411 protein-coding genes, 5 tRNA genes and 25 pseudogenes (2 of these 441 running past the window's edge) are annotated in these 461,373 nt (G+C 66.1%); 222 read left to right on the plus strand and 219 right to left on the minus strand.

Translation table 11 applies throughout. The features are described from left to right. From secY to rpsL, 26 genes are all read right to left on the minus strand, one after another. Positions 1-428, minus strand: the start of a protein-coding gene (gene secY / locus QP166_RS10955) for a preprotein translocase subunit SecY (RefSeq protein WP_333915938.1). The gene continues 919 nt to the left of window position 1, outside the view; 428 of the gene's 1,347 nt are visible here — the first part of the coding sequence; the start codon lies at positions 426-428; its stop codon lies beyond the left edge, outside the window. A 280-nt stretch (positions 429-708) separates the two neighbouring features. Further along, positions 709-1,236: a 50S ribosomal protein L15 gene (gene rplO / locus QP166_RS10960; RefSeq protein ID WP_333915939.1), complete on the minus strand. Its 528-nt coding sequence runs from the start codon at positions 1,234-1,236 to the stop codon at positions 709-711. A gap of 96 nt (positions 1,237-1,332) precedes the next feature. Beyond that, entirely contained in the window at positions 1,333-1,512 is a 180-nt protein-coding gene (gene rpmD / locus QP166_RS10965) for a 50S ribosomal protein L30 (RefSeq protein ID WP_028966606.1), read from the minus strand. Between the two features lie 6 nt (positions 1,513-1,518). After that, positions 1,519-2,292, minus strand: coding sequence for a 30S ribosomal protein S5 (gene rpsE, locus QP166_RS10970; protein WP_246346505.1), 774 nt, complete (start codon positions 2,290-2,292; stop codon positions 1,519-1,521). 3 nt (positions 2,293-2,295) lie between these two features. After that, positions 2,296-2,646: a 50S ribosomal protein L18 gene (gene rplR / locus QP166_RS10975; protein WP_333915940.1), complete on the minus strand. Its 351-nt coding sequence runs from the start codon at positions 2,644-2,646 to the stop codon at positions 2,296-2,298. Next, positions 2,643-3,176, minus strand: coding sequence for a 50S ribosomal protein L6 (gene rplF, locus QP166_RS10980; RefSeq protein ID WP_333915941.1), 534 nt, complete (start codon positions 3,174-3,176; stop codon positions 2,643-2,645). The genes rplR and rplF overlap by 4 nt, the downstream gene beginning before the upstream one ends. Further along, positions 3,176-3,571, minus strand: coding sequence for a 30S ribosomal protein S8 (gene rpsH, locus QP166_RS10985; RefSeq protein WP_028966610.1), 396 nt, complete (start codon positions 3,569-3,571; stop codon positions 3,176-3,178). Before rpsH ends, rplF begins: the two co-directional genes overlap by 1 nt. Before the next feature lie 9 nt (positions 3,572-3,580). Further along, positions 3,581-3,886 (minus strand): 30S ribosomal protein S14, encoded by a 306-nt coding sequence (rpsN, locus tag QP166_RS10990; RefSeq protein WP_028966611.1) that lies wholly within the window; start codon positions 3,884-3,886, stop codon positions 3,581-3,583. A gap of 35 nt (positions 3,887-3,921) precedes the next feature. Beyond that, positions 3,922-4,509: a 50S ribosomal protein L5 gene (rplE, locus tag QP166_RS10995; protein WP_333915942.1), complete on the minus strand. Its 588-nt coding sequence runs from the start codon at positions 4,507-4,509 to the stop codon at positions 3,922-3,924. Next, positions 4,502-4,819, minus strand: a complete 318-nt coding sequence (gene rplX, locus QP166_RS11000) for a 50S ribosomal protein L24 (RefSeq protein WP_028966613.1) — start codon at positions 4,817-4,819, stop codon at positions 4,502-4,504. The genes rplE and rplX overlap by 8 nt, the downstream gene beginning before the upstream one ends. Next, positions 4,819-5,187 carry a 50S ribosomal protein L14 gene (rplN, locus tag QP166_RS11005; RefSeq protein WP_007406105.1) on the minus strand — a complete coding sequence of 123 codons (369 nt, stop codon included), beginning with the start codon at positions 5,185-5,187 and terminating at the stop codon, positions 4,819-4,821. Before rplN ends, rplX begins: the two co-directional genes overlap by 1 nt. A gap of 223 nt (positions 5,188-5,410) precedes the next feature. Continuing rightward, the gene (rpsQ, locus tag QP166_RS11010; RefSeq protein ID WP_333915943.1) at positions 5,411-5,683 is read right to left on the minus strand and encodes a 30S ribosomal protein S17; all 273 of its coding nucleotides are present in this window, start codon (positions 5,681-5,683) and stop codon (positions 5,411-5,413) included. An 11-nt stretch (positions 5,684-5,694) separates the two neighbouring features. After that, entirely contained in the window at positions 5,695-5,901 is a 207-nt protein-coding gene (rpmC, locus tag QP166_RS11015; RefSeq protein WP_333915944.1) for a 50S ribosomal protein L29, read from the minus strand. A gap of 1 nt (position 5,902) precedes the next feature. Continuing rightward, positions 5,903-6,337, minus strand: coding sequence for a 50S ribosomal protein L16 (gene rplP, locus QP166_RS11020; RefSeq protein WP_022687059.1), 435 nt, complete (start codon positions 6,335-6,337; stop codon positions 5,903-5,905). A gap of 12 nt (positions 6,338-6,349) precedes the next feature. Next, a complete protein-coding gene (gene rpsC / locus QP166_RS11025) occupies positions 6,350-7,057 on the minus strand; it encodes a 30S ribosomal protein S3 (protein WP_159754660.1) in 708 nt (235 codons plus the stop codon). Next, entirely contained in the window at positions 7,057-7,434 is a 378-nt protein-coding gene (gene rplV / locus QP166_RS11030) for a 50S ribosomal protein L22 (RefSeq protein WP_333915945.1), read from the minus strand. Before rplV ends, rpsC begins: the two co-directional genes overlap by 1 nt. Next, complete coding sequence (gene rpsS, locus QP166_RS11035; RefSeq protein WP_028966618.1) at positions 7,434-7,709, minus strand: 30S ribosomal protein S19; 276 nt, start codon at positions 7,707-7,709, stop codon at positions 7,434-7,436. Before rpsS ends, rplV begins: the two co-directional genes overlap by 1 nt. Further along, entirely contained in the window at positions 7,709-8,542 is an 834-nt protein-coding gene (gene rplB / locus QP166_RS11040) for a 50S ribosomal protein L2 (RefSeq protein ID WP_333915946.1), read from the minus strand. The genes rpsS and rplB overlap by 1 nt, the downstream gene beginning before the upstream one ends. Position 8,543: 1 nt before the next feature. After that, a complete protein-coding gene (locus QP166_RS11045) occupies positions 8,544-8,858 on the minus strand; it encodes a 50S ribosomal protein L23 (protein WP_022687064.1) in 315 nt (104 codons plus the stop codon). Further along, positions 8,851-9,465: a 50S ribosomal protein L4 gene (gene rplD / locus QP166_RS11050; RefSeq protein ID WP_333915947.1), complete on the minus strand. Its 615-nt coding sequence runs from the start codon at positions 9,463-9,465 to the stop codon at positions 8,851-8,853. The genes QP166_RS11045 and rplD overlap by 8 nt, the downstream gene beginning before the upstream one ends. Before the next feature lie 3 nt (positions 9,466-9,468). Beyond that, positions 9,469-10,200 carry a 50S ribosomal protein L3 gene (gene rplC, locus QP166_RS11055; protein ID WP_333915948.1) on the minus strand — a complete coding sequence of 244 codons (732 nt, stop codon included), beginning with the start codon at positions 10,198-10,200 and terminating at the stop codon, positions 9,469-9,471. 295 nt (positions 10,201-10,495) lie between these two features. After that, complete coding sequence (gene rpsJ / locus QP166_RS11060; RefSeq protein ID WP_022687067.1) at positions 10,496-10,804, minus strand: 30S ribosomal protein S10; 309 nt, start codon at positions 10,802-10,804, stop codon at positions 10,496-10,498. Positions 10,805-11,017: 213 nt separating this feature from the next. Then, entirely contained in the window at positions 11,018-12,214 is a 1,197-nt protein-coding gene (gene tuf, locus QP166_RS11065; RefSeq protein ID WP_333915949.1) for an elongation factor Tu, read from the minus strand. 209 nt (positions 12,215-12,423) lie between these two features. Further along, positions 12,424-14,517, minus strand: coding sequence for an elongation factor G (gene fusA, locus QP166_RS11070; protein WP_333915950.1), 2,094 nt, complete (start codon positions 14,515-14,517; stop codon positions 12,424-12,426). Positions 14,518-14,626: 109 nt separating this feature from the next. Beyond that, positions 14,627-15,097 (minus strand): 30S ribosomal protein S7, encoded by a 471-nt coding sequence (rpsG, locus tag QP166_RS11075; protein WP_028966624.1) that lies wholly within the window; start codon positions 15,095-15,097, stop codon positions 14,627-14,629. 42 nt (positions 15,098-15,139) lie between these two features. Continuing rightward, complete coding sequence (rpsL, locus tag QP166_RS11080) at positions 15,140-15,511, minus strand: 30S ribosomal protein S12 (protein WP_022691828.1); 372 nt, start codon at positions 15,509-15,511, stop codon at positions 15,140-15,142. 297 nt (positions 15,512-15,808) lie between these two features. Here rpsL and QP166_RS11085 point away from each other — a divergent pair, with 297 nt between their 5' ends. Beyond that, positions 15,809-16,969, plus strand: coding sequence for a hypothetical protein (locus tag QP166_RS11085; RefSeq protein WP_333915951.1), 1,161 nt, complete (start codon positions 15,809-15,811; stop codon positions 16,967-16,969). On the opposite strand, the gene QP166_RS11090 is transcribed toward QP166_RS11085, so the two are convergent. Together QP166_RS11090 and QP166_RS11095 are read right to left on the minus strand one after the other, a co-directional pair. Continuing rightward, positions 16,938-17,282 carry a DUF3140 domain-containing protein gene (locus tag QP166_RS11090; RefSeq protein ID WP_333915952.1) on the minus strand — a complete coding sequence of 115 codons (345 nt, stop codon included), beginning with the start codon at positions 17,280-17,282 and terminating at the stop codon, positions 16,938-16,940. The genes QP166_RS11085 and QP166_RS11090 overlap by 32 nt on opposite strands. A 43-nt stretch (positions 17,283-17,325) precedes the next feature. Further along, positions 17,326-18,213 (minus strand): LysR family transcriptional regulator, encoded by an 888-nt coding sequence (locus QP166_RS11095; RefSeq protein WP_333915953.1) that lies wholly within the window; start codon positions 18,211-18,213, stop codon positions 17,326-17,328. Positions 18,214-18,313: 100 nt separating this feature from the next. Between QP166_RS11095 and QP166_RS11100 the strand changes: the two are divergent. Together QP166_RS11100 and wrbA are read left to right on the plus strand one after the other, a co-directional pair. After that, positions 18,314-19,056 (plus strand): annotated as a pseudogene (locus QP166_RS11100) (pirin family protein). A 23-nt stretch (positions 19,057-19,079) separates the two neighbouring features. Then, entirely contained in the window at positions 19,080-19,682 is a 603-nt protein-coding gene (gene wrbA, locus QP166_RS11105) for an NAD(P)H:quinone oxidoreductase (protein WP_333915954.1), read from the plus strand. Between the two features lie 198 nt (positions 19,683-19,880). On the opposite strand, the gene QP166_RS11110 is transcribed toward wrbA, so the two are convergent. After that, a complete protein-coding gene (locus QP166_RS11110; protein ID WP_333915955.1) occupies positions 19,881-20,720 on the minus strand; it encodes a M15 family metallopeptidase in 840 nt (279 codons plus the stop codon). On the opposite strand from QP166_RS11110, the gene QP166_RS11115 reads away from it, so the two are divergent. The 3 genes from QP166_RS11115 (at position 20,706) to QP166_RS11125 (ending at position 22,784) form a co-directional block, all read left to right on the plus strand. Beyond that, complete coding sequence (locus tag QP166_RS11115) at positions 20,706-21,368, plus strand: RluA family pseudouridine synthase (RefSeq protein WP_333915956.1); 663 nt, start codon at positions 20,706-20,708, stop codon at positions 21,366-21,368. The two genes, QP166_RS11110 and QP166_RS11115, sit on opposite strands and share 15 nt — an antisense overlap. Before the next feature lie 91 nt (positions 21,369-21,459). Continuing rightward, entirely contained in the window at positions 21,460-22,164 is a 705-nt protein-coding gene (locus tag QP166_RS11120; RefSeq protein ID WP_333915957.1) for an ImmA/IrrE family metallo-endopeptidase, read from the plus strand. A gap of 194 nt (positions 22,165-22,358) precedes the next feature. Further along, positions 22,359-22,784: a hypothetical protein gene (locus tag QP166_RS11125; protein ID WP_333915958.1), complete on the plus strand. Its 426-nt coding sequence runs from the start codon at positions 22,359-22,361 to the stop codon at positions 22,782-22,784. Positions 22,785-22,848: 64 nt separating this feature from the next. Here QP166_RS11125 and arfB read toward each other — a convergent pair. Continuing rightward, a pseudogene (gene arfB / locus QP166_RS11130) lies at positions 22,849-23,270 on the minus strand (alternative ribosome rescue aminoacyl-tRNA hydrolase ArfB). Positions 23,271-23,345: 75 nt separating this feature from the next. After that, entirely contained in the window at positions 23,346-24,599 is a 1,254-nt protein-coding gene (locus QP166_RS11135; protein ID WP_333915959.1) for a DUF1996 domain-containing protein, read from the minus strand. Positions 24,600-24,885: 286 nt separating this feature from the next. Between QP166_RS11135 and QP166_RS11140 the strand changes: the two genes are divergently transcribed. Then, positions 24,886-25,365, plus strand: a complete 480-nt coding sequence (locus QP166_RS11140; RefSeq protein WP_333915960.1) for a GAF domain-containing protein — start codon at positions 24,886-24,888, stop codon at positions 25,363-25,365. 30 nt (positions 25,366-25,395) lie between these two features. Here the strand turns inward: QP166_RS11140 and QP166_RS11145 are convergent, their stop codons facing one another. Together QP166_RS11145 and QP166_RS11150 are read right to left on the minus strand one after the other, a co-directional pair. Continuing rightward, positions 25,396-26,691: a M20/M25/M40 family metallo-hydrolase gene (locus QP166_RS11145; RefSeq protein ID WP_333915961.1), complete on the minus strand. Its 1,296-nt coding sequence runs from the start codon at positions 26,689-26,691 to the stop codon at positions 25,396-25,398. Positions 26,692-26,736: 45 nt separating this feature from the next. Beyond that, a complete protein-coding gene (locus QP166_RS11150; RefSeq protein ID WP_333915962.1) occupies positions 26,737-27,189 on the minus strand; it encodes a universal stress protein in 453 nt (150 codons plus the stop codon). Positions 27,190-27,324: 135 nt separating this feature from the next. On the opposite strand from QP166_RS11150, the gene QP166_RS11155 reads away from it, so the two are divergent. The 8 genes from QP166_RS11155 to ctrA all read left to right on the plus strand — a co-directional run bounded on the left by QP166_RS11155 (position 27,325) and on the right by ctrA (position 34,451). Then, a complete protein-coding gene (locus QP166_RS11155) occupies positions 27,325-28,644 on the plus strand; it encodes a pyruvate dehydrogenase complex dihydrolipoamide acetyltransferase (protein WP_333915963.1) in 1,320 nt (439 codons plus the stop codon). Between the two features lie 11 nt (positions 28,645-28,655). Beyond that, on the plus strand, positions 28,656-28,868 hold the full coding sequence (locus QP166_RS11160) for a hypothetical protein (RefSeq protein WP_333915964.1): 213 nt from the start codon (positions 28,656-28,658) through the stop codon (positions 28,866-28,868). Continuing rightward, a complete protein-coding gene (locus QP166_RS11165; RefSeq protein WP_333915965.1) occupies positions 28,865-29,251 on the plus strand; it encodes an acyl-CoA thioesterase in 387 nt (128 codons plus the stop codon). The genes QP166_RS11160 and QP166_RS11165 overlap by 4 nt, the downstream gene beginning before the upstream one ends. Before the next feature lie 60 nt (positions 29,252-29,311). Next, on the plus strand, positions 29,312-30,706 hold the full coding sequence (gene lpdA, locus QP166_RS11170; RefSeq protein WP_333915966.1) for a dihydrolipoyl dehydrogenase: 1,395 nt from the start codon (positions 29,312-29,314) through the stop codon (positions 30,704-30,706). A 417-nt stretch (positions 30,707-31,123) separates the two neighbouring features. Then, positions 31,124-32,458, plus strand: a complete 1,335-nt coding sequence (locus tag QP166_RS11175; protein ID WP_333915967.1) for a hypothetical protein — start codon at positions 31,124-31,126, stop codon at positions 32,456-32,458. A 78-nt stretch (positions 32,459-32,536) separates the two neighbouring features. Next, a complete protein-coding gene (locus QP166_RS11180; RefSeq protein WP_333915968.1) occupies positions 32,537-33,541 on the plus strand; it encodes an AI-2E family transporter in 1,005 nt (334 codons plus the stop codon). Next, the gene (locus QP166_RS11185) at positions 33,468-33,713 is read left to right on the plus strand and encodes a hypothetical protein (protein ID WP_333915969.1); all 246 of its coding nucleotides are present in this window, start codon (positions 33,468-33,470) and stop codon (positions 33,711-33,713) included. The genes QP166_RS11180 and QP166_RS11185 overlap by 74 nt, the downstream gene beginning before the upstream one ends. A gap of 42 nt (positions 33,714-33,755) precedes the next feature. After that, entirely contained in the window at positions 33,756-34,451 is a 696-nt protein-coding gene (gene ctrA, locus QP166_RS11190; RefSeq protein WP_184035080.1) for a response regulator transcription factor CtrA, read from the plus strand. A gap of 255 nt (positions 34,452-34,706) precedes the next feature. Here ctrA and QP166_RS11195 read toward each other — a convergent pair whose 3' ends face one another. Both QP166_RS11195 and QP166_RS11200 read right to left on the minus strand, forming a co-directional pair. Next, positions 34,707-35,729, minus strand: a complete 1,023-nt coding sequence (locus tag QP166_RS11195; protein WP_333915970.1) for a choice-of-anchor A family protein — start codon at positions 35,727-35,729, stop codon at positions 34,707-34,709. A 242-nt stretch (positions 35,730-35,971) separates the two neighbouring features. Further along, complete coding sequence (locus tag QP166_RS11200; protein ID WP_333915971.1) at positions 35,972-36,730, minus strand: competence/damage-inducible protein A; 759 nt, start codon at positions 36,728-36,730, stop codon at positions 35,972-35,974. A gap of 50 nt (positions 36,731-36,780) precedes the next feature. Between QP166_RS11200 and map the strand changes: the two genes are divergently transcribed. Next, a complete protein-coding gene (map, locus tag QP166_RS11205) occupies positions 36,781-37,605 on the plus strand; it encodes a type I methionyl aminopeptidase (RefSeq protein ID WP_333915972.1) in 825 nt (274 codons plus the stop codon). Between the two features lie 9 nt (positions 37,606-37,614). Here map and QP166_RS11210 read toward each other — a convergent pair whose 3' ends face one another. Next, positions 37,615-38,721 carry a CAP domain-containing protein gene (locus QP166_RS11210; protein ID WP_333915973.1) on the minus strand — a complete coding sequence of 369 codons (1,107 nt, stop codon included), beginning with the start codon at positions 38,719-38,721 and terminating at the stop codon, positions 37,615-37,617. Between the two features lie 202 nt (positions 38,722-38,923). Between QP166_RS11210 and QP166_RS11215 the strand changes: the two genes are divergently transcribed. The 3 genes from QP166_RS11215 to QP166_RS11225 all read left to right on the plus strand — a co-directional run bounded on the left by QP166_RS11215 (position 38,924) and on the right by QP166_RS11225 (position 41,760). Beyond that, positions 38,924-39,262 (plus strand): P-II family nitrogen regulator, encoded by a 339-nt coding sequence (locus QP166_RS11215; protein WP_028056880.1) that lies wholly within the window; start codon positions 38,924-38,926, stop codon positions 39,260-39,262. Between the two features lie 96 nt (positions 39,263-39,358). Next, on the plus strand, positions 39,359-40,771 hold the full coding sequence (glnA, locus tag QP166_RS11220; RefSeq protein ID WP_333915974.1) for a type I glutamate--ammonia ligase: 1,413 nt from the start codon (positions 39,359-39,361) through the stop codon (positions 40,769-40,771). A 395-nt stretch (positions 40,772-41,166) separates the two neighbouring features. Next, positions 41,167-41,760 (plus strand): alpha/beta hydrolase, encoded by a 594-nt coding sequence (locus QP166_RS11225; RefSeq protein ID WP_333915975.1) that lies wholly within the window; start codon positions 41,167-41,169, stop codon positions 41,758-41,760. Between the two features lie 298 nt (positions 41,761-42,058). On the opposite strand, the gene QP166_RS11230 is transcribed toward QP166_RS11225, so the two are convergent. The 5 genes and pseudogenes from QP166_RS11230 to QP166_RS11250 form a co-directional block, all read right to left on the minus strand. Beyond that, a complete protein-coding gene (locus QP166_RS11230; protein ID WP_333917323.1) occupies positions 42,059-43,069 on the minus strand; it encodes a sugar kinase in 1,011 nt (336 codons plus the stop codon). Beyond that, entirely contained in the window at positions 43,069-44,442 is a 1,374-nt protein-coding gene (locus QP166_RS11235; protein ID WP_333915976.1) for a mannitol dehydrogenase family protein, read from the minus strand. The genes QP166_RS11230 and QP166_RS11235 overlap by 1 nt, the downstream gene beginning before the upstream one ends. Next, complete coding sequence (uxaC, locus tag QP166_RS11240; RefSeq protein WP_333915977.1) at positions 44,439-45,851, minus strand: glucuronate isomerase; 1,413 nt, start codon at positions 45,849-45,851, stop codon at positions 44,439-44,441. Before uxaC ends, QP166_RS11235 begins: the two co-directional genes overlap by 4 nt. A 2-nt stretch (positions 45,852-45,853) precedes the next feature. After that, on the minus strand, positions 45,854-47,032 hold the full coding sequence (gene uxuA, locus QP166_RS11245; RefSeq protein ID WP_333915978.1) for a mannonate dehydratase: 1,179 nt from the start codon (positions 47,030-47,032) through the stop codon (positions 45,854-45,856). 68 nt (positions 47,033-47,100) lie between these two features. After that, positions 47,101-47,920: pseudogene (locus tag QP166_RS11250) on the minus strand (aldo/keto reductase). Here QP166_RS11250 and QP166_RS11255 point away from each other — a divergent pair. From QP166_RS11255 to QP166_RS11280, 6 genes are all read left to right on the plus strand, one after another. After that, positions 47,826-48,032, plus strand: coding sequence for a hypothetical protein (locus tag QP166_RS11255; RefSeq protein ID WP_333917397.1), 207 nt, complete (start codon positions 47,826-47,828; stop codon positions 48,030-48,032). The pseudogene QP166_RS11250 and the gene QP166_RS11255 sit on opposite strands and share 95 nt — an antisense overlap. Then, the gene (locus QP166_RS11260; protein ID WP_333915979.1) at positions 48,029-49,423 is read left to right on the plus strand and encodes an FAD/NAD(P)-binding protein; all 1,395 of its coding nucleotides are present in this window, start codon (positions 48,029-48,031) and stop codon (positions 49,421-49,423) included. The genes QP166_RS11255 and QP166_RS11260 overlap by 4 nt, the downstream gene beginning before the upstream one ends. A gap of 96 nt (positions 49,424-49,519) precedes the next feature. Continuing rightward, on the plus strand, positions 49,520-50,659 hold the full coding sequence (locus tag QP166_RS11265) for a glycoside hydrolase family 43 protein (protein WP_333915980.1): 1,140 nt from the start codon (positions 49,520-49,522) through the stop codon (positions 50,657-50,659). A 110-nt stretch (positions 50,660-50,769) separates the two neighbouring features. Next, a complete protein-coding gene (xylB, locus tag QP166_RS11270) occupies positions 50,770-52,209 on the plus strand; it encodes a xylulokinase (protein ID WP_333915981.1) in 1,440 nt (479 codons plus the stop codon). A gap of 13 nt (positions 52,210-52,222) precedes the next feature. Beyond that, positions 52,223-53,533: a xylose isomerase gene (gene xylA, locus QP166_RS11275; protein ID WP_333915982.1), complete on the plus strand. Its 1,311-nt coding sequence runs from the start codon at positions 52,223-52,225 to the stop codon at positions 53,531-53,533. A 427-nt stretch (positions 53,534-53,960) separates the two neighbouring features. After that, a complete protein-coding gene (locus tag QP166_RS11280; protein ID WP_333915983.1) occupies positions 53,961-55,541 on the plus strand; it encodes an aldehyde dehydrogenase (NADP(+)) in 1,581 nt (526 codons plus the stop codon). A 361-nt stretch (positions 55,542-55,902) separates the two neighbouring features. Here the strand turns inward: QP166_RS11280 and QP166_RS11285 are convergent, their stop codons facing one another. The 5 genes from QP166_RS11285 to manD form a co-directional block, all read right to left on the minus strand. Further along, a complete protein-coding gene (locus tag QP166_RS11285) occupies positions 55,903-57,702 on the minus strand; it encodes an IlvD/Edd family dehydratase (RefSeq protein ID WP_333915984.1) in 1,800 nt (599 codons plus the stop codon). 54 nt (positions 57,703-57,756) lie between these two features. Next, the gene (locus QP166_RS11290) at positions 57,757-58,338 is read right to left on the minus strand and encodes an SGNH/GDSL hydrolase family protein (protein ID WP_333915985.1); all 582 of its coding nucleotides are present in this window, start codon (positions 58,336-58,338) and stop codon (positions 57,757-57,759) included. Continuing rightward, the gene (locus QP166_RS11295; protein WP_333915986.1) at positions 58,280-58,969 is read right to left on the minus strand and encodes a hypothetical protein; all 690 of its coding nucleotides are present in this window, start codon (positions 58,967-58,969) and stop codon (positions 58,280-58,282) included. Before QP166_RS11295 ends, QP166_RS11290 begins: the two co-directional genes overlap by 59 nt. Before the next feature lie 275 nt (positions 58,970-59,244). Continuing rightward, positions 59,245-60,567, minus strand: a complete 1,323-nt coding sequence (locus tag QP166_RS11300) for an MFS transporter (RefSeq protein WP_333915987.1) — start codon at positions 60,565-60,567, stop codon at positions 59,245-59,247. Between the two features lie 133 nt (positions 60,568-60,700). Further along, positions 60,701-61,912 carry a D-mannonate dehydratase ManD gene (gene manD, locus QP166_RS11305; RefSeq protein ID WP_333915988.1) on the minus strand — a complete coding sequence of 404 codons (1,212 nt, stop codon included), beginning with the start codon at positions 61,910-61,912 and terminating at the stop codon, positions 60,701-60,703. A 223-nt stretch (positions 61,913-62,135) separates the two neighbouring features. Between manD and QP166_RS11310 the strand changes: the two genes are divergently transcribed. The 5 genes and pseudogenes from QP166_RS11310 (at position 62,136) to QP166_RS11330 (ending at position 67,060) form a co-directional block, all read left to right on the plus strand. Beyond that, complete coding sequence (locus tag QP166_RS11310) at positions 62,136-64,214, plus strand: alpha-glucuronidase family glycosyl hydrolase (RefSeq protein ID WP_333915989.1); 2,079 nt, start codon at positions 62,136-62,138, stop codon at positions 64,212-64,214. Between the two features lie 134 nt (positions 64,215-64,348). Continuing rightward, positions 64,349-65,415 (plus strand): annotated as a pseudogene (locus QP166_RS11315) (LacI family DNA-binding transcriptional regulator). 64 nt (positions 65,416-65,479) lie between these two features. Beyond that, positions 65,480-66,151: a glutathione S-transferase family protein gene (locus QP166_RS11320; RefSeq protein WP_333915990.1), complete on the plus strand. Its 672-nt coding sequence runs from the start codon at positions 65,480-65,482 to the stop codon at positions 66,149-66,151. Between the two features lie 121 nt (positions 66,152-66,272). After that, positions 66,273-66,644, plus strand: a complete 372-nt coding sequence (locus tag QP166_RS11325) for a tRNA-binding protein (protein ID WP_333915991.1) — start codon at positions 66,273-66,275, stop codon at positions 66,642-66,644. Continuing rightward, positions 66,644-67,060: a secondary thiamine-phosphate synthase enzyme YjbQ gene (locus tag QP166_RS11330; protein ID WP_333915992.1), complete on the plus strand. Its 417-nt coding sequence runs from the start codon at positions 66,644-66,646 to the stop codon at positions 67,058-67,060. The genes QP166_RS11325 and QP166_RS11330 overlap by 1 nt, the downstream gene beginning before the upstream one ends. 749 nt (positions 67,061-67,809) lie before the next feature. Here QP166_RS11330 and QP166_RS11335 read toward each other — a convergent pair. After that, entirely contained in the window at positions 67,810-68,538 is a 729-nt protein-coding gene (locus QP166_RS11335) for a class I SAM-dependent methyltransferase (RefSeq protein WP_333915993.1), read from the minus strand. A gap of 16 nt (positions 68,539-68,554) precedes the next feature. Further along, positions 68,555-69,004 (minus strand): GtrA family protein, encoded by a 450-nt coding sequence (locus QP166_RS11340; protein WP_333915994.1) that lies wholly within the window; start codon positions 69,002-69,004, stop codon positions 68,555-68,557. Between the two features lie 184 nt (positions 69,005-69,188). Between QP166_RS11340 and QP166_RS11345 the strand changes: the two genes are divergently transcribed. After that, complete coding sequence (locus QP166_RS11345; protein WP_333915995.1) at positions 69,189-70,985, plus strand: AcrB/AcrD/AcrF family protein; 1,797 nt, start codon at positions 69,189-69,191, stop codon at positions 70,983-70,985. A gap of 18 nt (positions 70,986-71,003) precedes the next feature. Here the strand turns inward: QP166_RS11345 and QP166_RS11350 are convergent, their stop codons facing one another. From QP166_RS11350 to QP166_RS11375, 6 genes are all read right to left on the minus strand, one after another. Continuing rightward, positions 71,004-71,621 carry a MarC family protein gene (locus tag QP166_RS11350; protein ID WP_333915996.1) on the minus strand — a complete coding sequence of 206 codons (618 nt, stop codon included), beginning with the start codon at positions 71,619-71,621 and terminating at the stop codon, positions 71,004-71,006. Continuing rightward, entirely contained in the window at positions 71,621-72,490 is an 870-nt protein-coding gene (gene folD, locus QP166_RS11355) for a bifunctional methylenetetrahydrofolate dehydrogenase/methenyltetrahydrofolate cyclohydrolase FolD (RefSeq protein WP_333915997.1), read from the minus strand. The genes QP166_RS11350 and folD overlap by 1 nt, the downstream gene beginning before the upstream one ends. Beyond that, positions 72,487-72,789 (minus strand): DUF167 domain-containing protein, encoded by a 303-nt coding sequence (locus tag QP166_RS11360; protein WP_333917324.1) that lies wholly within the window; start codon positions 72,787-72,789, stop codon positions 72,487-72,489. The genes folD and QP166_RS11360 overlap by 4 nt, the downstream gene beginning before the upstream one ends. Further along, on the minus strand, positions 72,786-73,097 hold the full coding sequence (locus QP166_RS11365; RefSeq protein WP_333915998.1) for a YggT family protein: 312 nt from the start codon (positions 73,095-73,097) through the stop codon (positions 72,786-72,788). Before QP166_RS11365 ends, QP166_RS11360 begins: the two co-directional genes overlap by 4 nt. 65 nt (positions 73,098-73,162) lie before the next feature. Beyond that, the gene (gene argB, locus QP166_RS11370; RefSeq protein WP_333915999.1) at positions 73,163-74,056 is read right to left on the minus strand and encodes an acetylglutamate kinase; all 894 of its coding nucleotides are present in this window, start codon (positions 74,054-74,056) and stop codon (positions 73,163-73,165) included. A 38-nt stretch (positions 74,057-74,094) separates the two neighbouring features. Next, positions 74,095-74,766, minus strand: coding sequence for a queuosine precursor transporter (locus QP166_RS11375; protein ID WP_333917325.1), 672 nt, complete (start codon positions 74,764-74,766; stop codon positions 74,095-74,097). A 220-nt stretch (positions 74,767-74,986) separates the two neighbouring features. Here QP166_RS11375 and QP166_RS11380 point away from each other — a divergent pair, with 220 nt between their 5' ends. After that, a complete protein-coding gene (locus tag QP166_RS11380) occupies positions 74,987-76,321 on the plus strand; it encodes a NupC/NupG family nucleoside CNT transporter (protein WP_333916000.1) in 1,335 nt (444 codons plus the stop codon). A gap of 240 nt (positions 76,322-76,561) precedes the next feature. On the opposite strand, the gene QP166_RS11385 is transcribed toward QP166_RS11380, so the two are convergent. Beyond that, positions 76,562-77,374, minus strand: coding sequence for a PEPxxWA-CTERM sorting domain-containing protein (locus QP166_RS11385; protein WP_333916001.1), 813 nt, complete (start codon positions 77,372-77,374; stop codon positions 76,562-76,564). 157 nt (positions 77,375-77,531) lie between these two features. Between QP166_RS11385 and aguB the strand changes: the two genes are divergently transcribed. Next, positions 77,532-78,395, plus strand: a complete 864-nt coding sequence (gene aguB, locus QP166_RS11390) for an N-carbamoylputrescine amidase (protein WP_333916002.1) — start codon at positions 77,532-77,534, stop codon at positions 78,393-78,395. Positions 78,396-78,444: 49 nt separating this feature from the next. On the opposite strand, the gene QP166_RS11395 is transcribed toward aguB, so the two are convergent. Next, positions 78,445-79,104: a uracil-DNA glycosylase gene (locus tag QP166_RS11395; protein WP_333917326.1), complete on the minus strand. Its 660-nt coding sequence runs from the start codon at positions 79,102-79,104 to the stop codon at positions 78,445-78,447. A gap of 23 nt (positions 79,105-79,127) precedes the next feature. On the opposite strand from QP166_RS11395, the gene folK reads away from it, so the two are divergent. The 7 genes from folK (at position 79,128) to QP166_RS11430 (ending at position 88,396) form a co-directional block, all read left to right on the plus strand. After that, positions 79,128-79,625: a 2-amino-4-hydroxy-6-hydroxymethyldihydropteridine diphosphokinase gene (gene folK, locus QP166_RS11400; protein WP_333916003.1), complete on the plus strand. Its 498-nt coding sequence runs from the start codon at positions 79,128-79,130 to the stop codon at positions 79,623-79,625. Then, positions 79,616-79,691 (plus strand) — tRNA-Lys (locus tag QP166_RS11405). Before folK ends, QP166_RS11405 begins: the two co-directional genes overlap by 10 nt. A gap of 419 nt (positions 79,692-80,110) precedes the next feature. After that, positions 80,111-82,312 carry an alpha-galactosidase gene (locus tag QP166_RS11410; RefSeq protein ID WP_333916004.1) on the plus strand — a complete coding sequence of 734 codons (2,202 nt, stop codon included), beginning with the start codon at positions 80,111-80,113 and terminating at the stop codon, positions 82,310-82,312. Between the two features lie 81 nt (positions 82,313-82,393). Then, entirely contained in the window at positions 82,394-85,237 is a 2,844-nt protein-coding gene (locus QP166_RS11415; protein WP_333916005.1) for a TonB-dependent receptor, read from the plus strand. Positions 85,238-85,349: 112 nt separating this feature from the next. Next, positions 85,350-87,212 carry a glycoside hydrolase family 36 protein gene (locus QP166_RS11420; protein WP_333916006.1) on the plus strand — a complete coding sequence of 621 codons (1,863 nt, stop codon included), beginning with the start codon at positions 85,350-85,352 and terminating at the stop codon, positions 87,210-87,212. Between the two features lie 8 nt (positions 87,213-87,220). Next, a complete protein-coding gene (locus QP166_RS11425; RefSeq protein ID WP_333916007.1) occupies positions 87,221-88,189 on the plus strand; it encodes an acyltransferase family protein in 969 nt (322 codons plus the stop codon). A gap of 27 nt (positions 88,190-88,216) precedes the next feature. Beyond that, the gene (locus tag QP166_RS11430) at positions 88,217-88,396 is read left to right on the plus strand and encodes a hypothetical protein (RefSeq protein WP_333916008.1); all 180 of its coding nucleotides are present in this window, start codon (positions 88,217-88,219) and stop codon (positions 88,394-88,396) included. A gap of 200 nt (positions 88,397-88,596) precedes the next feature. Here the strand turns inward: QP166_RS11430 and QP166_RS11435 are convergent, their stop codons facing one another. Continuing rightward, a complete protein-coding gene (locus QP166_RS11435; protein WP_333916009.1) occupies positions 88,597-90,039 on the minus strand; it encodes a methyl-accepting chemotaxis protein in 1,443 nt (480 codons plus the stop codon). Positions 90,040-90,205: 166 nt separating this feature from the next. Between QP166_RS11435 and QP166_RS11440 the strand changes: the two genes are divergently transcribed. The 9 genes from QP166_RS11440 to QP166_RS11480 all read left to right on the plus strand — a co-directional run bounded on the left by QP166_RS11440 (position 90,206) and on the right by QP166_RS11480 (position 102,635). Next, positions 90,206-90,613: a DUF4126 domain-containing protein gene (locus QP166_RS11440; RefSeq protein ID WP_333916010.1), complete on the plus strand. Its 408-nt coding sequence runs from the start codon at positions 90,206-90,208 to the stop codon at positions 90,611-90,613. Positions 90,614-90,700: 87 nt separating this feature from the next. Continuing rightward, the gene (locus QP166_RS11445) at positions 90,701-91,036 is read left to right on the plus strand and encodes a DUF2934 domain-containing protein (RefSeq protein ID WP_333916011.1); all 336 of its coding nucleotides are present in this window, start codon (positions 90,701-90,703) and stop codon (positions 91,034-91,036) included. Between the two features lie 72 nt (positions 91,037-91,108). After that, positions 91,109-93,205, plus strand: a complete 2,097-nt coding sequence (glgX, locus tag QP166_RS11450; RefSeq protein WP_333916012.1) for a glycogen debranching protein GlgX — start codon at positions 91,109-91,111, stop codon at positions 93,203-93,205. Then, the gene (treZ, locus tag QP166_RS11455; protein WP_333916013.1) at positions 93,187-94,890 is read left to right on the plus strand and encodes a malto-oligosyltrehalose trehalohydrolase; all 1,704 of its coding nucleotides are present in this window, start codon (positions 93,187-93,189) and stop codon (positions 94,888-94,890) included. Before glgX ends, treZ begins: the two co-directional genes overlap by 19 nt. Before the next feature lie 148 nt (positions 94,891-95,038). Continuing rightward, on the plus strand, positions 95,039-96,901 hold the full coding sequence (malQ, locus tag QP166_RS11460; RefSeq protein WP_333916014.1) for a 4-alpha-glucanotransferase: 1,863 nt from the start codon (positions 95,039-95,041) through the stop codon (positions 96,899-96,901). After that, the gene (treY, locus tag QP166_RS11465) at positions 96,898-99,201 is read left to right on the plus strand and encodes a malto-oligosyltrehalose synthase (protein ID WP_333916015.1); all 2,304 of its coding nucleotides are present in this window, start codon (positions 96,898-96,900) and stop codon (positions 99,199-99,201) included. The genes malQ and treY overlap by 4 nt, the downstream gene beginning before the upstream one ends. Positions 99,202-99,386: 185 nt before the next feature. Beyond that, positions 99,387-100,031 (plus strand): DUF47 domain-containing protein, encoded by a 645-nt coding sequence (locus QP166_RS11470; protein WP_333916016.1) that lies wholly within the window; start codon positions 99,387-99,389, stop codon positions 100,029-100,031. Between the two features lie 18 nt (positions 100,032-100,049). Further along, complete coding sequence (locus QP166_RS11475; protein ID WP_333916017.1) at positions 100,050-101,063, plus strand: inorganic phosphate transporter; 1,014 nt, start codon at positions 100,050-100,052, stop codon at positions 101,061-101,063. Positions 101,064-101,300: 237 nt separating this feature from the next. Further along, on the plus strand, positions 101,301-102,635 hold the full coding sequence (locus tag QP166_RS11480; protein ID WP_333916018.1) for a DUF4403 family protein: 1,335 nt from the start codon (positions 101,301-101,303) through the stop codon (positions 102,633-102,635). 45 nt (positions 102,636-102,680) lie between these two features. Here QP166_RS11480 and QP166_RS11485 read toward each other — a convergent pair whose 3' ends face one another. Continuing rightward, positions 102,681-104,168, minus strand: coding sequence for a replicative DNA helicase (locus QP166_RS11485; RefSeq protein WP_333916019.1), 1,488 nt, complete (start codon positions 104,166-104,168; stop codon positions 102,681-102,683). Positions 104,169-104,252: 84 nt separating this feature from the next. Here QP166_RS11485 and QP166_RS11490 point away from each other — a divergent pair, with 84 nt between their 5' ends. The 3 genes from QP166_RS11490 to QP166_RS11500 are packed head-to-tail and all read left to right on the plus strand — an operon-like array spanning position 104,253 to position 105,879. Next, positions 104,253-104,735, plus strand: a complete 483-nt coding sequence (locus QP166_RS11490) for a UPF0262 family protein (protein ID WP_333917327.1) — start codon at positions 104,253-104,255, stop codon at positions 104,733-104,735. Between the two features lie 31 nt (positions 104,736-104,766). Beyond that, the gene (locus tag QP166_RS11495; protein ID WP_333916020.1) at positions 104,767-105,441 is read left to right on the plus strand and encodes a glycoside hydrolase family 25 protein; all 675 of its coding nucleotides are present in this window, start codon (positions 104,767-104,769) and stop codon (positions 105,439-105,441) included. A 9-nt stretch (positions 105,442-105,450) separates the two neighbouring features. Then, on the plus strand, positions 105,451-105,879 hold the full coding sequence (locus QP166_RS11500; RefSeq protein WP_333917328.1) for a cytidine deaminase: 429 nt from the start codon (positions 105,451-105,453) through the stop codon (positions 105,877-105,879). Positions 105,880-106,106: 227 nt separating this feature from the next. Here QP166_RS11500 and QP166_RS11505 read toward each other — a convergent pair. Then, positions 106,107-106,190 (minus strand) — tRNA-Leu (locus QP166_RS11505). 374 nt (positions 106,191-106,564) lie between these two features. On the opposite strand from QP166_RS11505, the pseudogene acs reads away from it, so the two are divergent. Both acs and QP166_RS11515 read left to right on the plus strand, forming a co-directional pair. Beyond that, positions 106,565-108,492, plus strand: a pseudogene (gene acs, locus QP166_RS11510) (acetate--CoA ligase). A 147-nt stretch (positions 108,493-108,639) separates the two neighbouring features. Further along, positions 108,640-109,578: an alpha/beta hydrolase gene (locus QP166_RS11515; protein WP_333916021.1), complete on the plus strand. Its 939-nt coding sequence runs from the start codon at positions 108,640-108,642 to the stop codon at positions 109,576-109,578. A gap of 104 nt (positions 109,579-109,682) precedes the next feature. Here the strand turns inward: QP166_RS11515 and QP166_RS11520 are convergent, their stop codons facing one another. The 3 genes from QP166_RS11520 to QP166_RS11530 all read right to left on the minus strand — a co-directional run bounded on the left by QP166_RS11520 (position 109,683) and on the right by QP166_RS11530 (position 115,056). Beyond that, a complete protein-coding gene (locus tag QP166_RS11520) occupies positions 109,683-112,499 on the minus strand; it encodes a TonB-dependent receptor (protein ID WP_333916022.1) in 2,817 nt (938 codons plus the stop codon). A gap of 250 nt (positions 112,500-112,749) precedes the next feature. Further along, complete coding sequence (locus QP166_RS11525) at positions 112,750-112,914, minus strand: hypothetical protein (protein WP_333916023.1); 165 nt, start codon at positions 112,912-112,914, stop codon at positions 112,750-112,752. A gap of 45 nt (positions 112,915-112,959) precedes the next feature. After that, positions 112,960-115,056, minus strand: coding sequence for a malate synthase G (locus QP166_RS11530; RefSeq protein ID WP_333916024.1), 2,097 nt, complete (start codon positions 115,054-115,056; stop codon positions 112,960-112,962). Positions 115,057-115,148: 92 nt separating this feature from the next. Between QP166_RS11530 and QP166_RS11535 the strand changes: the two genes are divergently transcribed. Then, entirely contained in the window at positions 115,149-116,093 is a 945-nt protein-coding gene (locus QP166_RS11535) for a LysR family transcriptional regulator (protein WP_333916025.1), read from the plus strand. Here QP166_RS11535 and QP166_RS11540 read toward each other — a convergent pair. Together QP166_RS11540 and QP166_RS11545 are read right to left on the minus strand one after the other, a co-directional pair. Beyond that, the gene (locus QP166_RS11540) at positions 116,031-116,696 is read right to left on the minus strand and encodes a sensor histidine kinase (RefSeq protein ID WP_333917329.1); all 666 of its coding nucleotides are present in this window, start codon (positions 116,694-116,696) and stop codon (positions 116,031-116,033) included. The two genes, QP166_RS11535 and QP166_RS11540, sit on opposite strands and share 63 nt — an antisense overlap. Before the next feature lie 18 nt (positions 116,697-116,714). Continuing rightward, positions 116,715-118,657, minus strand: a pseudogene (locus tag QP166_RS11545) (PAS domain-containing protein); the annotation flags it as partial. A gap of 124 nt (positions 118,658-118,781) precedes the next feature. Between QP166_RS11545 and QP166_RS11550 the strand changes: the two are divergent. Both QP166_RS11550 and QP166_RS11555 read left to right on the plus strand, forming a co-directional pair. Further along, the gene (locus QP166_RS11550; RefSeq protein WP_333916027.1) at positions 118,782-119,459 is read left to right on the plus strand and encodes a response regulator transcription factor; all 678 of its coding nucleotides are present in this window, start codon (positions 118,782-118,784) and stop codon (positions 119,457-119,459) included. Between the two features lies 1 nt (position 119,460). Beyond that, positions 119,461-120,792 carry a sensor histidine kinase gene (locus QP166_RS11555; protein WP_333916028.1) on the plus strand — a complete coding sequence of 444 codons (1,332 nt, stop codon included), beginning with the start codon at positions 119,461-119,463 and terminating at the stop codon, positions 120,790-120,792. Between the two features lie 410 nt (positions 120,793-121,202). Here QP166_RS11555 and QP166_RS11560 read toward each other — a convergent pair whose 3' ends face one another. From QP166_RS11560 to hflK, 5 genes are all read right to left on the minus strand, one after another. Further along, complete coding sequence (locus QP166_RS11560; protein WP_333916029.1) at positions 121,203-121,868, minus strand: epoxyqueuosine reductase QueH; 666 nt, start codon at positions 121,866-121,868, stop codon at positions 121,203-121,205. 159 nt (positions 121,869-122,027) lie between these two features. Next, positions 122,028-123,665, minus strand: a complete 1,638-nt coding sequence (locus QP166_RS11565) for a helicase HerA-like domain-containing protein (RefSeq protein WP_333916030.1) — start codon at positions 123,663-123,665, stop codon at positions 122,028-122,030. Between the two features lie 227 nt (positions 123,666-123,892). Next, positions 123,893-125,437: a Do family serine endopeptidase gene (locus tag QP166_RS11570; RefSeq protein ID WP_333917330.1), complete on the minus strand. Its 1,545-nt coding sequence runs from the start codon at positions 125,435-125,437 to the stop codon at positions 123,893-123,895. Between the two features lie 109 nt (positions 125,438-125,546). Continuing rightward, a complete protein-coding gene (hflC, locus tag QP166_RS11575; protein ID WP_333916031.1) occupies positions 125,547-126,422 on the minus strand; it encodes a protease modulator HflC in 876 nt (291 codons plus the stop codon). Further along, positions 126,403-127,533, minus strand: coding sequence for a protease modulator HflK (gene hflK / locus QP166_RS11580; RefSeq protein ID WP_333916032.1), 1,131 nt, complete (start codon positions 127,531-127,533; stop codon positions 126,403-126,405). Before hflK ends, hflC begins: the two co-directional genes overlap by 20 nt. A gap of 71 nt (positions 127,534-127,604) precedes the next feature. On the opposite strand from hflK, the pseudogene QP166_RS11585 reads away from it, so the two are divergent. Then, positions 127,605-128,550, plus strand: a pseudogene (locus QP166_RS11585) (Mrp/NBP35 family ATP-binding protein). 360 nt (positions 128,551-128,910) lie between these two features. Here QP166_RS11585 and QP166_RS11590 read toward each other — a convergent pair. Beyond that, positions 128,911-129,612 (minus strand): c-type cytochrome, encoded by a 702-nt coding sequence (locus QP166_RS11590; RefSeq protein ID WP_333916033.1) that lies wholly within the window; start codon positions 129,610-129,612, stop codon positions 128,911-128,913. Between the two features lie 100 nt (positions 129,613-129,712). On the opposite strand from QP166_RS11590, the gene QP166_RS11595 reads away from it, so the two are divergent. Further along, entirely contained in the window at positions 129,713-130,603 is an 891-nt protein-coding gene (locus QP166_RS11595) for a prephenate dehydratase (protein ID WP_333916034.1), read from the plus strand. Between the two features lie 58 nt (positions 130,604-130,661). Here the strand turns inward: QP166_RS11595 and QP166_RS11600 are convergent, their stop codons facing one another. After that, positions 130,662-130,868: a hypothetical protein gene (locus QP166_RS11600; protein WP_333916035.1), complete on the minus strand. Its 207-nt coding sequence runs from the start codon at positions 130,866-130,868 to the stop codon at positions 130,662-130,664. A 139-nt stretch (positions 130,869-131,007) separates the two neighbouring features. Between QP166_RS11600 and QP166_RS11605 the strand changes: the two genes are divergently transcribed. The 4 genes from QP166_RS11605 (at position 131,008) to QP166_RS11620 (ending at position 132,917) form a co-directional block, all read left to right on the plus strand. Next, positions 131,008-131,667, plus strand: a complete 660-nt coding sequence (locus QP166_RS11605; RefSeq protein WP_333916036.1) for an HAD-IA family hydrolase — start codon at positions 131,008-131,010, stop codon at positions 131,665-131,667. Further along, positions 131,664-131,870: a hypothetical protein gene (locus QP166_RS11610; protein WP_333916037.1), complete on the plus strand. Its 207-nt coding sequence runs from the start codon at positions 131,664-131,666 to the stop codon at positions 131,868-131,870. The genes QP166_RS11605 and QP166_RS11610 overlap by 4 nt, the downstream gene beginning before the upstream one ends. Then, a complete protein-coding gene (locus QP166_RS11615; protein ID WP_333917331.1) occupies positions 131,867-132,556 on the plus strand; it encodes an ATP12 family chaperone protein in 690 nt (229 codons plus the stop codon). The genes QP166_RS11610 and QP166_RS11615 overlap by 4 nt, the downstream gene beginning before the upstream one ends. 166 nt (positions 132,557-132,722) lie before the next feature. Continuing rightward, complete coding sequence (locus QP166_RS11620; RefSeq protein ID WP_333916038.1) at positions 132,723-132,917, plus strand: hypothetical protein; 195 nt, start codon at positions 132,723-132,725, stop codon at positions 132,915-132,917. Between the two features lie 93 nt (positions 132,918-133,010). Here QP166_RS11620 and gmk read toward each other — a convergent pair whose 3' ends face one another. The 4 genes from gmk to QP166_RS11640 all read right to left on the minus strand — a co-directional run bounded on the left by gmk (position 133,011) and on the right by QP166_RS11640 (position 136,146). Then, the gene (gene gmk, locus QP166_RS11625; RefSeq protein ID WP_333916039.1) at positions 133,011-133,670 is read right to left on the minus strand and encodes a guanylate kinase; all 660 of its coding nucleotides are present in this window, start codon (positions 133,668-133,670) and stop codon (positions 133,011-133,013) included. 31 nt (positions 133,671-133,701) lie between these two features. Further along, positions 133,702-134,532 (minus strand): S-formylglutathione hydrolase, encoded by an 831-nt coding sequence (gene fghA, locus QP166_RS11630; RefSeq protein WP_333916040.1) that lies wholly within the window; start codon positions 134,530-134,532, stop codon positions 133,702-133,704. Between the two features lie 109 nt (positions 134,533-134,641). Further along, positions 134,642-135,025 carry a VOC family protein gene (locus QP166_RS11635; RefSeq protein WP_333916041.1) on the minus strand — a complete coding sequence of 128 codons (384 nt, stop codon included), beginning with the start codon at positions 135,023-135,025 and terminating at the stop codon, positions 134,642-134,644. A 14-nt stretch (positions 135,026-135,039) separates the two neighbouring features. After that, positions 135,040-136,146, minus strand: a complete 1,107-nt coding sequence (locus QP166_RS11640) for an S-(hydroxymethyl)glutathione dehydrogenase/class III alcohol dehydrogenase (RefSeq protein WP_333916042.1) — start codon at positions 136,144-136,146, stop codon at positions 135,040-135,042. A 142-nt stretch (positions 136,147-136,288) separates the two neighbouring features. Here QP166_RS11640 and QP166_RS11645 point away from each other — a divergent pair, with 142 nt between their 5' ends. Then, positions 136,289-137,440: a CaiB/BaiF CoA transferase family protein gene (locus QP166_RS11645; protein WP_333916043.1), complete on the plus strand. Its 1,152-nt coding sequence runs from the start codon at positions 136,289-136,291 to the stop codon at positions 137,438-137,440. Positions 137,441-137,680: 240 nt separating this feature from the next. Here QP166_RS11645 and hisF read toward each other — a convergent pair whose 3' ends face one another. The 6 genes from hisF to hisB are packed head-to-tail and all read right to left on the minus strand — an operon-like array spanning position 137,681 to position 141,691. Continuing rightward, entirely contained in the window at positions 137,681-138,448 is a 768-nt protein-coding gene (gene hisF / locus QP166_RS11650) for an imidazole glycerol phosphate synthase subunit HisF (protein WP_333916044.1), read from the minus strand. 40 nt (positions 138,449-138,488) lie between these two features. Next, positions 138,489-139,463 carry a bile acid:sodium symporter family protein gene (locus QP166_RS11655; protein ID WP_333916045.1) on the minus strand — a complete coding sequence of 325 codons (975 nt, stop codon included), beginning with the start codon at positions 139,461-139,463 and terminating at the stop codon, positions 138,489-138,491. Positions 139,464-139,471: 8 nt separating this feature from the next. Beyond that, a complete protein-coding gene (hisA, locus tag QP166_RS11660; RefSeq protein WP_333916046.1) occupies positions 139,472-140,206 on the minus strand; it encodes a 1-(5-phosphoribosyl)-5-[(5-phosphoribosylamino)methylideneamino]imidazole-4-carboxamide isomerase in 735 nt (244 codons plus the stop codon). Next, positions 140,194-140,799, minus strand: coding sequence for an imidazole glycerol phosphate synthase subunit HisH (gene hisH, locus QP166_RS11665; protein WP_333916047.1), 606 nt, complete (start codon positions 140,797-140,799; stop codon positions 140,194-140,196). Before hisH ends, hisA begins: the two co-directional genes overlap by 13 nt. Further along, a complete protein-coding gene (locus tag QP166_RS11670) occupies positions 140,796-141,107 on the minus strand; it encodes a YciI family protein (protein ID WP_333916048.1) in 312 nt (103 codons plus the stop codon). Before QP166_RS11670 ends, hisH begins: the two co-directional genes overlap by 4 nt. Beyond that, positions 141,104-141,691 (minus strand): imidazoleglycerol-phosphate dehydratase HisB, encoded by a 588-nt coding sequence (gene hisB / locus QP166_RS11675; protein WP_333916049.1) that lies wholly within the window; start codon positions 141,689-141,691, stop codon positions 141,104-141,106. The genes QP166_RS11670 and hisB overlap by 4 nt, the downstream gene beginning before the upstream one ends. A 101-nt stretch (positions 141,692-141,792) precedes the next feature. Between hisB and QP166_RS11680 the strand changes: the two genes are divergently transcribed. From QP166_RS11680 to QP166_RS11715, 8 genes are all read left to right on the plus strand, one after another. After that, positions 141,793-142,278, plus strand: coding sequence for an SspB family protein (locus tag QP166_RS11680; protein WP_028966722.1), 486 nt, complete (start codon positions 141,793-141,795; stop codon positions 142,276-142,278). A 249-nt stretch (positions 142,279-142,527) separates the two neighbouring features. Further along, the gene (locus tag QP166_RS11685; protein ID WP_333916050.1) at positions 142,528-142,953 is read left to right on the plus strand and encodes a GNAT family N-acetyltransferase; all 426 of its coding nucleotides are present in this window, start codon (positions 142,528-142,530) and stop codon (positions 142,951-142,953) included. Between the two features lie 187 nt (positions 142,954-143,140). Next, complete coding sequence (fumC, locus tag QP166_RS11690; RefSeq protein WP_333916051.1) at positions 143,141-144,538, plus strand: class II fumarate hydratase; 1,398 nt, start codon at positions 143,141-143,143, stop codon at positions 144,536-144,538. A gap of 103 nt (positions 144,539-144,641) precedes the next feature. Beyond that, positions 144,642-144,854: a hypothetical protein gene (locus tag QP166_RS11695; protein WP_184035263.1), complete on the plus strand. Its 213-nt coding sequence runs from the start codon at positions 144,642-144,644 to the stop codon at positions 144,852-144,854. Continuing rightward, positions 144,851-145,084, plus strand: coding sequence for a hypothetical protein (locus QP166_RS11700; RefSeq protein ID WP_333916052.1), 234 nt, complete (start codon positions 144,851-144,853; stop codon positions 145,082-145,084). Before QP166_RS11695 ends, QP166_RS11700 begins: the two co-directional genes overlap by 4 nt. Positions 145,085-145,149: 65 nt before the next feature. Continuing rightward, complete coding sequence (locus QP166_RS11705; RefSeq protein WP_333916053.1) at positions 145,150-145,497, plus strand: phosphoribosyl-ATP diphosphatase; 348 nt, start codon at positions 145,150-145,152, stop codon at positions 145,495-145,497. Positions 145,498-145,507: 10 nt separating this feature from the next. Further along, positions 145,508-145,900 (plus strand): HIT domain-containing protein, encoded by a 393-nt coding sequence (locus tag QP166_RS11710; RefSeq protein WP_333916054.1) that lies wholly within the window; start codon positions 145,508-145,510, stop codon positions 145,898-145,900. Positions 145,901-145,986: 86 nt separating this feature from the next. Further along, the gene (locus tag QP166_RS11715; protein ID WP_333916055.1) at positions 145,987-147,522 is read left to right on the plus strand and encodes an amino acid permease; all 1,536 of its coding nucleotides are present in this window, start codon (positions 145,987-145,989) and stop codon (positions 147,520-147,522) included. Between the two features lie 198 nt (positions 147,523-147,720). On the opposite strand, the gene mscL is transcribed toward QP166_RS11715, so the two are convergent. Next, a complete protein-coding gene (mscL, locus tag QP166_RS11720; protein ID WP_333916056.1) occupies positions 147,721-148,188 on the minus strand; it encodes a large conductance mechanosensitive channel protein MscL in 468 nt (155 codons plus the stop codon). Between the two features lie 89 nt (positions 148,189-148,277). On the opposite strand from mscL, the gene QP166_RS11725 reads away from it, so the two are divergent. Next, positions 148,278-148,817 (plus strand): NUDIX hydrolase, encoded by a 540-nt coding sequence (locus QP166_RS11725; protein ID WP_333916057.1) that lies wholly within the window; start codon positions 148,278-148,280, stop codon positions 148,815-148,817. Between the two features lie 439 nt (positions 148,818-149,256). Here the strand turns inward: QP166_RS11725 and QP166_RS11730 are convergent, their stop codons facing one another. Beyond that, on the minus strand, positions 149,257-149,538 hold the full coding sequence (locus tag QP166_RS11730) for an NADH dehydrogenase ubiquinone Fe-S protein 4 (protein WP_333916058.1): 282 nt from the start codon (positions 149,536-149,538) through the stop codon (positions 149,257-149,259). Between the two features lie 178 nt (positions 149,539-149,716). On the opposite strand from QP166_RS11730, the gene dnaK reads away from it, so the two are divergent. The 6 genes from dnaK to QP166_RS11760 all read left to right on the plus strand — a co-directional run bounded on the left by dnaK (position 149,717) and on the right by QP166_RS11760 (position 158,428). Next, positions 149,717-151,618 (plus strand): molecular chaperone DnaK, encoded by a 1,902-nt coding sequence (gene dnaK, locus QP166_RS11735; RefSeq protein ID WP_333916059.1) that lies wholly within the window; start codon positions 149,717-149,719, stop codon positions 151,616-151,618. A gap of 285 nt (positions 151,619-151,903) precedes the next feature. Next, a complete protein-coding gene (gene dnaJ, locus QP166_RS11740) occupies positions 151,904-153,025 on the plus strand; it encodes a molecular chaperone DnaJ (RefSeq protein WP_333916060.1) in 1,122 nt (373 codons plus the stop codon). After that, positions 153,022-153,996, plus strand: coding sequence for a GTPase Era (gene era, locus QP166_RS11745; RefSeq protein WP_333916061.1), 975 nt, complete (start codon positions 153,022-153,024; stop codon positions 153,994-153,996). Before dnaJ ends, era begins: the two co-directional genes overlap by 4 nt. Positions 153,997-154,233: 237 nt before the next feature. Continuing rightward, positions 154,234-155,886, plus strand: coding sequence for an MFS transporter (locus QP166_RS11750; RefSeq protein ID WP_333916062.1), 1,653 nt, complete (start codon positions 154,234-154,236; stop codon positions 155,884-155,886). Then, positions 155,883-157,040, plus strand: a complete 1,158-nt coding sequence (locus tag QP166_RS11755; RefSeq protein WP_333916063.1) for an HlyD family secretion protein — start codon at positions 155,883-155,885, stop codon at positions 157,038-157,040. Before QP166_RS11750 ends, QP166_RS11755 begins: the two co-directional genes overlap by 4 nt. Next, positions 157,037-158,428, plus strand: coding sequence for an efflux transporter outer membrane subunit (locus QP166_RS11760; RefSeq protein ID WP_333916064.1), 1,392 nt, complete (start codon positions 157,037-157,039; stop codon positions 158,426-158,428). The genes QP166_RS11755 and QP166_RS11760 overlap by 4 nt, the downstream gene beginning before the upstream one ends. Positions 158,429-158,536: 108 nt before the next feature. Here the strand turns inward: QP166_RS11760 and QP166_RS11765 are convergent, their stop codons facing one another. Both QP166_RS11765 and QP166_RS11770 read right to left on the minus strand, forming a co-directional pair. After that, the gene (locus QP166_RS11765; RefSeq protein ID WP_333916065.1) at positions 158,537-159,520 is read right to left on the minus strand and encodes a hypothetical protein; all 984 of its coding nucleotides are present in this window, start codon (positions 159,518-159,520) and stop codon (positions 158,537-158,539) included. A 12-nt stretch (positions 159,521-159,532) separates the two neighbouring features. After that, on the minus strand, positions 159,533-160,312 hold the full coding sequence (locus QP166_RS11770) for a glycosyltransferase family A protein (RefSeq protein ID WP_333916066.1): 780 nt from the start codon (positions 160,310-160,312) through the stop codon (positions 159,533-159,535). 57 nt (positions 160,313-160,369) lie between these two features. On the opposite strand from QP166_RS11770, the gene QP166_RS11775 reads away from it, so the two are divergent. Then, complete coding sequence (locus QP166_RS11775; RefSeq protein ID WP_333916067.1) at positions 160,370-161,425, plus strand: glycosyltransferase; 1,056 nt, start codon at positions 160,370-160,372, stop codon at positions 161,423-161,425. Beyond that, a complete protein-coding gene (locus tag QP166_RS11780) occupies positions 161,422-162,189 on the plus strand; it encodes a glycosyltransferase family 2 protein (protein ID WP_333916068.1) in 768 nt (255 codons plus the stop codon). Before QP166_RS11775 ends, QP166_RS11780 begins: the two co-directional genes overlap by 4 nt. Positions 162,190-162,201: 12 nt before the next feature. On the opposite strand, the gene QP166_RS11785 is transcribed toward QP166_RS11780, so the two are convergent. Then, a complete protein-coding gene (locus QP166_RS11785) occupies positions 162,202-163,275 on the minus strand; it encodes an NAD-dependent epimerase/dehydratase family protein (RefSeq protein ID WP_333916069.1) in 1,074 nt (357 codons plus the stop codon). Between the two features lie 116 nt (positions 163,276-163,391). On the opposite strand from QP166_RS11785, the gene clpB reads away from it, so the two are divergent. The 7 genes from clpB to QP166_RS18990 all read left to right on the plus strand — a co-directional run bounded on the left by clpB (position 163,392) and on the right by QP166_RS18990 (position 171,243). Then, on the plus strand, positions 163,392-165,971 hold the full coding sequence (clpB, locus tag QP166_RS11790; RefSeq protein WP_333916070.1) for an ATP-dependent chaperone ClpB: 2,580 nt from the start codon (positions 163,392-163,394) through the stop codon (positions 165,969-165,971). Between the two features lie 380 nt (positions 165,972-166,351). Continuing rightward, a complete protein-coding gene (gene mqo, locus QP166_RS11795; RefSeq protein WP_333916071.1) occupies positions 166,352-168,025 on the plus strand; it encodes a malate dehydrogenase (quinone) in 1,674 nt (557 codons plus the stop codon). 113 nt (positions 168,026-168,138) lie between these two features. Further along, entirely contained in the window at positions 168,139-168,867 is a 729-nt protein-coding gene (gene dapB / locus QP166_RS11800; protein ID WP_333916072.1) for a 4-hydroxy-tetrahydrodipicolinate reductase, read from the plus strand. Then, complete coding sequence (gene nth / locus QP166_RS11805) at positions 168,864-169,520, plus strand: endonuclease III (RefSeq protein WP_333916073.1); 657 nt, start codon at positions 168,864-168,866, stop codon at positions 169,518-169,520. Before dapB ends, nth begins: the two co-directional genes overlap by 4 nt. A 2-nt stretch (positions 169,521-169,522) precedes the next feature. After that, entirely contained in the window at positions 169,523-169,888 is a 366-nt protein-coding gene (locus QP166_RS11810; RefSeq protein ID WP_333916074.1) for a hypothetical protein, read from the plus strand. Between the two features lie 61 nt (positions 169,889-169,949). Next, positions 169,950-170,026 (plus strand) — tRNA-Arg (locus QP166_RS11815). A gap of 371 nt (positions 170,027-170,397) precedes the next feature. Next, positions 170,398-171,243 carry a DUF3800 domain-containing protein gene (locus tag QP166_RS18990; protein ID WP_443027211.1) on the plus strand — a complete coding sequence of 282 codons (846 nt, stop codon included), beginning with the start codon at positions 170,398-170,400 and terminating at the stop codon, positions 171,241-171,243. A gap of 392 nt (positions 171,244-171,635) precedes the next feature. Here the strand turns inward: QP166_RS18990 and QP166_RS11820 are convergent, their stop codons facing one another. After that, entirely contained in the window at positions 171,636-172,337 is a 702-nt protein-coding gene (locus QP166_RS11820; protein ID WP_333916075.1) for a hypothetical protein, read from the minus strand. Positions 172,338-172,383: 46 nt separating this feature from the next. Here QP166_RS11820 and QP166_RS11825 point away from each other — a divergent pair. Next, positions 172,384-173,140 (plus strand): IS5 family transposase gene (locus QP166_RS11825; protein ID WP_333916076.1). Its coding sequence is split into 2 segments (ribosomal slippage): positions 172,384-172,721 and positions 172,720-173,140, totalling 759 coding nucleotides; the frame shifts between segments, so codons are not numbered across the junction. Positions 173,141-173,277: 137 nt separating this feature from the next. On the opposite strand, the gene QP166_RS11830 is transcribed toward QP166_RS11825, so the two are convergent. After that, entirely contained in the window at positions 173,278-173,769 is a 492-nt protein-coding gene (locus QP166_RS11830; protein WP_333916077.1) for a hypothetical protein, read from the minus strand. Positions 173,770-174,236: 467 nt separating this feature from the next. On the opposite strand from QP166_RS11830, the gene QP166_RS11835 reads away from it, so the two are divergent. The 3 genes from QP166_RS11835 (at position 174,237) to QP166_RS11845 (ending at position 176,664) form a co-directional block, all read left to right on the plus strand. After that, entirely contained in the window at positions 174,237-175,070 is an 834-nt protein-coding gene (locus QP166_RS11835) for a DUF4394 domain-containing protein (RefSeq protein WP_333916078.1), read from the plus strand. A gap of 533 nt (positions 175,071-175,603) precedes the next feature. Beyond that, the gene (locus tag QP166_RS11840) at positions 175,604-176,212 is read left to right on the plus strand and encodes an acyltransferase family protein (protein WP_333916079.1); all 609 of its coding nucleotides are present in this window, start codon (positions 175,604-175,606) and stop codon (positions 176,210-176,212) included. Then, positions 176,161-176,664, plus strand: coding sequence for an acyltransferase family protein (locus tag QP166_RS11845; RefSeq protein ID WP_333916080.1), 504 nt, complete (start codon positions 176,161-176,163; stop codon positions 176,662-176,664). Before QP166_RS11840 ends, QP166_RS11845 begins: the two co-directional genes overlap by 52 nt. Positions 176,665-178,132: 1,468 nt before the next feature. On the opposite strand, the gene QP166_RS11850 is transcribed toward QP166_RS11845, so the two are convergent. Next, positions 178,133-179,231 (minus strand): IS3 family transposase gene (locus tag QP166_RS11850; protein WP_333914999.1). Its coding sequence is split into 2 segments (ribosomal slippage): positions 178,133-178,979 and positions 178,978-179,231, totalling 1,101 coding nucleotides; the frame shifts between segments, so codons are not numbered across the junction. Between the two features lie 372 nt (positions 179,232-179,603). Here QP166_RS11850 and QP166_RS11855 point away from each other — a divergent pair. Together QP166_RS11855 and QP166_RS11860 are read left to right on the plus strand one after the other, a co-directional pair. Next, positions 179,604-181,055, plus strand: coding sequence for an oligosaccharide flippase family protein (locus QP166_RS11855; protein ID WP_333916081.1), 1,452 nt, complete (start codon positions 179,604-179,606; stop codon positions 181,053-181,055). 61 nt (positions 181,056-181,116) lie between these two features. Then, a complete protein-coding gene (locus QP166_RS11860) occupies positions 181,117-181,491 on the plus strand; it encodes a type II toxin-antitoxin system PemK/MazF family toxin (protein WP_333916082.1) in 375 nt (124 codons plus the stop codon). Positions 181,492-181,523: 32 nt separating this feature from the next. Here the strand turns inward: QP166_RS11860 and QP166_RS11865 are convergent, their stop codons facing one another. Beyond that, positions 181,524-181,763 (minus strand): hypothetical protein, encoded by a 240-nt coding sequence (locus tag QP166_RS11865; RefSeq protein ID WP_333916083.1) that lies wholly within the window; start codon positions 181,761-181,763, stop codon positions 181,524-181,526. A gap of 3 nt (positions 181,764-181,766) precedes the next feature. Further along, complete coding sequence (locus tag QP166_RS11870; RefSeq protein WP_333916084.1) at positions 181,767-182,003, minus strand: hypothetical protein; 237 nt, start codon at positions 182,001-182,003, stop codon at positions 181,767-181,769. Between the two features lie 105 nt (positions 182,004-182,108). Here QP166_RS11870 and QP166_RS11875 point away from each other — a divergent pair, with 105 nt between their 5' ends. From QP166_RS11875 to QP166_RS11895, 5 genes are all read left to right on the plus strand, one after another. Next, a complete protein-coding gene (locus tag QP166_RS11875; protein WP_333916085.1) occupies positions 182,109-182,657 on the plus strand; it encodes a hypothetical protein in 549 nt (182 codons plus the stop codon). Between the two features lie 171 nt (positions 182,658-182,828). Further along, positions 182,829-183,245 (plus strand): BLUF domain-containing protein, encoded by a 417-nt coding sequence (locus tag QP166_RS11880; RefSeq protein WP_333916086.1) that lies wholly within the window; start codon positions 182,829-182,831, stop codon positions 183,243-183,245. Positions 183,246-183,319: 74 nt separating this feature from the next. Next, a complete protein-coding gene (locus QP166_RS11885) occupies positions 183,320-183,838 on the plus strand; it encodes a GAF domain-containing protein (RefSeq protein WP_333916087.1) in 519 nt (172 codons plus the stop codon). A 66-nt stretch (positions 183,839-183,904) separates the two neighbouring features. Continuing rightward, a complete protein-coding gene (locus tag QP166_RS11890) occupies positions 183,905-184,534 on the plus strand; it encodes an SOS response-associated peptidase (protein ID WP_333916088.1) in 630 nt (209 codons plus the stop codon). A gap of 101 nt (positions 184,535-184,635) precedes the next feature. After that, the gene (locus QP166_RS11895; RefSeq protein ID WP_333916089.1) at positions 184,636-184,803 is read left to right on the plus strand and encodes a Flp family type IVb pilin; all 168 of its coding nucleotides are present in this window, start codon (positions 184,636-184,638) and stop codon (positions 184,801-184,803) included. A gap of 283 nt (positions 184,804-185,086) precedes the next feature. Here QP166_RS11895 and QP166_RS11900 read toward each other — a convergent pair whose 3' ends face one another. The 3 genes from QP166_RS11900 to QP166_RS18995 form a co-directional block, all read right to left on the minus strand. Beyond that, the gene (locus QP166_RS11900; protein ID WP_333916090.1) at positions 185,087-185,440 is read right to left on the minus strand and encodes a hypothetical protein; all 354 of its coding nucleotides are present in this window, start codon (positions 185,438-185,440) and stop codon (positions 185,087-185,089) included. Between the two features lie 493 nt (positions 185,441-185,933). Continuing rightward, complete coding sequence (locus QP166_RS11905; protein ID WP_333916091.1) at positions 185,934-186,173, minus strand: hypothetical protein; 240 nt, start codon at positions 186,171-186,173, stop codon at positions 185,934-185,936. A 132-nt stretch (positions 186,174-186,305) separates the two neighbouring features. Next, positions 186,306-186,533 (minus strand): HGGxSTG domain-containing protein, encoded by a 228-nt coding sequence (locus tag QP166_RS18995; RefSeq protein WP_443027212.1) that lies wholly within the window; start codon positions 186,531-186,533, stop codon positions 186,306-186,308. A 70-nt stretch (positions 186,534-186,603) separates the two neighbouring features. Here QP166_RS18995 and QP166_RS19000 point away from each other — a divergent pair, with 70 nt between their 5' ends. Continuing rightward, a complete protein-coding gene (locus tag QP166_RS19000) occupies positions 186,604-187,122 on the plus strand; it encodes a hypothetical protein (protein ID WP_443027213.1) in 519 nt (172 codons plus the stop codon). A gap of 24 nt (positions 187,123-187,146) precedes the next feature. On the opposite strand, the gene QP166_RS11915 is transcribed toward QP166_RS19000, so the two are convergent. From QP166_RS11915 to QP166_RS11950, 8 genes are all read right to left on the minus strand, one after another. Next, positions 187,147-188,400 carry an AAA family ATPase gene (locus tag QP166_RS11915; RefSeq protein WP_333916093.1) on the minus strand — a complete coding sequence of 418 codons (1,254 nt, stop codon included), beginning with the start codon at positions 188,398-188,400 and terminating at the stop codon, positions 187,147-187,149. After that, positions 188,390-188,947: a hypothetical protein gene (locus QP166_RS11920; protein ID WP_333916094.1), complete on the minus strand. Its 558-nt coding sequence runs from the start codon at positions 188,945-188,947 to the stop codon at positions 188,390-188,392. The genes QP166_RS11915 and QP166_RS11920 overlap by 11 nt, the downstream gene beginning before the upstream one ends. Next, positions 188,934-189,281: a hypothetical protein gene (locus QP166_RS11925; RefSeq protein WP_333916095.1), complete on the minus strand. Its 348-nt coding sequence runs from the start codon at positions 189,279-189,281 to the stop codon at positions 188,934-188,936. The genes QP166_RS11920 and QP166_RS11925 overlap by 14 nt, the downstream gene beginning before the upstream one ends. Positions 189,282-189,705: 424 nt before the next feature. After that, positions 189,706-189,891, minus strand: coding sequence for a hypothetical protein (locus tag QP166_RS11930; protein ID WP_333916096.1), 186 nt, complete (start codon positions 189,889-189,891; stop codon positions 189,706-189,708). 116 nt (positions 189,892-190,007) lie between these two features. Next, the gene (locus tag QP166_RS11935) at positions 190,008-190,715 is read right to left on the minus strand and encodes a hypothetical protein (protein ID WP_333916097.1); all 708 of its coding nucleotides are present in this window, start codon (positions 190,713-190,715) and stop codon (positions 190,008-190,010) included. A 25-nt stretch (positions 190,716-190,740) separates the two neighbouring features. Then, a complete protein-coding gene (locus tag QP166_RS11940; protein WP_333917332.1) occupies positions 190,741-191,199 on the minus strand; it encodes a tyrosine-type recombinase/integrase in 459 nt (152 codons plus the stop codon). After that, positions 191,109-191,885, minus strand: a complete 777-nt coding sequence (locus QP166_RS11945; RefSeq protein WP_333916098.1) for a tyrosine-type recombinase/integrase — start codon at positions 191,883-191,885, stop codon at positions 191,109-191,111. Before QP166_RS11945 ends, QP166_RS11940 begins: the two co-directional genes overlap by 91 nt. Positions 191,886-192,188: 303 nt before the next feature. Further along, the gene (locus tag QP166_RS11950; protein ID WP_333916099.1) at positions 192,189-193,331 is read right to left on the minus strand and encodes an ROK family transcriptional regulator; all 1,143 of its coding nucleotides are present in this window, start codon (positions 193,329-193,331) and stop codon (positions 192,189-192,191) included. Between the two features lie 97 nt (positions 193,332-193,428). Between QP166_RS11950 and QP166_RS11955 the strand changes: the two genes are divergently transcribed. The 5 genes from QP166_RS11955 (at position 193,429) to QP166_RS11975 (ending at position 201,353) form a co-directional block, all read left to right on the plus strand. Continuing rightward, positions 193,429-196,239, plus strand: a complete 2,811-nt coding sequence (locus tag QP166_RS11955) for a TonB-dependent receptor (RefSeq protein WP_333916100.1) — start codon at positions 193,429-193,431, stop codon at positions 196,237-196,239. A 14-nt stretch (positions 196,240-196,253) separates the two neighbouring features. Continuing rightward, positions 196,254-197,198 (plus strand): glycerophosphodiester phosphodiesterase family protein, encoded by a 945-nt coding sequence (locus QP166_RS11960; protein WP_333916101.1) that lies wholly within the window; start codon positions 196,254-196,256, stop codon positions 197,196-197,198. A gap of 74 nt (positions 197,199-197,272) precedes the next feature. Continuing rightward, positions 197,273-198,487, plus strand: a complete 1,215-nt coding sequence (locus tag QP166_RS11965) for a hypothetical protein (protein WP_333916102.1) — start codon at positions 197,273-197,275, stop codon at positions 198,485-198,487. A 362-nt stretch (positions 198,488-198,849) separates the two neighbouring features. Then, positions 198,850-199,917, plus strand: coding sequence for a radical SAM/SPASM domain-containing protein (locus QP166_RS11970; protein ID WP_333916103.1), 1,068 nt, complete (start codon positions 198,850-198,852; stop codon positions 199,915-199,917). Positions 199,918-199,970: 53 nt separating this feature from the next. Then, on the plus strand, positions 199,971-201,353 hold the full coding sequence (locus QP166_RS11975; protein ID WP_333916104.1) for a methyl-accepting chemotaxis protein: 1,383 nt from the start codon (positions 199,971-199,973) through the stop codon (positions 201,351-201,353). A gap of 33 nt (positions 201,354-201,386) precedes the next feature. Here QP166_RS11975 and mutL read toward each other — a convergent pair. Further along, positions 201,387-203,251: pseudogene (mutL, locus tag QP166_RS11980) on the minus strand (DNA mismatch repair endonuclease MutL). 143 nt (positions 203,252-203,394) lie between these two features. Here mutL and QP166_RS11985 point away from each other — a divergent pair. The 7 genes and pseudogenes from QP166_RS11985 to QP166_RS12015 all read left to right on the plus strand — a co-directional run bounded on the left by QP166_RS11985 (position 203,395) and on the right by QP166_RS12015 (position 210,239). Beyond that, a complete protein-coding gene (locus tag QP166_RS11985) occupies positions 203,395-204,435 on the plus strand; it encodes a rod shape-determining protein (protein ID WP_333916105.1) in 1,041 nt (346 codons plus the stop codon). Positions 204,436-204,539: 104 nt separating this feature from the next. After that, positions 204,540-205,442 carry a rod shape-determining protein MreC gene (gene mreC / locus QP166_RS11990; RefSeq protein WP_333916106.1) on the plus strand — a complete coding sequence of 301 codons (903 nt, stop codon included), beginning with the start codon at positions 204,540-204,542 and terminating at the stop codon, positions 205,440-205,442. Positions 205,443-205,516: 74 nt separating this feature from the next. After that, a complete protein-coding gene (gene mreD / locus QP166_RS11995) occupies positions 205,517-205,948 on the plus strand; it encodes a rod shape-determining protein MreD (RefSeq protein ID WP_333916107.1) in 432 nt (143 codons plus the stop codon). Continuing rightward, positions 205,945-208,074 (plus strand): penicillin-binding protein 2, encoded by a 2,130-nt coding sequence (mrdA, locus tag QP166_RS12000; protein WP_333916108.1) that lies wholly within the window; start codon positions 205,945-205,947, stop codon positions 208,072-208,074. The genes mreD and mrdA overlap by 4 nt, the downstream gene beginning before the upstream one ends. Next, positions 208,071-209,182: pseudogene (rodA, locus tag QP166_RS12005) on the plus strand (rod shape-determining protein RodA). Before mrdA ends, rodA begins: the two are co-directional and overlap by 4 nt. Positions 209,183-209,281: 99 nt before the next feature. Then, positions 209,282-209,357, plus strand: a tRNA-Lys gene (locus QP166_RS12010). 138 nt (positions 209,358-209,495) lie between these two features. Beyond that, positions 209,496-210,239 (plus strand): dienelactone hydrolase family protein, encoded by a 744-nt coding sequence (locus QP166_RS12015; protein WP_333916109.1) that lies wholly within the window; start codon positions 209,496-209,498, stop codon positions 210,237-210,239. Between the two features lie 70 nt (positions 210,240-210,309). Here QP166_RS12015 and kduD read toward each other — a convergent pair whose 3' ends face one another. From kduD to QP166_RS12045, 6 genes are all read right to left on the minus strand, one after another. After that, positions 210,310-211,065, minus strand: coding sequence for a 2-dehydro-3-deoxy-D-gluconate 5-dehydrogenase KduD (gene kduD, locus QP166_RS12020; RefSeq protein WP_333917333.1), 756 nt, complete (start codon positions 211,063-211,065; stop codon positions 210,310-210,312). Beyond that, positions 211,062-211,898, minus strand: coding sequence for a 5-dehydro-4-deoxy-D-glucuronate isomerase (kduI, locus tag QP166_RS12025; RefSeq protein ID WP_333916110.1), 837 nt, complete (start codon positions 211,896-211,898; stop codon positions 211,062-211,064). Before kduI ends, kduD begins: the two co-directional genes overlap by 4 nt. Before the next feature lie 14 nt (positions 211,899-211,912). Then, positions 211,913-213,025 carry a glycoside hydrolase family 88/105 protein gene (locus QP166_RS12030; protein WP_333916111.1) on the minus strand — a complete coding sequence of 371 codons (1,113 nt, stop codon included), beginning with the start codon at positions 213,023-213,025 and terminating at the stop codon, positions 211,913-211,915. Beyond that, positions 213,022-214,308, minus strand: coding sequence for an MFS transporter (locus QP166_RS12035; RefSeq protein ID WP_333916112.1), 1,287 nt, complete (start codon positions 214,306-214,308; stop codon positions 213,022-213,024). Before QP166_RS12035 ends, QP166_RS12030 begins: the two co-directional genes overlap by 4 nt. A 57-nt stretch (positions 214,309-214,365) precedes the next feature. Beyond that, the gene (locus QP166_RS12040) at positions 214,366-217,308 is read right to left on the minus strand and encodes a TonB-dependent receptor (RefSeq protein WP_333916113.1); all 2,943 of its coding nucleotides are present in this window, start codon (positions 217,306-217,308) and stop codon (positions 214,366-214,368) included. A gap of 83 nt (positions 217,309-217,391) precedes the next feature. Beyond that, a complete protein-coding gene (locus tag QP166_RS12045; RefSeq protein ID WP_333916114.1) occupies positions 217,392-218,114 on the minus strand; it encodes a FadR/GntR family transcriptional regulator in 723 nt (240 codons plus the stop codon). 109 nt (positions 218,115-218,223) lie between these two features. On the opposite strand from QP166_RS12045, the gene QP166_RS12050 reads away from it, so the two are divergent. Both QP166_RS12050 and QP166_RS12055 read left to right on the plus strand, forming a co-directional pair. Beyond that, positions 218,224-219,162, plus strand: coding sequence for a DUF4861 family protein (locus QP166_RS12050; protein WP_333916115.1), 939 nt, complete (start codon positions 218,224-218,226; stop codon positions 219,160-219,162). Further along, positions 219,159-220,436: a DUF2264 domain-containing protein gene (locus QP166_RS12055; RefSeq protein WP_333916116.1), complete on the plus strand. Its 1,278-nt coding sequence runs from the start codon at positions 219,159-219,161 to the stop codon at positions 220,434-220,436. Before QP166_RS12050 ends, QP166_RS12055 begins: the two co-directional genes overlap by 4 nt. 199 nt (positions 220,437-220,635) lie before the next feature. On the opposite strand, the gene QP166_RS12060 is transcribed toward QP166_RS12055, so the two are convergent. From QP166_RS12060 to QP166_RS12080, 5 genes are read right to left on the minus strand one after another with little or no spacing between them, the layout of a single operon-like run. Next, entirely contained in the window at positions 220,636-221,718 is a 1,083-nt protein-coding gene (locus tag QP166_RS12060) for a glycoside hydrolase family 43 protein (RefSeq protein ID WP_333916117.1), read from the minus strand. Positions 221,719-221,766: 48 nt separating this feature from the next. Further along, entirely contained in the window at positions 221,767-222,339 is a 573-nt protein-coding gene (locus tag QP166_RS12065; protein ID WP_333916118.1) for a sugar O-acetyltransferase, read from the minus strand. A gap of 5 nt (positions 222,340-222,344) precedes the next feature. After that, complete coding sequence (locus QP166_RS12070) at positions 222,345-222,575, minus strand: hypothetical protein (protein ID WP_333916119.1); 231 nt, start codon at positions 222,573-222,575, stop codon at positions 222,345-222,347. A gap of 50 nt (positions 222,576-222,625) precedes the next feature. Further along, on the minus strand, positions 222,626-223,930 hold the full coding sequence (locus QP166_RS12075; RefSeq protein WP_333916120.1) for an alpha-L-fucosidase: 1,305 nt from the start codon (positions 223,928-223,930) through the stop codon (positions 222,626-222,628). A 38-nt stretch (positions 223,931-223,968) separates the two neighbouring features. Continuing rightward, the gene (locus QP166_RS12080) at positions 223,969-225,249 is read right to left on the minus strand and encodes a glycoside hydrolase family 43 protein (protein ID WP_333916121.1); all 1,281 of its coding nucleotides are present in this window, start codon (positions 225,247-225,249) and stop codon (positions 223,969-223,971) included. Positions 225,250-225,489: 240 nt separating this feature from the next. Between QP166_RS12080 and QP166_RS12085 the strand changes: the two genes are divergently transcribed. Further along, on the plus strand, positions 225,490-227,235 hold the full coding sequence (locus QP166_RS12085; RefSeq protein WP_333916122.1) for a methyl-accepting chemotaxis protein: 1,746 nt from the start codon (positions 225,490-225,492) through the stop codon (positions 227,233-227,235). A 9-nt stretch (positions 227,236-227,244) separates the two neighbouring features. Here the strand turns inward: QP166_RS12085 and QP166_RS12090 are convergent, their stop codons facing one another. From QP166_RS12090 to QP166_RS12110, 5 genes are all read right to left on the minus strand, one after another. Continuing rightward, a complete protein-coding gene (locus QP166_RS12090; RefSeq protein ID WP_333916123.1) occupies positions 227,245-228,543 on the minus strand; it encodes a hypothetical protein in 1,299 nt (432 codons plus the stop codon). 60 nt (positions 228,544-228,603) lie between these two features. Next, positions 228,604-229,311 carry a hypothetical protein gene (locus tag QP166_RS12095; protein WP_333916124.1) on the minus strand — a complete coding sequence of 236 codons (708 nt, stop codon included), beginning with the start codon at positions 229,309-229,311 and terminating at the stop codon, positions 228,604-228,606. A gap of 1 nt (position 229,312) precedes the next feature. After that, positions 229,313-230,023: a C39 family peptidase gene (locus tag QP166_RS12100; protein ID WP_333916125.1), complete on the minus strand. Its 711-nt coding sequence runs from the start codon at positions 230,021-230,023 to the stop codon at positions 229,313-229,315. Between the two features lie 2 nt (positions 230,024-230,025). Further along, positions 230,026-230,385 carry a hypothetical protein gene (locus tag QP166_RS12105; RefSeq protein WP_333916126.1) on the minus strand — a complete coding sequence of 120 codons (360 nt, stop codon included), beginning with the start codon at positions 230,383-230,385 and terminating at the stop codon, positions 230,026-230,028. A 71-nt stretch (positions 230,386-230,456) separates the two neighbouring features. Continuing rightward, a complete protein-coding gene (locus QP166_RS12110; RefSeq protein WP_333916127.1) occupies positions 230,457-232,118 on the minus strand; it encodes a beta strand repeat-containing protein in 1,662 nt (553 codons plus the stop codon). Between the two features lie 451 nt (positions 232,119-232,569). On the opposite strand from QP166_RS12110, the gene QP166_RS12115 reads away from it, so the two are divergent. From QP166_RS12115 to QP166_RS12140, 6 genes and pseudogenes are all read left to right on the plus strand, one after another. Continuing rightward, positions 232,570-233,601 carry a helix-turn-helix transcriptional regulator gene (locus QP166_RS12115; RefSeq protein ID WP_333916128.1) on the plus strand — a complete coding sequence of 344 codons (1,032 nt, stop codon included), beginning with the start codon at positions 232,570-232,572 and terminating at the stop codon, positions 233,599-233,601. A 75-nt stretch (positions 233,602-233,676) separates the two neighbouring features. Beyond that, positions 233,677-234,465 (plus strand): helix-turn-helix domain-containing protein, encoded by a 789-nt coding sequence (locus QP166_RS12120; RefSeq protein ID WP_333916129.1) that lies wholly within the window; start codon positions 233,677-233,679, stop codon positions 234,463-234,465. A gap of 315 nt (positions 234,466-234,780) precedes the next feature. Further along, positions 234,781-234,909: pseudogene (locus QP166_RS12125) on the plus strand (PQQ-dependent sugar dehydrogenase); the annotation flags it as partial. A 131-nt stretch (positions 234,910-235,040) separates the two neighbouring features. After that, positions 235,041-235,841, plus strand: a pseudogene (locus tag QP166_RS12130) (PQQ-dependent sugar dehydrogenase); the annotation flags it as partial. 123 nt (positions 235,842-235,964) lie between these two features. Then, positions 235,965-238,430 carry a TonB-dependent receptor domain-containing protein gene (locus QP166_RS12135; protein ID WP_333916130.1) on the plus strand — a complete coding sequence of 822 codons (2,466 nt, stop codon included), beginning with the start codon at positions 235,965-235,967 and terminating at the stop codon, positions 238,428-238,430. A gap of 364 nt (positions 238,431-238,794) precedes the next feature. Next, positions 238,795-239,754: an IS481 family transposase gene (locus tag QP166_RS12140; protein WP_333914047.1), complete on the plus strand. Its 960-nt coding sequence runs from the start codon at positions 238,795-238,797 to the stop codon at positions 239,752-239,754. Here the strand turns inward: QP166_RS12140 and QP166_RS12145 are convergent. The 3 genes from QP166_RS12145 to QP166_RS12155 form a co-directional block, all read right to left on the minus strand. Continuing rightward, positions 239,751-240,119 (minus strand): response regulator, encoded by a 369-nt coding sequence (locus QP166_RS12145; RefSeq protein ID WP_333916131.1) that lies wholly within the window; start codon positions 240,117-240,119, stop codon positions 239,751-239,753. The genes QP166_RS12140 and QP166_RS12145 overlap by 4 nt on opposite strands. Beyond that, on the minus strand, positions 240,116-242,110 hold the full coding sequence (locus tag QP166_RS12150; RefSeq protein WP_333916132.1) for a hybrid sensor histidine kinase/response regulator: 1,995 nt from the start codon (positions 242,108-242,110) through the stop codon (positions 240,116-240,118). The genes QP166_RS12145 and QP166_RS12150 overlap by 4 nt, the downstream gene beginning before the upstream one ends. 70 nt (positions 242,111-242,180) lie before the next feature. Further along, a complete protein-coding gene (locus tag QP166_RS12155; RefSeq protein ID WP_333916133.1) occupies positions 242,181-242,813 on the minus strand; it encodes a response regulator transcription factor in 633 nt (210 codons plus the stop codon). Positions 242,814-242,973: 160 nt separating this feature from the next. On the opposite strand from QP166_RS12155, the gene QP166_RS12160 reads away from it, so the two are divergent. Continuing rightward, on the plus strand, positions 242,974-243,564 hold the full coding sequence (locus tag QP166_RS12160; RefSeq protein WP_333916134.1) for a hypothetical protein: 591 nt from the start codon (positions 242,974-242,976) through the stop codon (positions 243,562-243,564). Positions 243,565-243,590: 26 nt separating this feature from the next. On the opposite strand, the gene QP166_RS12165 is transcribed toward QP166_RS12160, so the two are convergent. Both QP166_RS12165 and QP166_RS12170 read right to left on the minus strand, forming a co-directional pair. Continuing rightward, positions 243,591-244,337, minus strand: coding sequence for an SDR family NAD(P)-dependent oxidoreductase (locus tag QP166_RS12165; RefSeq protein ID WP_333916135.1), 747 nt, complete (start codon positions 244,335-244,337; stop codon positions 243,591-243,593). 68 nt (positions 244,338-244,405) lie between these two features. Beyond that, entirely contained in the window at positions 244,406-246,679 is a 2,274-nt protein-coding gene (locus QP166_RS12170; protein WP_333916136.1) for a TonB-dependent receptor, read from the minus strand. Positions 246,680-247,097: 418 nt separating this feature from the next. Here QP166_RS12170 and QP166_RS12175 point away from each other — a divergent pair, with 418 nt between their 5' ends. Both QP166_RS12175 and QP166_RS12180 read left to right on the plus strand, forming a co-directional pair. Further along, complete coding sequence (locus QP166_RS12175) at positions 247,098-249,122, plus strand: M13 family metallopeptidase (RefSeq protein ID WP_333916137.1); 2,025 nt, start codon at positions 247,098-247,100, stop codon at positions 249,120-249,122. A gap of 246 nt (positions 249,123-249,368) precedes the next feature. Continuing rightward, positions 249,369-250,772 (plus strand): outer membrane protein assembly factor BamB family protein, encoded by a 1,404-nt coding sequence (locus tag QP166_RS12180; protein WP_333916138.1) that lies wholly within the window; start codon positions 249,369-249,371, stop codon positions 250,770-250,772. A gap of 470 nt (positions 250,773-251,242) precedes the next feature. Here the strand turns inward: QP166_RS12180 and QP166_RS12185 are convergent, their stop codons facing one another. Then, on the minus strand, positions 251,243-251,857 hold the full coding sequence (locus tag QP166_RS12185) for an NUDIX domain-containing protein (protein ID WP_333916139.1): 615 nt from the start codon (positions 251,855-251,857) through the stop codon (positions 251,243-251,245). 112 nt (positions 251,858-251,969) lie between these two features. Here QP166_RS12185 and QP166_RS12190 point away from each other — a divergent pair, with 112 nt between their 5' ends. After that, positions 251,970-252,725, plus strand: coding sequence for a DeoR/GlpR family DNA-binding transcription regulator (locus tag QP166_RS12190; protein ID WP_333916140.1), 756 nt, complete (start codon positions 251,970-251,972; stop codon positions 252,723-252,725). A gap of 57 nt (positions 252,726-252,782) precedes the next feature. After that, positions 252,783-253,742, plus strand: a complete 960-nt coding sequence (locus tag QP166_RS12195) for an IS481 family transposase (protein ID WP_333914047.1) — start codon at positions 252,783-252,785, stop codon at positions 253,740-253,742. Positions 253,743-253,862: 120 nt separating this feature from the next. Here the strand turns inward: QP166_RS12195 and QP166_RS12200 are convergent, their stop codons facing one another. After that, entirely contained in the window at positions 253,863-255,056 is a 1,194-nt protein-coding gene (locus QP166_RS12200; protein WP_333916141.1) for a tyrosine-type recombinase/integrase, read from the minus strand. Positions 255,057-255,219: 163 nt separating this feature from the next. Continuing rightward, positions 255,220-255,295 (minus strand) — tRNA-Thr (locus tag QP166_RS12205). 160 nt (positions 255,296-255,455) lie between these two features. Here QP166_RS12205 and QP166_RS12210 point away from each other — a divergent pair. After that, positions 255,456-256,682, plus strand: coding sequence for a PAS domain-containing protein (locus QP166_RS12210; RefSeq protein ID WP_333916142.1), 1,227 nt, complete (start codon positions 255,456-255,458; stop codon positions 256,680-256,682). A gap of 73 nt (positions 256,683-256,755) precedes the next feature. Beyond that, positions 256,756-261,383, plus strand: a pseudogene (locus QP166_RS12215) (NAD-glutamate dehydrogenase). Between the two features lie 93 nt (positions 261,384-261,476). On the opposite strand, the gene QP166_RS12220 reads toward QP166_RS12215, so the two are convergent. The 7 genes from QP166_RS12220 to cobS form a co-directional block, all read right to left on the minus strand. After that, positions 261,477-262,160 (minus strand): Fe2+-dependent dioxygenase, encoded by a 684-nt coding sequence (locus QP166_RS12220; protein ID WP_333916143.1) that lies wholly within the window; start codon positions 262,158-262,160, stop codon positions 261,477-261,479. Between the two features lie 120 nt (positions 262,161-262,280). Further along, complete coding sequence (locus QP166_RS12225; RefSeq protein WP_443027214.1) at positions 262,281-264,638, minus strand: TonB-dependent receptor; 2,358 nt, start codon at positions 264,636-264,638, stop codon at positions 262,281-262,283. Between the two features lie 125 nt (positions 264,639-264,763). Further along, positions 264,764-265,042 (minus strand): ribbon-helix-helix domain-containing protein, encoded by a 279-nt coding sequence (locus QP166_RS12230; protein WP_333916145.1) that lies wholly within the window; start codon positions 265,040-265,042, stop codon positions 264,764-264,766. A 28-nt stretch (positions 265,043-265,070) separates the two neighbouring features. Beyond that, the gene (gene cobT / locus QP166_RS12235; protein ID WP_333916146.1) at positions 265,071-266,894 is read right to left on the minus strand and encodes a cobaltochelatase subunit CobT; all 1,824 of its coding nucleotides are present in this window, start codon (positions 266,892-266,894) and stop codon (positions 265,071-265,073) included. Continuing rightward, positions 266,894-267,280 carry a type II toxin-antitoxin system VapC family toxin gene (locus QP166_RS12240; RefSeq protein ID WP_333916147.1) on the minus strand — a complete coding sequence of 129 codons (387 nt, stop codon included), beginning with the start codon at positions 267,278-267,280 and terminating at the stop codon, positions 266,894-266,896. The genes cobT and QP166_RS12240 overlap by 1 nt, the downstream gene beginning before the upstream one ends. After that, positions 267,280-267,564, minus strand: a complete 285-nt coding sequence (locus QP166_RS12245; protein WP_333916148.1) for a type II toxin-antitoxin system Phd/YefM family antitoxin — start codon at positions 267,562-267,564, stop codon at positions 267,280-267,282. The genes QP166_RS12240 and QP166_RS12245 overlap by 1 nt, the downstream gene beginning before the upstream one ends. A 46-nt stretch (positions 267,565-267,610) precedes the next feature. After that, positions 267,611-268,615, minus strand: a complete 1,005-nt coding sequence (cobS, locus tag QP166_RS12250) for a cobaltochelatase subunit CobS (protein ID WP_333916149.1) — start codon at positions 268,613-268,615, stop codon at positions 267,611-267,613. A 415-nt stretch (positions 268,616-269,030) separates the two neighbouring features. Here cobS and QP166_RS12255 point away from each other — a divergent pair, with 415 nt between their 5' ends. From QP166_RS12255 to mazG, 13 genes are all read left to right on the plus strand, one after another. Then, positions 269,031-269,231, plus strand: coding sequence for a VOC family protein (locus QP166_RS12255; protein ID WP_333916150.1), 201 nt, complete (start codon positions 269,031-269,033; stop codon positions 269,229-269,231). Beyond that, entirely contained in the window at positions 269,228-270,004 is a 777-nt protein-coding gene (locus QP166_RS12260) for a VOC family protein (RefSeq protein ID WP_333916151.1), read from the plus strand. Before QP166_RS12255 ends, QP166_RS12260 begins: the two co-directional genes overlap by 4 nt. Further along, positions 270,004-270,474 (plus strand): VOC family protein, encoded by a 471-nt coding sequence (locus tag QP166_RS12265; RefSeq protein ID WP_333916152.1) that lies wholly within the window; start codon positions 270,004-270,006, stop codon positions 270,472-270,474. The genes QP166_RS12260 and QP166_RS12265 overlap by 1 nt, the downstream gene beginning before the upstream one ends. Positions 270,475-270,613: 139 nt before the next feature. Beyond that, the gene (locus tag QP166_RS12270) at positions 270,614-271,396 is read left to right on the plus strand and encodes a succinate dehydrogenase iron-sulfur subunit (RefSeq protein WP_333916153.1); all 783 of its coding nucleotides are present in this window, start codon (positions 270,614-270,616) and stop codon (positions 271,394-271,396) included. Positions 271,397-271,686: 290 nt separating this feature from the next. Then, the gene (gene zapE / locus QP166_RS12275; RefSeq protein WP_333916154.1) at positions 271,687-272,781 is read left to right on the plus strand and encodes a cell division protein ZapE; all 1,095 of its coding nucleotides are present in this window, start codon (positions 271,687-271,689) and stop codon (positions 272,779-272,781) included. A gap of 117 nt (positions 272,782-272,898) precedes the next feature. After that, positions 272,899-273,864, plus strand: a complete 966-nt coding sequence (mdh, locus tag QP166_RS12280) for a malate dehydrogenase (protein WP_333916155.1) — start codon at positions 272,899-272,901, stop codon at positions 273,862-273,864. 81 nt (positions 273,865-273,945) lie between these two features. Beyond that, a complete protein-coding gene (locus QP166_RS12285; protein ID WP_333916156.1) occupies positions 273,946-274,215 on the plus strand; it encodes a GIY-YIG nuclease family protein in 270 nt (89 codons plus the stop codon). A gap of 54 nt (positions 274,216-274,269) precedes the next feature. Continuing rightward, positions 274,270-275,160 (plus strand): succinate--CoA ligase subunit alpha, encoded by an 891-nt coding sequence (gene sucD, locus QP166_RS12290; protein ID WP_333916157.1) that lies wholly within the window; start codon positions 274,270-274,272, stop codon positions 275,158-275,160. A 130-nt stretch (positions 275,161-275,290) separates the two neighbouring features. Continuing rightward, positions 275,291-278,263, plus strand: coding sequence for a 2-oxoglutarate dehydrogenase E1 component (locus QP166_RS12295; protein WP_333916158.1), 2,973 nt, complete (start codon positions 275,291-275,293; stop codon positions 278,261-278,263). 73 nt (positions 278,264-278,336) lie between these two features. After that, the gene (odhB, locus tag QP166_RS12300) at positions 278,337-279,557 is read left to right on the plus strand and encodes a 2-oxoglutarate dehydrogenase complex dihydrolipoyllysine-residue succinyltransferase (RefSeq protein ID WP_333916159.1); all 1,221 of its coding nucleotides are present in this window, start codon (positions 278,337-278,339) and stop codon (positions 279,555-279,557) included. A gap of 129 nt (positions 279,558-279,686) precedes the next feature. After that, positions 279,687-281,087 carry a dihydrolipoyl dehydrogenase gene (lpdA, locus tag QP166_RS12305; RefSeq protein ID WP_333916160.1) on the plus strand — a complete coding sequence of 467 codons (1,401 nt, stop codon included), beginning with the start codon at positions 279,687-279,689 and terminating at the stop codon, positions 281,085-281,087. A 123-nt stretch (positions 281,088-281,210) separates the two neighbouring features. Next, on the plus strand, positions 281,211-281,534 hold the full coding sequence (locus QP166_RS12310) for a GCN5-related N-acetyltransferase (protein ID WP_333916161.1): 324 nt from the start codon (positions 281,211-281,213) through the stop codon (positions 281,532-281,534). Positions 281,535-281,639: 105 nt separating this feature from the next. Next, positions 281,640-282,377, plus strand: a complete 738-nt coding sequence (gene mazG, locus QP166_RS12315; RefSeq protein WP_333916162.1) for a nucleoside triphosphate pyrophosphohydrolase — start codon at positions 281,640-281,642, stop codon at positions 282,375-282,377. 123 nt (positions 282,378-282,500) lie between these two features. Here the strand turns inward: mazG and hflX are convergent, their stop codons facing one another. The 7 genes from hflX to dusB form a co-directional block, all read right to left on the minus strand. Further along, the gene (gene hflX, locus QP166_RS12320; protein ID WP_333916163.1) at positions 282,501-283,793 is read right to left on the minus strand and encodes a GTPase HflX; all 1,293 of its coding nucleotides are present in this window, start codon (positions 283,791-283,793) and stop codon (positions 282,501-282,503) included. Between the two features lie 10 nt (positions 283,794-283,803). Next, positions 283,804-284,313 (minus strand): RNA chaperone Hfq, encoded by a 510-nt coding sequence (gene hfq / locus QP166_RS12325; protein ID WP_333916164.1) that lies wholly within the window; start codon positions 284,311-284,313, stop codon positions 283,804-283,806. A 383-nt stretch (positions 284,314-284,696) separates the two neighbouring features. After that, entirely contained in the window at positions 284,697-286,067 is a 1,371-nt protein-coding gene (gene ntrX / locus QP166_RS12330; RefSeq protein WP_333916165.1) for a nitrogen assimilation response regulator NtrX, read from the minus strand. Positions 286,068-286,072: 5 nt separating this feature from the next. Continuing rightward, entirely contained in the window at positions 286,073-288,310 is a 2,238-nt protein-coding gene (locus tag QP166_RS12335) for a sensor histidine kinase (RefSeq protein WP_333916166.1), read from the minus strand. A 225-nt stretch (positions 288,311-288,535) separates the two neighbouring features. After that, positions 288,536-289,957, minus strand: a complete 1,422-nt coding sequence (gene ntrC, locus QP166_RS12340; protein WP_333916167.1) for a nitrogen regulation protein NR(I) — start codon at positions 289,955-289,957, stop codon at positions 288,536-288,538. Further along, positions 289,954-291,015, minus strand: a complete 1,062-nt coding sequence (locus QP166_RS12345) for a two-component system sensor histidine kinase NtrB (RefSeq protein ID WP_333916168.1) — start codon at positions 291,013-291,015, stop codon at positions 289,954-289,956. The genes ntrC and QP166_RS12345 overlap by 4 nt, the downstream gene beginning before the upstream one ends. Further along, positions 291,015-292,007: a tRNA dihydrouridine synthase DusB gene (dusB, locus tag QP166_RS12350; protein WP_333916169.1), complete on the minus strand. Its 993-nt coding sequence runs from the start codon at positions 292,005-292,007 to the stop codon at positions 291,015-291,017. Before dusB ends, QP166_RS12345 begins: the two co-directional genes overlap by 1 nt. 364 nt (positions 292,008-292,371) lie before the next feature. Between dusB and QP166_RS12355 the strand changes: the two genes are divergently transcribed. The 3 genes from QP166_RS12355 to QP166_RS12365 are packed head-to-tail and all read left to right on the plus strand — an operon-like array spanning position 292,372 to position 294,535. After that, complete coding sequence (locus tag QP166_RS12355; protein ID WP_333916170.1) at positions 292,372-293,499, plus strand: bifunctional 2-C-methyl-D-erythritol 4-phosphate cytidylyltransferase/2-C-methyl-D-erythritol 2,4-cyclodiphosphate synthase; 1,128 nt, start codon at positions 292,372-292,374, stop codon at positions 293,497-293,499. Further along, a complete protein-coding gene (locus QP166_RS12360; RefSeq protein ID WP_333916171.1) occupies positions 293,496-294,026 on the plus strand; it encodes a hypothetical protein in 531 nt (176 codons plus the stop codon). Before QP166_RS12355 ends, QP166_RS12360 begins: the two co-directional genes overlap by 4 nt. Then, the gene (locus tag QP166_RS12365) at positions 294,023-294,535 is read left to right on the plus strand and encodes a CinA family protein (RefSeq protein ID WP_333916172.1); all 513 of its coding nucleotides are present in this window, start codon (positions 294,023-294,025) and stop codon (positions 294,533-294,535) included. The genes QP166_RS12360 and QP166_RS12365 overlap by 4 nt, the downstream gene beginning before the upstream one ends. Here QP166_RS12365 and QP166_RS12370 read toward each other — a convergent pair. Together QP166_RS12370 and lipA are read right to left on the minus strand one after the other, a co-directional pair. After that, positions 294,487-294,957 (minus strand): type II toxin-antitoxin system RatA family toxin, encoded by a 471-nt coding sequence (locus tag QP166_RS12370; RefSeq protein ID WP_333916173.1) that lies wholly within the window; start codon positions 294,955-294,957, stop codon positions 294,487-294,489. The two genes, QP166_RS12365 and QP166_RS12370, sit on opposite strands and share 49 nt — an antisense overlap. Before the next feature lie 6 nt (positions 294,958-294,963). Further along, on the minus strand, positions 294,964-295,893 hold the full coding sequence (lipA, locus tag QP166_RS12375) for a lipoyl synthase (RefSeq protein ID WP_333916174.1): 930 nt from the start codon (positions 295,891-295,893) through the stop codon (positions 294,964-294,966). 52 nt (positions 295,894-295,945) lie between these two features. On the opposite strand from lipA, the gene QP166_RS12380 reads away from it, so the two are divergent. Further along, on the plus strand, positions 295,946-296,575 hold the full coding sequence (locus tag QP166_RS12380) for a carbonic anhydrase (protein ID WP_333916175.1): 630 nt from the start codon (positions 295,946-295,948) through the stop codon (positions 296,573-296,575). Between the two features lie 224 nt (positions 296,576-296,799). On the opposite strand, the gene aspS is transcribed toward QP166_RS12380, so the two are convergent. After that, on the minus strand, positions 296,800-298,617 hold the full coding sequence (aspS, locus tag QP166_RS12385) for an aspartate--tRNA ligase (protein ID WP_333916176.1): 1,818 nt from the start codon (positions 298,615-298,617) through the stop codon (positions 296,800-296,802). 123 nt (positions 298,618-298,740) lie between these two features. Between aspS and rnd the strand changes: the two genes are divergently transcribed. Continuing rightward, positions 298,741-299,916, plus strand: a complete 1,176-nt coding sequence (gene rnd / locus QP166_RS12390) for a ribonuclease D (protein WP_333916177.1) — start codon at positions 298,741-298,743, stop codon at positions 299,914-299,916. Continuing rightward, a complete protein-coding gene (locus tag QP166_RS12395) occupies positions 299,916-300,203 on the plus strand; it encodes an I78 family peptidase inhibitor (RefSeq protein ID WP_333916178.1) in 288 nt (95 codons plus the stop codon). Before rnd ends, QP166_RS12395 begins: the two co-directional genes overlap by 1 nt. A 157-nt stretch (positions 300,204-300,360) precedes the next feature. Here the strand turns inward: QP166_RS12395 and QP166_RS12400 are convergent, their stop codons facing one another. The 13 genes and pseudogenes from QP166_RS12400 to QP166_RS12455 form a co-directional block, all read right to left on the minus strand. After that, entirely contained in the window at positions 300,361-302,034 is a 1,674-nt protein-coding gene (locus QP166_RS12400; RefSeq protein ID WP_333916179.1) for a hypothetical protein, read from the minus strand. 15 nt (positions 302,035-302,049) lie between these two features. Next, entirely contained in the window at positions 302,050-303,123 is a 1,074-nt protein-coding gene (locus tag QP166_RS12405) for a protein-glutamate methylesterase/protein-glutamine glutaminase (RefSeq protein ID WP_333916180.1), read from the minus strand. Positions 303,124-303,129: 6 nt separating this feature from the next. Next, positions 303,130-303,981, minus strand: coding sequence for a CheR family methyltransferase (locus QP166_RS12410; RefSeq protein ID WP_333916181.1), 852 nt, complete (start codon positions 303,979-303,981; stop codon positions 303,130-303,132). Further along, complete coding sequence (locus QP166_RS12415; protein WP_333916182.1) at positions 303,978-304,478, minus strand: chemotaxis protein CheW; 501 nt, start codon at positions 304,476-304,478, stop codon at positions 303,978-303,980. Before QP166_RS12415 ends, QP166_RS12410 begins: the two co-directional genes overlap by 4 nt. After that, positions 304,475-305,527, minus strand: a pseudogene (locus tag QP166_RS19005) (methyl-accepting chemotaxis protein); the annotation flags it as partial. The gene QP166_RS12415 and the pseudogene QP166_RS19005, both read right to left, overlap by 4 nt. 96 nt (positions 305,528-305,623) lie before the next feature. Continuing rightward, a pseudogene (locus tag QP166_RS19010) lies at positions 305,624-306,151 on the minus strand (MCP four helix bundle domain-containing protein); the annotation flags it as partial. A gap of 181 nt (positions 306,152-306,332) precedes the next feature. Continuing rightward, positions 306,333-308,129, minus strand: coding sequence for a methyl-accepting chemotaxis protein (locus tag QP166_RS12425; RefSeq protein WP_333916184.1), 1,797 nt, complete (start codon positions 308,127-308,129; stop codon positions 306,333-306,335). 163 nt (positions 308,130-308,292) lie between these two features. Continuing rightward, the gene (locus tag QP166_RS12430) at positions 308,293-310,206 is read right to left on the minus strand and encodes a methyl-accepting chemotaxis protein (RefSeq protein WP_333916185.1); all 1,914 of its coding nucleotides are present in this window, start codon (positions 310,204-310,206) and stop codon (positions 308,293-308,295) included. A gap of 34 nt (positions 310,207-310,240) precedes the next feature. Then, a complete protein-coding gene (locus tag QP166_RS12435; protein ID WP_333916186.1) occupies positions 310,241-310,762 on the minus strand; it encodes a chemotaxis protein CheW in 522 nt (173 codons plus the stop codon). Beyond that, positions 310,749-312,713: a chemotaxis protein CheA gene (locus QP166_RS12440; RefSeq protein ID WP_333916187.1), complete on the minus strand. Its 1,965-nt coding sequence runs from the start codon at positions 312,711-312,713 to the stop codon at positions 310,749-310,751. The genes QP166_RS12435 and QP166_RS12440 overlap by 14 nt, the downstream gene beginning before the upstream one ends. Next, positions 312,710-313,078: a response regulator gene (locus tag QP166_RS12445; RefSeq protein WP_333916188.1), complete on the minus strand. Its 369-nt coding sequence runs from the start codon at positions 313,076-313,078 to the stop codon at positions 312,710-312,712. The genes QP166_RS12440 and QP166_RS12445 overlap by 4 nt, the downstream gene beginning before the upstream one ends. Beyond that, positions 313,075-313,386 (minus strand): STAS domain-containing protein, encoded by a 312-nt coding sequence (locus tag QP166_RS12450; protein ID WP_333916189.1) that lies wholly within the window; start codon positions 313,384-313,386, stop codon positions 313,075-313,077. Before QP166_RS12450 ends, QP166_RS12445 begins: the two co-directional genes overlap by 4 nt. A 560-nt stretch (positions 313,387-313,946) precedes the next feature. Then, entirely contained in the window at positions 313,947-314,783 is an 837-nt protein-coding gene (locus QP166_RS12455) for an endonuclease/exonuclease/phosphatase family protein (protein WP_333916190.1), read from the minus strand. Between the two features lie 201 nt (positions 314,784-314,984). Here QP166_RS12455 and cysD point away from each other — a divergent pair, with 201 nt between their 5' ends. The 3 genes and pseudogenes from cysD to QP166_RS12470 all read left to right on the plus strand — a co-directional run bounded on the left by cysD (position 314,985) and on the right by QP166_RS12470 (position 318,562). After that, positions 314,985-315,905, plus strand: a complete 921-nt coding sequence (cysD, locus tag QP166_RS12460; protein WP_333916191.1) for a sulfate adenylyltransferase subunit CysD — start codon at positions 314,985-314,987, stop codon at positions 315,903-315,905. Next, positions 315,905-317,828 (plus strand): annotated as a pseudogene (cysN, locus tag QP166_RS12465) (sulfate adenylyltransferase subunit CysN). The gene cysD and the pseudogene cysN overlap by 1 nt, the downstream one beginning before the upstream one ends. Continuing rightward, positions 317,825-318,562, plus strand: a complete 738-nt coding sequence (locus QP166_RS12470; protein ID WP_333916192.1) for a 3'(2'),5'-bisphosphate nucleotidase CysQ — start codon at positions 317,825-317,827, stop codon at positions 318,560-318,562. The pseudogene cysN and the gene QP166_RS12470 overlap by 4 nt, the downstream one beginning before the upstream one ends. Positions 318,563-318,586: 24 nt before the next feature. Here the strand turns inward: QP166_RS12470 and QP166_RS12475 are convergent, their stop codons facing one another. From QP166_RS12475 to QP166_RS12490, 4 genes are all read right to left on the minus strand, one after another. Continuing rightward, complete coding sequence (locus tag QP166_RS12475; protein ID WP_333916193.1) at positions 318,587-319,315, minus strand: CPBP family intramembrane glutamic endopeptidase; 729 nt, start codon at positions 319,313-319,315, stop codon at positions 318,587-318,589. After that, positions 319,312-320,277 (minus strand): class II fructose-bisphosphatase, encoded by a 966-nt coding sequence (gene glpX / locus QP166_RS12480; RefSeq protein WP_333916194.1) that lies wholly within the window; start codon positions 320,275-320,277, stop codon positions 319,312-319,314. Before glpX ends, QP166_RS12475 begins: the two co-directional genes overlap by 4 nt. A gap of 212 nt (positions 320,278-320,489) precedes the next feature. After that, positions 320,490-321,317, minus strand: a complete 828-nt coding sequence (gene dapD, locus QP166_RS12485; RefSeq protein WP_333916195.1) for a 2,3,4,5-tetrahydropyridine-2,6-dicarboxylate N-succinyltransferase — start codon at positions 321,315-321,317, stop codon at positions 320,490-320,492. Continuing rightward, positions 321,314-321,979: a pyrimidine 5'-nucleotidase gene (locus QP166_RS12490; RefSeq protein ID WP_333916196.1), complete on the minus strand. Its 666-nt coding sequence runs from the start codon at positions 321,977-321,979 to the stop codon at positions 321,314-321,316. Before QP166_RS12490 ends, dapD begins: the two co-directional genes overlap by 4 nt. Before the next feature lie 310 nt (positions 321,980-322,289). On the opposite strand from QP166_RS12490, the gene QP166_RS12495 reads away from it, so the two are divergent. The 3 genes from QP166_RS12495 (at position 322,290) to QP166_RS12505 (ending at position 325,047) form a co-directional block, all read left to right on the plus strand. Beyond that, positions 322,290-323,288 (plus strand): LLM class flavin-dependent oxidoreductase, encoded by a 999-nt coding sequence (locus tag QP166_RS12495; protein ID WP_333916197.1) that lies wholly within the window; start codon positions 322,290-322,292, stop codon positions 323,286-323,288. A 218-nt stretch (positions 323,289-323,506) separates the two neighbouring features. Further along, complete coding sequence (purE, locus tag QP166_RS12500; RefSeq protein ID WP_333916198.1) at positions 323,507-323,983, plus strand: 5-(carboxyamino)imidazole ribonucleotide mutase; 477 nt, start codon at positions 323,507-323,509, stop codon at positions 323,981-323,983. Beyond that, complete coding sequence (locus QP166_RS12505) at positions 323,980-325,047, plus strand: 5-(carboxyamino)imidazole ribonucleotide synthase (protein ID WP_333916199.1); 1,068 nt, start codon at positions 323,980-323,982, stop codon at positions 325,045-325,047. The genes purE and QP166_RS12505 overlap by 4 nt, the downstream gene beginning before the upstream one ends. 83 nt (positions 325,048-325,130) lie before the next feature. Here QP166_RS12505 and QP166_RS12510 read toward each other — a convergent pair whose 3' ends face one another. Next, on the minus strand, positions 325,131-325,349 hold the full coding sequence (locus QP166_RS12510; protein WP_333916200.1) for a hypothetical protein: 219 nt from the start codon (positions 325,347-325,349) through the stop codon (positions 325,131-325,133). A gap of 57 nt (positions 325,350-325,406) precedes the next feature. Further along, positions 325,407-325,868: a DUF3833 family protein gene (locus QP166_RS12515; RefSeq protein ID WP_333916201.1), complete on the minus strand. Its 462-nt coding sequence runs from the start codon at positions 325,866-325,868 to the stop codon at positions 325,407-325,409. Positions 325,869-325,980: 112 nt separating this feature from the next. Between QP166_RS12515 and QP166_RS12520 the strand changes: the two genes are divergently transcribed. Next, positions 325,981-328,242 (plus strand): TonB-dependent siderophore receptor, encoded by a 2,262-nt coding sequence (locus tag QP166_RS12520; protein ID WP_333916202.1) that lies wholly within the window; start codon positions 325,981-325,983, stop codon positions 328,240-328,242. A gap of 245 nt (positions 328,243-328,487) precedes the next feature. On the opposite strand, the gene QP166_RS19015 is transcribed toward QP166_RS12520, so the two are convergent. Next, the gene (locus QP166_RS19015) at positions 328,488-328,916 is read right to left on the minus strand and encodes a carboxylesterase family protein (protein WP_443027251.1); all 429 of its coding nucleotides are present in this window, start codon (positions 328,914-328,916) and stop codon (positions 328,488-328,490) included. Between the two features lie 21 nt (positions 328,917-328,937). After that, positions 328,938-329,875 (minus strand): annotated as a pseudogene (locus QP166_RS19020) (carboxylesterase/lipase family protein); the annotation flags it as partial. Here QP166_RS19020 and QP166_RS12535 point away from each other — a divergent pair. Together QP166_RS12535 and QP166_RS12540 are read left to right on the plus strand one after the other, a co-directional pair. Then, positions 329,769-330,101: a hypothetical protein gene (locus QP166_RS12535; protein ID WP_333917398.1), complete on the plus strand. Its 333-nt coding sequence runs from the start codon at positions 329,769-329,771 to the stop codon at positions 330,099-330,101. The pseudogene QP166_RS19020 and the gene QP166_RS12535 sit on opposite strands and share 107 nt — an antisense overlap. A 251-nt stretch (positions 330,102-330,352) precedes the next feature. After that, positions 330,353-331,468 (plus strand): alpha/beta fold hydrolase, encoded by a 1,116-nt coding sequence (locus tag QP166_RS12540; RefSeq protein WP_333916204.1) that lies wholly within the window; start codon positions 330,353-330,355, stop codon positions 331,466-331,468. On the opposite strand, the gene QP166_RS12545 is transcribed toward QP166_RS12540, so the two are convergent. The 7 genes from QP166_RS12545 to QP166_RS12575 form a co-directional block, all read right to left on the minus strand. Then, a complete protein-coding gene (locus QP166_RS12545; RefSeq protein WP_333916205.1) occupies positions 331,413-331,931 on the minus strand; it encodes a YybH family protein in 519 nt (172 codons plus the stop codon). The genes QP166_RS12540 and QP166_RS12545 overlap by 56 nt on opposite strands. Before the next feature lie 35 nt (positions 331,932-331,966). After that, positions 331,967-333,514 (minus strand): sulfatase family protein, encoded by a 1,548-nt coding sequence (locus tag QP166_RS12550; RefSeq protein ID WP_333916206.1) that lies wholly within the window; start codon positions 333,512-333,514, stop codon positions 331,967-331,969. A gap of 2 nt (positions 333,515-333,516) precedes the next feature. Continuing rightward, positions 333,517-333,921: a TonB-dependent receptor gene (locus QP166_RS12555; protein WP_333916207.1), complete on the minus strand. Its 405-nt coding sequence runs from the start codon at positions 333,919-333,921 to the stop codon at positions 333,517-333,519. Further along, positions 333,885-334,694, minus strand: a complete 810-nt coding sequence (locus QP166_RS12560) for a TonB-dependent receptor domain-containing protein (RefSeq protein ID WP_333917335.1) — start codon at positions 334,692-334,694, stop codon at positions 333,885-333,887. The genes QP166_RS12555 and QP166_RS12560 overlap by 37 nt, the downstream gene beginning before the upstream one ends. A 34-nt stretch (positions 334,695-334,728) precedes the next feature. Beyond that, positions 334,729-335,820 carry a TonB-dependent receptor gene (locus tag QP166_RS12565; RefSeq protein WP_333916208.1) on the minus strand — a complete coding sequence of 364 codons (1,092 nt, stop codon included), beginning with the start codon at positions 335,818-335,820 and terminating at the stop codon, positions 334,729-334,731. 307 nt (positions 335,821-336,127) lie between these two features. Then, positions 336,128-337,393, minus strand: a complete 1,266-nt coding sequence (locus QP166_RS12570; protein ID WP_333916209.1) for an MFS transporter — start codon at positions 337,391-337,393, stop codon at positions 336,128-336,130. A 33-nt stretch (positions 337,394-337,426) separates the two neighbouring features. Beyond that, the gene (locus QP166_RS12575; protein ID WP_333917336.1) at positions 337,427-338,491 is read right to left on the minus strand and encodes an LLM class flavin-dependent oxidoreductase; all 1,065 of its coding nucleotides are present in this window, start codon (positions 338,489-338,491) and stop codon (positions 337,427-337,429) included. Positions 338,492-338,650: 159 nt separating this feature from the next. Here QP166_RS12575 and QP166_RS12580 point away from each other — a divergent pair, with 159 nt between their 5' ends. Continuing rightward, positions 338,651-339,745: a Gfo/Idh/MocA family protein gene (locus QP166_RS12580; protein WP_333916210.1), complete on the plus strand. Its 1,095-nt coding sequence runs from the start codon at positions 338,651-338,653 to the stop codon at positions 339,743-339,745. Between the two features lie 15 nt (positions 339,746-339,760). Here the strand turns inward: QP166_RS12580 and QP166_RS12585 are convergent, their stop codons facing one another. Beyond that, a complete protein-coding gene (locus QP166_RS12585; RefSeq protein ID WP_333917337.1) occupies positions 339,761-340,096 on the minus strand; it encodes a hypothetical protein in 336 nt (111 codons plus the stop codon). 153 nt (positions 340,097-340,249) lie between these two features. Here QP166_RS12585 and QP166_RS12590 point away from each other — a divergent pair. Next, positions 340,250-342,437, plus strand: a pseudogene (locus QP166_RS12590) (penicillin acylase family protein). Positions 342,438-342,469: 32 nt separating this feature from the next. On the opposite strand, the gene QP166_RS12595 reads toward QP166_RS12590, so the two are convergent. Continuing rightward, entirely contained in the window at positions 342,470-343,078 is a 609-nt protein-coding gene (locus QP166_RS12595) for a cupin domain-containing protein (protein WP_333916211.1), read from the minus strand. 20 nt (positions 343,079-343,098) lie between these two features. On the opposite strand from QP166_RS12595, the gene QP166_RS12600 reads away from it, so the two are divergent. The 5 genes from QP166_RS12600 (at position 343,099) to QP166_RS12620 (ending at position 346,815) form a co-directional block, all read left to right on the plus strand. Further along, a complete protein-coding gene (locus tag QP166_RS12600; protein ID WP_333916212.1) occupies positions 343,099-344,070 on the plus strand; it encodes an alpha/beta hydrolase in 972 nt (323 codons plus the stop codon). Positions 344,071-344,351: 281 nt separating this feature from the next. After that, complete coding sequence (locus tag QP166_RS12605; RefSeq protein WP_333916213.1) at positions 344,352-344,933, plus strand: alpha-ketoglutarate-dependent dioxygenase AlkB; 582 nt, start codon at positions 344,352-344,354, stop codon at positions 344,931-344,933. Positions 344,934-344,976: 43 nt separating this feature from the next. Then, complete coding sequence (locus QP166_RS12610; protein ID WP_333917339.1) at positions 344,977-345,828, plus strand: exonuclease domain-containing protein; 852 nt, start codon at positions 344,977-344,979, stop codon at positions 345,826-345,828. After that, the gene (locus QP166_RS12615) at positions 345,813-346,364 is read left to right on the plus strand and encodes a hypothetical protein (RefSeq protein WP_333916214.1); all 552 of its coding nucleotides are present in this window, start codon (positions 345,813-345,815) and stop codon (positions 346,362-346,364) included. The genes QP166_RS12610 and QP166_RS12615 overlap by 16 nt, the downstream gene beginning before the upstream one ends. Before the next feature lie 34 nt (positions 346,365-346,398). Beyond that, positions 346,399-346,815: a DUF4174 domain-containing protein gene (locus QP166_RS12620; RefSeq protein ID WP_333916215.1), complete on the plus strand. Its 417-nt coding sequence runs from the start codon at positions 346,399-346,401 to the stop codon at positions 346,813-346,815. A gap of 12 nt (positions 346,816-346,827) precedes the next feature. On the opposite strand, the gene otnI is transcribed toward QP166_RS12620, so the two are convergent. From otnI to QP166_RS12640, 4 genes and pseudogenes are all read right to left on the minus strand, one after another. Beyond that, on the minus strand, positions 346,828-347,631 hold the full coding sequence (otnI, locus tag QP166_RS12625) for a 2-oxo-tetronate isomerase (protein WP_333916216.1): 804 nt from the start codon (positions 347,629-347,631) through the stop codon (positions 346,828-346,830). Beyond that, entirely contained in the window at positions 347,628-348,095 is a 468-nt protein-coding gene (locus QP166_RS12630; RefSeq protein ID WP_443027252.1) for an MOFRL family protein, read from the minus strand. Before QP166_RS12630 ends, otnI begins: the two co-directional genes overlap by 4 nt. 162 nt (positions 348,096-348,257) lie before the next feature. Next, a pseudogene (locus QP166_RS12635) lies at positions 348,258-348,919 on the minus strand (DUF4147 domain-containing protein); the annotation flags it as partial. Beyond that, positions 348,916-351,138 (minus strand): ThuA domain-containing protein, encoded by a 2,223-nt coding sequence (locus tag QP166_RS12640; protein ID WP_333916219.1) that lies wholly within the window; start codon positions 351,136-351,138, stop codon positions 348,916-348,918. The pseudogene QP166_RS12635 and the gene QP166_RS12640, both read right to left, overlap by 4 nt. A gap of 234 nt (positions 351,139-351,372) precedes the next feature. Here QP166_RS12640 and QP166_RS12645 point away from each other — a divergent pair, with 234 nt between their 5' ends. After that, positions 351,373-352,980: an L-lactate permease gene (locus tag QP166_RS12645; protein WP_333916220.1), complete on the plus strand. Its 1,608-nt coding sequence runs from the start codon at positions 351,373-351,375 to the stop codon at positions 352,978-352,980. Further along, a complete protein-coding gene (locus QP166_RS12650) occupies positions 352,962-353,747 on the plus strand; it encodes a 2-keto-4-pentenoate hydratase (protein ID WP_333916221.1) in 786 nt (261 codons plus the stop codon). The genes QP166_RS12645 and QP166_RS12650 overlap by 19 nt, the downstream gene beginning before the upstream one ends. Positions 353,748-353,994: 247 nt before the next feature. On the opposite strand, the gene QP166_RS12655 is transcribed toward QP166_RS12650, so the two are convergent. The 7 genes from QP166_RS12655 to QP166_RS12685 all read right to left on the minus strand — a co-directional run bounded on the left by QP166_RS12655 (position 353,995) and on the right by QP166_RS12685 (position 365,206). Then, positions 353,995-354,789 (minus strand): FCD domain-containing protein, encoded by a 795-nt coding sequence (locus QP166_RS12655; RefSeq protein ID WP_333916222.1) that lies wholly within the window; start codon positions 354,787-354,789, stop codon positions 353,995-353,997. Between the two features lie 64 nt (positions 354,790-354,853). Next, positions 354,854-356,995 (minus strand): alpha-amylase family protein, encoded by a 2,142-nt coding sequence (locus QP166_RS12660; RefSeq protein ID WP_333916223.1) that lies wholly within the window; start codon positions 356,993-356,995, stop codon positions 354,854-354,856. Then, entirely contained in the window at positions 356,992-358,014 is a 1,023-nt protein-coding gene (locus tag QP166_RS12665) for a 2-hydroxy-3-oxopropionate reductase (RefSeq protein WP_333917340.1), read from the minus strand. The genes QP166_RS12660 and QP166_RS12665 overlap by 4 nt, the downstream gene beginning before the upstream one ends. Beyond that, positions 357,924-360,719: a TonB-dependent receptor plug domain-containing protein gene (locus QP166_RS12670; RefSeq protein WP_333916224.1), complete on the minus strand. Its 2,796-nt coding sequence runs from the start codon at positions 360,717-360,719 to the stop codon at positions 357,924-357,926. The genes QP166_RS12665 and QP166_RS12670 overlap by 91 nt, the downstream gene beginning before the upstream one ends. Before the next feature lie 397 nt (positions 360,720-361,116). Continuing rightward, positions 361,117-362,499 (minus strand): GGDEF domain-containing protein, encoded by a 1,383-nt coding sequence (locus tag QP166_RS12675; protein WP_333916225.1) that lies wholly within the window; start codon positions 362,497-362,499, stop codon positions 361,117-361,119. After that, positions 362,499-362,945, minus strand: coding sequence for a CHASE3 domain-containing protein (locus QP166_RS12680; protein ID WP_333916226.1), 447 nt, complete (start codon positions 362,943-362,945; stop codon positions 362,499-362,501). The genes QP166_RS12675 and QP166_RS12680 overlap by 1 nt, the downstream gene beginning before the upstream one ends. Before the next feature lie 98 nt (positions 362,946-363,043). Continuing rightward, positions 363,044-365,206 carry an outer membrane protein assembly factor BamB family protein gene (locus QP166_RS12685; RefSeq protein WP_333916227.1) on the minus strand — a complete coding sequence of 721 codons (2,163 nt, stop codon included), beginning with the start codon at positions 365,204-365,206 and terminating at the stop codon, positions 363,044-363,046. A gap of 306 nt (positions 365,207-365,512) precedes the next feature. Here QP166_RS12685 and QP166_RS12690 point away from each other — a divergent pair, with 306 nt between their 5' ends. The 3 genes and pseudogenes from QP166_RS12690 to QP166_RS12705 all read left to right on the plus strand — a co-directional run bounded on the left by QP166_RS12690 (position 365,513) and on the right by QP166_RS12705 (position 372,884). Beyond that, a complete protein-coding gene (locus QP166_RS12690; RefSeq protein WP_333916228.1) occupies positions 365,513-368,623 on the plus strand; it encodes a TonB-dependent receptor plug domain-containing protein in 3,111 nt (1,036 codons plus the stop codon). A gap of 316 nt (positions 368,624-368,939) precedes the next feature. After that, positions 368,940-371,161 (plus strand): annotated as a pseudogene (locus QP166_RS12700) (DUF5703 domain-containing protein). A gap of 139 nt (positions 371,162-371,300) precedes the next feature. Continuing rightward, positions 371,301-372,884, plus strand: coding sequence for a Na+/H+ antiporter (locus QP166_RS12705; RefSeq protein ID WP_333916231.1), 1,584 nt, complete (start codon positions 371,301-371,303; stop codon positions 372,882-372,884). Between the two features lie 3 nt (positions 372,885-372,887). Here the strand turns inward: QP166_RS12705 and QP166_RS12710 are convergent, their stop codons facing one another. Continuing rightward, positions 372,888-373,811, minus strand: coding sequence for a LysR family transcriptional regulator (locus tag QP166_RS12710; protein WP_333916232.1), 924 nt, complete (start codon positions 373,809-373,811; stop codon positions 372,888-372,890). A 104-nt stretch (positions 373,812-373,915) separates the two neighbouring features. Between QP166_RS12710 and QP166_RS12715 the strand changes: the two are divergent. The 5 genes and pseudogenes from QP166_RS12715 (at position 373,916) to QP166_RS12735 (ending at position 377,561) form a co-directional block, all read left to right on the plus strand. Further along, positions 373,916-374,613 (plus strand): annotated as a pseudogene (locus QP166_RS12715) (pirin family protein). A gap of 49 nt (positions 374,614-374,662) precedes the next feature. Then, a complete protein-coding gene (locus QP166_RS12720; RefSeq protein ID WP_333916233.1) occupies positions 374,663-375,490 on the plus strand; it encodes an alpha/beta fold hydrolase in 828 nt (275 codons plus the stop codon). A 53-nt stretch (positions 375,491-375,543) separates the two neighbouring features. Continuing rightward, positions 375,544-376,134, plus strand: coding sequence for an NADPH-dependent FMN reductase (locus QP166_RS12725; protein ID WP_333916234.1), 591 nt, complete (start codon positions 375,544-375,546; stop codon positions 376,132-376,134). Positions 376,135-376,171: 37 nt separating this feature from the next. After that, positions 376,172-376,834: a glutathione S-transferase family protein gene (locus QP166_RS12730; protein ID WP_333916235.1), complete on the plus strand. Its 663-nt coding sequence runs from the start codon at positions 376,172-376,174 to the stop codon at positions 376,832-376,834. Further along, positions 376,812-377,561 (plus strand): HAD family hydrolase, encoded by a 750-nt coding sequence (locus tag QP166_RS12735; protein ID WP_333916236.1) that lies wholly within the window; start codon positions 376,812-376,814, stop codon positions 377,559-377,561. The genes QP166_RS12730 and QP166_RS12735 overlap by 23 nt, the downstream gene beginning before the upstream one ends. Before the next feature lie 153 nt (positions 377,562-377,714). On the opposite strand, the gene QP166_RS12740 is transcribed toward QP166_RS12735, so the two are convergent. After that, entirely contained in the window at positions 377,715-378,239 is a 525-nt protein-coding gene (locus QP166_RS12740; RefSeq protein ID WP_333916237.1) for a hypothetical protein, read from the minus strand. A gap of 17 nt (positions 378,240-378,256) precedes the next feature. Beyond that, on the minus strand, positions 378,257-378,526 hold the full coding sequence (locus QP166_RS12745) for a GlsB/YeaQ/YmgE family stress response membrane protein (protein WP_333916238.1): 270 nt from the start codon (positions 378,524-378,526) through the stop codon (positions 378,257-378,259). 161 nt (positions 378,527-378,687) lie between these two features. On the opposite strand from QP166_RS12745, the gene QP166_RS12750 reads away from it, so the two are divergent. Next, positions 378,688-380,160: a PAS domain S-box protein gene (locus QP166_RS12750; protein ID WP_333916239.1), complete on the plus strand. Its 1,473-nt coding sequence runs from the start codon at positions 378,688-378,690 to the stop codon at positions 380,158-380,160. A 25-nt stretch (positions 380,161-380,185) separates the two neighbouring features. Here QP166_RS12750 and QP166_RS12755 read toward each other — a convergent pair whose 3' ends face one another. Both QP166_RS12755 and QP166_RS12760 read right to left on the minus strand, forming a co-directional pair. Then, on the minus strand, positions 380,186-380,533 hold the full coding sequence (locus tag QP166_RS12755; protein ID WP_333916240.1) for a group I truncated hemoglobin: 348 nt from the start codon (positions 380,531-380,533) through the stop codon (positions 380,186-380,188). A 157-nt stretch (positions 380,534-380,690) separates the two neighbouring features. Continuing rightward, positions 380,691-381,563: a DUF3034 family protein gene (locus QP166_RS12760; protein ID WP_333916241.1), complete on the minus strand. Its 873-nt coding sequence runs from the start codon at positions 381,561-381,563 to the stop codon at positions 380,691-380,693. Between the two features lie 121 nt (positions 381,564-381,684). Between QP166_RS12760 and QP166_RS12765 the strand changes: the two genes are divergently transcribed. The 4 genes from QP166_RS12765 (at position 381,685) to QP166_RS12780 (ending at position 389,977) form a co-directional block, all read left to right on the plus strand. After that, positions 381,685-382,290 carry a cupredoxin domain-containing protein gene (locus QP166_RS12765; protein ID WP_333916242.1) on the plus strand — a complete coding sequence of 202 codons (606 nt, stop codon included), beginning with the start codon at positions 381,685-381,687 and terminating at the stop codon, positions 382,288-382,290. Between the two features lie 2 nt (positions 382,291-382,292). Next, the gene (locus QP166_RS12770; protein WP_333916243.1) at positions 382,293-384,641 is read left to right on the plus strand and encodes a putative bifunctional diguanylate cyclase/phosphodiesterase; all 2,349 of its coding nucleotides are present in this window, start codon (positions 382,293-382,295) and stop codon (positions 384,639-384,641) included. Positions 384,642-385,218: 577 nt separating this feature from the next. Continuing rightward, entirely contained in the window at positions 385,219-386,784 is a 1,566-nt protein-coding gene (locus QP166_RS12775) for a beta strand repeat-containing protein (protein ID WP_333916244.1), read from the plus strand. Next, positions 386,702-389,977 carry a YadA-like family protein gene (locus tag QP166_RS12780; RefSeq protein WP_333916245.1) on the plus strand — a complete coding sequence of 1,092 codons (3,276 nt, stop codon included), beginning with the start codon at positions 386,702-386,704 and terminating at the stop codon, positions 389,975-389,977. The genes QP166_RS12775 and QP166_RS12780 overlap by 83 nt, the downstream gene beginning before the upstream one ends. Before the next feature lie 53 nt (positions 389,978-390,030). Here the strand turns inward: QP166_RS12780 and QP166_RS12785 are convergent, their stop codons facing one another. Then, on the minus strand, positions 390,031-390,291 hold the full coding sequence (locus QP166_RS12785; RefSeq protein WP_333916246.1) for a hypothetical protein: 261 nt from the start codon (positions 390,289-390,291) through the stop codon (positions 390,031-390,033). Positions 390,292-390,489: 198 nt separating this feature from the next. Here QP166_RS12785 and QP166_RS12790 point away from each other — a divergent pair, with 198 nt between their 5' ends. The 5 genes and pseudogenes from QP166_RS12790 to QP166_RS12810 all read left to right on the plus strand — a co-directional run. Next, positions 390,490-391,053: a hypothetical protein gene (locus QP166_RS12790; RefSeq protein WP_333916247.1), complete on the plus strand. Its 564-nt coding sequence runs from the start codon at positions 390,490-390,492 to the stop codon at positions 391,051-391,053. An 18-nt stretch (positions 391,054-391,071) separates the two neighbouring features. Then, positions 391,072-391,536: a hypothetical protein gene (locus QP166_RS12795; protein WP_333916248.1), complete on the plus strand. Its 465-nt coding sequence runs from the start codon at positions 391,072-391,074 to the stop codon at positions 391,534-391,536. Between the two features lies 1 nt (position 391,537). After that, positions 391,538-393,937 (plus strand): TcfC E-set like domain-containing protein, encoded by a 2,400-nt coding sequence (locus QP166_RS12800; protein ID WP_333916249.1) that lies wholly within the window; start codon positions 391,538-391,540, stop codon positions 393,935-393,937. Between the two features lie 229 nt (positions 393,938-394,166). Beyond that, positions 394,167-394,604 carry a hypothetical protein gene (locus QP166_RS12805; protein ID WP_333916250.1) on the plus strand — a complete coding sequence of 146 codons (438 nt, stop codon included), beginning with the start codon at positions 394,167-394,169 and terminating at the stop codon, positions 394,602-394,604. Between the two features lie 68 nt (positions 394,605-394,672). Further along, positions 394,673-394,795: pseudogene (locus QP166_RS12810) on the plus strand (PEPxxWA-CTERM sorting domain-containing protein); the annotation flags it as partial. A 15-nt stretch (positions 394,796-394,810) separates the two neighbouring features. Here QP166_RS12810 and QP166_RS12815 read toward each other — a convergent pair. Continuing rightward, positions 394,811-395,932 (minus strand): DUF1624 domain-containing protein, encoded by a 1,122-nt coding sequence (locus QP166_RS12815; protein ID WP_333916251.1) that lies wholly within the window; start codon positions 395,930-395,932, stop codon positions 394,811-394,813. 373 nt (positions 395,933-396,305) lie between these two features. Further along, entirely contained in the window at positions 396,306-397,226 is a 921-nt protein-coding gene (locus tag QP166_RS12820) for a VOC family protein (protein WP_333916252.1), read from the minus strand. A 236-nt stretch (positions 397,227-397,462) separates the two neighbouring features. Here QP166_RS12820 and QP166_RS12825 point away from each other — a divergent pair, with 236 nt between their 5' ends. Next, a complete protein-coding gene (locus QP166_RS12825; RefSeq protein ID WP_333916253.1) occupies positions 397,463-398,059 on the plus strand; it encodes a hypothetical protein in 597 nt (198 codons plus the stop codon). A 30-nt stretch (positions 398,060-398,089) separates the two neighbouring features. Here the strand turns inward: QP166_RS12825 and QP166_RS12830 are convergent, their stop codons facing one another. Further along, positions 398,090-398,521, minus strand: coding sequence for a globin domain-containing protein (locus QP166_RS12830; protein ID WP_333916254.1), 432 nt, complete (start codon positions 398,519-398,521; stop codon positions 398,090-398,092). Then, positions 398,518-398,907: a hypothetical protein gene (locus tag QP166_RS12835; protein ID WP_333916255.1), complete on the minus strand. Its 390-nt coding sequence runs from the start codon at positions 398,905-398,907 to the stop codon at positions 398,518-398,520. The genes QP166_RS12830 and QP166_RS12835 overlap by 4 nt, the downstream gene beginning before the upstream one ends. 218 nt (positions 398,908-399,125) lie before the next feature. Between QP166_RS12835 and QP166_RS12840 the strand changes: the two genes are divergently transcribed. After that, complete coding sequence (locus QP166_RS12840; RefSeq protein WP_333916256.1) at positions 399,126-400,154, plus strand: oxidoreductase; 1,029 nt, start codon at positions 399,126-399,128, stop codon at positions 400,152-400,154. Between the two features lie 65 nt (positions 400,155-400,219). Here the strand turns inward: QP166_RS12840 and QP166_RS12845 are convergent, their stop codons facing one another. Further along, positions 400,220-401,116, minus strand: a complete 897-nt coding sequence (locus QP166_RS12845) for a LysR family transcriptional regulator (RefSeq protein WP_333916257.1) — start codon at positions 401,114-401,116, stop codon at positions 400,220-400,222. A gap of 91 nt (positions 401,117-401,207) precedes the next feature. Between QP166_RS12845 and QP166_RS12850 the strand changes: the two are divergent. Then, positions 401,208-402,070: pseudogene (locus tag QP166_RS12850) on the plus strand (aldo/keto reductase family oxidoreductase). Here the strand turns inward: QP166_RS12850 and QP166_RS12855 are convergent. Next, positions 402,071-402,382: an ArsR/SmtB family transcription factor gene (locus tag QP166_RS12855; protein ID WP_333916258.1), complete on the minus strand. Its 312-nt coding sequence runs from the start codon at positions 402,380-402,382 to the stop codon at positions 402,071-402,073. Between the two features lie 129 nt (positions 402,383-402,511). Between QP166_RS12855 and QP166_RS12860 the strand changes: the two genes are divergently transcribed. After that, the gene (locus tag QP166_RS12860) at positions 402,512-403,246 is read left to right on the plus strand and encodes an SDR family oxidoreductase (protein WP_333916259.1); all 735 of its coding nucleotides are present in this window, start codon (positions 402,512-402,514) and stop codon (positions 403,244-403,246) included. Between the two features lie 80 nt (positions 403,247-403,326). On the opposite strand, the pseudogene QP166_RS12865 reads toward QP166_RS12860, so the two are convergent. After that, a pseudogene (locus QP166_RS12865) lies at positions 403,327-404,051 on the minus strand (SDR family oxidoreductase). Between the two features lie 149 nt (positions 404,052-404,200). Here QP166_RS12865 and QP166_RS12870 point away from each other — a divergent pair. The 9 genes from QP166_RS12870 (at position 404,201) to QP166_RS12910 (ending at position 413,984) form a co-directional block, all read left to right on the plus strand. Beyond that, a complete protein-coding gene (locus QP166_RS12870; protein WP_333917342.1) occupies positions 404,201-405,097 on the plus strand; it encodes an AraC family transcriptional regulator in 897 nt (298 codons plus the stop codon). A gap of 149 nt (positions 405,098-405,246) precedes the next feature. Beyond that, complete coding sequence (locus tag QP166_RS12875; RefSeq protein WP_333916260.1) at positions 405,247-405,495, plus strand: carboxylesterase family protein; 249 nt, start codon at positions 405,247-405,249, stop codon at positions 405,493-405,495. A 35-nt stretch (positions 405,496-405,530) separates the two neighbouring features. Next, positions 405,531-406,706, plus strand: a complete 1,176-nt coding sequence (locus tag QP166_RS12880) for a carboxylesterase family protein (RefSeq protein ID WP_333916261.1) — start codon at positions 405,531-405,533, stop codon at positions 406,704-406,706. Beyond that, entirely contained in the window at positions 406,703-407,470 is a 768-nt protein-coding gene (locus QP166_RS12885; protein ID WP_333916262.1) for an SDR family NAD(P)-dependent oxidoreductase, read from the plus strand. Before QP166_RS12880 ends, QP166_RS12885 begins: the two co-directional genes overlap by 4 nt. A 113-nt stretch (positions 407,471-407,583) precedes the next feature. Then, the gene (locus QP166_RS12890) at positions 407,584-409,767 is read left to right on the plus strand and encodes a TonB-dependent receptor (protein WP_333916263.1); all 2,184 of its coding nucleotides are present in this window, start codon (positions 407,584-407,586) and stop codon (positions 409,765-409,767) included. Between the two features lie 21 nt (positions 409,768-409,788). After that, a complete protein-coding gene (locus QP166_RS12895) occupies positions 409,789-411,168 on the plus strand; it encodes an FAD-binding oxidoreductase (RefSeq protein WP_333916264.1) in 1,380 nt (459 codons plus the stop codon). A gap of 17 nt (positions 411,169-411,185) precedes the next feature. Further along, positions 411,186-412,505 carry an MFS transporter gene (locus tag QP166_RS12900; RefSeq protein WP_333916265.1) on the plus strand — a complete coding sequence of 440 codons (1,320 nt, stop codon included), beginning with the start codon at positions 411,186-411,188 and terminating at the stop codon, positions 412,503-412,505. Positions 412,506-412,539: 34 nt separating this feature from the next. Beyond that, positions 412,540-413,292 (plus strand): helix-turn-helix transcriptional regulator, encoded by a 753-nt coding sequence (locus QP166_RS12905; protein ID WP_333916266.1) that lies wholly within the window; start codon positions 412,540-412,542, stop codon positions 413,290-413,292. Then, a complete protein-coding gene (locus tag QP166_RS12910) occupies positions 413,289-413,984 on the plus strand; it encodes a FadR/GntR family transcriptional regulator (protein ID WP_333916267.1) in 696 nt (231 codons plus the stop codon). The genes QP166_RS12905 and QP166_RS12910 overlap by 4 nt, the downstream gene beginning before the upstream one ends. Before the next feature lie 162 nt (positions 413,985-414,146). Here the strand turns inward: QP166_RS12910 and QP166_RS12915 are convergent, their stop codons facing one another. After that, positions 414,147-414,863 carry an IS6 family transposase gene (locus QP166_RS12915; protein WP_333916268.1) on the minus strand — a complete coding sequence of 239 codons (717 nt, stop codon included), beginning with the start codon at positions 414,861-414,863 and terminating at the stop codon, positions 414,147-414,149. A gap of 274 nt (positions 414,864-415,137) precedes the next feature. Next, on the minus strand, positions 415,138-415,389 hold the full coding sequence (locus QP166_RS12920) for a hypothetical protein (protein WP_333916269.1): 252 nt from the start codon (positions 415,387-415,389) through the stop codon (positions 415,138-415,140). A gap of 670 nt (positions 415,390-416,059) precedes the next feature. Here QP166_RS12920 and QP166_RS12925 point away from each other — a divergent pair. After that, positions 416,060-416,431, plus strand: a complete 372-nt coding sequence (locus QP166_RS12925; RefSeq protein ID WP_333916270.1) for a response regulator — start codon at positions 416,060-416,062, stop codon at positions 416,429-416,431. Between the two features lie 676 nt (positions 416,432-417,107). Here QP166_RS12925 and QP166_RS12930 read toward each other — a convergent pair. Continuing rightward, entirely contained in the window at positions 417,108-417,260 is a 153-nt protein-coding gene (locus QP166_RS12930; protein WP_333916271.1) for a hypothetical protein, read from the minus strand. Positions 417,261-417,803: 543 nt separating this feature from the next. On the opposite strand from QP166_RS12930, the pseudogene QP166_RS12935 reads away from it, so the two are divergent. The 4 genes and pseudogenes from QP166_RS12935 to QP166_RS12950 all read left to right on the plus strand — a co-directional run. Continuing rightward, a pseudogene (locus tag QP166_RS12935) lies at positions 417,804-418,496 on the plus strand (transposase); the annotation flags it as partial. Between the two features lie 145 nt (positions 418,497-418,641). Beyond that, positions 418,642-420,963, plus strand: coding sequence for a TonB-dependent receptor domain-containing protein (locus tag QP166_RS12940; protein WP_333916272.1), 2,322 nt, complete (start codon positions 418,642-418,644; stop codon positions 420,961-420,963). Next, positions 420,894-421,655: a TonB-dependent receptor domain-containing protein gene (locus QP166_RS12945; protein ID WP_333917343.1), complete on the plus strand. Its 762-nt coding sequence runs from the start codon at positions 420,894-420,896 to the stop codon at positions 421,653-421,655. Before QP166_RS12940 ends, QP166_RS12945 begins: the two co-directional genes overlap by 70 nt. A gap of 736 nt (positions 421,656-422,391) precedes the next feature. Then, entirely contained in the window at positions 422,392-424,776 is a 2,385-nt protein-coding gene (locus QP166_RS12950) for a bifunctional diguanylate cyclase/phosphodiesterase (protein ID WP_333916273.1), read from the plus strand. Positions 424,777-425,125: 349 nt separating this feature from the next. On the opposite strand, the gene QP166_RS12955 is transcribed toward QP166_RS12950, so the two are convergent. Continuing rightward, positions 425,126-426,224, minus strand: a protein-coding gene (locus tag QP166_RS12955) for an IS3 family transposase (RefSeq protein WP_333914999.1) whose coding sequence is annotated in 2 segments (ribosomal slippage) — positions 425,126-425,972 and positions 425,971-426,224 — 1,101 coding nt in all. Because the reading frame shifts where the segments join, the coding sequence is not laid out codon by codon here. Between the two features lie 386 nt (positions 426,225-426,610). Here QP166_RS12955 and QP166_RS12960 point away from each other — a divergent pair. Beyond that, the gene (locus QP166_RS12960) at positions 426,611-426,778 is read left to right on the plus strand and encodes a hypothetical protein (RefSeq protein ID WP_333916274.1); all 168 of its coding nucleotides are present in this window, start codon (positions 426,611-426,613) and stop codon (positions 426,776-426,778) included. Between the two features lie 655 nt (positions 426,779-427,433). On the opposite strand, the gene QP166_RS19025 is transcribed toward QP166_RS12960, so the two are convergent. Continuing rightward, positions 427,434-427,637: a ribosome modulation factor gene (locus QP166_RS19025; protein WP_443027215.1), complete on the minus strand. Its 204-nt coding sequence runs from the start codon at positions 427,635-427,637 to the stop codon at positions 427,434-427,436. Then, on the minus strand, positions 427,637-427,951 hold the full coding sequence (locus QP166_RS12965) for a hypothetical protein (protein ID WP_333916275.1): 315 nt from the start codon (positions 427,949-427,951) through the stop codon (positions 427,637-427,639). Before QP166_RS12965 ends, QP166_RS19025 begins: the two co-directional genes overlap by 1 nt. Positions 427,952-428,614: 663 nt before the next feature. Between QP166_RS12965 and QP166_RS12970 the strand changes: the two genes are divergently transcribed. The 9 genes from QP166_RS12970 to QP166_RS13010 all read left to right on the plus strand — a co-directional run bounded on the left by QP166_RS12970 (position 428,615) and on the right by QP166_RS13010 (position 435,121). Beyond that, the gene (locus QP166_RS12970; RefSeq protein ID WP_333916276.1) at positions 428,615-429,001 is read left to right on the plus strand and encodes a response regulator; all 387 of its coding nucleotides are present in this window, start codon (positions 428,615-428,617) and stop codon (positions 428,999-429,001) included. A gap of 66 nt (positions 429,002-429,067) precedes the next feature. Beyond that, complete coding sequence (locus QP166_RS12975; protein WP_333917344.1) at positions 429,068-429,295, plus strand: cyclic nucleotide-binding domain-containing protein; 228 nt, start codon at positions 429,068-429,070, stop codon at positions 429,293-429,295. A 6-nt stretch (positions 429,296-429,301) separates the two neighbouring features. Further along, entirely contained in the window at positions 429,302-429,685 is a 384-nt protein-coding gene (locus QP166_RS12980) for a Crp/Fnr family transcriptional regulator (protein ID WP_333916277.1), read from the plus strand. Positions 429,686-429,950: 265 nt separating this feature from the next. Further along, positions 429,951-430,637: a hypothetical protein gene (locus QP166_RS12985; RefSeq protein ID WP_333916278.1), complete on the plus strand. Its 687-nt coding sequence runs from the start codon at positions 429,951-429,953 to the stop codon at positions 430,635-430,637. Further along, positions 430,634-431,188, plus strand: a complete 555-nt coding sequence (locus QP166_RS12990) for a sigma-70 family RNA polymerase sigma factor (RefSeq protein WP_333916279.1) — start codon at positions 430,634-430,636, stop codon at positions 431,186-431,188. Before QP166_RS12985 ends, QP166_RS12990 begins: the two co-directional genes overlap by 4 nt. A 137-nt stretch (positions 431,189-431,325) precedes the next feature. Further along, on the plus strand, positions 431,326-431,727 hold the full coding sequence (locus QP166_RS12995; protein ID WP_333916280.1) for an acyl-CoA thioesterase: 402 nt from the start codon (positions 431,326-431,328) through the stop codon (positions 431,725-431,727). A 394-nt stretch (positions 431,728-432,121) separates the two neighbouring features. Further along, on the plus strand, positions 432,122-432,382 hold the full coding sequence (locus tag QP166_RS13000; RefSeq protein WP_333916281.1) for a DksA/TraR family C4-type zinc finger protein: 261 nt from the start codon (positions 432,122-432,124) through the stop codon (positions 432,380-432,382). A gap of 388 nt (positions 432,383-432,770) precedes the next feature. Beyond that, a complete protein-coding gene (locus tag QP166_RS13005) occupies positions 432,771-433,472 on the plus strand; it encodes a PAS domain-containing protein (RefSeq protein WP_333916282.1) in 702 nt (233 codons plus the stop codon). Further along, positions 433,469-435,121, plus strand: a complete 1,653-nt coding sequence (locus QP166_RS13010) for a PAS domain-containing hybrid sensor histidine kinase/response regulator (protein WP_333916283.1) — start codon at positions 433,469-433,471, stop codon at positions 435,119-435,121. The genes QP166_RS13005 and QP166_RS13010 overlap by 4 nt, the downstream gene beginning before the upstream one ends. Positions 435,122-435,340: 219 nt before the next feature. Here the strand turns inward: QP166_RS13010 and QP166_RS13015 are convergent, their stop codons facing one another. Continuing rightward, positions 435,341-436,081, minus strand: coding sequence for a Crp/Fnr family transcriptional regulator (locus tag QP166_RS13015; protein WP_333916284.1), 741 nt, complete (start codon positions 436,079-436,081; stop codon positions 435,341-435,343). A 358-nt stretch (positions 436,082-436,439) separates the two neighbouring features. Here QP166_RS13015 and QP166_RS13020 point away from each other — a divergent pair, with 358 nt between their 5' ends. From QP166_RS13020 to QP166_RS13045, 6 genes are all read left to right on the plus strand, one after another. Next, the gene (locus QP166_RS13020; protein ID WP_333916285.1) at positions 436,440-437,090 is read left to right on the plus strand and encodes a sensor histidine kinase; all 651 of its coding nucleotides are present in this window, start codon (positions 436,440-436,442) and stop codon (positions 437,088-437,090) included. Positions 437,091-437,279: 189 nt separating this feature from the next. Further along, entirely contained in the window at positions 437,280-437,966 is a 687-nt protein-coding gene (locus tag QP166_RS13025) for an ABC transporter ATP-binding protein (RefSeq protein ID WP_333916286.1), read from the plus strand. Further along, positions 437,956-439,128 carry an ABC transporter permease gene (locus tag QP166_RS13030; protein ID WP_333916287.1) on the plus strand — a complete coding sequence of 391 codons (1,173 nt, stop codon included), beginning with the start codon at positions 437,956-437,958 and terminating at the stop codon, positions 439,126-439,128. Before QP166_RS13025 ends, QP166_RS13030 begins: the two co-directional genes overlap by 11 nt. Before the next feature lie 59 nt (positions 439,129-439,187). Beyond that, positions 439,188-440,483 (plus strand): ABC transporter permease, encoded by a 1,296-nt coding sequence (locus tag QP166_RS13035; protein WP_333916288.1) that lies wholly within the window; start codon positions 439,188-439,190, stop codon positions 440,481-440,483. Continuing rightward, the gene (locus QP166_RS13040) at positions 440,480-441,544 is read left to right on the plus strand and encodes a lipocalin-like domain-containing protein (RefSeq protein WP_333916289.1); all 1,065 of its coding nucleotides are present in this window, start codon (positions 440,480-440,482) and stop codon (positions 441,542-441,544) included. The genes QP166_RS13035 and QP166_RS13040 overlap by 4 nt, the downstream gene beginning before the upstream one ends. A gap of 1 nt (position 441,545) precedes the next feature. Continuing rightward, positions 441,546-442,172: a class I SAM-dependent methyltransferase gene (locus tag QP166_RS13045; RefSeq protein ID WP_333916290.1), complete on the plus strand. Its 627-nt coding sequence runs from the start codon at positions 441,546-441,548 to the stop codon at positions 442,170-442,172. 183 nt (positions 442,173-442,355) lie between these two features. Here QP166_RS13045 and QP166_RS13050 read toward each other — a convergent pair whose 3' ends face one another. Then, positions 442,356-443,090 (minus strand): SDR family NAD(P)-dependent oxidoreductase, encoded by a 735-nt coding sequence (locus tag QP166_RS13050; RefSeq protein ID WP_333916291.1) that lies wholly within the window; start codon positions 443,088-443,090, stop codon positions 442,356-442,358. Between the two features lie 81 nt (positions 443,091-443,171). Here QP166_RS13050 and QP166_RS13055 point away from each other — a divergent pair, with 81 nt between their 5' ends. After that, positions 443,172-443,576 (plus strand): winged helix-turn-helix transcriptional regulator, encoded by a 405-nt coding sequence (locus QP166_RS13055; protein ID WP_333916292.1) that lies wholly within the window; start codon positions 443,172-443,174, stop codon positions 443,574-443,576. Positions 443,577-444,029: 453 nt separating this feature from the next. After that, on the plus strand, positions 444,030-444,449 hold the full coding sequence (locus QP166_RS13060; RefSeq protein ID WP_333916293.1) for a hypothetical protein: 420 nt from the start codon (positions 444,030-444,032) through the stop codon (positions 444,447-444,449). A gap of 399 nt (positions 444,450-444,848) precedes the next feature. Here QP166_RS13060 and QP166_RS13065 read toward each other — a convergent pair whose 3' ends face one another. The 10 genes and pseudogenes from QP166_RS13065 to QP166_RS13110 all read right to left on the minus strand — a co-directional run. Then, positions 444,849-445,595: an SDR family NAD(P)-dependent oxidoreductase gene (locus QP166_RS13065; protein ID WP_333916294.1), complete on the minus strand. Its 747-nt coding sequence runs from the start codon at positions 445,593-445,595 to the stop codon at positions 444,849-444,851. Continuing rightward, on the minus strand, positions 445,592-446,092 hold the full coding sequence (locus QP166_RS13070; protein ID WP_333916295.1) for a c-type cytochrome: 501 nt from the start codon (positions 446,090-446,092) through the stop codon (positions 445,592-445,594). Before QP166_RS13070 ends, QP166_RS13065 begins: the two co-directional genes overlap by 4 nt. Before the next feature lie 88 nt (positions 446,093-446,180). Further along, entirely contained in the window at positions 446,181-447,443 is a 1,263-nt protein-coding gene (gene soxC / locus QP166_RS13075; protein ID WP_333916296.1) for a sulfite dehydrogenase, read from the minus strand. Continuing rightward, positions 447,440-448,564, minus strand: a complete 1,125-nt coding sequence (locus tag QP166_RS13080; protein WP_333916297.1) for an LLM class flavin-dependent oxidoreductase — start codon at positions 448,562-448,564, stop codon at positions 447,440-447,442. Before QP166_RS13080 ends, soxC begins: the two co-directional genes overlap by 4 nt. A gap of 37 nt (positions 448,565-448,601) precedes the next feature. Next, a complete protein-coding gene (locus QP166_RS13085; protein ID WP_333916298.1) occupies positions 448,602-449,444 on the minus strand; it encodes an NADPH-dependent oxidoreductase in 843 nt (280 codons plus the stop codon). Further along, on the minus strand, positions 449,437-450,204 hold the full coding sequence (locus QP166_RS13090; protein ID WP_333916299.1) for an ABC transporter ATP-binding protein: 768 nt from the start codon (positions 450,202-450,204) through the stop codon (positions 449,437-449,439). Before QP166_RS13090 ends, QP166_RS13085 begins: the two co-directional genes overlap by 8 nt. Further along, complete coding sequence (locus QP166_RS13095; protein ID WP_333916300.1) at positions 450,201-451,061, minus strand: ABC transporter permease; 861 nt, start codon at positions 451,059-451,061, stop codon at positions 450,201-450,203. Before QP166_RS13095 ends, QP166_RS13090 begins: the two co-directional genes overlap by 4 nt. Next, positions 451,058-451,987, minus strand: coding sequence for an ABC transporter substrate-binding protein (locus QP166_RS13100; protein ID WP_333916301.1), 930 nt, complete (start codon positions 451,985-451,987; stop codon positions 451,058-451,060). The genes QP166_RS13095 and QP166_RS13100 overlap by 4 nt, the downstream gene beginning before the upstream one ends. Positions 451,988-452,150: 163 nt before the next feature. Continuing rightward, positions 452,151-452,843 (minus strand): aldo/keto reductase, encoded by a 693-nt coding sequence (locus QP166_RS13105; protein WP_333916302.1) that lies wholly within the window; start codon positions 452,841-452,843, stop codon positions 452,151-452,153. A 59-nt stretch (positions 452,844-452,902) separates the two neighbouring features. After that, positions 452,903-453,106: pseudogene (locus tag QP166_RS13110) on the minus strand (aldo/keto reductase); the annotation flags it as partial. 162 nt (positions 453,107-453,268) lie between these two features. On the opposite strand from QP166_RS13110, the gene QP166_RS13115 reads away from it, so the two are divergent. Both QP166_RS13115 and QP166_RS13120 read left to right on the plus strand, forming a co-directional pair. Continuing rightward, positions 453,269-455,854, plus strand: a complete 2,586-nt coding sequence (locus QP166_RS13115) for a TonB-dependent receptor (RefSeq protein ID WP_333916303.1) — start codon at positions 453,269-453,271, stop codon at positions 455,852-455,854. 275 nt (positions 455,855-456,129) lie between these two features. Continuing rightward, the gene (locus QP166_RS13120) at positions 456,130-456,747 is read left to right on the plus strand and encodes a tyrosine-type recombinase/integrase (RefSeq protein ID WP_333916304.1); all 618 of its coding nucleotides are present in this window, start codon (positions 456,130-456,132) and stop codon (positions 456,745-456,747) included. 452 nt (positions 456,748-457,199) lie between these two features. On the opposite strand, the gene QP166_RS13125 is transcribed toward QP166_RS13120, so the two are convergent. The 3 genes from QP166_RS13125 to QP166_RS13135 form a co-directional block, all read right to left on the minus strand. Then, entirely contained in the window at positions 457,200-458,039 is an 840-nt protein-coding gene (locus QP166_RS13125; RefSeq protein WP_333916305.1) for a hypothetical protein, read from the minus strand. Between the two features lie 136 nt (positions 458,040-458,175). After that, the gene (locus tag QP166_RS13130) at positions 458,176-459,450 is read right to left on the minus strand and encodes an NAD(P)/FAD-dependent oxidoreductase (protein WP_333916306.1); all 1,275 of its coding nucleotides are present in this window, start codon (positions 459,448-459,450) and stop codon (positions 458,176-458,178) included. A gap of 120 nt (positions 459,451-459,570) precedes the next feature. After that, the gene (locus QP166_RS13135) at positions 459,571-460,059 is read right to left on the minus strand and encodes a MarR family winged helix-turn-helix transcriptional regulator (RefSeq protein ID WP_333916307.1); all 489 of its coding nucleotides are present in this window, start codon (positions 460,057-460,059) and stop codon (positions 459,571-459,573) included. Positions 460,060-460,367: 308 nt separating this feature from the next. On the opposite strand from QP166_RS13135, the gene QP166_RS13140 reads away from it, so the two are divergent. Beyond that, positions 460,368-461,373: the 5' portion of a M24 family metallopeptidase gene (locus QP166_RS13140; RefSeq protein ID WP_333916308.1), read on the plus strand. 308 nt of this gene lie beyond the right edge of the window; the window shows 1,006 of its 1,314 coding nt (coding positions 1-1,006); it begins with the start codon at positions 460,368-460,370; its stop codon lies off the right edge, out of view.

The raw sequence follows: 461,373 nt of genomic DNA on the forward strand, positions 1-461,373 counted from the left end.
AGGCCGCGCGCAATGAAATAGCCCTGCACGGCGGTCAGCCCGACCGTGCCGTAGCGGGTATATTGGTTGAGCTTCTTGCGCCCCGATTCGCCTTCCTTCTTGATCGCGGCGAGCTGCGGGCTCAGCGAGGTCGCCAGCTGCACGACGATCGACGCCGTGATGTACGGCATCACGCCCAGCGCGATCAGCGACGCGCGCGACAGCGAGCCGCCCGAGAAGGTGTTGAAGAAGTCGAGTACGCCGCCCTTCATCCGCTCGGCCAGGACGCCCAGCTGCGTCGGGTCGATCCCGGGCAGCGGAACATAGCTGAGCAAACGGAAGACGATCAGCGCACCGATCGTGAACCACAGTCGCTTCTTGAGGTCGGTAGCCTGCGAAAACTTCGCGAGGCTGATGCTCTGCGCCATCTGGTCGGCTGCGGATGCCATCGTGTCGGTGTATCCTGGAAACGAAGAAGGGCGGGATGCGTTTATACCGCCCCGCCGCTCATATAGGCGCTTGGCGCGCCTTGTCTAACCCGGGGAGGCGTCGCGATGCGCGAAAGAGGGTTCGGCGCGCCTTCCCCTCCGCGTCACCCCGGACTTGCTCCGGGTCCACCATGCCGCACATCGGCCATCGGCGATGCTTGCGGGAACGTGGATGCCGAAACAAGTCCGGCATGACGGAACAAGGGGCGAGGACAATAGTCCCCGTCCCTTGCCGAGTGGCTTACGCCTGCGCCTGCTTGCGCGCAGCCTGCGCGGTGCGGTGCTTGGCCTTGGCCTTGTCCGCGGCCGGCACGAGTTCCGGCACGGTGACCGAGCCACCCGCCTTCTCGACCGCTTCGCGCGCGGACGACGACACACCGGCAACGGTGAAGTTCAGCTTCGCCGAATATTCGCCCTTGGCGAGCAGACGGACGCCGTCCTTGCCGCCACGCGCCAGGCCAGCGGCCTTCAGCGCGGCGTGATCGATGTCGGTGGCGGTCAGCTTGCCCGAATCGACCGCCTTCTGGATCGCGCCCAGGTTCACCTCGGCATAATCCTTGGCGAAGATGTTGTTGAAGCCACGCTTCGGCAGACGCATGTGGAGCGGCATCTGGCCGCCCTCGAAGCCCGCGATCGACACGCCTTCGCGGCTCTTCTGACCCTTGACGCCACGGCCGCCGGTCTTGCCCTTGCCCGAGCCGATGCCGCGGCCGACGCGGATCTTGCGGTGGCGGGCGCCCTGGTTGTCGCTGAGTTCGTTGAGCTTCATGATATGCACTCGCTTTCGCTTTTTACGCGCTGAAATAAGGAAGGGGGCCGGTTAGCCCCCTTCGCTCGTCTTGTCATCACCGAAGTGACGAAGGGCTCAGCCCTCCACCACCTCGACCATGTGCTGCACCTTGCGTATCATGCCGCGGACCGACTCGGTATCTTCGAGTTCGGACACCTTGTGCATCTTGTTGAGGCCCAGGCCGACGAGGGTCGCGCGCTGGTCCTTGGTGCGCCGGATCGGCGATCCGGTCTGCTTCACCTTGATGGTCGCCATGTCGCCTTACTCCACCACGGCCGCGGCATCCGCCTCGGCGGTCTGCGCATCGGCACCGTGTGCGCGGCCCAGCAGGTCGGCAATCTTCTTGCCGCGACGCTGCGCCACCGACTTCGGCGAGGTCTGGTTACCCAGCGCCTCGAACGTCGCACGGATCATGTTGTACGGGTTCGACGTACCGACCGACTTGGTCACCACGTCGTGCACGCCCAGGCTCTCGAAGACGGCGCGCATCGGGCCACCCGCGATGATCCCGGTGCCCTGCGGCGCCGAGCGGACGGTCACGCGGCCGGCACCGAAGTGGCCGTTGCCGTCATGGTGCAGCGTGCGGCCTTCCTTCAGCGGCACGCGCATCATCTTCTTCTTGGCAGCGGCGGTCGCCTTGGAGATCGCCTCCGGCACTTCGCGTGCCTTGCCGTGACCGAAGCCGACGCGGCCCTTGCCGTCGCCTACGACGACCAGCGCTGCGAAGCCGAAGCGCTTACCGCCCTTCACCGTCTTCGAGACGCGGTTGATGTGGACCAGCTTCTCGATCAGCTCTTCGCCGCCGTCGTCCTGGCCACCGCGACGGTCGTCGCGACGACCACCGCGGCCGTCACGGCCACCGCCACGATTGCCACCGGGGCCACCACGACCGCCACCCGGGCCACCGCGACCACGGCCGCCGCGCGCACCGCGCTCGCCGCCGCCCTGGTAACCGCCGGCATTGCCGTCCTGCGGCGCCGCGGCGGGGGCTTCGTTCTCCGCAGCCTGCGGCTGCTGGTTGTTCTCGTCAGCCATGTCTTAGAACTCCAGTCCGGCTTCGCGCGCCGCCTCGGCCAGCGCCTTCACGCGGCCGTGAAACAGGAAGCCGCCACGATCGAAGACGACCTGCGTCACGCCAGCGGCCTTGGCCGCCTCTGCAACGCGCTTGCCGACGGCGGCAGCCGCCTCGGCATTGGCGGTCTTGCCCTCGTGGTTGGACACCGTCGACGCAGCGGCCACGGTGCGGCCCTGCGCGTCGTCGATGACCTGCGCATAGATGTGCTTGCCCGAACGATGCACCGACAGGCGCGGACGGGTGCCCGCACGCGCACGCAGCGCGGTACGGTTGCGGCGACGCCGCTTCTCGAAAAGCGAAAGACCCTTGGTCACTTCTTCTTCCCTTCCTTACGGAAGATATACTCGCCGTCGTACTTGATGCCCTTGCCCTTGTAAGGCTCCGGCTTGCGCCAGCGGCGGACTTCGGCGGCGAGCTGACCCACGCGCTGCTTGTCGGCACCGCTGATCTCGATGGTCGTGGCGTCCGGCGTCTTCACCTCGATGCCTTCCGGCACGTCGATGTTGACGTCGTGGCTGTAGCCGAGCTGCAGCTTCAGGTTCTTGCCCTGCGCCGCCGCACGATAGCCGACGCCGGTGATGAGCAGCTTCTTGGTGAAGCCCTCCGTCACGCCGGTGACCAGGTTCTGCACCAGCGTACGCTGCATGCCCCAGAAGGCACGCGCACGCTTGGTGTCGTTCGCCGGCTGCACGCCGATCGAGCCGTCCTGCACGTCGTACGAGATCAGCTCCGACATCGGCATGGTCAGCGTGCCCTTGGGGCCCTTGACCGACAGCTCGTTGCCGTTGCGGGTTGCGGTGACGCCCGAGGGAATCGGGACCGCCTTCTTGCCAATGCGGCTCATCAGAACACCTCCGCCAGCACTTCGCCACCGACGTTCTGCTCGCGCGCTTCCGCATCGGAAAGCACGCCGCGCGGCGTCGAGACGATGGTGATGCCAAGGCCGTTCATCACGCGCGGCAGGTCCTGCGACCCGCTGTAGATGCGGCGGCCGGGCTTGGAGACGCGCGCGACATGCTTGATCGCGGGCTGGCCCTCGAAATACTTCAGCTCGATGCGCACGCCGGCGGCGGGGCCCATCTGCTCTTCGGAATAGCCACGGATGTAGCCTTCGCGCTGGAGCACGTCGAGCACGCGGACGCGCAGCTTCGACGACGGCGAAAGGACGCTGTCCTTGCGCGCGCGCTGGCCGTTGCGGATACGGGTGAGCAGGTCACCCAGGGGATCGGTCACTGCCATCTTACGTCCTTACCAGCTCGACTTGGTGAGACCCGGGATCAGGCCCTTGTTGGCCAGATCGCGCAGCATCACACGGGCAAGCCCGAACTTGCGGTAGTACGCACGCGGACGACCGGTCAGCGCGCAGCGGTTGCGGATACGCGTGGGGTTCGCGTTGCGCGGCAGCTCGGCCATCTTCAGGCGCGCGATGAGACGCTCGGTCTCATCCAGCGACTGGTCGTTGGCCTGCGCCTTCAGCTTCGCCAGCTTGGGCGCATATTGCGCCACCAGCTTCTTGCGACGCTCGTTCTTGTTCACGGAACTCAGTTTCGCCATGGACTTAAGCTCTCTTTATCAGACCAGGAGGACGGTCATGCCGCCTTCTTCTCTTCGGTCGTTTCTTCCTCGATCGGGAAGGGGAAACCGAACAGACGGAGCAGCTCGCGCGCCTCGTCGTCGGTCTTCGCGCTCGTGGTCACGATCACATCCATGCCGCGCACCTTGTCGACGCGGTCATAGCTGATCTCCGGGAACACGATCTGCTCCTTGATGCCGCAGGCGTAATTGCCACGGCCGTCGAAGCTCTTCGGGTTCAGCCCGCGAAAGTCGCGAACGCGCGGCAGCGCGATCGTGATGAAGCGGTCGAGGAACTCGTACATACGCTCACGACGCAGCGTCACCTTGACGCCGATCGGCATACCTTCGCGCAGCTTGAACTGTGCGATCGACTTCTTCGCCTTGGTGATCACCGGCTTCTGGCCTGCGATCAGCTCCATCTCGGACGCGGCCTGGTCGACGCGCTTCTTGTCCTGCGTCGCTTCACCCACGCCCATGTTGAGCACGATCTTGTCGATGCGCGGGATCTCCAGCGCATTCTTGTAACCGAACTTCTCGGTCATCGCCGCGACGATGCGATCGTCATAGATCGCCTTCATGCGGGGCTTGTAGGCATCAGCCATCGATCTTCTCCCCGGTCTTCACGGCGACGCGGACCTTCTTGCCGTCCTGCGTCTCGAAACGGACGCGGGTCGGCTTGCCGTCGGCGGTGACGTGCGCCACCTTCGAGATGTGCAGCGGTGCCTCGATCTTCTCGAGACCGCCCTGCGGGTTCGCCTGGCTCGGCTTGCGGTGACGGGTCGCGACGTTGACGCCGCCCACGATCACCTTGCCGTCGCGCGGCATCGCCGCGGTGACGGTGCCGGTCTTGCCCTTGTCCTTGCCGGACAGGACGATGACCTGATCACCCTTCTTGATCTTCGCGGCGGCCATTACAGCACCTCCGGCGCGAGCGAGATGATCTTCATGTGCTTCTTGCCACGCAGTTCGCGAACCACCGGGCCGAAGATACGAGTGCCGATCGGCTCTTCGTTCTTGTTGACCAGCACCGCGGCGTTGCCGTCGAAACGGATCACCGAACCGTCGGCGCGACGGATGTCCTTGGCGGTACGCACGATCACCGCGCGGTGAACGTCGCCCTTCTTTACGCGGCCACGCGGCTGCGCTTCCTTGACGCTGACGACGATGATGTCGCCGACGCTGGCCGTGCGGCGCTTGGACCCGCCAAGCACCTTGATGCACTGCACCCGCTTCGCGCCGCTGTTGTCAGCGACGTCGAGATTGGATTGCATCTGGATCATCGATCCGCTTCCTTCTCGCTCATGGGGTGGATACCGACCCAACCCCGCCTAAAAAACGACCCCCGGCGGCGGGCTTGGCCCGCGCCAGGGGGAGCAGCCCGGTAGCCGCTCCGCCGATGGAAGGCAAGCCCCCATCCCACGTCGTCCCCCGCCCGCTCATGTGGTCTCCGCCCGGTCGGACGGACCCTGCACGAAACGGTGCGAGGTACTCGGTCACCGACGCTTACGCGTCGACGTCGACCCGATCCGGGGCCACGTGCGTGTTCACGCGGTCCAGGACCTTCCAGGTCTTCAGCTTCGACATCGGCGCGATCTCTTCGATGCGCACCGTTTCGCCAGCCTTATACTCGTTCGCCTCGTCATGGGCGTGATACTTCTTCGAACGGCGGATGATCTTGCCGTAGAGCGGGTGCTTGACCTTGCGCTCCACGTTCACGACCACCGTCTTCTCGCCCTTGTCGGAGACGATCACTCCGGTCAGCACGCGCTTCGGCATGTGTCGTCCTCTTACTTGGCCGCAGCCGCAGCGTTGCGCTGCGTCTGAAGGGTCTTGATGCGGGCGATGTCCTTGCGAACCTCACGAACGCGGCTCGGCTTCTCGAGCTGGCTCGTTGCCGCCTGGAAGCGCAGGTTGAACTGCTCGCGCTTCAGGTTGCCCAGGCTCTCGGAGAGCTGGTCGTCGCTCTGCCCGTTATAGTCGGTCTTGTTCGCCATCTTACTCGCCTCCCAGGTGCGAGGTGTCGCCGAGGCGCGCCACGACCTTGGTCTTGATCGGCAGCTTCATCGCGGCGCGCTCGAACGCCTCCGCGGCCAGCGGCCCTTCGACGCCGTCGAGCTCGAACAGGATCCGGCCCGGCTTGACGCGGGCGGCCCAGAACTCCGGCGAACCCTTACCCGAGCCCATGCGGACTTCGGCGGGCTTGCTCGACACCGGCACGTCCGGGAACACGCGGATCCACAGACGCCCCTGGCGCTTGATGTGACGCGTGATCGCGCGGCGGGCCGCCTCGATCTGACGCGCGGTGATACGATCCGGCTCCATCGCCTTGAGGCCATAGGAGCCGAAGTTCAGCGACGTACCGCCCTTGGCGTCGCCGTGAATACGGCCCTTGAACGCCTTGCGGAACTTGGTGCGCTTCGGTTGCAGCATGTCCGTTAATCCTTAGCGGCGGTCGTCGCGCGCCGGGCGCACGCCGGAGGTCTGAGCCTCCATCATGAGACGATCGGTAGCGAACGGGTCGTGACCGAGGATCTCGCCCTTGAACACCCACACCTTGACGCCGCAGACGCCGTACGCGGTGTGCGCTTCGGCATGAGCGTAGTCGATGTTAGCGCGCAGCGTGTGCAGCGGCACGCGGCCTTCACGATAGCTTTCCGAACGCGCGATTTCCGCGCCGCCCAGACGGCCACCGCAATAGACCTTGATGCCGTCGGCGCCGAGCCGCATCGCGGACTGCACCGCGCGCTTCATGGCGCGGCGGAACGCGATACGACGCTCGAGCTGGTCGGCGATGCCCTGTGCGATCAGCTTGGCATCGACTTCCGGCTTGCGGATCTCGACGATGTTCAGCGACACGTCCGAGCTGGTCATCGCGCCGAGCGTCTTGCGCAGCTTCTCGATGTCCGAGCCCTTCTTGCCGATGATGACACCGGGGCGGGCCGCGAAGATCGAGATCCGGCACAGCTTGGCCGGACGGTCGATCACCACCTTTGAGATCGCGGCCTGCGGCAGCGTCTTCATGATGTACTGGCGGATCTTCAGATCCTCCAGCAGCAGCTTCTTGTAATCCGCGCCCTCGGCGAACCAGCGGCTGTCCCAGGTGCGGTTGATCTGCAGGCGCAGACCGATCGGGTTGCTCTTGTGACCCATTAGGCTTCTTCCTGCTCGCGCACGACGATCCGCAGCCGCGAGAACGGCTTCAGGATGCGGGTGGACTTGCCGCGGCCGCGCGTGGCGAACCGCTTCATGGTGATCGACTTGCCGACCGACGCCTCGGCGACGATCAGTGCATCGACGTCGAGGTTGTGGTTGTTCTCGGCGTTGGCGATGGCCGAGGCCAGCACCTTGCGCGCATCGATCGCCATCGACTTCTTGGAGAAGGCGAGGATGTTCAACGCGTCGGCGGCCGAGCGGCCCCGGATCAGCGCCGCGACCAGGCCCAGCTTCTGCGCCGAACCACGGATCTGAGTGCCGACCGAGAGGGCTTCCTTCTCGCCGACCTTGCGGGGGGACTGAGGCTTGCTCATCAGCGCTTGCCCTTCTTGTCAGCCGCGTGACCCGGGAAATAGCGGGTCGGCGCGAATTCACCGAGCTTCATGCCGACCATGTCCTCGTTCACCGTCACCGGCACGAACTTGCGGCCGTTATAGACAGTGAAGGTCAGGCCGATGAACTGCGGCAGGATGGTGGAGCGACGCGACCAGGTCTTGATCGGCGCGCGGCCGCCCGAGTCCTGAGCGACTTCGGCCTTCTTGAGCAGGCTCAGTTCGACGAACGGGCCCTTCCAGACGGAGCGCGCCATTACTTCTTCCTCGCGTGACGGCTACGGATGATCATCTTGTCCGTAGACTTGTTGTGGCGCGTGCGCGCACCCTTGGTCGGCTTGCCCCACGGCGTCACCGGATGGCGACCGCCCGAGGTCCGGCCTTCACCACCGCCGTGCGGGTGGTCGACCGGGTTCTTCGCCACGCCGCGCGTCAGCGGGCGCGAGCCCAGCCAGCGCGAACGACCGGCCTTGCCGAGGTTCTGGTTCTGGTTGTCCGGGTTGGACACCGCACCGACCGTCGCCATGCAGTCGCCATGGATGTAGCGCTGCTCGCCCGAGTTCAGGCGGACGATGACCATACCGCGATCACGACCGACGACCTGGACGTACGTGCCGGCCGAACGTGCGATCTGACCGCCCTTGCCGGGCTTCATCTCGACGTTGTGGACGATGGTGCCGACGGGCATCTGGCCCAGCTCCATCGCGTTGCCCGGCTTCACGTCGGTCTTCTTGCCCGCGACGACCTTGTCGCCGACGGCCAGACGCTGCGGCGCGATGATGTACACCTGCTCGCCGTCCGGATAGGAGACGAGCGCGATGAACGCGGTGCGGTTGGGATCATATTCCAGCCGCTCGACCGTGCCGTCGACGTCCCACTTCCGACGCTTGAAGTCGATGAAGCGGTAACGCTGCTTGTGGCCACCCGCGATGCCGCGCGAGGTCACGTGGCCCTTGTTGTTGCGGCCGCCGGTCTTGCGCTTGCCTTCGGTCAGCGCCTTGACGGGCTTGCCCTTCCACAGCGAGGACTTGTCGACGAGGATCAGGCCGCGCTGCGCCGGCGAGGTCGGGTTATAATGCTTGAGTGCCATCTTACTTGGCCCCCTCGGTGACGTCGATCGACTGCCCCTCGCGGAGCGTCACGATCGCCTTCTTCATGTCGGACCGCTGGTAGGGCGCACCCTTCCAACGCTTGGTCTTGCCCTTCTGGACGATCGTGTTGACGCTGACGACGCTAACGTCGAACAGCGCTTCCACGGCCGCCTTGATCTCAGGCTTGGTCGCCTTGTTGGCGACCTTGAAGACCACCGCGTTCTGCTCGGAGAGCAGGGTCGCCTTCTCGGTGATGTGCGGCGCGACAATCACGTCATAATGACGGTTGTCGATCGCCTTTGCCGGCTTAGCCATTGAAGCGCGCCTCCAGCTTCTCGACCGCCGCGCGCGTCAGCACCAGCGTGTCAGCCTTGATGATGTCGTAGACGTTGGCGCCCACGGCCGGGATCATGTCCACGCCCGGAAGGTTGCGACCGGCGCGGAAGCCCTCGGCTGCCTCACCGTCGATCACCAGCGTACGCTTGCCCGTGTTGAGCCCGGCGAAATGACCCTTCAGCTCCTTGGTCTTGGCGACCTCGAAACCTTCCAGGACGATCAGCGAACCCGCCTTGGCGTGGCTGCTGAGTGCCATCTTCAGACCCAGTGCACGGATCTTCTTGTTCAGGCCCGGATTGAAATCGCGGACGCGGGCGCCGTGCGCCTTACCACCGCCGATGAACACCGGAGCGCGACGATCGCCGTGACGAGCGACGCCGCCGCCCTTCTGGCGACCGAGCTTCTTGCCCGACCGTGCGACATCCGAACGCTCGCGGGTGCCGCGCGCGGTCGCGCGACGCTTCTCGAGCTGCCAGGTCACGACGCGGTGCAGGATGTCGGCGCGCGGATCGAGGCCGAAGACCTCGTCGTTGAGCTCGACTTCGCCCGTGTCGGTGCCGGCGAAGGAAGAAATCTTGACCTTCACTTCTTAGCCCTCCTGGCTCTCGGCAGCTGCCGGAGCAGGGTCTGCGGAAACATTGTTGTTGGCCGCCTTGATCGACGCCGGGAACGGCGCGCTCTCATGACGATCCTGCTTGACGGCGTCCTTGACGAACAGCCAGCCGCCCTTGGAGCCGGGGACCGAACCCTTGACGAAGATCAGACCGCGCTCGACGTCGGTGCCGACGATCTCGAGGTTCTGCTGCGTGCGGTTGCGGTCGCCCATGTGGCCGGCCATCTTCTTGTTCTTGAAGACGCGACCCGGATCCTGACGGTTACCCGTCGAACCATGCGAACGGTGGCTGACCGACACGCCGTGCGTGGCGCGCAGACCGCCGAAGTTCCAGCGCTTCATGGCGCCGGCGAAGCCCTTGCCCTGCGTGCGACCCTGGATGTCGACCAGCTGGCCGGCAACATAGTGGTCGGCCGACAGTTCGGCCCCGACGTCGAGGAGATTGTCCTCGCTCACGCGGAATTCGTGAACGATCGCCTTCGGCTCGACCTCGGCCTTGCCGAAGTGGCCGCGCTGCGGCTTGGCAACGTTCTTTGCCTTGGCGACACCTGCACCAAGCTGGACGGCCGTGTAGCCGTCCCGGTCATTTTCGCGACGGGCGATGACCTGAAGCGCCTCGATCTGCAGGACGGTGACCGGCACGTGGCGGCCGTCGTCCTGGAACAGGCGGGTCATCCCCATTTTCTTCGCGATCACGCCAGTACGCATGATCCCTTGCTCCTTGACAGAGGCACCCTGAAGCCCATCCCCAGGGTGCTTGCGACCCGCGGCTTGCACCACGGATCAGTCCGGCCCGGAATAGCGAAGCGTGCCCCCGTCCCGGGCTGGGCGCTCTCCACGAGGGAGAGCAGACGGGAGACGCTGGACCCGGCTACCCAAGGGCGACCGGCGGTATCTCATGGTCGTCGAAGCGTCCGCTCAGGCGGTGCGCTCGGCGGTTTCGCGTAATACGCCACGAAACGACAAACCCGCGGGGCTCACGTCAACCGCGGGAGCCGGCCGATTACGCCAGCTTGATCTCGACGTCAACACCGGCCGCCAGATCGAGCTTCATCAGCGCGTCGACGGTCTGCGGGGTCGGCTGTACGATGTCGAGCATCCGCTTGTAGGTGCGGACCTCGAACTGCTCACGCGACTTCTTATCGATGTGGGGCCCACGGTTGACCGTGAACTTCTCGATGCGGGTCGGGAGCGGAATGGGACCACGGATGAGCGCGCCGGTGCGGCGCGCGGTTTCGGCGATGTCGCCGGTCGCCTGATCGAGCACGCGATGATCGAACGCCTTCAGGCGGATGCGGATGTTGCTGTCCATAGTCCCTACCAATGCGAAAGAGCGGGATGCCTGCCCTGCCCGTCCTGCCGGATGACCCGGCCCGACGAATCGGGAGCACCTCTTGCTGTTCTCGAACGAAAACCGAAGCGGCGGCATTACTGCCGCCCTCATTAAAAGGCAACCGCCCGACGCACCTTTCGGCACGCCGGGCGGCTGCTTTTGCGACGGACCGCGTGAAGCGGCCCGGCGTCCTTACTTGGTGATGCCGCTCACGACACCCGCGCCGACGGTCCGGCCACCCTCACGGATGGTGAAACGCTGGCCGACGTCCATCGCGATCGGGGCGATCAGCTTGATGCCCAGTGCGACGTTGTCGCCCGGCATGACCATCTCGGTGCCCTCGGGCAGCTCGACGGTGCCGGTCACGTCGGTCGTACGGAAGTAGAACTGCGGACGATAGTTGGCGAAGAACGGCGTGTGACGGCCACCCTCGTCCTTCGACAGCACGTACACTTCCGACGCGAAGTCGGTGTGCGGCTTGATCGAGCCCGGCTTGCAGAGCACCTGGCCACGCTCGACTTCGTCACGAGCGACGCCACGGATCAGCGCGCCGACGTTGTCGCCCGCCTGGCCCTGGTCGAGCAGCTTGCGGAACATCTCGACGCCGGTGACGGTGGTCTTGCGGACGGTCGGGTGGATGCCGACGATCTCGACTTCCTCACCGACCTTGACGATGCCGGTCTCGACACGGCCGGTCACGACCGTACCACGACCCGAGATCGAGAACACGTCCTCGATCGGCATCATGAACGGCTTGTCCAGCGGACGCTCCGGCTGCGGGATGTACTCGTCGACCGCCTTCATCAGCTCCATGACCGCATCCGGCCCGAGCTTCTGGTTCGAACCCGACAGCGCGCAGGTCGCCGAGCCCTTGATGATCGGAATGTCGTCGCCCGGGAACTCGTACGAGCTGAGCAGCTCGCGGACTTCCAGCTCGACCAGCTCGAGGATTTCCTCGTCGTCGACCAGATCGACCTTGTTCATGAACACGACCATCGCCGGCACGCCGACCTGACGGGCGAGCAGGATGTGCTCGCGGGTCTGCGGCATCGGGCCGTCGGTGGCCGACACGACCAGGATCGCGCCGTCCATCTGCGCCGCGCCGGTGATCATGTTCTTCACATAATCGGCGTGGCCCGGGCAGTCGACGTGCGCATAGTGGCGGTTTGCCGTCTCGTACTCGACGTGCGCGGTCGAGATCGTGATGCCGCGCTCGCGCTCTTCCGGTGCCTTGTCGATGTTTGCGAAGTCGACCGCGGCGTTGCCCGCGACGTTCTCCGCCAGCACCTTCGTGATCGCTGCGGTCAGCGAGGTCTTGCCATGGTCGACGTGACCGATGGTGCCGATGTTCAGGTGCGGCTTGTTCCGCTCAAACTTAGCCTTAGCCATTGTTTCCCTACCTTCTTGGATTCGTCTTCGCGAACGGAGCCGCGCCAGAACGCGGCCCCATAGCGGCTGTTTAACCGTTGTGCAAACCCTGCCCCGCTCTTGCGAGCCGACACAGGAGTGAATCCTGCGTCGTCGGACGGGATCGGCAGGCCGACCCGCCGGCCGGCCGTGCGGCGTCTCGGGGGCAGATCACCCTGCCCCCGTGCGCCTTAGGCGAGCTTCGCCTTCACCTCATCCGCGACGTTCTGCGGCACTTCATCATAGTGCGAGAACTGCATCGAGTAGCTGGCGCGGCCCTGCGTGAACGAGCGGAGCGAGTTCACGTAACCGAACATGTTCGCCAGCGGGACCATCGCGGTCACCGCCTGCGCGTTGCCGCGCGTGTCGGTGCCCTGGATCTGGCCACGACGCGAGTTCATGTCGCCGATGACGTCACCCAGATAATCTTCCGGGGTCACGACCTCGACCTTCATCACCGGCTCGAGCAGCGTGATGCCGGCCTTCTGCGCGCCTTCGCGCATCGCGCCGCGGGCGGTGATTTCGAACGCCAGCGCCGACGAGTCGACGTCGTGGTACGCACCGTCATACAGCGTGATGTCGAAGTCGATGATCGGGAAGCCGACCAGCGAACCGGTCGCCGCCGTCTCGCGGAAGCCCTTCTCGATCGCGGGGATATATTCGCGCGGAATGTTACCGCCCTTGATCTCGTCCTTGAAGATGATGCCCGCGCCGCGCTCGCCCGGCGTCAGCTTCACCTTCACGCGACCGAACTGGCCGGTGCCGCCCGACTGCTTCTTGTGGGTGTAGTCGATATCGACGGCCTTCTTGAGGTACTCGCGATACGCCACCTGCGGCGCACCGACGTTCGCCTCGACCTTGAACTCGCGCTTCATGCGATCGACGAGGATCTCGAGGTGAAGCTCGCCCATCCCCTTGATGATCGTCTGGCCCGATTCGTGATCGGTCGACACGCGGAACGAGGGATCCTCGGCAGCCAGACGATTGAGCGCGATGCCCATCTTTTCCTGGTCGGCCTTGGTCTTCGGCTCCACCGACAGCTCGATCACCGGCTCCGGGAATTCCATGCGCTCCAGGATGATCGGGTGCGCGGGATCGCAGAGCGTGTCGCCGGTCGTCGTTTCCTTCAGGCCCGCGATCGCGACGATGTCGCCCGCACGCGCCTCGTCGATGTCCTCACGCGAGTTCGCATGCATGAGGAGCATACGGCCGATCTTTTCCTTCTTGTCCTTCACCGAGTTCAGGTAGCCGCCCTTGACGAGGACGCCCGAATAGATGCGCGCGAAGGTCAGCGAGCCGACGAACGGGTCGTTCATGATCTTGAACGCAAGCGCCGAGAACGGCGCCTCGTCCGACGACGGACGCTCGTCCGGCGTCTCGCCGTCGAGCTTCACGCCCTTGATCGCCGGCACGTCGAGCGGGCTCGGCAGATAGTCGACGACTGCGTCGAGCAGCGGCTGCACGCCCTTGTTCTTGAACGCCGAACCGCAGACCACCGGGACGAACGACATGTTCAGCGTGCCCTTGCGGATCAGCGCCTTCAGCGTCTTGGAATCGGGCTCGTTGCCCTCCAGATACGCCTCCATCGCGTCGTCGTCCTGCTCGACAGCCAGCTCGATCAGGTCGTTGCGATACTTCGCCGCCTTCTCGACCATGTCGTCGGGGATCGGCTGATATTCGAACTTAGCGCCCAGCGACTCTTCGAGCCAGATGATCGCGCGGTTCTCGACCAAGTCGACCAAGCCCTTGAACCCGCCCTCGATACCGATCGGGAGGTACAGCACCGCCGGCTTCGCGCCGAGACGCTCGATGATCGAGTTGACGCAGAAATAGAAATCGGCGCCGGTGCGGTCGAGCTTGTTGACGAAGCACATGCGCGGCACGCCGTACTTGTCGGCCTGACGCCACACGGTTTCCGACTGCGGCTCCACGCCCGCGACGCCGTCGAAGCACGCGACCGCGCCGTCGAGGACGCGCAGCGAACGCTCGACCTCGATCGTGAAGTCGACGTGGCCCGGCGTGTCGATGATGTTGATCAGATGCTCGGGGCCATTGCCCTCTTCGGCCTTCCACTTGCAGGTGGTGGCAGCCGACGTGATCGTGATCCCGCGCTCCTGCTCCTGCTCCATCCAGTCCATCGTGGCGGTGCCCTCATGGACTTCGCCGATCTTGTAGGACTTGCCGGTGTAGTAAAGAATACGCTCGGTCGTCGTCGTCTTGCCGGCGTCGATGTGCGCCATGATGCCGATATTACGGTAGAGTTCGAGCGGATGGCTGCGGGCCATGAACGGGCTTCCTTGAGCAGATGTGGGGAGCGCAGCGTGTCGCCGGCTCCCCACGATATAGGTCAGATTTGAGACGCTTCCAAGACAGGCCGCGTCCGCATCGCCGCTGTTACCAGCGGTAGTGCGAGAAGGCGCGGTTCGCTTCCGCCATGCGGTGCGTGTCTTCGCGCTTCTTCACCGCGTTGCCGCGGTTGTTCGACGCATCGAGCAGCTCGCCCGACAGGCGCGCCGACATCGTGTTCTCGCTGCGCGCACGAGCGGCAGTGATCAGCCAGCGGATCGCCAGCGCCTGCGCACGCTCGGGACGCACCTCGACCGGAACCTGGTAGGTCGCACCGCCGACGCGGCGGCTGCGGACTTCGATGCCCGGCTTGATGTTGTTCAGCGCATCGTGGAACACGCCGATCGGCTCGCGCTTGGCGCGGGTCTCGACGGTGTTCATCGCCGAATAGACGATGCCTTCGGCGACCGACTTCTTGCCGTCGAGCATCACCGAATTCATGAACTTGGACAGAACCTCATCCCCGTACACGGGATCAGGCAGGATTTCCCGCTTCTCGGGACGACGACGACGCGCCATAATGAATACCTTTCAATCAGCTGGTGAGAATACGGGAGCGGCTTACTTCGGCCGCTTCGCACCGTACTTCGACCGCGACTGCTTGCGGTCCTTGACGCCCTGCGTGTCGAGCACGCCGCGCAGCACATGGTAACGCACACCGGGAAGGTCGCGCACACGGCCGCCGCGGATCAGCACCACCGAGTGCTCCTGCAGGTTGTGGCCTTCACCCGGGATGTAGCTGATGACTTCGCGCTGGTTGGTCAGGCGAACCTTGGCCACCTTGCGCAACGCCGAGTTCGGCTTCTTCGGGGTCGTGGTATAGACACGGGTGCAGACGCCGCGCTTTTGCGGGTTCTGCTCCATCGCAGGGACCTTGCTCTTGGCCTTCTGCGGGTCGCGGCCCTTACGGACCAGCTGGTTGATCGTCGGCATTGAAGCCTTCACCTTTCAGACTAGGTTACTTTGCTGGAGCCCTAAAACACAGACTTGGAATACGAAAAGGGACCGCGGCGCCGCCGCTTGTGCGGCGACCGGATGGCCCTTGATGCATCCAGCAATGTTCAAGCTGCCCGGCGGAGTCGCCTCCTTCCGGACCGGCGCGCTATACGCACGCTCACCCCATCGGTCAATCGCCCCGTCGGTCGATCGCCACGTCGGGGAGCAAGCGGCTTGCCGTTCCGCGTCTAACGGGTAAGGGCACGCTCTTCACCTGGATCATCAGGACACGGAATGATCGACGCTCTGGCCCGGGCGCGCCTGTTGCGCGACCGCGACCGCTATCTCCTGCTCGCCGCCGCCGCGTTGCTCTATCTACTCAGCGTCCCGTTCGTCAGCGGCGACATGCGCGTGCATCTGATTCCGTGGACGAAGTATCTGGTCGATCACGGACGCTTCGCGGCGCTGGCGGACAGCTTTGCGGATTATACCCCGCCCTACCTCTACCTGCTGGCGCTCGCGTCGAACGCCGATGCCGCGCTCGGAGCGGCGGGCGTCATCAAATTGCTGTCGGTCCTGAGCACGATCTTCGTCGCCTGGACGGTGCGGGTGTTGCTGGCCAGCTGCGTGCCCGCGCGCGCGGCGACCAATGGCGCGCTGCTGACGTTGCTGCTGCCGACCATGATCGGCAACGGCCCGGTTTGGGGTCAGTGCGATGCGCTATATGGCGGGTGCGTGCTGCTGGCGGTGGCCGGGTTCATGCGTGATCGGCCTGCCGCGGCGATGACGGCGGTCGGGCTGGCAATCGCCTTCAAGCTGCAAGGCGTGTTCATCGCGCCACTGGTTCTCGCGATGCTATGGTCGCGCCGCGCGCCGTTGTGGACGATCCTGATCCCGCCGCTCGTCTATGTCGCTGCGATGGCGCCCGCGTGGCTGGCCGGGCGACCTGCCTATGATCTTGCGACGATCTATCTCGCGCAGGGGCATTCCTATCACGATCTCGCGCGATCGGTGCCGAACATCTGGCAGATCCTGCGCGCACTCGTCTCGATCCCTTACGAAGCCGGCGTAATCGTCGGGCTGCTCGCCGCCGCCAGCGCGGTCGTCTGGACCGCATGGCGGGCGCGCCGTCATCTCGACACGCCGATCGACCTGCTGCTGCTCGCGCTGACCGGCGCGGTGCTGCTGCCCTATCTATTGCCGAAGATGCACAACCGTTACTTCTTCACCGCCGATCTGCTGGCGTTCGCCTATGCGTTCGTTCGCCCGACGAAGCGGACGGTGCGGATCGCCGTGCTGGTGCAGGTCGGCTCGCTGCTATCGTACCTGACGTTCCTGATCGACCTGACCGGCGGCGCATTCGTCGGCGCGTTCGCGATGAGCGCCGCACTGGTCCTGGTGCTGCGCGAGTTCCGCGAGCGCTTCACTTCAGTGGATCATGCCCCCAGTTCATGAGCGAATAGCGCCAGTCCGAATGCTCCTTGTCCTTCGTGGGTCCACCCTGCGCCAGATGGCGATGCACGTAGCCGACCACCTTCTTCATGTGCGCGTAGTCGTCGTCGGTCAGGTCGGCCTTCTTCTTGCGCTTGATCGCGACGATCCGCCGGCCTGACTCATGCCCGACGCTCTCGCCTGATCCTTTGCCGTCGTCTCCCTTCCAGCCGACGCTCTTGCTCTCGTCGCTGTCGAGAAACTTCTCCAATTCGGCCGGCGCCATGTTGACCGCCTCGGCAAAGTCCTTCGCAATCGCATCGTGATCGTCGGCCATCTGCTTCTCCTCACACGGGAAAAGCACTGACGCGCAGAACGGTTCAATCGCGCAGCCGGGCGCTCAGGAACGCGATCAGCGCATCGACCCGTGCCGGGCGCAACGCGCTGGGCGGTGTGAGCAAGTGAAGGCCGATTGGCGCGGGCGCCCAGTCGTGGAGGATCTCGACCACCCGCCCCGCCGCCAGCGCCTCGCCGACGATGAAGCTGGGCAGCCGCGCGATGCCCAGCCCGGCCTCGAGCGCCGGGACCAGCGCCTCGCCGCTATTCGCCGCCAGCGGCCCGGCCGCGCGCACCGACACCTCCGCGCCCTCCGGACCCCGGAAACGCCACGGGCCGGTGATATTGGTATAGCCGAGCAGCCGGTGTTCCCCGAGCTGCGCCGCATGGGTCGGCGTGCCATGCTCGGCAAGATACGACGGCGCGGCCACCAGATGCGCCGCGATCGAGCACAATCGCCGCGCGCGCAGCGAGCTGTCGGGCAGATCGGCGATCCGCAACGCCACGTCGAATCCCTCCGCGACGATATCGACACGCGCATCGGACAAGTGCAACTCGATCTCGATCTGCGGATGCTCGCGCAGGAAGTCGGCGAGCAGCGGCGCGACATTCTTGACCCCGAAGGTCATCGGCGCGGCCAGCCGCACCCGCCCGCTCGGCATACGCGCGCCGATCCGTGCCGCCTCCTCGGCGGCCTGCGCCTCGGCGACGATCCGTGCAGCATGATCGGCGAGCGGCGCGCCCGCCTCGGTCAGCGCCAGTCGCCTCGAGGTGCGATGGAACAGCGACACCCCCAGATGCGCTTCCAGCCGCGACACCGCCTTGGACACCGTCGCCTTGCTCAACCCGATCGCATCTGCCGCGCCGCTGAACGACCGGTGCTCGGCCACTGCGGCGAAGATCGCCCAGGCCTCGAAATCAGGGAGCCTCATGGCTTGCCACTTTATGCGGCGAAACGATCCGTTTCAATCGTTTCTGTTTTTGGGAGGGTCACGGCTCCCTAGCTTGGTGGCAACGAAACGGAGGTTCATCATGACCGACACCGCCACCCTTACCCGCACCGCCGGCATCGAGCGCCGTGGCTTCGAAACGCTGGGTCATGCCAACCACGGCTGGCTCGACGCGCGCCATCATTTCTCGTTCGCCAATTACCATGATCCGGCGCGGGAGAGCTGGGGCGCGATCCGCGTCTGGAACGATGACACGATCGCGCCGAACAGCGGCTTTCCCCGCACCCGCATCGCGACATGGAGATCATCACCTATGTCCGCAAAGGCGCGATCACGCACCAGGACTCGCTCGGCAACACCGGCCGCACCGAGGCTGGCGACGTGCAGGTGATGAGCGCGGGTTCGGGCGTGCGGCACGCCGAATACAATCTCGAAAGCGAGCCGACCACGCTGTTCCAGATCTGGATCGAACCGACCCGTAGCGGCGGTGCACCGAGCTGGGGTGCCAAGCCCTTTCCGAAGGGCGATCGTACCGGCAAGTTCGTGACGCTCGCCAGCGGGTTCGAGGCGGACGTCACCGGGCCGGGCGCGGCGCTGCCGATCCGGGCGGAGGCGCGGGTGCTGGCGGCGACGCTGGCGGCCGGCGAGACGCTCAGCCACGACGTCGGCGAAGGTCGCCACGCCTATCTGGTCCCGGCGACCGGCGCGATCGAGATCGACGGCCAGCGCTTTGCGGCGCGCGACGGCGTTGCGATCACCGGCGGCCGCACCATCACCATCACCGCGATCGACGAGGCCGAACTGGTGCTCGTCGACGCCAACTGACTTTCTGAAGGGAGCTGACGACCATGACCAAGGTGCTCGTGCTTTATTATTCGTCCTACGGCCATATCGAGATGATGGCCGACGCCATCGCGGAAGGCGCGCGCAGCGGCGGCGCAGAGGTCGACATCCGTCGCGTCGCCGAAACCGCGCCCGCCGAGATTGTCAAGGCAGCCGGCTTCAAGACTGACACCGCGCATCCCGAGATCGAGGGGCCGGATGCGCTCGCCAATTATGACGCGATCGTCGTCGGCGCCCCGACCCGCTACGGCCGGATGCCGAGCCAGATGGCGGCGTTCTGGGATACGACCGGCGGGCTGTGGATGAAGGGTGCGCTGATCGGCAAGGTCGGCGGCGCGTTCACCTCGACCGCCAGCCAGCATGGCGGTCAGGAAACGACATTGTTCTCGATCCTCACCAACCTGCTCCACCATGGCATGACGATCGTCGGGCTCGACTATGGCTACCAGGGCCAGATGGGTGTCGACGAGGTCAAGGGCGGCACACCGTACGGCGCGAGCACGCTCGCCGATGGCGACGGCAGCCGTCAGCCCTCGGCGGTCGAACTGGACGGCGCGCGCTACCAGGGCAAGCGCATCGCCGAGACCGCCGCTAAGCTGAAGGCGTAAGAGCCTTGAGTGTCGTCGCGGGGGCTGGATCTCTGGGCGACACTTATAACAAGACGCGTCACCCCGGCGAAGGCCGGGGCCCAGTTGGGAAGGCAGGGGTGATGAAGCGCGGCCTCCATCATCAGCGTCTCCCAACTGGGCCCCGGCCTTCGCCGGGGTGACGACCTTGAATCAGGTGACCCCATTCGTGGGCGGCAGCTACCGCTTCTTCGCCCGCGCCACCTTGCACTTACCCTTGCGGCACTCCGGCGGCGCGATCGCTCCCATATACACCGGCGGCGCAGCGACCTGCGCGATTACGACCGGATCGCGCGGCACCGCCGGTTCGGCCGGGTAGCGCACCCGCGCATCGGCGAACAACGCCCGCGCCCGTGCTGCCCCCGGCACCGTGGCGCTCGCCCCCACCCAGCGCCAGTGCCACGGCTCCCATTTCACGCGTTGGCGATTGCCCGCCGGGAACGACATTTCGAAGCCGTAGCGCGCCGCATTCTTCACGAGCCAGCGAAACGCCGGGGTCGCCGCGACGCACGCCTCGGCGTCCGGGCAATCGTTGCGGCGCGGGCGAAACGCGAAGTCGAGCGCGAAGCCGGTAGCGTGCTCGCTATGTCCCGGCGGCGCGACCGACAAGGCGCGCTGCGCGGCATCGGTCTGTCCCTCGCGGCAGAACACCGCTTCCTGATAGGTGATCGAGCGGTGGCACGACAAGGCGAGGATCTGGCCGCCCGCCGCCGGGTCGCGCGCCGCTGCCTCGATCAGCCGCTGCAGATCGGGCAACACCTCGCGCCGCAGCACGCAGGAATTGACCGACAGGGCCGAGGGCACGGGGACCAGCGCGTCGGGCGCGGCGTCACCATAAGGCAGATGCCCGAGCACGCGGCCATCCGCAGACGTCGGCACGCGCCCGCCATCGCACAATTGCGCCTGCACGGGAGTGGCGGCGATTACTGCCAGCGCGGCGAGGATCGTCGGAAGTTGCACCGCGCCCTCTGGCCATGCCGCGCGGCAACTGGCAAGAGCCGCGCCATGTTGGGTCAGCATGTTCTCTTCCTCGATGGCGAGGCGTTGGTCATCGACAAGCCCGCCGGGCTGCCGGTCGATCCGCCGCGTGCCGGCGGCCTCAGCCTCGAAAATCATCTGTCGTCGCTCACCTTCGGGTTCCACCGCTGGCCGGTCGCGGTGCACCGCCTCGACCGCGACACGAGCGGCTGCCTGCTGCTGTCGCGCAATCCCAAGGCGCACGCGCGGTTCCAGCAGGCGTTCGAGCGCGGTGAGGTCAGCAAGCGCTATGTCGCGATCCTCGATGGCGTGCCCACCGGTGAGTTCGGGACGATTGACCTGCCACTCGGCAAGGTATCGACCGCCGAGGAAGGCTGGCGGATGACCCGCGACCCGCGCGGCAAGGCGGCGCGCACCGACTGGCGCCTGCTGGGGACGCACGATGGCCGCGCCCTGGTCGAGTTCCGCCCCGCCACGGGGCGCACGCACCAGATCCGCGTCCACGCGCGCGAGGGGCTCGGCGTGCCGGTCACCGGCGATCCCGTCTATGGCACGGCGCATCCCGGCGGCATGATGCTCCACGCCATCGCCCTGTCGCTGCCGCGCACGGGCAAGGAGGACGTGGCCGCAGAGGCACCGTGGCCGGAGCGGTTCACGGCATTGGGGTTCGAGGAAGACAAGACGGACTGAGCCGGTCATCCGGCACGGCCGCGAGGTCCGGTTGCGCCAATTAGCGGATACCACGGAGTAGGTGTACGAGAGGCCCGAAGGAGAATCCTCCATGCTCCGGCGCCCGCGCAACACTATCCTTCTGGTTCTCGCCGCCGCGTCTTGCCAGATCGCGGCGGCACCGGCGCCGATTGATCCATTAAGCACGCGCATTTCGTTGATACGGGATCGCTTCGTCACCGCCGTTCGACGTTGTGGCATAACGCCACGGTTCGTACCGACGATCGCGGTTCTGAGCACGCCCTCCGTCATCGCGTATGACGATACTCAGCGAACAATCTTTGTCGGTCGCTGGGAGACGCTGCCACCGCCGATCCAAAGTTTCTTTGAACGATGGGCGGCGAAGGACTTCCCCGGACAGCCGCCGCATCGTTTGTACGACCAACTTTTCAATGACTTCCTCGTCGGGCATGAATTGGGGCACTGGCTGGCGGATCAATCAATCCGATCGCTTGGGCTGGATCATTACGACGCAGAAATCATGGCGAACCGATTTGCGATCGCCTTCTCCAATCTGCGCCACCCTATGAAGACCGGCCGCATTGTCGGGCGCTTCTCCTATCTGACGACATTGCCGAACCCGGTTCCGCCCGGTGAGGATGAGCGTACGTGGTTCAACACTCATTATGAGAGCCTCGGACGGACGAACCCGCTCGCCTATAACTGGTATCAGGGTCGATTCATGGCGCAGGCTTGGAAGCTTCGCCATACAGGTAATTTCTGCGCACTTGTCAAAGCATCAACCGACGACAGTTGACCTCCAACTCAAGAGATTGAGGCGGACAGTCCTTCGCAGCGTTCGGCTCTTTCCCTCGGGAGTGAGGCTCCACCAGATCGATCGTACCGCCGGTGCACCCTCAAGCCGATGTCCGCTTGCGCTCAAAACTGGCCGTTGCGGGCGTCCGTGACAAAGCAATGGCGGACGGTAAGCCCGCTGAATAATGTGGCGCCATGAAAATTCATTCGCTTAGCTATCCAAGGCGTGCAGTGGTTGGACTGATAGCAGCCCTTGTCATCGGGTTTGCTGTTGTTGCGACCTGCAACACCGTTTGGGCTGCGACACGCGGCGTAAGCGTATTGCGGTTGTGGGATGACGCCAGCCCATTCCAAATTTTGATTGCTGGATCACCATATGCGGTGCTCGCTGTCTTCGGGATCAGCGCTCGGCGACCATGGCTCGTTGGACTTTGCCTTACCGCAGCATTTTGGGGCTACTATCTGTGGAAAATCACGACTTTTGACGGGATTGGCGGAGCCAACATCGGGCTAGGCATCCTGATGATGTTTTCGCCAATTCTGATCATAGCCGGCAGCTTGTTCGCGCTGGTTACGCTCGCGAATGGGCGAGGCGCGGACGATATGGCCAATGGCCGCTAAAGGGCGGCACAACTCAAAAGCTGACCGTCCGCTTCCCACCAGCTCTCGCCCCATCAAGCTAACCCTAATCAAACGCCGGTTTCTTCCGCCCCGCCTTCACCGCCGCTCGGCCCTTCTTCGCATCCACCCGCCGCACCTGCGACGCCCGCGTCGGCTTGGTCGCGCGGCGCTTGGCCTGCACCACCGTCGCCTCGCGCACCAGCGCCAGCAACCGCTCGCGCACGTCCGCCCGGTTCATATGCTGCGACCGGGAGCCCTCGCTGCGAAGCGTCAGCACGCCGTCGCGCGTCATCCGCGTTCCCGCCAGCTCCGCCAGCCGCAGCTTCACCCGCTCGGGCAGATCGGAACCTGCCACGTCAAATCGCAGCAGCACCGCCGAATCGGTCGTATTGACATGCTGCCCCCCGCCCCACCCGAGCGGGTGAAGCTCTCCTCGATCAGATCGGTGTCGATGCTGATCGAACGGGTGACGGGAAGGCGGGCCATCCACGCTCCTTAAAGCCGAAGGCCCGGCCGCACCATCGGTGCGACCGGGCCTCTCGTCCTGCGCCGCGTCGCGGCTCAGGCGGCGGGGACGTCGATCAGCCGCGGATGGGCGACCCAGTCGAAGTTCGGATCACCGCGCATCTGCTTGCCGTTCCCGAGATCGCCGCCATTGCAGCTCAGCAGCTTGTTGATGCAGTTATCCATCCACGTCTTCATGGTATCGTCGTCCCACGCGCCCATCCAGTCGGCGTGGAAGGTCGAGCCCGGACGCTTGACCGGCATCCCCGGCATGGTGTCCGACGACAGCGACCAGGTCGACTTGCCCGCCGACCATTCGCCCGACCGGTCGAGATCCTCATCGACTTCGTACCATGCGCCCAGCGTGAAGGCCGGGATGACGTACGGCAGGTTCGCCGGGCACTTCAGCACGCCGGTATCGCCATAGTCCGCATAGCCGACATGGCTGCGGTGATCGGCGCTGTTCAGGTTCTTGCCGTCCCAGCAGTTCGGACCATTGACGACCGCGCCGATCCGGTTGCCGACCGGGCAGTTCTTCGCCGCGGTCACGATGTCCGCATAATGGCCCGGCGTGGCCGTCGGACCATCGCAGTTGAAGTAGAAATGCTCGGCAACACCCGTGCTCATGTTGTAGCCGAAGATGTAGCGCATCCCGCGCGGCAGCGCGACGCATGCCTTGCCCATCTTCTGACAGTCGGGGCTGCTTTCGGGCAAGCGCTTGTAGTAGATCACGACGTAGTCGGGGCGCACCACCTTGCCCTTGCCGTTCAGCATCGCCGGGATCCAGTAGGCCGAGCGGTTCAGCATGTTGTTGCAGGTGCTGTCACCCTTGGTCCGCAGGCTGCCGTACGTCGAATAAGCGTTGGCAGCGGTGTTACCGAAGAACTGGTGCAGGTGGCTCTTGCCCGGCTGCCCCGGGAAGACGATCGGATCGTCGCGCCGCACCTGGCCTGGGCTGCACATGAAGCGGAACGCACCGACGACGTCGGGACGACCGGTGCTCGCGATCTCGCCACTGCCCCACGACGGGACCAGATACTTGTCGGCATCGAAATTCGAAGCAATCCGATCGAGCTGACCCTGTCCGGGCAGCAATCCCTTAGAGATCGCGCCCGGAACCGGCTCGATCGTCTTGGCGGTGCCATTGCTGGTGATCGTCGCAGGCAGGACACCACTAAGTTTCGTCGTCATCGGCGCGGCGATGACCGTCACTTTGCTTGCGATCGTCTTGATCGTGCTCGACGAGATAGTGGCGGCATAAGCAGTTGAGGCGGCCAGGATCATGGCGCCCGAAATGACGATCTTTTTCATCACAGTCCCTGGCGTTGTTGGCGTTCTCGGAACCTTTGGTTCTCTCAGAACGCTGTTGTTCGACCGGCACGGCCGATGCCGCGCTGTAGAGACATGATTAGCGACAAAACCCTAACATAATCTAACACTTTTGGTTTATTTTTGTTAATAGTGCGAATACTTAGGGGACCGCTACAAGGATGCTGGTTACTTCCTGTTTACTTCATTTACCAGCGTCTTAATTTCGGTTCGTCCCGCACCGCACTCCCTCTGGCGCAGCACCCGCTCAGCCCCTACCTCGACACAGATGTACAATTTCCAGATCGAAGCCGAATCGAAGCCGGCGCTGTATCGCGAGCTTCTTGAGGCGCTTGACGCGCTGACTGCGGGTGAGCGCGATGGTATCGCGAACATGGCCAATGCCGCCGCGCTGATCGCGCAATATCTGCCGGACCTGAACTGGTCGGGGTTCTACCGGCTGGTCGAGGACGAGCTGGTGCTCGGACCGTTCCAGGGCAAGGCCGCCTGTATCCGCATCCCGCTCGGCAAGGGCGTGTGCGGAACGGCGGCGGCGGAGCGGCGCACGCAGTTGGTCGCCGACGTCCACGCCTTCCCCGGGCACATCGCCTGCGATGCGGCAAGCCGCTCGGAACTGGTGGTGCCGATCGTCCGCGACGGCGCGCTGCTAGGGGTGCTCGACCTCGACAGCCCGTCGCCGGCGCGCTTCGACGAAGAGGACGCCCGCGGGTGCGAGGCCCTCATGGAGATGCTGGCGGGGCGGCTGTAGTCCGCTCGCCACGGCTCGCGTGGCGAACCGTTACTTCTTCTCGCGCCCCGCGAACGTAACGAGGCTTTCCGCACCATTTGCGCCGATCGCGGCGACACCGAAGAAATGGTCGTCGACCGGGACGCCCGCGACGTCGAGGCTGGTACCGGTCGCCTCGCGCGACTGCGTCCAGGCCGCTGCATCGGCGCGCCGCCAATAGATCTTGTAGCGCGTCGCCCCCGGCACCGCGGTCCACGTCACCTTCGTGTCATAGGATAACGCTCCCGAGATCGACGCCACCGGCGGCGCGGCGGGGGCGGCGGCAAGCCGCGCGATCGTCGCGACGTTGATCGCGGTCACCTTCGCCAGATACGGGAAGTCCATCCCTTCGATCGTGTCGGCGAAGACGCGTCCGTTCTCGGTGCGCACATCCTGATGCTGCCGATCCCAATTCTCCGCCGCGACCGAGAAGCGCACCGCCGGATAGCCTTGCTTCAGGAACGGCTCGTGATCGCCGCCGCGTCCGAAGCGGTCAGGGCGGCGATCGACGAACACCCCGAACCCGCCGGGGATCGTGCCCGCGATCCCGTCGATCGCCTTGGCGAGCGCGCGGCTCGGGCCGTCGTCCTCGCCACCGACGCCGCGCCGCTCGGTCGCCTCCGCCAGCGATTCGCTGCTGCGGATCCCTTCGGAAAAGACGCGGACATAGCCGTCGATCGTCACCCCGCCCTGCCCGACCGTATTGCCGACGATATCGTTGTTGAGCATCGCATCGACCTGCCAGCCACGCGCCCGGGCGGTCTCGGCGAGCAGGGTCGCGCCCCACAGCCCCTGCTCTTCGCCTGAAAACGCGACATAGACGATGTTCGCCGCGAATTTCTCCTTCGACAGGATGCGTGCCGCCTCCAGCACCAGCGCGACGCCGCTCGCGTCATCGTTCGCGCCGGGCGCGTCGCTGGTCACGTTCATCACGTCGGTGACGCGGCTGTCGATGTGCGCGCCGACGATGATGTAGCGATTGGGGTCGCTGCCCTTCTGCACGCCCAGCACGTCCTCGATCACCACGCCATCGGGTGCGCGCGGACCGACGAAGCGGCGCGACAGCCGCTCGGTCGCGATACATCCCCCGCACGCACGCGACAGCGAGGCGAACTCGCCCGCCACCCATTTGCGCGCCGCACCGATCCCCCGCTTCGGATCGGTGGCCGACGACAGCGAGTGGCGGGTACCGAACGACACCAGTTTTTCGACGGTGGCGCGTTGCCGCGCCTGCGACGGTGCCTCTCGCGCCATGGCAGGAGTGGCGATGAGCAAGGAAGCGGCGGCGAGCAGCAGGCGATGGTTCATCGCGCGGTTGTGACGGGGGAATCGCCCATGCTCAAGCGATTGCGATCAGCTCAGCCGGTCGATCGCCTCTGCCGACAACCCGCCGGGCACGATCATCAGCGGCACCGGCAATGACCCGACATCCGCCGCGAAATGGTTGACCAGCGCACCGGGGGCGCCATCGGCGGCGGCGCCCAGCACCAAGGCGGCGATCTGCGGATTTTCGGCGATCATCGCGCGGATCACCTTCGGCCCGTCGCCGCTGCGCACCGTGATCGAGGGGCGCACGCCCGATTCTTCCAGCAACGTGCCGGCCGCGCGCGCCACCAGCCCTTCGGCGTGCCGTTGCTGCTCGTCCTCGATCGTCGCCTGCACGCCGCCGAAGGGAATGAACTCCTGCGGCGGCAACAAGGCGAGGATCTCGACCCCGCCGCCAGTCTTCACCGCGCGTCGCGCCGCGAACCGCAAGGCGATCAGCGCCTCGGGCGTGTCGTCGATCACCGTCAGATAGATGCGCATCACGCCCCCTTTGCACGCCGGTGTACCGGTCGCGACCCGTCACGCCAAGCACATGGGAGAAGGAGGCGGGCTTGACCATACGGCGCGCGTCCGCAAGAGACGGGCGCCTGTCCCACGAGCCTCTCGAGGATCACGATGCCGATCGAAATCAAGATGCCTGCCCTGTCGCCGACGATGGAGGAGGGCACGCTGGCCAAATGGCTCGTGAAGGAAGGCGATATGGTCAAGGCCGGTGACATCATGGCCGAGATCGAGACCGACAAGGCGACCATGGAGTTCGAAGCGGTCGACGAGGGTGTCATCTCGAAGATTGCGGTTGCCGAAGGATCGGACGGCGTGAAGGTCGGCACGGTTATCGCGCTGCTGCTCGCCGATGGCGAGGAAGAGGGTGAGAGCACCCCCGCCCCCGCCGCCAAGGAGAGCGAGCCCAAGCCCTCGCCGGCCGACCCGAACAAGACCGGCACCGAGGCGCAGCCCGCCAAGGAAGACGTTCGCGACCATGGCAAGCCCGCCGATCCCAAGCCCGCTCCTGCGCGTCAGGACGGCGACCGCGTCAAGGCGAGCCCGCTCGCGCGCCGTCTCGCCGCCGACAAGGGCGTCGACCTGTCGGGCGTGAAGGGCAGCGGCCCCAACGGCCGGATCGTGAAGGCCGATGTCGACGGTGCGCAGCCGGGCAAGGCCTCCGCGCCGACCGCCGCCGCGGGCAGCGCCGTCCCCGCGACGTCGCCGGCTCCCGCGCCGACCCCGGCGCAGGTCCCCGATATTCCGCATGAGCTGACCAAGCTCACCAACATGCGCAAGACGATCGCGCGTCGCCTGACCGAATCGAAGCAGCAGGTGCCGCACATCTACCTGACGGTAGACGTGCAGCTCGACAAGCTGCTCAAGCTGCGCGGCGAGCTCAACGCCGGGCTCGAGTCGCGCGGCCTGAAGCTGTCGGTGAACGACCTGCTCATCAAGGCGCTCGCCGTCTCGCTGATCCAGGTGCCGAAGTGCAACGTGATGTTCACCCCGGACCAGCTCGTCAGCTTCCAGCGTGCCGACATCTCGGTCGCCGTATCGACCCCCGACGGCCTCATCACCCCGGTCATCACCGAGGCCGATACCGCGTCGCTGTCGAGCATCTCGACCCGGATGAAGGACCTCGCCGCACGCGCGCGCGACAAGAAGCTGAAGCCGGAGGAATTCACCGGCGGCACCGCGTCGATCAGCAACATGGGTATGTTCGGGATCAAGCAGTTCGAGGCGGTCATCAACCCGCCGCAGGGCATGATCCTCGCGGTCGGCGCGGGCGAAAAGCGCCCCTGGGTGCTGGGTGACGGTTCGCTCGGCGTCGCGTCTATCATGTCGGCGACCGGCAGCTTCGATCACCGCGCGATCGACGGGGCGGACGGTGCGCAGCTGATGAAGGCGTTCCGCGAGCTGGTCGAGAACCCGCTGGCGATGCTCGCCTGAGGCAGGTGCGCGTGGCGCAGATGGAGCTGGGCGCGGACAAGCGCGAGATCGCGTGGAGCGCGCTGTCGCTCGGCGTAACCGCCTTGGTCTTCAAGGGCGCGGCGTGGAGCTATCCGCAGGGCGCCGAGACAATCTGGCTGGTCGGCGCGGCGACGTTGGTCGCGGTCGGCCTGCTCGGTGCGCGCGACATCTGGCGCGTCCGCCGCCAAGGAGCCGCTGCATGAGCGCGAGCGAACTGCAACAGGCGCCGACGATCCGCGTCTCGGCAATGCCCGCCGATGCCAATGCGTACGGCGATATCTTCGGCGGCTGGCTGATGAGCCTGATGGACTCGGCGGCCGGACTCACCGCGGCGCGGCGCGCACGCGGGCGCGCGGTGACGATCGCGATGGACGGAATGCAATTCCACGCTCCCGTCCATGTCGGCGACGAAGTGTCGGTCTACACGAAGATCGAACGCGTCGGACGTACCTCGATCGCGATCCAGGTCGAAAGCTGGGCGCGCGACCGGCACGGCGAGGAATCGCGCAAGGTCACGGAAGCGCGCTTCACCTTCGTCGCGATCGACGAGGACCGTCGCCCCCGCGAAGTGCCGCCGGCGGCGTAAGAATTTTTCGGGCCGTTGCGCCCGTGGTGACAACAGGGGCTGCGGCCCGGGAGTGGTTACATGGCTGACACCTACGACCTTATCGTTCTCGGCTCCGGCCCCGGCGGCTATGTCGCCGCGATCCGCGGCGCGCAGCTCGGCCTGAAGGTCGCGATCGTCGAGCGCGAACGGCTCGGCGGGATCTGCCTCAACTGGGGCTGCATTCCGACCAAGGCGCTGCTGCGCACCTCCGAAATCTATCATTATATGACCCACGCGGGCGATTACGGGCTCAAGGCCGAGAATATCGGCTTCGATCTCGCCAAGATCGTCGATCGCAGCCGCAAGGTCTCCGGCCAGCTCAATGCCGGCGTCAAGGGCCTGATGAAGAAGAACAAGATCACGGTGGTCGAAGGCTTCGGCACGATCACGGCCAAGGGCAAGCTGTCGGTCAAGCAGGGCAACGGCACCGTCGATCTGGAGGCCAAGCACATCCTCGTCGCGACCGGCGCCCGCGCCCGCGACCTGCCGTTCGCCAAGGCCGACGGCAAGCGCATCTGGACCTATCGCCACGCGATGGTGCCCGAGGCAATGCCGACCAAGCTGCTGGTGATCGGCTCGGGCGCGATCGGCGTCGAGTTCGCGAGCTTCTACAACGACATGGGCGCGGACGTGACGATCGTCGAGATGCTCCCGCGCATCCTGCCGGTCGAAGACGAGGAAGTCAGCGCCTTCATGGAAAAGCGCCTGACCAAGGACGGGATCAAGATCGTCACCGGTGCCGCGCTCGAGAAGATCGACACCGGCGCTGACGGCGTGAAGGCGACGATCAAGGGCAAGGACGGCAAGTCCACCACCGAAGACTATAGCCACGTCATCGTCGCGATCGGCATCGTCCCCAACACCGAGGAGATCGGGCTGGAGAAGCTGGGCGTCACCACCGAGCGCGGCCATATCAAGGTCGACGGCTTTGGGCGCACGAACGTCGAGGGTATCTACGCGATCGGCGACGTCACCGGCGCGCCGTGGCTGGCGCACAAGGCGAGCCACGAAGGCATCGTCTGCGTCGAGAAGCTGGCGGGCGGCAACCCGCACGCGTTCGAGACGTGGAATATTCCGGGCTGCACCTACAGCCGCCCGCAGGTGGCGAGCGTCGGACTGACCGAGGCGAAGGCGAAGGAAACGGGCCGCGACGTCAAGGTCGGCAAATTCCCGTTCATTGGCAACGGCAAGGCGATCGCGCTGGGCGAGGCGGACGGCTTCATCAAGACCGTCTTCGACGCCAAGACCGGCGAACTGCTCGGCGCACACATGGTCGGCGCGGAAGTGACCGAGTTGATCCAGGGCTATGTCGTCGCGCGCCAGTTGGAGACGACCGAGCACGAGCTGATGGAAACGGTGTTCGCGCACCCGACGCTCAGCGAGATGATGCACGAGAGTGTGCTGGGCGCCTACGGCCGCGCGATCCACTTCTAGGCGCGGCGGCGTGTCGATCGTTCGGGACGCCTCCTACCTTCGTCGCCCCGGCCCGCGCCGGGGCCGCACTTCCTGATGACCGTCGCTTCAAATCGAAGCGCGTTTTCAGCGACGCTCTACGGATCATGGGAGCGGCTTTCGAAGTTGGCGCGCACGGCTGTCGTTTGGGTGCAACGCCCCACAGCCGCCTTCCGTCATTGCGAGCGTAGCGAAGCAATCCAGGGCCGGATCAGGACGCCCTGGATTGCTTCGCTACGCTCGCAATGACGCTCTCCTGCTCCAAGCGCGTCGCACGATGAGGACCAATCCGGGCTCCGCAGCAACCCCTACATCCGCCGCCCGCACCTGCTCGCCGGCGCGCTGCTCTTCGCGATATCGCTGGCGCTGTTCTGGCCCGGCTACGTCGAATACGACACGTTGCGCCAATATGAGCAGGTCGTGTCGGGCCAGCTCGACGACTGGCATCCGCCGATCATGGTGTGGCTCTGGCGCGCGCTGTTGCCGCTCGGGCAGGACGCCGCGCCGTTGCTGACGGTCCAGCTCGCGGGATATTGGTTCGGTCTCGCCCTCATCGCCGACGCGCTTGCCGAAACCGGCCGAAGCCGCGCCGGCTGGGCGATCCTCGCGACAGGCCTGCTGCCGCCGCTGCTCGGCTGGCAGGGCGTGGTGCTCAAGGACGCGCAACTGGTCGGCGCGAGCCTCGCCGCCACCGGGCTGATCGCGCGTCATCGCCTGCGCACGACGCCGGTGCCGCTCGCCAGCGGCGCGGCGGCGGCATTGCTGTTCGGCTATGCGCTGCTCGTCCGCGCCAATGCGGTGTTCGCGCTCGCACCGCTGATCGTCGCACTGCTCCTGCTGCGACGGCCCGCTGCGCAGCTTGCCGCCATGCTCGTCATCATCGGCGGCGTGCTCGCCGTGTCCGGCCCGATCAATCACCGCCTGCTCGGCGCGGAGCCGACCGACGTCACCAGCACCCAGCCGCGCTACGACCTCGCCGGCATCGCCGCCCGCACCGACGCGCCGGTCGCCCGCCTTCCTGCCAGCACCGGTGCGACGTTGCGCGCGGCACATTGCGTGACGCCCTATTTCTGGGATCCGCTCGGCGACACCCCCGCCTGCGCTGCCGCGCTGGCGGCGCTCGATCCGCGCGTACCGGGCCCGCTCTATCGGGCGCTCGCCATCGAAGCGATCCACCATCCGCTCGCTTATCTCCAGCAACGCGCCGCGCATCTGAACATGACGCTCCGCTGGCTCGTTGCGGCGCGCTTGCCGGGCGCGGAACCGCCGACCGCCAGCGAGCCCAACAGCTACGGCCTCGCCAGTCCCGGCCGTGCGGCGGCGGCATGGCAGTCGCTGGCGGCACTCGCGATCCAGACGCCGCTCGGTTGGCCGTTCGCCTGGCTTGCCGCCGCGCTCGCGCTGCTGGCGGCGGCGCGCGGTGCCCGACCCGGCCCTACCCGCCGCGTCGCGCTGGGGCTGCTCGCCTCGGCACTCACGCTGGAGGCGAGTTTCGCGGCGATCTCGATCGCTGCCGATCTGCGCTACCATCTGTGGCCGATCCTCGCCACCGCGCTGGCGGGGGTGCTGCTCGTCCGGCGCCCGCCGACACGTCGCGCAATGATCGCTCTCGCCGCGCTCGCCGGCCTGCTCGGTGTCCCGGCGATCGTCGCCCGCGCGCGCTTCGCCACGCCACCGCAGGATTATGACGCGCTGCTCCACTGGACGCCGCCCGTGGCGCTGCTGCCACGCTGAGCGGAATTCGTTCACGACGACGCGCCTTTTTCGGAATGTGCGCGTTGTGTCGCTCGTGAAACGTTCTGCCTCCCCCGCTTGAACCGGCTGGCACCCGACGAGGATGACGCACGCTTCATCCGCCGCGTGCTGTGGATCATCGTGATCGTGGCGCTGGTCGCCGCGCTCTACCTCGCGCGACACCTGCTGATCCTCGCCTTCGGGTCGATGCTGATCGCGATCGTCATCCACGCGATCGCCGAATTGTATGCGACCCGCGCCCGACTCGGCTCCAAACGCGCGATGACTGCCGCGATCCTGACGCTGTTCGCGTTCCTCGGGCTGTTGTTCTGGCTGTTCGGGGTCGAGTTCCGCGCACAGGTCAACACGTTGGTCGTCGCGCTGCCCGGTCTGCTCGATCAATTCCAGGCGTACATGTCGCAAAGCCCGGTCGGCGCGAAGGTGGTGGACGCGGTGCGCGCGGCCTTCGCCGGCAGCCGAGTCGCACAGGATATCGGCGAGATCGTGCGCGGCGCCGGGCAGTTGTTGCTCAACACCGTGCTGGTACTGTTCGGCGCGATCTTCTTCGCGGTCGACCCGAAGATCTACGAGCGCGGCGTGCTGCTGCTGGTGCCGCCGTCGCGACGCGCCGCATTGGAGGATGCGCTCGGCGACGTCGGATCGACCCTGCTGCTCTGGCTGCGCGCCCAATTGATCCAGATGACCGCGATGGGCCTGATGGTCGGTGTCGGTTTGTGGGCGGCGGGCGTGCCCTCGCCCGCAATGCTCGGGCTGCTGACCGGGCTGAGCGAGTTCATCCCCTATGTCGGCCCGGTCGCCGCGATGCTGCCTGCGCTCGGCCTCGCCGCGACCGCCGGCACCGATCAACTGCTATCGGCGCTGGGCGTCTTCGCCGCGGTGCGAGATCATCCAGACCAATTTCGTCACGCCGTTCGTCACCAGCCGAGTCGTCGCGATCCCGCCGGCGCTCAGCCTGTTCGCGATCATCGGCACCGGGGCGGTATTTGGCTTGTTCGGGCTGTTCTTCTCGGGCGGCATCCTCGTCGTCGGCTTCACGCTGGTGCGCAGCCTGTATCTCCGTGAGATGCTGGGCGAAGACATTCCGCGTTCGCGCGAACGCACGCTGTTCACCGCGATGGGGACGCCTCGTGAAGTAACCATCGACAAGCAAAGTGAAAAAGGGAACACTCAATTTAAGTGCCAGTTAACCTTTCTGCTTCAGATGCAGTTTGGTAAACGAACCAGACAGGCGTGACCGAGAAACGGTCTATCGCCGCCGACAACCGGGGAATTGCCGATGCGCGTGCTGCTGATCGAGGACGAGCCGACCACCGCCAAGGCCATCGAGCTGATGCTGTCGACGGAAGGCTTCAACGTCTACAACACTGATCTGGGTGAAGAAGGCCTCGATCTCGGCAAGCTCTACGATTACGACATCATCCTGCTCGATCTGAACCTGCCGGACATGCACGGCTATGACGTGCTCAAGAAACTGCGCGTCGCGCGTGTTCAGACTCCGGTGCTGATCCTCAGCGGCATCAACGAGATGGACTCGAAGGTGCGCAGCTTCGGCTTCGGCGCCGACGATTACGTCACCAAGCCGTTCCATCGCGAGGAACTGATTGCGCGCATCCACGCCGTCGTCCGCCGCTCGAAGGGTCATTCGCAGTCGGTGATCAAGACCGGCAAGCTGTCGGTGAACCTCGACGCCAAGACCGTCGAAGTCGACGGTGCGCGCGTGCACCTGACCGGCAAGGAATATGCGATGCTGGAGCTGCTGTCGCTCCGCAAGGGCACGACGCTGACCAAGGAAATGTTCCTCAACCACCTGTACGGCGGGATGGACGAGCCCGAGTTGAAGATCATCGACGTCTTCATTTGCAAGCTGCGCAAGAAGCTCAGCCTCGCGTGCGAGGGCGAGAATTACATCGAGACCGTCTGGGGCCGCGGCTACGTGCTGCGCGAGCCGGAAGAGGTTGTGCAGGTCGCGTGATCGAAGGATGACCTGTCGAGGTGCGTCGGCCGGGGCGATCTCGGCGCGCTGCCTCCAAGGTGATTGATCACCAAGGTTTAAACACGCTTTAAGTCGTTCCAACGCACCAATCGTCATTGCGAGCGTAGCGAAGCAATCCAGGGCGTCCTGATCCGGCCCTGGATTGCTTCGCTACGCTCGCAATGACGGGTAAGTCGCCGCCACGAACTTAACCGAACGAAGCGACAGGAGGCGCCCCCGCCCCCGGCCCCTCCGTCAGGCCGCCGACGGAAGCGCCCGCTTGCGCCGGCGCAGCATCACGCCGAGCGCACCGAAGCCGACGAGCATCGTCATCCACGTCCGCGGCTCCGGCACTGCGGCGGTCGGGCGGAAGTTGGCGGAATAGGTGTCGAGGTGCATCTCGCCATTCTGCACCATCGAGTTGAACACCGCGCTGCCCTGGATGTAATTGCTCGTCGTGCCCTTGGCGAGCGGCGCCAGCACCGATCCGCGCCACGCGGTCGTGAGGTTCACGTCGGTCGCCTCCGAAAAATTCCAGATCACGTTGCGCCCGAGCTGGTCGCTGTTGCCGAGAAAATTGTCGTCCAGCGTGATCGCCTTGCCGCTGACGTTGACGATCACCGTGTCGGCACCGTTTCGGTTGAAGGCGATTTCGCCGAACTTGGACAGGTCGCTGCCCGCCAGGGAGAACACCGCCACGCCGTTGCTGCCCGCGACCGCGTCGAAAGTGGCGCGATTGCTCGCGATCGACGTGGTGCTGTTCGCCGTCAGCGCCGCCAGACCGCTCGACAGGTCGGTCAGCGAGCGGGTCAGCGCGTCGCGTTGATCGATCAGCGCCTGGGTAAAGCCCGCGGCCGATGCCTGTCCCGAATTGACGGTGTTCTGGTTGACGTTGGTGTTGGCGATCGTGCCGCCGACCAGCACCGTCTGCGGATTGCCGTTGAGCGAGAAGCCGCTGGTGACGTTGCCGCCGACCGTCGCGCCGCCGACGAGGTTCTTCGTCCCGCCGGTCACGTCGCCGACGACCGTCAGCGCGGGCGTCTTCGCGCTCGAGGCAGCGGGCGTGCGGATCTGATAGTTGGACGAGTTGCCGCTCAGGGTGCCGCCGACGAAGGTGCGCCCCTCGACTTCCGAAGACGAGGTCAGGTTGCCGAGCACGATCAGGTTCCACTCATGCAGTGCATCGATGCCCTGAATGACGGTGGTGGCAGACGCCGGTGTGGCCGCCGCAAGCGCCAGCGCCGTCGTCAATCCCACCTTCCATGCTGTATGCGCCATCGTACCTGATCCCGAAGAATTGAGCCGGTTTCCTGACGCGCAGCGCGGCGCCTCGCAACGTCGTTTACCTTCTTACCGATCCATTTTCGGGACGCGTGGCTGCAAACGATTGACTTCCAATCTTTTACCTCCGTGCGATCGTCGTGGCGGAGCTGATCCATGGCCCTGCTTCGTCGCGATCGGCATAAGCGCGACGTCCCGGATCACGTCCGGGATGCCGAATCGGAGTGACGTTCTCGGCCCTAGATACCGCCTTCGGTCACCACGCGCCCGTCGGCCTCCAGCGCCGCAGTCAACGCAGCGATGCAGCGGTCGACCAGCGCCGGATCGGGCGAGCGGACCACGAAATTGGCGCCGGTTCGGCCGTCGCGGAAGAACGGATAGCTGCCGATCGCCACGCCCTCGTGCGCCTTCTCGGTGGCGCGCAGCAGCTCGGCGACCTCGCTTTCGGCGACCCAGCAGCCGATCGTCGCGCTGACCACCGGACGGCCGCCTTCGAGCTTTCCGGTCAGCCAGTCGAGCATCCCGGCGGTGATATGCGGCACCCCCGCCATGATGAAGATGTTGCCGGCGCGAATGCCCGGCGCGCCCGAGACGCGGTTCTCGATCAGCGTCGCGCCCTCGGGCACGCGCGCCATCCGTCGCCGCGCGTCGGTCAACCCGCCGCGCGTCTCGTAATGACGCTCCAGCACCGCGATCGCCTCGGGATGATCGACGACCGGCACGCCCAGCGCCGCCGCGATCGCATCGACGGTGATGTCGTCGTGCGTCGGGCCGATCCCGCCGGTGGTGAACAGATAATCGTTCCGCGCCCGCAGCGTGTTGACCGCCTCGACGATCGCCTCCTCGCGATCGGGCACTACCCGCACCTCGACCAGCCGGATGCCCTGCACGTTCAACCAGGTCGCGAGCTGCGCGATATTCTTGTCCTGCGTGCGGCCGGACAGGATCTCGTCGCCGATCACCACCAAAGCGGCGGTCCAGATGCGTTCAGTGGTCATCCGCTCTCACTAGCTCGCAATCATCTGCCTGCCACGCTATATCGGCGCGCATGACCGATTATGTGACCGTCACCAGCGATGCGCCGCTCGCGCGCACCGGCGCGATCAAGCTGCACGGGCCGGAAGCCTTTGCGGGGATGCACAAGGCCGGGCGACTCGCCGCCGAAACGCTCGACATGCTCGTCCCGCACATGGTGCCGGGCGTGACCACCGCCGAGATCGACAAGCTGATCTACGACTTCGTCAAGGCCGGCGGCGGCGTGCCCGCGACGCTGGGCTATCGCGGCTATACGCATTCCAGCTGCATCTCGATCAACCATGTCGTCTGCCACGGCATTCCGGCCGACAAGGCGCTCAAGTCGGGCGATATCGTCAATGTCGACGTGACGCCGATCGTCGATGGCTGGCACGGCGACACCAGCCGCATGTACCTGATCGGCGACGTGCCGCTGAAGGCGAAGCGACTGGTCGAGGTGACCTATGAATGCCTGATGCTCGGGATCGAGCAGGCGCGCCCCGGCAACACGATGGGCGACGTCGCGCACGCGATCCAGCGCCATGCCGAGGGGCATCGCTTCGGCGTCGTCCGCGACTTCTGCGGCCACGGCGTCGGGCGGCTGTTCCATGATGCGCCGGAAGTGGTGCACGTCGGCCGTCCGGGTACCGGGCCGGAGTTGAAGCCGGGAATGATCTTTACGATCGAGCCGATGATCAACATCGGTCGCCCCGACGTGAAGCTGCTCGACGACGGCTGGACCGCCGTGACGCGCGACCGCTCGCTCTCGGCGCAGTTCGAACATTCGATCGGGATCACCGAGGACGGCTGCGAAATCTTCACCGGCTCGCCGGCCGGGCTCGACAAGCCGCCCTACTAACCTCGCCCGTCAGGACACGATCCGGAACGTGTAGCTGTAATCGGTCGACGTTCCGCGCACGCCGACCCCGGTGATCTTCACCGTATAGCTCACCCCGGCCTTCAACCCCGTGACGTTGAACTGCAGGTTGTTGGGCACCGCGTAACCGACATTGTCGAAGCTGACATTGGTCACCGTCAACGCGCTCGCCCCGTCGCTGACCGCGATCGCTGCCTTCGAGAAATCGACCGTCGCGTTCGCGCCGCCGCGTTGCGTGGTGTCGGCGATGACGGTGAACGACAGCAGCGACGACGTATCGAAATAGCGCGCCGGATAATCGCCATAGGGATAGGCGACGAACGGCGGCAGGTTGGCAGGTACGCTGACCCCGCCGGTGAACGACACCACCTTCATCGCCGCGGCGTCGGTGCGGCTGCCGTCGGCAAGCACCTGCGCCACGCGGCCATAAGCGATCTTGCCGAGGAACGGATCGAGCATCCAGCGGCGATGCCCGACGTTGTTGGCGACCAGGTTCGACGTCTCGGTCAACCACCCGCCGAGGTACATGTCTTCGGTGTAATAAGCGAGATACGGCGAGATCAGCCCGCCATACAGGTTGCTGCTCCCCGCCCCCGACGCGCCGAGCGTCGTATAGCATTTCCACGACGGAGCGGGCGTATGGCTCAATTGCCCGTTGGCCGCCATCATCAGCGCCGCCTGTGTCGCCTGTTCGTCGTCGGCGCTCGAGTAGGTGACGGCAGGCAGCCGATGGAGCGCGCGGATCGCATTGAGCCGCGCCAGCACATCGTCGCGCACGCTCTGCACGAGCGTGCCCGGCCGGCAATCGGCGACATCCGGCTGCGTGCTGAACAGCGCCGCGGCGTTGGCCGCCCAGCTACCGGTCGGCGTGACCGGCGGCGGCATCGGCGTGGGGGTCGGTGTCGGTGAAGGCGCAGGCGTCGGGCTCGGCGCGGGGGTCGGACTCGGCGTGGGCGTGGGTGTCGGTGCGGGTGCCAGTTGCACGCCGCCGGTCGACGTGCCGCCGCTGGCGCCATCGCTGCCCCCGCCACCGCAGCCCACCAGCAGCAACGACAAGGCCGGGACGGCGCCGATCCGGAATACGCGGGAGAATCGCATCGGCATCGCATAGGGTTGCCGGGTTAAGAAATGGCATGTGCCCGCTAAAGCAGCAGCAATCCCGCTGATGCCCGTTTTACAGGCACGGAAAAGCCCGGATTTCCGCGAGTCGTCGCCTTGCCCTTCCGCGCCGCGGCTGGCACGATCGGTGCATCGATGCTGCTGGGGCATCCAAGTTTTTCCGGGGTGGGGCGTTCGTCGCGTGAAGAAGATCGAAGCGATCATCAAGCCGTTCAAGCTGGACGAGGTGAAGGAGGCGCTGCACGAAATCGGCGTGTCCGGCATCACCGTGACCGAGGCGAAGGGCTTTGGCCGGCAGAAGGGCCATACCGAATTGTACCGCGGCGCCGAATATGTCGTCGACTTCCTGCCCAAGGTGAAGCTGGAGGTGGTCGTCGAGGACGGGCTGACCGAGCGCGTGGTCGAGGCGATCGCCGCCGCCGCGCAGACCGGGCGGATCGGCGACGGCAAGATCTTCGTGATCCCGGTCGAAACCGCGCTGCGCATCCGCACGGGTGAGCGCGACAACGAAGCGATCTGACCCCATTCCTTCGCTCCGCTGTCATCGGAGCGTGCCACTTACCGCGCCACCTCGACCCTGCGTCGGGGCGACGCTTTTGCGAGAGAGAGCAACATCATGGCGAACACGGCCGCAGACGTTCTGAGCAAGATCAAGGACGAGGAGATCGAGTGGGTCGATCTGCGTTTCACCGATCCGAAGGGCAAGTGGCAGCATCTGACCATGGTCGCCTCGGTGATGGGCGAGGACGAATGGACCGACGGCCTGATGTTCGACGGCAGCTCGATCGAGGGCTGGAAGGCGATCAACGAGTCGGACATGATCCTGAAGCCGGATCTGGACGCGGTCTACACCGATCCCTTCTCGGCCACCCCGATGCTGATCGTCTTCTGCGACATCGTCGAGCCGTCGACCGGCGAAGGCTATAGCCGCGACCCGCGTACCACCGCGAAGCGCGCCGAAGCCTATGTCGCCACCACCGGGATCGGCGACACCGTCTATGTCGGGCCGGAAGCCGAGTTCTTCATGTTCGACGACGTCCGTTTCGACACGTCGTACAACCAGTCGTACTTCAAGCTCGACGATATCGAGCTGCCGACCAACACCGGCCGCGAGTATGAGGGCGGCAACATGGCGCACCGTCCGCGCGCCAAGGGCGGCTATTTCCCGGTCGCGCCGGTCGACTCGGCGGTCGACATCCGCGGCGAGATGGTCTCGACGATGATCGAGATGGGCCTGCCGTGCGACAAGCACCACCACGAGGTCGCCGCCGCGCAGCACGAACTGGGCCTGACCTTCGGTACGCTCACCACCACCGCCGACCGGATGCAGATCTACAAGTATGTCGTGCACCAGGTCGCACACGCCTACGGCAAGTCGGCGACGTTCATGCCGAAGCCGATCAAGGAAGATAACGGCTCGGGGATGCACACGCACTTCTCGATCTGGAACGGCAAGGAGCCGCTGTTCGCGGGCAACGGCTATGCCGGGCTGAGCGACACCTGCCTGTATTTCATCGGCGGCATCATCAAGCACGCTAAGGCGATCAACGCCTTCACCAACCCGACCACCAACAGCTACAAGCGGCTGGTGCCGGGCTATGAAGCCCCGGTGCTGCTCGCCTATTCGGCGCGCAACCGCTCGGCCTCGTGCCGCATCCCGTACGGCACCGGCCCGAAGAGCAAGCGCGTCGAGGTCCGCTTCCCGGACGCGATGGCCAACCCGTATCTCGCTTATGCGGCGCTGCTGATGGCGGGTCTGGACGGTATCCAGAACAAGATCCATCCGGGCGAGGCGATGGACAAGAACCTGTACGATCTGCCGCCGGCCGAGCTGGCGGAAGTGCCGACGGTCTGCGCCTCGCTGCGTGAAGCGCTCGATTCGCTGCTGGCCGACCACGACTTCCTGCTGAAGGGCGATGTGTTCACCAAGGACCAGATCGAGGCGTACGTCGAGTTGAAGTGGGCCGAAGTCGCGCGCTGGGAAATGACCCCCAGCCCGGTCGAGTTCGACATGTACTACAGCGCGTGAGGCTGCCGTGCCGGCAGCCGGTGCGGCTTTGCCGCACACGCGCTGTCGGCCGGCCTCGCCGCAGGTGAGGACCGACGACGCCTGTCCTGAGCGCCTGCCTTCGCAGGCAGCCGAAGGGCGGCGTTGCCGGGTTCGAATGAGGGCGTCTTCCCACCCGGAAGGCGCCCTCTTTCGTGACTGTGAGCGTAGCGAAGCAATCCAGGGCCGGACCAGGACGCCCTGGATTGCTTCGCTACGCTCACAATGACGGAAACGGACAATCCACCCTCACCTCACCCCGACAAACCCAAAGCTCACCGCGCCAAAGCTCAACTAGACTCCCCATCGCTGCCGACTCGCGTACCATCGCATCCCTCTGCCACGACAACGGTCCGCGCCACCCGGGAGCCACAGCCATGTTCGCCATCGCCGCCAACGACCGCTTCGCCCCTTTCTCGATCGTCGCGATCTCGGACGCGCGGCAAAGCGAGCCGACGTGGCGGACGATGTTCGGCTGGCCCGCCAACGACCCGCGCACGATCCCGATCGCGGCCCGCTCGCGCGCGGAGCGCAAGATCTGGGCGGCGCGCGTCGATCAGGCGGTCTGCGCGGCCGATCGTCCGGTGCTATTGGTGGCGGACGGGATCGGCTGTGCGGCGAGCGCATGGTGGGGTCGGCTTTCGCCGAGCGACTATGTCTCGAAGATCGCCGGCGCGTTGCTGTTCGCGCCGCGCGGGGCGGACGTGACGCGCGACGGCGACACCGATCTCTTCGCCTCGCCGACCGCGCCCTTGCCCTTCCCCTCGGTCGTGATCTCGCCGCAGGGCGACGCCGGGCAGGTCGATGCGGCGGTCGAAAGCTGGGGCAGCCGGCTGATCGCCGGCCACCGCGACCGCCACGTCACGCGCGAGACGAACGCGTGGCGGCAAGCGCAGCGCCTGTTCCTGCGCGTGACGCACCAAGTGGCGGCGCATGAGGTCGGCCGTGCCGAGGCGCTGATCGGGCGGTAAGTTCCGAAGGGAGGCGCTGGGACCTAGTCGTCGCCTCCACCTCCGTCGCCCCTGCGCAGGCAGGGGGCCATGTCTGTCACGTCCTGACGAAACATCTGACACACTCAGCGCCACCTGTGTGTCGGCCGAAGCACGCGACGAGACAGCGATAGGCCCCTGCCTGCGCAGGGGCGACGGCATGTGGGGGAGCCGTCCCTCTCCGTCGTCGCCCCGGACTTGATCCGGGGCCCCGCTTCTTCTGGGCCCACCGAGAAGAAAAGCGGGATCCCGGATCAAGTCCCGGAGGACAGAACCGCTCCTACCGCCGCACATCCAGCCCGCCGGCAAGGAACGCATCGACGTCCCCCTGCCGGAACAACGCCGCATCGCCCGGCAGCGAGTGCTTCAGCGCCGCCAGCGCCAGCCCGGTCTCCGCCGCCGCCGCGATCCCCTGCCCCTTCAGCAACGCATGTAGCACGCCGGCCGCGAACGCGTCGCCGCCGCCGATCCGGTCGACGATCCCGGCCAGCACCGTCTCGGGCGTCTGCGCATGATCGTCGCGCGTGTCGATCCGCGCCGACAACCGGTTCAAATCGACATGCTCGACATGCCGCGCGGTTGAGGCGATCGTCATCAGCTTCGGGAAGCGCGCGAACGCCGCCTCCGCCGCCGCGCGCCGCCGGTCCTCGCCATCGCCGCCGAAATCGTCACGCCCGAGCAGCAGCGCGATGTCCCGATGGTTGCCGAACATCAGATCGGCATGCTCGACAATTCGCGTCAGGATGCCACGCGGATCGCTGTCCCAGCGCGCCCACAATTTCCCGCGCCAATTGCCGTCGAACGACACCGCGACGCCACGCGCGCTCGCCGCTTCGGCGGCGGCAATCGCGCTTTCGGCGGGCACCGGCCCCAGCGCGGGGGTAATCCCCGACAGATGCAGCCGCGTCACTCCATCGAGAATCTTGTCCCAGTCCCACGCGCTCACCGGCGCTTCGGCGAACGACGATCCGGCGCGATCATAGATCACTTCGGTCGCACGCATCCCCGCCCCGGAGGTGACGAAATACAGCCCCATCCGCTCGCCGCCGGTCTGGAGGTGCCGCACATCGACGCCGTGCCCGCGCAGGAAGGTGATCGCGCTTTGCCCCAGATCGTTGTCGGGAACACGGCTGACGATGCCGACGTCGTGGCCCAGCCTGGCTAGCTGCGTGACGACATTCGCCTCCGCCCCCGCCACCCACACGTCGAAGCGCGGCGTCTGCATCAGCAGCTCGCGTCCCGGCGGCGACAGGCGCAGCATGATCTCGCCGAACGCCAGGAACTTGCCCATCATTTCCGCTCCACCAGATCCACGAGCGTCGCGCGCTCGGCGTCGTCGGCCTGCCAGCGCCCGGCGAACTTGCCGCCCGCGCCGAACAGCGCGTCGACCATGCCGCGCGCATCGTTGGCAGCCCACAACGCCGCCAGCTCGTCCGCCATCGGATCGTTGATCGGCCCCGCTTGGCCACGCAGATGCCGCAGCCACCCCGCCAGCGCGGTCAGCGTCGCGGTGCGATCGACTCCTCGAGTGCGGTTGATCGTCAGCGCCTCCAGCCAGCGCGGCCCGACCTTCTGCGATCCGTCGGTGGCGATCTGCGCCAGCCGGTGTTCGAGCGACGGGTTCGCGAAGCGCGCCAGCAGCGCGTCGGCATAGCCGCGCAGATCCTGCCCCGGCGCGGCGTCGAGGCTCGCGGCGGCTTCGTCGCGCATCAACCGCTCGACGGTCGGGCGCACCGCCGGATCGGCGATCGCCTGATGCACATAGTCGTGCCCCGCCCCGAACCCGAGATAGGCGAGCGCCGAATGCGCGCCGTTGAGCATCCGCAGCTTGGCGGTCTCATAGGGGCGCACGTCGGCGACGAACTGCGCCCCGCCGACATCCCAGCGCGGACGATCGGTGGCAAAGCGATCCTCGATCACCCATTGCCGGAATGGCTCGGTCACCACCGCCCCCTCGTCGCGCAGACCGAGCCGCGCTTCGATCCCGTCGAGATCGTCGGCGGTGGTGGCGGGAACGATCCGGTCGACCATCGTCGACGGACACGCCCAGTCGCGCTCGAACCAGTCGCGCGTCGCGCCATCCAGCAGGGCCGCCACGCCGTCGCGAAGCACATGGCCGTTGTCGGTCATATTGTCGCAACTGACGAGCGTCATCGGCCCCGCCGCGGCGGCGTGCCGCTCGCGCACCGCCTGCGCCAGATAATGGTAGATCGTGCCCCCCGCCGCCTCGACCGAGGCGGCATCGATCCCGCCGCCGGGCAGCCGGTGATACCCCTTTTCGGTCACGGTCAGCGTCACGATGCGCGTCGCGGGCGCGGCCAGCGCCGCTGCCACCGCTTGCGGATCGTGCGGCGCGACCAGCACCTCGCGCACCGCCCCGATCAACCGCAGCCGCTCGCCGGCCGCATCGCGGGTCGCGACCGTGTAGAGCCCGTCCTGGGCGGCGAGTTGTTCGTGGACCTGGCGCGAGCGCAGCGACACGCCCGTGATCGCCCAGTCGCGATCCCCCGCCGCCATCGCATCGTCGGTATAGACCGCCTGATGCGCGCGGTGGAACGCACCGATGCCGAGATGCACGATTCCACGCGCCTGCTCGGTGCGTGCATAGCCGGGCTGCGAAACATCGCCGGGCAGCGATGCGCGGGTTGCGTCCGAGAGCCTCACAGCTTGTACGCCTTGCGCACCAGCCCGTCGGTCAGTTCATGCGCCAGCTCGACCGCCTCCCAATCCTCGATCCGGTGTTCGGCGACCAGCCGCGCGAGGAACGCGCAATCGACACGGCGCGCGACATCGTGCCGCGCCGGGATCGACAGGAACGCGCGGGTATCGTCGTTGAAGCCGACCGTGTTGTAGAAGCCGGCGGTCTCGGTGGTCAGCTCGCGATAGCGGCGCATCCCCTCGGGTGAATCGTTGAACCACCATGCCGGCCCCAGCTTCAGGCACGGATAATGACCCGCCATCGGCGCCAGTTCGCGCGCATAGACGCTCTCGTCGAGCGTGAAGAGGATGATCGTCAGGTCCCGCTCGTTGCCGACCACATCGAGCATCGGTTGCAGCGCACGGGTATATTCGGTCCGCACCGGAATGTCGGCGCCCTTGTCGCGCCCGTGGCTCGCGAACAGCCCGGCATTGTGGTTGCGGTACGAGCCGGGATGGATCTGCATCACCATCCCGTCCTCGACGCTCATCTTCGCCATCTCGGTCAGCATCTGCGCGCGGAACAGCTCGGCGTCCGCCGCGTCCCACGTGCCCCCGACGATCTTCGCGAACAGCGCCTCGCACTCGGCGGTCGACAGGTTCGCGGTCTGCGCGGTGGCGTGGCCGTGGTCGGTGGCGGTCGCGCCGGCGGCGCGGAAGTCGGCGCGGCGCTTGCGATGTGCCGCCAGATAACCCGACCAGCTTTGGACGTCCTCGCCGGTCATTGCGGCGAATTTTTCCATCGCGCCCTCGAACTGCTCATGCTCGACGTCGATCACGCCGTCGGGGCGATAGGTGGTGACGACACGCCCCTTCCAGCCGGAGGCGCGGATCGCGTGATGCGCGTCGAGGCTGTCGTGCGCACCCTCGGTGGTGGCCAGGAAGTCGATGCGAAACCGGTCGAACAGCGCGCGCGGGCGGAAGTCGTCACCCGCCAGTCGCGCGTTGATCGTGTCGAAATACAGGTCGGCGGTCTCGGCATCCAACCGCACGTTGAACCCGAACACCTCGGCGAAGACATGGTCGAGCCACAGCCGCGACGGCGTGCCGCGGAACAGGTCGTAATGCGATGCGAACCGCTTCCACGCCGCGCGCGGATCGGTGGCGGGCGCCCCACCGCGGTGCGGGATGCGCAGGTCGTCGAGTGCGATCCCCTGCGAATACAGCATCCGGAACACATAATGGTCGGGCGCGAGCAGCAAGGTGGTCGCATTGTCCCACTTCGCATCGGTTGCGAACCAGGTCGGGTCGGTATGGCCGTGCGGACTGACGATCGGCAGCGCGCCGATCTCGGCATAGAGCGCGCGCGCGATGTCGCGGGTCGTCGGGTCGGCCGGGAACAGCCGGTCCGGGTGCAGTTCGAGCGGTCGTGTCATCGTCAGTTCGCTCCCATGAAGATCAATCCGCGCTCCAGCCCGCGCAGCTCCGCCAGCCCACGCATCCGTCCGAGCAGCGAATAGCCGGGGTTCGTCACCTTGGTCAGGTCGTCGATCATCTGATGCCCGTGATCGGGACGCATCACGATCGACCGCCCCTCGCGGCGTTGCAGCGCCACCACCTCGGCCATCACTGCGGTCAGGTCGCCGCTGCCCTCCAGATGCGCGGCCTCGTGGAACGCGCCATCGGGTTCGCGCTGGACGCTGCGCAAGTGGAGGAACCCGATCCGCGTGCCCAGCCGCCGGACCATGCCGGGCAGATCGTTGTCCGCCCGCACCCCGAACGATCCGGTGCAGAAGCATAGACCGTTCGCGGCACTAGGAACGGCGTCGAACAGCGCGGCCACGTCCGCTTCGGTGCTGACGACGCGCGGCAGGCCGAAGATGGGGAACGGCGGATCGTCGGGGTGGACGACCATCCGAATGCCCAGTTCCTCGGCAACCGGGCAGATCGCCGCCATGAAGGCGTGGTGGTTGGCGCGCAGCTCGTCGGGGCCGGTATCGGCATAGCCATGGATCGCATCGAGGAACTGCGCGGAGGTGAAGCTTTCCTCGCTGCCCGGCAGCCCGGCGATGATCGTCCGCTCCAGCCGCAGCCTCGCCTCGTCGTCCATTGCCGCGAAACGTCGCGCCGCGCGCTCGATCGTCTCGGCGGCATAGTCCGCCTCCGCGCCCGGCCGCTTCAGCAGGTGCAGATCATAGGCCGCCACCGCGTCCAGTTCGAACCGCAACGCGCGCGCGCCATCGGGAAGCGTCCACGCCAGATCGGTCCGCGTCCAATCGAGCAGCGGCATGAAGTTATAGGTGACGGTGGTGATCCCCTCCGCCGCCAGATGCCGCAGGGTGGTGATATATTGATCGATCAGCCGGTCGCGCTCCGGGCCCGCCGTCTTGATCGCCTCGTGCACCGGCACGCTCTCGACGGTGGTCCAGCCGAGCCCCGCGGCCTCGATCATCGCGCGCTGCGCGGCGATTTCCTCGCGCGGCCAGACGACGCCGTTGGGGATGTGATGGAGTGCGGTGACGACCTCGCGCGCGCCGGCCTGACGGATATGCGCCAGCGGCACCGGATCGCGTGGTCCGAACCAGCGCATCGCCTGCGTCATCAACACGTCCGCCATCCTCTCCGATCCTGCCGCCCAACGGCGTTTCGCCGCTTCTGTTAGCGATAACACCTCATGAAGCAAGTTTAGGGCAAGCCGCTCCCCATCCCGGCCTGGAGCACCGCATACCATTGCGCCCGTGTCCACTCGACCCGGTACGCCCCGGCCGCCGCCGCGATCCGGTCGGGCGTTTGCGACCCGACGATCGGGATGATCCGCGCCGGATGCGCCATCACCCACGCCAAGGCCGCAGTCGCCGCATCCACGCCATAGGCGGCACCATGCTCCGCGAGCAACGCCCCGGCCGGATGCGCGGCGTCGGTCAACCGCCCACCACCCAGCGGCGACCAGGCCAGCACCGCAAGGTCATGCTTCATCGCATGGTCGAGCGTCCCGTCGAACAGCGGCGCGACATGCAGCGCGGAGAACTCCGGCTGGGTCGCGACGATCGGCTGTCCCAGGAACGCCTGCAACGCGTCGAACTCGGCCGGCGCGTGGTTCGACACGCCGATCGCGCGCACCTTCCCGCTCGCCACCATCGCATCCAGCGCGCCCGCCACTTCCTGCGGATGCGTCAACAGGTCGCGGCGGTGGACCTGGTAGAGATCGACCGTCTCCACCCCCATCCGCCGCAACGAGATCATCGAGTGCCTCGAAAAGATATGCGCGGCTGCTATTGTACGGGATGCCGGGTCGTATGCCGGCCTTGGTCGCGATCACCATCCGGTCGCGTAGGCCGCGATCCTCGGCCAGCGCACGCCCGAACAGCGCCTCCGCCGAACCGAAGCCCGCCGGCACGTCGCAGCCATAGATGTCGGCGGTGTCGAACAGCGTGATCCCCGCCCCGAACGCGGCGTCGATCAGCGCGCGCACCGCCGCGACATTCTCGCCGGCCAGCCGCCACATGCCCCAGGCGAGCGGCGAAACCATGATCCCGCTCTTGCCCAAGGCCCGCGGTTCATTCGATAGGCGCAATGTCGTCATTCGGGGCGGCATGGCACAGGGTCGATCGGGATGATAGCATCGAACCGTTTCCCCGCACCGGGCAGCCCGGCAATGATCCGCCATGTCGCGATCGTCGGCGGCGGTTTCTCCGGCGCGCTGCTCGCCATCAACCTGCTCCGCCACGACGGACCGCGCGCGACGCTGATCGAGCGGCGCCCGGCGCAGCTCGGTCGCGGGGTCGCCTATAGCGCCGCGCACGAGGAGCATCTGCTCAACGTCCGCGCGGGCAACATGAGCGCGCTGCCCGACGATCCGGACCATTTCGTCCGCTGGCTGGCGCACAATGCGTTGGGCGACCGCACCACCTTCGTGCCGCGCCGGGTGTATGGCCGCTACCTGCGCGAGATGCTCGAACAGGCGGTCGCCGCGCATCCGCACCGCCTGACGCTGATCGACGATGAGGTGCGCGCGATCGCGCCAGCGGACGACGGCCATCAGGCGACGCTGGCGGGTGGCGGCACCCTGGCGGCGGATGCGATGGTGCTCGCGCTCGGCAACCTGCCGCCGCACACCCCGGCGGGGATCGATCCCGAGGCGCTGCCGCCGGGCTGCTATCGCGGCGACCCCTGGGCGGGCGACATTGCGGAGGGATTGCACGACGACGATACCGTGGTGCTGGTGGGCAGCGGGCTGACCGCGGTCGACGCCGCGCTGTTGCTCGACTCGAGCGGCTTTCGCGGCCGGATCGTCGCGCTGTCGCGACGTGGGCTCGCCCCGCGCCGCCACGCCGATACGCCGCCGCAGCCGGGTCTGTCCGAACGTCCGGCCGCAACACTGTCGGCGCTGTTGCGCCACGTCCGCCAGCGCAGCGCGACGATCGGCTGGCGTGCGGCGGTCGATACGCTGCGCCCGATCACGCAATTGATGTGGGGCGCGGCGGACGCGGCGACCCGCGCCCGCTTCCTTCGCCACCTGCGCCCGTGGTGGGACGTGCATCGCCATCGCCTCGCCCCCGCCGTCGCCGACCGGATCGACGCGCTGCTCGCCGCCGGCCGGCTGGAGGTGCTGGCGGGCAAACTGGTCGCCGCCACCGCCGATGGTCCACACGCGCTGCTCGACTGGCGGCCGCGCGGCGAAAGCGAGACGCGCCGGATTCGTGCGGCGCGGATCGTCAATTGTACCGGGCCGCAGGGCGATCTGTTGCGCTCGGGCGAGCCGCTGCTGCGCGACCTGCTCGCGCGCGGGATGATCCGCCCCGACGCGCTGCGCATCGGGCTGGAGGTCGATGCGCAATCGCGCGTCGTCGATGCCGACGGAACGGTCGCCGAACACCTCTACGCGATCGGCCCGATGACGCGCGGCGGATTGTGGGAAGTCGTCGCCGTCCCCGACATCCGCCAGCAGAACTGGACGCTGGCGCGGCGGCTCGCCAATGCGCAATGGGTTGGTGGCGAAGGACTCTGATGCGAAAACGGTTGCGCGCCGATGATGGTAGCGCTACCTAATCGCTCAACGCGCGGGCGCAGACCCGCCGAATGGATCTGAGAGGAGCCCGAGACGATGCGTCGCCTGACCCGTGCCTATCTGTTGCCGCTGCTCGCCGCGCTGCCGCTCGCCGCGTGCGGTGATCGCACGACGACCGCCGACAACGCCACCACCGCCGACAACGCCACAACCGCCAACGCCGCCGCTACCGACGCGCCGCGCGCCAAGGACGGCCGCCGCTATCTGTCTCAGCCCCTTGTCACCGACTTCTACACCGCCGACCCCTCGGCGCACGTCTTCGACGGCAAGCTCTACGTCTATCCCAGCCACGATATCGACGGTTCGGCGAAGGAAGACGATCTCGGCAATCACTTCGAGATGCGCGACTATCGCGTGCTCAGCATGGACAAGCCGGGTGGCAAGGTCACCGCGCATCCCGTCGCGCTCGACGTCAAGGACGTGCCCTGGGCCAGCAAGCAGATGTGGGCACCTGACGCCGCTTATAAGAACGGCACCTACTTCCTGTACTTCCCCGCCAAGGACAAGCAGGGCGCGTTCCGGATCGGCGTCGCCACGTCCAAGTCGCCGGTCGGCCCGTTCAAGGCCGATCCGCAACCGATCGCGGGCAGCTTCTCGATGGACCCGGCCGTCTTCACCGACGACGACGGCAAGAGCTATATGTATTTCGGCGGGATCTGGGGCGGCCAGCTCCAGCGGAACACCAACGGCACCTACGATCCGAACGGCTCGAAGACCGATCTGCAGGCCGACGACAAGCCGGCATTGACCCCGAAGGTCGCGCCGATGGCCACCGACATGAAGGCGTTCGCCGCCAAGCCGCGCGACCTGGTGATCCTCGACGAAAAGGGCAAGCCGCTGCTCGGCGGCGACCACGATCGCCGCTTCTTCGAGGCGTCGTGGATGCACAAGTACAAGGGCAAATATTACTTCAGCTATTCGACCGGCGACACGCATTACATCGTCTATGCGACCGGCGACTCGCCTTATGGCCCGTTCACCTACAAGGGCCGCATCCTCCAGCCGGTCGACGGCTGGACGACGCACCATTCGATCGTCGAGTGGAAGGGCAAATGGTGGCTGTTCTACGCCGACACGCAGCTTTCCGGTCAGACGCGCCTGCGCAACGTCAAGATGACCGAGCTGAAGTACAATCCGGACGGCACGATCCAGACGATCGACCCCTTCGTGAAGTGATGTTGTGCCCCGGCGCAGGCCGGGGCCCAGTTGGGGAACGCAGCCGCATTCCCCGCGACCTCCGACATTGGGCCCCGGCCTCCGCCGGGGTGCTCATCTGAAAGACACCCATGTTCCTCGGCATCGACATCGGCACCTCGGGCGTGAAGGCGGTGGTGATCGACCGTGACGGCACGATCGCCGCGCAGGCGACCGCCGCGCTGACCGTTCAGCGCCCGCACCCGCTCTGGTCCGAACAGGATCCCGACGCCTGGTGGCAGGCGACCGACGCCGCGGTCCGCGCGCTTCCCGCAGATGTGCGCCGTGCGGTCCGCGGCGTGGGCATCGCGGGGCAGATGCACGGCGCGACCCTGCTCGGCGCCGACGATCGCCCCCTGCGCCCCGCGATCCTCTGGAACGACGGCCGCTCGTTCGCGGAATGCGCAGAACTGGAGCGCGCGGTGCCCGGCCTGCGCGACATCGCCGCGAACATCGCAATGCCCGGCTTCACCGCGCCGAAGCTGCTGTGGGTCAAGCATCACGAGCCCGAGACCTTCGCCGCGATCCGCACCGTCCTGCTCCCCAAGGACCACGTCCGCCTGATCATGACCGGCGAGAAGGCGTCCGACGTCTCCGACGCTGCCGGCACCCTGTGGCTAGACGTCGCGAAGCGTGACTGGAGCGACGAACTGCTCGCCGCGACCGGCCTCACCCGCGACCAGATGCCGCGCGCCGTCGAGGGCAGCGACGTGACCGGCACGCTCCGCCAGGAGATCGCCGATAACTGGGGCATGGACGCCGTCCCCGTCGCGGGCGGCGGCGGCGACAATGCCGCGGGCGCGGCCGGGATCGGCGTCGTCCGCGACGGCGACGCCTTGCTGTCGCTCGGCACTTCGGGCGTCATCTTCGTCGCCACCGACACGCTGCGCGCCAACCCGGCGGCGGCGGTCCATGCCTTCTGCCACTGTATCCCCGACATGTGGCACCAGATGGCGGTGCACCTGTCGGCGGCGGTCTGCGTCGACTGGGTCGCGCGGTTGATCGGCGCAGCAGGCGCCGCCGACGTCTTCGCGCGCGCCGAGATCGCCGGCCCGGCAAACGGTCCTGAACTGTTCCTCCCCTATCTCTCCGGCGAGCGCACCCCGCACAATGACGCGCAGGTGCGCGGCGGCTTCCTCCAGCTCGACCACGACAGCACGCCCGAACGGATGGCGCAGGCGGTGCTCGAAGGCGTCGCCTTCGCGCTCGCCGATGGCGTCCGCGTCCTTCGCGAATCCGGCACGACCGTCGAGCGGCTGTCGGTGATCGGCGGCGGCGCGCGCTCGCGCTATTGGGGCGAGACGCTCGCCGCCGCGCTGGAGGTCGAGCTGGCCTATCTCAAGGGCGGCGAGGTCGGCCCCGCGATGGGCGCGGCGCGCCTCGCCCAGCTCGCGGTAGACGGCGGCACGCCGGCCGAGGTCTGCATCGCTCCGCCGATCAGCCACATCATCACCCCCGACCCGACGCTCGTCGACCGGCTCGCCCCCAAGCGCGCCGCCTTCCGCGCCGCCTATTCCCGTATCAAGCCGTAAAGGAACCCAGCGAATGGCCACCGACTTCTTCGCCGACATCCCCCAGATCAAATATGAGGGGCCGGAGTCCACCAACGAACTCGCCTATCGTTACTACGACAAGGACCGGGTCGTGCTCGGCAAGCGCATGGAGGACCACCTCCGCTTCGCCGCCTGCTTCTGGCACACCTTCTGCTGGCCGGGGTCGGACGTGTTCGGCGGCGGCACCTTCAACCGCCCGTGGCACGCCGGCGCGAACGACAGTGCAGCCTCGGCGATGAAGCGCGAGGTCGCGTTCGACTTCTTCACCAAGCTCGACGTGCCCTATTATTGCTTCCACGACGTCGACGTGATGGCCGACGCCAACAGCGTCGCCGAGCATCGCCGCTTCTTCGGCGAGGCGGTCGATCATCTGGAGAAGCTCCAGGCATCGTCGGGCCGCAAGCTCCTGTGGGGCACCGCCAACCTGTTCGGCAACCCGCGCTTCGCCGCCGGTGGCGCGACCAATCCGGACCCGGAAGTCTATGCGTTCGGCGCGATGCAGGTCCGCGACGCGCTGGAAGCGACGCATCGCCTCGGCGGTCAGAACTACGTGCTGTGGGGCGGCCGCGAGGGCTATGAGACGCTCGCCAACACCGACCTGAAGCGCGAACTCGACAATCTCGGCCGCTTCCTGTCGCTGGTCGTCGAGCACAAGCACAAGATCGGCTTCGACGGCACGATCCTGATCGAGCCGAAGCCGCACGAGCCGACCAAGCACCAGTACGACTTCGATACCGCCACCGTGTACGGCTTCCTCAAGAAGTACGGGCTGGAGAACGAGGTCAAGGTCAACATCGAGGCGAACCACGCCACGCTGGCCGGCCACACCTTCGAACATGAGATCGCGATGGCCGGCGCGCTCGGCATCTTCGGCTCGATCGACGCCAACCGCGGCGATCACCAGAACGGCTGGGACACCGATCAATTCCCGAACTCGGTCGAGGAACTGACGCTGGCGATGATCGAGATCCTGCGTGCGGGCGGCTTCACCACCGGCGGGTTCAACTTCGACGCCAAGGTCCGCCGTCAATCGATGGACGCGGTCGACCTGTTCTACGGCCATGTCGGCGGCATCGATGTCGTTGCCAAGGGCCTGCTCAACGCCGCCGCGTTGATCGAGGACGGTCGTCTCGACGCGATCAAGAAGGAGCGTTACGCCGGCTGGGACGCCGATTTCGGCCAGCAGGTGTCGACGCTCGATCTTGCCGGGATCGCCGATCTCGCCGAGAGCGCCGACGTCAACCCGCGCCCGCGCTCGGGCCGTCAGGAGCGGATCGAGAACATCGTCAACCGCTTCATCTGATCCGACGCACACCCACCCGTCTGATCCGACGCACACCCACCCGTCATTCCCGCGAAGGCGGGAATCCAGACGCGCAGGTCCTCGTAAGAGGCGAAGCGTCCGACGTTCTGGATCCCCGTCGACGCGAAACCTCTGCGAAGGTCTGGAATCGTCCTGGATGCATCGTTGCCCCGGACTTGTACCGGGGTGACGGGTGACGTTCGCGAAAGCAGGGATGACGGGTGTGGCGGGCACAATGCCCCCAAGCGGAACGACGCGGCGTCGGGCAGCATCCGGTCGCGCCACGCGCGTTCCCGCCCCTGCCCGACGGCGGCTAATTCGCCCGCGTCACGGCACCAGCAACGCCGTATCGGCCACCGCAGGGTTGCGAATCCGCCCCCCGCCGCCTAAATAATGTCCGACTAATTCCCATCACCGAAGGACGATCATGATCGACGGAGCGATGCTCATCGGCGCCGAGGCGCGTCAGGCTGACAAGCGGTTCACCTCGGTCGATCCGTCGACCGGCGCGACGCTGACGCCGGACTTCTCCTCCGCCGGCCCCGATGCGGTCGACGCCGCCGCCGCACTCGCCGCCGAGGCGTTCCCGACCTTCGCCGCGACCGCGCCCGAGGCACGCGCGACCTTCCTCGAAGCCATCACCGACGAAATCCTCGCGCTCGGCGACGACCTGATCGTCCGCGCGATGCAGGAAAGCGGCCTGCCGCGCGCGCGCCTCGAAGGTGAGCGCGGCCGCACCGTCGGCCAGCTCAAGCTGTTCGCGCAGGTCGTGCGTCAGGGCGATTGGCTCGACGCCACCATCGACCCGGCGATGCCCGACCGCCAGCCGCTCCCGCGGCCCGACCTGCGTCGCATGAACGTCGCGCTCGGCCCTGTCGCGGTGTTCGGTGCCTCGAACTTCCCGCTCGCCTTCTCGGTCGCGGGCGGCGACACCGCCTCGGCGCTCGCCGCGGGCTGCCCGGTCGTCGTGAAGGGCCACCCCGCGCACCCCGGCACCGGCGAGATGGTCGCGCGCGCGATTGCCAAGGCGGTCGAGAAGGCCGGGCTCCCGGCCGGCGTCTTCTCCTATCTGCCCGGCGAAACCAACGAGCTGGGCGGCGCGATCGTTCGCGATCCGCGCATCAAGGCGGTCGGCTTCACCGGCTCGCGCGGTGGTGGCATGGCGCTGATGAAGATCGCTGCCGAGCGTGAAGAGCCGATCCCGGTCTATGCCGAAATGTCGGCGATCAACCCGGTCGTCATCATGCCGCTCGCGCTCGAAGCCCGCGGCGCGGCGCTGGCGCCGGCCTATGTCCAGTCGCTGACGATGGGCGCGGGCCAGTTCTGCACCAACCCCGGTCTGGTCCTCGCGATCGCCGGCCCCGCGCTCGACGCCTTCGTCGAAGCCGCCGGCCAGGCGCTGACCGAGAGCGCGCCGACGACGATGCTCACACCGGGCATCCACGCCAGCTTCGAAAAGGGCGTCGAGGCGCTCGCCTCGCATTCGGCGGTCACCACCGTCGCGCGCGGCAAGGTCGGTGAAGGCGTCAATCAGGCGGTCGGCGCGCTGTTCCGCACCGACGCCACATCCTTCCTCGCCGATCGCGCACTCGGTCACGAGGTGTTCGGCTCGTCGTCGATCGTCGTCGCCTGCCGCGACCTGAACGAGCTGAAGCAGGTCATCGCCAGCCTCGAAGGCCAGCTGACCGCCACGCTCCAGATCGACGCCGAGGACGAAGCCGACGCCAAGGCGCTGGTCCCGGTGCTCGCCGATCGCGTCGGCCGCATCCTCGTCAACGGCTGGCCGACCGGCGTCGAAGTCGCCCCGGCGATGGTCCACGGCGGCCCGTTCCCGGCGACCAGCGACGGCCGCACCACCTCGGTCGGCACCGGCGCGATCTACCGCTTCCTGCGCCCGGTCAGCCTCCAGAACCTGCCCGCCAGCCTGCTGCCGGACGCAGTCTCGGACGCCAACCCCTGGGGCATCGCCCGCCGCATCGACGGCAAGCGCGAGGCCTCGCCGCGGTAAGCGTTTCGGATTGCTGAGAAACGGAAAGGGCGGCCCTGAGGGCCGCCCTTTTTGTTTGCCCGGTCAACGCCGGCCTCGCGCAGCCGACCTGCCCCAGCCCCTCGTCATTGCGAGCGCAGCGAAGCAATCCCGGGCGTCCTGATCCAGCCCTGGATTGCTTCGCTACGCTCGCAATGACGGAAGGAGTTTGCCCGCGAAACCCGCGCTTCGACAGGTTCAGCAAGAACGGGGGTGGAAAGACGCCCCCGCCCTCCCGTCACCCCGGACTTGATCCGGGGTCCCGCTTTCTTCGCGACCGGCACAAAAGAAGCGAGGCCCCGGATCAAGCCCGGGGCGACGGCTCAGGTCACACGATCAACGATCAGTGATTATCGCGCGGCAGCCCCATGGTCTGCGCGATGCGCTGATACTTCTCCGCGCCCTCCAGGATCGCGCCGGTGCTCATCTGCCCGACGACCGCGCGCTGGATCTCCTGCCACGGCGTCTGCGAGGCTGGGTAGGCATAGCCACCCGCCGCTTCCAGCGCCGCACGCCGCTCGGCCAGTTCCGCGTCGGAAATCAGCACGTTCGCCGTCCCCTTCGACAGATCGACCCGCACGCGGTCGCCGGTCTTCAGCAGCGCGAGGCCACCCATCGCCGCTGCCTCGGGCGAGGCGTTAAGGATCGACGGCGACCCGCTGGTCCCCGACTGCCGCCCGTCGCCGATGCATGGCAGCGCATGGACGCCCTCGGTGATCAGATACGCCGGCGGCCGCATGTTCACGACCTCTGCCGCGCCCGGATAGCCGACCGGCCCCGCCCCGCGCATGAACAGCAATGTCTCCGACGTGATGCCCGTCGCCGGATCGTCGATCCGCGCGTGATAATCCTCCGGCCCGTCGAACACCACCGCTGGCCCCTCGAACGCCTCGGGGTCGTTCGGGTTCGACAGGTAACGGTCGCGGAACTCAGGCGAAATGACGCTGGTCTTCATCACCGCGGCGTCGAACAGATTGCCCGACAGCACGATGAACCCGGCCTCTTCCTTGAGCGGCGCGTCGTACGGACGAATGACCTTCTCGTCCTCGATCTCGCGTCCGCGGCAATTGTCGCCCATGGTCTTGCCGTTGACGGTCAGCGCGTCCTCGGCGATCAGGCCCTGTTCCATCAACTGGTTGACCACCGCCGGCACGCCGCCCGCACGGTAATAATCCTCGCCGAGATACTCGCCGGCCGGCTGCAGGTTCACCAGCAGCGGCACCTTGTGCCCCTCGGTCTCCCAGTCCTTGATCGGCAAATCGACCCCGACATGGCGCGCGAGCGCGGCGAGGTGGATCGGCGCATTGGTCGACCCGCCGATCGCCGAATTGACCTTGATCGCATTGTGGAAAGCATCCTTCGTCAGGATGTCCGAGGGCTTGAGATCCTCCGCGACCATCTCGACGATCCGCTTGCCGGTGAGATACGCTACCTCCTGCCGGTCGCGATACGGCGCCGGGATCGCCGCCGAGCCGGGCAGCGACATGCCGAGCGCTTCGGCCAGCGAGTTCATCGTCGTCGCGGTGCCCATCGTGTTGCAATAGCCCGTCGACGGCGCCGACGACGCCACCAGCCGGATGAACTCGGCATCGTCGATCTCGCCCGCCGCGAGCAATTGCCGCGCCTTCCACACGATCGTGCCCGAACCCGTCCGCTCGCCCTTGTGCCAGCCGTTGAGCATCGGCCCGACCGACAGAGCGATCGCCGGAATGTTGACGGTCGCTGCCGCCATCAGGCACGCCGGGGTCGTCTTGTCGCAGCCGATCGTCAGCACCACGCCGTCGAGCGGATAGCCGTACAGCACCTCGACCAGCCCGAGATACGCGAGGTTGCGGTCGAGCCCGGCGGTCGGGCGCTTGCCGGTTTCCTGGATCGGATGCACCGGGAATTCCAGCACGATCCCGCCCATCTCGCGCACGCCCTCACGCACCCGCTCCGCGAGCACCAGATGGTGGCGGTTGCATGGGGAAAGGTCGGAACCGGTCTGCGCGATGCCGATGATCGGGCGACCCGACTGCAACTCCTCCAGCGTCAGCCCGAAGTTCAGATAGCGCTCCAGATACAGCGCCGTCATGTCGATGTTCGCCGGATTGTCGAACCACGCACGGCTGCGCAGCTTCGTCGGATCGTGGGGGGCGGTCATGCAGGCGGACTCCAAAGCGAAAGGCAGCGATATAGTCGGACAAATAACATAAGACTAACGGAGCGTCGCCAGCGAAATCCCCTCCGCCATCGCACGATAACCCGCGATACTAGGGTGAAGTCCGTCGCCGCTGTCATAGGCGGGGAGCAGACGATCGGGCCGCGCCGGGTCGCGCATCATCCGGTCGAAATCGATCACGCGATCGGCGTTGCCCGGCGTGCGGATCCAGGCGTTGATCGCCTGCCGATCCGCCTCGCTCGCCGCACCGGGATGATAATAAGCGTTGGTCGAAAAAGGCATGATCGTCGCGAGATGCACCGTCATCCCCTTGGCATGCGCCCGCGCGACCATTTGCGCATAGGCACCCGTCACCCCCGCCACCAATGCGCGATGCGCCTCGGGGCTGGCGGGCTGTTCGCGGGTCAGCACGCCGATATCGTTGACGCCCTCCAGCACGATCAGATGCTTCGCACCGGCCTGCCCGAGCACGTCGCGGTCGAAGCGCGCCATGGCATTCGTCCCGGTCCCGTCGAGCAGCAGCCGATTGCCGCCGATCCCCAGGTTGAGCACCGCCACCTTACCGCCCAGTCGCCGCGCGAGCCCGTCGGTCCAGCGCGCGTTGGTGTTGGGCTTCACACCATAGCCATCGGTGATCGAGATCGCCGAAGGCGACCACCCCGTTCGCCGTGGCGCAGCGCTCGACCTCCACGCCCGAAATCTGGAACCAGTGATCGGTCGCGGTCGCCCCCGTCAGGTCGGCCGCACCGGTCGCGTCGCCCTTCGCGATCCACGAGGTCGCGCGCGATCCGGGGTGCGAAGTCTGCCCCTCCGGCGCCACCGGCAAATAGGCCGACACCGCCAGATCGTCGAATGCCGCGACCGGAAGCGTCACCGCATCGCTCCACCATTCCGCGCCGGGCGGCACGATCACGTCGCGCGCGCCGCCGAACGACAGCGCGCGCAGGCTGCCCGGCGTCACCCGCGCGCTCGCAAGATCCGCCGAGCGCGCGATGCTCGCAGCGGCGATGCGCAGCGGCGCGCGACCATAAGCGTTCGAAAAGCGCACCCGCACCCGCGCGCCGCCCAGCGATGGGCGAACGATCTGGCGCAGCGTCGCGTCGCGCAGCAGGTCGTCGGCCAGGACGTTCTCGCCCTGCGGCGTCATCTGCGCGGAAGCCCAGGCCGCCTGCCAGCTACAGGAACGCGCGGCGGCGGGGGTGGCGGCGAGGCCGAGCAGCGCGGCGGCAAGCACGAACGAGGATCGCATGGACGCTCCGAAAGAAAGAAGGGCCGGGCTCGCGAAGAGACCGGCCCCAAGAGTCGACGCGCCGAATAAAGGGGAGAAAAACGGCGCGCCTAACGCAATCAGAAAAGCGGGCGAGTGCCGGACGGCACCGGAGGAAAGACGTCATGGACGACACGGTTCGGGCCGGGCGTGGTGATCGACATCTTCCTCTCCATGACCGTTCGCGCCGGTCGCACCTGATCCGAGAACATGCTCGCATGGTGTTGATAGCGGTATCACAAACTTCTCCGCATCCGTCAACCGGCCTGTGTCAGACGAACGTCGCGGTAGCGGGGATTGAGCAGGTGGAACACCAGCAGCGCCACCAGATAGGCCACGCCACAGGCGACGAAGAACGGCCCGTAGCTGCCGACGGTGTCGAGCAGCAGCCCGAGCGACTTGGACGCGATGAAGCCGCCAACCGCGCCCGCGAACCCGCCGAGCCCGATCAGCGTCCCTTGGGCGAAGCGCGGAAACTGGTCGCCCGGCAGCGCGAACAAATTGGTAGAGAACCCCTGGTGCGCCGCGCACGCCAGCCCGATCAGCAGCACCGCGATCCAGATGCTGCTCGCCTGCCCCGCGAACATCACCGGCAGCGCGAACAAGGCACACGCGAACATCGCCCGCTTGCGCGCCCGGCCGGTCGCCACCCCGCGCTTGAGCAGGTGCGACGAATACCAGCCGCCCGCGATCGCGCCGAAATCGGCGAGAATGTAGATCGCGACAAGCGGCGGCCCGAAGCTTTTCAGGTCATAGCCATATTGCTTGTTGAAGAAGTCCGGCAGCCAGAACAGGAACGTCCACCACACGGGATCGATCAGGAACCGCCCCGCCATATAGGCCCAGGCTTCACGATGCCGCAGCACGCGCAGGAAGCCGGCGCGCCCCTGGTCGATCGCCGGTTCGATCTCGATCCACGCACGTTCCTCGGGCGACAGCCGCGGGTGCTCGGCGGGCTTGTGGTACAAGCGCCACCACGCGAACAGCCAGACAAGGTTGAACAGCCCGGTGATGATGAATGCCCAGCGCCAATCGAGCAGCAATCCGGCGACGATGAAGCCGATCAGCAGCGGGGTGACCACCGCCCCGACGTTCGCCCCGGCGTTGAAGATGCCGATCGCGAGCGCGCGCTCCTTCTTGGGAAACCATTGCGACGCGGCGGCGAGCGCGGAAGGGTAGGTTCCCGCCTCGCCGAACGCGAGCGGGATGCGCGCGATCACGAAGCCGGTCGTCGAGGTGACGAGCGTCTGCGCGAAATGGCCGAACGTCCAGCTGCCCATCGCGAGCAAATAACCGTATTTCGGCCCGATCCGGTCGATCAGCCATCCGAAAATCAGGAAGCCGATCCCGTAGAAGACCTGGAAATAGCCGGTGACGTCGCCGTAGCCGGTGTTCGTCCAATGATAGAGTTCGGTCAGCTGCGGCTTGAGCACCCCCAGCACCAGCCGGTCGACGTAGGACAGCACCACCGCCGCGAACAGCAGGCCGCAGATGATCCAGCGAACACGACCCTTGGGTCGCGGAACCTCGGATATGGCGGCCTCGGGCGCGTGCTGCGCGGCGTCGGTGAAGTCGCTCATGGGCGGACTCTCCTTGTTCCCCGGCGTAGGCCGGGGCCTGGTTGGGAAGGCCTCCGCGATCTACCCGAACCGTTTCCCGACTGGACCCCGGCCTTCGCCGGAGAACGGACGGCGGCGTGTGTGAGCATGGCCCTCACCAACTCCACAGCGTGCCATCCTCCAGCCGGTTCACCGGCAGATATGCGCGCTTATATTCATACCCCGCCGCAAGCTGCTCATCGATATCGATCCCCAGCCCCGGCGCATCCCCCGGATGCATCATCCCATCCTCGAAGCGATAGGAGTGCGGGAACACCGCATCGGTCTCGGCGGTGTGCGGCATATGCTCCTGCACCCCGAAGTTCGGGATCGACAGGCCGAAGTGCAGCGCCGCCGCCATAGTAACCGGCGACAGGTCGGTCGCGCCGTGGCAACCGGTGCGGACCTGATACAGATCGGCGAGCGCGGCGACGCGGCGCAAATGCGTGATCCCGCCGGCATGGACGATCGTCGCCCGGATATAGTCGATCAGCTGCTGCTCGATCAGCGTCTTGCAGTCCCAGATCGAATTGAACACCTCACCGACAGCGATCGGCGTCGTGGTGTGCTGGCGGATCAACCGGAACGCGTCCTGATTCTCGGCCGGGGTGGGATCCTCGATCCAGAACGGGCGATACGGCTCCAGATCGCGCCCAAGCCGCCCCGCCTCGATCGGGGTCAGGCGATGGTGGACGTCGTGCAGCAGGTGAATGTCCGGCCCCAGCGCCTCGCGCGCCGCGGCGAACAGCTCGGGCACCACACGCAGGTATTTCTCGGTCGACCAGACCGACTCGCTCGGCAAGGCGGCGTCGGCGGGTTCGTAGCGTTGCCCCGGCTTCGCGACGCCATAGGTGGAGGCGAGCCCCGGCACCCCGCATTGCAGCCGGATCGCCTTATACCCCTTGTCACGCTCCGCCAGGGCGACCGCGATCGTATCCTCGATCGAGGTGCCGTTGGCGTGCGCATAGACCATGCACGCCTCGCGAGCGGCACCGCCCAGCAACTGATAGACCGGCAATCCGGCGAGCTTGCCCTTGATGTCCCATAGCGCCACGTCGACCGCCGCGATCGCGGTCATCGTCACCGGCCCGCGCCGCCAATACGCCCCCTTGTAGAGATACTGCCAGATATCCTCGATCCGGTGCGCCTCGCGTCCAATCAGGCACGGCACGACATGCTCGGACAGATAGGCGGCGACCGCCAGCTCGCGTCCGTTCAGCGTCGCGTCGCCGACCCCGGTGGTGCCGTCGTCGCAGGTGATCTTCAGCGTGACGAAGTTGCGACCGGGCGAGGTGATGATGACGCGGGCATCGGTGATGATCGGCATGGTCTCTCTCAGGCGTAATCGAGCGTGACGGTCGGCGCAGCGGTGTTCCGGCACGGCGGCGCGCGACGTGCGCGGATCGCAGTCATTCGACGATAAGCGGCCACGCGCGCACTCTCCAGTCACTTCCGATCTGCCGTCGGGACTTGTGAATTAACACTGATAGCGTTAACATGGCGGCGAAGAAGCGGCATTGTCAATGCCGCCGAAGGTAGCGGGAGCGGTGATGAAAGCACGTTCGGGATGGCTGGGTGCGCTCGCCCTGCTGATGGCAAGCGCCGCGCATGCCGACGACGGATACCGTCTGTGGCTGCGCGCGCCTGCCGCCGCACCGGCCACTGCGACGGTCGCGGTCCGTGGTGATACCGCCACGCTGCGCCTCGCCGCCGCCGAACTGTCGCGTGCCTTGCCGGCGGGCATGAACGTCACCGTCGCCACTGCTGCCGACAATGCGACGGCGGCGCTGCGGCTGCCGTTCGCGCCGCTCGGCGACGAGGGCTATCTGGTCCGCCCCGTCACGCTCGACGGCAAGCCGACGCTGCTGGTCGCGGGCAACAGCGACCGCGGCGCGCTGTACGGCGCGTTCGCGCTGCTGCGGCATCTCGCCACCGGCGGAAGCGCGGCCAATGCGACGCTCACCAGCACCCCCAAGGTGAAGCTGCGCGTCCTCAACCATTGGGACAATCTCGACGGCACCGTCGAGCGCGGGTACGCCGGCGTGTCGCTATGGGATTGGTGGGCGCTCCCCGACTTCGAGGACCCGCGCTACACCGACTATGCGCGCGCCAATGCGTCGATCGGCATCAACGGCACGGTGCTCAACAACGTCAATGCCAAGGCCGACAGCCTGACCCCGCGCTACATCGCCAAGGCGGCGGCCTTGGCCGACGTATTCCGCCCGTGGGGGATCAAGGTCTATCTCTCCGCGCGCTTCTCCGCGCCGATCGAGCTGGGCGGGCTCAAGACCGCCGATCCGCGCGATCCGCAGGTGGCGGCGTGGTGGAAGGCGAAGGCCGACGAAATCTACCGCGCGATCCCCGATTTCGGCGGGTTCCTCGTCAAGGCGAACAGCGAAGGCCAGCCCGGCCCGCGCGATTATGGCGCGAGCCATGCGGATGGCGCGAACATGCTCGCCGCCGCGGTCAAGCCGCATGGCGGAATCGTGATGTGGCGCGCGTTCGTCTATGCCGAAACTGACCCCGAGGACCGCGCCAAACAGGCGTATACCGAGTTCAAGCCGCTCGACGGCACCTTCGCCGACAATGTGCTGGTGCAGGTCAAGAACGGCGCGATCGACTTCCAGCCGCGCGAGCCCTTTCATCCGTTGTTCGGCGCGATGCCCAGGACGCCGTTGATGATCGAGTTCCAGATCACCAAGGAATATCTCGGCTTCGCAACCCACCTCGCCTATCTCGGCCCGCTGTTCGAGGAAGTGCTCGCGGCGAAGACGGGGCGCGGCGCCGAAACGGTCGCCTCGGTCGTCGACGGCAGCAGCGAGCGGCACCGGCTGACCGGCATGGCGGGCGTCGCCAATATCGGCCGCGATCGCGACTGGTCGGGCTCGACCTTCAACCAGGCCAATTGGTACGCGTTCGGCCGGATGGCGTGGGACCCGACGCTGACCGCGGCGCCGATCGCGCGCGAATGGGCGCAGCAGACCTTCGGCACCGATCCTCGCGTCGTCGGTACCGCCGTGAAGATGATGATGGGCTCGCGCGAGGCGGTGGTCGACTACACCGGCGCGCTCGGGCTCGCGCATCTGATGGCCACCGGCCACCATTACGGCCCGGGGCCGTGGGTCGCCGATCTGGCGCGCCCCGAGTGGAACCCGGTCTATTACCACAAGGCGGATCGCAACGGCATCGGCTTCGACCGGACGAAGACCGGCAGCGACGCCGCCGCGCAATATGCGCCCTCGGTCGCCAGGCGGTTCGCCAACCCGAAGACCACGCCGGCGCGCGACCTTTTGTGGTTCCACCATGTCGCGTGGGACCGGAAGATGCCGTCGGGCAAGACCCTGTGGGAGGAACTCGTCGCGTATTACGATCGCGGCGTGGGCTATGTCGGCGAGATGCGGCGGCAATGGGACGGCGTGCGGTCACAGGTCGATGACGAGCGCTGGCAGAAGACCGCCACCTATCTGGCGGTGCAGGAACGCGAGGCACGCTGGTGGCGCGACGCCAGCCTCGCTTACTGGATGTCGGTCAACGGCCGCGCGCTCCCGCCCGGGGTCGCCGCACCCGAGCACGATCTGGCGTGGTACAAGGCGCAGGCGTTCCCGTACGTCCCTGGCCACCACGATTGAGGAAACCCTTCAGCCCTCCCCTGATGGGGCGGAGTGAAGCCCAGCATCCTCGCTGCAATTGAACATAGACCCGCAATCTGACGCTTGCCGACGCCGCCCGCGGTCGCCAAGAACCCTGCAATGGACTGTCCGGCATGAACGAACCGCGCGGGTCGCGCCGCCAACGCAACGCCCCGACGATCAGCGACGTCGCGGCACATGCCGGCGTGTCGCCGATGACGGTCAGCCGCGTCATCAATCGCGAGGGCAGCGTACGCGACGCGACCCGCGCGCGCGTCGAGGAAGCGATCGCCAAGCTGCGCTACGCGCCTTCTGCCGCCGCGCGGATGCTGGCGGGGGGCGAGGACTTCCGGCTCGGCGTGCTGCACACCACCACCAGCCTGTTCTATTTCAGTGAGTTCCTGGTCGGCTGTCTCGATCAGGCCGCGCGTCAGAACGGGCAGATCATCGTCGAGCAATGCGCCGAAGGTGGCGAAGTGGCGGCGATCGAGCATCTGCTGCACGGACGCGTCGACGGCCTGCTGCTCCCACCCCGCTCGGCGACGCCGAGACGGTGCTGGCGATGCTGCGCGAGCGCGACGTGCCGGTCGTCGCGGTGTCGACCGGGCGTGCGCCGGAATGGGCGCTGTCGGTCAGCATCGACGATCGCAAGGCCGCGTACGAGATGACGCGTCATCTCGGCACGCTCGGTCATCGCCGGATCGGCTTCATCACCGGCGCCGCGAATCAGAGCGCGACCGGCGAGCGGCTCGCCGGCTATCGCGATGCGGTGGCCGACATGGCGCTCGACGCCGACGATGCGCTGATCGCCGAGGGCAATTTCGGCTATCGCTCCGGGCTCGACGCCGCGGAGCGCCTGCTCGACCTGCCCGACGCGCCGACCGCGATCTTCGCCAGCAACGACGACATGGCCGCCGCGACGGTGGCGATCGCGCACCGCCGCGATCTCGACGTGCCGGGCGACCTCACCGTCTGCGGCTTCGACGACTCGGCACTCGCAACGACGGTCTGGCCGGAGCTGACGACGATCCGCCAGCCGGTCAGCGATATGGCGCGCACCGCGGTCGACCTGCTGATGAGCGAAATCCGCCAGCGGCGCGGCGGCAGCAGCGAGGATCATCCGCACGTTGTGGTCGATTATGCGCTGATCCGGCGGCAGTCGGACGCGGTCCCGCGCCGTCGCCCGCGCGCCACGGGCTGATCGTCCCACACCGGCGACGAAGGCGCTTCCCCCGCCCCCCACTTCAGCCTAACAGCGCGGATATATGTGGCAGCTCTACCAGTTCCCGCTGTGTCCGTTCACGCGCAAGGTCCGCACCCTCCTCAACGAGAAGGACGTGGGCTATCAACTCATGCGCGAGAACCCGTGGGAGCGGCGCGACGCCTTCATCGACATGAATCCCGCCGGGCAGACCCCGGTAATGACCGACAACGATCGCGGCGTCGTGCTGCTCGATTCGATGGCGATCTGCGAATATTTCGAGGAGACGGTCGAGCGGGTTGCGATGATCAACGGCACCGCCGCCAATCGCGCCGAGATTCGGCGGCTGGTGACGTGGTTCGACACGCACTTCTACCGCGACGTCACCCAGCCGCTGCTCGACGAACGCATGATCAAGCGGGTCGCGCATCGCATGGCCCCCGACGCGTCACGCTTGCGTGAGGCGATGAAGTCGGCGGTCGGGCATCTCGACTATATCGACTTCCTGCTCGACCATCGGAAATGGATCGCGGGTTCGACGATCAGCCTCGCCGATCTTGCCGCAGCGGCGCAGATTTCGGTCGCCGATTATCTCGGCGGGATCGACTGGGCCGGCCATGCGCTGACCAAGGCATGGTATTCGGCGTTCAAGAGCCGCCGCAGCTTCCGCCCGCTGCTCGCCGAACGGATCAGCGGGATCGAACCGCCGAGCTATTACGAGAACCCGGACTTCTAACCGCCACTGCGTGCTCCTGCGGACGCAGGAGATCAGGGTCCGAAACGGTGTCGCTCGTGGCTCTGGGTTCCCGCATCCGCAGGAACACGGCAACGCTTCTCATCGACAGGATCGAGCCCCCATGCACGCCTCCCACGACCCCGCCGCCCCGCCCGCGCCTCCGATCGGGTTCGACGACTTTCTGGCGGTCGACGTGCGGGTCGGGACGATCGTCGCGGCCGAGCCCTTCCCCGAGGCGCGCAAGCCGGCGTTCAAGCTGACGATCGACTTCGGTCCGGCGATCGGCACGAAGCGCTCATCGGCGCAGATCACCGAGCATTACGGTTGCGACGAGCTGGTCGGGCGACAGGTGGCGGCCGTCGTCAACTTCCCGCCGCGCCAGATCGGCAAGTTCATGTCGCAGGTTCTAACCCTCGGCTTCCCCGACGCGGACGGAAAGGTCGTTCTGGTGCAGCCGAGCGTGGCGGTTCCCAACGGCGGGCGGCTGTTCTGATGCGGCAGGCACACGGACGACTGACGATCGCGACACGCGGGGCGGGACTTGTCGAGGTGACCGACGAGGTCACGGCATGGCTGGACGCGCAGGATATCGCCGACGGTCTGCTGACCGTCTTCTGTCGCCACACCTCCGCCTCGCTGCTCATCAACGAGAATGCCGCCCCCGCCGTACGCCGTGATCTGGAGCGGTATTTCCAGCGGCTCGCGCCCGAATCGCGCGACTACGAACATGACGACGAAGGGCCGGACGACATGCCGGCGCACCTCAAGACCGCGCTGACCAACGTCTCCATCGGGATCCCCGTCCTCGACGGCCGAATGGTGCTGGGCACATGGCAGGGCCTCTACCTGTTCGAACACCGCGCCGCACCACACCGCCGCACGCTCGCGCTCCACGTGATCGGCGAATAACCCCGCCGCAACCGTCGTCCCTGCGAAGGCAGGGACCCATGTCTGCATCGTCCGGCCACATCTTTGACACAGGGCGCAACGCTCATGTGTCAGTCGGTCTGGCAAACTCGGCACAAATCTGAGCCACGCTTCGTCAAGCGAACCCTCTTCCGAAGTTACCGCCGTGCTCCTGCGAAAGCAGGAGCCCAGAGTTTTCACACACCATAAGGCGTTGTTCTGCGTGAACCCTAGGCTCCTGCTTCCGCAGGAGCACAAGCTCGTACGGCCCCACTTTCTACACTTTCGGAAAAATCTCGCCTTCGCCGGAGCGACCAAGGAGATGGGTCAAGCCACGAGGGTTGGTTGCTGAAATACAATGACGCAGGTTGCAACCATCATTGCGAGCGTAGCGAAGCAATTCAGGGCCGGATCAGGACGCCCTGGATTGCTTCGCTACGCTCGCAATGACGACTCCGGTTCCAAATGATGTCTTCGACCTCTAACCCGGATCTTCTTCCCGTGCTCCTCCGAACGCAGGAGTCCAGGGTTTCACACACCATAAGGCGTTGTTTTGCGTACCGCTGCGCTCCTGCTTTCGCCGGAGCGTAAGATACCCTTTGCGCCGGCAACGATAGAGGTAGGTCAAGCCAGACGAATTAGTTGCTGGAGTGCGATGGCGTATGTTGCAACGGCCATTCCGAACGCAGCGAAGCAACCCAGAGCCAGTTCAGCCCCCGATCAAGTCGCTACCGTCCCACCCTAAACGCCCGCTACTTCGGCTCCGCCAGCGTCAGGATCGACAACCCCGTCGGCATCGGCAGCCGCCCGACCAGATGGCGCTCGGCGCGGAAGATCCGCTCGAACAAGGCGTTGAGCGGTGCGACGGGAGGCGAGTCGTCACTGTCGTCGCGCCCGGTCAATCGCCCGGCAATCCGCGCCACCGCTGCCAGCGGAAACAGCAGCGAGTTGAAATAGGTAAGCCCGCGCTCGCGCAGCCCCGCCTTGCGAAGCGCGCCAAGCAACGTCTTCTTGGAATAACGCCGGTGGTGGTGGTTCACCACGTCATGCGCGCTCCACATCCATTGATGCGCCGGCACCGCGATCACGATTTTTCCGCCCGGCGCCAGACACTCGCGCATCGCCGACAATGCCGCGACATCATCCTCGATATGCTCGACGACATCCAGCACCGCGATCAGGTCATAATGTCCGCGCGGCACGCCGGGCAACGCCGGAAGCGGTGCATCACCGACCGGCTTGCCCAGCCGCTCGCTGGCGATCGCGCGCGCCGCCGGATCGATCTCGATCGCGTCGACATCGCCGAATTCCGCCAGCATCGGCAGATTGTGTCCGGTGCCGCAACCGATCTCGAGAATACGCGCTGCCGTCGGCAGCTTGCCCGTGCGGGTCAGGTAATCGGCCAGAATGTCGCGGCGCGCACGATACCACCAATGCGTGGAATCATGCTCAGCCATGCGATCATAGACACGGCGATCCATCAATAATTACTCTTTATCACGCAAAGACCCAGAACCGGTACAGGAGGAACGTCACCATCGGCGTGACGAACACGTTGGTGACCAGCGGCCACCACGTCGCCCCGTGCATCGGTCCGGTCAGGAACCACACGAAGAAGGTGTTCAGCGAAAAGCTGACCAACGTCACCACCAGAAAGCGTCCGCCCGTGCGCGAGACGTTGTCACGCTCGCCCACGTCGCGGAAGCTCCAGCGGCTGTGGATGACATAGCCCGCCACCATCGACACCAGATAGCCGAGCACATTGGCGATCAACGGCCAGAAGCTGCGATGGTCGAGCGGCCATCGCGCCTGTGCATAGGTCGCGATCGGCCAATAGACCGCGGCATAGATGGCGGTCGCCGCGCCACCCGTCAGCCCGAAACGCACCAATTGCCAGAACAGCGCGCGCAATTGCTCGATCCTGGCGTGTGTCTGCAACGTCGTCACAACCCTGCCCCTTCCGCCGTCCGACTAGGCCCGCGGGCCGGTGCTGGCAATGGCCGGCGTGCGCGCGCATGGGGTTGGCGTGTGCGCGCGCGCACCGGTCGCCCCGTTGCCGTTTCGTTGCCCGCGGCCTAAGCACCGCCGCATCGACGGGCCGCCCTTCTCGGCGCGGCGTGAAGGGATTGTGTTGACCAACCATTTGTTGCCGCCCGCTACGCAAGACCGGGTCGTGCGGACGCTCGACCGCCACTGGCTCCGGCTGACGTTGCTGGCATGGGCGGGGATCGCGATCTGGTACGTCTGGCAACGCTGGGCGGCGATCCACTGGCTGTCGCTGGGCGACACCGACGACAATATGCGGTTGATGCAGGTCCGCGCGCTGCTGAACGGTCAGGGCTGGTTCGACCTGCGCAACTACCGGCTCAATCCGCCGGGCGGGTTCGACATCCATTGGTCGCGGCTGGTCGATCTGCCGATCGCGGGACTGATCGTGTTGCTGCGCCCGTTCGTCGGGGTGGCGGAGGCCGAGCGGCTGGCATGCGGCATCGCGCCGCTGCTGCCGATGGCGGTGGTGCTGGTGGCGCTCGGCGCGACGCTGCGGCGGCTGGTGCATCCGCTGGCGTGGCCGCTGGGGATTGCGCTGTTCCTTGCCACCAATGTCGCGCTCGGAATGTTCATGCCCGACCGGATCGACCATCATGGTTGGCAGCTGGCGATGCTGGCGGTGACGGTCGCCGGGCTGTGCGATCCGCAGCGCGCGCGCGGCGGTGCACTGGTTGGCACCGCGACCGCGATTTCGCTCACGATCGGCCTCGAAATGCTGCCCTACGCCGCGATGGCGGGGGGTATTATCGGGCTCGCCTGGGTATGGGAGCGGGCAGAACGTGAACGGCTGGCGTTCTACGCGGTGTCGCTCGCCGGCGGCGTGGCGGCGGGTTTTGCGGCCTTCACCTCCTACGCCAATCGCGTCTATCGCTGCGATGCGCTGACCCCGGTATACGCCTCGACCGTGGTGCTGGCCGGCGGGCTGCTGCTGGCGCTCGCCGTCATTTCCCCGCCCAAGCCACTGATACGATTGCTGCTGGCCGTCGCGGCCGGTGCAGTGATCGCGGCGTTCTTCTCGCTCGCCTACCCGCAATGTCTGGGCCGGCCCGAGCAGGTGTCGAACGAACTCTATACCAGTTGGCTGTCGCAGGTCCGCGAGGCCAAGCCGATCTACCGCCACCCGCTGCGCGTCGCCCTCCCCATCGTCACCCTGCCGCTCATCGGATTAATCGGTGCATTGTTCGCGACTTGGCGAGCGCGGCGGCAGCCGACCTTGCGCGGCTGGGCGTGTGTGGCGCTGTTCGGCGCGTTCGCGGCGCTGATGCTGCTTTGGCAGGCGCGCGCCGGACCCGCCGCGCAACTCCTTGCAATCCCTGGCGCTGCAGCGCTGGCGTGGATGGCGGTGCCGTGGCTGGCGGCGCCGCGTTACTGGTGGGCGAAGGCGGCAGCCGCGGCGGCCCTGTTCGTGATCGTCTCGGGCAGCTTCACGCAGATCATCATCGACCGCTTCAAGGTCGACCGCCCCAACGCCTATGTCCGCCGCGTCAACAAGGCGACCGGGCGCTGCCTGACGATCCCGGCGATGCAGCCGCTCAACCGCTATCCGGCGCAAACCGTCTTCACCTTCGTCGACCTCGGCCCGCGGCTCATCACATTGACGCATCACGATGCAATCGCAGGGCCTTACCACCGCAACGGCGACGCGATCCTCGACGTCCACCACGCCTTCATGGGGACCCCCGAGGTGGCGCGCGCGATCATGAAACGGCACGGCGCGACCATGCTGCTGGTGTGCCCGGACATGGCCGAATCGACCAATTATCGCGCCAAGGCACGCGGCGGCTTCTACGACCGTTTGGCCAAGGGCGAGCATTTCGACTGGCTGGTGCCGCTGCCGATCCGAAAGGGATCGCCGTTCCGCGCGTTCCGGGTGGAATAAGCGCCGGGAATTGCGGCCTTACCGCAACTGCTCCATCACGCCGTCGATCACGAACTGCACCGCCAGCGCGGCGAGCAACACGCCCAGCAGGCGCGTGATCACCGCCTCAATCTTCGCGCCCATCACCCGCATCAGCGGCCCGGCCGCGAGCAGCGACAACAGCATCAGCACGAGGTTCGCCGCCAGCGCCGCCATCACCACCGCGGTCTGTTCGACCCCCTGGCTGCGCGCGGTGAGCAGCATGACCGACGCGATCGATCCCGGCCCGGCGATCATCGGCATCGCCATCGGGAAGATCGAGACGTCGTCGGCTTCTTCCTCGGTGATCTTGGCGGCGCGGTCCTCGCGGCGCTGGGTGCGCTTTTCGAACACCATTTCCAGCGCGATCAGGAACAGCATCACGCCCCCCGCGATGCGGAACGAGGCCAGTTCAATGCCGAGCGCGTGGAGCAGCGGTTCGCCGGCCAGCGCGAAGACCAACAGGATGCCGGCCGCCACCACCACCGCGCGCCCCGCCATCGCGCGGCGATGCGCCGCAGTCGCTCCCGCCGTCAGCCCGGCGAAGATCGGTGCGCAGCCGGGCGGATCGATGATGACGAACAGCGTGATGAACGACGAGACGAACAGCTCAAGCATTACAATGCCGGATCGATCGCGACGCCCGCACGCCGCGTGGCGGCGACGAGCGTGTTGCGCATCAGCACTGCGATCGTCATCGGCCCGACGCCGCCCGGCACGGGCGTGATCGCGCCCGCGACCTCGGCCGCGCGTGGGTCGACGTCACCGACCAGCCCCTCGTCGGTGCGGTTGATGCCGACGTCGATCACGGTCGCGCCGGGCTTGATCCACTCCGGCTGGACGAAGCCGGGGATGCCGACCGCGGCGACAACGATGTCTGCGGCGCGCACATGCCCCATCACGTCGCGCGAGCGGCTGTGCACGGTGGTGACGGTGCAGCTCTGCTGGAGCAGTAGTGCCGCCATCGGCTTGCCGACGATGTTGGAGCGGCCGATCACCACCGCCTCCAGCCCCGCCAGATGCGGGTGAATATCCTGGAGCAGCATCAGGCAGCCGAGCGGTGTGCAGGGCACCAGCCCGTCGAGCCCGGTTGCGAGCCGCCCGGCATTGACCGGGTGGAAGCCGTCGACGTCCTTCTCGGGATCGATGCGCGTGATTACCGCGCGCTCGTCGATGTGGCGCGGCAGCGGAAGCTGGACGAGAATGCCGTCGACCGTCTCGTCGGCGTTGAGGCGATCGACCAGCGCGATCAGCTCAGCCTCGCTCACATCGGCGGACAGCCGGTGCTCGAAACTCTCCATCCCCGCGGCGATGGTCGCCTTGCCCTTGGAGCGGACATAGACCGACGAGGCGGGGTCTTCGCCGACCAGCACCACCGCCAGGCCAGGCTTTCGCCCCGCCTGTTCGGTGAAGGCGGCAGCCGCGGTGGCGACACGGCCGCGCAACGTGGCGGCAAAGGCTTTTCCGTCGATGAGGCGCGCAGTCATGGCGCGACCGCATAGAGCGAAGCGGCGGCGCGCGCCAGCACCTGCGGATCGCCCGCGATCGTCAGCCGCTTCACGCGCGCGGTCTGTCCCGCAACCAACGTAACGTCGCGCTTCGGCACGCCGAAATGTTTGGCGAGCATCACGATCAACGCCGCATTGGCCGCGCCATCGACAGGCGCGGCGGCCAAGCGGGCGAGGAAATGCTCCTCGGTGCCCGCCGACAGCGCATCACGCCCGCCGCGCGGCGTGACGCGAACCGCGACGGCGATCCCGTCAGAGGTTTCGCGCCAGGCGCTCAGACCGCCACGCTGCTCGTCGCGACGCTGAGCGCGATGTTGCTGAGGATGATGTTCAGGATGACGATCAGCAGCAACACCACCATCGGCGCGAAGTCGATCCCGCGCGTGTCGGGGAGCATCCGGCGGATCGGCCGGTACAGCGGCTCGCTCAGCCGCTCCATCCCCTCGTACAACGCCCGGATGAAGTTGTTCGATGTGTTGACGATATTGAACGAGATCAGCAGCGACAGGATGATCTGGATGATGATGATCCAGCGTACGAATTGCAGGATGACCTGCAAAACCTCGATGATGGTGAGCGTCAGCACGCCGGGCGTCTCCAATAGGTGTGGCGGTCATATACTGCACCGGTGGGTGCGGCAAAAGAGCACCGCTATCTGCGGATCAAGGTGCCTGCACCGCGCTTGGTAAAGATTTCGAGCAGCATCGCGTGGGGGACCCGCCCATCCAGCACGACCGCGGCATCCACGCCGGATTCGACCGCGGCGACGCACGTCTCCAGCTTGGGGATCATCCCGCCCGAAATCGTGCCGTCGGCACGTAGTTCGGCGACCGACGCGGGGTTCAGGTCGGTAACCAATTGACCCTGCTTGTCGAGCACGCCCGCCACGTCGGTCAGCAGGAAGAAGCGCGATGCGCCGAGCGCGGCGGCGATCGCACCCGCCATCGTATCGGCGTTGATGTTATAGGTGTGTCCGTCGGCGCCGAGGCCGATCGGCGCGATCACCGGAATGATCCCGTCGCGGCTCAGCGAATCGATGATCCGGCGATCAACCGCGACCGGCTCGCCGACGAAGCCGAGATCGACTTTGCGCTCGATCCCCTGCAGCGGATCCGGGTCGCTGCGGCCGACCTTCTCGGCCTGCACCAGCCCGGCGTCCTTGCCCGAGATGCCGACGGCGCGGCCACCGGCGCGGCCGATCCAGCTGACGATTTCCTTGTTGATCGATCCGGCCAGGACCATCTCGGCGATCTGCGCGGTTTCGGCGTCGGTGACGCGCAAGCCATCGACAAAGCGTGATTCGACGCCCAACCGCTTGAGCATCCGCCCGATCTGCGGTCCACCGCCGTGCACGACGACCGGATTGATCCCGACCGCCTTGAGCAACACCACGTCCTCGGCGAAATCGGCCTGCGCCTCGGGGTCGCCCATCGCATGACCGCCGTATTTCACGACGAAGGTCTTGCCGGCATAGCGTTGCAGATACGGCAGCGCCTCGACCAGCGTTTCGGCCTTCAAGGCGGGCGACAGGTTCGGATCACTCATGAGCCGCGCCATAGCGGCGGGCGGGCGCGCCGAAAAGGTCAGGTGTCGAGCCGCCGCCCGATCGCCACCAGCGCATAGATCAGCGGCGGGACGAGCGCGATCGACAGCACGACCTTCGCGAGCATTTGCCCCGCCATCAACCAGCCGACCGCCGACAGCCCGAAGGCGATCGAAATGAACAGCACCGAATCGACGATCTGGCTGAGTGCGCTGGCGGTCGCGGCGCGGAACCACAGCAATTTGCCGCCTTCCCGCCCCTTCAGCCACGAGAAGATCGTGACGTTGAGCGTCTGCGACACGCCATAAGCGACGATCCCGCCCGCCCAGATCCACGGCGTCGCGCCCATCATCTGGTTGAACGCAGCGAGATGCCCGCTGTCCATCTCGGGCGCGGCGGGCAGGACGAGCACGACCAACGTCAGCACCATCGACACCAGCAGCGGGACGAATCCCATCAGCACCAGCCGTCCCGCGACCTTCTGCCCGTGCAGTTCAGCGATTGCGCTGGAGGTGACGACCAGCAGCAGGAAGGCGAAAATTCCCGCTTCCACCGCGAGCGGCGGCAATCCGACCAGCGGGCCGAGCTGCGAGATCGGGCCAAGCGACACCTGCTTGTTGCCGAGCACCCCGGCGATGCACACCATGCCGCCGTAGAAGATCGAGAAGGCGAACAGCGAGGGCGGAATCGGGCGTCGAACAGGGGCTTCCATCGCGGCGGTGTACGGGGCGGCGGCGGGGCGGGCAAGGTGCTGGGGCAGCATCACACTTCGTCATTGCGAACGCAGTGAAGCAAACCAGGGCGTCGCGCGGAACACTGGATTGCTTCGCTGCGCTCGCAATGACGAGGGAGGTTATCTCTACCACCCGATCTTGGCTGGCGATCCGCCAGCGGGCATGTCATGGCGCGGAACTTCGACAGCGAAGAAGAAAATGCAACGGACTCTCATCGGCCTGGCGGGCATTGCCGTCATCCTGCTGCTCGCGGTGCTGTTGTCGGCCGACCGGCGCGCGATCCGGCTGCGGATCGTCGCCAGCGCCTTTGCGCTGCAAGCGACGATCGCGACGATTGTGCTCTACTGGACGCCGGGGCGCGCGGCGCTGGCCGGCGCTTCGTCGGGGGTCGCGGCACTGCTCGGCTATTCGCAGAAGGGCACCGAATTCCTGTTCGGCAATCTCGCCAGCCCCGCGGTCGGCGGGCAGAGCTTCGCGATCGCGGCGCTGCCGGTCATCATCTTCTTCGCCAGCCTCGTCTCAATCCTCTATTATCTGGGCGTGATGCAGTTCGTGGTCCGCTGGATCGGCGGCGCGATCGAAAAAGTCATCGGGACCAGCAAGGTCGAGAGCCTGTGCGCGGCGGCCAATATCTTCGTCGGGCAGAGCGAATCGCCGCTGGTGATCCGCCCCTACCTTGCGGGGCTGACCCCGGCGCAGGTGTTTACGGTGATGACCAGCGGGATGGCGGGCGTCGCGGGGACGATCCTCGCGGCCTATGCCTCGATGGGGATCAGCATCGACTATCTGCTCGCCGCCAGCTTCATGGCTGCGCCCGGCGGGATCCTGATGGCGAAGATCATCATGCCCGACCGCGTCGTCGCGCCGGAAGGTGAGTTGCCGCTCGGCGACCTGCCGGACGAACAGCGCCAGATCGAGCTGGCCGAGGCGCGGATCAGCGGGCGCGGCCCTGCCGCGCTGCTGCCCGAGGGCACGCCGGGCGAGCCGTTGCCCGACGCGACGCATGACGAGGAAAAGCCCGCCAATCTGATCATGGCCGCCGCACAGGGCGCACAGACCGGCGTCAAGCTGGCGGTGGCGGTTGGGGCGATGGTGCTGGCGTTCGTCGCACTGGTGGCGCTCGCCAACGGGCTGCTCGGTGCGGCGGGCGGGTTGATCGGGATGCCGGGGCTGAGCTTCCAGGGCCTGCTCGGCTATGTCTTCCAGCCGGTCATGTACCTGCTGGGCGTGCCGTGGAACGAGGCCGGGATTGCGGGCGGGCTGTTTGGTGAAAAGATCGTGCTCAACGAATTCGTTGCGTACATCGACCTCGGCAAGCAGGCGGCGGCGCTGTCGCCGCGGACGATCGCGGTGGTGACCTTCGCGCTGTGCGGATTCGCCAATTTCAGCTCGATCGCGATCCAGATGGCGGTGACCGGCAGCCTCGCTCCCAATCAGCGGCCGACGATTGCGCGGCTGGGGCTGCGTGCGCTGGCGGCGGGCAGCCTCGCCAATCTAATGAGCGCGGCGCTGGCGGGGCTGCTGATCGGCTGAGCCGGTCGAAGTTGTCGAAGTTTGCGCCTAACGGCTCCTGTGCGCGCACGGGTGGCGGCACGATGGCGTGCGCCTCGCCTATGCTGGCAGATGTTGGACGGTGTAGGACAGCGCCGTGGCGGTGGAGCGGTCCTCGACGCCTGACGCTGCGGGGTGACGACGGCTGGCGGAGTATGACGCACAAGGAAAAGGCCGCCGGATCGCTCCGACGGCCTTCCGCACGCTAAAGGTAAAGCCGGATTAGACCAGCTGGGTCTTGCCGCTGGTGCGACGGCGGCGAGCCGCTGCGCCGATCATGCCGAAGCCCAGGATCATCGTCATCCAGGTGGTCGGCTCGGGAACCGCGCTGGTCACCGCGATCGAGTTCAGCTTGAACGCGTCGTTCTTGTTGTCCGGACCGAAATACGAGCCGCCAATGACCCAGACGTTGCCGCCCTTGCTCGGCGAAAGGTTGTACGTCTGCTTCGCCGCGCCGTTATAGTCGTCGCTGTTGCTGTTGAACCAGGCGTCGCCCGACTGCTTGGAGGTGTCGACGTTCAGCCCGGCTGCGAAGGTCGACAGCGCCGATGCGGTCATCGCCGTGCTGAAGCCGAGCGTACCGCGCGCGATGAACGCGTCGTTGTCGGAATAGTTGTTGCCGCTCAGCTGGTACGGGTTGAGCACCGCCGACTGGAGCGAGACCGCCTGATCGAACTGCAGGACCAGGAATTCCCAGCCGTTCTTGTTGTCGATCGTGTGCAGGTTGCCGCTGGCGGTCTCGTTTGCCTGGTAGATGCCCAGACCGTTCGAGCCCCACGACCCGATCTGCGCGGCCTGATAGGTGCCGTTCGTCAGCAGCGTCCATGCGGTCGCCCGCACGTTCAGCGTCGACTTGCCGTCCGACGACTTCACCGCATAGTTGACGGTGTCGTATGCATAACGGCTGTCGTTGCTGACGATGGTCTTGCCGTTCGACGTGCCCGTCGCGGTGTTGATGACGAAATCGGCGGCCTGCGCCGGCATGGCGGCGAAAAGCGCACCGGTAGCGATCGCGAGTTGCGCGAAACGAGTCATTTTCCTGATTTCCCCTTTACTTGTCGAAAACCGCCATTCCTCATCTGGATCAGCGCCGCAATCGGCTTGCGTAACGACCCCGTCCCTGATCGGAACAGTTCCAGACACTTACGGACAGGAGTGGAATCGCCCGCGCTTGTCCCCTAAATGCGCCGGCATGACCGAGATCACCGTCGCCGCGCTCCAGCTCGCCTTTTCCGCCGATATCGATGCGAATATCGCCAAAGTATCCGACGCGGTGCGTGAGGCACATGCGCGCGGCGCGCAGGTGATCCTGCCGCCCGAGCTGTTCGAGGGCGAATATTTCTGTCGGGTCGAGGACGAATCGCTGTTCGCGAACGCCGCGCCGGTCGGCGAGCACAAGGCGGTGCTGGCGATGCAGGCGCTCGCCGAGGCACTGAAGGTATATATCCCGACCAGCTTCTTCGAGTTGGACGGACCGCATCACTATAATTCGCTCGCGATGATCGGTCCGGACGGCGAGGTGCAGGGCGTCTATCGGAAGAGCCACATTCCCGATGGACCGGGCTATGAGGAGAAGTTCTACTTCCGCCCCGGCAACACCGGGTTCAAGGTGTGGAACGGGCCGCGCACCCGAGGGCATCAGACCAAGCTGGGCGTCGGCGTCTGCTGGGATCAATGGTATCCCGAGACCGCGCGCGCGATGATGCTAATGGGTGCGGAGCTGTTGTTCTATCCGACCGCGATCGGGAGCGAGCCGCACGACACCTCGCTCGACACCGCGCGCCTGTGGCGGCGTGCGATGGTCGGCCATGCGGTGTCGAACGTGGTGCCGGTGATCGCCGCGAATCGGGTCGGGGTCGAACATGACCAGACCTTCTACGGCACCAGCTTCATCACCGACGAGCGCGGCGATATCCTGGCCGAACTGGACCGCGAGGAAGAGGGCGTGATCGTCGCGACGCTCGATCTCGACCGCGTGCGGCGTCATCGCGCGGCGTTCGGCTTCTTCCGCGACCGTCGTCCCGAGCTGTACGGGCGACTGGTGCAGGATATCTGAGATCGTTCGACGGCTATCGTCGCCCCGGACTTGGTCCGGGGCGACGGAGTCAGCTGGGCCGCAGTTCCAGCGCCTTGGCGAAGACGCTTTCGAACATCTCCGCGGTCAGCCGCCCGGTGTTCTGATTGTAGCGCGAGCAGTGATAGCTATCGATCAGCACCCGCCCGTCCGGCACGCGGTGCACCGCGCCATGTTCGAAGCGTGCCTTGGGCAGCTTGCCGCCGAGCACCTTGACCACCGACTGGTGCGCGACCTGCCCCAGCGCGATATAGACGCGCGCGGTCGGGAGAGCGTCCACCTGCCCTTCTAGGAACGGGCGACAGGTGCGGACTTCCTCGGGCGTGGGCGCGTTGCCCGGCGGCAGGCACTTGACCGCGTTGAGGATGATCGCGCCGTCGAGCGTGATGTCGTCCTCCCGGCTGCCGGTGAAGGTACCGTGCGCCAGCCCGAATTTTGCGAGCGTGCCATAGAGGAGCGCCCCTGCCCCATCGCCGATGAACGCACGCCCGGTGCGATTCGCGCCCTTCATTCCCGGCGCGAGCCCGACGATCGCCAGCCACGCCTGCGGGTCGCCGAACGCGGGCACCGGCGCGTTCCACCATTCGGGGTGTTGCGCGCGCATTTCGTGGCGGAGGTCGACGAGGCGGGGACAGCGCGGGCAATCGAGCGGCGGTTCGGTCGCGGGAAGCGAAGAAGGTGCGAAGGTCATCGGGGTGCGATAGGCGCTTGCGGATGCCTGCATCAATCTTTCTCCTCGCCTTGGGCTCCAATCGGTGCGGCCGGCATGGGACGCCGCGCGACGAAGTGGCGGCGGCATTGCGACTGCTGGGCGGGCGTTCGTCGCCGATCATCGCGAGTGAGCCGCTCGGTCCGTCGACGCGCACCTTCGCCAACAGCGCGGTGCTGATCGAGAGCGACGAGACGCCGCCAGCCCTGCTGGCGCGCCTGAAGGCGATCGAGCGCAGCTTCGGACGGCGGCGCGGGCGGCGTTGGGGCGCACGGGTGATCGACCTCGACATCATCCTGTGGTCGGGCGGCGCGTGGCGGAGCCCGACGCTGACGATCCCGCATCCGGCGTTCCGCGCGCGCGCGTTCGTGCTGGGGCCGGCGACGGCGATCGCGCCGGATTGGCGTCCGCCGGGCAGCGCGTTGACGCTGCGACATCTCCATGCCCGGTTGACCCGCGCGCGCGCCGCCCTAACCGGCTTCGATCCGCGTGAGGGTCCGTAGCTCAGTCGGTAGAGCAAGCGACTTTTAATCGAGAGGTCCCGGGTTCGAGCCCCGGCGGACCCACCACGCGGAGCTTATCACTGTTGCGCGCTTACGTTGTCGCTGGTGGCGCTCTGGTGACACGGGCGCGAGCAGAGGATCACCGTGACCCGCGCTGACGAGGTTTGGCGATAGCCGATCATACCGGCCATGTTTGATATCACTGCGCTCCTGACCACGGCCAGGCTGGATCACCATCTCCCCGCCCTGATGTAGTCGGGGAAGCCGAACGGCGATCAGGCGTACAACGGGACGCGACAGGTGCCGAAGCTTTACGCCGCCAATCGGCTCCCATCCCCTCAGCGTGACCTCAATTGACGAACTTCCTTGCCATCCACCCTGAAAATCATATAATTCATCACAATCGATTGCGAACTAAGAGATTCGCGAAGATAGAGGGGGTTATGCGACACGGATGGTGTACGACTGCGGCAGCGTGCGCAGCGATGACGAGCGCGGTTCCCGCCGTCGCCAAGGTCACCGCGGATCCGGCGTCGCGCGTGTTCCGTCTCGACGGCGGTGGCGTCACCTATGCGCTCGGCGTCGATGACAAGGGATATCTCCAGCCGCTTTATTGGGGATCATCGCTGGCCGCCAACGACCCGCTCGTGTCGACCGACCCGGTCAAGACCGGCGATCCGGTGCTGGTGAAGGCGCCCGGCGAACTATCGGGCTTCGACCCCGCCGGATCGGTGACGCTGCAGGAATTTCCCGGACAAGGCGAAGGGCTGGTCAGCGATCCCGGCATCAAGGCGATCTTCGCCGACGGCAATCGCGACCTCGTCCTCAAATACCGGTCGCACCGCGTGGACGGCGAGACGCTGTACGTCGAACTCGCCGACATCCGTCGCCCGCTGACCGTCACGCTGCGCTACACCATCGATCCCGACACCGGCGTGCTGGCGCGCTCCGCCTCCGTCCGCAATGGCGACCGGCGCGCCGTGCGCGTCGACCAGATCGCCTCGGCGGTCTTCACGCTGCCGGTCGGCGACGATTACCGGCTCCACTATCTCACGGGGCGTCACGCCGCGGAATGGACCAAGAAGGAGGTCGGCATCACTCCCGCGCTGACCGTGCTGGAAAGCCGCCGCGGGTCGACCGGGCATGGCAACAACCCCTATTTCGCGATCGGTAAGGATGGGCTGACCACCGAGGAGCACGGCCCGGTCTGGTACGGCGCGCTGGCGTGGTCGGGATCGTTCCGGATCAGCGTCGGGCAGGACAATCTCGGCCGCGTCCGCATCATGACCGGCTACAACCCCTATGACTTCTCCTGGTCGCTGAAGCCGGGTGAGACGCTGGACACGCCGGTCTTCTACGCCGGCTATTCCACGGGCGGGCTGGGCGCGGCGTCGCGTACCTTCCACACGTTTGAGCAGGCGCACATCGTTCCCGGCGGCCAGAAGGCGCGGCTACGTCCGGTCCTCTACAACAGCTGGGAAGCGACCGCCTTCGACGTGACCGAAGCGGGGCAGGAAGCGCTCGCCGAAAAGGCCGCGAAGATCGGCGTCGAGCGCTTCGTCGTCGACGACGGCTGGTTCGGCGCGCGCAACAGCGACAAGGCGGGGCTCGGCGACTGGACCGTCAACCCGACCAAATTCCCGAACGGCCTGAAGCCGCTGATCGACAAGGTCTATACGCTCGGCATGGACTTCGGACTGTGGGTCGAACCCGAGATGGTCAACGTCGACAGCGACCTGTACCGCGCGCACCCCGACTGGGTCCTCAACTACACCGGCCGTCCGCGGACCGAGGGGCGCAACCAGCTGGTCCTCAACCTCGCGCGGCAGGATGTTCGCGACCATCTGCTCGGCGTGCTCGACCGGCTGGTCACGCAGAACGATGTCGCGTTTCTCAAGTGGGATTATAACCGCAACTGGACCGAGGCGGGCTGGCCCGGGGTGCCGGTCGCGGACCAGCAGCGCGTCTACGTCCAATACGTCGGCAACCTCTATTACATCCTGTCCGAGCTTCGTCGCCGCCATCCGAAGCTGGAGATCGAGGCGTGCTCCGGCGGCGGTGGGCGCGTCGACCTCGGCATCATCGGCCTGACCGACGAAGTCTGGCCGTCCGACAACACCGACCCCGCGGACCGGCTGATGATCCAGGACGGCTTCACCCAGGTGTATCCGGTTTCGGTCATGATGGCGTGGGTGACCGACAGCCCCAATTGGGCGAACACCCGCGCGACCTCGCTCGACTACCGCTTCCTGTCGTCGATGCAGGGCGGGTTGGGGATCGGGGCCAATCTCGACAAATGGCAGGCCGAGGACTTCACGACCGCCCGCAAGTGGGTCGCCGCCTACAAGACGATCCGCGAGACGGTGCAGCGCGGGGCGCTCTATCGCATCGATCCGCCCAGCAACGACAATGCGTCATCGGCGACGATGTACGTGTCGCAGGATCGCCGCCAGGGCGTCATGTTCCAGATGCTGCATTCGTCGATGTGGCGCGACAATCCGGCAGCGCAGCATCCGCAGGGGCTCGATCCGGCGCAGGTCTACGCCGTTCGCGTGCTGGGCGGTGGCGCCTTGCCGGACGGCGTGCCAGCGCGCGCCAGCGGAGCCTATTGGATGGAGCACGGATTGCGCGCGCCGCTCAAAGGCGATTTCGTCGGTACCGCCTTCGTCTTCGAAGTGGCACAGTAATCAGGGTAATCTCGGATGAGCCCACCAAGAGGCTCACCGGGTCGCAATCGACAACGACTGCATAACAGGGAGGATGACCACATGAGAACGTCTTTGAAGGCCGTGCTGTTGGCCGGTGGGATGATGCTGGCGATGCCGGCGCTGGCGCAGGACGCCACGCAACCCGCCGCCGGTGCACCGCAAACCAGCCCCGACGGCATTCCGCAGGAACCGACCCCGCCCGCCGCGCAGGTCGGCCAGGCGAGCGACGACATCGTGGTCACCGGCATCCGCGCAAGCCTCGCGTCCTCGGCCCGCGTCAAGCGCGAGGCCAACCAGATCGTCGACACGATCTCCGCCGAAGATGTCGGCAAGTTCCCCGACGCCAACATCGCCGAATCGCTCCAGCGCATCACCGGCGTCGCGATCGACCGGTCGGGCGGCGAAGGGCAGTTCATCACCGTCCGCGGCCTGGGGCCGGAATTCAATACGGTGCTGGTCAACGGCCGCGTGATGGCGACCGACAATCCGGGGCGCGAATTCTCGTTCGACGTGCTGTCGTCGAACATGATCCAGCGCACCGACGTCTATAAGTCGAGCGTGCCGGAGTTGCAGGAAGGCGGGATCGGGGCGACCGTCAACATCATCACCGCACGTCCGCTCGACGGCAAGAGCGGGTTCCATGTCGCGGCCTCCGCGGGCGGCATCTACGACACGCTGCGCGAGAAGCTGAGCCCGGACTTCTCGGCGGTCACCTCGCTCACCAACGACGCCAAGACGCTGGGGATCGTGCTGTCGGGATCATACACCGACCGCCGCAGCCAGCTCGATTACGTGCAGACCGACGGCTGGCTGTTCGGGCAGCAGAACGTCGTCAACGGCACCGCTTCGTCGACCGGGCTGCAGCCGCCGCTTGGCCGGACCGCGGTCGTCAACGTACCGCAGAACCTGGCGTTCGCACGGCAGCAGGATCGTCGCCGCCGCATCAACGTGGCAGGAGCGGTGCAGGCGCAGCTCAGCGATCAGCTGCTGCTGACCGTCGACGGCATCTATTCGAAGTTCGACGTCTTCAGCTCGCGTAACGTCTTCGCCAACTTCTACTCGGCGCCCTACATCGGGCTCGAGGTCGACAGCACCAATTCCGCCACCGGCTTCAACCGACCGGGCCAGCAGTTCCTGGCGGCGAACCCGGCCTTGAACGGCCTCGTCTCGTTGTCGCAGAACGACAACATCGTCGACAACAACAACCGCCTGACGCAGACGTACCAGATCGGTGGCAACCTGAAGTGGAATCCGACCGACGACATCGAGGTACGGTTCGATGCCTCCACCTCGCGCGCGAAGCAGCGCAATCCGACCCAGTTCGTCGTTGTCGGCTCGCTGGCGCAGACCAGCCCGCGCTTCGACCTGAACAAGGGCGAGGACCTGCCGATCGCGTCGAACTTCGGCAACATCACCGACCCGTCGCTGATGCGGGCGCATTATACCGGCGTGGGCAACAACCGGGTGAGCGATCGTAGCTCCGAGTATCACCTCGACACCGACTACAAGATACAGGACAGCATCCTGAAGTCGGTGCGGATCGGCATGGCCTATTCGGATCGCACGAAGGAACGCCGTTTCTTCAACAACGCCGACGGCGGCTGTGCCTATTGCGGCTACGACATTCCGGTCGATACGTCGCTGCTGTCGCCCTTCAAGCTGAACAACTTCCTGCCGGGCGTCTCGGGCAGCGAGAACGTTCCGCAGCAATTCTTCACCTACAATGCCGATGCGGTGATCGCCTTCCTGTCGAACCCGACCAATCTGGCGCGTGCGCGCCAGGGCCGTACCGCGGCGGAGCAGGCGGCGGAGGCGGCGCGGCTGCTCGCGCTGCCGGGCGGGCCATACGGTGTGCGCGAGAACCTCGGCAGCCTGCTGAACGTCAACGAACGCCTGCTCGCCACCTATGTCGCGATGACCTTCGGGGGTGACAATTGGAGCGCCAACGCCGGCGTCCGCGTCGTGCGCACGGAGACGGTGTCGCGCGGTTTCGAGCAGCCCGTCATCGACATCACGAACACGCGCGGCGACGATACTTTGGTCTACACCTACGGCAACTCCACGCCGGTTTCGGTGCGCAACAGCTACGTCAACGCCCTGCCGTCGGCGAACATCAAGGTGAACGTCACCGACAAGCTGATCACCCGCGCCGCCTTCTCGCAGACGGTGACGCGCCCCACGCTGACCGATCTGGGTGTCGACAATTCGTTTGGAGGCCGTATCTCCGTGCCGCTGTCGAGCGGCGGCAATCCGACGCTGGAGCCGTTCAAGTCGACCAACTACGATCTGTCGATCGAATATTATCTTAACGCCGTCAGCTACTTCAGCGCCGGCGCCTTCTACAAGACGCTCGACAACTTCCTCGAATTGCAGACGGTACCGGTCCAGCGCTTCGGCCGGACGTTCCAGGACACCCGGACCCGCAACGGACAGAGCGGCTATATTCGCGGCATCGAAATCGGCGGCCAATATGCGCTCGACTGGTTGCCGGGCGTCCTGTCGGGCTTCGGCGTGGCGGGCAACTACACCTATGTCGAGAGCAAGGCCGAGCGTGACTCGTCGCTCGCCGATTACGAATGCGGGTACAACGGCCTTTCCCCGCACTCCGCCAACGGCAGCGTCTTCTTCGAGAAGTTCGGGCTGTCCGCGCGCGGATCGTACAACTGGCGCTCCGAGTATCTGCGCGCATGCCGCTCCGACCAGGGACGTCCGCGCAACCGCTCGAGCTACGGGCAGTTCGACTTCAACGTCGGCTACGACATCACGGAGAACTTCCAGGTGTACGTGCAGGGCGTGAACGTCACCAACCAGCGCATCCACGAATGGTCTGCGATCGAGGAGCGCTTCCTGCTGCTCCAGGAAACGGGCGCCCGCTACAATTTCGGCGCACGCGTCAAGTTCTGACGTCCTCCCCCTGGCCCGACGCCGCGTGCGTCGGGCCTTTTTTTGGCGCACGTAAACTATGCACCGGTACGCCGGTGACGCGCGACGGCAACGCCGTACGAGGAGAGCGGACATGAAGCGTTGGGTAGCCGCGGCGGCATTCTCCGTCTGCTTGTGGCCCGGAGTCGCCGCCGCGCAAACGGGCGCGCCCGCGCCGACCGAGACGCGCCGCAGCGTCACCGTTGCGGGACTCGAACTTACCATCACGGGCGCGCTCGACGGTTTTACACTCGACGTCCGGGCCGAGCCGATCGCACCGGGGGTCGCCCGCGCAGTGCTGACGCTGACCCGCGCCACGCCCGCCCCGCCGCCGCGGCTGACGATCCGCTGGTCGCAGCCCTCGGTCGACATGGCCGGCATGTGGACGCCGGATGCCGGGCTTGGACGGACGATCGTGCCCGACTTTGCGTCGACGCGACTGCGCTCGACGCTCACCGCCGCGGCCCCGGTGTTGACGCTCTACGGGCGCGGCGAGCAGAACCGGCTGACGGTGGCCGCCGAAGACGCCGTGAATCCGGTGCTGATCGCCGCCAGGCTGCGCGAGGAGGACGTGCGCGTATACGGCAGCGTGGAGCTGTTCAGCGAACGGCACGCACCGCTGACCCGCTACACCACCAGCATCCGCTTCGACACGCGTGCGGTCCCCGTCCCGGCGGCGCTGGGGGACGTCGCGGCCTGGTGGTCGCGCCAACCGGGCAAGCAGCCCGTTCCCGCGCCGGCCAGCGCGCGCGAGCCGCTCGACTCGACCTGGTACAGCTATCACCAGGCCGTCGACGAGGCGACGGTGCTGGCCGAGGCCGAAGCGGCGGCACGGCGCGGCTTCAAGGTGATGATCGTCGACGATGGCTGGCAGACGGGTGACGGCAATCGCGGCTACGCGCATGCCGGCGACTGGCAGCCCGAACGGCTGAGGCGCATGCGTGCCGTCACCGACGCGCTGCACGCCCGCGGGATGAAGGGGATGCTGTGGTTCTCGGTGCCGCTGGTCGGCGACGAGGCGGCGGTGCTGCCGCGGTTCCGCGGCAAGATCCTGCACCATTGGGCCGACCAGCGAACCAACGTGCTCGATCCACGCTATCCCGAGGTTCGCGCCTATCTGATCGAGACCTTCAGGCGCGCGGTGCGCGACTGGGGCTGGGACGGGCTGAAGCTCGACTTCATCGACATGTTCAGCAGCGACGAGACGACCGTGCTGGATCGTGCCGACGGGCGTGACATCGCTTCGGTCTACGAGGCGGTCAATCGGCTGATGGTCGACGTCATGGCGGAGCTGCGCGCCGTGCGGCCCGACGTGATGATCGAGTTCCGTCAGCCGTACAGCGGGCCGGTGATCCGGACCTTCGGCAACATGCTGCGCGCATCGGACGCGCCGAACAGCTCGATCCTCAACCGGCAGCGGATCGTCGACCTGCGACTGCTCGCCGGCGCCACCCCTGTCCACGCCGATCCGATCGTGTGGAATGCCGACGAGCCGAGCGACAAGGCGGCGTTGCAGCTGCTCGACACGTTGTTTGGGATGCCGCAGGTGTCGATGCGGCTCGACGCGCTCAGCCCGGCGCACGCCGCGATGCTGACGCATTACCTTGCCTATTGGCGCGCCAACCGCGACGTGCTGCTCGATGGGCGCTTCAGTCCGGAGGGGATCAATGCGCAATATGAAATCGTCCGCGCGGTGAACGCCGACAAGCAGATCGTCGCCGCCTATGCCGACCGCGCGATCACGCTGAGCGAGGCGACGCCCAAGATCGATCTCGTCAACGCCACCGCGGCATCGCGGCTGCTGGTTGAGGCGACGCGTGACCTCGGCCGCTACGAGGCGCGGGCGATCGATGCGGAGGGGCGGACGGTGTCGCGGATGTCCATCGACCTGTCGCGCGGCGCACACGTCGTCGCGCTGCCGCCGGCAGGGATCGTCGAGCTGGTGCGACGCCCGTGAGCGGTGCGATGCAGAGCGCGCTGAGCGAGGCTCAGCCGGCAGCAGCGGCGGCGACGTCAACGGACGCGACCGCGCCGGGGAAGAGCCATTATGTCGTGCTCGACGGGTTGCGCGGCGTCGCGGCGCTGATGGTGGTGATGTTCCACACGTTCGAGGCCTATGCCGACGGCGACCCGACGCGGCAGATCATCAATCACGGGTATCTGGCGGTCGACTTCTTCTTCCTGCTGTCGGGGTTTGTCATCGCCTACGCCTATGATGATCGCTGGGGGCGGATGCGGCAGGGCGAATTCTACCTGCGCCGCCTGATCCGCCTCCAGCCGATGGTGGTGCTGGGCAGCCTGATCGGCGCGGCGCTCTTTTATCTTCAGGCCGGTGGGCTGTTCCCGAAAATCGCGGCGACCCCGGTGTGGCAGATGCTGCTGATGATGCTGCTAGGCTGCACGCTGTTGCCGCTTCCCAAGCAGCTCGACATTCGCGGCTGGGACGAGATCCATCCCCTCAACGGCCCGGCCTGGTCGCTGTTCTACGAATATGTCGCGAACGTCGCCTACGCGCTCGTGCTGCGGCGTTTGTCGTCGCGCGTGCTGATGATCCTGGCGCTGCTCGCGGCGGCGTTGCTGCTCGACGTCGCGTTGCTGGGCGAGCGGCGCGACCTGATCGGCGGCTGGTCGCTTGACGCCGCCGGCATTCATGTCGGCCTTGCGCGCCTCTGCTATCCGTTTCTCGCGGGGATGCTGTTGATGCGCTCGGGCTGGCGGCTCCAAAGCCGGTACGCTTTCCCGATCAGCGCCGCGCTGCTCATCGTTGCGCTGGCGCTGCCGCGGATGGGCGACACGCCGCACCATTGGAGCAACGGCCTGTACGACGCCGCGTGCGTACTGCTGCTATTCCCGCTGGTCGTGGCGATCGGCGCCGGCGACAAAAGCGCGACGGGCGCGGGCGTGCGCGTTGCGCGGTTCTTCGGCGACCTGTAATTCCCGCTCTACATCACGCATTATCCGTTGATCTACGTCTACACCGCATGGGTGGTCGATCATAAGGTGCCCGCGTGCGTCGGCGGGCCGATCGGCGCGGGTCTCGTGGTCGCAGCGGTGGCGATCGCCTATGTGAGCCTCAAGCTCTACGACGAACCAGTACGGCGCTGGCTCAGCCGACGCCTTCTTGCTCGCTGCGATCGTTGAACGCAGCTTCATGGCATTGTGACGATGGAGGAACGCCACAGTGTTTCCCCGGGGTCCCGCTCATTGTTGCGGGTGGCGACCAGAGGCGGGATACGGAAGCTGGTGGCCGCCGCGGCGAAGCCGCGTCGTCGGTCGGGGCGGTGCCCCGCCGGCCGGTCTTGGGCGAGGTCGGCCCGGCGCGGGCCGTCCCGCCCTGCGACCTAGAAGTCCGACCATTCCTCGTCCGCCACCGCCAGCGCGGTGCCGCGTGTGCCGGTGACCGGGCGGCGGGCGGTGCGGGCGAGGTCGCGGCCGGCCTGCGCGGCGCGCGCCTGAAGGTCGTGGACCGACGCAGCGGGCGTGGTCGCGGCAAGGACCGGGCGCGGCGCGGCGGCAGTGCGGAAGCGCGAGACCTCGGTGGTCAGCCGGTCAGCTTCCTCGGCGAGGCTGCGCGCGGCGGCGGTCGCTTCCTCGACCATCGCGGCATTCTGTTGCGTGACGCCGTCCATCTCCGACACCGCGGTGTTGACCTGCTGCAAGCCGGTCGCCTGCTGCTCGGCGGATTGCGCGATCGTCGAGACGAGCGTGCTGATCTCACCGATCCGCGTGATAATCCGCTGGAGCGCCTTGCCGGTCTCGCTGACCAGCGTCACGCCGGACTCGACCTGCTGCGACGAGGCGAGGATCTTGGTCTTGACGTCTTTGGCGGCGTCCGCCGAGCGCTGCGCGAGTGCGCGGACTTCGGAGGCGACGACTGCGAAGCCCTTGCCCGCGTCGCCTGCGCGCGCCGCCTCGACCCCGGCGTTGAGCGCGAGGAGGTTGGTCTGGAAGGCGATCCCGTCGATGACGCTGATGATCTCACTGATTTCCGACGACGCACGCTCGATCCCGCCCATCGCGTCGACCGCGCGGCGGACGACGTCGCCCGAGCTTTCCGCCTCGGTGCGCGCCTCGACCACCGCGTCATTGGCGCGACGTGCGCCGGCCGCGGTCTCGCGAACGGTCGTGGTGATCTCGTCCATCGCAGCGGCGGTTTCCTCGAGCGAGGCGGCCTGCTGTTCAGTGCGCTGCGACAGGTCATCGGACGCCTGGCGAATGTCCGAGGCGCCGCTGTTGATGCCGTTGGCGGCGATCGTCACTGCGCCGATCGCGTCGGATACCGCCGCCATCGCGCGGTTGAAGTTGTGACGCAGCCCTTCGTAGTCGGCGGTGAACGGCTCTTCGATCTTGAATGTCAGATCGTTGTCGGCGAGCCGGCCGAGCCCGGTGCCGAGCGCCTCGACCACCGTATGCTGCGCCGCGGAGGAAATCGCGAGCGACTTGCCGTTGCCGCGGAACACCTCCATCGCCTTGGTCATGCGGCCCACGCAGTCGCGCGCATCGGTGTAGCGGATCGGGCTGTCGTAATCGCCACGCGCCAATGCTTCCATCCGCACCACCGTGTTGACGTACGGATCGCAGACCAAAGTGCGCGACACGAGCGCGACGATCGCGACCACGCCGACCGCGGTGCCGGCGACCGCCAGCGCGAGGGTCGCGCCGACCACCCCGAACGCCAAGGCAGCGGTGGCGGCCAGCGACACCAGCGCGAGACCAACGTAGATGAAGGCGAGCGCAAGGAACTTCGTCCGTACCGGCGCGACATCACGAAACCAGGTAATCATCGGCAAACTCTCCGCAGCCCATGACGCATCGCTGAGCACGGCAGCCGCTATAAGCCGCGTAACTAAACATTAGATAAATGATGCAGATCACATTCGCCTCGCGCGGGGTGGGTGCAACCTCCGGGTGGGTGCGCGGTTCAATCGTCAAACCTCCTGGAGTTTCTTGATGTTACGGTCGATCCTGATGGGCGCGGTGGCGGGTGCCCGCGCGATGACGCCGCTCGCCGCACTGGCGGCGACGCGTGGCGGCGGGCGCGCGCCGGTATTTTCCGCGGGATCGATGATGTTCGCGGCGGGCGAAATAGCGGGCGACAAGCTGCGCAACGCACCCGACCGGATCGGCGCGGCGGGGATCGCCGGGCGGCTGCTGAGCGGTGCGATCGCCGGAGCGGCGTGCGCGCACCGCGACGATCGCGTGGCGGGGGCGCTGCTTGGCGCGGCCTCGGCGGTGGTGGCGTCGCACCTGACCTTCCGGCTCCGGAAGGCGGCGACGCGACGCTGGGGCGCGACGGCGAGCGGGGTGATCGAGGACGGTCTGGCGATCGCCAGCGCCGTGGCACTGGCGCGCGGCTGATCAGGCTCGGTTGATTTTCTTGGCGGCGACTGCGACGATCCTTGCCTTCGCGAGTTTTGCGGTCAGGGATCATCTGGGGAAAAGCGCATGGCCGACGATCGTCACGCACGCATCAGCGAACACGCCTATCGGCTCTGGCAGCAAGAAGGCGAGCCGCACGGCCGCGACCAGGCGCATTGGGACGAGGCGGAGCGCGCCTTCGCAGGCGAAGGTCCGGTCGCGGACGAGCCCGATCCGCAGGCCGGTGATCCGCAGGCCAGTGATCCGCAGGGCGCGACGGTCGCCGACGAGCCGGCCGCCGGTGCCGCTCCGTTCAGCGCGCCCGAGCAACCCGTGAGCGAGGCGGAAAAACCGGCGGCCACCCCGGCCACCAAGCCGACGGCGGCGAAGAAGCCGGCGACGCGGCGCAAGCGTACCACCTGACGCGCGGCGCGGCGCGCTCCGACGCGCCACCCGGACCTATCGTCCCCTTTTCCTCCTGACGGGAGCACATCGTTGCACGACTTGCCGGACCGGCTCTTGCCGGGATCGCCCTATCCGCTTGGCGCCACGTTCGATGGCGAGGGCGTCAATTTCGCGGTCTTCTCCGCCAACGCCGACGCGATCGAGCTGTGCCTCTTCGACAGCGCAGGCAAGCGCGAGCTGCAGCGGTTGCCGTTGACCGAATGCACCGACGAGGTCTGGCACGGCTACCTGCCCGACGTCGGGCCGGGGCTGGTCTATGGCCTGCGCGCGCATGGCCGCTATGCGCCCGAGGACGGCCATCGCTTCAACCCCAACAAATTGCTGCTCGATCCCTATGCGCGCCGCATCCAGGGTCAGATCAAATGGACCGACGCGCTGCACGGTTATCGCATCGGGCACCGCAAGGAGGATCTGTCGTTCGACAAGCGCGACAGCGCGCCGGCGATGCCGAAGTCGGTGGTGGTCGACGATCACTGGGACTGGTCGCGCGACCGGCGGCCGAACACGCCGTGGTCGGAGACGGTGATCTATGAAGCGCACGTCAAGGGACTGACCAAGTTGATGGAGCTGGTCCCGGCGCGCGAGCGCGGCACCTATGCCGCGCTGGGGCATCCGGCGGTCATCAAGCACCTGCAACGCACCGGCGTGACCGCGATCGAGCTGTTGCCGATCCACACCTTCACGCAGGATCGCTTCCTGCAGGAGAAGGGGCTGCGCAATTACTGGGGTTACAACACGCTCAGCTTCTTCGCCCCCGAGCAGAGCTATATGGCGACCGAGCATCAGGACGAGCTACGACGCGCGGTCCACCGACTGCACAAGGCCGGGATCGAGGTGATCCTCGACGTCGTCTACAATCACACCTGCGAGGGCAGCGAGAAGGGCCCGACGCTGTCGTGGCGCGGGCTCGACAACGCCAGTTACTATCGGCTGGTCAAGGACAATCCGCGTTACACGATCAACGACACCGGCACCGGCAATACGCTGAACATGAGCAAGGCGCGCGTGATCCAGATGGTCGCGGACAGCCTGCGTTACTGGGCGACGAGCTTCGGGATCGACGGCTTCCGCTTCGATCTCGGGCTGACGCTCGGGCGAGAGGAGACTGGGTTCGATCCGGGTTCGGCTTTCTTCGACGTGTTGCGGCAAGATCCGGTGCTGGGCCGGCTCAAGCTCATCACCGAGCCGTGGGACGTCGGGCCAGGTGGCTATCAGCTCGGCAATTTCCCACCGGGCTTCGCGGAGTGGAACGACAAGTATCGCGACACGGTGCGCGAATATTGGCGCGGCGAGCCGGGCAAGCGCCCCGATCTGGCGGCACGGCTGGCGGGATCGGGCGACCTGTTCGATCGGCGTGCGCGGCGGCCGTGGGCGAGCGTCAACCTGCTGGCGGCGCATGACGGCTTCACGCTCGCCGACACCGTCATGTACGAGGAGCGGCACAACGAGGCCAATGGCGAGGACAATCGCGACGGCCATTCGCACAACGCCTCGTGCAACTGGGGCGTCGAGGGACCGACCGACGATCCGGCGATCAACGACGCGCGCGGGCGCGTGATGCGGTCGATGCTGACGACGCTGATGACCTCGCTGGGGACGCCGATGCTGGTCGCAGGCGACGAATTCGGACGGACGCAGCAGGGCAACAACAACGCTTATTGCCAGGATAACGAGATCAGCTGGCTCGATTGGAAGGCGGCGAACACGCCCGAGGGGCAGGCGCAGATCGACTTTACCGGACGGCTCGCCGAACTCAGGCGGCGGTTCGTGGTGCTGCGCAGCCCGACCTTCCTCTACGGGCAGGAAACCGCCGAGGGCGGCATCAACGATATCGAATGGTGGGACGAGCGTGGCGAGCAATTGTCGCCCGAGGACTGGCAGAACCCCGACGGCCGTGCCCTGATGATGCGGCGGGCGGCGCGGACCGAGGATGGCGCGATCGAGGCGGTGTCGTTGCTGCTCAACGCCTCGGGCGATCCGGTGACGTTCACCCTGCCCCCGCCAGAGGTGAAGCGGATCGTGCTGATCGACAGCGCCAGGCCCGAGCAGGGTGAGGTCGAGATCGACAACAGCTACGAGGTCGCGCCGCAGGGCGCGGTGCTGGTGACGTGGACCAGCGCACCGTGACGCGCTGGGGCCCGGAGCCGATCGCTGGCGGCGGGACACGCTTCCAGCTGTGGGCGCCCGATGCCGAGGGTGTGACGGTGGAAATCGACGGCGGCGAGGCGTTGGCGATGGAGCGTGGCGCGGACGGCTGGTACGCGCTCGACCGCGCCGAGGGACCGGGGACGCGCTATCGCTTCCGAATCGGCGAGCAGGTGGCGCCCGATCCGGCGGCACGGTTGCAGGCGGGCGGGGTCCACGGCTGGAGCGTGGTCCCGGACACCACCTACGACTGGCAGCATCCCGAATGGCGTGGCCGCGCGTGGCACGAGATGGTGATCCTCGAATGTCACGCCGGGACGCTCGGCGGCTTTGCCGGGGTGATCGAGCGGCTGCCGGTGATCGCCGCGGCGGGCATCACCGCGATCGAGCTGATGCCGGTCGGTGCGTTCGGCGGCACGCGCGGCTGGGGCTATGACGGCGTGCTGCCCTATTCGGTGCAGGAGGATTATGGCTCACCCGCCGAGCTGCGGCGGCTGGTCGATACCGCGCACGGGCTGGGCGTCAGCGTGTTCCTCGACGTCGTCTACAATCACTTCGGACCGGACGGGAATTACCTCGGCGCCTATGCCGCACACTTCTTCGATGCCGAGGTCCATACGCCGTGGGGCGGCGCAGTGGCGGTCGCGCGGGCGCCGGTTTCGCGCTTCTTCGTCGACAATGCGTTGATGTGGCTGCGCGACTATCGCATCGACGGGCTACGCTTCGACGCGGTGCATGCGATCGGCGATCCGGCGTTCCTCGACGCGATGGCGGCGGAGATCCGCGCCTCGCTGCCGAACCGTCACGTCCATCTGATGCTGGAGAACGAAGAGAATGACGCCGCGCGGCTGCGCGACGGCGGGTTCGATGCGCAATGGAACGACGACTTCCACAACGTCATGCATGTCTTGCTGACCGGCGAGACGAGTGCCTATTACGCCGACTTCGCGGATCGCCCGGCCGAGCGGCTGGCGCGCTGTCTGGCGGAGGGGTTCATCTACCAGGGCGAAGGTTCGGCCAACCACGACGGCACGCCGCGTGGGAGCGCGAGCGCGCATCTCGCGCCGACGCGGTTCGTGTCGTTCCTCCAGAACCACGATCAGGTCGGAAACCGCGCGATGGGCGAGCGGCTGATCGCACTGACCGACAAGGCCAGGCTGCGCGCCGCGACTGCGTTGCTGCTGCTGTGCCCGCAGGTGCCGCTGTTGTTCATGGGCGAAGAGGATGGAAGCGAAACACCGTTCCTGTTCTTCACCGATTTCCATGACGAGCTGGCAGATGCGGTGCGCGAGGGGCGGCGCAAGGAATTCGCCAAGTTCGACGCCTTTGCCGATCCGGACGCTCGGGCGCGTATTCCGGATCCCAACGCCCGAACGACGTTCGACGCGTCAGTGCCGCAGCCGGGACCGGAGGCGGACGAGTGGCGGTCGTTCTATCGGGAATTGCTGACGTTGCGGCGCGAGCGGATCGTGCCGCATCTCGTCGGCGCGGTGTCGGTCGGGGCGCAGGTGCTGGGCGAGGCGGCGGTGGTCGCGCGCTGGCGGCTGGGTGACGGGACGACGCTGGGGGTGGCGATCGATCTGGCGGACGAGCCTGCGACGCTGCCGGGTGGCGCGGACCCGTTGTTCGTCGAGGGCGAGCGGTTCGTCGCGTGGATCGAAGCGTGACTCTCCTGTTCTCGTCACCCCCGCGGACGCCGGGTTTAAGTTGGGGGACGTTGGCGATCTTTCATGGGGGTTGCGTGACTGGACCCCGGCGTTCGCCGGGGCGGTTGCCTGGTGAAAGGCTGCCACCTCTTCATGACAGTTCCTTCCCATGACGCTGTCCGAACGCGCCTCCGCCTTCGGCCTCTCACGCGATTGGGAGAATGCCGACGGCCGTCCGCAGCGCCTCGCTGACGAGGTGTTGGAGGCGATCCTCGCGTGCCTCAACACCACTCCGCCCGAGGTGCCGTTCCTCTCCGCCGATGCCGGTCGCGCGATTGCGTTGCCGGACGGGGTGACCGGCGACGCCGAGTTGCTGCTCGATGACGGCAAGCGGCTTGCCTTGACGATCGCTGCTGATGGCACGCTGCCGCCGGTCGAGCGCGTCGGCTATCATCGGCTGATCGCGGGCGGGCGCGACTATACGCTGGCAGTCGCCCCGCGACGCTGCGCATTGCCGAAGCGCGGTTGGGGCGTAGCGGTGCAGGTGCCGAGCCTGCGCGCGAGCACCGACAGCGCCTTCGGCGATGCGGGCGCGCTGGTCGAGGCCGCCGCGTCGTTCGGGCGGATCGGCGCGCAAGCGCTGGCGATCAGCCCGACCCATGCGCTGTTCCCCGCCGACCCGACGCGCTTCAGCCCCTATTCGCCGTCGACGCGGCTGTTCCACAACGTGCTGCTCGCCGACCCGTCGCTGATCGGTGTGCCGCTGCCCCCCGCCCGCGCCACGACGTTGATCGACTGGCCGCAGGCGGCGCGCGAGCGGATCGCGCAGTTGCGCACGTCCTTCGATCTGGCCAGCGAAGGCGCCTTGTCGGCGGCGCGGGCCTATCGCCGGCAGCGCGGTGCGGCATTGGAGGCGCATGCGCGGTTCGATGCGCTGCATGCGACGCTGGGCGGGCATGGCTGGCAGGACTGGCCCGCGGCCTATCACGATCCGAACGGCGAGGCCGTGATCCGCTTCGCTGCCGAGCATGAGCGCGACATCGCCTTCTACGCTTTCCTGCAATGGCTCGTCGATCTCGGGCTGGCGACCGCGCAGCGTACCGCGCGCGAGCGAATGAGCACCGGTATCGTCGCCGATCTCGCGGTCGGGATGGACGCCGGGGGTAGCCATGCGTGGAGCGCGCGTGACGAATTGCTGACCGGGCTGACGGTCGGCGCGCCGCCCGATCCGCTGGGGCCGGACGGGCAGAATTGGGGGATCACCGCGCTCGACCCGTTCGCGATGCAGCGCACCGGCTTCCGCGCCTTCATCGAGACGCTGCGTGTCGCGCTCGCACATGCCGGCGGGATACGGATCGACCATGCGCTGGGGCTGGAACGCCTGTGGGTCATTCCGGCCGGCGCAGACGCGAGCCAGGGGGCCTATCTGCGGATGCCGGGCGACCATCTGCGGCGGATCGTCGCGATCGAGGCGCATCGCGCCGACGCGGTGGTGATCGCCGAGGATCTCGGCACCGTGCCCGCCGGCTTCCGCGATACGCTGGCGACGCGGTGTATGCTCGGGATGCGCGTACTGCCGTTCGAGCGTGATGCGGAGGGCGGGTTCGTGCCGCCGGCCGAATGGGACGAGGCGGCGGTGGCGATGACCGGCACGCACGACACGCCGACGCTCGCCGGCTGGTGGAAGGAGCGCGATATCGACTGGGCGGAGAAGCTTGGGCGCAGTGGTGCGGATCGCGACCGCCGCGCCACCGAGCGCGCCGCCTTGTGGAAGGCGATGGACAAGCCCGGCGATCCACCCGCCGCGCCGCCGATCGATGCGATGATCGCGCATGTCGCCAGCGCGCCCTGCCCGCTGGCGATCGTGCCGCTCGAGGATCTGCTCGGGCTTGAGGAACAGCCCAATCTGCCCGGCACGATCGACGAACATCCCAATTGGCGGCGGCGGATGGACGCGCCCACCCCCAACCTGCTGGCGCGCCGCGACGTCGCGCGCCGCATCGCCCTGCTCAACGCGGAGAGACACGCATGACGACACCCCGCGCCACCTATCGCTTCCAGTTCCACAAGGATTTCACCTTCGCCGATGCCGAGGCGCTGGTGCCGTATCTCGACGATCTCGGCATCAGCCACGTCTATGCCTCGCCGGTGACCACCGCCGCGCCGGGATCGACGCACGGCTATGACGTGGTCGACCCGACGACGATCAGTCCCGAGCTGGGTGGAGAAGACGCGTTCCGGTCGCTGATCTCCGCGCTGCGCGCGCGCGGGATGGGCATCATCATCGACATCGTGCCCAACCACATGGGCGTCGCGGCCGACAGCAATGCCTGGTGGCAGGATGTGCTCGCGCGCGGGCCGGACAGCGAACACGCTGCGGTGTTCGACATCGACTGGCGCGAGCGCGTCGTGCTGCCGGTGCTCGGCGCGCCCTTGTCCGATGCGCTGGCAAACGGCGACCTGACGCTGGAGCGGCATGATGGGCGCTGGTCGATCGTCGCTTATGGCGAGCATCGTTTCCCGGTGCGTGACGCGGATCAGGACGACGCCGAGGCGCTGCCGCTCGCCGAGCTGCTCGCGCGCCAATATTATCGGCTCGCCTATTGGCGCGTCGCGAACGACGAGCTGAACTGGCGGCGGTTCTTCTCGATCAACGAGCTGGCGGGAGCACGGATCGAGGACCCGGCGGTGTTCGAGAAGACCCACGCGCTTTATTTCCGGCTGCACGACGAAGGCTTGATCGACGGCGTGCGCGTCGATCACGTCGACGGGCTGACCGACCCGATCGGCTATTGCCGGGCGCTGCGTGCGCGGCTCGGCGACGACGCGTGGATCGTGATCGAGAAGATCCTTGCCACTGACGAACCGCAACCGCTCGGCTGGGGCGTCGATGGCACGAGCGGCTATGACTTCATGGAACAGGTCGCGAGCCTGCTCCACAATCCCGCCGGTGCCGAGCCGCTCGGCGCCTTGTGGGAGGAAATCAGCGGGCGCAGCGCGTCGTTCGAGCCAGAGGAATTCCAGGCGCGGCAGGACCTGCTGTCGTGGCAGTTCAGCGGGCAGCTCCACGCGTGCGTCGCCGCCTTCCATGCAGTCGCGCCGGAGGGCGTGACCGCTGCGATGCTACGCCGCGCGATCGAGCGGTTGCTGTGGGTGTTCCCGGTCTATCGCACCTATGGCCCCGATGCGCCCGCCAGCGACGCCGCGATCCGCACCGAGGCGCGTGCGCGGGTCGCCGAGTTGATACCGCCGGGTGAGGTTCATGTCGTCGACTTGGTGCTGGCGTGGCTCGCGGGCGATGGTCCGGTTGAGGCGGCCGATGCGGTGCGACGCTTCCAGCAACTCTCCGCGCCGATCGCGGCCAAAGCGGTCGAGGATACCGGCTTCTATCGCTATGGCCGCCTGCTGTCGCGCAACGACGTCGGCTTCGATGCTGAGCGCATGGGCATGTCGACCGCCGACTTCCACGCGCTGATGCAGGCGCGCGCGCGCGATGTTCCACAGGCGATGCTAACCACCGCCACGCACGACCACAAGCGCGGTGAGGATACGCGTGCGCGGCTCGCGGCGATCAGCGCGCATCCCGACGAATGGCGCGACGCGGCGCTGGCATGGCTGGAGCGCGATGACGGTGGGGTCGACGATGCTGACCGCTATATGCTGTTCCAGACTTTAGTCGGCGCGTGGCCCGAGGATGGAGCGACCCCGGACTTCGTGGAGCGCGTGACCGCCTGGCAGCAGAAGGCGCTGCGCGAGGCCAAGCTGCGTTCCTCGTGGGAAGCACCGGACGAAAGCTATGAGGCGGCAGCGGCGGCGCTGGTCGAGGCGTTGCCGGGCGACGCTGAGGCGCTGGCGCTGATCGCCAAGACGGTCGCGATGCTCGATGCGACCGCGCAGGATAACGCGCTGGCGCAGGTGCTGCTTCGCTACACCGTTCCGGGAGTGCCGGATCTGTATCAGGGGACCGAGTTCGCCGACCTCAGCCTCGTCGATCCCCACAATCGCCGGCCGGTTGACTACGCGGCGCGGCGCGTGGCGCTGGCGGGCGATCCTCCGGCCAAGCTGCGGCTGATCGCCGACCTGCTGCGGCTGCGTCGCGACGATCCGCCGCTGTTCACCGAGGGAGATTACATCCCCGCGCAGGTCGAAGGGGCTCGCGCGGGGCCGGTGCTGGCGTTCGAGCGGCGGCACGACGGGCGCGTTTTGCGCGTCGCCGTCGCACTCCATGGCCAGCGTCCGGGTGCGGACATGCACGTCACCTTCGGATCAGGTCATCGCACCGACGCCGGGACGCTGTTCGGCAGCGCGGCGATCTGGTACGAACGCGGCTGAGCCGGTATCCGGACGTCGTCCCGATCGGGGGCGATGACGGACGGCACGGGAGACGGAATGCGCCCGCCGCGGCTCCTGAGTCACGCAATTGTCTTACATGACGTGCACGGCCCAGCTCGGCCATCCGGTACGATCGTGTCCGGAACGGCGCAGCTATTCTCTAGATTTGTTCGGGATGGAGTTTGATGTTCGCCTGGTTCCAGCGACTGTTGCCGAAGACCGGCAATTTCTTCGAACAATTCGAAGGACATGCCGCCATCGGCCTGGCCGCCGCGCGCGCCACGGCGCACTTGCTGGACGGCGGGCCGGATCGTCCCGCGTTGCTCGTCGAAATCAACAAGCGCGAAAATGAGGCCGACGAAATCACCCGCGACGTGCTGAAAAGCGTTCGCGCGACGTTTTTGACGCCGTTCGATCGCGGTGCGATCACCGCATTGATCGGCGCGCTCGACGATACGATCGACGAAATGTACGCCGCCGCGTCCGCGATCGACCTGTACGGGCTGACCGAATTCGCACCCGAGATGCGCGAGATGGCGCAGGTGGCGGTCGATGCCGCCGGGCTGGCGGTCGAGGCGATGCCGCTGCTGCGCGACGTCAGCCGCAACGGCCCGCGCCTGCACGAACTAACCGAGCAGTTGATCCGGCTGGAAGGCCGCGCCGACGATTGCCACGCCGCCGGGCTGCGCCGCTCGCTGGAGCAATATGGCAAGAGCGACACGCTGCGCTTCGTCGTCGAGCGGGAGATCTACAAGCATCTGGAGCGGATCCTCGATGCGTTCGAGGATGTCGCCGACGAGATCGACGGCATCGTCATCGACCACGCCTGACGCCCGGTCGACGCACCCATGCACGAACTAGCCTTTCCCTTGCTGGTCGGCCTCATCCTGGTCGCGCTGGCGTTCGATTACCTGAACGGGCTCCACGACGCCGCCAATTCGATCGCGACGGTGGTCGCCACGCGGCTGCTGTCGCCGGTCAAGGCGGTGGCGTTCGCCGCCTTCTTCAACTTCGCCGCCTATTTCCTGACACTTGCGTTCCCCAGCCTCCACGCGGTGGCGGAGACGATCGGCAAGGGCTTGATCGACAAGGATGTCATCACCCCCGCGGTAATCTTCGGTGCGCTGGGCGGGGCGATGACGTGGAACGTTATCACCTGGCTGAAGGGCATTCCGTCGTCGAGCAGCCACGCGCTGGTCGGCGGGCTGGTCGGTGCAGGCGTCGCGCACGCCGGGATCACCGGGGTGAAATGGGCCGGGCTCAACAAGACGCTGCTGGCGATCGTGCTGTCACCGGTGATCGGCATGTTCCTCGCGATGCTGGTGATGCTGCTGTCGAGCTGGGCGTTGCGCCGGTCGACCGCGCCGCAGGCGGAGCGCAGCTTCCGCGCGCTGCATCTCGCGTCCTCGGCGGCCTATTCGCTGAGCCACGGGCTCAACGACGCGCAGAAGACGATGGGGATCATCACCGTCCTGCTCTATTCGACCGGCTATCTGAGCGGGCCGTTCGAGGTGCCGCACTGGGTGGCGATCAGCTGCTATATCGCGATCGCGCTCGGCACGATGACCGGCGGGTGGCGGATCATCGAGACGATGGGCTCGCGGATCACGCGGTTGTCGCAGCATCAGGGGTTCAGCGCGTCGCTGGCCGGTTCGATCGTGGTGTTCAGCGCCTCGACGCTCGGCATCCCCGTGTCGACCACGCATACGATCACCGGATCGATCATCGGCGCGGGCGTCTCGCGCCGGGCGACGGCGGTGCGCTGGGGCGTGGCGAAGAACGTGGTGGTGGCGTGGGTGATCACGATCCCGGCGTCGGCGGTGGTCGGCGCGCTGGTGTATTCGACCACGTTATTGTTCTAAAACCCCAAAACGTCACCGTCGTTGCGAGCGCAGCGAGGCAATGACGGATGGCAAGGCGGATCGAAACCGGCCGTTACGGATTGGTAACGTCGATCAGGTGACGGAGACCGGCGTGCGGCGCGTGTTGCTTATTTTCGTGCTGCTCGCCGCTGGATGTGCGCGGCATGAACCCTCCCCGCCCCGCCGCGCGTCGAAAGCGCGATCGCGCCGTTCCCCGACCAGACGTCGACGATCGTCGTGCCCGTCACCGCGCGGCTCGACCAATTGGAACGCGGGCTCGACAAGCGCACGCCCAAGGTGCTGTGGACGATCGACGAACATCGCGACAAGTGCGTCAAGGGCAAGCGCGTCGACCTCGGCATCGGCAAGGTTAAGGTGACGCCCGATCTTGGGTGCCGACTGGTCGGGCAGGTCACCCGCGGCACGATCCGCGTGGCGGGGCGTGGCGAGCGGCTGGACATCACCATGCCGGTCTCCGCCGTGATCCATGTCCGCGATATCGGCGGGGTGTTGGGCGAGACCGTCACCGCGCGTGCGATGGTGCACGCGACCGGCAAGCTGGCGATCGTCGGCGACTGGCAACCACGTGCGACGCTCGATCTCGCTTATGGCTGGCGCGAGCCGCCAGGGATCGAGATCGCCGGGCAGCGGATCACCTTCACCAGCCGCGCCGACCAGAAGCTGAAACGCGTGGTTGAGAAGCTGGAACGCGACTTGCCCGGCGAAGTGGCGAAGCTCGACCTGCGCGGGCAGCTCGCGGGCGCGTGGCAACATGGCTTTACGGTCATCGAACTCAGCAAGCGCAATCCGCCGGCGTGGATGCGCGTCGCTCCGCGAACTCTTGGTGTCGGCGGCTATCGGATCACCGGGCGCGAGCTGCAGTTGACGCTGGCAGCCGAGGCATTGACGCAGACCTTCGTCGGCAAACGTCCGGACGACCCGACGCCGACCCCGCTGCCACGACCGTCGCGGATCGCCGGTCAGCCGGGCCTACGCTTCTTCATCCCGGTGCTGGCCGATTACGCGCAGCTTGAGCCGGTGGTGCAGCGCACGTTGCGCAAGCTGGCGGCGAAGGGCATCTCGCTGACCGCCGTCGGGCCGGTCGACGTCGATTTCGGAAAGGTCACCGTCTACGCAACCGCCAACAATCGACTGGCGGTGGGCGTGACCGCGCGCGTCGTGCCGCGCGACCGCCGCTTCCCGGCGACCAGCGGCGAGGCGTGGCTGACGGCCCAACCCTATAACGAGGAAAACTCGCAGCTGGTGCGCGCGCGCGATGTGCAACTCGCCGCCGACACCGATTCGGATGCGGTCGACCTGATCGTCAGCCTACTCGACGCCACGCAGGTCCAGCAGGCGGTAGCGGTGGCGTTGCAGCACGACTTCGCGCCGGATTATAAGCAGGTGCTTGCCAAGGCGCAGGCGGCGATCGGTGCGCGACAGGAGGGCGACTTCTTCCTGTCGACCGATGTGGCGCGCGTGACAACCGGCCGGTTGCAGGTGACCGGCGCCGGGCTGTTCCTGCCGGTGCGTGCGGAGGGCGCGGCGCGGATCGCCTATCGGCCACGCTGATCCGCGCCGCGATCGGCGGCGCCGAGCGCTGACGAACGACGGCGCTCAGAAGCCAGCGTAATCCGAGAAGCGGGTGATCGTCGGGTCGAACTTGAGCACCACCTTGCCCGTCGCGCCGTGGCGCTGCTTGGCGACGATCAACTCGGCCAAGCCATAGACGCGCTCCATGTCGGCGGCCCAGCGCGCGTGATCCTCGAACACCTTGGCCTCGTCGCCTTCCATCGGGCGCTTGGGCTCGCGCTGCGCGGTGTAATAATCCTCGCGGAACACGAACCACACCATGTCGGCGTCCTGCTCGATCGACCCCGATTCGCGCAGATCCGAGAGCATCGGGCGCTTGTCCTCGCGGCTTTCGACCGCGCGGCTGAGCTGCGACAGCGCCAAGACGGGAACGTTCATGTCCTTGGCCAAGGTCTTGAGCCCACGCGAAATCTCCGAAATTTCCTGCACGCGGTTGCCATCGCCCTTGCCCGACCCGGTCAGCAGCTGGAGATAGTCGACCACCACCAGCCCGATCTCGTTATTGTGTCGCCGCTGGAGCCGCCGGACGCGGGTGTGCAGCGAGGCGATCGTCAGGCCGCCGGTGTCGTCGATGAAGAAGGGCAAGTTCTCCAGTTCCGCCGCGGCTGCCGCGAGCTGCTCGAACTCGGCCTTGCTGATCTTGCCCATGCGCAGCGCCTCGGAACTGATCCGCGACTGTTCGGCGAGGATACGCGTCGCGAGCTGGTCGGCGCTCATTTCGAGGCTGAAGAACGCGACTTTCGCGCCGACCGACTTGGACGGCGGAATGCCGTCGCGCATGTCGCGCATCCAGCGTTGCGCAGCGTTGAAGGCGATGTTGGTGGCCAGCGACGTCTTGCCCATACCGGGACGGCCGGCAAGGATCATCAAGTCCGAATGGTGCATACCGCCGATCTTCGAATTGATCGAGTCGAGCCCGGTGGTGACGCCGCTGAGGTTGCCGCCCCAATTCAGCGCCTTCTCGGCCATCTTGACCGCCATCGTACTGGCTTGCGCGAAGCTCTTGACGCTGTTCTCGGCTCCGCCGTCGGCGGCGACGCGGTACAGCTCTTCTTCCGCGGCCTCGATCTGCGCGCGCGGATTTACCTCCTCGCTGGTGTCCATCGCGCGGTCGACCATCGAATGCCCGACCGAGACGAGCGTGCGCAGCATCGCGAGATCATAAATCTGCGTCGCGAACTGTCGCGCGCCGATCAGCCCCGCGCCCGACCCGGTCAGGGTGGCGAGATAGGCGACCCCGCCCAGCTCCTTCATCCCCTCGTCAGCCTCGAACATCGGCCGCAGCGTGACGGGCGTGGCGAGCATGTCCTGTGATCGAAGTGACTTGATCGCGGCGAAGATGCGCCCGTGCACCGGCTCGTAGAAGTGCATCGGCTCGAGCCGGTCGACGATGTCGTCGGCCAGCCGGTTGTCGATCATCATCGCGCCGAGCATCGCGGCCTCCGCCTCGACGTTGCGGGGCAGATGGACGGGTTCGGCCGAAGCCGGTTGCGGGAATGCCAGAGTCGCCATTTCCCCGGCTATAGTCGATCGTGGCGCCTCGCATAACCGGGATCGACGTTGTCGCGGCGCGACTTCGGCTTTAACGGCACACGGATGGCCGATCCGCGGATCATCGACATCGAACTCGACGAGCGCACGATCCTGTGGCGCTCGGCGGATATCGAGCAGGAACGGCGGATCGCGATCTTCGACCTGATCGAGGACAATCATTTCGCGCCGCAACGCGAAAATGCCGACGGTTATGCGGGACCGTATCGCGTCAAGCTGGGCGTCGAGGAAGGGCGGCTGGCGATTCATATCGCGCGCGAGGACGGGACGCCTCTGGAGACGCTGGTGCTGGGTCTGGCGCGATTCCGGCGACCGATCCGCGACTATTTTGCGATTTGCGACAGCTACTTCCAGGCGATCCGCCAATCGACACCCGCGCAAATCGAGACGGTCGACATGGCGCGGCGGGGGATACACAATGAGGCGGCCGAGCTGCTCCGCGAGCGGCTGGACGGCAAGATCCATATCGATTTCGACACGGCGCGGCGGCTGTTCACGCTGATCTGCGTCCTGCACATCAAGGCTTGAGTTACTGATTATGTGGGGTTTGGGACGGCTCGTGCTGGTTCTGGCCGCGTTGGCGCTGGCCGGTGTGGCGGGGTGGCGGCTCGCGGTGCGCTGGGCGCCGGGGATCGAGAAATATCCGCTGCAGGGCGTCGACGTGTCCGAAAATACGGGCACGATCGTGTGGCCGGTGCTCAAGGGTGCGTCAGGAGCGCGCTTCGGCTACGCGGTGGCGACGGTCGGTGCCACGACGCGCGACCGCAACTTCCAGGCGAACTGGGATGCGATGGCGAAGGTCGGGCTGACGCGCGGCGCGGTGCACGTCTTCTCCTTCTGCCAGTCGCCGCGCGTGCAGGGCGACGTGTTCAACACCGTCGTGCCGCGCGACCTGAAGGCACTGCCGGCCGCGATCGCGTTCGATTACGACCCGACCTGCCCCGACCGGCCCGAGCGCGCCGCGCTGATCGCCGGGGTGCGGGCGATGATCGAGCGGATCGAGGCGCATATGGGCAAGCCGGTGGTGCTGCGCATCGCCGGCCGGGTCGAGGACGATTACCGGCTGACCGAGGCGCTCAACCGCAAATGGTGGGCGATGGGCAATTTCCTGAAGCCGGGCTATGGCACGCGGCCGTGGTCGATGTGGCGCGCCAGTGACATGCGCGGCGTCGACGGGGTCGACGGGCCGGTCAATTGGGATGTCGCGACAGAAGGAGCCTTCGAGAATGAGTGACGCCCCCGGCTGATCGCCGCCGCCCGCGATGCGGCGCGCCATGCGCACGCGCCTTACTCGCGCTTCGCGGTCGGGGCGGCGGTGTTGCTGACCGACGGCAGCGTGGTGACCGGGGCGAATGTCGAGAATGCCAGCTACGGCCTGTCGCTGTGCGCGGAGACGGTGGCGATCGCGACCGTCGCCGCGCAGGGTCGGCTGCGCGAGGTGGTCGCGGTGGGCGTGATCGGTGGTGCGATGGATGCCGAGGGGCGCGCGCGCGGCGATCAGCCGGTGCGGCCTTGCGGGCGGTGTCGGCAGGTGCTCAACGAGGCGGCGCAGCTCGGCGGGCGCGATGTGGCGGTGCATTGCGCGGGCGCGGAGGGCGAGGCGGTGGCGAGCTATCGGCTGAGCGAACTTTTGCCCGATGCGTTCGGGCCGGGGGATCTGGGGATTTCGTGACGCGAACCGCAGGACACTCGCCCCCCCGTTCGTGCTGAGCCTGTCGAAGCACGTGAGAGAAGCGCAGCGCCTGCAACACGCACTTCGACAAGCTCAGTGCGAACGGATCGGATGGTTGTCCGGTTGGGATGGCTGACACATGCACCGCCTGCCCGTGGCGATCCGCTCGCTGAACTCGACAGACATGGGCCCCTGCCTTCGCAGGGGCGACCGGCCTTTTGTCTGGGTGGTGCGGGCGGTCGGACTCGAACCGACATGTATTGCTACGGCAGATTTTGAGTCTGCTGCGTCTACCATTTCGCCACGCCCGCGCGTGCGACCGGCGGCGCTATAGGACAGCAATTCGGCGCTGGCTAGGTGTCGCTGTCTTGACCCATCACCCGCTCAGGGTCTGTACTCAATCGCCAAAAGGATCGTGATCGCCGGTGGAAGGCCGCCCACAAGGAGCGCAGCGCAGCCGGGTAGCAGAGCTACCCGCAAGCAAGCGACGATGCTGGGCGGTCTTCCACCGGCGACCGCGAGCGGCGGGCGGCTTTGGCGCCAAGCGGCGTCGCGCGTCGGTCACGATGCGAGAGCATCGCTCCCTCCTTGCTCCTGGCCTGGCGCCAAAATCCGCTCCGTCACGACCTTGTGGCGATTGAGTACAGACCCTAGGCGTCATCGCAGGTCGCCATAGGAGAGCTGCATGAGCGATAGCGTTTACCCCGCCCCCGCAGGCACCGACGACAGCATCGACCGCGCACACGCCGCGGCGGCGTGGCAACGCTCGGTCGACGATCCCGAGGGCTATTGGCGCGAGGAGGCGCAGCGGCTCGACTGGATCGCGCCGTTCGGCCAGGTGAAGGACACGTCGTTCGACCAGGCCGATTTCCGCATCCGCTGGTTCGCGGACGGCGTGCTCAACGTCTCCGCCAATTGCGTCGACCGCCATCTGGAGATGCGCGGCGACCAGACCGCGATCATCTGGGAAGGCGACGAACCCGGCGAGACCAAGGCGCTGACCTATCGCGAACTGCACCGCGACATGTGCCGCTTCGCCAATGTCCTCAAGGCGCTGGGCGTCGCGAAGGGCGACCGCGTCACGCTCTATCTGCCGATGATCGCGGAGGCGGCGGCGGCGATGCTGGCCTGCACGCGGATCGGCGCGATCCATTCGATCGTGTTCGGCGGCTTCTCCCCCGACAGCCTCGCCAATCGCATCCAGGATTGCAATTCGACGCTGGTGATCTGCGCCGACGAAGGGTGCCGCGGGGGCAAGCGCATTCCGCTGAAGGCCAATGTCGACAAGGCGGTCGCGCGCTGCCCCAGCGTCAAGCATGTCCTCGTCATCCGCCGCACCGGCGGCGACGTGGCGATGAGCGAGGGGCGCGACATCTGGCTGCATGACGCGCTGGAAGGCGTCAGCGACGATTGCGCGCCCGAGCCGATGAACGCCGAGGACCCGCTGTTCATCCTCTATACCTCGGGGTCGACCGGCAAGCCGAAGGGCGTGCTCCACACCACCGGCGGCTATCTGTTGTGGGTGACCAAGACCTTCAAGGACGTCTTCGATTATCGCGACGGCGAGGTTTACTGGTGCACCGCCGATATCGGCTGGGTCACCGGGCATAGCTATGTCGTCTATGGCCCGCTGGCGAACGGCGCGACGACGGTGATGTTCGATGGCGTCCCGAACTATCCCGATCACGGGCGGCTGTGGGAGACGGTCGACCGGCTGGGGGTCAACATCCTCTACACCGCGCCGACCGCGATCCGCGCGCTGATGCGCGAGGGCGACGAATGGGTGACGCGCCACGATCGCGGGTCGCTGCGGCTGCTCGGATCGGTCGGCGAGCCGATCAACCCGGAGGCGTGGAGCTGGTATCACCGCGTCGTCGGCGGCGGGCGTTGCCCGATCGTCGATACCTGGTGGCAGACCGAGACCGGCGGAATCCTGATCTCCCCCTGCCCTATGCCACCGATCTCAAGCCCGGCTCCGCGACCAAGCCGCTGCCGGGCGTGCAGCCGCAGATCGTCGACGCGGAGGGCAAGGTGCTGGACGGCGCGGCGGAGGGCAATCTGTGCATCACCGATAGCTGGCCGGGGATGATGCGCACCGTTTGGGGGGATCACGAGCGGTTCTTCCAGACCTATTTCAGCACCTATCCGGGCAAGTATTTCACCGGCGACGGATGCCGTCGTGACGACGACGGCTATTACTGGATCACCGGCCGTGTCGACGACGTCATCAACGTCTCCGGGCACCGCATGGGCACCGCCGAGGTCGAATCCGCATTGGTCGCGCACGCCCAGGTCGCCGAGGCGGCGGTGGTGGGAATGCCGCACGAGGTGAAAGGCCAGGGCATCTATGCCTTCGTCACGCTCAACAGCGGGGTCGAGCCGTCCGATGCGCTGCGCATCGAGCTGCGGCAATGGGTGCGCAACGAGATCGGGCCGATCGCGAGCCCCGATGCGCTGCAATTCGCGCCGGGGCTGCCCAAGACGCGCTCGGGAAAGATCATGCGGCGCATCCTGCGCAAGATCGCCGAGAACGATACGGGCAATCTGGGGGACATCTCGACGCTCGCCGATCCGTCCGTGGTCGATACGTTGGTCGCGGAGCGGGTGCGGTAGGGGATGGATCCCCCTCCCCTTCAGGAAAGGAGCTTGTTTCGATCACGGTGACAAGCACACGAGACTTGGCAACCCCTCGAAGTTAGCGCTATCTTTTTCCGGCTCGCCGCGGCGGGACGCGAAAAAGATAACGATGGAGGGATGGCCATGACGAGGCGCAAGGTTCGTAACGGGTGGGTCGCAGGCTGCGCGGTGTTGCTGCTGTCAGGGGCGGCGTCGACCGCGCTGGCACAGGCTGACAAGATGACGCCGATCGAAGCTCCGGCGCAGCCGACCGCGATCACGCTCGACACCGGGCCTTTGCCCGATGCGCCGAACAAGGAAGCGTGGCACCGGCAATATGGCAGCACCTTCACGCGCAACGTGACGGTGGCGACGCTGACGCCGTTCCTCCCCGCCCCCGGCACTGCGACCGGCGCGGCGGTGGTGGTCGCGCCGGGCGGCGGCTTCCGCACGCTGTCGATGGAGAATGAAGGCTGGGATGTCGCCAAGGCGCTGGCGAAGCGCGGCGTGGCGGCGTTCGTCCTCAAATACCGGCTGAACCAGACGCCCGCCGATATGCCGGGCTTCGAGAAGTCGATGGGCGAGATCTTCTCCAGCTCCGCACCCCGTCCGCGCGTCGATCCGACCGCAATGACCGCTCGGCTCGGGCCGCAGATCGCCGATGCGCGCGCCGCCTTCACGCTGATCCGCCGCCGCGCCGCCGAATGGAAGGTCGATCCCGATCGGATCGGCATGATCGGTTTTTCGGCGGGTGCGATGCTGACGATGGCGACGACGCTCGCCGGCGGGGACGCGAAGCCGGCGTTCGTCGCGGATATCTATGGCCCGCTCGGCGCGATGGACGTGCCCGCCGATGCCCCGCCGCTGTTCATCGCGCTGGCGGCGGACGATCCGTTCTTCGCCAACGACGGGATCGGGTTGGTGGACAAGTGGCGCGCGGTGAAGCGGCCGGTCGAGTTCCACCTCTATGAGCAGGGTGGGCACGGTTTCGGCATGTACCAGAAGCCGACGACGAGCACCGGCTGGTTCGACGCCTATGTCCGCTGGTTGGGGATGCACGGGTTGCTGGCGGCGAAGAAGTAACCGCTAGCGAGCCGCGCTCGTCATTGCGAGCGTAGCGAAGCAATCCAGGGCGTCCTGGTCCGGCTCTGGATTGCTTCGCTGCGCTCGCAATGACAGCGGGAGCGTCAAAGGCGGAAGCGGATGCCGAGCGAGTAATAGCGCCCTTCCTCGCGGACATCGACCGGATAGCCGGCGTCGGCGGCGAAGTTGCGGTAGTTGCGCCACGGCTGCGCGAGGATGTTGCTGACGTCGGCGGTCAGCGTGATGTTCTCGAACGGCGTGTAGGAGGCCGAGAAGTCGAGCCGCGAGATCGGCCGCACCGTCACGCCCGCGAACTGCGCCTCGTCCGGATTGCGGGTGAAGCTCTCCACATATTCGGAGCGGCGATTGTACGAGAGCCGCGCGGAGATCGGGCCCTTTTCGTAGAAGCCGGTGGCATTGTACGTCCACTTCGACACGCCGGTGATCGGCACGGTCGGCGCCGCCTCACCCAGCGACGACGGCAATTGGTTGGTGCCGTCAAGATAGGTGACGTTGAGCTGCGTGCCGAAGCCGCTGAGCAGGCCGGGCAGGAAGTCGAAGAAGGTCTGGAAGTTGGCCTCTGCGCCCTTGATGCGTCCCGAGCCGGCATTTTCCGGGCGCGAGACTTGCAGGCGACCATAGGTCGGGTCCTGCACGATCGACGTATAGTTGCTGATGAAGCCGAACAGGTCGCGGTAGAAGACCGAGGCGGTAAACGAGCCGGTCGGCGCGAAATACCATTCCAGCGTCGCGTCCCAGTTGTTCGAGGTCAGCGGCACCAGATCGGGGTTGCCGCCGCTGCCGGCCGCATCGAACGCGCCGCCGGTGACGGTGCTGCGCGTGATGTTGAACGCCGGGTTCAGCTGACCGAAGTTCGGGCGCGTCCGCGTCTCGGTATAGGCGAGGCGGGCCTGCAGCTTCGGCGTGAACTTCAGCCGCGCGCCGAACGACGGCAGCACGTCGACGTAATTCTGCCGGTTGATCTGCGACAGGAACGAGATGACGTTGTCGGTGTTGAGCCGCGTCACGCCGCGATAGGTGCCGTCGTTGTTGACGACGCGGACACCCGCGGTGCCGTCGACCTCGATCCCCGCGACGGTGAAGTCGTAGTTCGCCATCGCATAGGCGGCGTAGGTGCTTTCCTGCGCGCTGAACCCGCCGTCTTCACGAAGTGCGATCTCTTCCTGGCCGAAGCGCGCCACGCTGTCGCGCAGGTCGCCGTTGTTGGGATCGCGCGCGATGAGTTGCGGGCCGACCGAATAGGCCAGCGCGCGCAACGCATCGAAGTTCGAACGGATCGCGGCGCGCGACGGCATCAACCAGTTGCGGAACTGCGCGGCGGGCTGGCGGAAGCCGTCCTCGACCTTCTCGAGCGCGCCGGTCGGCAGGCTGGCGAGCGGGATGCCGAGCGCGTCGGTGGCGAGGTAGCGGTCGCCCTGCTCGAGCTTCGCGGTGCGCGACACCCAGCGGACGCCGAAGTCGAGCCGCTTGATCAGCGGCAGCTCGGTATCGAGCTGGAGATCGGCGCGCCACTGATGCCCGCCGCCGGTCGCGTGGTAGCGCTTCTGGTAGAAGCCGCGCCAGATGTAGTTGTCGGGGTTGAGCGCGTCGAAGCCGGGGAAGGCGAACGATGCGCCACCGTCGCGGTCGAACTCGACATCGACCTGCGGCGACGAGGCGAAGCGCGCGTCGAGGCTGTATTCTAGCTGCGAATAGGTGCTGTAGGTATAGGCGTAATCGCTGCTGATCTTCGCGCGGTCACCCTTCCATACGAAGCCGATCGCACCCTGATAGGTGTCGGTTCGGTCGTTGAACGTCGAGCGGAACTGCTGCGGGGCGAGGCCGCCAGTCTTGGTGAGGCTGCGCACCTTGCGCGGGTCGCTGGGGTCGAGGACGACGTTGCTGAGCGTCGGGCGCGTGCCGTTCTGGCCGGGCAGCGCGAGCGTCTCCGCCTCAAGCAAGGCGGTGAAATTCTCGTTCGACTGTTCGCCGCGATACGCCTGCCACAGCCCGTCGGCATAGACTTCGAGCCGATCACTGGGGCGCCATTGCAGGCTGCCGTTGACCGACGGACGCGTGCGCGTGCCGGTCGCGAAGTAATTGCCGACCGAATTGGGGATGCGGAAATCGGTGCCGACGCCCGGCGTCGTGACGTTCAGATCGTCGGTGGCATTGTTGACGTCCCCGATCGGGGTGCGGGTCGTCTGGTCGTTGAAGCGGACCGCGTTGCGATAGCGGGTGCGCGTGACCGCGACATTGACCAGCGCGCCGATCTCGCCGATCCCGGTGTCCCAGCGATCGGTGATCAGGATGTTGCCTACGGGATCGAGCTTGCCCGACTGGTCGTTGTACGCGCCGCGGATCCCGCCCGCGATCTCGAAGCCGGTGAAGTCGAACGGACGACGCGAGCGGACGTTGACCAGCCCGGCCAGACCCGGCTCGATCAGGTCGGCGGTGCCGGACTTGTAGACCTCCAGCGCGGCGAGTGCGCCGGCCGGGAAGTCCTGAAGCGCGACGCCGCGGTTCTCGGCAGTGAAGATCTCGCGATTGTTGAAGGTGGTGCTGATATCGCCAAGCCCGCGGATCAGCACGCCGTTCGCTTCGTCGTTCGAGCGGTTGACCTGCACACCGGTGACGCGCGCCAGCGCCTCGGACGCGTTGTTGTCGGGCAATTTGCCGATGTCCTCGGCGACGACGGCATCGAGGATCGACGTCGAATCCCGCTTGAGCGCCTGCGCCGAGCGAAGGCTGGCACGCACGCCGGTCACGACGATGTCGTCGGCAGCGGGACCGGTCGACGCGACGGACGACGTCGGCGCGACCGCACTTGCCTCCTGCGGCAACGGTGCATCCTGTGCGGCAGCGAGACCCGGCGTCAGCGCCGTTCCGGCGAGCAACGCCGTCCGGAACAGGGTTTTCATCGTCGCCTTCACTGCATCTCTCCCACCTCCGCGATCCCGCTCGCGGCGTTTATTAATCAGACATAATGCGGGGAGGATTGACGCGTCAACATCATCAAGCCTTCACATAGCGTGAAATTGCAAGATTTAGCGGCGTGATTGTAGCTTGTTAACCACACGTAACAGCAGCGGGAGCGGCGGGAAACGGATCGGCTTGTCTGACATTCAGCGCATGTGAGCGCAGAGTTCAGGAGGGGAGAACCTCCGACGATCAGCTTCGAAACTCGGCGACGACCGAGGCGGCGCGATCGGCCTTCGCGCGATAACCCGCGGCCATGGAGTCCAGGAACGCGCTGTCGCCGCGTGTATCGAGATGACGTGCCAACCGGCTGTAGCGGTCAGCCTGTGCGCGCAAATGAGAGATAACAGTTTCCACAAATGCGCAGCGGATGAAGAAAGATTCCGTTCCTGATGCTCGCCGTTATGGGTCACCAACCAATTTACCATTACGGCGATATTCATGGAGCACCGGCTCGGTATAGCCATTCGGTTGCGCCAACCCTTTGAAAACAAGTGATCGTGCCGCCTGCATCGCCAAACTATCAGATGTGAGCGGACGATAGATCGGATCCGCGGCATTTTGCTCATCGACCCGCGCCGCCATGCGCGTGAAGGCCGCATCGACCTGCGCGGCGGTGGCGACACCGTGATGCAGCCAGTTGGCGAGATGCTGCGACGCGATGCGCAACGTCGCGCGATCCTCCATCAGCCCGACGTCATGGATGTCGGGGACCTTCGAACAACCGATGCCCTGATCGATCCAGCGCACGACATAGCCGAGGATGCCCTGCGCATTGTTGTCGAGTTCGTCGGCGACCTCCTGCGCCGACCAGTTGTGCCCCGCCGCGAGCGGGATCGTCAGCAGCGCGTCGAGCGGCGCGACCGGCTCGATCGCCCGCGCCGCCTGGCGTGCGGCGACCGACACGCGATGATAATGGGTGGCGTGGAGCGTCGCGGCGGTCGGTGACGGCACCCAGGCGGTGGTCGCTCCGGCACGCGGGTGCGCGATCTTCTGTTCGAGCATGTCGCGCATCCGATCGGGCGCGGCCCACATCCCCTTGCCGATCTGCGCCCGTCCCGCGAAGCCGCACGCCAACCCGATCTGGACGTTGCGATCCTCATAGGCAGCGATCCACGCGGCATCCTTCATCTGCGCCTTGCGAACCATCGCGCCCGCCTGCATCGACGTATGGATCTCGTCGCCGGTGCGATCGAGGAAGCCGGTGTTGATGAAGACGACACGGTCGCGCACCGCATGGATGCAGGCGGCCAGATTGGCGCTGGTGCGGCGTTCCTCGTCCATCACGCCGACCTTGATCGTGTGGCGCGCGAGCCCGAGCAGATCCTCGACCGCATCGAACAACCGGTCGGTGAACGCCGCCTCGTCACGGCCGTGCATCTTCGGCTTGACGATATAGATCGCACCGGCGCGCGAATTGGCCCGCGCACCGCCGAGATCGTGGAGCGCGATCAGGCTGGTGAGCGCGGCGTCGAGGATCCCCTCCGGCGCTTCGCTGCGATCGGGCAGCAGGAGCGCGGGGGTGGTCATCAGGTGCCCGACGTTGCGGACGAACAGCAAGGCGCGCCCCGGCAGCGTGAACGGCGTGCCGTCGGGCGCGACATAGGCGCGGTCGGCGGCGAGCCGGCGCGTGAGCGCCGCGCCGTTCTTGGTGAAGGTTTCCGCCAGATCGCCGCGCATCAGCCCCAGCCAGTTGGCGTAGGCGGCGACCTTGTCCGCGGCATCGACCGCCGCAACCGAATCCTCAAGGTCGCAGATCGTGGTCAGCGCCGATTCGAGGATCACATCGCTCAGCCCCGCCGGATCGTTGCGGCCGATCGGATGCGCACGGTCGATGACCAGTTCGATATGCAGCCCGTGATGGCGCAGCAGCCAATTGTCGCCGGCCCGCCCCGCAAGCTGTGTCGGGTCGGCAAGCGCGGGCGCGTCCCCTGCCCAGTCGCGCCAGCTTCCGTGTGCGAGCGGCAACGCATCGTCGAGGAAGTCGCGCGCCCAGCCGATCACCTGCGCGCCGCGCGCCGGATCGTAGCCGGGGCCGGCGGGCGTGCCCGGCAACGCGTCGGTGCCGTACAGCGCATCGTACAGGCTGCCCCAGCGCGCGTTCGCCGCGTTGAGCAGGAAGCGCGCGTTGAGGATCGGGACGACGAGTTGCGGCCCGGCGACGCGCGCCACTTCGTCGTCGACCGCACCGGGCGCGATCGTGAACGGCGCGGGTTCGGCAACAAGATAGCCGATCTTGCGGAGGAACGCCTGATAGCCGGCGTGGTCGTGCGGCTGCCCGGTGCGCGCACGATGCCACGCATCGATTTGCGCCTGCAACGCGTCGCGATGCCGGAGCAGCACAGCATTCTCGGGGGCGAAGCGCGCGTAGAGGGCGGCCAGGCCGCGCCAGAAGGCGTCGGCGGCGATGCCGGTGCCGGGCAGCGCACGGTCTTCGACGAAGCTGGCGAGTTCGGCGGCGACATTCAGTCCGGCGCGATCGGCATAAGGGTCGGTCATCGTCCACATCCTCCTGACCGACAGCCTTAACCGGCTTGCGATCCTGTCGGTAGCAGGCAAAGGTTCCAAACACCTTTTCCCGTGGAGAACGAATGCTCGATCCCGATTACGTGCTGTTCGCGCAAGTGATCGAGGCCGGCAGCCTTTCGGCGGCCGCGCGCGCGCTCGGTATCTCGCCCGCGATGGCGTCGAAGCGGCTGGCGCGGCTGGAGGCACGGTTGGGCGTGCGGCTGATCCAGCGCACGACGCGGCGGCTGGCCGCGACGGATGCGGGCGAGCGTTTCCATGCCGACGTCAGCGCGATCCTGCACGAGATCGCCGCGGCCGAGGCGCGGGTGACAGGCGTCCGCGACGAACCGGCCGGAGTGCTGCGCGTCTCCGCGCCGACCTCGTTCGGACGGTTGCACATCGCGCCACGTCTCCACGACTTCCTGCGCGCCGCCCCGCGCGTGTCGCTGGAGCTGAACCTGACCGATGCCAATGTCGATCTGGTCGCCGAGCGCGTCGATGTCGCGGTGCGGATCGCGCGCGACATCCCGCCAAGCCTGACCGCGCACCGGCTCGGCAGCAGCCCGCGGCTGTTGTGCGCCGCGCCCGCCTATCTCGCCGAACATGGCCAGCCGCGCACGCCCACCGACCTGCTGCGACACCGGCTGCTTGCCGCCGAGGGACAGTGGCCGTGGCAATTGGTCAACGGGCGGCGGCGAGAGGCGATCGACGCACAGAGCCATGTCCGCACCAATTCCAGCGAGATCGTGCGCGAGCTGGCGCTGGCCGGAGTCGGGATCGCGTTGCGATCGATCTGGGACGTCGGCGATGCGCTGGCAGCGGGGCGGCTGGTCGCGGTGCTGCCCGGTTGGGAAGGCCCGCGCGATCTCGCGATCCACGCGCTGCACCCCCGTGCGCCCGCGGTGCCGGCGGCAGTGACGGCATTCGTCGCGTTCCTGAAGAAGACGCTCGACCCGGCGCCGTGGTCAACCGGGGGCGTAGCGGGAGATCGGGATCGCGATCAGGCAGCGGACGCCATCCGCGCCTAACGCGAACGAGGTTCGCGCGCCGAGTTGATAGGGCAAGGCGCGCTCGATCAGTTCGCGGCCCTCGCCCGAGCCGAGCGGCGCGGTATCGGCCGGCGGCATCGCAACGCCGGTCTCATGCCAGTCGATGTGCAGCCAAGGCGTCTGATCCTCTGCCGGCACGACCGCCCAAGTGATCGACAAGCGCCCGCCCGCCGCGCCGAGCGCGCCATATTTCACCGCGTTGGTGGCGAGTTCGTGGAGCGCCATCGCCAGCGTCTGGACGATCGACGACCGCAGGCGCACGCCCTTCGGCCCGGCGCGCGTGACCGCGGTCGCCTCGCCGTCGAGCGCCGCCAGCTCCGCGTCGAGCAGGCTGTCGAAGGTGACGCGATCATCGTCGGACAATCGCGACAACAAGCCCTGCACGCGCACCAGCGCCTGCAAGCGATCGCCGAAGCGTTGGCGGAAATCGGGCAGGTCACGGCTCGACCGCGCGCTCTTGTCCGCGATCACGCGCACCACGCCGATCAGGTTGCGGGTGCGGTGCTGGAGCTCGGCGATCAAGACCTGCTGGCGCTCTGCCCAGGCGCGCCGTTCGGTGACGTCGATGATCGCGCCGACCATCCGCACCGGCTGCGCGGCCTCGTCGAAGAAGAAGCGCCCGCGCGCGGAATGCCAATGGAGCGAGCCATCGGGATGGACGACGCGGAACTCCTGCGCATAGGGACGCCCCCGCCCATCGCTTCCTCCATCAGCGTCTCCGCCTCGGCGCGATCGTCGGGATGGAGGCGCGCCAGCCATGCGTCATAGCTTGGCTCGACCGAGCCGACCGCATAGCCCTGAAGCTGGTAGTGTTCGGCCGACCAATGGACCTCGTCGGTGGCGACGTTCCAGTCCCACAGGCCGATCCCGCCGACCTCGACCGCGTTGCGCAGCCGCTCCTCGCTGCGGGTCACCGCCTCGCGCGCGTGGCGCGACGCGGTCACGTCGGAGGTGATGCCGCCGATCAGCACCACCTGCCCCTTCGCGTCGCGGATCGGGAATTCGGTGGTCCGCAACCAACGGGTCGCATCGTCGGACGCGCAGCGGATCCGGTAATCGACCGTGACATGCTCGCCACCGCGCACCCGCGCGACCGCCGCTTCGACGCGCGCGCGGTCCTCGGGCAGGATCAACGCCAGCCAGTTGCGATAATGGTCGCCCGTCAGCACCACGCTGCGCCGCTGGCCGTAGATCGTGCGGAACGCCGGAGTGACGTAGCGCCAGCGCAACGTGTCGGCATCGCGGATCCACAAGGCGTCGCGCGAGGCGTCGCCGAACAGCCGCAGCAATTCCTCACGCTCGCGCAGCCGTTCGGTCGCCTGCCGCTGTTCGGTGACGTCGAAGACGACGCCGTGCAGGATGCGCGTATCCGGCCCGTCCGCACGCCCGCGCCACCGCAGCCAGCATCCCGCGGTCGGGCCGGCGACGATTTCCAATTCGCCATCCAGCTCTTCGCCCGGCACGATCCTGCGTTCGATGAAGCCGTTGACGGCGGCACGCCCGACCGGCGACAAACGGGCGCGGAATTCCGCCGCCGCGCGCGGCTCGTCGCTGGCCGGCATGCCCCACAAGGCGAAGAAGCGCGCATCGCCGCGCACCTCGCCGCTCGCGAGGTCGACGCGCCACGCCCCCATGCCGCCGCCGTCCAGCGCGATGCGGCGCATTTCCTCGCTGCGCCGGACGACCTCGGCGGCGGTGCGGCGCGCGGTGACGTCGATCCCGCTGCCGAACCATTCGATGACCTGGCCCTGCGCATCGACGACCGGTAACGCGCGTGACGCGACCCAGCCGATCGAGCCGTCGGGGCAGCGGATGCGATGCTCCAGCTCGAACATCGACGGCCCGTCCAGTGCGGTGGCGATCGCGGCGAATACTGCGCCGCGATCCTCGTCAGGGATGAAGCGCTCCACCCAGTCGCTGACCGGCGCATCGACGTCGAGCAGCATCTCGCGCCCCTCCAGCCGCAGCAGCTGGCTCCAGTCGGCGCTCATCCGGAACAGCATGTGGCGGCCGGTCGCCGCCATCATCCGGAGCTGCGCCTCGCGGTCGCGCAATTCCGCGGTGGTGCGACGGTGATCGGTGACCTCGACCAGTTGCTGCAACGCGCCGGCGACCGCCCCGTCCGCATCGCGCACCGGGATCCAGGTGAGATCGAAGGTGCGGCACTGGAACTCGCCGTTCGCATCGCGCAGCGCTGCCTCGCGCCCGGCGACCTCCACCGCCTGCCCCGTCCAGACGGTCGCTAGCCGGCGCGCGACCTCCTGATTGTAGATCTCGCTCCACCCCTCCCACACCGGGCGGCCGAGCAACGCCGGATGCCGGTCACGCGCGATCTCGATATAGGCGTCGTTATAGAGTTGCAGCAGCGCGTCGCCCCACAGCAACGTCGCGGGACGCGGCATCGCGAGCATCGTCTCGATCGCCGACATCAGCTCGGCAGGCCAGTCGGTGAGTGCGCCCAGCGCGGTGGCCGACCAGTCGAAGGCGCGGATGCGCGCCGCCATGTCTCCGGTGCCGAACGGTCGCGTCATCACTGGCTCCATCCCGTCAGCAAAGCGCCAACATTAAACTTTAGCAAGATAAGCCTTTGGCGCTGCAAGCATGATAGCCGTCCGGCCGCCGATCCGATAGTGTCGGTGACAGTCATCAACATGGCGAAAACCGATCATGAAGCTGCTGATCGTCGAGGACGACGTCGAATATGCCACGGCGCTGCAGGCCGAACTGGCGCAACGCGATCACCAGGTCACGATCGCGGAGACGGGGCCGAGCGCGCTGACCGCTGTCGAGCGCGATGCGTTCGATGCGATGATCCTCGACTCGATGCTGCCGCAACTCAGCGGCGTGCGCGTGGTCGAGCGGTTGCGTGATGCCGGGCACAATCTGCCGGTGCTGATGCTCTCCGCGCTGGGACGCTCGGCGGAGAAGATCGGCGGCCTGACCGCGGGCGCCGACGATTATTGCGTCAAGCCGACCCCCGCCGCAGAGATCGAGGCGCGGCTCAACGCGCTGTTGCGCGCGCGCGGCTGGACCGCCGTCGGCGAGGGCGACATGCTACGCGCCGGCGACATCGTCATCAGCCCCGGCCAGCATCGCGCGTGGCGCGGCGAGGAACCGCTCGACCTGACGCGACTCGAATTCGGGCTGCTGACCGAGTTGGTCCGCCACGCCGGCAGCTATCTGACGCGCGCGATGCTGATCGAGCGAGTCTGGGGCTATGATTTCGAGCCGGGCACCAACATCGTCGACGCGCAGGTGAGGCTGCTCCGCCGCAAGCTGACCGCGGGCGGCGGCGACGATCCGATCGCCACCAAGCGCGGCGTCGGTTACATGCTGCGCGCGTGACATGCGGCTGCTGGAGGCGTCGCTCGGGCGGCTGACCGCGCTGTTCCTCGGTGCGTTCGGTGCCGCGACCGCGCTGACCGGCTATGCCAGCTATTCGGCGTCGCGACACACGATCGAGACGTTGGTCGACCGCCGTCTCGACGAAGTCAGCCGCGCGCTGCTCGACGAATCGCTGCGGGGAAATGCGGCCGCGATCCTGGCGCGGATCGCGGCCTTGTCCACGCAGCGCGAGACGGGCGACCTCGGGTTCGAGCTGACCGACGCCAAGGGACAGCGGCTGGGCGGCAACGTGAACGTGTCCGGGCCGGTGCCGCCGGGCTTCTCGACGCTGGGCGACAGCGTGCTGCCCGGCACCGCGACGTTCCGGATGCAGCGTCGTGACGCAGGCGGCGGCTTGCACCTGGTGACGCTGGTCGAAACCGAACCGATCGAGGGTTTCGCCGCGGTGTGGCTGCGCAGCTATGCGCTTGGCTTCGGCCTGATCGTCCTCATCGTCGTCGCGGGCGCGGTGTCGTTCAGCACGATCGTGCGGCGACGGATCGGCGAACTGCGCACGACCGCCGAGGCGATCATCGACGGCGACCTGACGCAACGCGTCCCGGTCGAGCCGGGTAGCGGCGCCTTTGCCGGACAGGCAGCGACCTTCAACCGGATGCTCGACCGGATCGCGGCGCTGGTCGAAAGCCTGCGCCACGTCGGCGGCGATGTCGCGCACGATCTGCGCACGCCGCTGGCACGGCTGCGCAGCCGGTTGGCGCTGATCGTCGCCGAAACGCCGACTCCCGCGCTCGAGGCGACGCTGGAGCAATGCGACGAATTGCTCGCGATGTTCTCGGCGATCCTGCGCATCTCCGAGGTCGAGGGCGGCGAGCGGCGGACGGCCTTCCGCGCCTTTTCGCTGGCGGGGGTGGCAACCGATGTGACCGAAACGCTCGCGGCGAGCGCCGACGACAGTGGCCATGTCCTGACGCTGACGGCGATCGAGGACGGCGAGATCGAGGGCGACCGGCAATTGTTGACGCAGGCCGCGCTCAATCTGGTCGGCAATGCGCTGACGCACAGCCCACCGGGGACGCGGGTGACGGTGGCAGTGACGCGCGCGGCGGCGCAGATGCGGCTGACGGTGACCGACAACGGACCGGGCATCCCGGCGGAAGGACGCGCGACCGCGTTGCGGCGCTTCGGCCGGCTGGATGCGAGCCGCCATCGTCCCGGGCACGGGTTGGGCCTGCCGCTGGTCGAGGCGATCGCGCGGATGCACGGCGGGACGCTGTCGTTGGAGGATGCCGGGCCGGGGTTGTGCGCGACGATCGCGGTGCCGGTGGCGGGATAGTCGGTGGGGCGTCGTATGGGGCACGCCCTTCGACAGGCTCAGGGCGAACGGGGGAGTTAGATCAGGATGCCGTCGAGCCGACGCACGTTCGTCATTGCTTCGCTGCGCTCGCAATGACGGCTCCGGTTCGAAGTTATGTCATCGCACTGCAAAGGCGTCGGTCCGGCACGGAGGCTGAAGGACCCGCGCATCGACAGGTTTGGGTCGTGATGGAAACGCGTTTACCCAGCATCGTCATTGCGAGCGCAGCGAAGCAATCCAGGGTCGGACCAGGACGCCCTAGATTGCTTCGCTGCGCTCGCAATGACGGCTGGGCGCAATTCATGTCATCACACTCGTGGCAAACGGAGGTGTACCCCCACCGTTCGTGCCGAGCCTGTCGAAGCACCTGCCCGATGCGCCTCGCTGTCCTACTCCGCCTTCGTCTCTTCGCCGTAGAACAGCTCGCCCCGCCGGATCTCTTCGCGGCCCTGCGAGACGCGATGCGCGTTGGTGTCGCGCAGCGAATAGACGCAGCCGCAATATTCCTGCTGGTAGAAATGCTCGCGCTTGGAGATTTCGATCATCCGCGCCGCGCCGCCGGCCTTGCGCCAGTTGAACGTCCAATAGGCGATATCGGGATAATGCGCCGCGGCCCGCTCGCCGCAATCGTTGATCTGCGCCATGTTCTTCCAGCGCGAGATGCCGAGCGACGAGGTGATGACGGGGAAGCCGTGCTCATGCGCGTAAAGGGCGGTCCGCTCGAACCGCATGTCGAAGCACATCGTGCAGCGCAGCCCGCGCTCCGGCTCGAACTCCATCCCGCGTGCGCGCTTGAACCAGTTGACCGTGTCGTAATCGGCATCGACGAACGGAATGTCGTGCTTCTCGGCGAAGCGGATATTCTCCTCCTTGCGAAGGACATATTCCTCCTTGGGGTGGATGTTCGGATTGTAGAAGAAGATCGTGTAGTCGATCCCGCTCGCGGTCATTGCCTCCATCACCTCGCCCGAACAGGGCGCACAGCAGGAATGGAGCAGCACTTTCTTCTGCCCGTCGGGCGGGGTCAGCAGCGGGCGGTCGTATTCGGTCGTCATGCGCGCCGCCTTAGCGGAAAATGGGCGGATGGTCAGCGGGGTTTCCGGGAGCAAGCGAACCATCATCGATGATTTGGATGGAGACCGTTCGTGCTGAGCTTGTCGAAGTACGTGCCCGGAACACGTCCTTCGACAAGCTCAGGACGAACGGCGGGTTTTTCAGCGCCGCATCAACCCGCCGAGCACGCCGCGCACCACCTGCCCCAGCAAGCCGCCGCTGCTGGCACCGCGCCGCGAGCCACCGAACACCGCCTTGGTCACTTCGTTCGCCACCGCGCGTCCGACCGCCGACGAAGCCGAGCGCGACGCCGAGGTCATCGCGCGGTTCCACGGATCGCTCGACGACTCGCGCTCGGTCGCACGGCGCGCGCGGTCTTCCTCGCGGGCGGCGCGATCCGCCTCGCGCGCGGTACGCGCATCTTCCTTCGCCTGTGCCGCCGCCGTCTTCTCCGCATCGGTCGACGCACGCGCTGCGGCCGCCGCAGCGGCGGCCTCCTGGGTCTTGGCGGCGAGCAGTTCCTCCGCCGACTCGCGATCGACCAGCGTGTCGTACTTCGTGCCGATCGCATCGGTCTGGATCAGCGCGCGACGCTCCTCAGGCGTCACCGGGCCGACGCGGCTCGACGGCGGCCGGATCAGCGTGCGCTGCACCGGCGACGGCGCGCCGTCGCGCTGCAGCAACGACACCAGCGCCTCGCCGGTGCGCAACTCGGTGATCGCGGTCGCGACATCGACGCCGGGGTTGGCGCGGAACGTCTCGGCCGCGGCCTGCACCGCCTTGCGGTCGCGCGGGGTGAAGGCGTTCAGCTTGTGCTGGATGCGGTTGCCCAATTGCCCCGCGACGCTGTCGGGCACGTCGATCGGGTTCTGCGTGATGAAATAGACGCCGACGCCCTTCGAGCGGATCAGCCGCACCACCTGTTCGATGCGGTCCATCAACGCGGGCGGCGCCTCGTCGAACAGCAAGTGCGCCTCGTCGAAGAAGAAGCATAGCTTCGGCTTGTCGGCGTCGCCGATCTCGGGAAGGAATTCGAACATTTCGCCGAGCAGCCACAGCAGGAACGTCGAATAGAGCTGCGGCGATGCCATCAACTTGTCGGCGGCGAGGATGTTGACCAGCCCCCGCCCGTTGTCGTCGGTGCCGAACAGGTCCGCCAGCGCCAGCGCAGGCTCGCCGAAGAAATGCTCCGCCCCCTGTGCGCGCAATTGCAGCAGCGCGCGCTGGATCGCACCGACCGATTGCTTCGAGACGTTGCCGTAGCGGGTGGTCAGTTCCTCGGCACGCTCGGCATAATGCGCGAGCATCGCTTGCAGATCGTCGAGATCGAGCAGCAACAGCCCTTCCTCGTCGGCGACGTGGAAGGCGATCGTCAGCACGCCCTCCTGCACCGCATTCAGCCCCATCAGCCGCGCGAGCAGCAGCGGCCCCATCTCGCTGATCGTGGTGCGGACCGGATGGCCCTGCTCGCCGAACAGATCCCAGAATTGCACCGGCGTATCGGCATAATGCCAGTCGCTCGCCCCGATCTCGGCAGCGCGCGCGGCGAAGGCTTCGTGCGTCTTGGCGGTCGCTGCGCCGGGCATCGCGAGTCCCGACAGATCGCCCTTCACGTCGGCGAGGAAACAGGCGACCCCGGCGTTCGAGAAGCCCTCGACGATCCCCTGCAAGGTCACGGTCTTGCCGGTGCCGGTCGCGCCAGCGATCAATCCGTGGCGATTGGCGCGCGCCAGGTCGAGCCGCTGCGGATCGGCCCCGCCCTCGCCTGCGCCGATCAATATGGTGCCGCCGTCCGCCACGCTTTCTCTCCCAAGCAAAGGGCCACCGCATCATGCGATGCGATGGCCCGATTGGCTAGGACTTCGTCGCCTCGTTCACTTCGTCACTCCGGAGTTGTTCCGGGGTCCACCGTTCCGCGCACTTGATGGCTTTGTGCGTCGCGTCGCCGTGGATGCCGGAACACGTCCGGCATGACGGAGGAAGTTCGGTGGCGGTTTAGATCACAGCCTCTGTGACAGCAAAGGCGTTACTTGATCTTCACCGCAACGAAACCACCGGTCTGGCGACCGCGGGTTAGGCTGAGCAATACCGAGGGCCGGCCTGCCGCCTTGGCCGCGGCGACGATGCGCGCGACATCGGCGCCGGTCCGCACCGGCTGCGAGTTGACTGCCGAAATCACGTCGCCGCGCTTCAGCTTCTGCCCCGCATCGCTCGACGGGTCGACGCCCGCGACGACCACGCCCTGCACGGTAGAATCGACGCCGATCGAGCGCGCGATCTGCGGGGTGAGCGGCTGGACCGAGATGCCGAGCGAGCTCGATCCCGGTGTCGCCTGCGCGCCGCTGTCATCGTCGGGCAGCCCGTCGTCACCTTCGCCGTCGCCGTTGATCGCGGCAAGCTGATCGTCGGTCGGACGCGTCGCCACGACGGCGTTGAGCGACTGGCGCTTGCCATCGCGAATTACGTCGAGCTTGATCGTCGAGCCCGGCGCGGCATCAGCGACCAGTGACGACAGCGTGCGGTCCGGCGTCACCGCCTGGCCGTTGATCGCAACTACGACGTCGCCCGCGCGCAGCCCGGCCTTGGCACCCGGGCCGCCCGGCTCGACCCGGCCGATGATCTCGCCCTGATCCTTAGGCAGACCCAGCGCGCCGGCAATGTCGTCCGTCATCCGCTGGATGCTGACGCCCAGATAGCCGCGCTTGACCACTTCGCCCTTCATCAGCGTGGCGAGGATCGGCTTGGCCTCGGTTGCCGGGATCGCGAAGCCGATGCCGATGTTGCCGCCCGACTGCGAATAGATCTGGCTGTTGATGCCGATCACTTCGCCGTTCAGGTTGAACATCGGGCCACCCGAATTTCCCTGATTGATCGCGGCATCGGTCTGGATGAAGGTATCGAACGGACCGCCGCCGGTCTGACGATGCACCGCCGAGACGATGCCCGCGGTCACGGTGCCGCCGAGCCCGAACGGCTGCCCGATCGCGACCACCCAGTCGCCGACGCGCGCACGGCTCGAGTCGCCGAGCTTCACGAACGGCAGCGGGGTCGGCGAGGTGATCTTGAGCACCGCAAGGTCCGAGGTCGGATCGCGGCCGATCAGCTTGGCCTTGTATTCCTTCTTGTCCTGCAGCGTGACGGTGATCGACTCGACCGTCGCACCCTTCGCCGCCGGCGCGATGACGTGATTGTTGGTCACGACATAACCGTCCGCCGAGATCAGGAAGCCCGACCCGAGCGACTGGCCCTCGCGCGTGACCGGCGCGCCGCCGCCGCCACCGCCACCGCCGCCGCCGAACTGGCCAAACAGGTCGCCGAACGGTGTGCCCGCGAACGGGTTCGGCTGCTGCTGCACCGTCACCTTCTGCGTGGTGGAGATGTTGACCACCGCCGGCTGAAGCTTGGCGACCATGTCGGCGAAGCTCATCGGCGCACCGGCGCGCGGCGCCGCTGCGCTGATCGCCCCCGGCTCGTTCTGCGCGATCTGCGCGGTGGCCGGGTTCTGGAGCGCGAGCGACGCGGCCGTGCCGCCTAGCAGCAGGGCGCCGGTCAGGGCGTAAGCGTAACGCACGGTTTTCATGTCCTCTTGGTCACCCGATCCGAAAGTGAAGAATACATTGCCCCATGTGCGGCAATCCTGATGAACGGCGTTTGAATATGAACGGCGCGCTCATCGTCGATTAACGACCACCGCCTTCGAACGCGCGAAGATAGCCATTGTTCGGGCTCATGATGATATTGGTCGAACCTTCCGGCTGCGGCCCGCCATCGGCACCGAACGTATGGCGATAGCTCTGCATCGCACGATAGAAGTCATAGAAATCAGCATCCTTGCTGAACGCCTCGGCATAGATGCGCGCGGCTTGCGCATCGGCCTCGGCGCGGACGATCTGCGCCTGCTTCTGACCCTGCGCGCGGATCGTGTTCGCCTCCTGCTGCCGCGCGGTCCGCATCCGCTGAAGCGCGCTGTCGAGCGGGCTGCCCTCGGGCAGGTCGGCATGCTTGATCCGCACGTCGACGATCTCCGCACCATATTGGCGCGCCGAGCCCTGCAACGAATTCTGGATCGCATCCATGACCGCGCCGCGTTCCGGGCTGAGCAACACCGCGAACGGCACCTTGCCGAGTTCGTTGCGCAGCGCCGTACCGAGCAGCGGGCGCAGCTGATCCGCCACGCGCTCCTCGGTGTTCGAGGTGCTGCCGGTCGACGTCACCGCCTTCAGCGGATCGACGATGCGGAAGCGCGCATAGGCGTCGACGTTGAGCCGCAGCTGATCGGTCGACAGCACCAGCGTATTGTCGAGATCGGCGTCGAGCACGCGCTTGTCGACCCAGACGATCTTGTCGATGAACGGCACGCGCGCGATCACGCCCGCGCCGGTGTTGCCGATCATCTGCCCCGGTTGCCACTGGTTGACCAGCCGCACCGGATTGTTGAGCCGCAGGACCACAGCCTGCTGCGTCTCGGGCACGATCGCGAAGGTCGCCGCGGCGAGGATCGCCAGCACCAGCGCCAGCATCCCGATCGCGATCGGGTTACGCATCACCTGGTGCATCAGCGCTGCCCTCCTGCGCGGGGGCGGTCGTCGTGGTCGTGGTCGTGCTTCCCTGCGTCGGCTCGACCAGCTTCTTCGCGCGATCGAGCGGCAGATACGGCGTGACGCCGGGTGTCTCGACGATCGTCTTGTCGGTCTTGGCCAGCACGGCCTCCATCGTCTCGTAATACATGCGGCGACGCGTCACCTCTGGGGCGAGGCGATATTGCGCATAGACCTGGTCGAAGGCCGACGCCTCACCCTGGGCGCGCGCGATCACCTGCTGCGAATAGCTGCGCGCGTTGTTGAGGTTGCCGACGGCTTCCTGCTGAGCGGCGGTGACGGCGTTGAAGTCGTCGACCAGGGCCGCAGGCGGCGACGCCTGCTTGATCGAGACGCCCTGCACGCGCACCCCGGCCTGATAGCTGTCGAGGATCTGCTGCATGACCTGCGTCACGCGCGCCTCGATCAGCCCACGCCCTGCACCGATCGCGTCGTTCATCCGCGTCGTGGCCAGCACCGCGCGCATCGCGCTCTCGGCGGTCGCGCGGACGGTTTCCTGCGGGTCCTTGATCTCGAACACGTAATTGCGCGGATCGGACACGCGCCAGCGCACCGTATAAGCAAGGTCGATGATGTTCTGGTCACCGGTCAGCACCGTTTCCCCGCCGTCCTGCGGGAATTCGTCGGTGCGCACCTGCTCGACGTCGACCTTGGTGACGTTGACGATCGGCGCAGGAAGGGTGACGCGGATGCCGGGCTCCAGCATCCCGGAATATTTGCCGAAGTAGGTGACGACCCCGCGCTGCTGCGGCCCGATCTGGTGGAAGGACGTGAGCAGCAGCCAGACCGCGATCAGCAATCCGACGCCGATCAGCCACAAGGTTCGCGCCGACGTGCCGAGCGGCAATTGCGGACGACCGCCGCCCCCGCCGCCACCGCCGCCGACGCGCGTCTTCTTGAGGAATTCGTCGAGCGCGGTCGGCTTCGACGAACCGCGCCGCCCACCCGGGGGCACCGACCACGGATTGCGCGGGCCGGCACTGTCGTCGCCGCCGCCTCCCCACGGTCCATTATTGTTGTCGGCAGCAAGGATGATCGGGCGCCGGAGCCAGCGTCGCAGGATGGTCATGTGGTCTTTATAGGTGCGCCGTTCACGAAAAACAGTGGCAAGCGGCCTGCACGCGCCTACGGATCGCCGCCATGGACCAGAAAGATGTGGCAGCAGCCGTCGCCTCGGTGGCCGGAACCCGTGCGACCGTCCGAATCGAGGGACAGCGGATCGGCGTGGTGATCGACGCCGCAGGGCTCGACGCGACCGCGCGCGACGCGCTGGAAGCGAGCGTGCGGATGGCGGCGGAGCGGCCGGGCTATGAGGTGCGCACCGTCGTCACCGCAGAGCGTGTCGCGCGCCGGATCATCGCGGTCGCCAGCGGCAAGGGCGGCGTCGGCAAGTCGACGCTGTCCGCGAATCTTGCGATCGCGCTGGCCAAGGCCGGGCGGCGCACCGGGCTGGTCGATGCCGACATCTATGGTCCGTCGCAGCCGCGGCTGATGGCGGTGGAAGGCACCCGACCCGAGGCGCGCGACAAAGTGTTGCTGCCGGTCGCGACGCCTTATGGCGTGCCGCTGTTGTCGATGGGGCAGTTGGTCGAGCCCGGCCGCGCGATCGCGTGGCGCGGACCGATGACCGCGGGCGCGCTGGGGCAGTTGATCGATGCCGACTGGGGCGCGACCGACACGTTGGTGGTCGACCTGCCCCCCGGCACCGGCGACGTGCAACTGACGATGGTGCAGAAGCATCGCCCGGCGGGTGCGGTGATCGTCTCGACCCCGCAGGACCTCGCGCTGATCGACGCACGCCGCGCGATCGACCTGTTCGAAAAGGCAGGCGTGCCGATCATCGGGCTGGTCGAGAATATGGCGGGCTATTCCTGCCCGCATTGCGGCGAAGTGTCGGATCCGTTCGGTCACGGTGGTGCGGAGGCGGCGGCGCGAGAGGCGGGGATTGCGTTTCTGGGGCGCGTGCCGCTGGATATCGCGATCTCGCACTGCCTCGGACGCGGGGCAGCCGCCGGCGGCGCTGGCGGACGACCGCGTGTTCGCTCCGATCGCGGCGCAGGTCGCGGCGTGGCTGGCGGCGGGGTGAGTGGGTGTGTGCCGCTGCGGAGTTGATCCGGGGGCTGTTGTTCGTGCGGTGGGGCGGTCGAACATCATGCGCGCGCGGCGCACGTCCTTCGACAATCTCAGGACGAACGGGGTGGGGGAAACCCGGCACCTATGGTGAGGGCGAGGCATCTCCTCACACGTCACCCCAGGCTCCCACTTCCTCTTTCACGCGCGTGAGGAAAAAGAAGCGGGGCCCCGGATCAAGTCCGGGGTGACGAGGACAAGATCGTCATTGCGAGCGTAGCGAAGCAATCCAGGGCCGGATCAGGACGCCCTGGATTGCTTCGCTACGCTCGCAATGACGGGACTAACCCAATTGCTCGCAATGACGGCCCGAACCTTACTCCTTGGCGGGCGGCGTTGCGCCCAAGGCCTTGTCGCCCTTCGCGGCCGGATCGATCGACGGCGCGCCCGAGGCCGGGGTGCCGGTGTTGGCGAGATCGGCGGTGTCGCCCTTCGTCGCTTCGGTCACGTTGGCGACTGCCGGGTCGGTCGGCGCCGCCGCGCCAGCCGCCGGGGCAGCCGGCAGCGGCAGGTTCGATCCCTGCTGGTTCAGATAGGCGATGATGTTCGCGCGGTCCTGCGCGTTGCCGAGCCCGGCGAAGGTCATCTTCGTGCCGTTGGCGAACTTGCGCGGGCTGGTCAGCCACGCGTTCATCTTGTCGAAGTTCCAGTTGCCGCCGACGCTCTTCAGCGCATCGGAGAAGGCGAAGCCGCCCTTGCCCTGCCCGATCGGCTCGCCCAGCGTGCCGTACAGGTTCGGGCCGATGCCGTTCGCGCCACCCTGATTGATCGTGTGGCAAGCCGCGCACTTCTTGAAGACCTCGGCACCCTTGGCCGGATCGGCGCTGCCCAGCAGCGAAGCGATCGGCACCTCGGCCGCGCCACCGCCGCCGCCGGCCTCTTCGACGCCCTCGATCGCATAGCCCTTCTTCTCGGGGTTCTCGCCATGAAACATCATGCCGCCCGCGATCGACAGCCCCAAGGCCGTCCCCGCCGCCGCCAGCGCCCAGCCGAAAATCGTGTTGGTCCGATCGTCCATGTCGCCGTTTCGCCCCTCTTCCGTGCCCGTTCCATAGAAAGGGCTCCCGCACACCGCAAGCGCTTGAGCGGCGCGACGCGCTCTTCTAGTCGCTTGGGCCATGCAAAGTTACGCCGCCCCCGCCCGTCCGATCGTCGCCGCCATGGCTGCCGCCGCCGCCGCCGAGCCGTCGCGGGCAGTCGCTTTTCAGGGCGCGCCGGGCGCAAACAGCCATGTCGCTGTGCTGGAAGCCTTTCCCGATGCGCTGCCGCTGCCGTGCTTCAGCTTCGAGGATGCCCTGGATGCGGTGAAGACCGGCGCCGCCGATTGCGCGATCATCCCGATCGAGAATTCGCTGCACGGCCGCGTCGCGGACATGCATTTCCTGCTGCCCGAATCCGGACTGGTCATTACCGGCGAACATTTCCTCGCCATCCGCCACGCACTGATCGGCTGCGGCCCGCGCGACGGCGTGCGGCAGGCGATGAGCCATCCGCAAGCGCTCGGGCAATGCCGTCACTGGTTGAAGGCGCACCGCATCGCGCCGATCAACTACCCCGACACCGCCGGGGCGGCGGCGGTGGTCGCCGAGCTGCGCGACCCGAGCGTCGCGGCGCTCGCCCCGCCGGGTGCGGCGGCGATCTATGGGCTGGATCTGCTGGCGACGGACATCGCCGACGCCGAACACAATACCACGCGCTTCGTCACCCTGGCGCGCGGCGCGCGGCCCTTGTCGGGCGAAGGGCCGTGGATGACGACCTTCATCTTCGCGGTGAAGAACATCCCCGCCGCGCTCTACAAGGCGATGGGCGGGTTCGCGACCAACGGCGTCAACATGACCAAGTTGGAAAGCTACCAGCGTGGCGGCAGTTTCGCGGCCACCGAATTCTATTGCGACATCGAGGGCCGCCCCGGCGATCCGGCATTCGACCGCGCGATGGAGGAACTCGGCTTCCACACCAAATGGGTGCGGGTGCTGGGGACGTATGCGCAGGCGCGCAAGCGCGGGTGAAGGTTCGGTCCGTCATTGCGCGCGTATCAACGCTCGCAACGACGGGAAAAGGTTCGGATCAGATCGCCATCGCCGAATCGGTGATGACGCCCCATGCCGCATAGCTGGCGGCCATCAGCGCCACCGAACAGGTGATCCCGAAAAGCACGTAGCCAATGTAGTTGAGCACCGGCGGGTTCGCACGCTCCAGCTTGCGATTGCGCGATGCGCCGCTCAGCACGAAACTCAACAGCATCCCATACGTTAGTGCAACGGCTTCGATCATTACCCGCCCTCGGCTCCAGCTAAAGTTGCGCACGCCCCCGGTGTCCGTGCGGGGTTAACCATAGCTTCGGTCCGTCACGAAGTCGTTAACGCGCGCCTCGCCGCTTGCCTCCCACGCTTCGCCGACTAACAGGCGTGACATGCCCATCAAACTTGCGGTTTTCGATTGTGACGGCACGCTCGTCGACAGCCAGGCCAACATCTGCCGCGCCATGGAACAGGCATTTGCCACGCTCGGGCTGGCGGCACCGCCGCGCGCGGCGACTCGCGCGATCGTCGGGTTGAGCCTCGTCGAGGCGATGGCGCTGCTTGCCCCCGACCTCGACGCCGCGACGCATCTGGCGCTCAGCGATGCATATAAGGCGACGTTCCGGCGGATGCGCGAGGCGGGCGAGCTGGATGCCGAGCCGCTGTACGACGGGCTGGTCGAGGCGCTCGATGCGCTGGCGACGGACGGGTGGTCTTTGGGGGTCGCGACCGGCAAGTCGGATCGCGGCCTCGCGCATGTGCTGGCGGTGCATGGCTTTACCGAGCGCTTCGTTACGCTCCAGACCGCCGACCGTCATCCGTCGAAGCCCCATCCCGCGATGCTGCACGCCGCGATGGCGGAGGCGGGCGCGCTGCCCCATATGACCGCGATGATCGGCGACACGAGCTTCGACATGGCGATGGCCAAAGCGGCAGGCGTGCACGCGATCGGCGTGAGCTGGGGCTATCACCGCGAAGCGGCGCTGTGGCAGGCGGGAGCTGCGCGTATCGCGCACCGCTGCGCCGATCTGCCCGCGTGCCTGGCGGCATGAGCGATCCGGCACGCGCCCGCTGGGCAGCGATCGTCGCGACCCGGTTGGCGGGGACCGCCGGCGCGCTGATGGGCGTGGTGTTGCTCGGGCGTGCGCAGACGCTGGCGCCGAAGCTGCTGGGCATTGCAATCGTCGTCAGCGCCTTGTGGATGATCGCCATTGTGCCGCGCGCGCTGGCACGGCGGTGGAGAAGCCCGAAGTGAAGCGCTTCTGGACCGACGTCACGGTGGATGCCGACCGCGCGATCCGGCTCGACGCGCGTCCGGTGCGGACACCGGGGCGGGCGCCGCTCGCGCTGCCGACCGGCGCGTTGGCCGAGGCGGTAGCGGACGAATGGCGTGCGGTGGGCGAAACGCTCGACCCGCGCGCGATGCCGCTGACCGGGCTTGCCAATGCCGCGATCGACCGCATCGCTGCGGCGCCCGACGGCTATGCCGCCGGGCTGGCCGCTTATGCCGAAAGCGACCTGCTCTGTTATCGCGCCGATGCGCCCGCCGCGTTGGTCGCGCGGCAGGCGGCGGCGTGGGACCCGCTGCTCGACTGGGCGCGTGATCGCTATTATGTGCATTTCGAGATCGTCACCGGGGTGATGCATCGTGCGCAGCCGCCTGCGACGATTGCGCGTTTGGCCGATGCCGTGGCGAGCCGCGACGCCTTCCACCTCGCGGCGCTCTCGCCGCTGGTCACGCTGACGGGTACGTTGGTTGGCGCGCTGGCCTTGGCGGAGGGAGCGGTTTCGGCCGACGAATTGTGGCGGGCGGCGATGGTCGACGAGGACTGGCAGGTGGAGTGTTGGGGCGAGGACACGCTCGCCACGCAGGCGCGCGAGGGCAAACGGCGCGATTATGACGCCGCGGTGTGTTTCGTTTCGCTGCTGGAGAATGGCTAGAGCCAGTTCACGATCACGACAGGCCCCATCGCCGCTTTCTGTAGCGCTATGACATCCGATCAAACCGGCGTCGCAATGACGAAAGTGGGTCAGTTCGCTGTCGTCTTTATCTAGGAAGCCATGACCCAGCAGCTACAGCTACGCGAATAGCAATCGGGAGGAACGAATGCTGCTGATGATGGCGCTGGCACTCGCGGTGCCGACATCCTGTACCGACGTGAAGCGCGTCTGCCGCGCCTGTCCGATTGGCGGCAATGCCGCACGATGCTCGAACATCGGCATCGCCTGTCAGCCGTCGATCCGTATCTGTCGAACTGAGACGCTCGCCCGCAGCACATCGACGAAGAAGCGGGGAAGCTAACGGCCCGCGTCGGCGGGCCCGGACGCACAGGTTCTCGCGCCAGCCACTGGCATCAGAGATTCTTGAGTCCCGCCTGCGCTGGGATGACGATGACTATCCCGCGGGCGTGCGCAGCTTGCGGATGAAGCCGATCAGGCCGGTCTGACGCGAGCGCTTCAGGCGCTCGGCGGCGAGGATCGTCTTCACCTTCGCGAAGCACGATTCGACGTCGTCGTTGACCAGCACATAATCATAGCCGTCCCAATGGCTGATCTCGGCATCGGCGCGGCTCATCCGGCGCTCGATGATCTCCTGTGCGTCGGTGGCGCGGCCTTCCAGCCGGCGGCGGAGTTCCTCCATCGACGGCGGCAGGATGAACACGCGCACCACGTCGCCGCCCGCGATCTGGTGGAGCTGCTGCGCGCCCTGCCAGTCGATGTCGAACAGCACGTCCTTCCCGTCCGACAGCATCGCATCGACCGGCGCGCGCGGCGTGCCGTACCGCTGGTCGAAGACGTGCGCCCATTCGAGGAACTCGTGATTCGCCGCCATCTCGCGGAACTGGTCGAGCGAGACGAAGTGGTAATCGCGCCCGTCCTCCTCGCCCTTGCGGATCGCGCGCGTGGTCGCGGACACCGACAGCGACAATTCGGCCTCGCTGGCGAGCAGCATCCGCGCGATCGTCGACTTCCCCGCACCGGAGGGCGAGGACAGGACGAACAACAATCCGCGACGCTTCATATGGTGCGGGTCGGCGGTCAGGCGATCGGGCATGGGGGCTGATGCCCCGCCCCGCCCGCTTGCGTCAAGCGCGCAGCCGCGCCGCGTGCCACGCCAGATGGTCGGCCATGAAGGTCGAGATGAAGTGATAGCTGTGATCGTAGCCCGGCTGCATCCGAAGCATCAGGTCGATCCCCGCAGCGGCGCAGGCGGTCGCGAGCAGTTCGGGACGGAGTTGCTCGGCCAAGAACGAATCGGCATCGCCCTGATCGACCAGGATTTCGGGGACGCGCGCGCCATCCTCGATCAGCGCCACTGCATCGTGGCAGCGCTTGGCGGCCACATCGTCGCCCAGATAGCGATCGAGCGCCTTGCCCCACGGCACCTGCGTCGGGGCGACGATCGGCGCGAACGCCGACGCCGCGCGGAACCGCTCCGGGTGGTGGAGCGCGACGGTCAGCGCACCATGCCCGCCCATCGAATGCCCCATGATCGACTGGCGCGCCATGTCGACGGGAAAATGCGCGCCGACCAGCGCGGGCAGCTCCGCGGTGACATAGGACCACATGCGGTAATGCGTCGCCCACGGCTGCTCCGTCGCATCGACGTAGAAACCCGCGCCTTTGGCGAAGTCCCACGCGTCCTCGTCGGGCACCTCGTCGCCGCGCGGGCTGGTGTCGGGTGCGACGAAGATCAGCCCGTGCTCGGCGCAGGCGCGGCGGAACTCGCCCTTGTCGGTGACATTGGCGTGGGTGCAGGTCAGCCCCGACAGATACCAGACCACCGGCAGCACCGTTCCGGGCGCGTGATCGGGGACATAGACTGCGAAGGTCATGTCGGTGCCGGTGGCGGTCGAACGGTGGCGATACACGCCCTGCGTGCCGCCGTGCGCGCGGGCGGTGGAGACGGTTTCCATGATGATCCTTCTCGTTGACCTGTTTCGTCGTTGCGAGCGTAGCGCAGCAATCCAGGGCCGGATCAGGACGCCCTGGATTGCTTCGCTACGCTCGCAATGACGGCGTCACTCACGCCGGTACGCGATACGCACCGCACAGCTTGTTGCCGTCAGGGTCGCGCAGATAGGCAAGATAGAGCTGGCCGAACGGGCTGGTCCGCACGCCCGGCGCGTCCTCGATCGCGGTGCCGCCGTTGGCGACGCCGGCGTCATGCCACGCCTGTGCCTGTTCCGGGCCAGTCATGCGAAAGCCGATCGTCCCGCCATTGGCATGGCACGCGGCCTCGCCATCGATGGGACGCGAGATCATGAACAAAGCACCGTCATGCGCATAGACGACGCGGCCCTTGTCATCCTGCCGCCCCTCGCGGCCGCCCAGCGCGGCGAACAGCGCGTCATAGAACGTCTTGGACCGCGCCACGTCGTTCGACCCGACCATCACATGACTGAACATCGCCGTCCGCTCCCTCAGTAAACCACGACGCTGCGGATGCTCTCGCCGGCATGCATCAGGTCGAAGCCCTTGTTGATCTCGTCCAGCGTCAGCCGATGCGTGATCATCGGGTCGATCTGGATCATGCCGTTCATATACCAGTCGACGATCGTCGGCACGTCGGTGCGCCCGCGCGCGCCACCGAAGGCGGTGCCCTTCCAGACGCGCCCGGTAACGAGCTGGAACGGCCGCGTGCTGATCTCCTTGCCCGCTTCCGCGACACCGATCACGATCGACTCGCCCCAGCCGCGATGGGCCGATTCGAGCGCCTGCCGCATCACGACGGTGTTGCCGGTGCAATCGAACGTATAATCCCCGCCGCCGTCGGTCATCGCGACGAGATGCTGGACGATATCGCCGACTTGCTTCGGGTTGACGAAGTCGGTCATCCCGAACTGGCGCCCCCATGCCTCGCGGTCGGGATTGAGATCGACGCCGATGATCCGCGCCGCCCCGGCCAGCTTCGCGCCCTGGATGACGTTGAGCCCGATCCCGCCGAGCCCGAACACGATCACCGTCGCGCCGACCTCGACCTTGGCGGTGTTGACCACCGCGCCGACCCCGGTGGTGACGCCGCAGCCGATGTAGCAACTGGTGTCGAACGGCGCGTCGGGGCGGATCTTGGCGACCGCGATCTCGGGCAGCACCGTGAAGTTCGAGAAGGTCGAGCAACCCATATAATGGTAGATCGGCTGCCCCTTGTAGCTGAAGCGGGTCGTGCCGTCGGGCATCAACCCCTTGCCCTGCGTGGCGCGGATCGCGGTGCACAAATTGGTCTTGCCGCTGAGGCACGACTTACACTGGCGACATTCGGGGGTGTAGAGCGGGATGACGTGATCGCCCGGCGTCACGCTGGTCACCCCCGCGCCGACCTCGCGAACGATGCCGCAGCCCTCATGGCCCAGCACGCTCGGGAACAGCCCCTCGCTGTCTAGCCCGTCCAGCGTATAGGCGTCGGTGTGGCAGATGCCGGTCGCCATGATCTCGACCAGCACTTCGCCGGCCTTTGGCCCTTCGAGATCGAGTTCGACGATCTCCAGCGGCTTCTTCGCCTCGAACGCGACGGCGGCGCGGGTCTTCATGGGAGCAACCTCTTCGTGACTGTCGCGCCGGGTCTTAGGCGGCGCAGGCGGAACTGTTCAAGGCTCACCGTGGCCGACTGACCCGATCCGATCGTGCACGCGAACGGTTTGGATCTGGCGCTCGCTGTTCTAGACAAACCCGATGACCCATCGCCCCCTTGCCGGCCTGCGCGTCCTCGAACTCGCGCGCATCCTCGCCGGTCCATGGGCCGGGCAGTTGCTCGCCGATCTGGGCGCGGACGTCATCAAGGTCGAGCGGCCCGGCGAAGGCGACGACACCCGCCACTGGGGTCCGCCGTTCGTCGCGGACACGCCCGGCGAACGCGGCTCGGCGGCTTATTATCATGCCTGCAACCGCGGCAAACGGTCGGTCGCGATCGACATCGCCACGCCCGAGGGTCAGGCGCAGGTGCGCGCGCTCGCCGCCGGGGCGGACGTGGTGATCGAGAATTACAAGGTGGGCGGGCTCACCAAATACGGGCTCGACCCCGCCGCGCTGCGCGCCGCCGATCCGCGGCTGATCGTGTGTTCGATCACCGGCTTCGGGCAGGACGGCCCCTATGCGCAGCGCGCCGGCTATGACTTCATCATCCAGGGGATGGGCGGGATGATGTCGATCACCGGCGAGCCCGACGGCCCGCCGCAGAAGGGCGGCGTCGCGCATGCCGACCTGTTCACCGGCGTCTATGCGACGGTCGCGATCCTCGCCGCGGTGGTGGCGCGGGCATCGAGTGGCGTCGGCACGCATATCGACATGGCGCTGCTCGACACGCAGGTGGCGGTGCTCGGCAACCAGGCGCTGAACTGGATGGCGAGCGGCGTGGTGCCGCAGCGGCTCGGCAACGGCCATCCGAATCTCGCGCCATATCAGAGCTTCCCAACCAGCGACGGCGACCTGATCGTCGCGGTCGGCAACGATCGCCAGTTCGCGCGATTGTGTGCAGTGCTGGAGGTGCCGGGGCTGGCGGAGGATGCGCGCTTCGCGACCAACCCGGCGCGGGTTGCCCATCGCACCGCGCTGCTCCCGCTATTGGTGGCGCGCACCGTCCTGTGGCGCGCCGCCGACCTGCTCGCCGCGCTGGAGGTAGCGGGGGTGCCGGTCGGCCCGGTCAACCGCATCGATCAGGTCTTCGCCGACTCGCAGGTGATCGCGCGCGGGATGCAGCTGGCGATGGCCGGCATCCCCGGCCTCGCCTCACCGATCCGCTACGACGGCGAGCGCGCGGTGGCGGCACGGCCGAGCCCGCGGCTGGGCGAACATGCGGGTGCGGAGTGGATCGCGCGAGAAGAATAGGTCGATGAGCCGACCGCTCCCGCTAGTCATTCTGGAACCCGTTTCCTCTCCTCTTGCCGCTGATTAGAGATGACCTCGCATCTACCGAGCATCGTCATTGCGAGCGCAGCGACGCAATCCAGGGCCACAGCCAAGACGCTCTGGATTGCTTCGCTGCGCTCGCAATGACGGCTAGGAGCGATCTCACGTCATCATGCGCCAAGGAGCGGGGATCTCAATCACCTCCCGGCGCGATGAAGATCAGATCAGCGGCGACCTGACCGGCACCCCCGCCGCCGCCAGCACGGCGTGCGCCTCGGCCACCGTCGCCTGTCCGAAGTGGAAGATCGACGCCGCCAGCACTGCCGAGGCGTGCCCCTCGACCACCCCCGCGACCAGATCGTCCAGCGACCCGACGCCGCCGCTCGCCACCACCGGCACCGCGGTGCGGTCGGCGATCGCGCGGATCAGGTCGAGGTCGTAGCCGCCCTTGGTTCCGTCGCGGTCCATCGAGGTGACCAGCAACTCGCCCGCGCCCAGCTCCGCCAGCCGTAGCGCGTGTTCGACCGCGTCGATCCCGGTCGCGCGTCGCCCGCCGTGCGTGAACACTTCCCAGCCATCGCCGCTGCGCCGCGCATCGACGCTGGCGACGCAGCATTGGCTGCCGAACCGCTCGGCGATGTCGGCGACCACTTCGGGGCGCGCGACGGCGGCGGAATTGACCGCGACCTTGTCCGCACCGGCCAGCAGCAGCGCGCGGGCGTCCTCCGCAGTGCGCACGCCGCCACCGACGGTGAGCGGCATGAAGCACACCGCCGCGGTCCGGCGCACGACGTCGAGGATCGTGCCCCGCGCCTCATGGCTGGCGGTGATGTCGAGGAAGCACAATTCGTCCGCCCCCGCCGCGTCATAGGCGCGCGCCTGCTCGACCGGGTCGCCGGCATCGACCAGATCGACGAAATTGACGCCTTTGACGACGCGGCCACCGGCAACGTCGAGGCACGGGATCACACGGGCGCGAACGGTCATGCGCGGCTCATGCCCGCCGGGCAACGACGGGGCAAGCAGGTCACTCCGCCCGCTCCGCATAGCGCCGCGCCAGCCAGGCGCAGACGAACAATTGCACCTGGTGGAAGATCATCAGCGGCAGCACGATCAGGCCGACGCTTTGCGGGGGAAACAGGATCGCCGCCATCGGGATGCCGCTCGCCATGCTCTTCTTCGACCCGCAGAAGACGGTCGCGATCTCGTCGGGCACCGTGAACCCCAGTGCGCGCGATACCAGCGTCGCCGCGCCGATCACCAGCGCGAGAATCACCAGCGAGACGAGCACGATCGCCACCAGGGTCAGCGGCGAGACATGCTGCCACAGTCCGGCGACCACCCCCGCGCCGAATGCGGCATAGACGACCACCAGCACGGATCCGCGATCGACCACATTGGTCAGCAGCGGATGCGCGAGCAGCCAGCCTTGCGCCCACGGCCTTATCGCCTGCCCGACGACGAACGGCAGCAGGATCTGCAAGGCGATGTCGCGCAGCGCGTCGAGCGACAGCCCGCCGCTGGCGGTGGCGAGCAGTTGCGCGACCAGCAGCGGGGTGATGATGACGCCGACGAGGTTCGACAGCGACGCGCTGCACAAGGCCGCGGGCACGTTCCCGCGTGCGATCGAGGTGAAGGCGATCGACGATTGGACGGTTGACGGTAGCAGGCAGAGATACAGCAAGCCGGTGACGATCGGCAGGGGCAGCCACGACTGGGTCGCCGCCGCGACGCCGAGGCCGATCACCGGGAACAGCAGGAAGGTGCTGGCGAACACCAGAAGCTGCAACCGCCATTGCGCGAGCCCTGCCCAGATCGCCTGCGGCGCGAGCCGCGCGCCGTAGAGCAGGAACAGCAGCGCAACCGCCACGGTCGTTCCATGTTCGACCCACACCGCCGCTTGCCCACGCGCCGGCAGCACGGCGGCGAGCGCCACTGTCGCGATCAGCAGCAGCAGGAAGCGATCGGCGCGTGCGAGCAGCGCGCCGACGCGGCGAGGCACGGAGCGGGTCAGCGCCCTGCCACCCGCAAGGCGTCGCCGAGATCGAGCCGCCCGTCATATAGCGCGCGGCCGGTGATGACGCCCTCGACGCCCTCGGTGGCGTGCGCGGCGAGCTGGTGGATGTCGTCGATGTCGGCGACCCCGCCGCTGGCGATCACCGGGATGCGCACGTCGCGCGCCAGCGCGACGGTCGCCGCGACGTTGCAGCCCTTGAGCAGCCCGTCGCGCCCGACATCGGTGAACAGCAATGCCGCAACGCCCGCGTCCTCGAATTGCCGCGCGAGATCGGCGACGCTGGTGGTGGATACCTCCGCCCAGCCCTTGGTCGCGACCATCCCGTCGCGCGCATCGACCGCGACCACGATCTGGCCGGGGTAGCGCGCCGCCATGTCGCGGACGAACTGCGGCTGTTCGAGCGCGGCGGTGCCGATCACCACCCGCGCCACGCCGAGCGCGAGCCATGCCGCGACCGCCTCGGGCGTGCGGATGCCCCCGCCGAGCTGCACCTTGCCCGGAAAGGCCGCGACGATCCCGCGGACCGCGTCACCGTTGACGCTCTCGCCCGCGAACGCGCCGTCGAGGTCGACGACATGCAGGTGCGTCGCCCCCGCCGCCGCGAAGGCGCGCGCCTGCGCCGCGGGATCGTCGCCATAGACGGTCGCGCGCGCCATATCGCCCTCGGCGAGCCGGACGACCTGCCCTTGCTTGAGGTCGATCGCGGGAAAGACGATCAGGGACGCCATGCCAGAAACCTTTCGAGCAGCGCCAGGCCGTAGCGCTGGCTCTTTTCGGGATGGAATTGCACGCCCAGCACCGTGTCGCGCGCGACCGCGGCGGTCACCGGCCCGGCATGATCGGTGGTCGCGACCACGCCCTCGCCGGTGAAGGCGTAGCTGTGAAGGAAATAAGCCTCGCCGGGGACGATCAGCGGGTGGCCAGCGATCGGCACCACGTCGTTCCAACCCATGTGCGGCACCTTGGCGTCGCTGCCCGCCGGGTCGATCCGGCGCACGCTGCCCGCGATCCAGCCGAGCCCTTTGTGGAGCCCGAGTTCCTCGCCGGTCTCCGCAAGCAATTGCATCCCGACGCAGATGCCGAGGAACGGCGCGCCCTGCTCGAGCGCCCGCTCCTCCAGCGCCGCGATCATCCCCGGCACCGCGCGCAAATTCGCCGCACACGCGCCGAACGCCCCGACGCCGGGCAGCACGATGCGATCGGCGCGCCGCACCACTTCGGGATCGGCGGTGACGGTCAGATCGGCGCAGCCCGCCGCGCGCAACGCATTCTCGACCGAGTGGAGGTTGCCGGCCTGATAGTCGATCAGTGCGAGCGTCATGCCAGCCATCCGTGCAGCTCGGTCGCGGCGAAGCTGGCGCTGAACGGCACGATCTCGGCGGTCGCGACTCCGCTCGTCACGAACGGATCGGTCGCGACGACGCGCTCCACCGCATCGCGCGCACCGCGCATCACGATCACCCCGCCGGTGCGCGGCGTCCGGCGTCCCGCAACGAGGAACACGCCCTGCCCGAACCCTTGCTCCAGCCACGCGACGTGCGCCGCCATCTGTGCGTCCACCTCATCGAGCGGCCGCACATAGCTGAGCAGCACGACGCACAGGTAACCGCTGGCGCGGAACCCCGTCACAGCGTCCCCTTGGTCGAGGGGATCGCATCGGCCTTGCGCGGGTCGATCTCGACCGCGGCGCGCAGCGCGCGGGCGAGGCCCTTGAACATGCTCTCGGCGATGTGGTGATTGTTGTCGCCGTACAGCGTCTCGATGTGCAGCGTGATACCGGCGTTCTGCGCGAAGCTGTGGAAGAAATGCTGGAACATTTCGGTGTCCATCCCGCCCAGCCGCGCCTGCGAGAAGCGCGCGCGCCATACCAGCCACGGCCGCCCCGAAATGTCGAGCGCGACGCGGGTCAGCGTCTCGTCCATCGGGCTAAGCGCGTCGCCGTAACGGCGGATGCCGCGCTTGTCGCCCAGCGCCTGCGCCACCGCGCTGCCGATCGCGAGCGCGGTGTCCTCGACGGTGTGATGCTCGTCGATATGCAGATCGCCGTCGCAGCGGACGTGCAGGTCGATCAGGCCGTGCCGCGAGAGCTGTTCGAGCATATGGTCGAAGAAGCCGACGCCGGTCTTCACGTCGTAAGCCCCTGTCCCGTCTAGGTTGACGGTGACGGCGACCTTCGTCTCCGAAGTATCGCGGCGGATCGTGGCGGTGCGCATATCGCGTCGTCCATAACGCGCCCCGCTGCCCAAGCAACCTTGGCGAGTAACCTTACCGAGCAAGCTTGACCGGCGCGCGCGGCGCGCTACCCATGGCGGCCATGAGCGATATGCTGCCCGACAGCCTGATACCTTACGACGAAATCGTGCAGGAAGCCCTGCGCGCGGTCGTGGGGCGCGTGCTGGGAACCGTGGCCGAGTCGGGCGGTCTGCCGGGCGAGCACCACTTCTACATCACCTTCAAGACGCAGGCGCCCGGGGTCGACATCCCGCAGCGATTGATCGAGCGATTCCCGGACGAGATGACGATCGTCCTCCAGAATCGCTTCTGGGACCTGACGGTCGATCAGGAGCGCTTCTCGGTCGGCCTGAGCTTCAATCAGGTGCCGTCGAAGCTGGTCATCCCCTATTCGGCGATCACCGGCTTCCACGATCCGACGGTCAATTTCGAATTGCGCTTCCAGGCGCAGGAAGGCCCCGGCGATGGCCCCGGCCCGCACGATCCGGCCGAGAACGACGGCCCGAGCGTGACGCCGGTCGAGGACGGCTCGAACGTCGTCGCAGTGGATTTCAAAAGGAAGAAGTGACCGCGCCAGCGGCGCACGCGTGCGCCGCGGTCGCGAAGCGAGGCGCGGGCACGGCCGGCGCGGCACCGCCCGCGTCCGACGTCATGGGATTTACTCCCATGACGTGCCCTTCCTCGCGGACTTCTCCGTCATTGCGAGCGCAGCGAAGCAATGACGGAAACTTGCCCATGACGTGGCCCGGCAGCGGGTAAATCACCCGGTCCCGACGGAATGGATGTTGCCGAGGCGCAGTTCTATGAGCCCTTCGTCATGACCGATACCAGCATCCACCTGATCCCCAACCCCGGCGACGCCGAACTCGACGCGATCCTCGCGCCGCTCGCCGCGCATAACGACGCCGCCGCCGGCCCGACCGAGCGTCACAAGGTCGCGCTCGTGCTGCGCGACGACGCCAGCACCGCGATCGGCGGCCTGTGGGCGGAGGCGAGCTATCGCTGGCTGTTCGTCAAATATCTCGCGCTCCCGCCGCAGGCGCGCGGCAAGGGACAGGGCCGCGCACTGATGCTCGCCGCCGAGGACGAAGCGCGACGGCTGGGCTGCGTCGGCATCTGGCTCGACACGTTCAGCTTCCAGGCGCGCGGTTTCTACGAAAAGCTCGGCTATGGCGTCTTCGGCCGGATCGACGATTATCCGCCTGGCGAGGCGCGCTTCTTCCTGTCGAAGCGGATCGGGTAGGCCGCCCCCACCTTCGTCATCCCCGCGGAGGCGGGGATCCAGACGCGCAGGTCCTCGTAAGAGCCGCGACGTCAGAGGTTCTGGATTCCCGCCTTCGCGGGAATGACGGGGAGTGAGCGGGCATAACGAGGGGAGTTCCGCGCGAGCGGGTTGCGCAACAACCTTCCCGCCGGCCAGTTATCCCCGCATGACCCAGACCACCCGCACCGAAACCGATTCGATCGGCCCGATCGAGGTCCCCGCCGACGCTTATTGGGGCGCGCAGACCGAGCGTAGCCTCGAGAACTTCCCGTTCGGCGCGCGCGAGCGGATGCCGATCGAGATCGTCCACGCGCTCGCGCTCGTCAAACAGGCCGCGGCGCGGGTCAATCGCCGCCACGGGCTCGACGCCGAAAAGGCCGAGGCGATCGAACAGGCCGCGCAGGAAGTCGCTTCGGGCCGGCTCGACGAGCATTTCCCGCTCGTCATCTGGCAGACCGGCAGCGGCACGCAGAGCAACATGAACGTCAACGAGGTGATCGCCGGCCGCGCCAACGAGATCCTGACCGGCACGCGCGGCGGCAAGTCCCCGGTCCACCCCAATGACGACGTCAACCGCGGCCAATCCTCGAACGACAGCTTCCCGACCGCGCTCCACATCGCTTGTTCGATCGCGGTGCGGCAGCGGCTGTTGCCCGCGGTCGAGCGACTCCACGCCGCGCTCGACGCCAAAGCGCAGGAATGGCGCGATCTGGCCAAGATCGGGCGCACGCATCTGCAGGACGCGACCCCGCTGACGCTCGGGGATGAGTTCTCCGGCTATGCGCACCAGCTCTATCGCTGCCTCAAGCGGATTGGTCCGGCGGTCGAGCAAGGTACCGACCGGCTTGCGCAGGGCGGCACCGCGGTCGGCACCGGGCTCAATGCGCCCAAGAACTTCGCGCGCGACGTCTGCGCCGAACTCGGTGCGATCACCGGGGTCGCGTTCAGCCCGGCCGACAATTTCTTCGAAGCGCTGGCGAGCAACGATCCGCTTGTCCATTTGTCGGGGACGCTCAACACGCTGGCGGTGGCGTGCACCAAGATCGCCAACGACATCCGGCTGCTCGGCTCGGGCCCGCGCTGCGGACTGGGCGAACTCGATCTGCCCGCCAACGAGCCGGGTAGCTCGATCATGCCCGGGAAGGTCAACCCGACGCAATGCGAGATGCTGACGATGGTCGCGGCGCAGGTGATCGGCAACCATGTCGCGGTCACGGTCGGCGGTGCGCAGGGACACCTCGAACTCAACGTCTTCAAGCCGGTGATCGGCGCGGGCGTGCTGCGCTCGATCGACCTGCTCGCGACCGGCTGCGACAGTTTCGCCGAGCGCTGCGTCGAGGGGCTGACCGCCAATGAGGGGCGGATCGCGGAGCTGCTCGATCGCTCGCTGATGCTCGTCACGGCGCTGGCGCCCGAGATCGGCTACGACAATGCCGCCAAGATCGCCAAACATGCGCACGCCGAAGGATTGACGCTCAAGGAAGCGGGGCTGTCGCTCGGGCTGGTCGATGCGGAGACGTTCGACCGCGTGGTGCGGCCGGAGGCGATGCTGGGGCGTTCCTGAACCTGAACCCATCTCCGGGCGACGATCTCAAGGTCCACCCAACTCGCCGGAACCCCGCCGCTTCCCCGGCATTGTTGATGCGAAACGAACAGGGGTCATCAACATGGGTGCTACCACGATCGGCGCGCTGATCGGCGGCGCGATCGACTCGATGTCGGGCGACGACAGCGCTGCCGACGGCGCATTGTACGGCGCGATCACCGCCAATGTCCTGAAGGTCGTGCTGCCGGTGGTGGCGACCTGGGCGATCGGCTGGGGCGTGCTGAAGGGAATCGAAATCCTCGGTGACAGCGTATCGGAAAGGATCAAGGCATGATTCGGAGCATATTGGGCGGACTGATCGGGCGTGAACTCGATCGTCGCGGGCGTGACGGCGGTGCCGGTGGCGCGATCCTCGGTGCAGTCGCTGCGCGCGCGGTGACGCGGATGGGCCCGCTCGGCTGGGCGCTCGGCGGCGCGTACGTCGCCAAGAAGGTCTATGACCGGCACAAGGCGAGCAAGGTCGCGACCGCCGGCCGTCCGTCGCGTTATCCACCGGGCGCCTGACGTGCGATTGCGCGTGGGGGCGGGCGACCATTGACCCCGCCCCCGCGACGCGGCACCTCGGCCGCATGACTGCTACCGACACGTTCGACCGGCTGTTCGCGACGATCGCCGCGCGCAAGGGTGCCGATGCCGACGGCTCGTACACCGCCTCGTTGTTCGCTCGCGGCCGCCCGCGCATCGCGCAGAAGATCGGCGAGGAAGCCACCGAGATCGTCATCGCCGCAATGGGCCAGAACCCGCGCGCGATCGTCCCGGAGGCCGCCGACCTCATCTACCATTTGTTCGTGCTGCTCGCCGACGCCGGGCTCACCCCCGACGACATCCGCGACGAACTGGGGCGGCGCGAGGGCACCAGCGGGCACGAGGAAAAGGCGACGCGCGGCCCGCTTCCCCTTTCCTTCCGCGCCGAATGAGGAACCGCGCATGAGCGTCGACGCCACCCTGCCCTATGACGACGGCAACATCTTCGCACGGCTGTTGCGCGGTGAGATCCCGTCGAAGCGCGTCTATGAGGACGATCACACGATCGTTTTCCACGACATCGCGCCCTGGGCGCCGACGCACCTGCTGGCGGTGCCGCGCGGCAGCTACGTCAGCTGGGACGATTTCGCTGCCAGTGCGAGCGAGGCCGAGATCGTCAGCTTCACGCGCGCGATCGGACAGGCTGCACGCGCCGCCGGGTTGGTCGCGGGCGGCTATCGCCTGATCGCCAACACCGGACTCGATTCGCATCAGGAGGTGCCGCACCTTCACGTCCATATCCTCGGCGGACGTCCGCTGGGTGCGATGCTGGTGCAGAACGACAGCCGCGACTGAAACCGTCATCGTTACGCAACACTATTGCGCGCGCGCGATCCGCCGCTAGGCTCCCGTCATCTGAGATTCCGGGGGCTTCGACCTACATGATATTCGGGCGCGTCAAACCTCTCGACGCCATCCTCGCTACCGCCGAGAAAAAGTCGCTGCATCGCACGCTCGGCTGGTTCCAGCTCACGCTGTTCGGTGTCGGTTGCGTGATCGGCACTGGCATCTTCGTGCTGACCGCGGCGGGTGCGCAAAAGGCCGGTCCCGGCCTGATGCTCGCCTTCGCGATCGCCGGCGCGATCTGCATCGTCGCCGCGCTCTGCTATGCGGAAATCGCGGCGATGATCCCGGTGGCGGGGTCGGCCTATACCTACACTTATTCCACCATGGGCGAGTTGCTCGCCTGGACGGTCGGCTGGGCGTTGATCCTCGAATATGCGGTCGCCGCCAGTGCGGTCGCGGTCGGCTGGTCGGGGTATTTCACCGGTACGATCCTGAACCAGTTCCTCGGCGTGCATCTGCCGCCCTGGCTTTCGGCGGCGCCGCTGGCGTTGGGCGGCGCACCGGGCGGGCTCATCAACCTGCCCGCCGTGGTGATCGCGCTGCTCATCACCTGGCTGCTGATGATCGGCACGACCGAGAGCGCGCGCGTCAATGCCGTGCTGGTCGCGATCAAGGTGACGGCGCTGACCGCCTTCGTCGCGCTGACGTTGCCGAGCGATCATTTCAGCGCCGAGCGGTTCAACCCGTTCCTGCCTGCGGGCGTCTTCGGGGGCTTCGGCACCGGGGTCGGCGCGGTAGGCGCGGCGGCGACGATTTTCTTCGCCTATGTCGGCTTCGACGCCGTCTCGACCGCGGCCGAGGAAACCAAGGATCCACAGCGCAACGTGCCCATCGGCCTGATCGGGTCGCTGCTGTTCTGCACCGTCTTCTACATCCTGGTCGCGGCGGGCGCGATCGGGACGATCGGCGGGCAGCCGATCATGGGGCCGAACGGCATCCCCTTCCCGGCCGGCTCCGAGGAACTGGCCCGCGAATGCGCGCTGCCGCAATATAAGGATGCGCTGGTCTGCTCGGGCGAGGCGCTCGCGCACGTCCTGCGCACGATCGGCTGGTCGGGGGTCGGCAACCTGCTGGGTATCGCCGCCTTCGTCGCGCTACCGTCGGTGATCCTGATCCTGATGTTCGGCCAAACGCGCATCTTCTTCGTGATGAGCCGCGACGGCTTGCTCCCCGAGCGGCTGTCCACGGTCCATCCGAAGTGGAAGACGCCGCACATCGTCACCGCGATGACCGGGGTCGGTGTTGCGTTCGCCGCCGCCTTCCTGCCGGTCGGGCAGCTGGCCGACATCGCCAATGCCGGGACGCTCTACGCCTTCGCGATGGTCGCGGTGTCGGTGATGATCCTTCGTCGCACCGCCCCGGACCAGCCACGCAGCTTCCGCACTCCGGCGCTGTGGCTGGTCGGGCCGCTGACGATCATCGGCTGCGTGTTCCTGTTCTTCAACCTGCCCTCGGCGGCGATGCTGGTGCTGCCGATCTGGGGTGCGGTCGGGCTGGTGATCTACTTCGGTTACAGCCGCCGCCACAGCCATCTGGGGCGCGGCATCGTAGAGGCGCACGAGACTCACTGACCCAAGCGTGAGGTGAAAAGAAAAGGGCCGGGAAGAGCGATCCCCCGGCCCTTTTTCTTTCTGTCGCCCCTGCGCCGACAGGGGCCCATGTCTGTGTCGCCCCGCGGGCCGTCTGACACAAATAGCGCTGCTGATGTATCGGGGCCGATCAAGACATTCGACAGACATAGGCCCCTGCCTTCGCAGGGGCGACCGCAGTTACACCTGCGGCGGCACCGGCCCACGCGCCTTCAGTTCGTCGCGGATCTCGCGCAGCAGCACCACCTCGGCGGGATCGGCGGCCGGCTCGGCCTCGCCCGCAGCCTTCTCGCGCTCGACGGTCGCGATCAGCTTGTTGACGCTGCGCATCAGCAGGAAGACGATGAACGCGAGGATCACGAAGTTGATGACGACGGTGATGAACTCGCCATAGCCAAGCAGCGGCACGCCCGCCGCCTTAAGCTGCGCATAGCTGGCCAGCGAGCCCTTGAAATCCGCCGGCACCGGCCCGAGCCGTACGAAATAGCTGGAAAAATCGAAGCCGCCGAACAACGCGCCGACGATCGGCATGATGACGTCATCGGTGAGCGACTTGGTGATGGTCGCGAAGGCGCCGCCGATGATGACGCCGACCGCGAGATCCAGCACGTTGCCGCGCGCGATGAACGCCCGGAAATCCTTGAGCATGATCGGCTTCCTTCCCTGTTGCACGAAGTGGCTGAGGTTAGGCGCGGTTTTCGCTTCGCCAAGCGCCGCCGCGCCGATAAACGTGCGGCATGACCTACCCACATCGCGATGCCGCCTTCCCGCCGGAAACCGCCTGGGAAGGCCGCTATATCAAGGTCGTGAAGCAAGGCGGCTGGGAGTTCGTCGCCCGCCAGCGCGGCATCCAGGCGGCGGTGATCGTCGCGATCGACGACGCCGACCGCGTGGTGCTGGTCGAGCAATATCGCGTGCCGCTGGGCTGCCGCTGCCTCGAACTACCCGCCGGGTTGATCGGCGACGAGACCGAAGGCGAGGCGGTCGCGGTCGGCGCTGCGCGCGAGCTGGAGGAGGAAACCGGTTATCGCGCCGGACGGATCGAGGAGTTGGGCTTCTTCCATTCCTCGCCGGGGATGAACAGCGAGGGCTTCACGCTGGTGCGCGCGCACGATCTGGTCAGAGTCGGCGACGGTGGCGGCGAGGCCGACGAGGATATCGAAGTGCATCTCGTGCCCCGCACCGAAATCGCCGCCTTCGTCGCGCAGAAGCGCGCCGCGGGCGTGGCGATGGACGTCAAGATGCTGGTGCTGCTCGCGGATGCGCTGATCAGCTGAAGCGAACGAACGAACGCCCGCCAGTGTGGCGAGCGTTTGACGACGGGCGCCGTCGCCGCTGCGCAGGCAGGGGCCCATGGCTGTCGCGTGGTTGAGCGCGGGCTGACACAATCGCGGCGCTTAGTGTGTCGGGCGCCGACCCGGACGACACAGACATAGGCCCCTGCCTTCGCAGGGGCGAGGGCGCTTGGGGCGAAAGGGCGCCTTCACGTCGAAGGAGATTGTCGACAGCCTCGCAAATTCCAGCCCGTCATGCCGGACCTGTTCCGGCATCCACCGTGCCGCGAGATCATGGGCTGGCAGGTTTGCGTGACCGTGGATGCCGGAACAAGCCCGACATGACGGTCAGGGTGTCGGAAGGAATTCGAGCAAATCGCGGGTCACGCGAAGCAAAACCGCGGCCCGTCGGCGCGCATCCTCAACTCAGCGAATCCTCAACTCAGCGAAAATTATCCGCATAGCTCTGCAGCTTCAGCTTCTTCTCCGGCGTCGGGATCACCGTGAACGCCAGCCCCTCCGCCTCGGCATAGGCCACCGCGGCTTCGCAGGTCGGGAAGAACAGCCGGATCTGGTCGCGCGTGTCACCGCTGCCGGCCCAGCCGGTCAGCGGATCGGGGCGCTTCGCCTCGCCGGGTTCGAACTCCAGCTGCCACGTATCGGTGCGGGCCTTGCCGGATTGCATGGCGTTCTTGGGGCGCTGAAAGATACGGGCGGTCTGCATGATGGCCTCCTCTACGTTCCACGCGGCGATCAGGCAATGGTTCCCTCCGTCGACGCCCTGCAATCTTGCGGGCCGGATCACGCCACCTATATCGCGGTTCGTCACACGCGGTTGCGCTGCCGTAACGGGGCGTGGCGGCGACGAAGTCACAAATATGCAGGGGCTAGGTAAAGCACTCATGGCAAAAGTTATCGGTATCGACCTCGGCACCACCAATTCGTGCGTGGCCGTGATGGAAGGCGGCAAGGCCAAGGTCATCGAGAATGCGGAAGGCGCGCGCACCACGCCGTCGATCGTCGCCTTCGCCAAGGATGGCGAGCGACTGATCGGGCAGCCCGCCAAGCGTCAGGCCGTCACCAATGGCGACAACACGATCTTCGCGGTGAAGCGTCTGATCGGGCGCCGCTTCGACGATCCGGTCACCAAGAAGGATACCGAGCTGGTCCCGTACAAGATCGTACGCGGCTCGAACGGCGATGCCTGGGTCAGCGCCGGTGGCAAGGAATACAGCCCGTCGCAGATCAGCGCCTTCACGCTCCAGAAGATGAAGGAAACCGCCGAATCGTATCTCGGTGAGACGGTGACGCAGGCGGTCATCACCGTGCCGGCGTACTTCAACGACGCGCAGCGTCAGGCGACCAAGGACGCCGGGCAGATCGCGGGCCTCGAAGTGCTGCGCATCATCAACGAGCCGACCGCGGCGGCGCTGGCCTATGGCCTCGACAAGCAGGACGGCAAGACGATCGCGGTCTATGACCTTGGCGGCGGCACCTTCGACGTCTCGATCCTCGAGATCGGCGACGGCGTGTTCGAGGTGAAGGCCACCAACGGCGACACCTTCCTGGGCGGCGAGGACTTCGACAACAAGATCGTCGAATATCTGGCCGAGGGCTTCAAGAAGGACGAGGGCATTGACCTCGCCAAGGACAAGCTCGCGCTGCAGCGGCTCAAGGAAGCCGCCGAGAAGGCCAAGATCGAGCTGTCGTCGGCGGCGTCGACCGAGGTCAACCTGCCCTTCATCACCGCCGATCAGAACGGCCCGAAGCATCTGGTGAAGACGATCACCCGCGCCGATCTGGAGCGGCTGGTCGAGGACCTGATCAAGCGCACGCTCGATCCCTGTAAGAAGGCGCTGGCGGATGCTGGCGTGTCGGCCAGCGAGATCAGCGAAGTCGTGCTGGTCGGCGGCATGACCCGCATGCCGCGCGTGCGTGAGATCGTGAAGCAGTTCTTCGGCAAGGACCCGCACACCGGCGTCAACCCGGACGAGGTCGTCGCGATGGGCGCCGCGATCCAGGCAGGCGTGCTGCAGGGCGACGTCAAGGACGTGCTGCTGCTCGACGTGACCCCGCTGTCGCTGGGCATCGAGACGCTGGGCGGCGTGTTCACGCGCATGATCGACCGCAACACCACGATCCCGACCAAGAAGTCGCAGACCTATTCGACTGCCGATGACAATCAGCAGGCGGTGACGATCCGCGTCTTCCAGGGCGAGCGCGAGATGGCGGCGGACAACAAGCTGCTCGGCCAGTTCGACCTGCTCGGCATCCCCGCCCCGCGCGGCGTGCCGCAGATCGAGGTGACGTTCGACATCGACGCCAACGGCATCGTCAACGTCAGCGCCAAGGACAAGGGCACCGGCAAGGAGCAGCAGATCAAGATCCAGGCGTCGGGTGGTTTGTCGGACGCCGACATCGACAAGATGGTCCGCGACGCCGAGAGCTTCGCCGAGGAGGACAAGAAGCGCCGTGCGGCAGCGGAGGCGAAGAACAACGCCGAATCGCTGATCCACACCACCGAGCGTCAGCTTGCCGACAATGGCGACAAGGTCGACGAGTCGCTGAAGGGTGAGATCCAGTCGGCGATCGACGCGGCCAAGGCGGCGGTCGAGTGCAACGACCCGGAGCAGATGAACGAGAAGAGCCAGGCGCTGGCGCAGGTCGCGATGAAGCTGGGTCAGGCGATCTACGAGAAGCAGCAGCAGGCCGATGCCGCGCCGCAGGGCGAGGCGGGCGCCGAAGAGGCCAAGAAGGACGACGTGGTCGACGCCGAATTCTCGGAAGTCGACGAAATGAAGTAAGGTCTCCCGCAAGGCCCTCTCCCCTGCGGGGAGAGGGTTGGGAGAGGGGCAGTGAGGAAAGGTGACGATGCATCGCAAGTCAGCGTTCGTGGCCGCCCCCTCGCACCCACGCTCTACTCCTTCCAACCCGTCATCCCCGCGGAGGCGGGGATCCAGACACGCCGACGCTACTGCAAGAAGCGCCACGTCAGAGGTTCTGGATCCCCGCCTACGCGGGGATGACGGTAAGCAATTCCGGGTCGTCCGCACTTTCCTGCCGGAATGCCGATCCGACCTAGAGGCCGCATGACCGAAATCGACTATTACGAGCTGCTCGAATGCGAGCGCACCGCCGATGCCGCGACGATCAAATCGTCGTATCGCAAGCTTGCGATGAAGTATCATCCGGACAAGAACGCCGGGTGCAAGGACTCCGAGGCCCGGTTCAAGGCGGTCAGCGAAGCCTATGATTGCCTAAAGGACCCGCAGAAGCGCGCGGCCTATGATCGCTTCGGCCATGCCGCGTTCCGCAACGGCGGCGGCGGCGGGCACCAGGCGCAGGATTTTGGCGGCTTCTCCGACATCTTCGAAAGCGTTTTCGGCGAGTTCATGGGCGGTCAGCGCGGCGGCGGGCGGCAGCAGACGCGCCGCGGCGCCGACCTGCGCTACGACATGGAGATCACGCTGGAGGAGGCGTTCCACGGCAAGGAGACGGAGATCACCGTCGACATCTCCGCGCCCTGCGACACCTGCCACGGCACCGGATCGAAGCCGGGCACGCACGCCCACACCTGTCAGCATTGCCACGGCCACGGCAAGGTCCGTGCGCAGCAGGGCTTTTTCGTCGTCGAGCGCGCCTGTCCGCTGTGCCACGGCTCGGGACAGGTCATCACCGATCCGTGCGCCGACTGTCGCGGCGAGGGCCGTGTCGAGAAGACCAAGACGCTCGCCGTTTCGGTCCCGCCCGGCGTCGACGAAGGCACGCGCGTCCGGCTGACCGGCGAGGGCGAAGCGGGCGCGCGCGGCGCACCGGCCGGCGACCTCTACATCTTCCTCCACGTCAAGCGCCACGCCTTGTTCGAACGCGAGGGCACGACGCTGTTTGCGCGTGCGCCGATCAGCTTCACCACTGCGGCGCTCGGCGGAACGATGTCGATCCCCGGCCTCGACGGCAAGCGCCACGAGGTGAAGATTCCGGCGGGCATCCAGTCTGGCAAGCAGTTGCGGCAGCGCGGCGCGGGGATGCCGGTGCTGCAAGGTCGCGGCCACGGCGATCTGGTCATCCAGATCGATGTCGAGACCCCGACCAAGCTCAACACGCGGCAGCGCGCCTTGCTCGAGGAGTTCCGCGAAACCGAAACCGGTGAGGAATGCCCGCAGAGCCAGGGCTTCTTCTCGCGGCTGAAGAATGCCATTGCGGGCGAATGACCGAGCCTGAAGAAAACGTGCCCGCGGGGTCCAACGCGCCAGCGTCTCAACATTCGCAACATTCGCCCGTCGAGACGGGGTCGCAACATTGCGGCCTGGTTGCGGTGGTCGGCGCGCCGAACGCCGGAAAGTCGACGCTGGTCAATGCCTTGGTCGGGCAGAAGGTCGCGATCGTCAGCCCCAAGGCGCAGACGACGCGCACCCGGCTGATGGGCGTCGCGATCGAGGGCGATACGCAGCTGCTGCTGGTCGACACCCCCGGCATCTTCGAGCCGAAGCGCCGCTTCGACCGCGCGATGGTATCGGCGGCCTGGGGCGGCACCGAGGGCGCGGACGTGATCGCGCTGGTCGTCGACGGCAAGGGCGGGCTCGGCCCCAAGGTGACCGAGATCGCCGAGGCGCTGAAGGGCCGGCCCGAGCCGATCTACCTCGTGCTCAACAAGGTCGACCTTGCCGACAAGCCGAAGCTGCTGCTCCATGCCGAACGGCTCAACGGCTTACTGCCGTTCGCGGAGACGTTCTTCATCTCCGCGCAGACCGGGGACGGCGTCGCGCACTTCAAGCAGCAACTGGCCAAGGCGATGCCCGCCGCCCCGTGGCATTATCCCGAGGATCACGTCTCCGACGCGACCGAGCGCGCGATGGCCGCCGAGGTGACGCGCGAGCAATTGTACCTGCAGCTTCACGCCGAGCTGCCTTACGCCAGCGTCGTCGAAACCGAGAAGTTCACCGACCGCCCGGACGGCTCGACCGAGATCCACCAGCAGATCATGGTCGAACGCACTTCGCAGCGTGCGATCGTGCTCGGCAAGGGCGGCGCGCGCATCAAGGAGATCGGCGCGAGGGCGCGCGCGGAGCTGGCGGTGCTGCTCGACCGCCCGGTGCACCTCTACCTGCACGTCAAGGTCAAGCCCGGCTGGGACGAGGACCGCGGCGTCTACCGCGACCTCGGGCTCGACTGGGTGGAGTGACGCTGGCACAACCACCTTCGCCCCTGCGCAGGCAGGGGCCTATGTCTCTCTCCGCCACAACCACGTGATCGACCCTCACCGTCACCCCGGCGCAGGCCGGGGTCCAGCGCGCCGTGCAAGCGACGGCAGCGGCGTCCGCGGCAACGTGGATCCCGGTCTTCGCCGGGATGACGAAAGAAGGGCAGACGGACGCACATCCCTCATGACAGCGCCCCCGACCGCAGGCATGTAACTGAAATGGCGCTTTTCACCCGCCTTCGTACCATCCTCGCCGAGGAACGCTGGGACTATGCGCCCCACGAGCGCCCGGTCATGCCCGGCTCGCCCGGTTCGCCCGACCACCCGCCCCAGCGCAAGCTGGCCTATGCACTGGTCGCCGTCCTCGTCGGGCTGACCAGCGGGTTCGGCAATGCGCTGGTCAGTGCGAACACCGTCACGCTGGCGGGTGCGCTCGGGCTCGATCCGGCGGAGATCGCGTGGCTGCCGACGGTCTATGTCATGACCAACGTCAGCATCAATTTGCTGCTCATCAAGTTCCGGCAACAATTCGGGCTTCGTCCCTTCGCGATCATCTTCCTGTCGCTCTACCTGCTGCTGACGCTCGGCCATCTGTTCGTGCGCGATTTCTGGTCGGCGGTGCTGGTGCGCGGCGCGAGCGGGATGGCGGGCGCGGCGCTCAACACCTTCGCGCTTTATTATCTAATGCAGGCATTCCCCGCCAAATGGCGGCTGCGCGCGATCGTGCTCGGGATCGGCATTCCGCAGCTCGCCACCCCGCTCGCGCGGTTATTCTCGCCCGAACTGCTGTCGATGAGCCAGTGGCGGACGCTCTATCTCTTCGAACTCGGGCTGTCGGCGCTCAGCCTCGCCGCGGTGCTCGCCTTCCGCCTGCCGCCGACGACACGGCAGAAGGCGTTCGAGAAGCTCGACTTCGTCACCTTCGCGCTGTTCGCCGGATCGATGGGGTTGTTCGCGGCGGTGCTCGGCCTGGGGCGCTACGTCTGGTGGACGCAATCGGCGTGGATCGGCTGGGCGCTGCTCGGCGCGATCCCGATGCTCGCGGCCGCGCTCATCATCGAACACCACCGGGCCAACCCGCTGCTCAACACCCGCTGGCTGGGCAGCGCCGACATCATCCGCTTTGCGGTCGTCACGTTGATGGCGCGGATCGTCCTGTCCGAACAGACCTATGGCGCGGTCGGGCTGCTGACCGTGCTGGGGCAGAACAACGACCAGCTCGTGCCGTTCTTCACGATCATCTTCCTGGCCACCGTCGCCGGGTTCGTCATCAGCGCGATCACGCTCGATCCGACCAAGCTCGCGCATCCGGTGATGCTCGCGATCGGGCTGGTCGCGATCGCCGCCTGGGTCGATTCCTATTCGACCAGTCTGACCCGCGCGCCGCAGCTCTACGCGACGCAGGCGACGATCGCCTTCGCGGGCGCCTTCTTCCTCGGGCCGTCGCTGTTGTTCGGGATGACGCGCGCGCTGCAACAGGGCGCTGGGCACGTCATCAGCTTCCTCGCGCTGTTCGGCGTGCTCAATTCGATCGGCGGGCTCGCCGGCACCGCGCTGCTCGGCACGTACCAGATCGTCCGCGAGAAGGCGAACAGCGCGGCGCTGGTGCAGGCGATCGACCCGACCGACCCGATCGTGCAGGCCCGGCTCCAATCGGGTGCAAGCGGCGTCGCGCGCGTCGTCGGCGACCCAACCTTGCGCAGCGCCGAGGGCGGCGCGCTGCTGTCGCAGGCCGCGACGCGCGAGGCGAACGTGCTCGCCTATGACGACATGTTCCGGTTGATCGCGGTGCTGGCGGCGCTCACCTTCTTCTACCTTCTGTTCCTCCTGCTGCGCCGTTCGTGGCGCGCACGCGTTCAGGCCACCGCATGACCGATACTCGTTCCCCCGTCGCTCCCGGCCCCGTCACGGAGGAGAAAGTGGCCGAGGACGCTGCCGTCACGGCCCCGGCCCCGCCGGCCGGCTCCGGGTGGCGACCGCCCGCACTGTCGCGCACCGCGATCGCGCTGATCCTGTTGCTCGCCGTCGCCGGGATCGCGCCGGTGTTGGCGGCATGGCGGGTGTGGCCGTTCACCACCGCCTATGAGTCGACCGACAACGCCTATGTCCGCGGACGCACGACGGTGATCGCGCCGCAGGTGTCGGGCTATGTCACCCGCGTGCTGGTGCGCGACTTCGAGAATGTGAAAGCCGGCCAGCCGCTCGTCACGATCGACGACCGCATCTATGCGCAGCGCGTCGAACAGGCGCAGGCGCAGGTCGAAGCCGCGCAGGCGACGCTCGCCAACAGCAACCAGACCGCGGCCAGCCGACAGGCGTCGTTCGGCGCGCAAGGCGCGGCGGTCGCCAACGCCCGCGCGCAATTGATGCGCGCGCAGGCCGATATGAACCGCGTCAACGATCTCGTCACCGACGGCTCGGTGTCGTTGCGTGAACGCGACCAGACGCTTGCCGCGCTCCGACAGGCACAGGCGCAGCTCAATCAGGCGCAGGCCGCCCAGGAGATCGCACGGCAGGACATCCGCACCGTCGCGGTCGGGCGCGGCGGGCAAGAGGCCGGCGTGTCGGGGGCACGCGCCGCGCTGCGTCTCGCCAAGATCGACCTCGCCAATACCGTGATCCGTGCGCCGGAAGCGGGACGGCTGAGCGAAGTCGGCGTCCGCGCCGGGCAATATGTCACCGCCGGGTCGCAGCTGATGTTCCTCGTTCCGCCCGAGACGTGGGTCATCGCCAATTTCAAGGAAGCGCAAACCGCGCGGATCACGGTCGGGCAGCGCGCCAGCTTCACCGTCGACGCGCTCGCCAACGCCCGGCTGACCGGGCGCGTCGAGCGAATCTCGCCCGCCGCTGGCAGCGAGTTCGCGGTGCTCAAGTCCGACAACGCCACCGGCAATTTCACCAAGGTGCCGCAGCGGATCGCGGTGCGCATCCGCGTCGACCCCGGCCAGCGGCTCGCCGAGCGGCTGCGCCCCGGCATGTCGGTGCAAGCGCGCGTCGACACCGACGGCGTGCCCGCGCCGCAATGAGCAGGTCGCGCGCGCTGTTGCTCCCGCTGTTGCTGGCGGGATGCGCCCTGCCCGGCCCGCGTCGCGCCGCGCCCGACGCTGCTGCGGTCGTGCCGCCGCCAGCGTGGCGCAACGCGCTGCCGGTCGGTGGCGCCGTACAGTCGGGCTGGTGGCAGGGGTTCGGCGACCCGGTGCTGACCGCCTTGGTCGAGCGCGCGCTCGCCAACAATCTCGACATCCAGACCGCCGCCGCGCGCGTCGAGGAAGCGCGTGCTGCCGAGTCCCTGGCGCGCGCGCAATTGCTACCGCAGGTCGGCGGCGCGGTGCCCGAGACACAGGGGCAGCAGATCAGCGCGCTCGGCACCACCGCACGCTCGGCGGCGGTGCAGCCGGGGCTGACGCTCAGCTACGATCTCGACCTGTTCGGGCGCTTGCGACAGGCGACACGCTTGGCGCGTGCGCAATTGCTCGCCACCGAGGCGGCAGCGGATACGGTACGGCTCGCGACCGCCGCGACGACGGCACAAAGCTACATCACGTTGCGCGCGCTCGACCACCGGCTCGCGATCGCGCGCGACACGCTCGCGGCACGCGCCGAGGCGCTGCGGATCGCGCAACGGCGCTTCGAGGCGGGCTATACGTCGCGGCTCGAATATCGGCAGGCGCAGGCCGAATATGCCAGCACCGCGCAACTCGTCCCTGCCGCCGAACTCGCGATCACGCGCGCCGAAAATGCGCTGGCGCTGCTGACCGGCGACGTGCCGCGCGCGATCGATCGCGGGGTGACGCTGGAGCGGCTCGCGGCTCCGGCGATCCCGGACGGGCTGCCCGCCGACCTGCTGCGCCGCCGCCCGGATCTGTTCCAGGCCGAGCAGACCCTGGTCGCCGCCGACCGCTCGCTCGACAGCCAGCGCGCGGCGATGCTGCCCAATCTGTCGCTGACCGGCGCGGCGAACCTCGTGCTGTCGACCGCGCTCGCGCAGCCGGAGGTGGTCTTCTCGCTCGGCGCGAGCATCCTTGGCCCGATCTTCGACGGCGGGCGGCTGCGCGCGCAGGAACGCGGCGCGACCGCACGCCGCGATCAGGCCGCCTTCGCCTACCGCCGCACCGCGCTGACCGCGTTCCGCGAGGTCGAGGATGCGCTGGCCGGCGTGCGCCGCACCGGCGAGCAGGCGCAGGCGTTGTCCGATCAGGTCGCGGCCTCGCGCGGCGCGCTCCAGAACGCCACCAATCGCTATCGTGCGGGGTACTCGAGCTATATCGAGCAGCTCGATGCGCAGCGCACGCTGCTGACCGCCGAACTGTCGCTGGCCCAGGCGCGCGCCGATCGGCTCAACAGCTATGTCGCGCTCTATCAGGCGATGGGCGGCGGCTGGTCGCGTCCGGAGGTGACGGCGGTGGAGCGCTAAACGGTCCGTCATTCCCGCGCGGGCGGAAATCCAGAACCTCCGACGTTTGTGACTCTTGCGAAAACCTGCGCGTCTGGATTCCCGCCTTCGCGGGAATGACGGGAGTGCTCAAGGCATTCCGGCGATCTTGTCCCCGGCCGGTTCCTCCGCTTCGATGACATTGGCGCCCTCCACCGTCGGCGGCTGCAGGAACGACGTCAGCAGGTAGAACACCAGATTGCTCCCCTGCGTCAGCGCCCCGCCTGCGAGCAACAACCCCGCCATCGCCTCGCGCGGGCCATTGATCGTGCCGCTCATCTCAAGCGCGGCACTCAGGAACAGCAGGTCCCGGTTGGGGATCACCGGCAGGCGGGAAATCACCATTTGCGCGGTGAGAAACACCAGCCAGACGCTCCACGGTTCTTGCGGCAGCACCACCGCCCATTGCGTCGCCTGCAGCAACACGGTCGCGACGATGCGCGCGCTGTGGATCGCCATCACCTGCGTCATCCGGCGTGCCGGCATCGCGATCAATTGCTTGCGCAGGCGGAACAGCAGCGGTGCGACGAAGATCGTCCCCAGCAACCCCGCGATCAACAACGCTGGGCCCGGATCCAGCCATTTTGCGATCCGCCGTGCGTCGCCCGCCGCCGCAAAGGCGATCAGCAGCATCAGCGTCACGCCCCCCGACGCGAGCGCGGACAGGATCGCATTGTCTTTCAGCCCGATCGCGATCGTCTTGGCGGGCAAGCCGATGACACGCCGCAGCCAGACGAACAGATATAGCTCACCGGAATAGCCGACCAGCGCGCTATTGAGGATCCGCTTGCGGATATAGATCGGAAAGCCACCCGGCAGCGGCCGTCCGAAGATCGTGCGGAACACCGCGATCTCCGACGCCGGCAGGATCAGGAAACCGACCACGAACAGGATGTAGAACAGCGGGTTGACCGGCAGGCTGGCGATTACGTCGCGCCAGCCGATCGCGCGGACCTTCAAGGCCATCCACGCGATCATCCCGACGAAGAAGGCGATCCGCGCCACCTTGCCTGCAACTTTCGCCGCCGGACGATCCGCCAGCGCGCGCCAGCGTTCGAGACGTTGCTCCAGCATCGCCGTGGCGCGTCAGAAGATGCCGAGCGCACGCGATTCCGCGTAGAAGGCGTCGAACGACGCCTGCTGACGCGGTGTCAGGCGGAACTGCGAGTAATTGTCGGTGGTGTGGAACAGCTTGCGAATGTTCCACTCTACGATGTCGCGCGGACGCAGCGCGACACGGCGGGTGAAGTGATCGCGTTCCCACGTGTTGCTGCCGTGGAAGCACCGGATCAGCAGGCCCGCCCACTCCGATCCCATCGTCACGACGCCGCGCTTCACCCATGCGTCGCGGAAAGTGCTGTCCTCACCCTTCCGCTCGGAGGGATAACGAATGCTGTCGTCACGGATGTGCAGGATCGTGCTGGGCGCGCCGCCCTGGATGTAGCCGACATAGGGCCGCTCCAGCCACGCCGGATCGTCGAGATGGACGAGCGTCGCCGTGGTCCAGCACGCCGCCTTGTCTCCCAGCACCTGATGCTGGCGCGACAGGCGCTCCGGGTCGAACCAGTCGTCATCGTCCCAATGCGACATCAACGCACCGCGCGCGATGTCGAGCGACAGGTTGCGCAGGTCGCCCAGCGTGCGCGTGGGATCCTTCACCAGCCGGTGGTGGATCAGCCGCTCGGGCGGGATCGCGGCGAGGATCGGCGTATAATCTTCGTCGCCGTCGTCGACGATCACCATCTCGCGGTTGGGATAATCCTGCGAGAGAAAACAGTTGATCGAGCGCTCCGCCAGCTTGCGGCGATTGGCCGTCACCATCAGGCACGAAATCCGCGGACCATCTTCGGCGAAGGGCGAGATCATGCGCAGAGCCCCGCGTGCTGGGCAGGAGCCCGCGAACCGGCTACCAGCGACCACTGCATGACGCGTATCATCTTCATCCTCAGCTATCCCACCTACGTCAGCGTCGCCGACCAGGCCGAATGGCTGGCGTGGAACAATCGCGACCGTCGGATGCCCGCTATCCTATCGGCGATGGGGGTGGAAGTCGAGTTGTGGGGGATCGGGCGCACGCCGCAGGTTGTTGAAGCGGCGGGCGATGACGGTACACGCTACACCGTCCGGCTGTTCTGCGCCGATAATCCGCGCCGCGCGCCCCGCGAGCATGTCAGCACCGCGATGCTGGAGGCGGCACGCGCCGCCACCGACGCCTTCTTCGTCGTGATCGGCACCAACGGCGGGATCGGCTATCACCTGTTCGATCGACTGCTACGCCCGGAGCGCCGCCGCTACGCGGTCATCATCGGGGGCGATTACTGGAGCCGCTTGCTGCCGCACGCGAAGTTGGTGTTCCCGGAGTCGGCAGTGCAGGAACAGGCGCTGGCCCACCCACGCTTCTTCTGGCGCGCGCCGATCCCACGCGCGCGAATGCTGCGATTGCCCAAGGCGATCGACACCGAGCTGTTCCATCCCGTGCTGTGTCCGGTCCAGTGGGACGTAATCGCGATCAGCCGTCTATCTCGCTGGAAAAGCTTCGACGAAGTCGGCGCGCTGTCGCAGCGTTACCGCGTGGCGGTGGCGGGTGGCGGACCCGATGCGGCGGCGCTTGCGAAACGCTTTCCCAAGATCGTGTGGCTGGGGCATGTGCCGCATCGTGATGTGCCCGGCCTGCTCCACCGGTCACATGTCTATTTTCACGCCGGCCGGCGCGACTATTTCCCGCGCGCGATCGTCGAGGCAATGGCGTGCGGGAAGCCGGTGATCGGCTTCGGTGCGCGGATGGGTGATGACGTCATCCCCGCCGATTGCGGGCTTAGTGTCGACCGTGCGACCTTCGCCTCCGCGACGGCGGCGCTGCTCGACGACCCTGCGCGGATCGCCGCGATGGGCGCGGCGGCACGGCGACACGCCGTCGCGACACACGGGCTGAATAGCAGCGTGGCGGCCTGTCAGGTGCTCGCAGGAATGCTGCGGTGAAGTGGTCCTTCGTCATTCCTTACTTCAACGAGGCCGATTATCTGCCCGCGACGCTTGAGAGCCTCGCGGCGCAGACGTTTCGACCGTTCCGGCTGATACTGGTCGACAATGGCTCCACCGATGCGTCGGCGGCGCTTGCGCGACAAGTCGGTGCGATGCTGCCCGACATTGACGTGGTGCATCTGCGCGAGCCGCGCCCGGGCAAGATCCATGCGCTCGAACACGGCCTTGCGGCGGTAGCGACACCATACATCGCGTTCGGAGATGCCGACACGATCTACCCGCCGCATTATCTCGCGACCGCCGATGCTGCTTTTGCGCCCGGTGTCGTGGCGGTGATGGGCACCGACGTGCCGGGCGACGACGCCGCGGCAGCGTTGCGCAAGCGTCGTCACGTCCGGTACGCCAGCCGGCTATGGCCGCGACAAACCCATACGGGCGGCTATGGTCAGACCTTTCGCACCGACGCGCTGCGGGCGGCCGGCGGCTACGGCGAGCGTTGGTGGCGCTACGTGCTGGAGGACCACGAGATCATGCAGCGTGTCGGCAAGCAGGGCCGGGTCGTCTATCCCTTCGATCTGTGGTGCGTGCCGTCGAACCGCCGCGCCGATCGCAGCGCGGTGAATTGGACGCTGGCGGAGCGGCTGCTCTACCATTTCACGCCCGCCGCGGCGAAGGACTGGTATTTCTACCGCTTTCTCGGGCCCCGGCTCGCGGCGCGACGAATGGACAACCTCAACCTGCGCGACAAGACGTGGCTCTGATTTAGTCGCCGGTCACTCCGGCTCCACCCCGCGCGCCAGCCGTCCGCGCGCATAGTCGAGCGCGCGCCGTATCCCGTCGTCGAGCGGGATCGTCTGACGCCAGCCGAGTTCGTCGTGGATGCGCGACGCGTCCGAATAGCGTTCCGCCACCCCAACCGGCTTGCCCTCGGTACCCAGCACCGGCGCGTCATAGCCCTCGATCGACACCATCCGCGCGGCGAGATCGAGGAAGCTGGTCGGCTTACCCGATCCGATGTTGAACGCACGCGCGTCGCTGACCCCGCGACACACCAGCAGGCACGCCTCGCACGCATCGTCGATATGCACGAAATCGCGGGTCTGGTGCCCCGATCCCCAAACCCGCACCGGATCTCGCCGCGCCGCGACCCGCAATGCGATCGCCGGAAACGGATAGACTACGTCCTGATCCTCGCCATAGCCCGAAAACGGCCGCACCACGCCGACGCTCAGGCCATATTTCTCATGCGCGATCCGGCTCAGATACTCACCGGTCAGCTTGCTCCAGCCATAGGTATAATCGGGCAGTCCCAACCGCTTCTCGAAGGAGATGTCATCCTCGTGCAGCGCGCGGCTCTCGCCGGCTTCCTGCAGGTCGATGGGATAAGCCGCGCTGGAGGAAGCATAGAGGATGCGGCCAGGCCGAGCGACCTTCGCCAACCACAGGAAGAAGGTGCTGTCGATCGCCAGATCGATCCCGACCGCCAGCGGATCGTTGTCGATCACGTTGCGCCCGCCGACCACGCTGGCGAGATGATAAACCTCGTCGAACGCCGGCAGCTTCGCGAGCCCTAGCGATGGCGTCATTCCCAGTTCCGCCTGCGCCACCGCGACGAAATCGGCACGGATGAAGCGCACCACCGCATCGTGCACCGCGACCTCGTGGAACGCGACCCCGCCCTCTTCGCCGACGTGGCGAAGCTGCGGCACCTCCCAGTCGGCCGGCGCCTTGCCGGTCGAGAGATCGTCGATGATCCAGATCTCGTTGCCGCCCTCCGCGGCCAGCTTGGCAACCAGATGGCGCCCCACGAACCCACAGCCCCCGGTCACCAGAACTCGACGTGCCACTACTGCCTCCATGCTTGCGACCGTCGCGGTGCCACCCTAGCTTCCTTGGTGCAACCCACCCCTTGTGTTGCCCAAAAGCAACACCATCTGACACCCAAGAGAAACAGGGCTTACAGATGAACCTAGAGAAATTCACCGACCGCGCGCGCGGCTTCCTGCAATCCGCACAGACCGTTGCCATCCGCCTCAGCCATCAGCAGATCGCGCCCGAGCATCTGCTCAAGGCATTACTGGAGGACGAGCAGGGCATGGCCGCCGGACTTATATCCGCGGCGGGTGGCGACGCGCGTCGCGCAGTCGCCGAAATCGACGCGGCGCTCGCCAAGGTTCCAGTGGTCAGCGGCTCGGGTGCGCAGAACCAGCCGGGCCTGTCGGCCGACGCGGTGCGCGTGCTCGATCAGGCCGAGCAGATCGCGCACAAGGTCGGCGACTCGTATGTCACGGTCGAGCGGCTGCTCGTCGCGCTCGCGCTCAGCCTCAACACCGCCGCGGGCAAGGCGCTGAAGGCCGCCAACGCCACGCCGGAGGCGCTCAACGCCGCGATCACGCAGCTGCGCGGCGGGCGCACCGCCGACACCGCCAGCGCCGAAGACCGCTACGACGCGCTCAAGAAGTTCGCGCGCGACCTGACGCAGGCGGCACGCGACGGCAAGCTCGATCCCGTGATCGGCCGCGACGAGGAAATCCGCCGCACGATCCAGGTGCTCGCGCGCCGGACCAAGAACAACCCGGTCCTGATCGGCGAGCCGGGCGTCGGCAAGACCGCGATCGTCGAGGGCCTTGGCCTACGCATCGCCAATGGCGACGTGCCCGATGGCCTGAAGGACAAGACGCTGATGGCGCTCGACATGGGCGCGCTGATCGCGGGCGCGAAATATCGCGGCGAGTTCGAGGAGCGGCTGAAGGGCGTCATCGACGAGGTCAAGCAGGCCGATGGCGACATCATCCTGTTCATCGACGAGATGCACACGCTGATCGGCGCGGGCAAATCCGAAGGCGCGATGGACGCCGGCAATCTGCTCAAGCCCGCGCTGGCGCGTGGCGAGCTGCATTGCGTCGGTGCGACCACGCTCGACGAATATCGCAAGCATGTCGAGAAGGATCCGGCGCTCCAGCGGCGCTTCCAGCCGGTGTTCGTCGGCGAGCCGACCGTCGAGGACACGATCAGCATCCTGCGCGGACTAAAGGAAAAATACGAGCTGCACCATGGCGTGCGGATCACCGACGGCGCTTTGGTGTCGGCGGCGACGCTCAGCAACCGCTACATCACCGACCGCTTCCTGCCCGACAAGGCGATCGATCTCATGGACGAGGCCGCGAGCCGGTTGCGCATGGAGGTGGAGAGCAAGCCCGAGGCGATCGAGACGCTCGACCGCCGCATCCTGCGGCTCAAGATCGAGCGCGAAGGGCTGAAGCGTGAGACCGATGCCGCGTCGCTGGACCGGCTCGACACATTGGAGGGCGAACTCGCCAATCTCGAACAGCAATCCGCCGAACTGACGACGCGGTGGCAGGCCGAGAAGGACAAGATCGCGGGCGAGGCGAAGCTGAAGGAACAGCTCGACGCCGCGCGGCTCGAACTCGAACAGGCGCAGCGACAGGGCGATCTCGCCAAGGCGGGCGAGCTGTCCTACGGGCGCATCCCCGCGCTCGAAAAGCAGCTTGCCGAGGCGGCTGGCGCGACGCAGGGCGCGATGCTCCGCGAGGAAGTGACCGCCGACGATATCGCCGGCGTGGTCAGCCGCTGGACCGGCGTGCCGGTCGATCGGATGCTGGAAGGCGAGCGCGAGAAGCTGCTCCGCATGGAGGAAGTGCTCGGCAAGCGCGTGATCGGTCAGGCCGATGCGGTGCGGGCCGTCTCGACCGCGGTGCGCCGCGCGCGCGCCGGATTGCAGGACCCGAACCGGCCGCTGGGCAGCTTCCTGTTCCTCGGGCCGACCGGCGTCGGCAAGACCGAGCTGACCAAGGCGCTGGCCGAATTCCTGTTCGACGATTCCAGCGCGATGGTGCGGATCGACATGAGCGAGTTCATGGAGAAGCACGCCGTCGCGCGGCTGATCGGTGCCCCGCCGGGCTATGTCGGCTATGAGGAAGGCGGCGTGCTGACCGAGGCGGTGCGGCGCCGGCCCTATCAGGTTGTGCTGTTCGATGAAGTCGAGAAGGCGCATGGCGACGTCTTCAACGTGCTGTTGCAGGTGCTCGACGACGGCCGGCTTACCGATGGTCAAGGGCGCACGGTCGATTTCTCGAACACGCTGATCATCCTGACCTCGAACCTCGGTAGCCAGTATCTGGCCAACATGCCCGATGACGCCCCGGTCGAGAGCGTCGAGCCGCAAGTGATGGAGGTGGTGCGCGCGCACTTCCGGCCGGAGTTCCTCAACCGGCTGGACGAGATCATCCTCTTCCACCGGCTGGGTCAGTCGCACATGGGGCCGATCGTCGACATCCAGGTCGGTCGCGTCGGCAAGCTGCTCGCGGATCGCAAGGTCACGCTCGACCTTACCGATGCGGCGCGCGCGTGGCTGGGGCGTGTCGGGTATGATCCGGTCTATGGCGCACGGCCGCTCAAGCGCGCGGTGCAGCGTCACCTGCAGGACCCGCTCGCCGAGCTGATCCTGCGCGGGCAGGTCAAGGACGGCGCGACCGTCCATGTCGACGAAGGCGACGGCAAGCTGGCGCTCTTGGTCGAGTAAGTCAGGGGCCAGCGGAGTTTTGGGCCGGGTGCTTGGCCCTCCCCTCCGTCATTCCCGCGCAGGCGGGTATCCAGAACCTCGGACGTCTTGATTTCCACGACGGCCTGCGCGTCTGGATCCCCGCCTGCGCGGGGATGACGGCAAGGGAGGGGATGACCTTAAAGGTTGAAACTCCTCGCTATCCAGCCCCGCCCGAGGCCCCTCGCACCTTGCATCGCGCCGATCGCGATGCCATCTCACACGACGAACGATCCATTTTGGGTGAGGATTTCCCTTCGGTTACGCGCGCCCGTCCGGCGCTGCGCCCGGAACAAACACGAGCGACGACCCTCCTGCCCGCAACGGGTTGGGGGTTGCCGTCATAGCGGAAAGACCTCCCGATGCAGCCCACCCCCTCCACCTCTGGCGTCACCCGCCGCAACTTGCTCGGCGCCAGCCTCGCCGCCGGCACCGCCGCGCTCGCGCCCGCCGCGCGCGCCGCGCCGACCGAGCGCAAGGTCGACGTACTGCTGATCGGCGGCGGGATCATGAGCGCGACGCTCGGCGTGCTGCTCACCCAGCTCGAACCCGGCTGGTCGATCGAATTGGTCGAACGGCTCGACAAGGTCGCCGACGAAAGCTCGAACGGCTGGAACAACGCCGGCACCGGCCATTCCGCCCTCTGCGAGTTGAACTACACGCCAATTAACACCGCCGACGGCCGCGTCGAGATCGCCAAGGCGATCGAGATCAACGAACAATTCCAGGTCACGCGCCAGTTCCTGTCGTCGCAGGTCAAGGCCGGGGTGCTCGGCAATCCGCGCAGCTTCATCAATTCGACACCCCACATGAATCTCGTCTGGGGTGACGAGAATGTCGCCTTCCTGCGCAAGCGGTACGAGGCGCTGGGAGCGAGCCCGCTGTTCTCGGGCATGGAGTTCAGCGACGATCCCGCGCAGATCGCCGGCTGGGTGCCGCTGATGATGGAAGGCCGCGCGCCGGGGCAGAAGCTCGCCGCGATGCGCTCGCCGCTCGGCACCGACTGCGACTGGGGCGAGGTGACGCGGCAATATATCGCGTCGCTTGCCAAGCAGCCGAACGTCACGCTTACCACCGGGCACGAGGTCCGTTCGCTGGAGCGCAACAACGACGGCACCTGGCGCGTCTCCGCCCGCAGCATGAAGGACGATAGCGAGCAGGTCATCACCGCGCGCTTCGTCTTCGCCGGGGCGGGTGGCGGCGCGCTGCCGATCCTCCAGAAGTCGGGCATTCCCGAAGCCGACGATTATGCCGGCTTCCCGGTCGGCGGATCGTTCCTCGTCACCGAGAATGCGGCGGTGGCCCAGCGGCATCTTGCCAAGGTCTACGGCAAGGCGGCGAGCGGATCACCGCCGATGTCGGTCCCGCATCTCGACACGCGCTATCTGAACGGCAAACAGGTGCTGCTGTTCGGCCCCTTCGCGACCTTCTCGACCAAGTTCCTGAAGCAGGGGTCGTATTTCGACCTGCCGGCATCGGTGACGCTCGACAATTTCCGCCCGATGCTCGCGGTCGGCTGGGACGATTTCGACCTCGTCGAATATCTCGCCGGGCAGCTTATCATGAGCGATGCGGACCGGATGAACGCGCTGCGCGAGTATCTGCCCGCGGCGAAAGACGGCGACTGGCGACTGTGGCAGGCCGGGCAGCGCGTGCAGATCATCAAGCGCGATCCGAAGAAGGGCGGCGTACTCAAGCTCGGCACCGAGATCGTCGCCGCAAAGGACGGCTCGATCGCGGCGCTGCTCGGCGCATCGCCGGGTGCCTCGACCGCACCGTCGATCATGCTCGATTTGCTCAAGAAGGTCTTCGCCGACCGGCTGGCGACCCCGGCGTGGCAGCAGCGCATCAGCGCGATCGTCCCCAGCTATGGCACGCCGCTCAATGCGCAGCCCGATCTGCTCGCGCGCGAATGGGCCGCGACCGCGCAGACGCTGCAACTGACGATCGCCCCGCCGCCGGTCCATGTCGCCTCGCAGCCCGCGCCGGCGGCGACGCGCGTCAAGCCGGACCGTCATCCCGATCTGGCGCTGTAACCTCGACCCGACAGGGGACGGCGGTACGGAAAAACTCGCCGCTCCCCCTGCCGTCGCCTGCGCTTTCGTGCGAAGGGATTTGTCCGACACAATCCCCGGCAGAGTGACTTCGCATGACCAGCATCGGCATCTACGGCAGCAACGGTCGCATGGGCCGCGCGATCGCCACGATCGCGGCCGGTGAAGGCGTGACGATCGCCGGGGGCGGCGATGCGGGCAGCGATCCGTTCCCCGTCGCGCACGCCGCCGATGTTCTGGTCGATTTCTCGACACCGGCGGCGCTCGAATCGCATTTGGCAGCGGCAATCGCGGCGCGAACGCCGATCGTGATCGGCACCACCGGGCTGCTCGCGACCCACCACACGCTGATCGAGCGCGCCGCGGAGTCGGTCGCGGTGCTCCAGACCGGCAATACGTCCCTCGGCGTGACGCTGTTGAGCGTGCTGGTCCGCGAGGCCGCCGCCCGGCTGGGTGCGGAGTGGGACATCGAAATCACCGAAATGCACCACCGCCACAAGGTCGATGCCCCGTCGGGAACCGCGCTGCTGCTCGGCGAGGCGGCGGCGGCCGGGCGCGACACGCGGCTCGCCGAAGTCCGCGTCGACAGCCGCGCCGGGCTGGTCGGTGCGCGCAGCGACGGCACGATCGGCTTCGCGTCCTTGCGCGGCGGATCGGTGGTCGGCGACCACAATGTCATTTTCGCCGGCGAGGGCGAGCGGATCGAGATCGGCCACCGCGCCGACGACCGCACGATCTTCGCGCGCGGTGCGGTCAAGGCCGCGCTGTGGCTCGCCGGTCGCGCGCCGGGCCGCTATGCGATGGCCGAGGTGCTCGGGCTTTGAAGAAGGCGGACGTTCTCGAATTCTACCGACGCCTCGCCGAAGCCAATCCGCATCCCGAAACCGAACTGGAGTCGGTCAACGACTACACGCTGCTGGTCGCGGTCGTGCTGTCCGCGCAGGCGACCGACGCCGGGGTCAACAAGGCGACCCGTGCGCTGTTCGCCTCGGTCGACACGCCCGAGAAGATGCTCGAGCTGGGGCTGGACGGGCTCAAGCAGCACATTCGAACGATCGGGCTGTTCAACACGAAGGCCAAGAACGTCATCGCCTTGTCGCAGGCGTTGGTCGACGAGCATGGCGGCCGCATCCCCGAAAGCCGCGAGGCGCTGGAAAGGCTGCCCGGCGTCGGGCGCAAGACCGCCAATGTCGTGATGAACGTCGCTTTCGGTGCCGAGACCTTCGCGGTCGACACGCACATCTTCCGCGTCGGCAACCGTACCGGGCTCGCCAAGGGGAAGACGGTGCTCGCGGTCGAAAAGCGCCTCGACGCCGTGACCCCGGCGCCGTTCCGCGTTCATGCGCATCACTGGCTGATCCTGCACGGCCGTTACGTCTGCAAGGCGCGCCGTCCCGAATGCTGGCGATGCATCGTCGCCGACCTCTGCGCGTTCAAGCCCAAGACCCCGCCCCCGCCCAGCCGCACGAAGGACTGACGATGCGCTTGTTGCCGGCCGCCGCCCTGCTGATCGCCGCCCCGGCCTTGGCGCGCGACCGTGCCGCGGATGTTCCGCCTGCCACTCCCGCCGGGCCGCCACGCAACTGCCTCTCGCTTACCTCGATCGATGAAACGCTGGTGCGCAGCGACCGCGTGATCGATTTCCGCACGATCGGTCGTCAGACATACCGCGTCACCTTGCCGTACCGCTGCCCCGGCCTCGGCACCGAGCGTCGCTTCGGCTACGCGACGTCGATTGGGCAATTATGCGCGCAGGATCTCATTACGGTTCTCTACGCCAGCGGCCCGATGCAGGGCGCGCGTTGCGGGCTCGCTCCCTTCCAGCCGGTCGTGCTGGCGCGCTGACGATTTTCACGATCAAAACGGGTAGCGCGGCGCGACGACGCCTGCTAGGCGACACCCACCGGCACCCGTAGCTCAGCTGGATAGAGCGCTGCCCTCCGAAGGCAGAGGCCACAGGTTCGAATCCTGTCGGGTGCGCCAGCAACATCTATCTAAATGCCTGCTTTTGCTTGGTTTTCTGGCTTGCCGCTGGCAGCCACTCCCTCTCCTGCTCCCACGTTTGATCGCGGCTACAGCCGAATGCGGGCGAACAGCGCCGATCAAATGACCTGCCCAGTTGCCTCTCAGGGTTAGGTCAAAGGTCGAGATCTATCTGCTCAGGGCGGACGTATCGCGGTGCCACGGCATAGCCCTCAGCTGCCAAACGGCGCAGCGACTCCACCTGCACCAGCCGGCGCCAACAAAGTTTGTGATTCAGCAGCCCTAACGATCGTCGTGTCGACCAGCACCGCAAGAACGTCAGAGGCGGCATGTGATTGGCACTTGGCTTCACTGAGCGGTAGAACAGCGTAATGGAATTACCGACTCCGGGGTATGTCGTATTCATCGACGAAGCAGGTGATCCAGGGATCAAGCCCGCCGGCAACGCGCCAGCGTGGACTGAGTGGTTTACACTAGGGGCGGTCGTCGTTGCGGCGCATCGCGAACCAGAAGTCCGCGGATGGATCGAGGAAATGCGGAACGTCACTCGGTCTCGCCAGAAACCAGACCTGCATTACCGCAACCTGTCGCTAGCAAATAAACGACGCGTAGCCCGGATGCTCGCTTCGAAGGAGGTCAGGCTTTTCACGCTGGCTTCGCATAAGGCAAATATGCGCGGCCATAGATCAGCTGCCTTGGGCAGAATGGGACCCGACCAGTATTATAATTGGTGTCTACGATTCATCCTTGAGCGTGTGACCGCATGGTGCGCTCGCCGCGCGCGGAGAGACCAAGTCAGCCCAGCTCTTAAAATTATCTTTTCGGAACGCGGTGGCCATCGCTACTCGGATTTGGTCGATTATTTGAAGAAACTAGACCATCAATCGCGGGCTGGGACGCTTACGCTAAAAGCTCGCTGCATGGTCCCCAACGTCCTTGTGCCGGAATTGTGCGAAGTCAGACCCCACACGAGTGTCGCCGGCCTCCAACTCGCAGACATTGTAGCGAGCGCGTTCTTCCAAGCTGCCAATTCAGCTTTGCCCACCCATGAACTTTCTCCCGCTCGGCTCTTAAATGACAGAATGGCGAAGGAAGGAAGAAGCAGGACTCACGCAAACTTCGGAGTAACACTTCTACCATTACCGCACCAAGGAACTATTCCGGCAAGAGAACGCGCCATCTTTGAATTTTATGGGTATGACTTCTCGCTGAGGTGACGGGCCCCGGCCTTCGTTTCACTAGCGGGCAGATAGGTCACCATCCGGTGGGCAACCGTCCCGCAAGCTGCTATCACGGACGAAGCGATCAGGCTGAAGGTATTCCCGGCGTATCCCGTCGCAGAGAACTGTATTCGCGGCGACTCGCGAGTTCAATCGTTTACGCCTCATCCCGGACTCGGCTCGTCCCGTTTTCGACGTCTCTCGACTCATTACGACGCCAGCCACAGACACAAGCACGTGGGTCCCGCTTAGGAGGCAAACAGCGCCACGTTGAACGCCTGCATTAGGACGCCCCGCGATCCGAATGCTAACGGCCGACAATCTCGCTTTCTGCGCGGCCGAGGGATCTGGATGCTAACTGATTGTTGCGCCGTTGGCAGCGCGCGCCGCTAACGATCTAACATCAACCCCGGCGGCAGCGCCGGCAGACCCTTCATCGGGGCGAACCGTGAATCAGCGGGCAGAGCCGGCGTGGTCCGAGCTTGATCAGGTGCGCGGCGAGTAACGCCCTCAACCTGCTCCCTTGCCGCCTTACGAGCGTCGCGCATCAGGTCACTCACCATCGACTGCTTGGCCTCGTCGTCCGCGCTCTTCCAGCCATCAGACTTCACCAGCCTAGACAGCCCCTCCCGCGCACGGTCGCCAACGGCGACCTGCAAGCGGTCATATTCCGCAGGCGTCCACTCCTTCCGCTTGCCGTCAACCTTGCGGAAGCGCGGCGGCACGCTGACCGTCACCCCAGCGTCGAGCAGCGCTTTGATGGTCGGATTGTTTTTCGCCTCTCCGGTCCACACGGGAGAGACGATGTCTGGCCCCAAGCCGCCACCCGACGTTACAGGCTCCCCAAAAATATTCCGTCGAGGGAAGAGGTCGTCAGACACGCCGGGAGTGCGCGAGCGGATGCGGTCGATCGGCGACCGAGCCTCACGGATCACCGGATCAATCGTCCGCGTCACCTGCGCGGCAAAGGCGGGCACGGCGACTGCCCCAGCAGTGCGCGCAAGGAAGTTCGTCCAGTTGCGATCTGGATCCGCCAACGCCTCGGCAATGCCACTGACGCCGGTCAGCCACGTCTTAGGGTCAGGACCCATTGATGTGAGCGTCGCAATCTGATTCAGGCTCCGCAAGGAGACTGGGATGAGCGACCTGTTTTGGCTGACGGACGATCAGATGGAGCGGCGGCTGCCGTTCTTTCCCAAGAGCCATGGCAAGCCTCGTGTGGATGACCGGCGAGTGCTGAGCGGCATCGTCTTCGTCAACCGCAACGGGCTGCGCTGGCGCGATGCACCAAGCGCCTATGGCCCCTACAAGACGCTATACAACCGGTGGAAGCGCTGGGGCGAGCGTGGCGTATTCACGCGCATGATGGAGGGGCTGGCTGCAGGCAATGCCGAACCCAAGACCGTCATGATCGACGCGACATACTTGAAGGCGCACCGCACGGCATCGAGCCTGCGGGTTAAAAGGGGATCTTGGCCGCCTGATCGGACGCACCAAAGGCGGCATGAACACCAAGCTCCATGCCATCGCCAATGCCAACGGACGCCCTTTGAGCTTCTTCATGACCGCCGGGCAAGTCAGCGACTATACTGGCGCGGTAGCGCTGCTGGACGACCTGCCAAAAGCGCAGTGGCTGCTTGGCGACCGCGGCTACGACGCCGACTGGTTCAGGGACGCCCTCCAGGCCAAAGGCATCCAACCCTGCATCCCAGGCCGCAGGTCGCGTAACGAGCCCGTCCGGTACGACAAGCGCCGGTACCGGCGCCGCAGCCGCATCGAGATCATGTTCGGCCGCCTCAAAGACTGGCGCCGGGTCGCCACCCGCTACGACCGTTGCCCCACAGCCTTCTTCTCCGCCGTCACCCTTGCTGCCACCGTCATCTTCTGGCTGTGATCAACGAGTCCTGACCCTAGTGCGCCTCGCGCACTGCTAACTCGCAGGGTAGCGTGGCTGACCACCCATGCCGGTTTTGACGACGAACAGGCAGGCAGGCGGAGCACGATCTAGCCCACCTCTGCAGAGCGGCGGGCTCAGCGGTCAGCGAGCGATATGCCGCGCTGAGCCCGCCTAAACTGCTTGGACGGCTTCACCTCGATCTCACTCATTCGAGACACCCATTCCTCGGTTGTAAACTCAGGCGGGCCGTCGTCGCTCTGCTGCTCGGGATAGCGCTCTAGAATAATCAGCGGCGGAGCGTAAAACTCTCCCTCGAAATGGCCGGTATCTGTGTAGCCGAACGTGCCTGTCCCGCGCACTTCGATACGCTGGTCGTCGTAATCGCCCTCTAGAACAATCTCCGCCTCGTTCATCTCGGACGCATCAGGCACTGGGGCCCCGACCGCGGAAAACGCCCATACCGGCGTGAGGCTACACGTTGGCTCCTCGTCACCATTCGTCATTGCGACGCGGCCTTCACGGTATTCAACGTCGGCCTCTTCAACGACTGCGCCTCCGCCGTTTAGCACGGCCACCACCCGCGCGTTCGACAGTGTGTAAATCAGCAGGCTTTCAGCAAGTGGCATGGTTATGGCTCCCTAATGGCGGAGTCATTCTCACCGGTCCTGATGCCGCGGGAAGGCCCACAGCCGACTGATACGGTCAGACGAGTCCCATGTGAGTCCAGCTGCGTCACGGTGAGGTTGGCGCTGGCGGCAAGTCGTGCCACCCACACCTGGGCGCAGTTGGCGGGAGCGCGAACTGACCGCCTTTAGCTATTCAGCGCAACCGCATTGATGACATCTAGATCGACGGCAGATGCGCAGGCCCAAGTGGAATAGATACGAGGCGGCTGGCAATAAGATGCGCCATATCCTCGGACACAAAATGTAATTCTTCAAAGTCGTATTCCTTCGCGAACGCGTTAACAAATCGTTAGCTTTGAGACTTCCTGCCTTGGGCGAGGGTCGACTCAGTTCATTGTGGAGTCGGCCCTGCGCCGCGAACAACAGAGGGAATTGCGGCTATGATGAGAGCATCATTTCTGGCGGCGGTGGCATTGCTCGCCCCCGCAGGCGCATCGGCGGCGACAATCTTCGGCGTTGACGAAAATAATCAGCTGGTCACGTTCGACAGTGCCGCGCCGGGCACGTTTACCTCTTCCGTCAAGATCAGCGGCACCAACAGCAGTATCGAGGCGCTCGACTTCCGTCCGCTGAACGGAGCACTCTACGGCCTGGGTGTCGACCGGATCGTCTACACCATCAACGCAATGACAGGTGTCGCCACCGCAGCCAGCGCCAAGCTCGGCGTTGAAGGGACTGTGTTCGGCTTCGACTTCAATCCGACGATCGATCGTGTCCGAATCGTCAGCAACACCAACAACAACTACGTCTTCAACCCGAATGACGGATCGTTGACCGGTTCGCCGACGACAAGCACGCTGGCTTATGCGGCTGGCGACCCGAACGAAGGGCGTGATCCGGGCGTCAGCGGCGCCGCCTACACCACGTCGAGCTTCGGCGCGCCGGGCACCTCCACGCAGCTCTACGTGCTCGACACCGATCTCGATGTGCTTGCCAAGCAGAACAACAATGGCGGCGTGCTGACGACCGTCGGCGGGCTAGGGGTGGATCTCGGCTCGCGCACGAGCTTCGACATCGCTGGCAACGAAGCCTTCGCGTTCAACGGCACTTCGCTTTACGGCGTCAATCTGTCGACCGGTGCGCTGTCGTCGCTCGGCAGCACCTCGCGTCAGCTCTTCGGGATCGCAGTGGCCCCGGTCCCTGAGCCAGCGACTTGGGGCATGATGATCCTTGGATTCGGCGTGATCGGCTACTCGATGCGCCGCCGGCCTCGGGCTCGCTTCACGCGCCAGATCGTCTAAAACGGGAGGGTTGCGGGTAACCTCACGGATGCCCGCGATAACCTTCACTTTCTATCGAGCGGGCGGCGAGCAGAAAGCCTAGAGCTGCTCGTCGCCAGCATCAGACAGCGGACGCGAAGTTAGCGCTGCATCGATCCTGCGGTCATGACGATAGTCATGTCAGCAAACACGTGTTCCCGCAATGTTCTTGCAAATCTTGCGGCATCGGCGTAGCTTGCGCCACCGCCTTCCAAGACGATGCCGAGGCTTTGATTTTAGCCGCGGGCGATCACCCCGACTTGGCTCGTCAAGTTACCCGCCTATTAGCCGACGAGAATCTGTACGCCGGACTGTCGCAAGCGGCGGAAGCTACCTGGGCGCGGTTAGTCGACCGTACGCGCGCTTCGCTCACCCGCGGCTACCGGCCTGCACGAAGGTCGGATGGCAATACTATTTTGTTCGTGCCATGGCCGACATAACAAGGGAGCAAATTCAGCAGTTTGCAATCGTTTGGGCTTGCGAGAGCCTGCGGTCGGCTGTTGCATATCGGGGCTATGCGGGTGGAAGAACGGTCAGGGGTGCGTGCGCGCCCACAATTTGACAATATTCAGTACTTGAGAGCTGTAGCGGCTCTTATGGTCGTGTTCCACCATGCCCGGAACCCGTTAGCAGGTGGTTTTAACCCGCTCTTGGGCTATACGATCGGTGAGGCTGGCGTCGACATATTCTTTGTCATCAGCGGCTTCATTATGCTGACAATCGGCGTGAAGGAGCAGGTCGGCACCTTCATATCCAGGCGCCTCGTTCGCATTTATCCTCTGTACTGGATCGCGTGTTTCTTAACACTATTTGTTCTTATCGCCTCCAAAAAGGAAAATTTATTTGTTGGGCATGTTATCAAATCTTTCCTGCTAATACCGTATTACAACCCGATCCATGGCGGTGAAATTTGGCCGATTTTAGTTCCCGGCTGGACGCTCAGCTATGAGCTGTTTTTTTATGGGATCTTTGCAATCGGACTGGTTGCTAAGAAGCCGCTGATAGTGCCCTTATTTCTGCTTCTGGCAACCGTCGCGGCAGGCGCGATCTTCCCGTTCCGGGGGCTGTCCCCGTGTTGCTTACCCATCCGATCCTATTGGAATTTGGAGCAGGTCTTCTTCTAGCTGAGGCATGTCGCAACGGCGCGCTCTCGCGCTTAGGCTTTTTGCTGCCTCTCGGCGTCCTCGCCTTATGCATTGGTTCGTACATCGGCGGTCCGCGCGTGGTAGTATATGGCATCCCCGCATGCGCAATTGTCGCAGGCGCTCTTGCGCTGGAGGGTGGCACAAGGCGGTCAACGCTGAAGTTGCTAGGTGACGCGAGCTACTCAATCTACCTTATGCACCCGCTTGTGCTCTTCGTGCTTCGGCGAGTGATCGCGCATGTTCCTCTGGGCGGCTGGCTTGGCTTCACGCTCTTCATCACCTTGGCTTTGAGCGGGTCGATCATCGCCGGGCTGATCGTGCATCGCTTTGTGGAAAAGCCGCTTGCGCGCCTGCTTACTCGTAAGCGGCCTCTGATTGGGCGGTCGTCGCGTGGCACGACAGAGCAATCTTCCTTGCAGCTTAGCGAGTAGCACCTGGCGGGATACTAAGGATCATCATCCGTGTGCGCGGCGGCTGACCGAGACGAGAGCTGTCGCCGCAAACCCACGGAAGATTGACTGTCAGTAATTTCCCCACTCCGCCCATCGTACATCGTCGAGGGCGATAACACGGCGGCTATCCCGAAAATTCTTGCTTGAGCAGCGCTTAGCCGTGAGCGCTGGTGCCGTGGCGAATCGCGCAAGGCTTGGTTTTGCGTGATGTGTGCAACTTGCGGGCAACCTTAAGAAATATACGCTTCATCCGGGCAAGCCTGCGGGCTACGGACCTCCTCGGGGGACGCGCTCATCGCACGTCAGAATTTTTCGCGCGCGAAGAACGTGCAGGTTTGGGGAGGCAGCATGTCGGAGCAAGGGGACGCGGATCAGGACGCATCGCGAGAGCCGACGCGTACGTCATTTCGCGCGCGAACCTCTTCCGGTGCGTCTCAGCCGATTGACAGGCGTGATGCGCGCAAAACTGATGCGGTAAAGTTGGCCGCGAGGGCAATCCTAATACTACTCGTGGTCCTTGGTCATAACCGCATTTTTCACGACCATCTCTACTATACTGGCTACATCTTCGTATATAGCTTTCACGTTGGATCGTTTTTCCTACTGGCCACTTTCGGGAAGCCTCGCCCGCTCAACCGGAAGACCTTTTCCGGGATGTGGCGATCGTTCCTTTGGCCTTATGTAATATTTACGGCTATCTACGGCAGCCTGTTCTTCGTTTCAGAGTTTGCGAAGGGCAAGGTCGATCCTTTGACGTGGGCAGCTAGGTTTATGCTAGCGCTCCCTCTGGGCACCTCTCCTATGCTGGACGCAGCGACTGGATTGAAGATGCTTTGGTTTCTTCCCGCGTTCTTCGTTTTCTGCATATTTTACAATTGGTACGGCACTGCCGATCGGAAGCTGAAGATCGCGATCGTCGCAGGCGCGTGCGTGGCACATTTGGGATTGCCGACCGTGCCTCGGCCCGTTCTCGCGATGGCCCCCTTGGCTCGGCGATAGCAGCTTACCTTCTACTTCCAGCTTTGATTTTCATGCAACTTCGATGCCTTGAGTGGCGGGGGAAGGTGATTGCCATCAACGCGGCGGTTTTCGCTCTCAGCTCGCTCGCGCTGATCCATTTTCGGCTCGAGAGCGTGCTGGCTGATTACCGCATCTTCGGCATAGACACTCCCTTAGACATGTTCATCTCCGATGCAGCATTGATTTCCGGAGCTTGCTTCATCGTGTCTTTAGCGCGCGCCCTAAGCGATAGCTGGGCGGCCCGTTGGATTGGAGCTAGGTCGCTTCAAATTTACCTTATTCACGCTCCTATAAACCTTGCCACGGTCACGCTCTGCAAGCGCATCGCTTTTTGGCCCCTTGGGATCGTGATAGCGTCTGCCTGTGCAGCAGTTCTGACTGAGGGTCCCCCAGTTTCTCATCCATGTCGAAGGAGAGTTTCCGTCATTCATTCGGCCGCGATCTTGGCCGCGGCAGCAGCATATTCGACCGGCGTCAGCCAGCCAAGCGATGTGTGAGGGCGGCTCTCATTATAGTCCCGCCGCCAGGCCTCGATCTTGGCTCTGGCGTCCTCCAGCGACAGGAACCAGTGCGTGTTCAGGCACTCGTCCCGAAGGCGGCCGTTAAACGACTCTACGAAGGCGTTGTCGGTCGGCTTGCCCGGCCGGCTGAAGTCCAGGGTCACGCCATTCTCGTATGCCCAGCGGTCGAGCGCCTTCGAGATGAACTCCGGCCCGTTGTCCACCCGAATGGTCCTGGGCGCGCCGCGGGTTGACGAGATCCGCGCCATCACCTCGACCACCTGCTCACCCTTGATGCCCTGGTCGACGTCAATCGCCAGCGCCTCGCGCGTGAACGCATCGACGACCGTCAGCGCTCGCAACCGCCGGCCGTCGAACAGCGCGTCGGAGACGAAGTCCATCGACCACATCTCGTTGGCCGCCGCAGCCGCAGGCTGTCGGTCGCGGTTGGCAGCGCTGACGTTGCGGCGAGGCTTCTTGAGCCGAAGGCTCAGTCCATCATCCCGGTAAAGCCGATAGACCCTCTTGTGGTTCACGAACCATCCCTCCCTGCGCAGCAGGATGTAGATGCGGAAGTAGCCGTATCGCGTCCGCGTCGCCGCCAGATCGCGGATGCGCAGCATCAGCGGCGCCTGGTCCGGCCGATGCGACACGTAGCGCACCGACGACCGGTCGACGCCCAGCGCCAGGCAACTGCGTCGCTCGCTGACACCATGAGACGCCTGGACGTGCGCGACGAGCTCGCGCCGTCGTCCAGGCGTCAGGGCTTTTTGACAGCACGTCCTGCAGGATATGCTTGTCCAGGCTCAGGTCCGCGACCAGCTGCTTGAGCTTGCGGTTCTCCTCCTCGAGCAGCTTCAGGCGCCGCAGCTCGCCTACGCCGAGGCCGCCGTACACCTTCTTCCAGCGGTAGAATGTCTGCTCGGAGATCCCCATCCGGCGGATTACCTCCGCCACTGACGTACCCGTCTCCGCCTGCTTCAGCGCGAACGCGATCTGCTCGTCCGTATGCCTCGTCTTCTTCATGTCCAGCTCCTCGCCCGCAGGCTTCAAAGGACCGGAAAACTCTCACTCAACATGGATGAAAAAACAGGGAGGACGTCATGACCTGCGCCGTGATCGCTGTCATGGAGCGCACCCGCATCGCCAGAATCATATTTGGCTAGTGGTTGAAGACGGTCAGCCAGAAAATTGCTGCTTGATGCCTTGCATCCTTCCAAGCCTCCATCGGCGTCAGGATCTCGACATAGGGATCAATGGCATTGTTCATGATTTGCTATATGACAGGTCACGAGCTATGCGTGCCTAAGTATCTGCCCGGCCTTGTGAATTTAGATCAAGTGGGTGTTTAGGGAAAAGCCGGGGGCGGCGTTGAAGGGTTCACTAACTCGATCTGTCATGCGCGGTGCCGCGCTTACGTTTGGCTCGAGAGCTGGCTTGATGTTGGCCAACATCATCGCGCTGGGCATAACCGCCCGGCTGATCTCGCCTGCGGAGTTTGGGCGGTTTACCATCATCCAGCTTCTGATCGGCATTCTTGGCGTATTCCCTTATGCCGTCGGCCAGGCATTGATCAGGATCGAGAGCAAGGGCGCGGCGGGAACCGGCTTGGCCATCGTCGGCCTGTTGGCGCTGACCGCCGACTTTCTGGTGCTGGCATTGGTGCCGGTAATCGAGCAGTTCTTCAGCATCGTCATCAGCGGGACCGAGCTATCCCTCGTTCTCCTGACGATCCCGCTGCTGTTCCTATCCTTTCTGGCTGATGCGCTCGTACGAAAGAACCTGAAGTTCGGGGCGGCGACCTTCGCGGAAACGGGATCGCAGGTCGTTGGCCTTTACTTCCTGACGTGCTTGCTCGCCCTTCTCGGATTCGGGCCGCTGTCGTTGCTCATCGGGTTGGTCGTTCAAGCCGGACTCTGGTTGGCGTTCCTCTGTATGAGTGGACTGTTCGGCCTGATCGATGCTCCGACGCGGGACGCGATAAGAGGCTATAGGGATGCCGCCTGGTTTTCCCTGATGGGATGCGCAAGCTACGTTGCTCTCAACGGCGACAACTACGTCGTCGGCCGGACCATGGATGCGGCTGCGCTCGGCGTTTATTCGCGTGCCTACAATTTGATGAACAAGCCGGTGAACCTCATCGGCGCTTCGATCAGCAACGTATTCTACCCCGCAGTCGTCGAGCTGCGCGGCGATCGCCAGCGGCTGAAGGCAGCGTACATGAAGGCGACGACCGCGGCGGCTTTCCTGGCGTTGCCGGGTGCCGCGCTGGCCTTTCTGTTCTCCGCCGTTCTCGTCAAAATCGTTCTGGGCGATGGCTGGACCTCGGCGATCGTGCCTTTTCAGGTCCTGAGCATCGGCCTGTTCTTCCGAGTCCATGTGAAGGTCGCCGAGGCGGTCGCTTTCGCGGCCAGCAACGTTCTTTCTTCGTTTTGGCGGCAAGTCGTGTTCGCGATCGCTGTCATTTTCGCCAGCGCGCTCGGAAGCCGATACGGCCTCGCCGGCGTGACGGCACTGGTTGTCGTGGCGATCGCAGCGTTTCACGCGTTGATCGTGGCGCTCGCGAACAAGCAGACGCAAACGTCCATTCTCGAATGGGTGGTGTGCATGACAGCGCCGGTCGCCATCACCGCGGCGGCACTCCTATGCTCGATCGCATTGCCGTCGAAGTATTTTGACGGCTCGGTGTTCGGCCATGCGATCATGCAGGGGACGATCTTCGCATTGGTATTCGGCTGCGGCGTTGTCGCCACCCTCCTCGTCTGGCCCTCATCCCAGTTGGGATCGCTGCTGGCACCGCTGACCCGGCACCTGCCGATCAAGCGCTTTATGCCACCTCGGGCGACCTGACGCCCGCACTATAGCCTCCCTTTGCTGGAGGCTAGTACGAGACAGAAGGTCTATCGACATCATGAACGAACGCATTGATATCAGGCGCGGTGACATCGTCGATGTCGATCTGGGTGGCGCCAGGGGCGTTGAAAAGATGAATTATGGGACGATCAACTCACGTCCCTGCATCGTCGTCCAGAACGATCGGGGAAACACGGTGTCTCCGCTGACGCAGGTCGTCCCGCTCACCGGCGAGCAGCAGTTCAAGGGATATCCAGTGCAGGTCCTGCTAAAGGCATCCGAGATTTTGATGCCAAACAGCATCGATTCATCGGCCGAGTGCGGTCATGTGCGGACGATCGATCGCCGCCGGATCATCAATCGTCGCGGATTCGTAAGGGCGGAAGCGATGGACCGCATTGATCAGGCGTTGAGGATTAGCTTGTCGCTTTAGCGGCGCTGGGCTTTCATTCAACCGCCTCGCCGTCACTCGCTCCGTCGGCGACTGATCGAGGAGAGGGCCGTCGCCGCGAACCCGCGGAAGATCGGCTGCCAGTAGTTGCCGCACTCCGCCCATGGGACATCGTCGAGCGTGCCGTCGCGGCGGCTCTCCCATAGATCCTCGGCGACCTGCTCGATCAGGGCCTCGTCGTGGAGCCCGGAGCCGTCGCATAGCGCGCACGGTCGGTTGTGGCCGATCCCTGGTGGCGCGCGATCAGCGGCCATCGATCAGTATGCCGCCCAGTCGAGCTCAGCGTCGTCGACCGCTTCAAACATGTCGCCGTCCGCCTGAAGCGCGCGCAGCCGCGCGCGAACGTCTTCCGGGTTGCCCTGCTTCGGGAACGCGCGATCGGCCACGGCGCCGGCCGCCAGCGTGCCGATCAGCCCGCCCCTATCCTTCTGCGTCAGGATCCACTCGCCGAACGCCAGCGAGCGCGCCGGTGCGATACCTTCGATCCGCATCATGTCCGTGTCCTCGATCAGTCTGCCCGCAGCGGCGACTCGCCAGCGGCGTTTCTGGCCACCTGATGCACCCGCGAGCCCGCGCGATCCAGTCTTTTTGTTCTCGCAATGTTCCGGCATATCCGGCGCATGGTCGGGCAGCCAAAATCGCTCTACGACCTCCGCAAGGTGGAGGGTGCTGTCAACGTCACCTGCAAGACGTGCGGCAAGTCGCGACTGTACGATCTCGAGGAGCTGATCAAATCGCGGACGTTCCAGCGCCAGTCGACGGACTGGGAGGTGGTGATCCGCGAAATGCCCTGCTGGCACTGCGATGACCGCACCGGAACGCGCGTCGCCATCGTCCCCTATGCCGCCAACGATCGCGAGCTGCGCGCGCGCCGTGCCGAGATGCTTATCATGAACCTTGCGCTGGCTGTCTTGAAGGACTCGACGGTCCGCGCGACGCAGATCGGCGTCGACACACCTGCTGTCCGCCTAGCGCTGCGCGTGCTTCGGCCGTTCTTACCTGATAGCTCTCTGCTCGTCCGGTTCTGGAATGAAGGCCAGGCAGCCATCGGTGTGCCAGCGAACGAGGTGCACTTCGCTCATGGCTGGATCGCGCAGGCGCTTGTGAAGCAGGGACACTCGGTCTGGGCTGAGTTCCGGATAGGATAGATAGCCAGCCCGGTCCGGGCGCTCGCCATCCCACCCGGGCGGCCTTACGGCCATGCTAGCGTTTGGCTTAATTTTCCAGCCCTTGGCTAAGCTCGGGCGTTCGGCGTAGGCTCACTCCGTACGAGAATACGGTAACTAGTCGTATCGGCTATGCCGTGATCGGAGGCGTGAGTGCACATCATCATCTACATGAGCCGCTTTACGCGCATCCTGGATGATGACGAGCTTGCCTGCTTGTTTGACACGGCAGCTGAAAAAAATCGCAAAGCCGGCATAACCAGCGTTCTCCTGCACGATAGTCATCGATTGATCCAAGCCATCGAAGGCAAGCGAGAGACGATAGCCACCCTCATGGCCAAGCTCGAAAGCGACCCGCGACATCATCAAATCTCACTAGTTCATCGCTCAGCGATCCAAGCTCGCCAGTTTGACCCTTGGCACATGAGAGCCGCCCGTCTCGATCCGGGACAGAGCCTCGCCAAGCTGAGCGTCCAGGCCGCCGATTTGCTCAGGTCGACCACCCAAGTACCGGTAAAAGCTGCGTTCTTCGGATTTTGCCGTTACTCCGCCAAGGCAATCCCTGTTTAGCAGATTAGGCTTATGTTGCTGGCTTGCTCAAGGTAGGACCGGTGTGGCCGTGTCCTTTGCTGAGCGAGACGCGAATGAGCATATCTATCTTCCAGCCGCCACCGATCCCCATCAACGAAGCGGAGCGAGGCGCGGCAGTGTCGGCGAGCGGAGCATTGAAGACGCTTGATGATCCAGTTCTCCTTGAGATCACGCGAGCTGTCTGCGTACAGATGAGGGTGAGCACGTCATTGCTGTCGATACTTCACGGTGACACGCAGTATGTCGTTGCCGCAAATGGGTTTGTGACTGGGGCATATCGCCGGCAAAACTCATTCTCAGGCCACGCAGTCGCATCCGGCGAGGACCTGTTTTTCGTTCCAGATCTACTTGCTGACGATAGATTCGCAGATAATCCTTGGGTGAATGGCGATGCTGGGCGTTTCCGCTTCTACTCCGCTGCGCTCATTCGATTGGACGGTAAGCACGCCATTGGAGCGATCAGCGCGATTGATCCAGCGCCTCGTTCTAACATCGGCACGGCTGACAGAGAGGCGCTCCTGGCTGCCACCAGTGCCGCCGCAACGAGACTTCAACAACTCAGGATAGCCTAATCGCTCGAAGACTTGCCCTTTGAGCCGAAGCCTTGCGAATCAGGCACGCCATGTCAGCATTGGCGAATGTGTAACCGCTATCGCATGACCGAAGCGCAGATCGCGCTGGCTGCCCGCTACGGCATTGAGGCACCTTTTCCGCCCGATCACACGATACCGCCGCCTGAGCTGTTCCCCGACAAGCCGGCGTTCGTCGTACGGCAGGAGGCCGAGGAGCGCATGCTCGACACCATGGCTTGGGGCTTTCCGCACAAGGTACCGGGCAAGCGGATCAACAAGGCCACGGGCAAGCCTGTCCTTCTCAACAAGAGCGTGACGAACGTCCGCAACTATACCTCGCCGTTCTGGAGATCGGCGCTGCTGAACCCGGAGCGGCGGTGCCTGGTGCCGTTCACCAGCTTCAGCGAATATGGGCAGACCCGCGGCGCGGACGGCAAACTACCGCTTTACTGGTTTGACGTGCCCAGCCGACCGATCGTCAGCTTCGCTGGAGTGTGGCGATCGACCGAGAGCGGTGCGGTGTTCGCGTTCCTCACGACCGAGCCAAACCCGCTAGTCGCGCCTATTCATCCCAAAGCGATGCCTGTGCTGCTGCACGAGCAAGACGAGGAGCAATGGCTAACAGCTGACGTGGACCAAGCGATCCTGCTCGCCGCCCCTTATCCTTCCCAGCTCATGGTGGTTGACCTTGGCTGAGGCTTCCGACGCCATACGCGGCCTCGAAAACACGCCCTTAACTATTGAAAGGTATCGAACTTAGAACGCTTTTTGCGCGTCCTTTAGGGTGAGACGGATTCATGCTGCGCAAAATTATCAGTAGCCGCAAGGCCGCCACAGCGATCGAGTACGGTCTAATAGCCGCGCTGATCGCGGTTGCCGCAATCGCGGCGATGAAGGGCATCGGCACTCAGCTAAACACCACATATCGCAACACGGCCACTAAGCTCACTGCCTCCGGCGCGTAATAGGGTTAAGCACACCTCAGCCTAGGTCTCGCGGTATGACCGCCCGAAAGTGGCATGGGCCACTATCAGCCTGATAGAGGCGGGTGCGCTATCGTCATTGAAGCGTCGCGGGCTGCTTCAAAAGCTTATACAGCTTGGCGACCTCGTAGAGGCGATCGGCTTCAGCGATTAGGCCAGCGTGAAGCAGCTCGTTGACCCGATCCTGGAGCCAGTATGGCGTGTCAGGGCCGCGGCGACGCTCAATGGCAATCAACTCGCTCCAATACTCACGGTGTATAGTCATTCAGCTCCCCGTATGTTGCCCTGACGCCGAAAGCTGATCGAGCTTCCAGGGGCTAATCTCAAGGAGCAGACCCCGCTGGCTCTTGCCGAATGCGCTGAGGGGCACACGCACCTGGCTGCGCGCGGTCATCACGATCGCCTCGTTTTCTGTAACAAAGGTAATTGTGCCGATCAGAGGTCCGTAGATGCTGTTCACCTTGGCTCCGACCACGATGTCCGAAGTCGTTGCTTGCGAAGCTGGCAGGAAGCGCGGCTTGCCGGTGCGGCCCGAGTAGCTCCATGGGTTGGGACCATATGAGCCTGACGACATCGAGGGGAGTGGCGGCAGTGCCTGCGGCGTCGACGACTGAGCCATGGCGGCCCCGGTCAGCAAGGGGAGGCTACAAACGAGGCTAGGTAAGCTCGACGGAACATAGCATCTCCTGTCCCAGCAGATCGCTAGTGCGAGGCTCCCATAGAAGCGTGCGTCGCACAAGCCACAGTCTAAGCGCACTGTTGCCTATCACCGCGTACAGTCCGTCGGCGGACGAGTCTCGCCAAACTTAGAACGCCCTTCGACGGGTACAGAGATGCCGCAGGGCGCGTCTAGGAGCAGGGTCAAACCCTGGTGACGTCTAGTCCTCAATGGTTAATTTCTCGTCGCCGGGCGCAGTTGCGCTTCCAGCTGCGCGTAAGACACGCGTCCCGCCCTGACTTAGGGGATCGAGCGGGACGCGGCAGGCCCCCCGGAGAGACCCGCAACCCATCTGCCCGCGCGGCTCTAATCCGACAATAAAGACCGGCGTCCCAAGAAGGGACAGTTTGGGCAATCGACTGTTATCGCCGGGAAAATCTGCCGCTGGACGCCGTCAGGCAGCCTCGTCCAAGCGCACAGCTTCGTTTTGTGATGCTTCGTCGCTGATGAGGTGAAGCCTGGGTGTATCATCGAGCAGGTCGACGACGCTGCGCCCGACGAGCAAGGCCTTTGCGTACATTGATGCCATCTCCAAGTGCATACGCCGTGCCCGCGCATCTATGGCTCGGTGACCACTGGCTCGCGCGGCAGCTTCGCGCTGGCGATAGTAACGGCTAAGTTCCTGATCGATCACGGCCACACTCCGAACCCCGATGTCCTGACCAGTCGATGTATGCTGCTCCGGTTAATACCGCTTCAACAAGGCCAACGGCGGCTCCGAAAGGCACGATCATATTTCCCCGATCAGGCGCCAAAGCATCACTCCTCACTTTTGGAGCAACTGCCTCAACGCCTGCATCTCGGCCGTCCGTAGCCCGTGCTTAAGCGCGTTTTGATTTCCGCGCGGCGCGCCTGGATTCGTCCCGCCGTGCATCCTGCATCTCCGCTTGCCCCGCACGGCTGGTGATTGGCACGCCGTGCCCGAGCGGGTCCGGGCTAGGCAACGAGGCGACTGATGCGCCTTGTGCATTGGATTGATCGGCAATTCCGGCATTCGTAACCCCCTGCCCGTTCATGTGTAGTTGTTCGGCGACCACCGCCTGACCGCCCTCGTGAACATGCACATGGCGCACTACCTGCTCGCGAGGCTGATGAACCTTCGCCAGTGCCTCCAGCGTGGCACGGCTCTGCGCCTGCGATTTGAGCGCCAGGCTGATGTACCGCTGGAATGCGTCAGGGTACTGGCCAACGTTCCGCCATGCCCGCCCCATCAGCTCAGTCGCGGTCGCGTCCAGCATCATGCTCTGGCTCAGGAGCGCGTTGGTGATAGGCGTCAGGTCACCAGCTGTGATGGTCGCCGCCATCTCTCGCAGCACCTCGCCGACCTCACCCGAATTGCACTTGATCTCGCCACCCCTGACCGTCTCGCCGGCCATGTGGTTCGTGAGGAAACCGTGACGCAGGAATGGTTCGACACGAAGCTGAGCAAGCGCCTCTCGCGCCTCCTTGCCGTCCGGCACCACCACCTCAACTGCGTTGTCATCCTTGGCCATCGTGCGCCTCCTAAATCGTTCGGGTGTGCGGCCGTTTGCTCCACCCCATTTTGCGCCACCTCCGCTGCTCCACCCCACCCCACCCCCTAATAAGGGGGTGGTGGTGGAGCAGGTTTAGTGCGGCACTGCTCCACCTTGCTCCGCTCCACCTTTGCGGGGTGGAGCAAACTCTTGATCGACCCATTCGCCGACGACCAGGAACGCCTTCTCCTTGCGGCGCTCATCAGGTTTCATGACGACAGCGAGAGCGCCGTTGCGGATCCATGTGGAGAGCAGCGTCTTGATCCGCGCTTTGTCGCCGGCTTTCTCGATGTTCATGCCGAGCACGTCAGCGACCGCTTCGCCAGCCCATCGCTTGGACTGATGATCCTGCCTGTATGTGCCGTCTGCGAGGGCTGCCTGAACCCGCCGGAGACAGCCGACGGTCACCCCATCAAAGGCATCCGGCGGTGACCAGGGCACAACCACCGGCAAACTGTCCCCGCCATCCGGTCCATTGCCGAGCGACACGCTATGCAGCCGGTACCAGTCGGACTTATCCGAAGGCGGGGCGCGATTGTTCTTGTCGTCGTACACACGGAAGAAGCGGCGGCGTTCTTCGCCCTCGATCCCGAACTTGGCGGCTTCATCATCCGACATGCGGTTGAGCGTGGGCACCGATCGTGCCGCGGCGATCAGTGCACTGGCGCCACGAGCCGCCTCCGCGCTGACCTCGCCGCCAGCAAGCTTTCGGGCATGATGGACGAGAACGACCGCACAGCCCGCCTGAGAGGCCAAACGAGCCCATTGCTTGGCTACCAGGTCGATCGCGCGGTTATCGTTCTCGTTGACGCTGTGAGACGATACGAACGGGTCTACGATGAGCACGTCGATCTGCTGCTCGCGAAGCTGCGTCAGGAGAGCGCCGACCACCGGAGCGTTGATGCGAGTACCGTCCTTGGTCTCATGCGCGGTCTTCAGCTCAGCCCCATCCATGCCGCTGTCGACGTAGAGGCGATTACCAACATCTTCGGGCTCGATGCGCCAGTGGATAGCGGCTGCCTGAAGCCCACGCGCCATCTCCTCACCGGCATCTTCCAGGTTCCAAAGCCAGACTCGCTTCGGTCCACCCCACACCTTTGGCCCCAACAGGTTGCGCCCGGTAGCCAAAGCCATCGCAGTGCCGATCGTCAGCGCCGTCTTGCCGGTAGCACCAGGCGCCACGACGACCGTCAGCGACCCGCGGAGCAGCATGTGCCCGTAAACCCAGCTGCGCACGGGGATGCCCGCCGGATCTCGCCATTGATAAGGCGTGGCCTTAATCGCAGCGTTGATCGCCGGGTGCGGAACTGGCTCGTCGGCCATCATGGAGGCGAGGTCACGCGACATGTCGCGCCTCCGCCACCCGAATGGTCGGCAGGCGATCCGGTTTCGTAAGTGCTCGCCGCAGCGTGCCGGCGAGCATGTCGTTGCCGCAGTCGATGCGGTCGAAGCCGCGGAACGTCAGCAGATCCGGCGCATCCCAGTCGAGCACCACGCCGCCGACGGCGTCGGCCCGCAACCAGTCCAGCGGGGTCGCGTGTAGGGCAAGCCGCTCGGCGTCCCAGCGCGAGCCGAGGCACGTGTCGGCGTTGAGCAGCCAGCCGATGCCATTGACCAGACCCCAGCGCGCTGGATTGCCGACCCGCCACGCGACGAGGTCGATCAACTCGCATCCGTCCACGACAGGCTGAATGACATGCGCTGGCCCTTCCCCTGCCAGAAAGCGACTGCCACGTTCCGTCACGCCATTGAAGACGCCGAATGCCGGATAGGATCGACCGATCCGCGCGATAGTGTCGGGCGCCACCCCGACCGCAACTAGGCGATCGAGGTGGCATTGGCGCACGGCCGCTATCGCGCTGGCGTACAGCGCTTCGAGGTCATGCCCCTTCATTGGCTGCGCCCTCCTTGTGCTGGAGCGGACCTGCGAACTGAGGCAGCACCCACACGATGGAAGAGATGCCAGCATCGCTGCGTCGGCGTCTGCGACTGTCCATGATCCGGCTGAGCTTACGAAGCTCCGACGTCCGGGGACGGACGCGGTACTTCTCCCACGACAGCTCACGCGCGATCTCGTCGCCGGTCGCGCCATATGAGCCAGCCGCACCGATCACCCGCACGACCTGAGCTTGCAGGTAAGCGAGGTTGGTCGTGATGACCTCGGCCGCTTCTACACTGCCACCGACACCGCGATGACCCGCGACATTGGGATAGCGATTGTCGCTCATGCAGCGCCTCCGTCATCATCTGCGCAGAGACCCGCACGTTCAACGAGCTTGTCCAGCCACCGCTGCTGCTTGTCTGAGAGAGGCTGCCCTGGATCGACAGCGATCTGTCCGACGAAGCTGCCCGCCTTTTGCGTTAGCGGTGCTGCGCCAGACCGGTGCGCCTCAAAGAGCGCCCAGGCTGTCGCCTCGACTTGGGTGTGGGTGTCGCTCCTCATCGAGCTTCTCCCCACGCAAGATCGGCGATAAGATCTGCTCGGAAGCCGTTGATGCCGATTGCTAGGAGGCGTTGCAGCCTCGCCGTCGTTACGCTATCTGGGGTGCTGCCAAGGTTGAAGTAATTCGCGGCGCCCTGCTCGACCATCCGACCGGTCGCGTAGGGCGTTTGCGGTTTAGGCCCGCTCGCCTGTGTTGGCGTCATGGTCGATCACGCCGCCAACTGCTGAAAAAGCTTTTCTTTGAAGCGGCGCATACTGCGCCCCGAGATTACCGACTTGCCGTCAAGCTTCAGCAATTCGAGATCACCACGGGCAACCAGCTGATACAGCTTGGTGCGACCGATACCGCCAAGATCTTGGCGGGCCTGGGCGACAGAGAAAAATGGTTCGTCCACTTCGTTGCCTCCGAATGGATGCGGGAGAACACCCGCGGCAACAGAGGGATTAGCGTTCAGGCGGGCCACTTCGCCAAGGACATTTTGACGCCATTTTGTCCGGCTCGCGTTGCGCCTTAACGCTCGCGCAGTTGTGCCTGATAACGTTGACCGTCGCGTGCAAGAGCGGCATGCCAGTCCTCGTTTCGGCGCATTCGGTCGATCCGCAAGCCATTCTCCGCGTCTCTTTGGTCGCCCCGTAGGCGGACAAGAGCCTCGTCCCCCCAGGCGTTTACAACGTCATCTTTCCATCGCCGAGCGATCGTCTCCCACTCCGCTCCAAACGCGTTCGCGATCTTGCTACGGCGCTCAGGGCCTTCCAGACCCCTGCCCGCCAGCCAAAAGTCCCACCGAAGCGCCGTAAATTTTGCCTGAAGAAGCCTCACCGTCTTCTTTCGATTGCCGAGCTTTGCGAATACTCGCGGCAAGTCACTTTGCGATACCGCACGCGCCTCGCTTTCAACCTCGCTCAAACTTCCGTGGCCGAAATCAATGGTGCCGAAAGCGTAACTCGCGAGCCGCGCACGTTCGGCTAACGCGATCAGACCTTCTTCTCGGCTTGTCGCGGGGTCACCGTATGCAAGCCTGACCGTTGATGCACCGCAGGCTCGGCGAGCAAGGTCGAGCATCGATATCACGCGACCAATGCTCTCACGCCTTTGAAGATGCACAGGCATTGTGGACGCGGAAATTGGGCGATCCTTTAAAAGCTCGATAAATTCGAAAACTAGGTCAAGCTCTTCCTCGGAAAGCCGGCCTAGATCCACGGTCTTGATCAAATTCACTTCGCCACCTCGCCTTCCGGCTGGTTTAGATACGTGCAGACGAACACCCCCATCTCTCTAGCAGGGTCCGCCGCATCTCGACGAAGCTAGTCCGCTTGTACGCTCGCACCACCTTATCTGGCACAGCGTGCGCCAAGGCCGCCTCAGCGACTGGGTCAGGCAATTCCGGCATCTTCTCCGCTGCCCAGTCGCGAAACGAGCTACGAAAGCCATGCGCATCGTAAGGCTGATCAGCCGATCGCAGCACCTTGTTCATTGTCATGTCGGAGAGCATGGCCCCACCCCGCCCCGCGAAAATTAACTCGTCGTGCTTTGGCTTTCGCCCGCTCTTCACCTCTTCCAGCAGCGTCATGGCAGCACCACTAAGAGTAACGGAGTGCGCCACACCGCCCTTCATGATGTCGGCCGGCCTGTTCCAATCTCGCTTGTTGAGGTCGATCTGACCCCATCGGGCAGCGCGGATCTCCCTGGACGCGCAGCGCAGAGGATCTGGAACAAGAGCGCTTGCCGCCCTGAGGTGGCCGGCTTGCTGCGTAGTGCTGCAACGAAGGCCGGGACTTCGCCATAAGGCATAGCCTTGAAGTTCTTGCCGGCCGGCTGCTTCGGCAAACCGACGGTGATGGATCGCCCCGGCGCCTCTGTGGCCCGCCATCCCTTCGAGTGACTGAAGTTCAGCACCTGCCCGACCCGCATCCGCACCTTGCGCGCCACCTCGGGCTTGGCGGTCCAGATTGGAGCGAGCAGATCCCGGATGTGCCCCGCCTCGATGGTGTCCACCAGGAGGTTGCCGATCGAAGGGTACGCGTGCGTTTCAAGCGACGTCAGGAAGGCCGCGGCGTTCTTCTCGATCCAACCGGCCTTCAATGCCTCATGAGCGAGCTTTGTCGCCTCCCTGAACGTTGGTGTGGCTCGCTTGTCGCGGTCACGCTCAGCAATGGGATCGCGCCCGTTCAGCGCATGCTTGCGAAGATCGACCGCGCGTTGTCGCGCCTCAGACAAACTGAGCGCGGCCACCGACCCCAAACCGATGTCGCGTCGCTTGCCGTTCTGCTGAATGCGGATCATCCACGACTTGGCACCGGTCGGGCTGACGAGCAGGTATAGCCCTGCTCCGTCGCCATGCCGGCCGGGCTTCGCATTCTTCACAGCGAGGGCGGTAAGCTTGCCCATAAAACTCCCACATCGACTCCCACACTTTCGCGCGGCTAGATGCGAACGTCAACGAACAAGTGCGGAACGGCCGACGTGAATCTAACGGGAACGCCAATGGCGTAGCGGATGGGTGCGAACAACGGCGAACACGGAGTTATGATCCTGTCGGGTGCGCCATTTACAACTTGATGCGCGAGCGAAGGGCACTCCCGGTGCCGGCTTTGCTACGTCACCTTCCATTTCGCTCACTTCAGCGATCTTGTTGGCGTGATTCGGATATCAGCCACCGACATCCAACCCGGCGCCCGAAACCGACCGATTTCAGAAAAACAGCTTTAGAAACGGCAACAGTCCCGCGCCCGCCGCGACCGTATCGCCCCGCGCTTCGCTCGCCACCACCTCCGGCAAGGGAAAGTGCGCGTTGTTGCGCATCGGGGTGCGCGGCGGCGCGACGCGGGCTGCCAGTGCGATCGCGATGTCCTGCGGGATCCGGCCCCCGATCACGACCTTTTCGGGCGACACGACATGGCCGAGGATGCTGGCGAGCATCCCGAACGGGACGACTGCATCCTCCAGCCAGCGTTCCACTCCCGGCGTCTCGATCGTGATCGCCGCAACCATCTCTTCGACGGTCGCGAAGCGCGCGCCAGCGGCATTGACGTGCGTCATCAGCAGGTCGAGATTCGGATAGCCGCGATCGAGCAGCCACCAGACGCCGCCGAAATCGCCGGCGTTGCCCATCCAGCTGCGCACCGTGCGGCCATCGATCACCAGCCCGCCGCCGAAGCCGTTGGTCAGGTGGCAATAGGCGAAGGTCGCGCATGTCCGTCCCGCGCCCAGCAGACATTCATAGACCGTCGCGGCGGTCGCGTCGTTGTCGCAGAGTACCGGCAGCCCCAGCGCCTCGCCGAAGACCGCCACGATATCCACATCCCTCCAGGCAGCCAGCAAGGGTGGCGGGCTGAAGCGGATCGGATCGCCGACGAAGAACCCTGAGAACCCGATCCCCGCCCCGATCAATCGCGTGCGATCGATCGTGGTCTGCACGAGCAAGGCGTCCCGTATTCGACGAAGTTCGGCGACGACGCCGGCCGGTGCCATGTCGGGCATCGCCACGCTGGTATAGCCACGCACGCCCCCGGCGAGATCGACCACCGCCATCGATACCGCGTCACCGACGATCGCGATCCCCAACGTGAACGCGAAATCGGGGTTCAACTGCACCAGCGCGCTGGGATTGCCCGGCCCCGACGCCTTGCGACTGGCCAATGTCACCAGCCCCATGCGGGCGAAATCCCCGACGAGCCGCGCGACGCTCGACTGCGACAGATCGAGCAGTCGCACCACATCCGCCTGCGCGACTGAGCCACGCCGGACCAGCAGGTCGAGCAAGGCACGCCCGCCGCCGCTGATCGGTTTGTGTCCGGCGAGCGGCGGCATGGTGCCGATGGGCGCGATCTTCATGCGGATATGGTTAATCGGCTGTCACGAAGATGCAACCCACTCCGAATACTACCCGTCTCAGGTAATAAGCCGAATTACAAACATTCCGGGGGTTTTCATGACGGTTCATCGTGCCGCGCTGTGGCGGCTGCTCGTGTCGGTGTCGCTGATCGCCAGCGCGCAGGCCGGTTGGGCGCAACAGGCGGAGCAGGATCCTGCTGCGTCGGACGCGCCGGGCGACATCGTGGTCACCGGCATCCGCCGCGCCAATGCCACCGCGATCCAGAGCAAGCGCAACGCCACCAACATCGTCGACGTGGTCAGCGCCACCGACGTCCGCGCCCTGCCCGACAATACCATCGTCGAGGCGCTGCGCCGCATCCCCGGCCTGTCGGTGCTGCCCGCGACCGACAACGAGCATCCACGCGACGAGGCCGCGACGCCGGTGCTGCGTGGCCTTGGGCCGAGCTACAACAACGTCACGATCGACGGGCTGACGATCGCCTCGCCGGGCACGCCGAACGGCACCCTCGGTTCGATCACGCGCGGCGTGCGGCTCGACATCCTGCCGTCGTCGATGGTCAGCGAGATCCAGGTCGTGAAGACCTTCACGGCCGATCTCGATCCCAATGCCACCGGCGGCGCGATCAACCTGAAGACGCGCTCGGCGTTCGAGAATGGCGGCAAGCCGTTCTTCACCGCCGAGGCTTCGCTGGGCCATGCCAACGACACCGGCAAGCCCCGCGACCAGAGCGATCCCGGCTATCGCCTGATCGCGACCGGCAGCACCACGTTCGGGGCGGCGCATCAGTTCGGCGTGACGCTGTCGGCGAACTATCAGCAGCTGTCGAGCTTCACCGAAACCCATATGACGACCGACACGGTCCATTACAGCTTCTACGACAACAACGGCGTGCTCCAGAGCGGCAACAACCTGGGCAATGGCTATGCGGTGCCGCAGCAGGACAAATATTGGTACGTCATGGACAAGCGCGATCGTTATGGCCTGACCGCGAAGTTCGAGGCGCGGATCACCGATACGCTCGATGCCGTTGCGACCGGCGGCTATTACTTCTTCCGCGACAATATGGAGCGCAACGAGATCATCATCGATCCGCGCAACCGCGGTCGCGTCTACAACCAGACCGCGACCTCCGGCAGCTATCCGGGCGGCGATGTCGAAGTCGGTTATTCCAACCAGATCACGACGACGCGCACGCGCGTCGGTCAGGCAGGCCTGAACTGGCGCCCGGCCGACAACCAGCTCGTCAGCCTGCGGACCTCGGTGTCGAACGCGACCTATCGCGAACCGATCTTCATGGTGAAGTACGCCACCAACATCACTCGTCCGGCGGCGGTCGCCACGAACAAGACCGGCAGCGGCGTGACGATCAACGCGACGCCCGAATACGCCTTCAGCTACGACACGTCGGGTTTGGACCAGCGGTTCCCGATCAGCGCGTCGGCGTACAACAACCTCGCCAATTACAGCCTGCTCTACTGGCGGCCGGCAAGCGACTATGTGCGCGCGGCGGGTGACCGCATCTTCACCTCGCGGCTGGACTACGGCATCAATCAGGGGTTGGACGATCGCGGCGTCGGCGTCGCGACGGGTGTCAGCTACACCGACGACAAGCCGCGCTTCGACATCGGGCGGGCCGAATATCAACCCAATGCGAGTGCCCCGGCGCTGAACATGGCCGACGTGGTCGGGCCGTCGAACGCGATCATGCGGTATCTCGGCTACAACCTCTTCGCGCTCGACCCGGCCAAAGCGCGCGCGCAGGTCGAGGCCGCCCCGCGCAGCGCGTACAACGCCACCGACCAGACCGCCTTCAGCAACCAGGACGATTTCACGCACCACGAGAAGCTGTTCGGCGCCTATGCGATCGCGACCTATCGCAGCGACCGGCTCAACCTACAGGCGGGCCTCCGCTACGACGACACCACCCAATCGACGACCGGTCGCCAGCGGCAGCTCGACAAGGCGAGCGGCACGTACGTCTATGTCGACAAGCTGACCGGCTCTTCCTACCGCTACCTGCTGCCCTCGACGGTAATGACCTGGCACGCGACCGAGCTGCTCGATCTGCGCGTCGGGGCCAGCCAGACGCTGGGTCACCCGCCCTATGACGCTTATGCCGCGCGCACCTCGATCGGGTTCGTCAACCCGAACGATCAGGGCAACCCTAATGCGACCGGCGTCACGGTGACGATTGGCGCACCGGACATCCGCCCGCGCCTGTCCGACAATCTCGACCTCGCCGCTGACCTTCGCATCACGCCGTTCGAGGGGATGATCTCGCTCGCCGCCTTCGACAAGCGGATCAAGAACGAGATCTTCACGCTGACCAATATCGTGCCGTTCACGTTCGACGGCACCACCTATGCCAATGCCGCGGTCAGCACGCCTGCCAACGCCGCCGCTGCGCGCATTCGCGGACTGGAAGGGTCGGTGATCCTCAACACCTTGCGCCCGATCGCGCCGTTCCTGTCCGGCTTCGGCCTGTCGGCGAACGCCGCGCTGCTCGACGGACGGATCACCGTCCCCTATTCGCCAAGCGCCACCACCCGCGCGACCCGCTCGCTCGACCGGCTGGTGGGGCAGCCGGGCTATACCGCCAACGTCACCGCCTTCTACAATGCGCATGGACTGGAGTTGCGCGCCGCGTGGAACCGGCAGGGCAAGGCGTTGCGCACGATCATCAGCAACATCGGCTGGCAGGATCTCTACTGGTCGCCGCGCAGCCAGATCGACCTGTCGGCGACCTACGCGGTCAACGACAGCATCAGCCTGATCGGGCAGGTCGGCAACGTCACGCACCGCCGGATCACCAGCGTGACCGGGCCGGGGCAGAACCTGCTGAAGGACAGCTATTCGGCGCCGACCACCTTCTGGGTCGGCCTGCGCATCACGCCGCGCTTCTGAAAGGAACCGACACGATGAAGATGATGGCGATGGCCGGCGCATGCGCGCTGGCCGCAACGATGGCGTCCGGCACCGCGGTCGCGGCGCCCGGCGGCGGGGTGGCGGCGATCCAGCAACGGCTCGCCGATCCCGATGGCGGGATCGTGGTGGTCGCGCATCGCGGCTGCCACAACCCGGCACCGCGTCATGGCATGATGGGCAATGTGCCGGAAAACTCGCGCGCCGCGCTGGAGCGGTGTGTCGCGATCGGCGCGGACATGATGGAAACCGACGTGCGTCGCTCGGCGGACGGCACGTTGGTGATCCTTCACGACGCCACGGTCGACCGCACGACCGACGGCAGCGGCGCCGTCGACCGGCTGACCTGGGCACAGCTCTCGGGCCTGCATCTGCGCGACGACGAGGGCGGCGAGAAGGCCGCACTCACCGATGAGCGGATGCTGACCCTCGATCAGATCCTGGCGCTCGCCAAGGGTCGGATCATGCTCAATCTCGACGTGAAGGCGAACATCTATGTCGAGGTCGCCGCAGCGGTGCGGCGCGCAGGGATGGAAAAGCAGATCGTCATCAAGACCGAGGTGGGGCCGGAGACGCCGGCAATGGCGGCGCAGGCCCCCTTCGACCGCCTGCTCTACATGCCGATCCCGCTCAACCCCGACCGCAAGGCCGATCTCGCCGCGATCGTCACGGCGCAACTCACCGACGCCCGCCCGATCGGGATCGAACTGCCGCGGATGGATGCAGCGCAGCTGCCGCCGGTGGCCGCAATCGCCCGCGCGCGCCGGGTGCGATTGTGGATCAACACTCTCTGGGACGGATTCGTCGTCGGGTACGGCGGCGACGAACAGGCGTTGCGTGATCCCGATGCGGTGTGGGGTCGGCTCTATCGCGAGGGTATCACCATCCTCCAGACCGACGAACCCGAAGCACTGCTCCGCTATCGCGCGACCCTGCGCTGAACCGACGACCGTCGGGGGCATGAAGGCCCCCGTCGTGTCACCAAGCGATCATCAAGCCGCGGTATCGCGCGGCCATGGTCGCGTGGCTTCTTCCGTCGAACCGGGCGCGCTTCGGCGCGGCCCATGCCACGCGCTCGCTCGCCTGGGCCGCGATCGACCTGTTGCTCGCCTGGCACCTGCATGTCCGGGTCGGATTGACGGGCGTCCAGACCGGCTGGCTGTTGTGCCTGTTCCTCCTGGTCGGCGCGGTCGCCACCGCGCTCGCGGGACGCGCGCTCGATCGCGGCCGGGCGACGGACGCGATGGCCGTGCGCGTCCAATTGCCCGCCACCTGCGTCACCGCATTGTTGCTGTGGGCGCAATTCGCCGTCCACGGCGCCGCGGCGGCGATGGCCGTCGGTCTCGCATTTCGCCTGTCCTATGCCGTGCAGGACGTGGCGCAGAACATGCTCGCGGCGCTGCTGCCGCGCGATGATGCAGACGCGCGCGGCTACGCCCGGCTGCGCGTGATGCTCAGCGCCGGAACGCGCTGCCTGATCGTCGCCGGCTTCGCGCTGGCGACGGCGGCGGGGATGGTCGCGCTGCTGGCCGTGGTCGGCGCGTTGATGGTCGCGTCGGCCTTCGGTCTGCGCGGCGCGACCTTTGCGCCGCACGCGCCTGCCCGCCCGGCCGACCGCAGTGACCGGGCGATGCCAGCCGGACTGCCAGCGCTTCTGCTGGGCTGGATCATGACCGCGACGTTGCTACCGACCGTCACCCGCCTGCTGATCTTTGCACCCCCGGTGGCCGGCGCGTGGAGTGGCGGCGTGGTGCTGCTGGGCGGTTATTGCCTGGGGACGCTGATCGGCCCAGCCTTGCGTGAGTTGCTCGGCCGATCGGTCTTGCTGGCGATCATCGTGGCGAGCGGCGCGCTCCTGATCGTGCCGCTCGGTATCGGCCCGACCGTGCGGATCGCCGCCGCCGTGCTGCACGGCATCGGCGTCAGCATCATCAATGTCCACCTCTGGGTGGCCACGTCGCAGCTGGCGATCGACGAGCGACGCGCCGGGCGCAGCGCCGACGGGACGGTTTTCGGCGCGGTCATCATGACCCTGCATCTGGCCACCGCGCTGAGCATGGTCATCCTTGGACCGCTGATCGACCAGCTGGGGGACGGCCGTCATCAGGCACCGGCGATCAGCCTGCTCTTGACCGCACTCGGCGCGATCATGATCGCCGGTGCGGGACACCGCCCCAAGCCACGAGGCAGGCGAGTTCGGGCCAAGAGCTTCCAAAAACCGGCGTTGTAGCGACTTCAGCTAAGCGACGGCTGTTGACCCGCGGGAGCCGAGGCAGACGCCGATGTGACAGCCGGGTCTGCTGGTCCCTTCACGCATCATCGACCTTGGCCCAGATCGGGACAGGGTAGATGTGTCGAGCCCTTCGACTGTCGCCTAAGCATCGCCGATAGCGAAGCCTCTGCTCTACGCATTCCCGTTGCTTGATCGTCACTTTGCGAGATATTTACCTTGTTATTGTAACCTTCTCCTGTTTGCTGACGGGGCCGCAATGCAGGCAGATTGTTTCTTGACGTCAAAGCGTTAAGCGGCTCAATGATGGTTTTGTGAAACCGCGAAGACGCGCGGCAGAACTCTCCTAGAGGTGGTGATCCTTGGTCGAAAGTAGCGCCGAACGGGCGATCGCCAGAGCTGCGAACGTGCTGGCGGGAAAACTGCCGCAGATTCGCCAGATTTCGCGCAAGAGCTACGTCCTCCGGAAGAATCTAACGACGCGAAAGATCCTGAATCTGGCGTCGCTTACCTATTGCTTCGTCCGCGGCAAAACCGACGGCACCGGCGTGCCCTTTCACATGAAAGTGGATGTCACGCCGCGGTGTCAGCTGAGCTGCCCGGTATGCTTCCATGGCAAGCTGCAGAAATCCGAGCGGAACAAGCTGCCCAAAGCCATGGATCTGCAGATGTTCTCGCAACTTGTCGATCAAGTGCGCGGCCGGACGCATGTCATGGCCCTCTACAATCTCGGGGAGCCGTTGCTCAACAAGTCGCTTATCCCGATGATCAAATATGCTCATGCCGCTAATATCAACACGTACATCACTTCGAACTTCAGCCTTCCTCTTTCCGATGAGTTTCTGGCTGATCTTCTAAATTCGGGCCTGACCTCACTCATCGTCGCCGTCGATGGCATATCCGAGACGACATTCGGGCAGCAGCGGATTGGCGGCAATTGGAAGTCGGTCTCCGAAAACCTCGCGCGACTGAAGACCGTCAAGAAGCCCGCGGGCCTGCAAATCACCCTTCAGTACATCGTCTTCGACCACAACAGACATGAACTGGCCGCGGTGGAAGGATACTGCAACGATCTCGGGATCGATCTGGTCGTGTTCGAGGGCTCGACGACCCCCTGGCTGATCCAGTTCAAGCCACGCGAGGGGTGGGCGCCCCGGTCGAAGAAGATGTTGCCGCGCTGTGCATGGCCGTTCTTCTCCGCCCTCGTCGGGTCCGATGGCAACGTGTATGGTTGCTGCAATTATCGAATGGATGAGGTCAACGACAGGAACGTCGATGCGCGCTCGCTGGGCAGCGTTGCAACGGAGTCCATCACCGACATCTACAAGGGCGAGCAATATCGGGAGGCGCGGCGTCTCGTGACCGACCCCGCGGCGTCGGGGCCGAGCGTCGGCCACTTTTGCCATGGCTGTTCGGTCATTCAGAAATAAAGCGATCAATCGTTAACCACCTCACGCTACCGCTGCGGACGGAGGTGCTGATTTTGACGCTAGATCAGACAATTACCGGGGCTTCGCGGGTCGCGGGCGAACTGGGGATCAGGACGCTCGACCTGCAGGCGGACATCTCGGAGCTGTCGATGCGCGTCACCGCGCAGGCACGCACCATCGAGAGCGTCGATGCACAGACCAGTCGCCTGACCGACGACGTCGAGAACGTCGCCGATGCCGCGCGCGAGGCATCGGGCGCGACCACGGGGGCGCATGGGCTGCTCGCCAGCTCGCATGTTCAGATCGACGCCGCGATGGGTGACGTCGTCGATCTGATCGCGCAGGTCAGCCGCATTCACGACAGCCTCGGCGCATTCACCTCGGCGCTGGAAGAGGTCGGGCGCGTCACCGCGACGATCGACGCGATCGCCAAACAGACCAACCTGCTCGCGCTCAATGCGACGATCGAGGCCGCGCGCGCCGGCAATGCGGGGCGCGGCTTCTCCGTGGTCGCAGGCGAGGTCAAGAAGCTGGCGTCCGAAACCGCGGCGGCGACCTCGCGGATCAACAACTCGATCACGGCGCTGACCACGCAGGCCGATGCGATGCTCGGCCGCGTCGATACGGGCGTCACCAAGGCGCGCTCGGCGCATCAGGGCACGCATGAGGTCAAGGCATTGGTGGCGCAGTTGCGCGGGCTGATGGACGGGCTGGAACGCAACAGCGAAAGCGTGGTGCGGCGTATCGGTTCGATGCTGTCGGCGGTGGTCGAGGTGAAGACCGGGCTCGGGCAATTGTCCGAAACCTCCAGCGACAATGCCGCCGGGCTGCACCGCCTGTCGAAGCGGCTGACCACCGTCAGCGACGACACCAACGAATTGCTCCAGTTGCTCGCCGAAAGCGACGCCGACACGCCCGACCGCCCGTATATCCACTTCGCGATTGCCGCGGCGCGGCAGGTGTCGGAGGGGCTGGCGCAAGCGGCGGCGTCGGGAACACTCGACGACGCGACGATCCTCGGCGACGCCTACCAGCCGGTCTTGGGCAGCGATCCCCCACTCTTCACCCATCCGGCGATGGCGACGATCACGTCGCTTGCGCGGCCGCAGCAGGAGGCGGCGCGCGCCCTCCCCGGCTTCTTCGGGATGAGCTTCACCGACCGGCGCTGCTTCGGCGCCGTCGCGATGCCCGAACGGTCGCTGCCGCAGCGTCCCGGCGAGCGCAGCTGGAACACCGAATATTCGCGCGCGGGCGTCTTCTTCCACTTCCCCGATACCGAGGAGCAGGTGAAGATCACCAAGCCATTCTGCCTCAAGGCGTATCGCCGGCTCGCCTCTGACGGCAGCGTCATCCTGCTCAAACAGGTGATCGCGTCGATCAACGTCAACGGCAAGCATTGGGGCATTCTGCAGCTGGCGTACAAGGATCAGGGCTGACGGCGGCGGATAGAGCCCGGTCAGGGTGCGGTCCTAGGTTCGCCCGAACAGCTTGGCGACGCTCTTCATATCCAGCTTCACCCACGTCGGGCGGCCATGGTTGCATTGCCCCGAATGCGGCGTGACCTCCATCTCGCGGAGCAAGGCGTTCATCTCGGCCGGCGACAGCACGCGCCCGGCGCGCACCGAGCCATGACAGGCCATCGTCCCCGCGATCGCGTCCAGCCGCTCGCGCAGGCTCAACGCCTCGTCATAGGCGGCCAGTTCGTCGGCAAGATCGGTGACCAGCCCCTTGGGATCGCCGCTGCCGAGCAGCGCGGGGGTCGCGCGCACCAGCATCGCGCGCGCCCCGAACCGCTCCAGCTCGAGCCCGAACTCGGCAAGCTCCCCGACGCGTGCCTCCAGCCGGTCGCACGCCGGTTCATCCAGCTCGACCACCTCGGGGATCAGAAGCGCCTGCGACGCGACGCGCCCACCGGCAAGCGCGGCGCGCATCCGCTCCAGCACCAGCCGCTCGTGCGCGGCGTGCTGGTCGACCAGCACCAACCCATCCTCCGCCTCCGCGACGATATAGGTCTTGGCGACCTGCCCACGCGCGACGCCGAGCGGAAAGTCGGTCGTCACAGGTGGCGGCGTCCATGCGGGGACGCCGCGCGCTTGTGGTGGAGCCGAGAAGAAGGTCGGACGCTGATCATGGAACGATAGCCCTCTCCCCGCCGGGGAGCTTTGGGTCGAATAGGCCCCCGGCATATTCTCAACATTGCGGGGCGATGTTGACCCAAAGCTGGTCGGGTGAGGGGCTGCCCCAAGCGCGTCGCTCGGTGAAAAACCAACCCCTCCCCGACAGAGCCGGCGCTATGCTGCTCGTGCTGCCACATCGCCATGATGTCGGCCGGTGCCGAATGCGCCACCCGATGCCCCGCCGCATCCAGCGCGCGGCGCAAGCCGGAAACGATCATCCCGCGCACCAGCGCCGGATCTCGAAAGCGCACCTCGGTCTTGGCGGGATGGACGTTCACGTCGACCTCGCTCGGGGGAATGTCGAGGAACAGCGCCACCACCGCATGGCGGTCACGGGGCATCATCTCGGCATAGGCGCCGCGGATCGCGCCGATCAGCAACCGGTCGCGCACCGGGCGACCGTTGACGAACAGATATTGATGGTCCGCCACCCCGCGGTGGAAGGTCGGCAGCCCCGCGACGCCGCCGAGCACATGGCCTTCGCGTTCCAGGTCGATCGCGACCGAATTGTCGGCGAGCGCACGATCGGTAAGTGCCGCGACGCGTGCCGGCCGACTCTCGGCCGCCGCGACCGACAGCGTGCGCCGCCCGTCATGCTCCAGCGAGAAGGCGATGTCGGGGCGCGCCATCGCCAGCCGCCGCACGACGTCGAGGCAGGCGGCATATTCCGAGCGCGGCGAGCGCAGGAACTTGCGCCGCGCGGGCACCTGCGCGAACAGCGCCTCCGCCACGACGCGCGTCCCCGGCGGCAAGGCGGCGGGACCGTCGCGCTCCAGCACGCCGTTGTCGATCGTTCGCGCCCAGCCCTCCGCGCCCGCCGGGCGGCTCTCGATCGTCAGCCGCGCGACCGAGGCGATCGACGGCAGCGCCTCGCCGCGGAAACCGAGCGTCTGGACCCGGTCGATATCCTCGTCGGGCAACTTGGAGGTGGCGTGACGTTCCAGCGCCAGCGCGATCTCCTCCGGAACCATGCCGCAGCCATCGTCGGCGACTTCGATCCGCTCTACCCCGCCGGCAGCGAGCACGATCGCGATCCGCGTGGCGCCGGAATCGATCGCGTTTTCGACTAACTCCTTTAACGCGCTGGCTGGTCTTTCCACCACTTCACCGGCGGCGATACGGTTGACCAGATGCGAGGGGAGACGGCGTATTGACACGCGGCAACACCTAGACCAAGCCGCGGCATCCCGCGACCCCGCAGATACCATCGCCAGCATGATTTCTGCGGGACGCGCGGACTTGGACGATCACTGCCGGCGCCCACCGCAATCCGGCGACAACGACACGGACGACAACGTCAATGATATTCTCGCGCCTGTTCAAGATGACCTCGCACGACATGGCGATCGATCTCGGAACCGCGAACACGGTCGTCTACGTGCGCGGCCGCGGCATCGTGCTCAACGAGCCGTCGGTCGTGGCGGTCGAGACGATCAACGGCGTCAAGCGCGTGAAGGCGGTCGGTGAAGACGCCAAGCTGATGATGGGCAAGACGCCCGGCTCGATCGAGGCGATCCGGCCGCTGCGCGATGGCGTGATCGCCGACATCGATGTCGCCGAGCAGATGATCAAATATTTCATCGAGAAGGTGCACGGGCGTCGCCGCTTCATGCGCTGGCCGGAGATCGTGATCTGCGTCCCCTCGGGCTCGACCAAGGTGGAGCGTCGCGCGATCCGCGACGCCGCGCAGAATGCCGGCGCCAGCGCGGTGTACCTGATCGAGGAGCCGATGGCGGCGGCGATCGGTGCGGACATGCCGGTGACCGAGCCGGTCGGCTCGATGGTGGTCGATATCGGCGGCGGCACGACCGAGGTCGCGGTGCTGTCGCTGCGCGGGCTCGCCTACACCACGTCGGTGCGCGTCGGTGGCGACAAGATGGACGAGGCGATCGTCAGCTACGTGCGCCGCAACCACAATCTGCTGATCGGCGAAGCGACCGCAGAGCGGATCAAGCAGGAACTGGGCTGCGCCAAGCCGCCCGCGGACGGCATCGGCAAGACCGTGTATATCAAGGGTCGCGATCTCGTGAACGGCGTGCCCAAGGAAATCCAGATCACGCAGGCGCAGATCGCCGAAGCGGTCAGCGAGCCGGTCGCCGCGATCGTCGATGGCGTGCGGATCGCGCTTGAAAACACCGCGCCCGAGCTGGCGGCGGACATCGTCGACCAAGGGATCGTGCTGACCGGCGGCGGCGCGCTGCTGCAAGGGCTCGACGAGGTGCTGCGTGACGAAACCGGGCTGCCCGTGACGATCGCGGACGACCCGCTGATCTGCGTCGCGATCGGTACCGGCCGCGCGCTGGAGGATCCGCTGTTCCGCGCGGTGTTGCAGAACGGGTAAGCGATGCTCCGTCGTGCCCGGCAGGTGTTGAACCTGGTCCGGGGCGAACGGAAGGACATGGAATGGCAGGTCGTCACATAATCTGAAGGCGGGAGGTGACGGCAATGGCGCCGTCGCGGGATCGGCGCCCCGGCTTTTCGCGGCGCGCGCAATATGGACTGTTCGTCACCTACGTCCTCGGCATCGCCGGGGCGCTGGTGGGGGCGGTCCTGCTTGCGCTGTCGACCTTCCATCCCGCCGCCTTCTCCATGGCGCGCGCCGCGGTGTCGGAGATCACCGCGCCCGCGTCCGGGGCGAGCGCGGCGATCATCCGCACCGTCGCGACGGTCCCGCAGGCGATCGGGACGTGGTGGCGCGTCCATGACGAGAATGCCGAACTCCGCGCCCGGCTGGCGCGTGCGCGCGAGGCGTTGCTGGTCGGGCGGCAGGCGCGGCTGGAGAACGTCCGGCTCCGCGCGCTGCTCGGACTGCGCGACCGTGCGCCGGAGGTCGTCACCGCCGCGCGCATCGTCAGCACCAGCGCGTCGAGCACGCGGCGCTACGGCCTGCTCAACGCAGGCAGCTGGCAGGGCGTCGCCGAGGGTCAGCCGGTGCGTGGGCCGGAAGGGCTGATCGGGCGCGTCCTCTACGCCGGGCCGAACACCGCCCGCGTGCTGCTGGTCACCGATGCCGAAAGTATCGTGCCGGTCCGCCGCTCGCGCGATGGCCGGCCGGCGCTGGCCGCCGGCCGCGGGGACGGGTTGATCGACATCCGCACGATCGACACCGCCGACGGCAAGTTCCGCCCCGGCGACATCTTCGTCACCTCCGGCACCGGCGGGATGTTCCTGCCCGGCGTGCCCGTGGCGCGCGTGCTGCGCGATGGCACCGATGCCGCGCCCGCCCGCCCGTTCGCCCGTCCGGACACGCTCGACCTCGCGATCGTCCACCGTGCGTTCATGCCGCCCGCGCCACCCGCACCGAAGCCCGCCCCCTCCCCGACTCCGAGCCCCACCCCCGATCCGTGACCCTCGCTGCTCGCCCACCCTTCGAAGAACCGCTCGGCCGTGGTCGCGCGCGGCTGTTGCCGTGGGCGACGGTGATGATCGGGTCGCTCGTCACGATCCTGCCGTGGAGCGCGACGCTGCCGCTGCTGCCGCCGGTCGGGCTGTTGATCCTGCTATCGTGGCGGCTGCTCGCGCCGCTATCGCTGCGTGTCTGGGCGCCGGCGCTGCTCGGGCTGTTCGACGATCTGCTCTCCGGTCAACCACTGGGCAGCGCCATGCTGTTGTGGACGCTCGCCTTCTTCCTCGTCGAGGCGATCGACGCGCGCTCCGGCGTGCGCGACTTCAAACAGAGCTGGGCGATCGCCGCGATCGCGATCGGCTTCGTTTTGCTCGGTGGACGACTGGTGGCGACGCCGCTCGATGCCCATGTCGATAGCGTGCTATTGCTCCAGATCGTGATATCGGTGTTGCTCTTCCCCGCTGCGGCGCGGCTGGTCGCGTGGATCGACCTGCGGCGCGCGCTATGAGGCCGCGCGCACCGAAGGTCATGACCGAAGCGGCGCAGAGCTACAGCTTCTCGCGCCGTGCCTGGTTGCTCGGCGCGGGCCAGGCCGGGCTGGGCGCGCTGCTGATCGGGCGGATGGGCTATCTCGCGATCGCGCAGAACGAGCATTACAACCTGCTCGCCGAAAGCAACCGCGTCAGCATGACGATGATCCCGCCGCGCCGCGGCTGGATCGTCGACCGTCACAATCAACCGATCGCCAGCAACCGCACCGATTTCCGCGTCGACGTCATTCCCGACCGGATCGAGGACAAGGATCGCGTGCTCGCGCACCTGCGCGGGTTGCTCGGCCTCTCCGACGAGGATCTCGCGCAGATCAATGCCGAGCTGGAGCATGCCCCCGGCTTCCGCCCGGTCGAGATCGCCGAGAACATCGACTGGGAACGCTTCGCCGCGGTGCAGGTCCGCCAGCCCGAATTGCCCGGCGTCGCCCCGACCCGCGGCTTCGCACGCCACTATCCCGCCGGGCCGGCGGTCGCGCATCTGATCGGCTATGTCGGCGCGGCCACCGCCGAACAATATAAGAAGACCCGCGATCCGCTCTACGTCACGCCGGGGTTCAAGCTCGGCAAGGACGGACTGGAAAAGACCATGGAGCCGCTGCTGCGCGGCACCGCCGGCGCCAAGCGCGTGGAGGTCACCGCGCGTGGCAAGCTGGTCAAGGAACTCGCCACCCGTCCGGACGTGCCGGGGCGCACGCTGCGCCTGACGATCGACTCCGGGCTCCAGGAATATGCCGCGCGGCGGATCGGCACCAACTCGGGCTCGGCGGTGGTGTTCGACTGCACCAATGGCGAGATGCTCGCGATGGTGTCGATGCCCGCCTACGACCCCAACACCTTCTCCGAAGGCATCAGCCAGATGGAGTGGAAGATGCTGAGCGAGGACGATCACGTCCCGCTCATGAACAAGGTGACGCAGGGCCTCTACCCGCCGGGCTCCACCGTCAAGCCGATGAACGGCCTTGCGCTGCTCGCCGCCGGGGTCGGCGCGGAGGAACGCGTGTTCTGCTCGGGCGCGATGCGCGTCGGCAATGGCGTGTTCCACTGCCACAAGCGCGGCGGACACGGCCCGCTCGATCTCAAGAACGCGATCATGCAGAGCTGCGACATCTATTTCTACGAAATGGTGCGCCGCGTCGGCTACGATAAGATCGCACCGGTCGCGCGCGAGCTGGGATTGGGTCAGAAGTTCGACCTGCCCTTCTCGACACAGCGCTATGGCACCGTCCCCGACAGCGCGTGGAAACAGCGCAAGTACAAGACCGACTGGAAGGTCGCCGACTCGCTCAACGCCTCGATCGGTCAGGGCTATGTGCTCTCAAACCCGCTCCAGCTCGCGATAATGGCCAGCCGGTTGGCGTCGGGACGGCGGCTGATGCCGACGCTGATCCGCGACCCCTTCAAGCCGCAGGCCGATCTGCTCCCGATCGATCCCGAGCATTTCCGCATCATCCGCGAGGCGATGGACGGTGTCGTCAACCATGGCGGCACCGGCGGCGCGGCGCGGATGCTCGTCCCCGGCATCGCGATCGCCGCCAAGACCGGCACTGCGCAGGTCCGCCGCATCACGATGGCGGAGCGGCGCTCTGGCGTGCTCAAGAACGGGCAATTGCCGTTCAGGCTGCGCGACCACGCGCTGTTCGTGTGCTTCGCTCCCTACGACAATCCGCGCTACGCCGCGGCGGTCGTGCTCGAACATAACGGCCATACCGTCCGCAATCTCGACACGCCGATGATCGGCCGCGACATCATGACTTATCTGTTCGACCACGAGCGCGCGATGAAGAGCCTTGCCGAGGTCGAGCCGACCTGGGGCGGCGACATCGCGACGCGCATGGCCGCACAGCGCGCCGCCTACCGCGCCGCGCACGCCCCCGCCCCGCCGGTGGTCGACGATGACGACGTCCCGGCATCCAACTCACCCGCGGTCGAGGCCGCGACCGACGCGTCGAACGCCAGCGCGGAGGCGACCGCACGCGACGTCGCAGCCGGCAACGGCCCGGCACGGACGGGCTCGCCCGAACCCGAAACCGACAGCGAGCGCCGTGCCGATCCACTCGACCGCGCCGTAGGGCCGCAGCGGTGAGCGGCTTCGTCCCCGCCCCGCTCGCGGTGCTGCCGTGGCGCGTGCTGCTGCTCGTCACCGCGATCGGCGGTTTTGGGCTGATCGTCCTCTATTCCGCCGCCGGGGGCAGCCTGCGCCCATGGGTGGTTCCGCAGGGGGTACGCTTTGCGGTGTTCCTGGTCGGTGCGGTGGCGCTGTCGCGCGTGCCGCTCGACTGGTGGAAGAAGTCCGCCTTCTACATCTACGGCATCTTCCTGATCCTGCTGGTCCTCGTCGAACTGCTCGGCGCGGTGCGGGGCGGCAGCCAGCGCTGGCTGGGCTTCGGCCCGATCCGCATCCAGCCGTCCGAAACGATGAAGCTGGCGATCGTGCTGGCGCTCGCACGCTTCTACGACATGCTGCCGGCGGCGGAGACGCGTCGCTTCCAGGCGGTGTGGCCGGCGGCGGTGCTGATCGGGATGCCCGCGCTGATCGTGATGATGCAACCCGATCTGGGCACCGGGCTGATGATCTGTGCCGGGGGGCGACGGTGATGTTCCTCTCCGGAATACCGTTGCGCTTGTTCGTCGGCGGCGCACTGGCGGTGGCGACCGCGATCCCGCTGGCCTTCAACTATGTCCTCCACGACTATCAGCGCCATCGCATCCTGATCTTCATGGACCCGGAAAGCGACCCGCTCGGCACCGGCTATCACATCAGCCAGTCGAAGATCGCGATCGGGTCGGGCGGCCTGTTCGGGAAGGGCTTCCTGCAAGGCACGCAGAGCCACCTCGACTATCTTCCCGAGGGCCACACCGACTTCGTCTTCGCGACGATGGCGGAGGAATGGGGTCTGGCGGGCGGTGCGTTCCTGATTATCGGCTTCCTGCTCGTGATCCGCTGGGGCGTGAACGTCGGCGTCCGCGCCGAGGATCGTTTCGCCAAGCTCGCCGCGGCGGGTCTGGCGACGACGATCTTCTTCTACATGGCGATCAACCTGATGATGGTGATGGGGCTGGCGCCGGTGGTCGGCATCCCCTTGCCATTGGTCAGTTTCGGCGGTTCGGCGCAGATGACGGTGCTGATCTCGCTCGGCATCCTGATGGGCATCGACCGCTCGATCTCGGCGCGCCAATCGACGCGCTGGTGAAAAAAGTCAAAAAGGGGTTTGCGAATCCGGGAAGCGCTGTTAGAGGCGCGCTTCCCGATCGCGGGGCGGTTCTTCGGAAACGCTTCTCCCACGGTCACTGGACGCATAGCTCAGTTGGTAGAGCAGCTGACTCTTAATCAGCGGGTCCTTGGTTCGAGCCCAAGTGCGTCCACCAGTTTCATCGACGGCCTCGCGAGCGATCGCGGGGCCGTTGTTCATTGCGGTGATCGGGGCGGTAATCGGGGCGGCGATCGGGCGAAGACGATCGTCGTGAAATCTGGCAGGAAGCGCCCACGAACGGGAAAGGCCGCCGATGATCCTGCGCAGTGATGAAACCCTCGACGTCAACGTGCCGGCTGGCGGGGCGATGCGAATGCACCTGTTCCGCCCGGTCGCCGAGGGACGCTATCCCGGCGTATTGCTCTATTCCGAGATCTATCAGGTCACCGCGCCGATCCGCCGGCTGGCAGCGATGCTGGCCGGCAACGGCTATGTCGTCGCGGTGCCCGAGGTCTATCACGAATATGAGCCGGCCGGCACCGTGCTCGCCTATGATACGGCCGGCACCGACCGCGGCAATGCGCTGAAGTTCACCAAGCCGGTCGCCGCCTTCGATGCCGACGCTACCGCGGAGATCGGCGCGCTATCGTCGCATCCCGCCTGTACGGGCAAGCTGGCGACGTTCGGCGTCTGCCTCGGCGGGCATCTCGCGTGCCGCGCCGCGCTCGATCCGCGCGTCGCCGCGGCGGCGTGCTTCTACCCCACCGACATTCATTCCGGCTCGCTCGGCGAGGGACGCCACGACGACACGCTGGCGCGGCTGGCGGAGTTGAAGGCCGAATTGATGCTGGTGTGGGGTCGACAGGATCCGCACGTCCCGCTCGACGGCCGGGCGGCGATCCGCGCGCGGCTGGAGGCGGTCGGCGCACACTACGAATGGCACGAGTGGAACGCGCAGCACGCCTTCCTGCGCGACGAGGGCCCGCGCTACGACCCGGCGCTGTTCCTGCAGGCGATGATGCAGACGCTGGCCTTCTTCCGCCGCACGATCGGCTGAGGGCGATCTACGCGGCCTTGCCAACGGTGGAGATGAGGCAACGCGCCCGGTAGGCTTCGCTCCCGCCGTTCTACCGCGCCAGCCATCCGCCATCGACCGCCAGCACATGCCCCTGCACATAGGCCGCGGCGTCGGAGGCGAGGAACACCGCCGCGCCGCCCAGGTCGGCCGGCGCGCCCCAGCGCGCTGCTGGGATACGCTCGACGATCGCGCGGTTACGCTCCGCATCGGCCTGCAACGCCGCGGTGTTGCTGGTCGCGATATAGCCCGGCGCGATCGCGTTGACGGTCACATTGTGCTTCGCCCATTCGTTGGCGAGCAGCTTGGTCAGCCCGCCCACCCCGCTCTTCGCCGCGGTATAGCTCGGCACGCGGATGCCGCCCTGGAAGGTCAGCATCGACGCGATGTTGATGATCCGCCCGCCCCCCGCGGCGATCATGTGCCGCCCGGCGGCCTGCGACAGGAAGAACACCGATTTCAGATTGGTGTCGATCACCGCGTTCCAGTCTTCCTCGCTGAAGTCGACCGCATCCGCGCGCCGGATGATCCCGGCATTGTTGACGAGGATGTCGAGCCGCCCGAACGCGTCGAGCGTCTCCGCGACCACGCGCCCGACCGGCTCGATCGTGGACAGGTCCGCATCGATCACCGCCGCGCGCCGCCCGAGATCGCGGATCTGCGCCGCCGTCTCCTCCGCCGCGGTACGCCCGACGCAGACGACATCCGCCCCCGCCTGCGCCAGCGCGACCGCGATCGCCTGCCCGATCCCGGTATTCGCACCGGTGACGACCGCGACGCGCCCGGTCAGGTCGAACGGATGGCTCAGCGCAGCTGGCATATGTCGCACACGTCCATGTCGTTGTAATCCTGGTTCTCGCCCGCCATCGCCCAGATGAAGGTATAATTGCTGGTGCCAGCACCCATGTGCACCGACCACGGCGGGCTGATCACCACCTCTTCATTGTCGACGACGATATGCCGCAGGTCGTCGGGACGGCCCATATAGTGAAAGACACGATTGTCGTCCTCGAGGTCGAAATAGAGGTAGATCTCGCTGCGCCGCTCATGGACGTGCGGCGGCATCGTGTTCCACACCGATCCGGGCTTGAGCTGCGTCAGCCCCAGGCACAGCGACGCACTGGCGCACAGATGCGGCAGCACCAGTTGATAGATGGTGCGGTCGTTCGACGTCTCCAGGCTGCCGCGCTGCATCGGATTGGCGTCGGCGAGCGTCACCTTGCGCAGCGGGAACGGCGCATGGGCGGGGACGCTGAGCAGATAGAAGCGCGCCCCCTCACCCGCGAACGTCACCTCCGCAGACCCCATCGGCACGTACAGCGCCTCGTAGCGGGTCAGTTCGAACACCTGCCCGTCGACGGTCACCTTGCCGGCGCCGCGCCCGATGTTGACCACCCCCAACTCGCGGCGTTCGAGCAACGGATGCCCCGCCACGCTTTCAGGCTCGCTATGCGTCGGCAGCGACAGCATCGCCGTGCCCGGCACCGCGCCGCCGATGATGAAGCGCTCACCGTGCGAATAGGTCAGCACGATCTCGCCGTCGCGGAATAGCCCGTCGACCAGGTAACGGTCGCGCAGCGCCTGATTGGAGACGCCGTCCATCATGTCGGGATGCGTGGCGTAAAAGGTCTTGGCGTACACGTCGGTGCTCCTGTTCAACGGGCGCGGTCGAGCTGCGCGATTTGCGTCGCCGCCAGCAGGAAGGCGCCCACGCCGTAATATTGCGTCTCTTGCGCGGCGACCTTGTCGGGCCGGTCGCTGACCTGTTGCACCCAGCCGAGCCGCCCGTCGGGCTGGACCGCGCGCTCCAGCGCCGCCCAGCCGCGCTTCGCGACGGGTGCGTATTCGGCACGCGGCAGCACCCCGGCATTGACGCCCCACGCCATGCCATAGGTGAAGAAGCCGGTGCCGCTCGATTCCGGCGGTGAGCCTTCGGCGGCGAGCAGCGATGGCGCCCAATAGCCATCCGGCTTCTGCAACGTCTTCAGCTTCGCGGCCATGTTGCGAAACAGCCCCTCCATCCGCACGCGATCGGGGCTGTTCTTGGGCAGCAACGGAATGATCCGCGCCATGCCCGCGAACACCCACCCGTTGCCGCGTGCCCAGAATTGCTTGCGGCGCTGCGCATCGCGACGCTCGAAGAAGCGGCTGTCGCGGTAATAAAGCTGTTCGACCGGATCGAGCAGGAAGTCGGTCGTCGCCCAGAATTCCTTCATTGCGAAGTCGCGGTACTTCGGATCGCCGGTCTGGCGCGACAGTTCCACCAACGCGGGCGGCGCCATGAACAAGGCGTCGCACCAGCACCAGCGCGTCAGGCACTCGGTCGCGCCATAGCCCTCCGGCGGCACCGCAAAGGCGAGCGTCGTGACCGCGGGCTTGTCGACGATACGGTCCAAGGTCGCCTTGGCGCTGGCGAGCGCCTGCGGCGGTCCGCCATGCGCGGCGGCCCATAGATAGCTTTGCACGATCGCATGATCGTCCGCGAAATAGGGCCTCTCGCCCGGCCGCCAACCGTTCGCGCGCCCCATCGCCATGATCGCATCCTTGATGCGCGGCGGCGCGCCGGCATCGGCGAGCGCGGTCATCCCGACCCAGAACACCGCGGGCTCCCACGCGCGCATGTCGCCGCTGCGCGGGTTCACGTCCATGTGCGCAAGCTGCCAGTCGGCCAGCTTCACCGCCTGCGCGATCGGTGCCTGTTGCTGTGCCGCCGCGGGCGCAGCGACCGCCGCGATGCTGGTGGCGAGGGCAAGGTGTCGAAGGATCATGCGGCGCTCTCCAGGGAAGCGAAACGGGCCGGGGTCAGCCGGGGGCTGATGACGTGCAGCGACAGCAATGCCAGCAGATAGGCACCGCCCGCCACCGCGAAGATCGGCGCATAACTGCCCGAAACGCCAAGCACATGACCGACGAACTTGGCGATCAGCATCCCACCGATCGCGCCCGCGGTCCCGCCGATCCCCACCACCGAGCCGACCGCCGCGCGCGGAAACAGGTCGGAGGGCAAGGTCAGCAGATTGGCGGAAAACGCCTGATGCGCCGCGGTCGCCAGCCCGATCAGCGCGACCGCGATCCACAGGCTGTCGACATATTGAACCGTCACGATCGGCAGCACCGCGATCGCACATCCGAGCATCGTCGCCTTGCGCGCGGCGTTCGCCGACCAGCCGCGCCGCAGCAGCCGCGACGAGGTCCAGCCGCCCAGCACGCTTCCCGCGTCCGACAACAGATAGATCGCCACCAACGGCGGCCCGAACGACCTGAGGTCCAGCCCGTAGCGCTTCCCGAGAAAATCGGGCAACCAGAACAGGAACATCCACCAGATCGGATCGGTCAGGAACTTGGGCACCGCATAGGCCCAGGTCTCGCGATACGTGAACAGCTGCAGCCACGGCACCCGCTCGACCACCGGCGCGGGATCGCTGCGGATCAGCGCCAGCTCGCCCGGCGTGACGCGCGGATGCTCCTCCGGACGGCGATAGATCGCGATCCACGCGATCAGCCACAGCACGCTGAACGCGCCGGTCGCGATGAAGGCCATCCGCCAGCCATAGGCGAGCGTGATTGCGGGAACGAGCAACGGCGTCGCGATCGCGCCGACGTTCGCCCCGGCGTTGAACAGCCCGACCGCAAACGCGCGCTCGCGCTGTGGAAACCATTCGGTCACCGCCTTCAACCCGGACGGGAAATTGCCCGCCTCCCCCAGCCCCAGCGCGAACCGCGCCGCGCCGAACTGCGCGACGCTGCTCACCAGCCCATGCGCGACATGCGCCAGCGTCCAGAAGGAAAAGGCGAGCGCATAGCCGAGCCGCGCGCCGAACCGGTCGATCAACCGCCCCATCATCAGGAAGCCGACAGCGTAGGCGGCCTGAAACCAGAAGACGATGTCGGCATATTGCGCCTCGGTCCAGCCCAGATCCTTCTGGAGCACCGGCTTGAGCACGCCGATCATCTGGCGGTCGATGTAGTTGATCGCGGTCGCCGCGAACAGCAACGCGCAGATCGTCCAGCGATAGCGCCCGGTCGGCGGCGCGGCGGCGATGTCCGGCATGACGAGCGCTCCGGAAGAAAGGGCGCGCGACACCGCCGCGCGCCCAGGTGGGGACGTTTAGAACTTGCCGCGGATCCCGAACGAGAAGGTCCGCCCGTTGAAGTAGGAATTGTCGCGATGCGTCTGCCCGACGGATTTCTGCGGGTTCTCGTACACCGTATAGGTATTCTCGTTGGTGATGTTCAGCGCATCGACGCGCAGCTCGATATAGTCGTTGAGCTTCAATGCGACGGTCGCGTCGAGATAGCCCTGCGCCGCGAAGTACGAGATTTCGTCATTCGCCGTGTTGCGCTGCGCGCCACCCGTCTTGGAGCGATAATTGTACGATCCGCGCAGCGAGAACGGTCCTTTCTCGTAGAAGCCGGTGATGCTGTACGTGTATTTGGGCACGCTCTGCAAAGCGACGATGCTGCCGTTGGTCAGCACAAAATTATAGTCGATGCCCTTCTGCTGCTGATCGATCAGCGTGAAGCTGCTGGTCACGCCCAGCCCGTCGAACGGCTTGGGCAGGAAGGTGAAGTTCTGCTGATACGCCGCTTCCAGCCCGCGCAGCTTCAACTGCCCGGCGTTCTGCACGATCGTGCGCAGGATCCGCGGGTTGTTGTTGGTCAGCGCGTTCACCTGCGCCAGCGTGCAGGTGCCGGTCGGCCCACCGAACGCCGCGCAACTGAAATAGCTCGGATCGAGGCCCGTCGTCGCCAGCGGAACGTCCTCGACGACTGCGACCGGCTGGTCGGTAATATCCTTCTCGAACAGCCCGACGCTCAACAAGGCGGCGGGCGCGAAATACCACTCTAGCACCGCGTCATAGGTGGTGGCGACCTGCGGGCGCAGGTCGGGATTGCCGACCGCCACCGCATTGCTGAACACGTTCGGCACGACGATGCTGCCCGCGATATCGTTCAGCGCGCTGCGCGTCACCGTACTGCCGATCGATCCACGCAGCAGCAGCTTGGGCGTGATGTCGAAGGCCAGGCTCGCCGACGGCAGCCAGTTCTGATAGCCACCGTTGCGGCGGTTGGGCGTGAACACCCCGCCCAGATTGGTGTAATTGTTGATGATCGTCTCGGTGTCCGAATAACGGATGCCGGCATCGCCGCGCAGTTCGTGCCCGCCGATCGCGATCTTGAACGACGTCTCCAGGAACGCCGACTTGACGCGCTCTTCCGCCTCATAGGTAGCGTTGAGCTGGCGCGCCGCCTGACGGTTGGCCTGGTTGGCCCCCAGCGTGCCCATCACGAAGTCGCGCGAGAAGGTCGCGAAATTCGACGGATAGCCCGAATTGCCGCCGTTGTTCAGCGTACCGTATTGCAGGAACGGATCCATATACTGGAACACGCCATTGCCGCTGGAGGCGAAGGTGCCACCGTTCGGCAGCGCCGCGGCGCGCGCGATCGAGGAGCCGTCCTGCGCGGTCCGGCTCTTCAGGCTGGACACGTAGCTGCCGCCGATCTTGAACGCCATGCTGGTGTCGCCGGTGTCGACCACCGTCCAGTCGAGCACCGAGCGCAGGCTCTTCACGGTGTCGTCTTCGCGCTGGATCGAGAAGCCGAGCGTCGGGTCGCGGAAATTGGCCGGATCGGTGAACGATGTCGGCGAGCTGATCGTCGGATAGGAGACGTTGACGGTCGGATCGTAGGTTGTCGTGATGCCGTAGATGTTCGAGACGATGCGATTGCCCGATTGCCAGGCGCGGCTCTTGGAGATGCTCCCCTGCGCCTGCAATGTCACCCGGTCGCTGAAGTCGTATTTCGCGCGGGCCACGCCGTAGGAGAACTTCGTCTCGAAATCGCGGAAGAAGCTTTCGCCGATGATGCTCGTATTGCCGAACGTCCCATACAAATTGTTGTACTGGTCGATCTTGACGTCGAGCGGAATGATCCCGGAATTGGTGCCGGTCCCTGGTGTCGCGGTGCTGCCCGGCGCGGTGCGCGAGTTGCGCACCGGCACACCGAACGTGAACTCGTCCATCTGGTCGGTCAGCTTGGAATAGATGCCGTCGACGCTCGCCTCGAACTTGTCGCTCTTATATTGCACCGACCCGACGAATCCCATCCGCTCGCGTTCGGTGTTCGAGGTATAGACGCGGTAGAAGCGCGGCAGCAGCGCGTTCGCGACCTGCGCGCGCGTCAGATTGCCGAAATTGGCGAGCGGGCTGTCGAGGTTCAGCTCGAACTGGAACGGTCCGCTCGTGTTCGACGGCACCGAGCCGTAATAAGGACGCCGCCCGAGCGCCGACGAATTATAGCCGCCCGTCGACTGGAAACCCGAGCGCTCATTGACGGTCTTGGCATAGGCTGCGCCGAACAGGACGCCAAAATTGCCCCAATGGTCGCTGACGATCAACGAGCCGCGCGGGCGCCACTTCTCGGACTGATCGTTGTAGCTGTACTGCGCGGTGTAGCGGAACACGCGCTCCTTGCTGTCGAACGGGCGCGGCGTCTGCAGGTCGACGTTGCCGCCGATCCCGCCCTCTTCGAGATTGGCGAGCGGCGACTTGTAGACGTCGACGCGCCCGAACAACTCCGACGGAAAGACGTCATAGTTGAACGCGCGGCTCGAACTGCCGACGCTCCCGGCCGAGGTGGTGCGGACCGGCGCACCGTTCAGCGTCGTCACCACGAAGTCGGAACTTAGCCCGCGGATCGCCACCCGCTGCCCCTCGTTGGTGCCCGCGCCGCCATCACGGCTCAGGATCACGCCCGGAATACGCTGCAACGAGTCGGCGACGTTCGCTTCGGGGAACTTGCCGATATCCTCCGCAACGATCGAATCGCGGATGCCGACCGCCTCGCGCTTCAACTCCAGCCCCTCGGCGAGACTGCGGCGGAAGCCGGTGACGACGATGTCGTCGCTCGCCGCCTCGGTCGATGCCTGTGGATCGGTAGCGGGTGTCGCGGCGGGCTCGGCCGCGGTGGTTTGCGCCGCGGCCGGAGCCGCCACCAACGTCAATGCGATGGCATGCGCCGACGCCATGCCGATGAACAACGACCTGCCCACGATAACCCCCTCCTGCTACGCCGCATATTGCGGCTTATGGATGGGTTATCATACAAGTTCGAACGCGCGTCAATCCGCTGTTATTAGTCCCCACCAGAAAGGTTCGCCGCCTCGCTCAACTCCGTGTGACGGCTAAGGCTTTCCTGCATGTGATGCCGCGCGGCGTCACGCGCGCCCGCTGGATTCATCCGCACGATCGCGTCGACGATCGCCTCATGCTCGATGCGCACCTTCTCGACATAGGCACGCTGCGCCTCGGGCGGTTGGTCGCGCAGATACAGGTTGCGCGGCGGCACCAGTCGCACCCCCAGGAAGTCGATCAGCTTGACGAAGGTCTCGTTCTGAGTCGCCCGCGCGATCGCGGTGTGGAAACGCGTGTCCGCCGCCGCCGAGGCGACCGGATCGTCGGCCACCGCCGCCATGTCGCGCAACGCCGCGCGCATCGCGGAAATGTCGGTCAGCGTCCGCCGCGCCGCTGCGAAGGCGGCCATCTCCGACTCGACCGACAAGCGCACCTCGAGCAGGCGGATCACGTCCGCCAGCTCGCTCATATCCTGCCGCGTGATCTGAAACGCCTGGTAACGCGCGTCGTCGGACACGAACACGCCCGACCCCTGCCGCGCGATCGCGATGCCATGCGCCTCCAGCCGCGCGACCGCCTCGCGCACCACCGTGCGGCTGACCTTCTCGTCTTCCGCTATCTCTTTCTGCGTCGGCAGGCGCGCGCCCGGCGGCATCTCGCCCGACCGGATCCGCGCCTCCAGCTTCACGTACAAGGCATCGGCCAACGACATGCTTTTGGTCATCCGTGCTTTATATCAAGGTCGTGCGCCAAGCCCCACAGGCAAAGTGCCGGCTTGGCAAAATAGATATGACAGCTTAGGTTATCCTACAACAGAAAGGGAGTGGATCGGCATGAGGATCGCGACGCGACGATATGCATCGGCGACCTTGTCGCTGCTGCTCGGCACGCCGCTCGCCGCGCAGGAAGCGCCGCCGCTACCGGTCGTGTCACCGCTCCCGCCCCCGCCCGACCGTACGCCGCGCGCGGTCGCGCTGCTCGCCGACTATCGGTACGACGATCTGCTGTGGGAGAACGACCGCACCGCGCACCGCATCTACGGCCATGCGCTGGAGGCGGCCGAACCGCCGTCGGGCTCGGGGATCGACAGCTGGGGCAAGAACGTCCGCTGGCCGTTCGCGGATCGCCAGCTCCGCACCGGCGATCAGCACGCCTATCATGGCGAGGGAATCGACTTCTACAATGTCGGCACCACGCGCGGCGCGGGCGGTCTCGGCATCTGGCACGACAACAAACTGTGGACCTCGCGCAATTTCGTCCGCCACCGCATCCTCGCGAGCGGCGGCGACCGCGCCGACTTCACCGTCGATTACGCGCCCTGGCCGGTCGATACGGTACGCAAGGTGTGGGAGACGCGCCGCTTCACGCTGCCGCTCGGCACGCAGTTCACGCGCATGGTCTCGACCATCTCCTCCGACCGCCCCGAGCCGCTGCTGGTTGGCATCGGCATCGGCAAGCGCACCACCGGGCAGGGCGCGGGCGAGTTGACCGTCGATCGCGCGCGCGGGCTGCTCTCTTGGTGGGGACCGGACGAGCCCGGTCACGGCCGGATCGCGATCGCCATCCGGGTCGACCCGCAGATGATCGCCGATGTGCGCGCCGATGCCGACAACCAATTGGTGCTGCTTCGCGTCACGCCCGGCAAGCCGTTCGTCTATTATTCGGGCTCGGCATGGAGCCATGGCGAGGGCGATTTCCGTACCCGAAAGCAATGGGACGACTATGCCGCCGGCACCGCGCTTAGCTTCGAAATCCCCAAGGCAGGGCAATGACGATGCAGATGGATCGACGGGGTATTTTGGCGGGCGGACTGGCGGCGGGCGCATTCGCGACCACGCCTGCGAGTGCGCAAGCCCGACCCGCCGACGCACCGCTCCCCGATGGCGGCACCGATCGCGCCTATGCCCTCGCGCTGCTGCGCCGGATGGCGGAGCCGGTCCTCGGACGCATGGCGCGCGGTCGGCTCCATGCCGAATGGACGCCCGAACTCAGCCCGACCTGGGACGGCCGCAACCCCGGCGTCGCCTATCTCGAGGCGTTCGGGCGCTTGATCGACGGGATCGCACCGTGGCTCGCGCTCCCGGACGACACGAGCGCCGAGGGACGGCTCCGCGCAACGCTGCGCACGCAGGCGCTGGAAAGCTACACCCACGCGGTCGATCCGAAGAGTCCCGACTATCTCTTGTGGCGCGGACACGGGCAGGCATTGGTCGACTCCGCCTATTTCACCAGCGCGCTGCTGCGTGCTCCCGATGCCTTGTGGAAGCCGCTCGACGCGAAGACGAAGACGCGGATCGTCGAAGAGATCAAGGGCCTGCGCCGCATCTCCCCGCCGTATCAGAACTGGCTGCTGTTTGCGGCGATGAACGAGGCGTTCCTGTTCGCGATCGGCGAGGAGTGGGACCCGATGCGGGTCGACCTCACGATCAAGAAAATGCTCGAATGGTATGTCGGCGATGGCTGGTACGGCGATGGCGCGCGCTTCCACTATGATTATTACAACAGCTACGTCATCCATCCGATGCTAGTGCAGATCCTCGCCACGCTCGCGGCGGGCAAGCCGAGCTTCAACAATCTGCGTCCCGCCGAGGAGCTGGCCCGCGCGGTGAAGCGCGAGCAACGCTACGCCGAGCATCTCGAGCGGATGATCGCCCCCGACGGCAGCTATGCCGCGATCGGCCGTTCGCTCACCTATCGCACCGCGGTGCATCAGCCGCTCGGGCATCTGGCGTGGCGCGGGCAATTGCCCGACACGCTGCCGGCAGGGCAAGTGCGCGCCGCGACGATGGCGGCGCAGCGGCGCGTCTTCGCCGACCCCAGCAACTTCAACGCCGACGGCTTCCTGACGATCGGCTTCGCGCGACACCAGCCGACGCTGGGCGACGTCTATTCCAACGCCGGCAGCATGTATATCGCATCCGAAAGCCTGATCGCGCTCGGCCTGCCCGCCGATCACGTCTATTGGACTGCACCGCCGCAGCCATGGACGATGCGCCGCGCCTTTGCCGGGCAGGATTTCCGCAAGGATTACGCGGTCGACTACTAAACAAGCCTCGTCGCGCCGCGACGCCGTCATCCCCTGAAGTTTGATTCGCCTGGCTTGAACCGCTTCCCTTCGTCACCCCGGCGAAAGCCGGGGCCCAGTTGGGGAGGTCGACGAAATCAGGCGTAACCTACATCATCAGCGTCCCCCAACTGGCCCCGGCCTTCGCCGGGGTGACGCTTCTGCTTGAATGGATCATCCTCTAATCGCCAGCCGCCGTCACCACCGGTCGCGTCTCGCCATCCAGCTCGGTCAGTTCGCGCTCGACCGCGATCGTGTCGCCCAGATCGCGCATCGCATACAGCTTGCCGCGCGCCTGCTCGAACGGGCGATGCAACACCATCGTGAGCGATCCATCGAAGCGACGGAACAACATCCCATGCCCGCTGTCGCCCCGCACAAGCGGCGGCAATTGCTCCCACGGCCCCGCAATGCTCCCGCTCTTCGACCGCGCGAGCGACTGGACATAGCCATGCCGGTCATAGCTCGACCACAGCATCAGCAACGTGCCGGTGCGCGTGCGGAAAAGCTCGGGTCCGTCAGTGACGTTGCCGCCCTTCACATCGGCGGGATCGGCCCGCTTCACCCATGGCGCGTCGGAGGCACGGAACAGCAGTCGCGGCTGCCCCGCGGCGGCGAGTGTGTCGTCGAGCGGCACCGCCTCGATCGTCCCGTCGCCGACCTGCACCCATTCATGCGCATAGACCATCCACGGCTTGCCCGCGCGATCGACGTGCAGCGAGCCGTCGAGCGTCATCTGCGCGGCATCGACGATCGGCGCGCCGTCACGCTCCAGCCGATAGGGCCCGCCCAGCTTCGCCGACGAGGCGAGCAGGGTCGAACGCCGTACCGGCTTCCGCCCGTTCTCGGCCGGCAGCTTGAGCCCGTCATTGTAGAAGGTCGAGAACAGGTACCACCGCCCCTTCCAGCGATGCACCTCCGGCGCCCAGGCGCCGTCGTTCGCCCAGCTCCCCTCCGGCAGTGCGAAGACCATCACCGGCCGCTGCCAATGCTTCAGGTTGCGGCTGCGATAGGCCATGATCCCCAGCCGTTTGTCGCCGGTCAGCTGCTCCTCGTTGCGGGTGAACAGCCAGTACGTACGCGTGGCGCGATCGGCGACGATCCACGGATCGTGCAGCGGCATGTCGGGCAGCAACAACGGCGCAACCGCCGCTTGGCGGGTCGCGGCGGTGGCTCCCAGCAACGTGCCGCACGCGAGCACCGCCATGAAGGCGGCACGCAAACCGGCAGCCGCGCCGGTACGTCCACCAGCAAGTAAGGTCATCCGTCTCTCTCCCGATTATGTCGGACAATAAGCGGGAGCGACATTCGGTCAAGCCGTCGGAGGCGCACCCCTGCGTTCACGCGCCGGATTGCCTGCGACGGTCGCGCCCGCGCGCACGTCGCGCGTCACTACGCTTCCTGCCCCGATGATGGCATCGTCCCCGATCGTCACGCCGGGCAGGATCAACGCCCCGCCACCGATCCACACGTTGCGACCGATCGCGATCGGTCGCCCCCATTCCGCGCCGGTCGCGCGCGCCGCAGGGTCGCGTGGATGATCCGCCGTCAAAAGCTGCACCGCCGGCCCGATCTGCGTGCCAGTTCCGATCGTCACGGTCACCACATCGAGAATGATGCAGCTATAATTGAGGAAGACGTCGTCCCCCAGGCGAATATTATAGCCATAATCGCAGTGGAACGGCGGCCGGATCACCGCCCCCTCGCCCACCGCCCCCAACCGCTCGCGCAGGATCGCGCGGCGCTCGCTCGCGGGCAGCGCCGCCGCGCCATTGTAGCGCGCCATCCATGCCAGCGCCGCTTGGTGGTCCGCGATTAATTCTGCGTCACCCGCATGATACGGCTCGCCGGCCAGCATCTTCTGCTTCTCGCTCCGCTCCGCCACCGCCGTCAGTCCCGCGCCGTCAGCGGCACCGAGGATCGCCCGGGTGCGCGCGCATCACCGCCCGCCGCATCATGCCGCGTTGCGTAAAGATGCCGCAATATCAACGCCAAATCGGCTTCGCTCAGCCCCGTTGCCGGGTCGATCACGATCCCGGCGGGCAAGGGTTCGACCCATGACGCCAGGCGGTTGCACGCAGCGCCCAGCGCCGGGTCGGCGGAATCATCGAAAGCAGCCATAGCCTTGCTTATGCCGCGACCGCCGCGATCGACCAACCCTCAGCGCAGCGTCAGTTCGACCACCTGATCCCAGCTCTCGCCGAGCGGCGGAAGTCCTGTGATTTCAACTTGATCCCCCGCCGCGCCGCCGAGACCCTGGCGCCGCCATCGAGCAGCCGCGCCGCTGCGACCTGCCCCTTCAACGGCAGCGCGACCCGCCCGTCATGCGCGCGCAGCAGATGGACATAGACCGTCTTGCCCTTCTGCGTGGTGACGCCCCACGCGCCCGGCGACACCGGCCCGCCGCGGGTCCCGTAAATGCTGGCGCCGTTCACCTTCAGCCACCCGCCAATCGTCTGGAATGTCGCCAGATTTTCAGGCTTGATCTCGCCATTGGGCATCGGCCCGGTGTTGAGCAGGAAATTCGCGTTGCGCCCCGCCGCACCGACCAGGGTCTGCACCAGCGTCTTCGGCGACTTGTACTGATCGTCGGTAAGGTTGAAGCCCCAACTGCCGTTCATCGTCTCGGCAGTCTCCAGCGGCAGTGCTCCGACCGTCGCGGTGCCACTGAACCCGGTCTTGTTCTCGCCGGGCAGATCGCGCTCAAACGTCTGATAATCCTCGCCCGCGAACGGCGCATGGTGGTGGTTGTTGACGATCAGCGCGCCGGGCTGGAGCTGGTGGATCAGCTTGTACGTCCGCTCCAGCCGCCAACGGTCACGCAGCGGCGTCTTCTCCTGATCCCACCAGCCGTCGAACCAGATGCCGCCAATCGGACCATATTGCGTCAGCAACTCGCGCAATTGCGCATCCTGATAATCGAGATACTTGTCCCAATTACCCGCCTCCGGCCGACCCGCCGAGTGGCCCGTGCGCCCGCGCGGGAAATAGTCCGGATTGTGCCAGTCGAGCTGCGAGTAATAGAAGAACAGCTTCACGCCCTGCCGCCGACACGCCGCCGCCAGTTCACCGATCGGATCGCGCTTGAACGGTGTCGCCTTCACGACATTGTACGGGGATACCTTGCTGTCGAACATCGCAAAGCCGTCGTGATGCTTGCTGGTGATGACGATGTAGCGCGCGCCCGCGTCCTTGAACGAGCGCACCCATGCGTCGGCGTCGAACTTATGCGGATAGAAGAATTTGGCGAGCCGCTCATACTTCGCGGCCGGGATCTTGTTGTCCTGCATGATCCACTCGGCACCGCCCGACGATCCGGTGCCACCCAGCTCGCTGTACAGGCCCCAGTGGAGGAAAATGCCGAACTTGGCGTCCTGAAACCATGCCCGCGCGGCGAGGTTGGCTGGCGCGGGGGTATAGGTTTCGGCGGATTGCGCCGTGGCGGCCGGAACGGCGAAGGTTGCCGCGATCGCCAAGGTAAGTCCCCGCCCCAAGCGACGTCGTGCGCTGACCATCATTCCCTCCCGTTATGTTCTTGAAGCAGAATGACGAAGAAGTGCTGCCCTGTCACCCTCGCGTCGCGGTCGTCCTCTCCCCTGCCGTTGCCCGCTCCTCTCTCGTCACCCCGGATCAAGTCCGGGATGACCGACAATGGCTGGCGACCCTCCCTATTTCCCCCGAAATACTCCCGCAGCCGCGCCGCCTCCTCGGGTGTGATCGCCATCACCGTGCCATGCTTGGGCGCGGTGAAGTTCGTCGTCTTCATCCGCGACCCTGCGTCGTTGAAACGCCCGATGTTGCGGAAGGTCTTGAAATCGGTCGTCTCCGCGAAGCCCATGTTGTTCGGCCTCGTGCCGAAGACATCGTACATCAGCACATAGGTGTTGGTGCCGTACCGCTTCCACAGGTTCGGCGCCTCGGCCGCGACCATTTCGGGATCGACCTTTTGCGGATCGTAGACATATCCGCCATCGATCCGCCGCGACACCGCCTGCCGGATGCTGCCCGGCTGCTCGTGCGCGACATAGAACATGTGATAGCGATCGCCGATCTTGGTGATGTCGGCGTCGATCGTGTTCACCTTCGGGCGCGGATAATTGAGGATCTGCTTCGGCTCGGTCGTCAACGTCGTAAAGGCGGGGTTGGCGAGCGACTGCACCATGAAGTTCGGGCCGTTGCCGATCCGCGTGGTGAAATAGACCATCATCCGCTTGCGCGCGGGATTCCAGATCGTCTCCGGCGCCCAGACATTACCCGCCTGCGCAAAGGCCGGGAACAGCGCGCTGACGTTCACCTTCGCCAGCGTCCAGTGCAGCAAGTCGTGGCTCTTCATCAGGATCAGGTTGCGGTTGTTGCCCCAGCCGTAATCCTTCTCGGGCCGCTCCCAGTCGGTGGTGCGCAGCCCCTCGCGCTTGGCGAAGATGTGCAGGTCGGTCATCGACATGTAGAAGTCGCCATCCGGCCCGCGCATGATGTGTGGATCGCGGACACCCTTCTGGTCGGCGACCGCTCGTCCGGACAACACCGGCGCACCATCGTTGACGTCGGTGAATGTGTAACCGTCGGGCGAGGTCGCGAAATACAGTGAATGCGTCTCGTCCTTGAAATAGGCGAGCAGGTACGCCGATCGCGCCGCCGCGCGGACCTTCGGCGCCGGATAGCTGGCGAGCGCCGGCACCACCGCCAACTGCCGCGAAGCCGTACCAGGAGCAGCCTCTTGTGCCATCGAGCGTGCGGATGACGCCATCGTGCCGAGCATCAGCGTCATCGTCGTTGCTGCAATGAACGCCTTCATACCAACTCCCATCGATCGCCCTTCCCTAGGATCCGCTCGCGAACTAAATAGTCCGACAAGAAGATGCAACGATGCCGATTGTGCGGGAGTATTCGCCAGCGAGTCAAATACGCTGGGAGAGGCCGCAAGAAGCATCGCAACCGATCGCAGCTGGTGCCTGTAAATTAACGCTTTTCCTTCATGCGCTCGCTCATTCGCCAAACAGGCGACGAGCGATCAACAGAAAATTGGAAGCGTTCCATGCCGGGTGTGGCAGCACGAATTCGCGATCTCAGCCTTTCCGCGAAGGTGACATGGCTTATCGCGTTGTCGCTATGCCTCCTGTCGCTGGTCACCGCAGCGGTCACCGCCACCGTGCTGGCGATCAATGCCGAGCGGAGCGCGACCGAACGGCAGGAGGCCAATATGCGCGTCGCGTGGAGCGTGCTCCAGCGCCACGGTCGCACCGCCGCCGTGAACGGTGATCTGCTCTCGATCAACCGCCATGTCCTCAACGGCGATCACAGCGCGGTCGATCGCGTCAAGGAACTGGTCGGCGGCACCGCGACGATCTTCCGCGGCGACACGCGCATCGCCACCAACGTCAAGAACAAGGACGGCAGCCGCGCGACCGGCACCAAGCTGACCAGCGACGCGGTGCGCGAGACCGTGCTGCGCGACGGCCGCAATTATCGTGGGCGCGCCGATATTCTCGGCACCAACTATTTCACCGCTTACGACCCGATCAAGGATGCGAACGGCGCGGTGGTGGGCATCCTCTATGTCGGCATTCCGGCCGAAGACTTCCTCGCCAGCGTCCATGAGGTCCAGCGGAGCATCGCAATCGTCGCGGTGCTGGTGACGCTCTGCGCCGCGCTGGCCTGCCTGGCGGTGACGCGCAAGATGTTCCGCCCGCTCGGCGAAATGCGCCGCGCGATGAGCGAGTTGGCCGGCGGACGCCGCGACGTGGCCGTGCCCGGCACCGACCGCCGCGACGAGATCGGCGCGATGGCGAAGGCACTGGTGGTCTTCCGCGACGCGGGCGAGGCCAAGGCGCGCGCCGATGCCGAGCAGCAGCAGGTGGTCGACGCGCTTGCGCAGCAGCTTGCCGCGCTCGCCGACGGTCGCCTGACGCAGCGGCTCGGACAGACGCTGCCGGCGAGCTATGCGACGCTGGCGAAGGATTTCGACCGCGCGCTGTCGTCGATCCACGATGCCCTGCAAGGAATCAGCAGCGGCAGCGAGACGGTCTACCGCTTCACCGCCGAGCTGACGCAGGCGTCCGACGACCTGTCGTGTCGCACCGAGCAACAGGCGGCAAGTCTTGAGGAAACCGCAGCGGCGATGAGCGCGATCGCCGACACCGTCAACAACGCCGCGACCGGCGCCGCCAGCGCGCAGGAGGCGATGCACCGCGTCCATGGCGCGGCGCGCGACGGCGCGCTGGTGGTGCGCGAGGCGGTCGCGGCGATGGGGCGGATGGAGCAGGCATCGAACGAGATTTCGGAGATCATTGCGGTCATCGACGGAATCGCCTTCCAGACCAATCTCCTGGCGCTCAACGCAGGCGTCGAGGCGGCGCGCGCCGGTGACGCGGGCAAGGGCTTCGCGGTCGTGGCCAGCGAAGTGCGCGCGCTCGCCGGGCGCTGTTCGGACGCGGCGACCGACGTGCGACAGCGGATCGTGCTGAGCAGCCAGCAGGTCGAAGACAGCGTGCGGCTCGTCAACGATACCGGCAGCGCGCTCGACCGGATCACGACGCAGATCGGCGCGATCGCCACGCAAGTAGCCGATATCGCGACCAATGCTTCCGCTCAGGCCGAGGGGCTGCGTCAGATCGACATCGCGCTGGCGCAGATCGACGGCACCACGCAGCAGAATGCCGCGATGGTCGAGGAGGTCACCGCCGTGACGCGCAAGCTGGAGGCACAGGCCGGCGCGCTCGGCAGCCAGATCGCGCGCTTCGACGTCGCGCACGCCCCCGCGCCGCTCGCGCGCGCGGCATGACCGCGCCCCTCAATAGGCGTTGAAGGTGAAGGGGATACGCAGCGTCGTCCGCACATCGGCGGCATCGTCGGTCGCGCCGACCTCGACGTTCCAGTTGAGCGTCGTGGTCGGCGAGGTGCGATAGCTGACGCCGAACAGCAGCCGGCCGATCTGGAGGTCGCGGCTGAGGGCGGTGACGGAATCTCCCAGTTCCTGCGTGGTTTGGTTGAGGGCGCGGACGCGGGTCTTGGTGCCCAGCGCCCAGGTCTGCGCATAGCCGAAGCTGATCGATGTCCGCGGATTCAAGGCGATAGCGATGCCTGCGCTCGCCGAGGGCTGGCTGCCCGGTGCGACGCGTTCGATGAACGTGGCGCCGATCTGGCGATTGATGTCGCGCGCGAAGTTGTACGTGTAGCCCAGGGTGGCAAACAAAACCGCCGGATCGCTGGGCAAAATCGCGGTCAGGTTCGGCGTTACCGCCCAGAATCCCGCCCCTGTCGCGCCCTTCAGCGCATTGCCGAGCGCATCACGCGACACACGGAACGGGTCGGTGCCGGTTGGTGCCACGGCCTGCACGCCCGCGATCAGATACGGCGCGCCGTTGTTGCCGTCGGTGAATTGGTAGCGGAGGCCGAAGTCGATATCGCCGATGTTGGCGCCGCTGACCGGGCGGTCGAGCTGCCCGGCGTTCGGCTCGGACGGATTGGCGACCGGCGCGAGCACCGATTTGTCGGAGCGATAGACGAACGGCAGCCGGCCGTTGATCTCGAGCCGGCTCGTCAGTCCGAGCCGCCCGACCGTCCCGACGGTCAGCACGTCCTGTCGGCTCTGGTTGATGTCGAAGACGCCGATCAGCACCGCCTCGGGGATCTGCACGCCACGGAACACCACCTGATTGCGGTCGGCGCGCGCATATTCGAAATTGACCTCGACGGTCGCGCGGCCCGCCTTGGTGATGATCCCGCCCTGTTCCGACAAGACCGCGACCTGCACCTGCCGCTGATCGGAGGGCGCCTCGCCGACGGTCTGCACCTGATTACCGGCCGGCGGTGGCGCGGGCGGCGGTGAGGCGGGCAGCGGCACGCCACCCGGCGGCAAGGCGGTCTGCGCGACCTGCGTTCCCGTATCAGCACGCCCGGACAGCCGCGCCTCCAACCGGTCGATCCGCGCGCGCTGCTCGTCGAGTGCGCGCTGCTGACGGTCCAGTTCCAGTCGCTCGACCGCAAGCGTCCGGCGTAGCTCGTCGCGATCGTCCGCCGCGGCCGGGACCGCCGCGGTCGCCGGTGACACCGGCTGCTGCGCCGCCGCCGGCACAGCGATCAGACTCAAGGAAAGAAACGCACTGGAGGCCGCAGGTCGCATCGAGAATTATCCCCTTTCCCAAGTCATTCAGCGCGGACCTGCGGCCTCGGTCGCGATCCGGTTGACCAGCAGCATACCGTTCATCAGCCCGGCGGGTAGCCCCACCAGATTGACGTTGACGGTGCTGACCGTGTCGATGACGCGATCGTTGGCGGTGTTCGAAATAACGGCGCCGGTCGCCTGCCCGACCAGATGCCGGATCTCGGTGGTTGGCGTCAGCAATTGCACCTGGCTGCCGCGCGCGTCGCTGGTCAGCCGGATGCTTCCGGAGCTGGCGTCGACCGCCGGGCCGTTCGCCACCACCGGCACCGGAGTCTGCCCCGACGCGTCGAGCCAGCCGGTGGTCGGGCCGGAGACGATGTTGACGCTGGCGGGCGCACCGGGGGCGGGCGCGGTGACGGTGGTGCCGGTCGGCGTCCGCGATACCGAGACGGTCGGCCAGCTGGGATCGCCGGTCTCGACGGTGACGGTGCCGGGCACCTCGCTGGGGCTGGATCGCCCGTCGGTGAAGACGCGCACGCCGGGCGCTTCGCTGGAGAAGATCGTGTGCAGCGCGAGTACGCCGTCGATCCGCGTCTGGATGTCGATGCCGATCGCGACGTTGAGCCCGTTGGGCAGCATCAAGCCGCCGCGCATCGTCGCCAGCTCGCGATCGGGGACCGGCACCGGCTTGTCGCCGGAAGGCGCCGCCGGCGCGGCGGCCAGTGCAGCGGCGATCAGCAAAGCGATCGACATGTCAAAACTCTCCCAGACGCGGGCGGGTGAGCGCAAGCTGCGCGCTTTCCAGCGGATCGGCGGGCAGAAACGCGCGACCGTGCGGCGCGCGCGCGAGATCGACGGGCATGTTGAAATGCGACTGCCCGACCGCGTCGCGTCCGCTGATGACGAAGAACACGCCATTCCATTGCTTGGCGAACCGACCGATCGTCTCGCGGCGCAGGCCCAGCGACGGATCGCCGAGCAGCAGGGTCTGATCGTCAATGCCCTTGACGACGACGAAATGGCGATAACCATCGAAATCGATCAGCGCGATGCCGGGCACGCGCGCCTTGGCGATCTGATCGATGCTGACCTTGAAGCCGTCGGCGGCGATCCCGCGCGCCGCGAGGTAGCGCTTCATGTCGAGCAGCGAAAAGCCGAGCCGCCGGATCTGTGCCTGGTCGCCGTCGCGAAACATGCCCAGAAACACGCTCTGCTCGTTCTGCGGATCGTCGTAATGGAAGCGCAGCAGCGTCGCGAGCGCCGCCGATCCGCAACTGAAATCATATTGCTGGCGCACCACGGTTTCGAACCGCCGCCCGATCAGGCTGGTGACGGGCAAGGCGAAGTTGAGCGTCGGCGAAAAATTGGTGACATTCCCGCCTTCGGCCAGCGGCATCGCGGTACAGCCGGCGGTCGCCAGCAGCGCCGCTGGCATCCACCGGCCGAGACGGAGCGGGTCGCGCATCGTTACTGGTTGATCGCGACGTTCACGTTCAGCGACGAATTGATGGAAACGTTGTTTCCGGTGTTCGCGCTGAGCAACGACAGGCCGTTGAGGTTCTGGAAGGAATTGGGGTCGAAGCTGATCGTCCCGGTTTCCGAATGGCCGTTCACGCTGTTGCCGCTGACCGTGCTGGTGTTCTGCGCACGAATTACCTGCGACAGATCCGATTGCCCGGTGACCGCGCCCAGCTGCGCATTGTCGACCGGTGCCGCGGCCCCGAACGGGTTGGCCTGCACCGGCGTCGCGGGCGGCGCGCCCTGCGCCGCTGCCGCGACCGGCAGCGCGGCGGCGAGCAGCGCCGGGCCGATGAAGAGGATACGCATGTCCCGATCTCCCGATCGAACGAAGAAACGGAGGAGGGGCGGCACCGCCACCCCTCCCCACCCCCTTGGTCTTATTGACCACCGCCGAGGTTGATCGTGCCGGCGGCGACGCTGACGTTCACCGCCGAATTCTGCGATGCGCCCGCGCCGGTGTTCATGTTGAGCGATTGCAGCCCGGCAAGGTTCTGGAACGCGCCGTCGCCGGTGGTCAGGCTGTTGTTGACCATATTGGTCGCACCGCCCGGGGTTTGGCTGAAGTCGACCCGCACGCCGGTGACGTAGCTGGCGAGCGTCGCGGACGAAACCACCGCGCTGGCCCCGAAGACGTTCGAGGTCGAGGCCGCCCCGGTTCCGGCCGATGCCATGCCGGTGCTGCGCATCGAGCTGTCGGCGTAGCTGGCATCGCCGTTGGTCGCTACCGAGCCACGGCCCGAGTTGCTGGCGGTGTTGCGACGATCCGAATTGTCGTTGGTCGACATGTTACGGCTGTCGGTGGCGTCGCCATTGTTCGCTGCGACCTGCGCGCCGCTTGCCGAGCTGGTCCGCGACCGGTTCGAACTGTCCGAATTGTCGTTGGTGGACATGTTGCGGCTGTCGGTTGCGGAGCCACTGCCGTTGTTCGCAACCTGCGCGCCGCTGGCGGAGCTGGTCTGCGAATTATCGGACATGTTGCGGCTGTCGGTCGCCGACCCACTGCCGTTCGAGGCAACTTGCGCGCCCGATGCGGAGGTGGTGGTCGTGGTGGTGTTCATCGACTGGTTGCGGCTGTCGCTGGCGTTGCCGCCACCGCTGGCCGCGACCTGTGCGCCGCTCGCCGAATTGTCGGTGTTGGTGGTCGTCATCCGCGAGTTGTTCGACTGGTCGCGGCTGTCGGTGGCAGAACCGCTGCCGTTCGAGGCGACCTGCGCGCCCGATGCGGACGTGGTGGTGGTCGTCGTGGACCGGTTCGAATTGTCGGTGTTCGACGTCGAGCGATCGGCCCGATCGTTGTAGACGGACGACCGGTCGGAATTGTCGGTGTTGGTCACCGAGCGGTTCGAACTATCGGTCGCGTTGCCGCCATTGTTGGCCGCGACCTGCGCGCCCGCCGCACTGCTGCCGTCCGTGTTCGTGGTGGTGCGGGAATTGTTCGAATTGTCGGTCATCGACCGGTTCGAACTGTCAGTCGTCGAGCGATTCGAGCTGTCCGTCCACGAGTTGTTCGTGGTCGCGGTGTTGTTGCTGTCGTGCACCGAGTTGTTCGTGCGCGAATTGTTCGAATTGTCGGTCCACGAGCGATCCGACGAGTCGGTCTGCGTGCTCGTCGCGGTGTTGTTACTGTCGTGAACCGAGTTGTTCGTGCGCGAATTGTTCGAATTGTCCGTCGCCGAACGGTTCGAGTTGTCGGTCCACGAGCGATCCGACGAGTCGGTCTGGGTGCTCGTCGCGGTATTGTTGCTGTCATGAACCGAGTTGTTCGTCCGCGCATTGTTCGAATTATCGGTCATCGAACGATCCGACGAGTCGGTTTGCGTGTTCGTCGCCGTGTTGTTGCTGTCGTTGGTCGAGCTGTTCGTGTTGGTCGAACTGTTGGCGTTGTCGGTGTTGTAGGCGCTGCTCGCCACGTCATTACCGGCCGAATTGCCGGTGTTGGTGTTGGTGTAGGTGCTGCCGGGCTCAGTCGTCTGGGCACAGACGGGGGCGGTCCACGCGAGGACGGGGATCGAGGCGGCGATCAGAAGACGCGATTTCATGGTCAGGCATCCCTTGTTGGCCGGTTCAGCCGGCGATTTCTCCAGCCCGGCAATCCTGCGGACCGAGCCGAATCGGGGGATACCGTTAATCTTTCATTCACCATTCCCCCTCTTCGCAGGCGACTGCCCCTCCCGTTACGCCGCGCGCGCCACCCCCAAATGAGGGGGTAAAAATTGCTGCTATTTGCCTTGTTTCAAAATGGGATAGACTGGATCGAATGATGTGGCGGCCAGTTGGCGTACAACAACGGTAACCCGACACAGGGAATCGGGAATCGACAATGGAGAGGTAGTGCATTGCTTGCAGAGCAGGATCTGCGCATGCTCTTTCGCGGAGCCGCTGCGCGCGCCGATCTATTGGCGCCGCGCGACGGGGAGCTTGCGACATTCGACACATGGGCGGTCGCCGGAGCGCACGGCGCGGGTCTCCTTCCATGACGGCGACGACGGCATGTCGGTATTCGACGATGTCGCATTGGTCACCGGCCATTTCGCCCGCACGCTTGGTGCCGACGCCTGGGCGCTGACCAGCACCCACGAACGGGGAGCTTCGCGGTGCCTCGTTTCCGAGGGTGTCGACCAGGCGACCTGTGCGGCGCTGGTGCAGATCGCCGACCGGATTGACTCGGGCTATAGCCGCCATGCAGCACCGATCTGGTGCGAGCGGGTGGCGGGCGAGCCCGTCGGTTCGGCCTTGGTGATCCCGGTCCAGCACACATCCGGCCAGCCCGGCGCGTTCGTCAACCTGCTCTTCGAACAGCCCGACGAGGACGCGCGGCGCGAGATCGAAAATCGCTGCCTGCGCGAATGGCCAAGCGTCGCGGCATATTTTCGCCTGTGGGAGGCCGCGCGGGCCGCGCAGCAGCGCACGCTCGGCGTCGAAACCGGGCTCAACCTCGTCGCGATCGGGATCGTGCTGCTGTCCGGCGACGGGCATATCGTCTTCGCCAACGACACCGCCCGGCAACTCATGGACCGCCACGACGGCATCCGCGAGCATCGTGGCCAGGTGCAGGCCACCGACCGCAGCGATGCCGCCGCGCTGTCGACCGCGATCGGCTATGTGCTGTCGCAGAGCGGCGCGCACGGTGCGGCGGAGCGGATGCCGCTGCTTATGCTCCACCGCGACAATGGGCCCCCGCTGGTCACCTCCTTCGCCGCGACGCCGCATTCGGCGATCGCGGACGAGGACGGCGCCTTGTTGTTCTTCGTCGATCCGGGGCTCGACATCCACCTGCTTGCCGAGCCGGTGTGCAAGCTGTTCCGATTGTCGCGGGTCGAGACCGAACTCACCTGCCTGCTGGCGTCCGGGCACACGCTGGCCGCCGCCGCGCAGGCGCTGCACGTCAAACTGGGCACCGCGCGCGGCTATCTGAAGCAGGTGTTCGTCAAGACCGGCAGCAACCGGCAGGTCGATCTGGTCCGGCTGATCTTCAGCAACCTGATCCGCGCCTCCGCCCCCGATCAGGTGCAACGGCGCTGATGTAAGAAATCATTGCGGTGCATCCGCTGCGCGATCGGTGCCGTATCCTGGACCGAGATTACCGCGGAGCCGGACTTGGAGAGATCATCGCTTTCGCCATTGTCGCGTGCGCCGGCGCTTGCGCCCGGTGACGTGGTCGCCGGCTATTTCGCGCGGCGGCCACCGGCGACGGAGCGCGGAACGTTGCTGTTACCCGGCGCACCGCGGATCTACGCGCTGCTCGGCGGCACGTCGGACGCGCGGCTGACGATCCGACGGCGGACATCCGACGTCTTGCCGCGGGTCGGTTTCATCGGACCGACGACGAAGATCGCGCACCTGGAGCATGGCGACGCCATCCTGTTCGGGCTGCGGCTGCGCACGACTTCATGGGCGTCGCTGTTCGGCGGTGATCTCTCGCGCTTTACCGATCGGGTCGTGCCGCTGTCGGCGATCGACCTCTCCGCCCCGCCGCTCGTCTGCGATCCAGGTGGCGACCCGGCCGCCGCCTTCGCGCCGTGGCTGGCCGCCCGGCTCGCCGCCGCCTCCGATCGCGATCGCCTGTCACAGCGGCTGATCGACGTGATCGATGCCGATCCGCGCACCTCCGTCGCGGAGGTTGCCGCCGCGCTGCGGATCACGCCGCAACAGCTCTCGGTCGCGTGCCTGCACGGCTTCGGGCTGCCGCCCAAGCGCCTGTTGATGCTCCGCCGCTTCCTGCGCGTGCTCCGCCGCATCCTGCCCGATCCGACCGCGACCGGGCGGGTGCTATGGCAGGCGGGCTATGTCGATCACTCGCATTTCGCCAAGGATTGCCGCCGCTTTCTGGACATGAGCCTGCAAGGCTTCCGGCAGCGGATCGGCGATGCCGACGATCTGGCCTAGCATCGGAACGGCGAAGCCGTTGCGCCAGATCACAGAAGCAGGGCTGGCACAGCGCGTGGTTGTCCGCCACAAGATGCTTCTCTTTCAGGAAGGTACCCTGTGGTTCGACAATTCCCGATCGCGTTGGCGACCGTCATGATGCTGGCCGGATGCGGAGCGGCGCAGGACCCGAAACAGGCCGCCCCTACCCCCGGTCCGTCCGCCGAGCCGGTCAATTACGGCGCGGCCACCCCCGCCAAGACCAAGCCGTTCAAGGCCACGCCGGTCGCGACGTTCGACTCGCCATGGGCGCTCGCCTTCCTCCCCGATCGGCGAATGCTGGTGACCGAGAAGCCCGGCCACCTGTGGCTGGTCACCGCCACCGGGCAGAAGCAGCAGGTCAGCGGCGTCCCGACCGTCCATTTCGAGGGTCAGGGCGGATTGCTGTTCGTCGCGGTATCGCCGACCTACGCTCAGAACGGCCAGGTCTATCTCACCTATTCCGAGCCCGGTGAAGGCGGCGACGGGCTCGCGCTGGCGCGCGCGACGCTCGATGTCAGCGGCGCGGCGCGGCGCCCGCGCTCAAGAACCTCGAGGTCGTCTGGCGTCAGCTCCCGCGCGGCAAGGGCGGGCAGTTCGGTGGCTATATCGCCTTCTCGCCGGACGGCCGTTACCTGTTCCTTACCTCCGGCGAGCGGCAGCGCTTCACCCCCGCGCAGGATCCCGATCAGGCGCTCGGCAAGATCCTGCGGCTGACGCTCGACGGCAAGCCCGCACCGGGCAACCCCGGCGCGGGCAAGACCGGCGGCACGACGATCGGCATCATCGATCCGCCCGAGAACACCGGGTCGGCTGCCAAGGCGCCGGTGCGCAAGGCGGAGATGCCTTCGCCCAACCTTACCCCCGCAGAGACGTGGAGCACCGGACACCGCAACCCCTATGGCCTCGCCTTCGATGCCAAGGGTCGCTTGTGGGAAACCGAAATGGGGCCACAGGGCGGCGACGAGCTGAACCTGATCGAGCCTGGCCGCAACTATGGCTGGCCGCTGGTATCCTACGGCAAGAATTACGACGACACGCCGATCCCGTCGCACAAGGGCAACGCCAAATTCCAGCAGCCCGCGCTCTATTGGAACCCGATCATCGCGCCGGCCGGGCTGACCTTCTACGACGGCAGCATGTTCCCGCAGTGGCGCGGTTCGGCGTTCATCGGCGGGCTCGCCTCGACGGCGCTGATCCGCATCGCCTTCGACGATGCCGTGCCGCGCGAGGCGGAACGCTGGGACATGGGCGCGCGCATCCGCGCGGTCGTCACCGGGCCGGACGGCGCGCTGTGGCTGCTCGAGGACGGCGACGGCGGACGATTGCTGCGGCTGACCGCAGACCGCGCCGGCTGATCCCGCGACGCGCCGACCGCCCCGCGCGCAGGCGGTCGGCGCGTCGCATCATGGCGACCGTTTCATTAACCTCTGTCAGCTAGCGAGCCCCAGGTTAATCGATTGAATTACTCGGGGTTTTTAGTGACATCGTTCTTTATTGCTGCTGCCCTGGCGTCGACGTCGCTGTCGAGCGCCAATGTTACCGACGCGTCCGCCGACACCAACGCCGCGAAGCCCAATGCCGAAGACACCGTCACCACCGGCGTCGCAAAGGGGCGCGACCGGCTGGACAGCGCCACCTCGACCAGCAACCTCAAGGAAGACGATCTCGCGAAGCTCGCGCCGCGTTCGATCGGCGACCTGCTGCGTGACATTCCCGGCATCCGGTCCGAGGCCGCGACCGGCGAGGCACTCGCCAGCGTCTCGATCCGTGGGCTGCCGCTCGCCTCGTCGGGGATCAAGTTCGTGCAGTTGCAGGAGGACGGGCTGCCGGTCCTTGAATTCGGCGACATCCAGGGCGTCGGCCCCGACAGCCTGATCCGCGCCGACCTGAACCTGTCGCAAGTCGAGGTGATCCGCGGTGGTTCGGCCTCGACGTTCGCGTCCAACTCGCCCGGCGGGCTCATCAACTTCATCTCGAAGACCGGCGAGACCGAGGGCGGCGCGATCGCGCTGACCAGCGGGCTCGACTATGAGCAATATCGTGCCGACTTCGACCTCGGCGGCAAGCTCGGCGACACCGCACGCTTCCATCTCGGCGGCTTCTTCCGACAGGGCGAGGGGCCGCGTCGCACCGGCTACGACGCGCAGCGCGGCGGGCAGCTGAAGCTCAACGTCACCAAGACCTTCACCGGCGGGTACATTCGTCTGTACGGCAAGTATCTCGACGATCGCTCGCCCTTCTACGACACCGTCCCGGTGCAGGCGACCGGCGACAACGCCGCGCCCAAGGTTCGCGAGATCGCCAGCTTCGACGCCAACCGCGACATGCTGTTGTCGCGCTACATCCGCAGCAACCTCGTGCTCGACGGCAACAACAATCCCGTCGTCCACGATCTGGCCGAAGGTGTGTCCACGAAGGTCAAGTCGGTCGGTGTGGAAGGCCGGATCGACGTTTCCGGCTGGACGATCACCGAACGCTTCCGCTTCTCCGACGTGTCGGGCGCGTTCGTCACGCCGTTCACCTCGGCCTATCTGCCCGCGACGCAGGGCGCGGCGCTGCTCGGCGGTGCGGGTGCGCGCCTCGCCTATGCCAACGGCCCGCTCGCCGGTCAGGCGATCGCCGATCCGGCCAGCCTCAACGGCAACGGCCTGCTTGCCGCGCTCAACATCCTCGATCTGCGCATCAGATCGATGGACAATGTCACCAACGACGTCCGCGCCAGCCGCGTCTGGGCGATCGGCGACGGCGACCTGACCACCACCGCCGGCTTCTATGCCGCGCGCCAGTCGATCGTCCGCGACGCGCTCTGGTCGACGCTGATCTCCGACGTGCGGGGTGACGGTCGTGCGGCACTGGTCGACGTGACGACCGCGGGCGGTCGCGCGCTGACGCAGAACGGCGTCTATGCCTACAACCTCGCGCTCGCCGGCGGTACGCGCCGCCGCAGCGTCGACCTCGATTATGCCGTCAATGCGCCCTTCGCGTCGGCGAACTATCACTTCGGCCGCGTCGCGATCGGCGCGAGCGTCCGCTACGACTTCGGCACCGCGCGCGGACAGCTGTTCGGCTCCGATCTCGGCGGCGGGCGTGTCGGCACCGTGGCGCGCGACATCGATGGCGACGGCGTGATCTCGTCGCCGGAGACGCGCGTCGGCGTCACTCCACTGACCACCCCCGCGCCGCTCGACTACAGCTACCATTATCTATCCTATTCGAGCGGCATCAACTTCCGCATTGCCGAGCCGCTCGCGGTGTTCGCGCGCTACAGCCGCGGCGCGCGCGCCAATGCCGATCGCATCCTGTTCAGCCCGATCGTCAACACCACCGACGGCAGCCTCGCGACGAAGAGCGCGGCGTTCGATCCGGTCAAGCAGGCCGAGATCGGCATCAAATACCGTCAGGCCGGGCTGACGCTCAACCTGACCGGCTTCTGGGCGAAGGCGCAGGACACCAACGTCGACGTCGTCACCAGCCAGATCATCCAGCGCGACTATCGTGCCACCGGTCTGGAATTCGAGGGCGGAGTGCGCCGCGGGCCGTTCGCGCTGACCGCGGGCGCGACCTATACCGATGCCGAAATCACCCGCGATGCGGTAAACCCGGCGGTGGTCGGCAACACGCCCCGCCATCAGGCGAAGCTGATCTTCCAGGCGACGCCGCAGATAACTACCGACCGGTTCAGCATCGGCGCGGTGTTCATCGGCACCACCGGCAGCTATTCGCAGGATACCAACCTGCTGCGCACGCCGGGGTTCGTCACCACCAACGCCTTCGCGCAGCTGCGTCTCGCGGAGCGGCTGATGCTGGGGGTCAACGCCAACAATCTGTTCGACACGCTGGCGATCACCACCTTCGACGAGGCCGCGATCCCGGCGTCGGGCATCCTGCGCGCGCGCCCGCTCAACGGTCGGACGGTGTCCGCGACCGTCCGTTTCGACTTCTGATCCGCAGTGCCGCGACCGTCTTCGGGCGGTCGCGGCTCAGGGTCTGTACTCAATCGCAACAAGGTCGTGACGGAGCGGATTTTGGCGCCAGGCCAGGAGCAAGGAGGGAGCGATTCTCTCGCATCGTGACCGACGCGTGACGCCGCATGGCGCCAAAAGCCGCCCGCCGCTTGCGGTCGCCTCTGGAAGTCCGCCCAGCATCGTCGCTTGCTTGCGGGTAGCGCAGCTACCCGACTGCGCTTCGCTCCTCGTGGGCGGCCTTCCAGAGGCGATCACGATCCTTGTTGCGATTGAGTACAGACCCTAGGTGTTTGATCCCACGGTTTGATGGTGCGATCCTTTCGTTGGAATGGAAGGAAGCCGTATGGGACAGGTACGTCATGGGTGCGCCACGACCACGCACGCCGTCCGAGCAGCAATACAGCGATCGCAAGCTTCGCTCGCGACGCTGAGCCGGGAACTCGGGATCAACCCGAAGACGGTCGCGAAGTGGCGTAAGAGGGCGACGGTCGAGGACCTGAAGACCGGGCCGAAGGCCCCTCGTTCAACGACCCTGACTGAAGCCGAGGAGGCAATGGTTGTGGCGTTCCGGCGCCACACGTTGCTGCCGCTCGACGACTGCCTCTACGCTCTGCAGCCGTCGATCCCGCACCTGACCCGGTCAGCGCTGCACCGATGCCTACAGCGGCATGGCATCTCCCGCCTGCCGGACATCGAAGGCGACAAGCCGAAGCGGCAGCGCTTCAAGCGCTACCCGATCGGCTTCTTCCACATCGATATTGCCGAGGTGCAGACCGCCGAAGGCAAACTGTACCTTTTCGTCGGCATCGACCGCACCAGCAAGTTCGCGGTCACCCAACTGGTTGAGAAGGCTGACAGGCGGACAGCCTGGGAGTTCCTGGAACACCTGCTGAAAGCCGTGCCTTACCGCGTTCACACGATCCTCACCGATAATGGCATCCAGTTCGCCGAGCAGCCGCGTAATCGCAACACCGCCTGGTCGCGCCAGATGCGCTTCGACATGATCTGCGACGCAAATGGCATCGAGCACCGACTCACGAAACCGAACCATCCATGGACCAACGGTCAGGTCGAGCGAATGAACCGCACCATCAAAGAGGCGACCGTCAAACGCTTCCACTACGAAAGCCACGACCAGTTGCGCACGCACCTCGCCGACTTCATGGCCGCCTACAACTTCGCCCGCCGGCTCAAGACGCTCAGCGGTCTCACGCCCTACGAATACATCGCCAAGATCTGGACGTCAGAGCCAGACCGGTTCATCGTCGACCCGATCCACCAAATGCCAGGACTAAACACCTAGGACAGCAGTGCGCGCACCTCGGCCGCCAGCGTAAGGGGTTCGAACGGCTTGACGATCACGCCCTGCGCGCCGGCGGCGTACAGGGCGACCAGCTCATGCGCGCGGCTATGCGCGGTCATGAAGATCGCCGGCAATTCCGGCACGATCTCCCGCAACGCGTCGAGCAAAGCCGGCCCGTCCATCCCCGGCATCGACACGTCGAGCAGCGCCGCATCGAAGCGCCCGTCGGTCAGCGCCGTCAGCGCCGCGTCCGCGCTGCCGGCCGCGACCACCGCGATCGTCGGGTCCAGTCCCAGCGCCATCGTCACGATCGTCCTGATGTCCGCATCGTCGTCGACGAACAGCAGGTGCAACGCCTTGGTCATCGCCGCTCCTCGCGGTCGCGCAACAGTCGCCGGATCGTGTCGACCACCGTGGCGACACCATGCTGTCCCTTGACGAGCACCGCCGCGGCGCGCCGCGCGACGTCGGGTTGCGCCACCGCACCGGAGAGGATCACCACCGGGATCGGATTGCCGCCGCGGTCGACAAGTTCGGGGAGCAGCGCCGCCACATCGAGCAACTGCGTGTCGAGCAACGCCAATTGCGGCGGTCGCGCCCGCAACAGGGAGCGTGCCGCCTCGACGCCGGCCGCGCACATCATCGCCGCGCTGCCGTGAAATGCCAGCATCATCGTCTCGCACAGATCATGGTCGTCATCGACGTGCAGGATCACCGGCAGCCCAGGTTCCCCCGCGCCCTCGTCGTCCGAGTCGCCAAGCAGCGGCAGATCGAAGGCGAAGCGCGTGCCGCCGCCCGGCAGATCCTCGAACCAGATCGTGCCGTCCAACCGCCGCACGATCTCACGCGCGATCGCCAGCCCAAGCCCGGTCCCGCCCGAACCGCGCACCGTCTGGAAGCGCTCGAACAGCCGCGATCGCAGTTCCTCGGGAACCCCCGCGCCATGATCGTCGACGCTGATCCGCGCGCGCACCGCGACCACGTGCGTCCGCAGCACCACCGTCCCGCCACCGACCGAGGCTTGGATCGCGTTCGACAACAGGTTGGTGACCACCTGCAGCAACCGCCCGGCGTCTCCGGCGACCAGCACCGGCGCGGCTGCGACCTCGTCGACCAGCGTCACGTCGTGCCGCCGCGCCAGCCCCTCATTGTCCAGCGCGGCCTGCGCAGTGATCTCGCGCAGGTCGAGCGGCGTCCGCGCGATCGTCAATTGCCCGCTCTCGATACGGTCGATGTCGAGGATGTCGTTGACCAGCCGGATCAGCCGCCGCGCATTGTTGTCGGCGATATCGACCAGCCGCCCCGCCTGCGCCGGCCACTCGCCCGCATTGCCGGCGCGCAACAATGCCAGCGAACCGATCACCGAGGTCAGCGGCGTGCGCAATTCGTGGCTGACCGTCGAGATCAGCTCGTCCTTGGCGCGCGCGATCCGCAGCCGATCCGACGCGTCGCGCAACGACAGCACGAACCGGTCGCCGTCCGCGCCATGCATCACCCCGATCGCGACATCGACGATGACCTCGCTACCGTCGCGGCGCCGCGCGGTGCGTTCGGGAAACACGTCACGCCCCGCCCCGATCACGGTCCGCAAATCGTCCTCGCCCGGACGTGCCGGAAGGATCGCCGACAGGTCGCGGTCCTGCAGGTCGGCGGTGGTGTAGCCGAGCAGATCGTGTCCCGCGTCGCTGATCGTCTCGATCGTCCCGGCGCGATCGACGATCAACAGCGTGTCGGTGGTGCTCGCCAGGATCGCGGCATTGCGCATCCCCGCCTCGTGCGTGGCGCGCGCCGCTTCGTGGCGATCGGATTGCGACCGCCACCACGCGAGCATGAAGCCCAGCAGCAGCAGGCTCACCAGCGCACCGGTCACTTCGATCAACCGATAGCTGTCGTCGCGATGCGCCCGGAACGATGCCGAGCGCTCGGCGGTGCGCGCGCGCTCGGCCGCACTGGCGCGCGTCACCACGTCGCGCAACCGCTCCATGATCCGCTTGCCGCGACCCGACGCCACCTCGCGCCGCATCGCCGCGAGATCACCGGCGTCGAACAAGGCGATCGTGGCGTCGAGTTCGGCGAACTTGGCGGCGATCAGCGGGTGCAGCGCGCGATCGACTGCCCCGACGTCGCTCAGCAGGCGCTCGACCTGCGCGCGGGCCGGGGCATAAGGCGCCAGGAACGTCCGGTCCCCGGTCAGCAACAGTCCGCGTTGCGCGGTCTCCGCATCCTTCACCGCCGACAGCAGCAGCAACAGCGTCCGCTCGCGCGCGAACGAGCGCGCCGCGGCGGCCTCGGCGTCGACCGCGCGCCGATATTCGATCCCCGTCCAGCCGATCAGCGCCGCGAGCAGCAGCGGCATCAGCGTCGCGATCAGGAAAAACGCCAGCGCGATGGCGGAAGCAACGGCGAAACGGACGCCGCCGCGATGTTCACTGATCCGTACGACCGATTAACGGCCGCGCCGCCAGCAGCGCCTGCGCGCGATTGCTGACCCCCAGCTTGCGGAAGATGACGGTCAGATGCGCCTTGATCGTCGCCTCGGTCACGCCAAGGTCGCGCGCGATCTGCTTGTTCGCATGCCCGTCCGCCAGCGCGAGCAACACCGCGCGCTGCGCATTGGACAGCGTCGCCAGCCGCGTGAGCAGGTCGCCCAGCGCGCTGGCATCGTTCGTCGTGGCCGGGGGGAAGACCTGCTGCCCGCCATCCACGCGCCGCAGCTGCTCCGCCAGATCGTCGAGCGGCAGGCTCTTGTAGAGATAGCCCGCTGCGCCGACCGCGCGCGCCGCTTCCACCAGCCGCGGCTCCTCGCTGGCGGTCACCACCACGATCGGTGTGCCGGGCGCGTGCATCTGCAAGGTCATCAGCCCGGAAAAGCCGCGCGCATCGGGAAGGTGGAAATCGAGCAGGATCATCCGCAATGGCGTGCGCTCGGCAAGTGTGCGTGCCTCCGCGATCGATCCGGCCGCCATGATCGACACGCCGGGGAGCGCGGCACGCGCCGCCATCGCCAGCCCCTCGCGCGTCAGCGGGTGATCGTCGGCGACCAACGCACGCCCTCCCAACCTCTGACCTTCTTCTTCCATGCCGCTGTGATTTCAGTTGTTACGTTATCGAGGATCGTGCTCGTCCATGGCGGTGTCCAGAGACAATTGTTACCAAAGGCCAGCGAATCGAATAACATAGCGTAGAATGATCGTCCTGATTGAACCCATGTTGGATGCTATGGCGGCCGCACGCGACATTGCGGTGCAGCATGGCTGGGTGCATCGATCCTGCCTGATGTCGGCGGCGGCGGCGGGGGCGGACGATGACGACATCATGCTCCACGCCATCGAGGACGCTGCCGCGACCGACACGACATGGTCACCGCTCGCCACCGTCGCCCCGGCGATCGCACTGGCATCCGCGGCATGGATCGCGCGCACCGACTGGGCCGCGCGGGGCTATGTCGCCGCCGTCGATCGGCGCGACCTTGCCCAGATCCTGCCCGGCGTTATCGCGGAGTGGAGCCATGCGACGCGGCTGGCGACGATCGACCGGCTTGGCGCCACGTTCGGGACCGCGCCGGTCGCCGCGCTGCTGAGCGGGCTCCGCAACGTGCTGGAGGTCGCGATCGGGACGCACGATGATCCTGCGCTGCTCGCCGCCGAGGCGCACCGCATCGCCGGCCTTGCGGGAACGCTCGGCTTCGCGGCACTCGGGCGGCATTGGCTGCGCGTCGCCGAAGGCGGGAGCGCTCCGTCCGCCGCGACCCGCCGCGCCACCGCGCACGCTTTCGCCACGCTCGACCGCGCGGGGGTCGCGACGTCCTAGTCAATCATGATCCGGCGCGCCGCCGGTCAGTCGTCGCGTGCGACCTGAAAGCCCGCGAACGACTGGCTGACCGGCATAAGTTCCAGCCGGTTGATGTTCAGATGCGGTGGCAGCGTCGCGATCCACAGCAATGTCGCGGCGATATCCTCGGCGGTCATCGGCGTGGCCCCGGCATAAAGCGTGTCGGAGGCGTCCTGATTGCCGCCGGTCCGCACCAGCGTGAACTCGGTCTCGACCATCCCCGGATCGATCGCGCTGACGCGCACCCCGGTCCCGTGCAGGTCCGAGCGCAGGTTGAGCGTGAATTGCTGCACGAACGCCTTCGTACCGCCATAGACGTTGCCGCCCGGATAGGGGTAGCTGCCCGCGACCGACGCGATGTTGACGATCCCGCCCTTGCGCGCGATCAATCCCGGCAGCAGCTTGTGCGTCACCGATACCAACGCGGTGACGTTGGTGTCGATCATCGTCCGCCATTGCGCGAGATCAGCCTTCTGCGCTGGCGCGGTACCGAGCGCGAGCCCGGCGTTGTTGACGAGCAGGTCGATGTCGCGAAACGGCTCCGGCAACGCGTCGAGCGCAGCATCGCGCGCCGCTTCGTCGCGAACGTCGAACGCGGCGGTGTGCACCAGGTCCCCACATTCCGCCGCCAGCGCGGCGAGCCGGTCGGCGCGCCGGCCGGTGGCGATCACCTGCCAGCCCGCACCGGCCAGCGCCCGCGTCGTCGCCTGACCGATCCCCGACGTGGCACCCGTCACAATCGCCGTCTTCATTCGTCAGTCTCCCATGGACCGCGCCGCTTTGGCCGGCGGCGCGGGGCAATGGCCGCGATCTGCAACGATCACAGATGCATTTCCAGCCCTGCCCCCAATGTCTGAGGATCGCCGAGGATGCCGCGTCGCCCGTCGAGAGTGCGATATTGCAGATAGTCGGCATCCAGCAGGTTGCGCGCGAACACGAACACCGTCCATTGCCCGGCGTCATAGCCGATCCGGGCATTCACCACCGTCCGGCCGGGCAGGCGACTTTGTCCCTGCGTCGTGCCCACGTCGGTATAGACCCCACTGCGGTAATTGGCGTTGACGTTACCCGTGATCGCACCGGCACGCGCATTCAGCCCACCCGCCAATGTCCAGCGCGGCGCGTATGGAAATTGCGTCCCCGCCAACTCGACGATGCTGGTGGCCCCCGCCGGCAGGCTGAACCGGTCGAAGCGGGTGCGCACGTGCCCGGCCGAGAGATAGGCATCGAACTGGCGTTTGACGCGCCCCAGCACCTCGATCTCGCCGCCGTACAAATGCGACTTGCCTGCATTGACGGTGTTGTAATCGTAGCTGTTCAGCCCGAAGAAGGCGTTGGTCTGCTGGTTGCGCCAATCGACGTAGAAGACGTTCGCGTTGACCGTCAGCCGTCCGTTCAGCCAGCGTGAGCGCAGCGCGCCTTCGTAGTTCCAGCTATATTCGGGGTTATAGGCAACCAGGCGCGCGCGGGCGATATTCTGGCTCGATCCGCCCGATCGATAGGCCCGCTGCACCGTGAAGCTGGTGGTCAGGTCGGGCGTCCACTCCATGCTGATCCCGGCCTTGGGCAACAGGGCATCGAAGCGCCGCGCATTGTCCGCCCGCGCCGATGCCGCCTGTGCGACGAGGGCGAGCACGCCGCGATTGATCGCCGTGACCGCCCCGTTGAGCGGTGTCCCGGCCGCCCCGAAGTCGGTCGGCGCGGGCAAGGTGCCGTTGAACGTGGCGATGGTCTCGGCACCGTAGCGGTTGTCCTCATGATCGTAGCGGAAGCCACCGAGCAACGAGAAGCGATCGGTCAGGCGAAACCGCGCATCACCGAACAATGCAGCGTTGCGCACCAGCATCGGCTGGTCGGCGATATAAAGGACCGGAATCTGTGGCAGCGCGTTCGCATAGCGCGCCGCAATCTGGCGCGCCGACGTCGCAGGCACACCGCCGCCCTGCAGCAACTGGGCGATCGTGGCGACCGGCGTCACGATATTCACGCGGCTGTTGGCCGCGAGTTCGCCCGAACGGCGATACACCCATGCGCCTGCCAGCCCGCTCAGCCGCTCGCCATCGAAATTGAGCCGCATTTCCTGCGTCCACGTCCGATAGCGGCTGTCGTTGTTGATATATTGCAGGTCCGCGGCGGTGCCATCGCCATCGGCCAGCGCCAGCGTCGCGGTGCGGTTGAACGACGTCACACTCGACAGCCGCAGCCGCGGCGCGATCTCGTAGCCGATGTTCAGCACCGCGATGTCGGAACGGATATAGCCGCGGTTACGCTGGTCGTTGGTCGACTGGCGATGATCGTAGAAGTCCGGCGTCGTCAGGTTGGCATATTCGAACAGATAGCCGCCGTCGCGGCGCACGCGATTGAAGCTCGCGCGCACGTCCAGCCCGGGCAACGCCTGCGGCGTCCAGTGCAGCTTGCCGCGCAGGTTGAGCAGCGTCAGCTTGTCGTCATACCCGCCGCGCGTGACGTTGCGGATCAGTCCGCGGTCGGCACGCCGCTCGGCCGAAAGGCGGATCCCGAGTTCGTCGCGGATCAACGGTCCGCCCGCTGCCGCCGAGAAGGTGCGCTCGTCGCGGTTGGTCCACAACACACGTCCGTCCGCGCTATAGTCCGAGGGTGACGCGTCGCGCGTGGTGAGCACCACTGCCCCTGCCAGCGCGTTGAGGCCCTGGATCGTCGATTGCGGCCCGCGCAGCACCTCGACCTGTTCCACGTCCCACAGGTCGGTCGGACCGCCGAACAGCGCCTGCCGCGGGATCGGCGCGCCATCGACATAGACGGTCGCAGTGTCGGCGTTGCCGCCCGCGCCCACGCCTTGATTGTTGATGCCGCGGATCGTGAACCCCGAAGCGCCATAGGTGGCGGAGACATTGGCGGTGCGATCGTAGATATCCTGCACCGTCAGGATGTTCTCCTGACTGATGCGCTCCGGCGTGGTGACCGCGACGCTGGTGGCGGTCTGCTGAAGCGTGCGGTTCGACTTCTCTCCGGTGACGATGATGTCGTCCGGTGGTGCGTCCTGCACCTGTTGAGCGCGGCCCGGCGTCGCGGCCACCAGCGCGGCGGAATAGAGCAAACAGGTAATCGGCTTCATCATGGCCCCCCTCTGCGGGCCGGCTACATTCCACGATAATGCAAATCAATATCAGGCTTGCAGTTTGGCGGATCGGGTTACCCAAGTTGGGGATAGCGACGGCTCATCGCCGCGCCGAGGGTCTGTACTCAATCGCAACAAGGTCGTGACGGAGCGGATTTTGGCGCCAGGCCAGGAGCAAGGAGGGAGCGATGCCAAAGCATCGTGACCGACGCGCGACGCCGCATGGCGCCAAAAGCCGCCCGCCGCGCAGCGGTCGCCCTGGAAGGCCGCCCAGCTTTGTCGCTTGCTTGCGGGTAGCTCCGCTACCCGATGCGCTTCGCTCCTCGTGGGCGGCCTTCCAGGGGCGATCACGATCCTTGTTGCGATTGGGTACAGACCCTAGGCTGGTATCGTGCCGATCCGACCGGAGATCTCGATGCGTCGTACTGCCCTGCTCGCCCTCACCCTCGCGTCCTTGCCCGCGCTGCTCTCCGCCCAGACCGGCACGCCGCGCTACAAGCCCTGGGGGCTCGAGCTTCAGGACATGGATCGGCAGGTGAAGCCGGGCGATGACTTCTACGCCTACGCGCTCGGCACCTGGCTGCGCGATCATCCGATCCCGGCCGACAAGGTCGGCGCCGGCTACAATTACGACCTGCCCGACGAGATCGAGGGGCAGGTGCGGCGGATCGTCGAGCAGGCAGCGGCCACGCCGACGACACCGACAGCGCGCAAGGTCGGCGATTTCTACGCGGCATGGATGAACGAACAGGCGATCGAGGCGCGCGAGCTCGCCCCGCTCCGTCCATGGCTGGCGCGGATCGACGCGGTCCAAACGCGCCCGCAACTCGTCCAACTGATGATGCGCCCGGGCTTCGCCTCGCCGGTCAACATCGGCATCTCCACCGACGCCGACGATCCGACCCATTATATGGTCGATGCCTCGCAGGCGCGGCTCGGGCTGCCCACGCGTGATTACTACCTGCTGTCCGGCGAAAAGTATGACGCGATCCGCCGTGCCTACCGCGCCTATCTGATCCAGATCCAGCAACTGGCCGGCATTTCCGACGCCGCCGCCAAAGCGGACCGGATCATCGCGCTCGAAACGCGGCTGAGCCGCGACCAATGGACGCCAGAGCAGCGCCGCGATCCCGTCAAGACGCACAATCCGATGACGCGCGCGCAACTCACGACGCTCGCGCCCGAGCTGGACTGGACACCGACGCTCGCCGCGATGGGGCTGGGCGCGGCGGGCAAGGTCAACGTGACGGAGCCGAGCGCGATCGCGGCCGCGTCGAAGCGGCTGGGCGACGTCCCGATCTCGACATGGAAGGAGTGGATGGCCGCCCGCTTCGTCTCGAACGCCGCGCCGTTCCTGCCGCACGCGTTCGATCAGGCGAACTTCGACTTCTATTCCAAGACGATGCGCGGCGTGCCCGAACAGCGCGCCCGCTGGAAGCGCGGCATGTCGCTCATCGACGACGCGCTGGGAGAGGCGGTCGGCGCGATCTACGTGCAACGCTATTGGTCGCCCGCCACGCAAGCAAAGGCCGACGAACTCGTCGCGGACATGCAGGCCGCTTATAAGGACAAGATCGACGCTGCGTCTTGGATGGACGGCGCGACCCGCAAGGCGGCGCTGGCCAAGCTTGCGACCTTCGATCCGCGGATCGGCCATCCGCAGAAGTGGATCGACTATTCGACCTTGGCGGTCAGCCGTACCGATCCGCTCGCGAACAACATGGCGGTCGCCGATTTTCAGTGGCGGCTGCAACTCCGGCGCTTCCCCAAGCCGGTCGATCGCGGGCTGTGGTATATGACGCCGCAGACGGTGAACGCCTATTACGACCCGACGATGAACCAGATCACGCTGCCCGCGGCGATCCTGCAACCGCCGTTCTTCGATCCGAACGCCGATCCGGCGGTCAATTACGCGGAGACCGGCGCGACGACGATCGGGCATGAGATGGGCCACGGCTTCGACGATCAGGGGCGGCAGTTCGACGCGAGCGGGCGGCTGCGCGACTGGTGGAGCAAGGACACCGCCGCCAAGTACAACGTCCAGGCCGACCGGCTGTCCGGGCAGTTCGACCAATATGAGCCGATCCCCGGCGTCAAGATCAAGGGACGGCTGACGCTGGGCGAGAATCTCGCGGATCTCGGCGGGCTGGAAACGGCCTATGCCGCCTACCGCCGCTATGTCGCGCGCCATGGCGAGCCGCCGGTGCTCGACGGGATGACCGGCGATCAGCGCTTCTTCCTCGCCTATGCGCAGGCGTGGCAGGGCAAGCGGCGTGAGGAAGCGGTCCGCCAGCAATTGCTCAGCGACCCGCACTCGCCCGACAAATATCGCGTCAACGGCATCGTCCGCAATTTCGCGCCCTGGTATCAGGCGTTCGGCGTCAAGCCCGGCGACGCAATGTACCTCGCGCCGGAGCAGCGCGTCAGCATCTGGCGCTGATGCGCTGTTGGCCGCGAACGTGCGTTTGCCAATCTTGGCAACCGCTTGGCGTGACCCATGAAACGGTAGTGATCTCAGCGTTCAAGGAGGTCGCTACCACGCCCTCACGGATCGCGCGGCCTTGGCATGACGATCATCGAATAACGACACCAAGATGGGGCAGTCCGTCGACGCCGGGCGCTTGCCGCGTATCCGGCACCTGCTACGAAGCTGAATAAAAATCGTGACACGATCGTCGGGGGACACATGAAAAAATCGGCGCTGGTGAGCATTCCGTTGCTGTTCCTGGTGAGCGCCTGCGGCGGCGGTGACGGTGGCAGCGGTGCGGGCGGCTCGGGTGGCGTCATCGTCGCACCGGCCCCGACACCCACGCCGACGCCGAGCCCGACCCCGGCGCCGACCCCCTCGCCTACGCCCTCCCCCACGCCGTCACCGACGCCCGCCCCGTCACCGGCACCGACCCCGTCACCGACCCCGCTTCCCACAGCAGCGCCGATCGCCGCCGACGGCAATTGGTCGACGTTCCAGGGCAATCCCGGCCATACGGGCTATGTCGCGATCCGCTTCTCGGCCGCCAACTTCGCCGATGCCTGGACGATCGCCACCACCAACCCGCCGAGCGATGTCGCCGCGACATCGGGCAGCGTGTTCTTCAACGTGCTACAAGCGGATCGCCATATCTACACGCAGGCGGTGTCCACGACGAATGGTGCGCCGCGCTGGGGCTTCGACCTCGGCAACAAGAACGTCTATCCGAACACACAGCCGTTCGGCCCCTCCTATGCCAATGGCCGGGTTGCCGCGATCGCGCCGAACGAGACGTCCACCGCCGCCCCGCTACAGGTCATCAACGCCGTCACGGGCGGTTACGTCAGCACACCGACCTATGACGCGCAGTTCAGCGCGGGCAGCGTCCCGACGCTCGTCGGAGACGAACTCTTCTTCGCCGCAGGCTATTACGGCAACGGCGTGTTCAAGGTGGATGCGGCCACTGGTACCACCGGCTGGCAAGCGACGATCGTCAACCAATATTTCGGCTATGTCATGGAAGGCGAGAGCGTCGCCGTCGATCAACGCTATGTCTATTATTTCAATGCCGGCGCGCTGGTCGTGCTGAACCGCGATGACGGTTCGCTGGCCCAAGCCATCAGGAACCCGTTTTTCTCCAAAACCGGAATCAGCTACTTCGACCGGTATGTCGGCGCCCCGATGCTCGACGACGGGCGGATCTTCACCTTCACCGACAATTACCACGTCGGCGACGCCTTGCCGATCGCGGCGTTTGCGCTGAACAACGAGCGGCCGTTGTGGCGCTCCAGCTACAGCTACACCGGCCAGCCCGCGGCGCACGGCGGCAAAGTCTACGCGGTCCGCTCGTCGAGCACGTTCGTCGACGTGATCGACGCGACGACCGGGCTGGTGTCGGCGTCGATCAACGTCGGGGGCAGCGATAGTCTCAAGAGCAACGTCGTGATCTCGGACAGCCACCTGTTCGTCGCGAGCCCCACCACGACCTTCGCGGTCGACCTGGGCGACCCCGCCTATCCGGTGGCATGGAAGACCTCTTATGGCGGCAACCTGGCGATCACGCCCGACGGCTATCTGATCATCTCCACCACGACCGGTCTGCACGCCGTCAAACTGATGTAAGCGCGGCGCGGCACCGATCCGGTGCCGCGCCGTCGCGGTACAGCTTGGAAAGCTATAGTGAAGGGCGTGGATCGAAGGTGCAATCGCGCCTGCCTAGCCTTCGAAGTAGACCTGCCGCTTGCCTCTGATTGCAGTCATCGCGGGGGAAGAAGCTTCCGCTGCAATTAACCTCGAAAAGACTGGAAGGCGGAGGACGCAGTCTACTGCGTCGTACCTGTTGGCATCGAAGATCGTGGAAGAAGGCGTCTACGTGACCGCGCTGAGATCGGCTGCTCGCATCAAGCCGCGGACGCGCGCGGAATCCCGCTCAATTGCTACCGGTTCAGGAAACATCATAAATTCTGCGATTGCGGAGGGGTGGCAAGATCGTCCGGACCATTCCGTGGGGACCCCAGTGGAATGCTCCGGCTTACTCGCAGTTCGTTCGTCCGCGAGTGCCCTCACCGGCAAGCCGCCTGTGATCGAGCAATTTACGATCGGTAACTTGGTTGGCGCCAATGCTGCACAGCGAAGAGGTTCAAGGCCGCATATTGCAATAGCATGATCGTCTTGCCGTCGCGGATCTCGCCGGCCGCGATCATCGACAGCGCGTCGTGAATCGTGACCTCGAAGACTGCGATATCCTCGCCCTCGTCCGCATTGCCGCCGCCGTCGGCGACACGATCCTCCGGCCGATACCGTCCGACAAAGAAGTGCAGCCGTTCGGTCACCGAACCGGGGCTCATGAAGGCGTCGAAGACCTGGCGGACCTCCCCCACGCGATAGCCGGTTTCCTCCGCCGTCTCGGCGCGAATACGCACTTCGGGTTCGGCATCGTCGAGCAATCCGGCCGGCACCTCGATCAGCAGGTCGTCATGGCCGTTGACGAAGGCCGGGTAGCGGAACTGGCGAGTGAGGACGACCATGCGGCGATCGGGATCGTAGAGGAGGATCGCCGCACCATTGCCGCGATCATAGGTTTCGCGGGACTGCCGCTGCCATTGGCCATCCTGTCGCCGGAAGTCGAAGACCGTCTTCTTCAACACATACCAGTTGTCCGACAGGACCGTTACCTCTTCCACCCGAACGCGATCTGCGATGCTCATGCCAGCTCCTTGATTCAAGAAGAGCAGCGGGTCCGATCGATCCGCTGGACGTCGATCATCTTTCCGTGCAGAAACGTGCAGAGTCAATGAATATCGTGCAAGCGAGGCGACAGTGCTGACCACCGAACGCAAGGCCCTGATCCAGACGACGCTCCGGCGCGACGGACGGTTGATCGCCAAAACCTTCAGCCGCGAGATCGGCGTGTCGGAGGACACGATCCGCCGCGATCTGCGCGAACTGGCCAGCGAAGGCCTGCTGCAACGGGTGCATGGCGGCGCGCTGCCGGCGTCACCGGCCGTTGCCGACTTCGCCGCGCGTGAGGAACTCGCTTCACCGGCAAAGGCGGCGCTGGGGCGATATGCGGCGCGCCAGATCCGGTCGGGACAGATCGTCTTCCTCGATGGCGGTACGACCAATGTTCAACTGGCGCGCGCCTTGCCGCACGATCTTCGTGCGACCGTCATCACGCATAGCCCGAACATCGCGATCGAACTGGTTCGCCACCCGTTGATCGACGTGCAGATCATCGGCGGTCAGCTCTTCAAACATTCGATCGTCACCACCGGCGCAGCGACCGCCGAGGCGATCGCCCGTATTCGCGCCGATACCTATTTCATGGGCGTGACCGGGTTGCATCCCGATCTCGGCGTGACGACCGGCGATGCCGAGGAAGCCGCGATCAAGCGGCTGATCGCGCGGCAATCGGCGGAAACGGTCGTCTTGGCCTCGCGCGAGAAACTGGGTGCGGCGTCGGCCTATCAGATCATGCCGTTGGCGGAGATCACCACGCTGGTGACCGAGAACGGCTTGCCGGCCGATCTCATGCGTTTGTTCGATCACATCGCCATCGAAACCATCCCGGCTTAGGTGTTTGATCCCACGGTTTGATGGTGCGATCCTTTCGTTGGAATGGAAGGAAGCCGTATGGGACAGGTACGTCATGGGTGCGCCACGACCACGCACGCCGTCCGAGCAGCAATACAGCGATCGCAAGCTTCGCTCGCGACGCTGAGCCGGGAACTCGGGATCAACCCGAAGACGGTCGCGAAGTGGCGTAAGAGGGCGACGGTCGAGGACCTGAAGACCGGGCCGAAGGCCCCTCGTTCAACGACCCTGACTGAAGCCGAGGAGGCAATGGTTGTGGCGTTCCGGCGCCACACGTTGCTGCCGCTCGACGACTGCCTCTACGCTCTGCAGCCGTCGATCCCGCACCTGACCCGGTCAGCGCTGCACCGATGCCTACAGCGGCATGGCATCTCCCGCCTGCCGGACATCGAAGGCGACAAGCCGAAGCGGCAGCGCTTCAAGCGCTACCCGATCGGCTTCTTCCACATCGATATTGCCGAGGTGCAGACCGCCGAAGGCAAACTGTACCTTTTCGTCGGCATCGACCGCACCAGCAAGTTCGCGGTCACCCAACTGGTTGAGAAGGCTGACAGGCGGACAGCCTGGGAGTTCCTGGAACACCTGCTGAAAGCCGTGCCTTACCGCGTTCACACGATCCTCACCGATAATGGCATCCAGTTCGCCGAGCAGCCGCGTAATCGCAACACCGCCTGGTCGCGCCAGATGCGCTTCGACATGATCTGCGACGCAAATGGCATCGAGCACCGACTCACGAAACCGAACCATCCATGGACCAACGGTCAGGTCGAGCGAATGAACCGCACCATCAAAGAGGCGACCGTCAAACGCTTCCACTACGAAAGCCACGACCAGTTGCGCACGCACCTCGCCGACTTCATGGCCGCCTACAACTTCGCCCGCCGGCTCAAGACGCTCAGCGGTCTCACGCCCTACGAATACATCGCCAAGATCTGGACGTCAGAGCCAGACCGGTTCATCGTCGACCCGATCCACCAAATGCCAGGACTAAACACCTAGGGTAGCGGTCGGAATGCCGCGTGCGGGTGGTACTTATCGATCACGTCGCCGGTGATCCGCATCAACTTCAAATCGGCCCCTAGCCTATCGGCACCTGTATGGTCGGGCTAGCAGCTACGCCTATCCGACCGTTAACCGAAGTTGATCGAGGTAGTCCGCCCACCATTGCGCCATTTGAACGCGCTCATTCCAGTGAGCGCCACGATGATAGATACCTCGGATGACATTGACATCACGATGATCCAAGGATCGCTCTACCGCGTCAGGATGCCATTTCCCACTTTCATTGATAAGGCTGCTAGCGGTAGTCCTAAATCCATGGCTTGTCATTTCCTCACCAGAATAGCCAAGGCGACGAAGAGCAGCGTTTATAGTGTTTTCGGACATAGGGCGCGTGCCGGGATACATCGACGAAAAGATATACTGATATTTTCCTGTCAGGCTTCTCGCTTCGGTAAGCAATACGATAGCCTGACGCGACAAAGGCACAACATGCTCACGTCGAGTTTTCATGTTCCCGACAGGAACTTTCCAGACGGCGTCGACAAGGTTAAACTCGTCCCACTTAGCCTTTCGAAGCTCACCGGGACGTGAGTAAAGGAGCGGCATCAACTTCAATGCCAGCCGCGTCATCGGCTGGCCCTCATAGCCATCGATTGCACGAAGCAGCGCGCCAAGGCCGCTAGGATCAACGATCGCCGCATGATGCTTCGCCTTCGGTGCCGTCAGCGCTCCACGCAATGCCGCTGCGGGATCGCTCGTAGCTCTCGCCGTAGCCACAGCGTAACGGAACACCCTACTGGCGAGGGATCGCATACGGCTTGCTGTTTCAAGGTGATTACGCTCTTCCACGCGTCGCAACGCCGCCAACAGCGTAGCCGGGGTGATCGTGCTAATAGGCAAATTACCAAGAGGTTGCTCCATCAGGCTTAGCAGCCAACGAGCCTTGCGGGTGGTCGCGCCTGCCAAGCCTTCACGCTCCTGCTTGTCTATGTACTCGTTCGCGATCACCACGAACGTGTTTGCCGCGTCCTGTTGGGCCGCAAGCTGTCGAGTACGCTTCTCTACGGATGGATCGAACCCACTTGCCAGCACGCGCCGAGCTTCGTCGCGGCGCTCCCTCGCTTCCTTCAACGTCACGTCAGGATACCGGCCAAGAGAAAGCTTCTTCTCCTTGCCAAGGTGCCGGTATTTCAGCCGCCACAGCTTCCCGCCGCTAGGTTGGATGAGAAGGAACAAGCCCTTCTCATCTGCAATCTTGCGGGGCTTCAAATCCGGCTTAGCGGCACGCACAGCGGTGTCTGTCAGGGGCATGGGGGCCACTCCTAGCAACGCCGTGGGGTTGGCCCCCAACGAAGCCCCCAAGTTAGCCCGGCTCTCCCCGGACAATGCAGGACTTCTACGGCAGATAATGCATAGAAAATGGCAGATTTCTGCGGTTTTCTCAACCCGCAGAGGGTCTAGTCGGATTGGGGTGTGGTGCCGCTTACAGGACTCGAACCTGTGACCCCCGCATTACGAATGCGATGCTCTACCAGCTGAGCTAAAGCGGCCTACGCGATCCCGTGTGGGAAACGTCGTGGAGGCGGCGCTTAGCAGCGGCAAACGGCGTTGACAAGCGCCTCGCGGCTTTACCCGGCCTTTACCATCCACAAGGCAGAAGCGTGTCCGCGAATCCGGTCGAATATCAGGCCGCTCGCCGGGACGATGAGCATGGACAGCGCGCACGGCTACGACGATCTTCGCCAGGACGACGATCCCACAGAGGGCGGCGTGGGTGAGTCGCCGGCGCCGATCGGCCCCGACGAGCGCCGGATGCATGTGCGCGCCTATAATCATTGGGTGTCGCTGCTGCGCGGTCGTCCCTATCCCGCGATCGAGGATCTCGATCCCGAGAGCATCGCCGATTTCGGCGCGCACAGCGTGCTGCTCGATTTCTCCGCGGGCGTCGAGGATCCGGCGATCCAGTTCATCGGTCGTGCCCTGCGCGAGGAATGCGCCGTCGACCTGTCGATCGCGCGCATTTCGGACGTGCCGTCGCGCTCGCTGCTGTCGCGGTTGACCGACCATTATCTGCAGATCATCGCCAATCGCGCGCCGATCGGCTTCGAGGCGGAATTCACCGGGACGCGCGGGCACAACACGATGTACCGCGGCATCCTGATGCCCTTCTCGTCCGATGCGCAGTCGATCGACTATGTCTATGGCGTGATCAACTGGAAGGAACTGGTCGCGGCCGACGATCAGGCCGGGCTCGATGCCGAACTGGCCGCCGCGATCCGCGCGCCGCGTCACGATCCGCTGCCCGGCGGCGTGTGGGCCGACGGTCCGTGCGCCGCACCGCCCGAGCCGGAGGCCGAGAGCGCGGCGACGACGCTCGACGATCTGCTCGCCGCCGCGCGTGACAGCGCCGCCGTGGCACGCGCGGCACGGCTGCGCAGCCATGCCGCGCTCTATCGCGCGCTGGGGCGTGCGCATGACGTCGCGCTCGCCGCGGCCGCGGACCCGGCGCGACTGGAGGAATTGCTCGCCGCTGCCGACATCCGCGTCCAGGCGCGCGCGCCGATGACCGCGATCGCCAAGCTCGTGTTCGGCGCGGATCATGACAAGACGCGGCTGACCGAGGCGGCGACCGTGCTCGCCTGGGCGCAGCGCACCGGGATCGGCGCAGGCGCGCTGGCACATGCGCTGGAGCGCACCGAGGGCGGGATCAAGCGCATCGTCGCCGACGAGCGCGCACAGCGGCAACCGCATGACGATGCCCCCGCCTCGCCGTTCGCCGACCGGCTGCCGCTCGCCGAACTGGCCATCGACAGCGGGCTGGACGAGGGCGCGCCGGTCGTGCTGCTCGGCCGCGCCACCGCGACCGGGATCGTCGTCCTGGGCACGGTCGGCGACGACGCAAGGCTCGCCGCGCAGGTGCTGCGCCGCCTGCGTTGATGCAATCCGACGCTGCAGCAATGCAGTGCGGCAACGCTTGAGCTAGGCGCGTCAGGGGCGCATAGCTTCGCCCATGCCGGAAAAGTCTCTTCAGATACTGTCTGCTGCGCTGGCGGCGCGGCTCACCTATCGCGCGCTGCCGGGCGAGCTTGCCGGCTTCGGCGAGGACAAGCAGGCGGAGGCGGCGGCGTTCCTCGCGCAGACCGCGGCGGTTCGCGCGCCCGGCACCCCGGTGCTCGCACTCGAGCAATTGCCCGGCGACGGCGCGCGACGGCGGATGCGGCTCGCGATCGTCAACGACGACATGCCGTTCCTCGTCGATTCGGTCGCCGCGGCGATCGGCGATCGGGATATTGCGGTCGATCGCGTCATCCACCCGGTGATCCGCGTCTCGCGCAATGCCGAGGGGCAGCTGACCGATATCGAGGGCAAGGACGGCCGGCCCGAATCGATGATCTATATCGAGCTGGAGCGTGTCGACGCACGCGACCGGCGCGCGCTGACCGACGAGATCGAGCGCCTGCTGGCCGACGTCCGGGTCGCGGTGCGCGACTGGCGCGCGATGCAGGGCACGCTGGCGGCGGACGCCGGGGTGATCGACGACGTCGGTGGCGATCCGGAAGGCGCGGCGCTGCTGCGCTGGTTCCTCGACCGGCATTTCACGTTGCTGGGGCATGAGCGCTGGCACGCCGATGGCAAGGTCGATCCCGCCGCGCCGCTGGGCATTGTCGTCAACAAGCATGAGGTGCCGATCCTCGCCGATCGCTCACGGCGGCTGGCGATCGACTATTTCACCGCCGGCAATTCGGCGCCGCTGCTGCTCAAGTCGAGCCTGATCTCGCCGGTCCACCGCCGCGTGCCGCTCGACCTGCTGGTGGTGCCGATCCACACCGGCGGGCGCGTCACCGGTCTGTCGATCCATGCCGGGCTGTGGACCTCGGCGGCGCTCAACGCACCGCCGCGCAGCGTGCCCGTGCTCCGCCAGCGGCTCGCGGCGAGCGAGGCGAAGTTCGGCTTCGACCCCGCCGGCCACACCGGCAAGGCGCTGACCCACGCGATCGCGACGCTGCCGCACGATCTGATGACCGCGATCAGCGCGGCGTCGATGGAGGAACTCGCGCTCACCGCGATGAGCCTCGCCGACCGTCCGCGTCCGAAGCTGGTGCTGGTCCCCTCCCCGCTCGGCCGACACCTCTATGCGTTCGTGTGGCTGCCGCGCGACGAAATGACCACCGCGCGCCGCGTCGCGATCGGCGAAATGCTGGGCGAGGCTGCCAACGGCCAGGTGCTCAATTGGTCGACCAGCGTCGAGGACGGGCGCGTCGCCTTGCTCCGCTACACGATCGACCTGCGCGGCGCGGGCGTGCTGCCCGATGCGCTGACGCTCGACGCGCAGCTCGAGAAGATGGTGCGCGGCTGGGCGCCGTCGATCGAGGCCGCGCTCGCCGACGAGGTCGGGCCGGCCCGCGCCGCACGGCTCGCGCTGCGCCACGCCGCCGCCTTCCCGGTCCGCTATCGCACCGGGGCGACCACCGACGAGGCGGCGCGCGACATCGTGTCGATCGCCAACCTCGTCGACGATGCCGACCGCGAGGTGCGCTTCACCGCCGGCGGCGACGGGATGCTCCACCTCAAGGTCTATCGACAGGGCGGCCCGCTGGCGCTGTCCGACGCGGTGCCGGCGCTCGAGCATTTCGGCTTCCGCGTGATCGAGGAGATGCCGACCGCGCTGACCGACGAGGAACGCAGCTCGATCCACGATTTCACGCTCGAGACCAAGGCCGACATCCCCGCGGTCCTCGCCAGCGCCGACACGTTGCAGGAAGCGCTGGCGCAGGTGCTGGAAGGCCGCGCCGAGGATGACGGTTTCAACCGGCTGATGCTGGAAGCCGGACTGTCGCCGTCCGAGGTCGTGCTGTTCCGCGCCTGGTATCGCTATTTGCGGCAGGCGGGGATGAGCTACGGCCCCGCCAATGTCGTCGACACGCTCACGCGCGTCCGCCACCTCACCAAGGCGCTGGTCGAGCGCTTCGTCGCGGTCCACGATCCCGCCTCGACCGCCGATGCCGAGGCGGCGCAGGGCGTGATCGACGCCGGGCTCGACGCCGTGACCGGGATCGACGACGACCGCATCCTGCGTGCCTTCCGCGCGGTGATCGACGCGACGCTGCGCACCAACGCCTTCACCGAGGCGGCGAACGAGGCACTCGCCTTCAAGCTCGACAGCGCCAGGATCCCCGGCCTCCCCGCCCCGCTGCCGTGGCGTGAGGTTTGGGTGTACAGCCCCCGCGTCGAGGGCATCCATTTGCGCGCCGGCCCGGTCGCGCGCGGCGGCCTGCGCTGGTCCGACCGCCGCGACGATTTCCGCACCGAAATCCTCGGGCTGATGAAGGCGCAGCGCGTCAAGAACGCGGTCATCGTGCCGACCGGCGCAAAGGGCGGCTTCTACGCCAAGCAGCTCCCCGCCCCCTCGAACCGCGACGCGTGGCTGGCGGAAGGGACCGAGGCCTATCGCATCTTCATCCGCACGCTTCTGTCGATCACCGACAATATCGAGAATGGCGCGGTCGTTCACCCGCAGGGCGTGACGATCCTCGACGGTCAGGACCCCTATTTCGTCGTCGCCGCCGACAAGGGCACCGCGACGTTCAGCGACGTCGCGAACAAGATCGCGCTCGACCGTGACTTCTGGCTCGGCGACGCCTTCGCGAGCGGTGGCTCGCAGGGGTACGACCACAAGGCGATGGGCATCACCGCCAAGGGCGCGTGGGTTTCGGTCCAGCGCCACTTCGCCGAGCGCGGCCTTGATGTGCAGTCGGAACCGATCCGTGTCGTCGGCTGCGGCGACATGTCGGGCGACGTGTTCGGCAACGGCATGCTGCTGTCGAAGGCGATCAAGCTGGTCGCCGCCTTCGACCATCGCCATATCTTCCTCGATCCCAACCCAGATCCGGCGACAAGCTGGGACGAGCGCGCCCGCATGTTCGCGCTCCCCGGTCGAGTTGGGCCGACTATGACCCGACGCTGATCTCCGAAGGCGGCGGCGTGTTCGCGCGCGACATGAAGTCGATTGCGCTCAGCCCGCAGGTACAGGCCGCACTCGGCATCACCGCCGACCGGATGGAGCCGACCGCGCTGATCTCGGCGATTCTGAAAAGCCCGGCCGACCTGATCTGGTTCGGCGGCATCGGCACTTACGTGAAGGCCGCTGCCGAGAACAACGCCACCGTCGGCGATCCCGCCAACGATCGCCTGCGCGTCGATGCCGAGGAATTGCGCGCGATCGCGATCGGCGAGGGCGCGAACCTGGGCGTCACGCAGGCGGCGCGCATCGCCTTCGCGGCGCGCGGTGGGCGGATCAACACCGACTTTATCGACAATTCGGCGGGCGTCGACTGCTCGGACAACGAGGTCAACATCAAGATCGCGCTCAACCGCGAGATGATCGAGGGCCGGCTGTCGTTCGAGGATCGCAACGTCCTGCTCGGCAGCATGACCGACGACGTCGCTCGGCTGGTGCTGGAGGACAACCGCCTCCAGACGCTCGGCCTGTCGATCGCCGAAGGTGGTGGCGCACAGGCGCTGCCCAGCTACGTCCGGCTGATCGAGGTCTTCGAGGAATCGGGACGGCTCGACCGGCACGTAGAGGGACTGGCGAGCAACACCGAACTGCTGCGCCGTACCAGCGAGGGCCGCGGGCTCACCCGCCCCGAACTGGCGGTGCTGCTGGCGACGGCGAAGCTGTCGTTGCAGGACGCGATCGAACATTCGTCGCTCGGCGAGGACGCCGCCTTGCTCCCCGACCTGCACGCCGCTTTCCCGCACGCGATGCAGGAGCGGTTCGCCGCTGCGATCGACGCGCACCGCCTGCGCGGCGAGATCGTCGCGACCAAGCTCGCCAACCGGATCGTCAACCGCATCGGCATCCTCCACCCCTTCGAACTGGCCGAGGAAGAAGGCGCGACGCTCGCCGACATCGCCGGGATGTTCGTGGTCGCGGAGCGGCAGTTCGACCTGGCGCGCCTGTGGCAGGCGATCGAAACCACTGCGATGCCCGAGGCCGGGCGGCTGGCGCTGTTCGACGAGGTCGCGGTCGCGGTCCGTTCGCAGATCGCCGACCTGCTCCGCGCCACCGCGCCGGGCACCGCGCCGTCGACCGTGCTCGCGCGACTGTCGGGCGGGATCGACCGGCTGGCGGCGGCGACCGACGACCTGCTGCTCGACGAGGCGCGTGCGCATTCGCGCCGCATCGCCGACACGCTGGAGGCGGCCGGCGCACCGCACGATCTGGCGCTCAGTGTCGTGCGGTTGTTCGAACTGGACGGCGCCGTCGGGCTCGCCGACCTCGGTGAGCGCGCCGCGATCGACGAGACGCAACTGGCGCGCGCCTTCACCCGGCTCGGCGAAGGGCTCGGGCTCGACTGGGCACAGGGCACCGCGACGCGCATCAACCCGAGCGATCCGTGGGAGCGGCTGCTGATCGCGGGGCTGGCGCGCGATTTCCAGCAACTGCGGCTCGACTTCCTCGGCCGCGGCGGCGCGGGCGACCCGGTCGCGCTGGTCGATGCATGGCTGGCGCGCAACGCCGCACGCGTCGGGCAATTCCGCGCCGTGATCGACCGTGCCCGCAACGCGCAGGCCCCTAATGCCGCGATGCTGGCGCAGATCGCCGGCCAGGCACGCGTGCTGCTGGGACGGTGATCCTATCGTCATTGCGAGCGTAGCGAAGCAATCCAGGGCGTCCTGGTCCGGCTCTGGATTGCTTCGCTACGCTCGCAATGACGAAATCCGGCGCTACACCTCCGCCCAGCGGCGCAGCAGGTTGTGGTACACGCCGGTCAGTTGCACCGTCGCCGCCGCACCCTGCCCCTGTGCCGCCGCGACCGCCTGCACGCCCTGATCGAGTTCGAACAGGATGCGCCGCGCGCCATCGTCGCGGACCATCGACTGTATCCAGAAGAAGCTCGCCAGCCGCACGCCGCGCGTGACCGGCGCGACGCGGTGCAGGCTGGAGGCGGGGTAGAGCACCATATGCCCGGCGGGCAGCTTCACGCTCTGCGTGCCGAACTGCTCCTCGATCAGCAACTCGCCGCCGTCATACGCATCCGGATCTTCGAGGAAGAGCGTGGCGGATAGATCGCTGCGAATACGGAAGTCGCTGCCACGCTTCATCCGGATGGCATTGTCGACGTGCAGCCCGAAATCCTGCCCGCCCTGATAACGGTTGAACAACGGCGGAAAGACCTTGGCGGGCAGTGCGGCGGCGACGAACAGCGGCGTGCGCCCCAAAGCATCGAGGATCATGCCCCCCGCCGCGCGCGCCGCCGCGCCATCCTCCGGCAGCTGGCAATTGCGCTTCGCAAGCGCCGCCTGCGGCCCGGAGGTTTGATTGCCGTCGATCCACTCGGCGGCGTCGATCGTGGCGCGCACCTGCGCCAGCGTCGCGGCATCAAGGACGTCAGGGATGGCGATCAGCATGGAGACGTCATTTCCACCACAACTCCGTTCGTCCTGAGCTTGTCGAAGGGCGTGTTCCAGGCACGTGCTTCGACAGGCTCAGCACGAACGGGTGAGTAATCTACCCGCGCACGCAAACAATCAGAAACTATAGAACACACTCAACACCGCCTGCCGCCGGTCGCCCGGCATCGCCCAGCCGCCGGTGACGACGCCCGTCGTGGCGTTCACATTGTTGCGCACGTTGGTCAGATACTTCTCGTCGGTGAAGTTCTGGACGTTGAGCTGCATCGTCAGCCCCTCGCGGAAGCTGTACGCCAGATAGGCGCGGTGGATCAGATAGCCGTCCGCTTTCAGCAGCGTGGCATTGGCAAGCGACGGGACATAGGTGGTGAACGCGCCCTGATAGGTCAGGCCGTAACCGACCTCCAGCCCGAACGGCAGCTTGTAGGTGGTGAACAGGCTGCCCGAATGCTTCGGGGTCTGCACCAGCGGGCTGCCGCGTTGCGGATCGGGGTTGGCGGCGGTGTTCCCGCAGCCGGTGCCGCCCGGCTTGGACAGGCAATAGTCCGACACCGATTGCAGCACCTCGCTGTCGAGATAGGTGTAGTTCGCGAAGATCGTCCAATTGGGCGTCACGTTCCCCGACACGCCCAGCGCGATCCCATCCACACGGCTGCGCCCGTCGAGCACCTGCACCGTCGGCAGCGCGGGGTCGTTGGAGGGGATGCGGTAGTTGCTCCGCTCGTTGCGGAACACCGCGGCCGTCAGTTCGAGGCGACGACCGAACAGCCCGGCCTTTGCCCCAACCTCGTAATTACGCGCGGTTTCCGGCGCGACGCCGCAGGTGTTGGTGACGATCGCGTTCGAGACGCTGACGCAGCCCAGCCGCACCGTCGCCGACGACGGCGTCTTCGCGTTGCCGTAGCTGGCATAGAGGCTGACGTCCTGCACCGGGTGATAGACGATACCGGCGCGATACGAGAACAACCGCTCGTCGTTCCGCTGGTTCGCCTGCGCCGCCACCGGCTGGGTCACCCCCGGTGCCACCGGCACGGGCAACATGTCGAACACCGCCTTCTGCTGTTCCCAGCGGAGGCCGCCGTTCACCTCGATGTGCCGCCCCAGTTCGAGCGTGTCGAAGGCATAGACCGCGACATTCTGCGTCGAGGATTGCGAGCGTCCGGTCGTCACATCGTTGATCGGCCCGCGATAGACGGTGTCGGGCGCGGTGATCGACAGCAGCGGCAGCGGCGACGTGGCGCTGCCATCGGCGTTGCGGAGCAGCGATCCGGCGGCGATCTTGTAATCCTCCACCATCCACGACACGCCGATATTGGCGACGTTGTGGAGGCCGCCCTTCTCGCCATGCTCCAGCCGGATGTCGGTCTGGTTGGCGAACAGCTGGTTCACCTGATCGCGCACCAGCCCGCGCGGGCCGGACGGTAACCACTGGCCGGCGGGAATGGTGATCGTCGTGCCGTTGACCGCGGTGCTGCACGCCGCGCCGATCGTGCCGCCCGTCACCTGCACCGGCTGCGTACCGCCGGGCAGGCAGAAGGTGCCCTGCGGCGCGCTGGTGACGCTATACTGGCCGACGCGCTGCCAACGGGTCAGGTTGCGGATCGAGAGGTGATCGTTGACGGTGTGGCGCAGCGTCGCGGTCAGCCGGTCGACGTCGATGTCCTGCCGGTCGAGATTGCTGTAGCCGTAATAGTCGCTGCGATCCGACCCCGGGATCAGGCCGCCGACCAGATCGTTGTTGAAATAGGGGATACCGTACAGCGGCGTGTTGCGATCCTGCTGGTGGACATAGGCCAAGGTCAGGCTGGTCGGGCCGCCCATCCCGATCGTCACCGCGGGCGCGACGCCCCAGCGCTCGTATTTCTCGACGCCGCGGCCCGGCACGTCATTATGGTGATAGACCGCGTTCAGCCGCACGCCGACCAGATCGGACACGCGCTCGTTGGCGTCGATCGCGGCGCGATAATATCGGTCGGTGCCGATCGCGACCTGCGCGATCGTCAGGTCTTCGGGGCGCGGCTCCTTGCTGACGAGGTTGATCGTGCCGCCGACGGACCCCGAGCCGTTGAAGACCGAGTTCGCGCCATTGTAGACCTCGATCTGTTGCAGGTTGAACGGATCGGTGCGGCTATATTGCGCGCTGTCGCGGATGCCGTCGATCGTGATGTCGTTGTTCGCCGAATAGCCGCGCAGGTTGATGCTGTCGCCGTACCCGCCGCCGCCCTCGCCCGCGCCGAAGGTGATGCCGGGCAAGGTCTGGAGCGCGTCGCGCAGCGTCAGCAGATTCTGCTTGCGCAGCGTCTGGTCGGAAATGACCGTCACCGTCTGCGGCGTGTCGAGCAGCGCGGCGGTCGCCTTCGGGCTTTCGAGCTGGTCGGGCGCCCGTTCCCGCGCACCGGTCACCACCACATCGTCACGCTCGATGCGCGTGCGACCATCCTGGTCGGATGCGGGCCGCGCCGCAGTGTCGGCCATGGCCGGGGCCGAAGCGATGAAGCCGATGCACGATAGCGCAAGAAACGAAGCCGACGGCGATGACATGCTGGTGAACCCCTTTGTTATGGAGGTTCGCCTATTGAGAGTGACTTTCACTGTCAATGCTAATGCGATTGGATCGCATCATTGTCGCTAACAATCTCTGATTGGCTGACAAGCCACGACCGCAAGGCGCTGGCGAGGTTCGGGGGATCGTCTTGCGCGATGCGGAGCGCGTCGATGCGCGCGACCAACGCCGACAGCGGAAGTGCGTGCACTAGCGCGGCACGCTCCAGCAGGGTCCAGAAGACCGGCTCGAGGCTGACCGAAGTCGCATGACCCGCGATCGTCACCGAACGCTTGACCGGACCGACGAAGCCGCCCGGCGGCGGCGTGATCGTCATGACGTCACGTGCCGGTCAGGCGTACGCCTCATTCCGCATCGAACAAGGCGGCGAGCTGCTCGATGATCGTGCCGCCGAGTTGCTCGGCATCCATGATCGTCACCGCACGGCTGTAATAGCGCGTGACGTCGTGCCCGATCCCGATCGCGACCAGTTCCACCGGCGAGCGCTTCTCAATCCACGCGATCACCTGCCGCAGATGCCGCTCGAGATACGAGCCCGTATTGACGCTCAGCGTCGAGTCATCGACCGGCGCGCCGTCGGAGATGACCATCAGGATGCGCCGCTCCTCGGGACGCGCCATCATCCGCGCGTGCGCCCACAACAGCGCCTCGCCGTCGATATTCTCCTTCAGCAGCCCCTCGCGCATCATCAGCCCCAGCGAGGCGCGTGCGCGCCGCCACGGCTCATCCGCGCGTTTGTAGACGATGTGGCGGACATCGTTGAGCCGCCCCGGCTGCGGCGGACGACCGGCGGCCAGCCACGTCTCGCGGCTCTGCCCGCCCTTCCACGCCCGCGTCGTGAAACCGAGGATCTCGGTCTTCACGCCACACCGTTCCAGCGTGCGCGCAAGGATGTCGGCACTGATCGCGGCAATCGAAATCGGCCGTCCGCGCATCGACCCCGAATTGTCGATCAGCAGCGTCACCACCGTGTCGCGGAAGTCGGTGTCGCGCTCGATCTTGTAGCTCAGCGACTGGGTCGGGTTCACCACCACGCGCGCCAGCCGCGCCGCATCGAGCAGGCCCTCTTCCTGATCGAAGTCCCAAGACCGCGATTGCTGCGCCATCAATCGCCGCTGGAGACGATTGGCGAGCTTCGACACCGCCGACTGCAGGTGGACGAGCTGCTGGTCGAGATAGCCACGCAGCCGTGTCAGTTCCTCCGCGTCGCACAATTCGGTCGCCGCGACGACCTCGTCGAAGCGCTCCGTCCAGATCTTATAGTCGAATTGCGCGGACAGATCGGCCGGCGGCCGGTTGGGGCGCACCGGCTGCATCCCCTCCTCGCCGTCGTCGCCCGGCTCGCCCTCGGCGTCGTCGATATCGTCGCCTTCGAGCTGCTCGCTCTCGCCTTCCTGCGATTGGTCGTCGCGCTGCTGACCCCGCGCCTCGACCTCGCTCTCGCCTTCGGAACCTTCCGCCTCGCCCTCATCGGCCTCGTCGGTTTCCTGCCCTTCCTCGCCTTCTTCGTCCTCGCCGCCTTCGTCGCTGTCCTGCGGCTCCTGCTCGCCCTCGACCAGTTCGAGCTGTTCGAGCAGCTTGCGGGTCAGCCCCTGAAAGGCGCGCTGGTCGTCGAGCGCGAGCGCGAGCGCGGAGAGGTCGACCTTGCCGTCGATCCACTCGCGCACCAGCGCCAGCCCGGGCTCGGCCTCGACCGGCGGCAGCCGCCCGGTCAGCGCCTCGCGCGCCATCAGGCCCAGCGCCGAGGCGAGCGGCACCTCGCTCTTGGTCCGCGCGCGCGTGATCGGGTCGCTCCGCAACCGCACGTCGAGCGCGCGGGCGAGATTGTCGGCGATCCCGTCATACCCGCGGCTCCCCAACGCCTCGACGCGTGCGTTCTCGATCGCGTCGTAGACCGAACGCGCGGTCGCCTCCGCAGGCGCACCGCGCGCATGAAGCGCATCGTCGTGATGCCGGAGCCGAAGCGCGAAACCGTCGGCAAAGCCGCGCGCCTCGGCGACCTGCTCGGCGGGCAAGGTCCGCGCCGGCATCGGCACGCGCAGATGCTTGCCCGACTGCGCCGGCGCATCGGCGGTATAGGCCAGTTCCACCTCCGCTTCGTCGGACAGCGCACGCGCCGTTCCGCCGAGCACGGCCTTGAAGCGGTCGAGGGGGGTATCGGTGGTCATTACCAGAACGTCTCACAGCCGAAAGTGGCCATTACCTTATCGCACGTCACCAGCGTCAGGTCCTCCATCAGTGCCTGAGCGGCCAGCATGCGGTCGAAAGGGTCTTTGTGTGCCCCCGGCAGCGCACCGCTGCGCACGCCATTCGCCATCGTGATCGACAACGCGCTAAACCCGTCCTCGACCAGATAGCGCTCGAAATTTGCCATGCGGTCGGCAATTTCAACCAATTGCCCCTTTCGCACCTTCGTCGCGATCTCCCAGCCCGACGCCGCACTGACGTAGACCTCATTGTCAGGATCGCCGATGGCTGCCTTTGCCCGATCCGGCAACGTCGCGTCGTCGAACCACCACCATAGCAACGCATGCGTGTCGAGCAGCAGTCGCATCAATGCTCCGGTGGAAAGATGCTGCGGTTCTCGATCTCGTCCAGTTCCTCGTCGGTGAAGCAGGAGGCGACCGCCTCTTCCGGCGACATGTCCATTACGCCGCGGAACCGCCCTGGCATCCGCCGGGCGGGCACGGGTGGGGCGATCGGGACCAGCTTGGCATAGGGCACGCCGGCCTTTGCCAGCACGATCTCCTCACCCGCATGAGCGCGTTCGATCAGCCGTGACAGCTGCGTCTTGGCTTCATGAACGTTGAAGGTCTTCTGCGGATCGGCTTCGGCCAACGCCTGTCTCCTCGGGTGGACTAAGTAGCTTAGTCCACCCTCGGCATCAACCCTTCGCCACCACGCTCTCGGGCAGGTCCTTGCCGAACACGCGCTGATAATATTCCGCCACCAATGCGCGCTCTGCCTCGTCGCACTTGTTGAGGAACGACAGCCGGAACGCGAAGCCGACATCACCGAAGATCAGCGCATTCTGCGCCCAGGTGATGACGGTCCGCGGGCTCATCACGGTCGAGATATCGCCGTTGACGAAGCCCTTGCGCGTCAGATCGGCGACGCGGACCATGTTCTCGACCAGCTTCTTGCCCTCGGGCTTGTCATACTCGCCCGACTTGGCGAGCACGATCCGTGCCTCGGTCACCGCCGGCAGATAGTTGAGCGTCACGACCACGTTCCAGCGGTCCATCTGCCCCTGATTGATCTGCTGCGTGCCGTGATACAACCCGCTGGTGTCGCCGAGCCCGACCGTATTGGCGGTCGCGAACAGGCGGAAATACGGATTGGGGCGGATGACGCGATTCTGGTCGAGCAGCGTCAGCTTGCCCTCGGTTTCCAGCACGCGCTGGATCACGAACATCACGTCCGGGCGACCCGCGTCATATTCGTCGAACACCAGCGCGGTCGGGGTCTGGAGCGCCCACGGCAGCAACCCTTCGCGGAACTCCGTGATCTGCTGCCCGTCGCGCAGCACGATCGCGTCGCGCCCGACCAGATCGATACGGCTGATGTGCGCGTCGAGGTTGATGCGGATGCACGGCCACTTCAGCCGCGCCGCAACCTGCTCGATATGGCTCGACTTTCCGGTGCCGTGATAGCCCTGCACCATCACGCGGCGGTTGTGCGCGAAACCCGCGGCGATCGCCAGCGTGGTGTCGGGATCGAAGACATAGGCGGGGTCGAGATCGGGAACGCGCTCGTCCGCCTCGGAGAAGGCCGGCACTTCCATATCCGAGTCGATGCCGAACAGGTCGCGCACGCGCACCATCTTGTCGGGCGCATCGAGGATCGTGCTGTCGCGGCTGTCGGGCTGCGTGTTCGGTATATCGGTCATGCGTTAATGCCGTTTCGCTGGAGTTTTCCGACCACTGCGAAGCCGGCGCGCCCGCGTCAACCCGCCGCACGCCCCGCCGGGCCGGGTCGGGCCTGGAGAACTTGGGGTAAACGCACGCCTTTGTCGCCGGTTTCCCGGCACTTGCCGCGCGCAGGCGTTCGCGCATGATGGCGCGATAACGACTCGGAGAGGACGAGCGCGATGCGGATGATCTTCATCAACCTGCCGGTCGGCGACGTGGTACGCGCCACCGCCTTCTATGAGGCGATCGGTTTCGAGAAGAACCCCGACTTCTCGAACGACGTCGCCTCGGCGATGCGGTGGTCGACGCGATCAGCGTCATGCTGCTCGACCACGCCTTTATGCCACTTTCACCGACAAGCCGATCGCCGACACGCATCAGGTCAGCGCCGCTTTGCTCTGCCTGTCGTTCGACGATCGCGCCGCGGTCGACGCGATCCATGCCGCGGCGCGTGGCGCAGGTGGCCGTGAAACCCGCCCGATCGTCGATCAGCAATTCATGTACGGCGGTGCCTTCGAGGACCCCGATGGGCATACGTGGGAAACCGTCCACATGGATATGGGCGCCTGTGCGCCCGATGGAGACGCAGCATGAGAAATCCGCACGGCACCCCGATCTGGTACGAATATCACGCCATCGACGCCGATCGCGCGCAGGCGTTCTACGAACGACTGTTCGGCTGGCAGATCGCGCCCTCGGGTGACGTCGAGGGCATGGACTATCGGATCGTCAGCACCGCCGATGGCGAGGGGGTCGCCGGGCTGATGCGTCGCCCCGATCCGAGCGGCCGCGCCGGCTGGCTCTTCTACATCGGTGTCGACGACGTCGATGCCGCGATCGCCGCCGCGCAGGCGGCGGGCGGTGCATTGCTGATGCCGGCGGTCGACATGGAGGGCGTTGGGCGGATGGCCTTGCTTGCCGATGCGGAGGGACAGCCGTTCTACGTGATGCGCGGAGCGATGGATCAGCCGTCGCGCGCTTTCGCAGCGCCGCCGGAAACCAGGCCCGGACAGATGGTGTGGAACGAGCTGACCACCGCCGATCAGGACGGCGCGCTGGCCTTCTACGCCCGGCTGCTCGGCTGGAGCCAGGAACGCAGCATGTCGATGGGGCCGCTTGGCGAGTATCGCTTCGTTGACGCCGGGTCGACGTGCATCGGCGCGACGATGCCCGTGCTGCCCAAAGGCGCACCCGGCTGGCTCTTCTATGCCGAGGTCGCCGACGTCGACGCCGCTATCGAACGGCTGACGGCAATGGGCGGCACCGTGCTGCAAGGCCCCGACCCGATCCCCAGCGAGGCCTTCTCGGTCGTCGCCGCGGACCCGGACGGCGCCCGGATCGGCTTCGTCGGTCCGCGGAGGACGTGATGGATAAGGTGACGACGTGGCTGTGGTGCAACGGCACCGCGGAGGAACAGGCGCGCTTCTACACCGGCCTGATCCCGGACAGCGCGATCGATCGGCTCATGCGCGCGCCGCTCGACTATCCCGGCGGCACGGCGAACAAGGTGCTCACGGTCGAGTTCACGCTCGCCGGCCGCCAGTTCGCGATGCTCGACGGCGGCCCCGGCCCGACCCATAGCGAGGCGATGTCGCTGTCGATCGACTGCGCCGATCAGGCGGAGGTCGATCGCTACTGGGACGCCTTTCTCGCTCAAGGCGGCGCCGAGATGCAATGCGGGTGGCTCAAGGATCGCTGGGGCGTGGCGTGGCAGATCGTCCCGCGCCGCCTGACCGAGTTGATGAACGATCCGCAACATGCGGCGAAGGCGATGGCGGCGATGATGGAGATGGTCCGGATCGACGTCGCAGGGCTGGAACGTGCGATCGCCTCTTGAGCGGCGAGGCATAATAGCTAACTAGGCGGGAGACGGGCATGTTTGCGGCCAGCCTCGCGATCGTGTACCCGCCGCCCGAGTAACGGCGCCGGTGCGCCTTCTGTGCGCCGACGATCCCTGACGAAGACGAGACGCGCGCATGGCCGAGTTCACGCTCCCGAAGAACAGCAAGATCAAGGGCGGGCAGAAGCATCCGTCGCCGCAGCCCGGCGGCACGATGCGCAACTTCAAGGTCTATCGCTACGATCCCGACTCGGGTCAGAACCCGCGCTACGACACGTTCGAGGTCAACCTCGACGAGTGCGGGCCGATGGTGCTCGACGCACTCATCAAGATCAAGTCGGAGCAGGACCCGTCGCTCACCTTCCGCCGCTCGTGCCGCGAAGGCATCTGTGGCTCGTGCTCGATGAACATCGACGGGCGCAACGGCCTGGCCTGCACCACCGCGATCGAGGACGTGAAGGGCGAGATCAAGATCACGCCGCTGCCGGCGATGGACGTCATCAAGGATCTCGTTCCCGACTTCACCCACTTCTACGCGCAATATGCGTCGATCACGCCGTGGCTGCAGACCGTCACCCCGCCGCCCGCCGGCAAGGAACGCCTCCAGTCGCCGGAGGAGCGCGCGAAGCTCGACGGCCTCTATGAGTGCATCCTGTGCGCGTGCTGCTCGACCTCGTGCCCCAGCTATTGGTGGAACAGCGACAAGTTCCTCGGCCCGGCGATCCTGTTGCAGGCGTATCGCTGGCTCGCCGACAGCCGCGACGAGATGACCGGCGAGCGGCTCGACGCGCTCGAGGATCCGTTCCGCCTCTATCGCTGCCACACGATCATGAACTGCGCGAACACCTGCCCCAAGGGGCTGTCGCCCGCCAAGGCAATCGCGGAGATCAAGAAGATGGAAGTCGAGCGGCTGGTCTGATCGACCGGCGCTCGCCTGCATCATCGCGAGCCAAGCAACATGAACCAGCGCCCCGTTCGGGCGCTGGTTTTTTTGTGCTCCCGTTTGCGACCAGGGTTGCCGATCGGCGCGCCGATCGCCCTCGGGGCGCCACCGCCCACGTCCGATGGGGGTATTTTCGGGATCGCTCCGGCACCCGCTGCGGCGATAGCGGCACCCGGCATTACCGGCTCGCGACTTGATCCGCCGCCCCGGCTCGCCCAAAGCAGCCGATTATTGTGCACAGCACCATCGACGCTGGAAGGAACGACATGGGCAAGGTGCTCGCCGCCTATCAAACGCTGATCGCGGCCGACGAACTGCGTCCCGACCCCGAGCAGGCCGCCGGCGCCGCCCGCCTCGACGCGCTGGCCGCCGAGCTGGAGAAGCCGCGCACCTCGGGTCTGTTCCGACGCCGCACGATCCCGGCGCGCGGCCTCTACATGTGGGGCGGCGTCGGGCGCGGCAAGTCCATGTTAATGGACCTCTTTTTTCAGCATGTTGCGATCGAGAAGAAGCGTCGCGTCCACTTCGGCGAGTTCATGCTGGAGGTCCACGCCCGCATCGCCGCCGAGCGTCGCAAGGAACAGGGCGACCCGATACTCCCCGTCGCGGAGGCATTGGCCGACGAAGCGCGGCTGCTCGCCTTCGACGAGATGATGGTCACCAACTCGCCCGACGCGATGATCCTGTCGCGCCTGTTCACCGCGCTGATCGAAGCCGGCGTGACGGTGGTGACGACCAGCAACCGCGCACCGGCCGACCTCTACAAGAACGGCCTGAATCGCGAGCATTTTCTGGGCTTTATCGCGCTGATCGAGGAACGTCTGGATGTGATCGCGCTCAACGGGCCGGTCGATTATCGCCGTGACCGGCTCGGCACGCAGAAGACATGGTGCGTGCCCAACGGCGAGCAGGCGACCGCCGACCTCTCCGCCGCCTTCTTCCGCCTGACCGACTATCCTCCCGAGGACCGCCAGCATGTTCCGGCCGAGGAATTGATCGTCCAGGGCCGCACGCTGCGCGTTCCCAAGACATTGAAAGGCGTGGCAGTTTTCGCGTTCAAGAAATTGTGTGGAGAGGCGCGTGGCGCAGCCGACTATCTCGCGATCGCGCGCCGCTATCACACCGTCATCCTCGTCGGTATTCCGGTGCTCGGACCGGATAACCGGAACGAAGCCGCACGGTTCGTTCAGCTCATCGACGCGTTGTATGAACACAAGGTCAAGTTGCTGGCGTCCGCCGATGCCGAGCCCGACCAGCTCTACCCACGCGGCGACGGTGCTTTCGAGTTCCAGCGCACGGTCAGTCGGCTTGAGGAAATGCGGTCGGAAAGCTACCTTTCCGAAGGACATGGCGCCGCTTAATGATGCTGCGAACCATTTGCAATTAAAGTTTGAGGAAGCGCGCTTTACGGGTTGCCCCCTGCCCCCGAAGGGCGTAGGCGGCATGACCATTCACTCGTCAACGACGGAAGGGATGGGATGGCCCGCAAGAAGATAGCGCTGATCGGCGCCGGCAATATCGGCGGCACGCTCGCGCACCTCGCAGCACTCAAGGGTCTGGGCGATATCGTCCTGTTCGACGTCGTCGAAGGCGTGCCGCAGGGCAAGGCGCTCGATTTGTCGCAGTGTGGACCGGTCGAGGGCTTCGACGCCTCGATCAAGGGCTCGAACGATTACGCCGACATCGCCGGCGCGGACGTCATCATCGTCACCGCCGGTGTCGCGCGCAAGCCCGGCATGAGCCGCGACGACCTGCTCGGCATCAACCTGAAGGTGATGAAGGCGGTCGGCGAAGGCATTCGCGACAACGCGCCGGACGCGTTCGTGATCTGCATTACCAACCCGCTCGACGCGATGGTCTGGGCGCTGCGTGAGTTCTCGGGGCTCCCGCACAACAAGGTCGTCGGCATGGCGGGCGTGCTTGATTCGGCGCGCTTCTCGCACTTCCTCGCCGAGGAATTCGGCGTGTCGGTGAAGGACGTGAACACCTTCGTGCTCGGCGGCCACGGCGACACGATGGTGCCGGTGCTCGAATATTCGACCGTCAGCGGCATTCCGGTCGCCGATCTGATCGAGATGGGATTCTCCACCAAGGAGAAGGTCGAGGAGATCATCAAGCGCACCCGCGGCGGTGGCGGCGAGATCGTCGCGCTGCTCAAGACCGGCTCGGCCTATTACGCGCCCGCCACCAGCGGCATCGCGATGGCCGAGGCGTATCTGTACGACCAGAAGCGCATTTTGCCTGCTGCAGCCCACCTGACCGGCCAGTATGGCATCGACGATCTGTACGTCGGCGTGCCGGTGGTGATCGGTGCGGGCGGCGTAGAGAAGGTCGTCGAGGTCAAGCTGTCGGACGAGGCCAAGGGCAACCTTCAGGTCTCGGTCGACGCGGTCAAGGAACTGCTGGTCGCCTGCAAGGGCATCGACGGTTCGTTGGAGAAGTAAGGAGCGGAACACCACCCCGGCGCACGCCGGGGCCCAGTTGGAACGTCCCCGACGATGATCGGAGCGGCTTTTGTCTATATCATGGCCAGCCGCCGAAACGGGACGCTTTACCTGGGATCGACGATCGACCTGCCGCGACGCGTTTGGGAGCATCGCAACGGCGTCGTCGAGGGTTTCACCAAAACACACGACTGTCATCTGCTCGTCTGGTACGAAGCGCATGAGAGCTGGGAAGCGGCACGGCAGCGTGAGCTGCGGATGAAGGAGTGGAGGCGGAGCTGGAAGCTGCAGGAGATCGAAGGGCTCAATCCCGAATGGGACGACCTGTACGATCGGATTGCGCTGCCATGACCGCCTTCCCAACTGGACCCCGGCGTTCGCCGGGGCGGTAAGGACGGAACGCGAATGAGCATCCTCGTCGACAAGAACACCAAGGTCATCACGCAAGGGATGACCGGCAAGACCGGCACCTTCCACACCAGGGCGGCGCTGGATTACGGCACGCAGATGGTCGGCGGCGTCACGCCGGGCAAGGGCGGCACGACCCATGAGGAATTGGGCCTGCCGAACTTTGACACTGTCGCGGAGGCGGTCGCCAAGACCGGCGCGAACGCCAGCGTCATCTACGTGCCGCCGCCCTTTGCCGCGGACTCGATCCTGGAGGCAATCGACGCCGAAGTGCCGCTGATCGTCGCGATCACCGAGGGCATTCCGGTGCTCGACATGGTGCGCGTGAAGCGCGCGCTGTCGGGCAGCAAGTCGCGGCTGATCGGCCCGAACTGCCCGGGCGTGCTGACGCCGGGCGAGTGCAAGATCGGCATCATGCCGGGCAACATCTTCAAGAAGGGCTCGGTCGGCGTCGTGTCGCGCTCGGGCACGCTGACCTATGAGGCGGTGTTCCAGACCTCGAACGCCGGGCTCGGCCAGACCACCGCGGTCGGCATCGGCGGCGATCCGGTCAACGGCACCAACTTCATCGACGTGCTGGAGCTGTTCCTCGCCGACGACGAGACGCAGTCGATCATCATGATCGGCGAGATCGGCGGCGACGCCGAGGAGCAGGCGGCGCAGTTCCTGATCGACGAGGCCAAGCGTGGCCGCAAGAAGCCGATGGCCGGCTTCATCGCGGGCCGCACCGCGCCTCCGGGCCGTCGCATGGGCCACGCCGGTGCGATCGTGTCGGGCGGCAAGGGCGATGCGGAGAGCAAGATCGCGGCGATGGAAGCCGCCGGGATCAAGGTCGCGGCGAGCCCCTCGGAGCTCGGCTCGACCCTGCTGAGCGTGCTCAACAAGTAAGACGACCCGACGTCATCCCGACCGAACAGGTCGGGATCCAGAGCGGCAGGCGGGCCGCTCGCGGCTCTGGACCCCGGCCTTCGCCGGGGTGACGCACAGGAGAGAAGACGAGCGGCCGGGGAAGCGTGACATGGGCTACGAAGGCCAGGATTTCAGCGACATCGCCGGAGGCGTCAGCCCCCAGTTCATCGACGCGCTCTACGCGCGCTTCAAGGAATCGCCCGACTCGGTCGACAACGGCTGGCGCAATTTCTTCGAAGGGCTCGAAGGCTCGATGGGCGCGCCGTCCTGGACCAACAAGCGTTGGCCGCTGACCACCACCGACGACCTCACGGCCGGGCTCGACCCGACGCAGATGGAGCCGGCCCCGAAGCCCGCGAAAGGCGGCAAGCCCGCCGCCGCGGCGCCGACCGCCGCAGCGCCGTCGCAGGACGCGATCGTCAAGGCCGCGGCCGACTCGATCCGCGCGCAGCTGCTGATCCGCACCTATCGCGTGCGCGGGCACCTCGCCGCCAACCTCGATCCGCTCGGCCTGTCGGGCCTGCGCGAGTTGCCGGCCGATTTGACCACCGAATATCACGGCTTTTCCGACAGCGACATCGATCGTCCGGTCTACCTCGGCGGGTCGCTGGGGCTGCAATGGGCGACGATCCGCGAGCTGGTCGAGACGCTGCGCGCAAATTACTGCGGCAATGTCGGCCTTGAGTACATGCACATCGCCGATGTCGAGGAGCGCAAGTTCCTCCAGGAGCGCATGGAGGGCAAGGACAAGCAGGTCGAGTTCACGCCGCAGGGCAAGAAGGCGATCCTGAACAAGGTCATCGAGGCCGAGCAGTGGGAGAAGTTCCTCGGCCGCAAGTACGTCGGCACGAAGCGCTTCGGCCTCGACGGCGGCGAAAGCATGATCCCCGCGCTGGAAAGCGTCATCAAATATGGCGGCGCGGCGGGCGTCAACGAGATCGTGTTCGGCATGGCGCACCGTGGCCGCCTCAACGTGCTCGCCAACGTGATGGGCAAGCCGACGCGTGTGATCTTCCATGAATTCGCGGGCGGCTCGGCCAACCCCGATGACATCGGCGGGTCGGGCGACGTGAAATATCACCTCGGCACCTCCACCGACCGCGAGTTCGATGGGCACAAGGTCCATATGTCGCTGGTCGCCAATCCGTCGCACCTCGAGGCCGCCGACCCGGTCGTGCTGGGCAAGATCCGCGCGATCCAGACGATCGCCAAGGATCTCGACACGCATTCGGCCTCGCTCCCGGTGCTGATCCACGGCGACGCGGCGTTTGCCGGGCAAGGCATCGTGTGGGAATGCCTCGGCTTCTCGGGCATCCGCGGCTACAACACCGGCGGCTGCGTCCATTTCGTCATCAACAATCAGATCGGCTTCACGACCAGCCCGCAGTTCGCGCGTTCGTCGCCCTACCCGTCGGATGTCGCCAAGGGCGTCCAGGCGCCGATCTTCCACGTCAACGGCGACGATCCCGAAGCGGTGACCTTCGCGACCAAAATGGCGATCGAATACCGTCAGAAGTTCCATCGCGACGTCGTGATCGACATGTGGTGCTATCGCCGCTTCGGTCACAACGAGGGCGACGAGCCCGGCTTCACGCAGCCGCTGATGTACAAGGCGATCCGCGAGCATCCGCCGGTCAGCGACATCTACAGCAAGCGGCTGGTCGCCGAGGGCGTGATCGATCAGGCGTGGGTCGACGACAACGTCAAGCAATACGTTACCTTGCTCGAAGGCGAGTTCGAGGCGGGCGCGAGCTACAAGCCGAACAAGGCCGATTGGTTCGCGGGCCGCTGGTCGGGGCTGCACGCCCCTGCCGATGCCGAGAGCGCGCGCCGCAGCGTCGAGACCGGGATCGAGCAGAAGCTGTTCGACTCGATCGGCCGCACGCTGACCACGGTTCCGGAAACGATCGCGATCCACAAGACGCTGTCGCGCGTGCTCGATGCCAAGCGGCAGATGTTCGAGAACGGCAGCAACTTCGACTGGGCGACCGGCGAGGCGCTGGCGTTCGGCTCGTTGCTCCACGAGGGCTATGGCGTCCGCCTCTCGGGCCAGGACTCGGGCCGCGGCACCTTCTCGCAGCGCCACGCGGTGTGGGTCGACCAGACCGACGAGCACAAGTTCGTGCCGCTCTGGACGATCCCGCACGGCAGCTTCGAGGTGCTCGACAGCCCGTTGTCCGAATATGGCGTGCTCGGGTTCGAATACGGCTATGCGCTGGCGGACCCGAAGACGCTGGTAATGTGGGAGGCGCAGTTCGGCGACTTCGTCAACGGCGCGCAGATCATGATCGATCAGTTCATCGCGTCGGGCGAGGCCAAGTGGCTGCGCGCCAACGGGTTGGTGATGCTGTTGCCGCACGGCTACGAAGGCCAGGGGCCGGAGCATAGCTCGGCGCGCCCCGAACGCTTCCTGCAGCTGTGCGCGGGCGACAATATCCAGGTCGCGAATTGCACCACCCCGGCGAACTACTTCCACCTGTTGCGCCGGCAGATGCACCGGAACTTCCGCAAGCCGTTGGTGGTGTTCACGCCCAAGTCGCTGCTGCGCCACAAGCTGGCGGTCAGCAGCGCAGCGGACTTCCTGGGCGACTCGCACTTCCGCCGCATCCTGTCCGATCCGTCGGCTCCGGCCGATACCGAGACGAAGCGGCTGGTGCTGTGCACCGGGAAGGTATCCTACGACCTGATGGAAGCGCGCGATGCCGCGGGCGACAAGAACACGCAGATCGTCCGCGTCGAGCAGCTCTATCCGTTCCCGACCGAGGCGCTTGCCGCGCGGATCGCGCGGATGACCAACCTCGAGGAGGTCATCTGGGCGCAGGAAGAGCCGCGCAACAACGGTTACTGGTTCTTCGTCGAGCCATTCATCGAAGAGGCGCTGGGCATCGCCGAGGCGCGTGTGGCGCGACCGCGCTACGCCGGGCGCACCGCGGCGGCCTCGCCCGCCACGGGTCTGATGAAGCGTCACCAGGCGGAACAGGGCGCGCTGATCGCCGACGCCTTGGGGCATAACGTGCGCGACGAAATCCGTCGCACGCGTGAGGCCGAGACGACGAAGAAGGCAGCGGCGCCGACCGCCTGACGAACACGGTCCCGGCATGCGCCGGGATCTGCTAACGACACTTACGGCCACGGCCGCGACGACGAGGTTTGAGATGGCAACCGAAGTTCTGGTCCCCACGCTGGGCGAATCGATCACCGAAGCGACGGTCGGCGAATGGCTGAAGCAGCCCGGCGACGCGGTCGCCGTCGACGAGCCGATTGCGAGCCTCGAGACCGACAAGGTTTCGGTCGAGGTCCCTTCGCCAATTGCCGGCGTGATGGGGCAGCATGCGGTGAAGGTCGGCGACACGGTCGAGGTCGGCGCGATGATCGCGACGATCGAGAGCGGCGACGGTGCACCCGCCAAGAGCGCCGCACCGCAGCCGGCGGTGACGGAGAGCCCTGCCCCTGCCCCCGCCCCCGCCCCCGCCCCGGCACAGGGTGATGCGGCCGCTGCGCTGTCGCCGTCGGTGCGGCGCGCGGTGCTCGAGCACGGCGTCGATCCTTCGACGGTCAAGGGCACCGGCAAGGACGGGCGCCTGACCAAGGAAGACGTCGCCGCCGCGGCATCGACCAAGCCGGCGACCGCCGCGCCGCAATCCGCGCCGGCTGCTGCTCCCGCGGCCTCGGGCGGGCGCAAGGAAGAGCGCGTCAAGATGACGCGCCTGCGCCAGACCATCGCCAAGCGCCTGAAGGAAGCGCAGAATACCGCCGCGATGCTGACGACGTTCAACGACGTCGACATGACCGCGGTGATCGAGGCGCGCGCCAAGTACAAGGATCTGTTCGAGAAGAAGCATGGCGTCCGGCTGGGCTTCATGGGCTTCTTCGTGAAGGCCGCGACGATGGCGCTGAAGGACATTCCGTCGGTTAACGCCTCGGTCGAGGGCGACGAGATCGTCTACCACGACTATGCCGACATCTCGGTCGCGGTCAGCGCGCCGAACGGTCTGGTCGTGCCGGTGATCCGCGACGCACAGGACCTGTCGGTCGCGGGCATCGAGAAGACGATCGGCGACTTCGGCAAGCGCGCCAAGGACGGCACGCTGAAGATGGACGAGATGAAGGGCGGCACCTTCACGATCTCGAACGGCGGCGTGTTCGGCTCGCTGATGTCGACCCCGATCATCAACCCGCCGCAGTCGGCGGTGCTGGGCCTGCACCGGATCGAGGAGCGCCCCGTGGTGCGTGACGGTCAGGTCGTGGTACGCCCGATGATGTATCTCGCGCTCAGCTACGATCACCGCCTGATCGACGGCCGCGAGGCGGTGACCTTCCTCGTCGCACTGAAGAACGCGATCGAGGATCCGACCCGCATCCTGATCGACCTGTAAGACGTCCCCAACTTACCACCCCGGCGAACGCCGGGGTCCAGTTGGGAAAGCAGATATAACCGGGCGCGGCGTTTCCCATCTCCGGCCCGTAACTGGACCCCGGCGCTCGCCGGGGTGGAGGCGATGAAAATGGCTGACGAACAGCAGTACGACTATGACGTCCTCGTGATCGGTGCCGGCCCCGGCGGCTATGTCGCGGCGATCCGCGCAGCGCAGCTGGGACTGAAGACCGCCTGTGCCGAGAGCCGCGAGACGCTGGGCGGCACCTGCCTCAACGTCGGCTGCATTCCGTCCAAGGCACTGCTCCATGCCTCGGAGCTGTACGATCACGCCGCCAATGGCGCGATGGCGAAGCTGGGCATCAAGACGACGGTCGAACTCGATCTCGACACGATGCACGGCCAGCGCCGCGACGCGGTGAAGCAGCTGACCGGCGGCATCGAATATCTGTTCAAGAAGAACAAGGTGACGTGGCTGAAGGGCCGCGCGGCGTTCAAGGATGCGCATAGCGTCGACCTCGCCGGGCAGACCGTTACCGCCAAGAACATCGTGATCGCGACCGGCTCCAGCGTCACGCCGCTGCCGGGTGTCGAGATCGACCAGAAGATCATCGTCGATTCGACCGGCGCGCTCGATCTGCCGACGGTGCCGGAGCATCTCGTCGTGATCGGCGGCGGGGTGATCGGGCTGGAGCTGGGCAGCGTCTGGCGTCGTCTCGGCGCGAAGGTGACCTGCGTCGAATATCTCGACCAGATCCTGCCCGGGTTCGATGGCGACATCCGCAAGGAATCGAACAAGATCTTCAAGAAGCAGGGGATCGAGTTCCAACTGTCGACCAAGGTCACCGCGATCAAGGTCGAGGGCGACAAGGCGATCCTGACCGTCGAGCCCGCCGCCGGTGGCGAACCGACGACGATCGAAGCGAGCCATGTGCTGGTGTCGATCGGGCGGCGTCCGAACACCGACGGCCTCAACCTCGAGGCTGCCGGGCTGTCGACCAACCAGCGCGGTCAGATCGAGATCGACCACGATTTCCGCACCAAGGCAGATGGCGTGTGGGCGATCGGCGACGTCGTTCCGGGTCCGATGCTCGCGCACAAGGCCGAGGACGAAGGCATTGCGGTCGCGGAGAATATCGCCGGCCAGCATGGCATCGTGAACCATGCGATCATCCCGTCGGTCGTCTACACCTGGCCCGAGATCGCGGGCGTCGGGCTGACCGAGGAAGCCGCGCGCGAGCAGGGCGAGATCAAGGTCGGCAAGTTCCCGATGATGGCCAACAGCCGCGCCAAGACCAACCACGAGCCGGACGGTTTGGTGAAGGTGATCGCCGACGCCAAGACCGATCGCGTGCTGGGCGTGTGGTGCATCGCCAGCGTCGCGGGCACGATGATCGCGCAGGCCGCGCAGGCGATGGAGTTCGGCGCGACCAGCGAGGACATCGCCTACACCTGCCACGCGCACCCGACGCACTCGGAGGCCGTCAAGGAAGCCGCGATGGCCGTGCAGGGCAAGCCGATCCACATCTGACGTCGACGCCTCCGCGCTTCGCTGAGGTCCTGTCCCGAGACAAAAGCGGGGGTTGCGACGGCAGCCCCCGCTTTTTGTTTGTCCGCCCTGCAAGCGCAGCGTCAGCCGCGGCGTTGTAAGGCAATGACGGACCTTCCTCTTCCCAGCGCCGAGCGTGACGCGCGCGAGCGGAGCTGGCTGATCCTGACGCGTGAGACGCTGCCGGAACTCGCGCGCTCGCGCGATTGGCCGGTCGCTGCGGATCATTGTTTTCAGCGGATCCTGCTCGACCATGCCTGCGGCGGTCGCTGGTACGATCATATCGCGGGTCGTCCTGCCTATACGCACGCGCCGGATGCGGTGCTGGATGCCGCGATCGTGCTGGGACAGGCGGTGGCGGATGGCACCGCGGATCTCCACGCGCTGAACGCGCGGTCCTTGCAGTGGCGCGGCAAGTCCAAGCAGTGACGTGCAGATCGCCATGATGCCGTCACGACGGTTGCGCGATCGCGCAGGCGGCGCCACCAGCGTTGGCAGGCGCGTCGTCGTGCGCCGGGCGATGAAGGAAGCGAGATGATCGAACGGCTGATCGCCATCATGGCGCGGCTTCGCGGGCCGGACGGCTGCGAATGGGACCGCGCGCAGACTTTCGCGACGATCGCGCCCTATACGATCGAGGAGGCGTATGAGGTCGCCGACGCGATCGACCGCGACGATCTGGGTGAGCTGAAGGACGAACTGGGCGATCTGTTGCTCCAGGTGGTGTTCCACAGCCGCATCGCCGAGGAAGCCGGGGCGTTCGCATTCAACGACGTGGCGGCAGCGATCAGCGACAAGATGGAGCGGCGGCACCCGCACATCTTCCACGGCGAGGCCGAGGGCGGGCATCATCGCTGGGAAGAGGTGAAGGCCGTTGAACGCGCCGCCAAGGGCGAAGCGAGCCCGCTGGACGGCGTAGCGCGTGGGCTGCCGGCGCTGCTGCGTGCCGAGAAGATCCAGAACCGCGCGGCGCGGGTCGAATTCGACTGGCCGGATACGGACGGACCGCGCGCGAAGATCGACGAAGAACTGGCGGAGGTTGCAGCGGCTACGACGCCGGCCGAAGTGGAGGAAGAGGTCGGCGACGTGCTGTTCGCGGTGGTGAATTGGGCGCGGCATCTTGGCGTGGAGCCGGAAACGGCGCTGCGCGCGGCGACGGCCAAGTTCGAGCGGCGATTCCGCGCGATGGAAGCGGCCGGCGGCGCGGCGTTTGCGGGGATGGCGCTGGAGGAGAAGGAGGCGCTGTGGGTGAAGGTAAAGGCGGGGGAATAGTGACTGCCCTGCCGGAGCGTTCGTCGTTCCCGCACAGGCGAGAATGACGAACGCTCCGACGTCATGATTTCTGAAACAAGCTGCGCGCCTTGATCCCCGCCTGCGCGGGGATGACGCAACGGCTTACTCCCCGCGGGTCAGGAAGCGTTCGTGATCGGCCGGGGACATGCGCACTTCGTACACCACGCGCTCGTCCTCGACATGGCTGTCGAGCACCTCGCCATGCGCGTGGAGCCACGCCGCCCCTGCCCCGTCCGCCGCGTCCAACGGCAGCGTGTAGCGGACGTGTCCCTGCGTCAGCAGGTCGCCGATGTGCCGGACGAGCCCGTCGACCCCTTCACCGGTCAGCGCGGAGAGCGGCACGACATCGTCGCGCCGCGCCGCCTCGGCGAGAAGATCGTCGCGCGCATCGCCGTCCAGCAGGTCCAGCTTGTTCCACGCCTCGATCACCGGCGTCGTCTCCGTGACGCCGACATCGGCAAGCACGCCCTCGACATCGGCCTTCTGCGCGGCGCTATCGGGGTGCGCGACGTCGCGGACGTGGATGAGCAGGTCGGCGGACACGACCTCTTCCAGCGTCGCCTTGAACGCCGCAACCAATTGCGTCGGCAATTCCGAGACGAAGCCCACCGTGTCGGAGAGGATCGCCTTGTCGATGCCGGGCAGCGACACCTGCCGCAGCGTCGGGTCGAGCGTCGCGAACAGCAGGTCCTCCGCCATCACGTGCGCCCCGGTGAGCCGGTTGAACAGCGTCGACTTGCCCGCGTTGGTATAGCCGACCAGCGCGATCACCGGCCAAGGCGCACGCTGGCGCCGCTCGCGGTGGAGCCCGCGCGTGCGAGTGACCTGATCCAGTTCGCGACGCAATCGCGCCATGCGGTCGCGGATCAGGCGTCGGTCGGCCTCGATCTGCGTCTCGCCCGGGCCACCGAGGAAGCCGAAGCCGCCACGCTGGCGTTCGAGGTGCGTCCAGCTGCGCACCAGCCGCCCCGACTGATAATCGAGGTGCGCCAGTTCGACCTGCAATCGCCCCTCCGCAGTCGCCGCGCGCTCGCCGAAGATTTCGAGGATCAACCCGGTGCGGTCGATCACCTTGGCTTCGAGCGCGGTTTCGAGGTTGCGCTGCTGGATCGGGGTCAGGCTGCCATCGACGACGATCAGCCCGGCCTCTTCCATCCGCGCATGCGTGGCGAGTTCCTCGATCTGGCCCGAGCCGAGCAAGGTCGCGGCGCGTGGGGTGCGGATGCGCAGCGCGACGCGATCGACGACGAGCACGCCGATCGCCTCGGCAAGCCCGGCGGTTTCCTCCAGCCGCGCCTCGGCATCGCGGCTCGATCCGCCGAGGTCGGGGTAGACGACGATCGCGCGGGCGCCGCGGGTGAATTCGTCGCGGTCGCGCTCAAAGCCGGTGGTCATGGACAGCGGCTCAATCCTCTCTGTCGTCGTCGACGTCGTCGTCATCCTCGCCGTTGTCGGAGAGGTTGAGCGGGCGCGACGGCTGGATGGTCGACACCGCATGTTTGTAGACGAGCTGCGCCATGCCGTCGCGCTGGAGCAACATACAGAACAGGTCGAAGCCGGCGATGGCGCCCTGCAGCATCACGCCGTTGACGAGGAACATCGTCACGGGGTCTTCCGACTTGCGGACCGCGTTGAGGAAAATGTCCTGGAGCAGCGGCTGCTTGCGCGGATTGTCGTTCATCTGACCGACGATCCCGGCGACATCGATCGGGCCGGCGGGCATGATCGTCGAGATGGCGTGCTTGTAGATCAGCTGCGATTGACCGTCGCGGCGCAGCAGCACCGAGAAATTGTCGAACCAGGTGACGATGCCCTGAAGCTTCACCCCCTTGACGAGGAACATGGTGACGGGCGTCTTGGACTTGCGCAGCGCGTTGAGGAACAGGTCCTGAAGAGACGTCGGCTTGTCGGCCATGGAGAGAATGTCCTTGTTCTTGGCGGGAGGTTCCCCGCGAGATGCGCCGTTGCCGGCGTCGGTGGCATCGTATCGGAATACGACATGCGTAAGTTAGGGTTCCGGTCGGCGAACGTCCAGATGGGCGGGGGCGCGCGGCGGAAGTTTGCGAAGGTGCCGCTAAACGGCGCTGGCGTGCCATCGGCGTGGCAGACGGTGCGCGAGGGGCGCGTCGATCGTAGCCGATGTTGGAGGGTGTAGGACAGCCTTACCGCCCTGCCGTCACCCCCGGAGTCCAGCTGCGGAGCGATCGTGACGCGGTCCAGCGCTTTCTTACGACCGCCTTCCCACCTGGGCCCCGGCCTTCGCCGGGGTGACGGTTGGTGGATGGGGCGACGAAACGATCAGTCCTCGCGCGTCTCGGTGATGCCGAGCAGCTTGAGCTTCCGATGCAGCGCCGATCTTTCCATGCCGATGAAGCTGGCGGTGCGTGAGATGTTGCCCGAGAAGCGGCGGATCTGGACACGGAGGTACTCGCGCTCGAACGTTTCGCGCGCCTCACGCAGCGGCGCGCCCATGATCGCGCTGGTGCCGGTGCCGGCGTCCTGGGTGCCCAGCACCTCGGCGGGGAGCAGATCGAGGTCGATGCGCCCGATCCGGTCGCCCGGCGCGAGGATGATCGTCCGTTCGACGACATTGCGCAGCTCGCGGACGTTGCCCGGCCATTCGTAGGATTGCAGCGCGACCAGGGCGTCGGTGGCGATCTCCGGCGGCGGCACGCGGCGGTCGGCGGCGTAATGCGCGGCAAAATGCTCGACCAGCGCGGGAATGTCCTCGCGGCGCTCGGCGAGCGGCGGGATCGTCACGGGCACGACGTTGAGGCGATAATAGAGGTCCTCGCGGAACCGCCCCTCGGCGATCTCGACGCTGAGGTCGCGCGCGGTAGCGGAGACGACGCGGACGTCGACCTTGACGACGCGCGTCCCGCCCATCCGCGTGAAGCTCTGGTCGGTCAGCACGCGCAGGATGCGCGCTTGCGTCGCGGGCGGCATGTCGGCGATCTCGTCGAGGAACAGCGTGCCCCCGTGCGCCTGTTCGAGCAACCCGGTGCGGACCAGATCGCCGCTTTCCTCGACCCCGAACAATTCCTCCTCGATCCGCTCGGGGTTCATCCCGGCGGTGCTGGCGATCACGAAATTGGCGTGCGCGCGCTGGCTCCAGCCATGGAGCAGCCGCGCGGCGACTTCCTTGCCGACGCCCGCCGGCCCCATGATGAGCACACGGCTGCCGGTCGCCGCAACACGCTTGAGGGTCGCGCGGACCGCGTTGATCGCGGTCGAGCTGCCGGTCAGATCGGTGCCCCGCCCGGTCGCCGCGCGCAGCGACTTGACCTCGGCACGCAGCCGCTCGGTCTCGGTCGCGCGCTCGACCATCAGCAGCAACCGCTCGGCCTGGAACGGCTTCTCGATGAAGTCCGCCGCGCCCTTGCGGATCGCGGCGACCGCGGTGTCGAGCGTGCCGTGGCCCGAGATGACGAGCACGGGGATCGACGGATCGCGGCGCTTGATCTCCTCCAGCAGATCGAGCCCGTCGAGCCGCGAGCCCTGCAACCAGACGTCGAGCAGCACGAGGCTGGGGCGGCGCGTCGCAATCGCCTCCAGCGCGGCGTCGCTATCGCCGGCCATGCGCGTGTCATAGCCTTCGTCCTCGAGCACGCCGGCTACGAGTTCGCGAATGTCGAGTTCGTCGTCGACGACGAGGATGTCGATCGCCATGGGGCTCAGATCCGATTTCTGGTCAACGCCGCGATCGTGCGATCGTCGTCGTGGGAAGGGAGATGCTCATCGCTGGCCAGCGCGGCGAGCGGGGCGGTGTCGAAGGAAAGCGTGACGATCGTCCCACCGCCGGGGCGATCCGCGAAGGTGATCGTGCCGAAATGCTCCTCGACGATCTTCTTGACGATCGCGAGGCCCAGCCCGGTGCCGCGCGCACGGGTGGTCATATAGGGCTCGACGATCCGGTCGCGCTCCAGCGGCAGGCCGACCCCGGTATCGGCCACCTCGATCGTCACGCGGCCGTCGCCCTCGGCGAGCGTCATCGTGATGCTTGCTTCGCTGGCGTCGGCTTCCTCGACCGCCTCGACCGCATTCTTGACGATATTGGTCAGCGCCTGCCCCAATTGGCGGCGATCGCAGACCAACGATGGCGCAGGATCGGCATGGTCGAGCACGAAGCGGATGCCGGGGTGTGCGACTTCGTGGAGGAACATCGTCTGACGCGCGATATCGACCAGTGATTCGTCGCGGAACATCGGCTTTGGCATCCGCGCGAAGGACGAGAATTCGTCGACCATCCGCCGAAGGTCACCGACCTGCCGCACGATCGTGTCGGTCAGCCGCGCGAAGGTGGTGTCGGCGGGATCGATCTTGCCGCCGTAGCGCCGCTGGAGCCGTTCGGCGGCGAGCTGAATCGGGGTGAGCGGGTTCTTGATCTCATGCGCGATACGGCGCGCAACGTCGGCCCAGGCGGCGCGACGCTGATCGGTAAGTTGCTGCGTGATGTCGTCGAAGGTGATGATCGGGCCGCTGCCGTCGCGTGCGATCCGCGCCGCGAAGGTGCGCATCTCGCCCGCGACGTTGAGCTGCACCGCGGCCTCGCGCCCCGGCTGGTCGAGCAGCGCGTCGAGTTCGGGGGCGATATCGAACAGCTTGCGCCCGACCGGCGGCTCGGCGAGCCCCATCAGCGTCTGTGCCGAACTGTTGATGAGCCGGATCGTGCGGTCGCGCGCGTCGATCGAGATCACGCCCGCCGACACGCCCGACATCACCGCCTCGATCAGCGCACGACGGCTGTCGAGCTGTGCGTTGGCGGTGACAAGCGCGGTGTTCTGCGAGACCAGCCGTGCCGTCATGCTGTTGAAGGCATTGGAGAGCGTGCCGATCTCGTCGCGCTCCAGCGTTTCGGGCACGCGCGCCGACAGATCGCCGCCCTCGACGCGGCGCGCGGCATCGACCAGTTCGCCGACCGGGCGGACGAGGCGGTCGGCGACGGTCAGTGCGATCCACACGGCGACTCCGACGATCAGCAGCGAGACGATCAGCAGCGCGGCGTTGAACTGGAGTTGCAGCGAGCGCGCGCGGGCGATCAACTGGCGGTAGTCGGCCAGCACCGCCGCGCCGCGATTGGTCTGCGTCTCGAACTGCTTCTCGAGCACGCGTGCGGTATAGAGATAGGTGTTGGGCTGATATTCCAGCTTGGTCAGTGCCCCGACTCGATCGGCGCGCCGCACGACCACGCTGCTGGCGCCTTCTTCCAGCTGGCGGATCATGTCCGGCTTAACGACGCCTTCGAGGCCGCCCTTGTAAGGTGTGGCAAAGGCGAGCGTGCGGATCTCGCCATCGTCCCCGCGCTGGACGACCAGCGCCTCGGACAGGTTGCGCAGGTAGAGCTGGTAGAACAGCCCCTCCTGAAAACGCTTGCTGTCGATCGGCATCTCGCGGAGGTAATTGGCGAGGTCGCCCGACATCGTCCCGCCTTCGCGCGACACCCGCTCGATCTCGCGGCTGTAACTGTCCTGCGCGATCGATGCGGCATTCTCGAACATCCCGCGCGCGCGGTCCGAATACCAGAATTGCACGCCATATTGGAACAGCAGCGAGGCGAAGATCGTCACCAGCAGCGCCGGCACCGCCGCGACCAGCGAGAAGAGCAGCACGAGCCGCACATGCAATCGACCGCCCGACCCGACCGGCGAGCGCGCGGCGCGGCGGAGCGCGACGCGCCGGCCGAACAGCATCATCAGCGCGATCCCGCCGACGAGATTGGCGACGAGCAGCGACGCGACCAGCGGCGGCGCGAGCAGCCGCCCGGGATCGCCCTCTCCGCGCAACGCGAAATAGCTGACGAGCGCGACCGCCACCGCGGCGGCGAGCACCATCAGCTCGATCGCCGGTGTCACGCCGAACCGGCGCAGCGCGCCGGGCGGGGAAGCGGAGGAGGAAGTCACTCCTGCGAACATCCACCCCTCGCTACAGCATCAGTGTTGCATGGAAAACACATAATTGCCGATGGGTGATGCAGATTAGGAAGGGTGGGACGATGACGGGCGAGTCTGCCCGTGGGTTCGAACAACTGCGCGTCATTGCGAGCATAGCGAAGCAATCCAGGGCTGGACCAGGACGCCCTGGATTGCTTCGCTATGCTCGCAACGACGGGTTACTTTCCGCGTGAGACCGGATCCGCCTCAAACGTCGATGCCGAGCATATCCAGTCGCTTGCGCAGCGTGTTGCGGTTGAGGCCGATCGCGCGCGCCGCGCGGAGCTGGTTGCCGCCGTGGCGCGCCAGCATCGCCTCGATCAGCGGGCGTTCGACCTCGCCTATGATCCGCGCGTACAGCGAGCCGTCGTCGAGCGCGCGCGGTTCCTGTCGCGCCAGCCGCTCGATCATCGCGAGCACCGCCGCCTCGATCCCCGCATCGGGCGCCGCCTCGACCGGTGCACCGCCGCCGATCGTGGCGGTCAGTTCGGCGGCGCCGATCCGGTCGTCGCGCGACAAGGCGGCGAGCCGGCGCATCAGGTTTTCCAGCTCGCGGACGTTGCCGGGCCAATCGTGCGCCTCCAGCACCGCGACCGCGCCTTGCTCCAGCGTCTTGCGCGGCAGCCCCTCGGCGGCAGCGCGGTCGAGGAAATGCCGCGCAAGCTCAGCGACATCGCCGCGGCGTTCACGCAACGGCGGCAGCGCGATCGGCACGACGTTGAGGCGATAATACAGGTCTTCGCGGAACTGTCCGCTTGCCACCGCCTGTTGCAGGTCGCGGTTGGTGGCGGCGACGATGCGGACGTCGGCGCGGATCGTGCGCGCGCCGCCGACGGTCGTGAACTCGCCCGATTGCAGCACGCGCAGCAACCGCGTCTGCGCCTCGATCGGCATGTCGCCGATCTCGTCGAGGAACAGCGTCCCGCCCGCCGCCTGCTCGAAGCGGCCGGCGTTGCGCTGCGCAGCACCGGTAAACGCGCCGCGTTCGTGGCCGAACAATTCCGCCTCGATCAGTTCGCGCGGGATCGCGGCCATGTTGATGGGCACGAACGGTGCGGCACGGCGCGCGCCGAGATCGTGGATCGCGCGCGCGACCAGCTCCTTGCCGGTCCCCGACTCGCCCGAAACCAGCACGGTCAGGTCGTTCGAGACGACGCGGGCGATCACCCGATACACGTCCTGCATCGCGGGCGAGCGGCCGATCAGCGGCAGCGAGGGATCGTCGTCGCTCGCCTGCGTCTCGCCGCTGCGCCCGCCGCGCGCCAACGCGGCGGCGACGGTGCGGGTCAGCGTGTCGAGGTCGAAGGGCTTGGGGAGATAGTCGTAGGCCCCCGCCTCGGTGGCGCGGACCGCGGTAGTCAACGTATTGCGGGCCGACAGCACGATCACCGGCAGATCGGGGCGGGCCGCCAGCACCTGCGCGACATGGTCGATCCCGTCGCCATCGGGGAGCACCACGTCGCTGAGCAGCACGTCGGGCGGGTTGCTGGCCAGTTCGCGGCCCAGCTCGGCGAGCGTCGCGGCGGTGCGCACCTCATGTCCGGCGCGGCGCAGCGCGTGCGCGACGACAGTGCGGATCGCATCGTCGTCATCGACCAGCAGCACCCGCGTCAGGCGCTCGCCGGTCATGAGGTCGCTCTGGGCAGGAGGATGCGGAAGACGGTCTGATGCGGCGTGCCCTCGCGCGAATATTGAACGATCCCGCCCATGTCGCGGACCAGCTTGTCGACCAGGGCGAGGCCCAGCCCCTTGCCCTCCGGCCGGCCCGAGACGAACGGGTCGAACAGGTGATCGGCGATATCGGCGGGCGCGCCCGGGCCGCTGTCGATCACGCAGATCTCGATCGGCAGCGGGGTGCGCCCGCGCCCCTTCCCCGCCGCGACCGTCACGCCATGGCGATAGGCGGTGGCGAGCGTGATGCGCCGCTCGCCGCGGTCGCCCAGCGCAGCGGCGGCGTTCTTGAGCAGGTTGAGGATCACCTGAAGCAGCGAGTCGCTGTTGCCCATCGCGCGCGGCAGCGAGGGATCGTAGCGTTCCTCGATCGCCACGCCGCGCGCGAAGCCAGCCAGCGCGACGCCGCGCGCGTGCGCGAGCAGCGGATAGATGTTCATCGGCGACACCTCGCGCGGGCGGGTGTCGGTGAAATCCTCCATATGGTCGATCAGCGCGGTGATGCGGTCGACTTCGGCGATCATCAATTGCGTCAGCTCCGCGGTATCGACGCCGTCAGCGATCAACTGCGCCGCGCCACGGATGCTGGAGAGCGGATTCTTGATCTCGTGCGCGAGCATCGCCGCCGCGCCGACCGCCGAGCGTGCCGCCGCTGCGCGATCGGTCGAGACCCCCAGCCGCCGCGACGCGCCGGCATGGTGGAGCGTGATCGTCCGCCAGCCGGGATGATCGACCACCGCCGCCTCGATCAGGTCGACGCGCAGCCGCAGCCCGCGCGCGGTCTCCACATCGGCGTCGAAGATCGCGAAGGCATGCGCATCGCGCCGCGCCTCGGCATCGGGGAAGGACAGGATCGCAGCCAGCGGCTGCCCGACCATCGCGCGCTCCGACAGGTTGAGCAACGTCTCGCACTCGGCGTTGACGCGTGCGATTCGATCCCCGGCATCGACCACCAGCACCGCGACCGGCAGCGCGGCGAGCAGCTCCGATGCCTCCGGACCGCGCGTCTCGAGCATCACGCCGCGGCGCTCAACCGGTAGGGGGCGTAGAAGTCGGCCAGCATCGCCTTGACGCGATCGGCGTCGGGCTCCTGGTTGACGCGGTTGCGGAACTCGGCCGAGCCGTTCAGGCCCTTGGTATACCAGCCAATATGCTTCCGGGCCATGTTGACGCCGGTGAAGGTGCCGTAATGCTCCAGCATCGCCTCGTAATGTTCGGCGATGACGCGATATTGCTCATCCAGCGACGGATCGGGCAGCCGCTCGCCGGTGCGCAGCCAGTGCATGACCTGCGCCAGCAGCCACGGGCGGCCATAGGCGCCGCGCCCGATCATGATCCCGTCGGCGCCCGATTGCTCCAGCGCCGCGGTCGCATCCTCGACCGAACAAATGTCGCCATTGGCGATCACCGGGATCGACACCGCATCCTTGACCGAGCGGATGAAGCGCCAGTCGGCATTGCCCTTGTACATCTGGTTGCGGGTGCGGCCGTGGACCGTCACCATCTTCACGCCCAGATCCTCGGCGATTCGCGCAAGCTCGGGCGCGTTGAGGCTGTCGTGGCACCAGCCCATCCGCATCTTCAGCGTCACCGGCGCGTCGACCGCCTGAACGATCGCCTCGATCAGCTGCGTCGCGAGCTTCAGGTCGCGCATCAGGGCCGAGCCGGCGTCGCCGTTCGTGACCTTGCGGACCGGGCAGCCCATATTGATGTCGATGATCGCCGCGCCCTTGTCACGCGCCAGCTTGGCCGCCTCGGCCATTTCATAGGGCGTGCAGCCGACGAGCTGCATCGACACCGGCTCCTCGGAAAGGTGCCACGCCGCCTTCTGGATCGACTGGCGCGTTTCGCGGATCGCGGCCTGGCTGGCGATCATCTCGGTGACGTTGAGCCCCGAGCCGTAGCGGCGGACGAGCGTGCGGAACGGCTGGTCGGTCACGCCGGTCATCGGCGCGAGGACGACGGGCTCGTCGATGCGGACGTCGCCGATCTGAATGGGTCGGAGCATAAGGGGTTCGGAAGCTGCCTGAAAAATGGGCAGATAGGCGATTCGGGTGAGTCGGGCAAGGTTGGGGGCGATCCTTCCGTGGGGCGGCCACCATCCCTCCCGTTCGTGCTGAGCCTGTCGAAGCACGTGCGGTCGGGGCACGCCCTTCGACAAGCTCAGGACGAACGGAGGTGGCGGGGGCACGGGAGGACGGAAGGACGGAAGGACGGAAGGACGGAAGGACGGAAGGACGGAAGGACGGAAGGACGGAAGGACGGGGGAATTATTCGACAGGCTCCCGTTCGCAACCCCGATATACCAGCAACGTAGCAGTCAGACGGTCAGGCCATTCCCTCGCGCCCGATCCTCCTTTAGGGGCGCGGACATGACCACGGTCGCCCTTATCGTCGCCGCCGGCACCGGCTCCCGCAGCGGCAGCACGCTTCCCAAGCAATTCGCGCCGATCGCCGGTCGCGCGATGCTGGCGTGGAGCCATGACGCGCTCGCCGCGCATCCCGCGATCGAGCGCGTGCTGGTCGTCGTCGCGCCCGGACAGGAGCCGCTGCTGCGCGCCGCACTCCCTGATGCCGAATGGGTGATCGGCGGCGCGGAAAGGCGCGACAGCGTCGCCGCCGGGCTCGCCGCACTGGGCGATGCGACCCGCGTGCTGGTCCATGACGCGGCGCGGCCGTTCGTGCCCGCCGCGGTGGTCGACCGGCTGCTCGCCGCGCTCGACCAGGCCGAGGGCGCGATACCGGTGCTGCCCGTCGCCGACACACTGGTCGCGACTGATGGCGCGACCGTGGCGCGCGACACGCTGCGCCGCGTCCAGACCCCGCAGGCGTTCCGCGTCGACGCGCTCGCCGCGGCGCACGCCGCATGGGACGGACCGGTCGCCACCGACGATGCGCAGATGGTGCGCGCGCTGGGCAAAAGCGTCGCGACGGTCGAAGGCGACACGATGCTCGACAAGATCACCTATCCCGCCGATTTCGCGGTTGCCGAGGCGCGCGTCGCGACCGAGACGCGCTCGGCGAGCGGCTTCGACGTACACCGGCTGGAGGATGGCGAGGAATTGTGGCTCGGCGGCGTGCTGATCCCGCATCATCAAGGGCTGTCGGGGCATAGCGACGCCGACGTCGCGCTTCACGCGATCACCGATGCGGTGCTCGGCACGATCGCGGCCGGCGATATCGGCACGCATTTCCCACCCAGCGATCCGCAGTGGCGCGGCGCCGAATCGGGGCAGTTCCTCGCGCACGCGCGGACGCTGGTCGAGGCACGCGGCGGGCGGATCACCTTCGTCGACCTGACGCTGATGTGCGAGGCACCCAAGATCGGGCCGCATCGCGCGGCGATGCAGACGCGTATCGCGGAACTTCTAGGGCTGTCGACCGATCGGGTCAGCGTGAAAGCAACCACCACAGAACGACTTGGCTTCACTGGCCGTGGCGAGGGCATCGCGGCGCAGGCGGTCGCGACCATCGAACTGCCGCGCGCGGGGCGGGCATGAAGCGCCTCGCCGGATCGCTCGCGCTCGCCGCGATGCTGGTAGCGCCGGTCGCATCGGCGCAGACGCCGTGCCTGAGCGCCACCGATGCCGAATCGATTGCGCTGGTGGCGATGCCCGAGATCATCCGCGATGCCGGGCGGGTCTGCGCGGCGCTGCCCTCGACCAGCCTGTTGCGACAGCAGAGCGGCGACTTTCTGGCGAAATACGACCGCGAGGCCGATCGCGCCTGGCCGGCGGCGCGTACCGCAATTGCGAAGCTCAGCGATCCGGCGGTGGAACTGCTGCTGCTCAGCGACTATGCGCGGCCGATGCTGACATCGCTTCTGGCGCCGCAGATCACCGGGCGCATCCAGGCCGGGGATTGCCCGACGCTCGACCGGCTGGTCACGCTGCTCGAGCCGCTGCCGGCGCGCAACACCGCCGGCATCGTCGTCGCGACGCTGCAATATCTGAAGTCCGAGAAGAACAAGGGGAAGCGCACCGACATCCCCGATCTGCCGGTGTGCCCGGCGGGGGCCGCACGATGAACGACATTACCTTGCCACAGGAACTGGTCGACGCCGCACGCCGCGTGGTGGAGGCGAACCGCGCCGCCGGACGCCGCATCGCGGTCGCCGAAAGCTGCACCGGCGGACTGGTCGCCGCGGCGCTGACCGAAATTCCCGGCTGCTCCGACGTGGTCGAGGCCGGGTTCGTGACCTATTCCAACTCCGCCAAGCAGAAGCTGCTCAACGTCAGCGGCGACGTGCTCGACACGTTCGGCGCGGTGTCGATCGCGGTGGCCTGGAGCATGGCGCAGGGCGCGCTCGCCAAATCGGACGCCGATGTCGCGGTCGCGATCACCGGGGTCGCCGGACCGGGCGGCGGCAGCGAGAAGAAGCCGGTCGGCACCGTGGTGTTCGCGCGTGCCGAGCGTGGCGGCGACCCCGCGGACGTGATCGCCGACAAGCGGTTCTTCGGCGACCTCGGCCGCGGCGGGGTGCGGCTTCAGGCGGCGCTGTGTGCGCTGGAACTGCTGCTGCCCGACGCGCCGTAAAGCTTGGCGGCGCGTTCCTCGAACGCGCCGATCATTCGGCGCAGCGCGACGCCGAACACCTGCCCGGCGAGCATCTCGAACATTCGGTTCTTGAACGCGAAATCAACCGAGAAGTCGACGAGGCACCCGCCCTCGCCGTCGGCACGGAAGCGCCAGTCGTTGTTAAGGTATTTCAGCGGGCCCTCGATATATTCGACGCGGATCGTATCGGGCTGCTGCTTGGTCACCTTCGAGGTGAAGGTTTCGCGCAGCCCCTTGAACCCGACGATCATGTCGGCGAGCGTTTCCTCCGGCGTGTCCTTGCGGACACGCATCGCGCTGACCCATGGGAGGAATTCCGGGTAACGCCGCACGTCCGCGACGAGGGCGAACATCTGCTCCGGCGTGTACGGGAGCCGCCGCGTCTCACTATGCTTGGGCATCCGCGATCAGGCAGGCGTCTTGGCGGCCAGCTTCGCGTCGCGCGCCGCCTTCATCTTCGCGAAATCGTCACCCGCGTGATAGCTCGACCGGGTCAGCGGCGACGAGGCGACCAGCAGGAAGCCCTTCGCGCGCCCGATCGCGGCATAAGCGTCGAACGCCGCCGGCGTGACGAAATCGGCGACCTTGGCGTGGCGCGGCGTCGGCTGAAGATACTGACCCATCGTCAGGAAATCGATGTCGGCGGAGCGCATATCGTCCATCACCTGATGAACTTCGAGCCGCTCCTCACCCAATCCGAGCATGATTCCCGACTTGGTAAAGATCGACGGGTCAAGTTTCTTGACGCTTTCAAGCAACCGGAGCGACGCATAATAACGCGCACCGGGCCGAATGGTCGGGTACAACCGCGGCACGGTTTCCAGATTGTGATTATATACGTCCGGACGCGCCGCAACGATTGCTTCGACCGCCGCCTCATGCTTGTTGCGGAAGTCGGGGGTCAGAATTTCGATCGTGGTATTTGGATTGGTGCGGCGAATGGCCTCGATGACCCTCACGAACTGCTTCGCACCGCCATCGGGCAGATCGTCGCGATCCACCGAGGTCACGACGATATGCGCCAACCCCATCTGCGCGGCCGCATCGGCGACGTTCTGCGGCTCCATCGGATCGACCGCGCGCGGCATCCCCGTCTTCACGTTGCAGAAGGCACAGGCGCGCGTGCACGTATCGCCCAGGATCATGACGGTGGCGTGCTTCTTGGTCCAGCACTCCCCGATGTTCGGGCAGGCGGCCTCTTCGCACACCGTCGTCAGGCTCTTCGAGCGCATCAGCGCGCGAGTCGCGGCGAAGCCCTCACTGGTCGGGGCTTTGACCCGAATCCAGTCGGGCTTGCGTTGCCGCTGGGGAGCCGGGAGCGGGGTCATGTCGTTCATGGCGTGCAGATAGCGTTTACTTCCACCCGAAACAACGAAGGGCTTTTACGGCATGAGAAAGTTCCACGACCTGATCGAGGGCTATTACCGCTTCCGCGGCAACGAATGGATCGAGGAGCGCGAGAGCTGGAGCAAGCTGGCCGAGGGTCAGGAGCCCAAGGTGATGGTGATCGCCTGCTCGGACAGCCGCGTCGATCCGGCCACGATCTTCGGCACGGTGCCTGGCGAGGTGTTCGTGGTGCGCAACGTCGCCAACTTGGTTCCGCCGTTCGATCCGTCGGGCGGTCTCCACGGCGTCTCGGCGGCACTGGAATTCGCGGTCACGGTGCTGAAGGTCGACGAGATCCTGGTGCTCGGCCACGGCCAGTGCGGCGGCGTGAAGGCGTCGCTGTCGGGCGCGCTGCGCGATGCCAAGCCGGGTGAAGGCGGGTTTGTCGCGGAGTGGATCAAGCTGCTCGACGACGCGCGCGAGAAGGTGATCGCCGAGCATGGCGATGGCCCCGAAGGCCAGACCGCGCTGGAGCGCGAGGGCGTGAAGGTGTCGATCGAGAACCTCAAGACCTTCCCGTTCGTCCAGCAGCGGCTGGAAGACGGCTCCTTGAAGCTCCACGGCGCGGTGTTCGCGATCAAGGACGGCAAGCTGAACGTGCTGCAGGAAGACGGGCATTACGAAGCCGCGTAAGCGTTCGTGATATCGTGAGGCGGCCGCTTCGTTCCTTTGGGGACGGGGCGGCCGTTTCTTGTTACGGGGGCTTCGCTCCACTATTGGCGCTCGACCAACTCCGTCATTCCCGCGCAGGCGGGAATCCAGACGCGCAGGCCATCGTGAGAGTCGCGAACGTCAGTGGTTCTGGATTCCCGCCTTCGCGGGAATGACGAGGGGGCGTGGAAGCCTCCCTCTTCTCCTCACCCCGCGTGCGGGCTGACCGTCGCGGTGGCGTCCTTCTTCGGTGCGTCCGCGGTCACGCGCACGCTCAGTTCGCGAAGCTGCTTGACCGACGCGGGCGACGGGGCGCCCATCAGCAGGTCCTCGGCGCGCTGGTTCATCGGGAACAGCGACACTTCGCGGAGGTTCTGCGCGTCGCATACCAGCATGACGATCCGGTCGACACCTGCCGCCATCCCGCCGTGCGGCGGCGCGCCGTACTGGAACGCGCGGTAGAGGCCGCCGAACCGCTCCTCGACATCGGCCTTTGAGAGCCCGACCAGCTCGAACGCCTTGACCATCAGCTCGGGCGACTGGTTACGGATCGAGCCCGAGGCGATCTCATAGCCGTTGCAGACCAGATCGTACTGATACGCCTTTATCGTCAGCGGGTCCTGCCCGGTCAACGCGTCCATCCCGCCCTGCGGCATCGAGAAGGGATTGTGCGCGAACTCGACCTTCTTCTCGTCCTCGTCATATTCGTAGAAGGGGAAGTCGACGATCCAGCACAGCCGGAAGGCCCCCTGCTCGATCAGTCCGAGCTGGTCGGCGACGCGGGTGCGCGCGAGCCCGGCGAGCTTGGCGGCCTGTTCGGGCTTGCCCGCGGCGAAGAACATCCCGTCGTCCGGCCCGAGGCCGAGCGCGGCGTAGAGCGCCTCCATCCCCTCGGTGCCGTGATTCTTGGCGATCGGCCCGCCGAACTCGCCGCCCTTGCGCGTGACATAGCCGAGGCCGGCATGACCCTCGCTGCGTGCCCAATCGTTCATTTCATCGAAGAACTTGCGGCTCTTCTCGGCCGTGCCCGGCGCCGGGATCGCGCGGACGACGCCGCCCGAACCGACGATCTTCTCGAACAGCCCGAAACCCGAGGTCGTGAAATGCGACGACACGTCGGTGATGAGCAGCGGATTGCGCAGGTCGGGCTTGTCGCTGCCGTACTTCAGCATCGACTCGTCATAGGGGATGCGCGGGAACTCGCCCGTCGGCGTGACCGTGCGGCCGTCGGCGAACTTTTCGAAGATGCCGCCGATCACCGGCTCCATCGTTTCCCACACCTCTTCCTGCGTGACGAAGCTCATTTCCAGGTCGAGCTGGTAGAATTCGCCCGGCAGCCGGTCGGCGCGCGGGTCTTCGTCGCGGAAGCACGGCGCGATCTGGAAATAGCGGTCGAACCCCGCGACCATCAGCAGCTGCTTGTACTGCTGCGGCGCCTGCGGGAGCGCGTAGAACTTGCCGGGATGGATACGGCTCGGCACCAGGAAGTCGCGCGCGCCTTCCGGCGACGAGGCGGTGAGGATCGGGGTCGAATATTCGGTGAAGCCGGCATCCTCCATGCGGCGGCGCATGTCGGAGATCACCTTGGTGCGGCGGACGATATTGGCGTGGAGCGTCTCGCGGCGCAGGTCGAGGAAGCGATAGCGCAGGCGGATATCCTCGGGATAATCCTGCTCGCCCGCGACCGGCATCGGCAGTTCCTCGGCCGCCGACAGGACGGTCGCGCCGCGCGCATAGACCTCGATCTCGCCCGTCGCGAGATTCGGGTTCACGGTGCCTTCCGAGCGGCGCTTCACGCTGCCGTCGATCGTCACCACCGACTCGACGCGCACGGCATCGAGGATCGCCAGCGCGGGCGAGTCGCTGTCGGCGACGATCTGCGTGATGCCGTAATGGTCGCGCAGGTCGACGAACAGCACGCCGCCGTGGTCGCGCTTGCGATGCACCCAGCCGGAGAGGCGGACGGTGTCGCCGGCCTGATCGGCGGACAGCGCGGCGCAATGGTGGGTGCGATAGGCGTGCATGGATGATCTCTGACTGATGTCGCCGCGTCTGGCACGACGAGGAAGCGTTTTTGACAGCCTCCGCCCTCCCCCGTCGCAACCCACTTTGTCAAGGCGCGTGCACCGGTCTATGGACGAGCGCCTATGCACGTCCATCCGCTCATCACCGACAGCGCAACGCTCGCCAATCTCTGTGCCCGCCTTGCCGATGCCCCGTTCGTCACCGTCGACACCGAGTTCATGCGCGAGAGCACCTATTATCCGGAGCTCTGCCTGATCCAGATTGCCGATACCGAGGAGGCCGCGGCGATCGATCCGATGGCGCCGGGGCTCGACCTGGGACCGCTCCTTGACCTGCTGGTCGACAATGAGGACGTACTCAAGGTCTTCCACGCCGGCGGGCAGGATATCGAGATCATCTACAATCTCACCGGGCGCACGCCGCACCCGTTGTTCGACACGCAGATCGCGGCGATGGCGCTCGGGCAAGGCGAACAGATCGGTTATTCGAACCTGGTCGACAGCTGGCTGGGCGTCCAGGTCGACAAGGGTGCACGCTTCACCGACTGGGCGCGCCGACCGCTCGACGCGCGACAGATCGAATATGCGATCGGCGACGTGACGCACCTGTCGAATATCTTCCCCAAGATGCTGGAGCGGCTGCGCAAGACCGGGCGCGGCGCGTGGCTGGATCAGGAAATGGAGCGGCTGGCCGATCCGGCCAATTACGCCAACGACCCCGATGTCGCGTGGAAGCGCGTGCGGATCTCCAGCCGCAAGCCCGACGTGCTCGGGCGGCTGAAGGCGATCGCCAAGTGGCGCGAGCTGGAGGCGCAGGCCAAGGATCTGCCGCGCGGGCGGATCGTCAAGGACGAGACGATCGCCGATCTGGCGGGCCATGCCCCGCGCAAGCAGGCCGACCTCGCCAAGGTGCGCGGGCTGTCGCAGACCTGGGCGGGCAACGACATCGGCGCGCGACTGATGGCGGCGATCGAGGGCGCGCAGCCGCTTCCCGACGACGAAATGCCGCCGCGCGAGGACCGCAAGCCGGGATTGGGCAAGGAGGGGGCGCTGGTCGCCGACCTGCTCAAGCTGCTGCTCAAGATCCGTGCGCGCGACATCGACGTCGCGCCGCGGTTGCTCGCTCGCGGTGACGAGCTGGAACTGCTTGCCGCCGGCCAGCGGCAGGGATTGCAGATCCTGCAGGGCTGGCGGTTCGACCAATTCGGGCAGGATGCGCTCGATCTGGTCGAGGGACGGCTCGGTTTTGCGGTGCAGGACGGGCGACTGAAGATGACGCGGACGGAGGCGGTGGCATGATGCGGGCGATCGCTCTGACGGCTGCACTGGCGTTGGGCGCGTGCGCGAAGCCGGCCGCTCCGGTCGCGGAGGCTACGGCGCCGGGCGTGCAGTGCGACGCCAATGCGGTGCAGTCGCTGGTCGGGCGGATGGCGGCGGAGGTGACCGCGGAGGCGCAGCGGCTGAGCGGCGCGCGCTCGGTGCGCAGCTATCGCAGCGGCGATGCCTTGACGATGGACTTCCGCCCCGACCGGCTGAATGTCGAGCGTGACGCGGGCGGTAGGGTAGTGAAGTTCAGCTGCGGGTGAGTTCCGTGCCGCTTGTTTCTTCGTTCCGGATTTGAGCCGGCACGACGACACAATGAGATACCGTTCGCCCTGAGCTTGTCGAAGGGCGTGCCGCGCAGCACATGCTTCGACAGGCTCAGCACGAACGGATGCGTTGTACGGCTGGCCCCGCGTCCGTTCAGAACAACCCGTCGTCATCCTCATCGAACGCCGCTACGGGCGCAGAAGCCTGCTCCATACCGGGCAGCAGGAACGCGGCGTGGATCGCGCGTTCCGAGGCCATGGTGTAGAGCGCGCCCGCCCATGGCAGCAGCCGCTGCAACGCCGCTTCGTCGGCCGGCGTCAGCGTGGTCTCGGTCGCCTGCCGGTTGAGCACTACCGCGCCGACGTCGAGCCGGTCGGCAAACGCCTGTTCGTGCTGCAACGCGCCGACGTCCTGCTGGAGCGTGGCGATGATCCGCCGCGCCTCGTCGCCGCCGTTCGCCATGGCGTGGTCGGAGGTTTCGCACGCGCTGCGTACCACCGCCAGCGCGTCGTCGAGTGCGCCGGTCGAGCCGCCCGCGCCGGTGCTGCCCTCGGGATGAAGGTCGAGCATTCCCAGCGATTGCACGACGCGCTCGATGTCGCTGCTCAGTCGCGTCAGGCGTGTGGCGCATGGATTCACCTCGGTCGCGATCACCGCCACCGCGCGCCCGATGATGCCGTGCCGACGACACAGCAGCCGGGTGTTGGTGGAAATATCCTGCACGTCCATCGCGATGCGCTGAATTCGTCCCAGCCCGCGCGAAAGGTCTGCGATTGTGTTGGCGACATAGGCGGTCAGCCCCTCGAGCTGACGGTCGGCCTCGCTCAGCCGGCCGGTGACATGGCCCAGCCCGGCGATACCGCTTTGCAGCTTGCCGAGCGCCTCGCTCTCCTCGCCCTGCGCCTGCGCGGCGATGATCTTCATCAATCCCCCGGCGAGCGGCCCGAGTTGCGCGAGCGAACCGACCAACGCGCTCATCTCGCGTCGGAAATCTTCCGCGATCCCGGCCATCTGCGCCGCGACCAGCCGCGAGAGATGCGCGCTGGCGCCGGGTGCGTCGACTTCCGCCTGCGCGGCGCGCAGGATCGCCGCGCAATGTTCGACACGCTGCCGAACGCTGTCGCCGATCTGGATCGCGCCGAGGATGTTCGCGACCGCGCTCTGCACCTGTTGCATGATCTGGCGCACGTCGCGCGCCATGCGCGCGGTCGCTTCGAGGTGGCGTTCAAGGACGTCGGCGTTACCCGACAATTCCCCCGGCACGGTGGCGGGCACCTTGCGGCACTCGTCGGCGAGCAGATCGTCCGCTTCCTTCACGTCGCGCACCACGGTGCCGAAGCTGGCCAGTTCCTGCTCGAACTGCTTCAGCTCGCGCCGGCCGCTGTCGAGCTTGCCCTCCATGCCGGTCGCAAATTGAACGAAGGACATCTCGCCGGACGAGGCGATCTTGATGTTCATGCCATAGATGCTGAGCGTCCGCAGCAGCTCGGCCACGTCGGACAGCAACTCGCGCAGCTCGCGCGTGCGCAGCGTCAGCGCGCCGATCTGGCCGGCGCGCTGTCGGCGCTGTTCGGGCAAGGTACCGAGCCGGTGCGCGGCCTGCCGCAATTTGTCGACCGCCGCACCCGCCACCTCGGGCGAGAGCGCGCGCTGCACCTCGTCGAGACCGGTCGCCATCCGATCGACGGTATCGATCGTCGAGGCCAGCGTCTCTCCGACCGCGCGGAACCGCGATTCGAGGTCGCCGATCAACAGGTCGAGATCGTCGGCGAGGCCGCCAAGCGGCAGCGCGGTCGCGGTCGCCGGATCGATCGTGCTCAGCAGCATCCCATTCCCCTTCGTTCAGCGCGCGGTCGCGGTCAGCAATTCGCGCGCGATGCGACCCAGCGGAACGACCTTGTCCGCTGCGCCGCGTGCGATCGCTTCCTTCGGCATTCCGAAGACGATCGACGTCTCCTCGTCCTGCGCGAAGGTGCGTGCGCCGGCGGTCTTCATCTCGAGCAACCCGCGCGCGCCATCGTCGCCCATCCCGGTCATGATGATCCCGACCGCGTTCGCCGCGGCATTGCGCGCGGCCGAGCGGAACAGCACGTCGACCGACGGGCGGTGGCGCGAAACCAGCGGCCCTTCCTTGACCGACACGACATAGCGCGCCCCCTGCCGCTCCAGCATCGTATGCCGCAGCCCGCCCGGCGCGATCAGCGCGCGGCCGCGCATCACCGTATCGCCGTCCTCGGCCTCCTTGACGTCGATCTGGCACAGTCCGTCGAGCCGCCGCGCAAAGGCGCGGGTGAAGCTTTCCGGCATGTGCTGGACGATCACGATGCCGGGCGAGTTGGCGGGCAGCGCTTCCAGCACCTCGCGCAGCGCCTCGGTCCCGCCGGTCGACGCGCCGATGCACACGACCATTTCGGTGGTCTTGCTCATCGCGCGGCCGGTGGGCGGCGGCAGCACCGCATCGGCGGACAGCTTCTGCTGCGGCGCGCGCGACGGCGTGGCGCGGCGTGCACTCAACTGCGCGCGCGCCGCACCCTTCACCGTCTCGCGGATCAGCAGATGCGCCTCGGCGAGATGATCGGCGACCCCGACGCGCGGCTTCAGGATCACGTCGACCGCGCCGGCCTCCAGCGCCTGCAACAACGTCTCCGAGCCCTCTTCGACCAGCGACGAGCACATCACTACCGGCACCGGGCATTGCGCCATCAACCGGCGCAGGAAAGTAATCCCATCCATGCGCGGCATCTCGACGTCGAGCGTGATGACGTCGGGCACCTCGGTCTGCATGTAACGGGCGGCGGCGAACGGATCGGCGGCGGCGGCGATCACCTCGATCTGCGGATCGGCGGAGAGGATAGCGGTCATCGCCTGACGCACGCTGGCACTATCGTCGATGATCAGGACGCGGGTCTTCTTCATGGCCGCTCAGATCTTCTTGAACACGGTGTTGCCCACCGCGGTGATGGGAAGGGTGAAGCCCGCGACCGACTCCGAATGGCCGAGGAACAGCAGCCCGCCGGGCCGCAGACATGCCGCCAGCCGGCGCACGACCTGTTCCTGTGTCGGCTTGTCGAAGTAGATCAGGACGTTGCGACAGAAGATCATGTCCATCGGCTCGCCGACCGGATAATGATCGTTCATCAGGTTGAGCTGCGCGAAGCCGACCGCGCTGCGCAATTCGGGGACGATCCGCACCTCGTCGCGATCGCGATCGCGCGGACGCAGCACGTAGCGCTGGCGCAACGCGGCGGGCACGGGCTCGACCTGCGCGGCCGGGTAGATGCCGCGCTTCGCGGTCGCCAGCACGTCGGTATCGAGGTCGGTGGCGAGGATGCCATAGTCCGGCCCGCGCCGCTCCCGTGCAAAGGCGTCGAGGACCATCGCGATCGTATAGGGCTCCGCTCCGGTCGAGCAGGCCGCGCTCCACACCCGCAGCCGCCGCACACCCTCGTCCTGCATCTGCGGCAAGGCGACGCTTTGCAGGTAATCGAAATGCTTGGGTTCGCGGAAGAAATCGGTCTTGTTCGTGGTGACCGCGTTCAGCAGGTGCTGTCGTTCCTGGTCGAGATTGTCGTCCTCGAACAGCCATGCGCAATAATCGCCGAGCGACGCGCTTTGCGTCGCGCGGACACGCCGCCGCAATCGACCCTCGATCATGGTCAGCTTGGCGGGAGGCAGGCGGATGCCGGCCTGCGCGTAGATGTAGCGCGCGATCCGCTCGAAATCGCGCTTCGACAGCACGTCCGCGCCCGACGCGGCGATCGCCGCCGCGCTCATGCCGCCAGTGCGCCCGTCGCGGGGGCGCCGCCGAGCAGATCGGCATCGTCGCTTGCGAAGATCCGCGGCAGGTCGAGCAGCGCGACGAAGCCGTCGTCGCGACGCAGGATTGCCTCGACATACCCCGAGCGCCAGCGGCCGCCCAGGTCGGGCGATGGCTCGACGGCGTCGGCACCGAAGCGGCTGACGTCGAGCACGCGATCGACGACCAGCCCCAGCACCAGCGGCGCGGCGCCGGCGACCGGCGCCTCCACCACCAGCACGCGCGTCGCGAGGGTCGTCTCCCCCGTCGCCATGCCGAGCCGCACGCGCAGGTCGATCATCGGCACCGACGTACCGCGCACATCGGTGATGCCGACCAGCCACGCCGGGGCGTCGGGCATCCGGAACGCCGGTCGATGATCGAGGATCTCACGGACCTCGGTGACCGGCAGCGCGAAGCGCTCCTCCCCGAGGCCGAAGACGACGACCTGTAGTTCCTGCTTCGTCATGCTCATGCTGCACGTCCAAACTCGGCGTCTTCGCCGTCAGGGCCACCATTGGTAAGATCGAGCGCGAAGCCGCGGACGCGGGCCTGTTGCTCGGCGATCGAGGCACCGCGCGGCGCCTGATTCTTCTTCGCGACCGGCGCCGCACTGCGCGCGACGCTGCGGGGCGCATGGCGTGCAGGCCGCTTGCCGTCCTCGACGCGGAAGAAGGCGATGCTTTCCTGAAGCTCCTCGGCCTGCCCCGCCAGTTCCTCGGACGTCGAGGAAATCTGCTCGGAGGCCGAGGCGTTCTGCTGAGTCACCTTGTCGAGCTGCTGGATCGCCTCGTTGATCTGGCTGGCCCCGATATCCTGCTCGCGGCACGCGGCGCTGATCTCGGCGACGAGTTCGGCGGTGCGGCGGATGTCGGGCACCAGCCGGGTCAGCATCTCGCCGGCCTGCACGGCGGCGGTGACGGTTTCCGACGACATGCCGCTGATTTCGCCTGCGGCGGTCTGGCTGCGCTCGGCCAGCTTGCGGACCTCGGCGGCGACCACCGCGAAGCCACGGCCGTGCTCGCCCGCGCGTGCCGCCTCGACCGCGGCGTTGAGCGCCAGCAGGTCGGTCTGGCGCGCGATCTCCTGTACGATGCCGATCTTCTCGGCGATCGTGCGCATCGCGCTGACCGCTTTCTCGACCGCCTGCCCGCTCAGTTCGGCATCCTGCGACGACTGGCGCGCGATCTTCTCCGTCTGCGTCGCATTGTCGGCGTTCTGCTTGATGTTGGCGGCCATCTGCTCCATCGACGCCGATGCCTCCTCGGCCGCCGCCGCCTGTTCGGTCGCCCCCTGGCTCACCTGCTCCGACGACGACGAAAGCTGCTGGCTGCCCGCCGCGACATTCTGCGCCGCCAGCGTGGTCTGCCCGATCGTCTCGCGCAGCCGCACCGTCATGCGGTTGACGGTGTCGACCAGATCCTTGATCTCGTCGTTGCTGCGCACCGCGACCTCGACCGACAGATTGCCGTCGGCGACTGCGGACACCGCCTCGTTGACCTGCCGCAGCCCCTTCGACACCACCCGCGCGATCCACAACGCACCGCCGATCGCGAACAGCAGTGCGATCACCGCCGTCGTCAGCAACGTCGTACGCGCGCCGGAATAGAGCGTGGCGGCATCGGCGTTGGCCTGCGTCAGCTGCGCCTGAGTGATCGCGGTCAGTTGCGCCAGCGTCTCGCCGAGGCGGGTGACGACCGCGCGGCCCTCGGTCATCGACAGCCGTGCCGCCTCGTCATGGTGACCGGCCATCGCCATCTGGCGCCCACGGTCGCTGATCTGGCGATAGGCATTCCACTGCTCGAGGCTCTTCTTCCAGACCGGGCGCCCCTGCTCGGTCGCGATCTTCAACCCGCCTTCGAGACTTTCGCGGATCTTGCGGTCATAGTCGAGGAACTTGGCTTCGAACTCGCGCTGCATCGCTGCATCGTCGGTCATCATGATGTTCTTCTCGTTGCGGATCGCGCGCCCGACGTCGCCATCGGCGGTCAACGCCAACTGGATACGCTGCGAGGGGCCGTCGACGATCTCGCCGATCATGCCGTTAAGCACGCCGATCTTCGACACACCGACTCCGACGACCAGGCAAAGCAGAAGGATGACGGCGGCAAAGTTCCCGGCCAGTTTCGTCTTGATGGTGGCGCGCATGGAAAGTCCTTATTCTTACACCCGGGTGCGTTCGACGCGACCGCTGCTGCGGTTTACCTTCTTTGATTAACCGAACAGGGATGAAGGAAAGGTTCAGGCACGTTCCGGAACCGTGGTCCGTCAGGTAGTTGCCGCTCCACCTGACGGTCCGACTTCGGCGGGCCGCCGCCCCGCCGGCGGCTCAGGCTGCGCGGCCGAAGTCGGCGTCCTCTCCATCCGGACCGCCGGTGCTCAGATCGAGCGCGAAGCCACGTACACGCGCCTGCTGCTCGACCACCGATGTGCCACGCGTGACGGGCTTGCCCTTCTTCGCCGCGACGGCGGTGCTGCGCACGGCGGGGCGCGGCATGTGACGGGCGGATTTGCTGCCCTCATTGACGCGGAAGAAGGCGATGCTCTCCTGCAATTCCTCGGCCTGGCTCGCCAGTTCCTCCGAGGTCGAGGAAATCTGCTCGGAAGCCGAGGCGTTCTGCTGCGTGACCTTGTCGAGCTGCTGGATTGCCTCGTTGATCTGGCTGGCCCCGATATCCTGCTCGCGGCATGCGGCGCTGATCTCGGCGACCAGCTCGGCGGTACGACGGATGTCGGGCACAAGCTTGGTGAGCATTTCGCCCGCCTGTGCCGCGGCCGTCACCGTTTCCGACGACATACCGCTGATCTCGCCCGCGGCAGTCTGGCTCCGCTCGGCCAGCTTGCGGACCTCGGCGGCGACCACCGCGAAGCCGCGGCCGTGCTCGCCCGCGCGTGCCGCCTCGACCGCGGCGTTGAGCGCCAGCAGGTCGGTCTGGGGCGCGATCTCCTGTACGATGCCGATCTTCTCGGCGATCGTGCGCATCGCGCTGACCGCCTTCTCGACCGCCTGCCCGCTCAGTTCGGCATCCTGCGACGACTGGCGCGCGATCTTCTCGGTCTGCGTCGCATTGTCGGCGTTCTGCTTGATGTTGGCGGCCATCTGCTCCATCGACGCCGACGCCTCCTCGGCCGCCGCCGCCTGCTCGGTCGCCCCTTGGCTCACCTGCTCCGACGACGACGAGAGCTGCTGGCTTCCGGCCGCGACATTCTGCGCCGCCACCGTCGAGTCACCGACGACGATGCGCAGCCGATTGACCATCATCACCAACGCCTGACCCAGCTTGTCCTTCTCCGACAGCGGCTGATGATCGACGGTCAGGTCGCCGCCGGCGATCGCATCGGCCAGCGCCGCGCTCTTGCGCAGGTTTGCGGTCATGCGGTTGACGGTATCGACCAGATCCTTGATCTCGTCGTTGCTGGTGACGGTCACGTCCTGGTCGAGGTCGCCGATCGACACCGCCTCGACCGCGACCCCGATCCGCTTCAGCCCGCGTGACACGACCAGCGAGATCCAGACCGCGCCGCCGATCGCGATCAGGGAGGCGATCACACCCACCGCGATCATCATCGTGCGGCTTTGGGCGTACAATTCGTTCGTCGCCTGGTCCGCCTCCTTCATCTTCTCGCGCTGGAACTCGCTGACCTTGCCGATGTCGGACGCAAAGCGCTTCATGACCGGCGCCTGCTCCTCGTTCGACAGCTTGGCGGCTTCGTCGTTGCGGTTGGCATAGCCGAGGTCGCGCACCCGTTCGAAGGTCGGCTTCAGCTCCGTCCAGTCACGGCGCAGCGTCTCCCACAACGGGCGCCCTTCCTTGCTGGCCATCCCGATGCCCTGATCGATCAGCCGGTCCATGTCGGCTTCCCCCGCAAGGACCTTGTCGTAATAGCCCTTCATGACGATGGCATCGGTGTTGAGCGCCAGCGACTGCTGATCCGCGAGCGCCTGGCTCTGGACGGTATCGATCGACTGGGCGACCGACAGGCGACGCGCCGGCCCCGCGATCACTTCGGAGATGGCATCGTTGAGGGTGCTCATCTTCGAGACACCGACGCCGATGACGATGGCCAGCAGGAGCACCAGCACCGTGAAGGTGGCTCCCAGCTTCATCTTGATCGTAGCGCGCATCATATTCTCCAAAGCCATCCGACACGCGTCGTCCCCGACCCCGGGAACCGATGCGCGATGGAATGCCGGTCGGTCGCCACGGCGGCGAACGTCACGGCGGTCAATTCATTATCCGCGCGACACCGCGGCGAGGATGGCGGAGCCGCAGGGCGCCGCCGTTACGTCAGGCCGCCCGGCCGAAATCCTCGTCCTCGCCGTCGGGGCCGCCGGTGCTCAGGTCGAGCGCGAAGCCGCGGGCGCGTGCCTGCTGGTCGGCGACGCTCGCACCGCTGCGTGCCGGCGCCTTGACCTTGCGGACCGGCTTGGCCGCGGCGCGCACCGGCTTGCGGACGCTGGCGACCGGGCGCGGTTCGGCGGTGCGGAAGAAGGCGATGTTCGCCTCCAGTTCCTCGGCCTGCCCCGCCAGCTCCTCGGACGTCGAGGAAATCTGCGACGATGCCGAGGCGTTGGTCTGCGTCACCTTGTCGAGCTGCTGGATCGCCTCGTTGATCTGGCTCGCGCCGATATCCTGTTCGCGACACGCCGCGCTGATCTCGGCGACCAGTTCGGCGGTCCGGCGAATGTCGGGCACCAGCTTGGTGAGCATCTCGCCCGCCTGTGCCGCCGCGGTCACCGTCTCCGACGACATACCGCTGATCTCGCCCGCAGCGGTCTGGCTGCGCTCGGCCAGCTTGCGGACCTCGGCGGCGACCACCGCGAAGCCGCGGCCGTGTTCACCGGCCCGCGCCGCCTCGACCGCGGCGTTGAGCGCCAGCAGGTCGGTCTGGCGCGCGATTTCCTGCACGATCCCGATCCGCTCGGCGATGGTGCGCATCGCGCTGACCGCCTTCTGCACCGCCTGTCCGCTCTGCTCGGCGTCCTGCGACGACTGGCGCGCGATCTTCTCGGTCTGCGCGGCGTTGTCGGCATTCTGTTTGATGTTTGCGGCCATCTCTTCCATCGATGCCGAAGCCTCCTCAGCTGCCGCGGCCTGCTCGGTGGCGCCTTCGCTGACCTGTTCGGCGGTGCTCGACAATTGCTGGCTGCCCGCGGCGACCTGCCCCGAGGCGGCGGCGACGTCGCCGGCGAACTTGGACAGATTGTCGACGAGCGTGTTGATCGCGGCCTTCATCCGCTCGTGATCGCCATCGCACGCGATCTCGACGCGCTGCGTCAGGTCGCCGCCGCTGACCAGCGCCAGCACGCGATTGCCCTCGGCGATCGGCAACAGGATCGCATCGAGCATCCCGTTGATCCCGCCGACGACCTTGCCGAAATCGCCCGGGAAGCGCGTGGTGTCGCCACGTTCGCTGAGCTGCCCGGCGGCCGAGGCGTCGATCAGGCGGCGGATCTCGCCGATGATCTCGCGGAAATTGCCGCGCAGTTCCTCGATCGTGTCGTTGATGAACGCCTTCTTGCCGGGGAAGCGCTCCAGCGGGGCGTCGAAATTGCCCTCGCCGAACTGCTTGATGCACGCCATCGCGAGCTTCTTCACCGCGATATGGCCGCTGACCATGTCGTTGATGCCCTTCGCCATCACCGCGAAATCGCCCTGGAACTTGGCGACCGGTACGAAGACGTCGATGTCGCCGCGGTCATGCTCGGCGGACATGGTGTTCATCTCCGCGATCAGCCCCTTGAGGCTGCCGCGCAGACCCTCGATCGTGTCGTTGATGAACGCCTTCTTGCCCGGCAACGCGTCGAGCGGCGCATCGAACCGCCCCTCGCCGAGCGCCTTGACGCACGCCATCGCCGTCTTCTTGACCCCGATATGCGATCCGACCAGCGCGTTGATCCCGGCGGCGGCCTGCGCCATGTCGCCACGGAACGCCGCCACGGGAACCACCGCGTCGATATCGCCCGCGTCATGCTCGGCGGACACACGCTCGATCGCGTCGCGAAGCCGCACGGCGGGGTTCAGCGCCTCGTCGAGCAGATCGTTGACCGCCGACAGGATCTCCCGTGCCTCGCCGCTCGCCTCATCGAGCGACACGCGGCGCGACAGATCGCCTTCACCGAGCGCTCGGGTAAGCTGCCTGACCTGCGCCAGGGCGTAATCGGAACGGGCGGTCTTCTTGAACACGGGAAGCAACGACATGGCAGAACCCCACGAAAGCTGATGCGGAGACAGGTCAGGAGCGCGGTGACAGCACCGACGCGAAGATGGCGGTGAGATCGGGCAGGATGATGAGATCGTCACGCCAGCGGACGAGCCGGCGGACATAATCGCGCGACCAGCGCATCCCGACCGAGGGCGCCTCCTCGCTGGCATCGGCACTCAGCGTCGCGACTTCGCGAACGTGATCGGTACGCAGGCCGACCAGCGTCGGCTCGCCGTCGATCGGCAATTCGATGACCACGATCCGGCTGTCGGCGGTCGTCTCCGCCGCCTCCATCGCGAAGGCGAGCCGCAGGTCGGCGACGGGCGCGATCCGTCCGCGGAAGTTGACGACGTGCCGCACCAGCGCTGGCGCGCCCGGCACCAGGGTTTCGGGAAGCAGGTCGAGGATCTCGCGGACCATCGTCGCCTCCAGCGCGAGCGTCTCGCCGCCCACGTCGAAGGTCAGCACCTCCAGCTCGCCGCGCTCGTTCCAGGCGGTCGCGGCGGCGTCGGCGGTCGGCGCGACGGGGTTGATGGCATCAGCTCGCGACACGGAGCATCTCCTCACGGGGTTGCGCCATCGCGACCAGTTGCGCGACGTCGAGGATCAGCGCGACATTGCCGTCGCCGAGGATCGTCGCGCCGGAGAAGCTGCCGACGCCGCGATGGAAGGCCGATAGCGACTTGATGACGGTTTGGTGGTTGCCGATGATCTGGTCGACGACCAGCCCGACGCGATCGCGCCCGGTGGCGACCACCACGACCTTCTGGTGCGGATCGGGGCGCGTGCCGGTGGCGAACAGATCGCGCAGCCGCACGAACGGCACCAGCCGGTCGCGGAGCGTGATGAGGCTGCGCCCGCGCGAGCGCAGATCGTCCTCCAGCGACAGTTCGAGGCATTCTTCGACCGCGGACAGCGGCAGGACGTAGCGGCTCTCGCCGACGCGCACCAACAGCCCCTCGATGATCGCCAGCGTCAGCGGGATGCGCAGCGTGATCGTGGAACCCTTGCCGGTCTCGCTCGCCACGCTGATCGAGCCGCGCAGGCTCTCGATCGTGCGCTTGACGACGTCCATCCCGACACCGCGTCCGGACAGGTTCGTGACCTGTGCCGCGGTCGAGAAGCCGGGGTGGAAAATCAGCCCGAGCAGTTCCTCGTCGGCGAGTTGCTGCCCCGGTTCGATCAGCCCGTTGGCCTCGCCCTTGGCGCGGACGCGCTCGCGGTCGATCCCGCGGCCGTCGTCGACGATCGTGATCAGCACTTCTCCGCCCGCCTGATGCGCGCTGAGCTTCACCAGCCCCGTCCCGGACTTGCCCGCCGCGATCCGGTCGGCCGGTGCTTCGAGGCCGTGGTCGCACGAGTTGCGGATGATGTGGACCAGCGGATCGAACAGCCGCTCGATCACGGTCTTGTCGACCTCGGTGGTTTCGCCCGATGTCTGCAGCTCGATCGCCTTGCCGGTCTCGCGCGCCAGATCGTGGATCAGGCGACGGAAGCGCCCGAACAGCGACGAGACCGGCACCATGCGCAACACCATCATCGTGTCGCGCAACTCGCCGGACAGCCGCTCGATATCCTCGGTCACCGAACGCAGCAGCAGGTCGTGGCGATTGTTCGCAAGCTGCGACAGGCGGCTCTGCGCGATCACCAGCTCGCCGACGCGGTCCATCAGCGCGTCGAGGCGATCGGCGGGAACGCGGACGTTCTCCACCGCCGGCTGCGCGGCGGCCGGCGGACCTCCGGGAGCGGCGACCGGCGCCATCACCTCGGCCGGTATGGCGGCGATCGGCTCGTCCGCGACCGGGGCGGGTGCCGAAGCGGCCTCGTCGCCGAGCGGCGCGATGTCGAGCGTCATGTCGTCCATGACGAAGATGAACACGTCCTCGATCGCCTCGCGGGTGATCTCACCACGCAGCACGACGTCCCAGCCGAGATGGCATTCGTTGGGCACCAGCGCGTTCAGCGGCGGCAGCGTGTCGGTGCGCACACGCACCTCCGCCGCGCCGAGGTCGCGCAATTCGTCCAGCAGCATCAGCGGGTTGGTGCCGTTCGCCATCGCATCGGGCGGCAGGCGGAAGAACAGTCGCCAACCCTGCGACGCCGCCACCGGCTGGGCCGCCGGCGTGCCGCCGCCGCGCGCGGCCTCGACCGCCGCCGCGAGCCGGGCGAGGATCGCATCGCCCACGGCCTGTGGCGCGTCGCCTTCGACCAGCGCCGCCATATGGTCGCGCGCGGACAGGATCACCGATACCAGCTCGGCGGTCGCGGGCACCTCGCCCTTGCGGACGCGGTCGAACGCGCTCTCACAATGGTGCGTGAACGCGGCCAGCGCGTCGAAGCCGAACATTGCGCCCGAGCCCTTGAGCGTATGCAGCCCCCGGAACACCGCATTGACCAGCGCCATGTCGCCCAGCCGGTGCCCAAGATCGAGCAATCCCTGTTCGACCTGGTCGAGCAGTTCGCCCGCCTCCACCCGAAAAGTGGCTGTCGGATCCTCGTTCACTTGCCGAGCACCTTTTGGGCGACGCGGATCAACTGGTCGGGCTGGAACGGCTTGACCAGCCAGCCGGTCGCCCCCGCCGCCTTGGCCTGCGCCTTCATGTCGGCATCCGATTCGGTCGACAGGAAGATGATCGGCACGCCCGCCTGCGCCGGCTGCTGACGCAGCGCGCGGATCATCTCCAGCCCGTCCATATTGGGCATGTTGAGATCGGTGACGATCATGTCGAACCGCGTGCCCGTCGCCTTGGCAAGCCCGTCGGCCCCGTCGACTGCTTCGGTCACGGCATAACCGGCGCCGGTCAGCGCGATGCGGATCGCCATCCGCAGGCTGGCGCTGTCGTCAACGGTAAGGATCGAGGCGGTCATTGCGCGGAGTCTCCGTGGAACCAGAAGCTGGCGTCCTCTTCGGACGCCGGGGTGAAGCCGGCGCGCGCCAGCAGCGCGCGGAACGGGGCGCCGACCGGGGAGGCAAGCGCGAAGTCGCGGCCGTCATCGCGCGCGGTGCGCCGCGCGGACTCGACCAGTTGCACCACACTGAGATCGGGCGCGGCCACTGCCGACAGGTCGAGCCGGACGGCATCGCTCGCAGCGAAGGCGTGCGACAGATCGTCCGCCAGCAACCCGATCGACGGCAGGCACAGATCGCCGGCCGCGACCACATGGGTGATCGACATGAACTTGCTGCTCCTTGACTGCACACCCGGCCCACGCAGACAGGCCAGGGCGCCAAACGCCCGATTACGCTGCGGATCGCGCCGTCTCGCGCGCCGATCCGCTATCGTGATCGCCGTACGGGCCGAGGTCCTCCCCTGAGACCGAGTTGCTAGCGTGAAGGAGTAAAATGACGATTAACCCGTCATTGGGGTCGTTGCGACGTGTCCGAAGACGATTGACGCGATGTCAGGGACTTGCGCGTTTCCCCACGGTTCGGGGTGGAGGCGCCTGATGCGAATTATTCACCTGACCTGCGCAACCGCTTGTCCGAAAGCCGGCGCATCGCTCGACGGACGCAACCTCGGGCCCCTTGGTCGAATCGTTCGCCATTGCCGGTTGCCGGGCTCGGCAACCAGCGGCGGCGCTCGAGCGAGAGCCGTGACCGTCACCTGCACCCATGATCCGGTCGAACTGTGTCGGTCACAGGCTTTCGTCGCCCCGGACTTGATCCGGGGCCCCGCTTCTTCTTCCGAATGGCGCAAGAAGCGGGATCCCGGATCAAGTCCGGGATGACGGGGAGTTACTCCCCCTTCAGATCGGCGACGATCGGGAAGTGATCGGACGGGTAATGTGCGCCGTCGTGCGTCGTCAGCACCTTGGCCGCCACCGGACGGAAACCCTTCACAAGGATATAGTCGATCCACTTGCCCGCCTCGGGCGTGCCGGTGAAATCGTGGAACGTCCCGCTCGGCGCGTCGGGCGTGCGCGCCAGTCGCGACGCGTCGGTCAGGAAGGTCGTCAGCCGGCGCACCGCCGCGCTGCCGGGCGTGGTGTTCAGATCGCCGGTCAGCACGATCGGCAGCCCCTTTGCGATCACCGGAAGCCGCTCCGCGATCAGCGCGGCGGAGCGATTGCGCGCTTGCTCGTCCTCCGCTCCGCGATGCGGAAAGTGCGTGTCGGCCATCAGGAAGCGGCGCTTCGTCTTGCCGATCGTCTCGAACACGCCCCAGGTGACCATCCGCGGCAGGTTCGCGCCCCAGCTGATCTTGCCCGGCGTTTCGGGGGTCTCGGACAGCCAGAAGTCGCCGCTGCGGATCAGCTTGAGCCGATCGGTGCGGTAAAAGACGCCCATATGCTCGCCCTTGTGCCCGCCGTCGCGGTCGCGCCCGAACCAGCGATAGCCCGGCAGCGCACGGACGATGTCGTCGCCCTGTTTCTGGAGCAATTCCTGCGTGCCGATCACGTCCGGCTTCGCTTCGCGCACAGTCCGCATGAACAGGTCGTGCCGCGCCGGCCAGACGTTGGGGCCGTCGCAATCGCACGCGAAGCGCACGTTGAAGGTCATGACGCGCACGTCCTGCGCCTGTGCGCCACTTGCGGTTACCAGCGCTGCCGCTGCCATTATCAAACGCTTCATCTGCAACCTTTCTTTCTGTCCGTCTCGCTATCCCAGTGCGCTCGTCATTGCGAGCGGAGCGAAGCAATGACGATTGGCGCTGCCGACAAGCTGCAATTGCCGCGCCGCAATCAATTCCACGTCCCGCTCACCGGCGTTTCCGCGCAAGGGATGACGGATGCATGACGACCGGACACGCGCGTCCGGCGTAGAGGGAAGCGAATGTCACGGTTGCTCGATCATCACCGGCTCACCCATCTGCAACGGCTCGAGGCCGAGGCGATCCACATCATGCGTGAGGTGGTGGCCGAGGCGGACAATCCCGTGATGCTCTATTCGGTGGGTAAGGACAGCGCGGTGATGCTGCATCTCGCGCGCAAGGCGTTCTACCCGAGCCCACCGCCCTTCCCGCTGCTGCATGTCGATACGACCTGGAAGTTCCGCGAGATGTACGCGCTGCGCGACCGGATGGCCGCGGAGAGCGGGATGACCCTGCTGGTCCATCAGAACCCTGAGGCGATCGAGCGCCGGATCAACCCGTTCGATCACGGCGCGCTCCACACCGACATGTGGAAGACCGAGGGGCTCAAGCAGGCGCTCGACCATTACGGCTTCGACGCCGCCTTCGGCGGCGCGCGCCGTGACGAGGAGAAGAGCCGCGCCAAGGAGCGGATCTTCAGCTTTCGCACCGCGACGCACGGCTGGGACCCGAAGAACCAGCGGCCGGAGCTGTGGAACCTCTACAATGCGCGCAAGAACAAGGGCGAGAGCATCCGCGTCTTCCCGATCTCGAACTGGACCGAGCTGGATATCTGGCAATATATCCACCTGAACGATGTGCCGATCGTCCCGCTCTATTTCGCCGCCGAGCGGCCGACCGTCGAGCGCGACGGGATGCTGCTGATGGTCGATGACGATCGCTTCCGGTTGTTGCCCGGCGAGCAGCCGGTGCTGCGCTCGATCCGCTTCCGCACGCTCGGATGCTATCCGCTGACCGGCGCAGTCGAGAGCCGCGCGACGACGCTGCCGCAGGTGATCCAGGAGACGTTGCTCACCACCACCAGCGAGCGGCAAGGGCGCGCGATCGACAAGGATGCCGGCGGTGCGGGGATGGAAGTGAAGAAGCAGCAGGGGTATTTCTGATGAGCGATGCACCTGCTCCCCAGCCGGCCTATGTCGTCGACGATCTCGTGGCGCGCGACATCGACGCCTATCTCGACAGCCACCAGCACAAGACGATGCTGCGGTTCATCACCTGCGGCTCGGTCGATGACGGCAAGTCGACGCTGATCGGGCGGCTGCTCTACGATCTCGAAGATGATCTTCGAGGATCAGCTCGCCGCGCTCGAAAGCGACTCGCGCAAACAGGGCACGCAGGGCGGCGAGATCGACTTCGCCTTGCTGGTCGACGGGCTTGCGGCGGAGCGCGAACAGGGGATCACGATCGACGTAGCCTATCGCTTCTTCAATACCGAGAAGCGCAAGTTCATCGTCGCCGATTGCCCCGGCCACGAACAATATACGCGCAACATGGTAACCGGCGCATCGACCGCCGACCTCGCAGTGATCCTGATCGACGCGCGCAAGGGCGTGCTGACGCAGACGCGGCGGCACAGCTACCTCTGCCACCTGATCGGCATCCGCAACATCGTGCTGGCGGTCAACAAGATGGATCTGGTCGGTTACGATCAGGCGACGTTCGATACGATCGTCGCCGATTATGCCGCCTTCGCGCAGTCGATCGGGATCGCCGGTTTCACCGCGCTGCCGATCTCGGGGTTCAAGGGCGACAATATCACCGCCCGGTCGGCGAACACGCCCTGGTATGACGGGCCGACGTTGGTCGAGCATCTGGAAACGGTCGAGGTGCTCGCGTCGGTCGATGCCGACAAGCCGTTCCGGATGCCGGTGCAATGGGTCAACCGCCCGCACCTCGACTTCCGCGGCTTTTCGGGGTTGATCGCGACCGGGCGCGTCGCCGTCGGCGACAGGGTGCGCGTGCTGCCGTCGGGGAAGACCTCGGCGGTGACGCGGATCGTCACGCTCGACGGCGATCTGGCGCAGGCGGTCGCCGGGCAGTCGGTGACGCTCTGCTTCGCCGACGAGATCGACTGTTCGCGCGGCGACGTGATTGCCGCCGCCGAGCAACCGCCCGAGGCCGCCGACCAGTTCGAGGCGACCTTGGTGTGGCTCGACGATGCGGCGTTGCGCGTCGGGCGCGGCTACTGGCTGAAGCTCGGGACGCAGACCGTTTCGGCGACCGTCCAGCAGCCCAAATATGTCGTCAACGTCAACACGCTGGAGCAGCTCGCCGCCAAGACGCTCGACCTCAACGCGATCGGCGTCGCGGAGCTGACCACCGACCGTGCGATCGTGTTCGAGCCCTATGTCGACAATCGCACGCTCGGCGGGTTCATCCTGATCGACAAGCTGACCAATGCGACGGTCGCGGCGGGGATGCTGCACTTCAGCCTGCGTCGTGCGCAGAACGTCCATTGGCAGGCGGTGGATGTCGGGCGCGACGCCCATGCCGCGCTCAAGGAGCAAAAGCCGGCGGTGCTGTGGTTCACCGGCCTGTCCGGCTCGGGCAAGTCGACGATCGCCAATCTGGTCGAGAAACGGCTCCACGCGCTGGGCCGCCACACCTTCCTGCTCGACGGCGACAATGTCCGCCACGGGCTGAACAAGGATCTGGGCTTCACCGAGGCCGACCGGATCGAGAACATCCGCCGAGTCGGCGAGGTCGCCAAGCTGATGACCGACGCCGGGCTGATCGTGCTCACCGCCTTCATCAGTCCGTTCCGCGCCGAGCGCGAGATGGTGCGCGCCATGCTTCCGGCGGGCGAGTTCGTCGAAGTGTTCGTCGACACGCCGTTCGAGGAAGCCGAGCGGCGTGACGTCAAGGGCCTCTACAAGAAGGCGCGCGCCGGCTTGCTCAAGAACTTTACCGGGATCGATAGCCCCTATGAGCGGCCGGAGGCGCCCGAGGTGCGGATCGACACCACCGCCACCACCCCCGAACAGGCCGCCGAGCAGATCGTCGACCTGCTGCTGCGCCGCGCATGACCGGGGAGAGCGATGCCGCGCTGGCGGCGCATCTCGCCGAGGTCGCGGGGGCGCTGCTGCTGACGGTGCGCGACAGCGCGGCGCTGACCGAGAAGGCGCTGGCCAAGGCCGGCGATGCGATCGCCAACCGCTTTCTCGTCGAGGCGTTGCGCGCGCAGCGTGGCGAGGACGGGCTGCTGTCGGAGGAGGAGAAGGACTGCCCGATCCGGCTCGACCGCTCGCGGGTGTGGATCGTCGACCCGGTCGACGGCACGCGCGAATATGCCGAACGCCGCGCCGATTGGGCAGTGCATGTCGGCCTGGCGATCGACGGCGTGCCGACCACCGGCGCGGTCGCCTTGCCCGCGGCCGGGATCGTGCTGCGCAGCGACGCGCCGGTCGCGGTCCCGCCTGCGCCGGAACGGCTGCGGATGGTGGTCAGCCGCTCGCGCCCGGCGCGCGAGGCGGTGGCGGTCGCCGACGCACTGGGCGCGGAGCTGGTGCCGATGGGTAGCGCCGGCGCAAAGGCGATGAGCATCATCCTCGGCCAATCGGACATCTATCTCCATTCGGGCGGCCAATATGAATGGGACAGCTGCGCCCCCGCCGCCGTGGCGCGCGCGCACGGGCTGCACGTCAGCCGCATCGACGGCTCGCCGCTCGTCTATAACTGCGCGGACACGTACATGCCCGACCTGCTGATCTGCCGACAGGAGCATGTCGCCCCGGTGCTGGCGGCACTGGCTCAGGGATGATCGTCATTGCGAGCGTAGCAGAAGCTACCCTCGCAATGACGGCTTGGCCAACTTCCCCGACAGCACCGGCCGCAGCACCAACCCGTTGAGATCGATCGCGGCGTGCACCAGCATCGCCGCCCACAACCGCCCCGACACCAGATACACCAGCGCCAGCAACACGCCCGCGATCACCGTCCCGAGCACGCCGCGCCAGCCCTGATAGCGGTGCGCATAGCCGAACGCCGCCGTCGCGCCTGCAAAGCCGACCAGCGCCGACCCGCTCACGATCGCGATCAGCAACGGCAGCAACAACCGGAAGAACAATTCCTCTGCCACGCCCGCGGTGATCGCGAGCAGCACGCCCCAGCCAAGCTCGGCGCGGCACACCGGCGTGACCGCGCGCAGGTCGCCGAGGGTCACGCGACGTCCGCGCCGTTCGAGCACGGTGGCGATCACGACCCCGCCGAGCGCCCCGAGCGCCAGCGGCTCCCACCCCGGCTGGCCGATCCACGCCACCGCCAGCGCGCGCACCGACAGCAATTCGGGCGGAAAGCGCGCGACCGCATCGAGCCGTCCCAACGCCGCCAGCAGCAAAACCGTGACCGCGCCGAAATGCACCAAGGCGCGCAGCGCCAGCCGCGCGAACCAGCGATGCCGCACCGTCCCCGGCGCGACCGCCGGCGGGCGCGGCCAATAGCCGATGCGCGCACCGTGCAGCAGCAGCGCGAGACTGGCCAGCGCCACCGCCAGCGCCGCGCCGACGGCGATCATTGCCCGAGGCGGTGCTCGCCCTTGACCCAGCGCACCGTGCCCGACGAAGCGCGCATCACGACGCTCTCGGTCGTCATCTTGCCGCCGACGCGTCGCACGCCCTCCAGCAGCGACCCGTCGGTGACCCCGGTCGCCGCGAAGATGCAGTCGCCCTTCGCCAGATCCTTGAGGTCGTATTGGCGGTCGAGATCCTCGATCCCCCATTTGCGCGCGCGCCCGCGTTCGTCGTCGTTGCGGAACAGCAGGCGTCCTTTGAACTGCCCCCCGACGCAGCGCAGCGCGGCGCAGGCCAGCACGCCCTCCGGCGCGCCGCCAGACCCCATATAGACGTCGATCGTCGTGTCGGGGTCGCTGGTCGCGATCACGCCGGCGACGTCGCCATCGCCGATCAGCACCACGCCGCACCCGATTCCGCGCAGCTCCGCGATCAGCGCTTCGTGGCGCGGACGATCGAGCACGCAGGCGATGATATCCTTGGGCTGGACACCCTTGGCCGCCGCGATCGCTTCGACATTCTCGGTCGGGGTACGGTCGAGATCGATGATCCCGGCGGGCAACCCCGGCCCGACCGCCAGCTTGTCCATATAGACGTCGGGCGCGTTGAGCAGGCCGCCCTTCTCGGCGATCGCCAGCACCGCGAGGCTGTTCGGCCCCGACTTGGCGCAGATCGTCGTGCCTTCCAGCGGATCGAGCGCGATGTCGATCGCCGGCCCCTGCCCGCTGCCGACCTTCTCGCCGATGAACAGCATCGGCGCCTCGTCGCGCTCGCCCTCGCCGATCACCACCGTGCCGTCGATATCGAGTTCGTTGAGCGCCGCGCGCATCGCCTCGACCGCTGCGGCATCGGCGGCCTTCTCGTCACCGCGCCCGGTCAGCGTCGAGGCGGCGATCGCCGCCGCCTCGGTGACGCGCACCATCTCCAGCACGAGCACACGGTCGAGAACCTTGCTGGCAGTTGGCATGAGATGTCCTTCTCCTTGGATTAACTCCCGGATAGGCGCGCGACATGACGGTGTCGAGGCATTTTGTTTTACATGTTATACGCGAAGAAAAGCACTGCGCCCATCGTCACCCCGGCGCAGGCCGGGGTCCAGATAGCCCCAAGAACAATGTTTTCAGTTCGTGCGGAAACATGGATCCCGGCCTGCGCCGGGATGACGGAGGTTCTACGCGCTCAATCCCGCAGCAGGTCGTTGATGCTGGTCTTGCTGCGGGTCTGCGCATCGACGCGCTTGACGATGACGGCGCAATACAGCGCCGGCTTGCCGTCCCCGCCGCCGATCGAGCCGGGCACGACCACCGCATAGGGCGGCACTTCGCCGCGGAAGGTCTCGCCGGTGTCGCGGTCGATGATCTTGGTCGACGCCCCCAGATAGACGCCCATCGACAGCACCGCGCCCTCGCCGACGCGCACGCCCTCCGCGACCTCGGCGCGCGCGCCGATGAACGCGCCGTCACCGATGATGACCGGATCGGCCTGCAACGGCTCCAGCACGCCGCCGATCCCGGCGCCGCCGGAGAGATGGACGTTCTTGCCGATCTGCGCGCAACTGCCGACGGTTGCCCAGGTGTCGACCATCGTGCCTTCACCGACATAGGCGCCGATGTTGACGAAGCTCGGCATCAGGATCGCGCCCTTGCCCACGAAGGCGCCGCGCCGCACGACGCTGCCCGGCACCGCGCGGAACCCGGCGGTGCGGAACTCCGCCTCGCTCCAGCCCGAGAATTTGCTCGGCACCTTGTCGAACCAATGGCCCGAACCGGGGCCGTTGTCGATCAGCGCGTTGTCGTTCAGCCGGAAGCTGAGCAGCACCGCCTTCTTCAGCCACTGGTTGACGCGCCAGCCGCCTGCACCGTCCGGCTCGGCGACGCGCGCCTGCCCGGCGTCGAGCAGCGCCAGCGCGCGGTCGACCGCAACGCGCACCTCGCCCCCGGTGGTCAGCCCCAGCTCGGCGCGGTTCTCCCACGCGGCGTCGATCGTGGCGGAAAGCTCGGCGGTCATTGGTCCTCCAAAACAGACTGGACCCACGCGGTGACGTCGGTCACGCGGTGGTCGACATAGGATCGGTCGGCGTCGTGGTCCTGCTCGGACCCGTTGTCCACCCAGACGGTGGTCATCCCGATCGCCTTGGCGGGTTTCAGGTTGCGCGCCATGTCCTCGACGAACAGCGCACGGGTCGGCTCGATCTCGAACGCGGCGCACAGTCCGGCATAGGCGGCGGCGGCGGGTTTGGGGGTCAGGTCCATCGCAACGATGTCGTGCACCGCCTCGAAACTCTGCCCCAGCCCGAGCCGCTCCAGCACTTTGAGCGCATAGGGTCGATCGCCATTGGTGAAGACCAGCTTGCGCCCCGGCAGCCGCGCCAGCGCCGCCGCGAGCGGCGCATTCTCCTCCAGCGCGTCCATTTCGATATCGTGGACATAGGCGAGGAAGGCGTGCGGATCGACGTCGTGATACGCCATCAGCCCGGCGAGCGTGGTGCCATGGCCGAGGAAATATTCCTTCTGCACACGCCGCGCCTCCACCGGATCGACCTTCAGGAAGTCGGCGATGAAAGCGGTCATCCGACGGTCGATATGCGCGAACAGGTCGGCACGCGCCGGGTAGAGTGTGTTGTCGAGGTCGAAGATCCACGTTTCGACGTGCGCAAAGGCCGGGTGCATGGCGCGGGGTGTAGGGGGTTTGACGCCGGGCGTCATCCCCGTCCCGCCGCTCTCCTTCCCGTCATTCTCCTTCTTCTCGTCATTCCCGCGAAGGCGGGAATCCAGAACCTCGGACGTCTCGGCTCTATCGATGGGCCTGCGCGTCTGGATCCCCGCCTCCGCGGGGATGACGGAATGGTGCCGGGATGACGGAAACGCGCGGGGATGACGGAGAGAAGTCCATGAAACCAAGCGGGCACAAACCCCCGCTATCCCTCACCCAACCCGAACTCGGCTGGCACTCGCGCGTCCCCGTCCCCACCTATCTCGCATGACCCGTTATTCCCTTCTCGACCTCGTCCCCGTCACCGAGGGCGGCTCGGTCGCGCAATCGCTCGCCAACGCCGCGGACCTTGCGCGACATGCCGAGCAGCTCGGCTTCAACCGCTATTGGGTGGCCGAGCATCACGGCATGACCGGGATCGCCTCGGCGGCGACCGCGGTGGTGATCGCGCATGTCGGGCATGCGACCAGCCGCATCCGCATCGGATCGGGCGGGATCATGTTGCCCAACTCCGCACCGCTCCAGATCGCCGAGCAATTCGGGACGCTCGATGCGCTCTTCCCCGGTCGCATCGACCTCGGGCTTGGCCGCGCACCTGGCTCGGATCAGCGCGTTGCACACGCCTTGCGCCGTAACCTCTCCAGCGACGCCAATGAATTCCCGCGCGATGTCGTGGAGTTGCAGAGCTATTTCGCCGACGATGGCCGGACCCGCATCACCGCGACGCCGGGCGCGGGCGCCAAGCCGGAGATGTGGATCCTCGGCTCCAGCCTGTTCGGCGCGCAACTCGCCGCGATGCTCGGGCTGCCCTATGCTTTCGCCTCGCATTTCGCGCCCGATGCGCTCGATCAGGCGCTCGACATCTATCGTCGCGACTTCCGTCCGTCGCCGACGCTTGCCAAGCCCTATGCGATGGCCGGGTTCAACGTCTTCGCGGCCGGCACGCATGAGGAAGCCGAATTGCTGGCCAGCTCGCAACAGCAGCAGTTCGTCGCGCTGCGCACCGGCAATCCGGGGCGGATGAAGCCACCGGTGCCGGGCTATCGCGCCTCGCTGCCGCCGCAACATGCCGCGATCCTCGACCATGCGCTGTCGGCAAGCGCGATCGGCACCCGCGACGAGGTCGCGCGCGGCATCGCGGCGTTCGTCGCGCGGACCGGCGTCGACGAGCTGATGCTGACCAGCGCGGTCTACGACCATCAGGCGCGCCGACGCTCGATAGCGCTGGCGGCGGAGGCGATGCAGGAACTGCCGCTCGCGGCCTGAGCCGTCGCCCCTGCGCAGGCAGGGGCCTATGTCTGTAAAGTCCGTTGCGGAGGTCTAACACAGGGACGACGATCCTGTGTCAGCCACTTACCCGGACGACACAGACATGAGCCCCTGCCTGCGCAGGGGCGACGGCGCGTGAACATTGCCGAATGCTCTAATAACGCAGGGGCGACGAAGGACTGGACGCCGCATGGACGCCCGGCTAACCGCACGCGATGGCGCACGTCGGCATCATCATGGGCTCCACCTCGGATTGGGAAACGATGCGTCATGCGAGCGAGACGCTCGAGACGCTGGGCATCGCGCATGAGGCGAAGGTCGTCTCCGCACACCGCACCCCGCAACGGCTGTATGACTACGCAACCGGCGCCGCCGCCCGCGGGCTGAAGGTCATCATCGCGGGTGCGGGCGGCGCGGCGCATCTGCCCGGCATGGCGGCGTCGATGACGCATCTGCCGGTGCTGGGCGTGCCGGTCGAATCCAAGGCGTTGAAGGGCATGGATAGCCTGCTCTCGATCGTTCAGATGCCCGGTGGCATCCCCGTCGGCACGCTGGCGATCGGCAAGGCCGGCGCGATCAACGCCGCGTTGCTCGCCGCCTCGATCCTCGCGCTGTCCGATGACGACTTGTCGCAGCGGTTGCAGGCGTGGCGCGCGAGGCAGACCAACGGCGTCGCGGTCGATCCGGCATGACGGTGATCGTCCCCGGCAGCACGATCGGCATCCTGGGCGGCGGGCAGCTCGGCCGCATGATCGCCAGCGCCGCGGCCGATCTCGGCTATCGCACCCACGTCCTCGCGCCCGATCGCGAAAGCGTCGCGGCGCAGACCGCCTCGTCGCTGACGCGCGCCGATTACCACAACAAGGTCGTGCTCGCCGACTTCGCCGCGCAATGCGACGTCGTCACCTATGAGTTCGAGAATATCGCCGTCGGCCCCGTCCAATGGCTCGCCGAACGCGTGCCGGTCTACCCGAGCCCGCACAGCCTCGCGGTCGCGCAGGACCGTGTGCGCGAGAAGCAGTTCGTTGAACAGGTCGGCGGTCGCCCCGCGCGTTGGCAGGCGGTGTCGTCGCGCGAAGAGATGGACGCGGCGCTCGCGACGATCGGTTGCCCGGCGGTGCTCAAGACGACGCGCTTCGGGTACGACGGCAAGGGGCAGACGCGGCTTCAGTCGCCTGCCGACGCCGATGCCGCGTGGGAAGCGATCGGCGGCCCCGCGATCCTGGAGGCGTTCGTCGAATTCACGCACGAATTCTCGATCGTGCTGGTGCGCGGGCGCGACGGCACGATCACCAGTTACCCCCCGCCGTGGAACGAGCATCGCGACGGCATTCTGCATCGCTCGACGCTCCCCGCCCCCGCGCCGATCGCCGCGCAATGGACCGAGGCGGCGGCGCTCACCGGGCGGATCGCGGACGCGCTCGACCATGTCGGCGTGCTGACCTGCGAGTATTTCGCGAGTGCCGAAGGGCCGGTGTTCAACGAAATGGCGCCGCGCGTCCACAACTCAGGGCATTGGACGATCGAGGGTGCGGCGACCTCGCAATTCGCCAACCATGTCCGCGCGATCTGTGGCCTGCCGCTCGGCGATACCGCCTTGGTCGCGCAGGGTGCGGAAATGGAAAACCTGATCGGCGCGGATTGGGAGCGCTGGCCGGATTTCGTCGCCGCGCGGGATACCTATCTGCACCTCTACGGCAAGCGCGAGACGCGCGACGGCCGCAAGATGGGGCACGTCACGCGATTGACGCGCTGACCGTCCGTCGCGTCATCGCGAGCGTAGCAAGGTCGACAAAGGCCGCCGTGGACTGCTTGGCTACGCTCGCATGACGCCGCACCTCACCCCCGTCGCGCACCTGTAATCATCCGCCGCGCAATCTTGCGCACGCCCTCGTCATCCTTGGTTTCATCCGTCGCCGGATCACCGAGATGGTCGAGGCTTTCCTCGAGATAGTCGAGCAGCCCCGGATGCTTTCCCTCGACATATTCGATCAGCTTGAACAGCAGATGCTCGGTCGCGATTTCGCGCTGGCGGGTCTGCACATGAAGGTCGGTCATCGCTTGCTCCGGGATTGATCGTCACGCCAACCACCGCCACGCGGTTCGCGTTCCGCCTCAATCCAGCTTGACGATCCGCTCGGTCAGCACCGCCACCCTGATCCCGAACCGCCGCGCCTCCAGCCGGTTGGCGAGCGTGCGCCCGTCGGGCTGGAGCGTCAGCGTCTGGCGGATGCGGAAGCCGCCGTCGCTGGTGAACGACAGGCGCAGCGTCGCACCCTCCACCTCGCCGGTCACCGGCCCCCGCGCATCGCTCAACGTCCCCGTATAATGGCCCGGCGTGGTCTGGCGGAGCAGCCAGTGCCGCGCGCGCGGCGGCTTGTCACCCTCGGTCACCATCTGGTCGAGCAGCAACGTTCCATCCGCGCGCATCCGACCCGTGCCACGCACCGTCACTGGCTTTGCCTTGCGCAGGATCACCTTCAGCTGCGCCGTCCCGCGCGTCTGTCCGGCAAAGAAGCGCAACGGGTCGAAGGCGGGGCCGACCGGTGCGGCGGCGAGTGCGAGGGCGATCAACATGGCGCTGTAACGCACAAGAACCCGAACCGCCGCCTTTGTAACGATTTGTGCAATTGATAGTGACTATCATAAGCGACCCGTTTAGGGCGCCCGCATAAGTCGGGGAAACGCAATGAAATCTTGGTTCTTTCTGCTGTCTGCCAGCGCGCTTGGCGTCAGCGCCACTACCGCTTCCGCCCACGAAGCCGAGGTCGCGGCACCGAGCGCTGACGAGCAGCAGGAGGGCGAGGTGGTCGTCGTCGGCAAAAGCTACGGGCGCGAGGTCGGCAAGACGGTGACGCCGCTGAAGGACACGCCGAACACGATCACCGTCATCGATCGCGACCAGATCGAGGCACAGAATCTGTTCACGCTCGAGGATGCGCTCACCGCCACCAACGGCATCACGGTCAGCGGGATCGGCAGCGAGGATCCGTCGTTCAACGCGCGCGGCTTCCCGATCAACAATTATCTGGTCGACGGCGTCCCGACGCAATCGTTCGGCTTCCCCGGCGTCGTGCCGGACCTGTTCTTCTATGACCGGCTCGAGGTGCTGCGCGGCCCCGCCGGCCTCTTCACCGGCGCCGGCAATCCCGCGGGCAGCATCAACCTGATCCGCAAGCGCCCGCTGGAGGCGACGCGCGTTCAGGCGTCGGCGGGCTATGGCAGCTACGACAACGTCCGGCTCGAACTCGACGCCTCGACGCGGCTGACCGATACGATCGGCGTCCGCGCGGGGGCGATGGCGCAGGATCAGGACCAGTTCTTCGACACCGCGCACCGCCGCCGCTGGGGGGCGTTCGCGGTCGGCGAGGTCGCGATCGGCGGACGCACGACGCTGACCGGCGGCATCTATTATGACAGCTTCCAGCCAGCGGTGCAGACCGGCCTGCCCGGCTATGTCGGCGGCGCGGACGGCAGCGACGGGCGGCTGCTCGACGTCCGCCGTTCGACCTATCTCGGCGCCGACTGGAACCGCTTCAATTCGGAGACATGGACCGGCTTCGTCGAGCTGGCCCACCGCGTCAGCGATCGCTGGACGCTGCGCGCGACCGGGATGGTCGCCAACGTCGACCGCATCGACAAATACAGCTATATCGGCAACGCCGCGGTCACCCCGGAGAACAACGGGCTGACCAACCATATCGCATTCCTCGGCGACAATCGTCAGCGCACGCGCTCGTTCGACATCAACGGCGTCGGCAGCTTTCCCGCCTTCGGGCGCGACCAGACGCTGATCCTCGGCATGGACTATCAGGCGCAGGACTATACGTCCTATTTTTCGCGACTGAGCAATTATGCGCGGATCAACGTCTTCGATCCGGTCTATCCCGCCGAGCCGCTGCTCGATCCCCGCGCCTCGTTGCCGCTCTATCCGGTACAGGGGACGAGCGGCGGGCCGTGCACCATCGTCTCGGCCCGCTGCGTCGAGCATGCCTCCGGGGCGACGCGCACCTATGTCGAGCAATATGGCCTGTATGGGCAGATGCGGCTGTCACCGATCGCGCATCTGACCTTGGTCGGCGGCGGGCGTGCCACCTGGTGGTCGAACCATGTCGATACCCTCAACCGGCTGACCGGGGCGGTCAGCGGGCGATCGCAATATGGCTATGACGGCCGCTTCACGCCCTATGGCGCCGTGCTGTTCGACGCGACGCCGAACCTCAACCTGTACGTCAGCTATGCCGACAGCTTCACCCCGCAGGCGCAGCCCGCCGGACGCGCCCGCCCCGATGGTCGGCCGATCGAGCCGCTGATCGGCAATCAGTTCGAGGCGGGCAGCAAGCTGTCGCTGATGAACCAGCGGCTGCTGCTGTCGGTCGCGGCGTACCAGATCACGCAGGACAACCGGCTGGTCAATCCGCCCGAACTGCCCGACGTCGTGCTACAGGCCGGACGCGTCCGCGCGCGCGGCGTCGAGGCGGAGGCGACGGGACAGATCGTGCCGGGCTGGCGGATCAACGGCGGCTATACCCACACGCACACCGAATATCTGGCGGATACCGAGCCGCAGTTCGAAGGCATCGCGCTGATGCCGATCATTCCGAAGCATATGGTCAAGTTCTTCAGCAATTACGCGCCGACCGCCGGCCCCCTGGCGGGCGCGAGCATCGGCGGTGGACTGACGTGGTTCTCGTCGACCTATGGCGGCAATCCGGCGCTCTATGCGGCGAACGGCACGCTGCGCACACGGTCGACGATCGTGCGACAGGAAAGCTATGCGGTGGTCGACCTGCGCGCGGGATACAAGCTGAGCGATCAATGGTCGTTGTCGGTCAACGTCAACAACCTGCTCGACAAGAGCTATTACGCGCGCATCTCGAGCACCGGACGCGGCAATTTCTATGGCGTGCCGCGCACGGTGTTCGGCACGATCCGCTACATGTTTCCGTAATGGGCCGCGAAGAACGGTGCGGCCCTTGCGGACGCGCCGCTGTTTTGCGGGGCCACGCCAGTTGGCAGCGTTGCCGCCAACCTGACCGCGCGCATTTAGTCCATCCACTTAAATCTCGATGAGACCACGTCGAACCGGAACCGTCATTGCGAGCGTAGCGAAGCAATCCAGGGCGTCCTGATCCGGCTCTGGATTGCTTCGCTGCGCTCGCAATGACGATTGGGTCAGCGCCTTGTCATCCTGATCTAGCGCGTGGGTGCAGGCGCGGCATCGATCGCGGCGCCGAGCGGGTCCTTGCCTGCCACCGCCTCGCCGTTCGCGGTGAAGTCGAGCAGCTCGTCGGCGCGCCGGTCGTAGCGCGGCCAGCGGGGCAGCCCGGCACCGTTCGGATCGCCGGTCTTCGCGAAATTGACGACATAGCGGCTGATCGTGCGCGCCATCCGGCGGTCGCGCGCGGTGGTCGCATCGCCATATTTGATCGCGGCGGTATCGAAGAAGAACGGAATGTCGGTCGCGTGCCCGGCCCCCGGCTTACCCAGGCTCTCCGCGGCATAGGAGAAGCGATAGTGATAGGCCGCCGCGCCGGCCGCCGCGATCGCACCGGCGAGCTGCCGCGCGCCGCCGACCATATAGCCGGTCGACCCGCCGATATCGTTGTCGGTCGCCCCGATCATGATCGGCACCTTCGGGAACGCGCCGTAGCGATAGGCAGCGGCGGCATCGACCGCGACGACCCCGTCGGCATAGGGGCTGGCGAAGGTCTTCACGCCCGAGGCCGGGGTGAACATCGCGGCCAGGTTGAGCCCGTCGGTCACGGTATCGGCCGACAGCGCGCGCAGCCTGGCAAGCGCAGCGGGGTCGTCACGCGCGATGCCCTTGCTCGCTGCAAAATCGACACCGATCTTCTCGGTGCCCGCGAGGCCATCGGTGCCGCGGCTCCGTCCATCGCCGCCCGACATCACGATCGCGCGCGCGAACAGCCCGCGCGCCAGCGGCGAGGTGACCATCGTGTTCACCGACATGCCGCCCGCGCTCTCGCCGATGATCGTCACGTTCGCGGGGTCCCCGCCAAAGGCGGCGACGTTGCGGTGGATCCACTGGAGCGCGGCGAGCTGATCCATATAGCCGTAATTGCCGAGCCGCCCCTTATCGGGATCCTGCGCGGTCAGTTGCGGATGCGCGAAGGTGCCGAACCGTCCCAGTCGATAGTTGAAGCTGACGAACATCACGCCCTGCTTGGCGAGATTGGCGCCCGAATAGGTCGGCGGCGACGCGCCACCGTTGACGAAGCCGCCACCATAGATCCACACGATCACCGGCAGCTTCGCCGTGGCACCCGCGGGCTTCCAGACGTTGACGGTCAGGCAATCCTCGGCCGGCGTGGTGCCGAGCGGCGCGGCATCGCTGGGGAACGGCAATTGCATACAGTCATGGCCGTAATCGGTCGCCGGCAGCACCCCCTCCAGCGCGCCGCGGGCTGCGGCGCACGCCAGCGCAAGGGCCCCACCGGTGGCGCAGCGAACGGAATGCCTTTCCAGCTTGCCACGCCATCGGCGGTGCTGCCCGCGACCTTGCCGGACTCGGTCGTCACGGTCTGCGCCTGCGCCGCTCCCGCCGACAAGGCGCTGCCCATCGCCAGCGCGATCATTCCTGCTTTCATCGTCACCTCTCCTGCGCCCGGTGGGCTGCCGTCACGACCACGATCGCACCCGCGCCGTTCACCACAAAGCCTTAAATACAAAAGCGATCGTCTTGAGCATGATGATATGAAATCGCTTCAAGCCGTCATTGCGAGCGCAGCGGAGCAATCCAGAGCGTCCTGGCCATGGCCCTGGATGGCGTCGCTGCGCTCGCAATGACGATACCGGGTAGCCGTGACGTCATCACAATCTGATCCAGGCGACTTGAACCATCCCTGTTTGTACCCCGGCGAAGGCCGGGGCCTAGGTGGGAAGGCTGAGGAGATGGAGTGCGACGCACATCGATAGCGGCCGCCAGCTAGGCCCCGGCCTTCGCCGCGGTGACGCATTGGCTTGGATGGATCACACTCTAAGCTACGAGAGTGCAGGCTTTGCTTGGCATCCACGGTACAGCCGGGCAAACCAGCGGAATGTTGTCATCGCTCCTTTTTCTCGCACTTCAGGCTGCGGCGCCCACCGCCCCCGCGGTGCCCCCGCTCGCCGCGGCAACTGCCTCGGCGGCACCTGCCGCACGATGGCCGGTGCGCGAGGCCGATTACGTCATCAAGGATTTCCGCTTCGCGTCCGGTGAAACCCTGCCGGCGCTGCGCATCCATTACAGCACGCTCGGCCAGCCACATCGCAACGCGCGCGGTGAGATCGACAATGCCGTGATGGTGCTTCACGGCACGGGAGGAACCGGCAAACAGTTCCTCGTTCCGCAATTCGCTGACGAGCTGTACGGTCCGGGGCAGCCGCTCGACATCCGCCGGCACTGGATCATCCTGCCCGACGGCATCGGCCATGGTGGCTCCTCCAAGCCGTCGGACGGGCTGCGGATGCGCTTTCCACGCTACGACTATGCCGACATGGTGGAGGCGCAATATCGACTGCTGCGCGACGGGCTCGGCATCCGGCGGATGCGATTGATCATGGGCACGTCAATGGGGTGTATGCACAGCCTGATGTGGGGCGAGGCGTATCCCGATTTTGCGCGCGCGCTGATGCCGCTGGCGTGCGAGCCGGTGCAGATCGCCGGGCTCAACCGCATGTGGCGACAGTTGCTGATCGACGGCATCAAGGCGGACCCCGCCTGGGCCGGCGGCAATTATCGCGAACAGCCGCTGCAAGGTCTGCGGACCGCGCAGACCGCATTGTTCATCGCGGGTGCCGCCCCGCTCAACCTGCAGAAGCTATATCCGGATCGTGACGCCGCCGCGGCGTTCGCGCAGGAGCGCGTCGCTGCAGCCATCGCACGGCTCGATGCCAACGATCTGATCTATCAGGTGGACGCCTCGCGAACCTACGATCCTTCCGCCAAGCTCGCGGCGATCACCGCGCCGCTCGTGTGGATCAACTCGGCGGACGATTTCATCAATCCGCGCAACCTCGACTATCCGGCGCAGGCGGTTCGCCAGATGAAGAACGCACGCTTTCGGCTGATCCCCGAGACGGCCGACACGCACGGCCACGGCACCCACACATGGGCGGTCAATTGGAAGGCCGATCTTTCCGAGCTGCTGGCGCGGACGGAAGCGGATCGCTGACCGACCCCGCCGGCCGGCTGGGCACGTCATGCGCGGAGACGTGATTGAGCGTGATGACCCAGCGGCCGGCGATCTTGCGGAACAACCGCGTGTTTACGCCCTCCGCCGCGCGCACGGGCCGTTCGAGATGGTAACGGCCCACCAGCATCGCCGCGTCATCGGCGAGCAACTCGACCTTCATGTCGTAGAAGTGCAGCGTGCCGCGCGTCTGCGGTGAGGCACCATAGTCTCGGACATAATGGTCGAGCGTTCCCTGCCAGCCGTCCTGAAACCTGCCGCCGGACACGAAGACGACATCGGGATTGCTGAACCCCTTCATATAGCCGCGGAAATCGCCGCGGTTCCACGCTTGCTCCATTTCCGCGACCACCTTCAGGATCGCGGACCTGTCCTGCGTGGGATCGGCTGCGGCTGGCGATGCCAGCAGGAGCGCCGCCGCAAGCGGCCAAGGTCGTTTCCGCATCATCGGCGCCAGAAAACCGAATTATCCCGGCGAGATCAAGGCCGCTGCAATATCGCGGGGAACGGCGCCTGCGCTGGTCCGGCGGGATCGCGCAGGGCATTGCGGATGCCCGCATCGGCACTGAGCGGGATCGCCATGCCGTCGGTCTTCTCCAGCAACGCGAACAACTTGCCGCTCATCCGCTCGGCCAGTTCCTCATGCCCGGGCCGCGCGACCAGATTGTTGGTCTCGTGCGGGTCCTCGGCGAGGTCGTACAGCTCGTCGATGTCCCAGATGCCGTGGAAGTGCATGTACTTGTACCGATCCTCGCGCAATGCGTGGACGGTGGGCGTCTGCGGGAAATTGCGCTCCCAATAATATTCGTAGAGCAGCTCCCGCCGCCACGGGGCGTTCGGGTCGCGCACCAGCGGCAGCGCATTGCTGCCCGCCATGCCCTCCGGCGCGCGCAGCCCCGCTGCCGCCAGCAAGGTCGGCGCGATATCGATATTCGCGACTACCTGCTCGACGACGCTCCCGGCCGGAAACAGTGCCGGGCAACGCGCGAGCATCGGGATGCGCATCGATTCCTCATAGGCGGTGCGCTTGTCGATCAGCCCGTGCTCGCCGAACATGAAGCCATTGTCGCCGAGGTAGAGGATCAACGTATCGTCCAGCTCGCCGCGCTTCTCGAGCAGGTCCATGATCCGCGCCAGCCCCTCGTCGACCGCCAGCAGCGTCTCCATGTAGCGCTTGTAGTAATCGCCGATGTCGAGCGTGCCGTGATACGGAAAGCCGACCCCGTGCCAGCTGTTGCGCTGGTTCTCGACCCACATCGGCCGCCCCGGCGCGCCGGGCTTCATCGACGCCGGATAGCGGAAGGTTTCCTTGTCGTACCGCCCCTTGTGGCGCTCGGCGGGGATGAATTCGGAATGCACCGCCTTGTGCGCCAGATGCATCATCCACGGCCGCCCCGCCGGGCGCTTGCCGATCCAGTCGAGCGCGTAATCGGTCAGTTCGTCGGTGATATAGCCCTTCTGCGGCACGCGTCGGCCGTCGACGTTCAGCCCGTCGGCGCTGGGCAGATAGCTGCCCTGCCCCTTGAAGCTGACCCAATGGTCGAACCCCGGCTGCGGCGCGTCGCCCTCGTCGCCCATATGCCATTTGCCGATGAACGCGGTGTCATAGCCAGCGGCTTGGAGATATTCGGGATAGAAGACCAACCCCGGCGGGATCGGATGGTTGTTGTCGACCACCTTGTGCTGATGCGCGTACAGCCCGGTGAAGATCGACGCGCGGCTCGGCGAACACAGCGCCGTGGTGACGAAGGCGTTGCGGAAATGCGTCCCCTCGCGCGCCAGCCGGTCGAGCGTCGGCGTCTCGCCGAAATCCTGCGCCTTCATGAAGCCCATCGCGTCATAGCGATGATCGTCGGTCAGCACGACGAGGATGTTGCGCGGGCGCACGCCCGGCAGCTTCGGCAACCGCCGCGAACGCCGCGGTGCCACCCCCGCCGCCGATGACGCCCCCGCCGCCATCGAATACAGCCCGAAAGCGCCGCCGGTCCCGGCCAGCAGCACGCCACGGCGCGTCGTATCGTCGCTCATCGTCAGAAATCCTTGCGCAGCAACAGCCCGGCATAGCGCCGATCGTCGCGCGGCACGAACCGAACCGTGCCCGCGAACGTCCCGTTGGTCAGGAAGCTGGCATAAGGCGTGTCGGCGATATTCTTGACGTACGCGCGCAACTGCCACCCGTCCCCGGGATGGAGCAGCGCGACGCTGGCGTTCCAGATCGCATAGGCGGCCTGGACCGTGTTCGGCGTCTGCGCGAGCGAATATTGCACCTTGCTGCTGAACGTCACGTCGCTTTGCAGCTCCAGCGACAGGCTGTCGGACAGCGCGAAGCGATAGGTCGCATTCTCGAACAGCCGCACCTTGGGCGCATAGGGCAGCGGCTGGCCGTTGATGTTGCAGCTCACCGGCGCGCCGACCGGGCAGTTGAAGTCGCGCACAGTCGCATCGGTATAGGCGCCCGACAGGTCGAAGGTGAGCCCCTGGTCGGGCGCAGCGTCACGTCCGCCTCGACGCCGCGCGACCGCACCGAACCGGCGTTGATCAGCCGCGTCACCGGCGCGCCGCCGACGGTGTCGGTGAAGTTCGCCTGATACCCGTTGAAGTCGGTGGTGTAGACCGCCACCGCATAGCTCAGCACACGGTCGGCGGTGCTGCCCTTGATCCCGCCCTCGTAGGAGTTCGACGTCTCGGCGCTCAGCGGCACCTCGTCGAGCAATGTCGTCGCATTGAGCGAGCGCATGTTGAAATAGACGTTGTACGCCGGCCCCTTATAGCCGCGCGAATAGGTGAAATATGTCTGCGCATGTTCGCCGAGATCGAGTTGCAGGCCGAGGCGATAGCTGTCGCCGCGCGCATCGGTGCTGCCCTTCGCATTGTGATAGGCGCGGATACCGGGGCGATCGAGCGATGCCGCCCCGCTGTTGGTCGGATCGTTGCTCGACGTGCGGACGTGATAGAAATCGAGCTTGTCCCATGTCGAGCGATAGCCGGCGATCGCGCGGAAATGCTCGGTGAAGTTGACGTTCGCCTCACCGAACAGCGCGTAATTGTGGTTGGTGATCCCGTAATTCGCGACCCCGGTGGTCGTGGTCTGCGTCGTCCCCGCAAGGGTCGTCAACGCGCGCTGGTAGCGCTCGTCGGTCTGCGCGCGCAGGTAATAGGCGCCGAGCACGTAATCGATCAGCCCGCCGCGCGGCGAGGTCAGCCGCAGCTCCTGCGAGAACTGGCGGCTGTCGACGCTTCCGTCATCCCCCCGTTGGGAAGGTCGCGGTCAGCTGCGCGAGCCCGTCGTAATCCTGCCGCTGATGGTTCAGCCATTGCCGCCACGCGCTGATCGAGGTCAGCTGATAGTCGCCCAGCGAAAGATCGGCGGTCAGCGACCCGCCATAATTTTCGTCGCGGACGTTGGTATCCAGATCGGTGGCCAGCCGGCGATTGCCCGGCCCTGCGACGATCCCCCGCGCGGCCAGCGCAGCCGCGAGCGGCGCGGAGTCGGTGATCGCGCGCGTCGGATAAGCGATCTGCTGCGTCGATTGATAGACGCCCGCCACCGTCTCGCGCGTGTTGAGATAGTCGCCGATCGCGGTCAGCTTCAGCGCGTCGAACGGTGTCACCACCAACTTGCCCCGCGCGCCCCAGCGGCGCGAGCCATTGGCGTCATGCCCGGTCACCACGTTGCGCAAATTGCCGTCGAAGTCGCTGTAGAGCCCGCCGATCAGCGCCTGCACCTTGCCCGGTACGATTGCGCCCGACACGCCGGCCTTGATGCGATATTCCTGATCGGTGGTCGCCCCCGCCTCGCCGAAGGCATGGAATTCGTCGGTCGGGTTGCGGGTGACGATGTTGACGACGCCCGCCGAGGCGTTCTTCCCGAACAGTGTCCCCTGCGGCCCGCGCAGCACCTCGATCCGCTCGACCTCGCCCAGATCGAGCGTCGACTGGCCGGGGCGCGTCAGCACCACGCCGTCCAGTACCGTCGAAACCGATGGCTCGACCCCCGGTGAGGTGGTGATCGTGCCGATACCGCGGATGAAGACGGTGCGGTCCTTGTTCGACGCCCCGCTGCGGAAGCCGACCGACGGGATCGACGCCGCGATCCGTTCGAGATTGTTCAGCTGCCGCTCCGCCAGCGATTTGCCGTCCACCGCGGTGATCGCGATCGGCACCTGCTGGAGCGACTCGTTACGAAAGCGCGCGGTGACGACCACGTCGCCGTCTGCAGCGGGCTTGGCGGGCGCCTCGGTGGTCGATGCCGGCGCCTCCTGCGCAGCGGCGGGAAGGGCGAACAGCGAAAAGGCAGTGGTAGCAAGCAGCACGGGCAGGCGTCGGTCGATCATCTGGTCCCCTTTCAGATCACCCGAATGTTAATACCTACTTCGTCCATCGGGTATAAAGAAGCGCATCGCAGCTACGCAGCCCGCCTTTAGGCATGTGCGCGGGCGCCAATGCCCTCGCCCCTGGACAGGGGAGAGGGATAGCGGAGCTTGCCAGCTTTGCTGGCTAGCGCAGCTTGGGTGAGGGTTGAGCGAGCCGCAGGCTCGCGCGCTCGCCTGCGCGAGCGCCCCCTCACCCAGCGTCGACCAAGACTTTGCTGCGCAAAGCCTGAGGCAAAACACGGCCCGTCGATCATCACCGCAGCGACCATCAACCCTCCCCCTCAACCGGCACCAGCCGTGGCAGCAGCAACTGGATCCAGCCCCACGCCGCCAGATAGGCGACGCTGGCGAACAGCAGCAGCGGCAGATAGCCCAGCCCCGCCGCGAGCGTCAGCCCGGCGATCTTGGCGATCGCGACCCCGCCCATATTGCCGCAGAAAGCGCCGAACGCCGTGACGCGCCCGACACGCTGTTGCGGAACGATGTCGGCGATCATCGCGAAGACGTTGGTCGAGAACGCCTGATGCCCCGCCAGCGCCAGCGCCATCAACAGGACCGCGACCGGGTAACTATGCGTCAGCAACGCGAGCGGGATCGGCGTCACCGCCAGCGCTCCGCCCAGCAGCAGCCCCTTGCGCACGCGATTCAGCGATGCGCCGCGCCCCAGCAATCGGGTCGGGATCGCACCGCCCAGCAAGGAGCCGATCGCCGCCCCGCCATAGGCCAGCGCCAGCGGCACGCCGAGCGCCACGCCCGACAGCCCGAACTGGCGGTGGAAGAAATCGGGAAGCCAGAACAGCAGCAGCCACCATGTCGCGTCCGACAGCAGTTTGGCGCCCGCGACCGCCCAAGTCCTCCGGTCGCGCAGCATCGGTGCGGAGGGCAGCGGCGACGCGGCGTCCTTGACCTTCGGCGCGGCGAAGGAGACCCCGCGCGCCGCGACCAGCCATGCCAGCGCCCATAGCAGCCCGACCACGCCGACCGCGACGAACGTCCCGCGCCACCCCAGCGACAGGCCGAGCAACGGGATCGCGAGAGGGGCGAGGATCGCGCCCAGACTGTTCGCGGCATTCCCGGCCCCGAACCCGGTCGAGCGCCAGCGCGGCGGCAGCACCGCAGTGATCGTCTTGATGCCCGTCGGCGTTCCCATCGATTCGGTCGCGCCCAATGCGACGCGTACCGCGACGAACTCGGTCATCGAACGCGCCCAGCCATGCAGCAGCGCCGCGACGCTCCACGCCGCGACCCCGACCGGGTTGGCCCAGCGCACGCCGAGCCGATCCGCGATCCAGCCGCTGAACAAAAAGCCGACCGCCGCCCCGCCCTGGAACCACGCTGCGAGCGTCCCGTAATCGTTGTCGCTCCAGCCGAGATCGCTGGCGATCACCGGCTTCAGCACCGCGATCACCTGTCGATCGACGAGGTTGAGCACGCCCGCGGTAATGACCAAGGCAAACAACAGGCTGCGGTGCCGCCCGCTCAGTTCCGCGACATTCTTCATGCAGCCAGCATGGCGGTCGCGCCACCGGCTCAACGAGACACTTTCTCTATCGCGCCGCCAAGCGGGTCACAGCACCAGCGGCGCATGGTCGATCCGCGGCAGAACGTGGCGCGCGAACAGATCGGCCTCGGCGGCATGCGGATAGCCCGACAGGATGAAGGCATCGATCCCGGCGGCACGATACGCCTGCAATTTGGCGAGCACCTGATCGGGATCGCCGACGATCGCCGCGCCGCAGCCCGATCGTGCGCGGCCGATTCCCGTCCACAGGTTCGCCTCGGCATAGCCGTCATCGGCGCCCTCGCGCAGCTCGGCCTGCCGCCGCACCCCCGCCGATTGCGAGTCGAGCGAGCGCGCCCGGATCGCCGCGCCGGTCGCGTCGTCCAGCTTCGACAGCAGCCGGTCCGCGGCGGAGCGCGCCTCCGCCTCGGTCTCGCGCACCACGACATGCACGCGATAGCCGAAGCGCAGGGTGCGCCCATGGCGTGCGGCGCGCGCGCGCAGGTCGGCGACGATCCCGCGCACGCCCTCCATCGTGTCGGGCCACATCAAATAGACGTCCGCGCCCTGCGCCGCCGCCTCGCGCGCCGCCTCGGACAGCCCGCCGAAATAGAAGGACGGGCAGCGCCCCGACACCGTCGTAACCCGCGGGGGATCGAGCCGGAGCTTCCAGAACTCGCCGTCATGATCGAGCGGCTTGCTGTCCAGCAAGGTGCGCAGGATGTGCATCGCCTCGACGGTCCGGGCATAGCGCGGCGCGCTGTCGAGCGTCTCGCCGGGCAGGTCGCTGGAGATGATGTTGACGGTCAGCCGGCCGCCCAGCATCCGGTCGATCGTCGCGATCTGCCGTGCCAGCTGCGGCGGCCAGCTTTCGCCGATCCGCACCGCCATCAACAGCCGCATCCGCCGGAGCAGCGGCGCGATCCCCGCGGCAAAGGCGGTGGTGTCGATCCCCAGCGCATAGCCCGAGGGGAGCAGGCAATTGTCATACCCTGCGGTCTCGGCCTGGAGCACGATGTCGCGGCAATGTTCCCACGTCGACCGCAGCGCCGGGTCGGGCACCCCCAGGAACTCGTAATCGTCGTCGCACAGGGCGGAGAACCAGCTGATCTCGCACGGTCCCGGGGTCATCGTCACGGTATTGCGCTCCATCGGTGTCGGGCAATGCTCATGACAGCCCGTCGCAGCGGTCGCCAGATGGGCCGGCTTTGGCCCCGTAAAGCTTTGCCCTGTTGTCGAGCGCCCATCATCGGCGGGAAAGCGCCCGCTGGCAAAGGACGAGGACCGACGATGACGGCAAAAATCCGGTACGGCGTGGTGGGCACCGGCATGATGGGGGTCGAGCACCTCCGCAACATCGCGCTGCTGCCCGATGCCGAGGTCGTCGCGATCGTCGATCCGGTCGCCACCTCGCTCGGCTGGGCCAGGGACGCGCTCGGCGACCGCGCGGCTGCGGCCGAGAGCTTCGACGACGTGTCAGCCTTCGCGCGCGCCGCTCGGGTCGACGCGATCGTCGTCGCCTCGCCCAATTACACCCACCGCGCGGTGCTGGAGCCGCTGTTCGGGATGGACGCCGCGATCCTCTGCGAGAAGCCGCTCGCCACCACGTTGGCCGACGCGCGCTGGATCGTCGAGCGCGCCGCCGCGCATCCGCGTCCGTTCTGGACCGGGATGGAATATCGCTTCATGCCCCCCGCCGCGGCGTTCATCGAGCAAATCCATGCCGGGCGGGTCGGCACGCTCAGGATGCTCTCGATCCGCGAGCATCGCTTTCCGTTTTTGTCGAAAGTCGGTGACTGGAACCGCTTCGCCCGCAACACCGGGGGCACGATGGTCGAGAAATGCTGCCACTTCTTCGATCTGATGCGCCTTATTATCGGGTCGGAAGCGGTACGCGTCTATTGTTCCGGTGCGACGGACGTGAACCATCTCGACGAACTGTACGACGGCAAGCGACCCGATATCATCGACAACAGCTTCACCACCGTCGATTTCGCGAACGGTGTTCGTGCGATGCTCGATCTCTCGATGTTCGCCGACGGTGCCGAACACCAGGAAGAAATGTCCGCCACCGGTGACGCAGCCCGCCTCGACGTCCTGATTCCGCCCGGAGATCTGGTATTTAGCCCGCGTGTCGGTTTCGGCGGCACGAAGCGTGTCGAGCGCACCCGCGTCGCGGTCGACCCTATCGCGCGCGCCGCCGGCAGCCACGAAGGCGCCTCCTTCTACCAGCACCGCGCCTTCGCCGCAGCAGTACGCGGCGACAGTCTTGTACAAGTAACGGCCCTCGACGGCCTACGCGCCGTAGAGATCGGCGTTGCTGCCGAAATCAGCGCCCACGAACATCGTGTCGTCGAGATCGCAGAACTAGGTGACCTGAACTAACGATATACGGGCTATTCAGCGCTGCTTCTTTGTGATCGTCGCGGTGAAGTCCGGGTCTTTCTTCGCGACCCAGTCGACGAACTTGCGCACATTGGGATTGTCCAGCAATCCGGCGACGTTCGTGCCATGTCGCTGCAGCTCGGAATTGGTGAAATTGGCCACCAGTGTCTGCTGGCAGATCGAGTGCATCGGCACGACATCGCGCCCACCCCGGCTTTTGGGCACGGGATGATGCCACACGATCGTCTTGCCGGTCGGTCGGCCACAAAGCCAGCACGGCACCGGAGCGGCCGGGGCGTCGTCTTCCGCGGGCAGGTGATCGTAGGGATCGTATTTTGAACGTCTGGCCATAGCTCGATCTGGATTGCTTGAATGGCGCGGTTGTAGCGAAACGAAGCGCCCTATCATACGGGAAAGCGGCGCGATCGGCGCACCAGCGTCGCGCGGCAGCAGCAGGTGAGCCAGTCCATGGCCATCGTCCTCGCCCGGTCCTAGACCGGCGTGATGGAAAGGCTTCTCCGGCGCGCGCGCCATCCGCTCACTCTGGCCCTGATGCTGACCTCCGCCGCGGCAGCACCCGATCCGGCGATCGGCCGGTGGCGAGCACAGGCGGCGCGGGTGACGATCACCCGCGACGATTGGGGCATCCCGCACATCCATGGCCGCACGGACGCCGATGCGGTGTTCGGCATGTCCTACGCGCAGGCCGAGGACGACTTCGCGCGCGTCGAGGCCAATTACCTCACGGCGCTCGGGCGAACCGCGGAGGCCGATGGCGAAGAGGCCGTCTGGGCGGACCTTCGCCAGCGGCTGTACGTCGACCCAGACGAGTTGCGCGCGCAATACACCGCCAGCCCGGCCTGGCTGCGCGCATTGATGGATGCCTGGGCCGACGGGCTCAACTTCTATCTGGCCGAACATCCCGGCACAAAGCCGCGCGTGCTCAGCCACTTCAAGCCGTGGATGGCACTAAGCTTCACAGAGGGGAGCATCGGCGGCGATATCGAGAGGATTTCGCTGTCCGACCTCAAGACCTTCTACGGTCGGCCGACCCCGCCCAGCCCCGAAGAACGTGGCACGATCCCGCGCGAGCCGTCCGGCTCCAACGGCATCGCCATCGCACCCCGGCTGACCCGCGATGGCCGTGCATTGCTCCTCATCAATCCGCACACCAGTTTCTATTTTCGGTCGGAAGCGCAGGTGTCGAGCGACGAGGGCCTGAACGCCTATGGCGCGAGTACCTGGGGGCAATTCTTCGTCTATCAGGGCTTCAATGCGCACGCTGGATGGATGCACACGTCCTCGACCGTCGACAATGTCGACCAGTTCGTCGAGGCTGTAGCACGACGCGGCGACGGCTGGATCTATCGCTACGGGCGCGAGACTCGCCGCGTCACCGAACGCCCGGTGACGATCCGCTTCCGCGCAGCCGACGGCAGTCTGCGCGAGCGCCGTTTCACCACATGGCGGACGCATCACGGCCCGATCGTGGCAGCGGAGGACGGCCGCTGGGTCGCGACCGCCTTGATGTGGCGGCCAATCCCCGCTCTCGAGCAAAGCTGGTTGCGCACCAAGGCGATCGACCTCGCTGCCTATCTGAAGGTCGCCGAGCGGAAGGCCAATTCATCGAACGACACGCTGTTCGCGGACGACACGGGCGCGATCGCGTTCCTGATGCCGCAATTCATGCCGATCTCGCGACGATCGCTTCGATTACACGCGTCCGGTCGACGGCAGCGATCCCGCGACCGACTGGCGCGGGCTGCACGCACTTGCCTCCCTGCCGAGCGTCGTCGATCCGCGGGTCGGCTGGGTGCACAACACCAACGACTGGCCGTGGAGCGCCGCTGGCCCGGACAGTCCACGCGCAACCGACTATCCCCGCTACATGGATCAGGTCGGCGCCAATGCGCGCGGTGAGCACGCCGACCTGCTCCTGACCGGCAAGCACGGCTGGACGCCCGAGCGATTGCGCGCTGCCGCCTATGACTCCTATCTGCCCGCCTTCGCCCGCTTAATTTCCGAGCTTGTCGCGGCGTGGCGCGCGCTACCGGCCGCCGACCCGCGCCGCCGCACCTTGGCCGCGCCGATCGCGATGCTGTCGCGCTGGGATCATCGGTGGCGTTCTGATTCCGTGGCAACCAGCCTCGCCGTATTCTGGGGTGACCAGCTCTGGAGCGAGGTCGGCAGCTTCGCGCAGGCCGAGCGGATGAACGTGCCCGACTATATCGCGCAACGCGTCGATGCCGCTACGCGGCTTGCCGCCCTGGAGACGGCGGTCGAGCACCTGACACGCGATTTCGGCACTTGGCGATCGCCATGGGGCGCGATCAATCGCTTCCAGCGCTTGGATGATATGTTGCAGCCGCACTTCGACGACGCACGGCCATCCACGCCCGTACCCTTCACCTCCGCGCAATGGGGCAGTCTGGCATCGTTCGGCGCGAAGACCTGGCCGGGCACCAAGCGTTATTACGGCACGAGCGGGAACAGCTTCGTCGCGGTGGTCGAATTCGGTCGGCGCGTGAAGGCGAGCGCGATCATGGCTGGAGGGCAAAGCGGCGACCCGGCCTCGCCCCATTTCGCCGACCAGATCGACCGCTACGCCTCCGGGCGGCTGCGTCCGATCTATTTCTACCCGGACGAACTCACCGGCCATGTCGAGCGCCGCTACCATCCCGGCACGGATTAGCCGCTGTCCTGGACGCGAAATGGCGGACCGAGCTATTGAGCGCTTGGCAGCTTCATACCGAGCAAGATCAGGCGATCGCCTGTGATCCCGAACCAATGCGGCACCCCCGCCGGGATCAGGATCACATCACCCGCCCGAAGCGATCGAGACGTGCCGCCCTCGATCCGGTCACCGTCGACCAGCCCTACTTTGCGAGTGACCGGCGCGATCAACGTGCCGCCCGACAGAAGCGTCCCCGCGCCTTCCAGAACGATGGCATATTCGGCTTCGGCCGGATGCACTGCCGGCCGCCCCGGCTTTTTCCACACCTCGATCGCCGCGACGCGTGAACCATCGCGGACAAGCGGACGCCAGGCGAAGCCCTGATCGGGCTTCATTTCCTCAAGCATCGTCGCAATCTGTGCGCGAACCGCGGCGTTGCTCGCGAAATTCGTGGAGGCGTCCGCATGATTTTCGCCATTTGCCTGCGCTACGGCAGCCGTGGGGCCGATGGCCTCCGCTCCCGACGCGAACAGCAATGCCATCACGATTCTGCTGCCGATCATCCGCATCTGCGCCTCGCCTTTGTAGGCCAGCAAGTTTGCACCAGTGACGGGTCGGGACAATAGAAGTAATTGCATTTGCACGGTTTCTACGACCAATTTGCCACGTCGCCGCGGTAATGGCCCGGCTGGATCGTGGAGAGGAAAGACGTATGCGAGCAGCCCTGATCGCGGCAGCCATCGCCGCTACCGGGTCAACCGTCGCCGGCGCCGCGCCGCCCCCTCCACAACCGATCGCAGCGCGTCCACCAACGCGGCTACAGGGTCCGTTCGAACTGCACTCGCGTATCTACCCCGGCACGGTGCGACGCTATTGGGTGTACGTACCCGCTGACTACGATCCCGCCCGACCGCCGAACCTGCTGGTGTTCCAAGATGGACAGCGCGCGGTGAACCCGGACGGCACGCTTCGTCTTCCGGCAAAGCTGGACGATCTGATCCGCGAACGCGCCATACCGTCCACGCTGGGCATCTTCGTGACGCCCGGCCATCGCGCCGCTCACTATCCAACCGACCTCGGCATGAACAATCCCGACCACCGCGTCGAAGAATATGACTCGCTTTCCGATGACTATGCGCGGGCGACGCTGGACGAAGTGCTACCGGCCGTCGCGAAACGATGGCATTTCACGAGCGATCCGCGACGTCGCGCGATCGGCGGCACCTCCAGTGGTGCGATCGCCGCATGGACGGTCGCGTGGCGGCATCCCGATGCGTTCGGCAACGTCCTGAGTTTCATCGGAAGCTACACGTCCATCGGGCTCAAGCTCGCTCCGAACGGCAGGCCACTCGCTTACGGTGGCGACACCTACCCCGGCCTGATCCGCAAATCGCCGGTCAGGCCGCTGCGCGTCTTTCTTCAGGATGGTCGCAACGACCTCGACAATGAGCATGGCAATTGGTTTCTCGCCAACCAGCAGATGCTGAAAGCCTTCGACTGGGCAAATGCACAGGCCGCGGCGGAAGGAAGCGCGGGGGCTCGCTACGACATCAATCACGTGTGGACCGATGGCGCGCATTCAGACGTCGACGCGGGCACGCTGCTGCCGGATGCGCTCCGCTGGATCTGGCGCGATCAGGGAGTGCGGTAATCAGGGCAGAAGCGGCGGCGCGGGATCACGGCACGCTGGCATGCGGGTAAGTCAGGGATCGCCTTTCCCTTGAAAAAGCCAGAGTCGAGGCCATCTTACGCTCAACATCAACAACGGAAAGGAGGTGGTCGAATGTCTCATTGTCATACGCCGGCATCGGCGAAGGGTGAGCGGATGATCGCTTCGGCGGGTCGTGTCCTCGCCTGAACAACCGCCGGCTTCGGCCGACAATGGAAGGGCCGCTCCTCAAGGGGCGGCCCTTCGCTTTAAAGGCACGCCGAATGCGTGATCTCTTCGATGCGCCGCTTCTTCCCGGTCTTGTAGCCGCGGACGATTTCGTCCCGGTGGCCGAGGAACGCGACCTTGCTGCCGCTATCGATACGCTCGATCTCCTGCCGTTCCGCTTCCAGGGCTGGGAAGGCAAACGGCTGACGCACAGCTTCGGCATCCATTACGACTTCGACAAGGGCGCGCTTGCCGCGACCGAACCGATGCCCGACTGGCTCGCGCACGTTCGTGATCGCGCCGAGCGCTTTGCCGGCCTGCCGCCCGGCACCCTGCGACAGGCGCTGCTGATCCGGTACGATCCGGGCGCGGGGATCGGCTGGCATCGCGATCGGCCCCACTTCGAACATGTGGTCGGGATCTCACTGGGCGCGGAGGCGGCGATGCGGTTTCGGCGTCGTACGGACAGCGGATTTCTGCGCCGCACGCTGCCGCTGCCCGCGCGCGGCATCTACCACCTTCATGGCGAGGCGCGGTACGATTGGGAGCACAGCATCGCGCCCATGGAGGAAACACGCTGGTCGATCACGCTGCGCAGTCTTTCCGAGCGCGGCCGAACGGCTATGGGGTTGCCATGACCCGATGGTTGCACAGTGCCAATGAGACGCCGACTTCGTCGTCATCGACGTCGAAACCGCGTGCTCGCGCGTCAGCAGCATCTGCCAGGTCGGCATCGTTGGATTTCGCAACGGGCGCGAGGTGTTCGCGTGGGAGACACTGCTCGATCCCTGCGACGAATTCCACCCGATGAACAGCCGCATCCACGGCATCGCCGAGCACCACGTCATCGGCCAGCCGACCTTCGCGCACGTCCATGCCGTGATCAACGGGCATCTGTCCGGCGCGATCACGGTGGCGCATTCGATGTTCGACAAGGGCGCGCTCGCGGCGGCGTGCCGTATGCACGCTTGTGCCGAGATCGAGACGATGTGGCTCGACAGCGTTCGCGTTGCGAAACGGGCTCCCAATCACAAGCTCGGCGGCCTCGCGCGCTTTCTGGGCGTCGAGCATCGCCATCATGACGCGCTGAGCGATGCGCGCGCCGCGGGATGGGTGATCGTGCGGGCGATCGAGCATACGGGCCTGTCGCTCGACGACTGGATGGCGCCCACCCGACCACCCGGTCCGGCCCCACGAGCCGCGGCCTCTGGTCCACTCTCCGGCGAGCGTGTCGTCATCGTCGGTGAGCCGCGCGACGGCCCATTGGCGCACGCCGTCGCGGCGGCGGGCGGCGTTGTCCGAAGCTCGGTCGGCAGCACGACCACATTGGTGGTGATCGGCGGCGATCCGCGGTTCGAGACATGGCTGCGGACCGATCCGCAGGTGCGGAAGGCCGAACAAGCGATCGGCGCAGGACAGCGACTCACCATCGTCACCGCCCGCTCGCTTGATCTTATGGCGTTCGCTTTGCCGCGCTCACCGAAAATTGCGCCTGCTCCGCCGGGCATTAAGCCGCCATGCCACGCAAGCTGAAGGTCTTCCGCACGCCGATCGGGTTCCACGACGCTTATGTGGCGGCATCCAGCCGGAAGGCGGCGTTGCAGGCATGGGGTGCGGACGTCGATCTGTTCGCGCGCGGCGCGGCTGAAGAGGTCAGCGACCCGGACTTGATGAAAGAGCCGCTTTCCAGACCGGGCGAGGTCATGCGCAAGATTCGCGGGACGAGGGAGGAGCATCTGGCCGCGCTGCCCGACACCCCCAAGCGCACGAGCAAGAAGTCGGCCGATACCGCCAGCATGGCACCTGCCAGGACCAAGGCGGCACCCACAAAGAAGACGAAGCCGCGACCGTCCCGAGCGCGGCTGGATGCGGCGGAACAGGCGATCGACGAAGCCGACCAACGATATGAAGCGGCCCGCCGCGACCTTGCGGATCGGGAGGCGGCGCTGCGGGCGGAACGCCAGGCACTGGATGCGGATCACGACCGGGAGCGCCAGCATCTCGATAAGGCGCGGGCAGATGAGGACGGTCGCTACAAACGTGCTGTGAAGAGTTGGCGCGAAGGCTGACTGCGCCGCTCCTCTCCCTTACGAAACGACACCTATGCTGGCGCGTTTGTTGCCCATGACCATGCCAATCCTTCTTTCCGTGCTTTCCTTGGCGGCCGCGACCCCGACGAGCCTTTCGGCATTGCAGTGGGAGAAGCGGGTCCTGCTCATTTCGGCACCCGCCGAGCAGGATCGCTGGCTTCACGAGCAGCGTCTCATCATGACGCGCTGGAAGGCAGCGGCCGAGGATCGCGACCTCCAGGTGATCGAGATCATCGGCGAGAAAGTAACCGGCGTCAGCGATGCCCCCGCCATGCTGCGCAAGCGCTTCAACTTGCCGAGCGACCGCTTCTCGGTGGTCCTGATCGGCAAGGATGGCGGACTCAAGATGCGCCAGACGCGTCCCATCGCTGCGGCGCTTCTCGAGGAGACAATCGACGCGATGCCGATGCGCCGGCAAGAAAAGCGCTAGTCGCGGCCTTGACTATCCCGTTGGGAGCGAAGGACCACCGAGATAGGGTGCCGCCCACTGCAATCCCTCGCGGGTGTCACCCGCCGGCGCATATTCGCAGCCAATCCAGCCCTCATAGTTCATCGACGCAATTCGGTCGAACAGCCACGGGAAGTTCAGCTCACCGGTGCCCGGCTCGTGGCGGCCGGGATTATCGGCGATCTGGATATGCCCGATCTGCGGCAGCAGCCGTTCGATCGTTCGTGCAACGTCGCCTTCCATGATCTGCATGTGGTAGACGTCATACAACAACCGCACGTTGTCGCGCCGGACGGCGTCGATCACGTCAAGCACCGCATCGGTACGATCATAGAAATAGCCCGGCATGTCGATGCGGGTATTGATCGGCTCCAGCACAAGCATCACGCCGTCCGACGCCACTCGATCCGCCGCCAACCGAATGTTGACGATCAGCGTGTCGGACCATTGCGCCCGATCGGCATCCTTGGGGATCTTACCCGCCATCAGGTGTAGCGTCCGACACCCTGTCGCGCGCGCATACGTCAGCGCGAGATCGACACTCTGCGCAAACTCCGCTGTCCGCGCCGGATCGGCGGCAAAGCCACGCTCGCCCGCTGCCCAATCGCCCGGCGGTAGATTGAACAAGGCGACGGTCAGGCCATGCCGCCGTGTCGCTTCGGCTATCGCTTCGGGCGGATCGGCATAGGGCGAGACGAATTCCACCGCCTCGAAGCCGGCTTCCGCCGCAGCGGCAAAGCGGTCGAGGAAGGGCAGTTCGGTGAACAGCATCGTCAAATTGGCGGCCAGTCGCGTCATGCGTGCATCTCCTGCGGCAGCACCAGCACTGCCCTGAAATCATTGACGTTGGTCCGCGTCGGCCCGGTCAGCAGCAGATCATCGAGCGTGTCGAACAGCGTGGCGCTGTCATGCGCGGCGAGAAAGGCATGGGCATCCAAAGCCGCCATCGCTGCACGGGCGATCGTGTCCGGCGCGATCAATGCTCCGGCAGCGCGGCTCGCACCATCCTCACCGTCGGTGTCCGCGGCGAGCGCCCAGATACCGGCTTGGCCACCCAGCGCACAGGCCAGCGATAGCGCGAACTCGGTGTTGCGGCCGCCACGCCCGCAGGCGCTTCCCGCGAGCGTTACCGTGGTCTCGCCGCCGGACAGGAACACCGTCGGCACCGCGACGCCTGCCAGCGCCAATCGCGCCATCTCGGCACCGAGCGCATGGCTTTCGCCTTCCAGATCGTCGCCCAGCATGACGGGCGACAAGCCCATGGACCGGGCCGCGCCAGCGGCGGCGGTCAGCGCGGCGGCGGGGGTGCCGATCAGCCGGAAGTCGGCCTTCGCGACCGTGGGCGAAGACGCGACCGGCGCGAGCAGCCGTTCCGCTACCGCCGACGGCAATTGATGCCCAAACAGCCCGACCACATGGCTGAGATCAGCATCGGCGGTCGGGTCCGGTACCGATGGCCCCGAAGCGATCGCCGCGACATCGTCGCCGGGGATATCGCTGATCCCCAGCGTCACCACGCGCGCTGGCTGCGCGGCGGTGAGCAGCTTGCCCCCTTGATCGCCGACAAGCGCCGCCGCACCATGTTCATCGTTCGGATATCCAGCCCCGAGGCGAGCAGCAGGCGGCTCACCTCCTGCTTTTCCGCCAGCGTGATGCCCGAGGCGGGCAAGGCCATCACCGACGATCCGCCGCCGGAGATCAGCACCAGCACCAGATCGTCGGGGGACAAGGCGCCGACCATCGTCAGGATATCCCGCGCCGCCGTTTCGCTGGCGGCGTCAGGCACGGGATGCGCCGCCTCGCGCACCATGATCCGCCCGGCCGGCGCGCCATAGCCATAAGGCACGACCACCAGCCCGCTCAGCGCGACATCGGGCCACGCCGCATCGACTGCCGCCGCCATTGCCGCCGCGGCCTTGCCCGCCCCGACCACCACGCAGCGCCCGACGGGTCGTTCGGGCAGATATTGCGCCAGCATATGCGTCGGATCGGCGCTTGCCACTGCCACGTCGAACAGGTGGCGCAACGCAGCGCGGGCCTCGCGATCGGTCCACGCCGATGCGATCAGATTGGGGGCGGCGCTCATGCCAGATCAACCGCCACGACTTCGTGCAGCTTCACCTGCGGCACCTCGACGATCAACCGGTCACCGTCACGCCGATAGACGGCGTCGCGTTCGGCCTCCAGCAAGCGGACTGTGGCGGGGTTGGCACCCGCCGGCAGTTGCAAGCTCACCTGATAGGGTCCCGCCGGAATCACCTCGCGCATATAGCCGCGCATCGCCATCGGATTGGTCAGATTGACGAGATGCGCCGCGATCGAATTGCGCTGCCGCCAATAAGCGACGTCGAGCAGGCCAGGACCGGTGACCGTCATAGGCTCCTGCGCGTTCCCTGCCCAGGCCACTGCGTTGCGCAGCACCGTCAGATGGTCCCCGGTCGAATTCTCCCAGAAGGTCCGATCGAGATCGAAGGGGAAATATACCACCCGCCCTTTCCCGAAAGTACGCGCGAAGACCATCGGCACGTCGGTGCTGCGCGTCGCGGTATAGACCTTCTCCATCGGCAGATCGGGGTAACTCGGCACCGCCGTGAAGGCGGCACGCATCCGCGCGTCATGCGGGCGGACATGCACCAGCTTCGTGCCCGCCATGATCCGCGGCGTGTCGTCCAGCCCGACGGTCAGCGGATGCGGGCCGCGCACCGACAAATAGCTGTTCGCCACCCGCTGGTCGACGCGCCCGGCGTAATCGCAGCCGAACAGGTCCGCGAGCCCGAAGTTCGCGCGCCGGTTGCCCCATTCGTCGCACAGGGCCGTCTCGTGGGTGGCCACGATCGCGCCGCCGCGCCGGACATAGCCGCGCAACGCCGCGCATTGTGCGTCGGACAATGCGGCGATGTTCGGCAGCACGATCACGCGGTAGCGATCGATCGCCGCGGGCTCGAGCAACCGTTCGTCGACGAAGGCGAACGGCACGCGCGCCTCGACCAAAGCCTGATAGAAACCGTTGGTCGCATCGTCCGAGCCGCCGCGCAGCGACTGCGCGTCCTGCGGCCCGCCTGCGCCAGTATCTCGCGGCACTTCAGGCACGTAATAGGTGTTCGTTTGCGCGGAATGGAGCATCGCCACGCGCGAGAGATTGTCGGTGTTGCGGAAATACTTCTCGTGCCGGGCGTGCCACGCGTAGGAATCCTCCACAGCGGGCACCCAGCGTTTGTCGAACACCTCCGCCTTGAACTTGGTCATCCACGGGCGAAAACCGTGCGCCAGACCGTCGTGCAGATAGGCGCGGATCTCAGTCGGCGCCTGTACGGAATCCATGAAACGATAGGGGGTTGCGGTCTCCCCGACCGCGAAGATGCCGCTCACCGGGCGATCCGGCATCAGGCAAGCTGTTTCCTTCGCGCTGCGGCCGTTCAGCCATGCGGGTGCGTTGCCGCTGCGCGCTTGCCGGTCTGCAAACAGCGCGCGTGCGGTGCGGCGCAGCCGGCGCGGGTCGAGCCGCCCCCAGGTGCCGGGCGTGAAGAACGCCTGCGGGTTCACGCCGGTGACAGTACGCGCCCATAAATCGAGCTGTTCGTAGCGCATCTCGTCGTCCCAGACGAGGTAAGCACGGACTGCGGGATCACCGACATCCTTCAGCGTTGCAGGAATTGCCTTGCCGCTCGCCTTGTTGAACTTGGTGCGGCACACGTCGCAGTGGCAAATCCCCGCACTCCCAGCCCAGCGGTTGCCGAAGATGCCGTCTACTGGGTAGCGGGAGACGATTTCGCGGAGCACTTGCGGCATCCAGTCGAACGTCACGGGGCCATTCGGGCACGTCAGGTACAGTTCGGGATCGGCCGGGTGACGCTTTGGTTGGCCGGCGGCGTCGCGGGCGGCCCATTCGGGGTGCGCCGCGAGCGCATCGGTGCGCATCGCGTGAGGATCGACACGCGCCAATACACGGATATCCATGGCTTTGCAGGCGTGGACCAGCTCGCCGAACATGTCGCCGTCGCCCAAAAAGGGGCTGCGATAGTGGAACGGGACCTGCGTCGGGTAGAAGGCGGTGACGCCACCGGCGCTAAGACATACCCCTTGTGTGCGGGTGCGTTGCAGGAAATCGAGCCAGAATTGCTTGTCGTAGCGGCCCGGGTCGTCCTCGGTAGCGCAGATCTGCACCCAGCGCATCGGGCCCCATTCCCAGCCGCTGCCCGGTGCCTGGGCGCGCGCCGCGCCGCCGGGGAGCGCCGCCGCCGTTCCCAGCATCGCCGCCGCCCCGATCACGCTGCGGCGGTCGATCCCCGCGTCGTTGCCGATCATGCCACCCTACTCCCCGGCGATCATCCGCCCGGCATCTGGCTAATCTTTTTTACCACCTAACGCAACAACGTATTGCTGCGACACGGCGCGTGCGCCGTCACCAAGAGTGAATCTCGATCGATCCTACTCAAAATCGCCCGCTCAGCAAATTTGGATAGTTTTACTTGCCAACAAGAACGATGGTCAGCTAGCCATGGCGCAGACGCCCGCAGGGTGCAGCGCGAGAGGAATGGTATGTTTCGTCAATTGGTTACGCCTGTAGCCGACAATCTACCCCTATCGTTCCTGCTGGCAACGCTGCCGATCATGACGGTGCTGCTGCTGCTCGGCGTGGTGCGTCGTCCGGCGTGGCAGGCGTCGCTCGCGGGCGTGGCGGTCGCGCTGCTGCTGGCGGTGACCGTCTGGCGATTGCCGGTGGGCATGGCGCTCAACAGCCTCGCGGCCGGCGCCACCTTCGCCGCCTGGCCCGTGATGTGGATCGTGCTCAACGCGCTGCTGCTGTACAATGTCGCGGTCGCCTCGGGCAGCTTCGCGGCGTTCAGCGACTGGATGGTGAGGCACCTTCCGAACGATCGCCGCGTCGCGTTGATCGTCATCGGTTTTTCGTTCGGCTGCCTGCTGGAAGGCGTCGCCGGGTTCGGGACGCCGATCGCGATCACGAGCGCCTTGCTCATCACGCTTGGCTTTCCCGCGGTCGAGGCGATCGTCTTCACGTTGATGTTCAATACCGCGCCGGTGGCGTTCGGCGCGCTCGGCTCGCCGATCATCACCTTGGGCGCGGTCACGCAATTGCCCGACGTGGCGCTGGGCGCGATGGTCGGACGGCAATTACCCATTATCGCGCTGCTGCTGCCCTTCTACGTCATCGCGGTCTATGGCGGGGTCCGCGCGATCCGCGGCGTGTGGCCGGTGCTGCTGGTCGCGGGCGGATCATTCGCGTCGATGCAATTCCTGTCGTCCAATTTCCTCGGCTATGCACTGACCGACGTGCTGTCGTCGCTGGCGTCGCTGATCTGCACCTTGTTGTTCGTGAAGCTGTGGCGCTTCGCCCCCGATCCCGCCTTCGCGCTGCGCAACGTCGCGCCCGATCAGGCGCCGGCGCCCGCGCCTGCGAGCAACGGCCTCAAGGGGTGGCTGCCATGGATCGTGCTGTCGGTGACGGTGATCCTGTGGGTGCACCTGAAGGTGAATGCGATCGGCGAGACGAAGCTGGAGTGGCCGGGGCTCCACAATGCGATCTTCATCACCACCTATGGCAAGGCCTATGCCGCGATCTGGAGCTTCCAGCCGCTCGCGACCGGGACCGCGATCCTCGTCGCGACCGTCATCACCGCTTTGCTCGTCCGGCTGTCGCCCGCGCAACTCGCCGCCGCCGCGAAGCGCACCTTGCGCCAGATCCGCCTGCCGCTCGCCACGACGATGACGATCGTCGGCCTCGCCTATCTGATGAACTATTCGGGCATGGCCTATACGCTGGGCGTCGGGGTCGCCTCGGTCGGGCCGCTGTTCCCCTTGCTATCGGCCTTCCTCGGCTGGCTGGCGGTGTTCCTGTCGGGTAGCGACACGTCCGGCAATGCGCTGTTCGGCAATCTGCAGGTCGTGGCGGCACGCCAGCTCGATCTCAACCCGGTGCTGATGGCCGCCACCAACGCCTCGGGCGGGGTGCTGGGCAAGATGATCTCGCCGCAGAATATCGCCACCGGCACCAGCACCACCGACTGCCGCGGACAGGAAGGAGCGATCCTCGCGCGGACCTTCAAGCACAGCGTGTTCCTGACGCTGGTGCTGGGCGTGATCGTGATGATCCAGCAGCATCTGCTGCCATGGATGATCCCGTCGTGAAGCGCGTCGCGCTCGCCGCGCTGCTGCTCGCGGGATGCGCGCACGGGGGCGACTATCTTCCTCGCTTCGCCGCGGCCGAGCGACAATCGCTGCCGTTTGCGCCGATCACCGCGACACATGCAGATACGACGATGGCGGAAGCCTATCGCCTGCAACGCCGCTACGTCGCGATGCGGCGGCGGTCGGGCGACCGCATTGCCGGGTACAAGGGCGGGCTGATGTCGCAGGCCTCGCTGGCCGGACGTGGGGTGCGCGAGCCGCTGGTCGGCGTGCTCTTCGCCGCCGGGAGCGCCGATGATGGAGGGACGGTGTCGCTATGCGGATACAGGCGCGCCGCCTTCGAGCTGAAGCTGGGCCACCGTGACGGGCAGGTGCTGCCGGTCATCGACCTGCCCGATATCGCCTATCGCGACCCCGATCATTATGGCGCGGTCGACATGGTCGCGGCGAACATTTCCGCAGCGCGCTATGTACGTGGCGTGGCGCAAGCGGCGGACGGGCGCGACCTCGATGCGCTGCGCGTCACGCTGCGCCGGGATGGAGAAATGATCGCCTCCGGGGTGTCGGGGGAGTCGCTGGGCGGGCAAATCGCGAGCCACGCCACGGTGCGCGATCTGGCAGTGCGGGCCGGTTATGCGCCGCGCCCGGCCGACTTGATCGTCACGGGGAAGATCGGCGATCGTGGCTGGTTGCTGCCCGGGCGCTACGTCGCGGATTACGGGGCGCTGGGGCGGGTGACGTTCACCGTCGCGGCGTGCGCGGCGTAGAGGGTGATTCCATCCAAGCTAGAGTTTGATCCAGCTGACTTGAACCATCCCTGTTTGTACCCCGGCGAAGGCCCGGGCCCAAGTGGAAAGGCTTAGGAGATGGAGTGCGACGCACATCGATAGCGTCCCCCAGCTGGGCCCCGGCCTTCGCCGGGGTACACATGGAAATGGTTCAAGCCAGCTGGGTTAAACTACGGCATCCGCTTGCCGTCATGCCGGACAACGGGATCGGGCAAGCGCCTGATCGTCACGCCTCGGCGGCGCGCGCCTTCTTCGTTGCGACGATATCGCCGCGTGCCAGCCGGCGAATGCTCGCCTCCAGCCGCCGTTCGGCCTCGTAGATCTCGCGCTGCGTCCGCATCGCGGTGGTCATGTGCAACCGCGCCGCGTCGCGCGCGCCTTCCACGTCACCCGCCATGATCGCGTCGTAGATCGCCTGATGCTCGCGCAGCTGCGAATCCTTCTCGCGGCGATGCTCGTAGAGGTTCTTGCGATTGAGATAGACGTTCGACCGCAAGATGCTCTCGATGCTGCGCATGAAGTGCATCATCATGAGATTGTGGCTCGCCTCGTAGATGGCGAAGTGAAATTCGGCGTCGGTGCGCGCGATCTCGTCGACGTCCTGCGCCTCATGCGCGACCGTCATCGCCTGGAAACAGCGCGTGATCGCCTCGCGGTCGACCGAGGAGGCGCGCTCGGCCGCGAAGGCGGCGGCGGCCGCTTCCATTTCGGCGCGCAGCTCCAGACAATCGATCCGTGCCTCGGGCGTGTCCATCAGTTGCAGCAGCGGATCGCGCAGGCTCTTGCCGATCTGGTTGCTGACGTGCGCGACGCCCTGCGCATTGGTGGTCAGGAAGCCGGCGGCGATCAGCTTGTCGAGTGCTTCGCGCAGCGACGGACGCGACACGTCGAGCTTCGCCGACAGCTCGCGCTCGGACAATAGCCGCTCGCCGGGGCGCAGCGAGCCCTCGAGGATCATCTGCTGGACATGTTCGGCGATCGCATCGGCCAGTTTGGCGGGCCGAATGGAGGGTGCGTTCATCGGGGTGCGCCTGAAAACATGATGCAGATATAGCGCTGCCCGTGCGCCGCTGGAAGCGGCGACGTCAGCCGTGCAGCAGCACCGCCTCGAACGCGCCGACCGGCGGCAGATCGAGCCACGTCAGCCCGGCAGCATCGGACACGGACGATGCAGCCAGTGCCTGTCCGCCGACCAGGGCCCGCGCGCCGGACACGCCGCCGCGGACGCCGAGCCGCAAGCCGTGCAGCGCGGGCGGCGGCGCATAATGCGTGTTCCGCTGCCCCGCGTAATTCACCAAGGTCAGCAGCGATGCGCCATCGGGACGATTCATCACCATCAGCTCGACCGGACCGTCGCCGGCCAGCACGAAGCGTGGCGCGGGCGCGTGGCGGGCGATCAGCCGCTCGATCAGCTCGCGATGCACCGGCAAGCCATCGCGGAGATAATGCCAGCCGACGAACCACGGGATGTGCGCGGCATGTCCCTTGCCATGCGCGCGCACCGAGACGCCGGGATCGCGGCGCGGCGCCGTGCCGGGGATCGCATAGCTGAATTCAGGCGGACCGTACCGCTGATCGGGCGCGAAACGCATCAGCGTCTCGGCATCGGCGCGGGCGGTGCCGCCGGCGTAGACGCCGTCGAGCGGAACGCGGCCGGTCACCTTCAGCGTGCTGACCTTCGGGTCAAGCGTCCAGCCGTGGATCGGCTGCGGCGCGGTATAACGGGCGAGCGGGAAGCAGGCGAGCGGCACCGTTGCCCGCGGCTTACCGCGCTCGTCGAACGCGCCGGGCATGGCGGTCGCGATCAACAGTCCGCCCCGCTCGACGAAGCGGTCGAGCGCTGCCGCCTCCGCATCCGACAGCATCATCGCGTTGGGGAGGACGATGACGTCGAACCCTGCGTTCAGGTCGGTCGTGCCATCGGCGACCCGCGCGTCGCTAACGAAACGGAACGGGATCCGCGCGTCGACCAGCGCGCCGTAGAGCCCGCGCCCCTCCGCGGCCTGCCACGCGGCATAGGGAGTCATCCCCGCCAGCCGGGCCGACGCGCCCGATTGATAAAGGCCGACGCGCGCGGACTCGGCCATTCCCGCATAGGCCCCTTCGTTCGCGGCGCGCCATTTGAACAGCCGCGAGACCGGCGGCAGGTAGGTCGGGTCGTCCTGGTCGGCGAGCGTGCCCATCAGGTAGAGGTCGAGCTTCGCGCCGACCCCCATCGCCTGCGCCATGCGGTTCTCGTGATAGGCGGCGGTTTCGGTCACTTGGCGCCACGGATAGTCGATGTGCGCGGTGGAGGTCGACGACCAGGGCTTGCCGGGGCTGCGCGCGAGGGCAGCGCGGCATTGCTCGCCGGATTGATACGCCCATTCCGGGCCGGTGCGATCGACGCGGCGCTGCACCTCGCCGCGCCCGACCTGCTCGACGCTGTCGTGCTGCGCGATCGGCACACCGGGCGCCAGCGTGGCGATGTGAGCGGAGATGCGGCGGCGCAGTGCCTCCGACGTGCGCGCCTGGAACGCGAGGTAATCGGGCCAGGCCGGATCGCCATAGCCTTCCTTCGCGGGCAGCTCGCGCCCGTACATCTCGCGGAACACGCGCCGGCAATTCCCGCACACGCAGATGCCGTGGTCGACATTGGCGTAGTCGGTGCGCGGATAGCCGGTCATGTTAAAGAAGATGCCGTCGGGCTTGTAGCGGGTCAGTCCCTCGCCGAGCAGCCGCAGCCCATAGTCCTGCGCCCAGCCGCCGTTCGGACACGCCTGATAGGTGCCGGCGAACGCGCGCGGGGTGCCGTCGCGATTCTGCATGAACCAGTCGGGGTGCGCGTCATAGACCGGCTGCATCGCCTTGGAGAGATCGAAGCGCCCGATATAGGCCAGCCCCTCGTCATGCGCGGCGGCGATCATCTCGCGTACGAAGTCACCGCGGCCCATATACGGGTTGCGCCGTTGATAGGGCAGTCTGGTGGGGTAGAAAGCGACGATCCCGCCGATGTTCGAGACGATGACGTTGCCGCCGAAGTCGCGGATCGCGCGCGCGATCGTGCGCGGGTCCTCGCGGATGTCGATCTCGCGCAAATTGGTCTGGACGATGCGATAATCCTGCAACCACCAGCGCCTGGGATCGAATGTGCCACCGGTCCGCGGCGACTGCGCCAGCGCGCCGCCGGCTACGCCCAGCCCGGCCAGCGACAGCGTCTGGAGCGCGAGGCGCCGCGAGACGGTCACGCCTCGACCTTCGCGATCGCATGGTCCGCCAGCGCCTCCAGCGCCTGGACCATCGCCGAATGATCCCACTCCGCCCCGCCGCGCGCGACGCAGGCGCTGAACAATTGCTGCGCCGACGCGGTGTGCGGCAGCGCAAGGCCCAGCGCGCGCGCGCTCGACAGCGCGAGGTTGAGGTCCTTCTGGTGCAAGGCGATGCGGAAGCCGGGGGCGAAGGTGCGGTCGATCATCCGCTGCCCATGCACCTCCAGCACGCGGGAGGCGGCGAACCCGCCCATCAACGCGGCCCGCACCTTGTCGGGATCGACCCCTGCCCTGGACGCGAACAACAGCGCCTCGGCGACCGCCTCGATATTGAGCGCGACGATGATCTGGTTGGCGACCTTTGCGACCTGGCCCGCGCCGACGTCGCCGACATGCGTGACGTTCTTGCCCATCACCTCGAACAGCGGCGCGACGCGCGCGAAGGCCGCCTGACTGCCGCCACACATGATCGTCAGCGTCGCCGCCTTCGCCCCGACCTCGCCGCCCGAGACCGGCGCATCGACATAGTCGCCGCCCGCCGCCGCGACGCGCGCGGCGAAGTCGCGGGTCGCGATCGGGTCGATCGAGCTCATGTCGACGACGCAGGTGCCGGGGCGCAGTCCGGCGACGACGCCCTGCTCGCCGAACAGCGCGCGGTCGACGTCGGGCGTGTCGGGCAGCATCAGGATCACGACCTCGGCTTCGGCGGCGAGATCGCGCACCGACTCACAGACCGTCGCCCCGCCGGCCACCAACTCCTCCGGCACGGGCGAGCGATGCCGCACCAGCAGGAGTTCATGCCCCGCCGCCTGCAGATGCCCGGCCATCGGCCGCCCCATGATCCCGGTGCCGACAAAGCCGATCTTCATGCGCTGTACCTCGAATGTGGAAGGGTCATTGTCGCCGTCTAGAAGCGGATCCGGCCGCCGATGCCGACCACGCGACCGCGCAGGTCGTGATATTGCGACAAGGTGGCGAGCGCGACGGTGATGCTCGATTCCGCGAGCAGCGGCGGATCGGTGTCGGTCAGATTCTCGACCTTGGCGTAGATCTGGAATCGGTCGGTGACATCATAGGTCACGGACATGTCGGTATAGAGATACGCCGGATAATGGTTGCGGTTCAGATCGAGCGGACCGAACGCGTTGTCGAAGGTGCCCGGGCCGATATAGTTGAACAGCAACCGCAGGTTGAGCGGCCCCTGATCGTACAGGAAGGTCGTCGAGCCGCGCCACTTCGGCGTCGCAAACCCACCCTGCAACTGCCCGGCGGTATCGACCTGCCCGTTGGCGGTGGAGGAGATCAACCGATCGACATAGGTCGCCAGCGCACGGGTGGTGAAGGTGCCGGCGAACAGCGGGAAGGCATAGCTCGCCTCGAAGTCGACGCCGCGGGTCTTGAGCGTCTGCGCGTTGAACGAATTGGCGTTGACCTGCGTGATCGCGCCGGTTTCGTCCCGCAGCACGCCCGCGCAGAAGATCTGGTCGCCCCGGCCGCAGCGATCGACCACTTCCTGCTGCCCCGGCGTGATGATCGCGTCGCGCAGATTGATGTCGTAGAAATCCGCCGAAAGCTGCAGGCGCGGGATGAACGACGGCTGCAAGACGATCCCGCCGGTGAAGGTGTAGGCGGTTTCCGGCCCAAGGTTCGGATTGCCGCCGATCAGGAAGTTCACATTGGCGGTGCGGTTGGTCAGATAGTCGGTGACGGTGCCGATGCGGATATTGGCCTGCGCGAACAGATCGTTGATGCGGGGCGCGCGGAAATCGCGCGAATAGGTGCTGCGCAGCCGGACATCGTCGTTGATCGCGTAGTTCAGCCCGACCTTCCACACCGCTGTCGACCCGACCGTGCTGTAATCGACCACGCGCCCGGCGAGATCGAGGTCCAGGCTGCGCGCGAACGAGGTTTCGCGCGCCAGCGGGATCGACATTTCGCCATAGGCTTCCTTGACCTCCAGCTTGCCGTAATAGGAACCGAACGTCCCCTGCCGCCAGCCGTTGACGTCGGACACGGGGTCGGAGCGGTTGTCGACCGAGTCCCGCCGATACTCGCCGCCCACCGCGACCTTGACCGGGCCGGCCCAGGTGTCGAACACCTTGCCCGACACGTTCAGATTGACGATGCCGCTCTGCGATCGCGAGTCCTGCCGCGAAGTGCCGAGGACATAGGCATTCACCTCCGGCGTCACCGCGCCGATCCCGAAGATGTTGGCCGGGACGCAGCCGTTGCCGGGATTGGTCAGCGTCGAGCGGCAGACCGCCTGCCCGTTCGGGCCGATCACGGGATCGAGCGCCAACGCCCAATTGGCCTGATTGCGGTTGTTGCGCCCTTCGATCAGCGAACGCGCATAGGTGTAGCTGCCACCCAGCGCCCATTTCCAGGTTTCCGACAGCGCACCGGTCAGCGCGCCGCTGACGCGGTAATAGCTGTTCTCGGTCGAGTTCTCGTTGCGCCCCTGCTCGGGATTGTAGCGACCGACGCGGATCGTCGTCAGGTTGTTGGCGATCATCGCGTCGCGGATGTTCGTCGGCAGGAAGGCGTTGTCGCGGCGTACCGTGATGTCGCCATTGTTGGTGTTGTAATTGCCGGTGCTGCGCGCGAGCGTATTCGCGGCAAGCACATCGAGCCGGCCGGTGACGCTGTCGCTGAAATCGTAGCTGAGCCGGCCGAAGCCGCTGATCTGGCGCGATGCGACCTGCAATGGCGCGAAGGTCGGCTGCGGCATCAACCCCTCGCCGCCTTCCATCCAGACCGTGCCGACGTTGGTACCCTGCTGGAAGATCGACTGCGCCGCGTTCGCGCCGAACTGGATATTGCGCAGCGGACCTGCCGAGGTGATGACGCCGCCCGCGGTCATTTGCGAATAGCGCGCGTTGGGCACGATCAGCTGCCGGAACTGGCCGTTGGTCGGGGTATAGGCCGCATTGGGAATGAAGGTGACGCCGCTGCGACCCCAGTCGCGCGCGCCCTGATAGATGATGTCGGGCTGGTCGAAGTACGAACCGGCGATCAGGAAGCGCCCGCGGCCGCCGCCGAACTTCCCGCCATACAGCGCGCTCGCCGAGACCTGCCCGAGATCGCCGTGCGTCGAAACGTTATACTGCGCGTCGAGCTTCCCGCCCTCAACATTGTCGGCGAGGATCAGATTGACCACGCCGGTGATCGCGTCGGAGCCGTAGACCGACGACGCACCCGCCGTGACGATGTCGAGCCGTGCGATCAACGGCGCAGGCAGGATGTTGATGTCGAAGCCGTTGGCGATCGGGCTGCTGTCCATCATCCGCTGGCCGTCGACCAGCAGCAACGTGCGGGTCGACCCGAGCGCGCGCATGTTGAAGGTCGCCAGGCCAAGGTTGCGTCCGCTGCCGTTGTTCCGGTTGGGGCGTAGCGCCGGTACGTCGCGCAGCAGGTCGACGACATTGGTCGCGGCCTTCTGCTCCAGCTGCTGCTCGGTGATCGTGGTGATCGGGGTCGGCTGCTGGAAGGTGGAGCGTGCGATGCGGCTTCCCGTCACCACGACCTCGCCTGCACCTTCATCCTGCGACGCAGCGGCGGTCGGATCGGCGGGCAGCGCGATCGAGGGATCGGTTGCCGCCGTTGGCGCGTCGGCGGATTGCTGCGCCTGGCCGGGCAGAGCGTGGCACAGGGCAACGGCGCACACGCCGATCGCCAGCAGATTCATGTGAGACAGGCGCTTCATCGTCCCCTCCGTCAGATGGTGCATCCATCTTTGTATGAGGTTTGGATAGGACATGTTACCAATACTAGCAATGGGAAACTTTTTGATCCTTGCTAGGGTCGCGGGCACGTACGGTCGAGGACGCTCGCCTAGCGGTTATGCACGCTCGGCTCGGCCAGGCATTATGCGCATGAAGGTCGGGCACGCGGCGCCAGCAGCGCGGCCTAGGGAAGTGCCGGTGAGCGGCCTTGCGGGCGGATCGACATCCGTGTCCCGGACCTGATCCGGGATCCCGCTTCTTTCTTCTGTCGGTAAAGCGGGGCCCCGGATCAAGTCCGGGGTGACGATGAGACGATTGTTTGGCTCAAAACGTCGACCAATAGGCCGCCTCTAAGGCGATCGTCACATCATTGAGGCCCTATGCGGCCAGCCGATCCGCCACGATCGCGCGGTCTCTTCCGGCGCGCTTGGCACGGTATAGTGCGGCGTCAGCGTCGGCGATAAGCGGCGCATTCTCCCTGCCAAAGGGCGGGTGCCATTCGGAGATGCCGAAGGAGAGGCTGATCGGGCCAAGAAGCTTGTTCCCCTGACGTGGCCGCAGGTCGGCGATGTTCGTGCGCAGCCGCTCGATACGGGGGAGAAGCACCTCGGCCGACGCCCCCGGTGCGATGATCGCGAACTCTTCGCCGCCGAAGCGGCACGCCACGTCTCCGTCGCGGAAATGTTCGCGCATCGCCGCGCCGACGAGTTGCAGCACGGTATCACCGGCATCATGCCCGAATTCGTCGTTGAAGCGCTTGAAATGGTCGATATCGCACATGACGAAGGTAAGCGGCGACCCGGCACGGGCGGCACGCGCGATCTCCAGATGAAGCGCCTCCTCCATATAGCGGCGATTGTGCAACCCGGTCAGGGCGTCCCGGACCGTCTGCTCCTTCAGGTCGCGCTGCAGGCGATGGTTGACCAGCGCAGACGCAATATTCTCACCCAGTGCTGCCAGTCGGAACGCTTCCTCACTCCCGATGATGCCCTGAAGGAAGAGCAGTCCGATGACCTCGCCGCCGGCGAGCAATGGCTCGCAGCGATAGGCGCCCGCGTCTGCAACGGCATGGCGGCATGCCACCTCGCGCCCATCGCCGAGGACGACATGACCCTGCCCCAACCGCAGCGCCCAGCAGTCGTCCGGACCGAAGTTTTCGGGCAAAGCATCGCTCACGCCCCAGCCCGCCAGACGGACGAGCAGGTTGCGGGAATTGTTGTGCGCATAAAGCGCGCCCGCGACGCCGGGCAGCACCTGCGGAACGAAACAGTCGATGATCTGCGCCAACTCGGCGTCGGTCCGTGCAGCCTGCAGCCGATGCGCCATCTCGCCCAACCGCTCGATCACCTGACCACGCGCCTCCAGCGCACCGTGCTGCGCGAGCAGGTCGGCGTTGGCGGCTTGCAGCCGGCTGTCGGTTTCGCGCTGATCGTCGACCGCCTGGGCGAGCCGATCCGCCATGCGGTTGTATCCCGACGCCAGCCGATCGAACTCGTCCGATCCGGTGCGGGCGGTCAGTCGTTGCCCGACCTGCCCTTGCCCAAGCGCCTCCATCGCCTCGAGCGTGCGCCCGAGCGGACGCCGCACGCCAAGCGACATGGTCGCGATCAACGACGCGAGAAGCGCCGCGACGAGCAGTCCGCCGCCCAGCGCGACATATTTGGTCCACGCCAGACGCTCGTCGGCCTCGTAGCCGCGTTGCGCGAGCAGATCGCGCTCGCGTTGCAGCAGCGCGCCGGCTTGCCGATCGACCTGCGCCATCAGTTCGCGTCCCCGCCCCCGGCGATCCCCCGAACCGCGACCGCGAAGTCGCCCCTGCGCGCCAGGCGCATCGACTCCCGGGTGAACGCCACCTTCCTCGATCCGGCATCACGGACCGCAATGGCGCGTTCGTTCTGAAGCGCATTGTCGCTGGTGAGCCGAACGAGCTGATCCAGCTGGCGCGATACATCGGACAGTCGCTGATCGACGGTGGTGGCGAACCGCTCATCATGCGTGAGCAGGTAGCCACGCTGCCCCGATTCCGCCTCACGCAGCTCCTCCAGCGCTTCGTCGAGGACGACAATGACCTGTTGCGAATGGCTCACCCAGGCAAAGCTTTCCCGCGTGCTCCAGGAGGATTGGAGCAGGACCGCCACCAGGCAGAGCAGCGCCGTCGCGATCAGGCCGCCAATGGCTGTCACACGGGATATCAGCGAAGTGAACACAGCGGTTGATCCAGATCAAAATGCCGGCTCGGTCTACAAATCCATTGTTCGCAATTGGTTAATTGGCGTGAGCCCGGTCGATCTGCTGCCGGGGAACGTCACTTTCTTAGAGCGAAGGCGATGATCTTTCCGCCGGGTGCGTGTTTCGGATCCTTGCCACCCCCTGCCGCGATCACCACGAACTGGCGGCCGCCGACGGCGTAGGTGGCGGGGGTCGCCAGTCCCGCCGCCGGAAGTTGCGTCGACCACAGCAGGCGCCCGCTTCGCTTGTCGAAGGCGCGAAAGCGTCGATCGAAGACGGTCGCGCCGATGAACAACAATCCGCCTTTCGTCACGACGGCGCCGCCATAATTCTCGCTGCCGGTCTCTGCCGGCCCAAGCTCGGGATAGCGTCCGAGCGACCGTCGCCACACCCATTTGCCGGTGTTGACGTCAAGCGCCGCCAGCGTGCCCCACGGGGGCGTCAGCGCGGGATAGCCATCCGGATCGAGCAGCCGTTTGTAGCCGTCGAAGACATAGCGCTCGCCGAAGTCGATGGCACCGACGCCAAGCTCCTTGCCGTCGCCGCCGATCGGCGCGTCCTTCCCGGTCATCAGGAACGTGGTCAGCGCCGCGATTTGCTCATTCGACAACGTGCCGCCGAAGCCGGGCATCCGACCGCCGCCCTGTCGGATCTGCGTCTCGATCTGCTCGCGGCCTAGCCGGTCGCCAATATCGAGCAGGGCCGGAATTTGCGGCGCATTGCCCTCGCGGTCGCCGCCGTGGCACGCGGCGCAGCTATTCAGATAGAGCGCCCTGGCTCCCGATCCCGCCACCTTCGCCGGACGCGGCTTCAAACGGAGATGCCACGCCATCTCGTTCGCGTTGACGTACAAAAGGCCGGTGTCCGGGTCGTAGGCCGACCCGCCCCACTCGGCACCGCCGTCCATCCCCGGCAGCAGCACGGTGCCCTGCAGACTGGGAGGGTCGAACGGGCCACGATTGCGCATGCCCGCCAGCGTCGCGCGCACCGCCGCATTTGCGGCGGGGGTGCGGCGGGTGATCATGTCGGGGGTGAAAAGCTGCCGCGCGAAGGGTGCGATACCGGTCGGCATCGGCTGGGTAGGCCAGGTCTGCTCGCCAGGGATGTCGGTCTGCGGAACCGCGCGCTCCGCGATCGGGTAGAGCGGCTTGCCCGTGTGACGATCGAAGATGAAGACCAGCCCCGACTTCGTCGTCTGCGCGATCGCCGGCACGCCCTTGACGGTGACCAGCGTCGGCTGCGCCGGAAAGTCGCGGTCCCATAGGTCGTGATGTACGGACTGAAAATGCCAGCGGCGCGTGCCGGTGCGCGCGTCCAGCGCCACCAGGCTATTGGCGAACAAATTGGCGCCCAGCCGGGTGGGTCCGTGATAATCGCGTTGCGCCATGCCACCCGAAGCGGTCGGCAGGAAGACGAGCCCGCGATCGGTATCGACGGTCATTCCGGCCCAGACATTGGCGCCGAATTCGGTCTTCCACGCGTCGCGCGGCCATGTCTCGTGTCCCGGTTCGCCCGGGTGAGGGATGGTATGGAACGTCCAGCGGATCGCCCCGGTTCGCACGTCGAACGCCCGCACGTCGCCGGGCGTGTTGCCCGTCGAACCCATGATGATCAGGTCTTCGTAGATCGCGCCGGGCGTCACGTTGTTGACGGTGATGCTCGCCGGCGGACGGCCCAGCCCATTCCGCAGGTCCACCCGTCCGTTCGTGCCGAACGCCCGATCCGGCTGGCCGGTGTCGGCGTCGACCGAGATCAGATCGTGGCCGAACGTGAACAGGATCCGGCGCGCGTCACCGCCGCTCCAGTAGGAAACGCCGCGCAGTCGCTGCCGCGTCGCGACCGGAACCATCGCCGGATTATAGGCCCAGCGCTTACGGCCCGTCGCCGCGTCGAGCGAGATCAAGCGGCCTTTGGGAGAGACGACGAACATCTGCCCCGCCACGATCAGCGGGTTGCCCTGCATGTCGGATTGCGACGCCCCTGCGCCGAACGCGTCGCCGGTCTCGTACGTCCAAACCGGCACCAGCTGGCCGACATTGGCCGCGTTGATCTGGTCGAGCGTCGAATAATGCGTCGCCGCGGGGTTGCCGTGATAATAGGGCCAGTCCCGCCCGGATGACGCGCCGCTCGCGGCCGATGCCCCGGGCGGCACGCCTTCAACGTTGGCGGCCAGTACCGCGCCGGCGAAGCCGACCGCGAGCAGCACGGCGGCGGCCCGTTCCATTTGCGTCAACTGCACGATGCACTCCGATATGGCGACGGCGCAGTCCGCGCGCCGCAGCCTTTCGCAATAGTTGCCGCCCTTCCGGAACTTGGCAAGACATGCGCCGGCTCGAAACAAGTATCCGGCGTATCCATTACTGCCCGATTCTTGCTGTTCTCCGCTTGGTCAAGACCCCCGCGACCTTGGTCGCACGCTACTGAAAGCCAGTCGACAAATTGATGGAGGTCATGACATCGGAGTCAGGTCGACGGGCAATGACTGTTGGCGGTTCTGTCGTGACGTTCGCTTGCAGCGCCTCGCGCGCGATCCGAACGATCGGCGATGCCCGCCTTTCTCCCGTTCGACGCGCATGAGGAGGGGGTTTGCATGATCAAGGACAATAGGCGCTCGTCACGACGGCAGGCGTATCGACACATGGCGAGCGGGATCGCCGTGACGATCGCAATGCTGGCCGGCGGCAGCGCACATGCGCAAACGCAGACGCAGACGCAGACTGCGGAGCAAGCGTCCGCGGCCGAGTTGCCCGTCGAGCAGGCGCAGGAGCCGGCGACGACCGACGGCGACGTGGTCGTGACCGGATCGCGCATCACCTCCAGCGGCTTCAACGCTCCGACGCCGACCCAAGTGATCGGTTCGGCGGATCTGCAAAGGCTGGCCCAGCCCAACATCTTCAACGCCGTCACGCAATTGCCGTCGCTTCAGGGCTCGACCGGTCGCGCCACCTCGGTCGGCAGCACGTCGAGCGGTATCCAGGGGCTGAGTTCGTTCTCGCTGCGCGGGCTGGGTGCGATCCGCACGCTGACGCTGCTCGACGGGCAGCGTTTCGTCGGCGCCAATTATTCCGGCGTTCCCGACGTCAGCCAGTTTCCGCAATTGCTGGTGCAGCGCGTCGATGTCGTGAATGGCGGCGCATCGGCGTCGTATGGCTCCGATGCGGTCGCCGGCGTGGTCAATTTCGTCACCGACAAGCGCTTCACCGGGTTCAAGGCGAACATCCAGGGCAGCGTCACCACTTACGGCGACGATGCGGGTCTCACGGCGCAGGCCGCTTGGGGCAAAGCCTATTACGAGGACCGCCTGCACGTCGCGGTCAGCGCCGAATATGGACGCCAGGGCGGTGTCCCGAACCCGGGCTTCGGGATCGTCGGCGCGAACGGTCGCGATTGGTACAATTCGCCGGCCTTCATCCAGACCGGTGTCACCACCACCCCCGCCGGGCAGCCGCGCATTTTCTACATCCAGAACGCGCAGCAATATCAATATTCGAAGTTCGGCCTGATCACATCCGGCCCCCTGCAGGGCACCGCGTTCGGCGCCAACGGACAGCCGTATAAATTCCAGTACGGATCGAACGGCGTGCCGACCGGCACCGGCGCGGTGACCGGCTGTACCCCGTCATTCTGTTCGGGTGGCGATACCAGCGGCGTGGTCGGCGCGGGCACCAGCCTCGCCTCGAAGCTGGAGCGTATCAATTATTATTCGCGCGTCGGGTTCGACTTCGCACCGAACAACGAAATCTACTTCACCTTCAACGGCTCGCGCGTCAGTTCGGAGAATTCACCGAACCCCGGCTATGCACAGCAGGCCAATCTCACGATCCAGTGCGGCGTGAACAACGCGAACGCCAATCCGTTCGTGCCGCAGTCGATCCAGCAGGCGTGCACCAACGCCGGCATCACCCAGTTCCAATACGGCTCGGCGCTGGCGCAGCTCGGCGACTTCATCGAAGTGAAGCCGGTCCGCACCAACCTGCGCTACGTCGTCGGGGCCAACGGCAAGTTCCGCGGGCTGGGTACGGAGTGGAGCTACGACGCCTATTACGAATATGGGCGCAACTACACCGACCTGCATGTCGACAACATGCTCAACATCTCGCGCTTCCGCACCGCCTATCAGGCGATCCGCCTGGCAGACGGCACGATCGGTTGCGCCAATGCCGCCGCGCGCGCCGCAGGGTGCGTGCCGCTCAACATCATCGGCGACGGCGGCGTGACCGAGGCGGCGCTGAACTACGTCAAGCCGGCGATCGGCCCGTATCAGCACACATGGTCGTCGCAGAACGCCGGCGCGGTCAGCCTGAACGGCCAGCCGGTCTCCACCTGGGCAGGGCCGCTGTCGGTGGCGATGGGTTACGAATATCGCCGCGAATGGTATCGCACGAAGGCCGATCCCTATGGCAACGGCGTGAGCGCGGAGAACCCGAACACCAGCGACTATCCCGCCGATCCGACGCAGAATACGCGCACCGGCGGCAATTGGTATGCGGGCAATTACAAGAACGGCACCGGCAGCTACAACGTCCACGAGGGCTTCCTCGAACTGGACATTCCGATCTCGAACGAGGACCAGATCGGGCGCGCCAATCTGAACGCGGGCGTTCGCGAAACCCATTACAGCACCTCGGGCTGGATCACGAGCTGGAAGGTCGGCGCCACTTGGGACACGCCGCTGTCCGGGCTCCGACTGCGCGGCGTCACGTCGCGCGACGTCCGTGCGCCCAATCTGTCGGAGCTGTTCCGTACGCCAACGTTCGCGAACGCGACCTACCTCGACCCGCGCCAGCCCGGTGCGTCACCGACCGCCGGGCAATTCGTGCAATCCCCGTCCAATACGATCGGCAACACCGCTCTGAGGCCGGAGACGTCGCGCAACACCACCGCCGGCTTCGTCTTCGACGGGCGCACCGCCGGCTTCCTGCCCGGCTTCAACGCCTCGTTCGATTATTACCATATCAAGGTGAGGGGCATCATCACGCCGTTCAGCGGGCAGTCGGCGATCAACCAGTGCTTCCTGCAGAACCTTTCGCAATTCTGCGGGTCGTTCAACCTCGACATCGCGGCGGGGCCGCTGTTCGTGAACGAGCAATTGTTCAACTTCGCGCAGGTCCGCACCAACGGCTTCGATATCGAGGCGAGCTATCGCCGGCCGCTCAGTGGGATCGGCCTGCCCGGCTCGTTCACGATCCGCGGACTCGCCACCCGCACGCTTCATTACACCGAAACCTCGGGGCTGCCGGGCTCGATCCCGTCCGAGCAGGCGGGCAACAACCGTGGCAACGTGCCCGACTGGAAGGTCTTCGCGATCCAGAGCTGGGACACGGACACGCTGTCGCTGTCGGTAGCGGAGCGCTGGTTCTCGGATGGCGTCTATTCGAACGAATATATCCAGTGCACGCCGGGCAGCTGCCCGACACCGGATCCGACCGGCAACATCGCCACCATCGACAACAACCGGATGCCGGGCGCGCTCTACATCGACCTGGGCGGTTCGTACAACATCACCCGCAACATCTCGGCTTATTTCAAGGTCGACAATCTCTTCAACAAGGCGCCGGAACCATCGCCGCAAAATGGCGTCACTTACGGGTTCAATCCTGCGCTATACGACGTTCTTGGCCGGACCTTCCGCGCCGGTGTTCGGCTTACGCTGTAAGCCTCTTTCGCCTGCGTACATTTGGCGGCTCCCAAGCTCCGGCTTGGGAGCCGCTGTTCGCTTCCTTACTGGACTTGCGGACGCATGATCCCCGTCGTTTGTTAAGCATCTGATTGCCGCTACCTTTGGCAAGTGTCACACAGGCGACGTGGACCACCTGAAGCGCCGATCGTTGAAGCAATTGGCCGCGGCGGCGATCGCGGGCGCGCCGCAATCCGCGCCGGCCGCAGCTCGGCCGTTGTCGAACGATGCCGCGGTCCGCATGTCAGCCTATGATCCGGTGTGGACGACACCGAGCCGGCATGCCGGCGAGTCCATGCCGTGCGGCGCTGGCGATATCGGGTTGAACGTCTGGGTCGAAGACGACAACCTGTTGTTTTACGTCGCACGCAGTGGCGCATTCGACGAAACCAACAGCTACCTGAAGCTCGGCCGCGTGCGACTGCGGCTCGATCCTTCGCCATTCGGCACGGGCGCGCCCTTCGCGCAGCGGCTGAACCTGATCGACGGCGAAATCGTCGTGACGTGCGGGGAGCGATCGTCACGATCTGGGCGGATGTCGACACGCCGCTGGTCAACGTGTCGGTGCAGAGCGACACGCCGGTGGGATTGAGCGCGACGTGGGAGACGTGGCGGACGCGCGACCGCGACTATCTGCCGCCCGAGATGTCGATGCACCGCGCGTACGACGGCGCGCCGGTCACGCCGCGCCAATATGCGGACGAGGTGACCTTCGCTGATGGCGGAATCATCGCCCTCCACCGCAATCGACCGTCGTCCGTGTTCGACCTGCTGGTCGAGCAGCAGGGATTGACGACCGTCAAGGACAGGATCTGGAACCCGCTGGCCGGGCTCGGCTTCGGTGTGCTGCTGCACGGCGACGGGCTGGTTCCGGACGGTATCGTGCAAGGCCGCTACGCGAGCACCGACTTCACCGGCTGGCGCCTGACGAGCCGGCGACCACGGCGGCGTCATGCCCTCCGCCTCCATTGCCACGTCGCCCAGACGGATACGCGGGAGGCATGGATGCTCGGGCTGTGCCGGCTCGCCAAGCGTGCGCCCGGAGCGGAGACATCCCGTACGCGCAGCAAGCGTTGGTGGCACGCCTTCTGGGAACGCAGCTGGATCGTCGTTCGACCCGGCCCCGCCCGACCCGACGATCCGGCCTGGCGGATCGGGCGCAATTATCAGCTTTTCCGCCACCAGCTCGGCACCAACGCGCGCGCATTCTGGCCTACCAAGTTCAATGGCGGCAACTTTACCGTCGATCCCGAATATACCGACCCGAAGCTCCGCCTCTCGCCCGATTATCGCGCCTGGGGCGGCGGCGAGTTCACCGCGCAGAACCAGCGGTTGGTGTATTGGCCGATGCTGAAGAGCGGCGACGCCGACCTGATGCGACCGCAACTCGATTTCTATCGTCGCCTGCAAGCGACCGCCGAATTGCGGACCGCGACCTATTGGGGCCACAAGGGCGCGTGCTTCGTCGAGCAGATCGAGAATTTCGGCCTTTGCTGCGGCCAGGAATGGGGCTGGCATCGTAGCTGGAACACGCCGGCGACGCGCCTTCCGGGCGTGGAGGATAGCGCCTTCGTCGACCATCTGTGGGACACGGTGCTCGAATTCTGCCTGATGATGCTCGAGGTCGGGCGCTTCACCAATGCGGATACGTCGGGCGATCTTGCGTTCATCGACAGCTGCCTCGTCTTCTTCGACCAGCATTACCGGCGGGAGCATGCTCGCGTATCGGGCAGCGAGTTGAGCGACGCCGGGAAGCTGGTGTTCTTCCCGGGAACGGCGTGCGAGACGTATAAGAACGCGACGGACTCGGCCGTGACGATCGCCGGGCTCGACGCGGTGCTCGCGGCCTTGCTCGCCTTGCCAGAGCGGATGATCGGGGCGCGCCTGCGCGCACGCTATCTCGCCATGCGCGCCACACTTCCGCCGCTGCCTGTGCGCATGATCGACGGCCGGCGCGTCCTTGCCCCCGCGCAAGCGTGGGATCGCATTCAGAATGTCGAGATCCCGCAACTCTACCCCGTCTTTCCCTATCACCAATATGGCGTCGGCCTGCCGAACCTTCAGCTTCCGATCGACACATGGCGGAACGGGGTCGACACGCCTGCGCAGAAGGACATCAAAAGCTGGCATCAGGACGCGATCTTCTGCGCGCGCCTCGGCCTGACGGAAGAGGCTGCGCAACTCACCGTGCGCAAGATGGATGACAGCGGGCGGCGGTATCCGACCTTCTGGGGCCCGGGCCATGATTGGGCGCCCGACCACAATTGGGGCGGGTCGGGGATGATCGGCCTGCAGGAGATGCTGATGCAGACGCCCGGCGACGCCATTCATCTTTTCCCGGCCTGGCCGCGTGACTGGGACGTCGACTTCCGACTTTGCGCGCCGCGTGCGACGCGGGTCGACGCCACGCTTCGCGGTGGCAAGCTGGTCAAGTTGACGGTCGAGCCCGCCTTTTCGATCGATCGCATCGTGCTGCCGCCGTGGCTTGCGGAAGAGGCGGTGGTGAGCGGGGGCTGACGATCCGCGACATGCCACGCGAGTTCGATGACACCACGCGCTAGTTGCTTGAATCGCGAGCGTTAGACAGGTCTGGTCGACGCCGGTACGTACCCTTCCTCAGCATTTTTCCCAGAGGCCACGGCAGGAGAGCGGCGACATGCATGCGGCGGCGGGGTTCGAGCTGATCATCGCGATGTTCCTCGTGATCGTGGGGCTGCACTATCTTGCGCGGCGACTGTCGTTGCCACCCGCCGCGGCGCTGATCGTCGGGGGCGGCGCGGTCGCGTTCGTGCCGGGTTTGCCGGGAATCACGATCGACCCCGAGCTGGTGCTCGTCTTCTTCCTGCCGCCGCTGCTGATGGACGGCGCGTGGTTCACCGCGATCGCGCCGTTTCGCCGCCATATGGCCGGCATCCTGTCGCTCGCGATCGGCGCGGTATTCTTCACGACCGCCGTGGTCGCGGTCGTCACGAAGCTGCTGCTCCCCGCGCTGCCATGGGCCGCCTCCGTCGCATTGGGTGCGATCCTGTCGCCGCCCGACGCGGTTTCGGCGCGTGCGGTGCTGCAGCAGGTCCGGCTGCCCCGACGCCTCTCGACGCTTCTAGAAGGCGAGAGCCTCCTCAACGATGCCGCCGGTCTGGTGCTGTTTCGCTTCGCGATCGCCGCGGTGCTGACCGGCACCTTCAGCCTTGGCGCGGCGACCGGCACCTTCGTGCTGCTCGTGATCGGCGGGGTGGCGGTCGGCGCGGCGATCGCCGGGCTGTGGGTGTTGCTGCTGCGCCGGCTGGGTGACGACACGCTGATGATCGCGGCGACGATGCTCGTCTGCTGGAGCGCCTATATCGCGGGCGAACTGCTACACGTCTCCGGGGTGATTGCCGTGGTGACCGCCGGCCTGATCTGCGGCTGGTATCAGCATGTCGTGTTCAGCGCGAGCGTCCGCATCCGCGCGCTCGCCTTCTGGCAGGTGCTGATGTTCCTGCTGGAGGCGGCAGTGTTCACGCTGATCGGTCTGTCGCTGCGCGGGCTTCTCGACCGGGTCGGCACCCCGGCCGGCATCGTCGATACGATGGCAATGCCGGTGCTGCTGATCGTCGCTGCGGTGATCGTCGCGCGGTTCGTATGGATCTTCGGCGCCGATGCGATCGTCGCGCTGCTGCGCCGTATCGGCGTGACCGTCGCGCGCCCGCTCGGTGGTCGCGCGGCGCTGGTCATGAGCTGGGCGGGGATGCGCGGAGTGGTGACGCTGGCGGTCGCGCTGTCGTTGCCCGAGACCATGCCCGCGCGCGACCTGATGCTGGTCACTGCCTTTGCAGTGATCCTTGTCACGGTGCTGGTGCAGGGCACCTCGCTCGGCTGGGTCATCCGACGCGCTCGCCCGCGCGAGGACCCGGCCACGCTGCCACCGCTCGACCTGATGTCCGCCGAGCGCGCGATGTTCGGCGCGCAACTCGACGCGGTCGAGCGTCATGCGCATGACGATCACGGGGAGCTGATCCATCCGCAGCTTCTGCGCCGCTATCGTGCGCGCGCCACCGCCGGGGAGACCTTCGAGGGCACGGCGGAGGAACGAACCCAAGCGATCGCGCGCCACTTCGACGTCATCATCGCCGCGGTGGAGGCAGGGCGCGCCGAGCTGGTGCGGCTGCATCGCACCGGACGGATCGACGACGAGACGCTCCACGATCTCGAACACGACCTTGATCTGGAGGAACTTGGCGCGATCGCCGCCAAGGGTTGACGGTCATTCGGACGGGAGCGCCCAGGGAGCCTTCGCCAAGGCGAGCGCGAGATGATCGATCACCGCCTGAACGCGCACCGGCCGCAACGTGGAGGGCGGCATGACGAGGTGCAGCGCCAGCACCGGTGCGGCCCATTCCGGCATCGCCGCCTCCAGCGTACCCGCACGCAACTCGCGCCACACCAGGAATTCGGGCTGCATCGCAATGCCCTGCCCGGCCAGCAGCGCCGGGGTCAGCACGTCGGCATTGTCCGCCCACAAGGCCACCGGCGGCGTGATCGTCTCCTCGCCGAATTGCGGATGCGTCAGCCGCCACACGCCGGGATTGGCCGCCCCGCTATAGGCGAGCGCGCGATGCCGGGCGAGCTGCGCGGGATGCGTCGGCCGTCCCGCCGCTTCCCAATAGGCCGGTGACGCGACCAGCAGCAGCCGCACCGTACACAGACGCCGCGCGACCAGCGAACTGTCCTCCAGCCGTGCGATGCGGAGCGCAAGATCGAACCCGCCCGCGACCAGATCGACGTGCCGGTCGCTCAATGCGAGGTCCAGCGTTACCTCGGGATAGGCGGCCATGAAGGCTGGCAGGATGGCGGCCATATAGCCGATCCCGAACGACACCGGCGCGCTGATCCGTACGCGTCCCCGCGGAACCGCGGATTGCTCCTTCGCCTCGTCCTCCGCCGCCTCGCCCTCACGCAGCAGGCGGGTCGCTCGCGGCAGCACCGCGCGTCCGCCCTCGGTCAGCGCCAGGCGGCGTGAGGTCCGGTTGAGCAACGTCACACCCATTCGCGCTTCCAGTCGCGCGATCGCCTTGGAGACGGTCGGATTGGCGAGCCCCAGCTCCTGCGCGGCGCGCGCAAACGAGCCGGTTTCCGCGACCTTGGCGAAGATCGCCCATGCTTCGAGATCGGGGAGTCGACGTGTCATTTTCGACAATGATGGAATGCCATACTTGCCATTTCGTCAATCCGCTTCGTGCACCATCTTGCCCTCAGCGAAACAAATGTCAGTGTCTTTCAAGGAGCTTAGAGATGATCGATCGTCGCCCCTTCGCCAAACTCGGTGGTGCCAACCATGGCTGGCTGGATGCCAAGCATCACTTCTCCTTCGCGAGCTACTACGATCCGGACAATATGGGCTGGGGCCCGATCCGGGTGTGGAACGACGACACGATCGCCGCCGGCACCGGCTTCCCGCCGCATCCGCACGCCGACATGGAGATCATCACCTATGTCCGCGATGGCGCGATCACGCATCAGGACAGCCTGGGCAACACCGGGCGCACCGAAGCCGGCGACGTGCAGGTGATGAGCGCCGGGTCCGGCGTCCGCCACTCCGAATATAATCGCGAGACCGAGGCCACGCGGATCTTCCAGATCTGGATCGAGCCGAAGGTGCGTGGCGGCGAGCCGCATTGGGGCGCCAAGCCCTTCCCGAAGGGGAACGCGCCGGGCAGTTCATCGTGCTCGCCTCTGGGCTGGAAGGCGACGGCGACGTGTTGCCGATCCGCGCCGATGCCCGCGTGCTGGGCGCCACGATCAAGGCAGGCGAGACCGCCGAATATCGCCTCGGCGCCGGCCACCACGCCTATCTCGTTCCTGCCACTGGCGCGATCAACGTCAACGGCGTCCGGATCGAGGCGCGCGACGGTGCCGCGATCGCCGACGAGGCGGTGCTGACCGTCACCGCGATCGAGGATGCCGAGATCGTCCTCGTCGACGCCGCCTGACCTTCCTTCCCTTTCTGTGTGCGTAGCCATCGAACCACGGAGACCGACCATGCCCTTCATCACCACCGCCGACGGCACCGAGATCTTCTACAAGGACTGGGGTCCGCGCGACGCGCAGGTCATCCATTTCCATCACGGCTGGCCACTCAGCGCGGATGACTGGGATGCGCAGATGATGTTCTTCCTCGACAAGGGCTATCGCGTGGTGGCGCACGATCGGCGCGGGCATGGTCGATCGTCGCAATCGGCGGCCGGCCACGACATGGATAGCTATGTCGCCGACGTGATCGCGCTGACCGACGCGCTCGATCATCGGGACGCGGTCCATGTCGGCCATTCGACCGGTGGTGGTGAGGTGGCGCGCTATGTCGCCCGCGCCGCGCCCGGACGCGTCGCCAAGGCGGTGCTGGTCAGCGCGGTCGCGCCGATCATGGTGCGTACCGAACGCAATCCGGACGGCGTGCCGATCGACGTGTTCGACGACGTCCGCCATCAAACCGCGACGAACCGCGCACAATTCTTCTACGACTTCACCCTCCCCTTCTTCGGCTACAATCGCGACGGCGCCGAGATGAAGGAAGGCGTGCGGCGCAATTGGTGGCGACAGGGGATGCAGGGCAGCGTGCTGGCGCATACGCTGGGCATCAAGGCGTTTTCAGAGACCGACTTCACCGACGATCTGAAGGCGATCTCCGTCCCGACGCTGGTCATGCACGGAGAGGACGATCAGGTCGTGCCGTTTGCGACCACCGGCAAGCTGTCCGCCGACATCGTCGCCGGCGCGGTGCTGAAGTCCTACCCCGGCTATCCGCACGGGATGCCGACCGCGCATGCCGATCAGATCAACGCCGATCTGCTGGCGTTCATCCGAGGTTGAGCGACGATCCGGGCGGGCCGATGGTCCGCCCGGTCTTTCAGGGGAGTGGCGCGATGGCCGACCGCATTCTTATCTTCTACGGCTCCTACCGCTCGGATCGGCAGGGCATCCGGCTCGCCGACTATCTGGTGCGGACCTTTGCCGAGCGCGGTGCCGCGCCCGAATTGATCGACGCCAAGGCGATCGGGCTGCCGATGCTCGACCGGATGTACAAGGAATATCCGGCGGGTACGGCGCCGCCCGCGCTGGAGGAGCTTGCGGGCAAGATCCGCGCCGCCGACGCCTTCGTTTTCGTCACCGGCGAATATAATTGGGGTCAGCAGCCCGGGCTGAAGAACCTGACCGATCACTTTCTAGAAGAATGGTTCTGGCGGCCCGCAGCGATCGCCAGCTATTCGGCCGGCCGGCTCGCGGGCGCGCACGCCAGCGTCGCCTGGCACGGCACGCTGACCGAGATGGGAATGGTCGTGATATCGAGCACGCTGACCGTCGGCAGCATCGGCCACACGCTCGACGCGGACGGCAAGCCGACCGGCGACGGCGGCGTGTCGCTCGCCCGCGCCTTCCCGCGCTTCGCAGACGACCTCGCCTGGTGGACGGCGGCGGCGAGGCAGCAACGCGCGCTCGTGGCGCCACCCTATTAGGTGAGGAACGCAAGAGCCGCCAGAGGAGGCAGCGACGATGAACCCCACGATCACCGCGTTCCAACGCTCACCGGACGGCGGCAAAGGGCTGGCGCGCGACACGCGTGTGCGCTGGGCGCTGGAGGAAGTCGGTCAGCCCTATGACGTCCGCCTGGTGTCCTTCGAAGCGATGAAGCAGCCAGCGCACCTCGCACGGCACCCGTTCGGCCAGATTCCGACCTATGAGGATGGCAGTCTCGTGCTGTTCGAAACCGGCGCGATCGTCCTCCACATCGCGGAGCGTCATCCGGGTCTGTTGCCCACCGATCCCGATGCCCGGGCCCGCGCGATCATGTGGGCGATCGCGGCGCTGAACACGATCGAGCCGACCGTGCTCGATCTCACTGCCGCGCGGATTTTCGAGGCCGATCGGCCATGGGCGAAGGAACGCCTGCGGCTGGTGGAGGACCGCGCCCGCGTACGACTGGCGCAGCTGACGGACTATCTCGGCGAGAAGCAGTGGCTGGACGGCGACTTCAGCGCGGGTGACCTGATGATGGTGTCGGTGCTGCTGCGCTTCCGCGTCACTCGCCTGCTCGACGAATTCCCGACGCTCGCCGGCTATGTCGCCCGTGGAGAGGCCAGGCCAGCCTATCGTCGCGCCTTCGCTGCGCAACTCGCGATCAACGCGCCGCCGAGTGGAGAAGATCGCCTGGGGTGAGGTTTTGAGCGGCTCAGGCGTTCGCCGTGCGTTGGAGCGTCAACGCAGGAGCAGCGAAACCATGGCGATCAAAGCGGTTCTCTTCGACATCGACGGCACCCTCGTGGACAGCAACGACCTGCACGTCACGGCATGGCAGGCCGTGTTCCGCCAGATCGGCGCAACGTTCGACGATCAGGTGGTTCACGACCAGATCGGAAAAGGCACCGACATGCTGGTGCCGACACTGCTCCCGGACATCGACGAAGCCGAGCAGGAAAGGTTGGGCGAGGCACACGGCAGCATCTTCAAGTCGCAGTACCTGGAGCAGGTGACGCCCTTCGCCGCTGCCAGGGATCTGCTCGCAAGGGTCAAGGAGAGCGGCAGACAGGTCGTGCTGGCGTCGTCGGCTTCGTCGGATGAACTCGACCATCACCTCGATCTGCTGGATGCCCGTGAGATCGTGGACCTCTCGACCACATCGGATGACGTCGAGAAGACCAAGCCTGCACCCGACATCTTCGCCGCCGCGCTCGAGAAGCTGTCACCGCTCGATGCCAGCGAGGTGATCGTCGTCGGCGACACGCCTTACGACATCGAAGCGGCCGCCAAATGCGGCATCGCGGCCGTCGGCGTCCGATCGGGTAAGTTCAGCGACGAAACCCTCAAGGATGCGGGTGCGGTCGCCTTGTACGATGACGTCGCCGCCCTGCTGGCCGGGTTCGAGAACTCGCCGCTAAATGGTTGATCGTGCGGGCCAAATCCGCGTCTGCGGGGCATAAGCGGCAACGATCTGCTTGTTCGCCGTCACGGCACGAACTCCGTGTGCCACACGATCAACATAAAGAGACGAGCCGAAGTTGCAGCTTCGGCTCGTCAACTTCAGAGAACGGTAGGTATCTTACAGGCGAGAACGGCCGGCATTGTGGCCGCCATTTTGGTGCAGGATGTCCGCGACCGTCTCGCTGGAGATTGCACCATCGCCTGTATCGACCGTGACGAGCACACCGCCGCGGCCGAGGCGTCCGCTATAATAGTCGATGTCTTCCCGATCGATGCCGTGCTTGGCGAGGGTCTCGTTCAGCGTTCCCGCCGCTGCCCCGGCCGCAGCGCCGATCGCCATCGCCCCGGGTACGGCCGACGCGGCGATCGCACCCGCTGCGACGAGCGGGCCGACGCCCGGGATCGCCAATGCGGCGACGCCGAGACCAGCGCCGAGGGCACCGCCGCCGAGAATACCTCGCGCGACGCTGCCATGTTCCTCGTTCGTGACGTCACCGGCGGCGTCTGACGTCGTTGTCACGCCTGCGCGTCGTGTGACGACCGACAGGGCGCGATCGGGCAACCCTGCGTCGCGAAGCTCCGCGACTGCGCGCTGCGCCTCCGCCTCGGTGTCGAAGATGGCCGAAGCCGTTTGCATGTTCATCTTTGTCACTCCTGCAATCAGCGGACGGTGCCGCGGCGAAAGAGGTTGATGATGGCGAGAAGCACGATCGCGCCGATCAGCGAGACGACGATCGACTGGATGCTGATCACGCCGCTGGTGATCGGTGCGCCGCCGATCAGCGGCGTGATGATGAACCCGGCGAGCAGCGCGCCGACGATGCCGACGACGACGTTGAGCAGGATACCCTGCTGCCCGTCCGTGCGCATGATCATGCTGGCGACCCAGCCGATCAGTCCGCCGACGATGAGAAGAATGATGAGGCCCATGACCGGTCTTTCCGTGTGGTGAATGATGCGATGGAAACGGTCCGGCGGTCAGGTACGTTCAAACGCGCTTCCCGCACCGGGGCGCGGCACTAGTATGACGGTACTATCCCATATGGTGCCGGTGGCAGGAACGGTGTTGAGCGGTGACGGGTTTAGCCACCATGCTCACTTCTTCCGCTCCCGCCGATCGCCAGCCTGAACTGCGTCACCTGGAGCAATTGATGGCGCAGTTGCTGGACGGGGTGATCCTGCTCGATCCGACCGGCGTCATCCTCGGCGCCAATCCTGCGGCACTGGCGATGCACGGCGTCGATACGGTCGAGGCACTCGGTGGAACGGCCGAGGGATATGCGGATCGTTTCACGTTGTGGACGACGGATCATCGAGCGATGCGCCACCGCGACTATCCGATCTTCAAGGTGCTGGCCGGGGAAAGCATCCCCGATCTGGTCGTGGAAGTCGCGCCGGCCGGGGAGGACGAGGCTCGCTGGATGCATCAGGTGCGCGACGTCACGATGGACGTGGACGGTGGAGAGCCGGACTATCTGGCCATCGTGCTGAGCGACGTGTCCGCACGCTACGATGCGCAGGCGCGCTTCGACGCCATGTTCCGCGCCAATCCCGCTCCCGCGATCATCGTCCGACAGCGCGACATGAAGCTTGTGGCGGCCAATACGGGCTTTCTGGCGCTGACCGCCTTCGAGGAGGACGATCTGCTTGGTCGATCGCTGTTCGGTCTCGATCTGATCGACGGCTTACCGGATCGAGCGCGCGTGCAGCGGCAGATCGAACAGGGCGAGGTCATACCGCAAACGGAGGCCGAGCTGCTGGTTGCGGACGGATCGCGCCGCCTGGTGCTCTTCGCCGGTCAGCCGATCGACGTGACGCAGGAGGACGCCTTGCTGCTGACCTTCGCCGACCTTCAGCCACGGCGAGATGCCGAACGGTCGCTCGCGGCCAGTGAGCAGTATCTGAGAGCGGTGTTCGAGATGGCACCGGTGGCGATGGCAATCGTCCGGACGTCCGACCAGCGGCTGACGAGCATCAACGCCGCCTTTTATGCGCTGACCGGTCATGCGGCGGGCTCATTGGTCGACCGCACCGTGCGCGAGGTCGGATTATGGCACGATCCGGAACAGCAGCGGTTGGTCGCCACCGAACTGGCGCAGGGAGGCGCGATCCGGGATCGCGATCTGCGCATCGTCACACGCTCAGGGATCGTGACGGATTGCCTTGCATCGGCGGAGGCGATCCGCATTCATGGTGATGCCTGCGTGCTCTGGGTGTTGCAGGACGTGACCGAACGCCGCCGGAGTGATGCCGAGCTTGGCGCTGCGATCGACGAGGCGTTGAAGGACGCGAGCTGGCTCAGCCGCTCTATCCTGGACCGGCTCGCCTCGCTGCGCCGACCCGCGCCTCATGTCGCCCCGGTCGAGCTAAGTCCGCGCGAACGGGAGATCCTCGATCTGGTCTGCGACGACCTCGACGATGCGGCGATTGCCGAACGCCTCGCGATTTCCCGCAATACCGTGCGCAACCACGTCGCCAGTATCTACGCGAAGATCGGGACCAACCGCCGCAGCGGCGCCGTGGTTTGGGGACGCGAGCGCGGCATGGGTTCGAAGCGGGACTGATCGCTACGGTCCGTCCCGTTGGCAGCTAGCGTTGAACCACGTCCCTCCGCATCGGCGCGAGCTTTGCCAGGAAGCGGTTCTGCGCCGCGAACGGGATGTGCTCGGCCGCCATCGCGCGTTGCAGATTCTCCACGAGGCGATTCATATCGGCCTGCTGCACGCCCATGTTGGTGTGGGCGGTGCGCATGTCCCGGCCGGTGTAGGTGCAACCGGCATTGAGGATGAAACAGAATTGCTCGAAGATGACGCGGCGCAGGCGCACGGCATCCTGGTTCTTGAAGATTTCACCGATCCGCGGATCGGCAAAGTTCGCTGCGACGAACCGGTCGACGATGCGCCGGATCCCGGCCTGCCCGCCGAAGTGCCGCGCCATCCCGTCCCCGTGGAATGGTTCGGCGCCGGCGTTGCGGGGATCGACGCGATACGGCGCGACCGGCTCTTCGCCTGGCGGGCTCGGCGGCAACGCCTGCGGCGCAGCGATCAGGAGAGCGATGAACATCATCATTGGAACTGTCCTTTTCGAAGCGGCATCAGAAGCTGCCCTGTAGCTGCACCAGCAATCCGCGCTGACCCGCAACGGTCGCGATCGAGCCGAGGTCAGCATAGGCCACGGTCGCGGTGAGGTGCCGCCCGATCGCATAGGCGGCGAAAGCGTCCCATGCGTCGTCCTCGCGCGCGAAGGCCAGGTGGCCGGTTTTCATGCGATACTCGGCGCCAGCGACGAACCGGCGACTGAATTGATACGCGACGGACCCCTCCGCCTCCGCACGTCGCCCGCCACGGACAGGCCCGCCGAAGCCGAGCAGCCCGAGCTGATTCGCCTTGGTCGCGCGCACGGTCGCGTTCACCAACAGCGAATGATCCAGCAGCAGCTTGGTCGCCGTAAGGTAAAGATCCGCACCCGATCGCTCGCGCGCGCCCACCGCGCGCACGATCGCCGGGTCGAGGTTCTTCTTGTACTGAACGCCGATCGCAATCGCCGGCAGCCAGCTCGGCCCGAACACCGCGTCGCCCGCCAGCCTGACCTTCGCCCCCCAGATGTCCTGGTCGAAGGTGAAGTCGTTGCCGAGCCCGAGCACGCCGCCGACCTTATTGGTGTCGAACGACTGCCGCGCATAACTCAGCTCCAGCCGGTCGCGCAGCCCGATCGCAATGGAATAATTGGCAAGATCATAGTCGGGCAGCGCGACCGCGGTCACCGCCGCCTGCGCCCCGACGCCGTCTCGCGTCTCGTTGCCGGCAATGACCGCCCATGGTGTCAGCCCGCCACCGGCGCTGCCCTCCACCGACGAGATGCCGTTCGTCAGCAGCAGCTTTCCCGGCTCCCCGACCTGCTGGGCGGCAGCGGGGCCGGTCACCGCGAGGAACGGCAGGGCAAGCAAGCGAACAAGACGGTACGACATGCTGCCCGCATTCGCAGACGATGCTTAAGGTCGCGTTGACGCCGCGCGGTTTCACAATCCAGTCAGCTATTTAGCGGTTAGCGTTCACCGATGATTGACGAACGGCGCGCATAAGGCGGTCATGACCAGATCAGCCCTCCTCGCCTGCGTCGGCGCTTGTCTCGCATCGCACGCGCAGGCCGCAACCGTTGCGGTGCATGTCGTCGACGCCAGCGGTCGCCCGGTGGAAGACGCGGTGATCACGATTCGGCCCGCGGCGGGCATCCCCGCGCAGCCGGTCCGCTCCGCGACGCGCCTCGCGATGGTGCAGAAGAACATCGCGTTCAATCCGCATGTGCTGATCGTACCGGTCGGCGCGACGGTCGCCTTCCCCAACGAGGACAAGGTCCGGCACCACGTCTACAGCTTCTCGAAGCCGGCGCGCTTCGAACTGAAGCTGTTCGGCCGTGACGAGACGCGCAGCTACACCTTCAACACGCCCGGAACGGTCGCGCTGGGATGCAACATTCATGATTCGATGAGCGGCTTCATCAAGGTGGTCGACACGCCGTTCGCGGGCAAGACCGATGCTGCGGGCAATGTCAGCCTTCCCGCCGTCACCGCGGGTGCCGCAACGCTGACCGTCTGGCACCCGCGCATGGCCGCCAAGGACAATCAGGCGAGCTTCCCATTAACGGTCGCCGCGACCGGCGACCTGTCACGCCAGCTACGCCTGAACCTGCGGTGACGATGCGTCGCCTTCATGGGCTCGCACGCATGGTGCGACGGCGGGTCACCGGCTCGCTGTCGGCCAAGCTGACGCTGTTCTATGCGACGCTGATCGCCGCGATCGTCGTGGCGACGCTCGGGGCCGCCAAGACCGGTATCAGCGACTATGCCGAGCGCATGATCCGCGGCGAGATGGTGAGCGGCGCAGCGGTCTTCGATCGCGTGACCACGATGCGCTACGCCCAGCTTGGCGACGCGGGACGCGTGCTGGCCGCCGACTTCGGCTTTCGTACCGCCGCGGCCACCGGCGATGGCCCGACGATCGCCTCCGCACTCGACTCACTTCGCGCACGCCTCCGGCTGGACCAGGCAATCTTCGTCTCCGTCGACGGGCGGGTAGACGGCTTTCGCGGTCCGCTTTCCAGGGCGGACGCGACGGCGTTGCGCGAGGCGCTGGAGGCCGGGCGCACCACCGGTATCCTCGCGATCGGCGACCGGCGCTTCAATGCGACCGCCGCGGAGATCCGCGCACCGGTAACGATCGGCTGGGTCGTGTTCGCCAACGCGCTGGACGCCCGCGAGATCGAGCGATTGTCGCGACTGTCGTCGATCGACCTGTCACCGCGGATCGTCCCGGCGGCCAACCTGTCCGCGCTCGAGCGCTCGGGCAAGGTGGTGGAGCGGCACGTCGATGGCGAGGACCTGTTGGTACAGGCATCACCGCTCGCCACGTTCGGTCAAGGCCGCCCACAGATGCTGGTCCTTCAGTATAGCGTCACGCGCGCCATGGCGGACTATGCGCCGATCCTGTGGCTGCTGGCGGCGTGCGGGCTGGGCGGGATCGCGGTGGCCATGATCGGAAGCTGGCTGCTCGCGCGGCGGATCACGCGCCCGATCGCAACACTGGACGCCGCCGCGCGCCGTGTGGCGCAGGGCGAATATGCGCAGGTGGCCGTCACCACGCGCGACGAACTCGGCACCCTGGCACAGAGCTTCAATCGCATGGTGCACGACGTCGGCGAGCGCGAGCGCCAGATCACCCACATGGCGCTGCACGACGGCCTGACCGGTTTGGCCAACCGGGCGTTGCTGCGCGAGCGGCTGACCGCGCTCCTTGCCCGTCCCACGCCCGGCCGCCGACACGCGCTCTTCTGTCTCGACCTCGATAACTTCAAGGTGGTCAACGACACGCTGGGTCACCCGACCGGCGACGCCCTGCTCTGCGAGATCGCGGGCCGGCTGGGCGATGTCGCGGGCGATGGCTTCGTCGCGCGATTGGGCGGCGACGAATTCGCGATCGTGGTCGACGACGCGCATCGCTCGCACGCCCGCTTTGCGCGCGACCTTATCCGCGCGGTTGCGGAGCCGTGCGTCGTGAACGGTCACCGGATCGTGTCCGGCACCAGCGTCGGTATCGCCATCCTCGGCCCGGATGGCCAGGACGCGACCACGCTCGCCAAGAATGCGGATCTGGCGCTCTACCGCGCGAAGCACGAGGGGCGCGGCGGCTTCCGCTTCTTCGAGGCGGCCATGGATGCCGAGGCGCAGCGCCGGAGGCAGATGGAGCTGGACCTGCACGACGCGCTCGAACACGGTCACCTGTCGCTGATGTTCCAGCCGCTCTTCAACCTCTCGGAGGCGCGTATCTCCGCCTTCGAGGCATTGCTGCGCTGGAACCACCCGCAGCGCGGGCTGATCTCGCCGGTCGATTTCATCCCTCTGGCCGAGGAGACGGGGCTGATCGTCCCGATTGGCGCATGGGTGATCCGCGAGGCGTGCCGGATCGCCCGCGACTGGCCGGAGCACGTCCGGGTCGCGGTGAACGTCTCCCCCGTCCAGTTCCGCAACCCCGGCCTCGCCGCCGTCATCCTGCAGGCGCTCGCCGAGAGCGGCTTGGCGCCGCAGCGGCTAGAGCTGGAGATCACGGAGAGCCTGTTCATCGAAAATCCGGAAACGACGCTCGCCTCGCTGCACAGCTTGCGCAACCTGGGTGTCCGCGTCGCATTGGACGATTTCGGCACCGGCTATTCCTCGCTAAGCTATCTTCGCGCCTTCCCGTTCGACAAGATCAAGATCGATCGCAGTTTCATTATCGATCTGCTGAATAGCGACGGCGCGACCGCGATCATCAAGTCTATCACGACGTTGGCCGAAGCATTGGGAATGGAAACGACTGCGGAAGGCGTCGAGCATGCCGATCAGCTCGACATCCTGCGTGCGCAAGGATGCAGCCATATCCAGGGCTATTACTTCAGCAAGCCGATCATGGATAGCGAGATTGCCGCGCTGATGGCCAATGACAGGACAGCCAGCGGTAAAACAGCTGTCGCTTCGGACGATCGCATGCGAGGCCGATCAGCTGTTGCTTGAACACGCTACAACTCGGCCGACCCTGCTCGTTTAGTTTCGAATGACATAGAACTGGCCTACGTTCGTCATTGCGAGCGCAGCGAAGCAATCCAGGGCCGGATCAGGACGCCCTGGATTGCTTCGCTGCGCTCGCAATGACGAATCCGGTTCGACATGATCTCCAGGCTCTCGCGACCGCCATGTTGCGGACGTGACGGGCCAGCGAAGTACTGCGGCCTCAGAGGCCGGAGCATCCTTCCTCATGCATCAGTCGCCGTAGCCACCGACTCGGACAGCGCGTTCTTTCCGAGTCGCAAGACCACGGGGTCGCGCCACAAAATATCAAACGTGGAACACGCATAGTAGATTCATCGAGTATAGTTAACAGTCATTAAAACGTGTTCTCCCATTATACTTCGGTCGTAGTCTACGGCATCTTAACCTCAACCGTTTCAATTTGTTAACCAGCGAACGAGATCCCCGTGGAATTGCTCAGACGGGGATGAATATGTCTGTTGGGATTTACGGTCCGCGTGAAATTGTTCGACGCCGGCTTCGTCATACCACCTGCCTCACGCTTCTCGCGGGCGCGGCCGCCTTGCAGCCTACGCAATCTGCTGCTCAGTTACTGAGCCTGTCGGGTCTGTCCGACAGCCTGAATGCGCTGGGCACCACGGTGAGTGCGCAGGGCACGCAGATCACGGCGACGACCAATCTCGCCAATACGCTCAACACCAGCGTCAACACGCTGAACACGACGATTGCGAACCAAGCCTCGACACTGCTGTCGGTCCAGACCGCGACCACTGCGAACACCAGCAACCTCGCGACGGTAACCGCCTCCGTCAACCAGCAGCAGACCCAGCTTACCGCCAACACGAGCCTGCTCAACACCGTCACATCGGGGCTTGGCACGCTCGGGTCCACCTTGGCGACGCAGGGCACGACGCTTCAGGGCCTACAGACCACCGTCGCCGGCAATGTCTCGAACCTCGCCACGCTGTCGACCAGCGTCGGTCAGCAAGGTACGCAGCTCACCGCCAACACCAACCTGCTCGGCACGGTGAACGCTGGCCTTGGCGCGCTTACCTCGACCGTGACGACGCAGGCGAACACGCTTCAGGGTCTGCAGGCAACAGTTACGGGCAACGTCGCCGACGTCGCGACACTGTCGGCATCGCTCGGCCAGCAGGGCACGCAGCTCACCGCCAACACCAACCTGCTCGGCACGGTGAATGCGGGCCTTGGTGCGCTCACCTCGACCGTGACGACGCAGGCGAACACGCTTCAGGGTTTGCAGGCAACCGTGACAGGCAACGTCGCCGACGTCGCGACACTGTCGGCATCGCTCGGCCAGCAGGGCACGCAGCTCACCGCCAACACCAACCTGCTCGACACGGTGAACGCTGGCCTCGGCGCGCTCACCTCGACGGTGACGACGCAAGCGAACACGCTTCAGGGTTTGCAGGCGACCGTCTCGGGCAACGTCGCCGACGTTGCGACGCTGTCGGCATCGATCAACCAGCAGGACGCGCGGATCACCGCCAACCTGGGCGCGCTCGACACGCTCGGCGCCGGGGTGACGGCGCTCACCGGGACGGTTACCGGCCAGGGCCAGACGCTGCAGTCCTTGGGGAATACCGTCGGCACCCTTGCGGGCGACGTGCTTTCGGCAGGAACGCAGATCGCGCGGCAGGCGACCGATATCAGCGCGCTTCAGGCCAGCGTCGGCGCCAACGTCGGCGATGTCGCAGCGCTGCGCGCGACACTTGGCACGACCGGCAGCGACGTCACCGACCTTCAGACGCAAGTGAGCGATCATGAGGTGCGCATCACCGCCAACACCGCGCAGCTCGGAACGCTTGGCACCACCGTCGGAACGCAGGGCGCGACGCTGACGCAGCAGGGCAGCGATCTCGCGACGGCCGCCGCCAACATCGCCAGCCTGCAAGGTCTCGTGTCCACGCAAGCCGGCACGCTCGGTATTTTGGGCTCCACCGTAGCGGCGCAGGGCACGCTCCTCGGCGACCAGGATCTCGCGGATCACCGCCAACGCCAACGCGATCCTGTCGCTGCGCAACATGACCGTGAGCGGCAACGCCAGCCCGATGCAATATACGACGCCTGTGGCGCCGACCGTCGCGACGACCACGGCAACCAATGACGTCGCCGTGCTGGGTGGACAGCCCGGCCCGGTGCGTGTGCACAACGTCGCGGCCGGTCAGATCGCGGCAGGGTCGACGGACGCCGTCAATGGCGGCCAGTTGCATGACGTCGGTGAGCAGATCAACGACCTCGCCGCGGCAACGGTGCAGTATGACGACCAGACGCACACGCGCATCACGCTGGGTGGCGGCAATTCCGCGCCCGTGTTGCTCGCCAATGTCGCGCCCGGAACGATTGCGCCTGGCTCGACCGAAGCGGTCAATGGCGGCCAGCTCGCCGACACGAACGCGACCGTCGCGACCCTGCGGGGCGACGTGACGAATCAGGCCAGCGATCTCGCGAGCGCGCGGTCCGGTCTCGCCGCACTCGGCACGACGATCACGGCGCAGGGCGTGCTGCTGGGTTCCAATGCGGATGCGATCGCGGCGCTGCGCAGCGATGCCGAGCGCGGCGCGATCGGTCCGGTGCGCTACTCGAACCCGGCGACCCCGACCGTGCCGAACGGCGGCACCGTCACGCAGAGCCTGGCGCTTGTCGGTCGCGATCCGTCACCGGTCGCCCTTCACAACGTCGCAGATGCGCAACTGTCGAGCGGATCGACCGACGCCGTCAACGGCGGGCAATTGTTCGCGCTGGCGCAGAGCTACCAAGGATTGAGCGATCTCGCGGTTCGCTACGATGATCCGGCACGCGCGGCGGTGATGTTCGGTGCCGCTGGCACGCCGGTTACGCTCCGCAATATCGCCGCAGGAACGCTCGCGGCGGGTTCTAGTGACGCCGCCACGGCAGGGCAGCTGTTCGATACGAACCAGAATGTCGGCACGTTGACCAACGTCGCGGCTCTCCAGGCGGGCTTGATCGGTGCGATCGACGCGCGGCTCGGCGGCGTGGCACAGGATTTGGGACAGCTCGGCACCGCACTCGACACCGGCGCGCGTGGGCCGGTACGCTACAGCGACGCTGCGACCCCCAATGTGCCGAACGGTGGCCTGCTCTCGCAGGACCTCACGCTCGTCGGCGCGGGCAGCGGCGCGGTCCGCTTGCACGGCGTCGCTGACGGCATGGTCGCCGCAGGCTCGTTCGACGCGGTCAATGGCGGCCAGCTCTATTTCGCCGGCAATGCCGTGGCGAACGCACTGGGAAGCGGCTTCCGCTACAATCCAGCGAGCGGCTTTTCGGGCAACTTTACCTTCAAGGGTCAATCCTACGGCTCCGTTCAGTCGGTATTCGGCGCGATCGAGACGTCGCTGACTGCGGTGCAGGTTTCGCCGGGCGGAGGGACGGGCACTATCCCGGACACCGCCCCCGTCGGTACCAAGTACTTCCGCGCGAATTCAACGATGATCGACAGCGCGGCCGAGGGGTTCGACTCGACGGCGATCGGGCCGGCATCGACCTCGTCCGGAGAAGCCGCGATCGCCGTTGGCCGCAATGCCATTGCTGGCGGCACAAGCTCGGTCGCGATCGGCGACGGCGCGAAGGCAATGGACGGCAAGGCGGTGTCGATCGGCTTGGGCAACATCGCCTCCGGCGACGGCGCGGTCGCGATCGGCGATCCCAACTACGCCACTGGCGCGGGCGCGACCGCGCTCGGCAAGGACAACAACGCGACAGGGATCGGCGCGATCGCGCTCGGCCACGTCAACGTTGCGAGCGGGGACGGTAGCACCGCGATCGGATCGACCAACCAGGCGAGCGGGCTCGGTGCCTCCGCCCTCGGCTTCACCAACGTCGCTTCGGGCACCGGCGCCATCGCCATCGGCACGAACAACAGCGCGACCGGGGATGGCACGCTCGCCATCGGTTCGAACGTCGTCACCAGCGCGACGGACACGCTTGCGATCGGCAACACGGCGAGCGCGCAAGGTGCGCGGGCGGTCGCGATCGGCAATATGGCCGCCGCGACGGCGACCTACGCGGCGGCCTTCGGCTTCAATGCGGAAGCGCGCGACTCCTACTCGACCGCCGTCGGTACGGTGGCGCATGCGCAGGGCTTCGGCTCGACGGCGGTCGGCACGCTGGCCAGCGCGAGCGGCTTTGCGACAAGCGCCATCGGTTCGGGCGCCATCGCCGACAAGGAAGGCAGCGTCGCGCTCGGCTCGGCATCGCAGACGGTCCGCGGCGCCGTCAGCGGCTACACCGCCTTTGGCGTCAGTGGGTTCCAGCAGTCGCTCGGCGAGGTCGCGATCGCGCGCAACGTCTCGTACCTCAATCCCACCGACAACAGCTATTCGCCGGTCGGCAACCGCCAGATCACCGGCGTGGCAGCCGGCTCGGCGGAGACCGACGCGGTCAATGTCGCCCAGTTGCGGGGCGTGTCGGGCACGATGGGAGCGGCGTTCGTCGCCGGCTTCGGCGGCGGGGCAAGCTACGACGGCACGAGCGGCGCGCTGGCCGCACCACGCTACACGCTCAACGGCGTCACGTACTCCAACGTCGGCGACGCGCTTCAGGCGATCAACGCACGACTGAGTGGCAGCGACGCGGTTCCGCCGAGCGCACCGCCAGTCGGGATCCCTGACAACACCTCGCCGACCCAGGAACCCGTCGTCGGCCCGAACCCGACACCGGGCCCGACCGGAGGCGAGACCGGTGGTGGCACGAGCCCTCAGCTCGCCGCGACCACGACGCGGGTCGCTGCCGTCGAGACGCGGGTGAACTCTGTCGAAACGCGGGTGAACTCGGTCGAGACGCGCGTGAGCACGGTCGAAACCAAGGCCGACGAGGCCATCGCCGCAAGCAGCCGCTCGATCCAGTATGATGGCGACGGGAAAACCTCGATCACGCTGGACGGCGACAAGCCGGTGGCGCTCCACAATCTGGCACCGGGCACGGCAGACACCGATGCGGTCAACGTCGCGCAGCTGAACGGCGCAATGGGTGCCGCGATCGATGCCGCCAACAGCTACACCGATCAGCGCGTCGCGGCGCTCTCGTTCGATCTCAGCCGCGTCAACCGCGATGTCAGCGCAGGGGTCGCCGGTGCGATGGCAATGGCCGGGATGCCGCAGCCATTCGAGGAGGGCAAGAGCATGTTCTCGCTCGGCGCAGGCACCTTCCGGGGTCAGTCGGCGGTCGCGATGGGCGTGTCGCGCATCATGACCGATGGCCATACCATCGTGAAGCTCGGCGCCACGTACAACAGCCGCAAGAGCCTCGGTGCCAACGTCGGCATCGGGTACCAGTTCTGAGCCGCGCGATGCCGGGCTACGGTCAGCAGGCGGGTGCCGAGGCACCCCACCTGTCAATCCTGGGCGATCTTGCTCGCCTTGGGCGACCTGTAGCCCGGCAACATGCCCGCGAACGACTGGGCAAAGGCATGGTGCCGCTCGACCGGAACCGAGGCGACCATCGCATCCGCGATCGCCTTGATCTCGTCCTGCGTCAGCGCGCCGCGGTTGTGGAGGGTCTGAAGCAGCGCGACGACCCCGATATAGGCGGTGTCGGCCTGGTGCATGACCGCCTCGATCGCCCCGGCGACCTTGTGAACGTCCGCTACCGCCATGTGCCCTCCCGCTTGCAACTCAACTTCACAATACGTGCCGCATCGTCACTGCTCAATCGAGCCGAACAACAATCGACTGCCAACCCTTAGACCTTGGTCGAAGCGCCACCGATCACAACCGGCTTGTTAAGCACGATCAACTAGCCCGGATAGCGACCAAGCCCGACCACCATCGTGCGTATCTTGGAGGATACTGCCATGATCCATGTTATTTCTACACGACTTCCCCGCCTCGCGAGCAAGTTCGTCGCCTGCTTTACCTTGATCGCCGCCGTGCCGGCAGGCGCGTCGACGCAGGGCAGCCTGGGCGCGACCTCGACCGGGACGGTGACGATCACCGCCAGCGTCGCCAATCGCGCGCAGATCACCGGGCTGAGCGATGTCGCCTTCACCAACGTCGATCCGGCCAGTGCGGCAACCTTGTCGCAGAGCAACTGCGTCTGGAGCAACACCGCCAACAAGGGCTACAGCATCACCGCCACCGGCAGCGGCACCAGTGGGGCGTTCACGCTCGCCAACGGCAGCGTGAACGTGCCCTATAGCGTGCAGTGGAACGCGAGCGGCGGACAGGCCAGCGGCACCGCCCTGACTGCGGGAACCGCGCTGGCGGGCATGATCAGCACCGCTGCCAATCCGACGTGCAGCACCGGGGCGGCGAACACGTCGAGCCTCATCATCTCGATCGCTGCAACCAACCTTCAGGGCATGACCTCGGCGGCGAGCTACACGGGCTCGCTGACGCTGCTCGTCACCCCGCAATAATATCGGGGTGGGTGGGCAATGGCGGCGATCCGGCGTCTTGCTGCGGCGGCGATGCTGGCGCTCACTGCTCCGGCTTACGCGCAGGGCGTCCAGATCACCGGCCTGAGCGACGTCGCGTTCGGCACAATCGGCAGCTTCGGCACCGATCTGGTCCGAAGCCAGTCGATCTGCGCGTTCAGCGGCCTGCTCGGCGGACGTTACTCGGTCACCGCTTCCGGCTCGGGCACGGGCGGCGCATTCACACTGTCGAACGGCGCGGCCGCCCTGCCCTATGAGGTGCAGTGGAACACCACCGCCGGACAGAGTTCGGGCACCGGCCTGACCGCCAATGTCGCGCTCAGTGGCCAGACCATGCTGCTCAGCTGCCCGGTTCTCCAAACGACCAACACCAGCCTGATCGTGATCCTGCGCGCCGCGCAACTCCACGTGGCCACCGCTGGCAATTACAGCGGCACGCTGACCGTCATCCTCGCGGCCAACTGACATGCACGCGCGCGTGGTCTGGCGGGTCGTCTGCGCGCTGTTGCTGCTCGCATTGCCGTGGAGCGCGCGCGCGGCGGACGTTCCGCATGTCACCGCTTCGATGCCCGCCGACTTCGCAGCGCTGGCCACGACGCAGCGCGTGGTTCTCGACGTCTATCTCGGCGACCGGCGGCTCGGCCAATATCCCGCAGAGGTCGCCAGCGGCGGCGTGCGCCTGCTCGATGCGCAGGCGATTGCGGACAACATACCGGACTTGCTCGACCCGGCCGCCTTTGTCGCCGCGCTTGCCAGCCCGCTACCGCCGCCTTGCCGCGAGGACGCTTGTCCGCCGATCACCGCCGACTACGATCCCGCCATCTTCCGCCTTACACTGGCCATCGCCCCGCGCATGCTCGCGGTGCGCGGCGCAACCGCGAATTACCTCGACGACAGCGCCAGCAGCCCGTCGGCAGTGAACACGATCGGCGTGGCGGTCGCCGGCGGTGGCGGCAGCGGCACGGCTTATGCGATCCGCAACCGGCTGGTCGCGGGAAACGGAGCACTGCACCTGCTCTCCGACCTATCATTGGCGTCGTGGGACGGCGGGCGGCTCGAAACGCTGGCGATCGAGCGCGATCATCGCGACCTGCGCTGGCGCGGTGGTCTCTTCTACGCGCCGGGTGCCGATTTGATCGGGCGACGACGTATTCTCGGCGTCGGCATCACGACGCAATTCGACACCCGCGCCGACCGCGTCGCGCTCAGTGGCACGCCATTGATCGTGTTCCTGACCCAACGGTCGCGCGTCGATCTGTACGTGCAGGGACGATTGGTCGGCTCTCAGGTGTGCGACAGCGGCAATCAGGCACTCGATACCAGCGGCCTGGCCGACGGCTCCTACCCGGTCGAGTTGCGCATCCAGGAAGCCAGCGGCGCCGTCCGCCTGGAACAGCGCTTCTTCACCAGGAGCGCCGCACTCGCTCCCGCAGGGCGCGTCATGTTCGACGCGCAATTGGGTGTTCTGGCCAGCGATGGCGGCGGACGACGCATTCCGATCGCCACGGGCGGTGCGCGGGCGCGGCTGGGATCCCGTCTCGCCTGGGACGCGGCAGTGATGGCCACCCCCTATAACGCCGTGGCGGAAACGGGCCTTTCCTTCCTGACGCCACAGGCGCAGGCGCGTATCGCCCTGCTTGGTTCTCGCCGCGGCGACTACGGCATGGCGGCCCAGCTGAGTTCCGGTGGCGGAAGCCCGTTCAGCTACAGCCTCGACGCGCGCCGGGTCCACAGCGTCGACGGAAACGCACTGATCGCCGAAAACGAGGCGAACCGCCTCATCGTCACCTCAATGATGCGCCCCGGCGCTGTGAGCCTACCGGGTGCCAGCTATACGCAAATGCTCGGCACACTCTCCTATTCGCTCCCGCGCGGGCAGGTCGGACTGTCCGCCTATCTTTTCCGAACTGGTCATGGGCAAACCGCCTATGCGGTCGGCCCGACTGCGCGCTGGTCGATGTTGCGGCGCGATCGCCTGCAACTCTCGGCCACCGGCCAATACGCCCGCACGCAGCGCGGCGATGCGATTGCCTTCGGCCTTCAGCTTCAGGTGCTGGGGCCACGCAGCGCACTGGCCACCACGATCGGGGTTCAGCACAGTGCCGAAGGGCGGGCGGCGGTGCCCGTGATCGAAACGTCGGCCTCGATCCATCGCGACGACTGGCTCGGCGGCGCGGTCGACGCCGGGGCGGTTGTACAGCGCGGTCCGACCGGCGTCGTCATGCAACTGACCGGCGAGCGGCGCGGTCCGCTCGGCGTCGCCGCGGCGAATGTCACCGGGCGGACCGGTGAAAGCGGTGGGGTGAATTACGGTCTCACCGCCCAAACGACCCTCGCGCTGACGGGGCGCGGTCTCCGCTTCGGCGCGGCGGGGCAGAATGACAGCGTGCTTGCGATCGCCGTCGCGGGCGACCGCAATGCGACTTTCGAATTGCTGGTCGACGAAGCGGTACGCGGCGCCGTGCGCGGCGGGCAGCGCGTGACGCTCGCGGTGCCGCCGTACCGCCGATACCGCGTCCGGCTGCGCGCGACCGGCAGCGAGTTGATCGCCTTCGACACGCGCATCCGCACCGTGGACGTGTTCCCGGGCAGCGTCGTCGCGCTCGACTGGACCGCCCGGCCGGTACGCGCGCTCTTCGGAAGGCTGGTCGATCGCAGCGGCATCCCGATCGCCGACGCGGACCTGACCGCCGACGATGCGATCGCCGCCACTGACCCGCACGGCTACTTTCAGATTCAGGCTTCCATCGACGCGCGCTTGACCGCCCGCACCGCCACCGGGCGCACCTGCACCGTGCGTCTCGCCGCCGCCGAAGATGCCGCCACGACCTACACTCGCCTTGGAGACGTTGTATGCCTTTCCTGAACCGCCTTGCCGTGGCGCTGTTCGCCTTGGCAATCGTCGACGCGGTCCCCGCGCACGCCAGCATCGTCCTCAGCCAGGTCGTCGTGGACTTCGCCGCCGACGGCAAGCTGGCGCAGGACATCGAAGTCTCGAACGACAACAAGGAAGTTGCCTATGTCGCCGTCGAGCCCTTTGAAATCGTCGCTCCCGGCACCCCCAAGAGCGCCGTACCGCCATTGTCGATCCGGAGGTGGGCGGGCTGCTCGTCACGCCGCAGCGGATCATCCTGCAACCCGGCGAGCGTCGGACCGTGCGGATCGCCGCGATCGGCGCCCGCCGCGCGAACGACCGCGTCTATCGGGTCACGATCAAGCCGGTCGCCGGCCCCGTCTCGTCGTCGGTCAGCGCGATCAAGCTGCTGGTCGGCTATGACGTGCTGGTGATCCAGCGCCCCGCAACTCCCGCCGCCAGGATTGTCGGCGACCGCGGGGCCGAGACGCTGATGCTGCGCAACGACGGCAACACCAACGCCGAGCTTTACGACGGCAAGCTGTGTGTCGGTTCGGACTGCCACGCGATTCCGTCCAAGCGGCTCTATGCCGGACAATCCTGGTCGCAACCGATCGGGCCCGGGAAGATCACCTACCGCATCACGACTGGCACCAAGACAGAGGTGGTCGAATATTAATGTAAGAAAAAGCGACGCCGGTCGTGCCACTTCCGGTGGCGCGGACGCGTCGCTCACCTTTCTTCGGCTCGAACGTCGCTGCCGTGCCGGAGCCGGGAACATGGTGTCTCATGCTCCTCGGCTTCGCGTTGATCGGTGGCGCCGTGCGACGATCGCCGCGCCGGACACCCGCGCTGGCGGCGCGAGCGTAGCGGTGCTGATGCCCGTCACAGGTACTTCAACCACGCGATATCACGTCGCGATGCCTTGAAGCGGGAGAACCATGCCGTCGGCAGATACAGCGGGATGATCAGGCACAGATACCAGACAACCACCCAGCCATAGCTGGCCACGCCGAAGGTCTCCCCGTGCGTCGCTCCCCAGAGAGCGAAAGCGGCATGGTAGAGCAGCCGCAGCACGGTGAGGTGGAACAGGTAGAAGAACATCGGCGCGCCGCCGAACACCGCCAGGGCCGCGACCAGCTTGCCATCGTTCAGGCGCTCGAACAGGGCGAGCAACAGCGCCCCGCACCCCAGCGTCAGCAGCAAGAACAGGAGCGACGGCGGATATTTGGTCAGCGCGAAGAAGCTCATCGCCGTCCGCATGGGATCGTCCGCAACGACGAACCATGGAGCGTCGCCATAGCTGTTCGCCAGGCGGATCAGGACGAACGCGACGAGCATCGCGACACCGATCCCGACCAGGCGGCGCATCCGCGTGCGAGCGGCGACGACCGGCAGGAACCATGGACCGATCCCATAGCCCAATGCGATCAAGCCGATCCACGGGAGCACGGGATAGGTCGTCTTGGCGACCAGGCCGAACGGCAGCGCGATGACATCGCGCTGATGCAACATGGCCCAGACCGGAAACAGCGGCTGGTCCGGGCGGAGATGGATGGCGTCGAGCAGATTGTGCCCGCAGACGATCAGCAGCCCGAGGCCCAGAAGCGCGCGGCGGGGCAATGCGATCAGCGCGGCGAGCACGATCATGCAAAGACCGATGCACCAGATCACCTGCAGCCAGATCGTAGGGCTGGCGACACCCCAATACAGCTCCGAAAGGAAAAAGACTTCCAGCGCCGTCAGCACGAAGCCGCGTTTCAGCAGAAAGGATCGCGTTTCGGCCAGGGTGTGCCTGATGCTGTAGAGGTAGGCTGACACCCCCGTCAGCGCCACGAACACCGGCGCGCACAGGCTGACCGCAAGGCGCGCCAGATACAATGCCGGAAGCGCGGTTTTGGCGTCGATCGGGTCGAGCACGGCCACGTGCAGGAACCAGGTTTCGCGTAAGTGATCGAGTAGCATGAGCACCATGACGAAGCCGCGAAGCGCGTCGATGCTCTGCATTCGCGAGCGTGTTGCGGATGTCGCGGGCTGGCATGCCCCTGCCCACGCCGATGCTGTCAGAACAGTCATTACACGTTCCCGATGTCGTTAGGCAGGCCATCGTCGGATCGATTTCCGGGCCTCACCTTCGAAGCGATGATCCTTGCGGCTCACCGCGTGGCGATCGGTGCCTGTTGGCGTTCCTGGCGACGTGACGCAAGGAGAAATGATACAACATCACCTTCCTGTTGGGTGAAATGCTTGTTTATCTCAGATAATCCTCGACACGTGACGCATACAGTCGTCGCCGTCCGACTGTTCGTTCCAGCTCATGGACTCGTCGTGGGCTGCGCCGACGGTACGGCGGCCTACGTTCGTTCAACGTCGCCAGCACCTACCCGGTCGGGCTCTCCGCCGTGAAGGGTGAGCAGCACGGCTTGGTCACGGGCTGGAACTCCATCAGCTCGACGCGCGTGCCGTCGGGATCGTAGAGGTTGGCCTGCCACTTGCCGTCCCGGCCCATTTGGGGACCGTCGCGACGCGGGCTCAGGCGCTCTTCCCGGTGCAGGGTCGTGACGGCGGCCTGCATGTTGGGAACGCCCAAGGACAGATGGTTCAGCACGCCCAACTGGCGAGCATCGACCTTGGTCAGCGGCACGTCCGAGCCCGGACCGACCATCATATATTCCAGCCAGTCCCGACCATCCGGCGTCTGCTGCGACACCCAGTCGACCTTGTCTGGCTCGAAGGCGCCATACCAATACGGCCGGAAGCCAAGCAGGCGGCGGTACAGCCCGTCCTGCTTGGCCCGGTCGTTAACGGCATAACCGACGTGGATGATGCGCCCGCTGATCGCGCCGGGAATTGCGTTGGAGTCAGCGCTTGCGGATTGCACGAACTGGACCCCGTTGCCTTCCGGATCGCGCAGCGCGAACCAGCGATCCCCTTCGGCGGAGCGCTGCATCGCGCCGAGCCCGGAGACGCCTGACTCTGCCAGCCAGGCCCGCAGCGCCGCCGCGTCCGTCGTCGCATAGGCGACGTGCGCCAGCATGCTCGGCCCCTGTCCGGCGGGTGCTGGCAGCACCTCCACGAACTGACGCGGGCTCAGATAATAACGGACGCCCGCGGGGTTTTCGGGGTCCGTGCCCTTCCGGGCGCCCAGCACATGCGTGTAGAAGTGGTCGGACTTCGCCATGTCCCGCGCATAAACGGCGAGGTGCGAGATGCCGGTGATGCCCGGACGCGGCCCCGGCGGCGCCTTGGCCCCGAGCAGAGCCGCGGCTGCACACGCCAGGACTGCGATACGATAGGTCATGGCAGCCTCTCCCACCCGGCCACGTTTCGGGCCGTTTCGAGCAGCTTAGGCAGCGATGTCGGCGCTGTCACGGGTTCACTTGCTCGGCTCACGAAGAAGCCAGCCAGGTACTTTACGGCGGTACTTTACGCCGGGGCTAATCTATGATGCTATCGCTTCGACGGCGGTAAAGCGCCGAGTTCAAAGCCGAGGCGAAACCGGAAAGCCGGTTGCGGCTATATGAGGGGAGAGGTGGGATGAAATGGCTCGTGGCAGCTGCGCTCGCGGCGGTGCCGGCAAATCAGGCAGCGGTCCAATCTCCAACTCCGCCGCCGCCCGCCGCAGCGCAGGGCGGCCTGAACGACAAGCTGATCAACAATCCACTCGCCCCGTGGAACGCCTATGGACCGAACCAGACGAGCAAGTTGCTCGATACGGAGGGGCCGAAGGGCTATCCTGCAACCCGCGTGACGATCACCAAGAAGGGCGCGAATGCATGGGACGCCGGCGTTGGCGTGCCGTTGCCGAAAGCGATCACTGCTGGTGACGTCATCTATCTGGCGATCTACCTGAGAGCACCGAACCTCAAGGACGGCGAAACGGTCATCATGCCCTTCTACGGCGTCGGCGGACCCGCGCCCTCCTATGCAACGATCGTTACCGACCACGCGACCATCACCAATCAATGGGCTCAATATTATGCGGTCGGGACGGCGAACGACAACTTTGCGGCCGGCACCACGCAGGCGACCGTACATCTGGCCGGCGAAAAGCAGGTGATCGACGTCGGGCCGATCCGGGTTTTCAACCTCGGCAAAGGCTTCGACACGTCTCGATTGCCACATAACAAGTAGCGGCCCGTCACCGTGCCATCGGCTGGTCGCTCAGCCATCCTCGAACTTGGGGCTAAGCATCGCCTGCGTCACACGGTCGTATAGTGTTTCCCAGGCAATGCGCGTCGCGGCGTCGAAGCGCTCGCCCAGCATCTCGGCGAGCGTATCGATCAGCACGCTGCCGACGTAGCCGTAATGCTTCGGCAGCACGCCGTAATTGACGTGCCGTCGGCCTAGCTCCGAAAGCCCCGCTTGCCACGCTCCGGGCTCATCGAGCTGCTCGATCAGCGCGTCGATCGTGAGACGAAACACGCTGATCTGCCGCGCCAAGTCATCGGGAAATAGCGCGCGCGTGAAGGGATGTTGTTCGAGCAAGCGATGGTAGAACAGTGATGAATAGTTCTGATCGAGCCGCTTGACCTCGGCATAACTGGCGCGGACCAGCGCCACCTGAGCGGCGGACAATTCGACTGTGCCGGTCATTGCCCACCGGCATTGTCTGCCCAGAGCCAGGCGAGCGCAGCCGGCTCATCGTTGAAAATGGCGTAGCGCCCGTCGACCAGCCGCTTGGCCTGCATGCGGTGGAGCGGGCTGGCGATCAAAAGCGCGATACACTTCGACGGTGAGTTCGGGCGAACCATGCGGGTGATCTCGGCGACCGCGTCCTGCGGAAGTATGTTCTTGTGCCGCATGTCGACCAACGTTCGAAGCTCACCGTGCCGCACGCCCATCGCGAGCATTTGCCGCAGCGTTGCATTCACATCGGCGGCGAAGCGAGTGGTGATCTCCGCGTTCCAGTCACCTGCGAGCGTCAGGTGCAGGAAGCCACGTGGCGCGTCAGGCGTAATCGTGTAGGTCGGTTCCACCATCGCAGCACACTACAACAACGAGCCGCGCAGAGCCTTAAATTAACTGGGAAATTGTTTACAATTTCGTTTAGCCACTTGCTGCAGTCGCGATGATTGCAGCACGAGCGGCTGTTCTGTGCCAAGTCCCGGCGCGTCGTTCATCGTCAGGATCTGGATCACCGATTGCCTATCCAGGGATCGCTGTCGTAGTTTGCACGCGCGTGCCGAGGGATGGAACCATGAGCCAGATGATCGGAGTAGGGCTGATCGGCTATGGCCTCGGTGGGCGGGCCTTTCATGCGCCTTACGTCGAAGCGTCGCCTGAAATGACGCTCCGTGGCATCGTCTCTCGTGATCCCGCGAAGGTTCATGCCGACCTTCCGCATGCCCGGGTCGTCGCGGATGTAACCGCGCTTCTTGCCGACGCCGAGATCGACCTGGTTGTCGTGTCCAGCCCCGATGAACTTCATGCGGAACACGCGCTCGCTGCGCTCGAGGCGGACAAGCACGTCCTGATCGACAAGCCGTTCGCGACGTCCGTTGCGGATGCTCGCAGGCTGGTAGAGGCCAGCGAGCGATCCGAACGCTTGCTGACCGTGTTCCACAATCGGCGATGGGATGCCGACTTCCGTACGCTTCGGGCGCTGCTCGCCGACGGCCGCCTGGGTGAGGTGGCCACGATGGAAAGCCGCTTCGATCGCTGGCGTCCCGAACCTGCCAGCACCTGGAAAGAGGCACGTCCGGGTGGGTCGTGGATCGACCTGGGTCCGCATCTCGTCGATCAGGCGCTGGTGCTCTTCGGGCGGCCGCTCGCGATCAGCGCCGATATCGCCACGCTGCGTCAGGGCGCGCAGGGCCCTGACTATTTTCAGGCAACGTTGCGATACGCAGACAAAAGGGTGACACTTCACTCCAGTAAGTTGGTCGCGGCGCATGACCTTCGCTTCGCCGTACACGGCACCGGCGGCAGCTGGATCAAGCACGGCATCGACCCGCAGGAGGCAGCAACGGTCGCAGGCCGCAGACCGGAAGGCGACGGCTGGGGCCACGATCCGCTGGATGGAATGCTGACCCCGGGGGATGTCGGCACCGCCCCCATCCGCATCCCCAACCTGAATGGCGACTATCGCCTGTTCTGGTCTGCACTTGCGGCTGCGATCCGTGGAGAAGCGCCTAACCCGGTGTCGCCCCACGAAGCGATCGCCGTGATGGAAGTCTTGGACGCGGGCGCGCGAAGTGCGGCAACCCGCTTCGAGGTTGTGCTCTAGAAGGCCCGCCGACTTCCGCCGTTCAATCAGGTGGAGGAAAGGCCGACCGCCCCCGCTTAAGCATCCTAGCTTTGAATGAAATCGAGAAACGCGCGTAACGGCGGTGGCACGAGGCGGCGGCCAGAATAGTATAGGAACGGGCCCGTGAAGGACTGCGACCAGTCCGGCAGCACCGCTTCCAACGCACCACTGGCCAGCAGCGGCCGGAGCCAGTCCTCGAAGAGGTGGATGATCCCACCGCCTGCGACCGCGATATCGACCAGCAGGTCCGCCGCGCCGGAAACGCTGGCGATCAACTGCCCCCGTGGCTCGACCCGCACGATCTCGCCCGAGCGCTCGAATTCCCATGGGCTGGTCAGCGCGCCGCTGGTGAACCGGCCGCGCAGGCAGGCATGTTCCAGCAGGTCGCGCGGATGGTCGAGCCGCCCATGCGCGTCCAGATAGGCCGGCGATGCGGCAGTCGCAAAGCGCTGGACGCGGGGGCCGATCGGCACCGCGATCATGTCCTGCTCCAGCCGTTCGTCATCGCGGATGCCTGCGTCACAGCCCGACGCGACCATGTCGACGAACCCGTCCTCGGCGACGATCTCGACCTGAATGTCGGGATAGGCGGCGAGAAAACCGGGAAGGATCGCCGGCAGCACCAGCCGCGCCGCGCTTACCGGCACGTTGAGCTTGAGCGTACCCGCCGGCGTGTCGCGGAACAGGTTCACGACGTCGAGCGCCGCTTCCACTTCGCCCAGCGCGGGCGCCAGCCGCTCGATCAACCGCGTCCCTGCCTCGGTCGGCGTGACGCTGCGGGTGGTGCGATGGAGCAGACGGACGCCCAGCCGCGCCTCTAGCCGCCGCACCGCCTCGCTGAGCGTCGACGCGCTCGATCCGGCGGTGCGCGCCGCATCGCGAAAGCCGCGCGCCTGCGCCACCGCCAGGAAAGCGTTCAGGTCGCTAAGGTCAGCCTTCATTGTTCGCGTTTCCGTACGGCCCGTGCGGATCACTCCGGCTTATCGTGATGATCCGCAAGTCGTATCTCCGGAACAGCACAGGAGAACGACGATGACGATCGACCAGGCAGGCACTTATCCCTTTGCCGGACGCAGCGTGAAGCGGCTTGGCTATGGGGCGATGCAGCTCGCCGGGCCGGGCGTCTTTGGACCGCCCCGCGACCACGATGCTGCGCTCGCCGTGCTGCGCGCTGCCGTGGAGGCGGGGGTCAACCACATCGACACCAGCGACTTCTACGGTCCGCACGTAACCAATCGCCTGATCCGCGAAGCACTGTCCCCCTACCCCGAAGACCTGTTGATCGTGACCAAGATCGGCGCGCGGCGCGGCCACGATGCGTCCTGGTTGCCCGCGTTCGAACCCGACGAACTGACCCGCGCCGTCGAGGACAATCTGACCAACCTCGGGGTGGAGGCGCTCGACGTCGTCAACCTGCGCCTGATGTTCGACGTGCATGGCCCGGCGGAGGGATCGCTCGTCGCACCGCTGAAGGCGGTTGCAGACCTGCAACGACAAGGGCTGGTGCGCCACATCGGCCTCAGCAACGTGACGGCGACGCAATTCGCGGAAGCTCGCGACATTGCCGAGATCGTCTGCGTCCAGAACCAGTACAATCTCGCCCACCGCGACGACGACGCCTTCATCGACGCACTAGCAGCGGAGCGCGTCGCCTATGTGCCCTTCTTCCCGCTGGGCGGATTCAGCCCCTTCAATCCGCGGCGCTGTCCGACGTAGCGACACGACTGGAAGCGACGCCGATGCAGGTGGCGCTCGCCTGGCTGCTCCAGCACTCACCCAACATCCTGCTGATCCCCGGAACGTCCTCGGTGGCACACCTTCACGAGAACCTCGCCGCAGCGTCACTGTCGTTACCCGATGACGCCGTGGCCGGGCTCGACGCGATCGGCCGCTGATCAGGCCGGCTGATTGGCGAGCACCGCGTCGAGCAGCGCCGGAAAGCGCCGCTCGAATTCGTCCCGGCGCAATGTGTTGATCATCTCGCGGCCGGCCTGCGTCGTCTCGATCAATCCGGCCGCGCGCAGCAGCTTCAGATGGTTGGACAGCGTGCTCTTCGGGATCGACTCGCACGGCGCCGCATCGGTGCAGCTCAGCCGCTCGGTCGCGGCGAGCCGCGCCACCATGGCCAGCCGATTGGGATCAGCCAACGCGTGCAGCGCCAGGTCGAGCGGAACGTCCTCCAGCCGGGGATGGGTGAAACGGGGCATACGGCAGATATAGGACATGCCGGTAAATTTAATAGTTCGGGAATATTGAACTTTTGAACCGTAGCACCATCTCCCGTCAGCCGACAGCGCACGATGCGTGATCGCGGGCCTGATTTTTGGAGAATGCACATGTCCCTCGCACGCAAGACGGCGCTCGTCACCGGCGGATCGCGCGGTATCGGCTCGGCCATCGCCAAGCGACTGGCGGCGGATGGCGCGGCGGTGGCGATCACCTTTGCCGGCAACAAGGCCGCGGCGGACGCTACCGTGGCGGCGATCGAGAGCGCCGGCGGCACCGCCTTCGCCTTCCAGGCCGATGCCGCCGATCCCGCCTCGCAGCGTGCCGGCATCGAGCAGGCCGCCGCCGCATTGGGCGGGATCGACATCCTTGTCCACAATGCCGGGGTGGCCGAATTCTCCTCCGTCACCGAGGATACCGACGAGACCTACGATCGCCAGTTCGCCGTCAACGTGAAGGGCCTGCATGTCGGCACGCGCGCGGCCCTGCCGCACCTTCGCGACGGTGGCCGGATCATCCTGATCGGCAGCATCTCGGGCGAATTGGCCTTCCCTGCGACCACGGTCTACAGCGCGACCAAGGCGGCGGTGGCGGCGCTGGCACGCGGCTGGGCCAAGGACCTCGCATCGCGCAACATCCTGGTCAACACCGTGCAGCCGGGCCCGATCGACACCGACATGAACCCGGCCGACAGCGACTTCGCGGGACAAATGCTGCACGCGATCCCGCTCGGCCGCTACGGCAAGGTCGAGGAGATCGCAGGCGCGGTGGCGTTCCTCGCCGGCCCCGATGCGAGCTATATCACCGGCACCACGCTCAACATCGACGGCGGCGCGACGGCGTAACGCGCCGGGTCGGCCCCTCTCCGGTGCGGGAGGGGCCGATCATCCGTCCATATACGCTGCCAGTTCCTCGGGCGTCCCGTTTACATGTCCGCGGCGGTCGGGCGGACGATCACCTCGTTGATGTCGACGCCCTCCGGCTGCTCCAGCGCATAGCGGACCGCCCGAGCGATCGCGTCCGGGGTCAGCGCCTTTTCCGCCACCCCGTCAGTGCCGTCGCGACATCGGGATCGGTGATGTCATGCCCCAGTTCGGTCGCGACGACCCCCGGCGAAATAAGCGTCGACCGTATTTCGTCATGCTCCTGACGCAGCCCTTCGGTGATGGCACGCACGGCATGCTTGGTGCCGCAATAGACGGCAGCGGTGGGCATCACCATGTGCGCAGCGACCGAGGCGACGTTGACGACATGGCCGCTCTTCTGCGCCAGGAAGCGCGGCAGGACCGCGGCGATACCGTTGAGGACGCCGTGGATGTTGACGTCGACCATTCGCTTCCACTCGTCCCGCTTCAGCGCGGCCAGCGGCGAGAGCGGCATGACACCGGCATTGTTGACCAGCACGTCGACGCGCCCGAACCGCGCCGCGGCGGCGTCGACGAAGGCGTCGAAATCAGCTCCGTCGGTGACGTCGAGCGTACGCCACTCGACCGTCTTGCCGAGTTCCTCCGCCAGTGCCTGCAACCGCTCCGCCCGGCGCGCGCCGATGAACAGCCGTGCGCCGGCCGCGGCCAACTCACGCGCCGTCGCCTCACCGATCCCGCTTGACGCGCCGGTGATGAGGACGACCTTGTCTATGCTTCCGACCATGATGCATTCCTTGGCTTGATCTGACAGCCAGCAAGATGGTGTCGGGCAGTTCGCGAGCGGTAGAGCGATCGTCCGGACGCTTTGCCCGATCCTCCAGAAGCAGCGGTGCCCGCTTGCGCAGGTCGGGTGGCTGATGAATGACGATCGGCATGGACCGGATCGCCGAACTCGCTGCCGTAATCGACCGTCACGTCACCGGATCAGGGATATGCATGACCGCGATGCCGCATGTGTCGTTGATCCGCGCCGATCGACCCAGCACGCCGACGCCCGCTGTCTACGAAGCCTCACTTTGCCTGATCGCACAAGGGTCGAAGCGCGTGTCGATCGGCGATCATAGTGTCGTCTACGATGCGGCCCATTATCTCCTTGTCTCGGTCGACCTGCCGCTCGTCGGCCATGTCATCGATGCGAGCCCCGAGCGGCCCTATCTCTGCTGCAAGATCGATCTCGATTCCGCCATGCTGGCCGATCTGATGGTGGCCGAAGGCGGTACGGTGCCGCGCGCCGACCTGCCGGCGATCGGCGTCTACCCCAGCGATCCCGACCTGATCGACGCCGCGTGCCGGCTGGTCGGGCTGCTCGATCGACCGGAGACGGTTCAAGTCTTGGCGCCGTTGATCGAGCGCGAGATCCTGTACCGCCTGCTCACCGGACCGCATGGGCCGATGCTCCGCCATGTCGCGACGGTGGGCAGCCACCTCAACCAGGTCAGTCGCGCCATCGCCGCGATCCGTCGCCGGTTCGACGCGCCGATCCGCATCGACGAGGTCGCCACCGAGGCGGGCATGAGCCCTTCCTCGCTCCACGCGCATTTCAAGGCGATCACCCGCATGACGCCGCTCGAATATCAGAAGCAATTGCGCCTGCAGGAAGCCCGGCGCCTGATGCTGGTCGACGGCGCCACGGCCGGCGCGGCAGGTTTCGCGGTCGGCTATGAAAGCCCGTCGCAGTTTAGCCGCGAATATCGCCGCCTGTTCGGCGCACCGCCACGCCAGGACATCGAACGGCTGCACGCCGCCCCGGCGGCCGGCATGGCTCTTTAGGCTGGCGACTAAGCTCACGTGAGTGAGCGAGGTACAGGTGAAGACTGGTGGGCATCGAAATGATGCCGATCGGCACACCCTCGCGACTGATTCTTTTTCCGGGAGGCGGGTACGCACTGTCCATGGCCCATCAGTCAGCAGCCCCTATCGTGTCCACGTCGCTCGGCGATGTGCGTGGTCGACACCTTGGCAGCGTTCGTCATTTCGTCGGCGTCCCCTATGCCGCGCCTCCGGTCGGCGCCCGACGCTTCGCGCCGCCCGAGGCAGCACCGGCGTGGGACGGTGTGCGCGACGCCACGTCTCGGGGAGCGACCGCTCCGCAGAAGTTACGCGCGGTGCCGGGCCTCGCGATCGAACCGCTGGTCGGGACTGGCTGGACCCCGGAGACGATTATCTGACGCTCGACGTCTGGACGCCCGACGACGCCGCGAATTTGGCGGTCATGGTCTTCATTCATGGCGGCGGGTTCGTCATCGGCAGCAAGGACGCTGCGGTCCAGGACGGGGCGACCTTCGCGCGCGACGGCGTCGTTTGCGTCTCGATCAACTATCGAATGGGTGTCGATGGCTTTCTGCCGATCCCGGGCGTGCCGACGAACCTCGGCCTGCGCGACATGATCGCAGCGCTCGGCTGGGTGCAGGCGGAGATTGGCGCATTCGGTGGCGATGGCGGCAACGTTACCGTGTTCGGCGAGTCGGCGGGCGCGATGGCGATCGCCGATCTCGTCACGTCACCGCTAGCGGCGGGGCTGTTCCGGCGCGCGATAATCCAGAGCGGCCACGCTGCCATGACCCGCGAGACCTCCGTCGCACGCCGCCTGGTCACGAAGATGGCCAAGCTCCTGGATATTCCCGCCACCCGCGAAGGCTTCGCGAGCGTTCCGATAGATGCACTGCTCGATACGGTCGAGAAAGTGTCGCTGCCGACCGCGCGCATCGATCTCCGCGATGCCGACGGACGCGAACCGGTGTTCGGGATCAGCCGCTTCGTCCCCGTCCACGGAGACGATGTCCTGCCGGTGCAACCGCTTGAGGCACTGAAAGCGGGTGCGGGACGTGAAATCGAGATACTGATCGGCACCAATGCCGAGGAAATGAACCTCTATCTCGTTCCATCCGGCGTACGCGACAAGATCGGTCGCCTGCTCGCCTGGTTCGTTCTGCGAAAGTCGCAGCCGAACGCCTGGAAGATCCTGAAGGCTTACGGCGCGGGCCGCAAGAAGGGCGGTCGCGCGCTGACCGACGCGATGACCGATCTCGTCTTTCGCTGGCCCGCGCGCCGTTTCGCCGAGGAGCATCGCGGCCCCACCCATGTCTACGAACTCGAGTGGCGCTCGTCCGCCTTCAAAGGCGAACTCGGGGCTGCCCATGCGGTCGAAAATCCCTTCGTCTTCGACACGCTCGCCGTCGCCTCCGGTCCCGAAGGTGTCCTCGGCGAGGATCCGCCGCAGGACCTCGCCACGCGCATTCATCGGCTATGGATCGACTTCGCGCGCGACGGCTCGCTTCCCTGGGCACCGTTCGATCGCGACACGCGGCAGGTCTACCGGCTGGAGGCGGGGCAAGCGGTCCATGAACCGGTGATGCCCGCCGCGGCGTTCCTGCCATGACCCGGTACGCCGACCGACAGCGGCTCGACGGCCGCACCGCCTTCGTCACCGGCGGCGCGCAGGGGATCGGCTGGGCGTGTGCCGACGCGCTCGCCCAGTTCGGCGCCGCGGTGATGATCGCCGATCGCGACGAGCATCTGCTGGAGACCGGCCTCGCCAGCCTTCGCGCCAAGGGGCATCGCGTCGAGGGCGTCTGCCTGGATGTCACCGACAGCGCAGCCGTGACCGCCGCTGCCGACATGACCGGCGGCGTCGATATTCTGGTCAACAATGCCGGCATCGCGCGCAGCGATACGCCAGCAGAGGACGTCACCGACGAGCATTGGCTCAACGTCCTCGACGTCAACCTCAACGGCAGCTTCTGGTGCGCGCGCGCCTTCGGCCGTCACATGCTGACGAAGGGCCGCGGATCGATCGTCAATATCGGGTCGATGTCCGCCGTCATCGTCAACCGCCCGCAACCGCAAAGCTATTACAACGCCTCCAAGGCGGCGGTGCATCAGTTGACGAAAAGCCTCGCTGCCGAGTGGGCGTCGCGCGGCGTCCGCGTCAATGCGGTCGCGCCGACCTATATCGCGACCCCCTTGAACGCCTTTGCCGATCGGAGCAGCGACATGTACCGCCGGTGGATCGACGGTACGCCGCAGGGCCGCCTCGGTGAGCCGGAAGAAGTCGCGGCGGTCGTTGCCTTCCTTGCGTCCGACGCCGCGAGCCTGATGACCGGCAGCGTCGTCATGACCGACGGCGGCTATTCCTGCTGGTAAATCAATCGGGAGAGCCGATCGGCATAGTCGACGGACCTTTCCGATAGGTCGAATTATGGGCATACCTATCGGACAGGTGGACGCCACGATCCACTTATCTTGAGAGGATCACCATGCGTCGTCCGCTGTTCGTCCTGACCACTGCCTTGGCGCTGACGCTGCCCGCCTATGCCGCTGCACAAACGACAGATGCGGAAGGTGCGCAAACGTCGAACCAGGGCACTCCCGCCGATCCGCAAACCGACGCCGACACGCCGACCAATCCGGCAGCGTCGGACATCGTCGTCACCGCACGGCGCCGCGAAGAGCGGCTGCAGGACGTGCCGATCGCGGTCACTGCGATCTCGGGTGATGCGATCAAGCAGCAGCAACTGGTCGTCGTGCGAGACGTCGCTGCCTACACGCCGGGCCTCAACATCAATTCGGACTCCGTCGGCCGCGCCTTCGTCTCGATCCGCGGGATCGGCACGACGCTGATCGATACCGTGCAGCCGGGCGTCGGCATCTTCATCGACGGCATCTATCAACCGAACACGACCTATCTGAACTCGCCCTTGGTCGACGTCGCACGGGTCGAGGTGTTGCGCGGACCGCAGGGTACGCTGTTCGGCAACAACACGCTGGGTGGCGCGATCAACGTCGTGACGCGTCAGCCATCGAACGACTGGCAGGGGCGCATCGACGGCGCGCTGGCAAGCGGCGACAATTACGCCTCGGTGTCGGGCAGCATCTCCGGACCGATCGTCAAGGACGTGCTCCAGTTCCGCATCGGCGCCGCCTATCACATCGAGGACGGGTTCCAGCGCAACCTTCTCGCCGGCGGCAACCAGAACCCGCTGGAGACGAAGAGCGTCAACGGCACGCTCCGCTTCGTCCCCGCCAGCTGGGCACGTTTCACGCTGAACGGCAGCTACGATCGCGTGTTCGGCGGCGCGACGCCCTATTTCAACGTAGGCGGTCCACGCGACTATACGCTGGACGGACGCACCAACCAGCGCAGCCTGGCAACGATCGACTATTACGCCGCCAATCTGAAGGGTGAATTCGACGTCGATAGCCTGAAGACCACGATCACCGCGATCGGCGCCTACAACCAGTCCAATTATTCGGGCGCGGGCGACGCCGACTACAGCCCGTTCGACTTCTTCCGCTCGACCAGCAACCGCACGCTGAAGACGCGGACCGGCGAGTTGCGCTTCGACACCAAATGGAGCGACCGCTTCACGACGCTGATCGGGGCCTTTTACGCCAAGTCCGACACCGACAGCCGGGGCACCACCACCGTCGTGCCCGCCGGGCTGACGGTCCCGGCGACCGCGACCGCCGAGAATGAGAATATCGCGCTGTTCGGCACCGGCTTCCTCAATCTGGGGGATGGGCTCGATCTCGCGGTCGGCCTGCGATACGATCATCAACGGCTGAGCGCGTCGACCGCTGGCCTGCCGGCCGCCTACAAGGCCGACCAGTGGCAGCCCCGCGCGACGCTGACGAAGCGTTGGACGCCCGACTTCATGACCTATGTCTCGGTCGCGCGCGGCGCGCGCGGCGGCGGGCAGAACGGTCCGGGCGCGCCGAACCTGATCTATCGCGGCGATACCGTCTGGACCTATGAGGTCGGGTCGAAGGCCAGCGCCTTCGACGGACGACTGACCGCGAATGTCGCGGCCTTCTACAACGACTACAAGAACTTCATCGGTGCGAATGCGCTGGCGCCGTCGACGATCCTCAATCCCGCCACCGGTCAGCCGGTCGGGTTCGTCGCGATCAACCTCAATTCGGGGAACGTGAAAAGCTACGGTGCCGAAGCAGAACTGTCGTTCAACGTCAATCGGCTGTGGCGCGTCTATGCCAATGCGACCTTGCTCCACGCGCGCGTGACCGATGCCTCGCAATTCCAGGCGACGACCGGCTATGCCTATCCGGGCGACCGCATCCTGTTCGTTCCCGACGCCAATTACGCGGTCGGCACCAACCTGCGCCTGCCCTTCCACAAGGATCAGGCGCTGGTGCTCGACACCAACGTGGTCGCGAAGGGCAGCCGGACCGGCGCGTCGCTCGACGCTGCATCGGTGCCGGTGCTGGCGCCCTATCACCTCGTCAACGCCTCGCTGACGTGGCAGGGCGGTCCGCTGGAGGTCGGCGTCTTCGCGACCAACCTGTTCGACGAAAAGTATCTCGAAACCTACCTCGACGCCTCGCTGCTGCGCCGCGCCGGGCTGCCCGCGCCGTTGGTTTCCAACCTTGCGCTACAGACGCCGCGACGTCGCATCGGGCTGCGCGGCACGGTGCGGTTCTGAGATGGAACACGCCCCCGCCCTGTGCGCGCGCCGCTCGACGACGGCTTCATTGCTCGGCTCCAGCAACGCTTCGGCGACGCGCTCGACCTCGGTGAGAGCATGCGCCGTCAGCACGGCACCAGTGAAGCGCATTTCGCGGAGGCGCTGCCCGATGCGGTCGTCTTCGCCGCATCGACCGAGGAAGTGGCCGACTGCGTGCGCCTGTGCGTCGCCGCCGGAGTGCCGATCGTGCCGTTCGGCGCGGGCACGTCGATCGAGGGCAATGCGCTGCCGATCCATGGCGGCGTCAGCATCGACCTTTCGCGGATGGACGCGATCCTGGCGGTTCACGCGGAGGATTTCGACTGCACCGTGCAGGCCGGATGCCGGCGCGAGGCGCTGAACACCCACTTGCGCGACACCGGCCTGTTCTTCCCGATCGATCCCGGCGCGAACGCCACGATCGGGGGCATGGCGTCGACGCGTGCCAGCGGCACCAATGCGGTCCGCTACGGCACGATGCGGGAGGCGGTGCTGTCGCTCACCGTCGTCACCGCCAACGGCGACGTCATCCGTACCGCCACCCGCGCGCGCAAGTCGGCGGCGGGCTACGACCTCACGCGCCTGTTCGTCGGCTCAGAGGGCACGCTCGGCATCATCACCGAGGTCAGCCTGCGCCTTCACCCCATCCCCGAACAGATCATGTCGGCGGTATGCGGGTTCGAGACGTTGCAGGGCGCGGTCGATACCGTCGTCCAGTCGATCCAGTGCGGCATCCCGCTCGCGCGGGTCGAGATCCTCGACGACAAGCAGATGGCGGCGGTCAACCGCTGGTCCAACCTGACCTATCCCGAGGTCACGACCTTGTTCTTCGAATTCCACGGCTCTCCCGCCGGGGTCGCCGAGCAGGTCGAGACGGTGGCCGCCCTCGCCGAGGCGAATGGCGGCGGGCAGTTCGCCTGGTCGAACCAGCCCGAGGAGCGCGCGCGGCTGTGGAAGGCCCGGCACGAGGCCTATTATGCTGCGATCGGGGTCCGTCCGGGTGCGGTCGGCTGGACCACCGATGTTTGCGTACCGATCAGCCGCCTGCCGGAATGCATCCTCGCCACCCGCGCCGACATCGACGCCGGGACCGTGCCCGCCGCGATCCTCGGTCACGTCGGCGACGGCAACTTCCACGTCATCTTCGCCATCGACCCCGCCGCTCCCTACGAGTTCGAGGAGGTCGAGGCGATCAATCGCCGGCTGGTCGAACGCGCGATCGCGATGGACGGCACCTGCACGGGCGAACACGGCGTCGGCCTCGGCAAGCAGGACTGGCTGGTCGCCGAGCTGGGCGATGCCGTCGACGTGATGCGCATCCTCAAGCGCGCGCTCGACCCTAAGAACCTGATGAACCCCGGCAAGATCTTCAGCCTGTGACGCACGGAGCGAGCATCATGACCGACACCGCGATAGCGCTGCCTGCGTCGACGATCGGCAGCACCAGGCCGGGCCGCACCCTCCCCTCGCTGCTCGCGCTGACGCTCGCAATGGCGATCGGTTTCACGATGATGGCCTCGTTCGGCACCGTGCAGGAAGGTGCGAAGGCCGAACTCGGGCTCAGCGACGCCGCGCTCGGTGTCATACAGGGGGTCAGCGCCGCGCTCGCGCTGGTCGTCTTCTCGATCCCGGTCGGCATCCTCGTCGACCGCTTCAACCGCACCCGCCTGCTCGTCGCGCTGGCGCTGGTGTGGACCGCGGGCACCTCGCTGACCGCGATGGCGAACGGCGCATCCATGCTGTTCGTCGCGCGCGTCCTGACTGCGACCGGCACCACCGGCGCGCTCACCGCCGCGCTGTCGCTGACCGCCGACCTATGTGCTCCCGAACGTCGCGGACGCGCGATGCTGCTCGTCAACATCGGCAAGATGGCAGGGCTCGCGGCGGCGTTCGGCGTCGGCGGCTGGCTGTTCGGGCAGATCGCCCGCGGCGGCCTTCCCGTCGTCGCGGGCATGGCGCCGTGGCGCGGCACCCATGCGATCCTCGCAGGGGTCGGCCTTATCCTCATCGTGCCGCTGCTGCTGCTGCGCGAGCCCGCCCGGCGTGAGGTCGCCGCCGCCACCCGCGCGCCGTTCAAGGTGCTCACTGCCGAGCTGTGGTCGCGTCGCGCCTTTCTCGGCCCCCTGTTCGTCGGTCAGGTTGCGGTGGTGATGGCGGACAATGCCGCATTGGTGTGGGCTGCGCCCGTGCTGTCGCGCCATTACGGCCTTCAACCGGGCGACTTCGCGGGCTGGATGGGCGCGTTGGTTTTCGTCAGCGGCCTCGGCGGCACGCTGCTTGGCGGGTTCACCGCCGACTGGGGACAGAAGAGCCAGCGCCGCGGCGGCCTGCTGATCGGTGCGGTGGTCGCGGCCGCGATTGGCGTGCCCGCCGCGCTCTTCCCGATCGGCCCCACCGTCACGTGGTTCGCGATCGCTTTCGGCACGCTGTCGCTGTGCGGTGCGGTCACCGGGCTCGTCACCTCGGTGGCGCTTACCGTGCTCATCCCCAACGAAGTGCGCGGGCTGTGCATCGGCGCGTTCATCGCCTTCGCCGGCCTGATCGGCTTCGGCATCGCACCCTCGCTGGTGACCGCGATCAGCAGTCTGCTTGGCGGTGAGGCGCATCTCGGCCCGGCGCTCGCTGCGGTCGGCGTCGTTACCGGGCTGCTATCGGTAACTGGCTTTGCACTTGCGATGCGCGCGGCGCCAACATCGGCGATTGACGAACCTGTCTGATAGGTACATATTTCCGATCTGAGGGAGAGGGTTGATGACGCCGATGCAGCGGATCAAGGTGTCGCCGGAAATGCTGGCCTATGTCGGGCCCGGCATCCTCGATAAGGTCGATCGGCCCGCAACCGACGCGATCATGTTCCGCTACGATCTCGGCGACGATCCCCCCACCTTCGCCTATGTCCCCACCCTCTGCAAAGCCGATGGTGCGACCGTGATCCTGATCGTCTCGGCGGAGGCTTGCCGCCGTATCTTCGGCTCGCTGCCCGCAGCGCCGGGCTGTTGGTATCTGCCTGCGGACCTTGCACTTCTCGCGATCGCCATCCGCGACTGCGCGCTGGCGGAACCCGCTCGCGCGACACTCCGGCTGGCGAAATGCATCGAGCTGCTCTGCGCCACCTTCGCCAACATCGATGGCGCCGCGCTCGTGCCGGCAGCAGGAAGCGGTGCGCTGACCGAGCGCGATGCCGCCGGCCTCGCCGCTGCGCGCCGGCTGGTCGACGAGCGCTGGCAGGAGAAGCTGACGCTCGACGGCATCGCACGCGCTTGTGGCCTCAATCGCGCCAAACTGACCCGTGGTTTCCGGCAAACGTTCGGCTCGACCGTCGCCGACGCGATCACCGATCGTCGCCTGCAGGGCGCTCACCGTCTGCTGCTTGCGACCGACCTGCCGGTTTCCTCGATCGGCTATCGCTGCGGCTACAGCAATAACGCCAGCTTCACCCGCGCCTTCTCGCGCCGCTTCGGCATGGCCCCGACGCGGCTCCGGGCGATCGAAGCCGCTGCATGAAGAGCATGGCGCGTCTTGATGATGGCGGCTCGCTCGTCGACCTGGCTGTTCGCCGTGTCCGCGACCACATCCGCGATCAGGATCTTAAGGTCGGCGACACGCTGCCGGGCGAGGGTCAGTTTGCGACCGAACTCGGCGTCAGCCGGGCGGTGATGCGCGAGGCGTTCGGCGCGCTCGCGGCATTGCGGCTCATCGACGTCGCCAATGGCCGTCGTGCGCGCGTCGGTGCGATTGACGGATCCGTGATGGGCACGTCGCTCGACCACGCCGTGGCGACCGCCCAGGTGACCGTAGCGGAAGTCTGGGACGTTCGTCGCACCCTCGAACTCCGTACCGCCGATCTCGCTGCCCGCAATCGCAGCGATATCGATGCCGTGGAGATAATCGCCGCCGCAGCGGCGATGCGCGCTGCGGCGAACATCGAGGCGATGACACGAAGCGACATCGCGTTCCATCAGGCGATCGCGCGCGCGAGCCGCAACATGCTGTTCGTTCAGATCATCCGGTCGTTCGAGCCGCTGATGACGGTTGCGGTGCCGCTGGCGTGGAACACGCGGGACACTGAAGCAGCTCGTGAAGAGGTGCTCTCGCGACACGGCCTCATCGCCCAGGCAATCGCGGACCGGGATGGTGCGAATGCCGCCGCACTCATGCACGCCCACTTCGACGTGTCGATCGGTAGCGTCCTGTGAACTTCCCGGCCGTTTAGGCGATTTGATCGCGGCATGACCCGTCTGATGGGCAGGGGCGACGTTGCCGATAAACGGTTTTGAATTTCAACGATGTTGGCGGTGCTGTCAGTCTAATGCGAACCGCTCTCCACACGATGCATTTTGGGTCTTTGAGGGCGACGTTCAGCTAGCAAGCGCCTGCCACTCCGTTAGGGCGGCGGAGCGTCGTTCCCGGTAGGTCTGTCGATCGATGAGGTGGCGTTCCAGGCTGAAGTGGTTGTGGATGTTGGCGTAAATGGAGGCGAACTTCTGCAGTGTCTTCACCTGACGGAACCGCTGCATCGCCCGCTCCCGTCGTCGAAACGGCAGGTGGCTGTTCTCCACCCGGTTGTTCGCCCAGCGGCCAACCTCCTGCTTCTCGGCGTTGCCCAAGTCGTTCATCGCTGCGCGGTAGCTGCGCAGACCGTCGGTGTTGATCGCCTCAGGCGAGCCGTGGCGCTTCAGCGCCTTCTTCATGAACGAAAGCGCAGCCGCTTTGTCGCGGGTTCTGGTGACGTAGCTTTCTAGCACCTCGCCTTCATGATCCACCGCTCGCCACAGGTAGACCATCTCGCCGTTCAGCTTTACGTACATTTCGTCCAGGCGCCAACGCCAATGACGAAAGCCGCGCATCCGGCTCACCCGCTGGCGGCGGATGTCACCGGCGAACAGCGGACCGAACCTGTTCCACCACAGCCGTACCGTCTCATGGGAGATGTCGATCCCGCGCTCGAACAGCAGGTCCTCCACGTTCCGCAGGCTCAGCGGAAAGCGCACGTACATCAACACCACCAGCCGGATCACCTCCGGCGACGAGTTGAAGTAGCGAAACGGCGAGGCTGGCTTGCGCGGGCGGGGCATGGCCCCGCCCTATCCAACTATCGCCCGTTTATCAGACGGTGCATTTGGTTTGACGCTGCCTCACCCACTCTTACGGCAGCTGGTGCTCGAGGGGTTGCAGAGCGTGGGGTATGTCGCCGACGTCGTTTCGGCCGGGCCGTGTACTCGAGGTCATCTGCCGCTGATTACGATCCCGGAGCGTAGCATAGGCAACGTAGCCCGGGACCATCATGACCAATCAGAACGCGGCGCGGCCCGCCTTTAGCGCTGCCGAGCGTGAACAGCAGCGCATCACTCACCTCGTGCTTCGCGCGCCGCGGCCCTGCCGGAAGATCACCAGCAAGCGGAAGAGACGAAAGCATCCATCATGCTGGCTCGCACAGTACGCGGCGTTCTTCAGCACGGTCGGCGCGAGGTTGATGACCAGCGTTTCGGCGCGGTGCGCGCGCAGCTCGCGGTCGTTGCGGCCGGCACGCAAAATGGGAGTGGAATGCTTTTCGCGCCTGGGGCAAAAGGAGACCGAGGTCGAGTGCTCCTCCGCATCCATGTACGCTTATGATGGTACGCGGGCGTTGTAGCGTGATTAAGGTAAAGACCTCCTTCGTTCCGCCATCAGATAAAATCGGTGATCTCGATACTTACCTTAAATGACACTTCACGTTGCGTCCCGACCTCTTCAATCCGGCACTCAGCGACGCGCTTGTTCTCGAAGGATTGCCCCTCAAGAAGCATATGTAGGCATAATCGGGTAACCGCATCTCGCGCTGCGTTTATTGAGGGAAACCCTTCAGTAGCGGTGTAGGTGTTTCCATCTAAGATAACGATTGTGAATTTCGGCATGTGCGGCCTTGTGGACAAATTCTCCAAATCGGTAATCCTATCAATCTGAGATATAATTCCGATCTGACACCAAACGGAGCAGCAACAGCTAGTGCTGTTAAACTCAACAAGATTGATCGCAGCGGGCTAGCTCAGCTCGTGACCTCCTACCTTGCTACCCGTTATGGCTTAGAGAGCGACTCTATGCATGCGGATACCCATTGGGTAATCTCAGATCGGGTCGTCTCTGAAGCCGAGGGGAGTAGATGATCGAAGCGGACGACCACTCAGTTTCAGCCACTAAGGGCGCGTATTTCGATCAGCTTCTATCCCGTGTTGTAGTCAAGTGTCGATAAACCTGCGACAGTGTCGACCGTTTATGATCTGGGGTAAGTCATGTGGGGCAGGCGCTTGCGGGATACATCGTTTTGGTGGTTGAGAACGAGTATTTCATTGCGAGTGACACCGCTGAGTCGCTCGCGCGAGCTGGAGCGACGATTCTTGGGCCATGCGCAACCGTTGCAGCTGCTGTGCGGTTGATCGAAGAAACCTCTCCGTCGCACGCCGTTTTAGATCTTAACCTCGACGGGTCTGGCGCTCGCTTCGAACTCGCCAGGCAGCTCCAGAGCCGCAAGGTTAAGAGCGTCATCGTCTCTGGGTACGACAAAGGGACGCTGCCTAACGATCTGGCGGGCATACCATTCCTGATGAAGCCTGTATCTTATGGCCAATTGGTCGAAGTTTTCGCCGCTTTGCCTGCAGCTCATTAGCTGTTCGAGTGCATGGTGGCTAAAGCGGACGGCCGTGATTGGATATCAAGCAGGTATACTCGGCACTGATCGTCAATTGCGCGGAAGCAAACAGGCAACTGAGGCAGAGGCTCCCTCCGCCTTAATGACCAGGATTGGTGGGAATTGGACCTTCGCCGCTGCTACCAAAAGATATGATCGGTAATGACGCCGAATCTAACGAGGAAACCCAGTACCACGCCGATGAGAAGCAGGACCCCGTACACGGCTATGGCTTGGGTCCGGCTTCGGCGATCCGTCTTATAGCTCATGTCTGACCGCCTTGTAGCTGATTGAGCATCGAGGGTGAGCGATCCGGCCCATATCTGCAAGTGGGCGAAAGCGGGAGAACGTGCCCGGGGTACCCGGCGGGTATAATCGAGTCCTATCGCCCTCACAACCAAGCGCCGGAGGCGATTGAGGCGGAGGGCTCCTCCGCCTCGCTCGGCAAACAGATAAAATTGCGTGCCTTACGTTTTCAGCCTGCGCGACTTTTGATCTTCATGCAGGTGGCTGTCATCGCCTTCGATTTCAGTGCTGCTATCGTCCTCACCGCCACCAGTGTCCGGAGTGCTCTCCGACGATTGGTCTTTGTCTTGTTCTTTTTTCTCACCGGGCACGTTGCTTCTCCTATGCTGTCACAAACGTACGTTGTCGCTTAATCGCTTCCCTCATTGGGATCGAAGTTTTTCCGGCCGGCCTTAGTAAGATCTTCCACCTTTGACGGGCTCTCATTCTTGCCGCTGCCTGCGTCACTCGGTTGATAGGGCTTCTGTTTTTCTTTTCTGTCATCCGTATGATTGGCATTCATAACTTCCCTCCTCGTCTATAAAACTAAACGCGCGAATGGCAACATCGGCCCCCGCCAGCAAATAAGCAGGAACGATCCCACATGGGCGGTAGGCCGATGATCCGAATGGTGCGGCGCCGAGAGGCGCTTGGGGGCGCCAAGCCAGAGGATCCCTCCGCCTCTATGACCGGGATTGGTGGTTAGCCGACCGACATCTCAATGGAGATATTGGCCAGTGCGACCATGTGCTCCAGCAGGCCAAGCCGATACCGTCTTGCCCAATCCCCTTCTGTATTATAGAGGCAACACACCGCTCCAACGAGGAACCTTGTGACAAACTCGCAAACAGCCCAGCAAGTGGAGCTTACCGCGAAAAACCTAAGGGCGTCCGTTGTGCCTACGACATTCAGCGACATGGTCCCTATTCCGCTCAGGCAAACAGACGGAGCAAGCCCATGCGCGCCATCGCCTATCTCCAGCCCGGCCCAATCGGCCAACCAGACGTTGACGTGCTCCCCGGAAAACATGCCATTGATAAGTTAGCTCGTCAGATGGAAACGAGCGATGCGGCAAGGCCGTTTTACCGAGGATCAAATCGTAGGCGTGCTGCGTGAGCACGAGGCTGGCGTGAAGACCGCCGAGCTGTGCCGGAAGCACGGAATCAGCGATGCGAAGTTCTACAACTGAATGTCGGAATACGGCGGGATGACCGTGTCAGAAGCGGCGCGGTTGCGGAAGCTGGAGGACGAGAACCGACGGCTGAAGAAGTTGCTGGCGGAGTCGATGCTGGACGTGTCGGCGCTGAAGGATCTGCTGGGAAAAACTGACCAGGTCTGCGGATCGCTACGCTGCGGTGGAGAAGCTGATGACCGGCCACGGCTTCTCCGAGCGTCGCGCCTGCAAGCTGGTGGGGGTCAACCGGTCGGCGTGGCAATATGAGCCGCTTCGCGGAAAGGACGATGCTGTCCGCGAGCGGATGCGCGAGATCGCCAACGAGCGTCGCGGGGTTCGGTTATCGCCGGCTTGCAATCCTGCTCAGGCGCGAAGGCAAAGGCATGAACCCGAAGAAGGTGTACCGGCTGTATCGCGAGGAGCGGCTGACGGTGCGCAAGCGTGGCGGCCGGAAACGGGCATTGGGCACACGGGCGCCGATGGCTATTCCGCAGGATCCCAACCAGCGCTGGTCGCTCGACTTCCTATCGGATGCATTGGCCTGTGGCCGGCGGTTCCGCGTGCGTGGGTGTCATCGACGACTACCCGCCGCATGTATCGTGAATAACGAAAGCAGGACAGCACTGTTGCCACACCGCCACAGTGCGCCACTAAAGCTCGTCGCTCTATTGCGCCGGCGCAAGCCGAGGTTCTTCCTGACGCCACGAGGGTAGGATTGGGGACACCTGAGATGACGATGAAGATCAGCCACCGCCATGCGGGCTGCGCGATGCTGGCTTTGGCGATGGGATGCCTAAGCGGCACAGCGGCGGCGCAGCAAACCGATAATTTGCCGATCGCATCGGAGCCGTCGGCACAGGCCGCCCCAACCTCGGCGGACGGCAGCACCGGCAACGACATCGTTGTCACAGGATCGCGCATCCGCCGCCCCGATTTTGACAGCCCTAGCCCCGTCGTCTCGCTGGGTGCCGCAACGATCCAGCAGTCGGGCATCACGAACCTGACCGACTTCCTGACGGGTTTCCCGGCGCTTCAGGGCTCCTCGACCTCTGCCGATAATTCGGGGAGTGGAGCGGGCATCGGCGCGACCGGGCTGAACTTGCTCAACCTGCGTAACCTCGGAACCGAGCGCACGCTGGTGCTGGTTGATGGGCGCCGCCATGTTGCCTCCTTGCCGGGCACGCAGGCCGTCGACGTAAACACAATTCCGATCGACCTGGTGGAGCGCGTAGACGTGCTGACGGGCGGCGCCTCGGCAATCTACGGCGCGGACGCGGTCAGCGGCGTCGTCAACTTCGTGTTGAAGAAGGACTTCGAAGGCATAACCGCGCGTGGTCAGGCCGGGCTCAGCGACCATGGCGACGCCGGCAAGCGGTACGTCGCGGTCACCGCAGGCAAAAACTTTGCCGACGGCCGTGGCAATTTCGCGGTGGCCTACGAATATGCCGAGGAAAGCCGCTTGCAGGCGCGCGCGCGTCCGCAATATCGCGGCGGCAATTACACCGGCTTCTACCGCAATCCCGCAGATCCCGAATTCAAGGCTGGGTACACCGGCGGCGCCAGCAACGGCATCCCCGATCGCATCCCGACGCGCGACGTCCGCTACAACGACACCGCGCGCGAAGGCGGCATAGACGTCGATTTCGACGGCGCCCCCGATTACGTCGTCGACGGGGCGGGGCAGTTGGTGCCGTTCAATATCGGCACCGTCGTCCAGCCGGGTTATTCGACCGGCGGCAACGGAACGCGCGTCGCCGATTACCAGAACGACCTTCTGCCTGAACTGAAGCGTCATGTGGTCAACGTGATCGGCCATTTCGACGTCTCGCCGGCGCTGACGCTCTTCGTCGAGGGTAAATATGCCAATGTAAAGGCTTTCTCGCTGGGGCAGCCGTCGTTCGACTATTACCTCAACATCGCGCCCGACAATGCCTATCTGCCCGCTCAACTGGCCGGCAACGGGGCGCTATTGACCCGCGACAATTTTGACCTTGGGCAGCGCGGCGAGAACATCACGCGTGAGACATTTCGCAGCGTGGTCGGCGCTCGTGGCGACGTTAGTCCGCACGCCAGTTACGAGATCTCCTACACCTTCGGCCAGACCAACGTCACGAGCAACTACGTCAACGATAACTACGACGATCGCTTCCTGGCCGGACTGGATGCGGTGCGCGATCCGGCTACCGGGCAAATTACTTGCCGCGTCAATCTTGACCCAACCGCGCTGCCCGATCAGCCATATATCGACCCCGACACGGGCCGCTACACCGGTGCGCCGCGTACCTTCCGGCCCGGTGAGTGCGTGCCGCTCAACCTGTTCGGCGACAACGTCGCCAGCCAGGCGGCGCTGGACTTCGTGCGCGCCAACACGACCGACCGGTCGCGGATTCGGCAGCAGGTGGTCACTGCGTCGCTGTCGGGCGATTTCGGTCAAATCTTTCGACTGCCGGGCGGCCCTGTCGGCTTCGCGGTCGGTGGCGAGTATCGCAAGGAGGAAAGCCGCTTCATCCCCGATGCGATCGCGGCACAAGGCCTGACCTTCACTAACGCGCTCGGTCGGGACGAAGGATCGTTTGACGTCAAGGAAGTGTTTGGCGAGCTGAACGCCCCCCTGCTACGCGATCTCCCGTTCGCCCACCGGCTGGAAGTCGGCGCCGCGGCGCGCTTCTCCGATTATTCAACGATCGGAAATACCACCACGTGGAAGGTCGACGGCACCTGGTCTCCGGTGCGCGACATCACCTTCAACGGCACCTACTCAAAGGCGGTGCGTGCCCCTAACATCGGCGAGCTGTTCGGTGCGCGGTCGCAGACCTTCGCATTCATCACCGACCCGTGCGACCGCGCCGAGATCCAGAACGGCACGCAATACCGCGCCGCCAATTGCCAGGCTCTACTCGGGGGTTGGGGGTCACCGATCCGGCCAGCTATGTCGACGGGCGCAGCGCGAGCATTGGCGGTTTCAGCGGCGGCAACCTTGCGCTGCGTGAGGAGGAGGCGACCACCTGGACTGCAGGTGCAGTGCTACAGCCGAGGTTTGTGCCCGGCCTGACGGTGCGTGCCGACTGGTACGACATCAAGTTGAAGAACGCTATCAACACCGTCACCGCGACGCAGCTGGCACAACTATGCGTCGATCAGCCGACGCTTCAAAATCAGTTCTGCGGCCAGCTTACGCGCACGGCTGCGGCAACCAGCACGGCAGAAATCGGCAACATCACCAGCTTCACCGTCATTCCGCAGAATGTTGCAAGCTTCGCGACCGCCGGATTGGACCTGAACGTCAATTACCGGTTAGAAACTGCCTCACTCGGTAATTTCAATCTGCGGGTAATCGGCAATTATCTGGACAAGCTGGAGTTCTACGGGACGCCGGGTGCAGATGTCACCAACAGCCGCGGCGAAGCCTATGCGCCGAAATACACTGTCAACGCCGACCTGACGTGGCAGCTAAATGCACTAACTCTGAACTACGGCCTTTCGTGGTTCGACAAGACGCTGCGCTACACCAATCAGATTATGACAGGAAATCCTGACATTGTTGCTCGTGAGTATAAGTACGTCAAGCAGCTGTGGCAGCACGATATTTACGCCAGTGTCGACATCACCGACCGCTTCCAGATGTTTGGTGGTGTCAACAATGTGTTCGGGCAGAAGCCGGAACTTGCCACATTGTCCTATCCGGTGTCGGCAGTTGGCCGCTACATGTTCGTCGGCGCACGGGTGAAATTGCCGCGCATCTAAATGCGGATGGATTGGTGTCGCAGGTTGGCATGCCTGCGGCATCATGCCTCGGCCATTTTCTGTTCCACCAATGCACCCGCGCGCGCCAAGTCCACGTCCGTTGGCTATTCGAAGGACTGATATCCGAATGCCTCGCCCGTAACGTCTTCATCTGCCAAGACGCTGCATCGCCCGCTCCATCGTCGGAATGTCGGGTGACCGCTCTTCACCCAGTTTCTCACCCCGCGCGCCACCTCCTGCTTATCAGCCCCTTGCAGACCGGGCTCTCGGCCACTGGCCCATCATCTACGCACCGCGGATCGCCCATAGCGAGGAGGCAGCGGGCTTGCTTCCCCTGGTGGGCATAGGCATGGGCGGTGGCCGGGTCTTCTCGCAATCGTGACGCGCTGGTATTGAACCAGTTCGCTGTCGGCCGCGCCGCCCAACCGATCGAAAGACCCACTTCCGGCCGCTCAGTCGGTTCGCAGAGCTTCCCCATACCCGACGTTCGTTCATCTTCATTACGACAGATAGCCGTCAGCGCTTTTGGTGCCGAACAGCCTAGGAGAGTGTTGAGCCGGCTCCCACCCAAACTTTTTGCTGAAGTAGCGTTGGCCTTTGAAAGGGCGGGCTGCCGATGGCTAGAACTCGAAGCAGGCACTGCAGCACGCTCATGATCATAGAGGCGCTACCGTAAACGTTAAGTTCTGCGGCGTACCGCGCCGTTATGGGTCTGCTCCATACCATCGCGCACTGTATGGCGCACAGTCACAACCTGCGGCTTGTGGCGCTTGCCGCTGCTGTCTGTGCTGTCGGCGTCTACGCAACATTCGCAATTGCGCGGCATACGGCGCGAGCAGTCGATGCGCTTCGCTTCCGATGGGCTCTCGTCAGCATCGTATCGGGTGGATGTACGGCATGGGCTACGCATTTCATCGTGCTTCTGGCCTACCAGCCAGGCATTGAAGCCGCGTTCGATCCGCTGGTCACCATCGCATCGTTAGCTTGTGCTATCGTGGGTATCGGCGGGGGCATTCTCGTGTCGATGCGCTCACGCCGTCGCATGCAGCAATTTATCGCAGGGCTCGTCATCGGCGTTGGCATCGCCGCGCTGCATTACATTGGACAATCGGCATATCTTGTTCGGGGCAGCGTCGCCTGGGATCCGGTGCTGGTGCTTCTCTCGCTCGTCGTCGGCGTGCCGTTGACCGGGCTCGGCATGATGACGTTGTCGCACCGACGTCGCTCCATTCGCCGCGCTGCGCCACCACTACTACTGCTTTCGATCGCCGTTCTGCATTTCTGCGGCATGGCGGCGATGACCGTTCGCCCCGATGCGACTGTCAGTTTCCCGGCGACCGCCATGTCGCCAGCAACCATCGCGCCGTGGGTAGCGGGCGTGTCGATCGCCCTCCTCACCCTTGCGATATTCGGTTGGCGCTTCGACCTCGCCGCAAAAGCAAGGCTCCGCCTTGATCAGCGCCGCCTGCGTGAACTCGCCGATGTCGCGCTTGAAGGCTTGCTGATCTGCACCGAGGACGCGATCACCACCGTCAATCAAAGCATCGAGCGCCTCTCCGGCTATGCGCCGGGCACGCTCCCTGGATCGTCCCTGAGCCAACTGCTTCCCGGCGTCGATTTCGCCAGCATGCCCGAGCGGGAGGAGCGGGAGGCGCAGCTCACCAGCGCAAGCGGCGACACCATTCCCGTCCGCATCCTTCGCGCGCAGGTTTCGCTCGGCCACAAGGTTCACACGGTCATTGCCGTACGTGACCAGCGTGAGCGGCTGCGGACCGAGGCACGCATGCGCACCCTGGCATTCAGCGACTCGCTGACCGGGGTCGCCAACCGCGGACGCTTCTTTGATCTGCTCTCGATCCACACGGCTTCGCGACGCGAGCGCGATCAATCCTTCGCGGTGCTCATGCTCGACCTCGATCGCTTCAAGCCAGTGAACGATAGGCTGGGTCATGCCGCAGGTGACGCTATCCTGCAGATGGTGGCGGAGCGGCTCCAGGCGACGCTGCGCGACGGCGATGTGCTTGCCCGGCTCGGCGGCGAGGAATTTGCTATTCTGCAGATTGCAGCAGACCATCTCGACTCCGTTGCCATCCTGGCGGAGCGCATCGTGCAGACGATCGGCGGCCGGCCCTTCACCTACCAGGGACAAGCGCTGCATCTTGGTGCGAGCGTCGGTTTCGCTTGGGCGCCGCAAGACGGCAACGACCCGGCCGAACTGCTGCGGAACGCCGATCTGGCACTTTATGCCGCGAAGTCGGACGGTCGCGCGATCTGGCGGCGATACGACCCGCGCTTTGATGAGGAGACACAGAAGCGGCGGCGCCTCGAGATCGGCCTGCGGCACGCGATCAGCCACGGAGAGCTGCAACTGCACTACCAGCCGCTGGTCGACGCTCAAACCGGCGCGATTACGTCCGCAGAGGCGCTGGTGCGCTGGAACCATCCCGAACGTGGGCTTATCCCTCCAGTCGATTTCATCGGACTTGCAGAGGAAACCGGATTGATCCTGCCCCTTGGCGACTGGGTGGTGCGGACAGCGTGCGCCGAGGCGGTCAGCTGGCCCGCAAACATCGGCGTGGCGGTGAACCTTTCGCCTGCGCAATTCCGTGACCATGGGCTCAGCAAGGTCGTCTTGTCGGCGCTCCATGAATCCGGATTGGAACCAAGCCGTCTTGAGTTGGAAATTACCGAAGGCGTGCTACTGAACGACGAGGCGGGTACGCTTGCGACTTTGGCCGAACTTCAGAAGGCCGGCGTACGCATCTCCATGGACGATTTCGGCACCGGCTATTCGTTCCTGAGCTATCTGCGCAAATTCCCCTTCGACAAGATCAAGATCGATCAATCATTCGTGCGTCAAATTCCCGACGATCCGGAAAGCGCGGCGATCATCCGGGCGATCATCACGATGAGCGCATGCCTCGGTATCAAAACGACCGTCGAGGGGGTTGAGACGAGCGAGCAACTCGCCTTCTCGGTCGCGGAAGATTGCGACACGATCCAAGGTTACCACGTCAGTCGACCGCTCACTGCAAGCGCTTTCCATGACGTTCTTGATCTCACGCAGCCATCTCGATCGGACATCCTTGTTGATCGATCGATGTGTTCCATGCGGGCCTGAGCTCACTCACGGCGAGGAAGCTTCGGTGCACTCGGGACGCCGCAAGCTTGGGTCCGCACCCCACCGAAATTTGCCTTTGAGGCAGAGCAACCCTCCGCCCCTGTCTAAGCTGCGCTGAGGGCGTTGGCTAATCGAAGAATGCGATTTTCCCCGCTTAGTACCCCCAATGACGCTTCCGCCCGAAGGCTGTAGGCTGGTCAGTGAGGGTCCCCCAGTTTCTCATCCATGTCGAAGGAGAGTTTCCGTCATTTTGAGGGTCCCCCAGTTTCTCATCCATGTCGAAGGAGAGTTTCCGTCATTCTGAGGGTCCCCCAGTTTCTCATCCATGTCGAAGGAGAGTTTCCGTCATTCATTCGGCCGCGATCTTGGCCGCGGCAGCAGCATATTCGACCGGCGTCAGCCAGCCAAGCGATGTGTGAGGGCGGCTCTCATTATAGTCCCGCCGCCAGGCCTCGATCTTGGCTCTGGCGTCCTCCAGCGACAGGAACCAGTGCGTGTTCAGGCACTCGTCCCGAAGGCGGCCGTTAAACGACTCTACGAAGGCGTTGTCGGTCGGCTTGCCCGGCCGGCTGAAGTCCAGGGTCACGCCATTCTCGTATGCCCAGCGGTCGAGCGCCTTCGAGATGAACTCCGGCCCGTTGTCCACCCGAATGGTCCTGGGCGCGCCGCGGGTTGACGAGATCCGCGCCATCACCTCGACCACCTGCTCACCCTTGATGCCCTGGTCGACGTCAATCGCCAGCGCCTCGCGCGTGAACGCATCGACGACCGTCAGCGCTCGCAACCGCCGGCCGTCGAACAGCGCGTCGGAGACGAAGTCCATCGACCACATCTCGTTGGCCGCCGCAGCCGCAGGCTGTCGGTCGCGGTTGGCAGCGCTGACGTTGCGGCGAGGCTTCTTGAGCCGAAGGCTCAGTCCATCATCCCGGTAAAGCCGATAGACCCTCTTGTGGTTCACGAACCATCCCTCCCTGCGCAGCAGGATGTAGATGCGGAAGTAGCCGTATCGCGTCCGCGTCGCCGCCAGATCGCGGATGCGCAGCATCAGCGGCGCCTGGTCCGGCCGATGCGACACGTAGCGCACCGACGACCGGTCGACGCCCAGCGCCAGGCAACTGCGTCGCTCGCTGACACCATGAGACGCCTGGACGTGCGCGACGAGCTCGCGCCGTCGTCCAGGCGTCAGGGCTTTTTGACAGCACGTCCTGCAGGATATGCTTGTCCAGGCTCAGGTCCGCGACCAGCTGCTTGAGCTTGCGGTTCTCCTCCTCGAGCAGCTTCAGGCGCCGCAGCTCGCCTACGCCGAGGCCGCCGTACACCTTCTTCCAGCGGTAGAATGTCTGCTCGGAGATCCCCATCCGGCGGATTACCTCCGCCACTGACGTACCCGTCTCCGCCTGCTTCAGCGCGAACGCGATCTGCTCGTCCGTATGCCTCGTCTTCTTCATGTCCAGCTCCTCGCCCGCAGGCTTCAAAGGACCGGAAAACTCTCACTCAACATGGATGAAAAAACAGGGAGGACGTCAAAGGCGGCACTTCGTTTGGCTTCGAACAACAAGGGCGCTCTTGACGAACGGCGGCTATGGCGCGCCTCGGTAGCTGGCATGGATGTCTAGGTTTGGGCGAAGTGGCCGTCCCGGTGCGGGTATCTGGAGGATGCAAATCGGCCTTCAGGAACCTCTAGGCCGGCCTAAAAGACGCTTGCGGCGAAGAAGTTTTCCGCCTCGTATGACGTCAGCGAGCTCAAGTGCCCTCGAAAGTTACACCGCCCTCTCGAGACCTCAGCGATTTCTGTCACGCAGACGATTTGCCATGCAAGGACCAGCGCAGAAAAGTGTACAGCGACTGGGAGCGCATCGCTCAAAAGGATACGACAATGGCAAAAAGCCAGCGCAAATCGAACAAGGAAATTCGCAAGCCTAAGGCGGTTAAATTAAATAATATCGCTGCCAATGCGCCCAAAAAGGACGGCCTGGTCGCTGCGCTCCTCGCAAAGAAGTAGACCTTAAAACGCACTTGCGTCGGCGCAGAACTTTCCGAAGGATCATCATGTCACGAGCTCTGAACGTCAACGCCACCGAGGCGGAAGTCAGAACACGCGCAGCGGCCATGGGAACCGCGATCAGCGCGATCGAGACGATCCTGTCAGGCGGAACACGTGTCGTATTCGCAAGTGGCGCTGACGCCGAGGTGATGCGAGGTGTTTTCGCCAATCAGCTGATCAAAGGAACGGTGACGCGTGCGCGGTGGGTTAGCGGTGGCTGACGGAAACGGTGTAAGCATGAGGCATCAGCGCTGGACGCAATGCGACATCACCACGTTGCGTAACCACCTTGGCGCCGGCGACATGCTGGTCGATGCCTGGCGTGGTCTGGAACGCTCCCCCTAACGGGTCATGTTAATGATCGGTCGCTTGCGGCTCCCTTTTCGGAGCAAATTCGCTGATCAGAGGCATGTTCCAGATAAGCGTTTTCAGTGATTGCGCCTACGTCCATCCGAAGACCCGATTAGCCTTTCGCCATGACGCCTGACTTTAAGTGCGCGTTTTGATTTTCGTGCGGGTTTCTGCCGGGTACAGTGCTCATGCCCCCCGCATCGGCAAGGTGAAATCATGACCGAGCTGGAGGATGCCTCCGCCTCGATCCTTGGCATGGTAGTTAGCTACTGACCCCGGCAATGGAAACATTGCGTCGGATTGCGCGAAAGCCTCGCAACCAAGCGTGACGGATCATGGGTTTATCATGACTTCGGTACGGGCAGTCACTCTCGCTGCGAGCTACATCAGCCGCAGCGCTTCGACCTTCTTCAATCGCTTTATCAAGATGCGCTCGGCCGATGTAGGGAATACGACTAGATATCATCACGCATCTCCTATTTTTGCTTGAACGCTCACTGCTAGAGCTCCCACCTTTGCTGGCAGCTCAGAACCCAATTTGAGGCGCCCGACTTCATTCTTGCAATCAACGATCCACTTTACCTCTCCTCCTTTGTCTGAGTCTCGGGGCAACCAACCGATATCTTCGACAAACTCGCGGCGCGGGAAGGGGGTAGCCGCAATTAAGGCACCATAAGCTTTCGCAAATGCCAAATGCGCATGGCGCGCGCTCGCGGATAAAGAGTTTTCAGCCATATATAGCGAATGATGTTCGCGATTGAGCAAATAATTGAGATCCATTGAACGCGCCTCCGTCAGAGCGGGAGCAATAGGCTCTCAGCCGCACATCGCCCGGAAAGTTTTACGCGGTGCAACCCTCTTAGCCCCTTTTACATGATTGAGATACCTTTTTATTAAATGCCCTTCTTATAACCTTGGCATGCTATAGAGGTTTTCTACGGCGTTTCCGAGTCCCTGTGAGGAGCCGTAAGCAATAAAGGTCACACGTGATGGCTTACCCCGAAGTGTTTTTCGTGACCTTTGACGCGAATTTAGTCACCTTAGATCTCAAACGACTCGAAGCGGGTCCTGTGATAAGGCTCGATATGGATGAAGCAAACACCCTCATAGATCAGCTTATCCAAGCAACACGAAGCGCGCTTAGTCGAGGGGCGATCATCGCCCCCGCTGCGGCACTACTACGGGATTTGCAGCTCTCAAATCGCCCAGGCTTTCTAGGACGAAAGCCGGTCTCTGTCGGGACCTAGATGCGCCAGTCTGCAATTGGGCGAAAGCGGGCGAGCGTTCGCGGGTATCCGGCCGGTATAATCGGTGCCGATAGCCCTTGCGCCGGAGGAGAGAAGGCGATTGAGGCGGAAGCCTCTCCGCCTCAATCTTTTTTTCGTTAGAAACCAAAGATATAGTTCGTTGTTTAGGAGGGCGGAGTTCGTCGCGGAGCCAGCCGTGGGCCATACTAACCGAGCGGTTTTCACCATCGTGGTTGTTGAAGATGACGACGATATTCGAACGTTAGCCGTGATGGCACTCGAATTAGATCCGTCCTTTCGCGTCATAGAAGCGAGAACTGGCGCAGCTGCCCTACAGACGGCGTGTACGGTGGCAGGATTGGATCTAATCCTCGTTGATCTCAGCCTTCCCGACATGGACGGCTTTGAGCTGGCCGACGCTCTCCAGCAGATCCAGACCGACGCGACCATACCCTTTGCTTTCTTCACGGCATCGGTGAGGGAGGCCGAGCTACAGCGCTACAAGGCGGCAGGAGCCAGAGGGGTCATAGCGAAGCCTTTTGACCCGCTTAGGTTGGCGACAACAGTCAGAAACTTGATCTAGCATCTCGTTGAAGCGGAGGTTCTCTCCGCCTCGTTTTGAGACTTTTCGCCATCTTGGCAGCCGGGCATTCGTACTTCTAAGAACGAAGGCGACGAGACAGGCCCCATGTTAGTGGTGCTGGAAGGGTGGCTATGCCGCTACAAGATTCTGCCCAACGGCTCACGCCAGATCATGGCGTTCCTGATGCCGGGAGACGCCTGCGATCTTCACATCAAGATGCTGGCGGAAATGGATCACAGCATACAGGCGGTTGCCCCCGCGCAGGTCGCGACCGTGTCTCGCCCCGAGATGTAGTCCATGATGGACGAGCATCCCAACATCGCGCGCGCGATGTACACAGCCCAACTGGTGGACGAAGGCATCATGCGGGCGTGGATCGTCAGCATGGGCCGGCGCAGCTCGGTCGAGCGCGTCGCCCATCTGATTTGCGAGCTGTACCTGCGCGCGCTCAACATCGGTCTTACGCACGATGGCGACTTCGCCCTGCCGCTGTCGCAGATCGTCCTTGCCGATGCGCTCGGCATGACGCCGGTTCACATCAACCGCGTTCTCAAGGAACTCCACCTCGCGGGAACGATGGCACTCAGTCGCGGCAGTGTGACGATCATAGATCCGGAGAAGCTGGTCCAGACCGCCGGATTTGACGAGAATTACTTGCACCGCCGTCGGCGTCAAACGGTTTAAGCTGCCACCCAGTCTCTCTATTACGCTCAGTTTAAGAGCCGCCTTATGGGCGCGGCAGCGTGTTCGGAACGAAGCAGATTGCTTGCACGAACGGCTTCCTCCGTTCTTAACTTAGACGAATCATAGCGCCAGGATTTGTGCTAAAGTCGGGACGTGGCTCACCTTAACCAGAGATGACAGGATCGCCGCAGCATGGATCGGGGGCTACATGTGCACTGAGACGGTCTCACACGCCAACGCTATAAGAAAGCTGCCTCCGATCGCGGTGGAAACCGAACTGCTAGAGCTGTTTTCGCCGACACGCTTGCCGTCACCGGAAGCCGTAGCCCCGCCCAAGAGCGAACACGGACCTTTATGGCGAACGGATGCGATTCACCGGGCAAAGAACATGGCTCAGATGACCATTTCCCTGGCGAATGTAGCAGGTCATCCCTCCCGGCGCTGGCTGCCGCCAGAGGTGACGACACAGGCAGGGCGCCTGTCGCGCGCTTATGACGAGCTGGGTATCGATGACGACCCCCGGATGCGTGCCCCCTGCGCGCCTTTGCTCACCGAGATCGTTACCCGGCTGGCCGACATATTCGGCCGTTCAAGGCAGGTTACAGTCCTAATCTCTGCGGAGGCAGTTCTTCTTCCGTCTGACATGCGACATGCGCTCCTGCTCATGGGCAGCGAGTTCGTCATCAACGCCTTGAAATACGGATATCCAGCAGGGGTTGGGGGGACGATCTCGGTCAACCTAATCGCCCAATTTGGAGAGGTCGAATTGATCGTTGAGGACGACGGCGTCGGTCTTGTTGAAATCTATTCCGCCCGACATGGCGGCGGGCTGCTCGAACAACTCAGGCGGGTGCTTGGCGCGACGGTGACAAGGACCGCAGGTGCGGCGGGCCATGGCTTTCGGGCTTCGATTTGGGTGCCGATAAACGTGTCGCAAGGTAGCAACGCTTGAGCTCGGCGCTGGACGATGCGGCATGGCTTGCAAGAGCAATGGACCGGGTAACACTCGGCGACCTCCCAAGCTTCCAAGAGGTGTACCAGCGCACCTCGGCAAAGCTGTTCGGTGTCTGCCTGCGTGTCCTCGTAGAGCGCTCGGAAGCCGAGGACGCGCTGCAAGAAACCTATGTTCTCATATGGCGTTGCGCGTCGCAGTATGACGAAACATGCGGCACGGCGATGACTTGGATGATGACCATCGCGCGAAACCGCGCGATTGACCGGCTGCGCCGATCTAGCCGCATTTCCACGGCGCCGATCGAGATCGCGGATCAGATCGCCGACGGTCACCCGCTCGCCTGTGAAATCCTGGAGGCCAAGGAAGAGCTACTCCTGCTCTCGCACAGCCTTCCAACGATCGATCCTGTTGACGCCCTACTGATCCGCACCGCCTTCCTAGAAGGGTCGACCTATGCGGAATTGGTGCAGCGGACAGGTATGCCTCTGGACACCGTCAAAAGTCGCGTGCGCCGGGCACTCCCTATATTGCGATCGTGTTTCTCGTAAGTGCGGGTGAGGGACCGGACACATCGAACGGTTTCAACATCGGCAACCTCCCCGCACTACGCGATCTTACGAGAATAAGCCGGTAACATTGATTGATGTTCAGAATGATAAATTGAAGCGGCAGTATAATCGACCACATGCTTGCCGCACGCCACGATTTTAGGGTTCACATCGAGCCGAGCAATATCGACTTCATGGGTCACGTCAACAACGTGATCTATATCAAATGGGTGCAGAGCGCAGTCATCGCGCACTGGGAACGGATTGCCGGACCAGAAGCGGTAGTCGCCCACCTCTGGGTCGCGCTCAAACACGAGATCATCTACCGCAAGCCCGCATTCCTGAACGACACGATCGTCGCCACCGCCATCCTGGATGAGGTTCGCCGCGAGAGTGCCTTTTATGAAACCGTAATTCGGCGCGGCGAAGACATTGTTGCACATGTAAAATCGCGTTGGTGCTGCCTGGATGCCAAAACATTGCGCCCGACGAGACTCGGCGGTGACATTGTTAAACGCTTCCTGACTTCGGCGGCTTGACACAATGGAAAGGCTCCCCTTGGATGGACCGCAATATCTCGAGACCGCCCTCGAACACTTGCAAGCCATCAACAGGGACACGCCGGCCGAGACCATGCGCCTGCACTGCCACTTCGCGTTGATCTTTCTCCAGCTTGGAACTGAACGAAGCAACATCTCACCCCGGCTCACTGTCATTCAACAGAACAGTGATCAATCTTGAGGGATCAGGGGGCACGATCGTTATGTTCGGGGTAGCAACTGGACGGTTGTGACACCTGCTAATTAGCCACTCGCTGCCGCACTGACCCAGAACTGGTCATTCGCGCGACGTGAGCGACCTCCCGGAAGCAGACATCCGTTCACGGACGTCTGACCCGCCTCCTTCCCATATGACTGACACATGGAGAGACAGATGGCCGGCGGTTGGACGCGCGATGGCGCGGTTCAGAATGAGATCGACGATACGGTGGCGGACGCGGTACTTGCCGCCCGGGCGAGCATTCCGAACGGAGCAAGTGAACCGTTCTGCGCAATCTGCGGTGAGGACATTCCCGAAGGTCGTCGCCGCGCGATACTTGTCGTGCGCACCTGCGTTTCCTGCCAGAGCGGCCGGGACCGGCCACTTGCCGCAGCGTTCAATTGGCGAGGCAGCAAGGACGGTCAGCTGCGGTGATCCCCGTCGCCTCGACCCTGCCGCTCATCTCGCCAGACTTAGTTTCAGACGTCGAGGCATGCTTGAGAGGCAGCCGAAATCGCACAATGACTTACGACAACATGAAACGTCGACTTCGTAATCAACCTGTCGAGCCGATCGGGGTGCGATTTGAGCGGGCCGCGGGATTGCATGCAAGCGCCGGCCAAGCGACCGCTTACGTCGGTGGCTTTCATAGGCCATGGAGGGTCGTGCTTCCACCTTCAGCGTAGTAGGTCCGGGGTTAAGCACATTGCGGTGAAGGGCAGGATTGCGGTTGTCGTATTTGGAGCAATTTGACTGGGCGTCTACCCCACTCGGGCCCAAAGGGTCGTGGCCCCCTGCGCTCCGCACGACCTACGACATCTTGATGTCGAGCGGCTTCGGCATGTGCGCCGCCTGGGGGCCTGAGCGCACCTTTTTCTATAATGAAGCCTATATTCCGTTCCTGGCCGAACGTCATCCGCAGGCGCTGGGTCGGCCGATCGATCAGGTCTGGGTCGACGTCTGGAGTGACATCGAGCCGCTGGTCGATCGGGCGATGGCAGGCGAGACCGTGCATCTCGAGAACCTGCGCCTCGTCATGACCCGCAATGGCTGTGAGGAAGATACCTATTGGACCTTCTCGTATAGCCCGCTGCGTGATGGCGACCGGATCATCGGCTTTCTCGATGTCGCCGTCGAGACGACCGAGCTGGTCGCCGCGCAGGAGCGGGACCGGGTGAACGCCGAACGCGTTCAGCTCGCGCTAGGTGCCGGCGCGATCATCGGAACATGGTTTTGGGACCTTCCTCTGGACAGCTTCACTGTCGATGCAGCATTCGCCCACAGCTTCGGTCTGGATCCCGCGCTGGGGCAAACGGGCATTCCGCTCGAGCAGGTCATCGCGACGGTTCACCCAGACGATCGCGATGACCTGCTCGCGGCCATTGGCGACGTCATCGCCCGGAGTGGTGCCTACGCGCATCAATGTCGGGTTCGCAGGAATGACGGACGCTATTATTGGATCGAGGCCAATGGGCGTGTCCATCATGATCCCGACGGCACCCCCGCAGCTTTCCCGGCGTATTGATCGACGTCGAGGACAGACGCGCCGTCGCGGCGGAGCGTGATCGAGCCATCGAGACGCTCAGGCATCTGAACGAGGAGCTAGAGCACCGCGTCGAAGAACGCACGCAGGAGCTGCGCGACTCGATGGATTTCGCTCGGCTGGCCCTTTCCGCCGTGGGCGGCGTCGGTGTCTGGACGTTCGACGTTGCGACGGACTGCTTCACCTGCGACGCCAACGTCGCCGAGCTCTACGACATCGATCCGGTCCTAGCCGCCAAGGGCATCTCCCGAGCCGATTTCTTGGCCAACGTGCACGAGGACGACCGGGCGAAGCTGCGCGCCACGATGGCGGGCGGTCTGATCGATCCGGGCGACCTTGAACTGGAATATCGTATCGTTCACCGCGACGGGTCGACGCGTTGGGTGCTCTCGCGTGGTCACACCTATTTCGACGATGGGGGACGGCCCGCTCGCCGGACGGGAGTGGGTGTAGACATGACGTCGCAACGGCTGGTCGAGGATCAGCTTCGCCAGGCGCAAAAGATGGAGGCTGTTGGCCAGCTCACCGGCGGGATCGCGCACGACTTCAACAACCTACTCCAAGGTATCACCGGCAGTCTGGAGATTATTGGCCGCCGCATTGCCGAGGGCCGAACCAACGACGTTGGCCGTTTCATCACAGGCGCGACAACGGCTGCGAACCGGGCTGCCGCGCTGACGCACAGGCTTCTGGCCTTTTCCCGACGCCAGCCGCTCGATCCCAAGCCCGTCCGCGCCAACACGCTGCTCGCTTCTATGGAGGATCTCCTTCGCCGCACGATCGGCGAGACGATCGCGATGGAGTTGGCCCTGGCCGATGACTTGTGGATGACCCGCTGCGATCCGAACCAGCTTGAGAACGCCGTGCTCAACCTGGTCATCAACGCCCGCGACGCCATGCCGGATGGAGGATGGCTGGTAATACGGACGGCGAAAGCCCATCTCGAAATGCCCCTTGAGGCCAAACAGCGCGGTGTCATGCCCGGCCAGTATGTGTGCATCAGCGTGACCGACACCGGGATCGGCATGAGCGCCGACACGATGGCGAAAGCCTTTGAACCGTTCTTCACGACCAAGCCGATGGGACAGGGCGCCGGGCTCGGCCTTTCGATGATTTACGGTTTCGCGCATCAATCGGAGGGACACGCCAAGATCAGCAGCGAGATCGGCGAAGGCACAACCTTCACCCTGTATCTGCCGCGCTATGTCGGAGACGATCTGAATGACGAGGGTGCTGCGGCCGCCGAGCAGGCACGTTCCAGCGAGGCTGGCGGTGTTGTTCTCGTGGTGGAAGACGAACTCGTCGTGCGCGGATTGATTGTGGAGGAACTCGGCGAGTTGGGCTATGCAACGCTCGAAGCCGCCGATGGGCCTGAGGGGCTGTTAATCCTTCAGTCCCGCCGCAAGATCGACTTGCTTGTCACCGATATCGGCCTGCCGGGTCTGAACGGGCGGCAGCTGGCGGATGCCGCGAGAGCGCTTCGTCCTGGCCTGAAAATCATGTTCATGACCGGCTACGCGGAGAACGCGGCTCTGGCGTCGGGGTTTCTGGAACCCGGCATGGGAATGATAACCAAGCCATTCGCAATGAAAACGTTTGCCAGCCGCGTGACCGAGTTGATCGAGGGATGAGTGTGTCGCTTCACGTCGGGGACGCAGAGTAGAGATTCTAATCGTGTCCGTTAGTGCAGCTGTCGGTGGGTCGGGGATTGGTCGGATGATTGACCCACAACCAGTCATTCTGGACATAAACTCCGCTGCCTAACTTCGGACCTTCATTCATGTCACTTCACACCAAGCTTTGTATGGCATCGCTTTGCCACTGACGAAGCCAACGGACACCCCCGTTGCTTAGTGTTGAAGACTCGTGGTTCGTCCCAGCGGCCCTATGAGGTGGCGGTACTCCGTTTCCGGCACACCGTAGCTATCACCAGCGAGTTCCTCGAGCTTATCTCGATCCAGGACAATGACGCGCCCGCGCTTTGACTGGATCATGCCTGCTCCTTCGAGAATATGCAGGCTGACCGTGACGCCGCTACGCTCCGCGGCGATCATCATGCCGATAAAGTCGTGGGTGAGATGGATCTCGTCTCCTTCAACACGATCGTGGCACATCAACAGCCAGCGGGCGAGACGCGCTTCGATCCGATAATGCGCGTTGGTCGCGGTGCTCTGCGCACCTTGGACGAGCATGACTTGCACATAGCGCAGCAAGGTGGTCTGAAGTGTGGTGCTGGCCTTGACCGCTTCGAGGTATGGGCCGGTACCGATCCGAAGCGCTGTGCCATCGCCGACTTGGATAAAGGTCTCGTGCGGGCTGCGATCACTCCCGAGCAGGAGACTCGTTGCGGAGACGCCGTCGCGGCCGAAGATCCCGACCTCGGTCGTTCGCCCCGATGACGCCGCCGTGACAATCGAGGCGACCCCTGCCTCGAGGAAATACACATGGTCGATGGGTGCATTCGCGGTGACGAGCACGTCGTGACGAAAGATGTCGTGGCGCGTAAAGTGTGGCTTCAGCAGTTCGAGATCCCCCGCCGACAGTGCGCTCAGCAGGGTGTTGAGACTATAGGTTTGATCTGGCTGCGACATCGTCGCCCCCTGTAGCTGGGGCGAAAGTGCATGAGACTCTTCCAGCCGCCTGCGCCCGGAACGTGGCAAGCGATCTGCGGCGTATACGCTGGCGCGCCTATGCAAACCAGCGCCATCGCGTCTGTGCGATGGCGCACATTTCTCCGCAAAGCCCTCGCTTACCAACAAAGTTCACGTTCGTGAGGATTCAGGAATCGCGCTTTTCCGCGGGTTTGTCGTTGGTCAGCGTCGACCCCCGGCCCTGCTTCAGTGAATGGAGAAGCAGATCGGGACTGTGTTCCACCCCACAGAAGCCCGCGGGATACTTTTAACCGTGCAATATTCCGATATGCCCTGATCGAACGTCAGGGGGCGAACAATGGCAAGCAATATGATGACGGACCAATCGGGTGGTCGCCTTGCCGCCCGCCCAACCGAGCTCCTTCTTCAGAAGATAAATCATCGGGCGGGTAACGATCTGCAGATGATCGTCGGCCTGCTGGCGCTGCAGAGCCGTCGTGTTACCTCGGCAGAAGCCAAGCAGGCGCTGACCGATACGATGGAACGCGTCGCGATTCTGGCTGCGGCGCGGCGGGAACTGGGCACCAGCCGGCGACCATCCCTCGCCACCGCTCTACAGCACGTCTGCACCGCGCTACGCTCGCAGGCGGAGCCCAGGTCGATCTCGATCACCTTAAAGGTCGAAGACGACAGCGCTGAGTTGACGCCATCGCAGATCACGACGCTGGCCCTCGTCGTCAACGAACTTGCTACCAACGCGATCAAGCACGCTTATGAGGACGACAAGTCAGGCTACATCTCGATCACCCAATCTACGGACGGGACCGGCGGCGTGACCGTGCTCGTCGATGACGACGGCCTTCCCTTCCCTGACCCCAAAAACCCCAGCCGTGATGGTCTCGGCTTGGAAATTGCCAAGCGGTTGATGGCGGCGATCGGCGGGTTGTTTATACCACCAACCGCGGGATCCAAAATATTCGAACTGCGCTTGCCACCACCGACGATCTAGGAGTCAGCCTCTGGCCAGCTTGTCAATACGACCCATAAGGCGACATCCCCAACCGATTGACGCTTTCCCCAAAACGGCCAGTTGTTCATGCCGTTCCAGCTGTCGTCGAGCAGGTGTTGGGATTGATCCATGTTGCCAGAGGGTGGCTGCGACGTTGCGGCCAAGCGGTAGCTGCCCCACCTGTGATCGGTGAGCAGCCAGCCGATCCTCCTCAACGTCCGCGCGCTTGGTAAATCGGTGCCGGGACCACGACGATTGTTCCAGTCGCTCGACCTCCACGTCGGCGCGGGCGAACTGGTCGCGATCATCGGCGAGTCCGGGGTCGGCAAGTCGACCCTTCTCAACATCCTCGCCGGGCTGGACGAGGCCGACGAGGGCAGCGTCGCGATCGATGGTACGGTGCTGGGTGAGCTCGACGAGGCGGCGCGGACGCTGCTGCGGCGTGAGCGGATCGGCTTTGTATTTCAGGCCTTCCACATCCTCCCCTACCTCACCCTCCTTCAAAACGTCGCCTTGCCGCTCGCGCTGGTATCGCCGGACGCAGCGGCGGCGGCGGCGCGCGCCGGGGCGATGCTGGCGGCGGTGGGCCTGGGGGATCGCAGCGACGGCTATGCGCGCGACCTGTCGGGCGGCGAGCTCCAGCGCGTCGCGATCGCGCGCGCACTGGTCCATCGCCCCGCGCTGATCCTGGCGGACGAGCCGACCGGCAACCTCGATCCCGACACCGCCGCGCGCGTGCTGGCACTGTTCGCCGACGCGGTGCGCGATAATGGTGCGGCCGGGGTGATGGTGACGCATTCCAATGCGACCGCTGCGATCGCTGACCGGGTGCTGACGCTGGGCGCGGACGGGCTGACGGAACGGCGTGGCCGCTGAACCCGACCTGTTGTCGGCGCGGCTCGCGCTTGGCTGGCTGATCGGCGGCGAGTGGCGGTTCCACCCCGCCCGCTTTCTGATCACCGCGGTGGCAATCGCGGTCGGTGTAGCGCTTGGGTTCGCCGTCCACCTAGTCAACGGCTCGGCGCTCGCTTCGTTCGATGGCGCGGTGCGTGGCGTGAACGGGGCGGCCGAACTGTCGGTGCGCGCGACGAGCCCGCTCGGGATCGACGAACGGTTCTACCCCCGCGTCACCCGAGCCGCCGGCGTCACCGATGCCAGTCCGGTCGTCCGGCTGGACGCCAGGATCGGCAAGGCAGGGCTGACGCTGCTGGGGATCGACGTGATCCGTGCGGGTGCGGTGACGCCCTCATTGGTCGGGCTGCCGCCGCGTGGCCCCGATGCTGGCAGCGATGCCGTGTTCGACGAGGCATCGCTGTTCCTATCACGTGCTGCACTTGTCCATATGCGCATTGCGGTCGGCGCGCGGGTGGACGTCGCCGCCAATGGCCGCACGGTGTCGCTCCGCATTGCCGGTACGCTACCCGCCGCGGATGCGGACGCGGCTATCGGCGTGATGGACATCGCCGCCGCACAGTGGCGGTTCGGTCGGCTTGGCAGGATCGACCGGATCGACCTAGCGCTGGCGGATCGGCAGACGGCCGAGGCGTCGCTCGCCAAGCTGCTTCCCGCCGACGCCATCCTGTCGACAGCGGAGGCGCGGGGTGCACAGGGGTCGGCGCTGTCGCGGGCCTATCGCGTCAATCTGGATATGCTGGCGCTGGTCGCGCTGCTGACCGGCGGCTTCCTGGTCTATTCAGCGCAGTCGCTGTCGGTCGCGCGGCGGCAGCGCGCGTTCGCGTTGCTGCGCACGCTGGGGATGCCACGCGGCGGCGTCGTTGCGGCGGTGGTGGTCGAGGGGCTGGCGATCGGGATCGTCGGCGCGGTCGCTGGGCTTGGCATGGGCTATGGCCTCGCCTGGGCGGCGTTGCACTGGTTCGGCGGCGATCTGGGCGCAGGCTATTTCAACGGCGGCACCGCGCGTGTCGTGTTTCAGCCGGTGGCGGCAGTGAGGTTCTTCGGACTTGGTCTGCTCGCCGCCGTCCTCGGCAGCGCGATCCTGCGCGTGCCGCTGCGCGCGCCAAGCCCGCTGCGGCGCTGAAGAATGCAGGCGATGTCCTTGATCCGCGCCGCTCGGTTCCGTGGTGGCCCGCGGCGGCCTTGCTGGCGGCGGGCGGGGGTGCGGCGCTGCTGCCCGCGGTCGGCGGACTGCCGCTGTTCGGCTTTGCCGGCATGGCGCTGATGCTGGCAGGCGGCGTCGCCGGCGTGCCGTGGTTCGCCCGCACGCTGCTCGCCCCGCTCGCCCGGCGCACCCGCGGCAGCGTGCCTGTGCAGTTGGCTGTCCGTCATCTCCACGGCGCACCGGGGGAAGCGGCGACCGCGCTTTGCGGCATCGTCGCCTCCACCGCGCTGATGATCGCCATGGCGACGATGGTGACCAGTTTCCGCGGCGCGGTGGACACCTGGCTGGGGCAGGTTCTCGGTGCCGACCTCTACCTGCGCACCATCGCCGGGGCGAGCTTTGATCCCGCGACACGGACGCGTTTGAGCGCAGTACCCGGCGTCGAGCGGCTGGCGTTCAGCCGCCAGTTGCCGTTGACGATTGCCGCGGACCGCCCGCCGATCAGCCTGATCGCACGGCCCGAACTCGACGGGCGCGATCCGCTGTTCGTCCTGATCGATCGCGCGCCAAAGCTGCCGGCGGACGTGCTGCCTGTATGGGTGTCGGAGCCCGCACAGCGACTCTATGGCTGGGATCCGGGCGAGACGATTACACTGCCGATCGCCGGCCGCACGCGGTTCACAGTGGCAGGCGTCTGGCGCGACTATGGCCGACAGGCGGGCGCCGTTCTGATTGACGAGGCGGATTATGAGAGGCTGACCGGCGACACCGGCCGCGACGAGGCGTCGGCGATGCTCGCCCCCGGCAGTGACGCGGTCGCGGTTGGCGAGGCGATGACCGCACGCCTGCCTGATACCCTGCGCGGTCAGGTCGAGGTCACGCAGCCCGCGACGCTCCGGAGCCTCGCGCTGACGCTGTTTGATCGCAGCTTTGCCGTCACCTATCTGCTGGAGGCGGTGGCGATCCTGGTCGGGCTGGCCGGGGTCGCAGCGACGATGTCGGCACAGACTATTGCACGCGAGCGAGAATTTGGGATGCTTCGCCATCTCGGCCTGACCCGCCGGCAACTAAGTGCAATGTTGGCGACCGAGGGAGCGATGGTCGGGCTGACCGGCGCGCTCTCCGGGATCGGGCTGGGCCTGATCCTCGCGCAAGTACTGATCCACGTCATCAACCCGCAGTCGTTTAACTGGACGATGACAACGCAGGTGCCGTTCGAAACGCTGCTTGGCGTCGCGGCGGCGCTGACCGGGGCGGCGGCGGCAACAGCGGTGCTAGCGGGCCGTCGTGCGACCGCGCGGGACGCGGTGCAGTCGGTGCGGGAGGATTGGTGATCCGCGTGCTGCTCTACGCTTGGCTTGCCGCCGTTGTGGTCGCCGCCCCCGCTGCGGTCCCCTACCCCGTCGTCCGCCCGGGGATCGTGCTACGCTTTCCTGCCGACCACGGCGCCCATCCGGCATTCCGAACCGAATGGTGGTACGTCACTGGCTGGCTGCGTACCGATGCAGGGGAGGACCTGGGCTTCCAAGTCACTTTCTTCCGCACGCGCCCGCCTATAGGCGAGGCGAACCCCAGCCGGTTTGCCGCGCGGCAGGTACTGTTTGCGCACGCCGCCTTGTCCGATCCCGCCACGGGTCGCCTGGTCCATGGCGAGCGCGCCGCGCGCCAGGGTTTCGGTCTTGCATCAGCGCGCACTGGTGACGCCGATATCGCGATCCGCAACTGGCGGTTGCGTCGCGCTACCGATGGCCGCTGGTCGACACGGGTCAAGGCGAAGGACTTCGCGCTGGCCCTCGATTTCCGATCGACCCAACCGCCGCTGCCGCAGGGGCTGGGCGGCTACAGCCGCAAAGGGCCGCGCCCCGAGCAGGCGAGCTACTATTATTCGATCCCGCACTTGCGCGTTGCTGGTCGGGTGCGGCGCGGCAACCGCATCGTCGCGGTGACCGGCGAGGCATGGCTCGATCGCGAATGGTCGTCGGACTATCTCGCTCCCGAAGCGCAGGGCTGGGACTGGACGGGACTCAACTTCGACGATGGCTCGGCGCTGATGGCATTCCGCATCCGGCGCAAGGGCGGCGGCACGCTGTGGGCGGGCGGCGCCCTTCGTGGGCCGAACGGCACCACCACCGCGCTGGGGCCGCGGGACGTGGCGTTCCAGCCGCTCGCGACCTGGCGAAGCAGCGCCACCGGCGCGGTCTATCCGGTGTCGCAGGAAGTCAGTCTCCGCCTGAACGGCCGCATTGCCCGCTTTCGCCTGACCCCCATGTTCGCCGCACAGGAACTCGACGCACGCCGTGGTGGTCTGCCTGTTTATTGGGAGGGCGCGGTGCGGACGCGGGGTGGGCGCGGCTATCTCGAACTGACCGGCTATGACCGGGCGCTGAGGATGTGACATGACACAAGACCCCCTGCCCGAGTTGCCCGCTGGTGCTTTCGCGCGGCAGGACGAGGGCGACGATCTCGCTTTCTACGCCCCGCCGCGGCTCGTCACACATATCGACATGGCGGCAGTAGCCGCGTTATCCGCCCGCTACCGTGCCCTTCTGCCATCTGGCGGCCGCATCCTCGACCTCATGTCGAGTTGGGTCAGTCACCTGCCCGCCGATCGCAGCTATGCGGAGGTTGTCTGCCACGGCATGAACGCGCGCGAGCTAGCCGCCAATCCGCAGGCATCCCGTTGGTTCGTGCAGGATCTCAACCGTGATCCCGTGCTCCCGCTCGATGGCGCCGCCTTCGACGCGGCGCTGTGCTGCGTCGGCGTCCAGTATCTGCAGCGCCCCGTCCAGGTCTTCGCCGACGTCCACCGCGTGCTTCGGCCGGTCGCACCCTTCATCATCAGCTTCTCCAATCGCTGCTTCCCGACCAAGGCGGTGGCGATCTGGCGCGCACTTGATCCAGCGGGGCACGCCGCGCTCATCGAATTCTACCTGACACGTGCAGGGTTCAGGGTCAGCATGGTCGAAACACTCGCGGATGGACGACGCAGCGATCCGCTGACTATCGTTGTAGGCCACGCCTGACGTTACAAATTTGATCTTGCCGGCATACAGCTACGACCCAAAGCCGTACGTTCGCGCACCCTTCCGCGCTTCAAAACTTCGGCCATTCGTTAATGTCGATCTTACGGCTCTTCTGGCGAGCAGGTTAAGTCGAGTAGCCCCACTTTTCAGGCCAGCGGGCTTATCGCCCGCTGGCAGAGTTTCTCAAATTTGAGCCAGGCCTCCATCGGTGAACAGCTCACTACCCGTCATGAAGCTGCTGTCGGAGGATGCGAGGAACGCGGCAGCCGCCGCAACTTCGGATGGGTCGCCGACATGGCCGATCGGCGTGGTAGCTCCCATCTCGATCATCGCTTCGCGACCAACAACCTCGGCTGCCAATTCGGTCAGCGTCGGTCCAGGCGACAGGACGTTGACGCGGATACCCGTACCGCGTAAATCCTGCGCCCAGCTACGCGCGAGGTTGCGGACAGCAGCCTTTGAGGCGCTGTACATGCTGAATGCGGGCGTACCCATTACGCCGGTGGTCGACCCGGTGAGGATGATCGATCCGCCCTCACTCATCAGCTGTAGGCCCTTCTGCACCGTGAAGATCGTGCCCTTCACGTTGACGTCGAAGGTCTTGTCAATATGCTCAGCCGTGATCTCGGTGAGCGGCACCAGCGCGCCGGTTCCGGCATTGGCGAACAGGATATCGAGTGTGCCGCGCTCCTGCTTCACGGTGTCGAACAGTTGGTCGAGATCGCCGGCATCGGTCACTGATCCCGCCACTGCACGCGCATTCGCACCGAGCGTAGTCACCGCTGCGTCTAGCTTCGCCTGCCTCCGGCCGAAGATGTAGACGAACGCACCTTCCTCGATGAAGCGCTTTGCCGAGGCGAGGCCAATGCCAGTGCCGCCGCCGGTGATGATCGCAGTCTTGCCTTCAAGTCGGTTCATACGTGCCTCCAGTCCTTGGTTGCACGCAGCTGGCGCTGACCCTACCTAATGGCAAGTATGCACCTTTAGGTAAGTACCAGTATGTCCGAAGACGTCCAGACCACCGCCGTCGAGCCCACTTCGGTTGCTCCTCGCTTCACCTGCGGCCTCGACGCGACCCTGAAAATCATCTCAGGCAAGTGGAAGCCGCTCATTCTGTATTTCCTGTTGCGCGGACCAACGCGCTACGGCGAACTGAAGCGCGCCGTGCGCGATGTCAGCGACAAGGTGCTGATCCAGCAATTAAAGGAGCTGGAAGCGGACGGCGTATTGCGCAGGAACGACTACAAGGAGGTGCCGCCACGCGTTGACTACACGCTGACGCCGCTTGGCCAGAGCCTCGCTCAGGCGCTTGAACCCTTATGCACCTGGGGAACTGATAACATGGTTGAGATGCAGAAGATCTTCGCCGAGCGCGATAGCTGGCTTCGCAAGAAGCACGCCTAACTGCCGCCCGGCAGACGGACGCAAGCGACGGGGCTGGTGCGTTGCTGGCCAATCTGAACGCTTTTGATCGCGCGTTAGGCTGCCGTCAGTTTCGCCGAGGCGACCCAATGGCGGACACTCAGCGCTGTCTCGATCGCCCCATTGTCAGCCATTCGGTGTTGACGATCGCCGAACCAGTTTCCGCGGTTTGTTCATCAACCAGTATAACATCTCTTTCGGACGCGCCGGCTGGCGCCGTTTAGGTGGTTTCAAGGACTTGTCGCAAATCGAGCAATCGGTAGTTTGGATGAGTCTTTCGGGGGGGGGGGCGACAATGCGATACCGTCACGCTTACCGTTGGCTGCTAGCGCTGTTCCCCCTTATTGCTCTCGCTTTCTGGCCCGGTTACTGGGGCCAACTCGGAAGGGCCCCTTTGCTCTGCACGCGCATGGGCTTACGGCCACGGCCTGGCTGATGCTCCTCACGCTGCAAAGCTGGTCCATTCATCAACGTCGAACAGAATGGCATCGTACAGCCGGGCTCGCCACGTTCGTGGTGCTGCCGCTGTTCGCGGCCGCTGGGCCACTTGCGCTGCAGGGGATGGCGAGACTCTGGCGAACTAATGCCGACCCGTTCCACATGGCGTTCGGTTCGCAGCTGGTAGTCGCCGACATAATCGCTGGGCCCACCGTCGTCCTGCTGGTCGTCTACGCTTTTGCACATCGCCGCGAGATGGAGAGGCATGCGGCCGCCATGCTCGCAACAGCGTTGCTCGTTCTTCCGCCAATTATCGGCAGATTGTTTCCTGCCATTCCAGGCTTCCCCAAGGTGGCTGGGCTGGCTTCGGCGGGTTCCGTCTCTCGCTCCAGCTCGCTGAGGGAATTACCTTGGTAATCGCGCTCGGCCTCGCTGGCCGCTCGTCCGCTTCGCGGTTCGGCTTCGGCGTTGCGGGATCGGCCACAGCTGCGCAGATGGTTGGCTTTGAAACGATCGGCCGAACGTCAGCCTGGAACAGATGGGTCACAGTTTTGACCGACATCCCTTCCATGCCCATGGCCCTTGCAGCGGGGTTCGGTGCCACGTTCCTCCTTTGGTGGGCTTGGCGCCAAGGCTCGACTGCTCGACGACCCGCGCACGGGCAAACTGCCGACCGGTTGGTCTGACCCACAAACGGTCATTGAGCGGCCCCGAGCAGATGCCTAAGTTCGGACGTTCATTCATGTTGCAGCATAATGGCATAAGCGCGCGGGGGCAGCCGTTCAGCCGGGGGCGGCAAACAGCTGTCAAAAAGATCTAATTGCGACGGAAGACCTGAAAGCCCGCGAACGACTGAGTCACCGGCATCAATTCAAGTTGGTTGATGTTGAGGTGAGTTGGCAACGATGCGATCCACGAGATGGTTGCCGCAATGTCCGCGGCGGTCATCGGCTCGGTATCTCCGTATAGCGTGTCCGATGCATTCTGGTCGCCGCCGGTGCGCACCAGCGTGAACTCCGTCTCAACCATCCCTAGATCGATCGTGCTGACGCGGACGCCGGTGCCATGCAGGTCCGATCGCAGGTTCAGCGAGAACTGCTGAACGAACGCCTTTGTGCCGCCGTAGACGTTCCCTCCTAGATATGGATAGGTGCCGGCGACCGACGCAATGTTAACGATCGCGCCCTTGCGTGCGATCAGGCCGGGCAGCAGCCGGTGAGTGATCGCGACCAGCGCAGTCACGTTGGTGTCGATCATCGTGCGCCATTGCGAAAGGTCTGATTGCTGCGCGGGCGCGGTGCCGAGTGCGAGGCCAGCATTGTTGACGAGCAGGTCGATCTCGCGAAAGCGCTCCGGCAATCCGGCCAGCGCGGCATCGCGCGCCGCATCGTCCCGGACATCGAAGACTGCGGCGTGCACGCGGTCACCATGCTCATCGACAAGCGCGCTGAGCCGGTCGGCGCGGCGCCCTGTGCCGATCACCTGCCAGCCGGCATCGATCAGTGCCTTCGCGGTCGCGGCGCCGATCCCCGACGTTGCGCCAGTGACGAGGGCGGTCTTCATGGTCGATCTCCTTCCAACTTCTTCGATCCGACGCGTTCGACATTGCCGTCGTATGCGTACGGCGCCACGCTGACGAAGCCATCGCGATTGGGCATCCGGACACGCGGCAGACTCTTCCAATCCAATCGCGTGTCCGCCGCTACGATGCCGTTGCGCCACAGAAGATACGCGACGAGGCCATAGACTTCCGGATCGGCGAGCGACCGGGGCGCGTTCAGCGGCATGGCGCGCCGGATGTAATCGAACAGCGTAGTGGCGTAGGGCCAGTAGCTGCCCACCGTCTTCAGCGGCGTTGCCGACGCAAGCGAGCCGCGGCCGCCAACCAACGGTTCGGCGGCCCCGCCGGTGCCTTCCTCGCCGTGGCACGACGCGCACTTGTTCGCAAAGATCGCGCGCCCGGTCGCGACCGTGCCGCTGCCGGCCGGCAGCCCGCTCCCATCGCTCGCGACGGTGCGATCAAGGCGGCGGATCAGGTCGGCGGCCGCAGGACGTCCCAACGCAGCGCGCGGCACCTGCCCGCTCGCCCCGCTCGCTAAGACAAGTGCTACACCCGCGAGTAGCAGCGCCCCGCGCCTGCCCGGTCCGTCATACATAGACGTGCGCCACTCTTCCCGCCGCGTCGATGGCCCAGCTTTGTACCGCATTGCCGTGGTAGCCCTGCCCGGTCCCGTATTTTGCCAGCCAGAGCGCACGCATCGGCTGTACCGCCCCGGTGTCATCGGTCGCGCGACTCAGCAACACCGCAGGCCCTCCGTTCCACTGCCACGGCATTCGGAAGCGGGTCAGCGCCTTCGGAAGTGCCGTGCCGAGCGCCGCTTCCGCCCAGCTTGCACCACCGTCGGCGGACACTTCGACGGCGCGGACGCACCCTCTGCCCGACCAAGCCAGCCCGCTGATCTCGTGATAACCGCGCCTGGAAAGATCGAGGCCGAACGAGGGATTGAGGATAATCGACTTCACCCCCATGCGGAGCGAGAACATCTCGGCCTTCCCGTCGGGCCGGAGGTCCGTATATTTGGCGGTCTCATCGCGGAAGAACGCGGGCTCGGCGGACACCTTGAGCTGATGCAGCCACTTGATCGACGCATTGCCTTCGATCCCGGGCAGTAGAAGGCGCATGGGATAGCCTTGGGCGGGACGCAGCGGCTCGCCGTTCTGGAACAGCGCGATCATCGCATCGTCGCGACAGATCGACAGCGGTATGCTGCGCGCCATTGCCGCGGCATCAGCACCCTCCGCCTCCACCCACCGCGCGCCGGGCAGCACGCCCGCTTCGTCGAGCAGCGTCGACAGACGAATGCCAGTCCACTCCGCGCACGATAGCAAGCCGTTGAGTTCACCCGCGCTCGCCTGCACCGGTTGGGCGGCGCTCAAGGCGCGGCTGTTGCCCGAACATTCGATGAAGAGCAGGCGGCTCTCGCGCGGGTAACGCAACAGATCCTCGTAGCGGAAGACCAGCGGTCGTTGGACGAGGCCGTGCAGCAGCAATTCGTGCGTTCGCGCCTCGATCGCAGGAATGCCATTGTGATGGCGTTCGAAATGCACGTCATTGGGCGTGATCGTGCCTTCGAGAAGCTGGAGCGGCGTGCGCGACGAACCCGTGCCGGGGAAAGGAAGGTCGGGAACGATCCGCCGGATCCGCTCGGCCGCCGCGCCGCGCACGCCGAGCGGCGACAGCGGCGCACCAATCTCCAGCGTCGATGCCGGGGAAGCGAACTGCGCGCTCGCCTCTCCGGCCATCAATCCGGCCGCGCCTGTCGCGCTCCACCGCAGCAAGGCGCGCCGGTGCAACAGGCCACCGCCAGCAACCCGCTCCTCACCGATCTCCGCCACCATCGATCCCGTCAAGCCGCCGTCGCCGCTTCGTGCGTTACCGCGGCATGGGCCGGTCCGTCGCGGAGCAGCGGCAGCAACTGCTCGCCCTGACGACCGATCTCGGCGAGATAGGGTGTGTCGGAGAGCACGAACGTCGTGACACCCAGATCGCGATATTTGCGCAGCGCGCTCGCGACCTCTTCCGCCGAACCGACCAGCCAGGTCGTGCCCGCCCCACCTCCGCCATAGCGGCCCGGGGCCGTGTAGAGATTATCGTCGAGCACCTCGCCGCGGCGGTGCAGATCGAGAAGACGCTGCTGACCAACTGCCTTGGCACGCCGATGCTCGTCGATCTGGCCCTGCGCCGCAGCCATCTCATCGACTTTGGCCTCGGCATCGGCCCAAGCCCTTTCGCTCGTGTCGCGCACTAACGTGGTGATGCGCAGCCCGAACTCCAGCGGCGGCAGGTCGCGATCGAGATCGCGGCTCAGGCGCTTCAATCGCTCGATCCGCTCCGCCACGCCGTCCAGCGGCTCGCCCCAGAACAGCTGCACATCCGCCTCGGTCGCCGCCACACGCTCGGCCGCGGGTGACGCCCCGCCGAAATATAGGCGCGGGTGGCGCCGCAATCCCTGCGAAGTCTGGCGCGGCGTGATCCGCGGCGTCACTGTCGAACCGGCGACCTGGAAATGCTCGCCCTCGAAGGTTACGTCCTGCTCGGCCCACAGCCGGCGCACCAGGCGCATGAACTCCTTGGTCCGGCCATAGCGATGCGCCTGGTCTCCTTCGCTGTCACCATAGGCGGCAAGGTTGTCCTGCCCGGAGACGATGTTGATCCGCACGCGCCCGCCGCTCAATTGGTCGAGCGTCGCCGCCGCGGAGGCGAAGTTCGCCGGCCGCCAGTAACCCGGCCGGATCGCGATCAGCGGTTCGAAACGCGTCGTCCGCGCGGCGAGCGCGGTGGCAATGGTGAAGGTGTCGGGCCGCCCCCAACTGGTCCCGATCAATGCGCCGTCCCAGCCGTGCTCCTCAAGCGCCAGCGCATAGCGGGTCAGCGTGTCGAGGCTGGCGGGATCGCCGTCCACGATATCGCCGCGATGACCGCCCTCGGTTTGGTTGGGAATGTACCAGAGATATTCGGATAAGTTCGACATGGAAGGAACTCCGTGCTGGCAGGATCGGGAAAACTGGCTAATCGAGGTGGAAGCCGAGGCGTTCGAGCGCCGCACGCAGGAGGTCGCGGCCGGCCAGCGCGTCGGGACCGCGGACGCGCTGCGCGGCCTGTTCGCTCCAGTCGCGCTCGGGCATGTTCTGCTCGCGCTGGAAGGTGCGCAGTCGCAGGTCGTAGGCGGCGAGTGCCGGCGCGGCATCGTCGGCGCCGTAGCGTTCGCGGAACAGCACCGCATCCTGCGGCAGCCGCGGTTTGACGGCGGCCAGCGCACCCGGATCGGGAAATCCGACCGTCAGTCCGAACAATGCAAAGGTGCGCGGTGGCAGCCCGAGTTCGGCCGCGACCTCGACGGGCCGGTTGCGGATGCCGCCGATGTAGCAGCCGCCGAGCCCAAGTGATTCCAGCGCTACGACGGCATTCTGCGCGGCAAGCGCCGTATCAACCGCGCCGAGCAGGAAGCTCTCGAGAAAGTGCAGCCCGTCCGCGGGAACGCTTTGCCACGCGCCGTTCTGTGCCAGGCGATGATGGTCGACGATCCAGAGCAGGAACAGCGGTGCCTGAAGGATCTGCCGTTGATCGCCTGCCAGTGCCGCGAGCCGGGCCTTGCGGATCGGGTCCTCGACCGCGACGACGCTCCACGGCTGCAGGTTGGAGGAGGTCGGCGCGGATTGTGCCGCCGCGATGAGCAACCCGATCGTCCCGGCCGGGATCGCGTCGGGCAAATAGGCGCGGACCGAGCGGTGCGACAGCAGGGCGTCGATCACGTCGCTCCCCGCGCATGGCGGATCGATCGGCATGCGATAGCGGTCGTGGAGGAGAGAGGCGGCCGCCGGGGCGGCGGCGGATCGCAGCGCCTCAGCCATGGTAACCACCGATCGCGGCGATCGGATGGGCGTCGTCCAGCTCGACCGGCACGTCCTCGACGCCGAGCAGCTTGCGGAGCAACACCCGCAATTCGGCGATCCGGGCGTGTCGCGCCACGCCGCCGGCCGGCAGGCCCACGGCCAGGTCGGCGACCAGCAGCCCGTCACCGAGCAGGACGATGCGGTCGGCGAGCAAAATCGCCTCGTCGATGTCGTGCGTCACCAGCAACACGGCCGGATCGTGGCGCTCCGACAAGCGGCGCAGCAGCGCGTGCATCTGGATGCGGGTCAAGGCGTCTAGGGCACCAAACGGCTCGTCGGCGAGTAGCAGGTCGGGCTCGCGCACCAGCGCACGCGCCAGCGCCACCCGCTGCTGCTCGCCGCCCGACAGTTCGTGCGGCCACGCCTGCTCGCGCCCGGCCAGCCCGACCTCGCGCAGCGCCTCGCGTCCGCGATCGCGCCGCCCCGACACCCCCAGCAGCACGTTGTCGAGCACCCGCATCCAAGGCAGCAGCCGCGCATCCTGGAAGATGACCGACAACCGCTCGGGCAAGCTGATCTCCCCACTGCCCTCCGCCTCGTGGTCGATCCCGGCGAGCGCGCGCAACAGCGTACTCTTGCCCGATCCGCTACGCCCCAGCAGCGCGACGAACTCTCCCGGCGCGATGTCGAGATCGAGGCCGTTCAGTACGCCCTTGCGCGTGAAGGTGCGGACCAGCTCGCGGACCCGCACCGCGGGCGGCAGGACCGGCGCGCTCATCGGCCGAGCGTCCGGCGCCAGCGCAACGCGCGACGCTCGATCTGGCGCACCAGCGCGTCCGATCCGAAGCCGAGCAGCGCGTAGACGACCAGCCCGACCAGCATCACGTCGCTTTGCGCGTAATTGCGCGCCAGCGTGACCATGTAGCCGATCCCGCTGGTGGCGTTCAGCTGCTCGACCACCACCAGCGCCAGCCACGACGAGGTCACGCCAAACCGCAAGCCGGTTAGGAAACCGGGCAGCGACCCCGGCACAACGACGTGCCGCAGGAACTGCCAGCGGCTCAGCCGCACCGTCTCGGCCAGCTCGACATGCCGGATGTCGATCGCGCGCAACGCGTTATGCGTGTTGATGTAGACCGGGAAGAAGACGGCGGTGGCGATCAGCGTCACCTTCATCGTCTCGCCGATGCCCAGCCACAGGATCATGAACGGGATCAGCGCCAGCGTCGGGATGCCGCGCTTGATCTGCACCAATCCGTCGATCACGTAGCCGCCGAGCAGCGACAGCCCGGAAAGAATCGCCAGCGTCGCGCCGACCGCCACGCCGAGCGCCAGCCCCGCCATCGCGCGCCACGTGGAAACGGCAAGATGGTCCTGCAGACGCCCGTCGCGGATCAGCTCCGCCGCCGTCGTCACCGCGGCCCACGGCGCGGGCAACATGCGCGGATCGAGCCAGCCGGTCGCCGAGAGGACGGCCCAGTACAGCAGCAGCAGCAGCGGGCCGAGCACCGTGCCATAACGCAGCGGCGTGCCGGGCCCAAGCCGCGGTTGCGCAGCCGGCGTCGACGCCAACCGGGCACGCGGCCGGTTCGCCTCGTGCACTCGCAGGCGCAGGTCTTCCGAATAAGCGTTCATGAGCGCGTTCCTCCCCGCGCGGCTGCGTCACCCGCGATGGTCTCGAAGCGATGGTCGAACAGCGTCGCGGCATCGAGGCGCGGACGCTTCGTCTCCGGCGCAAGCGTGTCGATCGTCGCCTGTTCGTAGGCGGTCGCCCCCGACCAGTCGCGCGGCACCGCGACGTTGGTGAGGTAGCGGGCAGAGACGAGCGCATCTGCCGCTGGCAGGCCGCGCTTGCCGGTGAAATAGCCGCGCGCGAGTTCATCGGGATGCGCATTGGCCCACGCCTGCGCCAGCCCCCAGTAACGAACGAACACGCGCAATGCCGCCACCTTGCCGGGGTTGGCCAAGGTGGATTCGGGGACATAGACGTTGGTGCCGTCGTCGCGGAACGCGGGATGTGGGAGGACGCGCCCGCCGTCGCGGCCGTAATCGCGCAGATAGCGCTGCGCGACGAGGTCGTTGCGGATCGGTGCGACGTCGACAGCGCCGGACGCCAGCGCATTGGTATAGACGTCGCCGCCAGTGCTCGACGGCAATTCAACCAGCGTCACCTCGTCCCGGCGGATCCCGACCGCCTTCAGCGTCTCGATGACGATCTGACCCTGCACCTGGCTCGGGCTGTAGGCGATCCGCTTGCCGCGCAGGTTCGCCAGCGTACGGATCCCAGCCTTGGGTGCGATACCGAAGACCCAGGCCTGGCGGCGGTCGCGGTCAGCATATTCGCGGAAGGCAACGATGCGCGCCGGGATGCCCATCCACACCGCGTGGATCGGCGGGACGCTCGCGCCGAAGCCGACGTCGAGCACCCCGGCGTGAAATGCCTCGGTCACGTCGGGACCGCCGGTGATCTCCGCCCATTCGATACGAAACGGCAGGTTCTTCTCCCAACCGTTATGCTCGAAGATCCAGCGCGTGACCGGATCACCGACCCGCAGCACCACGCCGGGGGGACGCGCTCCGGAAGCGGGGCATCCAGCGCATGGCCCGCCGCCTTGCCGTCGGCCCGCCATGCCGGCGCAAAGGCCACCAGCAAAGCGATTGACCCGGCCACGACGCTCGCCAAGCCGGCCGAGCCTGCCGGCCACCGCGAGGCGGATCCCGGCATTACGCGAGTGCCGCCACGGGCGCAGGCGGCACTGCCTTCATCTGCTCCGCCGGATAGCGGTCGCCGAACGTGGTGCCGTGCGGGAAGGCCGCGTCCAGCTGGTCGATCGTCCCGGCGTCCAGCCGAAGATCGTTGGCTGCCCAATTCTCCTCGAGATGGCAGATGTGGCGCGTACCGGGTATCGGCACCACGCCTTTGGCGAGGACCCAGGCAAGACTGATCTGCGCGGGCGACGCGTGCAGCCGCTCGGCCACATCCTCGATCGTACGGCGTCGACGCGTGTTGGCGGCGACCGCTTCGGCCTCGAACCGTGGATGGATACGCCGCCGGTCATGGTCCTCGGTCGGCCCGGTGCCGGCCAAGAAACCGCGTCCCAGCGGGCTATAGCCGACGAAACCGATGCCCAGCGCGCGTGTCGTCGGCAGGATCTCGGCCTCGACCTCGCGCGTCCAGAGCGAATATTCGCTTTGCAGCGCCGTCAGCGGGGTGACGGCATGCGCCGCGCGAATCTGCGCCGCGCTCGCTTCCGACACGCCGACGCCGCCGATCTTGCCCTCGTCACGAAGCCGGCCAAGCTCGCCGACCGATTCCTCGATCGGCACCGCCGGATCAACGCGGTGCAAATAATAGAGGTCGATGTGGTCGGTGCCGAGCCGCCGCAGGCTGGCCTCGACCGCGTCGCGCGCCGCCACGCGGCGTCCTTCGCCCCCTGCCCGTGGGTGAACTTGCTGGCGATGACGAGCCCGTCACGGCGTCCGGCGATCGCGCGCCCAAGCAATTCCTCGTTATGCCCTTTGCCATAGGCGCTGGCGGTGTCGAAGAAGGTCACGCCGAGGTCGATCGCTCGGTGCAGCGTACGGATCGACTCTGCTTCATCCGCCTGCCCGTACACGGACGACAGCCCCATCGCGCCAAACCCCTGCGCGCTCGTTTGCAGTGTCCCGATGGTCGCCATGTTTGTCTCCCGACTGGATGGCGCGAGTGTCGGCGCACCTCGAAAAAGCCGCGACGCAGAAAAACTTCGCCATCCGCGTAGATTTCCTAGTTAATCGATAGGGATTCAACAAGGCAGAATTCCTACTGATTTGATAGGAATGTTGAAGCAGGGGGTTCTTGAATGATTGTATCGGCTGTGCCGGCCATGCTGCTGGCGTCCGCGGCGACGATCGCCTCGCCATCGGCCGCACCGGCGCCTGATATCCTACCCGATGAGGTCACCCGCGACGTCGTGCCCGACGATGCGGACGCCGGCACCGGCGAGGTCGTCGTCACCGCTCGTCGGCGCAGCGAAAACATCCGCGACGTGCCGATCTCGATCCAGGCCATCAGCGGGGAGACGCTGGAGCGCAAGGGAACCATCGACCTTCAGAACATCATCGAGCAGACCCCTGGGCTGAACGCTGCCGGCGCCAATCCGCGCAACTTCTCGATCACAATCCGCGGCATCGGCTACGCCCCGACCGCGGCGGACGGGCTGGACAATGCGATCGGGGTCTACTTCGACGGCGTCTATCAGGCGCGACCGGGGCAGGTGCTGCAGGATCTGGTCGACGTGCAGAGTTTCGAGGTGCTGCGCGGGCCGCAGGGTACGCTGTTCGGGCGCAACGCCGCGGCCGGTGCGCTCAACATCACCTTCAACAAGCCGAGCTTCACGTCCAGCCATTCGGTTGAGCTGTCCTACGGCCGCTACGATTTCGCGCAGGCCAAGGTCATCCTGACCGGCCCGATCTCCGATACCGTCGCATTCCGGACGGTCGCCTTCGGGACGCGCGCCGACGGCTGGATCGACACGCCGCTTCGTCCCGGCTTCCGCGCCGCCGCGCTGCGAAAGGGCATCTACGCTCCCACTGCCACCGACGAGACGACCACCGCCGGCATCGGGCGCTGGGGCGTGCGGCAACAGATCCTGATCGACGAAGGCGCGCTGAAGGTGAACATCGCCGGCGACCTCAATATCGAACGCGACAGTTCAGCCGGGTTCAGTTCGGGCGGCGGGATCGTCGAACTGTTCGGACCGGGCAACTGGGGGATCAACACCACCGCGGCGCAACGCACCCGCGTGACGAATGCACGCAATGCGCTGGCGCGGCTGGCCGACTTCGGCGGCGTGCAGAACTGGGTGCCCGCCGTCGATCCTCGCGCGAACATCACGAACAACTACAACCAGATGCGCACCACCAACGCGGGCATTTCGGTGACTAGCGATTATGATGCCGGGTGGGCGGGGCTGACCTCGATCATCGCATGGCGGCGGTGGTCGTTCGATCCGCCGCAGGACAGTGACAGCTCGCCAATCGACATCTACCAGAACATGGCGATCAGCCACAGCGACCAGTTTAGCCAAGAGCTTCGGCTGGCCTCATCAGGGCGAAAGACGATCGACTGGCAGGTCGGCGCCTTCTTCTATTATTCCCGGTTGGAGGATCATTACGTCATCCATCAGTTCGGCGCGGACGTGATCCCGTGGTACAATGCATACAACACCGTGGCGGGCACCCCCATCGCCCCAATCCCGCTGTCCTTCCGCGACCAACTGACCGGCACGCAGATCATCGAGGACACGACGGTCGAGAACTGGACCGCCGCCGCCTACGGGCAGGCGACCTGGCATGTCACCGATGCACTCGATCTGACCGGCGGGCTTCGCTATACCTACGACCGCAAGCGTGGCAGCAGCCCCGTCGACACCAGCCAGCTTCCCCGGACGCTGCCGACCGGCATTACCAACGCGCAACTGCTGGCCTTCTACAATGCGATCGACGCGGTGCAGCGCAACGCCGGGCGCGCCTACACCGTACCAGGTTACCCCACCGCGGTCGCGGCGACCGGCTACCCGCTCGACATCGGCACCTCGAACGATAATCTGTCGGGGACGGCGAGCGTCTCCTATAAGGTCAGTCCTGAGGTCACGACTTATCTGACCTACGCTACCGGGTTCCAGGCCGGCGGCTTGGATCTGAACAATCGCGCGCTCAACCCTCTCGCGCCCCCGGTGCAGCCGACCACGACGACGAATATCGAGGCGGGTATCAAGGCCGCCCTGCTCGGCGGACGGGTGACGCTGTCGCTTGCGGCCTATCGGGAGAAGCTGAAGGGATTTCAGACCTCGGTGTCGTTCATTCTACCCGACGGCACGCCGCAGCGCGGAGCGACCAATGTCGGTGACATTCGCGCGCGCGGCATCGAGTGGAGCGTGGACGCCAAGCTCGGCGCGGGCATTCGATTGACCTTAGACGGTAATTACAACGACGCGATTTACACGCGTGCGCCCTCGCTTCCCGCACCCGCCGAGCTCAGTTACAACGGAGTCGCCAACATCGACGCAGCGGGTCAACGCGCGCCCTATGCGCCGAAGTGGGCGTTGTCCGTCACGCCCTCTTGGGACCTGCGCGTCAGCGGCCGAACGACGTTCTACAGCGACGCGCAGTACAGCTTCGCGTCGTCTTACGGCACCGGCGTCACCCAGTCGATCTACACGCAGGTGCCAAGCCAGTCGAACCTGAACCTGCGGGCAGGTCTTCGGCTCGACGACGGCAAATATGACATCTCGCTTTTCGCCAACAACGCGACGAACGAACGGAACATCATCTCGCAGGCATTGCTGGCCGCGCCGTCCGGAGCGGGTGTGACCGCTTACCTGGGGCGCACGGTCAATTATAATCAGCCGGCGCGGTATGGTTTGACGTTCCGCGCGCGATATTGAAGAGCCATCAAGATCAAAGATCCAGCCGCGCATGGGCATTGATTGAAGTATTAGACATCATCTACTCGTACGAACGCGCAGCTTCGATTAGACAAAATAGCCAACTTGACCCAGGTTCGGTTGTCTAACGATTGCGAGGCGGGAACCGGAATCGGCCACTCTTTCAGGGATACCGCCGGTCAATTAGCCACATTGCTAAACCGCCGGTTTACCGTGCCTCCGTATGCTCGTTTAGCAGTCTGGTTCGGTGGAGATGATCAATGGGTCACTCGTCGATGGATCCCGCTTTCCGTGAACTTCGACCTTGGAACGAAGGCCGGCTAATTGGTGCGAAGCGCGCGCTGAAACAGCAACAGGTATGGGCCATTCGCTTCTGGCTCGACCAGCATAAACGACTGCGCGACCGAGCGCTGTTCGACTTTGCGATCGACAGCAAGCTGCGCGGTTGTGATGTGGTCAGGGTGCGGATCGGAGATGTAGTTTCTGGCGGGCGCGTCCGAGCCCGCGCTGTCGTGGTTCAGCAGAAGACCAAACGGCCGGTCCAGTTCGAACTGATGGACACTGCACGAAAGACGATGCGGGCATGGCTGGAGCGTCGCGGCGGAACCTTGAACGACTTCGTCTTTCCAAGCCGCAACGACTACATGGGCCATATGAGCACGCGGCAATATGCCCGCCTCGTGCACGAGTGGGTTATCGGCATCGGCCTTCCGGCTCAAGATTACGGGACCCACTCGCTTCGGCGCACGAAAGCGTCGATCATCTACAAGGCAACCGGCAATCTCCGCGCCGTTCAGATCCTCCTCGGCCATGCCAAGATCGACAGCACAGTGCGCTACTTGGGCGTCGACGTTGAGGACGCTTTGGAACTGGCTGAACGCACTGAGGTCTGAGCAGAAAGACCCACTTCCGGCCATTCATCAGCATTGTTATTCTAACCGAGAACTGACGCTCGTTCATCAGGGTTGGCGACGTCCGCCATGCTCTGCCTGGGCCGCCAACGACGCTTGATCGCCAACTCCAGGCCAGAGCAAAGCCGTAATGCACAATGAGGTATCCACGAGCAGTCGGTAAGAGCAGCGAGATGCTAGTGCCGACACTGGTCACGCAAAAAGACGAAGCCCAGCAGAAAGGGTTAAGCAAGGAGCACGTGAGGAGCTGCAAGTCCAAGCACCTGGAGCAGGTAATGCACTTCGCAATTGCAAGATGTGCGCTCGTTGTCGGCGACACATCCGACGACACCGTAACGACAGCCGGGTCTGGCATGGGCGCTGCAGGCGTTTGGCCAGCTAAGTTAAGCAACGACGTCTTCAACGATGCGGCTGCTGTGCCCTGTACGACGAAGTTACCGCCCGGGCGGCTGTTTCGAGAACTCGCCGCTAAACGGTTGAGGAAACGTGATGAACCGGCCCTTCTGTGTCGAATGACACGGCTTGGTTCCCAAAGGGGAGCGACCGTTCCGGCAATAGGATCGCAGCAGATGTGCCACAATCAGGGCCATCACACTGTTGACGATCAGCGGTAGCGCTGCCGCAGATTCGTCAAGGACAACAACCGCAACGAAGATGCCGGTACCTTCCTGCCGTATAAGGCACGCCTTCTCGATGGCGATGCGATCAATGGGGCGGCAAGCAGTAATCGACGTCACACTGTTCGCCAGCACCACCGCAATCAGATTAAGAAGGAGGGTCGCGCCTAGCAGGCCAACCGAGCAGCGCCACAACGCGTCGATGTTGGCCAGCAGGATGTAGGCCAGCACGCAGCCGAGCAGCGGCCGGATCAACGACGCGATGCCCCGCTCGGCCGAGCGGGCGCGGCGCGGCGCGACCAGTCGGATGATGGCGCCGACGACCAGCGGCAACACACAGATGCCCGAGACACTCGTCACGATATCGCGACCGGGTAGATCCACCATGCCGACCGGCACGTCGAACCAGATTGCCAGCGCCGGGATCATCCGCGGCGCCAACGCCAGATAGAGCAAGCTGGAGCACGATGTCAGCGCGACCGCCGTTCCTGCAGCGCCACCGGCTGCGCTCGCCATCGGCCCCGCCAGCAGCCCTACGGGTGAGACGGCGAGCAGCGCCAGCCCGAAGGCGATCGCCGGTGTTTCATGAAAGCAGGTCGCGATCGCGATCCCGGCAAGCGGCAACAGGACCGCGGTCGCGATCAGGCCAGCGATCATCGCGCGGCCGGCGATGTGCCCCTCGGAAGGCGGCGCAGGTCGATGCCCATACCGGCACCCAACATCGCCAGCGCCAGCACCCCCGGCAACATGACAGTCTCGACCATTCGTTCCCGCCCCTGGCTGGATCGAGGGCTCAACGCCGCGACCAACGCGCCATCGTCCGCGCTCCATGCAACAGCACGGTTGGCAGGTGGCGGGCAAGAGCGAAACCGCGCACCCGCCGCGGTTTCTCTAACGCGATCTGCGGGTTATAGCTTGTCGGGGCCAGCAGCATCCGCGCGACCTCGCGCCCTACGATGGCGTTGGTGGCGATACCCCGGCCATTGCACGCCTGCACCGCCAGCAGCCGCTCATCGAGCCTGACGACGCGCGGGAGCAGACTGCTGTTCATCCATGCCACGCCTTCCCACAAATGGGCGATCTCAAACGGTTCGTGGTAGCGCAGCATATCGTGCAGCCGCTTGTTCACCGCCGCCTCGATGCCCGCTGCACTGGTATGCGCGGCGACGGGATAATAGGTAAGCAGCCGATCACCGGCGATCCAACGTATCGAAAAGATGTCGTGTTCCAGGTCAGTGAGCGCCTGGCCATGCGGCAGCACCGCCGCGCGCATCGCCGCCGATAGCGGGTGCGTGACCAGCTCGTGGATGCGCATCGGCAAGACGGTTTCGCGCAGCAACGGATGAAGGCGGTGGTTGCCGCCGTTGGCGCACAGAACGACCCGCGCGGCACGCACCGACCCGTCCTTGGTCTTGAGACACCAGGCGTCCTGCTCCCGGGTCAATGCGGTTGCCGGACTGTGATGAAACAGCCGACCGCCGGCTGCCACCAACCGATCGGCCAGCCCGTGGGCGAGCCGCACCGGATCGATCCCGCCCCCGCTCGCATCGAGTATCCCGGCGGCGTACCCCTGCGTGCCCGTGAGATTCGCGACGTCAGCGGCGTCCAGTATCGTGAGATCCTCGCGAAAGGGCCGCCATTCGTCGACCACCGTCGTCAGGCGTCGTAGCGCATCCGCCCCGCGGGCAGGCGCGACGAAGCCATGCGGGCGAGCGTCGCATTCGATCCCGTGCTCGCGGATGAGGCCGAAGAGATGGCCGCCGCTCTCCCCGATCAGCCGGAGCCAACCGCCCCCGACGTCGCGCCCCAGGCGGGACAGCACCCGCCTGGGGGTGGTGCGCACCAGTTGCGGCGCGACGATCCCCGCCGAGGCGCCCAACGCGCCCGCGCCCGGCACGCTTTCCTCCACCACCACCACCTCGCGTCCCGCTTCGGCAAGCTGAAGCGCGAGCGAAAGGCCGGCGATGCCCGCACCCACGATCGCGAACTCGCTATTCTCGCTGCCACGAAGCGGCGGGTGCGACACCGCCTGCCCCGCGTGCGTCTGCCAGAACGATGCGGCGATCATACGCCCGTCCGAACCGGCACCCCGATGCGCCTGGCTCACCAACCCCGATCCTGTCGCATGATCATGCCGCGCCCCCGGTTCGCGTTCAAATGAACGTATCGGCCGCGAACATGCGCACTGTCAACTTTCCGGCGCCTTCCGCTCGCCCGAGCGGGACAGGTTGCTGCCGATGATCTGCAGCGTCGCGACGAACCGCTGCAATTCGTCGTGACTAAGCCCGGCGGTCGCCTCGACGAACAAGGGCGCGACCAGCGGCGTCAACGTGTCGAGCAAGGCGCGCCCCTCCGGCGACATCCGCACGTCGGTGGCGCGGCTGTCTTCCTCGCTTTGCGCGGCAAGGACGAGGCCAAGCTCGACCATCCGCTCGACGATGCGACTCACGGTCGGCCGCTTGATCAGCGCCATATCCGCCAGATCGGTCATGCGGCAGGGTTGGTGGTCGCGCAGCACGGTCATGATCCGGTACATCGCCTTGTTCGCACCATGCGCCGCGAGCACCGCATCCATGTTGCGGTGGTACATATAATCGGCGTGCGCGATCAGATAGAAAGGCGACGTGGCCAGGCGAAACGCCTCGCTCGTCGGATCGAACATTCGGTTGCCGGTCACTGCGCATCCTCTCTCCGCGACGCCGCCGGTCGCCTCATCCATCGATCCGCTCGGGCCGGCTGCCCCTTCCTGTCGTGCACCCGCCACCGCGGCAATTGCCCAATCTTATGGGCGACCGCAAATAAGGCGGCTTGACAGATGCATAAGGTTACGTTCATTTTCACGCAACAGATATAAGCGGGGGTCAGGTGATGGCGTGGGCCAAGGTTTTCGGCGTGGTGCGATATGCGGCAGCGTTGATGGGAGCGTCTGCGCTCGTCGCGGTAGCGGCTGCGCAAGGGCCTTCACGCGCGCAGATGGGCCAACGCATGGCACGGGAACCCGTTACGGCACCGATCCTGCCGATGAGCGAGACCGAGCAGCGCGCACCGTCGCTGCCCCCGGTCCTGTCGATCCGCGACCGCGCCAAGCTGCAGAACGCGATCCTTGCCGAGCGGCTCGACACTCTGGTGCCGAAGCTGATGCGCGCGCAGGGCGTCGACATGTGGGTGTTGATGGCCCGCGAATATTTCGAGGAGCCGGTGGTCGCCACCATGCTCAACTCCGAAAGCCTGCACGCGCGGCGACGCACGATCCTGATCTTCTTCGACCCCGGCGCGGGCAAGCCGATCGAGCGCCTGACGGTCAGCCGTTACGGATTGGGCGGCTTGTTCAACCCGGCCTGGGACCCGGACAAGCAGCCCGATCAATGGAAGGCGGTCGCCGATCTGATCGCAGCGCGCAATCCGCGGAAGATCGCGATCAACACCTCCGCCGTCTCGGCCTTCGCCGACGGGATGACGCTGAGCCAATATAATGAGATGACAGCCGCATTATCGCCCGACCTGCGCCGCCGGATCGTTCCGGGCGACCGGCTGGCGATCGGTTGGCTGGAAACCCGCATCCCAGCCGAGATGCGGATCTATCCCGGCATTCTCCGCCTGGCGCATGGCCTCATCGGCGAGGCGTTCTCCCGCAAGGTCATCACCCCCGGCCGCACCACCAGCGACGACGTGGTCTGGTGGTATCGCCAGCGCGTGTCAGACCTGGGGCTGTCGACATGGTTCCAGCCATCGGTCGGCATCATTCGCCGCGGCGCGTCGACCATGTTGGAGGGCGACACGGTGATCCAGCCGGGCGATCTGCTGTGGACTGATTTCGGCATCACCTATCTCCGGCTCAACACCGACACGCAGCATCTCGCTTATGTGCTCAAGCCGGGCGAGCGTGCGGTCCCGCCCGGGCTGGCGGCGGGCCTGAAAGCGGCAAACGGGGTGCAGGACGCGCTCCTTTCCTCGTTCGAGGTCGGCAAGAGCGGCAACGAGGTCTTGGCGG

This window comes from Sphingomonas sp. LR60, assembly GCF_036855935.1.
In the GTDB taxonomy this organism is placed as follows: domain Bacteria; phylum Pseudomonadota; class Alphaproteobacteria; order Sphingomonadales; family Sphingomonadaceae; genus Sphingomonas.

Excerpts from the sequence above, each read along its gene's own strand:
- QP166_RS12510 (WP_333916200.1), bottom strand. The coding sequence starts at position 325,349 with ATGACCGACCTTCATGTGCAGACCCGCCAGCGCGAAATCGCGACCGAG.
- QP166_RS12270 (WP_333916153.1), top strand. The coding sequence starts at position 270,614 with ATGGCCGAGTTCACGCTCCCGAAGAACAGCAAGATCAAGGGCGGGCAG.
- QP166_RS12750 (WP_333916239.1), top strand. The coding sequence starts at position 378,688 with ATGCTCACTTCTTCCGCTCCCGCCGATCGCCAGCCTGAACTGCGTCAC.
- QP166_RS13095 (WP_333916300.1), bottom strand. The coding sequence starts at position 451,061 with ATGAACGCTTATTCGGAAGACCTGCGCCTGCGAGTGCACGAGGCGAAC.
- QP166_RS12915 (WP_333916268.1), bottom strand. The coding sequence starts at position 414,863 with ATGCCCCGCCCGCGCAAGCCAGCCTCGCCGTTTCGCTACTTCAACTCG.
- dnaK (WP_333916059.1), top strand. The coding sequence starts at position 149,717 with ATGGCAAAAGTTATCGGTATCGACCTCGGCACCACCAATTCGTGCGTG.
- hflK (WP_333916032.1), bottom strand. The coding sequence starts at position 127,533 with ATGACCATCCTGCGACGCTGGCTCCGGCGCCCGATCATCCTTGCTGCC.
- QP166_RS11635 (WP_333916041.1), bottom strand. The coding sequence starts at position 135,025 with ATGTTCAGTCATGTGATGGTCGGGTCGAACGACGTGGCGCGGTCCAAG.
- QP166_RS12100 (WP_333916125.1), bottom strand. The coding sequence starts at position 230,023 with ATGCGCGACCCGCTCCGTCTCGGCCGGTGGATGCCAGCGGCGCTGCTG.
- QP166_RS12965 (WP_333916275.1), bottom strand. The coding sequence starts at position 427,951 with ATGGATCTCAATTATTTGCTCAATCGCGAACATCATTCGCTATATATG.
- QP166_RS11610 (WP_333916037.1), top strand. The coding sequence starts at position 131,664 with ATGAGCGATCCGGCACGCGCCCGCTGGGCAGCGATCGTCGCGACCCGG.
- QP166_RS12170 (WP_333916136.1), bottom strand. The coding sequence starts at position 246,679 with ATGAAGCCGATTACCTGTTTGCTCTATTCCGCCGCGCTGGTGGCCGCG.
- QP166_RS11985 (WP_333916105.1), top strand. The coding sequence starts at position 203,395 with ATGATATTCTCGCGCCTGTTCAAGATGACCTCGCACGACATGGCGATC.
- QP166_RS12415 (WP_333916182.1), bottom strand. The coding sequence starts at position 304,478 with ATGAGCATGACGAAGCAGGAACTACAGGTCGTCGTCTTCGGCCTCGGG.
- QP166_RS11555 (WP_333916028.1), top strand. The coding sequence starts at position 119,461 with ATGCGGCTGCTGGAGGCGTCGCTCGGGCGGCTGACCGCGCTGTTCCTC.
- aguB (WP_333916002.1), top strand. The coding sequence starts at position 77,532 with ATGACCGAGATCACCGTCGCCGCGCTCCAGCTCGCCTTTTCCGCCGAT.
- otnI (WP_333916216.1), bottom strand. The coding sequence starts at position 347,631 with ATGACGCGACTGGCCGCCAATTTGACGATGCTGTTCACCGAACTGCCC.
- QP166_RS12585 (WP_333917337.1), bottom strand. The coding sequence starts at position 340,096 with ATGGCCAGACGTTCAAAATACGATCCCTACGATCACCTGCCCGCGGAA.
- QP166_RS12790 (WP_333916247.1), top strand. The coding sequence starts at position 390,490 with ATGATCCATGTTATTTCTACACGACTTCCCCGCCTCGCGAGCAAGTTC.
- QP166_RS11875 (WP_333916085.1), top strand. The coding sequence starts at position 182,109 with ATGTTCCGGCATATCCGGCGCATGGTCGGGCAGCCAAAATCGCTCTAC.
- QP166_RS12980 (WP_333916277.1), top strand. The coding sequence starts at position 429,302 with ATGGACGAGCATCCCAACATCGCGCGCGCGATGTACACAGCCCAACTG.
- QP166_RS11640 (WP_333916042.1), bottom strand. The coding sequence starts at position 136,146 with ATGAAGACCCGCGCCGCCGTCGCGTTCGAGGCGAAGAAGCCGCTGGAG.
- QP166_RS11870 (WP_333916084.1), bottom strand. The coding sequence starts at position 182,003 with ATGATGCGGATCGAAGGTATCGCACCGGCGCGCTCGCTGGCGTTCGGC.
- QP166_RS12310 (WP_333916161.1), top strand. The coding sequence starts at position 281,211 with ATGACGGACCTTCCTCTTCCCAGCGCCGAGCGTGACGCGCGCGAGCGG.
- xylA (WP_333915982.1), top strand. The coding sequence starts at position 52,223 with ATGGCCACCGACTTCTTCGCCGACATCCCCCAGATCAAATATGAGGGG.
- xylB (WP_333915981.1), top strand. The coding sequence starts at position 50,770 with ATGTTCCTCGGCATCGACATCGGCACCTCGGGCGTGAAGGCGGTGGTG.
- QP166_RS13085 (WP_333916298.1), bottom strand. The coding sequence starts at position 449,444 with ATGGCTGAGGCGCTGCGATCCGCCGCCGCCCCGGCGGCCGCCTCTCTC.
- rpmC (WP_333915944.1), bottom strand. The coding sequence starts at position 5,901 with ATGGCGAACAAGACCGACTATAACGGGCAGAGCGACGACCAGCTCTCC.
- lpdA (WP_333916160.1), top strand. The coding sequence starts at position 279,687 with ATGGCTGACGAACAGCAGTACGACTATGACGTCCTCGTGATCGGTGCC.
- hfq (WP_333916164.1), bottom strand. The coding sequence starts at position 284,313 with ATGGCCGACAAGCCGACGTCTCTTCAGGACCTGTTCCTCAACGCGCTG.
- QP166_RS11600 (WP_333916035.1), bottom strand. The coding sequence starts at position 130,868 with ATGATCGAAGCCGTTGCACTAACGTATGGGATGCTGTTGAGTTTCGTG.
- cobT (WP_333916146.1), bottom strand. The coding sequence starts at position 266,894 with ATGACCACCGATACCCCCCTCGACCGCTTCAAGGCCGTGCTCGGCGGA.
- gmk (WP_333916039.1), bottom strand. The coding sequence starts at position 133,670 with ATGCCCGATCGCCTGACCGCCGACCCGCACCATATGAAGCGTCGCGGA.
- QP166_RS12710 (WP_333916232.1), bottom strand. The coding sequence starts at position 373,811 with ATGACACGTCGACTCCCCGATCTCGAAGCATGGGCGATCTTCGCCAAG.
- QP166_RS12785 (WP_333916246.1), bottom strand. The coding sequence starts at position 390,291 with ATGGCGGTAGCGGACGTTCACAAGGTCGCCGGGGCGATCGAGGCGGTC.
- QP166_RS11490 (WP_333917327.1), top strand. The coding sequence starts at position 104,253 with ATGGCCGATCCGCGGATCATCGACATCGAACTCGACGAGCGCACGATC.
- QP166_RS12655 (WP_333916222.1), bottom strand. The coding sequence starts at position 354,789 with ATGAACGCACCCTCCATTCGGCCCGCCAAACTGGCCGATGCGATCGCC.
- hisA (WP_333916046.1), bottom strand. The coding sequence starts at position 140,206 with ATGGCGTCCCTGATCGTCTTTCCCGCGATCGACCTCAAGCAAGGGCAG.
- QP166_RS12930 (WP_333916271.1), bottom strand. The coding sequence starts at position 417,260 with ATGAATGCCAATCATACGGATGACAGAAAAGAAAAACAGAAGCCCTAT.
- QP166_RS12380 (WP_333916175.1), top strand. The coding sequence starts at position 295,946 with ATGAGAAAGTTCCACGACCTGATCGAGGGCTATTACCGCTTCCGCGGC.
- QP166_RS13020 (WP_333916285.1), top strand. The coding sequence starts at position 436,440 with ATGGCAAGCAATATGATGACGGACCAATCGGGTGGTCGCCTTGCCGCC.
- QP166_RS11210 (WP_333915973.1), bottom strand. The coding sequence starts at position 38,721 with ATGCGATTCTCCCGCGTATTCCGGATCGGCGCCGTCCCGGCCTTGTCG.
- rpmD (WP_028966606.1), bottom strand. The coding sequence starts at position 1,512 with ATGGCGACCATCAAGGTGAAGCAGACCGGATCGCCGATCCGGCGCACC.
- rpsQ (WP_333915943.1), bottom strand. The coding sequence starts at position 5,683 with ATGCCGAAGCGCGTGCTGACCGGAGTGATCGTCTCCGACAAGGGCGAG.
- QP166_RS12045 (WP_333916114.1), bottom strand. The coding sequence starts at position 218,114 with ATGACCAAAAGCATGTCGTTGGCCGATGCCTTGTACGTGAAGCTGGAG.
- QP166_RS12520 (WP_333916202.1), top strand. The coding sequence starts at position 325,981 with ATGAAATCTTGGTTCTTTCTGCTGTCTGCCAGCGCGCTTGGCGTCAGC.
- hisH (WP_333916047.1), bottom strand. The coding sequence starts at position 140,799 with ATGACGCTCGCACTGATCGACTATCAGGCCGGCAACCTCCACTCGGTC.
- QP166_RS12995 (WP_333916280.1), top strand. The coding sequence starts at position 431,326 with ATGCTTGCCGCACGCCACGATTTTAGGGTTCACATCGAGCCGAGCAAT.
- fumC (WP_333916051.1), top strand. The coding sequence starts at position 143,141 with ATGACCCAGACCACCCGCACCGAAACCGATTCGATCGGCCCGATCGAG.
- QP166_RS12845 (WP_333916257.1), bottom strand. The coding sequence starts at position 401,116 with ATGAAGGCTGACCTTAGCGACCTGAACGCTTTCCTGGCGGTGGCGCAG.
- QP166_RS12295 (WP_333916158.1), top strand. The coding sequence starts at position 275,291 with ATGGGCTACGAAGGCCAGGATTTCAGCGACATCGCCGGAGGCGTCAGC.
- QP166_RS11150 (WP_333915962.1), bottom strand. The coding sequence starts at position 27,189 with ATGCGCATCTATCTGACGGTGATCGACGACACGCCCGAGGCGCTGATC.
- QP166_RS12630 (WP_443027252.1), bottom strand. The coding sequence starts at position 348,095 with ATGGGCTTGTCGCCCGTCATGCTGGGCGACGATCTGGAAGGCGAAAGC.
- QP166_RS11540 (WP_333917329.1), bottom strand. The coding sequence starts at position 116,696 with ATGGTCGGCGCGATCATCGACGTCACCGAACGGCGCGCCTGGGCAGAG.
- QP166_RS12860 (WP_333916259.1), top strand. The coding sequence starts at position 402,512 with ATGTCCCTCGCACGCAAGACGGCGCTCGTCACCGGCGGATCGCGCGGT.
- QP166_RS11485 (WP_333916019.1), bottom strand. The coding sequence starts at position 104,168 with ATGGCGACTCTGGCATTCCCGCAACCGGCTTCGGCCGAACCCGTCCAT.
- QP166_RS12365 (WP_333916172.1), top strand. The coding sequence starts at position 294,023 with ATGAACGACATTACCTTGCCACAGGAACTGGTCGACGCCGCACGCCGC.
- QP166_RS11120 (WP_333915957.1), top strand. The coding sequence starts at position 21,460 with ATGCTCCGGCGCCCGCGCAACACTATCCTTCTGGTTCTCGCCGCCGCG.
- QP166_RS11925 (WP_333916095.1), bottom strand. The coding sequence starts at position 189,281 with ATGAGCGACAATCGCTATCCCAATGTCGCGGGTCATCGCGGTGTCGGT.
- QP166_RS12410 (WP_333916181.1), bottom strand. The coding sequence starts at position 303,981 with ATGAGCGCGGCGGCGATCGCCGCGTCGGGCGCGGACGTGCTGTCGAAG.
- QP166_RS11445 (WP_333916011.1), top strand. The coding sequence starts at position 90,701 with ATGGCCGACGATCGTCACGCACGCATCAGCGAACACGCCTATCGGCTC.
- QP166_RS18995 (WP_443027212.1), bottom strand. The coding sequence starts at position 186,533 with ATGCCGGAATTGCCGATCAATCCAATGCACAAGGCGCATCAGTCGCCT.
- QP166_RS12015 (WP_333916109.1), top strand. The coding sequence starts at position 209,496 with ATGATCCTGCGCAGTGATGAAACCCTCGACGTCAACGTGCCGGCTGGC.
- QP166_RS12940 (WP_333916272.1), top strand. The coding sequence starts at position 418,642 with ATGACGATGAAGATCAGCCACCGCCATGCGGGCTGCGCGATGCTGGCT.
- rnd (WP_333916177.1), top strand. The coding sequence starts at position 298,741 with ATGCACGTCCATCCGCTCATCACCGACAGCGCAACGCTCGCCAATCTC.
- dapD (WP_333916195.1), bottom strand. The coding sequence starts at position 321,317 with ATGACCGCCGAGCTTTCCGCCACGATCGACGCCGCGTGGGAGAACCGC.
- uxaC (WP_333915977.1), bottom strand. The coding sequence starts at position 45,851 with ATGACACGACCGCTCGAACTGCACCCGGACCGGCTGTTCCCGGCCGAC.
- QP166_RS11725 (WP_333916057.1), top strand. The coding sequence starts at position 148,278 with ATGACCTACCCACATCGCGATGCCGCCTTCCCGCCGGAAACCGCCTGG.
- QP166_RS12425 (WP_333916184.1), bottom strand. The coding sequence starts at position 308,129 with ATGCGCGCTACGATCAAGATGAAGCTGGGAGCCACCTTCACGGTGCTG.
- QP166_RS11695 (WP_184035263.1), top strand. The coding sequence starts at position 144,642 with ATGGGTGCTACCACGATCGGCGCGCTGATCGGCGGCGCGATCGACTCG.
- QP166_RS12545 (WP_333916205.1), bottom strand. The coding sequence starts at position 331,931 with ATGCGGAAACGACCTTGGCCGCTTGCGGCGGCGCTCCTGCTGGCATCG.
- QP166_RS11350 (WP_333915996.1), bottom strand. The coding sequence starts at position 71,621 with ATGCTTGAGCTGTTCGTCTCGTCGTTCATCACGCTGTTCGTCATCATC.
- QP166_RS11915 (WP_333916093.1), bottom strand. The coding sequence starts at position 188,400 with ATGTCGCGTGACCTCGCCTCCATGATGGCCGACGAGCCAGTTCCGCAC.
- QP166_RS11045 (WP_022687064.1), bottom strand. The coding sequence starts at position 8,858 with ATGGCTAAGCCGGCAAAGGCGATCGACAACCGTCATTATGACGTGATT.
- ntrX (WP_333916165.1), bottom strand. The coding sequence starts at position 286,067 with ATGGCGATCGACATCCTCGTCGTCGACGACGAACTCGACATTCGCGAA.
- hisB (WP_333916049.1), bottom strand. The coding sequence starts at position 141,691 with ATGCGCACCGCCACGATCCGCCGCGATACTTCGGAGACGAAGGTCGCC.
- QP166_RS11590 (WP_333916033.1), bottom strand. The coding sequence starts at position 129,612 with ATGGACGATCGGACCAACACGATTTTCGGCTGGGCGCTGGCGGCGGCG.
- uxuA (WP_333915978.1), bottom strand. The coding sequence starts at position 47,032 with ATGGCGGACGTGTTGATGACGCAGGCGATGCGCTGGTTCGGACCACGC.
- QP166_RS11385 (WP_333916001.1), bottom strand. The coding sequence starts at position 77,374 with ATGACTCGTTTCGCGCAACTCGCGATCGCTACCGGTGCGCTTTTCGCC.
- QP166_RS12285 (WP_333916156.1), top strand. The coding sequence starts at position 273,946 with ATGGCCAGCCGCCGAAACGGGACGCTTTACCTGGGATCGACGATCGAC.
- QP166_RS12475 (WP_333916193.1), bottom strand. The coding sequence starts at position 319,315 with ATGATCGCCGTCGGCGCGGCGCTGGCGGTGGCGCTGGCCAGTCTCGCG.
- odhB (WP_333916159.1), top strand. The coding sequence starts at position 278,337 with ATGGCAACCGAAGTTCTGGTCCCCACGCTGGGCGAATCGATCACCGAA.
- QP166_RS12080 (WP_333916121.1), bottom strand. The coding sequence starts at position 225,249 with ATGAAGGCGTTCATTGCAGCAACGACGATGACGCTGATGCTCGGCACG.
- QP166_RS11335 (WP_333915993.1), bottom strand. The coding sequence starts at position 68,538 with ATGGATCGCCGTGTCTATGATCGCATGGCTGAGCATGATTCCACGCAT.
- QP166_RS12265 (WP_333916152.1), top strand. The coding sequence starts at position 270,004 with ATGGATAAGGTGACGACGTGGCTGTGGTGCAACGGCACCGCGGAGGAA.
- QP166_RS11435 (WP_333916009.1), bottom strand. The coding sequence starts at position 90,039 with ATGATTACCTGGTTTCGTGATGTCGCGCCGGTACGGACGAAGTTCCTT.
- rplO (WP_333915939.1), bottom strand. The coding sequence starts at position 1,236 with ATGAAGCTCAACGAACTCAGCGACAACCAGGGCGCCCGCCACCGCAAG.
- mscL (WP_333916056.1), bottom strand. The coding sequence starts at position 148,188 with ATGCTCAAGGATTTCCGGGCGTTCATCGCGCGCGGCAACGTGCTGGAT.
- QP166_RS12885 (WP_333916262.1), top strand. The coding sequence starts at position 406,703 with ATGACCCGGTACGCCGACCGACAGCGGCTCGACGGCCGCACCGCCTTC.
- QP166_RS11945 (WP_333916098.1), bottom strand. The coding sequence starts at position 191,885 with ATGGGCAAGCTTACCGCCCTCGCTGTGAAGAATGCGAAGCCCGGCCGG.
- QP166_RS19000 (WP_443027213.1), top strand. The coding sequence starts at position 186,604 with ATGGCGCACTACCTGCTCGCGAGGCTGATGAACCTTCGCCAGTGCCTC.
- QP166_RS12820 (WP_333916252.1), bottom strand. The coding sequence starts at position 397,226 with ATGACCTATCGTATCGCAGTCCTGGCGTGTGCAGCCGCGGCTCTGCTC.
- QP166_RS12195 (WP_333914047.1), top strand. The coding sequence starts at position 252,783 with ATGGGACAGGTACGTCATGGGTGCGCCACGACCACGCACGCCGTCCGA.
- QP166_RS11895 (WP_333916089.1), top strand. The coding sequence starts at position 184,636 with ATGCTGCGCAAAATTATCAGTAGCCGCAAGGCCGCCACAGCGATCGAG.
- QP166_RS13130 (WP_333916306.1), bottom strand. The coding sequence starts at position 459,450 with ATGATCGCCGCATCGTTCTGGCAGACGCACGCGGGGCAGGCGGTGTCG.
- QP166_RS12650 (WP_333916221.1), top strand. The coding sequence starts at position 352,962 with ATGGATGATCCCGTCGTGAAGCGCGTCGCGCTCGCCGCGCTGCTGCTC.
- QP166_RS12335 (WP_333916166.1), bottom strand. The coding sequence starts at position 288,310 with ATGTTCGCAGGAGTGACTTCCTCCTCCGCTTCCCCGCCCGGCGCGCTG.
- QP166_RS11920 (WP_333916094.1), bottom strand. The coding sequence starts at position 188,947 with ATGAAGGGGCATGACCTCGAAGCGCTGTACGCCAGCGCGATAGCGGCC.
- QP166_RS12030 (WP_333916111.1), bottom strand. The coding sequence starts at position 213,025 with ATGATCCTTCGACACCTTGCCCTCGCCACCAGCATCGCGGCGGTCGCT.
- cysD (WP_333916191.1), top strand. The coding sequence starts at position 314,985 with ATGTCACGGTTGCTCGATCATCACCGGCTCACCCATCTGCAACGGCTC.
- QP166_RS12260 (WP_333916151.1), top strand. The coding sequence starts at position 269,228 with ATGAGAAATCCGCACGGCACCCCGATCTGGTACGAATATCACGCCATC.
- ctrA (WP_184035080.1), top strand. The coding sequence starts at position 33,756 with ATGCGCGTGCTGCTGATCGAGGACGAGCCGACCACCGCCAAGGCCATC.
- QP166_RS11760 (WP_333916064.1), top strand. The coding sequence starts at position 157,037 with ATGAGCAGGTCGCGCGCGCTGTTGCTCCCGCTGTTGCTGGCGGGATGC.
- QP166_RS12055 (WP_333916116.1), top strand. The coding sequence starts at position 219,159 with ATGACGATGCAGATGGATCGACGGGGTATTTTGGCGGGCGGACTGGCG.
- rplX (WP_028966613.1), bottom strand. The coding sequence starts at position 4,819 with ATGGCCGCCGCGAAGATCAAGAAGGGTGATCAGGTCATCGTCCTGTCC.
- clpB (WP_333916070.1), top strand. The coding sequence starts at position 163,392 with ATGAACCTAGAGAAATTCACCGACCGCGCGCGCGGCTTCCTGCAATCC.
- QP166_RS11960 (WP_333916101.1), top strand. The coding sequence starts at position 196,254 with ATGAAGATGATGGCGATGGCCGGCGCATGCGCGCTGGCCGCAACGATG.
- aspS (WP_333916176.1), bottom strand. The coding sequence starts at position 298,617 with ATGCACGCCTATCGCACCCACCATTGCGCCGCGCTGTCCGCCGATCAG.
- QP166_RS11110 (WP_333915955.1), bottom strand. The coding sequence starts at position 20,720 with ATGCTGACCCAACATGGCGCGGCTCTTGCCAGTTGCCGCGCGGCATGG.
- folD (WP_333915997.1), bottom strand. The coding sequence starts at position 72,490 with ATGACTGCGCGCCTCATCGACGGAAAAGCCTTTGCCGCCACGTTGCGC.
- QP166_RS12605 (WP_333916213.1), top strand. The coding sequence starts at position 344,352 with ATGCGTGATCTCTTCGATGCGCCGCTTCTTCCCGGTCTTGTAGCCGCG.
- QP166_RS13050 (WP_333916291.1), bottom strand. The coding sequence starts at position 443,090 with ATGAACCGACTTGAAGGCAAGACTGCGATCATCACCGGCGGCGGCACT.
- QP166_RS12110 (WP_333916127.1), bottom strand. The coding sequence starts at position 232,118 with ATGAAATCGCGTCTTCTGATCGCCGCCTCGATCCCCGTCCTCGCGTGG.
- QP166_RS12755 (WP_333916240.1), bottom strand. The coding sequence starts at position 380,533 with ATGGCGCGGCACTTCGGCGGGCAGGCCGGGATCCGGCGCATCGTCGAC.
- QP166_RS13065 (WP_333916294.1), bottom strand. The coding sequence starts at position 445,595 with ATGAAGACCGCCCTCGTCACTGGCGCAACGTCGGGGATCGGCGCCGCG.
- wrbA (WP_333915954.1), top strand. The coding sequence starts at position 19,080 with ATGACCAAGGTGCTCGTGCTTTATTATTCGTCCTACGGCCATATCGAG.
- QP166_RS11710 (WP_333916054.1), top strand. The coding sequence starts at position 145,508 with ATGAGCGTCGACGCCACCCTGCCCTATGACGACGGCAACATCTTCGCA.
- QP166_RS11410 (WP_333916004.1), top strand. The coding sequence starts at position 80,111 with ATGACGAGCGCGGTTCCCGCCGTCGCCAAGGTCACCGCGGATCCGGCG.
- QP166_RS12920 (WP_333916269.1), bottom strand. The coding sequence starts at position 415,389 with ATGGATGCGGAGGAGCACTCGACCTCGGTCTCCTTTTGCCCCAGGCGC.
- QP166_RS13120 (WP_333916304.1), top strand. The coding sequence starts at position 456,130 with ATGGATCCCGCTTTCCGTGAACTTCGACCTTGGAACGAAGGCCGGCTA.
- QP166_RS12615 (WP_333916214.1), top strand. The coding sequence starts at position 345,813 with ATGCCACGCAAGCTGAAGGTCTTCCGCACGCCGATCGGGTTCCACGAC.
- QP166_RS12645 (WP_333916220.1), top strand. The coding sequence starts at position 351,373 with ATGTTTCGTCAATTGGTTACGCCTGTAGCCGACAATCTACCCCTATCG.
- QP166_RS11280 (WP_333915983.1), top strand. The coding sequence starts at position 53,961 with ATGATCGACGGAGCGATGCTCATCGGCGCCGAGGCGCGTCAGGCTGAC.
- QP166_RS11730 (WP_333916058.1), bottom strand. The coding sequence starts at position 149,538 with ATGCAGACCGCCCGTATCTTTCAGCGCCCCAAGAACGCCATGCAATCC.
- QP166_RS13080 (WP_333916297.1), bottom strand. The coding sequence starts at position 448,564 with ATGTCGAACTTATCCGAATATCTCTGGTACATTCCCAACCAAACCGAG.
- rpsE (WP_246346505.1), bottom strand. The coding sequence starts at position 2,292 with ATGGCTGACGAGAACAACCAGCAGCCGCAGGCTGCGGAGAACGAAGCC.
- QP166_RS12830 (WP_333916254.1), bottom strand. The coding sequence starts at position 398,521 with ATGACCGGCACAGTCGAATTGTCCGCCGCTCAGGTGGCGCTGGTCCGC.
- QP166_RS11595 (WP_333916034.1), top strand. The coding sequence starts at position 129,713 with ATGCAAAGTTACGCCGCCCCCGCCCGTCCGATCGTCGCCGCCATGGCT.
- folK (WP_333916003.1), top strand. The coding sequence starts at position 79,128 with ATGCCTGCATCAATCTTTCTCCTCGCCTTGGGCTCCAATCGGTGCGGC.
- QP166_RS12765 (WP_333916242.1), top strand. The coding sequence starts at position 381,685 with ATGACCAGATCAGCCCTCCTCGCCTGCGTCGGCGCTTGTCTCGCATCG.
- QP166_RS11145 (WP_333915961.1), bottom strand. The coding sequence starts at position 26,691 with ATGAACCATCGCCTGCTGCTCGCCGCCGCTTCCTTGCTCATCGCCACT.
- QP166_RS11700 (WP_333916052.1), top strand. The coding sequence starts at position 144,851 with ATGATTCGGAGCATATTGGGCGGACTGATCGGGCGTGAACTCGATCGT.
- QP166_RS11140 (WP_333915960.1), top strand. The coding sequence starts at position 24,886 with ATGTACAATTTCCAGATCGAAGCCGAATCGAAGCCGGCGCTGTATCGC.
- hflC (WP_333916031.1), bottom strand. The coding sequence starts at position 126,422 with ATGCACCAGGTGATGCGTAACCCGATCGCGATCGGGATGCTGGCGCTG.
- dusB (WP_333916169.1), bottom strand. The coding sequence starts at position 292,007 with ATGCTCCGACCCATTCAGATCGGCGACGTCCGCATCGACGAGCCCGTC.
- QP166_RS11855 (WP_333916081.1), top strand. The coding sequence starts at position 179,604 with ATGCGCGGTGCCGCGCTTACGTTTGGCTCGAGAGCTGGCTTGATGTTG.
- QP166_RS11560 (WP_333916029.1), bottom strand. The coding sequence starts at position 121,868 with ATGACGACCGAATACGACCGCCCGCTGCTGACCCCGCCCGACGGGCAG.
- rpsC (WP_159754660.1), bottom strand. The coding sequence starts at position 7,057 with ATGGGTCACAAGAGCAACCCGATCGGTCTGCGCCTGCAGATCAACCGC.
- QP166_RS11195 (WP_333915970.1), bottom strand. The coding sequence starts at position 35,729 with ATGGCGCATACAGCATGGAAGGTGGGATTGACGACGGCGCTGGCGCTT.
- rpsG (WP_028966624.1), bottom strand. The coding sequence starts at position 15,097 with ATGGCGCGTCGTCGTCGTCCCGAGAAGCGGGAAATCCTGCCTGATCCC.
- QP166_RS12515 (WP_333916201.1), bottom strand. The coding sequence starts at position 325,868 with ATGTTGATCGCCCTCGCACTCGCCGCCGCACCGGTCGGCCCCGCCTTC.
- QP166_RS11770 (WP_333916066.1), bottom strand. The coding sequence starts at position 160,312 with ATGATCTCGCCCTTCGCCGAAGATGGTCCGCGGATTTCGTGCCTGATG.
- QP166_RS12345 (WP_333916168.1), bottom strand. The coding sequence starts at position 291,015 with ATGCTCGAGACGCGCGGTCCGGAGGCATCGGAGCTGCTCGCCGCGCTG.
- QP166_RS12760 (WP_333916241.1), bottom strand. The coding sequence starts at position 381,563 with ATGTCGTACCGTCTTGTTCGCTTGCTTGCCCTGCCGTTCCTCGCGGTG.
- QP166_RS11685 (WP_333916050.1), top strand. The coding sequence starts at position 142,528 with ATGACCGATACCAGCATCCACCTGATCCCCAACCCCGGCGACGCCGAA.
- QP166_RS11515 (WP_333916021.1), top strand. The coding sequence starts at position 108,640 with ATGACGAGGCGCAAGGTTCGTAACGGGTGGGTCGCAGGCTGCGCGGTG.
- QP166_RS11885 (WP_333916087.1), top strand. The coding sequence starts at position 183,320 with ATGAGCATATCTATCTTCCAGCCGCCACCGATCCCCATCAACGAAGCG.
- QP166_RS12210 (WP_333916142.1), top strand. The coding sequence starts at position 255,456 with ATGGACAGCGCGCACGGCTACGACGATCTTCGCCAGGACGACGATCCC.
- QP166_RS11645 (WP_333916043.1), top strand. The coding sequence starts at position 136,289 with ATGACCCATCGCCCCCTTGCCGGCCTGCGCGTCCTCGAACTCGCGCGC.
- rplC (WP_333915948.1), bottom strand. The coding sequence starts at position 10,200 with ATGCGTACTGGCGTGATCGCGAAGAAAATGGGGATGACCCGCCTGTTC.
- QP166_RS12095 (WP_333916124.1), bottom strand. The coding sequence starts at position 229,311 with ATGTCGATCGCTTTGCTGATCGCCGCTGCACTGGCCGCCGCGCCGGCG.
- QP166_RS12060 (WP_333916117.1), bottom strand. The coding sequence starts at position 221,718 with ATGACCTTACTTGCTGGTGGACGTACCGGCGCGGCTGCCGGTTTGCGT.
- QP166_RS11840 (WP_333916079.1), top strand. The coding sequence starts at position 175,604 with ATGCGGGTGGAAGAACGGTCAGGGGTGCGTGCGCGCCCACAATTTGAC.
- rplB (WP_333915946.1), bottom strand. The coding sequence starts at position 8,542 with ATGGCACTCAAGCATTATAACCCGACCTCGCCGGCGCAGCGCGGCCTG.
- QP166_RS19025 (WP_443027215.1), bottom strand. The coding sequence starts at position 427,637 with ATGATATCTAGTCGTATTCCCTACATCGGCCGAGCGCATCTTGATAAA.
- QP166_RS11715 (WP_333916055.1), top strand. The coding sequence starts at position 145,987 with ATGATATTCGGGCGCGTCAAACCTCTCGACGCCATCCTCGCTACCGCC.
- hisF (WP_333916044.1), bottom strand. The coding sequence starts at position 138,448 with ATGACCGTTCGCGCCCGTGTGATCCCGTGCCTCGACGTTGCCGGTGGC.
- QP166_RS12675 (WP_333916225.1), bottom strand. The coding sequence starts at position 362,499 with ATGGCGCAGGTCGATCGGCAAGCCGGCGCGCTGCTGCAACGCGAGCGC.
- QP166_RS12550 (WP_333916206.1), bottom strand. The coding sequence starts at position 333,514 with ATGAGCGACGATACGACGCGCCGTGGCGTGCTGCTGGCCGGGACCGGC.
- QP166_RS12115 (WP_333916128.1), top strand. The coding sequence starts at position 232,570 with ATGTCGGTATTCGACGATGTCGCATTGGTCACCGGCCATTTCGCCCGC.
- QP166_RS11475 (WP_333916017.1), top strand. The coding sequence starts at position 100,050 with ATGCACGAACTAGCCTTTCCCTTGCTGGTCGGCCTCATCCTGGTCGCG.
- QP166_RS11705 (WP_333916053.1), top strand. The coding sequence starts at position 145,150 with ATGACTGCTACCGACACGTTCGACCGGCTGTTCGCGACGATCGCCGCG.
- QP166_RS12225 (WP_443027214.1), bottom strand. The coding sequence starts at position 264,638 with ATGGCCGACACTGCGGCGCGGCCCGCATCCGACCAGGATGGTCGCACG.
- dapB (WP_333916072.1), top strand. The coding sequence starts at position 168,139 with ATGACCAGCATCGGCATCTACGGCAGCAACGGTCGCATGGGCCGCGCG.
- QP166_RS12905 (WP_333916266.1), top strand. The coding sequence starts at position 412,540 with ATGACGCCGATGCAGCGGATCAAGGTGTCGCCGGAAATGCTGGCCTAT.
- QP166_RS13090 (WP_333916299.1), bottom strand. The coding sequence starts at position 450,204 with ATGAGCGCGCCGGTCCTGCCGCCCGCGGTGCGGGTCCGCGAGCTGGTC.
- QP166_RS11395 (WP_333917326.1), bottom strand. The coding sequence starts at position 79,104 with ATGACCTTCGCACCTTCTTCGCTTCCCGCGACCGAACCGCCGCTCGAT.
- QP166_RS13060 (WP_333916293.1), top strand. The coding sequence starts at position 444,030 with ATGCTCCTCACGCTGCAAAGCTGGTCCATTCATCAACGTCGAACAGAA.
- QP166_RS12835 (WP_333916255.1), bottom strand. The coding sequence starts at position 398,907 with ATGGTGGAACCGACCTACACGATTACGCCTGACGCGCCACGTGGCTTC.
- QP166_RS11680 (WP_028966722.1), top strand. The coding sequence starts at position 141,793 with ATGAGCGATATGCTGCCCGACAGCCTGATACCTTACGACGAAATCGTG.
- QP166_RS12175 (WP_333916137.1), top strand. The coding sequence starts at position 247,098 with ATGCGTCGTACTGCCCTGCTCGCCCTCACCCTCGCGTCCTTGCCCGCG.
- tuf (WP_333915949.1), bottom strand. The coding sequence starts at position 12,214 with ATGGCTAAGGCTAAGTTTGAGCGGAACAAGCCGCACCTGAACATCGGC.
- QP166_RS13005 (WP_333916282.1), top strand. The coding sequence starts at position 432,771 with ATGTCGAGCGGCTTCGGCATGTGCGCCGCCTGGGGGCCTGAGCGCACC.
- QP166_RS12160 (WP_333916134.1), top strand. The coding sequence starts at position 242,974 with ATGGCGGCCGCACGCGACATTGCGGTGCAGCATGGCTGGGTGCATCGA.
- QP166_RS11325 (WP_333915991.1), top strand. The coding sequence starts at position 66,273 with ATGCACGCCTCCCACGACCCCGCCGCCCCGCCCGCGCCTCCGATCGGG.
- mazG (WP_333916162.1), top strand. The coding sequence starts at position 281,640 with ATGATCGAACGGCTGATCGCCATCATGGCGCGGCTTCGCGGGCCGGAC.
- QP166_RS12220 (WP_333916143.1), bottom strand. The coding sequence starts at position 262,160 with ATGCTGATCGCCATCCCTGACGTCCTTGATGCCGCGACGCTGGCGCAG.
- QP166_RS11200 (WP_333915971.1), bottom strand. The coding sequence starts at position 36,730 with ATGACCACTGAACGCATCTGGACCGCCGCTTTGGTGGTGATCGGCGAC.
- QP166_RS12450 (WP_333916189.1), bottom strand. The coding sequence starts at position 313,386 with ATGTCGATCACCCATGTGGTCGCGGCCGGCGATCTGTGCCTGCCGTCG.
- QP166_RS12620 (WP_333916215.1), top strand. The coding sequence starts at position 346,399 with ATGCTGGCGCGTTTGTTGCCCATGACCATGCCAATCCTTCTTTCCGTG.
- QP166_RS11530 (WP_333916024.1), bottom strand. The coding sequence starts at position 115,056 with ATGACCGACCCTTATGCCGATCGCGCCGGACTGAATGTCGCCGCCGAA.
- glpX (WP_333916194.1), bottom strand. The coding sequence starts at position 320,277 with ATGCCAACTGCCAGCAAGGTTCTCGACCGTGTGCTCGTGCTGGAGATG.
- rpsJ (WP_022687067.1), bottom strand. The coding sequence starts at position 10,804 with ATGGACAGCAACATCCGCATCCGCCTGAAGGCGTTCGATCATCGCGTG.
- QP166_RS11420 (WP_333916006.1), top strand. The coding sequence starts at position 85,350 with ATGAAGCGTTGGGTAGCCGCGGCGGCATTCTCCGTCTGCTTGTGGCCC.
- QP166_RS12565 (WP_333916208.1), bottom strand. The coding sequence starts at position 335,820 with ATGATCGACCGACGCCTGCCCGTGCTGCTTGCTACCACTGCCTTTTCG.
- QP166_RS11380 (WP_333916000.1), top strand. The coding sequence starts at position 74,987 with ATGCAACGGACTCTCATCGGCCTGGCGGGCATTGCCGTCATCCTGCTG.
- era (WP_333916061.1), top strand. The coding sequence starts at position 153,022 with ATGACCGAGCCTGAAGAAAACGTGCCCGCGGGGTCCAACGCGCCAGCG.
- QP166_RS12240 (WP_333916147.1), bottom strand. The coding sequence starts at position 267,280 with ATGCGACTGCTGCTCGACACGCATGCGTTGCTATGGTGGTGGTTCGAC.
- rpsN (WP_028966611.1), bottom strand. The coding sequence starts at position 3,886 with ATGGCGAAACTGAGTTCCGTGAACAAGAACGAGCGTCGCAAGAAGCTG.
- QP166_RS11225 (WP_333915975.1), top strand. The coding sequence starts at position 41,167 with ATGTTCGCCATCGCCGCCAACGACCGCTTCGCCCCTTTCTCGATCGTC.
- rplV (WP_333915945.1), bottom strand. The coding sequence starts at position 7,434 with ATGAGCAAGCCTCAGTCCCCCCGCAAGGTCGGCGAGAAGGAAGCCCTC.
- QP166_RS11440 (WP_333916010.1), top strand. The coding sequence starts at position 90,206 with ATGTTACGGTCGATCCTGATGGGCGCGGTGGCGGGTGCCCGCGCGATG.
- treY (WP_333916015.1), top strand. The coding sequence starts at position 96,898 with ATGACGACACCCCGCGCCACCTATCGCTTCCAGTTCCACAAGGATTTC.
- QP166_RS12670 (WP_333916224.1), bottom strand. The coding sequence starts at position 360,719 with ATGAAGCGCCTGTCTCACATGAATCTGCTGGCGATCGGCGTGTGCGCC.
- QP166_RS11310 (WP_333915989.1), top strand. The coding sequence starts at position 62,136 with ATGAAAGCACGTTCGGGATGGCTGGGTGCGCTCGCCCTGCTGATGGCA.
- QP166_RS12145 (WP_333916131.1), bottom strand. The coding sequence starts at position 240,119 with ATGACCAAGGCGTTGCACCTGCTGTTCGTCGACGACGATGCGGACATC.
- QP166_RS13055 (WP_333916292.1), top strand. The coding sequence starts at position 443,172 with ATGTCCGAAGACGTCCAGACCACCGCCGTCGAGCCCACTTCGGTTGCT.
- QP166_RS11295 (WP_333915986.1), bottom strand. The coding sequence starts at position 58,969 with ATGCGATCCTCGTTCGTGCTTGCCGCCGCGCTGCTCGGCCTCGCCGCC.
- manD (WP_333915988.1), bottom strand. The coding sequence starts at position 61,912 with ATGCCGATCATCACCGATGCCCGCGTCATCATCACCTCGCCCGGTCGC.
- sucD (WP_333916157.1), top strand. The coding sequence starts at position 274,270 with ATGAGCATCCTCGTCGACAAGAACACCAAGGTCATCACGCAAGGGATG.
- argB (WP_333915999.1), bottom strand. The coding sequence starts at position 74,056 with ATGAGTGATCCGAACCTGTCGCCCGCCTTGAAGGCCGAAACGCTGGTC.
- QP166_RS12890 (WP_333916263.1), top strand. The coding sequence starts at position 407,584 with ATGCGTCGTCCGCTGTTCGTCCTGACCACTGCCTTGGCGCTGACGCTG.
- rpsH (WP_028966610.1), bottom strand. The coding sequence starts at position 3,571 with ATGGCAGTGACCGATCCCCTGGGTGACCTGCTCACCCGTATCCGCAAC.
- QP166_RS11955 (WP_333916100.1), top strand. The coding sequence starts at position 193,429 with ATGACGGTTCATCGTGCCGCGCTGTGGCGGCTGCTCGTGTCGGTGTCG.
- QP166_RS12705 (WP_333916231.1), top strand. The coding sequence starts at position 371,301 with ATGCATGCGGCGGCGGGGTTCGAGCTGATCATCGCGATGTTCCTCGTG.
- QP166_RS11810 (WP_333916074.1), top strand. The coding sequence starts at position 169,523 with ATGCGCTTGTTGCCGGCCGCCGCCCTGCTGATCGCCGCCCCGGCCTTG.
- QP166_RS12505 (WP_333916199.1), top strand. The coding sequence starts at position 323,980 with ATGACGGTGATCGTCCCCGGCAGCACGATCGGCATCCTGGGCGGCGGG.
- mreC (WP_333916106.1), top strand. The coding sequence starts at position 204,540 with ATGGCGCCGTCGCGGGATCGGCGCCCCGGCTTTTCGCGGCGCGCGCAA.
- QP166_RS12445 (WP_333916188.1), bottom strand. The coding sequence starts at position 313,078 with ATGACCGCCTCGATCCTTACCGTTGACGACAGCGCCAGCCTGCGGATG.
- QP166_RS12800 (WP_333916249.1), top strand. The coding sequence starts at position 391,538 with ATGCACGCGCGCGTGGTCTGGCGGGTCGTCTGCGCGCTGTTGCTGCTC.
- malQ (WP_333916014.1), top strand. The coding sequence starts at position 95,039 with ATGACGCTGTCCGAACGCGCCTCCGCCTTCGGCCTCTCACGCGATTGG.
- QP166_RS11550 (WP_333916027.1), top strand. The coding sequence starts at position 118,782 with ATGAAGCTGCTGATCGTCGAGGACGACGTCGAATATGCCACGGCGCTG.
- rplP (WP_022687059.1), bottom strand. The coding sequence starts at position 6,337 with ATGCTGCAACCGAAGCGCACCAAGTTCCGCAAGGCGTTCAAGGGCCGT.
- QP166_RS12470 (WP_333916192.1), top strand. The coding sequence starts at position 317,825 with ATGACCGGGGAGAGCGATGCCGCGCTGGCGGCGCATCTCGCCGAGGTC.
- QP166_RS12840 (WP_333916256.1), top strand. The coding sequence starts at position 399,126 with ATGAGCCAGATGATCGGAGTAGGGCTGATCGGCTATGGCCTCGGTGGG.
- map (WP_333915972.1), top strand. The coding sequence starts at position 36,781 with ATGACCGATTATGTGACCGTCACCAGCGATGCGCCGCTCGCGCGCACC.
- QP166_RS11330 (WP_333915992.1), top strand. The coding sequence starts at position 66,644 with ATGCGGCAGGCACACGGACGACTGACGATCGCGACACGCGGGGCGGGA.
- QP166_RS12600 (WP_333916212.1), top strand. The coding sequence starts at position 343,099 with ATGGCCCGGCTGGATCGTGGAGAGGAAAGACGTATGCGAGCAGCCCTG.
- QP166_RS18990 (WP_443027211.1), top strand. The coding sequence starts at position 170,398 with ATGGAATTACCGACTCCGGGGTATGTCGTATTCATCGACGAAGCAGGT.
- QP166_RS11260 (WP_333915979.1), top strand. The coding sequence starts at position 48,029 with ATGATAGCATCGAACCGTTTCCCCGCACCGGGCAGCCCGGCAATGATC.
- QP166_RS12085 (WP_333916122.1), top strand. The coding sequence starts at position 225,490 with ATGCCGGGTGTGGCAGCACGAATTCGCGATCTCAGCCTTTCCGCGAAG.
- QP166_RS11265 (WP_333915980.1), top strand. The coding sequence starts at position 49,520 with ATGCGTCGCCTGACCCGTGCCTATCTGTTGCCGCTGCTCGCCGCGCTG.
- QP166_RS12730 (WP_333916235.1), top strand. The coding sequence starts at position 376,172 with ATGAACCCCACGATCACCGCGTTCCAACGCTCACCGGACGGCGGCAAA.
- lpdA (WP_333915966.1), top strand. The coding sequence starts at position 29,312 with ATGGCTGACACCTACGACCTTATCGTTCTCGGCTCCGGCCCCGGCGGC.
- QP166_RS12640 (WP_333916219.1), bottom strand. The coding sequence starts at position 351,138 with ATGATCGGCAACGACGCGGGGATCGACCGCCGCAGCGTGATCGGGGCG.
- QP166_RS12360 (WP_333916171.1), top strand. The coding sequence starts at position 293,496 with ATGAAGCGCCTCGCCGGATCGCTCGCGCTCGCCGCGATGCTGGTAGCG.
- QP166_RS12740 (WP_333916237.1), bottom strand. The coding sequence starts at position 378,239 with ATGAACATGCAAACGGCTTCGGCCATCTTCGACACCGAGGCGGAGGCG.
- QP166_RS11090 (WP_333915952.1), bottom strand. The coding sequence starts at position 17,282 with ATGGCCGACGATCACGATGCGATTGCGAAGGACTTTGCCGAGGCGGTC.
- QP166_RS12745 (WP_333916238.1), bottom strand. The coding sequence starts at position 378,526 with ATGGGCCTCATCATTCTTCTCATCGTCGGCGGACTGATCGGCTGGGTC.
- QP166_RS12725 (WP_333916234.1), top strand. The coding sequence starts at position 375,544 with ATGGCCGACCGCATTCTTATCTTCTACGGCTCCTACCGCTCGGATCGG.
- QP166_RS11950 (WP_333916099.1), bottom strand. The coding sequence starts at position 193,331 with ATGAAGATCGCGCCCATCGGCACCATGCCGCCGCTCGCCGGACACAAA.
- QP166_RS13015 (WP_333916284.1), bottom strand. The coding sequence starts at position 436,081 with ATGTCGCAGCCAGATCAAACCTATAGTCTCAACACCCTGCTGAGCGCA.
- hflX (WP_333916163.1), bottom strand. The coding sequence starts at position 283,793 with ATGACCACCGGCTTTGAGCGCGACCGCGACGAATTCACCCGCGGCGCC.
- QP166_RS12200 (WP_333916141.1), bottom strand. The coding sequence starts at position 255,056 with ATGCCCCTGACAGACACCGCTGTGCGTGCCGCTAAGCCGGATTTGAAG.
- QP166_RS12070 (WP_333916119.1), bottom strand. The coding sequence starts at position 222,575 with ATGGCTGCTTTCGATGATTCCGCCGACCCGGCGCTGGGCGCTGCGTGC.
- QP166_RS11470 (WP_333916016.1), top strand. The coding sequence starts at position 99,387 with ATGTTCGCCTGGTTCCAGCGACTGTTGCCGAAGACCGGCAATTTCTTC.
- QP166_RS12165 (WP_333916135.1), bottom strand. The coding sequence starts at position 244,337 with ATGAAGACGGCGATTGTGACGGGTGCCACGTCGGGGATCGGTCAGGCG.
- QP166_RS11860 (WP_333916082.1), top strand. The coding sequence starts at position 181,117 with ATGAACGAACGCATTGATATCAGGCGCGGTGACATCGTCGATGTCGAT.
- lipA (WP_333916174.1), bottom strand. The coding sequence starts at position 295,893 with ATGAACGACATGACCCCGCTCCCGGCTCCCCAGCGGCAACGCAAGCCC.
- QP166_RS11620 (WP_333916038.1), top strand. The coding sequence starts at position 132,723 with ATGCTGCTGATGATGGCGCTGGCACTCGCGGTGCCGACATCCTGTACC.
- QP166_RS11755 (WP_333916063.1), top strand. The coding sequence starts at position 155,883 with ATGACCGATACTCGTTCCCCCGTCGCTCCCGGCCCCGTCACGGAGGAG.
- QP166_RS11605 (WP_333916036.1), top strand. The coding sequence starts at position 131,008 with ATGCCCATCAAACTTGCGGTTTTCGATTGTGACGGCACGCTCGTCGAC.
- QP166_RS12395 (WP_333916178.1), top strand. The coding sequence starts at position 299,916 with ATGCGGGCGATCGCTCTGACGGCTGCACTGGCGTTGGGCGCGTGCGCG.
- QP166_RS12035 (WP_333916112.1), bottom strand. The coding sequence starts at position 214,308 with ATGCCGGACATCGCCGCCGCGCCGCCGACCGGGCGCTATCGCTGGACG.
- QP166_RS13000 (WP_333916281.1), top strand. The coding sequence starts at position 432,122 with ATGGCCGGCGGTTGGACGCGCGATGGCGCGGTTCAGAATGAGATCGAC.
- QP166_RS12535 (WP_333917398.1), top strand. The coding sequence starts at position 329,769 with ATGCCTTTCCAGCTTGCCACGCCATCGGCGGTGCTGCCCGCGACCTTG.
- QP166_RS12720 (WP_333916233.1), top strand. The coding sequence starts at position 374,663 with ATGCCCTTCATCACCACCGCCGACGGCACCGAGATCTTCTACAAGGAC.
- QP166_RS11765 (WP_333916065.1), bottom strand. The coding sequence starts at position 159,520 with ATGCTGGAGCAACGTCTCGAACGCTGGCGCGCGCTGGCGGATCGTCCG.
- QP166_RS12855 (WP_333916258.1), bottom strand. The coding sequence starts at position 402,382 with ATGCCCCGTTTCACCCATCCCCGGCTGGAGGACGTTCCGCTCGACCTG.
- rplE (WP_333915942.1), bottom strand. The coding sequence starts at position 4,509 with ATGGCTGATGCCTACAAGCCCCGCATGAAGGCGATCTATGACGATCGC.
- fghA (WP_333916040.1), bottom strand. The coding sequence starts at position 134,532 with ATGGAAACCGTCTCCACCGCCCGCGCGCACGGCGGCACGCAGGGCGTG.
- QP166_RS12690 (WP_333916228.1), top strand. The coding sequence starts at position 365,513 with ATGCCCGCCTTTCTCCCGTTCGACGCGCATGAGGAGGGGGTTTGCATG.
- QP166_RS13125 (WP_333916305.1), bottom strand. The coding sequence starts at position 458,039 with ATGATCGCTGGCCTGATCGCGACCGCGGTCCTGTTGCCGCTTGCCGGG.
- QP166_RS11830 (WP_333916077.1), bottom strand. The coding sequence starts at position 173,769 with ATGCCACTTGCTGAAAGCCTGCTGATTTACACACTGTCGAACGCGCGG.
- QP166_RS11285 (WP_333915984.1), bottom strand. The coding sequence starts at position 57,702 with ATGACCGCCCCCCACGATCCGACGAAGCTGCGCAGCCGTGCGTGGTTC.
- QP166_RS11300 (WP_333915987.1), bottom strand. The coding sequence starts at position 60,567 with ATGAGCGACTTCACCGACGCCGCGCAGCACGCGCCCGAGGCCGCCATA.
- rpsS (WP_028966618.1), bottom strand. The coding sequence starts at position 7,709 with ATGGCGCGCTCCGTCTGGAAGGGCCCGTTCGTCGAACTGAGCCTGCTC.
- QP166_RS11095 (WP_333915953.1), bottom strand. The coding sequence starts at position 18,213 with ATGAGGCTCCCTGATTTCGAGGCCTGGGCGATCTTCGCCGCAGTGGCC.
- fusA (WP_333915950.1), bottom strand. The coding sequence starts at position 14,517 with ATGGCCCGCAGCCATCCGCTCGAACTCTACCGTAATATCGGCATCATG.
- QP166_RS11320 (WP_333915990.1), top strand. The coding sequence starts at position 65,480 with ATGTGGCAGCTCTACCAGTTCCCGCTGTGTCCGTTCACGCGCAAGGTC.
- QP166_RS11230 (WP_333917323.1), bottom strand. The coding sequence starts at position 43,069 with ATGGGCAAGTTCCTGGCGTTCGGCGAGATCATGCTGCGCCTGTCGCCG.
- rpsL (WP_022691828.1), bottom strand. The coding sequence starts at position 15,511 with ATGCCGACGATCAACCAGCTGGTCCGTAAGGGCCGCGACCCGCAGAAG.
- QP166_RS11415 (WP_333916005.1), top strand. The coding sequence starts at position 82,394 with ATGAGAACGTCTTTGAAGGCCGTGCTGTTGGCCGGTGGGATGATGCTG.
- mrdA (WP_333916108.1), top strand. The coding sequence starts at position 205,945 with ATGAGGCCGCGCGCACCGAAGGTCATGACCGAAGCGGCGCAGAGCTAC.
- QP166_RS19015 (WP_443027251.1), bottom strand. The coding sequence starts at position 328,916 with ATGATCGGGGCGACCGACAACGATATCGGCGGGTCGACCGGCTATATG.
- QP166_RS11520 (WP_333916022.1), bottom strand. The coding sequence starts at position 112,499 with ATGAAAACCCTGTTCCGGACGGCGTTGCTCGCCGGAACGGCGCTGACG.
- QP166_RS11425 (WP_333916007.1), top strand. The coding sequence starts at position 87,221 with ATGCAGAGCGCGCTGAGCGAGGCTCAGCCGGCAGCAGCGGCGGCGACG.
- QP166_RS11255 (WP_333917397.1), top strand. The coding sequence starts at position 47,826 with ATGTCGGCGGTGTCGAACAGCGTGATCCCCGCCCCGAACGCGGCGTCG.
- QP166_RS12355 (WP_333916170.1), top strand. The coding sequence starts at position 292,372 with ATGACCACGGTCGCCCTTATCGTCGCCGCCGGCACCGGCTCCCGCAGC.
- QP166_RS11135 (WP_333915959.1), bottom strand. The coding sequence starts at position 24,599 with ATGAAAAAGATCGTCATTTCGGGCGCCATGATCCTGGCCGCCTCAACT.
- purE (WP_333916198.1), top strand. The coding sequence starts at position 323,507 with ATGGCGCACGTCGGCATCATCATGGGCTCCACCTCGGATTGGGAAACG.
- QP166_RS12795 (WP_333916248.1), top strand. The coding sequence starts at position 391,072 with ATGGCGGCGATCCGGCGTCTTGCTGCGGCGGCGATGCTGGCGCTCACT.
- QP166_RS12150 (WP_333916132.1), bottom strand. The coding sequence starts at position 242,110 with ATGCCGCTGCTGCTCGCGGCGCTGATCGGCTGGACGGGGATCGAATAT.
- QP166_RS12400 (WP_333916179.1), bottom strand. The coding sequence starts at position 302,034 with ATGCTGCTGAGCACGATCGATCCGGCGACCGCGACCGCGCTGCCGCTT.
- rplF (WP_333915941.1), bottom strand. The coding sequence starts at position 3,176 with ATGAGCCGCATTGGCAAGAAGGCGGTCCCGATTCCCTCGGGCGTCACC.
- QP166_RS12405 (WP_333916180.1), bottom strand. The coding sequence starts at position 303,123 with ATGAAGAAGACCCGCGTCCTGATCATCGACGATAGTGCCAGCGTGCGT.
- QP166_RS11820 (WP_333916075.1), bottom strand. The coding sequence starts at position 172,337 with ATGGGTCCTGACCCTAAGACGTGGCTGACCGGCGTCAGTGGCATTGCC.
- QP166_RS12825 (WP_333916253.1), top strand. The coding sequence starts at position 397,463 with ATGAAATGGCTCGTGGCAGCTGCGCTCGCGGCGGTGCCGGCAAATCAG.
- QP166_RS12370 (WP_333916173.1), bottom strand. The coding sequence starts at position 294,957 with ATGCCCAAGCATAGTGAGACGCGGCGGCTCCCGTACACGCCGGAGCAG.
- QP166_RS11115 (WP_333915956.1), top strand. The coding sequence starts at position 20,706 with ATGTTGGGTCAGCATGTTCTCTTCCTCGATGGCGAGGCGTTGGTCATC.
- mqo (WP_333916071.1), top strand. The coding sequence starts at position 166,352 with ATGCAGCCCACCCCCTCCACCTCTGGCGTCACCCGCCGCAACTTGCTC.
- QP166_RS12490 (WP_333916196.1), bottom strand. The coding sequence starts at position 321,979 with ATGCACCCGGCCTTTGCGCACGTCGAAACGTGGATCTTCGACCTCGAC.
- QP166_RS12185 (WP_333916139.1), bottom strand. The coding sequence starts at position 251,857 with ATGAGCATCGCAGATCGCGTTCGGGTGGAAGAGGTAACGGTCCTGTCG.
- QP166_RS12815 (WP_333916251.1), bottom strand. The coding sequence starts at position 395,932 with ATGCAGAGCATCGACGCGCTTCGCGGCTTCGTCATGGTGCTCATGCTA.
- glnA (WP_333915974.1), top strand. The coding sequence starts at position 39,359 with ATGGCGAACACGGCCGCAGACGTTCTGAGCAAGATCAAGGACGAGGAG.
- QP166_RS12140 (WP_333914047.1), top strand. The coding sequence starts at position 238,795 with ATGGGACAGGTACGTCATGGGTGCGCCACGACCACGCACGCCGTCCGA.
- QP166_RS12495 (WP_333916197.1), top strand. The coding sequence starts at position 322,290 with ATGACCCGTTATTCCCTTCTCGACCTCGTCCCCGTCACCGAGGGCGGC.
- QP166_RS11535 (WP_333916025.1), top strand. The coding sequence starts at position 115,149 with ATGCTCGATCCCGATTACGTGCTGTTCGCGCAAGTGATCGAGGCCGGC.
- QP166_RS12575 (WP_333917336.1), bottom strand. The coding sequence starts at position 338,491 with ATGACCCCGGGACCGTGCGAGATCAGCTGGTTCTCCGCCCTGTGCGAC.
- dnaJ (WP_333916060.1), top strand. The coding sequence starts at position 151,904 with ATGACCGAAATCGACTATTACGAGCTGCTCGAATGCGAGCGCACCGCC.
- QP166_RS12230 (WP_333916145.1), bottom strand. The coding sequence starts at position 265,042 with ATGACGATCACGCCGCCGCCGGGCGGCTTCGTCGGTCCGGTCAAGCGT.
- QP166_RS11900 (WP_333916090.1), bottom strand. The coding sequence starts at position 185,440 with ATGGCTCAGTCGTCGACGCCGCAGGCACTGCCGCCACTCCCCTCGATG.
- QP166_RS12870 (WP_333917342.1), top strand. The coding sequence starts at position 404,201 with ATGGACCGGATCGCCGAACTCGCTGCCGTAATCGACCGTCACGTCACC.
- QP166_RS12430 (WP_333916185.1), bottom strand. The coding sequence starts at position 310,206 with ATGTCGTTGCTTCCCGTGTTCAAGAAGACCGCCCGTTCCGATTACGCC.
- QP166_RS12180 (WP_333916138.1), top strand. The coding sequence starts at position 249,369 with ATGAAAAAATCGGCGCTGGTGAGCATTCCGTTGCTGTTCCTGGTGAGC.
- QP166_RS12780 (WP_333916245.1), top strand. The coding sequence starts at position 386,702 with ATGACCGTGAGCGGCAACGCCAGCCCGATGCAATATACGACGCCTGTG.
- QP166_RS11125 (WP_333915958.1), top strand. The coding sequence starts at position 22,359 with ATGAAAATTCATTCGCTTAGCTATCCAAGGCGTGCAGTGGTTGGACTG.
- QP166_RS12770 (WP_333916243.1), top strand. The coding sequence starts at position 382,293 with ATGCGTCGCCTTCATGGGCTCGCACGCATGGTGCGACGGCGGGTCACC.
- mdh (WP_333916155.1), top strand. The coding sequence starts at position 272,899 with ATGGCCCGCAAGAAGATAGCGCTGATCGGCGCCGGCAATATCGGCGGC.
- rplN (WP_007406105.1), bottom strand. The coding sequence starts at position 5,187 with ATGATCCAGATGCAATCCAATCTCGACGTCGCTGACAACAGCGGCGCG.
- QP166_RS11085 (WP_333915951.1), top strand. The coding sequence starts at position 15,809 with ATGATCGACGCTCTGGCCCGGGCGCGCCTGTTGCGCGACCGCGACCGC.
- QP166_RS13115 (WP_333916303.1), top strand. The coding sequence starts at position 453,269 with ATGATTGTATCGGCTGTGCCGGCCATGCTGCTGGCGTCCGCGGCGACG.
- cobS (WP_333916149.1), bottom strand. The coding sequence starts at position 268,615 with ATGACCGATATACCGAACACGCAGCCCGACAGCCGCGACAGCACGATC.
- QP166_RS11155 (WP_333915963.1), top strand. The coding sequence starts at position 27,325 with ATGCCGATCGAAATCAAGATGCCTGCCCTGTCGCCGACGATGGAGGAG.
- QP166_RS11165 (WP_333915965.1), top strand. The coding sequence starts at position 28,865 with ATGAGCGCGAGCGAACTGCAACAGGCGCCGACGATCCGCGTCTCGGCA.
- QP166_RS12580 (WP_333916210.1), top strand. The coding sequence starts at position 338,651 with ATGACGGCAAAAATCCGGTACGGCGTGGTGGGCACCGGCATGATGGGG.
- mreD (WP_333916107.1), top strand. The coding sequence starts at position 205,517 with ATGATCGGGTCGCTCGTCACGATCCTGCCGTGGAGCGCGACGCTGCCG.
- QP166_RS12950 (WP_333916273.1), top strand. The coding sequence starts at position 422,392 with ATGGCGCACAGTCACAACCTGCGGCTTGTGGCGCTTGCCGCTGCTGTC.
- QP166_RS12540 (WP_333916204.1), top strand. The coding sequence starts at position 330,353 with ATGTTGTCATCGCTCCTTTTTCTCGCACTTCAGGCTGCGGCGCCCACC.
- QP166_RS11375 (WP_333917325.1), bottom strand. The coding sequence starts at position 74,766 with ATGGAAGCCCCTGTTCGACGCCCGATTCCGCCCTCGCTGTTCGCCTTC.
- QP166_RS11890 (WP_333916088.1), top strand. The coding sequence starts at position 183,905 with ATGTGTAACCGCTATCGCATGACCGAAGCGCAGATCGCGCTGGCTGCC.
- QP166_RS11775 (WP_333916067.1), top strand. The coding sequence starts at position 160,370 with ATGACGCGTATCATCTTCATCCTCAGCTATCCCACCTACGTCAGCGTC.
- QP166_RS12910 (WP_333916267.1), top strand. The coding sequence starts at position 413,289 with ATGAAGAGCATGGCGCGTCTTGATGATGGCGGCTCGCTCGTCGACCTG.
- QP166_RS12455 (WP_333916190.1), bottom strand. The coding sequence starts at position 314,783 with ATGAAGCGTTTGATAATGGCAGCGGCAGCGCTGGTAACCGCAAGTGGC.
- QP166_RS11750 (WP_333916062.1), top strand. The coding sequence starts at position 154,234 with ATGGCGCTTTTCACCCGCCTTCGTACCATCCTCGCCGAGGAACGCTGG.
- QP166_RS12105 (WP_333916126.1), bottom strand. The coding sequence starts at position 230,385 with ATGCGTATCCTCTTCATCGGCCCGGCGCTGCTCGCCGCCGCGCTGCCG.
- QP166_RS11965 (WP_333916102.1), top strand. The coding sequence starts at position 197,273 with ATGGTCGCGTGGCTTCTTCCGTCGAACCGGGCGCGCTTCGGCGCGGCC.
- QP166_RS12900 (WP_333916265.1), top strand. The coding sequence starts at position 411,186 with ATGACCGACACCGCGATAGCGCTGCCTGCGTCGACGATCGGCAGCACC.
- zapE (WP_333916154.1), top strand. The coding sequence starts at position 271,687 with ATGGGCAAGGTGCTCGCCGCCTATCAAACGCTGATCGCGGCCGACGAA.
- QP166_RS11865 (WP_333916083.1), bottom strand. The coding sequence starts at position 181,763 with ATGGCCGCTGATCGCGCGCCACCAGGGATCGGCCACAACCGACCGTGC.
- ntrC (WP_333916167.1), bottom strand. The coding sequence starts at position 289,957 with ATGACCGGCGAGCGCCTGACGCGGGTGCTGCTGGTCGATGACGACGAT.
- QP166_RS12050 (WP_333916115.1), top strand. The coding sequence starts at position 218,224 with ATGAGGATCGCGACGCGACGATATGCATCGGCGACCTTGTCGCTGCTG.
- QP166_RS13045 (WP_333916290.1), top strand. The coding sequence starts at position 441,546 with ATGACACAAGACCCCCTGCCCGAGTTGCCCGCTGGTGCTTTCGCGCGG.